We start from the raw sequence: 443,431 nt of genomic DNA, 5'->3' as shown, positions 1-443,431 counted from the left end.
CAAAATTAACATTTATCACCGTACAGGGGATGGATGAGAAGCTTCGATTGAAGGTTCGAGCCGAGCGAAGCGAGACAGCGTTGCAACGCAACGACCCGAAGGGCGAGGCCAGCGGCCGAGTAATCCTTCCCCCACCACCATTTCGCTATACTTCTCGTCATTATCCCAAATTCAAAATTAACATTTATCACCGTACAGGGGATGGATGAGAAGCTTCGATTGAAGGTTCGAGCCGAGCGAAGCGAGACAACGTTGCAACGCAACGACCCGAAGGGCGAGGCCAGCGGCCGAGTAATCCTTCCCCCACCACCATTATCGTCCTCAGAAACTCCTTTCTGTTTTAAAAATCATTCAGTAAATGCCTTAGTTAATATTGTGCCTATTTCGGTTTTTCAATCTTTGTGCTCAATGCGGACACCTAGCCGAAACCGACAAAAGGAACGATGGCGCGTTCCTTTTGAATCCTGCGCCTTTTTACACTTTATTATCCAGCCCAGTGGAGGCTATGTTTCAGTTGCCACAGAGATAGGCGCAAATTTCATGGCTCCGCCATTCCCGTCTCGGGTTCGAGCCTGCTCGCTAAAACGCTCGCGTCTCTCCACCACTTCGACGGTGAAATTTTGAGTGCGCCTGGTGACTTTTAAGGGGAATGGTTTAGCTCACCGTTATTAGTTTTTGGTCTTAAGGAATGAGAATAAAGATGTTTCGGTTAGATTAGTCCGAATATGAAAAATACAAAAATCAATAAAAACAAACAATTACTATTACTCGATTGTTTTTAGTCCTTGCTGACGGTTTTCATCACGTTCTTGGTGATCTAGGGTTTAGGCATATTAGGATTAACGAGTTGGCCGCATCACTCACCAACACACTAATAATCCTAATATAAATCCTAACGCGTTTATTAAACTATGTTTCGAACCACTAATATGAGGATGACCCAATGAAACAGTTAACAGAGCAAGATATCGCAATGGTAAGTGGTGCAGGTTGGTCTGAGGATGTCAATAAAGTGGCTGACCGATTACAGAACTTCGCGAATACCGCCGTCGGTGATACATCGAATGCGTTAAATAAAGCTTTTGGACAGGTAAACAATGCTCTTGAGCATGCGAGCCAATATCTGAATAGTTAACGACTATCTCAAGGGGCGGCAAAGTATTTGCCGCCCCCGCTTACGCTGCTAAACCTGTGGTGAGACACCGGCAACTAACACAGGATTTTGCTGATAGTCGGCCGGTAGTAAATGTTGTAAATACTGAATTTTTGGTAAGTCATTAATACGGATATAAGGATGATCTGGATTGTGTACTAAAAAGTCCTGATGATAATCCTCAGCACGATAAAAACCTTTAAAAGGCTCCAGCTTGGTAACAATCGGGACTGAGAAGGCATGAGCTTTGTTTAACTGCTCAATATATGCCGCCGCCACCTGACGTTGCTGGTCGTTTAGCGGGAAGATTGCCGAACGATACTGGCTACCATGGTCAGGACCTTGATAATTCAACTCGGTAGGATTATGAGCAACCGAGAAAAAGACCTGCAGTAGCTGACCATAGCTCACCTTAGTCGGATCATAGGTGATTTGTACCGATTCGGCATGACCGGTTTCTCCTGTGCTCACCGTTTCGTAATCAGCGGTGCTAGCCGCACCGCCACTGTAGCCTGACACCACTTGAGTCACGCCACGCACATGTTCAAACACGCCCTGTACTCCCCAGAAACAACCGCCAGAAAATACCGCTTGTGCGCTGTGGCTACTGCCCGCCGGGATATCCATTTTAGGCGCAGCAATACTCACAGCTTCTTCGGCTGAGTACGCCATACGCTGCCAGGCAAATACCGATGTGAGGATCAATGCGCCGATCGCCAGCTTACCAAGCGGTGCAGATTTAGGTTTATTAGTGTTCATTATCTATCCTTATCAAGCTATTAGCCGAACTGTCATCAATCAAAAAAAGTGTTTTAACCAAAGGTAAAGGCATAGGCTTGCGCACCAGCATCAAGGAATTCAATGGTAAAGGTGTGATCCACGATTTTGTCCTGCTGGCGCACCAACTGGTACAAACGTTGTTCGGTGATGACACCGGTGCCATCAGCAGCAATATCGCTACCATGCTCAGCAGCAGGTATTTTTCCATCAATGGTGACGCGAAAACGCACCGGTTGGCCGGCTTGGGCAGGTCCCAATACCAAATGCAAATCACGAGCATGGAAACGGAAGCTGATGCTGCCATTTGGGGCATTCAGAGTGGCGTTCTCACCAGCAATCGTCCAATGACCTTGTAGCGCCCACTGATTAAGATCTAAGTGCGTCGGCGTGCTATAGACTTGCGTTTTGTCAGCGTTCACATCTTCTGGTGAGGCAAAGTTTTCAGCCCGGTTGTAGCCGACATAAGTCTCCGGTGAGTCCATATCTGCAGCATCTTGTGCCTGCTGACTACCGACGGCATTAATCGGAGTAACGCTGTTGTCAGCTGGCAGCGTTTTACCTGCTTCTTTCAACAGTTGTTGGATAACTTGTTCGGAATGAGCGTAGTCTCCCTCACCGAAATGGTGATAACGGATACGCCCTTGGGCATCGATAAAGTAGTGAGCAGGCCAGTATTGGTTACCAAAACTACGCCACAGGGCAAAATTGTTATCAATCGCTACCGGGTAAGTGATACCCAGATCTTTGACCGCTTTCTGCACGTTATCGATATTGTGTTCAAAGGCAAATTCTGGGGAATGCACGCCAATAACCACCAAACCAGCATCATGATATTTTGCCGCCCAGGCTTTAACATAAGGTAACGAACGCAAGCAGTTGATACATGAGTAAGTCCAGAAGTCGACTAACACGACCTTACCTTTCAACTGATCAGCAGTCAGTGGCGCCGTGTTAAGCCACTGCACTGCGCCATCTAACGGCGGTAATGCTCCCTCAACGGGTAACACGCTAGAGGCTGCGCTGATGGCCTGCAACGACGCATTGTTGCCAGAATTATTATTTTCAGACGCATTATTATCAGACGCACTGCTACCAGATGTCTGACGAGCGGTAGTCAGGCGATCTACCAGTTGTTGTTCGATTTTGTTGCCTGTGCCGGAACCAGAAAGCTGTGCTAACAAGGTGGTGTCCCAGCCTAAGGCAATAGCAACAACACCGAGTAACATCAGTGCTCCTAACCCTTTGCGGATCCACTCACCGACGCCGAGTGAACGCTTCATGACGTTAAATACCTTGCCGCCAATCAATAACGCTAAGGCCAAGGACGTCGCCGCACCCAGCGCATAGGCCAGGAGTAAGAAGCTGGTCCCAATATTGGCACCATTTAACGCCGCACCGGTCAACAGCAGACCAAGAATCGGCCCGGCACAAGGCGCCCACAGCATACCGGTAGCTACACCCAGTAGCAGTGAAGAACCTATGCTGCTTTTCTTATCCGCAGTCTGAGAAAGACGGCTACCTGCATTAACAATAGGATTAGTCAAACGCGTGGAGAGATGAGGAAACAGCAGCGTTAACCCAAATAGAGTGAACAATGCCATCGCCAGCCAACGGCCATATTGGTTAGCTTGGATCACCCAGCCACCGCCAACCGCAGCCAGCGTGGCAACGACGGCAAAAGCCAGCACCATCCCAACTAATAGCGGTAGCCCGCTGCGTACAAAAGGCTGATCGGTGCGTGCGAAGACAAAAGGTAATACCGGCAAAATGCAGGGACTCAGGATCGTTAACACGCCGCCTAAATAAGACAAAATAAGTAACAGCATAAAAATTCCTTCTTATTTAAAGCCAGGAGCAGATTTGAACGCTGCTTGCAGCGGCCCCTTTGGGGTGAGGCTCATTGATAAGCCAAGTCACTGCAGCCAACACCCCTGCAGCTTCAAGTATCACGGGTATAAATTTAAACGGCTAAACACCCGATGGAGTAAATGTCATCGCCAGACCATTCATGCAATAACGTAAACCCGTTGGCCTTGGCCCATCATCAAACACATGTCCTAAGTGTCCACCGCAGCGATGGCAGTGAACTTCATCTCGCACCATGCCAAAAGAGTGATCGCTACTCGTAGCAACCGCACCATCGAGTGGCTGCCAGAAGCTAGGCCAGCCGGTATGACTATTAAATTTGGTGCTGGAAGAGAACAGCGACAGTTGGCAACCGGCACAGCTGAAGGTTCCCTGGCGGTGTTCATCATTGAGCTGGCTGCTGTAAGGTCTTTCGGTTCCCGCTGCACGCAAAATATAATATTGCTGCTCAGTGAGTAGTTGGTGCCATTCGGCATCGGTATGCGTAACGGCAAAGCTCTCTTTACCACTGGCCATTGCTGGTGGAATAGCGCCGAAATTACGCCATTGAGTTAAACCTGCTGCGGTGGCGACTGCCGTACCGCCGCACAACAACAAAAATCCTCTACGTGATGGCATCATCGCCTCCTGGCGGATGGTCTGGGTAATAGAGGTATCATCCGCGTTCGCTGGTCGCCAAATCCTCACGTAAAGTTAAACTTTTTGTGATTATTCGCCTTTGGGCTAGGTGTTACGTAGCAAGAGAAACGTTATGAAGAGACATGCTGAAGGGGAATTTTGCGATGCATTTATGACGCGATAAATAAATTATTAAATTTATTGTCGGAAAGAATAAAAACACTACTGTCGTTTTTTTCTCCACTGTTGTAAGTCAAAATGAAGAATGCGGGCTCCAAAATTAAAGCCAAAAAACGGCAAAATACTGATATGTATAAAAATTAAACAACAACGTACTTTAGACAATCAACCACAACATTGAGTCTTACTCCTGTTAGATAAACCACTACCCTGCCCTTACCTTAGTCGGACTCCTGACGCTCTTTCGATTCTTATTGGCATCATTAATTTATGCTCAGTGCTTAGTTTAATAATATTTTCCCCCTCCAAGCTCTGCCCATATCTTTATGAATCAGACGCTAAATAACGGCTTAGCGGAACCACCGTTTTAAGGATGCAGAGATGACGTCAGACAAAATCGAAATTGATACGCTAGTGATAGGAGCGGGTCAGGCTGGTGTAGCAATGAGTGAGCACCTGACTAAACTGGATATCCCTCATATAGTCCTGGAGAAAGGAGCGGTTGCCCAAGCTTGGCGAAATGGCCGCTGGGACTCTTTGCGGGCTAATGGCCCGGCTTGGCATGACCGTTTCCCGGGGATGGAGTTTATTGATATATCCCCTGATGCCTTTGTACCGAAAGAACAAGTCGCTGATTACTTTGCCACCTACGCGGAAAAATTTAACGCCCCTATTCGAACAGGGGTAGAAGTGACTCGGGTACAGCGTAATAGTGGACGCCCTGGTTTTCATATTGAAACGTCAGCAGGTATTATTGAAGCCAACCACGTTATTGCTGCGACAGGGCCTTTCCAACGCCCGGTGATCCCCGCTATTGCACCGCAAGATACGCATCTTACTCAACTTCATTCCGCCCATTATCGCAACCCGCAACAGCTCCCCGCAGGCGCAGTATTGATCGTGGGTGCGGGATCTTCTGGGGTACAAATTGCCGATGAGTTGCAACGTTCAGGAAGACAAGTTTATCTCTCTGTCGGGGCGCACGACCGACCGCCAAGACGTTATCGTAGCCGGGATTTCTGTTGGTGGCTCGGCGTCCTTGGTTTATGGGATGCCGCAAATCAACCGGGCAAGGAACATGTGACCATTGCCGTTAGCGGAGCTCACGGTGGCCATACCGTCGATTTTCGCGAGTTAGCACAACAAGGTGTGAAACTGGTGGGAGTGACAGATTATTTTCACAATGGCAGCGTCACGTTTGCGGATAATCTCAAAGAAAATATTGCTCGCGGTGACGAAAATTACCTACAACTCTTGGATGCCGCTGATGCTTATGTTGCCCGAAACGGACTGGTTCTTCCTGAAGAGCCGGGAGCACGACATTTTTTACCTGACCCAGAATGTCTCACTCAGCCGATTCTGAATCTCGATTTAGCCGCTGCCGGAATTACCTCCATTATCTGGGCAACGGGCTACGCGGTTGACTATAGCTGGCTTGACGTCGATGTCCTCGATAATCAAGGGAAACCGCAACATCAGCGCGGGGTATCAAACGAACCAGGCGTCTATTTCTTGGGTTTACCTTGGCTATCGCGTCGTGGCTCATCCTTTATTTGGGGCGTCTGGCATGATGCAAAATATATTGCTGACCATATTGCAACACGACGCAGCTACTTCCGCTATCAAGATGTCTAGTCGCGTCAGCCACACTTAAGCCACCGACTTTGTAAGCAAGAGTTGGCGCTAGTAAGTAGCGCCAACTCTTATTCAGGAAGGGATATCAGAGGGGGTTTTCTTGCCCTTTTGCAGGCTAGCTTTCAGCTTAGAAACTAATTCTCCACGGAAATCACCTAATTTGGGTTTATCCCCTGCCAACCACGGCAGCGGTCGACATAGTTCCATGGTTTTAATGCCTAAGCGTGCAGTCAGCAAGCCGGCGCCGATTCCTTGCGCCGCTCTGGCTGATAATCTGGCGGCTAAATCTTGCGACATCCAGTCCATACCCACTTCACGAACCAGTTCTGACGCCCCGGCAAACGCGATATTCAGCAACACCAACTTAAATAAACGCAGGCGGCTAAAATAGCCTAATTCGATGCCATAAAGTACGGCAATACGGTTCACCAAACGTAAATTACGCCAGGCGATAAACGCCATATCCACCAATGCAAGCGGGCTGACGGCAATCATTAGTGCAGATTCGGCAGCCGAATCGCTTATTTCACGCCGCGCCTGCGCATCTAATACCGGCTGCACCAAGCGCGCATAGAGTTCGACCACTTCGCGATCGCTTTGCGTATCATGCAAAGCAGAGTGCCAACGCTGTAAAGCAGGATGCCCATTAGTTATCCCTGCCTGTGCCGCCAGTTTTTCACAGAATGCCCGCCCTTGGCCTAATCCATGGCTGCGCAACAAATCTCGCGCGCTATAGCGTTCATCGGCACGCTGGCGCAAGCGATACAGCCGCCGCCACTCGCTGAGTAACGATCCGACGCCGGCCAGAATAACCAAGCCTCCTGCGACACAGCCACCAAGAGCTATCCAATCCTGCTGTAGCCAGGCTTGGTGAACCCATTGCACACCTTGCGCTACAACACTTGCCGCAAAAACAACCACACCAAGAGAAGCAATTTTGCGCCACAGGCTGCGCCGGGGTTTTAGCACTTTACCGAGTAAGGCTTCGGTTTGTCCTTCTTGTTCCTGCGCCTCAACCTCAGTAGCGACAGGAATAAAATTGTCACTCTGTTTGTCATCAAAGGTTTGTGCACTGCGTAAGATAGGCTCTTGTGGTGGCTCAATCGGTTGGTCAAAAACGATACGCGCTTTGAGAGGTTCACTCATCGCATTTTATCTCCCAATAAAAACTCGAGCACGGCATCCAAACGGATATGAGGCAACGGTTGGTCAATATTCATTTGTCGTGGCCGGAATTGCTCAAAGTTGAATCCTTGTTGTTGCCAGAACAAGTTGTCCGGCAAACGCGCTGGAACATCTCCCGGATAGAGCGTCAACGGCATGCCATCACTTAAGCGCTGGCCTTTAACTGCAGGGATAGATTGCCCTTGGTAATCCACTAAACCGCTCTGCGTTGCCTGAACCGATGCCAGACCAACGCAATCCATACTGATACCTTCGAAAGCAGCGTTTTGCCATGCTTCCTGCACCAGTTGCTGGAGTAATGTCACCAAATTAGCATGCTGGTCGCTGGTAATATGGTCAGCTTTGGTAGCCGCAAACATCAGTTTATCGATGCAAGGCGCGAATAAGCGCCGCAATAAGGTGCGCTTACCGTAGTTAAAGCTTTGCATTAGCTGGGTCAGCGCTAAACGCATATCGTTAAAAGCTTGCGGGCCACTATTTAATGGCTGCAAGCAATCGACCAAAACGATTTGTCGATCGAAACGCGCAAAATGCTCTTTATAAAAACCTTTCACAATATGATTGCAGTAGTAATCAAAACGCGTGCGCAGCATGCCAATATTGCTGTGCTTGTCCGCTTGTGCGAGTTCACTATCGCTAAACTTATCGGTCTGCGGCCACGGGAAAAACTGCAACGCAGGCGCACCAGACAGATCGCCGGGCAAAACAAAGCGCCCCGGCTGAATAAAATGCAGGCCTTGATCTTTGCATCGAATCAGATACTGGGTGTAAGCCTGAGCAATCGCCGCCAGCTGATTTTCATCTGCCGGGGCTAACGGGTCACATTGCTGGCATAACTCAATCCAGGGGCGGGCCCACTCGGCTCGCTCCCCTTGTAATAGCCCGTGCATTTGCCGCGACCAATCGAGATATTGCTGATCGAGCATCGGTAAGTCGAGTAACCACTCGCCGGGATAATCGACAATCTCTACATATAACGTCGAGGTATCCTTGAAGTGACGCAGCAGCGCCTCGTTAGAGCGATAACGCAGCGCCAGACGAATCTCACTGACGCCACGCGTCGGAGTTGGCCAATCGGGAGGTGTCCCATATAGCGAGGCGATACCTTGGTCATAAGTAAAACGCGAAACGCCTAAATCCCGCTGAGGTACTCGTTTGATCCCTAAAATTCGCTCATCGCGGGCAGCAGAAAACAGCGGCAACCGAGCACCGCTGTGGATATGGAGTAGTTGATTAACCAACGCCGTAATAAAAGCGGTTTTTCCGCTGCGGCTCAGCCCGGTGACTGCAATACGTAAATGGCTATCCATGCCACGATGAATTAAAGAACTAATTTCACTTTGTAGTCGTTTCATTGCTCTCCCGGGCATAACGCCCAAATAGGGCGGTAAAAATACGTTTTAATAACGGCTCAAGTACCAAAGCCAAAACGAATCTTAACGGGCCTTTTCCCAGACTGCCAAGCACTCTGGCTGCCAGACTACCGGGCACGAAAGTCAGCGCCAGCATCACAGCAAAACGAGCAGCCTTTTTCAAAAAACTGCCTTTATGATCAACCGCTAGAGTAGAGGCCATATAAAAGTTGTCCTTTGGTTAATGACATTAAGAGAGAAAGCGCCCGAGAGCGCCTGAATAAAACATGCCGCGCCAATCAACCATAAATTATAGCTGGCGGAAGCGACTGCGTACGCCAAACGTTTCAGAGGTGACATAACGTTCAATTTGCCGCAAGCGTTGCTCACTTGCTTTTAATTCAGCATCTGCCTGCGCAAGTAAATGTTTCGGCGATGGCTGTTGGTCTTCATTATAAGTGTACTCATCAGGCACGGGATCGAGTGAGAAACTCAAAATAATGTAGGCCACTAATGTAAACATGAATAAACCGAAGAAGATCGACAACACGGCCATTATTCGAATCAACGCGACCGGTACGCCAAGATAATGGGCCAGACCGGCACATACTCCTTTGATCATCCCTTCTTTCGGTGCCAGATACAGTTTTCTCTGCGCTAAATTGCTCATAGCGTTTGTCTCCAGCTTGGATGTTCAGCATCGAGAATTTCTTCCAACGCTTGAATTCGCTCACGCATCCGACGGGCTTCACTGGTCAGTTGCGTAATATTTTGCAACTCTGCCGGCGATAACTGGCTGGCACTTTGTTGTCTATTGCTGTAATGCAGCCAGAGCCATATCGGCGCCACAAATAACATAAAAATGGTCAATGGAATGGCTAAAAACAGAAAACTCATGGCGACTCCTTTAATACCCGTTATCCTTCGAGTTGCAGGGAACACTCTCGATTGCCGCCTGCCTATACCTTAAAGTCTATTGGGTATATGTCTTTATTATCATGTATTAGCCCACTCACAGCGGGCTAATTATTATCATCACGCGTCCTGATTACCTTGCATCTTCGCTTTCATCGCGGCAATTTGTGCACTGATTTCATCATCAGCTTTCAGCTCTGCAAACTGCTGATCCAACGTTTTCTTTTTACCCAAACCCACACTTTCAGCTTCAGCCTCAATATGGTCGATACGGCGTTCAAACTGTTCAAACCGTGCCATCGCTTGATCCAGCTTACCGCTATCGAGCTGGCGGCGAACATCACGAGATGACGCGGCGGCTTGATGGCGCAACGTTAATGCCTGCTGGCGAGCACGCGTTTCAGTCAGCTTACTTTCTAGTTCGCCAATTTCTGTTTTCATGCGTGACAAGGTTTCTTCTACAGTCATCACTTCATTTTTGAGCAGAGAAACTAATTCTTGCAGTTTTTGTTTCTCAATTAAGGCCGCACGCGCTAAATCCTCTTTATCTTTACGGACGGCCAACTCGGCTTTCTCTTGCCATTCAGCCTGTTGCGCTTCGCCTTGCTCAATACGTCGAATCAGCTGTTTCTTCTCAGCTAGCGCACGTGCTGATGTAGAACGCACTTCCACCAGCGTGTCTTCCATTTCCTGAATCATCAAACGAACCAGTTTTTGTGGATCTTCTGCCTTATCAAGCAGTGATGTGATGTTCGCATTCACGATATCGGCAAAACGAGAAAAAATACCCATAATAAAACTCCTCTTTGACATGGCATAACGGCCTACTGACCGATGTAATATCAATACTCCACCTTGGAATATCGACTAAAAATCTTGGCCATTGCGTGCTGTATATTGTTGGCCTGCTGTAAGTAATATCAAGAGTCATGCCAACTTTTTAATATTTTTATCTTATTGAATAAAAACATTTTTATTTTTTAGTCTCTGCTAGACTATTATTCAATGTGATTAATTTAACTAAAGGTTGGTAATTTTCACCATGAGTGAACGCAACGATAACCTGCTTGGCGAAGCCAATACTTTTATTGAAGTACTTGAACAAGTTTCTCATCTGGCCAAGCTGAACAAGCCGGTTCTGGTGATTGGCGAACGAGGTACGGGTAAGGAACTTATCGCCCATCGTTTGCACTATCTTTCTAGTCGTTGGCAAGGGCCGTTTATCTCACTTAATTGTGCAGCATTAAGTGAAAACTTGCTTGATTCTGAGCTATTTGGTCATGAAGCGGGAGCCTTTACCGGAGCACAGAAACGTCACCTCGGACGCTTTGAGCGTGCCGATGGCGGCACCTTGTTTCTTGACGAATTAGCAACGGCACCCATGCTGGTACAAGAAAAATTATTACGGGTCATTGAATACGGTCATCTGGAACGGGTTGGCGGCAGCCAGCCTCTGCAAGTTGATGTTCGTCTGGTCTGCGCGACTAACGATGACCTCCCCGCTTTAGCGGCCGCCGGTAAATTCCGTGCCGACCTGCTCGATAGATTAGCCTTTGACGTTATTCAATTGCCTGCCTTACGCGAGCGCCAGCAAGATATCATGTTGCTAGCTAACCATTTTGCCATCCAAATGTGCCGCGAACTGGGCTTTCCACTGTTTCCAGGTTTCACGCCGCAGGCCACGCATACTCTGCTGACTTACGGCTGGCCGGGCAATGTACGCGAATTAAAAAATGTGGTGGAACGTTCAATGTACCGTCACGGCAACAGTGAATTCCCTCTCGATAATATCGTCATTAATCCATTCTCCCGCAGTCACGACGCTATGACACCAACTGCTGAATTCAATAATGACGGCACTTCTCTTCCCGTTCTGCCCATCGATTTAAAACAGTGGATGGCAAGCCAAGAACACCAACTCATCATGCAGGCATTACAGCAGGCAAAGTTCAATCAACGGCGAGCGGCTGAGCTACTGGGACTGACCTATCACCAGCTACGCGGCATGTTGAAAAAGTATGATATTCAAGTCAATGCAGAGGATGAGTGAATTTTAGACAAAAAAAAGCCAGCACCCGGCTGGCTAAAAAACTGGAAGCAATGTGAGCAATGTCGTATCGGGTAAGGAATACCAGAGGGCTTCGGTATCGCTGACTCGATGGAAATGATGATAATGGTTATCAGTATCATCTGTAAAGATCTTTATTGAGAATTTTTCTCATTTCCATGGGAAGACTAATGTCATTGGGCGGCTTTAGAAAGCCTGGCAACGTTCATCTTGGCTTTTCCAAAGCCAAGCAAAATGTAAGTTTCGATCTATTAACACCAGAGAAGTGACTGTTTCGGCTTCTCAAGCGCGGTTCTCAATGTAGCCTTGCGGCCTAAGCCGCCTAAAGAACGCAGGCCGCGCCCTATAGAATCCCGGGCTTTTTGATACTTAAACTCGGTATACAGCAGAGGCCATGTTTTAGAAACTTCCGTTATAGCGCAAATTTCATCCCATTCGGGATGCCCGGCTGCGGATACGAGCCAACGATAAAACTTTTGTCTCTTAATCACTTACCGGTGAAATTTTGAGTGCGCTTAGCGACTTTTAAATCAACGGCAAAAACAGAAAGGTAAAGGTAAAGGTAAAGGTAAAGGTAAAGGCAATTTTGGCCTTTGAATTTAAAAAGCTTGGTGGCGCACTCAAAATTTCACTGACAAGTGGTGGAGAGACAGCGAAGCAGGCTCGAACCCGACGGAAGGCATGGCGGAGCCATGAAATTTGCGCCTGTCACGGTGGTAGCTGAAACATGGCCTAATTAGAATTCGATATAAATCAATAAATAGGCGCCGGATTGTAAAGGGATGCGCCCTACATCCCTTTACTCGGTTTCGGCTACAGGGCTGCATTGAACACTGTGATTCAAAAAACCGAAACATTCACTTTGCTTAGCTTTGGGAAGGCCAAAACTTACTTTACCTGGCTTTGGAAAAGCCAGAAATCGCCCAAAGCACGGTCATGTTTCACATCCTGTTGGGCCAACTGCCAGTTTACGATACACTTATCCCATTGCTTACTCACAACTGAAGTTTTTATGCGTCGTTTATCCTTATGGATGCTTTTATTGGCCGGAGTTTCTGCGGCATCTGTTGCTATTGCCGCCCCACAGACTGAACAACAGAACTCGTCTGTTGCGCCGGTTATTTCTGCACAAAAAGATATTCGCCAAAGCGGATTTGTTTACTGTGTTAACGGCATGGTAAATACTTTTAATCCGCAGAAGGCCAGTAGTGGTCTCATTATTGATACGCTGGCAGCACAGTTGTATGACCGCTTATTGGATGTTGACCCCTATACTTATCGTTTGATTCCTGAATTAGCACAGAGCTGGGATGTGTTAGATAACGGCGCAACCTACCGCTTTCATTTACGCAAAGATGTTCCTTTCCAGACCACGCCTTGGTTCACGCCAACTCGTCTGATGAATGCTGATGATGTGGTGTTCAGCGCTGAGCGTGTACTCGATCCACAAGCGCACTATCACAATGTCAATGGTAGCGAATATCCCTACTTCGACAGCCTGCAGTTTGCAGATACAGTAAAAAGTGTCAGAAAAATCGACCAATACACCGTTGAATTCAAATTGAAAGAACCGGACGCGTCGTTCCTGTGGCATTTAGCAACGCATTACGCGCCAATCCTGTCGGCGGAATACGCCGACAACCTGGTCAAAACGGGGCATGAAGAAGAAATTGATCGTGAACCAGTAGGAACCGGGCCATTCCAGTTAGTCGATTATCGTGCAGGGCAATACATCAGATTGGCGCGCAATAGCCAATATTGGAAAGGTATCCCGCGGATGTCACAAGTGGTTATCGATATTGGTGTTGGTGGCACAGGCAGGCTATCAAAATTGCTCACAGGTGAGTGTGATGTTTTGGCATATCCGGCGGCCAGCCAGCTCTCTATTTTACGCAATGACCCTCGCCTGCGCCTTACGCTGCGTCCGGGAATGAATGTGGCTTATTTAGCCTTTAATACTAACAAACCGCCGTTAAATGACTTACGTATACGCCAAGCGGTGGCACTATCTATTAATAATCAGCGCCTGATGCAGTCTATTTATTACGGCACGGCAGAAACCGCCGCCTCTATTTTGCCACGCGCATCTTGGGCTTACGATATTAATGCTAAGGTAACGGAATATAACCCCGATAAAGCAAGAGAAATCCTCAAAAGCTTAGGCAAGGAAAAAATGACCTTGCATCTGTGGGTGCCGACGGCTTCTCAGTCTTATAATCCTAGCCCATTGAAAACCGCTGAACTTATTCAGGCCGATTTGGCGCAAGTGGGTATAAAAGTGATCATCGTGCCGGTTGAAGGACGTTTCAAGGAAGCACGGTTGATGGAAATGAACCACGATTTAACGCTAACCGGTTGGGCCAGCGACAGTAATGACCCGGACAGCTTCTTCCGTCCGGTGCTAAGTTGCGCTGCTATCCACTCACAAACCAATTATGCGCATTGGTGCGATCCCGCGTTCGATAATTTGCTTCATCAAGCGCTGCTCTCTCAACAATTATCGCAACGTATTGACAACTATCAGCAGGCACAAGAGATTCTAGAACAGCAATTACCGATCTTACCGCTGGCTTCTTCGCTGCGTCTACAAGCCTATCGTTATGATATTAAAGGGCTCGTGTTAAGTCCTTTCGGTAACGCTTCCTTTGCCGGCGTCTACCGAGATAATGCCAGTAATGAAGACACCTCTTCTCCGCATCCTGCCGTGGAGTTAGCCCAATGATCATCTTTATCTTAAGACGCTTGCTGCTGCTAGTTATCACCCTGTTTTTACTGAGTCTCGTGGCTTTCAGCCTGAGCTACTTCACCCCTTATGCCCCGTTGCAAGGCGCGTCATTATGGGATGCCTATCGCTTCTTCTTTAGTGGGATATGCCAGTTTGATTTTGGCGTATCGAGTATTAATGGCGAAAATATTAGTGAGCAGCTCAAAGCGGTATTCCCGGCCACGATGGAGCTTTGTATTCTGGCCTTCTCGTTCGCGCTGTTGATAGGGATCCCACTGGGTATTCTGGCTGGCGTGATGCGCGGTAAGTGGCCCGATATTGCGATCAGCACCCTTGCGCTGCTTGGATTTTCTATCCCCATTTTCTGGCTGGCGCTGCTGCTGATCCTGTTTTTCTCGCTACAACTGGGCTGGTTGCCAGTATCGGGGCGAATAGATTTACTCTATCCCCTACCACATGTTACCGGGCTTGTGTTGGTTGATGCCTGGCTATCACACTCGCCTTATCGTCATGAGATTATGCTCAGCGCACTTAGCCATATGATACTGCCTATCGCAGCATTGGCCGTTGCACCGACAACCGAAGTCATTCGTCTGATGCGTATTAGTACTGACGATGTTTTATCGAAGAATTATATTAAAGCCGCTGCAACACGTGGATTATCCCGTCTGACAATTATTCGCCGCCATGTTTTACACAACGCCTTGCCGCCTATCATTCCCAAGCTGGGTCTGCAATTCTCCACGATGTTGACGCTAGCGATGATCACTGAAGTCGTCTTTAACTGGCCTGGCATTGGCCGCTGGATGATTAACGCTATTCGCCAACAAGATTACGCGGCTATTTCGGCAGGGGTGATGGTGGTCGGTTCACTGGTTATCGTTGTTAACGTCGTATCGGATATCCTTGGTGCGCTGATGAATCCTCTGAAACATAAGGAATGGTACTCTCTTCGATAGTTTACTTTTATATTGTTAGGTATTTGCTGCTACAGCATAACGCTAGCGTTAAGTCATGGCATGAAGCCAACCCTGAGGAGTAAAAATGAAACAAGTAGCGATAGTACTTGGAATGACCGTTTTAGCCGCATGCTCAACAGAGCCAAAACCTCCAGTAGCAGGAATGGCTAACCCAGCATCCGTTCATTGCATTAATAGAGGTGGAAAATTGGATATCGTTAAAACATCTGATGGAGAGGCTGGTTATTGCACCTTGCCAAGCGGCGAGCGTATAGATGAATGGACTCTGTTCAGACGCGATAATCAGTAGTAATTTTGAATTTCTTGGTATTTGCTGATAAGCCTCCAACGTTATTCTCTGAACAAAGTTTGGATGATGAAAAATAAAAGACGAATTTTAAAAGGAGGTGTTAAAAAGCAATGCTTCCAAAAACTAGAGGGCTGATTCGATTTAGATTTCGATGCTTTCCACATCGATTAGCCTCAGACACCGAACACATCTCACCGCCCTATCATTTTTATAAAAATAACTACATTTAGGTAGAAACCCTTCAACCTCATGAATAAAATTCGACTCTACGCCGAATCTTTCATTATCATTTAAAGCATTCTCGTTAGACTCACTTAGATGAAATTTTAACCGCCAATACTGCTGTCACAACAACAGCAAATCCCACTAAAGCTAATATCATCCGTAATATATCTAGCATCCTACATCCCTAGCGCTACTTATCCCGCATTAACTTCGCAGGAAGGAGATTTCCGCATGTAATTAATTTAAAAATCATTAATAAACAGCAAGTTGATTAGGCATGGCATTTCATGAATTCCGTTTATCCTTTGCCATCGACCCAGTATATAATATCTTTCACGATACATCACACAAATAAATAGATAACACTGCATTTCAACAAAAATTAATTTCTCTAAAATATAACGAATAATACCGTAATATTCACATACTAATGAACACGTACTTTTAATTAACGGTCATCATACTCTTTACCCTTACTTAGGTATGCCTGCTATAAAAAACCGATTAGAGTCTCATAATACAAAATAAAATAAGTACAATTATCTATTTAAAATAAAACCACAAAATGAATTCACTCTCAGAGGTTTTATCTTCATTCAGCGTTATTTCTAAGGTTCTCAACGCCAAGATATCCACTCTAATTAATGCTTATTAAATAATATTAAAGAAACTTACATTACATAGGCATATCCATCTTTTACAAACTCATCCTCCAGCGCTCAGCGAGTTAAGTAGAAATAGATTGTAACTTAACCGAGTGTACCTCTGACTATCGCAGTACTATCGAGCATTTTTACGGGGCAAATATCGTCGGTCTACCTGCGGCCAGAACTGTCAGATTGACATCGATTTTAGACCGAGAGCGGAACAAGAGAGTTTTATCCCTACATCATGAGTGAAATTGTTGCCTCTGTTCCCTTGCTTGCAACAGTAATATAGAAGGATAATCACCGATGCTCAGTTATATGGGCCTATCATTCACAGAATAGTGCAAAAAAATCAGGCATCCGGTAACTGATAGCCTGACATTCGGCCCAAGTGAGTCAGAAATTACCTCTACTTTGCCTAGGTGCTCTCAACTGCTTTCTCAGTTTAGTGGCGACAAGCAATGTATAGACTCCTTTTGATACGCATAGGCTGCGCACAAAAGGCGTAAATTTAAACGATACAAACCATAGTGAAGTACAGCGTGAGCAAGTATCGAGTTTATATAAGGTAATGATATGATTATTGAAAATAAATCAAAGCAAGCGACAAACAAAAGAATCCAAGCGAATACCTATGCCCTTCGATAATGTATACCGTGAAAAGCGGTTTCCTAGTCCGTTGAGATATACCTGGAGTATTTTCTATCGCGATACGTTGGCGATGATCGGTTTTTATGGGGTTATTGCACTGATTTTCCTGTGTGTTTTTGGTAATCTTCTTGCCCCTTATGCCTTAGATCAACAATTTTTAGGCTATCAACTGTTACCGCCATCATGGTCACGCTATGGCAATATTTCGTTCTTTCTAGGAACAGACGATTTAGGGCGTGATTTGCTGAGCCGCCTGTTGACCGGCGCCGCGCCAACCGTTGGTGCAGCGATGCTGATTACAACTGCCGCAGCATTTTTTGGCATGATCATCGGTGCATTGGCTGGGATTACTCATGGACTGCGTTCCGCAGTACTTAATCATATCCTTGATACATTGCTCTCTATCCCGTCGCTACTGTTAGCTATTATTGTCGTGGCCTTTATTGGACCGAAGCTTGAGCATGCGATGCTTGCCGTATGGTTAGCATTATTGCCACGCATGGTGCGTACCATGTATGTCGCCGTTCACGATGAGCTTGAAAAAGAGTATGTCACGGCGGTTCGTCTTGATGGCGCATCTACTTTTCAAATTTTGCGTTATGCGGTGTTGCCAAACATTCTTGCGGTATTGGTAACCGAGTTCACTCGTGCGCTGTCTCTGGCTATTTTGGATATCGCGGCGCTGGGATTCCTAGACCTTGGTGCACAGTTACCCTCACCCGAATGGGGGGCAATGCTCGGTGACTCATTAGAGTTAGTTTATGTTGCGCCCTGGACTGTGATGTTGCCGGGGGCGGCTATTCTTATCAGCGTGTTACTTATCAATTTGCTCGGTGACGGAATGCGTCGAGCCATTAACGCAGGAGTCGAATAATGCCATTACTGGATATTCGCAATCTCACGATTGAATTTATGACCGCAGAAGGCCCGGTTAAAGCTGTCGATAGGGTCAGTATTAGTCTCACCGCGGGTGAAATCCGTGGCTTAGTGGGGGAATCAGGTTCAGGCAAAAGCCTCATCGCTAAAGCAATTTGCGGGGTCACTAAAGATAACTGGCGAGTCAGTGCCGATCGGATGCGTTTTGACGATATCGACTTATTACAGCTCTCGCCACGTCAGCGTCGCCGATTGATCGGCCATAATATTTCGATGATTTTCCAGGAGCCACAATCCTGTTTAGACCCTTCAGAAAGTATTGGCCGTCAACTGATACAGGCGATCCCAGCCTGGACATATAAAGGAAAGTGGTATCAACGCTTTATGTGGCGGAAACGTCGTGCAATAGAGTTGTTGCACCGCGTTGGTATTAAAGATCACAAAGACATCATGGCCAGTTATCCTTATGAGCTGACCGAAGGCGAATGCCAAAAAGTGATGATCGCTATCGCCTTGGCTAATCAACCGCGTCTGCTGATTGCCGATGAACCGACCAATGCGATGGAGCCTACGACACAAGCGCAGATTTTCCGCTTGTTGGCGCGCCTCAATCAAAATAACGGCACCACTATTTTACTTATTAGCCATGATCTACAAATCATGAATAAATGGGCCGATCGGGTTAATGTGTTGTACTGCGGACAAACGGTAGAAAGTGCAGTATGTGAGGAGTTAATTGAAACACCTTACCATCCCTACACTCAGGCATTGATCCGCGCCATGCCAGATTTTGGCCGATCGCTGCCACATAAAAGTCGCCTAAATACTTTACCCGGCGTGATCCCTTCGCTTGAACATTTACCTATCGGTTGTCGCCTGGGGCCACGCTGCCCATATGCGCAGAAGAAATGTATCGAAACGCCCCGACTTCGCTTGGCAAAAACACATGCTTACGCCTGTCATTTCCCGCTGAATTTGGAAGAGCAATAATGGATGAGACACTGCTGGAAGTCAGAAATCTGAGCAAAACTTTCCGTTACCGCACGGGGCTATTTCGCAAAATGAATCTTCAGGCAGTTAAGCCTGTAAGCTTTACACTACGCGAGCGGCAAACGCTGGCAATCATTGGCGAGAATGGCTCAGGTAAATCAACGTTAGCTAAAATGCTAGCAGGGATGATTGAGCCGACCGAAGGGGAAATTCTGATTGATGAGCGTAATCTCGCATTTGGCGATTTCCGTAGTCGTAGCCAGCAGATCCGTATGATTTTCCAGGACCCATCAACCTCGCTAAATCCTCGGCAACGCGTTGGTCAAATATTGGAGACGCCGCTCAGATTACTCGATGATATGGATGCGCCACAGCGCGAAATTCGCATTAACGAAACGCTTCGCCAGGTTGGATTGTTGCCCGATCACGCCTATTACTATCCGCATATGCTAGCACCGGGCCAAAAGCAACGTATTGGTCTTGCCAGAGCGTTAATCTTACAGCCAAAAGTGATTGTTGCCGATGAAGCACTTGCCTCACTTGATATGTCAATGCGCTCGCAGATTGTTAATATGATGCTGGAACTACAAGAATCCCAAGGGATCTCTTACATTTATGTCACGCAGCATCTTGGTATGATGAAACATATCAGCGATCAGGTATTAGTCATGCACGATGGAGAAGTCGTAGAACGCGGAAATACTGCTGAAGTTTTGGCTGCCCCGTTGCATGATTTGACAAAACGTTTAATTTCCAGCCATTTTGGCGAAGCATTAACGGCAGATGCCTGGCGACGCGATGGTAAAACCGGCTAATTTACGGCCGTAAGACGATGGTTTTACTCTCTTCGTTGATGCATTAACTCTATATTTATTCTGGCATCGCCTAATAGATGCCAGATATCGAATCCCCATCCCCTGCTTACCTAGCCTTTTCTTTTTTAACTATTCCTTTTAGCTATAGGCTATCGCTTAACATTATTTTATCTGGCACACAGTATCGGCAAGGATAGAACCTGAAAATTGTCTCAGGTAAAGGATGCAATCATGGAACAGCAACGCCGAACTGCGCACAACGGCTGGTATCACGAAACCCAAAGCAGCCAGCAAGAGCCTCGGTCTTTTGAACTCGGTGCTCAGCTCGTACAAGACCGCTTCCTTTTAGGACTAGATCAGGATATTGCGCCTTCACTGCGCCAAAACTTACAACAATATAGTGGTTTATTTGCAGCCTCACGTGCAGCCTATAACACGTTGTTCGCGGATGACATATTACTCTCCCGCAGCTGTACATTGTCTTTATATGACCGCCTGAGCAGTGCGTTAACGGTTGCTCAAGTGACTGGCATACAAGTCCTGTGTAGCCACTACGCTGCACGACTTGCACCTTTAGACAGTCCTGATGCCTCACGTGAAAGTAACATCCGCCAGACTCATATCACTCAATTTTCCCGACTCTTGGCAACTCAGCCAACATCAATCACTGCGGATATGTTGCACCAATTAGAAAATGTCGGCTTAAGTACAAAAGATATTGTTACATTTATTCAGCTAATTGGCTTTGTCAGTTACCAAGCTCGCGTATTAGCCGTTATTAATGCTGCGCGGGGTAAGCCTGCTGCCGTATTGCCTGGTTTTCCAGAGCCAGAAAATACCGAGCAACGAGGATTTTCACTACAGATGTTGCAATGGACATCGCGCTTGACGGAAATCAATTTACAACAGGCGACACATCAACAGCTCGATGCGTTAGATCTTAGCGCACCCAACGCTCGCTCCTCTTCGTTCTATCGTCTTCTGATACAAGACGAACGCCTGCTTGAAGAGTATTCAGCTATTTTTTCGCACATCATGCGAGGGGAAAACGGAGAAACTGGGCTTGTGCAAGAATTAGCAGCCACAACCACCTCGCGACTCAATGGTTGTTTATACTGCACTGGTATTCATGCGCGCGCTTATCTGGAGTTAGGGGGAGATAAACAGCAAATCACACGATTGTTTGATGAAAAAAACGGGGAACGTTACGCAACAATCGGCTCTAATGTACTACTCAATAATGTGGCGATACTGACAAGAACGCCACAGCGTTTCGATGCTAAAAGCCTAAATACCCTAATAGCTTCTGGTTATGATGATACCCAAAGCTTTAAAATCCTACTCACCAGTGCGCTTTTTAGCTGGGCTAATCGCTTAATCCAAACCTTAGGCAATGTTCACCCCGTAGCAAAGTGAATAAATAGCACGCAGCTGTGTGAAACATTTTATCCTCATGCTATCGCGCTAGAAACCACTATGTATGCCCAAGAAACTTCGAGTCCCAAATAAGCGGTAACAGAGAGACACATCGGTCAGAAACTGGTTGAAACAGCGCTCGCAGCGCCCCATTGGGGCGAAGCTCATGGATGAGCTGAGTCACCGCAACCAACACTTCGCAATGCAAAGTATGACGACTATAAAGCATGCTAATTTGCCGTTAGGCAGCTTAATCTGAGCAAATTATCAGAGTTACCAGCCTATATTATCTGCATAAGTACTACATTCCTCGTTTTATACATGAAATTTAGTGCTAAGTGGTCAGATAATAAACATCTTAATATTCTCTCATCCCTTACTTAATCCACTCGTAAAACCTTATTATTACAACACCCCATAAACAGTGACTTACGCAGACCAAAACAAGACAATAAAACAATAATACAGTCATATAAACTGCATTAATAAAATACAACAGCATATATAGCCATAAAAATTATGAGCATTATTTAATCAAAATAAAACAGTGCATATTTTCACATACCTAATTTTTAATTCTGCATAACAAATCGAATACAGTTTCATCAGCTTTGAAATGTTAAATGTAACAGAATATGTTAAAGTCCTTGCCTCAGTTACGAAGATAGGGAACATTACTTCCCCTCAATTCATCTTATAACAATGCAAAGCGTGCTCATCTCGCGCGACTTATGCCACACCAGTCTTTCAGACAGGAAAGAAAACAGAGGTCTACGTGTCAACAACCAACAAAATACCTAATGATCCGAATGCCAACGTTAGCGCATTCAAACAACCTAAGGCCTTCTACCTAATTTTCTCGATAGAGTTATGGGAACGTTTTGGCTACTACGGCCTACAAGGGATCATCGCCGTTTATCTGGTCAAAATGCTTGGCATGAGTGAAGCCGAGTCTATTACCCTGTTCTCATCATTTTTCGCCTTAGTTTATGGCTTCGTGGCGATTGGTGGTTGGCTCGGTGATAAGGTGTTAGGAACTAAACGCGTTATTGTGCTCGGCGCAATAATTTTAGCTCTCGGCTACACCTTCATTGCCTATTCTGGGCATAGCATATTCTGGGTTTACTTGGGTATGGCAACTATCGCCGTAGGTAGTGGTCTGTTTAAAGCCAACCCATCCTCTTTGCTTTCAACCTGTTACGCCAAGGACGATCCACGTCTTGATGGGGCGTTCACGTTGTATTACATGTCTATTAATATCGGCTCATTCTTCTCAATGCTGGCAACACCTTGGTTAGCAGCCAAATATGGTTGGAGCGTGGCATTTTCACTGAGCGTGGTTGGCATGTTAATTACGCTGGTTAACTTCATGTTCTGCCGCAAATGGGTAGCAAACCACGGTTCCAAGCCAGACTTCGCACCGCTGCAGTTCAATAAATTGCTGCTGGTATTAGCCGGGGTTGTTGTTCTGGTCTCCTTCTCTGTATGGTTGTTGCACAATCAAGAAATTGCCCGTTGGGCGCTGGCGATCATTACTCTCGTCATCTTCCTGATTTTTGCCAAAGAAGCTTTTGCGATGGAAGGTATTGCCCGCCGCAAAATGATTGTAGCTTTCATATTGATGTTAGAAGCTATCGTGTTCTTTGTGCTTTATAGCCAAATGCCAACGTCGCTCAATTTCTTTGCCATCCATAACGTTAACCACTCTGCGTTGGGTATTACTTTCGAGCCAGAACAGTTCCAGGCATTGAATCCATTCTGGATTATGGTTGCCAGCCCTATTCTGGCAATGATTTATGCCAAGCTAGGCGATCGTATGCCAATGCCGCATAAGTTTGCGATTGGGATGGTCTTATGTTCTTGTGCCTTCCTGGTTTTACCTTTAGGTGCCAGTTTTGCCAATCAGCAGGGGATTGTATCGATTCACTGGCTGGTCTTTAGCTATGCGCTACAAAGCGTTGGCGAGTTGATGATTTCTGGCCTCGGTCTGTCTATGGTTGCCCAATTAGTTCCACAACGCTTGATGGGCTTTATCATGGGTGCATGGTTCCTGACCAGCGCGGGTGCTGCCATTATTGCCGGTAAAGTCGCAGCGCTGACTGCTGTTCCTTCAGATATTACCGATGCGCATGCTTCGCTGGCGATTTATAGCCATGTGTTTATGCAGATTGGTATTGCTACCGCGGTTATTGCCGTTCTGATGCTGTTGACTGCGCCACGCCTGAATCGCATGACTCTCGACAATGTAGGCGGAAAGTAACAGAGTAAAGACGCAAGCCTTCTCTTACTGAAACGCTCCTAAGCAGGGGCGTTTTTTTATCAACACATCATTTCATCTGCCCCCCACACAAATTATTCCAGGAAAAAAAACTCATGTGTTTTAGTAAGACACAAAATGATGCTTAAAAACTCGGGTAAATATCGTCTTATCTTGCCAACATCGTCTATTGCATGAACGATGCTGTTTGTTATTTGCCCCACCAGATTTTTACTCAATATTTTTATTGTGTTAATCATCGTATTAGCCAAAAATGCTAAACCGACTCGAAAAAAACATAAAGAAATAACCCTCCCCTATCAATCAATTCCAGGATGATCGCATGCAGAAAAGAAAAGTCTTGGATGAAGGGCGACAGCTCAAAAGACTGAACGCAGAGACTCGCAAACAAGCCCATGTCCATAAATGGTTTGCCATTATTGCCGCTCTGGATTTTATCTTGGTATTTTTCTACGACCGTGATATTCGCAATCTATTGTTCTCGGGTGCGGTCTGTTTAGTCTGTACTTTCTTGTGGTTGCGAGGTCGCCATCGTTCCAGACGTTATCGTCGCGAATACCTTGAAAAATATCAGCACAAGCAAGATACGACGTGAATAATCGGGGCATTTCCTAGCATTTAACATCCTAGCTTGTTCTGCTATTTTATCTTATAGATGCAAATACATTGGCTTAGAAAGTCAGGCTTCATACTGGCTGAACTCGCCTTTTAACACCACACTCGGTGCGCTGTTGGTTATTTAGTCGAATAAAACACTAAATCCTGCACATAAGTACTGACAACTTATTGTTTTTAAAAAAACTCAAACAACTACAATATTCTTCATCATCGATAGGTAATAATCGTCCGAAGGCTTTAGTTGTTCAAGTTGGTTACGCGTAGGTTACTGAACCTACGCATTTTTCTCTGCTCGGGGTAGTAGCACATGTGGAATGACATTAATGTATGCCAGGCAGTCTTAGATGCGCTTAGCGAAGCTACCGTTTTAAAAGATGATAAGCGCAAATTGGTGTTCATTAATCAAAAAGCCTGTGAACTCTACGGCCTATCGCGTGAGGAGTTAATCGGTAATGAGCAGTCCTTTTTTACCGATGAAATCCAGAGAGCTCGCCAGAGAGACCGCGATATAGAGGTACTCAACACCGGTGTTAAAAGCGTTGCCGAAGAAACATTGATCGATGCTAACGGTAAGCGACGAACCGTTTTAGTACGTAAGAATCGGTTAGTGCTGCAAGAGAAAAAATACATTTTAACCTCCATCATGGATATTTCGTTACAGCGAAACTCTGAAGCTCAAATCCGTTATTTAGCCCGTAATGATGTGCTGACTGGCCTGCCTAATCGCACTTCGCTCAATGATGAATTGGCTCAAATCGCCGCACGCCAACTACACCACCCCAAGCCTTATACGTTGATGTTGCTTAATATTAATGACTTTAATTACATCAACATTAATTATGGCTATCAGGCAGGTGATGCCATTTTATGTGAATTTGCCCACCGGCTACGCTCGCTGATTGGTTTTACTGGCAACGTCTCACGTATTGGTGGCGATGAGTTTTCGATAGTGCTGCACAATGCTCCCACTCAGGATGCCGTGAATTGCCTTGCTAAAGATATTTTAAAGCTCATGCGCCATCCGTTTAACCTGACACGAGCCAATCCATTGCTGACGATCTCCTTTGGTATTGTCATGTTTGGCGTAGAGAACATTACCGCTGGAGAAATCATGCGCCGCGGGAATACTGCGTTGCTTGAGGCGAAAAAACGCGGCAAGAATGCGTTTTCTTTTTATTCAGAGTTGATGGATAGCAGTAGCGTAACGAAAAGGATCATGGTGAAAGCGTTGGCCGAATCGCTGTCTAAACAAGGGGATTTAACCTGCGCTTACCAACCTATTTTGCGCAGCCGTGATGAACGAGTCGTAGGTGTTGAAGCATTAGCACGCTGGACTCATGATGAATTGGGCATCGTCTCCCCGGTTGAGTTCATCACGCTTGCTGAAGAAACTGGCATGGTCACCCATCTTGGGGAAATCATTTTGCGTCAGGCTTGTCGCGATTTAAAAGCATTCCCGCATCTGACCCTCGCTATTAATGTTTCTCCGGTACAATTAGGTGAAATCGATTTTGCCGATAGAATTCTCTCATTGCTTAATGAAGAACAATTTCCGTCCAAACGGCTGGAGTTGGAGTTAACAGAAACTGCGGTGATGAACGCCAACTCTGTCAGCCTGACTCATTTGATACATTTGCGCAAAGCGGGGGTGAAAATCTCGCTGGATGATTTTGGCACAGGATATTCAAGTTTAAGTTTACTGAAGGATATCTCGGTAGATTCAGTAAAAATCGACCGCTCATTTGTACAATATGTAACCGAAGTGAATGATACAGCGGCTATTGTCTCCGCCGTATCGCAGCTTGGCAATAAAATGAACCTTAATGTCATCGCCGAAGGCGTTGAGAATCACCGACAAAAATCCTTCCTGATATCTGTCGGATGCTCGCATCTGCAAGGTTTTTTATTCTCACGCCCGGTGCCAATCGGCAGTTTACAAACATTGCTTGATGAACATTCAAAACTCCTTGCTAGCAATGATGATTAGCAAAAGCTGTTCTGTTGCCCCCCATATTCTGAGCACATAAGCATTATCAATATCACCGCGAGTGTTATTAAATCATTCCATTGGCGACAGCCTCTGATTTACCGCAGACTAGTCGCATGCTGTTAATCAGCCATTCACCGACGAGTTTCATATTATGCCCCACACTGCGTTTTATTTGCTGCCAAGTTTGCCTCCGGCCTTGTATCCCGTTCGGGATATGACTGCGGAATGCCAAGCATTGCGCCAAAGAATAGACGTAGGTCCTAAAGTTGGGAAACAGAAGAAACTCTCACTCATTTGATCAGGCCATGTCCTGTCAAATGAGATAACAGGACGCCGGTGGACTATATCAATTTTAAACACCTTATCCTGACAGTCTCTTTGACAGTTCTTGGTCACTAAGGAGACGTTATGTCGACATTTTCAGGTATATGGGTTCCATTGGTTACACCTTTTCAGCAAGGTGAGATTGATTACCCTGCGCTGACGCTTTTGTGCCAACAGATGATGCAACAAGGGGTTGATGGCGTCGTGGTTTGCGGCACCACTGGCGAAGCACCGATGCTAAGTAAAGAAGAGCAATTGCAGGTGCTAGATGCCGTGCTGGACGTGGTACCTGGTAAGCAAGTGATTATGGGATTATCCGGCACGCATATGCCCACGGTTCTGGCAATGCAACAGGCTATCGAGCAACGCTCTATTGCTGGTGTGCTGATTCCCGCGCCCTATTATATCCGACCTTCCCAAGCGGCATTAGCAGCCTGGTTTACCCAATTGGCGGATAATTCAAGTGTGCCTGTGGTGCTTTATAATGTGCCTTATCGTACCGGCATTCATTTAGAGCTTGAGACTATTTTGCAGCTCGCTGGTCACCCGAGAATCGCTGCTATCAAGGATTGCGGTGGCAGTATCGACATGACTCTTTCTTTGATTGCCGACGGACGCCTTGATGTATTATGTGGTGAAGATACTCAAATACTCTCAACATTATGTTTAGGCGGAACCGGCGCAATTGCTGCTTCTTCTCATCTCTATCCTGAGCGTTTCGTTCGTCTGATCCAGCAAGTAAAATCTGCCGATCTTGCCGCGGCACGACAGACATTTTATAGCATGTTGCCACTGATCCGTCTGATGTTCTCAGCGCCGAACCCCGCTGCAATCAAATATGCGCTGTCATTACAAGGGATAATGCAAAACGAACTGCGCGCGCCAATGTTGGCAGCACCAGCCGAAATTGAAGCGACAATACGTGATTATCTCAATAACCAGCAATAATGATGGCGTTTTGCGAGACATTGCTAACCAATGGAAAAAAACATAATTTTTTTACCAATATGTATGATTTAGCACTGACTTTTTTGCTCAGGGTCACTAGGATAAGCGTAGAATTTACTGCTGCTGTCGCTCTATGTAAAAGCTGTCTATTTAAACAGACAGCCCATTCTACTAGAGAGCCAGCAGATAAACATGGATTAGCATCTTACCCAATAAGCACTGAGATACCGGTAGCATGCAATCGCACAGCTTCCCTGTATCTTTGAGTATGACGGGTATCACCCCTTGGAGATTGTATGAAACTGTATTACAAAGCCGGTGCCTGTTCTCTTTCGCCACACATTATTCTTCGCGAAACAGGTTTGGATTTCAGTATTATTCGTGTTGACCTGGCGACAAAGAAAACCGAACAAGGTGATGACTTCCTGCAGGTTAACCCTAAAGGACAGATTCCTACGTTGCTGCTTGATGATGGCACTATTCTGACCGAAGGTGTGGCTATCGTGCAGTACCTGGCCGATCAAAAACCAGACCGCAAATTGATGCCAGAAGTCGGTTCTATTGCTCGTTATCACGCCCTGGAATGGCTGAATTATATTGCGACTGAATTGCACAAAGGCTTCAGCCCGCTGTTCAATCCAAAAACACCTGATGAGTTTAAAGTTGTCACTCGTGAGGCGTTGGATAAGAAGTTTGCTTATGTTGACTCACAGTTGGCGGGAAAAACTTTCTTGCTGGGTAATCATTTCAGCGTTGCTGATGCTTACCTGTTTACCGTGATGGGCTGGGCGAAGGGGCTGAAATTTGACCTGAGCGCACTGAATAACCTCAACAACTATCTGGATCGCGTTGCCGCACGTCCAGCTGTTGATGCAGCCCTGTCTGCCGAAGGCTTGAAATAAAGACCCCAGGCTAATAAATACTAAAAATAAAACGCCCCGAGGATAATACGGGGCGTTTTACTGTTGGCAGATCTGGCTGTAAAGAAAAACAAACCGGGCCTACAGTTTTACCGCTGGGAAATGGTGTTGAGGATTAACCATTTGATCCTGTGCGGCAACCACCTGAAGCTCGTACTCACCCATTTCATGGGTTTTCAGCATCACTTCATAAACTGCTGCCGTAACATGCTCAAGCGCTTTATCCAAAGCTTCGCCTTTGAGTAGATTCACTAGCAATAAACCACTGGTTAAATCACCGACACCAACGGGCTGACGTTCGCCAAAGTCTACCAAAGGGCGTTCTATATGCCACGCCTGCTCAGCGCTGACCAACAGCATCTCAAAGCGATCGCGATGATAACCGGCACGGCTAAGGTGCTTAACCAAAATGATTTTTGGTCCCTTAGCAATAAGCTCACGAGCACAATTTACTGCTTGCTCAACACTCTCTATGGTATGTCCGCTGAGCATTTCTAACTCCAGCAGATTAGGTGCCATCACATCGCAGTTAATTAATGATTGCTGACAGTGAAAATCCGTTACACCGGGTGCGACGATGCAGCCTTTTTCCGGATGTCCCATTACAGGATCGCAAAAGTACCACGCATCAGGATTAGCGGCTTTCACCTGTTTGACGATTTGTAAAATATGCTCTCCCTGTTCGGAAGATCCAATATACCCACTTAGAACCGCATCACAGGTCTGCAACCGACCAATGTCCGCAATTCCCTGCACAATTTCTGATAAGTGACTTGCGGGCATCACGCAGCCGGTCCAATGTCCATATTGCGTATGATTAGAAAACTGTACTGTGTTCAATGGCCAAACATTAACGCCCATACGGCGCATAGGAAATTCAGCAGCGCTGTTTCCCGCGTGGCCATAAACGGTATGAGATTGAATAGAGAGAATATTTTTCATGAAAAGTCCGATGCCGACGTCATCAGAGTGATGGCGTAAAAAGCCGAAGCGAATAAAAATTTAGCCACAGTGGATCCCTTCCTCTGTGGCTGACACTGTTACTTCCAGTTGATTAAGCAGTAGTTCTTTTTGCCGCGACGCAACAGCGTATAGCGACCAAACAAGCGGTCTGCATCACTGAATTTGTACTCTGGAGAGTCCTGCTTTTCACCATTTAAAGTAATAGCTTTTGAACTAATCATGGTACGAGCCTGACCACGCGAAGGCACTAACTCTGCTGCAACCAGCGCTTGTTGCAGATCCGCATCCGCCTCAAGTTCAATACTTGGCATACCGTCTTGTGCAAGTTGTGCAAAATCGGCTTCGGTCATATCACTCAACGCGCCGGAGAACAGACTGTCAGTAATACGGCGAGCTGCGGCCAACCCTTCTGCACCATGAACCATGCCAGTAACTTGCTCTGCCAGCACATATTGCGCCCGCGGCGCTTTGCCACTGTTTTTATCTTCTTCTTCCAGTGCGTTGATATCTTCAATGCTCATAAAGGTGAAGAATTTCAGGAAGCGATACACATCCGCATCTGCGGTGTTGATCCAGAACTGGTAAAACTTATATGGGCTGGTTTTCTTCGGATCTAACCATACTGCGCCACCCTCGGTTTTACCGAATTTAGTGCCGTCAGATTTAGTGATCAAAGGAACGGTCAAACCAAAGACCTGCTTCTGGTGCAAGCGGCGGGTTAAATCGATACCAGAGGTAATATTACCCCACTGGTCAGAGCCACCGATCTGCAATTCAACTTTATGCAAATCGTATAAAGATGAGAAATCGTAACCTTGCAGCAAGTTATAAGAGAATTCGGTAAAGGAAATACCGCTATCATCGCGGTTCAGGCGCTGTTTTACCGCTTCTTTGTTGATCATCTGATTAACAGAGAAGTGCTTGCCGATATCGCGCAGGAAGGTCAGCACATTCATGCCACCAAACCAGTCGTAGTTGTTCGCCGTAATTGCGCTATTGTCGCCGCAGTTGAAATCCAGGAATGGAGAAACCTGCTGGCGAATTTTTTCGACCCACTCACCAACAGTTTCATTGGTGTTGAGCTTACGTTCGGTTGCTTTAAAGCTTGGGTCGCCAATAAGGCCCGTCGCTCCGCCAACCAACGCTACCGGTTTATGACCGTCAAGCTGGAAACGTTTTAGGCATAATAAAGGCACCAGATGCCCCAAATGCAAGCTGTCTGCGGTAGGGTCGAAACCGCAATACAGTGCAATTGGCCCTTGCGCCAGTCGCTCTGCTAACGCGTTTTCATCCGTTACCTGGGCAATGAGGCCCCGCTCTTGCAATTGTTTAATCAGGTTGGTGCTTGCCATCCAAGACTCCGCTTTTAAAAAATTAAAGGTGATAAAAATTATGCCAATGTGCAATGGGCATAAGCGAGCTGGTTTGCTCTACGCATATTTTATGATGCATATGCCCCATAATGCTCAGACCCACAATGTATCAGTTTTATGCTGCATTAGTTTTGCGGCCAATAGAATAAAGCGCCTGCGATGCAAGCGCTAGGATTTCGCGCAAATTTCGTTGTTTTAAGGGGCAAGTCGGTCTATTTGCCACTGTGGGTTCTCATCTTTAGCGTCATCATTCGCCAGTCGCTGGTAAATAAAGCGGTCATGCAGGCGATTTTCGCCACCTTGCCAAAACTCCATAGAGTTTACTTTGACACGGAATCCCCCCCAAAACGTTGGCAATGGCACTTCGCCCTTGCTGAATTTTTGTTTGAGTTCAAGGAACTTGCCTTCTAATACACCGCGCGCAGAGATACGGCTTGATTGCTGTGAAACCCACGCGGCTATCTGGCTGTCTTTTGGCCGACTGGTAAAGTATTTCATTACTTCAAGGGTAGAGAGCCGTTCAGCTTCCCCTAAAACGATCACTTGCCTGTCCAGCATGTGCCAAGGGAATAGCAAACTAATTTTAGGGTTATGGCCCAGTTGCTGCGCTTTACGACTGCCTAGGTTAGTATAGAAAACCAATCCCCGTTCATCATAATGTTTAAGCAGCACAATACGTTGGTATGGTTGACCATGTTCATCAACTGTACTGACGCACATCGCTGTCGGGTCAGCAATTTTCGCTTCGCAAGCCTGTTTGAGCCAGCGTTCAAATAGCGGCAGTGGCTGCTCCGTCAGGTCATTTCTACGGAGTCCGCCACGCGTGTATTCGCGTCGCGATTGAGCGACATCAAATTGATTACTTTCAGACATCTAGACTCTCTTCTTATTAAATCAGTAGCGGGGACTATGTTTGTCGTTATCGCTATACTGCACCTGGCAAATCAGGATCACAATGCCGATGATTTACCAGAGAGAAAAATCGTTAAAATAGCTAATGGTGCCGCGTGCAATGGCGCTTCAATACCATTGCGATGCAATACCATCATCTATAATTCACTCATCTACAATTCAATACAATCATCGACGATCACCGCACCATCACGCTCAACAAAAGCTGTACGCCCTTTCGACCAGAAGGTATAGCGGCTATCGCTATACTTCGCGCCAGAAGCCGCTACGACCTGGTTCAATTGCAATTGTTGGCCATCGAACAAGAAAGAAACCTGCTGTTTGGTACTATTAGATGTCACTGTCAGTGGCAACGTACCGCATTGGTAATGCACGACTGTACTACTTTGCGGAGGATGAGAGCCTTGATTTGCACATCCCACCAGCGCAAAGGCGCATAACGCTAATATGGTCTTTTTCATCTTTTCACTCCTATTTTTAGGGGAAGCTGATTCAAACAACCGGATAAATTGCCCCTAATACGGTTTCTTGGCTAGCACCAGTTACCGAAGGAAGGTTCCCTGATTGCCCAGACATTGTTCTAAATGCCAGCCAAGCAAAAGCTAACGCTTCCATGTCATCACCGCTAATACCAAAAGCATCGGTTGTACACACTTCAGTTCCTGGCAATAACGCAGAAAGGCGAGCCATCAATAGCGGATTACGTGCGCCGCCGCCACATACCATTAAACGATCGCATCCTCCAACCAATTGGACTTGCTCTGAAATGCTAGTTGCAGTCAATTCTGCCAATGTCGCCTGCACATCCTCTGCAAGTAGCGCAGGGTAATTTCCCAACTGTCGGGTTAACCAAGCCTGATTAAAGTATTCGCGCCCTGTGCTCTTCGGTGCAGGTGCAGAGAAATAAGGATCGGCGAGCATTTGTTGCAATAACGGCCGACAAACCTGCCCCTGGCTAGCCCATTGCGCATCTTTATCATAGGGCAGCGACCGATTACGCCATATCCAGGCATCCATCAGCATATTACCCGGGCCGGTGTCATAACCACGAACAGCTTGCCCCGGCAATAACATGGACAAATTGGCTATACCACCAATATTGAGGATGATTCGACGTTCAGCAGCATCGGCCAAAAGTGCTTGGTGAAAAGCTGGAACAAGCGGTGCGCCCTGACCTCCCCATGCCATATCGCGGCGACGGAAATCACCGACGGTAGTGATCCCGGTGAGCGCTGCCACTCGATTATTATCACCAAGTTGCATTGAAAAAGTAACGTCGCCTTTGGGTTGATGCCAAACCGTCTGACCATGACAGCCAACGGCCGTGATTTCTTCGGGAGAAATACCACACTGATCCAGCAGTCCTTGAACGGCTTGTGCAAACAAAATACCCAGTTGAGTATCGAGTTCGCCTACTTGCGCTAATGTCACTTGCTGTCCCTGACACATACCCAGAATGGCCGTCTTAAGTGCAATAGGAATAGGATGCGAGTAGGTCGCCTGTTGGGCAACTAACCTTTCATCGATAGCGGCCAGTACGACATCTATACCATCAAGACTGGTTCCTGACATTACGCCTATGTAGCGACCTGATTTCATCGATCATCTCCTCACACCTTGGTCTGTATTCAGCCAAACAGTGCTATTGGTTACGTGCAGTTATGTTGATTAGAATTAAACAAGATTATGTCAGTAAAACGCTGTTTTATCTGATTTTTTATCAAAAACGTGATGAGTTCGCTTATTTTTCATTCATTATTACAACGATTAAAATAAATGTTACATTAGGAGATAATTCTCACGAATTCCTGTCGAAAACTTAAACCACCGTTTATCATTAGTTGAAGAGTGAAAAGATAGGATTAACTCCAGAAAGAGTTATTGCGTGATACGCACCCTCAACAGTGAAGTTGAACCGTGTAATTAATCTAAACGCAATCATGGTGTTATGCTTATATTGCGGGTACAAATTAGGAGCTATTTATGATGAAGCGTTTTTTGGTTGTTGCACTCGCGGGACTGACATTGGCGGGTTGTGCGAATGATAACACCCTGTCTGGTGACGTCTATTCGTCTTCTCAAGCGAAACAAGTGCAAAGTGTCAGTTATGGTACTTTAGTGGCTGTTCGCCCAGTGCAAATTCAAGACGACAATAACCAGAACATTATTGGGACATTAGGTGGCGCCGTTCTTGGTGGCTTCCTGGGTAATACTGTCGGTGCAGGTACTGGGCGCAGCCTGGCAACCGCAGCGGGCGCCATTGCTGGCGGCGTAGCAGGACAAAGCATCGAAAGTGGGCTGAGCCGCTCTAATGCCGTCGAGCTGCATATTCGTAAAGATGATGGCAACACCATCATTGTGGTACAGAAAACCGGTAAGTCACAATACTCGGTTGGTCAGCGTGTCACATTGGCAACCAGCGGCAGCAGCGTAACCGTTGCACCGAGCGTCTAATTTTGATGCTGGCGTAATCTACTCGCCGAATGATACAGCCGATACAAAAAAGAAAAACCGAAGGCCAAAGCCTTCGGTTTTTTTATGATTGTGGTACCGCGTTGCTATTCATCATGTCCATGTCGCTGGTACTTTTCTTTTGTTAGTTCTTTTGTTGCAATGCCACAATATTTTTTTCTAACGCCGCTAACATACCTGACAGCCACTCGATATCTTTGGACGATATGCCAAAAACGATTTCTCGGCGAGTCTCCTCTATCACAGTTTCCATCTGGTTGATAATCGGCGCAGCCTCTTCCGTGAGCTTGATACGTTTAGCACGGCGATCGTTGGCGCAAGTATGGCGGGTAATCATGCCTTTCTCTTCCAACTGATCCAGCGTCCTTACTAATGATGGCTGCTCAATCCCGATAGCTTTAGCTAACTGGATTTGCGACTGCTCTGGCGGTAACTTATTGATATTATGCAAAGTTACCCAGTGTGTTTGCGTCAATTCGAGTGGCTTTAGCCGCTCATCAATCAACGCGCGCCAAGCACGAACCAATCGTGCTAGATCTGAACCCAAATTTAATTCCAATTACCCCTCCTCATAATTAGCATGCTAAGATAGCCTACTAAATTTTAGCCTAGTTTACCGAACTTTATGTGTGGATTTGCAAATGTTTTGATTAAAAACTGAATGTAATTAATTAGCGAATGCTACTTAAATACAATCAAACAGATCCACTAGACTTGATATATGTATAACACAATCACCAGTAGAGATTAATCGTGTGATTACGCAAATCCTTCATTCAGGCTTCCCGCTTTCCGATTTGGTATTCGGAGCGTCACTCTATTTCCCACCTATTTTTAAAGCATTTTTAGTTGGTCTGATATTTTGGTTAATCATTCATCGTCTTTCCCGTGACTGGATTTATTCCGGTAATGTTTGGCATCCGACACTAATGGACTTGTCTATATTCGTCATATCAATTGGCATAGCCGTATTACTATTGGTACATGAGTGAGAAATGAAATACAAAACCCTGCAGTACTTCTCAACATTATTGGTTTTCACAGTGGCATTATGCGTCGGTTGGTGGATCTGGAATTATTATATGCAATCCCCTTGGACCCGCGACGGTAAGGTTCGTGCCGAATTGGTGGACATCACACCTGAAATTTCAGGGCGAATTATCGATATTGCCGTACATGATAATCAATACGTCAAAGCTGGGTCGTTACTGTTTACCCTCGATCCTGTTCCCTTTCAAATCGCATTAGATAACGCGCAAGCCGAAGTAGCAAAAGCTTCCGCAGAACTTGATAAAGCAAATCATGAAGCCCAGCGTCGTCGAGGATTAGCTAATAACGTTATTTCTGCTGAATCTTTAGATACAGCTAATTTGACAGCTAAGTCAATGCAGGCAGCCTACCAATCTTCTCAAGCCAATCTCGAGCAATCTAAATGGAACTTAAGTAAAACAAAAATTTATGCGCCCACAGATGGGTATATAACTAATTTACAAACTCGCAAAGGAAACTACGCTATTGCAGGCACGCCTTTAGTTGCCTTAGTTGATATTCATTCTTTCTATGTATTGGGATATTTCGAAGAAACTAAACTCAAGCATATTAAAGTCGGCGATAAAGCCAATATTACTCTATATAACGGTAATTACCCTATTGATGGGCAAGTAGAAAGTATAGGTAGAGCCATCTATGACCAAAGTGTGGAAAGCTCAGCAGGACTATTAGTTGATGTGAAACCAAATGTGCCTTGGGTCAGATTAGCGCAACGCGTTCCCATCCGAATCAAATTGCTTCATGTTCCGGCTGATGCCCTGCTCGTTGCTGGCACCAGCTGTAATATATCGATTCACAACTAAAGGTCATTTTAGTGAATCTCTCTTGGTTACAATGGAACAAGACACTTTGGGGAAGAGCTACAGCCAGTCAATGGCGCTATGCCCTACGCAACTCCATCGCTATGTGTCTGGCATTATGGCTGGCCTTTGTCCTTGAATTAGATGAACCATACTGGGCCTTTACATCAGCGGCAGTGGTCAGCTTTCCAACCGTTGGCGGTGTAATTAGTAAAAGCATTGGTCGAATCATTGGCAGCGTAATAGGGGCTTGTGCGGCCGTATTGATCGCTGGACATTGCTTAAATGATCCTTGGCTATTTAGCTTAGCGATAGCAAGTTGGCTGGGGTTTTGTACTTATATTGCCAACCAAAATCAAAATAATGTGGCTTATGCCTTTGCTCTTTCTGGGTATACCGCGGCAATTATTGCGTTTTCTACCGTCAACGTAACGGATACCGGACAAATTTTCGATATTGCACAGGCGCGTGTATGTGAAGTCATTATTGGTATTCTCTGTGGTGGATTTATGATGATGCTACTGCCGAGCACCTCGGATGGTGATGCATTATTAACTTCACTTCGGCGTATGCATAATCAGTTGTTAGAGCACGCTAAACTGCTCTGGCTTGAAGATAACAACAGTCAGATTCGGTATTCTCATCAAAATCTAATTAGCCAAATATTGACCATGAATCTGTTGCGTATCCAGGCTTTCTGGAGCCACTACCGCTTACGTAAACAAAACAATCTGCTCAATTATCTTCTGCATCAACAGCTCGGCATGACCAGTGTTATCTCAAGTATCAGGCGAATGATGCTCAATTGGCCTGACTCACCCAAGAATCTCAACGAGGTATTACAACAACTGCTTCATGAATTGAGTTCTCCTGACACCAATAAGTATCGCCTGGCTAAAATTCTCGTACAGATAAAACCTCATAACAGTGCCGATTTTCGTCATCAAGCTTTCTGGACTCGCTTGCATGATTTTTGCTGGCTATATCTGCGCACGGAACATTGGTTACAACGGGTTGAGAATGCCAATGTGGCGGAAGTTTTATTACTCGTTGCGCCAAAAGCCAGCAAATTAACCCGTCATACCGATAGTTATGAAGCCGCGTGGAGTGGCTTACGTACCTTTGTTTGTATTCTGATTGCCTGCGCTTACTGGATAAACACCCAATGGAATTCAGGGGGAGCCGGTGTGACCTTAGCAGCCATCGGCTGTGTGCTGTATTCTTCAACCGCATCACCAATAAATAGCATTACCTTGTTGATCAAATCCTTACTGGTGCTATTTATTGCCTGCTATATGATTCGTTTTGGGTTAATGGTGCAATTCGACGATTTATGGGCATTTTACATCCTGCTATTTCCCATTCTCATTACGATGCAAATGATGAAACTCCAGGACAAAACACGAGCCGCATTATGGGGACAATTAATTGTCTTTAGCGGCTCTTTTCTTGAAATGACCAATCCCCCGGTTTACGACTATTCAGCTTTCATTAATGATGGATTAGCAAAAATAGCTGGCGTTATGTTGGCGGGCGTCGCGTTTCAATTATTACGCCCCAGCTCTGACAAACGTAAAAGCCGTCGAATTATTCAAGCGCTGCGTCGAGACTTTATCGATCAACTCAGCCGCCGGCCGCAGTTATCCCACTTACAGTTTGAATCATTGATTTATCACCGTATTAGTCAGCTCAACCAGAGCAACGATCAAATTTCTCGTGACTGGTTATTACGTTGGGGGGTTGTACTACTCAATTGCAGCCATGTCGTGTGGCAATTACGCAAATGGGAAACTCGCTCCGACCCGCTGTCAGCAGTTAAGAATACCTGTATACACTGTCTGAAAGGCATTATGACCGAACGCGGCGTCAGTCATCCGGTATTGGATGCCAGTTTGCGCGAATTACAGCGTATTAGTGAGGCGCTTGCACAACATCATAATGAGTCAGCAAAAGAGTTAGCTGGACTGATATGGCGACTTTACTGCTCACTTTCGCAGTTACAGTTATCGATTTCGACAGAAGAGAAACTCGCTGAGCAAAAAACGGACTTATCCGATCCTTCTGGTAAGCCCGCATAATGATGATTTTATTAAAGACAATAACAAATATCAGCCGTTCATTACGGTACGTCGTAACCTAGCGCCGCCTTGCGAATGCGGAACCATTGCTGGCGATTCATATCCAAATCCAAGGCTTTAAGCGCCGACTTCACTCGTTCAATTCTTCCCGAACCGATGATAGGCAAAGGCTGAGAAGGTAAGCGCATGATCCAGACATAAACCACCTGCTCAATATTTTCAGCGCCAATTTCTTGCGCTACGGCGGTCAGTTCATCTCGTAATGCCTGGAATTGCGGGTCCTTGAACAAGCTGCCGCCACCAAGGCATGACCAAGCCATAGGTTTAATGCGCAGTTGCTGGCATTGATCCAATGTGCCATCCAAAATAGCAGGCTGGTGCGTAGGCGAAATTTCAACCTGATTAGTTACCAAAGCGAACGGCAGACGCGATTGTAATAACGTAAACTGTGTCGGGGTAAAGTTTGACACGCCAAAGTGCTTTACCTTGCCGCTTTGGTGTAATGAGGTGAAGGCTTCAGCAACGTCATCGGCATCCATTAGTGGGTCAGGACGATGGATTAGCAATAGATCAAGATTATCAGTATGTAAGTTTGTCAGCGACTTTTCAGCCTGCGCGATAATATACTCACGGTCGGTGATATAGTGACCAATGTGATTTTTAGGGTCAGCTTTTGTGGCAATGCCACATTTACTGACCAACTGCATTTGCTGGCGCAGCGCTGGCTTTAAACGCAGCGCTTGGCCAAAAGCAGCCTCACATTGATAGCCACCATAAATATCAGCATGATCGGCTGTGGTGATACCAAGTTCAACATGCTGCTCAATAAAAGTGAGCAACTGTTGTGGAGTCATATCCCATTCCATCAGCCGCCAATAGCCACAAATCATCCGCGAAAATTCTGGGCCAATCGCAGCCAGCTTAGTACGATGTTCCATCCTACATTACCTCTCATTATTAGATTTTTAATAGCGTACAGCATCCTAGTCTAATGCTTATTTAAATAGCGAGGTGGGATTTAAAATAATGAGGGTTGTTCTGGTGATACATCGTCATCCGCTGCTTTGTTTACCCGTTTAAGACGTAAGAAACGCTGGTGGCATAAACGCAGTACGTGACGCTTTTCAACGTCGTTCATACTCATCCATTGAAAACGCTCTTCCCTGCTGCGAAAACAGCCTCGGCAAAAGCCATTCGGTCCGGCCTGGCAAATACCACGACAAGGGCTAGGGATGTCGAAAAACTCGAGCTGTTGTGCCACAATTCCTCCGTCTTGCGAGAACATACCCAATAGGCGTTCATACAGTAGAATGACAAATCGCTCCTACGCTATGAAATGTGTCGGATATAGACTTTTATTGAAGACGTTTTACTCTAAACGTGCAAGCCACATCTTGCTTACATTTTTATTTACACTGATTATTGACCTAGACCGCTCGGTCTATTACTCTACAACACATGAACAAAATAGAATCTTCGCATACTGATACCCGAGAACATCTGCTAGCAACAGGTGAAGCACTGAGCTTGCACCTCGGTTTCACCGGCATGGGCCTGACGGAGTTATTAAAAACAGCCGTGGTGCCTAAAGGATCGTTTTATCACTACTTCAAATCCAAAGAGGCTTTTGGAGAAGCGATGATCAAACGCTACTTTGATAAGTATGATGCACATCTCGAAGCCTTATTTAGCAACCCGAAAGGTAATCAGCGACAGCATTTGCTGAGTTACTACGCTATGACCATCAGCAACTTTTGTAGTAGTGAATGTCATACAGCTTGCCTTGCTGTCAAAGTTTCAGCAGAAGTGAGTGACTTATCAGAGCCAATGCGGCATGTCTTAGAACAAGGCACCAGCAAAGTAATAAAACGCCTGCAACATGCTCTTGAGAAAGGAATTGAGGAAGGATCATTACGTATTCCTTTTTCGCCCCCCGTTGCTGCAGAAGCACTCTATTCCCTGTGGCTTGGCGCATCACTGCGCGCAAAGGTTAAGCATTCTGTTACGCCCTTATCTGCCGCAATGGAATGTGTAGAACAATTTTTACAACCACCAGGTACTGAATTTTAACGCTGAATTAGCGTGACAACGTCACTAGTAAGTTAACCATCTTTACTATATGGTTTTATAAAACACCACCTAGACGACCAGTCTATTTATTCCAGGAGTTATCATGACCAAGCTTTTTACGCCTCTTGTTGTTGGCAAAAAAACCTTACCAAATCGTGTATTTATGGCGCCATTGACCCGTCTGCGTAGCATCGAGCCCGGCGATATCCCTACTCCACTGATGGGCGAATATTACGCGCAACGTCATAGCGCAGGGTTGATTATCAGTGAAGCAACTCAAATTTCGGCCCAAGCTAAAGGCTATGCCGGTGCACCTGGATTGCATTCACCAGAGCAGACTGCTGCCTGGAAGAAAATTGTAGCTGGTGTCCACGCTAAACAAGGCCATATGGCCGTGCAATTGTGGCACACAGGCCGTATTTCTCACGCCAGCTTACAGCCGGGCAATCAGGCTCCTGTAGCCCCTTCTGCTATTAATGCCGAAACACGTACCAGCTTACGTGATGAAAATGGCCAAACATACCGCGAAGATTGCTCTACTCCACGCGCACTAGAAACCAGTGAAATCCCTGGTATCGTGAACGATTTCCGCAGCGCCATTGCCAATGCCCGTGAAGCTAACTTCGACTATATCGAATTGCACGGCGCACACGGTTATTTGCTGCATCAATTCCTGTCTCCTGCCTCTAACCAACGTACCGATCAATACGGTGGAAGCATTGAGAACCGCACTCGCCTGACATTAGAGGTTGTTGATGCAGCCATCGCAGAAATTGGCGCAGACCGCGTAGGTATTCGTATTTCGCCAATGGGCCCATTCAACGGCTTGGATAACGGTGAAGATCAGGAAGAAGCAGCACTCTATCTGTTGGATGAGTTGAACAAACGTCATCTGGCTTACCTGCATATTTCAGAACCAGACTGGGCCGGTGGTAAAGCCTATACCGAAGCATTCCGTAAACAAATCCGCGCGCATTATAGCGGCGTGATTGTTGGTGCCGGTGCTTATACCGCAGAGAAAGCGGAAGAGTTGATTGAGAAAGGCTATATCGATGCGGTGGCATTTGGCCGTAGCTATATCGCCAACCCAGATCTGCTAGAACGTCTTAAAGCTCATGCGCCACTTAACGAACCTAAACCAGAAACTTTCTACGGCGGCGGTGAAGAAGGATATACCGATTACCCAACCTTGTAATCGCACTGTAGCACTGGAACAATGCTAATGAGTTTTGCGGCAGCCGTTTGTTACCCTCAACGGCTGCCGCTTTTTTACTTCTGACTATTACTACTCACGTTGATAATTAGGGAGCCTCAATGCGTTTACTTCATACCATGCTTCGCGTCGGTGACTTGCAACGCTCTATTGATTTCTATACCCAAGTTTTGGGCATGCGTTTAGTGAGAACACGCGAAAATGCCGAATATAAATACACCGTTGCCTTTGTCGGTTATACCGAAGAAAGTGAAGGTGCAGTTATTGAGTTGACTTACAACTGGGGCGTCGATAGCTACGATCTTGGCAGTGCCTTTGGTCATCTGGCATTAGGTGTCGATAACGTGGCACAAACCTGCGATGAGATTCGCCAAGCAGGAGGTAAGGTCGTTCGCGAAGCCGGCCCGGTAAAAGGCGGGGCGAGTATTATTGCCTTTGTCGAAGACCCTGATGGTTACAAAATCGAATTGGTCGAATCCAAACAGGCAAAGTAAAACATCAATAAAGACGCACCCAATAAACTCTGACAGCCAAGATTTGATTAGACTATCCCGCCGAAAGGTCTTGGCTACTGGTTTTCTCCCTTCTCTACCTGCATCTGGCGTAAAAGTTTGCCATAATGCGCGCTGAATTCGTTAAAGATAAGAAGCTGATGGCTGATAAAAGTGACTCTAACGCCTTGCGAGGCCGTTTTCGTGGGTTCTATCCCGTAGTAATTGATGTAGAAACCGCCGGTTTCAATGCCCAGACAGATGCATTATTAGAAATTGCCGCTGTAACATTACGCATGGATGATGGCGGCTGGATTGAAAATGACGAGACGCTGCATTTTCACGTAGAACCTTTTGAGGGTTCAATTTTGCATCCTGAAGCCTTAGCATTCAACGGCATTGATCCTACCAATCCACTACGTGGTGCGGTCAGCGAATATGACGCGTTGCATGCCATCTTCAAGGCCATTCGCAAAGGGATGAAAGAGCAGAACTGCAATCGGGCGATTATCGTTGCGCATAACGCTAATTTTGATCATAGCTTCCTGATGGCTGCTGCTGAGCGGGCGGGTTTAAAACGCAATCCATTCCACCCTTTTGCAACTTTTGATACCGCAGCGTTAAGCGGCTTAGTATTAGGCCAAACGGTATTAGCAAAAGCCTGTATTAGCGCAGGGATTGCTTTTGATAGTTCTCAGGCGCACTCAGCACTATACGATACTGAGCAGACTGCTCATCTTTTCTGCGAATTAGTCAATCGCTGGAAACGTCTCGGTGGTTGGCCTTTGCCGATAGCACCAGAAGATATCCGTGATGATGAAAATACGCCCTCACAGGATATCGATTAAGAGCGATAATCCAGCCCCGCAGCAAAAGTGACGTACACGACAAAAAAATGAGCGGCTCATGGCCGCTCATTTTTTCAAACCCAAACAGCTTATTCTGGCTGCTCTTCTTTTGATTTGTATTTTTCAGCAGTTTCTTTGATCAGTTGCTGCAGTTCACCGCGTTGATACATTTCAATTACGATATCGCAGCCGCCAACCAGTTCACCGTCGACCCACAGCTGTGGGAACGTTGGCCAGTTAGCAAATTTTGGCATCTCAGCACGGATGTCTGGATTTTGCAGAATATCAACATAAGCGAAACGTTCACCACAGGCAGAAAGCGCCTGAACCGCCTGAGCTGAGAAACCACAGCTTGGCAATTTAGGTGAACCTTTCATATAAAGCAGGATTGGATTTTCAGAAACCTGCTGCTGAATTTTTTCAATAGTCGTGGTCATTTTTTGCTTCCTCAAGCCATCAATAGGCTGTCACGGTCATTACTCAAACTTGTGCAGAGACTACAACACGTTTATACCCTGCAACTTGAAGTATGATGGGTATAGGTCTGCATAGGTAAACGATATCTACTTACATTTTAATTTATGCTAATGACTACTGCTAATCGACATAAATTTAGTCAGATAAAAGCATCGTTTTTTCTTATCACTATTGTAACGATGACCGAGGCAAGATATAACGCCATTTTTTGTGTGGTTTTTATTGACCCTCGTCTTTAGGCTGGTAAAGTCATGCATCGAGAGCCAAAAAACAGGCATTATATTGTTATCTACTATCTATATAGCAAAGTTCGACAGATCCGAAGTTCGCTGTGTTTATGTGCTAACACTCTGAAATTTGAGTTAACTTCGAACGATTCATGCTGCATTTATCAGCAAAAAAAAAGATATTAACTTTTTCTCACAATATGATCTAGAATCGAAGCAATTCATGCTGTTTTACGCCCCGCTTTTGGGGAATACTGTAACATCTGTGATGTTTAACCTTGGACACTATCGGTAGCGACGCCATGCGGTTATTGTTTACGCTCTTTGTGCTGCTCTTTACCCAGCTGTTTCTTAATGTGGCAAATGCTTCGCCACATAAACGTATTTCCGCAGAACAACGGAAAAGCCACGTCGATCAGACAAAACCTGAAGAACGACGAAAGCGAAAAGTTGTTGCTCGCAGTACTAAGAAAACAAAATCAGCGGCAGTAAATGAGCACCATAAATCGACAACACACAGTAAGAAAGCTGGCAGCCCCAAGCTGGTTAAGCATGCGTCTACAAAGGCGGCCATAGCCAAGCATGAAAAAAACGGACACAAAAAAGAGATTAAGAGTATCACTCACTCGTTAGCGAATGAGGCGGTAACCTGCCCTACTGTGGGTAAAAAAGCGTACGGTCGTCATCACAAGCATAAAGCGGCAAGTGAAAAATGCATGCCGATTGCGATGAGCGCCGCGCATAAAAAACGCTATCAGACAGCTAAATTGACTGCGATGAACAAATTGATGCACCAAGTCGGAAAACCTTACCGCTGGGGTGGGACATCGCCGAATACTGGTTTCGATTGTAGTGGCTTAGTTTACTACGCATATAAGGATTTGATGCGTATTAAGATGCCTCGCACGGCCGATGAAATGTATCACCTGCGTGATGCAGCGCCAATCAAACGTGGTGAGTTAGAATCTGGCGACTTGGTATTCTTTAAGATTTCCAAGCGCGGTGCCGCAGACCATGTTGGTGTTTATCTTGGTAATGGTAAATTTATTCAGTCTCCTCGCACAGGTGAAGACATAAAAATCAGTTACCTTGCGGATAACTACTGGCAAGATCATTACGTAGGCGCTCGTCGGGTCATGACCCCTAAAACGATTCGTTAAATAGTCAGTTAGCTCATCTTTGATGAAGAGCATTTAACGAAGTGTTTCCGTGATAACTGAGAACACACAGTTATCGACAAGAGAATGATAATAAAATAAGGGAAATCCCATTTAGGGATTTCCCTTATTTTTTATCGCTACCCTGCTTTGGCGAAGTCAGTGCTACATTGGCAAAGTAACTAAGGCATCGGTACAGTAGTCAGCCAACAACAACGCCTAGCGACGCCCAACTCAGTGCATCACCGCAGTAAAGCTGAAGATCAAGATCATCGCCAATGCGCAAACCGTGGTGATTAAAGACATTTTTAGATTACTATCCATACATCCTCCTTTCATGATGAACGCCGAGAATACTTATAATCATAACGAGCCAAACAGACATTGGCCATACAACCAGTAGCCACATAAAGAATAGCCATACAATTATTATGCCATTGATATATTCTCATAGCCGCTACCATTTTCCTATGATCTCTAACAAAGAGCGCCATCTTCGTAGTCAGCTTAAATTTTTCTTCCACTTTTCCGCAATATAAGAGAAAATTCGCGGTTACCGCCCTGCGATGTAACGGCTGCTTATCTCAGCCCCCTTTCAGGTTCTCTGCTGAAATCAATACAAACGATTTTGCTGCGTAAAGAAATTATCGCAGTTAAATAAACGCAGGCAAACGATTAACATAATGCTAACGTGCTAGTGCACGCGGGTTCAGGAGTTATTTTTTCCATGGCAACGATTAAAGATGTCGCTAAGCGTGCTGGCGTCTCAACCACGACGGTATCGCACGTCATCAATAAAACACGTTTCGTCGCCGAAGAAACCAAGGAAGCTGTGCGGGCTGCTATTAAAGATTTGCATTATTCTCCTAGTGCCGTCGCCCGTAGTCTTAAGGTCAACAACACCAAATCAATAGGGTTATTAGCCACATCAAGCGAAGCGCCCTACTTTGCTGAAGTTATTGAAGCCGTGGAAAACAGCTGTTTTGCCAAAGGCTATACGCTAATTTTATGCAATTCGCATAACAACCTAGAGAAACAGCGTGCTTACCTCGCCATGTTGGCGCAAAAGCGTGTTGATGGCTTACTGGTAATGTGTGCTGAATATCCAGCAGAATTGCTTGGCATGTTGGAAGAATACCGCGCTATCCCGATGGTGGTCATGGATTGGGGCGAATCGCGCAATGATTTCACCGACTCCATCATTGATAACGCCTTTGACGGTGGGTATTTGGCAGGACGTTATCTTATCGAGCGTGGCCATCGCGATATCGGCGCAATACCAGGCCAACTCAATCGTAATACCGGTGGTGGGCGCTTTAATGGCTTTGTTAAAGCGCTGACAGAGGCCAATATTCCCGTACGCGACGAATGGATTGTTCAAGGCGACTTTGAGCCAGAATCTGGATATCAGGCGATGCGACAGATCCTTTCACAGAAAAACCGTCCTACCGCAGTATTCTGCGGCGGTGATGTCATGGCAATGGGCGCTATCTGTGCCGCTGATGAAATGGGATTACGGGTTCCACAGGATATTTCAGTGATTGGCTATGATAATGTGCGCAATGCCCGTTATTATTCACCGCCACTCACAACGATTCATCAGCCGAAAGAACGCTTAGGTGAGATGGCGTTTACGATGCTATTGGACCGTATTATTAATAAACGTGAAGAACAACAAACCATAGAAGTTAAGCCTAAGCTGGTTGAACGACGCTCGGTTGCTGACGGACCTTACCGAGATTATCGCCGCTAAGCTTGCCATTAATACCCCACTAAGGATGCCAGACTGGCATCCTTTTTAGTTATCACGCAGCCATTCCTGGTTCAGCGTAATACTATCGCCTAAATAGTTAAGTAGCCACGCAAGAGCGGGCGACTGATTGTTCTGATCCCAAGTTAGACAGCATGGACTTTCCGGAAAGGTATTACTTAAGGTCAATGCGGTTAGTTTGTTCTGAGCAATCCAGGGTGAGACCATATGCACTGGCATCATGCCAACACACAACCCATCGAACAAACAATCAAGCGCACAAGTCCAATCAGGTACAACCAATCGACGCTGATTATCCAATGTCCAGGTATCACGTTTGGGAAGATTCCTCGATGTGTCCTCCAGACATAATGCAGGATAATGGCGCAGACTGTCGTCGTGAAGTGTCCCAGGCATTGCCGCCAATGGGTGTGTTGGGCTGACGACACAATGCCAATCCATAAATCCCATATCGCGAAAGTTAAAACGACCGCCTGCAGGTACCGCCCGTGTCGCACCAATAGCGACATCTGCACGACCATCTACCAGAGCATCCCACACACCGTTAAAGACTTCATTATGTATAATCAGCTCGGTATCTGAAAATTCGCGATAAAAGTCTACGACTAATCGCCGGAGCCTGGCTGGCTTTACAATACGATCGACAGCTACGTTGAGTTCTCCTCGCCAACCGTTGGCAACTTGTTGGCATTGGCGACGTGTGGCATTCATTTTTTTGATAAGTGATCTTGCTTCATCAACGAAGAGCCGTCCGGCCGCGGTCAATTCAACATCACGATGTCGCCGTTCAAACAAACTAACAGCCAACCACTCTTCAAGCTGGCGGACCGTATAGCTGATGGCAGAGGGCACGCGATGAAGTTCTTGTGCTGCAGCGCTAAAACTACCGGTTCTGGCAACAGTATCAACGACATCTAATGAATATTCTGACCACATATTTACCTTCAAAATTTTTCACAACAAGCCGCAAATATTAGCATTTCACAAGTTTTTCGCCATCTATTAGACTCCCGCACTCTTCTATAATGATTCGCAGTCTCGCGTTTATCCTTTCAAAACTAATAAAGTTGGTGTCATGAAACCCTCATTTGGATTTTTATTTTATCTGGCAGGCCTGAGTATGCTGGGCTTTTTAGCCACGGATATGTACCTTCCTGCCTTCAGTGCCATGCAAAGTGAACTCAATACAACTGCCGGTGCAATTAGTACTAGTTTGAGCATTTTTTTAGCGGGATTTGCTGCCGGCCAATTGGTTTGGGGACCGTTGTCCGATCGCTGGGGCCGCAAGCCAATTTTGATTATTGGATTAGTATTATTTAGCGCGGGTTGTTTAGGCATGCTGTGGGTTGACGATATTGCATTGCTATTAGCACTAAGGTTTATCCAAGCGGTGGGCGTTTGTGCCGCAACAGTCAGCTGGCAAGCGCTGGTCGTCGATCGCTATAGCCCAAATGTTACACAGCGCACCTTTGCTACTATTATGCCGTTAGTTGCTCTCTCACCAGCCCTTGCTCCCCTGCTCGGTGCATGGACACTTAACCATTTAGATTGGCGAGCTATTTTTGCCATATTGCTGACGATAGGTGTCTTACTATTACTGACGACCCTGACGCTGAAAGAAAGTAAATCTAGTGCAAAAAATGATCAACACTCTCCAAGCCGTGGTTTTATCTCCATGCTAGGCAATCCGGCATATATCGGCAATGTGCTGATCTATTCTTCTTGCTCAGCAGGCTTCTTTGCCTGGCTAACAGGCTCACCCTTTATTCTTCACGATATGGGCTATAGTCCGTCAGTCATTGGGCTCAGCTATGTGCCACAGACTATTGCCTTCTTGGTTGGTGGTTTTGGTTGCAAGATGCTGCTCGCAAGAATCGGTGGGAAAAAACTGCTGCCTTGGCTGCTTACCGGCTACTGTATAAGCATTGTGGCGTTATATATTGTTGCACGTTTTACCGAAGCAACCTTACTAGCACTGATTATTCCATTTTGCCTGATGGCGTTGGTCAACGGAGCCTGCTATCCAATAGTGGTCGCTAATGCATTAACACTCTTCCCTGCCAACTCGGGAAAAGCCGCAGCATTGCAAAATACGCTGCAGCTAGGCTTATGCTTTATTGCCAGCATGCTAGTCTCAGCATTGATCTCACATCCGCTAATAAATACCGTAAACGTTATGCTGAGTACTATCGTTTTGGTCGGAATTGGCTATTTATTGACGATGAGAAAGGGCCTAGAAATGGCACGTAATGCTACGCAAAAAAGTGGCGAAAATGCGATCAAGGCAAAATAATTTATATACGTTATAATCACTTAAATAAGATTTAGACATGCCAAGATTTGCTATTGAGAATGCTCGGTAGCAAGCTTATACTTATTAAGATATTTACAATTACATTTTACAAGATTTTACTTGCAGTCTTTTTGGACACATTTTGTGTGCCATATTGAACGTCATGGATGACTTAACCTTAGTGAAACTAAACTAAGGTATTCTTCTTATATTTCCTTTGTTCATAGTCAAATATCAGACAAGACGGATTAACCGCCTGTTCTCATTAAAGCCTGTAAATAGCCTTCGCTTTGTTAAGCAGGTTAATAAGTCAGAAGAGAAAGTGATGGAGAAGCTATGAGTTCATCGTGTATAGAAGACCAGAGTGTGCAAGATAGTCAGTGGTACCGTATTGCACATGAAATGTTATCAATGGCTGGTATTGAAATAAATGGAACGCGCCCTTTCGATATTAAAGTAAAAAATCCTGATTTCTTTAAACGCGTTTTGCAGGAAGGCTCTTTAGGGTTGGGCGAGAGTTATATGGATGGATGGTGGGAATGTGAACGTCTCGACATTTTCTTTCATAAAGTCGTTCAAGCTGGTCTAGAAAAAAAACTCCCACATCACTTAAAAGACACGCTTCGCATCGCCGTCGCGCGACTGAGTAATTTGCAGTCTCGAAAACGTGCCTGGATAGTGGGTAAAGAGCACTATGACCTTGGCAATGATCTTTTCCGCCTGATGCTAGATCCTTATATGCAATATTCCTGTGCATATTGGAAAGAGGCAACCACGCTTGAGCAGGCTCAAGAAGCCAAACTCAAGATGATTTGCGATAAACTGCAGCTGCAACCGGGCCAACGTTTGTTGGATATTGGTTGTGGATGGGGTGGTTTAGCAGAGTACGCAGCACGACATTATGGTGTTAGCGTGTTCGGTGTAACCATTTCAGCAGAACAGCAGAAATTGGCTCAAGAACGCTGCAAAGGGTTAGATGTCACCATCCTTCTGCAAGATTATCGCGACCTTAACGATCAGTTTGACCGTGTTGTTTCTGTCGGAATGTTTGAACACGTCGGTCCTAAAAACTATCAAACCTACTTTGATGTGGTAAAGCGCAACATTAAACCGGATGGCCTTTTCCTGCTACATACTATTGGCGGTAATAAAACCGATTTAAATGTTGACCCGTGGATCAATAAATATATCTTCCCTAATGGCTGTTTGCCTTCCGTTAAACATATTGCCGACAATACTGAAGGTTTGTTTGTGATGGAAGACTGGCACAACATTGGCGCTGATTATGACCGGACGCTGATGGCGTGGTATGAACGTTTCATTGAAGCCTGGCCTCAACTCGAAGATAACTATTCCGATCGTTTCAAACGTATGTTTACTTACTATTTGAATGCTTGTGCCGGTGCTTTCCGGGCACGAGACATTCAGTTATGGCAGGTTCTACTAAGTCCGACCGGTGTTGAAGGCGGTATTCGCGTTCCACGTTAAGTCATCGATAGCATAAAATAAAAATCGGCCAACTATGGCCGATTTTTTATATCTGAAGATAAAATCCCTTCACGATAATCTCTAACGCATCGCTAATAGCTAACGTATAGCTTATGGCTGTTCTGCCAGCGCTTGCGCTGCGGCCATTGCCGCCTCACGACTGGCTAACACGCGTTCCACGGTATCAACAATCGCCTGAGTTTGCGGGTCGATTTCGATATTAATTTTATCGCCTAAACGCTTACTGCCAAGTGTCGTGCGCTCCAGAGTTTCAGGTATTAAATGTACGCAAAAACGACTGGTGGTGACTTCACCGACGGTCAAACTAATGCCATCTATTCCGATATATCCTTTGTGTAGGATATATTTCATATACTCGGCATGCGGCATACGGAACCAGACCTGGCGATTATTTTCTGATGTTTGAATCTTGGCTATTTCTGCAGTACAGATAATATGACCTGACATCAGATGCCCACCAATTTCATCATTAAAACTGGCTGCACGCTCAAGGTTAACCACGTCTCCGACGTTAAGATCACCCAGGTTGGTAAGACGTAAGGTTTCTTTGATCAAATCAAAGCTAACAAGATCCCCATTCACTTCCGTCACGGTCAGGCAACAACCGTTATGAGCAACGGATGCCCCCAGCGCCAGATTTGGCAATAACTCAGGCGGCATTTTTACTACGTGGGTACGAAAATTAGGTTTTTCATCGACAGACACCAACACACCAGTGCCCTGCACAATCCCAGTAAACATATCTGTGCCCCTTATAAAATACAGATTGCAATCATCTGAGCAGTTTGCCGCAGTTCGTAAAAAAAACCAAATGCAGATAGGTACAAAAGCACCGCCATTGGCTAAAGCTGGAGGATAAAGAGCACTATTTTATTACTCAAGCGAACGAGGTAGTATATCGACGCATCAAAAATCCCCTTTTTAACACGACTTCATCGGCCGTGTTTTCATCCAAGATCATCAACAAAATAAGGTGTGTACGTGCAGAAGTACCTTACAGAAGCGCGTAGCTTACTGGCGCTTGCGATTCCAGTCATTCTTGCCCAAGTCGCCCAAACAGCAATGGGTGTAGTCGATACTATTATGGCAGGATCCGTTAGTGCGACAGATATGGCTGCCGTCGCGGTAGGAACATCCATCTGGCTACCTGCAATACTTTTTGGCCAAGGCCTGCTGCTAGCACTAACCCCGACGATTGCTCAATTAAATGGCGCAGGGCGTCGTGAAAAAATAGGTGACCAAGTGCAGCAAGGCTTCTGGTTAGCCGCTGGCGTTTCCTTACTGGTGATGGTGGTTATTTATAATAGCGATCACATGATCGGGTTAATGCATAACATCGATCCGACACTTGAAGCCAAAGCCATTGGTTATCTGCGGGCAATTATGTGGGGCGCACCGGGCTACCTATTCTTCCAAGTATTACGTAATCAGTGCGAAGGATTATCGAAGACCAAACCAGGAATGGTGTTTGGTTTTATCGGGCTGCTGGTCAATATTCCGGTTAACTATATTTTCATTTATGGCAAATTTGGCGCCCCTGCGCTTGGCGGCGTGGGTTGTGGCGTGGCAACAGGTACCGTGTACTGGGTCATGTTTATCATGATGCGTATCTATACCAAGCGCACTTTCTCTATGAAAGATATCGTGGCTCACTCCCGTTTTGCTAAGCCGCACCTACCGACACTAAAACGCCTGACTCAGCTCGGTCTTCCCATAGCTTTGGCGCTATTTTTTGAAGTGACGTTATTCGCTATTGTTGCCTTGCTCGTTTCACCACTCGGCATCGTCGCCGTTGCCAGCCATCAGATTGCCCTTAATGTTGGCTCGTTGATGTTCGTCATCCCATTATCACTCGGTGTCGCAGCAACTATTCGTGTAGGTTCTCGCTTGGGACAAGGATTACCTGACGCAGCCAAAGTCTCCGCTTATACCAGTATATTTACCGGTATTGTGATGGCCTCGATTACCGCCCTTGTTTCGGTTATCTTCCGCGAAAATATCGTCCGGCTATACAACGAGGATCCACCCGTAGTGATCCTGGCTTCGCATCTGATGGTATTCGCCGCCTTATATCAAATCTCCGATGCGATACAGGTTATCAGTACCGGGGTGCTTCGTGGATATAAGGACACCCGCTCCATCTTCTATATCACGTTTGTCGCTTATTGGGTGCTTGGCTTACCCGTCGGGTATTTGTTGGCATTGACCAATTATTTGGTTCCAGCCATGGGCCCAAGCGGGTTCTGGTGTGGATTTATTCTCGGTCTGACATTTGCCGCGATTATGATGACACTTCGTATGCGTTGGATCCAAAAACAGCCGGCATCAATGATATTACATCGAGTTGAAAGATAACCTTTGCCGCCCCACCTGTGCTGGTGATATATCAGCCCGCACAGGGTTATATACCCCAAATAATTGGAGTTGCCTCAAGGCGGCAAGGGAATGACAAATCAGTCTGGAACTGATTTGAACAGCGCTTTGCGCTGGCCCGCAGGGTGAGCCCCAAGGACGGGGCTCATAATCCCGGTGAGCTTACGTGGGTAAGTGATTCGGGTAAGCAACCGCAGCCAACGCAGCGGCAACTTCAAGTATGATGTGTATAAATGTTTAAAAAAACAACGTAATGACTACTCGCGCAGCAATCAAACGCGATATGTCATGAAAATGCATTTTTTCCCTTGCCAGCAATCGGGTAGGTCGTTAATATTCGTCCCCGCTGCTGCCACTGGCAGAAAGAAATACGATGCGTCCGTAGCTCAGTTGGTTAGAGCACCACCTTGACATGGTGGGGGTCGGTGGTTCGAGTCCACTCGGACGCACCAATGCAATACACTCTCTCTTTTATCCTAAAAGTTACTTGTTAAATTCCCGCTTAGTTCTAGCTTCAGATATCTCCTAGTCAAAATATCAAACTTAATCTTAATCACGCTTTCCTTTTATCGCTCTAGATAGTTATGACCTGCCGCCAGAGCGCGTGAGCCGTGCTGTCAGCATTTCGGCTTAAAAATTAGTCACCTTCTCATCCATTTGCGCAACAACTAAGAATTAGTTACCTAAAGCTTGCGCAGCTATACACTTTTTGTTTTGTTTCACGGCCATTAACCCTCTATACTATGCAACATAAATCCGGCATAGCCCTTTCTATCGAATGGATTCAGCCTCTTGATTTGTCGATATTGTCATTATAAAAGTTCTTCTACACTCGCAACGATTAATCATCGTCAAAGCTGCTATGCCTTTGTCGAACGCAACATCACAGTTGCTTCCAACTCATCTTTTTTTAGTAATGTTTTGCTTCACTCAACCAGGTTTCCACCCAATTCTGCGCCAGCGGCTTCGCTGCCTAGCGCCCTCTTTCCAATCCATCACAACTTGTAGATAAAACGTCATGAAAAAGACTAAGATCGTTTGTACTATCGGTCCAAAAACCGAATCTGAAGAAATGTTGACCCGTCTGCTTGATGCAGGCATGAATGTTATGCGTTTGAACTTCTCTCACGGTGATTACGAAGAACACGGCCGCCGTATCAAAAATATCCGTAATGTTATGGCAGCAACCGGCCACAAAGCCGCTATTCTGCTGGACACCAAAGGCCCAGAAATCCGCACCATCAAACTCGAAGGCGGTAAAGATGCACCGCTGGTTGCAGGACAGACATTCGTATTCACTACCGATCAGAGCGTTGTAGGTAACAGCGAGCGCGTTGCTGTGACTTATGCCGGTTTTGCTAACGATCTGAAAGTGGGTAATACCGTGCTGGTTGATGATGGCCTGATCGGTATGGAAGTGATTGAAGTTACCGAAAAAGAAGTCGTTTGTAAGGTACTGAACAACGGTGACCTGGGCGAGAACAAAGGCGTTAACTTGCCTGGTGTTTCTATCGCTCTGCCAGCTCTGGCAGAAAAAGATAAGCAAGACCTGATCTTCGGTTGTGAGCAAGGCGTTGATTTCGTTGCTGCGTCCTTTATCCGTAAACGTTCTGACGTGGTAGAGATCCGTGAACATCTGAAAGCTCATGGCGGCGAACATATCCAGATCATCTCTAAAATCGAAAACCAAGAAGGCATGAACAACTTCGACGAAATCCTCGAAGCTTCTGACGGCATCATGGTTGCACGCGGCGATTTGGGTGTTGAGATCCCAGTAGAAGAAGTGATCTTCGCACAGAAAATGATGATCGAGAAATGTAACCGCGCACGCAAAGTGGTTATCACTGCGACTCAAATGCTCGATTCGATGATCAAAAACCCGCGCCCTACTCGTGCAGAAGCGGGCGACGTTGCTAACGCCATCATCGATGGCACCGATGCTGTTATGCTTTCTGGTGAAAGCGCTAAAGGTAAATATCCTTTGGAAGCCGTGACCATCATGGCGACCATCTGTGAGCGTACTGACCGCGTGATGAACAGCCGCATCGACAGCTTGAACGATAATCGTAAAATGCGCATCACTGAAGCAGTTTGCCGCGGTGCAGTAGAAACTGCCGAGAAACTGGATGCTCCATTGATCGTCGTTGCTACTAGCGGCGGTAAATCTGCAAAATCCGTTCGCAAATACTTCCCGCACGCTACCATCCTGGCTTTGACTACCAATGAAGTTACCGCCCGTCAGCTAATCCTGACCAAAGGTGTTAATACCCAACTGGTTAAAGAAATTGCCTCAACAGACGATTTCTATCGCATTGGTAAAGAAGCTGCGCTGGCTAGCGGTTTCGCACAAAAAGGCGACGTAGTGGTCATGGTTTCTGGCGCATTAGTACAAAGCGGCACGACTAACACTGCTTCTGTACATGTTGTCTAACTGATTCCCAGCGATTCAGCTTTTAAAACGCCGCTTATGCGGCGTTTTTTTTATCTTATCCTTCCTTAAAGCAAATCTTTTAAAATTTTAGGATATTCTGTAAATGGGACTACTCCCATGGAATAAGCCTGTTTTAGCTACTTTTTTTTAAGATTTGTGTAAAAAAAGATGCTTCTTTGAGCGAACGAACAAATTTAAGCATTTACCGATAAAAAATTATTCTCATTAGAAAATGGTTTGTGTAATACTTGTAAGGCTACATGGAGATTAACTTAATCTAGAGGGTTTTATAATGAATCGCACTAAATTGGTATTGGGCGCAGTAGTTTTGGCTTCTACTCTGCTGGCTGGTTGTTCAAGCAACGCTAAAATCGACCAACTGTCTTCAGACGTTTCAACTTTGAACTCTAAAGTTGACCAACTGAGCAACGACGTGAACGCAATCCGTTCTGACGTTCAAGCAGCTAAAGACGACGCAGCACGTGCTAACCAACGTCTTGACAACCAAGCTCACGCTTACAAGAAGTAATATTTACTTCTCATAATAAAATGGCGCACATTGTGCGCCATTTTTTTTATCTAAAGACTCTTTCACAATATTGTACTTTTCCCTGATGCCGCCCTACAAAACGTCCTGTAACGGCTGTAGGCTGCATACAGAGATAAAGTCACCTTGCCATAACTCTATCCTATTAAAACAGCCTACACTGCGTTCTAGACGTTTTAGTCCGCATTCGCGCTTACGGGTACCGCGAATGAAATTTTTTGCGATGCCGCAGCAACATCCACTTCTGCGGTCCCCACGTTGACTAACACCGGCATCCCAGAGCGTCGGGTAATCGCTTGAGTCATAACCTCTTTATCGGTTTCTTTATTGCCCTCAAACGCTTTGATGGCACGAGTTAACACGATAAGCATTGTTTGAGGATCATCTTTTTCCGTGCGAGAGAGCGGCTGGTGCACTTCAACATAGCGTTTACCATCAGGCTCAATAGCAAATTTAATCGGCTGGTTGATCACCTGCACCCGCGTCCCTTTCGGCACACTTTTAAATAGCGCTTCGATATCATCAGGGCGTAAACGGATACAACCGGAGCTGACGCGCATGCCAATGCCGAAATTAGCATTGGTACCATGGATCAAGTAATGTCCTTGCCCCTGCGCTAAACGCATGGCGAATAGCCCCATCGGATTATCAGGCCCCGCAGGAACAACGCCAGGTAAAGTAATACCGTCTTTGAGGTAGGCTTTGCGAATATTAACTGTAGGAGTCCAGGTTGGATTAGGGATTTTTTGACTCACGGAGGTGATCATTTCCGGCGTATTGCGCCCTAATTGACCGATACCGATAGGATAAACAATAACCGTGCCACTATCTTTGGGGTAGTAGTATAGACGCAGTTCCGCAAGGTTGATGACAATACCTTCACGTTTTGTATCCGGCAAGAGCATCTGACTTGGGATGGTCAGTACAGTTCCGGCTTTCGGTAACAGCGGGTCAACACCGGGGTTCGCCTCCAACATCGCGATGAGGCCGATTTTATACTTCGCGGCTACCGCCTCTAGCGGTTTGCCATCATCAGGCACGGTGTAAGTGGTGTTTTCGCCAATCAATCGACTATCTTTCTCAGGCAGAGGATATTCTGTCGCCTGAGTCGCCATCGAGACTACTACAAGCAACAATGCCGTCATCATTGCCATTAATTTTGCTGAAAATTTCATACTACGCCCCATTCATCTGGTTTATCAGAATCTCTGAATTCAGAGGTCATCAGCAAAGCTGATGAGGTCCATACCGATATCCTGCAAGACAAAGACTAGTCAGGCAATAAAAATCAAGACGTTACAAATCACCTCATTAATAACGCATATTCAGAATAAGTTGCAGTTAACACATTGAAAAAATAGAAGTAAAAGGCTTACAAAGGGAGTGGGTTAACTTCTGTTGTTACCCATTCGCGGAAAAATCCTAACGGGTAACAACAAAAGATCGCCATTAAAGCTTAGACGAGTTGAGCAGCTTTATTACGAATAGCGCGGATCATCGCTTCCAATCCCTGTGAACGGGATGGCGTCAGATGCTGGCTTAATTCTAGTTCGGTAAAGAAAGGACGGACATCAAGGTCTATCACTTGTTGCGCAGATAACCCGTGATACACACTGAATACAATAGCTAATAATCCTTTAACGATAGCCGCGTCGCTATCACCTAAGAAGTTTAGTGTCCCGTCTTGTGTTTTGTTCATCACAATCCACACCTGACTCTGGCATCCTGAGATCAGGTTCTGATCCTTGCGATGCTCATCACTCAGTGGGTCAAGCTGTGCACCAAGTTCAATCACATACAGATATTTTTCTTCCCAGTTTGGGCAACGGGAAAAATTACGTACAAGTTTTTGCTTATCTGGCAACGTTGCCATAAAACCATCCAAAATAACGTCTTATCTAACCAATAAACACCAAGATACCCGCGTAACTTAACCTAATAGTTGGCTAATACGCTTCAAGCCAGCCACTAAACGGTCGACTTCATCACGGGTGTTATACATTGCTAATGATGCACGGCACATTGACGGCACGCCAAAAAATGACATCAATGGCATCGCACAATGATGTCCGGTGCGAATAGCAATACCATATTGGTCGAGGAAGCTACCAACATCATAAGCATGGTGTTTACCCAAATTGAAGGCGATCACACCCGCACGATTAGCTGGACCATAAATCTGAATACCAGGCACCTGCGCAAGTTCAGCCAAAGCGTATTGCATCAGTTCCTGCTCATACTCATGGATGGCATCAAGTCCCAACGCATTCACATAGTCGATTGCCGCGCCAAGCCCCATCATGCCACCGGTATTCGGTGAACCGGCCTCAAAACGCCAAGGTGCTTTAGCGAAAGTTGTCCCTTCGGTTAGGCTGACGTGTTTGATCATCGAACCGCCGCCTTCCCAAGGTGGCATCTGATCCAGCAATGCGGCCTTACCGTATAACACGCCGATGCCGGTAGGACCATAAAGCTTATGGCCAGAGAATACGTAGAAATCGCAATCCAGCGCCTGTACATCCACTTTATGATGCATTACCGCCTGAGCACCATCAATCAACACCGTTAATCCTGCTGCTTTAGCCTTAGGAATAATGGTTTCAATTGGATTAACCGTACCAAGAACGTTGGAAACATGCGCTAATGCTAGTAATTTCGTCTGCGGGGTAATTAACGAGTCAAACAGGGAAAGGTCTAACTCCCCTTCTGGCGTCAATTTCCAAACATCGATATGCAACCCACGCTCTTTGGCAATCATCTGCCAAGGAACGATATTCGCGTGGTGTTCCATCTCAGAGATAATGATGCGATCGCCCGGAGAAAGCAGCGTGCGGCCAAACGTATTGGCGACGAGATTAATCGCTTCAGTCGTGCCTTTGACGAAAACAATTTCTTCCGCAGAAGCTGCGTGAATGAAATCCGCCACCTGGACACGCACATTTTCCATCTGTTCGGTCGCTTCAGCACTCAACGTGTGAATGCCGCGGTGAACCGCGGCATAACCGTGCTGGTAGAATTCAACTTCACGCTCAATGACCTGACGTGGCTTCTGCGCGCTGGCTGCGCTATCAAGATAAGCCAACGGCTTACCTTGCACTTCACGGCTCAGGACAGGGAAATCAGCACGAACTCTTTCCAGTGGAAAACTCATTTATTTACCTCGATTTAATCGAGCGGCAATGCGCGCAATAACGATTTCACGCAAGGATTCATTAGCAACCGATTCAGTCAATTCAGCCGCAAAAGCAAAGATGATCATGTGTTGTGCATCTTCACCGCTGATACCGCGCGCGCGCAGATAGAACAGTTGCTCGTCGTCAATGCGACCTACGGTAGCACCGTGGCTACATTTGACGTCATCAGCATAGATCTCTAACTGTGGTTTGGTATCAACTTCAGCCTGTTTGCTCAATAACAAATTGTTATTGGTCATTTGACCGTCGGTCTTCAGCGCATGCTTAGCGACTTTGATCATACCGTTGAACACCGCTTTAGCACGATCGTTAACGATCACTTTGTGCAACTGGCGGCTCTCGCAATAACCTTTGTTGTGCTCAAGGTAAGTACGGGTATCACAAATATCACCATCGATTGGCAATACCAGGCTATTCATCTGCAGCTGAGTATTTTCACCGTTCAACTGCGCGCTGGTATTGTGTCGAGTCAGGCCTGCACCGAGCAAGAAACTGTGGCTAGAGACACGAGCATCGCGGCCAATGATCAAATCATTATGCGCAAAATGGAAGCTCGACTGGCTTTCAAACGCCAGCTTGTAATGCGTGAAATCAGCATTATCACCAATGTTCGCGGTCAAACGTGCGCCGGTAAAATGACCATGATCATTTTGACTAACATAGTGCTCAATGACTTGCGCATTAGCACCGCTCTCAATAGAAAGATGATAGCGATGATGAGCAGTATTCACTTCACGTACTTTTTCGCGACCGCTGCTAATGTGTAACAAATACAGCGGTTTTTCGGCCTGTTTGCCCGCCGCTAAACGAATCACTAAGCCATCTTGTGCCAGGCTTTCGGTCAGATGTAGAAACACTTCTGATTCGATTGCTTCTGGCAGCGTTTGTCGGGTCGCTGGACGTAAGGTTTCTACTTCAAACTCACCAGTTTGTGTATCGCTCAGCGCGGCATCAAAACGCCCGTCAACAAACACTAAGCGGTAAACGTCCAACGGCAAAGCAAACGCCTGCAGCTGTTCAGCGGTAATAGCCTGTTTCTCTGGGGCGAAGAACTGGTTGCCCAGCAATGAAGAAACCGGCGTATATTTCCAGTTTTCCAACTTAGCGTGTGGAAAACCTAAGCGTAAAACCTGTTGCCAGTGATTGTGGCTGTGCAAAGATTGCTCGCCACCCGCGCTTTCAAACAGACGGTAGAACTGCTGCATCGCATGAGAGCTACCGGCTGCTGGTGCATTACTCTTGCTCGGTAAGCCAGCCATAACCCTGCTCCTCTAACTGTTTAACCAAGCTAAAATCACCGGATTTGACAATACGGCCCTGCCACAACACATGCACGTAGTCAGGCTTGATATAGTCGAGGATACGTTGGTAGTGGGTAACAATGATGAAAGAGCGCTTACCATCACGCAGCGCATTCACGCCATTAGAAACGATTTTCAGCGCATCGATGTCCAGACCGGAGTCGGTTTCATCAAGAATACACAGGCTTGGCTCTAATGCGGCCATCTGCAGGATGTCGTTACGTTTTTTCTCACCACCAGAGAAACCGACGTTAACAGAACGCGTCAGCAAATCTTCTGGCATTTTCAGCAAGGAGATTTTTTCTTCGATGAAATCTGAAAAATCGAAACGGTCCATTGGCGGCTGTTCACGGTATTTACGCACAGCGTTGACAGCGGTTTGCAAGAAGAAATGGTTGCTGACGCCAGGGATCTCAACTGGATACTGGAAAGCCATAAACACGCCTTCGCCAGCACGATCTTCTGGGTCAAGCTCGAGTAAGTCTTTGCCATTGAAGACCACTTCACCGTCGGTGACTTCATAATCTTCACGGCCAGCTAACGTTGCAGAGAGCGTACTTTTTCCTGAGCCATTCGGGCCCATGATTGCGTGTACTTCACCCGGTTTGATCTCGAGATTCAGCCCTTTCAGGATTTCCTTCTCTTCAACACGGACCTTTAAATTCTTGATGCTTAACATGTGTATCCTTCGTTTGTGCCTGTGCGCACTTAATTCTGTTGTACTTAAACTTGTGCTGTGTGCTTAAGCGGGCTTATCAGCCGATTGGGCATTACCCAACACTGTGCTCAAGACTAATGGCCAGAAGTTTTTGTGCCTCAACGGCGAACTCTAGCGGCAGCTCAGAAAAGACGTCTTTACAGAAACCATTTACGATCATTGAAATAGCATCGTCTTCGCTAATTCCGCGTTGTAAACAGTAGAACAGTTGATCATCACCAATCTTGGAAGTGGTCGCTTCATGTTCGAGCTGCGCGCTGCTGTTACGCACTTCCACATAAGGGAAGGTATGGGCGGCGCTATCTGGCCCGATCAACATGGAGTCACACTGGGTAAAGTTACGAGCATTCTCGGCAGAAGGCAGGATTTTAACCAATCCACGATAGCTGTTCTGGCTATGGCCGGCAGAAATCCCTTTAGAGATGATGGTCGATTTAGTGTTTTTACCGATGTGGATCATTTTGGTGCCGGTATCAGCCTGTTGCTTACCGCTGGTCAATGCCACCGAGAAGAACTCACCAATTGAGTTATCACCTTTGAGGATCACGCTTGGATATTTCCAGGTAATCGCCGAGCCGGTTTCAGATTGAGTCCAAGACATTTTAGAGCCTGCACCTTCACACAACGCACGTTTGGTGACGAAGTTAAGGATACCGCCGCTGCTGTCTTTGCTCCCAGAGAACCAGTTTTGTACCGTTGAATATTTCACTTCCGCATCTTTATGCAGAATCACTTCAACTACCGCAGCGTGCAATTGATAGCTATCACGCACGGGCGCAGAACAGCCTTCAATGTAGCTGACATAGCTGCCTTCATCGGCAATCAGTATTGTACGTTCAAACTGGCCGGTTTTTGCTGCATTGATACGGAAATAAGTCGACAGTTCCATTGGGCAACGAACGCCCTTAGGGACATAAACAAAGGTACCATCGGAGGCAACTGCCGCGTTTAGCGCCGCAAAGAAGTTATCTTCTGCCGGAACGACCGTACCGAGGTATTTACGCACCAAATCAGGGTATTCATGAATGGCTTCGCCGAATGAGCAGAAAATGACGCCTGACTCAGACAGCTTTTCACGATAGGTAGTGGATACCGATACGGAGTCGAAAATGGCATCAACTGCCACTTCTTTACCTTCACGAACCGGAACGCCAAGCTGTTCAAAGGCTTTTTCTACTTCGCTGGTCAGGTAGTTGTTTTCAGCTGGCGGTTGTTGAGTCGCACCAGGCTGTGAGCCACAGCTATCATCACAGCTTCCACAAGATGGTGCGGAATAATAGCTGTAATCTTGATAGTCCAACGGGGTGTAGTTGGCTTTAAGCCAGTGTGGCTCTTCCATTTTCAGCCATGCATGGTAAGCCTGCAGACGGAACTCCAGCATCCACTCAGGCTCATTGCGTTTTGCAGAAATGGCTCGCACGACATCTTCATTGATGCCGGACGCAAGTTCATCGGTTGCCAATTGAGTAAAGAAACCTTCTTTATACTTGGTCTCTTCGCCGACCCAAGACTGCACGCTGTCTGGAATTTCTACGTTGCTTCGTGACATGTTGGTTACATCGCTTCGTTACATTGCACTTACAGGCCAAAGCTTTCACCACACCCACAGGCATGTTGAGCTTTAGGATTATTAAATTTGAAAATCTGGTTCAGCCCTTCACGGACGTAATCAACTTCGGTTCCGTCAATGAAAGGCATGGCCTTCAGCGGAACAAAAAGTTGGGCACCATTGTGCTCGAAAACCAGATCGTCGGCCGCTGGGTTCTTTGTTAAGTCAAGAACATAAGCAAAGCCAGCACAACCAGATTCTTTTACCGATAACTGTAGCCCTTTTACTTGTGGGTCTTGAGTCATCAACGTCTTCACTTGCTTGGCAGCGGGATCAGTGAGAGTGACGCCTTGCCATACATTATCTTCTAGTGAGAACGTGCCAATAGTTTCGGTTTGCATCTGTCTTACCTCACATCTTCTAGTTAATAGACAAGACCTATTGCCCTATTCTAGTGATTACACTACTCACTTCAACCTCTTGTTTTAAGAGGGTATAGCGATAGATGGTCCTGAATGTATTTCTTTGTATCAATAACAACCTCTGGAGTATTGCCAGCGATTGTTCGATACCTTCATCAACTGATTGAATAGTTTGTCAATTTTTTGTTAAAAATTGACAAACCAGTGACAAACTTGCTTGCACTGCCACTGCTCATTTTGTCCAATTAAAACATTCATCGGAAATACCTATTTATGAATTTAGAGCCATCTATATTCATAAAGCTCTTTTTGTTGTATAACCATACAAAAGAAATGGTTAAAAAAGACCAATGAAAGCGTTGATTCGATGCTCTATTACCCATATGATGCTTTTCAATGTGATAATAATTCTCATTCAATTGGAATGATGCAATGGTTCAATCGATCAACGCGTGGCTGCAACATAAAATTGACGAATATAAATTCACTATTCGCGATGCAACCGTAGATTTCTATTTGGCGCAAGCGGCACTGCAACGTGAAGAAGCTGATATCGGTCAACTCAAACGTTACAACAATATCAGTCTCGACATGGCCAATTTGTGTCTACAAAATGGTGACGATCACAGTTATTTGCATGCGCTAAGCAAACTTCATAACCGATTGATTCTCGAAATAAATAGCCCTCATAGGAAAGATTTATTTCGTGTGCAAAGCTATCACTTTGCGCGACACACGCTAAAACTCATCTGCCAATATTATGCCATGATGGGTATTTGGGAGAAAGCCACCGCCTTCCAAACTGACTTTGTTAAGCGTGTCCCCTTCCAGCTCTAAGACTAATTCTAATTCACTCTCGATAAAAAAAATATAAAAAGGGCGGAACAACACGCGTTCTCCGCCCCTTATTACATCTTTCGTATGATAAACAATCAGATCACAGTTCAATGACCGCTGTCGTTAAACGTGAAATACAGCATAGATGCTGCTCCTGATCGAAAATCTCGATCTGCCACACTTGGTTACGGCGTCCAACGTGTAATGCCCGGCACACGCCACGCACGTTGCCACTGCGCGCTGAGCGAATGTGGTTAGCATTGATCTCAATCCCTACCACATGCTGTTCACCTTGCGTACACAAATATCCCGCCATCGAGCCTAACGTCTCGGCCAGCACAACAGAAGCCCCGCCGTGCAGTAAGCCAAACGGCTGCGTAGTACGAGAATCAACGGGCATCGTGGCTTCAATATGATCTTCCGCTAACAACGTAAACTCAATGCCAACGTGCGCGACCATACATTGCTGACTGCGCTGATTAAGTTGTTCCAACGTCGTTTCGCGTTTCCAGAGTGACATATTATCTCCTAGCGCCGTAACGCATTATGTTGCTGCACCAATGTCCACGTGCAGACCGACTTACATTGAGACTACGAGATCATTTGCAATAACGCCTGCAAAGGATGGCGCAATCCATTTCCCTCGATGCGTTTTACCTGGCTACGACAAGAATAACCGGTTGCTAAACAACGCTGCCTCGGCAAGCGTTGTAACGGCTGGTGCCATGAAAGCTCATAAATACCCAACGAATTCTCGATATTTTTCGTTTCATGCCCGTAAGTTCCGGCCATACCACAGCATCCTACACTGACGTTTTCTAACTTAGCGCCAAAGCGAGCAAAGATATCGCCCCACTGTTTACCACTGGTTGGCAATGCCGTGCTTTCCGTACAGTGCCCAAACAGATACCAAGACTCACCGCTTTGCTGCTGTTCTGGACGTTCTGCCAGTAATTTATTGAGCCATTCATGGACCAGTTCAACATTAAACGCGCCGCGCGCATCACCAAGGATCTCTTTGTATTCGTCGCGATAACACAACACTAAAGCAGGATCGACCCCCACCAGCGGCATCCCCAATTTTGCCATACGATTAAGGAACAACGAGGTTTTCGTTGCCGTTTTAGCAAAGCGCTGTAAGAAGCCCTTAATATGTTGTGCTTTTCCATTCGGTGAGAACGGTAACAGTACCGGCTTTTTACCCAATTTTTCGACCAAGCGCACAAAATCAGCCACCACCTGCGCATCGTAGTAGCTGGTGAACGGGTCTTGAACGATCAACACATAATGATCTCGCTCGCTTACAGGGATGCTTTCTAACTGTTCAAGCGTCATCGTTATCGCGCTATGACCTAACAATTGCTGGCGTAACGTTGGCGAAGATAATAACGGCAAGTCGACCATTCCAACACTGGCGCGGCTCAGCTGCTGTACCCAAGGTTGTTTAAAGAAGAAGTTAAACACCTTCGGCGCACGAGCCATCAACGGCGTATAACTTTCAACACCGGCGACAACATAGTCTCGGGCAGGGCGCAGATAGCGGGTGTGATAAAGCTGCAAGAAGCGAGAACGGAATCCTGGCACATCGATTTTAATCGGACACTGGGTGGAACAAGCTTTACAGGCTAAACAGCCTGACATGGCGTCTTTCACCTCGTGTGAGAAATCATACTCGCCTTTACGGGCATACCATGAGTTACGCGTCTTTTCGATCATGCCACGTAAACTAATGCCCTGCTGCGGCAGCGCTTTTTCCAAAGCAAGCGGGTCAACACCTTGTTCCGCTAATAAACGCAGCCATTCGCGTACCAATCCCGCTCGCCCTTTAGGGGAGTGAATCCGGCTGCCCGTGATTTTCATCGACGGACACATTGGACTTTTTACGTCGAAATTGAAGCACAAGCCGTTACCGTTACACTCCATTGCGCCACGATAAGCAGTACGCACCTCAACAGGAATACGTCTGTCGAGCGTACCGCGCTTAGCAGCATCGACTTTCATCATTGGCGCATTGTTATCCAAAGGCGCACAGATCTTCCCAGGGTTCAGGCGGTTATCCGGGTCGAATGCCGTTTTAATACGCCGTAATTCGTTATAGAGCGTTTCGCCAAAGAAGGCCGGACTATATTCCGCTCTAAATCCTTTGCCGTGCTCGCCCCAAAGCAAGCCGCCATATTTTGCCGTCAGCGCCACCACATCGTCAGAAATTTGCTTAAGCAATATCTCCTGCTGCGGGTCACACATATCCAACGCAGGACGAACGTGCAGCACCCCTGCATCAACATGGCCAAACATGCCGTAGCTTAAGTTATGGCTATCAAGTAAGGCGCGAAACTCAACAATATAATCAGCCAGATGTTGCGGAGGCACGCAGGTGTCTTCAGCGAAAGGTAACGGCTTAGCGGCCCCTTTGGCATTGCCCAACAGACCAACGGCTTTCTTACGCATATTATAAATACGCTCAATGCCTGCCAAGTCACCACAAACCTGGTAGCCAATCACCCCGCCTTCTTGAGCGCTGATGAGGGAATCGAGCCGTTCACACAGCGATGTCACCTGCCCTTCAATTAACTGCGCATCGTCGCCGGCAAATTCAACAATATTTAGGCCCTGCATATCCTTGCCCGGCACGTCAGTAATGTAATCACGCACGCTGTGCCAAACGATATCCTCACGCGCCAGATTCAACACTTTGGAATCCACGGTTTCAACTGACAGTGCCTTGGCCTCCACCATAAAAGGCGCATTGCGTAGAGCGGAATTGAACGAATCGTACTTGATATTAACCAATCGCCGCACTTTAGGGAGTGGCGTGATATTCAGTCGCGCTTCAGTGATGAACGATAAAGAGCCTTCAGAACCGGTAAGAATGCGGGTGAGATCGAAAGTTTGCAGGTCGTCACTCAATACATGACGCAAATCATAACCGGTAAGGAAACGGTTAAGTTTAGGGAATTTATCGATAACCAGTTGGCGATTGTCACGACAACTCTGCAGAACGGTGCGGTAGATACGTCCAACCACAGACTCTTCTTCTGCAAGCTTTTCTGCCAGTGCGGTCGGCATAGCCTGAGTATCAAGCAAATCGCCGCCGATCACCACCGCACGAAGCCCCAACACATGATCGGATGTTTTGCCATAAACCAGCGAGCCTTGGCCGGACGCATCGGTATTAATCATGCCGCCAAGCGTGGCGCGGTTACTGGTTGAAAGCTCGGGTGAAAAGAAGTATCCCAGCGGGCGCAAGTAATCATTGAGTTGATCCTTGATAACCCCCGCCTCAACCTTCACCCAACCTTGCTCTACATTAATATCGAGGATGCGCTTCATATAGCGCGACATATCAACCACGATCCCGCGGTTTAGCGACTGGCCGTTAGTTCCCGTACCGCCACCTCGTGGCGTAAAGACCAGACTCTTAAAGCGCTCCTGCCCCGCAAGCCGTGCCAACAAGGTGACATCAGACGTAGCCGAAGGAAAAACAACGGCATCAGGCAATAGCTGATAAACACTGTTATCGGTCGCCATCGTCAGGCGATCGGCATAACTGGTTGCGACATCGCCGGTAAACCCGTCTTTCTTTAATGCATCCAAAAAGTCGAGCACCAGTTGAATCACGCCCGGCGCTTGAGAAATCTGTGGGATCATTGATTATGACTCTTTCTTTGTTGTTATCTGTATGGATGTTGTCTGCATGAATAAGATTGGCTTTCGCAGCATATTCCTATTCCTTAAACAGCATAAAAACTAACATACTTCGTTTTCTCGCGCTGCGTCTGTATAGACATAAAGATGTAAACAACAACAAAATGCATAATGCCCTGTAAAAAAATCTATAATGTTGCATCCTTAGCAATACGAAAAACGTGTCCTTATCATTACACCGGCAGATAATTGCCATTTGCTCTATTTTTCATACGAGAATGACCGATGAATCTCCCGAGTAGCAATAAACGTTACGACTTACTACAGATCATTTTTGGTGTGCTGTTTATCTCTTTGATGACCATCGCCAGCATATGGATTATTCAACCTTTTATCCTTGGCTTCGCCTGGGCAGGCATGGTGGTTATCGCCACCTGGCCGCTGATGATAAGACTGCAGAGAATACTGTGGGGACGTCGTATTCTGGCGGTTATCGTCATGACGCTACTGTTGATTTTGTTATTTGTTTTACCCATTGCGCTACTTATCAACAGTGCGATTGAGAACGGCGTGCCGTTAGTCAAAATGGCCAGCGACCCCTCTAAATTACACTTCCCGGACCTCGCGTGGTTAGAATCTATTCCACTGGTTGGCGACAAAGCCTATAGCGGCTGGCACGCGCTGATTAATAGCGGGGGCAGCGCATTGATGGCTAAAGTACAGCCTTACGTAGGACAAACCGCCGGTTGGTTTGTTTCACAGGCCGCACATCTTGGGCGTTTTGTGCTGCACTGTTCTTTAATGCTGTTATTCAGCGCGCTGCTCTATAGCCGCGGTGAACAAGTCGGTATGGGATTCCGTCATTTTGCGATGCGTCTGGCTGGTGAGCGTGGTGATGCGGCTGTCGTGCTCGCCGGGCAAGCCATCCGTGCAGTAGCACTGGGCGTCGTTGTTACTGCTATCGTCCAATCAGTATTAGGCGGCCTTGGCTTGGCGCTGGCAGGTATTCCTTACGCGACAATATTGACCGTGGTGATGTTTATCTGTTGTGTGGCACAAATTGGCCCACTGTTGGTACTGATCCCGGCCATTATCTGGTTGTATTGGTCCGGCGATAATACTTGGGGCACTGTACTGCTAATTTGGAGCTGTGTTGTTGGCTCATTAGATAGCGTGCTGCGCCCGGTGTTGATCCGCATGGGTGCAGATTTACCGATGTTGCTCATTCTTTCGGGGGTTATCGGTGGCCTGTTCGCTTTCGGGATGATTGGTTTGTTTATTGGTCCCGTGGTGCTGGCTGTGTCTTATCGACTGATCTCTTTGTGGGTACACGAAGCGCCTGAGCCACAAACAGAAATAGAAGATATTACTAAATTGATTGACGAGTAACCTCACCTATCCTGGCACTAATCAGCAGTATTTTGGTTAGTGCCACGTTTAACCTTTAGTGCTGTTTCTTCATTTCGCTACCTTCCCGTCGTTTTATTTTCATCAACCCTTTGTTATTGAGACAATTCTGACAGACGCCGCGATAACTACACCTTATCCTTATTAACAATTCGGATTTCAACCCCATTATGTATATGCAGGCTTCCCCCCATTGCCTGCATACCCGAAATTGCTGTGTGTAGTCTTTGCCTATCTTCTACGATAGGCTTTTTTTTTGCCTTTTTTATGCCCCCATATCTATAGGTTGCGTCAGCAGCCTGCCAATAAAAAAGCCGCAACCTAAGATGCGGCTTTAACGGCTCACCAGAGAAATCTGGAGCTTACTATTACTTTACGTCGGCCAACGCTAACCAAGTCTGTACCACAGTATCTGGGTTAAGCGACAAGCTATCGATGCCCTGCTCCATCAACCAAATCGCGAAATCTTGATGATCAGAAGGCCCTTGCCCACAAATACCAACGTATTTGCCCTGTTTCTTCGCGCCTTGAATTGCTAGTGAAAGTAGCGCTTTTACTGCTTCATTGCGCTCATCAAACAACTCAGAAACCACGCCAGAATCGCGATCTAATCCGAGGGTAAGTTGTGTCATATCATTTGAGCCGATAGAGAAGCCATCGAAGTGCTCAAGGAATTGATCGGCCAATAAGGCATTCGATGGGATCTCACACATCATAATGACTTTCAAACCGTTCTCACCACGCTTAAGCCCTTGGTTCGCCAATTCCGCAACCACCGCTTCTGCCTGAGCAACCGTACGGACGAACGGGATCATTACCTCAACGTTGGTCAATCCCATATCATTACGTACCCGTTTCATCGCTTCACATTCTAAAGCGAAGCAATCGCGGAAGTTGTCAGAGACATAACGACCAGCGCCACGGAAACCAAGCATTGGGTTCTCTTCGTGCGGCTCATAACGCTCACCGCCAACCAGGTTGGCGTACTCATTAGATTTGAAGTCAGACAAGCGGACGATCACGCGTTTAGGCCAGAATGCCGCCCCTAATGTCGCAATGCCTTCGGTCAGGCGCGCAACATAGTACTCTCTCGGGCTGTCATAACCTTGGATTAACTTAGTAATCTCTTCCTGCAGCGCCGGCTCCTGTTTATCAAATTCTAACAGGGCTTTAGGGTGAACGCCGATCATACGGTTGATGATGAATTCCAAACGTGCAAGGCCCACGCCTTCGTTTGGCAAACAAGCAAAGTCAAAAGCACGATCCGGGTTACCGATGTTCATCATAATTTTCAACGGTAACTCTGGAAGTTCACTGACCTCAGAGCTTTGTATTTTGAAGTCAATCAGGTCTTGATAGATATAGCCCGTATCGCCTTCTGAGCAAGAAACCGTGACATTCTGGTTCTCTTGCAGACGTTCGGTTGCATCACCACAACCCACCACGGCTGGGATCCCCAACTCACGCGCGATAATAGCCGCATGGCAGGTACGCCCCCCACGATTAGTGACAATCGCGGCAGCCTTTTTCATGATAGGTTCCCAGTCTGGGTCAGTCATATCGGTGACCAACACATCGCCCGGCTGAACAAGATGCATTTCACTGATGTTGTGAATGATTTTCACCGGGCCAGCGCCGATGCGGTGACCGATCGCGCGCCCTTCCACCAGCACATTGCCGCGCGAACTCAGCTGATAACGCTCCATCACCTGACCATTTGAGCGCACGGTCTCTGGGCGCGCCTGCACAATGTAGAGCTTGCCATTGTGACCATCTTTCGCCCATTCGATATCCATCGGACGGCCATAATGTTTTTCAATCAATAGCGCCTGTTTGGCTAAAGACTGGATCTCATCATCGGTCAAAGAGAAACGCTGGCTCAGCGCTTCTGGCACATCTTCGATTTGTACCTGTTTGCCGTGCTCCTGGCTCGGTGCGTACACCATGCGGATTTTTTTCGATCCCATCGTGCGGCGAACAATTGCAGGTTTGTTTTTAGCCAGCGTAGGTTTATGGACGTAGAATTCGTCAGGGTTAACGGCACCTTGAACCACCATCTCTCCAAGTCCATAAGCTGAGGTGATAAATACCACCTGATCAAAGCCTGATTCAGTATCAATAGTGAACATTACACCAGCAGCTGCAAGGTCAGAACGCACCATGCGCTGTATGCCAGCAGAAAGTGCAACACCACGGTGATCATAACCTTGGTGCACACGATAAGAGATTGCCCGGTCGTTAAACAACGAAGCATACACATGCTTCACCGCCACTAAGATGGCATCAAAGCCCTGCACGTTAAGGAAGGTTTCTTGCTGACCTGCAAAAGACGCATCCGGCATATCTTCAGCGGTTGCAGAAGATCTCACAGCAAAAGAAGCATCCGGCTCACCTTCAGCAAGTTGCTGATAAGCTTCACGGATATCATTTTCCAGACTCGCCTGGAAAGGCGTCTCAACAATCCATTGTCTAATTTGTGCGCCAGCCTTGGCTAATTGCCCAATATCGTCGATGTCGATTTGATCCAACAACGCATAGATACGATTATTCACGCCACTTTGATCGAGAAAATCATTAAACGCTTGGGAAGATGTAGCAAAGCCGTTAGGAACGGAAACACCTAAATCCGACAGGTTGGTGATCATCTCGCCGAGGGATGCATTTTTGCCCCCGACTTTATCAACATCGTGCATACCTAGTTGGTTGTACCAAATAACATTGCGCAAATCGGGTTCAAGAGTAGCCATGAAACAGTCCTTTAAAAATTCTAACTGCGATTGATTAAGACAAAATATCAATATGGTAGTTAACTGACCAAAACAGTCATTTGAGACTACCATAATGTTTTCCATCTTTGAGACTAGTGAATCGATCCAGCAATTCAATATTTTTTTAGCCGGGGCAATTCAACCAACGGCGTTATCAATCAATCACAGATAAAACCATATTCCCCTTACAAATCAGACAATAATAGAGGTGGTTTTTAATAAAAAAACGATATTACGCTATATGCTGACGCGTTGCTGAAAGCTAAGTAATATCTTAAAGACGTTGTGATGAAATTAAAATATCATTCCATTATTTACGTGGGAATTGTGGGCTATTTCACGTAAATTTATCTGGGCTCAATAATGCATTTCGCGTGTCTGTGCTGACATGAATCATCAATATCAATCACAGTACTAAAAACCAAATAAAATTATGGAGAATCAATTGGATAGGTGCGTATTTTATATTTCTGACGGCACAGCAATTACTGCTGAAGTACTTGGCCATGCGGTGTTGTCACAATTCCCGATCAATGCCACCAGCTTTTCTCTGCCGTTTGTAGAAAACGAAGGGCGTGCCAAAGCCGTTTGCCAACAGATAAATGACATCTATGCCAAAACAGGCATCCGCCCATTAGTGTTTTATTCGATTATTTCGCCAGAAGTGCGCTCAATTATTGCCGGCAGCGAGGGATTTTGTCAGGACATCGTACAATCGCTGGTCGCCCCCCTGCAAAATGAGCTAGGGCTCGAGCCGACCCCAGGCGCTAACCGTACTCACGGGCTGACTGCCAGCAACCTCAGTAAATACGACGCTCGTATCGCGGCCATTGATTACACGCTGGCACATGATGACGGCATTTCTTTGCGCAATCTTGAAGAAGCACAAGTTATCTTACTTGGCGTATCTCGCTGCGGTAAAACACCGACCAGCCTTTATCTCGCACTGCAATTTGGCATTCGTGCGGCCAACTATCCTTTTACTGCTGATGATATGGATAATCTGCAATTACCCGCAGCGCTTAAACCTTTTCAAAACAAATTATTTGGACTGACGATCAATCCAGAGCGTTTAACCGCTATTCGCCAGGAGCGTGTAGAAAACAGTCGCTATGCCTCTTTGCGTCAATGTCGTCTTGAAGTGTCTGAAGTCGAAGCTCTGTTTAGGAAAAATCAGATCCGCTATCTCAATAGCACCAACTACTCGGTTGAAGAGATCGCCGCAAAAATCGTCGACAGTTTTGGAATGAATCGCAGAATGTTCTGATGTTTTCACTCGATTACACTAGCGGCAAGATAAATAGACAGTATCAGCAGATTTATTATGTTGATACTGGTCTATTTTGCTGACAGAAACGGCTATCAATAGTTGAATTGCTCCTGTTTTGAGTTATTGTGATCGTCATCACTTCCCGGTACTTCGGCCGTAGAAGAAATTTTTTAGAGACCCCTCATGTCACAAACAGATGAACTGCGTACGACGCGCATCGATAGCCTGATCACGCCTCAGGCACTGGCAGATAAATACCCACTTTCTACCAACATCGTCGAAAATGTTACCTCTGCACGCCAACGCATTGAAAAAATAATCAGCGGTGAAGATAACCGTTTGTTGGTGGTCATTGGCCCTTGCTCAATTCATGATATTGATGCCGCCGTTGACTACGCTGAGCGTTTAAATGTTTTACGCCAGCGTTATCAAGGCAACCTTGAAATCGTGATGCGCACCTATTTTGAAAAACCGCGTACCGTTGTGGGCTGGAAAGGTCTGATCTCCGATCCTGACTTAGATGGCAGCTATCGCATTAATCACGGTATTCAGCTCGCACGTCAGGTTCTGCTGGCCATTAATGAAATGGGCTTACCGACCGCCACTGAATTTTTGGATATGGTCATCGGCCAATATCTTGCTGATTTGATCAGTTGGGGAGCTATCGGTGCGCGTACGACTGAAAGCCAAATTCACAGGGAAATGGCTTCTGCCCTTTCCTGCCCGGTAGGTTTTAAAAATGGTACCGATGGCAATACGCGCATTGCTATTGATGCTATCCGCGCATCGCGCGTTAGCCATATGTTCCTCTCACCAGATAAAAATGGCCAAATGACCGTTTACCGCACCACAGGTAACCCGGCTGGCCATGTTATTTTGCGTGGAGGCAAAACGCCTAACTACCATGCTGAGCACATTGCTGCCGCCTGTGACAACCTTGCCCAATTTGATTTACCACAGCGTTTGGTGGTCGATTTCAGCCATGGCAATTGCCAGAAACAGCATCGCCGTCAATTAGATGTCGCAGCTGACATCTGTCAACAAATTCGCAATGGTTCGCAAGCCATTGCGGGTGTCATGGCGGAAAGTTTCTTGCAAGAAGGCACACAAGCCATCACCGCAGGACAACCATTAACTTATGGCAAATCTATCACCGACCCTTGCTTAAGTTGGGATGACACCGAAACACTGCTTGCTATGTTAGACGAGGCAGTAGCTACACAACGTTAATCGTTACAAGCCCTAGTATCGATACCCGGGGAATCCCTAATTTCCGGGTATCGTACCAATAAATACCGAGCAATATCATTATTCAAAACATGGACAATTATCGTTCTGTTGATTATTCCCTCGCCGAATCGCGCTATTTCCCTCTTCCCTGCTCAAATTTTTCTTGATGTGCCCCAGCAATGAATTGATAATCATTATCACAATGATATTGATTTACATTACCCTTATAAAAATGAATGATAAGACTCCACTCACATCATTGGAAGAGACTGTTTGTGATACTTCGTCTTCCCTCCTACACCATGCAAACAATGAAAACTGTATCAATAGCGCAGAGCTATTAGGCGCGAGTGGGATGACAATCATCATTCACCAGGGCCAGCGCTATATGCTACGCCAGACTAAAGCAGGGAAACTTATACTAACTAAATGATCGAGGTGACTAACGTCACGCATACTATTGCTAGTCATCGATATGCTGGCAATCCATAAGCTAGTGACGTTATGCCAGCCACCCAGGTCCGATGATCAAGGCAGCCAGCAGCTCTTTATATACCCAATCAACTTCAAGATGAAGGTAGGAGACAATCCGGAATCTTGATGGATGACGGGATAGATTAATTTCTACTACCCATTGTCTCCCGAACGTAGAAACACACACAGAAAATACCAAGAGTCCGGCTGATGCTGGCTGATTAACGAGGAACCGATATTATGACTGTCACCTACAACGATTATGTACAAGCCAAAGAAAACAACCCTGGGAAATATGCCCGTGATTTGGCCGCAATACTGGCTATCAGCGAAGCCCAACTGACATTCTTGCGTGTTGGAAATGGTGCAAAACGCCTAAACGTTGAGGTAAGAACTCTGCTGGCTGCATTAGAAAATGTAGGTAAGACTAAATCGATTACCCGTAATGAATATGCCGTGCATGAGCAAGTTGGTCGCTATCAAAATCAACAACTAGGTGGTCACGCTGGGCTGATCCTCAATCCACGTGCGCTGGATTTACGTTTGTTCTTACATAACTGGAAATACGTGTTTGCGCTTAGCGAAGAGAGCCCACGTGGCGTTCGCCATAGCCTACAATTCTTCGATAACAGCGGTGATGCCCTGCATAAGGTCTATACCACTGATGAAACCGACCTAGCCGTTTGGCACGCATTAGTAGAACAATACACCGACCATGAAAATCTGCCGCTAGCATTGTCTGCACCAAGCAAACCGGTGCAGACTGAAGCTGGCAATCTCGCGACGCTGGACGAAGAATGGCGCGCAATGACCGATGTGCACCAATTCTTCCAACTGCTCAAGCGTCATAATGTGAGCCGCCAGCAGGCGTTCCGCGCTGTCGGTGAAGACTTGGCTTATCAGGTCGACAACGGTTCGTTAACAGCGGTGCTGAATGCCGCTCGTGACGCGCAAAATGAGATCATGATTTTCGTCAGCAATCCAGGTTGTGTGCAAATCTTTACCGGCAAAATTGAAAAAGTGATGCCGCACGGCGAATGGACGAATGTCTTCAATACCGATTTCACTTTACACGTGGTGGAAAGCGCGATCGCAGAAAGTTGGGTCACCCGTAAACCGACAAAAGATGGTTTTGTCACTAGCCTGGAAATTTTTGCCGCAGACGGTAGCCAAATTGCCCAACTATTTGGTCAGCGCACTGAAGGCACTCATGAACAAACTCAATGGCGTGAGCAAATCACCGCATTGAGCCGTGAAGGAGTGGCGGCATGAAATTGAACGCGCGGTTTATTTTAGGCGCACTTGCATTGGTTATTTTACCCCAATACGCCCAAGCAGAAAGAGTGGTAAGTATTGGCGGAGATGTGACCGAAATTGTCTATGCACTCGGCGCAGGTAATGAAGTGGTTGCCCGCGACAGTACCAGCGAACAGCCGCCTGAAGTCAAAAAATTGCCTAATGTTGGCTATATGCGCCAGCTCAATACTGAAGGCATTTTGGCGATGAAACCTTCATTGCTATTAAGCAGCAATTTAGCTGAGCCTTCATTGGTATTGCAGCAGATTGAAGAGCAAAAAGGGGTCAAGGTGGTTCGCGTTCCCGGTACCGCATCGCTGGATGCCGTGCCGGAAAAAATCACGGTGATTGCAGATGCCCTTAACCGCAAGGCACAGGGTGAGAAGCTGATTGCGGATTATCGTCAGCAATTACAAGCCGTAGCAAAGACGCCTTTACCGGTTAAAGTGATGTTTGTAATGAGCTACAGCGGCATGACATCAATGGCAGCCGGGCAGGATACCGCTGCCGATGCGATCATTACTGCCGCCGGCGGCAAAAACGCTATGCAAGGCTTCTCACATTATCGTCCACTCTCCCAAGAAGGCACCTTGGCTAGCGCACCTGACTTGCTGTTATTGACTACCGATGGCGTAAAAGCGCTAGGCGGTATCGATCAAGTTTGGAAGCTCCCTGGCCTGGCATTAACACCTGCGGGGAAACACAAACGCGCATTGGTGGTTGACGATATGGCGTTGCTTGGCTTCGGCCTGCAAACGCCAGCCGTACTGGCTAAACTCCGTCAGGCGATGGAACAGGTAAAATGAGTGATATCAATACGCGAGAACCGATTCGCATCGCACCGCAATATTGGTCGATAGCGTTGTTGGTATTACTGTTGCTCGCACTAATGCTAGCAGCAGTCAATACTGGGGCACTGTCGCTCTCCTTTGTCACGCTGTGGAAACACCCGCTGGATCAGGATCTATGGCAAGTGTGGCTCACTATTCGCTTGCCACGCGTATTGTTAGCCGTTGTTGTCGGTTGGGCGCTCGCCAGTTCGGGCGCCGTGATGCAAGGCGTTTTTCGTAACCCGCTGGCCGATCCCGGACTGCTTGGGATCAGCAGCGGTGCCGCGCTATTCGTTGCTTTATTAATTGTTATGCCCTTCTCCCTGCCGCCAATGTTGGCACTTTATGGACATATGTTCGGAGCATTTGTCGGCAGTCTGGTAGTCGCTGGTATCGTCTTTTTGCTAAGTCGAAGTGGCAAAAACAGCCTGTCGCGTCTGTTATTAGCGGGTATTGCTATCAATGCATTATGCGGTGCGGCAATCGGTGTGCTCACCTACGTCAGCGATGATAGCCAGTTACGCCAGTTTTCACTATGGAGCATGGGCAGCCTCGGTCAGGCACAATGGCCAAGTTTAGCGCTTGCCGTGACGTTGATTCTGCCTGCCAGCATTTGGGCATTAACACTGGCACGCCAACTTAACTTGCTGCAATTGGGCGAAGAAGATGCCCATTATCTCGGATTAAATGTGCGCCGAACACAAATCAAATTGTTACTGATCAGCGCCTTGTTGGTCGGAACATCGGTGGCAATCAGTGGGATTATTGGCTTTATCGGCTTAGTCGTTCCCCATCTTTTACGTATGCGCGTTGGTCCCGATCATCGTTGGCTGCTGCCAGGCGCAGCACTTGGCGGGGCTTGCCTGCTATTACTGGCCGACACCCTTGCCCGCACGTTGGTTGCCCCCGCCGAGATGCCAGTTGGATTAATTACCAGTCTGCTCGGCGGCCCTTATTTCTTGTGGCTGATACTCCGCCCGACCAGGAGCCAAAATGAGTGATGAATCTCAGACGTTGCGCGGCAATAACTTGAGCTATCACGCAGGTGAGCGGCAACTCATTGATCAGATTTCCGTACATATTAACAGTGGCGAAATGGTCGCGCTGATTGGCCCAAATGGCGCAGGTAAATCAACGCTGATGAAATTGCTGACCGGTTATCTCACGCCGTCGACTGGGCAATGTTCGCTATCTGGCAAACCCATGAGCAGTTGGACAGCCTTTGAACTTGCCAGAACTCGGGCCGTGATGCGCCAAAGCAATCATATGGCTTTTGGATTTAGTGTACGTGAGGTGATAACGTTAGGACGATCTCCTCACGGCAATCGCCATCTCCAGCAGGCACTGCGGCAAGTGATGACTGAAACAGACTGCGTGGCTTTCGCCGATCGTGATTATCGGCAGCTTTCAGGCGGGGAACAGCAGCGGGTGCAATTGGCAAGGGTGTTAATTCAGTTATGGCATCCAGAACCTGAACCACGTTGGTTATTCCTTGATGAACCCACGTCGGCATTGGATCTTTATCATCAGCAGCACAGCCTGCGCCTGTTACACCGTTTGACCCGTGAGCGACAATTGGGCGTCTGCTGCGTATTGCATGATCTCAATCTAGCTTCACTCTACGCCGATCGCGTGCTGTTAATGCACCAAGGACGGTTAGTGGCAACCGGAACGCCGGCCGAAGTAATGCAAACCGATATTTTACAGCGCTGGTATCAAGCGGATCTTCATGTTGGGCATCATCCTGATAGCTTGGTCCCTCAGGTTTTTTTGCGTCAATAACATAAAAAAGCAGAGCGTTGTAACGTGTCATCCCACGTTTCACGCCCTGCTTCTCCACCCTATCTGGCTCAACGACTAGCTAGAACAAGATATTTCTAAATGCTTACCCCAATCTGGCGGCAATGCCGCCATCGCATCATACTCAGCTGCATCGCTAAAAGGATTACACAGCGCCTGGTGTAGTTGGGCCAGTGCACTGACATCGTCCTGCTCGGCTTTTTCAATGGCTTGTTGTGCCAGATAGTTACGCAATATGATCCGCGGATTGGCTTTTTTCATCGCCTGTTGGCGAGTTGCATCATCCACATTTTCTTGCTGTAAGCGCTGGCGATAATCCTGGTACCAGCGGTCAAACGCATCACGGTCGATAAAATCATCGCGTAAAGCAGTGTTTTGCTGCTGTTGCTCAACATCACTGAGCAGGCGGAAAGTCCGGGTGTAATCTCTCCCCTCATTCTCCATCATGCTCAACAGGCCGGTAAGGATGTCGTTATCCTGTTTGCTTTGAGTGAAAAAGCCCAGCTTGTTACGCATTGTCTGACCATAAGTTGCCATCAATGCCGGTTCATAAGCATTGAGCGCTGATTCTAGTTGCTCTGTACTCATTAGCCCAGATAGTGCTTGGGCCAGCCGATGCAAATTCCAATAGGCTGCCGCGGGCTGATTATCAAAGCTATAACGCCCTTGATGATCGGAATGGTTACAGATATGGCCGGGCTGGTAATCATCGAGAAAACCGTAAGGACCAAAATCGATAGTTAGGCCAAGAATCGACATATTATCGGTGTTCATTACGCCGTGAGCGAATCCAACACATTGCCATTGTGCTATCAGACGCGCGGTACGTTCAACCACATCTTTAAACCACAGCGTATAACGCTCGGCCGGTGTAGCTGTCAGATTGACGAGCTCAGGCCAATGATGAGCAATAACATAGTCGGCCAGTTGTTGTACTTGTTCTGGCTGTTTGCGGTAATAAAAATGTTCAAAATGCCCAAATCTAACGTGACTTTCTGCTACACGAATCAACATTGCACCGCGTTCTGGTTGTTCGCGGAACACCGGCTCATCGCTGGTAGAGATTGTGAGCGCACGCGTGGTTGGAATAGAGAGGTGATGTAAAGCTTCTGAGGCTAAAAATTCTCGTATCACTGAACGCAATACCGCCCGTCCATCTCCCATACGAGAGTATGGCGTCAGCCCAGCGCCTTTTAGATGCCAGTCAACATAACGGCCATCTGAGAGTTTTTGCTCTCCCAGAAGAATACCTCGGCCGTCTCCTAGCTGCCCCGCCCACACGCCAAACTGATGGCCACTGTACACTTGGGCCAATGGCTTCATGCCAGGGAAAAATCGCTCACCGCACCAATATTCGCGATGATCTTCAGCAAAAAGTGCAGCATCCAAGCCCAACTCTTGAGCCAATGGCTGACTGTGATAAAACAATCGGCTACCTTTAAGTGGCGTAGGATTGAGCTCGGTATAAAAACCGGGTAACTGATCAAAATAATGGTGTTCAAATTGCGGCATAAGCCCCCCTTGCAGCCAGTGTAGAACGCGACGTGCAGGATTAACACCGACGAATAACAGGGATATCACCTTTATGCCTATCATGTGGCCAAGGCGCTTGCTAATAACTCGACTTATCAAGTAGCAAACCGGCAGAAAGACTGCCGGCGTTAGCTTATGGCTTAATGGAACTCAGGCGGGCGGGCTAAAAGGCTATCTAATAGTGCTGGCTCAACGCCTGGCCATAGTAAACCTTTTACTCCCTGAATATCCGTGTCATAGACGGCGGATAAATACTCAGCAGTATCTAAACCATCGATGACGACATTTCGGCAAAAACGATGAACATTTCTCAGTAGCGAAGGCAATATAACTGCGAAGTTTTCTCCAGCATAAAGCCGCCAAAAAAAGTTCTTATCCAATTTAACCCAGCTAAACATCCCATCGAAGATCGGGGCCATGTTGCCATTACCGGAACCGAAACCTTCTAACCAGAGAGAAAAACTTTGGTTTATCTCCGTTAACCTTTTGTTCTTCCTCCCCAACGAAAACTCAGGAAACGACTCGCTCACATTAACATTCACAAAAGGCAGCGCTTTTAGCGCCTCTTTCAACTCCGGGTATTCAATCACTAAATTCGCTAATTTATCTTCAATCGTGATATTGAGACTCACTTTATTGCTCTCAAACCATGCAGCTTGCTGCGTGGCCCAAGCAATTTGCTCTTGTAAAAAGGTATAGCGTTGCTGCGAACTTAAAAGATTTAAAACTAATTCTGTTGGCATAACCAGCTTGCTATCTGTGTTAACAAAACGACAAATTAGTTCCACTGCTAATAATTCACCGCCTCTCGAATAGATAGGCTGACAAAGGTAGCTGCTGTTAAAGGCCGCATCGAATTGTATTCTCATTTATTTTCCAATACGTAAACGGCACAACATTGTTGAAAAGCCTCTCGATTGACTCTTGCTACATAGATAGTGTTTTTCCTACGGAATCGCTACCTAGGTCAAAACAGATATAAAAGAACCAATCCAGTTTGGTGTACAATGCCAGTATGCTCAAAAAGTAGCACCAAGCTTTTGAATGAACACCTACAGTTCAACAATCATTGGTAGAGTATAAAAACACACATAACATCATTCACATCCACTTCAGCCACAAACGCAGCGTTCATCAAACATGCTTCTAAATGCATTAAAATCATACCTTAATAACATATATTCATAAAAATACGCCTTCACATTACCGCTTCTTTGCCTCACGAACGGCCCTCGGAGATCGTCCAATCAGGTGGGGCAATAAATAGTAGTCATAAATCAGCAACGTTGGGGCATTTTGTAAAAAAATTCATCCACAGCGCTATTGGGCAATGTCTTAAATTTTGACTTCCTTACATCACACCTAACCAACTGATAGTTAAAATATAACCAGCGGATGAAAATCACTCGCATTGCGAAACTTTAAACTTTCTGAACACTCCCTAAGATTAGTCCAATGGCGTGTTAGGGTAAAGCCAGTGAAAAATGTTTATTTACAAAATAAATGTCGCAATATTTGAGAAACAGAGAATCGAAAAACACGTAATCTATTTACGGCTAGGTCTATTGAATGCGCTCGATTCACCATCTCGATAGCCCTCTCAACTCTTTTTGCTGTTGAGCAAAAAGACCGTCTTACTACATACGACCGAGATTGCACGCTTTACATAGACTCTGTCCCAGCCCAATGACCAAGGTTTGCGTCACAAAAAGAGAATGCGCTGCCTAGCCCATTAGTCGAAAAATACAATCTTCAACCGCCAAATTGAGCCAGGGGTCGGTCGAGTTAGAGAACAAAAGTCGTAAGCCAGACTTGATATTTTTGATCGCATATAAATTTTCAACATGCTATCAAGCATTCTATGAGGCAAATACACCCCCACATCAAGGTTAAAGTGAATTAACCTTAATATTTTTGATGGATATACAAGCCATACCTATTAACTTTTCATTAGCACTCTTTCACTATAGTCGCTTTTAAAAATGTCATACGAATTTCTTCACTATTTTGTGTTTTTTATTTCACGATTAATTGAGCAATTAAAAAACCAACAACAAACGAACAAAAACAAAGCAATTGTTTGATTTCAAAGCAATTAAACAAAGTGAATATAACAAAAATTTAAGCATGCTATTGAAACAAACTATTTATCAAATGAAACCATCTTGAACCCGTAAAAATTAGTTATTTAAGTAGTTATCGACATCAATCCCAATAAATTTATCTAATTAAATATAAAGGTATGATTTCTTATCTGCTCTTAGCATGCCATCTATTATAAGCAGCGATTGCCATTTAGATCGAATTACGAACAGCTTGGTAAGATTTTTGTTATAAAAATAATTAATAGATGAATAATAAAAAGTAATACATCATTCATTATTAAAACTATTGCGAACCATTTCCGTAATAGTCTTCTCTTTGACGAACAATAAAAATCTTATATTGCACGACACATCACTTGTTATGGTATCTAGGTTTTCGCTACAGAAATTAGGCCGGCGGCAGGTGATAAGGTGAGAGAGGCAACGCTTGTACTCACTTCCCGGTCAAATTACAAAATGATCGAGTCGCCCTCACATCGAAGGGCGATAGAGATAGAGGAGTACCGAAAATTTAAACCTAACGAATTGACATTATATTCTGCGGGCCTGCCAATAAGTTTTACGCCAATAGACATTATCTAACGAGGAGCGGATCACCCCACGGCTGGTTGAAGCATGAATGAATTTTCCATTGTTATCATAGATGCCTACATGCAACCCATATTCTCCTTCACCCGTTTTGAAGAAGACTAAATCACCGGGTAATAACTCTTTACGCGAGACTTTGGTTCCCAGTTTAGTTTGAGCGATCGTTGTCCTGGGCAACACAATACCAAAGCGATCGCGGTAAGTACGGAACACAAAACCAGAGCAATCTACACCGCTACGCTCTAACCCACCATAACGATAAGGCGCGCCACGCCATTGGCTCAATTGGGCATTGAGTTGTTTAACCACATGTCCAGAGTTAGCCATGTTCCCGCTAGGGAGCGGAGCATGACTACTACAACCACTGAGAACCAGGGCGAATAGCACTAAAAAAGAGTAGAACAGACCTGTACGCTTGTGCATCGACTTTACTTCCTTTTCCTTTTTCTTTGCGAAACGCTGCCAGTAGCTCTAGCTAAGAAGGTAACTTACCGTTATCTATAGATTAAAAGAATCTAACGTTATTTTATCCGCCATCCAATAAAAATCGCCGACGAAAATGTAAATATACATAATATCTATAAAAAACACAGGACATAATAACGAGAGAAAGTCGGCGATTCGCCGACTTGAACAAAATTGCAGAATATTAGAAAGGCATTAATTCGCAGGTGTGGCAGCAGGTTTGCTATGAATCAACCAGACACCCAGCATGATAGAAATCGCGCCGAGCGTCTTCAGCCAGTAGGTTGGTTCATTAAACCAAGGTAAGCAAACTGCCCCCAGATAGACCAACGCGTAGCTTAAGCTCAACAGCGCATAGGCCCGGTTCAGCGGTAAAATACGCAATGCAAAGAACCAGCACAGCATAGAAATCCCGTAACCAGCAATCCCTGCCCCCACGACCAGTATCGCGGTGATGTTGTTAACAACAAAAGCGAGATTCAGATCGGCGAGAGAAAAGAGAGGAAGATGTATCATTCCCCACTTCATCAACAGTTGCGCAGCACTGACCAGTAGTAAACTACAACCACTCCACAAGTAACCTTTCATTGATTGCTACTCATCATGCTTTGATGCTCATTAACAGTATCCCTAGCATAATCAACGCCACGCCATACCAATGCCGCCTGTCGATGACTTCACCAAAAAACCAACGAGCGCTGAGCGTAATAAAAATAAAATTCACACTCAACATCGGGTAAGCCAGACTCAGAGGCAAAAGCTGCAATACCCGCAGCCAAACGAGCAACGCACATCCCATCAGTGCCATCGCCAGTAATAACCAACGAAGGGTCAACATCAAAGAGCTATCGCGGCCGTTTTGCCCTACCTGCGCGGCCTGCTTTTGGCAAAGCTGGCCAGCACAGGTGAGGATGCTAGCAACCAGAACTAGCAAATATCCTATCATGGCAGTTTTTTGTAGAAGAAGAGTTCTGTCCGGCCTGATTGAATCACACTGTCGGCAGGAGGAAGCCCGGTTGTATTACCTTCCAGATCGTCAGTTTTCACCACCAATGACACATTGCCTTCAAGTCGCGCTTTTTCCAGCCATGCAGGGAAGCCAGGTGCACTGATAAAACGCCCTACGGCATCAGGGTATTTCAAGCCATATTCCAATTCACCTTTGCCATCATACATAATGATGTCACTGCGTTTGAGCACCCAGGCCAGAGAGGTGGCAATACCGACGTTTCCAGTTAATACATAACGGCTGTCTCGCAATAACTTAATATTGTTTGTGACAAATTGCTGCTGCAACTTCGAGTCAACGATCCTTTGTGGCAGAGCCTGCCCGACTAACAAACTTAATACCAACGGACATGCTGCAGCCCAGTACCAACGCTTAGCTTGCGTCAGACTAAGTAAGCCTGCCAACGCCCAGACTGCAAAGCAAAGTACACCAATTAGCATACGGTTAATTTCGGACGGACCGTACAGCTCTCTGATGTGACCAAACGGCAGACGCCCAGACATCACCACCAGCGCAATAACAGCCAACGAGCCAAAGATAATATTGATGATGGCATTAGCTTTCAGCGTGCGGCGCGCACCAGCCTGACGAAGCTGGTCAAGGTAATCGGCCATCAGTAACGCTAAAGGCGCAAAGCAAGGCAGAATATAGGTTGGCAGCTTACCTTTGGCGATACTAAAGAATATAAGTGGCAATAGAACCCAGCTGAGTAAGAAGAACAGCTCTGGGCGCATAACTCGCTTTTTCCATCCGTTAGCCAGTGAACCAGGTAATAGCCCCAACCAAGGCAGTGAACCCAGACACAAGACCGGGATAAAATACCAGAACGGGGCTTTATGCTGTGCATCTTGCTCAGCAAAGCGCTGAATATTTTCTACCCAGAAGAAGTAGTTCCAGTAATCGGGCTCCCGATGCGCAATCGCCAACACCCAAGGCAAACTAAGTAGCACGGCAACAATAACGGCCAGCGGCCCCCAGCCAAATAACGTTTTAAAACGCTTTTCACGCCAGACCACCGGGATAACAGCAATAACCGGTAACGCCAGTGCCAGAAAACCTTTGGTCATGAAGCCCATACCACAGGCCAATCCCAAAGCAATCCAACTCAGCGCCTTCTGTTTATTTCCACTCGCACGTAAACAGAAATAGCTGAATACCATCGCGGCGTTAATCCACAGCGTCAGCATCGGGTCCAGTACGCTGTAAGTCCCTATACTGAAGACCAACGTGAAGGAGAGATAAATCAACGTTGCGGTGTAAGCCGTTTTACGGTTGTGCCAAAGTACATTTGCCAACCAAAACACTAATAGTGCGCTAACAAAGGTGCTGAACACCGAACCAAAACGTACAGCAAAGTTGCTGTCGCCGAAAATCATTTGGCTAATGTTATTAAACCAGTATCCCGCGATAGGTTTTTCAAAATAACGCAGTCCAAGGAGATGAGGAACCACCCAATCTCCACGTTGCAGCATCTCGCGGCTAATTTCAGCGTAACGAGTTTCATCAGGCTGCCATAACAAGCGGGCATTAATCGGAATCAAATAGATGAGGGCGAAAAAAACCAGGAGGAGTAAACCCCAGACACGCTTATATGCTTTCAACATCAGGCTTGACCTTCTTGCTGACAACCCAGCCACCCTTCCCGTCCGGGAAATGCGGAACGAACAACTTGCCCAACAGGCAACGTTGTAATATCAGACGGCAAAAGCTCGCCTAAGGGACAAAATTCAATACCGGCGGCTTTAGCACGCGTCAGTAAATCATCGAACATCGCCGATAACGACATGCCCTCCACTTCGGTATGGATGGTATAAACCGGGACGCCTTGATCCTTGAGCATCGCATCAAGAATAAAGTCGTTGAAGCTATCCGCTGTAACCTGACTGCCAATAACTTCATCGTAGGTCGGTAATGTAACCGGAATTTGCACGGTGCCTAACGTACCATCGTCAAGTCGTGGACGGAAAGGTACCGTACCTCGACAATCACTGTTATAACGGAAGTTAAATTTTTGCTTCACTTTCAACACGCGACCATCAGCACGCCACCCAGCTACCGCAGAGCAATCAATCGGGCGACCAATGCTTTTTTCTAGCGCGTTAACCCCTTTGCGAACTTCTAGCTCAAGGCGCTGTTCTGACCATTTGCCGACTTTAGCTTGCCAACCTTGGTGATCCCAGGCGTGGAGGCCGATTTCATGACCTTTATCCGCACTCAGTTTCATCAACGGCGCACAGTCTCGGGAGATCACCTTCCCAGGCCAAGCGGTACCGGCAACTAAAATATCAAGCCCGTAAAGTGAAGCAGCGTTGGAGCGCAGCATCTTCCACAGAAAGCGGGGACGCAAAAGGCGCCATAAATGGCGCCCCATGTTGTCTGGCCCGACGCTGAAAAAGAAACTGGCTTTAATTTGATGTTTGTCGAGTAATCTGAGTAATTCAGGGACACCCTTGCGGGTGCCACTCAACGTATCTACATCAATTCGTAGACCTATTTTTTTCATGCCAGTCAAACTGTTAACCCTTATCGGCAGGGAAATCGACAGAACGCAGGAAGAAGTCGAGCGTATCGTCAACCGTTTTTTCCATTGCGACTTCAGGCTTCCAATTCAGCAGGCGTTTAGCATTTTTGATGCTCGGAGTGCGGTGTTCCACATCCTGATAACCTTTGCCATAGTAGCTGCTGCTTTCAACCATTTTGAAACCAGCGAACGGAGGGAACTGATCGCGCAGTGGGTGTTTCTCAAAGCTGCGCAGTAACATTTCCGCCAATTCACGGATGCTAGCTTCATTGGTTGGGTTACCAATGTTAACGATTTGACCTTCGCACAGGCCATCACGGTTTTCGATAATGCGGAACAGTGCTTCAATTCCGTCGTTGATGTCGGTAAAGCAACGTTTCTGCTCACCACCGTCGATAAGCTTGATAGGAGAACCTTCAACCAAGTTGAGGATCAACTGGGTAATAGCGCGTGAACTACCGATACGTGCAGCATTCAAGTTATCCAGACGCGGGCCCATCCAGTTGAACGGACGGAACAGCGTGAATCGCAGGCCTTCTTTCACACCGTAAGCCCAGATCACACGGTCCAATAGCTGCTTGGAAACCGAGTAAATCCAACGCTGTTTGTTGATCGGGCCAACAATCAGACGTGATGAATCTTCGTCGAATTCTTTGTCATCACACATGCCATAAACTTCAGATGTGGACGGGAAGATAATGCGTTTTTTGTACTTAACGCAATCACGAACGATTTTCAGGTTTTCTTCGAAGTCCAGTTCGAATACACGCAGTGGGTTACGGGTATATTCGATCGGCGTTGCGATAGCCACCAGCGGCAATACAACGTCACATTTCTTGATGTGATACTCGATCCACTCGGAGTGAATGCTGATATCGCCTTCAACAAAGTGGAAGTTCGGGTTATCCATGAAACGGGTCACAGCATCGGAGCTGATATCCAGACCAAAGATTTCGTAGTTACCATCACGCAGCAAACGTTCGCTCAGGTGGTTACCGATGAAACCGTTCACACCGAGGATCAATACGCGAGTACGGCGCTTAAGTACTGCTGTTGGACGTTGGCTCAGGCGAACATTAGGCATAATACCCATTTCTTGTGCCAAACGAGTGCCCTGAACATACAGACCAGAATCATTCTGACCGGCGAGGATCTGCAACGCACCTTCACCACAAGCAACAACCAAAGGATCGTTAGACAACACGGTACCCGGCTGTTTGTCATGCGCAGTGTCGAGCACGCTTGCACGCCAAATAGTCATTTTACGCTCACCAAGGAAGCTAAATGCACCAGGGTAAGGTTCAGTTACCGCACGGATCAAGTTGTTGATCTCTGTAGCTGATTTGTGCCAATAGATTTCACCATCCGCGGCAGTACGACGACCAAAGTAAGTAGCTTTGGATTCATCTTGTGCCGTCAGGGTGAAGCTGCCGTTAAGCATGGTCGGCAATACGTCTTTCAGCAATTGTTGTGCCGCTTCGCGCACTTTTGCGTGCAGGCTTAGCGCAGTATCTTGCGCATCAATAGCAACCGCACGTTGGCTAACAATATCACCAGCATCTGGACGTTTAACCATCTTATGCAGGGTCACGCCAGTTTCTGCTTCACCATTGAGCAATGCCCAGTTAATTGGTGCGCGGCCACGGTATGCTGGCAACAGAGAACCATGCAGGTTAAAGCCACCTTGAGGTGCTAACGCCAGCACTTCTTCGCTCAGCATATTGCGGTAGTAGAAAGAGAAGATCACATCTGGCTGCAACTCACGGATACGATTTACCCACAGAGGATGGTTAACATCTTCTGGTGCAAAGACCGGCAGGTTTAGATCTGCACCGGTGCGAGCAACTGAAGAGAAGAAATTGTTCTCTTCTGGGGAATCTGTGTGGGTAAATACCGCTTGAACATCATAACCGGCTTCAACCAGAGCTTTTAAGCCCACGCAACCAATATCATGGTAAGCAAATACAATCGCTTTCATTACTCTTCTTCCTGGCTTTTGTCAGCAGAGCGTGCTCCGACAACTTTCTGAATAAAATAACGGGGACGTGCACGAACATCGTTATAGATACGGCCGATATACTCACCGAGTAATCCCATACCTACAAACTGCGCACCAATAAACATAAACAGCAAAGCAAATAGCGTAAAGACGCCTTCCGCAGCCCATGCCGGGCCGAGAACCAAACGCATCAGGATCAGTGCTAATGCCAGCACAAATCCGAACAAAGCAATCACACTGCCAACCACGCTTAGCATACGCAATGGTGTGGTAGTCAGACAGGTGATCAAGTCGTACATCAGATTGATGAGTTTCATCAGGCTGTATTTGGAATCACCAAATTCACGCTCAGCGTGCTGTACAGGAATCTCGACGGTCTTTTTAGCAAAAGTATTCGCCAGAATAGGGATAAAAGTGCTGCGCTCATGGCAATGCAACATGGCTTCGATGATGTGGCGACGATAGGCGCGCAACATACAGCCATAATCACCCATTGATTTGCCAGTAGCACGTTGGATCATCATGTTGATGACTTTAGACGCGCTTTTGCGGAACCAAGAGTCACGACGATTAGCACGAACCGTACCAACAACGTCATAGCCCTCTTCCGCTTTAGCAACCAAACGTGGGATCTCTTCCGGCGGGTTTTGCAAATCCGCATCGAGTGTGATCACTAAGTCGCCGCTAACATGGCTGAAACCCGCCATAATGGCAGAGTGCTGACCATAGTTACGGTTGAGCAGCACAGCAATGATGCAGTTTTCTGGAATTTCAGCCGCTTCGGTCAGCATTTCAACTGAACGATCGCTGCTACCATCATCAACCAGAATAATTTCAAATGGCTGAGCCAGTTGGCGGCAGGCCGCTACAGTGCGCGACAGCAAAGCAGGTAAGCTGGCTTCCTCGTTATAGACGGGTATGACTACCGATACTTTACTAATTGAATCAAATTGAGCCACTACTTCGTCTCCACAATGGAAAAAAGGGCTGCGACGACTCGGTCAACATCGCTGTCCTGCATATCAGGGAACATTGGCAAGCTACAAAGTCTGGCTGAATTCCAGGTACTGTTAGGCAAGTCAACATCCGGGTAACGCTCACGATAGTATTTCTGGGTATGTGCGGCGCGGAAATGCAAGCCGGTACCAATACCCAACGCTTTCAAGCGTTCCATCAACGCATCACGGCTGATACCACAACGCTCTTCATCGACGCGGATCATAAACAAATGCCAAGTATGCAAATGCGGATAATCAGGAACACTCATTGGCAAGAACGGAGAGCCCGCCAATTTTTCCAAATAAAGCTGAGCCAATTCGGCACGGCGTGCATTCATCTGAGCCAGGCGTTTAAGCTGAACAACAGCAATGGCAGAATGAATATCGGAAATATTATATTTAAAACCAGGCTCAACGACTTCAGCCTGTGGACGACGGCCTTGCACCTCACGATCAAAGGCGTCAACGGCCAGACCATGGAATTTCAGTGCGCGAACTTTCGCAGCCAATTCATCGTCATCGGTGACCACCATGCCACCTTCAGCACAGGTCATGTTTTTGATGGCGTGGAAAGAGAAAATAGCGGTACCTTGCGAACCAACCCAACGGCCACGATATTGACAACCCGCAGCATGGGCGGCATCTTCGATCAGTGGAATATTGTGCTGTTTAGCCAACGCGATAATTGGATCAAGGTCTAACGGCGCACCTGCATAGTGAACCGGGATGATCGCTTTGGTCTTTGGCGTAATAGCGGCTGCAATATCTTCAGCGCTTACCATCAAGGTATTAGGATCGACGTCAATCATTACCGGCTCTGCGCCCAGTAATACGATCATGTTGAGCGTGGAAACCCAGGTTTGTGAAGGTGTAATCACTTCATCTCCCGGGCCAATACCTAATGCCAGCAGCGTGACATGCATACCACCCGTCGCTGAACTTACCGCAATGGCATGTTTGCAGCCATAAGCTTGGGCAAAGTCTTGTTCAAGTTGATGAGTCTGAGGACCGGTAGTGATCCAGCCGGAGCGCAATACGCCTTCGACCGCTTTAATCTCATCTTCTCCCATCGATGGGCGAGAAAAGGGTAAGAACTGTTCCATGACACTTATCCTGCGTTATTGACCGCTGACAAATAAATAGCACACTCTAAAACGAAGACATTTAACCGTGGCTAAACGTCTATCTAATAGAGTCACTAAATCATTGCCGTTTAAGCTTAATTTAACCTTAAGAATATTCAATATATATGCCGCGCCAAATAGTAATGCGGAGCAACACTACGCGCTGTAAAAAATGCATACTCATTGATAAACATCAAATCGGCTATCATCAGGACAAAAAAACGCCATGGCGCATTTTTGCCAGCTTATTTATCGCACATGGTACATAAGTAGGGCATGTTGCCTGCACAGATAAATCTTCGGCGGCTATTTTACACATAATTTTGCGATATCATCATAAATAGTTACGATGTTATTGGCAGTTATGACATCATTAACCATGCTTTGCCCGCCACGGCATTGAGAACAAACTCAACATCAAATATTTTTGATAGTCTTTCAGGCTGCATGACTTCATCAACCTTGCCGGCTGCTTCGATTTGCCCCTGCGACATCAGCCAAACATCATCGGCGAGCTGTAAGCTATGATTGAGGTCGTGATCGCTAATAATTGCCGTGCGCCCTGTCGCGCAAAATTGCTCGATTAACCCATCCAGCGCTCGCTGTTGAGCGATATCAAGGCTATTCATCGGTTCATCAAGTAACAACAATTTACTCAAAGGATTAATATCAGGCCACACTTGCAACAAAGCGGCCACCAGCCTTACCCGTTGCCATTCTCCTCCAGATAAATTGTTGATAGGTTCAGCTAATTTATCAAGCAGGCGCAATATGCTGCACAGATGATTAATCGTTTGTTCAAGCTGGGCTACCTGCACAGTCGCTGGTTGATGCAGAGAAAGATATTGAAAAACCGGCATCACGGATACCGGCAATTGCTGTTGCGACAGATAGGCTCGTCGCTGTGCCAGCTGCCATCCGGTCAGTTTATCAAGTGCAATGCCATCAATAAGAACCTGACCTTCACCTGATAACATCCCGGCTAAACGAGCAAGCAGACTGCTTTTCCCCGCACCATTTGGCCCAATAATATGTATCCGACGGCCAGCTGGTACCTGCGTAGTAAATGCCGAAAATCGTCCGGGTACTGATATCTGTGATAGCTGTAACATTAGATACCTTTATTATTTTCGGCCATAAACTACTTATCTGTGACAATTTAGCTTATTTACTCAAATATGCCAGCAGAATGAGGACATTAGTTGGCGAGTGCTTGTTTGATTGCCGCCACCAAAATTGGATCCTCAGGCGTCATATCCGGTGCAAAGCGGCCAATTACCTGACCATCGCGCCCAATCAAGAATTTCTCAAAATTCCATAAAATATTGCCAGGTTGTTTAGGTTCACGCCCTTTACTGGCTAAGCGCTGATAAAACTCACTTCCTTCAGGCTTGGTCGCTTCCGGCTGAGCCGCAATCAGTGATTGATATAATGGATGGCGATGTTCGCCATTAACCTCAATTTTGCTAAACATAGGGAATGTTACGCCAAAATTAGTGGTACAGAAGGATTGGATCTCTTCTTCTGTACCTGGCTCCTGGGCGCCAAACTCATTACATGGGAAACCAAGCACTTCAAATCCCTCGCCATGAACGGACTGATACAAACTTTCCAATCCTTCATATTGCTTGGTCAGTCCACATTGTGATGCCACGTTCACTACTAGCAATACCGATCCTTTATAAGCACCCAGCGTGGTGTTTTTACCATTGATGGTAGTAAGTTCAGTATTAAAAATTGCGTTGCTCATAACGTTAACTCCTTGGTTAATAAATATGAAAAACAAATATCGTTGATGAGTGGCAAGCTCAACTCCCCTGCTTTCAAGACTTTTCCACCTTGAGCAGTAGCCAAATAAATAGCGGAGCCCCCAGCGTTGCTGTTACCACGCCAATAGGCAGTTCCGCGGCATAGAGCGCCACCCGAGCAATCACATCAGCAAGTAATAGTACGCCGGCCCCCGCTAAAGCACAGCCCGGCAGTAAACGTCGCTGGTCTGTCATACCTCGCAGGCGGAGAATATGCGGGATCACTAATCCAATAAATCCGATAACCCCCGCCAAAGCGACACTCAATCCAACAATCCAGCCGACAGAAAGTACTAAAAGATTACGCCATAGATTAAGCGGCAAACCGAGTTGTTGCGCCTGCTGTGAACCTAATGCCAGAAAATTCAGCGCATGCCCTTGCCAACAAAGCCAGACTAATGCTGGCAACAGTAGCAATCCTAGCCAACTCTGGCGCCAATCAACACCGCCAAACCCACCCATCATCCAATACATCAGTTGGCGTAAGTCCAGATTACTACTGAAGTACACGGCCCACGTCATCACTGCGCTGCAAATAATTCCCACCGCCACACCGACTAATAACAGCCGGGCATTACTCAACCGTCTTTTTGCGGCAAAGTACAATAATACAAAGGTCATTAACATTGCGCCCAGTACCGCAGCAAGGCTCAAGACCCAGATGGGAAGTAATCCATTGCTCAATACCACACACAACACCAGAGCGACACCCGCGCCATTTGCCACGCCGAGTAAACCGGGTTCTGCCAGCGGATTTTCAAATAATGACTGCATCACTGCTCCCGCAACCGCCAGGCCAGCTCCAACCAACATCACCGCCAAGGCACGAGGTAAACGCAGTTGCCAGACAAAAAGACGTGAATCGCTATCCCACCAATGATTAGGCCACAGCCAGCGCTCGCCCGCGCACAAACTGAGTATCAGAACAAATAGTGCAAGTAACGCCAGTTGCCATAAACGATGAAAATCCCGGCGTTTATGCTGTTGCTGTAAAAGGTCAAAAGTTGTCTGTGCAGACAATGTTGAAGATGTTGACGGCCTGGATGTTGAAGACGTGGTGTTTTTTTCAGGTTGAGGCGTTTGAAGAGGCCCGAATTTTTTTAGAGGCATAAATGGGCTGCGTCCTGTCACTACTCTGTCAGCAAAGACAGTAAGCCAACACGAGTTATCGGTAATGACGCTATCCTACTCACATTACCTATCGAGCTCTAGTAGATATGTAAATATCCCCGTCATACTTCACGTTGCTTCTGCGTTGGCGACACACACTGACCCGAATCACTTACCAGTTTAAGCTCAACGGGATGCGTTCCCTTGCTGCCTTTAAGCAATGCCAATTATTTTGGGTATAGATTGATAAAACGAAGGCCGCGTCATCAGCGGCCTTGATTGGGAGGGGAAATGAACTCTCAGTGTTAATAAGGATGCCCATTAGGTGGGATCGGTTGGCCGTTGTCATGCCAGTCTCCATGCCCTCTTCCTTGAGGATGCTGCACAGGGTAGCGACTTGCATTGTAATGTGCTGGCGGCGCTGCACGCTCCCAGTGGTTACCGTACCAATACATCCCGTGGTTATTACGTTCTCCAATGTAGTGACCTTGGTGTGCTCTCCACCACTGCGGCGGACGCCAGTCGTAACCATCCCAATAGTAACCACGCGTGTCACGCTCACCAATATGCACAGAGACCCCAGGGACATTGACATCAAGCGTTACACCGGCGTGTGAAACCGCAGGGAGTGCCAGTATGGTGCAAAGCAGTAAAAGAGACTTGTTCATATTATTTACCTCATTTATTTCTACGAGGTTTTTATATCAAGACGAATAAACCTAATGCAGCAGATTAATTCCTATTTTCATTTTAATTTCGCCGTCCTTACAGGAACAGGACAATTATTACGGTACTGCAACACCCGTAAAAAAATAAAATAAACGTCAGCATTATTAATAACAGTCACATGTCTTAACAGTAGTCTAACAATAGCTATTTATTATTTTATTTATACTCGAGATGTTTACTCATAAATAGGATATTACTATGCGTCGCATTTTAGCTGTATGTGCTGTTGTCATGGTCGCCTTTAGCTTGAGCGGCTGTATCTTACCGCCACACTGGGGCCACGGCGGTGGCGGCTACCATGGAGGTTATTACCAAGGGCGTTAATATATTTCCACCATCCTCAAGCAAGGGCTAAGCAAGTACCCTACCAGAGTTTATTTTTGACACTCTGGAAACTGTATTTCCCTTGACTACGCAATCATATTAAAAGGAGCTTAGGCTCCTTTTTTTTAATTTTAGATCATATGATTATTTTATATAGGGAAGGACATTTCAATTTAAATACCACCCCACAATCAATGCAATTAAAACAATCTATCAAATTATTCTTGTATGATATATTGGTTTAACGTTTTCTTTGCACACGACCTAGTCATTCATCAAAATAATGATGGCTATATAAGTTAAGAAGCGAACAAATAATCAACAAGCCACTCAAAAAAGTCGCTGCTTAAGCTGGAAAAAAGACAAAAAAAAGGCCGCATTCGCGGCCTTTTTATCAGACGGGCTTACTCTTTTGGAGTAGCGTTCTCAACCCGGCTTTTTAACTTCTGTCCTGGACGGAAGGTCACCACACGGCGCGCCGTAATTGGAATGTCCTCACCAGTTTTCGGGTTACGCCCCGGACGTTGGTTTTTGTCACGCAGATCAAAATTGCCAAAGCCAGACAATTTAACTTGTTCACCATTCTCTAAAGCACGACGTACTTCTTCAAAGAACAGTTCAACCAGGTCTTTGGCATCCCGTTTGCTAAGCCCAAGCTTTTCAAACAGGTGTTCTGACATTTCAGCTTTAGTAAGCGCCATAGGTTCAATCCCTCAAGGATGCTTGGAATCGCTGTTTTAGAGCCTCTACACATTTTGCAACAGTAGCGGCGATCTCCTCTTCTTCCAGTGTACGGGCGGTATCCTGCAATACCAAGCTGATAGCAAGGCTTTTGTAGCCCTCTTCCACGCCCTTTCCTCGGTACACGTCAAATAAGTTTACGCCAACTATCTGATTTGCGCCAACTTTCTTACACTCGGCCAAAATATCGTCTGCGGGAACGTTTTCAGCAACCACAACCGCGATATCACGACGGTTTGATGGGAAACGAGAAATCTCGCCCGCATCAGGCAGCACGCGGTCTGCAAGCTTGTTCCACAACATTTCAAACACAATTGTGCGACCATTAAGATCCAGCTTACGTTCCAGCTCTGGATGGACTACTCCAATGAAACCAATGCGTTCGCCACGTAAATAAATTGCTGCACTTTGACCTGGATGTAATGCAGGATTACTTTCCGCCTTGAACTGTACCTCATCTAATTTTCCGGTAAGTTCAAGAATCGCTTCAAGATCACCCTTCAAATCGTAATAGTCAACAGCTTGGCGAGCTAAATCCCAATGTTCTTCATTACGGTTGCCCGCAATCACACCAGACAGCATGACATCCTGACGGATACCCAAGTCTGCTTGTGTATCAGGCACAAAGCGCAGGCCGCTCTCGAATAAACGAACGCGACCTTGTTGACGATTCTGGTTATAGACCACAGAGCCAAGCAATCCTGTCCACAGCGACAGACGCATTGCCGACATCTCAACAGAGATCGGGCTTGGCAGAATCAGGGCTTCTTCACCTGGATGCAGCAACGCCTGAACTTTAGGATCAACAAAGCTGTAGGTGATCGCTTCTTGGAAGCCGCGATCGACCAGCAGATTTTTCACGCGTTTAAGTGAAAGATCGGCTTCGCGGTGACGAGTCATTTCCAAATTAGCTTTTACCGGCACATTAGGAATGTTGTCGTAACCGTAAACACGAGCGACTTCTTCAACCAAGTCTTCTTCGATTTGCATATCGAAGCGCCAGCTTGGTGCTTTAGCCGTCCAGGTATCGCCCTGCTTTTCAACCTGGCAACCAAGACGTTGCAGAATATCGGTCACTTGCGCGTCTTCAACATGATGGCCGATCAGGCGATCGAGTTTCTCGCGACGTAGTGTAATCTGAGCTGGTTTTGGCAAATGGGCATCAGAGGTAACATCAATCACCGGACCTGCCTGGCCACCACAAATCTCTAACAGCAGCGCAGTGGCGCGCTCCATTGCTTTATATTGCAATTGCGGGTCAACGCCGCGCTCGTAACGGTGTGAAGCATCAGTGTGCAATCCCTGACGACGAGCACGACCTGTGATCGACAGCGGGCTAAAGAACGCCGCTTCGAGCAACACATCGCGGGTTTGTTCATTAACACCTGAATGTTCGCCACCGAAGATGCCGCCCATTGCCAGCGCTTGCTGATGGTCAGCAATAACCAGCGTATCGTCATTGAGCTTAGCATTGGTGCCGTCGAGCAACGTTAACGGCTCGTCTTTATGCGCCAAACGTACAATAATTCCGCCCTGAATACGGTTCAGGTCGAAGGCATGCATCGGTTGGCCCAGTTCCAGTAAGACGTAGTTAGTAATATCGACAACGGCATCGATAGAACGGATGCCACAACGACGCAATTTTTCAACCATCCACAATGGTGTTGCCGCCGTGATATCAATGCCTTTAACCACACGGCCTAGATAACGTGGGCAAGCTTCAACTGCCTGAACCTCAATTGGCAAAGTATCGGTAATCGTCGCCACAACCGGTGCCATGACAGGCTCGCTAAGAGGTAACTTGTTCAGCACAGCTACATCGCGGGCGATACCGATAATGCCAAGGCAATCAGCACGGTTAGGCGTTACACTGATTTCAATAGTATTGTCATCAAGCTGCAGGAACTCGCGAATATCGGTACCAACAGTGGCATCCTGTGCTAATTCGATAATCCCATGCTGGTCGCTAGTAATTCCCAGCTCAGAGAATGAGCACAGCATCCCTTCAGAAGGTTCACCGCGCAGTTTTGCTGCTTTAATTTTGAAATCACCAGGTAGCACCGCGCCTACGGTGGCAACAGCCACTTTCAAACCTTGGCGGCAGTTTGGTGCACCGCAGACGATATCAAGCAGGCGATCGCCGCCAACGTTAATTTTGGTCACACGCAGCTTATCGGCATTTGGGTGTTGGCCGCACTCAACCACTTCCCCCACAACAACACCGTTAAAAGCACCGGCAACAGGATCAACACCATCAACTTCCAGGCCTGCCATGGTAATTTGATCGGATAATGCTTCGCTGCTAATGGCTGGGTTTACCCACTCACGCAACCAGAGTTCACTGAATTTCATGTGATATTCCCGCCTTACTTAAACTGTTTGAGGAAACGCAGATCGTTTTCGAAGAATGCACGTAAATCGGTGACGCCATAACGCAACATGGTTAAACGTTCCATTCCCATGCCAAAGGCGAAGCCCGAGTAGACTTCAGGGTCGATACCGACATTACGTAATACATTCGGGTGTACCATGCCGCAGCCCAGTACTTCTAACCATTTACCGTTTTTACCCATCACATCCACTTCCGCAGAAGGTTCAGTGAATGGGAAATAGGATGGACGGAAACGAACCTGCAAATCAGCTTCAAAGAAGTTATTCAGGAAATCGTGCAATGTGCCTTTCAGGTTGCTAAAGCTGATGTCTTTATCAACGATTAAGCCTTCCATCTGATGGAACATCGGCGTATGTGTCTGATCGTAGTCATTACGGTAAACGCGACCAGGCGCAATGATGCGGATTGGCGGCTGTTGGCCTTTCATGGTACGAATTTGCACGCCAGAAGTCTGGGTGCGCAACAAACGGGTAGCGTCAAACCAGAAGGTATCGTGGTCGGCACGCGCAGGGTGATGACCAGGAATATTCAGCGCGTCGAAGTTATGGTAATCATCTTCAATTTCTGGGCCTGTGGCGACAGAAAAGCCCAGCTCACCAAAAAAGGTCTCGATACGATCAATAGTACGAGTAACCGGATGCAGGCCACCATTTTCAATTCTGCGTCCTGGCAGGGAAACGTCGATAGTTTCTGCTGCCAGACGAGCATTCATCGCAGAGGATTCCAGTTCATTTTTGCGCGCATTTAACGCATCTTGAACTTCTTGTTTAGCCTCATTGATGACTGCACCTGCGGCTGGACGATCTTCCGCTGGCAATTCACGCAGCGTAACCATCTGCAAGGTTAAATGGCCTTTTTTGCCTAAGTATTCGACACGCACCAGATCTAATGCGGCAACATCTTGGGCACTCTCTACGGCTACCTTGGCACTGGCAACCAGCTCGGCGAGATGTGACATTGCTTTCCTCTTCTTTCAGTCTTTATAGACTGATGTGAAATAAACCGTTGATGTAAGATTTGTAATCAATAAACCGCTCGAAGGCGCCTATCTGTACTCTACAACGTGATTGTTGCCAGCCGGCTATTTTCATCTTAATAGGGCTGAAAACAAAAAAGCCTCCGCTAGGGAGGCTTAGGCGCTACTTTTCGTTTCTTCTCTTACGCGCGAAAGCCTTCCTGATTCAGGCGCTAAAGTAAAAAAAGAAACGGAAAATAGCAGTATTCATGCTTGTGTGACCTTTTCGGTGACTAGATGTCGAATGGCATTAATAACATCAAGCTATCAAACGACAGGTTTTATTGATGCAAATATAAAAGAGGGAGCAAGCTCCCTCTTTCACCTGACTTACGCCAGAGCTGCTTTCGCTTTTGCGACCAGTGCAGAGAATGCCACTTTGTCGAATACTGCGATATCAGCCAAGATCTTACGGTCAATTTCAATAGAAGCTTTTTTCAAGCCGTTAATGAATTGGCTGTAAGACATGTCGTTCTGACGAGCTGCTGCGTTGATACGCGCGATCCACAGCTGACGGAATTGACGTTTCTTTTGACGACGGTCACGGTAAGCGTATTGACCAGCTTTGATAACAGCCTGGAACGCAACACGATATACGCGCGAACGGGCACCGTAGTAACCTTTCGCCTGTTTTAAGATTTTTTTGTGACGTGCACGTGCAATCACACCACGTTTTACGCGAGCCATATGCTCTCCTGAGTATTATTCTTGATTAAAAAGTTAGTGTTATGCGTACGGCAAACATGCGACGACAAGGCCCAAATCGTTCTTGGATACCATGCCTTTAGGACGCAAATGACGTTTACGCTTAGTAGCTTTTTTGGTCAGAATATGACGCAGGTTAGCGTGCTTACGCTTGAAACCGCCATTGGCAGTCTTTTTAAAGCGTTTAGCGGCGCCACGTACTGTTTTGATCTTTGGCATTTTACATTCCACTTCGCATTGTTATTAACATGAATCAATAGGGCGAATCAAACCCACACAACGCAAGCGCTGCGCGGGTCCAATTACTTGTAAGCCTTACTGTTTCTTCTTAGGTGCGAGCACCATGATCATCTGACGGCCTTCGATCTTCGTAGGGAAGGATTCGACAACGGCCAAATCAGAATCTTCACACAGGTCTTTACGGACGCGGTTAAGCACTTCCATACCGATCTGTTGGTGCGCCATTTCACGCCCACGGAACCGCAGGGTGATTTTGGCTTTATCGCCATCTTCCAGAAAGCGAACCAGGTTGCGTAGTTTGACCTGATAGTCGCCATCATCGGTACCAGGTCGGAATTTAATTTCCTTAACCTGAACAACTTTTTGCTTTTTCTTCTGTTCTTTCGTCGATTTGCTCTTCTCGTAGAGGAACTTGCCGTAATCCATAATACGGCAAACCGGCGGCTCGGCATTCGGACTGATTTCGACTAAATCAACACCAGCTTCCTCAGCTTTTTCAAGAGCTTCATTCAGACTGACTATACCAATCTGCTCGCCATCGACGCCAGTTAGGCGAACTTCTTGCGCGCGAATCTCTCTGTTAATGCGATTAGGACGCGCTGGTTGAACTCGTTTTCCGCCTTTAATACTTTATTCCTCCAATTGATGAAGACTTCTGCTGCGGATTTCCACTAGCAGTTTGTCAACGACTTCGCTAACGTCCATGACTCCCAAGTCTTTGCCGCGGCGGGTACGAACAGCAACTTTACCTGCTTCGACCTCTTTATCGCCACAAACCAACATGTAGGGAACACGACGTAGCGTGTGCTCGCGGATTTTAAAGCCAATCTTCTCATTTCTCAAGTCGGCTTTAACGCGAATGCCTGCATCTTGCAGTTTTTTGGTTAATTCTTCGACATATGGCGCTTGTGAATCAGTAATATTCATCACAACTACCTGTACCGGAGCAATCCAGGTTGGGAAGAAGCCCGCAAATTCTTCGGTAAGAATACCGATGAAGCGCTCCATCGAACCTAAAATCGCACGGTGAATCATTACCGGCACTTTACGGTCGTTGTTTTCGCCGATGTAAGTTGCATCTAAACGCGACGGTAATGAAAAGTCGAGCTGCACGGTACCACACTGCCACGCGCGATCCAAACAATCATACAAGGTAAATTCAATTTTTGGTCCGTAGAAGGCACCTTCACCTGGTTGATAGTCAAATGGAATGTCGTTTTCTTTCAGCGCAGCGGCCAAATCTTCTTCAGCACGAGTCCACATTTCGTCGGTACCGATGCGTTTTGCCGGACGGGTCGATAGCTTGACCACAATCTTTTCAAACCCAAAGGTGCTGTACATATCGTAGACCATCTTGATACAGCTGTTAACTTCGTCACGAACCTGGTCTTCGGTACAGAACACATGCGCATCGTCCTGAGTAAAGCCACGTACGCGCATCAGACCATGCAATGCACCGGACGGCTCATTACGGTGACAGCTGCCGAACTCAGCCATACGCAGCGGCAGATCGCGGTAAGATTTCAGCCCTTGGTTAAAGATCTGCACGTGGCCTGGACAGTTCATCGGCTTGATGCAATATTCACGGTTCTCAGAAGAAGTTGTGAACATCGCTTCTTTGTAGTTTTCCCAGTGCCCAGTTTTTTCCCACAGCACGCGGTCCATCATGAATGGGCCTTTAACTTCCTGATACTGGTACTCTTTGAGCTTCATACGAACGAAAGCTTCGAGCTCACGGAAAATGGTCCAGCCGTCGTTGTGCCAGAACACCATGCCCGGTGCTTCTTCTTGCATGTGGTACAAATCGAGCTGTTTACCGATTTTACGGTGGTCACGCTTGCCGGCTTCTTCCAAGCGTTGCAGATAAGCATTGAGCTGCTTTTTGTCTGCCCATGCTGTGCCGTAAATACGTTGCAGCATTTTGTTGTCGCTATCACCACGCCAGTAAGCACCAGAGGTTTTCTGCAGCTTAAAGTGATGACAGAAGCGCATATTCGGCACGTGTGGACCACGGCACATATCGACGTATTCTTCATGATGGTACAAGCCAGGACGATCGTCATGGCTGATGTTTTCATCAAGAATAGCAATTTTATACTGCTCACCGCGGCTCGCGAAGGTATCGCGCGCTTCTTGCCAGCTGACTTTCTTTTTAATAACGTCGTAATTCTTTTCAGCTAACTCGTGCATGCGCTTTTCGAGCAGTTCCAAGTCTTCCTGGGTCAAGGTGCGATCTAAATCAACGTCATAATAAAAACCGTTGTCAATCACTGGACCAATAGCCATTTTTGTATCTGGCCACAACTGCTTGATGGCATGACCTAATAGGTGAGCACAAGAGTGGCGCAGGATTTCCAGACCAGCTTCATCTTTAGCAGTAATTATCGCGAGCTGTGCATCAGTTTCGATAAGATCACTGGCGTCAACCAATTCGCCATTAACACGACCAGCAATACAGGCTTTCGCCAAGCCTGGGCCGATATCTAGCGCAACATCCATTGGGGATACGGGACGATCGAACTGACGTTGACTGCCGTCAGGAAGGGTAATAACAGGCATGTTCATTCCTCATCTACAGTGGTGCCCCACACGACAGAGCACATATAGAAATATGGTTATTTAGGGTTTGGAAAGGTTATTGCCGCTATTGAACTTTACTTTGCTCAATATATACACCCATGAGTACGTATATCATTAGACAGCACGTATACCGGATGTGACGCCAAAACCAGCATTTAGTGTAACACCCGTAAAGTGCCCTTTTCCACCTCAGGGTGTTGCCAAGCGCACTTATTTTGCGTGTAATCCGTTCATACATTCGGTTGAAATAATTAAGGATAATATTAAGTGTCTGAAATTTTAGATCTATTTTCCGCCGTCGGGCTGGGGCTAATGATATTGCTACCATTAGCAAATCCGCTCACCACTATCGCGTTGTTGTTAGGGCTTGCCGGTGATATGACCGATGAGGAACGCAATAACCAATCCCTGATGGCCTCGATTTACGTATTCATTATCATGGCTGTCTCTTTTTATGCTGGGCAGCTGGTCATGAACACCTTTGGCATATCTATTCCAGGATTAAGAATTGCCGGCGGACTTATCGTGGCTTTCATTGGTTTTAGAATGTTATTCCCTAAACAGCAGGTGGAAGAGCAAACCATGCTGGACCACAAAAATGAGGAGATGAAAAAACATAGTTCGGCCAATATTGCCTTTGTGCCACTCGCCATGCCTAGCACCGCAGGACCGGGTACTATCGCAATGATTATCAGCACCGCATCAACGATCAAAACTAGCCACTACCCAACGTGGGTATTACACGTTGCGCCAGTGCTGACCTTTCTTTCCGTTTCGGTAATACTTTGGCTGTGCCTGCGCAGTTCTGGAACGATTATGCATTGGGTTGGAAAAAGCGGTATCGAAGCGATTTCAAGGCTGATGGGCTTTTTACTGGTTTGTATGGGTGTTCAGTTCGTTATTAATGGTGTCTTAGAGATTGCTGCAACCACTCACCCAGCCTAAAACGGGCTGAGTGAGTGAAGTAGATAATGCTTATCTCATCGCCAGATAGGCATTATTCACTTTCCATAAATAACGTGGGGCCTGAGGCGCTGGATGTTTTTTCTCTACGTGACGATAAAACTGGTCTGGCGTCATTTGATTAATTTTCGACACGGCATAAGCTCTGTCGTTAGAGAAAGTGCGTAACAACGCCCCTGCCCCATTAACATAAGCTACCGTAGTAGCGTATCGCCGCGTTTGTGGATTGCTGATCCCGGCTAATTGCTGCTGAATCATACTCAGATACGCAGTACCCAAATCAATATTCACTTCTGGATCTTTCAAATCACGTGTCGATGGTTGACCATGACGGCCTTTCAAACGATACGCATCACGCCCTGCTGTCGAGGCTTTCAGTTGCATTAATCCAACCGCATTGGACTTACTCACTGCGCTTGGATTAAACCCTGATTCAACTTGTATAATCGCTCTTACTAAGGTCTCATCAACGCCATACGTTTGTGCTGCCTGGCGAATCACTGTGCCATAAGGGCCTTGGTGCATTAACGACGAAGGCTCAGAAGGCGTTGGAACTATTAGTGCGCTGACCTTTGGTACGGGAGGTTCTTTCGCACACCCCACCAGCAACAGCGCTGTCATCAAATAGGCTATGTTTAATTTCACATTCAGTCTCTCGAAACCAGAACGAAATGCAGCATATACATATTTTGTGAGGAGCTGTATATATTTTTTAGTCTAAGCTGAATAAAGTATTGATCTAGAACATAACAAATGATCGTCGATAAGATAATTCTGGGAATAACGCAGTGTTTTTATGATAATTTAATTTATTACAGACGAAAATTTACAATTGTAATAAGTTAGCCTGATTCTGTTTATAACCCAAATAATTGAAGTGGCCTCAACGCGGTAAGGAAACGCATCCCAATGATAGTTACTCACGTATGTGATTCGTGGCCAACACAGAAGCAACTTCAAGTATGACGGATATATATGCCTTGCTATTAACCGTGCGCTCATTCGATATTTTAACCTGTAAAAACTACCAGATTGCCGGGACAGATTGATTGCTAAAATGGATTGAGAGTAAGACAAATTGAGCGTAAGAAAAGACTGATAGTAAGAAGCACGACTATGTTAAGAGTTCATTAACTGTAAAAATCGATAATTAGTCAGATTTCTAACCAGTCAGAAAGGGGTCAACTATGTGGCAAGCCATTCATCGACTGTTAAACGAGCATTTAGGTAGTGCAGAAATAACTAAGCGCACCGAGTTACCTGGCGGGGATATACATCCTGCCTGGCTGATTAGCCATGGTGAGCATGAAATTTTTGTAAAATGCAATACACGCAATATGTTACCTATTTTCAGTGCCGAAGCCGATCAACTTGCCCTCCTCGCCCGTAGCAATACTGTGAGAGTGCCCGACGTTTACGGTGTTGGCAGTGACCGCGACGATAGTTTCTTACTGCTTGAATATATTCCGCTTAAACCCTTAGATGCTCACAATGCTTATTTACTTGGCCAACAATTGGCAGCACTTCATCAATGGAGTGAACAATTGCAGTTTGGCCTTGATGTCGATAATGAATTAGCAACCATTATTCAACCCAATGCATGGCAGCGTCGATGGCCAACCTTTTTTGCCGAACAACGAATTGGCTGGCAGCTTCAACTTGCAACTGAAAAAGGCATAATTTTTGGTAATGCCGACGATATTACCGAGCAAGTTTATTTGCATTTGCAACATCACCATCCCCAGCCTTCACTGTTACATGGCGATCTCTGGCCACATAATTGCGCTCAGGCGGAGCAAGGTCCTGTTATTTTCGACCCTGCATGCTATTGGGGCGATAGAGAGTGTGATTTAGCAATGTTGCCATTATATCCTAATGTACCGGCTCAAATTTATGACGGCTACCAGAGCAAGTGCCCATTGCCAGACGATTTTGTCCTGCGCCAACCGCTATATCAACTGTATTACTTACTCAATCGCAGTAATCTTTATGGAGGACAACATAACGTGGTCGCTCAGCGAGCGATAGATAGGTTATTGCAGTAAAGAATGCGATCTAATGCAGCAGGAAACTAGAGAGAGTGAGCCCGCATCTTATTGAAAATTCAGGCTCACTTATTTATATCCTTCATGATTGAAGTTGCGTCTACGCTCGTTTATTACCTTGACACAATTTCAATCATTTGGAGTTGAGGTCACATAATTAGGCCTGTTAACTTCAAAGCAAAATAAGCAACGACAGCAATAATGATCGGTAAAATAAATAGCGGGAAATATTGTTTATAAATAGGGGAATTAGGAACATCAATACGTGATTCTATTGCTTCACGCGTGCGTTTTTCACCTTCTTTAGTTTGCTCCATAATCAATTGATCTTGAACGTTTTCACGAATACGTTTTACTTGTTGCGACATTTTCAAGCCCGATGCTTGTAGCGCAATGCCCACAAATATCAGCCAATAAATAATGACAAACATAATATTCGCTAATGTCATACCTACGCCTAATGCTGGTAACGGCGCGTTGTACCAAAATACATTTAAGAATGGAGTATTAAAGCGGACCATATCGACCATCACATGAATAAAGTCGAGAATTACTGCATTAATCCCAGTCGTAGATTTACTTTGCTCATAGATAAAATTGAGTACAGAAATCAGTGTTGAAAGCAACGCAACGATAAAAATCACCCACCCCAGTATCCGCTTTAATACGGCGATGCGCCCGCCCTGTTGATGCGTCATGAATACCCCTTGTAAAAACACCTAAGAACATCTTTCTCGTCGAGCAAGTTTACTCATAGTTAGTGTAAGACGCCCACAGATTTAGTAACTTGCCGTTAAATGCCGCATTTTGTCTGGTCAGTAGTTAAGTGATACCACGCACTATGTTATCCTCCAAACAACCATTTTTAACCAATCAGCAAAGTAAATATACTCATTACACCTCAAGCACAGCTCCTGTCACTGGAGGTGGTAGCGGGTATAGAGCACATAAGGAGCTTGCAACTAATGGCCTATCTACGACCTGTCCACGCAGCAATATTTGATATGGACGGCCTGCTTATTGATTCTGAACCATTATGGCTCCAGGCCGAACTTGATATTTTCAGCCAGCTTGGTGTTGACCTGACTCAGCGACATCTGTTGCCAGACACTCTGGGGCTTCGCATCGACCAAGTCGTTAAAATGTGGTACCAGGCCTTGCCATGGCAGGGACCTAATGAGCAACAAGTTACCGATATGATTATTGCTCGCGCATTGCAACTCATCGAAGAAACTCGTCCTTTGCTCCCTGGCGTTCATCAAGCATTGCAACTATGCCAGGCACAGGGGTTGAAAATTGGCATGGCGTCAGCTTCGCCTTTGCATATGCTGGATAGAGTTATTGCTCTATTTGATCTGCAACCCTATTTTCAGGTTAGAGTCTCAGCGGAGAAACTGCCCTATAGCAAGCCTCATCCAGAAGTTTACCTACAAGCCGCGGCACAGCTTGGTGTAAACCCATTAAACTGCATCACGCTTGAAGACTCATTTAACGGTATGATTGCTACAAAAGCAGCACGTATGCGCTCAATTGTGATCCCAGCCGACGAGTTTAAAGACGACCCTCGCTGGGCCCTGTCTGACGTCAAACTCTCTTCCCTATTGCAATTAACGCCCGAACATATTCTGTAGTTTCTGACGCTTCCTCATCAGAATATATTGGCACTGCGATGGTCGCCTACTTTTTCGGTAACCGTCGCAGTGTTATGTCTCGCTGGGCAAACACACTAAGTTACTCAGCATTCCTCTTTCAGCTGAGTATCATCCTATCCAATGGTCACAAATCAGTCATAAAAATGATATTTAATCTTTAAATATCAATAAATTGACAATTAGTTACAGCGTAACGACTTCCGCCATGATCGCCTTTCCATTACACTGGATAAAATAACAGTTATTTATCTTGGATTTACTATGACTGGGGAAGGTCACCTCATTTTTTCAATCGCTTGTGCCGTTTTTGCGAAAAAGGCGGAGTTATCACCTGAATTAGCAAATGGTGACTGGTGGCACATCATTCCTGGGTCGTTGCTTACCTGTTTACTCCCGGATATTGACCATCCGAAATCGCTGCTTGGTCAGCGTTTGAAATGGATATCTCATCCTATTGCACGTTTATGCGGTCATCGGGGATTTACTCATAGCTTATTGGTCGTATTTGCGGGAATTTTTCTATTCCGTAGCCATTTTCCTCATGGTTGGGTTATTCCGGTTGATGCTCTGCAAGCGATGATTGTCGGCTACCTAAGCCATATTTTGGCCGATATGCTAACGCCCGCCGGTGTTCCTCTGCTTTGGCCTTGCCGCTGGCGCTTTCGCCTACCATTGATCAATAGTAAACAAGGCAATCAGTTAGAACGAACCTTCTGTCTTTGTTTAGTCGGTTTAGCGTTATTTTGGCCGAACTGGTCGCCGATTATTTATGCAGTAAAACCAGACTCTTTCGGTCACTGGATAAAACTATTGCCGGGCATTCTTTGATGCGTGTCTCTCAAACTGGCAACACAAAATAGCTTATTCCAAAAAGAAATAGCCAATTCCTTTTGGATATATAAACCGTTATTACAGAATGTTACTATATTTGCCATAACGCTACGCGTAACGACCCACGCACGTCGGCTGTTGCGCATAGGCAAATAAGCTCACTAAAAAGTGAGTCAACAACACCAACATTTTGGAGTTACGGGTATGAATATTCCGCTCGTTTTAAACGTAGTGGTCTTCGCAGTACTGCTGTTGCTATTGGCTAAATTTAGCAACAAGCAGTGGAGTCTGGCGAAGAAAGTATTAACTGGTCTGGTCCTTGGCGTGATTTTTGGCCTGGCGCTGCAACTGATTTATGGTTCAGGCAATGCTATCCTCGCCTCATCTATCAGTTGGTTTAATATTGTCGGCAATGGCTATGTGCAACTGTTGCAGATGATCGTGATGCCATTGGTCTTTGTTTCTATTCTGAGCGCCGTTGCTAAACTGCATAATGCCTCATCGCTTGGCAAAATCAGCTTCTTGACCATTGGTACATTATTATTCACTACGCTGATATCAGCGCTGGTTGGCGTGTTCGTTACTAAACTCTTTGGCTTGACCGCTGAAGGTTTGGTACAAGGACCACAAGAAACTGCGCGTCTGGCTGCGTTACAAACGACTTATGTAGGCAAAGTCGCCGATCTGACCTTCCCGCAGTTGGTTCTGTCATTTATTCCTAAAAACCCATTTGCTGATTTGACCGGTGCAAGCCCGACCTCAATCATCAGCGTAGTCATCTTCTCAGCCTTTGTTGGTGTTGCTGCCCTGCAACTGGTGAAAGATGATGCCGAGAAGGGTGAACGCGTTTTAGCTTTCATTGATACCTTACAAGCCTGGGTAATGAAATTAGTTCGTCTGGTGATGAAACTTACACCATATGGCGTCATGGCGCTGATGACCAAAGTTGTCGCGGGTTCCAACATTCATGACATTATTAAGCTTGGCAGCTTTGTGGTGGCATCTTATCTTGGCCTGGCCATTATGTTTGCAGTACATGGCTTACTGCTCTCCTTTACCGGTGTTAATCCGGCGAAATTTTTCCGTAAAGTATGGCCAGTATTGACCTTTGCTTTCACCAGCCGCTCAAGCGCTGCCTCAATTCCGCTAAATGTTGAAGCACAAACGCGTCGTTTAGGTATTCCAGAATCGATCGCCAGCTTCTCGGCATCTTTTGGGGCAACCATCGGTCAAAACGGCTGTGCAGGCCTGTATCCAACCATGCTGGCGGTAATGGTAGCACCGACCGTGGGTATCAACCCGTTTGACCCAATGTGGATTGCGACTCTGGTCGGTATTGTCACCTTAAGCTCTGCTGGCGTTGCCGGCGTGGGCGGTGGCGCAACCTTTGCTGCGCTGATCGTGCTTCCTGCGATGGGCTTGCCGGTTACGCTGGTTGCCCTGCTGATATCCATCGAACCGTTGATCGATATGGGCCGTACGGCACTCAACGTGAGTGGTTCCATGACTGCAGGTACTATCACGAGTCAAATACTCAAGCAGACCGATAAGAAAGTGATGGATGCAGAAGAGCATGCGGAATTAGCACATCGTTAAATCCTAACGTTCTAAAAACAAAAAACCGAAGCTCGTCACTTCGGTTTTTTTGTTTTTATAGCAATTTGTTTAGCCAGCATTTAATACATTCGCACAAAAGAATAAACGTAATTAATACGGTGAAATTACAATTTTAATCTATTTATCATTTATAATACCGCCTTACAGCTAATTTTTAGAGGATGGAACCTATGGTAGCCATAATCATTCTTACTATTTTTGTTATCAGCTTTATATATGCCCATTCTCGCGGCAAGGTTAAACAAAAATTTTCTCGTCAGTTGCTCGATCATTCGACGTTTATGGGCCCGGTGAATATGTTTATGACCGGCTTTTCTGCCCTTCCCTCCAAGCCTTATTTCCCTGCGGAGGATTTTCCAGAGTTGCAGAAGCTAACTGAAAACTGGGAGGTCATCCGTGATGAAGCCGTGCGTTTACAGGATCACATCAAAGCCGCGAAAACCAATAATGATGCAGGCTTTAATACGTTCTTCAAACGTGGGTGGAAGCGTTTTTATTTAAAATGGTACGGCGATAGCCACCCTTCGGCAGAAACACTTTGTCCGAAAACCGTTGAATTAGTTAATAGTATTCCGTCAATCAAAGCGGCGATGTTTGCTGAGTTGCCTTCTGGTAGCTATTTGGGTAAACACCGCGACCCTTACGCTGGCTCAGTACGTTATCACCTGGGTTTGATGACACCTAACGACGATCGCTGCTTCATTGAAGTCGATGGTATCAAGCACAGCTGGCGTGATGGCAAACCGGTCATCTTTGATGAAACCTTTGTTCACTGGGCTGAAAACAAAACTGACGAAACGCGTATTATTCTGTTCTGTGATGTTGAGCGAAAGATGAAATGGCGCTGGGCACAGCATGTCAATCATTGGGTTGGTAGTACATTAATGTCGGCCGCCAGCTCACCAAATGATGACCAAGATCGCACTGGCTTTATTAATCGTATATTCAAATACGTATATGCATTGCGTAATGGCGGACAGGCGCTTAAAGCACGCAGCCGTAAAACTTACTACTTGCTCAAATGGATTGTTATCGCCGCAATTCTTGCCGCTATCATCATTCCTAGCCTGAGATAAGTTCGTTTATACAACGACATTTACCCACGAGAATTATTCGTGGGTAAAAAAAATCCTACCCCGCGATTACTATAAAACTTCTTGAAAAAAACGGCCAAACTGTCCCCTCTTCTGCCATGCTTCTCTCGTTGTTTTCCCGACATAATGTCGACTATCCGCCTTTGTATATGTAACAACAGGCGTTAACTCTGGTTACAAATAATAAGCAAATCTGAATATTCAGCATTCGTAAAAATCGATAATTAGCATGATAATATTCTTACCAATTATCATTAACGAAACGCCGATTCACTCAATGACAACGATCACAAATGATGGTTTACCCATACCACAACGTTATGGTGCGATTTTCACCATAGCGCTCGGGGTAACCGTTGCCGTACTTGACGGTGCTATCGCTAACGTCGCACTCCCTACTATTGCTAAAGATCTCAATGCCAGTCCCGCTGCTTCTATCTGGATCGTCAACGCTTATCAATTAGCGATTACTATTTCGTTGTTGTCACTCGCTTCACTAGGTGAAATTTTTGGCTATCGACGCATTTATCAGATTGGATTATTAGTTTTCGGAGGTACATCGCTAGCTTGTGCCCTGTCTGACTCTCTTCTTACGCTGACCGTTGCTCGAATTCTACAGGGCTTTGGTGCTGCGGCCATTATGAGTGTAAATGTCGCTCTCGTTCGTATTATCTATCCGCAGAAATTTTTAGGCCGCGGGATGGGCGTTAACTCGTTGATCGTTGCCGTTTCAGCAGCGGCAGGCCCAACGGTCGCAGCCGGGGTACTTTCTCTTGCCTCATGGCCTTGGTTATTCGCTATCAATGTCCCTATCGCTATATTGGCCTTCTTTATGGGGATCAAGTATTTGCCAATGAACCCAAACAAGAATCAAGGCCAACGTTTTGATTTTGCCAGTAGCTTGATGAATGCGTTAACTTTCGGTTTGCTCATCAGCGTGATTAGCGGTTATGCACAAGGCGTAAACCATTCGCTAATACTGGCTGAAGTTGTTGGATTAGTAGTCATCGGCTGGTTCTTTATACGTCGCCAACTATCGCGTCCTTCACCGCTGTTGCCTGTCGATCTGCTACGTATCCCGATTTTTTCATTATCATTGTGTACCTCGATGTGCTCTTTTGCCGGGCAGATGCTCGCTCTTGTTTCTTTGCCCTTCTTCTTGCAAAACACATTGGGTCTGGATGAAGTGTCAACGGGGCTAGTGTTAACACCTTGGCCACTGGCAACCATGGTCATGGCACCTATATCTGGTCGACTGGTTGAGCGCTATCACGCGGGGATACTCGGTGGTATCGGCTTGGCTATCTTTGCCTTTGGTCTTTTCTCGCTGGCATTGCTACCAGACCATCCTTCTAATCTGAATATTATTTGGCGCATGATTATTTGTGGTGCGGGCTTCGGGCTGTTCCAGTCGCCAAACAATCACACGATTGTTTCATCTGCGCCGCGTCATCGCAGCGGTGGCGCCAGTGGTTTACTCGGCACAGCGCGTCTATTGGGACAAAGTACCGGTGCAGCATTAGTCGCACTCATGTTCAATTTGTTCCCAATGCACGGCACCCACGCTTCGCTGATCCTGGCTGGCATTGTCGCCATTGTCGGTGTCTGCTTTAGCTTATCGCGCATGGCTCAGAAACCAAGAGAGCAAAACAACATTGTCTCCTCTTAAGCCTATTTCGCGTAACAATATGCACAGTCAGTAGAAACAATCAGGCCCGGCAATTGCCGGGCCTGATTGTTTAGAGCAAAAGTAGTATCACTTATTTGATGTACTGGCCGCTGCGCAGCGCTTCGATACGCTTGTCTAACGGTGGGTGAGACATAAAGAGCTCACTCAGCGATTTGGATTTGCCGTTAATACACAGTGCCATCATGCTGCCTGCTTCCTGTGGCTCATGACTGGTTTTCAAACGCTGTAAGGCGGCAATCATTTTTTCACGCCCTACCAACTTGGCAGAACCCGCATCCGCATAGAACTCACGATGACGCGAGAACCACATGGTGATAATGCTGGCCAAAATGCCGAATACTAATTCCAGTACCGTCGCCACCACGAAATAAATCATCGGGTTGCCGTTGCTACTCTCACTGTCATCGTCACGGTTGCCGGAAAGGAATCCGGAGGCAACCTGTGCCAGCAAACGAGAAATAAATATCACGAAGGTATTCACCACCCCCTGAATCAAGGTCATCGTCACCATATCACCATTAGAGATATGGCTAATTTCGTGGGCAATAACGGCTTCCGCTTCGTCCTGGCTCATGCTTTGCAATAGCCCGGTACTTACAGCAACCAGAGAAGCATCACGACGTGCTCCCGTGGCAAAAGCGTTGATATCTTGTGCATGATAAATTGCCACCTGCGGCATCGCAATGCCCGCTTGTTGTGACTGGCGGCGAACCACGTTCATCAACCACTGCTCAGTTTCATTGCGAGGCTGTTCAATGACCTCCCCGCCAACAGATCGCAATGCCATCCATTTTGACATCAACAGGGAAACAAAAGAGCCGCCGAAACCAAACAAACCCGCCATGATAATCAAGCCAGGAATACTGCTTGAACGGATGCCTGTCAGGCTAAGAATCACCCCAAAGACCAACATCACAGCCAGGTTAGTCAGTAGGAACAATGCTATACGCATCATAAAATTTTATTTCCTCTTTGTTATTTCATTGCTATGGCAAATCAAATCGTTTTGCAGATAAAAACTTACGCTGCTAAACAGCGCAAGTCAGATGACGGCGCTTGCTAGATCCTATGGGCTTCCCTACAGGATTCAAGGGTAAACAGGTGAGAAACGACTAAATTAACAATACTTTACAATTGATGTCATTTTATGTCAGCCAATGACTGCACCACCAGATGTTTTAGAGAGAATCAGTATCGAACGTTGGGTAGCAGAGCACCAGGAATGCCGATAAAAAAAGCGCACCGAAGTGCGCTTTTTTTGTTCACTAACCACTTTATCTAAAAACGATAAGCGGTCTGGCTTTATTTCGCCGTACTAGCACCTGACGTACCTTGGGCCTTTTCAAGGTTCTGCAGATCAACAGCAATCTTGTCTGCTTCATCCAAATAAGGATCTGGCCCTACGTAGTCTTTTGGTAAATCATCAAGAGACTTCAGCGGTTTTTTACCTTCACGCGCAAAGCGCTCATTCAGACGAGTCAGACGACGTGCATCGTCTTCCTTATCTTCTTTATCACGCACAGCAAAGTTAAGAGAAACCGTGTTTTTCTTATCTTTCAATGCATTATAACGAGCAATATCTTGTTGAATGTACTGGAACTCAGGGTCATTGGCGATACGTGCATTATGCTCTTTGAGCAGCTCAGGAATGAATGGCTTCAAATCACCGACTTTGGTGTAAGCCGCCGCGCTGATGCTATCCCAAGGCAATGCGTTATCTTCAAACTTCTCACCCGTTTCTGGCGCTTCAATACCGGTTGGCATAATCAAATCAGGCGTAACACCTTTGATCTGCGTGCTGCCACCGTTGATACGGTAGAATTTCTGGATGGTGTATTGCAGTGAGCCTAATGCTGGCCATTCAGGACGCAACATCTGATCGTAAATACGATTTAGCGAACGATATTGCTGAACGGTCCCTTTACCGAAGGTTGGTTCACCCACGATCAACGCACGACCATAGTCTTGCATCGCTGCGGCAAAGATCTCAGAAGCCGAGGCGCTGAAACGGTCAACTAATACCACTAACGGGCCTTTGTAATACACCACGCCATCGGTATCGCTATCCTGACGGATATGACCGTTATTATCACGTACCTGCACCACCGGGCCACTTGGGATAAATAGTCCAGACAGTGAGACAGCTTCAGTCAATGCACCGCCGCCGTTGGTACGCAGGTCGATAACCAGACTGTTAACGTTCTGCTTAGCCATCTTCTGCAACTGCACTTTGACATCGTCCGTCAGACCAACGTAGAAGCCAGGAATATCCATCACTGCAACTTTGGTATTACCCACTTGCTTGATGGTCATTTTCACCGCGCGGTCTTCCAAGCGGATTTTTTCGCGAGTCAGAGTAATAGTACGAGTCTTCGTGCCTTTACCCGCAGGCAAAATCTCCAGACGAACTTTGCTGCCTTTTGGACCTTTGATCAAAGCGACAACATCATCAAGACGCCAGCCAATCACATCAACTATCGGTTTGCCTGTCTGGCCAACACCAACGATGCGGTCACCAACGGCAATAGCTTTACTCTTCGCAGCAGGGCCACCGGCGACGACAGAGTTGATAACAGTGTAATCGTCATCCATTTGCAGCACGGCGCCAATACCTTCCAGAGACAGGCTCATTTCAGTATTAAATTGCTCAGTACTACGTGGCGACAGGTAATTAGTATGCGGGTCAATTTCATGCGCAAACGCATTCATGATCAACTGGAAAACATCTTCGCTGTTGCTCTGAGTCAATCGCTTCATCGCAAAACGATAGCGTTTGGTCAGCACTTCACGAATTTCTTGATCGTTTTTGCCGGTTAATTTGAGGTTCAGCTCATCATATTTGACTTTAGCATCCCACAGATTATCCAATTCACTCTGATCTTTCGGCCAAGGCGCTTTGCTGCGGTCCAGATCAATAGTGTCATTGCCGGTAAAATTCATCGGGCGTTCAAGTACGCTTAACGCATATTGATAACGCTCAAAACGACGTTTCTGCGCAAGATTAAACAGCGCATAAGGCGTCACTAATTTACCCGACTTTAATTCTTCTCCCAACTCGCCACGTTTGCTGGCAAATTGAGCAATATCAGAAGCCATGAATACATTATGGCTGTAGTCGAGCATATTTAAATAACGGTCGAAAATCTTGCCCGCAAAATCGGCATTAAGGTCAAATTGACGGTAGTGCGAACGGGTAAAGCGTGCGGTAACACGCTCACTAACCGTTGCATCTTGCGGATCTTGAGTCAATTGAGGAAGCTGACTGAGTGTAACGGGGGCATTATCATTCGCAAAGCTGGTATTAACCAACAGCGCTCCCGATAAAAACAGGCCCGCGATCATGCTTAATTTAACGAATTTGTTCATGCCTGAGTTGGCCTCCGTATCAGAACTGCAAGTGTTCTGCGCGTACGATCATCGCGAGACCCGAAGAAAGTTGTACGCGAACGCCGTCTTTTGCAATTTCCAAAACGGTGGCATCCATCGCACTCTGCCCAGCACGGACTTTTATTTCCTGGCCAATCTGCAGTGCTGAAATATCTGTAACTGGCACCTGACGCGGTTGGCGAGCCTCACGTGGCGGACGAGGTGGCCGCGGTTTACGATTTTCTTGACCAGCAACGGCGGCAGGGGCATTTTCACGTCGCGGAGCAGGTTTTCTTGCTGCCGGGCGTGGACGGCGCGGCTCGGCATTTTCACCGTTAGCTTCGCGACGTTTTGCCTGTTGTTCAGCACGTTGTGCTTGAACGCGGGCTTTTGCTTCTTCCAATTGTTTGCGAGCATGTTCGACATGCTGTTCTTCCAGCTCGCCACACGCATTACCGTCTAAATCAACGCGCTGAGCGCCAACTTTGACGCCGTACAAATAACGCCAACTTGAGGTATAGAGGCGCAAAGCAGAACGCAATTGTGTTTTGCTTAAATTTTCTTCACTTTGCACGCGCTCTACCAGATCCTGAAAAATACCGATCTTTAATGGGCGTGCTTCACCCTCAGCACTAAAGCACAGCGGAAAACGCTCTGCTAAAAAGGCGATAACTTCTTTGCTACTGTTCAACTTAGGTTGATTTTCCATGAAATTTCCTGATTACAACGGGTTTGCCAACCGGCGCAGGCATGAACAGGCGACATTATAATGACACCATCAGTAAATGCTACGTGATCCGACGATCAACTTGCGATCAAATTGACATATTTTGCTGCATCACTGTGTTCCAGGTGCTGACAAAGCCCTGCTACCAGTGCAGTTAACCCTTTTTCGTCTTCTTCATCAAAGCGTTGATAAAGGGTGCTATCAATATCTAAAACGCCAATAATTTGTCCACCAATGGTAATTGGCAGCACGATTTCTGCGTTACTTGCGGCATCACAGGCAATATGACCAGGGAAAGCGTGAACATCATCGACACGCTGTACGGCGTTTTCAGCAACAGCTGTACCGCACACACCTTTACCTACCGGAATACGCACGCAGGCAATTTTCCCCTGAAACGGCCCCAGAACCAGCTCTTGGCCATCCATCAGATAAAAGCCAGCCCAGTTTACGCCCTCAAGACGCTCATACAGTAAAGCGCTAGTGTTTGATAATGTCGCAATGAAATTATTTTCACCAGCGATCAACGCATTAAGGTCACGTTTTAATTCCGTGTAGAACTCGTCTTTATTCATGTAATAACCATTAAAAAGCTAAGGGTAAATAGCCATCTATGCGGGCTTAGAGCCTATAAAATAAGCATTAAATGCGTATATGAACAAGGTTAATCCGATGTCTATTCTAAAAGACTATCTTACAATGTATGTTCTGCGCTGAGCATGATACGTTATTTTGCCAAAAAAACCTGATTTCTGCTGATTGCCTGTTGTTCAGGCGTGGCCTTCGATAAAATAACAGGCTCCATTTTGATTCACGCCATATGAAAATACGAGCAATATCAAGTCCTTTACCACAAACTCGCTACCAACGTTGTAGTGAGTGTGACTATTTGTTCGCTATGCCAGCCCTGCATCGAACCCAAACGGCACACTGCCCACGTTGTAACGCAAAAGTCGAAAAAGGCAAAGTATGTTCTCTTCCGCGTTTAATCATTATCGCCCTCAGTATTTTATTACTGATGCCTTTTGCCTATAGCGAGCCATTAATTCGTATTCGCTTACTAGGAAGTTCGATTAACGCAAGTCTGCTAGAGGGCATCTGGCAGATGTCAAGTCAGGGAGATCCCCTAACCGCCAGCATGGTGGCCTTTTGTACTATCGGCGCCCCACTCACATTAGCCTGCTCTATTTTATATCTCTATTTTGGTCATCGCTTAGGGATGAATCTGAAACCGGTGCTGCTGATGCTCGATCGCTTGAAAGATTGGGTGATGCTGGATATTTACCTGGTAGGTATGGGTGTAGCCTGCATTAAAATTCAGGAATATGCCGATATCAACACCGGCCCGGCGTTAGTCGCCTACCTGTTGCTGACTGTACTGGTCACATTAACGCTAATTAATCTAAATATTGAGCAACTGTGGGATGAGTTTTACCCGCAACCTCGCCCCAAAGGCGTGCCATCGTCATTACGCCTGTGCCTGGCCTGTAAGTTTACCGGTCATCCAGATAGTCGTGGACGCTGCCCTCGCTGCCACGTGCCTATGCGTGAACGTTACAAACATAGCTTGCAGAAAACCTGGGCAGCACTTATTTCCGCCATTGTGCTACTGATCCCAGCAAATCTGCTGCCTATTTCAATTATTTATGCCAATGGTCAGCGGCTTGACGACACGATTTTTTCTGGCGTGGTGTCGCTCGCAACTTCAGGTAATGTCCCCATTGCAGCCATTGTGTTTATTGCCAGCGTACTGGTACCTTTTACCAAAGTTATCGTAATGTTGACGCTACTGTTGAGCATTCATTTTAAAGCGCATCAAGGACTGAAAACTCGTATCAGGTTGCTCAGACTGGTGCACTGGATTGGGCGTTGGTCAATGCTCGATTTATTTGTCATCTCGTTGATGATGTCGCTGGTTAATCGCGACCAACTACTTTCTTTCACCATGGGTCCGGCCGGGTTCTACTTTGGCGCGGCGGTTATACTTACTATTCTTGCCGTAGAATGGCTGGACAGTCGTTTGATTTGGGATGCACATGCCACAAGAGAAGCCGAATACACCGATTGAAGCTCGGGTTACCAATAGACGCCGGATCTCCCCTTTCTGGTTGTTGCCTTTTATTGCACTACTGATAGCCGGTTGGTTGTTGTATGGCAATTATCAGGATCGCGGCACCACCGTGACTATCGATTTCCAATCCGCAGCAGGCATTGTCGCTGGTCGAACGCCTATCCGTTACCAAGGCGTTGACGTCGGTACCGTGGAATCAATTAGTCTGAGTAAAGATCTGCGCACGATTTCGGTCAAGGTCAGTATTAAAAGCGACCTCGCCGATTCTCTGCGCGAAGGAACACAATTTTGGCTGGTCACGCCCAAAGCCTCTCTGGCAGGCGTATCAGGACTTGATGCGCTCGTCGGTGGTAACTATATCGGTATGATGCCAGGCACTGGTAATGAAAAGGATCATTTCACCGCATTAGATACTCAGCCCAAATATCGTTTGAATACCGGCGAGTTGATGGTGCATTTGCATGCCCGTGACTTAGGCTCATTGAACACCGGCTCACTAGTTTATTATCGTAAAATCCCAATCGGCAAAGTCTATGACTACGATATTGATAGCAGCAACAATGGCGTCACTATCGATGTTCTGATCGAACGCCGTTTTTCGCATTTAGTTAAAAATAACAGCCGTTTTTGGAATGTTTCCGGGTTTAAAGGGGATTTCAGCCTCAGCGGTGCCAGCGTAAAAATGGAAAGCTTGGCCGCCTTGGTCAACGGCGCGATTTCATTAGATTCCCCTGATGATGGGCAACCGGCCAAAAACGACCAATCGTACGAGCTTTATCCAGACTTGGCGCAAAGTCAGCGCGGTGTCGAAATCAGCCTTGATTTACCTAATGCTGATGGTTTAAACGAAGGCCGAACTCCGCTGCTATACCAAGGTTTACAGGTCGGTACATTAACTAAAATCTCCCTACAAGACGGCAATAAAGTAACCGGTAAACTTACCGTCGATCCTTCCGTTTTAGACTTGATGCGCAGCGGTACACGCATTGAGATGAACAGTCCAAAAATCAGTCTTAATGATGCCAAGCTCAGCCAACTGTTAACCGGTAATACATTCGAGCTATTGCCGGGGGATGGCCAACCTCAAAAACATTTTGTCGTGCTCGATAGCAGCCAAAAGATGCTGCAAGACCCCGGAGTACTGACATTGACGCTCGTTGCCCCGCAAAGCTATGGCATTGATGCTGGTCAGCCGGTGTTATTACACGGCATTGTTATTGGTCAGATACTAGATAGAAAATTGACCGACCGCGGCATTGTTTTTAACCTCGCGATAAAATCACAATTTAAACAATTGTTGCATAAAGACAGTAAATTTGTGGTTAACAGCCGAGTCGATGTCAAGTTGGGTATTGATGGCATGGAAGTGCTTGGCGCCAGCGCCCAAGAGTGGATTGATGGCGGCGTCAGGATCATTCCAGGCAGCAAGGGCGATCCAACGCGAGAATACCCACTTTATAGCAATGCTGAAAAAGCCGCCGAAGGAATGATTGGCGAGCACCCTGCAACAACGGTGGTGCTGACAGCAAAAAGCTTGCCGAATGTCCAGGCCGGTTCCGTAGTGCTGTATCGTAAGTTTCAGGTAGGCCAGATAATTGACGTCCAACCTAAAGCCAATGAGTTTGAAGTCGATGTCTATATACGCCCCGAATATCGCAACTTACTCACAGCAAAAAGTATTTTTTGGGCTGAAGGTGGCGCTAAAGTACAGCTCAATGGCAATGGACTAACGGTGCAAGTTGCCCCGCTGGATAGAACATTGAAAGGAGCCATTAGCTTCGATAACTTTGATGGCGTTCAAGTTGCCAAAGGCGCTAAACGCGTGCTGTACGACTCTGAAACCTCAGCACGAGCCGTCGGTAGCCAGATTACGCTGCAAACCTTTGACGCCAGCAAACTCTCAGCGGGCATGCCAATTCGCTACTTAGGCATTACCGTTGGCCAGGTTGAATCTCTGCAACTCGATGCACAATTACATCAGGTTGAAGCGAAAGCCGTTCTCTATCCTGAGTATGTTGACACTTTTGCACGAGTTGGCAGCCGGTTCTCGATTGTTTCGCCACAAATCTCTGCGGCTGGTGTGAATAATCTCGATACCCTGCTACAGCCTTACATCAATGTGGAAGCAGGACATGGCTCGGCAACACGCCGGTTTGATTTGCAAACAGCCAGTATCACTGACTCACGTTATACCGATGGATTAGCGATTGTTGTCGATGCTGCTGAAGTGGGATCACTACAAATTGGTACTCCCGTGTTATTCCGCGGTATTGAAGTAGGTACAGTCACCGGTTTCTATTTAGGTGATATGGCAGACAGAGTTAATGTGACCTTACGCGTGAGTAAAAAATACGCTTATCTGGTGCGTGATAATTCAGTGTTCTGGCAGGCTTCTGGTTACAACTTGCAGTTTGGACTCACTGGTGGCTCATTTAAAAGCGGCACCTTCCAGCAGTTCATCCGCGGCGGTATAGCCTTCGCTACCCCGCCATCAACACCTGTGGCACCTAAAGCCGCGAGCGGCCATCACTTCCTGCTCAACCCTGAAGAGCCTAAAAACTGGCAAGGCTGGGGCACCGCTATCCCTAAAAACTGATCTCTACTTCCTAAAACCGCCCCCGGGCGGTTTTAGGAAATTTATATCGTCTGAAAGCTTCCTTCCGTAATCATCACTTTGTTTTATTAAAAGTTAATTATTCTCGCGACTTATCCCACCACATTGCAATTTTAGATAGGAATAATCTTATCCAACAAGTTATTATTGTCTTAGAAATGCCCAGTTAGCGAGAGTCTTCTCCGAAATAAGGCATAACATACCCAATAGGTTTAATGCGCAGGCTCTGCAATTTGCAGTCTGACAGACGCAAATAAAACCTTGCCAGTAGGAGAAGCACTAATGTCGGATGAAATAAAAACCCAATCAGTCGAGCGCAATCTCCTGCGTGAAATGGCAAGTCTGCGCGATATTATCGACAACAATTCCGATTGGATCTGGGAAGTTGACACCCAGGGACGCTACGTTTTTTCATCCAATAAAAGCATAGAGTTTCTCGGTATCTCGCCTGAACAAATTTTGGGTAAAAAACCTTCCGATTTTATGCCCGCCGAAGAGGCTAAATATGTCAGCGCACAATTTGCCGCTATCGCTGAGCGCAGAATTCCTTTTAGCGGCCTGCTGAACCGTAATGTTCGTGCTGATGGCAGTGAGATTATGCTCGAAAGCAGCGGCGTCCCACTCTTTGACGATCGCGGCGTTTTCCGTGGCTATCGTGGCATTGATCGCAATCTAACCGCTCTAAATTCTGCACCTGGGCAGCGCCTTTTTCAGCTAGAAAGCATTTATTCCAACGCGCCAGTTGGCTTGTGTTTTATCGATTTGGAAATGCGCTTTGTCACGGTAAATGATGCCATGGCTACAATCATTGGCCTGCCACACTACCAAGTGATTGGCAGCCTAGTGGGAACTTTTATTCCTGAGCTAGCCAGGCAGTTGGCAGATGAGCTGGTACTCGCAGGACAACATAACGTCGCCCCCGATAAAGAATTTAAGATTGAGAATAGTGAGCGGATTTTCTTTGTTCGCATCAAGCCAGCCTACGATAAGTACAGCAAACTCAGTGGGATATCAGTAGCGATGATTGATATCACCAGCATGAAGCAAATGGAACAAGCATTGCGCGATAGCCAAGAGCACTACCGCAACATGGTGGAGCTTAGCCCGCAAATTTCGTGGACAGCCAATCCTAAAGGGTTATTGAGCGACGTAAGTTCGCGCTTCCAGCGCATCACGGGGATTACCCGACAAGATATTCTGGATGATAAATGGATTCAAAGCATCCACATTGAAGATCGGCGCAGAGCAATTGAAGCTTGGGAACACTGTCTTAAAACCGGCGGGCCTCTGGATATTGAAATTCGGTTTTGCCATGTCGATCGCGGGTGGAATTGGATGCGTATTCGTGCGGCGGCAAGTTACGATTCAGACGGCAGCATCCAGCGTTGGTACGGCACAGCAGAAGATGTCCATGAGCGCAAATTACTGGAATTAAAACTGCTAAAAGCCAATCGTCGTTTAGAGATTCAGGCGAGAACCGACGCACTGACAAAATTACCCAATCGCCGTGAATTCAAAAAAGTACTAAGCCACGAATATATGCGAGCCAGACGCAGCGGCACCCCGTTGACGGTGGTCATGATGGACATCGATTATTTCAAAAACTTTAACGATTTGTACGGACATCTTTCCGGGGATGCCTGTTTGCGTTTGGTCGCCAGGACACTGCGTAAATCACTTAAACGTAATACCGATATTGTCACACGTTTTGGTGGTGAAGAATTCGCTGCTATCCTGCCGGATACCGATCAATCAGGTGCTTTGGTCGTTACGACACAAATTATGGACGCGATTAAAACTCTCGGTATCAAACATAGTTTTAGCGAGTTCAATCGCGTGACATTAAGCGTCGGTATCGCAACATTTTATCCAGAAGTTGATAATAAGATTCATGATCAATCTGATATCGTCAGTGCTGCCGATAAGGCGCTGTATTTATCCAAGAAAAATGGCCGTAACCAAATTAATACCCTGCCCGTGACCTCTTAGCGTTTTAAATACTCCTGCTCCTCACACTTCGGCGATTTGCTGATGCGATGATCGACACCACTCGAAAAATTTGGGGTGGTGTTTTTTCAACCTATCTATTATTCTCAATAAGTGACCCTTACTGGTCATACCTCTACATGAGTAGTTTATGATGCTGAGCATATAAAGGGAGTCATCAATGGGAAAATCGAGCATAAAGATCGGCAGTTATGAAATAGATGACGCTCATCTGTCTTCTGATGAAGCTAAAAGCGGTGATACCGTGCACATTCCCTGCCAATCAGATCCAGATTTATGTATGCAATTAGATGCATGGGATGATCACACCAGTGTCCCTGCGGTACTAAATGGTCAACATTCGATACTTTACAAAGACAAATACGACAAACACAAAGATGAGTGGATTTTACGGTTCGAGTAATCTCATTAAGGTCTGTGATGTTTAGGCTAATCTGAAAAACCTGCGTTAGTTTTATTTATAAAACGCAGGTTTTTTTATGTAATTTTGCCAAGGTGACAGGGAAACTAACGGCCTGTGTTTTTTATTAAAGCAATGCCTCTTCCTGCGAAGAAACGGCTAAAAGTATCTAACGGTAGCCTCACATTAGATTGTGAAGCAGGCACATCCCCCGAAGGATTATGGAATGTAATGACTCCCTGCTCCACTTGGCTGACTAACACTAAATGGCCGCCACGCTTTGGTGGGGACGATGCTGGTTGGCGAATCGATGGGTGAACTGAGGCGATAAAAAAGTGTTTATTCTCTAACTCACGGGCAATATCCCGCACATCGATATCAACACAAACCTGAGCCTCGATATCCCACTCCTCTCGTACAAAATCAACAAAAGGGGAATAAATCAAACCGCGAATGTTATCCCCTTCGCGCACATAGGTACCATAAGGCAGACTGCGGCGAGTTAATTCCAGAGTAGGGATAATTTCATCACGGGTTGCTGCTAAGGCCATTTTTAGACAGCACATACCGCATACATGGCTGGCCCACTCTATAAATTCATGTTGAGATTTAGCGCCAGATGCGCGCCACTGTGCCACATCTTTTAGCGACAGTCGTTTTGCAACAATCTCAGCGGCCAGCTCCGGCGCTTCCCATTGATTAAAGTAAGGCACGTTAAGCGAAGGGGATAAAGAAGACATGGAATTCTCTTGATGACTCGGCATGATCGACAAAACTGTTAGGCCGCCGAGATATCATCTCCAGCGGCCTATAAGGTATTAGAAGGTTTCAACCAATTTAAATTTCATCAACAATAGCGGCATATCAGGGGCAAACATGTCGTAGGCTTCAAAAAAGCGTTGATGCTCACGACGCCATGACGCCAATGTGCGGTCACCTTCCCCTTCTTCCCAGGCATGCTGTTCAGAAACCAAGTCAAAAGCGACTTGCTTCACCTCGGTCAACTGTACAGCGCAAACGGGGTTGTTACGCCCATCCACGACCACAAAAATCTCTCCAGGCTCTGGTTCACCTTCATCATCAAGATTGGCACAGGTTGCGGTTTTAACCCCCGCAATCACTCGTTGAGCCAATTCATCGGCCTGCGCCTCGTTGTCACCAAAAGACCAACGCTCCGCGGCCTTATACTTTTGTGGGATCTGAGGGATCATAATTTATCCTTTTAATTGATAGTACTCACAGGTGGTTATCAATAAACATTAACACGGATAAACAAGTTTTGTGTGCGAGATTAAGCAAGTCTGAATATCAACATTCCATGATTATACTTTCACGCCGTTAGGCACAACATAAGATGACTCAACCGGCGAATCATTTTGTATAATTTTTTTCTCTGGCTGCAAAAATGCCATACATAACATGCTGCAAAACGACACTAACGCCGTCGCAGAGAACATGGCGCCGTAACCATGATATTGTGCTAACCAACCGCTAAGTATTGGCGCACTGATCGAAGCGACATTCGCAATCGCCAGCGTCATACCGCTGAATGTCCCCACTGAGGATTTCGGCGTCACATCAATAACTACTGACCAATAGATATTATTGACCAAGGCATTTAGCGCATTGCCCAGCGTCATCAACAGAATGATTTCAGTGGGTGACCGCATATAAGGGATCAGCATAAAACAGGTCGCGGTGAGCAGTAGCGTCACCGCAGCAAACAAGTTGCGAGCCAGCCGCAGATTATTAAAACGTTTAAGCAGAGCATCGGTAATGCGTCCGCCAAGCAACACAGTGAAACAAGCACCGCTCCACGGGATCATGGCGATATACCACAGCGATTGCAGATTATAGTTAAAAGTATCCTGTAAATATTTTGGTCCCCAGCTCACCAACACAAAAGTCACGTACAGAAACGAGAAATAACCCAGCGCATTAAGCACCAAAGTTCGGTTCGTGAAAAACACGCGCCACGACAGCGGCTTCTGTGGCATTTCTGGCTGCTGATCTGCACGTATAATCGCCAACTCGCTCGCATTGACCCGCGGATGCTGTTCCGGCGTATCGGTAAAGAAACAGCCGAACGCTACGATGGCAATCAATGAACACAAACCCAGCACGATAAACATACTGCGCCAATCGTGGGTCAGCAGCAGCAAACCTACAGCGATAGGTGCAGTTAACATTGCCCCGACTTGAGTACTCAGCAATCCAATTCCCAGAGAGAACCCACGCTCTTTGCGCGGTGCCCAAACGGAATTGGTCTTATTCATTAGCGCATAAGTTGGCCCTTCAACAAAACCAAACAAGATACGTAGCGCTGCGAATCCTAAAATTGCCGAACCGCCAAATAGCGCCATTCCCACTTGCCCGGCCCAAGCCGTTGCCATCTCCAGCAGTGACCAAAGGATCCCCGCCATCAACCATACTTTTTTGCTACCGATACGATCAGAAAGAAAGCCACCGCATAGCGATCCAAACAGATAGCCGAAACCAAAATAGCCCAGAACCTGGCCTAGCTGTGCTTTGTTAAAACTGAATTCTCGGGAAATATCATTCGCAGCAAATGACAACGCACCACGATCGATATAGTTAATCAGCGCAATGAAAAACATCATGGCAAAAATGCGGTAACGATAGCGGCTATCGGGAAGTGAAGTGTGCATAAACGAATCTCCTGAACATCATGATAGCGATTATCAAGCAATAACAATGCCAGATAGCCACCAGCGGGTAGTTTCAGAAGAGAAGTGATGAGCAAAACTATAACTTAATGAAAATATAGAATTTATTAAGGAGGGATGAATAAAGCAGCAAATTTTGTTGTCACCACAGGCCAAGACTGTGATGAGAAATGGGCAACAACGAGATACTAACGCCCCGCTTTGGACAGGATACCAGCCTAAATTTATCCGTGACTTTACGTGAGTATCAATCGCTTGCCATTAAAAAAGCCGCTCATGATGAACTGAGCGGCTTTTCTATCTTGAACCAATAAGACTAATTACTCATGGCATTGCACCGGCATTTTCTCCGGCCACAAACGCTGGCTTCCTGCGTTATATAATACTCTAACGCCACACTCGTTATCCACGCGAGCCAGCAGTTTACCGCTACTATCAATAAGCATTGATGTATTACTGGTAGATACCGTCGCCATACCGTGATCAAAGGCAGAAACAGCCCTAAATACCGGTGGAATAACAAAGTTACCATTAGCATCGAGATAGCCGTAATGATTACCCACTTCGGCAAAAGCTAAACCTTCAGAAGCTACCCCCAAATCAGCATAATTGACGTTAGTCATAGGGTGGCCCTGCGTGTCAATCCAGGTTTTGCTGCCATCTGCACGAGTAAGCACCGCTTTTCCTGCCAGCATACGGCTGCCCTCACCTTGTACAGTCAAGGTCGGCTTACCGCTGCTATCAACATAACGAGTCGTCATGCCACTCGGCTGATTATCGTAAGCAATAGCCATATCGCTAGCTAACGGCCAATACCATTGACCCGCAGGTAATGTCGCCAGCTGTGTACCTTTGTCATCAATCAGCTCGGTACCTGTACTCGTTGTACGCAACGCGCGTCCATTAACAAAGGCGGAACCTTGACTACTCGTTAATGGAATTTGCCAGTTACCCTGCGCATTAAGGTAGCCTTCCTGCGGCTGGCGAGACAACTTCACCCAATTGCCGACGGCAGTGATCTTGGTCTGCTGCTCGTGCAATTCGACATTGCCCTGTGAATTGAGCAACCAGGATTGGCCTTCTCCTAACGTAGCCAGTAGACGGCCATCATTAAACTGCGTAACCATCAGCCCGTTAGTTAAGCCAATACGGACCTTACCATCGTTGCCAAGAAGCTCAGATTGCAGCTGCGAAGCGGGAACCGTAGATTGATTTTCGGACGAGGCGACCGGTAAGGTACCTTTCCACAGTGTTGAATTAATACGTCTGATACCCGCATATTTTGCATCAGTGAGCAGCTTCCCCTGCTGATCGAGCATGCCCCATAGCCCATCAGGCAATTGAACATCCGCTAATCCGTTGGCATAACTCCCGACCGATTGATAAGTTGGCGCAACGATGGTTTTTTGTGTCAGGACATCATAAATCCCCCACAACGCCCCATCAGCTGCCGTTTCACGATAGCGGAACCAACCGTCACCAATAGATTCCAGCTCGAAGAAATCTGGCAGAGCAAAATGCTTACCACTGACATCAATGACACTCAACTTGCCATCAAGGTAATCAAAAGCATAGCCATGTACGAAAGGCGCGATATTATCTTGCGTCAGAGGCATTAGCGTTTTGCCTTGGGCATCAACGATACCGGTGCCTTGTACGCTTTTTACGATAAAGTGTTGCGCTAACCCGCCGGCAACATTTTCACTGTTATCCGCCGGTTGGATATCTTGCCATTTGTCTTCCAGTTGCACACTGCCGTCGGCTCGTACAAAACCGGCTCCGGTTTTCTCGCTTCCTTCACTCGGGCGAATCAATGCTAATGGAGCACTAGCGCTATTATCGTGAACGGAAATTAACGGCTGGATATGATATCCGACCAAGGTATTCAGGGTTTTCTGACTCAATAATGCTTTACCTTTCGCATCAACAATATTGAGTAGCTTGCCCTCTTTATCACGCAGCCACAAACGCCCATCAATCGTTTCTGCCTGACTAATTTGCGCCAACCAACCTACGGCCTGCGCGCCGCCAATCATCGCTGCAGACTGAGTAATAATGGCATTCACTTTATTCTCGTCGTCGTGCTGAGTAAGTAAATAACCATCAATCACTTGATAGAGTTTGCTACCTGCTGGCAGCGTTAGCGGTTGTTTTCGCCCTGCGACATAGATGCTAAGCGTCTCTTTGCCACTCGAGTCCAACAGAAAATCGCCCTGTGCGCTTAGCCCTGCAGCCTGGCTTTCGTTGAGTGAGCTAATCGGCGCAGCATTATTGTCGAGCAACATGGTTTTATCTGCCGTTTTTGCTAGCCAGAACTGGCCGTTTAATGGCGTAACCGATTGATATTTTTGATCAACAACCGAGCCGTCGGCTCTGATTAATGTCATACCGTCGCTGCTTTTGGCGAGCACCAGACTTGGGTTTACATTGCTCAATGTCATCGCGCTAAATTGTGGCTGAACATGCCAAGCGAGCTCATCATCAGCAATGCCATAACCTTTATCGGCATCGCGGGCGATAAATAAACCTTGGTTAGTAAAGGGCTGGATGATTTCCATTTTATCGCTCGCCACATGGCGGCGGCCATCAGGTGAAAGCAGCACCGTTTTATAGCTCAAGCGCAAACGCACCGGATTGCCATCACTAACCTGTGCATCATCAACCAGTTCGTCTAGCGGCTGGCCGATGGCCTCGCCTTTGCGGTTAATCACCTCGATTTTATTATCGCGAGTGGCTACCGTCAGCTCGGCTTGGGTAAAAGGTTGAACCTCATCAAAAACGGGCTGAATAACCCAATTTCCGGTGGTATCAATGAATCCCCATTTGCCATTTTGCATCGCCGCGGCCAGCGCATAATGGAAATCACCCACTTGCTCAAACGTTGGTTTAATCACTAACTGACCACGATTGTCTAAAAAGCCCCAGCGATGGGCGCTTAACCCCTTTGTCAAGGCTACATCATCAATCGCAAGATTAGCGTCCGGTAATAACACAGCAGCACGGCCTTCATGCACATCACGAATGCAAAGACTCTGCGTCATCGGCAGCGCCATCCGTATTTGCTGCTCAGCCACGTCATTAGGTTGTTTGATAAAGCACGGAGCCGTTTCCGCCCAAGCAGAATGACTCAATGCTAAAGCACTAAAAATGCCGCCAGCCTGCAGAGCAAAGCGAATCGCTAAATTTAATGGGCGTGTAACTCGACTCATTGGTTCCCTCCAGCCGGAGTTGCTGCACAAGTAGGTACTTTCGCTGGCCAAAGGGGATGATTATCCGCCCCGATCACAATGCGTTGATTGCAACGCACGACCACTTTAGCTTGTATCGTACCCTCTTGATTGATCAACTGCACCTGACCTTTAGCGCTGACCCAAGCGCGTTTTTCGCTAAAATCACTTCCCCAGTCATAGCCAGGAGCAATCGCATAACGGCCAGTCGCGTCGATATACCCGACCAGGCTGCCGTAATTATCTTGTTTCACTGCCTGAGCGCGCCCTTCTTTCATCGCGCTAACATAATTGAAATAAGGCCCAATGACTTTTTTCCCTTTGGCATCAATAAAACCGTATAAGCCATTATCACCACGCAGCGGCACGCGATCTTCGCTGGCCCGGCTGGCAATAATGCTGCTCAACCCTGGGTAGCGTTGAATTTCCTGGGCATCGGAATCATAAAGCACCGTTTCACCGGTAGTGTCATCATTCATCGTGATTAGCGGCATTGAGGCTAAAGGCTGTGCATCGTCCATATCTGGCAATGGCTGTGCGCCGCGATCGTCAATCAGTGCAATACGTTTATCGCTCACAACACTTGCCCAGTTGAGTGGAGCAACAAAATCGAGTTCACTGGAGTAAAGAGGGTGAATTTGCCATTGGCCTTGACTATCGATGGCACCATATTGCGCACCAAATTTGAGCAATACACGATTGCCTTTAATCTGCGTCGTTGCGGGAACAATTTGTTTGCTCAGCACTGCACGCCCATCGCTATCCAACAATGCGGTGCCGCCCGCCGTCAGACTAACTAACCAGTGGTCTTGACCGACATTTTGTGGCTTATCTAATAAATCTGGAGAAATTATTTGGCCGCTTGCCGCATCAAATAAGTGATAGCGGGCACTGGCCCTGTCACTAACATTTTGTGGCTCGTTATCGGCAATCACAAATATACCGGCACCGACGGGTTCAGGCTTTCCTGTCCGCGCGGTGTCTGGGGCAATAGCCCAATTACCATCCTGTTGCAGCACGCCCCAACCGGCAGGGCTTTTCGCTAGCGCATAGCCTTGCTGGAAAGGCTCTATTTCCGTCAACACTGGCACGGGTTTAGCGCGCTTGCTGTTAATGTCCCACAGCCCCCAGCGACGCGCATTATTTTCACCTTCGGCGGTCAGCAGAATATCACCGGATATCGCCTGGCTTGTTTGTAGAACGCGGGTCGGTACATCAACGACATTGCCACTACGGTCAATCAGGCGGCGAATAGGTATATTATTTTCAACTTGTGTCGCCCAAGTGTAATTGCCATCAAATGGCGCGATCGTTTTGAATTGGGGCTGAATAATCCACTGTCCATTGGCATCGACTGCCCCCGTCATGCCATTTTCAGTCTGGACAAGTAACGGAGCCTGATGCACTTGTGCATCAATCGCCGACCATTGCGGATCAGAGAATATCGCCCCTTGAGCGTTGAGTATTGCCGGTGTTTTTTTAGTATCAGTCGGCGTTAATATTGCCCAAGGTAATTGCACCGCCGTTTCCGGTGATGCTTGATTGAATGCAGGCTGGTTATTGTCTGTTGCAGATAACGCATTAGCTAGCGGCTGAATATTATATTCATGCAGCGCCTTTAACGTGGTATCGGTCAGCAAACCAACGCCATGGTTATCATAGATTTGTACTAGCTCAGGGGATTTATCGTTAGCGCCTTGCAGCACCCACAGGTGGCCATTTTGCTGTAGTAAGGTCGGCTTGTTGACTTTGAGGGTAATTATTTGATTGTCCGCACCAACCAAAACAACACCTTTGGCGCTGTGCCCAATCAGCCAGTCGCCCCACTCTTGCCAACTCTCCGTCAGTTCAGCAGGAATATCCTGAATTTTCGATAACTTACTGTCTAGTAGTTGCTGATTATTGTTGCTATCTGTGACTATCCAACTGCCGGAGCGCAATGGGCGTACTGACTTGTATTGTTCTTTATTCAAGCTCACACCAAGCTTGTCGAAAAAGGCCCAATCATTCTTGTTCTTAACCGCAACAACATCGCCATTTAGAATAGGTAAATCACGAGTTTTTAATTTGATAGGGTCAATAGCCCATTCGCCATTGTCATCCAAATACCCCCAATAGCCGCTATCGGCACTGTCGCGTTTTTGTGCTGGGATCAAACCAGACTGGGGTTGTTCGATATTCATCACGTCATCAGGAAGCGCCAGCGAGCGGCCAGTTTTTGCATCCCATAACGCTGGTGAAACTTGAACCTGTACGCTGGCGAGCGCTTGGCCATTAACAAAACCGGCGCTATCGAGCGAAGCAGCAAATGGCAAGGTCTTAATAATCGCACCTTTACGGTCGATCAGCGCTAAGCGGCTGTCCGTTACAACCAGTGCGGTACCCTGTGCGTTGAAATCCGTAGCTCGACTAAAACGCGGTTCAATTGCCCAATTGCCTTGAGTGTCGATATATCCGTAGAGATCATTTTTCTTTGCTGCGGCCAGCCCATTAACGAAGCTACTTACTTGCGAAAATGCTGGGCTGATGGCGATTTTGCCACTAGGCTCAATAAAGCCCCATAATCCTTTAGCATCGTGCGTACTTCCTAGTAACACGGCAGCCAACCCCTGCTGGAAAGGCAACTGGCAATTGGCTGCGGTTTTCGCACTGCCACAATCTTGTTGCCAAGCCTGGTCAGCACGGGCTGATAAACTAAAGGTTGCACTCAGAGCTAGGGCTAACGCGCTATAACTCATTGCATTTTTTAATGTGTCGGAAAACATCATCCGATTCCCTTTTGATAGGTGATGTGAGTGTGCGGTGTGCAAATCTGGTAAAATTCTCTGCTTACGGCCAGCATCAACACGACTAACCAGCAAAGTTAAAGGTATATTCAATTCACTACTATTGTCTTATAGGGTGTCAGCTTGTGGAAGAAAAAGCAGCTACTTTATGAGGCCGTAACAGATAGATACATTTAATTGTCGTTAAAATATCCCAATCCTCATCAACTTCACTGTCCAAATATCCAGCCTTTCTCCATTACCACTGAGTAGAACCTCTTTTAACGTTAGCATCTGAGTGTTTTTTAGCCACCATTAATCCATTCAGACAGATGCCACGCCACAGACTGCGCTCAACTCTCTATTGAAAAAAATTCTCACCTTACTTTAGCCCGATATTTAGCAAGATAATCCAAGCTGTTCAGCCAAGCGGCCAAGATATTGCCATTGTGCTTTATGCGCTGCATTCTGTTTTGCAGCTTCCATTACTCATCCAGCGAACTTATATAGCTAAGTTCACTTAGACGCTCAAACATTTTACGTAAACAACAAAGTAGATTACCCGACATGAACAACAGCCAACATTGTACCCTCGCTGACGTAGCCGATCTGGAACCGGGGCTGCGTGAAATCCGCCAACATCTGCACCAACATCCAGAACTTTCCAACCTCGAGGCCGAAACAGCCAAGTTTGTTGCCAGCAAGTTGTTGAGCCTCGGTTATGAAGTGACAACGGGTATAGGAGGCTTCGGCGTCGTCGGGACACTCAAGCAAGGTACCGGCGGACGCACAATCGGCATTCGTGCCGATATGGATGCGTTGCCTATTACTGAGCAATCCGGTGTGAGTTATGCCAGCAAAACTGAAGGCGTCATGCACGCTTGTGGGCATGATGGGCATACAGCAATGCTATTGGGTGCAGCAGAACAGTTGTCCCGCACGCGTCATTTTTCCGGTACGGTACATTTGATTTTTCAACCAGCAGAAGAGATTGGCTTTAATAGCGGTGCACAGCGGATGCTGGCCGATAATTTGTTTGAGCGTTTCCCTTGCGATGCTATCTATGGGTTGCATAACCATCCCGGTTACCCGGTTGGTAAAATTATGTTCCGCCACGGCGCATTTTTGGCGGCCTGCGATACGGCCAAGATTACGGTGCAAGGAAAAGGGGGGCATGCGGCACGTCCACAGCTCGCCGTTGACCCGATTTTAGTCGCCAGTAGTTTAGTGATGGCGCTGCAATCTGTTGTCTCACGTAATATCGACCCGAATCAAACCGCAGTGGTCACAGTCGGTACGCTACACGCAGGACATGCCTCAAACGTGATCCCTGATACCGCCTATATGGAGATCACCATTCGCTCATTTGATGCTGGGGTGAGAAAACTGCTCGAAGAGCGTATTTGCTCATTAGTCACCAGCCATGCACAAGGTTATGGCGCAACAGCCGAGATTGATTACGAACGTGGTTATCCGGTGTTGGTCAATCATAAAGAAGAGACAGACTTCGCTATACAGGTGGCACAAGAATTAATCGGCGAAGAGAACGTCATCACCGATTTAGCGCCAATTTCTGGTAGTGAGGATTTTGCCTATTATCTGCAAGAAAAGCCGGGATGTTTCCTGCGTATGGGGAACGGCAATACCGCGTCTTTGCACCACCCAGCCTATGATTTTAACGACCAGAGTTTGCCGTTTGGTGTCGCTTACTGGACGCGATTGGTAGAACGCTATTTGGCTGAGTAACGTCAGCGATTCATACAAAAACAGGTACGTATGCTGCGTACCTGTGAGTGTGGTGGCAAAGTTGTCTTCGATATCGAGATAGCCGGGCTTAGTAAAGCTAGGGGCGCTCCGGCGAGCAAGCTCGCTACGACCCCAACGCCTTACTTTCCCTAATAACCGACTTTGTCAGCAGTCTGACAGGTACGCATCCTGCGTACCTGTTAAACATCATTTGGTGCGAGTCAGCAAATATTGCCCTGTCGCACTGAGCGAAGTTTCATAATCCTGATAATTACCATCAGCGACCAGTGTCAGCGATTTTGACATCGGGGTAATGGCACATGAGAATTTGACCTTTAAATCATGTTTGCCTTGCGAGACATAGAGATCTGCATATTGATTTTTCTGTAACGCAGCGGCTTCTTTCTGATCGACATACACAATCAACGGGCAGCTTTCGTCCAGAATAGAGCCCTTTATTTGCGGCTGGCGATGAACACGGATTTTAGTCGAACCTGGGTTATCAACTGTATAGGCTTGTAATATCTGCTGCGTTGGTTCGTAGGGACCGCTAGAACAACCGGCTAAAACCAATGCAGCACATATCAAAACTAATTTACGCACGAAACTCTCCAAAAAATAACCAGCTAATACATGAAAGTAAGTAAGAAGACCGTAAAAAAAGAGTGACACAAATGAATAGACAGGCCAATAAGCCATATCTGAAATCATTTGCTAATACTGCTACTAAGAAAAAACCTAAACTATTTTAAATCATCTTAGGCAATAAAGAGTGGACATAAGATGCGGTAACATAGGCTTTAGTAGCCCTAGGTGCTAGCGGGTTTACTTAACTAAACCTTCAATTGACGAAAGCTTTACCTAAAAATGAAAATTGATTCAGGTAAAGCTTATCTGGTATGACTTTTCTCAGCCAAGCGCGGGATTTTCGATATTCAAATCTTCAATTTTAAAAAATTGAACGTGTTTTCAAGTGTTGAACCTTTATAACGGCTCAATGATTTATTTTTAGAAAAGTGCCAATGATGAACTTAACGATTAGCCGATAGTGCGTTGGCAGCAAACAAAGCAATCGCTAAATCTTGCTCAATGGTGGCACCAGAAATCCCTACTGCACCAACAAAACAGTGTTCGGCGTCATAAAGCGCTACGCCACCACCAATACCGACTAAACCACCATTACTGTTTTCTAACGAGTAAGCCGGCGCACCCGGTAGGAAATTAGCGCCTACTTTGTCACTATTGGCTTTAAATAGCGCCGCCGTTTTGGCTTTTTGATAAGCGATATCTATAGTCGCCAGGAATGTGCCATCCATACGTGCAAAAGCCAGCGGGTAAGCCGCCTCGTCAAGAATGCTAATACAAACCGGCGGATATCCCTGTTCAGCAACATAATGTTTGGCTGCCGCAATCACAGCTTCGGCAGCAGCTAAAGTCAGTTTCATGGTTAACTACCCTGATTATTTTCATTGAAGTACGACAGGAGAGCACAAACGACTCACCTGTCGCAGAGAACTAGTGAGATTTATGACGCATATCCGCCATCGCCCACGCGTGAATAGCCAGACCAGCAATAGCCAGTAAAGCACCTACCCAACCGGTAGACTGCCAGCCTAATCCAGCAGAAATGGTCACCCCACCCAGCCAGGCTCCCAATGCATTGGCAATATTGAAAGCAGAATGGTTCATGGCGGCCGCCAGCGTTTGTGCATCACCGGCAACATCCATCAGACGTGTTTGTAATACCGCCGACAGCGCGACCACGGTGCCAACAAGCATCACATTCACAGGTCCCAACCACGGGTTGTGCGCGGTGACAACAAACAGAGCCATAATAATGGCCGCCCAGATAAGCACACGGCGAATGGTCTGTTCCATGGCTTTATCGCCAAGTTTCGCACCAACCAAGTTGCCAGTAATCATGCCAACACCAAACATTGCCAGCACAATGGGGATCATGGTTTCAGGTAAATGAGCTAACTCCAACATCGTTGGCTTAACGTAGCTAAACACCGAGAATAAACCGCCCGAGCCAATCGCCCCGATCCCCAGTGTGAGCAGGACTTGTTTACGTTTGAACGCCGATAATTCACGCAGCGGGCTGGCCGACTTATCACCAGGCTGATAAGGCACCCACAGATAAACCAGCAACATGGTGAGTACGCCTAACCCACCAACAATAGCGAAAGCAGAACGCCAACCGAACCACTGCCCAATACCTGCCACAATAGGTACACCAAGCAAGGTGGCAATGGTCAGTCCGAGTAGCACCATCGATACGGCCTGAGTTCGACGATGTCGCTCTACCAGACTGGCGGCAACCAATGCCGCCACACCGAAGAATGCGCCGTGCGGGAAACCGGCCATAAACCGCGCCATCGCCATGGTGTAAAACGTTGGCGCATAGCTACTGACCAAATTGCCTAGCGAAAAGAGTGCCATCAGCAACATTAAAAAATTACGCCGAGGCAAACGTGCACCTAATACCGCCAATAGCGGTGCGCCAATGACCACCCCTAATGCATAGACGCTTATTAGATGACCAGCATTGGGAATGCTGATCCCTAATCCCTTCGCTGCATCAGGGAGTAATCCCATTATCACAAACTCGCCAGTACCGATGGCAAAACCACCCATACCTAGCGCGAACAGCGCCTTACGATAACCAGGCTGCGTTGTATCCGCAGGCTCGATTACCGCGTCGCTGGCAGACAGTGTTTCATTATTAGTCAATGTTATTTCTCTACTTACAGGTGAAATGAGGCTTAATTACGATGAATAAAGTCAAACCGGGGAGTTTATCAATAACACCCCCAAAAGACGTCAAGATACAGGCCGCGGCCCCAACGGGGCGAGGGCCGCAGCCCCCGGGAACTTAAAGTATGACGGCTATAAACCCTTAAATCACTTACGGCAACGCGATTTTAATTAACCTTGGCGATGCGGCGGTGCCATAAATTCTGGACCAATTGGTTGCGGTATGTGCTTAGCAAGAATGGCATCAATATCAGCAATATCTGCCGCTGATAATTTCCAGCCATACGCCTCATCCACGCCACGTAACTGCTCTGGACGACGAGCGCCCCACAACGCAATGGTCGGCCCATTATCCAACACCCAACGGACAGCAAGGGCCAACATACTTTTGCCAAAGCGCTCCTGAGCTAATTGCGTCAGTTCTTCGACAGCCGCAAGGTATTGTGCAAAGCGCGGAGACTGGAATTTAGGATCAAAGCTACGCAAATCATCTTCTGCAAAAGTAGTCGTTCCCTGCATCCGGCCAGATAGCAGGCCACGGCACAATGCGCCATAAGCTAAGACGACTAAATTATTTTTTTGCGCATAAGGGAACAAATCATACTCAGCCCCACGCTCAAACACATTATACGGTGGTTGCAACGTCGATAGCTTTGCGACGCTAGCAAACTGTTCCATTTGTTCTACCGAGAAATTACTCACGCCAATTGCCAGGATTTTTCCCTGTTGGCGCAGCTTTTCTAGCTCTGCTGCAGTTTCTTCAATCGATACCAACGAGTCTGGCCAATGCACCTGATACAAGTCGATGTAATCAGTACGCAAACGGCGTAATGAATCCTCAACTTCTGCGCGAATACGTGCCGGCGTTGAGTTACGCACGATCTTGCCTTCACTATCCCAGTCTAACGCCACTTTTGTCGCAATAACCGCTTGCTGGCGCAATCCTACCAGTGCATCACCCACCACCGATTCCGAATGGCCAAAGCCATAAACCGGTGCAGTATCAATCAGGTTAATGCCCTGCTCTATTGCCTGACGCAATGCAGCAATCGACTGGCTATCATCTGTACCGCCCCAAAAAGCGCCGCCCATTGCCCACGTACCTAAACCAATACGTGATACAGCGGAAGGAATACCTTCGATTTTAATGGTTTCAATGCTCATAGGTTATGTCCCCAGTAGTTTAGAAATAGAGAGCCGTTTAGAAATAACGAGCAATTTGGAAATGGAGTATAACTCATGTATTGTTGAGTAAAATTCAATGATACCTTGAAGAAAATCATTACTTCCGCATTACCTCTGGCAAAAGCCCGGCAAAGGATGTCATGCAGAAAATATTCTTATGCCGCCTGTTTAGGAAAAGAACATCATGCCTTTACTCACCCGAGGAGAGCTTGCCGATTTAAATGTGTTTGTTGCCGTCTGTCAGCGGCAAAGCTTCAGATTAGCGGCAGCGGCGCTTGGCGTTTCAACATCTGCAGTCAGCCATACAATCCGTGCCCTTGAAGAGCGCCTTGGCGTTAAGTTACTCAATCGTACCAGCCGTTCAGTGGTGCCCACTGAGGCAGGCGCGGCATTAGTCGAGCATCTGGAGAAAGGGTTTGAGTACATTAGTAACGCATTATCTGGATTAGAGCTTTATCGCGAGACACCGATTGGCCGCCTGCGGATTAATATCCCGCGCGATGCATCGCGCTTGCTTTTTAGTCCGATACTGGCGCAATACACCAGCGCCTACCCGAAAATCCAACTGGAAATTACTGTTGATAACCGACTGGTTGACATTGTCAGCAGTGGGTTTGATGCCGGCGTTCGCTATGGTGAAACTGTGCCACGCGATATGATCGCCATGCCGCTAACAAAAAAAATAAGATGGGTTGTGGTTGCCAGCCCACAGTATTTACAGCGCCACGGCGTACCTAAAATGCCAGAAGATTTGTTGCATCACGCCTGTATCCGTATGCGTATCGGCGACGATGCGATTTATAAGTGGGAGTTAGGCAATGGCCCTTGCGCATGTAAAATAGATGCTCCTGGGACACTGACATTTAATGAAACCGATACGATTATCGATGCAGCTTTACAAGGGCTTGGATTAGCATACTGTCTGGAACTGTACGCCCAGCCTTACCTCGACAGCGGCCAGCTTGAAATTGTGATGCCTGATTGGGCCGTTCGAGGAGAACCTATCGTGATGTATTATCCCAGCCGTCGCCAATTACATCCTGGTTTGAAACAGTTAATTGATATGATCCGCGCAAATAATTTATAGCGAGATGAAAGGCGACAAATTTTTATGGATTAACTATTTATAAATAGTTAATCCATAATTTCAGACAACAACGTTTATATTCTTAAAGCTGACTCGTTGAGCACACTATTCAACCTTAGAAGGCATTTTCAAAAATCTCTGCTGAGGTTTTATATGGGTAGCTACATCTTTGGCAACCTGCACGGCGATATTATCCCAAGCCGCTTCCAATACGCTGGTTGTTGTACTACCACCAATCGTTGGATCCTTAACTTTAGAGATATAAATATTACTCCACGTTTTTCCTTCAAAAGTAAAGGTTGCATTAAGCCTCATAGAACCAACATCCATGCTTGGTACCACATTCGTTGTCCCTGCTGAATACTCAAAACCAGAGCTGGCATAATTTATTTTAATAACTAACGGCTCCCCCGTTGGGCTTAAGGTAGTAAACGTTGAAATAGCCTCTTCCACTCTGGAAGTCAGCCCTGGCCCAGTTGGCACTCGAGTCCGTGATAATGAACCAATAAAGGCATCAGCACCTTGGATATCAACTTTGGTTGGGAATGTCGTCGGCTGCCATTGAATGGCTATTTTTTTGTTCATTTTATCGACTGTCATCATATCTTTGATAGCAGTGAAAGAGAGCCGATTATTGAATGGCATGCTTACCGCACATCCTGCTAAAACTATCGTAAATAATCCCATCAATAATTTCTTATACACAACATCATCTCCGTTGATCATCTCCATTCATAAATCATGGCAACTATATTGACAGGCAAAAACTCTGCGCTATTTCTTATCGAAAAATAGCCAATATCGCCCCCGATAAATATGTTGCCAGAAATATTTATCACGTTAATGCGTCTTGTGCATTTTTATTTATTCACAGGCGCACTGATTGCAACACAGGCTTGCAGTAAAAATAAAAAATCCATTTCAGAATTGGAATATTTTAAGACTTTATTTTAGCGGTAATAAAATATCCGTTTGCAAAGCATGTTCTGGCAGTTCCTCATTGAGTTGCAGATATTGGAAGTAAACTGGAAATTCCCTCAATTCTTCGCCACTTTGCGGCAACCATGTATTGTATAAGTAATAAACACTATCGCTAATGTTTTCATAAGAACCTACATGACGAACCACGGCACAGCGCCCGGCAGGTAAAGTTTTGGTTATCACACCTTGTACATTCACAGGAACATGGCCGTTGGCCTCTGCACTTAACTCGCCACAGATATCGAAACGGAAATCCTCTCCTGGTGTGGTCAACGGATCATTATCAGTTGAAAAGACGCTCTTTTTAACTGCATCAATGTGATGTAGCGGCTAACACTCACACCGCAATACAAACTGAACTGGCGATGAAAGTGAAAGCGCGAAAAACTGGCAATATCACTGAGTGCTTCAACCGTCAAAGGTGCATCCAAATGCTGCTCTATATAGGCAAACACTTGTTCAAATCGTCGGGCATAACGTATTGATTTAGCATTACTCATTTCACCTCTCTTCTAGACCGCCACTTTACCTGCGGCTGTGGACGTTATCCTGACTGAAATTGCTTTTTTTCATGGAGATAAGAAACCAGAATCATGCGCTAAGACCATCATGAGGATGAACCGGATACTCAACCAGCAAACAAGATTTTTAATTTAATAAAATTGAATAAGTCAGTAACTCAGGCTAAATATATCGTTATAATTAAATTATTATTCTGGAATATATGTATCACTGAAAGGATGAAACATGAAAAAAATCACCTTAGTACTCTCTGGCGTAATGATGGCGATGTCTGCCACTAGCTTTGCCGCGACATCGGATGAATCTACAGAGATGAGCAAACAGCCGCTGGAAAAAGTCGCGCCCTATCCTAAGGCAGATAAAGATATGATTCGCCAGGTTATCTATTTGCCCCAGCTTGAAAATGAAGATAATTTCAAAATCGAGCTGTTGGTCGGTAAAACATTAGAAGTAGATTGTAATCATCATATGATGGGGGGTTCCTTGGTCAGCAAGACACTTGAAGGCTGGGGATACAATTATTTAGTACTGGAAAAACTCTCCCCAGTCGCCTCAACGATGATGGGCTGCCCTGATAATCAAAAAACCAAAAAATTCATTGCTGCCAACCTAAACGATCACGCTATCGAGCGCTATAACAGCAAGCTACCTATCGTCATCTACACGCCAAAAGATGTTGAAGTGAAATATCGCGTATGGACAACCGACAACGCGGTGAAAAGTGCGCAAGTGAAGTAAGGCGGGAATGTTAGCGAAATAGCATCACCTAATATTATTTCACGCCCCGGCGTTGGCAAAAAATTAAGCGATATTCCCTCTAAATCGATACGACATAAAGCTCGTGGCTGACGAAGGCTTATCAGTTATCGTGAAATAAAAAAAGACCGACCACAACTCCTGTGTTCGGTCTAGGGAAATGGCTCTTGGGAGAGAGCCTTGCGCTAAAAGTTGGCATTTACTGTAGGCGGTGTTAAACCTTACAACTTAAAGGATAGTGCAGAGTTGGTCACTTTCCAGTCAAAAATTGAGAATATCGGGATACCTGCGGGGAATATTACGTATTTTGTGACTACTTTCGCAAAAAATGCGGTTTATTATGTGATGAAACAGAGTATCGACAGGGAATCACATATAGAGCCGATTGCAATAACCCGCAATCAGCTCTGATATCATTTTTTAGCAGAGCTTGCTGGCACGTTCGATAAACGGCGCGAGACTCATTTTCTGGCCTGGGTGTTGTGGGTCGTCCAATTGTATGGTGCTTATTGGCTTCGCGGTTACCCTACCCGATTTCACTTGAGCTTCAGCAACATCATTAAGCGGGTATTGTACCAGTGTGCTGTCATTAATCGCATAAAGCGCATGACCCGGACGGCATTGCAGCATCACCTCTTCGCGGCTAAATGCCCACGCTTTGCCGTATTCCAGACGGCTAACGGTGATAATTTCTGGTGCAGCAAAACTGCTGGCTGACAGCGTTAACAGCAGGCAACCAAGCAATGACTTCCTCATGTTCTCTTCCTCTTTGTACTTTTTCACTTAGAGCCTATCCCAGCAAGCGTTTGACATAGGCTCTTATTCGTTCGCATCCACAACTTTTGTGACCCTATTGCCCCGGGGACAACGTGGCCAGCAGGCTAATTAGAGCTAATACCAACAATGACAAACTAAACATGAGCCAGGTAGCACGGACCATGCGCCCTTCGGCCACTTGACGGTTATTAGCCATCATCGGCACCAGCTTGTAGCGGTTGAAAATCGCCACGCCAACCATGATTGCGACGACCACAATTTTGCAGGCTAACAGCAATTGGTATTCAACATGCAGGCTAATAGGCACATTGCGCAAAATAATCAGGCTATTGACGATACCCGTCACGATAACAACCACAACAGCCAAATGCCCGTAGGTAGAGAACCTTAGCAGTGTTGCAATTGCATCCTGCCGTAAAGCAGGTTTTTTGGTGTACAGCAGACATGTCAACAATGGCAGCAAGCTACCAAACCAATAACTCGCGCTGAGCAAGTGTAATGCATGATTACTACGCTGTACCCAGCCTAACATGCCTTCGTTCATCGCTGCGTGCCCGATCAGCGCTTGGCTAATTAATGACAGAGTCACCAGCAGCAGCACACCTATCTCACGCCCGGGCAACCATTGATTTAGCAACAGCAGCACAGTGAATACTGCTAACAGCATGTGCCAGCGCCAAACCTCACCAAAGGTGGTAGTGAGTACCAATAGCCAGACGTTAAGATTGATACTGTCTTGCCAGCCATTCCCCATCATCCCGGCCTGAATCGCTAACATAGCAATTGCCGTGATTGCCATTGCCCAGACGGATATAGCCACCAACCGCTGGTTTTTAGCCACCAGCAGTTGGGAGAAAGTCTTAGGCGGCAACAACCGGATAAAAACCAAAGAGCCAAATAGCTGCATTAACGAGGCAAAATGGATAAACCGGCAAAGAACAAACAGTGTCGCCAGGCTCATAGTTATTTGACAGTGAAAATGTATTGTCCCTGAGTTTTGTGTCCATCAACGGAAACAACGTGCCATGAAACCTGATATTTACCGCTAGTCAGCGGCGTCGGCAGTGGGATCAGAACTTGAGTGTTGTCTTTTTCTGCGAGGGTGAAAGCACCGGTTTTAACAGGCTTGTTATCTGGGCCGTTCACTTCAACTTTGCTGAAGCTTGGCTCAACGCCTTCGCTGAAGCCTAGGGTTAGCTCAGTTGGAGAGCTGGTCACCACGGCATTAGCCGCCGGGGTTTCAGTTTTCAGGTGTGCATGCGCCATTGCCTGTTGTGAAGCCAGACCAAACAATACAACGCCCGCAGTAGCCAAAATACGCAGTGTAGAAGTAGATTTGTGCGACATGATTTCTCCCTAATTTTGAATTAAAAATGTAACGGCCCGGCAACTTTAACGCAAAGCGCCAGAGCGGTCTGTCAAAATTGTTTTTCGGAGATTTCTAAGGGGAGGAAATACGATGAATTGGCACGAAAAGCTAAAAAAATACCGCGTCTGAAGATCAAACGCGGTAATACAGATACCCACAATAATCGTGTTGTATCCGAGAAGCAAAACGTCGCCTACACGGACACAACGTCAAATGCGGCAGGTCATTAGGACTGTTGACTCTGTCCTACCATACCCTTCAAATCTTTATCAACGAAGAACAGACCATTGCCGGTGTTGCTCACCAAGCTCAGTTTATCCAGCACAGATTTGAACAATGTCTCTTCTTCATGCTGCTCTGCAACATACCATTGCAGGAAGTTGAAGGTTGAATAATCTTTTGAGGTCATCGCCGCATCAACCAATTCGTTGATACGTACAGTGATCAGTTGCTCGTGTTCATAAGTCTGTTGGAACACATCAGCCAGAGAAGCGAAATCAGTTGGCGGTGCGGCAATAGCGCCCAAAACAGGCAACGCTCCGGTATCGCTCAGGTATTTGAACAGACGTTGCATGTGGCCCATCTCTTCTTGAGAATGTTCTCTTAAGAAAGCAGCTGCGCCTTCAAAACCTTTTTCGCTACACCAAGCGCTCATCTGTAAATATAAATTAGCAGAGTAAAACTCAAGGTTAAGCTGGTCATTGAGTTTGGTAATCATTTCTTTCTTAAGCATAACGGCTCCATGAAATTAACTTTCAAGTAATATTCGGCAGGTGACTTACGTCATTTCAGTTATTATGCCAAGTTGAGGATAAAATAAAAACAAATATTTAAAAGCAAAAGCAATAATTTAACCATAAAATTACAACATGTTGATTTTAAAACACTTAATAAACCAACCAAGTTGTTATTGATAATTATTCAATAAAATCACTTTACATTAAAGAGAATCATTCTTATTCCTAATATAATATTTTATATATCCCCTCTTCATTTAAATTATGCCAATAAGAATAAATATAAATGATTGTGAATATCAATTAGATTAATTAAATTCTAAATAATAGCGTTCATTGAATCAATACTAAGACCGTTCACCTGTTGTCATGTGTCTTGTACAATGACGCCAACAATGCCTGTAACGGGCTTTATTCCATACATCACCCAATCAGCAGGAACCGTGAATGAACCGCAACTTAGCTGAAATCAGCAAAGAAGAGATGGATAAGATCAATGTTGATCTGGCCGCGTCCGGCGTAGCATTTAAAGAGCGCTATAACATGCCGGTGGTGGCAGAAATTGCCGAACGTGCGCAACCAGAACACTTACGCGAGTATTTCCGCGAGCGTGTTGCCCACTATCGGGCTGAATCACACAAGTTTTCGCGCCTGCCTTATGAGCCCAAAATGAACTAATACGTTGCAGCCAGAGCGGAAGGAATCACGCCTCCGCTCTGGCCCAAGGAACTACGCGTCAGGTTGCTGCGTTGAGAGGTTAGTTTTGGCATATTGTGACGATTTAAAATTGCTATAAAGCAATGCGATAACAAAAAGAATCGCCTGTAGAATTACAATACAGGGTCCAGTAGCCCCATCAATATGGAAGCTTATCAGAGTACCCACCACACAAGAGAACACGGAAGCGATTGTCGCTACCAGCAACATACGGTCAAAACTGCGGCACAGCATAAAAGCAATGATGCCCGGTGCAATCAGCATCGCAATCACCAGAATCACTCCAACGGCTTGCAACGACGCAACAATGGTCAACGCCAGCAGGCATAATAATCCGTAATGCAATACTCTCACCGGCAAGCCGACCACCCGCGCGTGGTTAGGGTCAAAACAATACAGCATAAAGTCTTTACGTTTTAACAACACCACAGCCAAGGCAAAACCAGCAATCCACAGCGTTTGCTGTAACTCACCATCGGTAATGCCCAAAATATTACCGAATAAAATATGGCTTAAATGTTGATCCGTATCGACTCGGGCAAACAACACTAACCCAAATGCAAACATGCCAGAAAAGACAATACCCATCACCGTATCCTCTTTGACCCGACTATTTTCCTTTAGATAGCCGGTGGCAATCGAGCAGAATATGCCGGAGAGAAAAGCGCCAATGACCAATGGGATGCCCATCACGAAGGCCAAAACAATACCCGGTAAAACCGCGTGTGAGATGGCATCACCCATCAGCGACCAACCCTTCAGCACCAAATAACAGGACAATACGGCGCACACGACGCCTGTCACTATCGCCGCAAGAATCGCTCGTTGCATAAAAGGATAAACAAAAGGCTCAATGAACCATTGCAGCACGCTGTCCATTAATTGCCCTCCAAATGTTTCTGGCGCGATATACGCCGTTTGTTAGCCACTAAACCATGTTTAGGAGCAAACAAAAATGCCATCAGGAATATCAAGGTTTGTAAGGTAACGATCACCCCGCCGGTGGCACCGTCGAGGAAGAAACTCAGGTAGGCGCCGATGCCACTCGTTAACGAGCCGATTATAATGGCGATGATCACCAGTCGCTTAAAACGATCGGTCAGCAAATAGGCCGTTGCCCCTGGCGTTATCACCATCGCAATCACCAAAATAGCGCCAACGGTTTGCAACGCGGCAACGGTACAAGCACTGAGCAACGTAAAGAAGATGATTTTCAGCCGCAGCGGCGATAGGCCAATCGTCACCGCGTGGCTTTCATCGAAAAATACCGCCAGCAGATCTTTCCACAGCAAACACAAAATCAGTAACGATACGCCGATAATGATCTCGACTTGCAGCACGTCCTCATCGGCAATTCCCAAAATATTACCGAAAATAATAGTCTGCACGTTTACCGATGTCGGATTAAGCGAGACTATCAGTAAACCAACGGCAAAGAAGGTCGAGAAGATAAAGCCAATAATGGCGTCTTCACGTAGCCGGGTAATATGACGTACCAGTGTCATTGCCAACGCCGCCAGCATTCCGGTAAAAAATGCGCCAACGGCGTATGGCAAGCCTAAGGCATAAGCGCCCGCAACGCCCGGCACGACAGAATGTGAAAGCGCATCCCCCATTAACGACCAGCCTTTGAGCATTAAATAAGCCGAGAGGAAAGCACAGACGGCGCCGACGATGGCGCTGACCCAAATAGCTTTGATCATATAGTTGTAATTAAACGGCTGGAGCAAAAGTTCAAGCATTAGCGAGGTTTCTCCTGCTGCTGACTTTGGGCAGGTGGAGAGCTTTTGGTCTGGCCGTAGAATACGGCGGGCCGTTCATCATCGGTTAATACCGTGACGGTTCGCGGGTCGTTATCGTCGTGTAACGCGCTACCGGAGAGATTAATGTGGCGCAGTACGCCGCCAAAGGCCAGTTCAAGATTATGTTGAGTAAAGGTCGTTTCTGTCGGGCCAGCGGCCAATACGGTACGATTAATCAAGATCACCCGATCGCAAAACTCTGGCACACTCCCCAGATTATGGGTTGAAACCAAAATAAGATGGCCTTCATCACGTAGCGCACGCAATAAATCGATAATCGCATTTTCCGTTTTTACATCAACACCGGTAAAAGGCTCATCAAGTAGCAATACCCTGCCCTGTTGCGCCAGCGCGCGTGCCAGAAACACGCGTTTTTTCTGTCCACCGGACAGTTCACCAATCTGGCGACCACGTAACTCACTTAGCCCAACGCGCTCTAATGCGTTATCAACCCTTAAGCGGTCTTCTTTTGACGGGATACGCAAAAAATTCATTTTGCCATATCGTCCCATCATCACCACATCTTCTACCAAAACCGGAAAATTCCAGTCAACGTCTTCAGACTGTGGGACGTAAGCAATAACATTATTTTTTAATGCATTGGCTACGGTTTTTTCATTAAGCATCACGCTGCCGGTCGTTGGTCGCACCAGGCCCATAATACTTTTAAACAAAGTAGATTTACCGCTACCGTTTACGCCCACCAGCGCGCAGATCGTGCCACCTTGTAAAGAGAAACTGGCGTGTTGAATCGCGGTATGACCATTGTTGTAAGTCACACTGACATCATCAACAACTAATTGTGACAGTCCCAAGTTGTCATCACTCATTGACCGAATCCCGTGGCGATAGTGTTAACCGTGACGTTGAGCAAATCGATATAGGTTGGCACCGGGCCATCGCGTGTTGATAGTGAATCGACATATAAAACACCGCCGTATTTTGCTCCGGTTTCTTTAGCCACCTGTTTAGCGGGTTTATCAGAAATAGTGCTTTCGCTAAATACCACCGGGATCTGCTGCTCACGCACGGTATCGATCACCCTACGTACTTGTTGTGGTGTCCCCTCTTCATCAGCATTGATTGGCCACAGATAAACCTCTTTCATCTGATAGTCTGTTGCCAGATAGCTGAACGCGCCTTCACTGGTTACCAGCCAACGCTGTTGTGGTGGAATACGTGAAAGACGCTCTCGCAGCGGTGCATCCAGTGCCGAAATCTTAGCCGCATAATTTTTGGCATTACGGTTATACACCTCGGCATTAGCCGGATCGTATTGCACCAATGCTTTTCTAATATTTTCAACATATATCAATGCATTGCTTGCTGACATCCAGGCATGAGGATTCGGATTACCGTTGTAAGGCCCTTCGCGGATAGGCAGCGGCGTAATCCCCTCAGTGACTACTGTGGCAGGTACATGCTTAATGTTTTCAAAGAAACGCTCGAACCAACGTTCCAGATTCATACCATTCCATAAAATTAGGTCCGCGTGCTGCGCTTTAACAATATCGCGTGGCGTGGGCTGGTAATCATGAATTTCCGCACCGGGCTTGGTAATAGATTCGACGGTCGCCGCATCGCCGGCCACATTTTGAGCAATATCTTGAATAATCGTGAAGGTTGTCACCACCCGGAGCTTTTTCTCAGCCTGTGCGACATTGCCAATGAGCATCATCAACAGCAATACGCTAAGTAATAACAGGGGAAAGTGAGCAATAAAGCGGGGTTGGTGCGAAGGGTTCAAAGAGGGTTTGATTATCATGATGTCATTCCTTAACTTCAAATGAAAATGATTATCAATATCATTTGAAGTTAAGTCAACCGCAACGGGCTAATTATGACAAAACATTACAAACAGTAAGTTTCCAGATTAATAATAACTGAACGCGCCCGATAAAGCGCGTCCACATTAATTCTAGCCCCAACTTCAACTTAAGCTTTGGCAAAGCGCTGATTGGCACGGATCAGTTGATCGAGGATACCAGGCTCATCAAATGAGTGCCCTGCTCCTTCAATGATATGCAGCTCAGCTTCTGGCCAGGCTTTTGCCAGATCCCACGCATTTTGTACCTGACAGGCCATGTCATAGCGGCCATGGACAATTACCGCGGGAATATGACGGATGCGTTCAACATTGCGCAACAACTGATCATCAGAATCCATAAATCCAAGATGAGTAAAATAATGATTTTCAATGCGGGCAAACGCTAAAGCGAAATCATCTTCGCCAAATGCTGAGGATTCAGCCGTTGGCAACAAGGTGACGGTTTCCCCTTCCCACAAGCTCCAGATTTTTGCCGCTTCAAGCTGCACCGCACGATCCGGCGATGTAAGACGTTTACGATAAGCGGCCATCACATCTTTGCGTTCATCTTCAGAGAGAATTGACAGCATATTTTGCCATTTTTCTGGGAAGAAGCGCGATGCCCCCTCTTGGTAATACCAATCCAACTCTTGTTTTCTGAGAGTAAAAATACCGCGAAGGACCATCTCGCTGACATGTTCAGGGTGTGTTTGAGCATAGGCTAAAGCCAGTGTAGAACCCCATGAACCACCGAACACTAGCCATTTATCAACGCCAACTAACTTGCGCAGGCGTTCAATGTCATCAACTAAATGCCAAGTCGTATTATTATCTAGACTGGCATGGGGCAACGAGCGCCCGCATCCGCGCTGATCAAAAAGCAATACATCGTAATCATTCGGGTCAAACAGCTGCCGGTGTATCGCCGAACATCCACCTCCAGGTCCGCCGTGGATAAACACCGCCGGTTTTCCTTGCGGGTTGCCACTACGCTCCCAATAAATTTGGTGCCCATCGCCGGTATCTAATAAACCGCTGGCATACGCTTCACGTGCGGGATAGAGCCCTTTTAATTTTGTCATGACATTTCCCGTTATTTTCCAGAGTTTTTTCTTTGTGGAGCCAAGGGTGTTTAAGCGTGCCTTATCTATCTGCTTTCTTGATTCGTCCTGCTTAATTCATAACAGCTTATCGTGACCACAGGGTCAATCCAAAACGGCCCGTTAATAGCAAAAAAGTCTATTATTTTCGAACGATAGCGCATTTTTCCTGCAAATCAGTATGAAAAAACCGCGTTGAAACCGTGCCTGAAGAATAAAAAATAATCACCACACAAACAGCAGATTATCTGAAACTGCAGATTCTCCACTTGCAAGTTGGCATAAATGGGCAGTTAATGACGGAGCAACCCCATCCACTAGCTTAAGAGAGGCAATGATGAGTAAAGGTATGGATAGCAAAAAGAATGCGAAGAAAAAGCCATTGAAAACACCTGCAGAGAAAAAAGCAGAAAAACGCGCTAAGAAAGCAGCCGCCGCATAATCAAGCCACGCATTTAAAATAAACCCGCATCAAGCGGGTTTTTTGTTAGCTCTTTGGAGGCATCCAAAGATGTGCAAGTAAACAGATAGTAAGCATCACAAAAACCACCCGCTATCTGCTATTTATTGTTATGCGTTATCGCTTAACGCCAGCACAAATGCATATTCCAAGGCAATATCTTCATAAGCCTTAAACCGACCCGATTTACCGCCGTGTCCTGAATCCATATCGGTATGCAGCAGCAACTGATTGTTATCAGTTTTCAGCTCACGCAGCTTAGCGACCCACTTGGCGGGCTCCCAGTATTGAACCTGAGAATCGTGTAGCCCGGTGGTGACCAGCATATGTGGATAATCCTGTGCGACGACTCGATCATAAGGGCTGTATTGCAGCATATAATCGTAATACGCTTTCTCGTTCGGGTTGCCCCACTCGTCATATTCGCCGGTCGTTAGCGGAATAGACTCATCTAACATAGTCGTCACGACATCAACGAAAGGCACCTGGGCTACAATGCCGCGATACAATTGTGGAGCCTGATTGACTACCGCTCCCATCAGCAGACCGCCGGCGCTGCCGCCCATGGCATAAACCTGCCCGGAGTGAGCAAATCCATCGGTAACCAACTGCTCGGTAACATCGATAAAATCGTGGAAGGTATTAAGCTTATTAAACAGCTTACCGTCGTCGTACCACTGCTGGCCTAAATCAGCACCGCCGCGAATATGTGCCAAGGCAAACACGAAGCCGCGATCCAGTAAACTCAGGCGACTGCCGCTAAAAGCCGGGTCCATGCTACTGCCGTAAGAACCATAGGCATAAATCAGCACTGGATTTTGCCCAGCCTTGAATAAATCCTTACGGTAAACCACAGAAACCGGCACCTGAACGCCATCACGTGCTGTTACCCAAACTCGCTCACTACGATAATTGCTCGGGTCAAAATCCTTCACCTCTTGCTGTTTGAGCAAGGTACGTTGACCGCTGTCGAGATCCAGCTCATACAAAGAACTTGGCGTAGTCATTGAGGAGTAGCCGTAACGCAGCAACGTTGTATCGGGCGTTGGATTGTAAGACAACCAGGTCACATAGGTTGGATCGTCAAAGGCCAACGATTTTTCTTCTCCACTTTGCCAATGAATCTGGCGCAGATGTGTCAATCCTTGCTGGCGCTCTTCAATAACCAGCCAGTCGCGGAACAGGCTAAAGCCTTCCAACATCACATCATCACGCGCGGCAATTAACGTTTGCCAGTCGCTTTCATTCGGGCTGGTGCTTTTGTACAAGCCGAAGTTTTTACCGTCTTTGTTAGAGCGAATGTAGAAATGGTCTTGGTAATGATCCAAACCATATTCGTGGTCTTTACGACGGGATAAGAAGAGTTGCGGCGTTGCCTGCGGATCGTTGGCATCCAGCAGCAAAATTTCTGAGGTTGTGGTGCTATCAAGATGAATCAAGATATAGCGGTCAGAAGTGGTTTTATCCAGGCCGACATAAAACGTGTCGTCTTTTTCTTCATAGATCAGTACGTCATCTTGCGGATCGCTGCCAACTCGATGGCGGTAAACCTGATAGGGCAATAGCGTCTTTTTATGCTTACGTACGTAATACAGCGTTTGTGAATCATTAGCCCATTCGGCGTTACCGGAAGTATTACTCAACACTTCCGATGAAAAACTGTCATCGGCCAAATGTTTGATGCGGATATCATATTGGCGACGCGAGAGAAAATCTTCTGCGATCAATAAATGCTGGTTATCCGGGCTAACGTCCAATCCGCCCAAACTATAAAAATCACGCTCGTCGGCGCGCTGATTGCAATCAAGTAGAGTTTGCCACTGCTGGGTTTCAGCTTCCGGCTGACGTAAATAAATGGCGTATTCATTGCCCGGTTCATAACGCGTTTGATAGCGATAACCGTTTTTAACGTAAGGCACAGAGTGGTCTTGCTGTGGAATGCGATCAACCATCTCTTGGTATAGCGTTTCACGCAACGTTTGATGCGGTAACAGCGCCGCATCGGTCCAGGCATTTTCAGCATTAAGGTAGGAGAGCACATCGGGATCGGCGCGTTCATCATCGCGCAACCAATAATAGTCATCAACGCGGGTGTCGCCGTGAATCGTTAACGGATGTGGGCGTTTATCCGCCTTTGGAGGGGTCATCATATCGGGCTCTCTTAGTCCTCTTAATCGTGAACTAAGAGTGACAGGTTTCATGAGGGAAACCAAGAGTGTAACCATAGATGATAAGACCTCTCCCCGAGGAATTGACGGGGAGAGGAGCAAGCACACAACGGTTTTAGCGCAGCATAAATGCCTTGCAGCTCTTACCTTTGATTTTGCCTTCCTGCAAACGCTGTAACGCTTTTTTGGCGCTACTTTTACGAATGGCGACATAGGCATGTATCGGGAACATGTCGATTTTACCGACTTCAGCCGCCGTTAAACCGGCATCACCGGTCAAGGCACCGAGGATATCGCCCGGGCGAATTTTCGCTTTACGGCCACCGTCGATACACAGCGTCGCCATTTCAGGTTCCAGTGTAACAGGCGTTGCCGCCAAGCTTTGGCTGGCCTTCTGCCAGACAATTTTCTGCCGGGTATAATCTTCTAATGCGTTAACACGCCCAATTTCTTGTGGTGTGACTAAGCTAACCGCAACGCCGCGCGTACCAGCACGCCCGGTACGGCCGACACGGTGCACGTGAACTTCAGGATCAAAAGAGAGCTCGTAGTTAATCACCAGCCCCAGCTGTTTGATATCCAATCCGCGTGCGGCAACATCGGTCGCGACTAAAACACGGCAGCTGCCATTAGAGAAACGCACCAAGACACGGTCGCGATCGCGTTGCTCAAGATCGCCGTTCAATGCTAACGCATCAATCCCTTTAGAGACTAAAGTATCAGCCACTTCCTGACAGTCACGTTTAGTATTGCAGAACACCACGCAAGACGCTGGCTGGTGCTGATACAGCACAGCGACTAATAGCTGTAGGCGATTGTGACGGTCAGCTTCGATAAAGACCTGCTCGATATCAGCAACATCATCCCCACCTTCGATTTCCACATTCAACGGCTGACGCTGGAATTTGTTGCTGATACGCTCAATACCATCGGGATAGGTTGCCGAGAACAACAACGTCTGGCGATTAACCGGGGTATAGCTGACCACGTCTTCGATATCATCGCTAAAGCCCATATCCAACATACGGTCCGCTTCATCAAGTACGAGTACTTTAAGATGATCGAGCTTTAATGTGCCTTTACGCAGGTGTTCCTGAATACGTCCCGGCGTTCCCACCACAATATGCGCAGGACGTACCAAAGACTCTAGCTGTGGCCCGATTGGTTGACCGCCACATAGCGTCAGAATTTTAATATTTTGGGTAAATCTTGCCAGACGACGCAGTTCTTTACTGACCTGATCGGCCAACTCGCGCGTTGGACATAACACCATCGCCTGAGTCACAAAATCATTAACGGTGATTTTATCGAGCAAACCAATGCCGAATGCAGCTGTTTTACCGCTACCGGTTTTGGCTTTTGCTCTGACATCCAGCCCTAATAAAATAGCGGGTAATGATGCAGCCTGAATGGGCGTCATTTGGGAATAGCCCAACTCTTCGAGGTTGGAAAGCTGCTCAGCGGGCAAAGTCAGGGTAGAAAAAGAATGCGTGCTCAAGGCGATAACTCTTTATTAGGACAAAAACGGGGCAGCGGCAGAAATAATGGCGCCATGTATTGCGCAAGATGATAACAGACAGAGGCACTTAACGACAAAAAAGCAGCATCAAAAAAACCCGCGGCTAAGGCGGGTTTTAAATAACGTTTCATCTTGCAATACTAGCAACACCTAAAAGGTGTCGCTTAATAGTTATTACAGAGCAACAACGTTGGCAGCAGACGGACCACGTGGGCTGTCTTGGATGGTGAACTCAACGTTCTGACCTTCAGCCAGAGTTTTGAAACCATCGCTAACGATAGCGGAAAAATGCACGAAAACGTCTTTAGAACCATCAGCAGGGGTGATGAAACCAAAACCTTTGCTCTCGTTAAACCATTTTACCTGACCATTTAACTTACTCATTTTACTATCCTTTACACTGTACTTTTCTATATAAAAACAGCCGCCTCAATGGCGACCGTGCGCATATTAACGCATATTCCCCGCTTACACGCAAATTTGCCACCCTCTTACGCAATCGTTTTCGTCATGGATTATTCTCGTATATAATGCGCCGATTCTGCGGTTCCCGAGAAATAATGGGGCGCAGCCGACAATATCCTGTGATCAACGAAAAGTTAGGTACCACGCTATGTTAACCCTTGGAACTGCACTGCGCGCTGGCGCAACCCGCGTTATGTTATTAGGCTCTGGCGAACTGGGCAAAGAGGTGGCGCTTGAGTGCCAACGCTTAGGTCTGGAAGTGATTGCCGTTGACCGCTACGCCGATGCACCTGCCATGCAAGTTGCCCACCGCAGCCACGTGATTAATATGCTTGATGGCGACGCGTTAAAGCAGGTTATTGAGAGTGAACGCCCTGATTTCATCGTGCCAGAAATTGAAGCTATCGCCACCAGCATGCTGGTGGAATTAGAAAAACAAGGGCACAACGTTGTGCCTTGTGCTGAAGCCACGCGTCTGACCATGAACCGTGAAGGCATCCGTCGTCTGGCCGCCGAAACTCTGAAGTTACCAACATCAACCTATCGTTTTGCTGACGATGAAACCATCTTCCGTCAGGCGGTGAGCGAAATTGGCTACCCGTGCATCATTAAGCCGGTTATGAGCTCCTCTGGTAAAGGCCAAAGCCTGATCCGTAGCGAAGAAACGCTGCAACAAGCTTGGGATTATGCTCAGCTAGGCGGTCGCGCCGGTGGCGGGCGTGTGATTGTGGAAGGTTTAGTGAAGTTTGATTTTGAAATCACCTTGCTGACCATTAGCGCTATCGATGGCATTCATTTCTGTGCCCCTATCGGCCACCGCCAGGAAGACGGCGACTATCGCGAATCATGGCAGCCACAACAGATGAGTGAGCTGGCGTTAGAACGCGCAAAAACAATTGCCAAAAGCGTAGTCGAAGCGCTGGGTGGTAAAGGTCTGTTCGGCGTTGAGCTGTTTATCTGCGGTGATGATGTCGTCTTCAGCGAAGTCTCCCCTCGCCCACACGATACTGGCATGGTCACCCTGATTTCTCAGGACTTGTCCGAGTTTGCGCTACATGTTCGCGCTTTCCTCGGCCTACCAATCGGCACTATTCGTCAATTTGGCCCTTCTGCTTCGGCCGTTATTCTGCCTGAATTGACCAGCGATAATGTCAGCTTCAGCGGGTTGGAAAAAGCCTTAGTCGGCTCGAACCAAGTACGTCTGTTCGGTAAGCCAGAAATCAGCGGAAAACGCCGTCTGGGCGTGGCGCTGTCAATCGGTGACACTATTGAACAAGCGGTAGAAACGGCGATCAATGCCGCCGCTGCGGTGGTTGTAAAAGGTTAATCTGCATCGGCGCCGATTTAAGCGCGGATAAAAACAAAAACGGACGCACAAATAGGCGTCCGTTTTTTCATCTCATTTAGGCGTTACTCGTCATCTTCATCATCAAAAATAACCGTCACGCGATCGCCTTGATGTTGTTCACGGATCTCTTGTGCCACGATAGCGATGGCCTCACCACTGCTCATGCCCCCTTCCATTAATTCGCGAATGCGTTCAGCGGCTTGTTGTTGTTCGTTATGTGAGAGTGAAGGCATACCCGTCAGCATGAGAAATTCCTGTTATTAGAGGTGGAGGACGCACAGTATACCCTGATATTGATTGGATGACCTCCTCGTCAGAATCTATGTTAGGATCGCCATCCTACTGCCATATAATAGTTCAGATAACATGCCTGCAAACCACTCCATTGTTTATCACCCATTGCCTTATCATCCTGATGTTTTGTTGGAGCGATTTGCACCTCTGTCCGCCACACCTTGGGCGATGTTGTTACATTCTGGAGCCGCGCAACATGCGCATAGCCGCTTTGATATTTTGGTCGCCGATCCCATTCGCACACTGACCACGCATGGCGAAGAAACCGAGATCTGGGCGCAAAATCAAACGCTCATCAGTGCTGATGACCCCTTTACGCTCGTTGAGCAACAATTAGCGCAAGCTGGGTTACAGGCAACACCCCACGCTGATTACCCCTTCCAGGGCGGCGTAATGGGTTTATTTGGTTACGACCTTGGCCGCAGAATAGAGCAACTGCCAATACTGGCAGAGCGTGATATTAACTTGCCAGATATGGCCGTGGGCATTTATGACTGGGCGCTGATTGCCGATCATCAACGTCAGTGTTTAACACTGGTTTGCCAAGGCGATGCACAGGCTCGTCTCGCCTGGCTGTCACAACAACAAAGCACGCCGCAGCGCGATTTTATGCTCGACTCCGCCTGGCAAAGTAATATGAGTCGCCAGCAATATGGCGAGAAATTCCGCCAGGTGCAGGAATACTTACAAAGTGGCGATTGCTACCAAATAAATCTGACCCAGCGTTTTAGTAGTACTTATCACGGCGATGAGTGGCAGGCGTTTTTACGACTTAATCAGGCCAACAGTGCCCCTTTTTCCGCTTTTTTACGCTTGCCCGAAAATACCGTGCTCAGCTTATCGCCTGAGCGTTTTTTGTGGATGGCAGACCATCAGGTACAAACCCGACCGATTAAAGGCACCCTGCCGCGACTCGCCGATGCTAAAGCAGATAGCCAACAAGCAGAAAAACTGGCGGCATCAGCCAAAGATCGCTCAGAAAACTTGATGATTGTCGATTTACTGCGTAATGATATTGGCCGCGTCGCCACGCCGGGCAGCGTCAGGGTGCCAGAATTGTTCGTGGTTGAACAATTCCCAGCGGTCCATCATTTGGTGAGTACTATTACGGCGACATTACCCACGGCATGCCAGCCAACCGCGCTGCTACGAGCTTGCTTCCCAGGCGGCTCGATTACAGGCGCACCAAAAATCCGCGCCATGCAGATTATTGAGCAACTCGAGCCACAACGGCGCAACGGTTATTGTGGCAGCATTGCCTACATCAGTTGCTGCGGTACGATGGATAGCAATATCACCATCCGCACGTTATTGACCGAGCAAGGCCGCATCTACTGCTGGGCCGGTGGCGGTGTAGTCGCTGATAGTGAGGAACAAGCTGAATATCAAGAAACCTTTGATAAGGTTGGGCGTATTTTGCCGTTACTGGGTATTAACCGTGAATAAAGGATCAAGAATGGTGAATTCATTACCGCATGTTCAATTGCCGAGCGCCCCATCAGCATTAGCTGAATTTATCTGTCGCTTTCAGTTACAGATGCCACCTGCGGTAAAAAAAGCGCAAGGCGTGCGGCAGGCTGCGGTGTTAATTCCAATAATTTGCCATGAGCAACCGACGCTGTTACTGACTAGACGTTCTGATAAATTACGCAAACACGCCGGTCAGGTCGCCTTCCCCGGTGGCGCAGCAGACACTAGCGACACATCGCTTATCTTTACCGCACTGCGCGAAGCTAACGAAGAGGTTGGCATCCCTCCAGAGCAGGTACAGGTGATTGGCACACTCAATACTATCGACAGTAGTACTGGCTACCAAGTGACGCCGGTTGTCGGTTTAGTGTCGCCTCAAGTGCCGTTATTCCCTTGCGAGGATGAAGTCGCCGACGTGTTTGAATTACCTTTATATGAAGCCTTCAACCTCTCACGCTATCATGCTCTGGATATTCATCGAGCAGGCTTGCAGCATCGCGTTTACCTTTCTTGGTACCAACAGCAGTTTGTTTGGGGCATGACCGCGGCCATCATTCGTCAAATGGCGGAACAGGTCAGTATTTAATAATTGTTTTATCCAGCGGCCTTCATTAATACAGATAACCAGCCACTGTAATTTGCAGAGTAGAAACCGTTTGCTTAGTGCCTGCATCACACTTTCCCAACGAATTATTTTATTTCATGCGAAAAAGGCTGTGTAACTGCGCCAGCCATTTTACACTATGCAATTATGATAAGATTCGCTGCAATTTAGAAATAATAAACTTTGTATTAAGCAACGAACAAAACTTACTAATAAAAAATAAACAAAACGTAGGCTAACATCAGGATGTCTAAAACGACCTTGATGGATTGTTCGCTTCTGGGGTTCGCCTAATAAGAGGAGTAGTAGTGTGATTAGCGTTTTCGACATGTTTAAAGTCGGAATTGGTCCATCCAGTTCCCATACGCTTGGTCCAATGAAAGCCGGGAAGCAATTTGTAGATGATCTGCAAGAGAAAGGAATTCTCCCTAACGTCACTCGCGTCGCGGTGGATGTTTATGGTTCTTTGTCTTTGACGGGCAAAGGCCACCATACCGATATCGCCATCATTTTAGGTCTGGCGGGTAATAAGCCAGACACCGTTGATATCGATGGTATCCCACACTTTATCCGCGATGTAGAACAGCATGAGCGTCTGCCACTTGGACAAAGTGGCCATGAAGTTGATTTCCCTCGCGATACCGGCATGGTTTTTCGCAATGAAAATCTCTCACGTCACGAAAATGGCATGCAGATTCATGCGTTTTCCGGCGAAGAGATGGTTTATAGCAAAACTTATTATTCGATTGGCGGCGGTTTTATCGTTGATGATGAGCATTTTGGGCAGCCGGTTGTTGATGAGGTTACCGTTCCTTATCCATTCAACTCAGCGACTGAACTGCTTGAGAAATGCAAAGAAAGCGGCCTGTCGTTATCTGGCTTGATCATGAAAAATGAGCTGGCTCAGCATAGTAAAGCCGATATTGATCGCTACTTTGAAAGCATCTGGCACACCATGCAAGCCTGTATCGATCGTGGCTTAAATACTGAGGGTGTTTTGCCTGGCCCACTGCGCGTACCGCGCCGTGCCCCAGCACTGCGCCGGATGCTAGTATCAAGCGATAAACTCTCAAGCGATCCGATGAATGTGATCGATTGGGTAAATATGTTCGCGCTGGCAGTGAATGAAGAGAATGCGGCCGGTGGACGTGTGGTTACTGCACCAACTAACGGAGCTTGTGGCATTGTTCCTGCGGTTTTGGCCTACTACAACCAGTTTATCGAATCGGTAAGTCCTGATATTTACCTGCGCTACTTCTTGACCTCTGGGGCAATCGGCATTTTGTACAAAATGAACGCCTCAATTTCCGGTGCAGAAGTCGGTTGTCAGGGGGAAGTCGGTGTCGCCTGCTCAATGGCCGCTGCCGGACTGACGGAGCTGCTTGGCGGAAGCCCAGAGCAAGTCTGCGTTGCCGCAGAAATCGGTATGGAACACAATCTTGGGTTGACGTGCGACCCAGTTGGCGGGCAAGTTCAGGTGCCTTGTATCGAGCGTAATGCCATCGCATCGGTCAAAGCGATTAACTCGGCTCGTATGGCCTTGCGTCGTACGAGCGAACCGCGAGTGTCGTTGGATAAAGTCATCGAGACCATGTACGAAACTGGTAAGGATATGAACGCGAAATATCGTGAGACATCCCGCGGTGGCCTGGCAATAAAAGTACAATGCGATTAATTTTAGTTTAAATAACGCTTATTGGCACTCAGGACGCTAAAATCTGAGTGCCAGCCTGTTTTACATCAACTGCCGCAATTAAAGCTGTGGAATAAAGCAACGTACCTCTAAGAAACTGCTTTATTTTCAGGAAATAATCCTTTCTGCGCTTGCCAACAACTACCCCACTACGGCATTCTAAAACATTGTAATACTCACTGTTGCCATGTGGTGGCTCAGTAGCTTGGTAAAAACGTTGTTTTCTGTCCGTAATCATCGGGTCATCAGATTCATATTGCTAATGTTTTAATATACTTACTAGCGACAAAAACGATAAATCCTGCACCTGCATTTTAAACACAAAAAGGATTAGCACGATGCCATTACGCCATATGGATCATGCCAGAAACCGCTACTACCGGCTTTCTATTGCGGCTGTGATAGGCGTCTTAGCACTCTTGCTAACTCTTGGTATTACTTTTTATCTACAAAAAGAGCATATAAGCGACGACCAGCAGGCCATTGCCCATCGAGCAGTTGATAAGTTAGATAAGATTTTTTCTTTGGCAAACAGTAGCCAATTAAATGATAAAATCGTGATTGAACAACCCTGCTCAGACCTCCAACCCGCTATGCGCTACGACATTGCCCATTTGCAAACGTTGCGCACGATAGGCATCGTACGTAACGGGCATATTAGTTGCTCGAGCCTGTTGGGAGAGCGCAATCTTGACGCAGCACAACCTATTTTCAATGGTGACTTTACTCAGTCAACATTGACACTAAGCACGTCATTTATCTCTTCTTCTCCTGCCCCAATTTTGTTGTTATGGAAACCAGTCACAGAAGATCGCCGTAGTGGCCTGTTATATATCTATAATATTCAGTTATTGTCCGATTTTATCCTCTCACCACAGCGCCCATTAGTGAAAAAAATTGTGCTCATTGTTGGGGATAAAAGCCTTGAGCACGGCCAAACTGAGCCAATGCCTACAGCTAAGCTGATTGGAGCACCGCTGTTTACGACACAATCAGCCCATTATAATTTCTCCGTCTCGGTTTATGGTGATAGCGCCGATGCGTTATCGTATCCAGAGTTGTACAGACATCTCCCTCTGTCTGTATTGATAAGTCTACTGTTCGCTTGTGCTGTCTATTTCTTAGCTGGTACGCGTATGAGTCTGACCTATCCTATTAGCAACGCCATCTCCAACCGAGAATTCAAAGTCTATTGCCAACCGATTATTAGCAGCGTAGACGGCAGCTGCATCGGGGTAGAAACGCTATTACGCTGGAAGAATCGCCGCCAGGAGTGGATCTCTCCAGAAGTGTTTATCCCGCTGGCGGAAGAACATAATTTAATCATTCCTCTAACACGCTATTTGATAAAACATGTCCGCGACAATCTGGCGCTGTTCCCCTCTACCCCGCAGTTCTATATCAGCATCAACGTTGCGGCACAGCATTTTGAAAAGATGCAGATTGTTGAGGACATCAATAAGTTGTGGTTTAACGCTAACCCTCAAGTCTCACTCATGCTGGAGTTAACCGAACGCACCAGTTTGCAAGACATTGAAGCAGAGCAAATCAACCAGCTAAAACAAAGCGGTGTTCAATTAGCGATAGATGATTTTGGCACCGGTCACAGTTCCCTAAGTTATCTGAAAACGTTAACGCCCGATGTGTTGAAAATTGACAGGGCGTTCACTGGGGCTATCGGAACGGACGCCATCAATGCGACAGTCACTGAGACTATCATCACGCTGGCACAGCGCCTGAAATTAAAATTAATTGCAGAAGGCGTCGAAACTCGTGAGCAAGCCGAGTTTTTACGTGACAAGCATGTTCAAGCACTGCAGGGATATTACTTTGCACGTCCGATGGCGATTGAAGTATTCCCAATTTGGCTTGAACGTTATCAGAAAGAAGCGATGCTGACGCCAAAAGAACAGCCATCAGTCTAATGCTACGGCGAGAGATAATCTCAACAAGTAGGATGAGAGAAACAATTGAATGTCGCTTTTATGCGATGAGACTCACGGTGATTTGATAAGCGTGGCGACTACTTGAAAAATAGCAGCAGCCGGAGAGAGGGCTGCTGCCAGGTTACTAATGCGACGTTAGGGTTTAGATTTCCCAGTTATCACTCTTCATGATTTTGACGATGCGCACCTGCTCAATGCGATACTCTGACACTTGGGTAATTTCAAAGCGCAAATCATTAATCTCGATCACCTCACCGACCACAGGCATCTGGCCAGATTGCGCCAGTAAAAGACCGGCAAGCGAAGCATAGTCATCTTTCGCGCTTACCAATTCAGATGTGTTCAAACGTTGTTGCAGGGAGTGTAAATCAGTCCCCCCTTTCACTAACCATCCGTCACCATCAGCGACAATTTCAGGGGTTTCATCTTCGTCTGGGAATTCTCCGGCAATAGCTTCCAACACATCTAATGCGGTTACCACGCCTTGAATTACGCCAAACTCGTTATTAACCACTAACAGACGACCTTTCGCACGACGCAGAACGGCCAGCAGTTTGATGACATCCATGGTTTCTGGCACCACGATAGGCGGTGTCTGCTCGGCAAAGGCAACGATATCTTCGCCATTATCGAGCGCCAGCAACAGTTCTTTAGCGCGTACGACGCCTATAACTTCATCCAACGAACCGCGACAAACTGGGAATAAACTATGCGGTGTATCAAGCAGTTGACGACGGATATCGCTTGCAGAACGTGAGCAATCAACCCAAGAGATTTCAGTACGCGGCGTCATGATGCTGCGCAAAGTACGCGAGGCTAACGTCAGTACACCGCTAATCATAAAGCGTTCTTCTTCCGCGAAGGTCTCTACCTGCGGGCGACGTTCGTCATATTCGTCTTCATCTTTGTGTTCATAACGCTTACCACCCATCAAACGCTGAATCGCCTCGGCGGTACGTTCACGCAACGGACGATGTGACTGGTGCTTGATGAAATTACGGCGAGCAATCTGGTTAAACAGTTCAATCAAGACTGAGAAGCCTATCGCGGCATACAGATAACCTTTAGGAATATGGAAACCAAATCCTTCGGCAATCAAACTCAGACCAATCATCAACAAGAAGCTTAGACACAGCACCACGACCGTTGGATGTGAGTTCACAAAGCGCGTCAATGACTTCGAAGCAAAGAGCATCACTCCCATGGCGATAATCACCGCCGTCATCATGACAGCAAGGTTATTCACCATACCTACGGCAGTAATAACAGCATCGAGCGAGAAGACCGCATCAAGGACAACAATTTGTGCAACAACAGCCCAGAAGCTGGCATAGCCGCGGCTATTGCCCTGCGCTTCGTGCCCTTCTAAGCGTTCATGTAGCTCACTGGTGGCTTTAAATAGCAGGAATAGCCCCCCCAGAAGCAAGATGAGATCGCGTCCAGAGAAGCTAAATTGCGCAATGCTAAACAGTGGCGTGGTGAGTTTCACCATCCAGGAAATCAGTGATAGCAGGCCCAAACGCATCACTAGCGCCAACGCCAACCCGATAACACGTGCCTTATCACGCTGCTTAGGCGGCAACTTGTCCGCCAAAATGGCGATAAACACCACGTTGTCGATGCCCAGTACTATCTCAAGAACGATTAACGTTAGTAAACCGACCCAAATTGACGGGTCCATTAGAAATTCCATATCTGGCTCCGTATTAAGCAGTTAGAGAAAAAGTACGTAGTTCACCCGCATCGCGAGGTCGTAAACAAGACCGGCAGATGTGACTGAGGCAGCGGATTTGCTGGGCGCACGCGTTCGCCAAGACAGACAGTTTGTCTGAACTAACAACGGTACTAAGGTGGAAAAGCTGGATGATTAAAACAGATGGATAAGGTCGTCGATGACAGTCCATACAGAGGGCTGAGGCCCGGCACTCCTTTACAATTATTGGAAATATACTGTAACAGAGTTGCCTATAAGCGAAAAGTCCAATTTTTTAGCAGTTCTACCACGCCTTATGCTGAAGTGGATAAAAATCACTCAAAGACGAAAACTCCATCTTTTACTGACTAAATAACCGACTGACGTCACACAATTTATTTTTTCACAGACTAAAATAAATCTCATCGTGATGTTTTAACGATAAATCACTTTAAATGTTTCATCTGTTTTTTTGGAAAGTATTTGCAGAGGCGTTCTCATAAACACAGCGTGATGGCGCTCTGCTTAGCCTCAGAAATCATAAAGGCACTTACATGAGCTTTATGGTAACGCTCATGTATCGGGTTAACAGAGGAGGTAGCGAGTGAGTATTGCTATTATCATTGGCACGCATGGATCGGCAGCAGAACAACTGCTGAAAACAACAGAAATGTTGATTGGCGATCAAGAAAATGTCGCATTTATCGATTTTATTCCCGGTGAAAATGCTGACACTTTAATTGAGAAATACAATGCCAAGCTTGCCGAGTTAGACACCAGCAAAGGCGTAATATTTTTGGTCGATACTTGGGGCGGTAGTCCTTTCAATGCCGCCAGCCGTATCGTCGTCGATAAACCAGATTATGAAGTTATCACCGGAGTAAATATTCCGATGATGGTGGAAACTTTCATGGGGCGCGATGACAATCCATCACTACAAGAGCTCGTCGCAATAGCATTAGAAACGGGGCGTGGCGGTGTGCGCGCACTGAAAGCAGTTGAAAGTGAAGCAGAAAAACCTAAGCCCGCTAAAGTGACTCCGGCTGCCGCACCTGCCGGCCCGCACGATCATATGAAAATCGGTTTGGCACGTATTGATGACCGCCTCATTCATGGACAAGTCGCGACTCGCTGGACCAAAGAAACCAACGTGACCCGCATTATTGTCGTCAGTGATGAAGTGGCGGCAGATACGGTGCGCAAAACACTGCTGACTCAGGTGGCTCCTCCCGGCGTTACCGCGCACGTGGTTGACGTCGCTAAAGCAATTCGCGTTTACGATAACCCTAAATATGCTGGCGATAAGGTCATGCTGCTATTCACCAATCCAACCGATGTGTTGCGACTGGTCGAAGGGGGCGTAGCCATTACCTCGGTTAATATTGGCGGTATGGCTTTCCGTCAAGGCAAAACCCAGGTTAACAACGCGGTTTCCGTCGACAGCAAAGACATTGATGCCTTCAAAAAACTCAATGAGCGAGGTATTGAGCTGGAAGTACGCAAAGTCTCTTCTGATAGTCGTCTAAAAATGATGGATTTGATTAGCAAAATTCCCCAATAGACTCAGCACAATAAACGGTCGCCAATGTTGATGGCTGCTGTTTATGCAGAGGATATTTTACACAGCAGTCCTTTGGTTATAGGAGAAGATCAATGGAGATCACCACACTACAAATTGTGCTGATATTTATTGTGGCATGTATTGCCGGGATGGGTTCCATTCTGGATGAATTTCAATTTCACCGCCCATTAGTTGCTTGTACATTAATCGGTTTTGTCCTCGGGGATATAAAGACCGGGATCATCATCGGGGGAACCCTGGAGATGATCGCACTTGGCTGGATGAACATCGGTGCCGCTGTTGCACCTGATGCCGCCCTCGCCTCTATTATCTCCACGATTCTGGTCATCGCGGGCGGACAATCCGTCGGTGCAGGTATCGCACTGGCAATCCCACTCGCGGCGGCAGGTCAGGTATTAACAATTATCGTTCGTACCATTACTGTAGCCTTCCAGCACGCCGCCGATAAGGCCGCGGAGAAAGGCAACCTCAGTGCTATTTCCTGGCTTCACGTCTCGGCACTGTTGCTACAAGCTATGCGTATAGCAATCCCAGCCGTGATTGTTGCCGTGTCTGTAGGGACTGAAATCGTACAAGAGATGCTGTCTTCCATCCCGGAAGTGGTCACCAACGGTCTCAATATCGCCGGTGGGATGATCGTCGTCGTAGGTTACGCGATGGTTATCAACATGATGCGTGCAGGCTATCTGATGCCGTTCTTCTATCTTGGTTTCGTCACCGCCGCCTTCACCAACTTTAACCTGGTTGCTTTGGGTGTAATTGGTGTGGTGATGGCCGTGCTGTATATCCAACTGTCGCCAAAATACAACAAATCTGCTCAGGCAGCAGGACCGGCACAGGGCACTAACGACCTCGACAACGAATTAGATTAAGGATGTGAGAAATGACTGACCAATCTCAAGTTAAAAAACTCACATCCAGCGATGTTCGCGGTGTGTTTTTACGCTCAAACCTTTTCCAAGGTTCATGGAACTTCGAGCGTATGCAAGCGCTGGGATTCTGTTACTGCATGGTGCCGGCAATTCGTCGCCTGTACCCAGAAAACAACGATGACCGGAAACAGGCAATTAAACGCCACTTAGAGTTCTTTAACACCCACCCTTACGTCGCGGCACCGGTGCTTGGCGTAACCCTGGCGATGGAAGAACAGCGGGCCAACGGCGCACCTATCGATGATGCGGCAATCAACGGCCTCAAAGTCGGCTTAATGGGACCACTTGCTGGTGTAGGCGACCCTATTTTCTGGGGCACCGTGCGTCCAGTATTTGCCGCACTCGGCGCGGGTATCGCGATGACCGGCAGCCTGCTCGGCCCCCTGCTGTTCTTCGTGTTATTTAACCTGGTGCGCTTGCTGACTCGCTACTACGGCGTCGCTTACGGCTATAAAAAAGGCGTTAACGTTGTTAACGATATGGGCGGTGGCCTGCTGCAAAAACTGACCGAGGGGGCGTCAATTCTCGGCCTGTTTGTCATGGGGGCTCTGGTTAATAAATGGACGCACGTCAATATTCCACTTGTGGTATCGAAAATCACCGATCAGACTGGACATACTACGGTAACCACCGTACAAACTATTCTCGATCAGTTGATGCCTGGCTTGGTACCACTGCTACTGACGTTCGGCTGTATGTGGTTACTACGTCGTAAGGTTAACGCCTTATGGATTATCGTTGGCTTCTTTGCCATCGGTATCTTCGGATATTGGATTGGCCTGCTTGGCGTCTAATATACCAAACTGGCGGCGGTAAACGTCGTCTGACAACAGAGCCGGGGAATGTTTACCCCGGCTTTTTTATCGCGGCATTTTGCAAATTTGTTGGTAATCGATAAATGTCAGTTAGCGAGAAACGACCGGAATACCCGGTACAACCTGGAGAGTTGATATGTCAGTGACGGACATTGCGCTGGTAATATTCACCCTACTACTATTACTGTATGCCATCTACGATGAATTCATCATGTCAGCGTTGCAGGGAAAAACACAGCTAAAAGTTAATCTCAAACGCCGTAGCCAACTCGACTGCATCATTTTTATCGTACTGCTTGCCATTCTGCTTTATAACAATATTACGGCGCACGGCAGCATCATCACCAATTATTTATTAATTGGCCTGGCCCTTATTGCTTTTTATATCTCGTTTATTCGTTGGCCAAAGCTTCTGTTTAAAGAAACAGGCTTTTTCTATACCAATGTTTTTATTCGCTATGATCGCGTGCAAAGTATGAACTTATCAGAGGATGGAATACTGGTTATTCAGCTAGAACAGAGAAGATTGCTAGTTCGTGTCAGCCAACTGGATGATTTAGAAAGAATTTATAAATTCATTGCGAGTAATCAATAAGTTAGAATTAACCACATTGATAATACCGCTATAAAAATGATTGAATATTATGCAATAAACGTGAGAGTAATAATGAATACTATTCTTGATACGTTTATTGCTGCTAAAAACATTAGAATATTTATTGTTGTTTGAAAAAAGAATAATTGATATGGTTGCGCCGTCATTGGGGAGTAGCCGGTTTCAAATTGAGCGTCACGATGTAAAGTGTTTTTAGACATGGCCGTCGTGAACTAATATGAAACGCCCGTATCAACATACTCGCACTATTTTTACTTAGGGCGTGGTACGGGCAGCCATCATTGTGCTTGGCAAGACCATAGATACGCTATGCCATCGTTAGGTTGGGAGATGGTTTGCGTGCCTATGGAATCACCCGGCCGAGACAATTATTATGAATTTTTCCGCTACAATTATTCTTGCTTTTGGCATGTCAATGGACGCATTTGCCGCGTCGATTGGGAAAGGTGCCGCCCTCGATAAACCACACTTTCGCGAAGCTTTCCGTACTGGCCTGATATTTGGTCTTATAGAAGCGATTACTCCTCTGATCGGTTGGGCAATCGGCTTAGCCGCCAGCCAATATATTATGGACTGGGATCACTGGGTGGCGTTTACCTTATTGTTTGTCCTCGGTATGCGCATGATCCTTGAAGGCTGTAAAAATAAGCCTGAAGAACAATCAATATCTCAGCAACGGCATGGTTTTTGGTTACTGGTCGCAACGGCAGTAGGCACTAGCCTCGACGCTATGGCGATGGGCGTAGGACTGGCCTTCCTTGAAGTCAATATCTTGCACACGGCGTTAATGATTGGTCTGGCAACCATGACGATGGCCACAGTGGGTATTTTGCTAGGTCGATTTATTGGCCCATTGCTGGGTAAATGGGCCGAGATTCTTGGTGGTATTGTACTGATTGGAATCGGGACTAACATTTTGCTAGAGCATCTTGGCTACATTAGTTAGCGCAATAACGCGTGCCAATGCTATACCCTGTTATCGGGTAGACGTTTGTGTAGCCCGATAACAAAATCCGTTTCACAAATAAATTCGCCTTGTTCGAGTAGTTGCTGTTTTAACGCTTCAGTCGCTCGCCAGGCAAATGGCGTCATTTGTAATAAATCAAATGCCTGTTGCCCGGTCAGCGTCATCTTATAAGCCAACTGCTCACGTTTAATCCGTTCGAAACCTGCAATACACTCTTCTTCTTCGCTGTGTAACTGCACCTCAGAATAAATGCACGCTTTGAGCTGATACAGATGCCGTGGCCCAGGGATCACCGTCAGCACATAACCAGAGTCCTTTAATGCACGATGCAGCTCTTCAGCTTTGCACGGCGCATAAATGCGTACAATGGCATCCAACGCACCATCAGCAAAAGGCAGGCGATGGCTCGAGGCAACGCAAAATTTCACCTGGCGATAGCGTTTAGAGGCGTTACGCACGGCTACTTTCGCTACATCGAGCCCATAAACAGTCAATGGACGCGTTGACGTCAATTGCTCAGCCATAGCCGCAGTGTAGTAGCCTTCCCCACAGCCAATATCTAATAACATTCTCGCATCAGCCGCCAGAACTTCATCCAACAGCCTGACAACACGGTCACGCAATGGTTGATAGTGCCCAGCATCCAGAAACGCACGGCGTGACGCCATCATTTCAGTACTGTCTCCTGGCTGTTTAGAACGTTTATGCTGAACGGGCAGCAGATTGACATAGCCTTCTTTGGCATTATCAAACTGGTGATTATTTTCACAGCGCCATTGTTGGTGATTTTCAGCAAGCGGTTGATGGCAGAGTGGACATTGATAGGTCATGCGGTTTTCCAGAAGGGACAACAAATAGGCTTTCAGCCGAATTGGCGCTAAGTCTAAAGAAGCAAACAGAACGATGCAACAAACGCCGCCCCTTCGAATCACTCTGGTCAATTCGCCATGAACATGGATAAACTGAATCACTTTCCGTTTTTGTTAATCAAAGCGATACATCATGACAGATATCTCAGACCTGCTCAGCCAAATTCCGGGGATTGAACATGGTTTTGGCACCCGACGGGCATTGTTACCAACGTCTTTGGCGAGTTACCAAACCACTCTCCCGGTAAAAAAACAAGTACACGGCACAAACATTGTCGAGGTAACCGAATGCCAGCAACAATGTGGTGAGGCTGATGGTTTTTATACCGAACAACCTGGCATTTTATTGACGGTATTTACCGCAGATTGTCTGCCACTGGTTTTTAGTCGGCGAGATGGACGCGCGATCGCGGTGCTTCATGCCGGTTGGCGAGGATTAATTGACGGCATTATTGAACAGCTTGCGAAGAGGATTAATCTCACAGATGCTACCGAGAATTGGGTGGCTTCTATTGGGCCTGCAGCGGGTGATTGCTGTTATCAAGTCAGCCAAGAGTTGGTTGATGAGTTTTGCCAACGACTCGATTTACCTACCAGTTTAATTTCGCCAAGCCATCGCCACTTAGATTTAGCGTCTATCGCCGAAGCTAAGATTAAACAGGCCGGATTTTACGCCGTAGATCGCGCAGGAAGTTGCACTATCTGCACTAAACACGCCAGTGAGCCCGCTAAGAATAAGTACACGAGTTATCGTCGTAACAGCCTGCATAGAGTCGTTGACCCGACACATCCGGGGATTAGCGGTAGAAATCAGCAGTCAGGGATTATTATCGTACCCAGCTAATAACAAGACCGGATCATATCAATACAGCTTTCAGAAACAAAAAAACCCGCGCTCGGCGGGTTTTTGACAGCTAACGCTGCTTAGATTGCAGTTACGTTAACTGCAGAAGGACCTTTCTGGCCGTCCTGGATTTCGAACTCAACGTTCTGGCCTTCAGCCAGAGTTTTGAAGCCGTTACCTTGGATTGCAGAGAAGTGTACGAACACGTCTTTGCTGCCATCAGCTGGAGTGATGAAACCGAAGCCTTTAGACTCGTTGAACCACTTAACTTGACCTTTGATCTTTGCCATCTTGAGTATTTCCTTTGGATTGTTTAACCGCCATCAGGCGTTACTTATAGACAAACTAGAGTCGTTACTGCTTGAGGCACTAAGATAAAAATCGGCAGAGAAGCGGTATTCAACGATAACGTCTTTACTCGAAACTTCTTTACTGAAAATGCCACACATATACAGAACTGTACCTCGTTTTACCCAGATGCGTTATCACATACTATTAATTCGAAGGCAAGCCATTTTTAATCAGTGATGGACTTGTCGCACATATTTGAGCCGGTTAAAGGCACGAACTGTCTAGTTAAGCTGAAATATGTTGATAGACACACTTTTTTCTGCTTTAGCGCTAAACAAACAAAGAATAACGCGGCAATCAAAATTATTGAACATTTAATGCCAGATACCCGGTGTAAGACCAACATTATTTGAATTATTATTACACTCGATATAACCCAGATAAACATAACTGCACAGGATACTTGCCACCTCGTGCCAATCAATTTTTGTAAGTTTTTTTCACCCCAAGCCCTACCACGCGCACTTCTCGGTAAAACTCGACCGGCTAACATGCGTAGATCGTTCGCACATTTTTTATTCTCAACTTTATACAAATAGAGTCTGAATCCAAGCGTATTAAGAGACTGGTTATGCATTAACCAACATAGACATCATGGGGCTACTCTGGTGCATGTCTTTTATATTTTTGCAATACATGCACCGTTTTTGTGCGAAAAAATGTTAGCTAAATAATACTTTTTCTTATCGCGAAAATTCATTTTTTACAGATAAACTGATTATTAGTCGTTCAAAATATGTACAAAAAAGAGGGGTGCACGACAATATTTTTATCAAAAGATGAATATTTAATTAAATTATCCAAAAATGTTCTTTTAGCTGCTGATATTAATAAAATATGATTTATTTGTTTTTCATATATTATAATATTTAAACTCTCACTAACGATAGTCCCCTTATTTTTATTATCAGCCTCATATCTTAACTAACCAGCTCTGGAGAGCCGCTCGCCTAGCGCCTATCTAAGTGTCATTAAACAGGCATCTTCCCGCCATTCTCAGGCCCAAACACGCCACATTTGATAGCGCACGCAAACTCGCCTGACAAGGAAACCACCTGCTCAGTGCATCGTATATAGAAAATCAAAAGGCAGCAGAGAGAATACCTTGCAAAATAGAGGCTAAACCAGCTTGCAATTGATAATTTATCTCATATAGAAATATCAAGATAACCGATTCTCATATCGTCAAATTATGCCAGAACACTCGGCAGGCAGAGCCACCCAGCCATAAATCTTGCGGTTTATAGCTGTGACAATAATGTTGATGCCACAGCTATTATTTAGAATAGATGTGATAATTAAATTGGAATATGTTGCCCTATCTTTAACGCTAAAAAGTCCTGAGCGTTAAGCCCACCGGCTTCTGATGCTAATTGTAATTCTTCAAGCGGTTGATCAAGTGATTCATCTGCTAACTCAAAAACGCCCCAATGAATTGGAATCGCACGCTGCGAACGAGTCTCTTTAAATACCTCTACCGCTTGCTGTGGGTCCATATGATGAGAAGCCATGAACCATCTTGGTGCATAAGCGCCGATAGGTAAGGCCGATATACTAAAAGGCCCCAGACGTTGCCCTATTTCCGTAAACTGCTGGCTATAACCGCTATCACCGGAAAAATAAAAATTAAGCGCAGCTTGTTGAACGACCCAGCCACACCACAAAGACTTATTACGATCCCAAGGTGTACGCATACTCCAGTGTCGTGCGGGGACAGCATGAAAATCGATACCAGATAGCGTGATGTGTTGCCACCAATCCAACTCGTGTACCTGATTAGCGCCGCGAGCTTGCATCCATTTTTTTAACCCCAAAGGCACAATAAACGTCGTATTAGGACAGCGTCTTAATAGCTTTCGCACCGTGGATTTATCCAAATGGTCGTAATGACTGTGAGAGATCAGCACAAAATCAATGACAGGTAAGTCTTCTATGCTAGCAGCGACCGGTGTTTTCCGTTTAGGGCCGTAAAAACTCAAAGGCGAAGCACGTTCAGACAATGCCGGGTCTGTCAGAATGTATCGCCCATTCACGCGTAGTAACAGGCAGGCGTGACCGAGAAACCACAATCTGTCTTCTGTGCCGCTAAAATCCGGCTTTTGCCACCAATTAGCAATAAAGTGTTCATATCCTTGCTTAGGCGGTTTCGGCAACCCTTGTTCTTTGCGTTCTTTGCGCCAACGCTGAAGATCATCAGGAGCGCGTGTCTCAGTCTCAGGATTATCAAAACCAGTGGCAGTATGATGAGTTTTGGACGGGTCGTAATAAGGATTTTTGCTGCGCATGGTACTCCTTTGACACTTCACTCTTGTCAGTGAAAGCTAGCCAAAATGGTGATAGAAACGACTACCTTTTGAGTAACATACCTTCCAAGAACTTTCACCAATAAAATGAACACACTGGCTAGCAATTGTTTGGCTTTGACGATGATTAGCATTAAATGCCAATGATAAAAAACCGCGCCAGCATATGCATGGCGCGGTTGGGGGAGATTTGTGATTTTATAAAATAATATCTAGAACAGTATCTGCAACATTATTTGCCACAAGCAGGCATCGTTCCTCGAACGACCATGTTGATCAAACGGTTATCGTTCATTAAGCGGCCATGCCACAAAGTTTGGTGAGATTTCTTGCTCCAATCATTAAAGTCGCAACATAAGATTGTCTGCGCGTCACAACTTCTACCGCAACACGCATATCTTTATATTTAATCATGTAAGTTGAGGGCCAGCCTTGGCGTCGTTTGCCATAAGCTTTTTCATGACTGTCGATAGCCGCATGAGCAACGACAAGATGGGAGAGAGTTTTATCGCCTTTAATGATGCGCTTCATAATGGACTCCGTTTTAGACACTGCGGTCAAATGAGGAAACATTAATCACTTGATATCCACCGCTTTATACCCACTAGATGCAGGTATACGCGGTGCTTATTCGAATCACTACTAACCAACTTTTTGTAACAGGTTGAGTATCTATGGCCTTTTTCTTATACGCAAGTTTTACTTAATAAAAAACAGACCATTGCTGCGCGTAAAGGGCGCGTACTATTTGCATGCCACTGCCCTTCAGGCCCATCAATTTGTGCAGACCATTGTTGGATTTCTTGCTGATCATTGTACTGAAGACTTATCTTATTAGCGCAAATAATAGGCCAGGCATCGGAGGGATTATTACAATAATCTTTGCCTTTTATTCCACCGTAGGGATACCACTTATCAGGCTCTTCCCCAGTAAGTAAGGCAATATTGTGGTTCACTTCGCTATCGTGTTCTTCGGACCATTTAATCATCTGGCATCACATTCCTAGTAATTAATGGATGCCAGACTACAGAGGAATTAAGACAAATTTATGAATGAGCCTGATGAATAAATCGTTTGAATGGATCGTAATAATGTTAAAACCCGCCATCAGAAGCGGGTTTTGAAGGGATGTAGCAATAGCTTAAGACAATCGCTTTGACGCATTATCTTTCAGGAATGAATCCCTTAAGACTGAGCGCGGAATCTTCTTCGATAGCATCTTGCGGATCGCTAACTTTACCCTGTGCGACCAGCTTAGCCAGCAATTCAGTCTGGCGACGTTGATACTCGGCGATTTCTTCAAGCAAATGAACTTGCTGATTAGCCCGGACACTAGCGCGGTTAACAACAAACCACACCAGTAAAAATAAGAGAACCAACAGTACACACAGCGCGGCTGAGATCATACTGCTTGGGCCCATTGTTAAATCGAACATTTACAGACCTACAACGAAAGTAACCAAAGCCCTATATTATCACTCCCCTCAAGAACGGAACAGACTGTGATGCATAACAGATGTTTCTATCAGCCAGCCGTTAAGCGTTACCAAGGGATAATAGAAGTGATAGAACAGACGCCAAGATCAAAACTGCCCCCTTGATCGCAATAGCTATTGAGCGCAAGTAAATACAGCACCACGCATGCCACGACGAAAACAACGAATACGATAATTCGCTTCACGTTGAAAACAGGTTTTTTCAATTTGATTATAGGCCTCTTCATTGGTGAGAGACGTTTATTAAAAGCCAAGGTCTGCATCCAACAAACAATGAGTTATCCTGTGATCCTACCTTGTTAAACTTAAACAACGCTATAACAAGCCGATCTAACCAAGATGTTCCCCTTTTCTTTACTCTTTCTTTGCACTTCGGATTGTCGATCGCCGAGCACCCAAGGCTTTTACCAATTATTGCGACTATACTTCAACCAAGAGATATCACACAGGGAGAAACGATTGAAATGAATATCATTAAGACACTAGTCGTATTGGTGATTTTGTACGCTATTTTCCTTTTTTCAGGTTATGGCGTAACGGTGGGAAGCAGTAAAAATGCGGCTGGATTAGGCCTAAAATGTCAGTATCTCACCGCTCGCGGCATAGTGAATGCACAGTACCTACACAGCGATAATGGAGTTATTGGCGTGGCTAACTGTCCACTACTTAAAAAAGTTGCTGACATTGTCGACCAGTAATTGACATATCTTCGACCATAATCGCGTCCTGATAGCACGAATTCACCCATGAATATATATTTGCCCACCAACAAAATTGGGCAAATATATGGGTAAGCTGCAAACAATATTAGCTATCGTGGCGAGTGAATTTCAGCTCAATAAGAGAGATTGCTTTCTGAATAGCTCGCTTGGTCACTGGGTCTGCGCCAGCAGGATGTTGGCTGAAATCAATACTTTTCAATTGGTGCGACATTTTGTCACGCACTTCTGCAGGCGCAATAATTTCAATCACATCCAAGATCTGTTTAATGACCAATTGGCAGGCCACCAAATCAGACTCAATTTCCTGGTCTTTGGTTAAAACGTCAGACATGCTCTTCTCCTGTTGTTGTCGTAATCGCATGCGGCAGTAATCGTATGTAGTACCGACCGTTTATCGCTCTGATCGCATATAAGACTGAGCGCATCTAGTACTCATCGCAAAAAATTCGGCGCTAAGAGTAGCATGTCTTGACTGAGCTGTTGGTAGATCATTTGCGTTAAAAATTTTGGATTTAAGGTCCATTAGATATTGCCAAATAGTAGCATCAACGGTATGAATATATTGTTACCCATTGAAATATAAATACTAATACAACAGGATGACAACACAATGAAAGCACATTCCCATCACAATTTTTTGAAAAAACTCCCCTTGGCTCTTTTTCTTTCCTCAGTACTATTGCCGCTCACAACACAGGCTGCCCATGTTCCTGCTGGCGTACAGTTATCTGACAAGCAAGAAATTGTGCGTAATAACGGCAGCGAACCCGCTACGTTAGATCCGCAAAAAGCAGAAAGTGATGTTGAATCTAATATCATCAATGACCTGTTTATTGGCTTAATCAGTGTTGATGATAAAGGGCAAATACAGCCTCAATTGGCTACAAGTTGGGAAAATAAAGATAACAAAGTGTGGACGTTCCATCTGCGCCCTGACGCAGTTTGGTCGGATGGCACGCCAATTACTGCTAAAGACGTAGTCTTTACTTGGCGCCGTTTAATCGATCCGAAAACAGCCTCTCCTTATGGCAGTTACCTCAGCAGTATGCACGTACTCAATGCTGACAAAATCATCGATGGAAAACTGCCCGCAGAACAGTTGGGCATTAAAGCGATTGATCCGCACACCGTAGAGATTACGCTCGATAAGCCAATTTCCTATTTCCTTGGCATGGCCGCCCACAGCTCATTGATGCCAGTAAGTGAAGTCAATGTTGAGAAGTTCGGCGATAAATGGACCCAACCAGGCAATATGGTTTCCAGCGGGCCGTTCAAACTCTCTAACTGGGTCGTTAACGAACGCGTTGTCGCAGAGCGTAATGATAAGTATTGGGATAATGCTCATACCGTGATCAATAAAGTCACTTATCTGGCCGTTACGTCAGGTACTTCAGACGTCAACCGCTTTAAAGCGGGTGAAATTGATATTACCTATACGATCCCGCCTATTCTATTCGACTCTTTGAAAAAAGAACTGGGCGATCAAGTCCACGTTACGCCATCATTGGCAGTTTATTACTATGCCTTTAATACCAAAAAGCCGCCATTTAACGACCCACGCGTTCGTCAGGCGCTGGCTCTTGGACTAGATAAAAAAATCATCGCCGATAAAGTCGTTGGTCAGGGGCAAACCCCGGCGTATACAATGACGCCACCAAATACCGGGGGATATCATTTCACACTGCCGGCATCGGCAACCTGGAGCCAGCAACAGCGTATCGCAGAAGCGAAAAAGCTGCTGAGCGAAGCGGGCTTTGGCCCCGATCACCCCCTAACTTTCGACCTGCTCTACAATACTTCGGAAGCACACCAGCGCATTGCGATTGCCGCCGCCTCGATGTGGAAGAAAAATCTCGGCGTTACTGCCACCCTGCAAAACCAAGAATGGAAGACCATGCTTGATACTATGCGCCAAGGGAATTTCGGTGTCGTTCGCAGCGCTTGGATTGCTGATTACAACGAACCCTCCACCTTCCTGAACCTAATGTTGACCGGCAATACTGGCAATACTTCGCAATTTAGTAATGCCGAATATGACAAAGCTCTTGATGATGCATTGACTGCAACAAGCAAGGATCAGGTGCAAAAAGATTATCAACAGGCTGAAGACATTATCGCGAAAGAAGTCCCGCTTATCCCTATCTATCACTACGTGAATGCCAAATTAGTTAAGCCCTTTATTGGCGGTTACGACAACACCCCATTGGGTGTAATCAATACCAAGGATCTGTACGTCATCAAGCACTGATTTAATGCTTTATGGCACGCATAAACACCCCGCCGCGTTCTACTCGGCGGGGTGTTTTATTTTTATCCGCCATTAAGCGTTGCACAACGCTTGTCATCAGCCGATAAAATTGCCATGGTAGTTTGATGAGATTTCGTACAAATCGGAGGGCCTATGAAATTCTCTGAGCACGAGATTCAACCACTTTGGGACGAAGTTGCGCGAATACTCGGTGAAGCCGTAATTCAACTGCGTCATCGCAGTAAACCACTAACCACAGAAACATTGAGGGAGTATTTAGAGAGCCAATTAAGCCGCAGCAATACTACACAGAGAGTGTTGATAAATGCAGCAATCAATATGTTAAAACCAGAACAACGCCTGTGATATTAGCCAATAAATTAACGCTATCTGGTTTAACACCCTGCTTATTTCGACTCAGCCGCTCGCCCTTGTGCAAAGAGGAAAATGCGCTGAGTGATATCATCCGCACCCAAAATATTCCCCTTCTGCTCCAGATTTGCTTTGGCATAGGCAATATTATGGGCCTGCTCAACCATCGAGATCACTTTATCCCGCGTATTTTTATCGAGATTGCCTAACAAGGTGGTCAAAATAGCCTGATAAGCATTGGAGGCATAAATGAGATGCTTTTCACGCTGTTCCAGTGCATCAACGCGAGCGACTAATGCTTGTAATTGATCGTGGTAAGACATGGCGACATCCTTCTGTTCTGGTAACAAACCTAAGAATTGGCGAAAGGATATTATCCAAACGCACGCGGTCACTTTTAGAAGTTTAGCACAGCGGTAAATTTCCAATTTAAAACAAAATCTCAAGTAAACCAATCAACAACTAAAAGAAAACTTCCTCACCGTCGATATCTAATTGTAAACAGGCAGACGTCCTCACTAAGCCTTGTACGATAAGGGTTAGTTAGTAACGGTATGTTATTACAGGCCGCGAAGCGTAACACTCGCATAAATTAGTTACAGAGCCGGTTATGGCAGTTTAGCGTCAAATATGACAAGGTCTGCGATGACGTTATTTTAATACTTTGGGAATTAATTGATGGGTAAAATATCCTGTTCTGCCTTGGTGTTCGCCGTACTCATGTCAGCGACAAGCTTTGCACATGCCGAAGGTTGCCTTAAAGGCGCAGCGGTCGGTGGAGCTGTTGGCCATCTGAAACATCATGCAGTAATCGGGGCTATTGCAGGTTGTGCCGTGGGGCACCATATGGCCGCCGCCGCCAAAAAAGAAAAAGAAGCCAAAGCTGCGCAAGGCTAAGCCTTAGCTCTGAATACCCCAAGATCTAAATAGCGGTATGGTGCTAATACCGCTATTAATTTCGAGCTGATTGACTGATAACAACGCGATTACGCCCAGCCTGCTTAGCCTGATACAATGCTTCATCTGCTTGTTTCAGCACCGCTTCTAACGATCCCTTATTCGGCTGCCAGAAAGCCACACCAATGGATATGGTTACCGGACTGATTCCAGAGATTCTCATTCTCTCAATGCTCAAACGTAATCTCTCAGAGACTTGCTCAGCAACATCTGGTGCACCATCAAGTAATAGCACCAGGAACTCCTCTCCTCCGCTACGACAAAGTATGTCACTTTCGCGAGAACAAGCACGAATCTGTTCAGCTACCTGACGAATAACATCATCACCCGCATCATGCCCAAAGGTGTCGTTGATGCGCTTGAAGTGATCAATATCTAAGGCGAGGATTGCGATAGTTTGCTTTAAACGGTGCAATGGTTCCGACATGCTGGCTAGCCCGCGTCGGTTAAATAGCCCCGTCATCGGATCGGTTTGTACTTCAAATTTAAGCTTACCAATCTTTTTATTAAGCAGGCTTATCCCTACTAGCAATGCGCGTTTTAATTGCGTCACTTCAAAATAATGCGCATCAATTTTTCTGATATTGGCTGAAATTTCTGATTTATCCATTTCAGTGGCACTCCGCGCGAGCAACCAAAGCGGCTGAGCTATCCAGCGTGCTAAGAACCAAACGATCGCTAAGGTAATAATGGTCAGAGGTGCCTGATGCATGATAACACTCAGCATTAACCCATCCAAAGGTTTGAGCGTTGAGTCAAGTGGGCTGAGTGTAATCACTTTCCAACTAAGCTCGGGCATAGTGGCGTAGCCTACAAGCATGGTTTTACCTGCAGAATTCACCATCTCCAGACTGCCATCAGGAGATGACTTAGCCGCATCAAAAATCGCCTGCGTATTCGCGATTTTACCAATACGGTCCATACGTTGGTGATAAAGAATCCGCTGATCGTCGTCGACCACCATAATGTAAGAACCGTCTCGATAATAATTAGCCGCCAACAATTGATTAAGGAAACTCGTTTTAGTCAGAAAAATATTACCTACAATATAACCAAGATATTGATTATCTTTGGTAAATACTGGTGTCGATAAATAGACATTCAGCGTGTTATCAGGAGCAAGATAAGGCGGTGTGAGTAGCGGACGTTTTAATTCCAGCGCTTTCTTTGCTCCTGGAGAGTCCAGCGTCGTCCCAACGAGATGGCGGATACTTGGCGATGCGGACAGGACTTTACCATGCGAGTCAGCAATCAATGCCGAGTCAAAACTACTAGACTGATTTACCAGCCTGTCGACTTCATGGTCCAATGCCTCGATATTGTTAAAAGTATCTAAACGAGTGGCGCTGTAGCTTAATTGCATGTTCGCGCTTTCCAGCAATAGATTTGTGCTACCTGCCAATTTCATGGCGTAAACCCGGTTTCCCTCCAGCGTATCATTCATCAATAGACGTCGCTGTACGCTATAACTCGCATACAAACTATTGGCTAAAGTGACCAGCACGCTAATCACCGCCAACATCAATATTAGACGGCGTAAATCGAGGCGAAAAAAGGAATAAGTCGGCATAAAATCCCGGACAGTAGGCTTTACAGCATCACAAAGGAAACATTCTCACACCGATGACTTAGCGGCACAATAGCGACAGATCAATAAAATCAACACTAATAACTATTTACTGCCGTTATCATCTGTCACTCACCCTATTCCTGATTTAACGGCTGGTAATACTTTTTTTAGTATTTTGCTAAAGTTGATCTTTAATTATCTCTGGTCTCAAAGCTAGGCTTAGTTAGCATAATGCTGATCTTGCCTGGAACATAAACTGGGCGAGTTATCCAAGAGGAAAAGTATGCGCAATATTGCTATCGTCGGCGGTGGCCAAGCCGGATTATTACTCGCTCTAGGTCTACAAAACCACGGTTATCCAGTTACGTTGGTGAACAACCGTCACAGTGATGAAATTAGAAACGGGAAAGTTCTCTCGAGCCAATGCCTGTTTCATTCATCTCTCGAAATTGAACAGAAACTGGGCATTAAGCAATGGGATGATAGCTGTCCGCCTATTGAGGGCATCGGTTTAAAAGTTATCGATCCACACAACCATGAGAACTCGCTGATTAGCTGGCGTGCTCGTTTAGATAATCACGCAAAAGCCGTCGATCAGCGCATGAAATTCCCCGCGCTTATGGAGCACTTCTCATTACGTGGTGGCAAGTTAGTCATTCAAGAAGCTGATATTGATCTGCTTGAAATCTTAGCTGATGAGCATGACTTGGTTATTCTCGCCGGCGGAAAAGGTGAGATTACTCAACAATTTACGACCAATGAGCTGCTATCTACATTTACACAACCTCAACGTATTCTATCCCTAGCCTACGTCCACGGCATGCAGCCAACACAAGATCATTCGCAAATCTCCTTTAACTTATTACCCGGAGCCGGCGAATACTTTGTTATTCCCGCTCTGACATTCAGCGGCCCTTGCGACATCATGTTTTTTGAAGCTATTCCAGGTGGTCCTCTCGACTGCTGGAGTGATGTCACAACGCCCGAGCAACATTTAGCACGCGCAAAATCACTGTTATCGACCTATTTCCCTGATGAATATCAACGGGCGAAAGAGTGTGAACTCACCGATCTTAACGCTACGCTGCATGGCCGCTTCACGCCAACAGTGCGCCACCCGGTAATGACGCTTCCCTCCGGCAAACTGGTTTTAGGGCTCGGAGATACGGTGGTACTCAATGATCCATTGACCGGACAAGGAGCCAATAGCGCCACCAAAGCCAGCAATATTTATCTGGATGCTATCTTAGCTCAACGTGACAAACCGTTCACACAAGAGTGGATGAATGAAACCTTCGAACAGTATTGGCAATATGCACAATACGTAAGCGAGTGGACTAATAGTCTGTTAGCACCACCGGCTCCTCATATCTTGTCGATTATTGGCGAAGCGCAGCACTCACCATCATTATCTCACCGAATTACCAATGCCTTTGATAACCCGCCCGACCTATTCCCATGGTGGCGCGATGGCAAGTGGTCAGAAGTTATTTAGCAGATATAAAAATGGGAGCGATTAAGCTCCCGTTTTTTTAGCGGCTAACAATAACTATTTTATTTATAAGTGGCATTCAAAGCGCTGTAGGCAACAACGGCTTCAGAACCTCTGCTGGCATCCTGATTATAGTTACCCGCTTTGAAATAGAGTTTGATGCCATCCCAGCTAGATTCAGGATAGGTAAAGGTTTCTTTTTTCGAATCCCCTCCAGCCTTCACTTCAATAGTGACTTTAATCTGGTTGTGCTCGCCTTTCGCTTCTAGCTTATAGTCAATCTTCTCATTCAGATTTAACCCAGAGAGCAGCATGGTTCTTTTCTCAGGATCGCCATAATGCTCTTTTACACCTGCGACAATCGAACCCCCTTCCCAACGTAATTTGAACATTTCTGACCCGCCGGGTTTATCACCGTGGATCTGCGCAAAAATGATCGACTTAGTAGACGGGTTTTTAACGATATAGACTGACCCAGTCTGAACATTATTGAATGTATCACCGTTGACGAAGTTATGTTTTGCTCTCAACTCGACCCGAGGGAAATGGCTATGAGCAGTCGCCCCAAACCCAGACGGTACTTTAAAGACTGTCGCCCCAGTCGGGATATGAGAATCGCAATGCGTCGAGTCATAGCAGTTACTATAGAAATAAGTACTTTTAAGATTACTGGTGATCGGCTCTTCACTCGCCTTATCACTATGATCAAACGACTGTAAAAGATAAGAGTCTTCTAAAATCGGGAAGTTTTTCCCCGGTGTATCGTTGGAACCTTCGGCGAATGCACTAGCAGCACCGAAGGCAAGACTGAGAACCGTCATTAATTTCACAGTATGCTGGATAGCGAATTTTATTTTTTCTGACATAACCAATCCTCTTTTCTCTAATCATTACAACTGAATATATTTTTCGATATCACGTTGGGAAACTCAACTTCACGTCTTAATTTTTAACTTAAGATGCTATTAATGCATTTAAGCACTAAATAACAAAACCAACACATAACTAACATGTTAGCCAACACCAGTTAACAGTAACAACTATTGTCGAAAGATTTTCTCATTCATAAGACGGTACTGACGTGGGTTACGCTGCCAAATAGCCGACAAAATTAGAAAATAAAAAGGGAATTGGTAGGGACTTCAAGAATGGAGTATTCGTTGTAAAGGATGGCACAGCAAGGAGTGATGAGGGATAAACAGCGGTGGAAGCCTTAGGCCTCCACCACTTTTAAAACATTACATGTTTTTAACGATAGCGTCGCCAAACTCTGAACATTTCAGCAGTTTAGCGCCATCCATCAGACGCTCGAAGTCATAAGTCACGGTTTTGTGCGCGATTGCACCTTCCATGCCTTTAACAATCAGGTCAGCCGCTTCGAACCAGCCCATGTGACGCAGCATCATTTCTGCAGACAGAATGATTGAACCTGGGTTCACTTTATCCTGGCCAGCGTACTTAGGTGCAGTACCGTGGGTTGCTTCGAACAGTGCGCAATCAGAACCGATGTTAGCGCCTGGTGCGATACCGATACCACCAACTTGTGCAGCCAGGGCGTCAGAGATGTAGTCGCCGTTCAGGTTCATACAAGCGATAACGTCGTATTCAGCTGGACGCAGCAAGATTTGTTGCAAGAACGCATCGGCGATCACGTCTTTGATAACGATCTCTTTGCCATTGTTTGGGTTCTTGATTTTAACCCAAGGTCCGCCATCGATCAGCTCGCCGCCAAACTCGTCACGAGCCAGCTGGTAACCCCAATCTTTAAAGGCACCTTCGGTGAACTTCATGATGTTGCCTTTGTGAACCAGAGTCAGAGAATCACGGTCATTGGCAATAGTATATTCCAACGCAGCGCGAACCAGACGTTTAGTTCCTTCTTCAGAACAAGGCTTGATACCGATACCACAATCTTGTGGGAAACGGATTTTCTTCACGCCCATTTCATCTTGCAGGAACTTGATCACTTTATCTGCTTCAGCAGAACCAGCTTTCCATTCGATACCTGCATAGATATCTTCTGAGTTCTCACGGAAGATAACCATATCGGTATCTTCTGGACGTTTAACTGGGCTTGGGGTACCAGTGTAATAACGCACTGGACGCAGGCAGATGTAGAGGTCAAGCTGTTGACGCAGAGCAACGTTCAGAGAACGAATACCGCCGCCTACTGGCGTGGTCAATGGGCCTTTGATGGCAACGCGATAATCACGGATCAGATCTAACGTTTCTTGTGGCAACCAGACATCTTGTCCATAAAGTTCGACAGATTTCTCACCGGTGTAAATTTCCATCCAAGAAATTTTACGCTCGTCCTTGTAAGCTTTCTTAACGGCAGCATCCACAACTTTGATCATCGCCGGGGTAACGTCAACACCGATACCGTCACCCTCGATGAAAGGAATTATTGGATTGTTAGGAATGACCAGTTTGCCTTGAGCATCAACCGTAATCTTCTTACCTTCTGCCGGAACAACTACTTTGCTTTCCATTCACCTCTCCTTCAGCGCATTATTTGTTAATGATTTGTAAGATGCGGGCTAATACTACGCGAATATTTCGTTCCCGCCAATCTGAAACCGATTTCCAGTATAATGCGCTTATTCTCCTCGACTTCAATGCCTATGAAAAACTTCTTTGTTAAAAATCACAACGTTAAACGTTTCAGCAAAGCGCCGGCCAAGGCGGGTGATACGCCTAAGGGGCCACGTAAGGTACTGCTTTTCAACAAGCCTTATGATGTATTGCCGCAATTTACGGATGAGGCCGGACGAGCAACCCTCAAGGATTACATATCGTTAACAGATGTGTACGCCGCCGGTCGTCTCGACAGAGACAGCGAAGGTCTATTGGTGTTGACCAACGATGGTAAATTGCAGGCCAAACTCACTCAGCCGGGAAAACGCACGGCAAAAATCTATTATGTCCAGATTGAAGGCGTGCCAGATGAAACGGCATTATCAGCGTTACGCAATGGTATTACGTTAAAAGATGGCCCAACGTTGCCAGCAGGTGCCGAGTTGGTTGCCGAGCCCGAATGGCTATGGCCACGCCATCCTCCAATTCGGGAACGTAAGTCGATTCCTACGAGTTGGTTAAAAATAACGCTTTATGAAGGACGCAATCGACAAGTCCGCCGCATGACTGCGCATATAGGCTATCCTACACTGCGACTGATCCGCTTTAGCATGGGCGGGCTGACCCTCAATGATTTGGCCCCTGGCGAATGGAAGGAGATAACAGATGTTTAAGCCTCACGTGACCGTTGCCTGTATTGTGCAGGCCGAAGGTAAGTTTTTAGTCGTTGAAGAAACTATCAAAGGAAAAATTACCTGGAATCAGCCCGCAGGACATCTTGAGGCTAACGAAACTCTGATTGCAGCGGCCAAACGCGAATTATGGGAAGAAACTGGCATTCACGCGGAACCACAAGCATTTTTAGGCCTGCATCAGTGGCAAGCGCCTGATAATACGCCTTTTCTGCGTTTCGCCTTTGTGATTGATTTACCGGCTATCGTTGCAACATCACCACAGGATAGTGATATTGACGGTTGCCGCTGGGTTAGCGCCGAAGAAATATTCACCTCATCACAATTACGCTCCCCGCTGGTCGCTGAAAGTATTCGCAGTTACCAACAGCCTGACCGCTATCCATTAAGCATGTTGGTAAATTTTAACTTACCAGACTAATGTTTCCTCTTGCTTACCGTGACAACTACGACTCAGCGATGTGCTAATACTCCAGCACATCGCCTCGCCAGATAGCCCATTCATAGATTGATTTTTCATATCGCTAAAGATGATTTATCTACTTCTAAGTTATTTTATTAGTAATAACCACTATTCACAGGCAATGTAATAGTTAATATACCTCTAAAGCTCTTATCCCCCCTTCAATCCCCCAAAACTAAAAATCATTCAAAAAAGTTATTCGTAAAAAATAGAAAAATAAGTAAATTCTTAATTAAGAAGATCGCTAACTTATACCCGGCAGGCATGAATATTTATTTATCTCATTCTATTTAAAACTTTCTTCTCATAAAAAACCAAGACACGCCCCTCAACCTCATGATTTAAAAAGGTCAGCCGCTTATAATTATTTACATCCCATTACAAGGTTAATTTTATTAATTTACTTAAAAATACATAACAATAAAATAAAACGACATTTTGATTTCTTTTAATACGATTTATCTAAAAAAATATATTACCAATAGAAACATCTTGAATTACATGCATGCTTTAAGAGATATTCATTTAAGAAATGCAATCCCCTTTTATCACGGCAACGATCCTTTTATTAGTACGTAGAAATATGTGCGGGATCTCTTTGGCTGTGAACATAACCTGGAATTCAGGTACCTATAAACAATCAATAGAGGAAACTATGCCATGAATCTGAGAATACATCGGCAGGATATCCCTGCCGGCCTCGTTGTGTTTCTGGTGGCTTTACCCTTGTGTCTGGGTATTGCCCAAGCCAGTGGTTTACCTCCTTTCGCCGGGCTACTTACCGGAGTTATAGGCGGCGTGCTCGTCACTACCCTTAGCCCATCTCGTTTTGCCGTCAGCGGCCCTGCTGCCGGATTAGTCACTATTGTGGTGGCCGCTATCGAAACGCTGGGTTCCTTCTCTGCTTTCTTATTGGCATTAATCCTCGCTGGTGTATTGCAATTTATTCTCGGTGTAGTGCGCGCAGGCCGTTTTATTACGCTAGTACCCAGCAGTGTTATTAAGGGCATGTTGGCAGCGATTGGCATTTTGCTAATTATGCAGCAGATCCCCGTCGCCTTGGGTGCTACTGGTGATGGAGGACTAAGTGGCCTGTTTAATAGTGAGACGCACTTTTCCACCTCCGCAATCGTTATCGCAGCCGGTGGATTAGGTATTCTCTGGCTGTGGAGCACACCGATGATTAAGCGTGTAAAAGCGCTTAGTTGGCTGCCAGGTCCCTTAGTCGCCGTGTTATTTGGCAGTCTTGGGGCGGTATTTGGCGAGCGGATGCAGCCTGAGTTCTTCAGTAATTTACCGCGTATTTCGCTGCCAAAATTTGACAGTCTAAGTGCACTAACCGCTGGACTTGAACGTCCAGATTGGCAGGCGTGGCGTAATCCTTCGGTCTATGTCGTGGCGATTACCTTAGCGCTAGTCGCCAGCCTGGAAACCCTGCTCAGCCAGGAAGCATTGAAAAAACTGCGCCCGCAATACCCTGCCCCCTCACCGGATAAAGAGATACGCGCGCAAGGTATCGGCAATCTGGTCGCCGGTTTCTGCGGCGGGATGCCTATTACAGCTGTGATAGTACGGAGTTCAGTCAACGTCAGCGCGGGGGCGCAAACTAAAGCCTCCATTCTGCTTCACGGCGTATTGTTACTGATTTGCGGGCTATGGTTTAGCGATTTGCTTAATGCCATCCCGCTCGCTAGCCTGGCGGCGGTACTGCTCTATACCGGCTATAAGTTGGCAACAGTGCGATTATTTATTGAACAGGGCCGCATGGGGGCACATCAGTTTGTTCCCTTTATTACCACCATCGTCGGCATTGTTGCCTTTGGTATGCTGGCCGGTATTGGCCTGGGTATCGCAACCCAGATTATTTACAGCATCTATAAAAGCCATCGTAATGCGTTGCAGCTCACTCGTCATGACGATCACTATGTCTTGCGCATTAAGCAAAACCTGACGTTTATGCACAATCCGAAGCTGCAAAAACTGCTCGCTGCTATTCCGGAAAATAGCGTCGTTGTGGTTGATAATAATAATGGTGAGTATTTTGACCCTGACGTTAAAGCCGTCTTTGAAGATTTCGGTGAAGATGCCAGTAAACGCGGCATCAGCCTGCAACAGTGGCCGGTAGCGGCAAAATAAAAGCCCGATCGAACCTTATTAACACAGGTGCCAACTGCTGGAATATCGGCAGTTGGCACCTATCGTTCCCCCACTCCAGCAGTTTTCGTTTTAAGTCATAGGGTGTTTTAAGTAAGATAGTCGCCCATGAAATCACTATTTCATGCTTTACGCTCCCGCTTCCCTGATTTTGCACGCGGCCTTCATCCTCGTGTGAGTCTTGCGTTAACCGGGTTATGACCTCAAGTTTTGGAACTGCTATGTCAGACAACAGTCAGAAAAAAGTGATCGTCGGCATGTCCGGCGGCGTCGACTCCTCCGTCTCTGCTTACCTGCTGCAACAACAGGGGTATCAGGTCGAGGGACTCTTTATGAAGAATTGGGAAGAGGACGACGATGAAGAATATTGCTCTGCCGCCACCGACCTTGCCGATGCGCAAGCGGTCTGCGATAAGCTAGGCATTGAATTACATACAGTCAATTTTGCGGCAGAGTATTGGGATAACGTCTTTGAACACTTCTTGCAAGAGTACAAAGCGGGCCGTACGCCTAACCCTGATATTCTGTGCAACAAAGAGATTAAATTTAAAGCCTTCCTGGAATTTGCTGCAGAAGACTTAGGTGCTGACTATATCGCTACCGGTCACTACGTGCGCCGACAGGATATCGATGGCGTCAGTCATTTACTGCGCGGCGTTGATGGCAATAAAGATCAGAGCTATTTCCTTTACACATTAGGCCACCAGCAGATTGCACAAAGTCTGTTCCCGGTCGGTGAACTGGAAAAACCAGAAGTACGCCGTATTGCTGAACAGCTTGAACTGGTAACCGCAAAGAAGAAAGATTCAACCGGTATCTGCTTTATCGGTGAACGTAAATTCCGCGATTTCCTCGGCCGTTATCTGCCAGCACAACCGGGCCCAATTAAGAGCGTTGATGGCCAATTAATGGGCCAGCATCAAGGCTTGATGTATCACACGTTGGGTCAACGTAAAGGATTGGGTATTGGCGGGCAGAAAGACGGCGGCGAAGAGCCTTGGTACACAGTAGATAAAGATGTCGAGAATAACGTGCTGTATGTCGCCCAAGGCCACGAACATCCACGCTTGATGTCGGTAGGATTGATTGCACAGCAGCTCGATTGGGTTGATCGCAAGACCTTGAGCGAACCCCTGCGTTGCGTGGTGAAAACTCGCTACCGTCAGGAAGATATTCCGTGTCTTATCACCCCGCTTGATGACCAGCGTATCGACGTGCGTTTTGACGCCCCCGTCGCAGCCGTCACTCCCGGCCAATCTGCGGTGTTTTACCTCGGTGAAATCTGCCTGGGCGGCGGTGTAATCGAACAGCGTATTCCTTTGGCGCTATAAGCCAGAGCTGTTGCCATCGCTATAGGGAGCCTTGTGCTCCCTATTTTTTTGTCTGCATCGGCGCTAAGTGAACATTCCACCGTGCGCAACGCTGGGTTTACGCATCATTTTATGGCATGATCCGTCGCCTTGAATTTTGCTTATTCGTAGCCGGACATTGTGCCAGCTAAATAACGCTTACAGGAGTAACCTTGGCCAAAAACTATTACGACATCACGTTGGCGCTGGCAGCAATTTGCCAGTCTGCGAGGTTAGTTCAGCAACTGGCCCATGAAGGGACTTGTGCTAAAGAAGAGATGAGCGTTTGCCTTAACAGTTTGTTAGCGTCAAACCCAGTATCAACTTTGGCAGTATATGGCAATAACGAAGGCAACCTGAAAATGGGGTTGGAAACCTTGCTTGGTGTGCTCAATGCCAATCGCCAGGGGCCCGGTGCTGAGTTAACGCGTTATGCCTTAAGCCTGATGGTGTTAGAACGTAAGTTACATGCCAAAAAATCTTCTATGCAGCAGCTTGGAGAGCGAATCGATCATCTCGACCGTCAATTGGCACATTACGAATTAGAATCAGATACAATTATCAACGCATTGGCGGGTATTTACGTTGATGTCGTCAGCCCCGCGGGGCCAAGAATTCAAGTTGTAGGTTCGCCTGCCATTTTACAAAATGCGCAAGTTCAAGCGAAAGTTCGTGCGCTGTTGTTGACCGGTATCCGCGCTGCGGTGCTGTGGCAGCAAGTTGGCGGTGGCCGCCTGCAACTGATGTTTTCTCGCAATCGCTTGTTTGAACAGGCGAAAAGTATACTCGCTCACTGTTAATAAGATCCCTGGAGTTGCTACCGATGGAATTATCCTCACTGACCGCCGTTTCCCCCGTTGATGGACGCTACGGTGATAAAGTCAGCGCGCTGCGCACTATTTTCAGCGAATTTGGCCTGCTGAAATTCCGTGTTCAGGTTGAAGTACGTTGGCTGCAAAAACTGGCCGCCTGTTCAGCAATCAAAGAAGTTCCGGCTTTTGATGCTGACGCAAACGCTTTCCTTGACCAGTTAGTGGCTAATTTCGATGAAAAAGATGCTCAACGCATTAAAGATATCGAAAAAACCACCAACCACGATGTGAAAGCCGTTGAATACTTCCTGAAAGAAAAAGTGGCGGATATCCCTGCCCTGCACGCCGTTTCAGAATTTATTCACTTTGCCTGCACCTCAGAAGATATCAATAACCTGTCACACGCATTGATGTTGGAAACCGCGCGTCAGGATGTGGTATTGCCATACTGGTTAAAAATCATTGATGCCATTAAAGCCTTGGCGCATCAATATCGTGATATTCCACTGCTGTCTCGTACCCACGGCCAACCTGCTACGCCATCGACTATTGGTAAAGAGTTCGCCAACGTCGCCTACCGTATGGACCGCCAGTACAAGCAACTGCAACAGGTTGAGATCCTCGGTAAAATCAACGGTGCCGTGGGTAACTACAACGCTCACATCGTGGCTTACCCGGAAGTAGACTGGCACCAGTTCAGCGAAGAGTTTGTTACCTCGCTGGGTATTACCTGGAACCCGTACACCACGCAAATCGAGCCGCATGATTACATCGCCGAACTGTTTGACTGTGTCGCACGTTTCAACACCATTTTGATCGACTTCGACCGCGATATTTGGGGTTACATTGCGCTGAATCACTTCAAGCAAAAAACCATTGCTGGCGAAATCGGCTCTTCAACCATGCCGCATAAAGTGAACCCAATCGACTTCGAAAACTCCGAAGGCAATCTGGGCCTGTCTAATGCCGTGCTGCAACACCTGGCAAGCAAACTGCCGGTTTCACGTTGGCAGCGTGACCTGACCGACTCCACAGTATTGCGTAACCTCGGCGTAGGTTTGGGCTATGCGTTAATCGCTTACCAGTCCACCATGAAAGGGGTGAGCAAGCTGGAAGTTAACGAAGCGAACCTGGTTGACGAATTGGACCGTAACTGGGAAGTGCTGGCAGAGCCAATTCAGACCGTAATGCGTCGTTACGGCATCGAAAAACCTTACGAGAAGCTCAAAGAGCTGACCCGCGGTAAGCGTGTTGATGCCCAAGGCATGCAAGTGTTCATCGATGGCTTAGATCTGCCAGAAGAAGAAAAAGTGCGCCTGAAAGCCATGACCCCAGCCAACTATATTGGCCGCGCGGGTAAAATGGTGGATGAGCTTTAAGCCGTTTCAGCCATGATGTAACGAATATTATTAAGGCGGCCTTCGGGTCGCCTTTTACTTTTTGGGCTTTGTGACACAAATTCTCAGTGATTTAAGCTGCAATTCATACTCGGTCTTTCTAAAATGTAGCCAAAGTACTTTCACTTGATGCAACCATTTCAGATATAGCCATTAATGCAGGCAACAGGATAACCAGCCGTTTATGAGTGTGGACACCGACCAACGTGTGTTAGAAAAATTGAAGCAGGATCTGGCCGAATCAGGCACAACCCCGCTTTACCTGTGTTTTAGCGACTCCATTCGTCAGGCAATGGACGCAGGGATATTATCCGATGGGGATTTCCTGCCCAGCGAACGCCAGTTCACTGAAATATTGGGGATTTCAAGAATTACCGTGCGCAAAGCTTTGGCTCGGCTAGAAGAGGAAGCGTGCATTGGCCGTTCGCGTGGCTATGGCACCTTTATCAAAAAAGCCGATGATACCAAGCTTTCTTATTCACTCGCCGATATGAAAGGTTTCTCGCGTGAAGTGATGTTGCAAGGCCGCAAACCCGATACGTTATGGATAAGCCGCGACACCGTGCTCGCCGATACTGCCCTTGCCAATAAACTCGCATTAGCCAAAGGCACTCAGCTGTATAAATTAAAGCGTGTTCACTATATCGATCAGCGCCCTATGTCGGTGGCCGTTTCCTACGTAGTGCAAGATGCTATTGGCGATGTGCAAGATATTGGCGTATCGCTCTACGACTATTTTCGCCATAACAATATCCAGCTAGGCGCACTCAAAAGCCGCGTTAGCGCCGCCATGAGCGATGAAGACACTATGAAATCATTGCAACTGAGCACTGCGATGCCAATTTTGATCATCAAACAAACCTTGTTTGACGGGCAAAACCGCCCAATAGAATACAGTGAGAGCTTCTGTCGCAGCGACATGTATGAATTTATTAGCGAAGATTAAATGCATACTTGATGCATTCTAATCCTCGCTGAATAGATTGAGAGATTAATTGGTAACTGTGCACGTTCGGTCGCTTATTACTCAACAGGAATATATCAGCCTTGCCGAACGCGCCCGGCAAGGGCCTTGAGGCGAAGGCCCATGCACCCCACGCCTGCGCTTAGCTTGTCGGGTCGCTGCGCGACTGCCCGTGCTTACTGCTTCGGCCGGACGGGTCGGTTGAGACGGGCATCCCTGACCGGCTCAACCTAAAGCAGACGTCCTTGTCTGCTTTCCCCTAGCCTCATTCGTTCACTTGGCCGACAAAATGCGCTATTAAAGGTCAACAGACAGAAAACATTAGGCTTCCGATAAACTACGCAAGTCCTCAAAGAAAATCCTTTTCAAAAAGTTGTGCGATTGTTGGGGCGCAATCACCACCCGCCTGCGACACCACATACCCCGCCACACTATTCGCCAGCATCATACTTTGCCAGTGGCTGAGTCCGAGCGATAATCCGGCCAGTAAACCGGCACAATGGCTGTCACCCGCGCCAATGCTGTCAACCATTTGTACTTTTTTAGCCGCAATCCACGAGTGATCCTGCTCACCACCATAATAATAACTGCCCTTCTCACCACAGCGGATCACCACCAGCTCTTGGGTTTTTTCATGCAGTTGCTGACTAAAGGCTTCAACATCATCATGCATACCCAACAAGTTGGCTTCACGCTGATTCAAGGTCAGAATCACACCGGGGCGGATCAAGGCATTAATCAGTTCAGGTGACATGGTATCGAGTCGCGGGCCAAAATCGACAACCACGCGCACCGCAGCAGGCAACTGCTGCAGCCATTCAACCAATACCCCGCCTTTTTTAGCGCCAAGTTGATAGCCGGAGACATAAACCAACCCGGTTTGCGGCGTCGATTGCACCAGCCACTCGGGTTGCCACTCATTTTCGATACCATCGATAGAGATAAAGGTACGCTCACCGTCTGGTTCGACTAGCGCCAGGCACCAGCCGTTATCACCACCGCTGACGGATAAATCGGACTCAATACCGCGTTTAGCCATTTCTTCGCGCAGACGGTTGGACCACATGCCTTCGCCAATCGGTAGCAAGTTACTGCTTTTGATGCCTAACTGTTTGAGACCTAACGCGATATTCAGTGCGCAGCCACCAAGATGAAAGCCTTTCACACTGGCTGCCACGTCGCCGCCTCGCTCCGGCAAAGCATCGGCGTGAGCCACCATATCCATGATGGCTGCCCCAACTAACGTCACCGGACATTGCTGATGCCAGTTCTCTTGCATCAGCGTTTTTAACATATCGCGATGCTGGTTATTCACACCACCTCCTGCCACTGCTGACGGAAACGAATAAAGGCGTCGGCGTATCCGGCCATGTCGGTCGGGTTCACGCGTTTTAACTCATCGAGATAATCGGCCTTGAATGCTTCAATCCCCTGCAATGCACCACAAATTGCCGTCGCCATCGCACCAATCGTATCGGTATCACCGCCAAGGTTGGCGCAGAGAATAGCGCACTGGTTAGGGCAGGTACCAGCAAGCTCAACCATCGCCAATGCAGCCGGTACCGATTCAATCGTACTGACACCCGCCCCCACCAGCTGATAAACCCGCTCAGAGGCTTCTTCAGTCCCCGTGGATTTGTGAATAACATCAAATGCCAGTTCGATACGCGCCGCCAGCGATGCGCTAAAGGTGGTGCTACGGCGAGTTTGTGCATAGCGAGCAACGTCCGGTAATGCCAAACGGATTTCCGACCAGCTTGCCCCTTCGATAGCTTTAGATACTGCCCAAGCGATAACGACCGCACCGGCCACCGCGATATCCGATTTATGTGTCGGGCTGGACGCTAACCACACCTGTTGACAGAACTGCTCTAAAGGCGCAGAAGGCAGTACGCAGCCTAACGGCGAAACGCGCATTGCTGCGCCGTTGGTTACACCATTATTTTCTAGCGTGTCGATAGCCACGCCTTTTTTCTGTTCAGCGAGCGCCAGTTTGGAACTCGGTCCTAAAATATTTTTGTTGAAAGCATCAAAGCTATCGACCCAGCGGATAACATTCCGGGCAATCAGTTCTGGTACCACTGCCCCATTGGCCTCCACCAGCGCATCAGCCAAGGCCAACGCCATTGAGGTATCGTCAGTAAACTGTGCCGCGGTAAAATAACAGGCCGCATTGTTTTCAGCCGGGCCATCGAGGAAACGGTCAATCCAGCCAAAATGTTTTTTCACTCTTTCGCGTGGCCACAATTCCGACGGCATACCTAGCGCGTCACCCAACATTTGCCCATACAAGGCGCCTAACATACGGTTTTTTTGTGTTTGCGATTGCATCTTTAAACTCCAATAGAAATCTAGAGGTGGGCTTCATGCCCACCAAACCCAGCATAATTATGTTCAGTGAGAATATTCGGCGGCAGCGATAGCCTTGTTCTTTTCGCGGAAAAACAGCAAGAACAGCAGCATAACGACGACAACCATCGCCGTCCCCACGCCCCATACGGCAAACCAATCAAATGTCATGCCGTTCTGTGGTTTGGATAACGCGAAGGTCGTCAGCGCGCGGCCACCGAGCCAGTTACCGATAAAGCTGCCTAGTCCCTGACAAACAAGCGTGATCAGCCCCTGTGCCGCAGTACGCATATGCGGTGGTGCTTTTTTATCCACGTAGATATAGCCAGTAACAAAGTAAAAGTCATAGCTCACACCGTGTAGCAAAATCCCGAGGAACAGCAGGCTGTAGCCCCAAACATCTTCCGTTCCGCCGTAGATAAAGAACACGTAACGCAGCGCGGCGGTAATGAAGCCCAGCATCAAGACTTTTTTGATGCCAAAACGTTTTAATAGAAACGGTAAGGACAATAAGGCAAAGATCTCGGAAACCTGCCCCAAGGTCATCCAACCAGTAGCGTTAGGCAAACCGACCTGAGTGAGGAAGCCGTTAGCAAATTGGTAATAGAACGCTAATGGCATGCAGAACAAGAAAGAACACAAGGCGAAGATGGCAAATGAGCGGTCTTTTAACATGCTCAAGGCATTCAAACCAAACAACGCTTTGATATTGATAGGACCCGTGCCTTTCGGCGGTGTGTTCGGCAGCCAAAAGCTATAAAGCCCAAGCGCTATGGAGGCAATACCGGTGATCCACAGCGGCAGATTGGTATCAGAGATATTATTCATCCCTAACAGCGGCGGTAATGCAAAGCCAATGACTAATCCAGAGACGATCCAACCGATGGTGCCTAATACACGAATACGCGGGAAGTCCTTCTCAGTATCCGCAATATTGGCAAACGCAATACTGTTAGTTAGCGCCACGGTTGGCATATAGGTAATGGCGTAGACAACCAGCAGTGGGAAGAAATGTGAGAACTGTGTTTGTAGTGCGATAAATCCCATCAAGACACCACCAGCTAACAGCAGCCAGGCGAGAACTTTCTGGGCGGAGAAATAACGGTCTGCGATGACCCCTACCACGACAGGAGATAAAATAGCAGCAATAGCCGTGCTGCTATAAGACCAGGCAACTTGCGATGGACTAAACCCGAGTTTATTGAGGTATTGCCAGAGTGGCACAAACCATGCCCCCCAGATAAACCATTCAATAAACATCATGATGGACAGCTTCAGATTGGTACGTTTCATTATTATATATCCTTGCTGAATGGATAATTGACTCCCCCGGTGTCAAGGTGGCGTCTCTTGCAGGTCGAATGTTGCTCAATACCTTTGTAATACCTTAATGATACCTTTACAAGAGTACTGCGATCAGTTTCACAAATAATGTTATTTCCACTGATGTCATTGCCAGTAATGGGTGTTTATACTTGGTTTAACTTGTATTTATCTTCTCGTTTGAGGTGTTTATCCACCGTTGAAGATTATGATTCGGAATCAGTTACAGTTATTGGCTTAGTTTTTTACAAAGATTTCTACTTGCATCTATACCTACTAAGGAGTTGTTATGCGAATTTTGGTTGTTGAGGATAACGCATTGCTGCGTCACCATCTTTCGGTACAAATGCGTGAAATGGGTCATCAGGTTGATGTAGCTGAAGATGCAAAAGAAGCCGATTATTTTCTGCAAGAACATGCGCCAGATATCGCCATTGTCGATTTGGGATTACCGGGCGAAGATGGCCTGAGTTTGATCCAGCGCTGGCGTAATCATCAGGTCAAATTGCCTATTTTGGTATTAACCGCCCGGGAAAGCTGGCAAGACAAGGTCGCCGTACTGGAAGCCGGGGCGGATGACTATGTAACCAAGCCCTTCCACCTGGAAGAAGTCGTGGCACGTATGCAAGCTTTAATGCGCCGCAATAGCGGACTGGCTTCGCAAATTATCGCTCTTAAACCTTTCCAGATTGATTTATCTCGCCGTGAACTGACCGTTAACGATCAGCCGGTTAAACTAACTGCCTTCGAATACACTATTATCGAAACATTGATTCGCAATACCGGAAAAGTAGTGAGCAAAGATTCGCTAATGCTGCAGCTTTATCCAGATGCCGAGCTGCGCGAAAGCCATACCGTCGATGTATTGATGGGCCGGTTACGTAAAAAATTATTAGCTGAGCATCCTACCGATGTGATTACTACCGTTCGCGGCCAAGGTTACCGTTTCGATATTCGGGCATAAGTGATGAAATTCCGCAATAATGCGCCTTTCTCGCTGCGTTCTCGCTATATGATGGCGACCGCAGCGGTAGTGCTGGCACTGTCCATTGCCTATGGATTGGTGGCTGTCGTCGGTTATATGGTGAGCTTCGATAAAACGGCTTACCGCATATTGCGTGGAGAAAGTAATCTGTTCTTCAGCCTCGCCCAGTGGCATGACGATAAGTTGACGATCAACGTCCCAGACGATGTTGATCTTAATTTCCCAACCTTAGTTTTTATCTACGACAATCACGGCAAGCTGCTGTGGTCACAACGTCGAGTTCCAGATTTAGAAGCGCGGATCACCAAATCCTGGCTAAATAAATCTGGTTTTTATGAGTTAGATACCAACACGCAAACCTCCAGTGAAGTCGTCGGTAATAATCCGGTGGCACAGAGTAAATTGAAAGGTTATGACGATACCGACTCCAGTGCCCTCACCCACTCGGTGGCCGTCAATACCTATCCAGCAACGTCACGACTCCCGGCGCTGAACATCGTAGTCGTTGATACTATTCCGCAGGAATTACAACATTACGATTTAGTTTGGGAATGGTTCAGTTATGTCTTTTTGGCTAATCTGCTGTTAGTCGTGCCGCTGTTATGGCTGGCCGCCTATTGGAGTCTCAGGCCGATTAAACACTTAATTCGCCAAGTTGCAGAGCTGGAAACGAAAGAACGCGAGCTGTTAGATGAAAACCCGCCGCGTGAATTGCGCGGGCTGGTACGTAATCTTAATGTGCTGGTCGATGGTGAACGCAGTCGATACGATCGTTATCGCACCACGCTATCGGATCTTACTCACAGCCTAAAGACGCCATTGGCCGTTTTACAGTCTACGTTGCGTTCACTGCGCAGTGGCAAGCAAATGACTATCGAAGAAGCTGAGCCGGTGATGTTGGAACAAATTAGCCGTATTTCTCAACAGATTGGCTATTATCTGCATCGCGCAACCTTGCGCTCTGAGCACCTGATTACCGTACGAGAACTCCATTCAGTACCTGCATTACTCGACAGCCTATGCTCGGCGTTGGATAAAGTTTACCAGCGTAAAGGGGTGGTAATAACGCTCGATATCTCGCCTGAAGTGACCTTTATCGGCGAGAAAAATGACTTTATGGAAGTGATGGGCAATGTCATCGATAACGCCTGTAAATATTGTCTGGAGTTCGTCGAAGTCAAAGCGCTGCACAACGAAAATCAACTGGTTATTCTGGTGGAGGATGATGGCCCCGGTATTCCAGAAAATAAACGCGAAGTGATTTTTAAACGTGGACAACGCGCAGATACCTTACGGCCAGGCCAGGGTTTAGGTTTATCGGTTGCCAGCGAAATTATTGAACAATATGACGGCAAAATAACCGTCTTCGACAGCCCTCTTGGTGGTGCATGTATGCGCGTTGCCTTTGGCCAGCAAGACGATATAGAGCAAAGCTAATATTAACAGCGGCGTTAGCGCTCAAGCTCGCCGCTGACTTGCTTCTTATGGCTGAAAAATCTGATAGCAACGAAAATTTGCAGCCAATTACACATCCTTGTCTCGCTCGCTTCCGCTATAATCCCCGCAAGCTTCTTAATCATCCGTGGAATAAAACTTATGGATTACCAACTCGAGTTAGATTGGAACGATTTCCTTGCCAATTACTGGCAAAAACGACCGCTGCTGATCAAACGTGGCTTTAAAAACTTTATAGACCCTATCTCCCCGGATGAATTGGCTGGGCTAGCGATGGAAAATGAAGTGGATAGCCGTTTGGTTAGCCACCACGAAGGACGCTGGGATGTGAAACACGGCCCTTTCCAGAGCTATGATCATTTAGGTGAAAATAACTGGTCTATTCTGGTTCAAGCCGTCGATCATTGGCACGAGCCTTCTGCCCATCTGATGCGTCCTTTCCGCAGTATTCCTGACTGGCGCATGGATGATTTGATGATCTCATTCTCGGTTCCCGGCGGTGGCGTTGGCCCGCATTTGGACCAGTATGATGTGTTTATTATTCAAGGTACCGGCCGTCGCCGTTGGCGTGTAGGCGAGAAAATCGCCATGAAACAACATTGCCCGCACCCGGATCTGCTGCAAGTCGAACCTTTCGATGCCATTATCGATGACGAGATGGAGCCAGGTGATATTCTCTATATTCCACCGGGTTTCCCGCATGAAGGCTATTCTCTTGAAAGCTCTCTAAACTATTCCGTTGGCTTCCGTGCGCCAAGCTCTCGTGAGATGGTCAGCGGCTTTGCCGATTATGTCTTGTCTCGTGAATTGGGAGGTCGTCGCTATAGCGATCCAGACCTTAAGCTGCGCGAACATCCGGCTAAGATTGAGCAGCATGAGCTAGATGGCTTGCGCAATATGATGTTGGACTTGGTAGGTAACCCAGAACATTTCAATAACTGGCTAGGTGAGTTCATTTCCCAATCGCGTCATGAGCTGGATTTAGCGCCACCAGAGCCGCCTTATCAGGCCGGCGAAGTTCATGAGTTGCTCGAGGCTGGAGAAACACTGCAACGCCTTGGCGGCTTGAAAGTATTGCGTATTGGCGATCGCTGCTACGTTAATGGCGAAGCGATGATCACCGATCAATTAGCCGCAGTCGATGCCCTCACTCGTCATACTATCGTGACGCAAGAGTTGCTGGGTGAAGCGTTAGACGATCCTTCCTTTCTCGCGCTGTTAGCCGCGTTGGTCAACAGCGGTTATTGGTATTTTAACGACTGATTGAGATGTAAGGCAAAGTGCGCCTGATTGGCACACTTTGCCTATACGTTTAGCTATTGCGGCTTAGCCTGCTCAGCAGCCAGGGTCGCGATATTAACAATTACTTTCACCGCGCTTTCCATCCCTTCTTGCGTGGTAAATTCATGCTTGCCGTGGAAGTTATAGCCGCCGGTAAACAAGTTCGGACAAGGTAATCCTCTAAAGGAAAGCTGCGCGCCATCGGTACCGCCGCGAATCGGTTTGCGTACTGGCTCGATGCCACTGACCTTCATTGCCCGTTCAGCCAATTCGATAATATGCGGATGTTTAGCGATTTCATCACGCATATTGTAATACTGGTCATCAATGGTCACATCGATATAGCAAGCGGAATGCAGTCCTTTCCCCACTTTCTGCGCAATTTGCACCAACTTTTGTTTGCGAGCGGTAAAACCTTCGCTATCAAAATCCCGCACAATGTAGTGCAGCTCAGCTTTTTCAACCGTGCCTTTCATTGACGTCAGGTGATAAAAGCCCTGATAACCTTCGGTAGTTTCCGGTGTTTCATCAGCAGGTATCTCCTGATGGAAGCGAGTTGCCAGCGACATTGCATTCACCATCACACCTTTGGCATGAGAAGGATGAACGTTGTTGCCCACAATTTTTATCTTAGCCGAGGCGGCGTTGAAATTTTCGCACTCCAGCTCACCGATACCGCCACCGTCAATGGTATAAGCCCAGTCGGCATTAAACGCGGCAACATCAAAATATTGCGCGCCCTTGCCAATTTCTTCATCCGGGGTAAACGCGATACGTAGCGGCCCATGCGGCAGAGCAGTACTTTTCAATGTCGCCATGGCAGTGATAATTTCAGCAATACCCGATTTATCATCAGCGCCCAGCAAGGTTTTACCATCAGTGGTAATAATGGTTTGGCCGATCAGTCGATGTAACACCGGAAACATAACTGGTGAAAGGAACTCTTCGCCATTCCCAAGCGCAATATCACCCCCACGATAATTTTCCACAATCTGCGGTTTAACATGTTTTGCGGTAAAGTCTGGCGAGGTGTCCAGGTGAGAAATAAAGCCAATAACCGGCACAGGCCAGTCCACATTACTCGGTAATGTCGCCATGACACAGCCTTTATCGCTCAGGCTAACCTGTTCCAATCCTAGAGCAAGCAATTCATCACGTAACAACCGGGCAAATTCCATTTGTCCAAGCGTACTAGGCGTCTGTTTGGCGTTCGGCTTTGATTGTGTATCAAAAGAGATATAGTGAAAAAAACGATCGAGTAACTTATTCATAATAAATGCGTATCATCAGAAAGAAGGAATTTATTATGCGCAGTCCGAATTCTGTAAATATTGCGTCAGGTCAGTATTAATGAGTTTAACAAGCAGGGGCTTGTTAATCACACAGGGGATTGATGACCGAGTCATCACTGTTTTACATTCGAATGGGTTGTTTATGTGGATCTCGTGCAGGTTCGGTCGCCCACCACTCAAGTGGTATATATCAGCGCAGCCGACCGCGACCGGCAAGGGCCTTGAGGCGAAGGCCCCTGCACCCGACGCCTGCGCTTAGCTTATCGGGGCGCTTCACCGAGAAGCTCCCCAACGGCTTACTTTGTTTAACGACTGGCTTTATTCACGATGCCAGGAATCGCTTTTTTTGGTCAGGAAAGCGTGGACAAATTCGGGTACGACCTGGCTGGCGAGGCCGTAGACTTTTTTGTCGAACTGGTTTTCAACCTGGCTCGGCTCAAGGTTGAGTTCCATGGTGTATGCGCCGCTTAACCGGGCTTCGTGTACAAAACCTGCCGCTGGGTAAACATGGCCTGAGGTACCGATAGCCACGAAGAAATCGGCTTTTGCTAACGCCAGGTAGATTTCATCCATGTGCAATGGCATTTCACCAAACCACACGATATGCGGGCGCAACGGCGCAGGGAATTGGCAACAGTGGCAACGATCGTTAACGGTAAGGTCGTTGGGCCAGTCAAAAATTTGACCTGACTCAGTACAGCGCACTTTGAGTAGCTCACCATGCATATGCAACACACGCTGGTTGCCAGCACGCTCATGCAAGTTATCAATATTTTGCGTGACTAGCAGAAAGTTATCCCCTAACGCATCCTCAAGCACCGCTAAAGCTTGATGTGCGGCGTTAGGTTGAATGTCGTCCTGCTGCAACTGGTGGCGGCGAGCATTGTAGAATGCCTGCACCAGTTGAGGATCTCGACGATAACCCTCTGGTGTCGCCACATCTTCAACTTTGTGCTCTTCCCACAGTCCGTCAGCCGCCCGGAATGTACGAATTCCAGACTCAGCCGAGATCCCCGCACCGGTCAGTACCACGATAAAAGGCTTCTTCAGCTCACTGGCCGCCATACTATCGCGGTGAAAAATACTTGAGCGGAAACGTTGGTGACGTATGCGCTTATTTTTTCTGAATCGGCATATACGATGGCGTGTGCGCATAAATACTGCTCCTTAGAAAATTACTGGCCGCCGCTTAAAACACGAGCGGGGTCAATTCGACTTGCGCGACGAGCTGGATACCAGCTTGCCAATAGGCTGAGCACTAATGCAGTAACCAATACGCTGATAACATCTAACCAGTGGAGCTCTGAAGGTAAGAAATCAATAAAGTAGATATCTCCCGAGAGGAATTTGTGTCCCACCAGCGTTTGCAGCAGATTGATAATGTTGGTCAGTTGCAGGGAGGCAATCACGCCGAATACCACACCACATACGCTTCCTACAAAGCCTGATAACAGTCCGTACCAGATAAATACTGCGCGAATTAAGCCATCTTTGGCGCCTAAGGTGCGCAACACGGCAATATCACTGCTTTTATCTTTAACCGCCATCACCAGCGTGGAAACGATATTAAAACAGGCCACGCCGATCACCAGCACCATCGCCAGATACATAATGGCGCGGATCATCTGGATATCACGGTACATATAACCGTATTTTCCAACCCAGCTGCTGAAATAGACGTAGTCTTTTGCCGCTTCAGCCGCATCGTGCACAATTTTTTGTGCGGCAAAAACATCCTGAACCTTGATGTGGATGCCGGTGACGCTATCGCCCATTTCTTGATATTGCTGAGCATCGCTAAGTGGAACCATCGCAAAACTGTGATCCAACTGGCCGCTGAGTTGCAATATTCCGGCAACCTGTAAGCGAATACGCTTAGGCTGTAACAGCTTCATGCTGGCATCGCTGTTAGGGATCATCACAGTAACCCAATCGCCCTGCTTGACGCCAAGCGCCTTAGCCAGACCTTGCCCAATAATCACCTGCTGGTTGCCCGCTTTAAAACTCTGCCAGGCATTATTTTGCACGAACTGCGGTACCGCACTGATGCGCCCTTCCTGATCGGGGTCAACGCCTTGTACCTGTACCGCACGTAGCTTGGCACCGTTTTCGATCAAACCGTTGAATTCGATATAAGGTGCAGCGGCAACAATACCCGGCACTTTTTCAATTCGTCCCAGTACATCCTGCCAATTTTCAAACGGCTGATTGACCGGTTTGATTTCGCCGTGCGGCACCACCGCTAGCACGCGTTCTTTTAGCTCACGTTCAAAACCGTTCATCGCACTTAACCCAACGATTAATACCGCGACACCTAACGCAATACCTAAGGTTGAGATGACCGAAATCAGCGAGACCATTCCGCCACGGCGACGCCCGCGACTAAAGCGCAGGCCGATTAACAAGGAAAATGGCAGAGCCGACATTACTTCGCTCCCAACAGGCTGGAATCTTGCTGCAACTGGCCGTCGCGCATCTCCAACTGACGATTGAGGCGTTTGGCTAATTGCAAATCATGCGTTACCACCAAGAATGCGGTGCCTTGACGCACATTTAATTCACCCAGCAGATCAAAGATGCTATCAGCATTACGTTGGTCCAGATTACCAGTCGGCTCATCGGCCAGTACCAGCGATGGGTTATTAACCAGCGCGCGGGCAATAGCGACACGTTGACGTTCGCCGCCAGACAATTCAGAAGGACGATGCTTATGACGATGCCCAAGGCCCACTGCCGTCAGCATTGCCATGGATTTCTCTTGCACATCGGCCATTTTTTCTTTGCCAATGAGCAGCGGCATAGAGACGTTTTCCAGCGCAGTAAAGTCCGGCAACAGATGGTGAAATTGGTAGATAAAACCGAGTTGACGATTGCGCAGTTCAGCCTTAGCGGAAGAGGACATGCTATTGAGCGATTGTCCTTTAAAAATAACTTCGCCAGAGGTCGGAGAATCCAACCCGCCGAGCAGATGCAGTAACGTACTCTTACCAGAACCGGAGCTGCCAACGATGGCCATCATTTCACCCGGTTTTATCTCGAAAGAAACATTACGCAATACGTCAGTGTTAAGTTTACCGTCTTGATAGCTCTTACAGAGGTTTTGGCACTGCAATAATAAAGCGTTATTCATAACGTAAAGCCTCTGCGGGTTGAGCGGCGGCGGCCCGCCATGAAGGATAAAGCGTAGAAAGTAAGGCAATAGCCATCGCGGCTAAAGCAATAATCGTCACCTGCACGGGTTCGATATCTATTGGCAACGATGCACCATCAAGCATGGCACCGACGGCGGGCATAATGGTATTAAGTTGCGTTGCAAGGACAACGCCTAACACCGCGCCAAGGAAAGCGCCAATCACCCCAGCGCTGGCGCCCTGCACCATAAATACCGCCATAATCTGGCGACGTGTCAGCCCCTGAGTCTGCAAAATAGCAACTTCACCTTGCTTCTCCATCACCATCAAACCGAGCGAGGTAATAATATTAAAGGCGGCGACGGCGACAATCAGACTGAGCAGCAGTCCCATCATGTTCTTTTCCATACGTACCGCTTGGAATAGTTCACCTTGACGTTCACGCCAGTCTTTCCACACCGTACCATTTGGCAGCTTTTGTTCGCTTAAGCTATCAACACTCAGCGGTTTATCTAAAAACAAACGCCAGCCGGTGATATTACCTTGCGGGTAAAGCATCATGCGCGAGGCATCTTGCTGATTAACCAGCATTTGATAAGTATCGACTTCACTGTTCGCCGAGAAGGTGCCCGCCACAGTAAACAAACGTTGGCTTGGGATACGACCCATCGGCGTGAATTGGCTGGCGCTGGTCACAATGACGCGAATCTGATCGCCACGTTTCACCTTCAACTGATTAGCCAGCTGTTCACCGAGGATCACCCGATACTGGCCAGGTTGTAATACTTGCATGCTGACGCCAACCAGATATTGTGACAACGGTTCCTGCTGATCGGGATTAATCCCCAGCATCACCCCTACCGAAACGCTGCCGGGGCTTTGCAGCACCACATCGCCTGTCGTTAAAGGCACGACATTGCTGACACCTTGCAGTTTAGCGGCGTCTGCCTGAGTGATTTGCTGTGGATTAAGCGACCCTTGCGGCGTGGTGATTAACGCCTGCGGCATTAGCCCCAAGATGTTACCTTCCAGATTCTTTTCAAATCCGTTCATCACCGACAGCACGGTAACCATTGCCATCACACCTAGAGTAATACCTATGGTGGACAGCCAAGAGACAAACCGCCCAAAGCGGTCTGATGCACGCCCGCGCATGTAGCGCAGGCCTATAAATAAAGCGACAGGTTGATACATGAAATCCGTTATGTTCAGTGAATCAAGGCAAAGTGATCAGGATAATAAAGGCTCAACCCACTTTATGGAACCACTAACCACTTAACTCATCATCTTTGTGCGGTTTTTTATCGGATTTTTATGAGGTTTTTTGCCAGAATAGTAACGAAACCCGGTTGACCTTAGACAGAACTGCGTCGCAAGATACGCCCTGAAATTCTGGCTCTCCTTTGCCACTAAATGAGATCGTGAAACTGCTTATGCCTCAAAACACACGTTATTCGCTGCCCGAGCGCCCGGGCGATACTCGTCAGTTAGGCCAACTTACTGGCTCCGCCTGTGCATTAGAATGCGCCGAGATTAGTGAACGTCACTCCGGCCCCATCATGCTTATCACGCCCGATATGCAAAATGCGCTGCGCTTACGTGATGAGATCCAGCAGTTTACCGAGCATAAAGTGATCAGCCTTTCCGATTGGGAAACGCTGCCTTACGACAGTTTCTCGCCACATCAAGAAATTGTGTCTGCCCGCCTCTCCAGTTTGTATCAATTACCGACCATGGAACGCGGCATTATTATTCTGCCGGTCAATACGCTGATGCAGCGCGTCTGTCCGCATCAGTTCTTGCATGGTCACGCTTTAGTGATGAAAAAGGGCCAACAGCTCTCACGCGATAAATTACGTTCTCAGTTAGAACAGGCTGGCTATCGCAGCGTCGATCAAGTGATGGAGCACGGTGAGTTTGCCACCCGTGGTGCGCTGTTGGATCTTTACCCGATGGGCAGCGATGAACCTTATCGTATTGATTTCTTTGATGATGAGATAGATAGCCTGCGTATCTTCGACGTGGATACTCAACGCACACTCAGCGAAGTCGATTCTATTAATTTGCTGCCAGCGCATGAGTTCCCCACCGATAAAAATGCTATCGAGTTATTCCGCAGCCAATGGCGCGAAAAATTCGAGGTGCGCCGCGATGCCGAGCACGTTTATCAACAGGTGACTAAAGGCACCTTCCCCGCCGGGATCGAATATTGGCAGCCGCTGTTCTTTAGCGATCCGCTGACGTCACTGTTCAGCTATCTGCCGAAAAATACCTTATTGGTGAATACCGGTGAGTTAGAAGCCGCTGCCGATCGTTTCTGGCTTGACGTTAATCAGCGTTATGAAAATCGCCGTATTGATCCTATGCGCCCGCTGCTCGAGCCTGAAGAGCTATGGTTACGCGTCGATAGTTTGTTTAGCGAGTTAAAAAAATGGCCGCGTATTCAGTTAAAAACTGAAGAGTTAGCGCAGAAAGCCGCGAATACCAATCTGGGTTATCAAACGCTGCCTGATTTGTCAGTACAACCGCAAAACAAGGCACCAATGGATAACCTGCGCCGCTTTAGCGAAAGCTTTACCGGTAGCATCCTGTTCTCCGTCGAGAGCGAAGGACGCAGAGAGACGCTGCAAGACTTGCTGGCGAGAATCAAACTCAAACCAACACTCATTACGCGCATTGAGCAAGCGGTAACCCCTGGTCGATATATCATGATTGGCGCGTGTGAACGCGGCTTCCTCGGACATCCTTTCGCTGATAACCAGATAGAGCTGGCATTAGTCTGTGAAAGCGACATGCTGGGCGAGCGTGTGACGCGCCGCCGACAGGATAGCCGCCGCACTATCAACACCGATACGTTAATTCGTAATCTTGCAGAACTGAGTCCCGGCCAACCGGTTGTTCATATGGAACACGGGGTCGGTCGTTATCAAGGATTAATGACGTTAGAAACCGGCGGAGTGACCGCAGAATATCTGATTCTGACTTACGCCGGTGAAGATAAGCTCTACGTTCCAGTTTCTTCACTGCATTTGATTAGCCGCTACGCAGGCGGTGCCGATGAAAGCGCACCGCTGCATAAATTAGGTGGCGAAGCTTGGTCAAAGGCGCGACAAAAAGCGGCCGAGAAGGTGCGGGATGTAGCGGCTGAGCTGCTGGATGTCTATGCTCAGCGCGAGGCTAAAAAAGGCTTCGCCTTCAAACACGACCGTGAACAATACCAGCTGTTCTGTCAGACCTTCCCCTTCGAGACTACTGCCGATCAGGCGCAGGCGATTAACGCTGTATTAACTGATATGACCCAGCCGCTGGCGATGGATCGTCTGGTGTGTGGCGACGTAGGCTTTGGTAAAACAGAAGTGGCAATGCGAGCCGCTTTCCTGGCGGTATCGAATAATAAACAAGTGGCAGTGTTAGTTCCCACTACCCTGCTGGCACAGCAGCACTTTGATAATTTCCGCGATCGTTTTGCCAACTGGCCAATCCGCATCGAAATGATGTCCCGTTTCCGCAGCGCTAAAGAGCAGCAAGCCGTGCTGGAAGAAGCTATCGAAGGGAAAGTCGATATTATTATCGGCACGCATAAGCTGCTACAAAGCGATCTGCGCTGGAAGGATTTGGGTCTGCTGATTGTTGATGAAGAGCACCGTTTCGGCGTACGCCATAAAGAACGTATTAAGGCAATGCGTACCGATGTTGATATCCTGACGCTTACCGCCACGCCTATTCCACGGACCTTGAATATGGCAATGAGCGGCATGCGTGATTTGTCGATTATTGCTACACCACCGGCGCGACGTTTAGCAGTCAAAACCTTCGTACGCGAATACGATGATTTAGTGATTCGTGAAGCCATTCTGCGTGAGGTGCTGCGCGGCGGCCAGGTCTATTACCTCTACAATGATGTTGCCAATATCGAGAAAGCCGCACAGCGGCTGGCAGAGCTGGTGCCAGAGGCCCGCATCGCCATTGGGCACGGCCAGATGCGTGAGCGCGACCTGGAACGAGTGATGAATGATTTCCATCATCAGCGTTTTAACGTGCTGATTTGCACCACTATCATCGAAACAGGTATCGATATTCCCAGTGCCAATACCATTATCATTGAGCGGGCCGATCACTTCGGTTTAGCACAGTTGCATCAGCTGCGTGGACGTGTAGGTCGTTCGCACCATCAAGCCTATGCTTACTTGTTAACACCAAATCCGAAAGCCATGTCGACCGACGCGCATAAACGACTGGAAGCCATTGCCTCGCTGGAAGATTTAGGCGCAGGTTTTGCGTTGGCAACGCACGATTTGGAAATCCGTGGTGCGGGCGAGTTACTGGGCGAAGACCAAAGTGGACAGATGACAACAATCGGCTTCTCTTTATATATGGAACTGCTGGAAAACGCGGTAGAAGCATTGAAAGAGGGGCGCGAACCTTCGCTTGAGGATTTGACCAATAGCCAAACAGAAGTAGAAATGCGCATGCCGGCGCTGCTGACTGAAGATTACATTCCTGACGTGAATACCCGCTTGTCTTTGTATAAGCGTATTGCCAGCGCCCGCAATGAGTCAGAAGTTGATGAGCTACGCGTTGAGCTGATTGACCGCTTCGGTAGCCTGCCAGACGGCGCAAGAAACCTGCTGCATATCGCTGTTTTGCGCTTGCAGGCTCGCGAACTGGGCATTAAACGTATTGAAGGTAACGAACGCGGTGGCTTTATTGAATTTAGCGACAAAAACCTGGTTGATCCCGGTTATTTGATTGGTTTATTGCAAAAACAGCCGCAGGTTTATCGCCTCGACGGGCCGAGTAAGCTTAAATTCACACTTGAACTTACCGACCGGCCAAAACGACTGAAATTCATCAGCGACCTACTGGTGGCTTTTGCCGAACATCAAGTGTCGGCCGTCAGCTAAAAAGCGATACGTTTCTCGATATATCAGACAATATCGCGATGAAACAAAAAAGCCTGAGACAGAAAAACTGTTCTCAGGCTTTTTTATCGGCTCACCTAATGCGTGATTAGCTTTGGGTTAACTCCAGTTGGCCGCTTTTGTTCAGAGGGATCTGTGTACCTGGATCATGGTCCATTCGTACTTTACCCTGCTGATCGCCTATTTTATAGGTCACATCATAGCCAAGCATTTTTTCTGATTTGTCATAAACCGTACTGCAACGCTCTGATTGCGTGGTGTATGTATCATTATTCTGCATACCGCTCTGCACGCGGTTACCGGCGTAACCACCGCCCAATGCCCCGGCGATAGTGGCAACATCACGTCCATGCCCACCACCAAACTGGTGTCCTAATACTCCACCAGCAACAGCACCTAATAAGGAACCGGCGATCTGATGTTCGTCTTGCACTGGGCGGCGATGGGTGACAGTGACATTCCGACATTCCTGACGCGGTGTTTTTACTGTTTCTTTAATTGGCGTCGCACTCAGAACCTGCGCGTAATGTGGGCCTGATGAAAACACATTCATGCTCGCCACTGCCGCAATACCTAAAGCAGCAGCGACACCAATACCCACACCCGCTAACATTGATTTGTTCACAGGGAAAACCTCCTGAAATTGTTACCACGCATTTTGCTTCATTCGTCCTCCGCCCACATTCTGGGGCGCAATACGACGGGTAGAACCGAATAATAAATGGCGTGCGTGAATCGCCCGAACAACTGACTACGCTTTGTTTTTATCTACTCTGTGTATTGCCACTCTCTGTACTATCAGCGTGCTATTTGTCGCGCTTTTCGGACATAGAAAGGCTTTTATGAACACGGAAAGTTTGCACAATCTGTTATGTCTGAACAATAAGACGTATAGCCAAAATGGCGGCTTACAGCTGGAATTTGCGGTATTTGGGAACAATCTTAGCGGGGTAAAGGAAGAGGTAAAAAGAGCTTTATAAACGATGGGCGGCAAAAGATCAGCGGATAAGAATCGATTCAGCCTTCAGCTAATAAACTGAAGGCTGAATCGTAGATATTAGTGCAGTTTCAGATGTGGGCGAATCACGCGGTTGATTCTACCGACAAGCATCATCAAGCCGGTCTTGATATAACCGTGCAGCGCCACTTGGTGCATACGGTATAGAGAGATATACACAAAACGTGCAATACGACCTTCAACCATCATAGAGCCACGCATCAAGTTACCCATCAGGCTACCTACGGTACTAAAGCGTGATAATGAAACCAATGAACCGTGATCGCTATAAACGTAAGGCTTCAAACTTTGGCCTTTACGTTGCGCCATAATATTAGCAAAGCAACGGGATGCCATCTGGTGAGCAGACTGCGCTCGCGGTGGCACAAAACCGCCGTTTGGCAATGGACAAGATGCACAGTCACCAATCGCATAGATATTTTCATCACGCGTCGTTTGTAGCGTTGGCTCAACGACTAACTGGTTAATACGGTTAGTTTCAAGACCTGCAATATCTTTCATAAAATCAGGCGCTTTAATACCAGCAGCCCACACCATTAAATCGGCTTGAATAAACTCGCCGTCTTTGGTGTGCAACCCGCCCTTCTCAGCGCTGGTCACCATGGTTTTGGTCAATACGCGCACGCCAATTTTAATCAGCTCTTGGTGTGCTGCCGCAGAAATACGCTCTGGCAACGCTGGCAAGATGCGTTCACCGGCTTCGACCAAGGTGACGTTTAATGCCTGATTGTCTAACCCTTTATAACCATAGCTGTGCAGTTCTTTGACTGCATTGTGCAATTCAGCGGAGAGTTCCACACCGGTCGCACCACCGCCAACGATAGCGATGTTAACCTTATCTTTCTGCTCACCGCTGGTGGAGAATTTCAGGAATAGATTAAGCATTTCGTTATGGAAACGATGCGCCTGCTGCGGGTTATCAAGGAAGATGCAGTTCTCTTTAACGCCCGGCGTACCGAAATCGTTAGAAGTACTGCCCAACGCCATCACCAATTGGTCATAGGCGATATCACGCTCTGGCACCAATACATCGCCATTTACGTCACGGATAGCGGCCAGTTGAATCGTCTTACCTTCACGATTGATGTTGGTCAGTGAACCGATTTGGAAAGTGAAACCATGATTGCGAGCATGGGCCAGGTAGCTCAATGCATCAACACCATCATCCATGCTGCCGGTCGCCACTTCGTGCAACAGCGGTTTCCATAAATGGCTATGGTTACGATCGACTAAGATAATCTCGGCTTTTTTGCTGCGTCCTAATTTATGCCCCAGACTGGTGGCAAGTTCTAATCCGCCGGCACCCCCGCCAATAATTACGATCTTCTGCATAACATCTTTCAAAATACATACCTCAGAATGTGAACCAATTGTTATCTAAGAGTGAAATTATTATCCTTAGATTACATAGGGTTGGCTTAAGTTAAATCGTCATCTGAGGTGAGAATACCATGAGGTTATCAACTTTTTATACCTAATTTGATGTGCATCAAATCATTTAAAGGAATTTTATGAGTCGAGATATTTTTGCTTGTTTTTATTCAGCGAGTTAGCTGTTTTTACGATAAAAAAAACGGTCAACAATAAGGTAAAAAGGGAGGGGAAATATAAAAGGAGGCGAATAAAAAATGGCACACACGCCAAGACATGTTATGCCATTGTTATATTTGCTTTAACAGATGGTACGGGCCGTATTGCTTAGCGAGCCAGTAACTTATGCTCCTGCCAGCGATCGTTCAATGCGGTAAGTTCGCAATTGGCTCGCTGCCAACGCTCAGAAGATAACAGCGCCTGACGGCTCGATTTACCGTAAAACTCACCTTTGTGATACAGACTCGCGACCTGCTCGGCGTTAACCGGAGATAAATTATCTAATACGCTTACCGCCCCTTGGCGGTTATTGCATACCAGAATCATATCGCAGCCCGCATCTAATGATGCCTGACCTCGCTCGGCGTAGCTGCCCATAATGGCTGCACCTTCCATCGACAGGTCGTCAGAGAAGATAATCCCGCCAAAGCCCAGTTCTTTTCGTAATACTTGCTTAAGCCAGTGCGGGGACCCACTAGCCGGACGAGCATCAACCTCGGTGTAAATCACATGGGCAGGCATAACCGCGTCCAACAATTGGCGCTCAATCAGCGTGCGGAAAATTTGCATATCATGTTCGCGGATCACCGATTCAGGACGGTTATCACGCGGTGTTTCTTTATGCGAGTCTGCACTCACCGCACCGTGCCCAGGGAAATGTTTGCCGGTCACTTTCATCCCTGCTGAGTGCATCCCTAAGATAAATTGCTCGGCCATCGCCAGCGCTTGAGCAGGCTCAGCGTGGAATGAACGTTCGCCAATCGCCGCACTAACGTGGCCAATATCCAGCACTGGGGCAAAGCTGATATCAATATCCATGGCAATCATTTCCGCTGCCATTAGCCAGCCGGCCTCTTGTGCCAAACGTCCCGCTTCCGGCGCCTGATTTAATGCAGCAAAGGATTGTGCTGCAGGCAACAAGGTAAAACCATCGCGAAAACGCTGGACCCGGCCCCCTTCTTGATCGACGGCCAGTACCAGACGATGACGAGATGCTGCACGAATTTGGCGGATAAGCTCATGCAATTGCTCAACATCATGGTAGTTACGGGTGAAGAGAATCAAACCGCCCACCAGCGGGTGTTGCAAAATTTCACGCTCTTCTGCATCCAGCTCATAGCTGGCAACATCTAACATTACTGGACCCACAACGCCTACTCCCATGATTAATACTGATAAAAATTTTCTTATGGTACTTCACGCAATAATTTTTGGCGCAACGGTTGCCCCCAGTCGATATAGCGGCTTTCCTGCGTTTGCTGCCAACGGACTTCACACCACATCAACATCAGATAATTTACCCAGGGTATCCAATGGGTAATCTGTTGTTCAAGACGTGAACGGTCCTGATATCCACCACAGCGAATATAATCGTCGATCAGTTGCTGACGCTGCTGCACAGATAGGTTATTCCCTTGAAATAATGCGGCCAGCTCTAAAGCAATATCGCTATCTGCCGCATATTCCCAATCAATTAAACGCAATCCTTGCGTGGTATTCACTAGGTTTTCAGGATGAATATCCATATGCACCAGCGCTAATTTCAGTGGCGTTGGCAAGGCACGCCGCATAAATTGCTGGTGTAATCGCAGCCAGCGCGGAGTTAAACGTCGCCGGTCAATATGCTGCCAATAGCGGGACAGCTGTTGACGCAAATTCAGCGGATAACCGCTTGGTGGCAATTGGTGCAAGCGTGTGAGCATTTGTGCTAGCGCCACCTGCCCTTGCGCTGACTGCCAGAGCTCTTCGCTAACGGTATTGCCCTCCAGCCACTCAACGAATAACCAACCAGCCGTTTGTAACACGACGCAGGGGCCAAGTGTTTCAGCATCTAGCTGCCGCAAAATTGCCGCTTCACGGTGGCGCTCAACGCCTAAATCAGATTTCTCCTGCGATTGAGCCCGCGCCAGTAAATCATGCTGTGGTGTGCTAATACGCCAGCTTTCCCCGGTTAACCCACTCACAGTGCTTAAACGACAACCGGCGGGTTCAACCGCCGGAAGGTGTTTTTGCAACAAGGCCGATAACGTGGCTTTAATTTGAGCTGGCAACAGCGGCTCCGCTACCAGACCAAACAATCTCACCGCTTGGCACGGTCATAAGCTGCATATCTAACGTTGGCGTTTTGACATTGCCGCTGACATCACTATAAAGCACATATTGGGCGCTGACCTGACGAGCAAGCGCAATGGCTTTAGTACGTGATACCAGATTGTCATCCGGCGAGAGTCCCATCATTTGCTTGGCAGAATTCAATTGGTCAGTCGGCACTACGTTAAAGGTTTTATTCGAACCAAAGGCATCATGCATCGCGGCGCTGATTTTGCTGGTTTGCAATGAACCATTGGTGCTGTTTTTGACATTATCTAACAGCAGTACGCTACCTGCTTGTACACCATCAGCCTGTAACATTTTAGCGACAATTGGCTGAACCACTGCGCTCCAGTCAATTGTCAGAATTTTCGGTGGCTGAGGCACTTCAACCGGCGGCGGCGGTGTAACAGTTTCAGTTGGTGTTGGGACCGTGGTGACCGGCGGTTGTTGCGTTTGTGGCTGTTGTGTTTGATTTTCATCTGGATGAGTCACACACCCAGCTAACACTAATGTGGCTAATGCCACAGCGGCAAAATACTTTTTCATCAACCCTCTCCGTTCGGGAAGTTACAGGTAGAGATAAACACGCACTCGATACGCGTCAAGATTGCCATTCAGAGAATCAATATCTACGTCTGAATTAGCGGGAACTGTGGTAGTCCGTACCTCTGCATAGGGCAGCAAATCTAATCCCTGTTTGTCATACCAATAAAAACGATAGTGCAGAGTAATGGGCTTGGGCTGATTATTACTCAGTCTGATGGTTGCTTTTTTACGTCCCCCTTGTTCGGAAATCGAAGGGGTACCAGGGATAATTCCCGCCGTCAGCACTGGCGATTCCATGATGACACTTTGTTGGTTATTCAACGCAATACCGGGAGTATTACTGCAACCGGCTAACAATAAGAAGGCGGAGAGCACCATCAAAAATCGCATAACAAGAACCTCGGTAAGCAGATCTCTTAAACGGATCAAGAGTAATGGAGTATCAATGATATGTCACTGACACCTCATTATACCCAATAAACTTCAAGACGCAGGTAGACGGCTATCGAGCGAAGCCAACAGACTGATAAAGATAAGTCTGTTGGCTTATGACGACAATATTACGAGCGAACCAGCATTGGGCCTAAGCTATGGCCACCAACCAAGTGCATGTGGATATGATAAACCTCTTGCCCGCCGTGGCGGTTGCAGTTGACTATCAAACGATAGCCATCTTCGGCAATACCTTCTTGCTGCGCAATTTTGGAGGCAACCACAATCATACGTCCCAGCGCTGCTTCATCTTCAGTGGTGACATCGTTAATGGTGGGGATCAACTTATTCGGGATAATCAAAATATGGGTAGGTGCCTGAGGTGAAATATCACGAAAAGCGGTAACCAACTCATCCTGATAAACCACATCGGATGGGATCTCACGACGGATAATTTTACTGAAAATCGTTTCTTCGGCCATGTTCACTATCCTTTATACGTTTTTGTGTGCGCAGTATGAGCGACTGATTCTACCCCTTTCAACCTCGATTTCGTAGATTGCTGTTTAAGTGCTGCAGAAATCGGCATCATTAACACCAAAGAGTGAATCATTAAAACCTTGGTATATATCTAAAATATAAAAAAAGGAGGCCTAAGCCTCCTTCTTACCAAACCATCGCTTATCTCAAATAAGCCATGCTGATTAATGGTTACGAATATAATCGTCCATATCAGTTTTCAGGTTATCTGACTTAGTACCGAATATTGCTTGAACACCAGAACCAGCAACCACTACACCGGCAGCACCAAGCTTTTTCAAGCCAGGTTGGTCGACTTTAGCAACATCGGCCACGCTAACACGCAGACGGGTGATACAAGCATCAAGGTTAGTAATGTTTTCTTTACCACCGAACGCTTGCACCAATGATGCGGCCATTTCGCTGCCACCCTGCGCAACCTGCTCGCTAGAGGTATCTTCGCGGCCAGGCGTTTTCAGGTTCAGTTTAACGATCAGGATACGGAACACGGTGTAGTAAATTACCGCGTAGATCATACCAACAATCGGGAACAGCCAGATACGGCTGCTGTTGCCACTCAGTACCACGAAGTCGATCAAGCCGTGTGAGAAGCTGGTGCCATCACGCATGCCGAGCAGAATACAGATTGGGAACGCCAGGCCAGCCAAGATCATGTGGATGAAGTACAGGATTGGCGCAACGAACATGAACGCAAATTCAATTGGCTCGGTGATACCCGTCAGGAACGCAGTCAACGCAGCAGAAATCATGATGCCGCCGACTTTGGCACGGTTTTCAGGCTTAGCTGAATGCCAGATAGCAATGGCAGCCGCTGGCAGACCGTACATTTTGAACAGGAAGCCGCCAGACAGTTTACCCGCAGTTGGGTCGCCCGCCATATAACGAGGGATATCGCCGTGGAATACCTGCCCAGCAGAGTTAACGTACTCACCAATTTGCATTTGGAACGGTACGTTCCAGATATGGTGCAGACCGAATGGTACTAACGCACGTTCAACAATACCGTAGATACCGAATGCCAATACAGGATCTTGATAAGCCGCCCATTGGGAGAAGGTCTGGATAGCACGACCGACCGGTGGCCAGATAAAGGACAGTACCACACCTAAGAAAATCGCCGCCAGACCAGAAATGATCGGTACAAAGCGTTTACCTGCGAAGAAGCCTAAATATTCAGGCAGCTTGATGCGATAGAAGCGATTAAACATATATGCAGCTATAGCACCGGAAATAATACCGCCGAGTACGCCGGTATCTGCCAAGTGTTTAGCATCAATCTCTGCCGCTGGCAGATGTAATACCATCGGCGCAACAACTGCCATGGTTTTCACCATGATGCCATAGGCAACCACGGCGGCAAGAGCCGATACACCATCGTTATTAGTGAAGCCAAGTGCGACACCGATAGCGAAGATCAACGGCATATTAGCAAAAACGGAACCGCCCGCTTCAGCCATAACATGGGAAACAACGGCAGGTAACCAACTGAAGTCAGCCGATCCGACACCTAGCAGAATACCTGCGATAGGTAATACGGAAACAGGTAACATTAGCGATTTACCGACCTTCTGGAGGTTTGCAAACGCGTTCTTAAACATATGGGGAGTACTCCTGAGTAATAGTGCTTTTGATGCTTCTCACCGCGTTTTGTTGAACAAACCTCGGCGTTGCAATTGGCTAAAAAAACCGTTGCGTTTAGGGTGTTTAAGCACCCCTTTTAATTTTTACGAAGGGTAAAATAAATAGCCAAATTAATGTTTGATGGCAGTCACGTTTTTTTGAATTAACTCAGACTCATCTCAATTTAGTTCAGTGAATTGGCGCTAAACTGCTCGTAAAATTAGCAAAATAGCTCAAATGGGCGTGCACATTACCCATTCAAGCCATTAATTACGAGGTGAAAAATAATTCAATAAAGCGCTTAGGAAGACTGGGACATATCGAGGTGGAACAATTTTCCAAAGTTAGCTGTCGTTGTTTGCGCCAAGGTTTCCAGGCTCACACCTTTGAGCACAGCAAGATATTCGGCAACATCACGCACATAAGCAGGCTGGTTTTCTTTGCCACGATGCGGGACCGGCGCTAAATAAGGTGAGTCAGTTTCAATTAACAAACGATCTAACGGCACATAACGGGCGGCTTCGCGCAGTTGTTCGGCGTTACGGAAAGTGACAATGCCAGAAAAGGAGATATAGAAACCTAAATCGAGCAGTTCTTCCGCCGTCGCTCTATCTTCAGTGAAGCAATGTAAAACACCGCCGCACTCGCCCGCTTTCTCTTCACGCAAGATAGCCAACGTATCTTCACGCGCATCGCGTGTGTGCACTATCACGGGTTTATTTAGCTCACGTCCTACGCGAATGTGCTCGCGGAAGGAGTCCTGTTGTAGTTGCAACTGAGCCGGTTCTTTTTGATAGAAGTAATCCAGACCAGTCTCACCCATTGCGACAACTTTTTTATCCGCAGCTAATGCCCGCAATTGGGCGAAATCATAGCCGTCTTCAATGTTTAGAGGATGAACACCGCAGGAAAATGCCACCTGTGGGCGATCGCCAATCAACGATGTCATCGCCTGATAACCTGGCAGCGTCGTTGCCACCGCTAGCATGAACTTGACGTCACGCTCACGAGCTTTTTCTAAAACATTATCAACGCCGCTGTGTAACGTCTCATAATCCAGGCTATCGAGATGACAGTGTGAATCAACTAAATACATAATATTTAACTCATTATTCAATAAAACAATATCTGACGGAGCACGTATGCTTCGCCAGGCAATGTATGTTTAGCCAGACAATCTATGCAAGATATGCTGGCTATCTCACCAACCCGCTCTACGCTATTCACGCCGCGCCGCTAAACCGTTGTTCCGATTCCAGCAAACGCTCAGTCAGCAAGAGCTCACGGTTTACACCTACCACGGTGACCAGTTGCTGACGGCAATTTACCCACTGTTGCATTTCTTCTTGCAACAGAGTATTCGGCACCGTATTTGCCAATTGCGCTATCAACGCATGCTGGTCATGGTTAATGACATATTGCCCTGCGCCCTGCTGCCATTTCATGGCATCAAGCAGCAAAGAACACAACCATTGCAAGCGTTCAGCAACATCCTCGTGATTAAGAGACGCTAACAAGGAGAGTAAATCGCCCTGTTGCCATCCTTGTGCTAAATGCGCAAACAACGATTGCCGTTGCTGCCAAGACTCGGGTTGCAATAAGTTAAGCGCGGCCAAAGGCGCACCTGCACTCAAACGCAACGCCGTAGTAATCGCCGCAGGTTCAGCGGGAAGCTGCCGAGAAATCCATTGTGCAGTTGGCGCTTCGTCTGGCGCGGGGAGATGCCAATAAAAACAGCGGCTACGTAATGTCGCAAGCAGTTGTGAAGGCTCCCGACAACCGATGATAAAATAGGTTTTAGCCGGCGGCTCTTCGAGCGTTTTTAATAACGCATTGGCGGCAGCTTCGGTCAACTGCTCAGCATGTGCTAACCAAATCACCTTCGCCCCGCCCTGTTGGGAATAATTATAGAGGGTTTCAATCAACTGGCGGATAGGTTCTACCCCCAGCGTATTTTTGCCTTTTTCAGGCGCTAATACATGCCAATCTGGATGGTTGCCAGCAATCATCAAATGGCAGCTGTGGCATTTGCCGCAACTTTTATCACCATCACGATGTTGGCACAACAGCCACCGGCTCAACCCATAGACCAGCGCGTCCTCCCCCATACCATATGCTGCATGAAGTAATAATGCATGGTGATCGCGGCCATGTTGATATTGTCCAATCAACTGGCGATAAGGGCCATTTAGCCACGGATACCAATTCATTGCGCACGACCCTGCTGTATGGCGAACCATTCATGTAGCGCCTGCACAATTGCTGTGGAAACTTGTTCTAATGGCGCAGAAGCATCGATGGTTTTTATCCGGCTATCTTGTGCAGCCAGTTCAAGATAACGGCTGCGAGTACGGTGGAAGAAATCCAACGACTCTTGTTCAATACGATCCAGTTCACCACGCGCCCTGGCACGTTGCAGGCCAATAGCCGGGTCCAGATCGAGATATAAGGTCAAATCAGGATAAAAATCCCCCAGCACCGTATCTCGCAAAGAGGTCATCAGATTGATATCAATCCCTCTGCCGCCGCCCTGATAAGCCTGAGAAGATAGATCATGGCGATCGCCAACCACCCAAGCACCACGTGCTAAAGCAGGTTTAATCACATTTTCCACCAGTTGTACCCGAGCCGCGTACAACATCAGTACTTCGGCCTGATCGGTGAGTTTTTCCCCCTCAACGCCAAGCTTTATTAAATCACGCAGTTTTTCTGCCAGCGGCGTCCCCCCCGGCTCGCGGGTAAAGACAATCTCTTCAACACCAAGTTCACGCAAGGTTTTGACCACTAAATCACGTGCCGTAGTCTTTCCAGCTCCTTCGAGCCCTTCGATAACGATGAAATTACTTTTCATTCTTACTTTTCATCAGATCGCGATAAACACGAACTGCCTTGTTATGACTGTCAAGATTGGTTGTAAACGTATGCCCGCCCTGTCCATTAGCAACAAAGTAGAGATAAGCAGTTTTTGCCGGGTGCGCAGCAGCTTCGATGGAGGACTCACTTGGCATCGCAATCGGTGATGGCGGCAATCCGCTAATCACATAAGTATTGTAAGGCGTTGGCGTCTCAAGATCTTTCTTGCTAATACTGCCATGATAATTTTCGCCCATGCCATAAATTACCGTTGGATCGGTTTGTAGACGCATACCGATACGCAGACGATTAATAAAGACTGAGGCGACTTCGCTGCGCTCGTCTTTAATCGCTGTTTCTTTTTCAATAATTGAGGCCATCGTCAACATATCAGTCGGCGTTTTATAAGGCAGGGAATCTGCGCGACCTTGCCAAATTTTATCCACGGTCTTTTCCATCCGCTGATGTGCACGCTGCAACAGCGATAAATCTGTGGTGCCCGCAGTATAAAGGTAAGTATCCGGGTAGAGCCAACCTTCTGCGTTTTTAGTCTCTTTCATTTGCAAGGCTTCAGCTATCTGCTCGCCATTTTTGTCCGCCAGCTGATGCTTGATATAAGGCGCGTTCTGTAACACGGCCATCCATTCACGCAGGGTAAAACCTTCGACAAAACGAATGCTGAATTGCGCTTCTTTACCACTTTCTAACAGCTCAAGCATTTGACGTACTGTCATACCCGCCGTAAAACGGTAGGTACCCGCTTTAAAATGGCTTAAATCCGGCTCAACCCGCAGCAGCCAGCTAAAGAAGTGGTTCTCCTGAATCAACTTACTTTCGACCAACAAGCTTTCTAAACCAACCCGCCCCGTTCCTGCAGGCAAGGTGAAGATGGTTTCATTTTTAACATTAAGTGGACGATCGGCGTAACGCTCTACTTTGTAATAGGCAAGTGTTATCAGGCCAATGATAATGACCAAGATAGCAATGATGAGTTTAGTTTTTTTGGTTTTCATAGATCATTCACTTATTCAGTGCCTGCTGGCAAAAATCGTACAGTTCCGATGCGTTATAACGCCAATTGCCCGCCTGCTTGACCGGAAGGATAGGCATCAACGCATTACAAATAATGACCTCGTCAGCACTCGCAAGACGAGTGACCGGCTCACTAACGATTTCCAGGTTAAAGTTATCGCTAGCGTTAAGTAAGTTAATTAAACGCTGGCGCATGATGCCAGCCACACCGGAATAAGACAGATCCGGAGTAAAAACGCGATGCCCTTCACGCCAAAAAATATTTGCAGCACAACACTCAACCAGCATTCCAGCGGTATCAGCTACCAACGCTTCATCAGCATCCGTTTGTTCTAAAGCCTGGCGGATCATTACCTGCTCCAGGCGATTAAGATGCTTAAGGCCTGCCAATAATGGATTACGGCTGAGTTGCACCGGGCTGAGCGTTAACCGCACACCCTGCTGTTGCCATTGCAAGTAATGTTGTGGATAAGCAGAAAGCGACATGATCCGCGTCGGGCCACTACAACCTAGCGCGCTATATCCCCGCCCGCCCTGACCACGGGTAAGCATCACTTTCAACACGCCTAGCTCACAGCCTTCGGCAGCAGCTTGCATCTCGGATTCGAGTTGTTTCCAGTCGCACTCTGGTAGAAATAATTGCTGGCTATTTTGTTGCAACCGAGTCAAATGATCGGCCAGATAATCGACGCGACCATTGAGTACTTTGGCCGTAGTAAAACAGCCGTCGCCAAATTGTACCGCACGGTCGGATATCGGCAATAATGTCTCATGGACGCCATTAACCCAGCTCATCGATTTTCACCCTCGAAATGGTTGATAGACTGATGTTTTAGCCACCAGGATGCCAGCAGAGCAATCTTACTTTTAATACAGTTTATCAGCGGTCCAGTATGTTGTTGAATGAATATTCAGACAGCAAAAAGGCCCGGAACTCGGGCCTTTACACTACCGACAAACTCGCTTATTAGATCTTACGGAAAACCAATGAACCATTGGTTCCACCAAAGCCAAACGAGTTACACAACGTGTACTGCATGTCTTTAACCTGACGTCCATTGTGGGCGACGAAGTCCAAATCACAACCGCTGTCCGGGTTATCCAAGTTGATGGTCGGCGGAACCGCTTGGTCTCGCAGCGCCAGCACGGTAAAGATAGACTCAACAGCGCCTGCCGCTCCCAACAGATGGCCGGTCATCGATTTGGTCGAGCTTACCAGCACTTTATGCGCATCAGCACCGAATACAGATTTCACCGCCTGTGCTTCGGCTTTATCGCCCGCAGGTGTTGATGTGCCATGCGCATTGATATAGCCAATTTGCGCGGCATCAATACCGGCATCACGTAGCGCGTTAGTCATCGCCAAAGCCGCACCCGCACCGTCTTCAGGTGGTGATGTCATATGGAAAGCATCGCTGCTCATTCCAAAGCCTACAAGCTCGGCATAAATTTTGGCGCCACGTTTTTTCGCGTGTTCGTACTCTTCCAGCACCATAATGCCGGCACCATCACCCAGCACAAAGCCATCGCGGTCTTTATCCCACGGACGACTTGCTGCTTGCGGGTTGTCATTACGAGTCGATAAAGCGCGAGCTGCGCCAAATCCCCCAATACCGAGCGGCGTACTGGCTTTTTCGCCACCACCAGCCAGCATCACATCGGCGTCGTTGAACGCGATGATACGTGCGGCGTGACCAATATTGTGCACACCAGAAGTACAAGCTGTAGAAATAGAGATACTTGGTCCACGTAACCCGAACATGATGCTCAAATGGCCTGCGATCATGTTAACAATGGTTGAAGGAACGAAGAATGGACTGATTTTTCGCGGACCACTTTGAACCAATGATGAATGGTTTTCTTCGATAAGGCCAAGCCCGCCGATACCGGAACCAATCGCGGCACCAATACGAGGTGCATTTTGTTCATTGATTTCCAAGCCACTGTCTTGCATGGCCTGAATGCCGGCGGCAATTCCGTATTGAATAAAGGCATCCATCTTGCGGGCATCTTTGCGCGAGATGTACTCTTCACAATTAAAATCTTTAATTACGCCAGCAAATTTAGTTGCATAGGCACTTGTATCAAAATGGTCAATCAGGCTGATGCCACTCTTACCGGCAAGGAGAGCGCTCCATGTGGACTCTACTGTATTGCCGACAGGAGAGAGCATTCCTAGTCCAGTCACAACAACTCGACGCTTAGACACGAATGTCCTCCAGGGAGGGAAAAATTAAATACCTTTGCACAAAAAAAACTTAGGCGGTCAAATGACCGCCTAACTATCTTAACCTACAGCATTTAAACACAGCCAGCCGTGTTTAAGCTAATGCAGGGTTCGCTTACTGTTGGCTAGCGTTGATGAAATCAATAGCTGCTTGAACAGTAGTGATTTTTTCAGCTTCTTCGTCAGGGATCTCGGTGTCGAACTCTTCTTCCAGAGCCATAACCAGCTCAACGGTGTCGAGAGAATCAGCGCCAAGGTCGTCTACGAAAGATGCAGAATTTACTACTTCTTCCTGTTTAACACCCAGCTGTTCAACGATGATTTTCTTAACGCGTTCTTCGATAGTGCTCATACTCTTAAATTTCCTATCAAAACTCGCTTTCGCGATGGTTTTCGTAGTGTATAAAATGTTGAAAAAGATGCAACTAAATCCCGGCTATTCAAACCACGAATTTGCCCTATTTTGCGGTTTTTACCGCAAATAATGCAAATAGTTTCGTAATTTTTAAATCATGTACATGCCGCCATTGACATGTAATGTTTCGCCGGTGATATAGCCAGCCTCATCTGAGGCTAGAAAAGCAACAGCGCTGGCGATCTCTTTAGCATCACCCAACCGGTTGGCTGGGACTGATGCCAAAATGCCCGCGCGTTGGTCATCTGTCAACGCCCTTGTCATATCCGTCTCAATAAAGCCGGGAGCAACGACGTTAACAGTAATGCCGCGTGAAGCAACTTCACGCGCCAAAGACTTACTAAAACCAATCAAGCCAGCTTTAGCCGCCGCGTAATTTGCCTGCCCTGCGTTCCCCATGGTTCCAACAACAGAACCGATGGTAATGATCCGGCCAAACCGCTTCTTCATCATAGCCCGCATAACCGCTTTTGACAGGCGGAATACAGAAGTCAGATTCGTATCCAGGATATCCTGCCACTCATCATCCTTCATACGCATGAGAAGGTTATCACGGGTAATGCCCGCATTATTAACTAAAATATCGATTTCGCCGAATTCTGCTCGAATAGCCAGCAAAACTTGCTCAATCGATGCAGAATCAACCACATCCAGCGCGAAACCTTTACCGTTTTCGCCTAAATAATCGCTAATTGCTTGCGCGCCACTTTCACTGGTAGCAGTACCAATAACTTTCGCACCGCCAGCTACCAATTTTTCCGCGATAGCACGACCAATACCACGGCTTGCGCCAGTGACCAGTGCGATTTTACCTTCGAAACTCATTATCTGCCTCTTATTCTTGTTCTAATGCCGCTGTCAGAGTCGCAGTATCATTTACTGCCGCTGCGGTCAGGGTATCAACAATACGTTTGGTCAATCCGGTTAATACTTTGCCCGGCCCAACCTCTAATAAGTGTTCAACGCCCTGCGCTGCCATGTATTCTACAGATTCTGTCCAACGAACTGGACTGTACAGTTGGCGCACTAACGCGCTGCGAATCGCTTCAGGTGAAGTTTCAACCCGTACATCCACATTATTGACAACCGGATATTGCGGCGCGCTGAAGGTTACATCTTCAAGCGCAATAGCCATTTTATCAGCAGCAGGTTTCATTAACGCACAATGCGATGGCACGCTGACTGGTAAAGGTAATGCACGTTTTGCGCCCGCAGCTTTACAAGCAGCTCCAGCACGCTCAACGGCTTCTTTATTGCCTGCAATAACCACTTGCCCCGGTGAATTGAAGTTTACCGGAGAGACAACCTGTCCCTGGGCAGATTCTTCACAAGCTTTGACGATAGCGTCATTGTCCAGGCCGATGATAGCGTACATCGCACCAGTACCTTCTGGCACAGCTTCTTGCATCAGTTTGCCACGCAGTTCAACCAAGCTGATTGCCTGCTGGAAATCCAACACACCGGCACAAACCAGTGCGGAATATTCACCCAGACTGTGGCCAGCCATCAATGCCGGTGTGGCACCATTTTGCTGCTGCCATACACGCCAAATTGCAACAGATGCAGCCAACAGTGCCGGTTGCGTCTGCCAGGTTTTATTGAGTTCTTCTGCCGGCCCTTGTTGAACCAGTTGCCACAAATCATATCCCAGCACTGAAGACGCTTGTGAAAAGGTCTCTTCAACAACGGGATAAGTGGCTGCCAAATCGGCAAGCATACCTAAAGATTGAGAACCCTGACCAGGAAAAACAACCGCAATTTTTGTCATTTTAATCGTCCTGTTAAATCAAAAACGAACCAGCGCCGAACCCCAGGTAAAGCCGCCGCCAAACGCCTCAAGCAGCACTAAGTGCCCACGTTGAATGCGACCATCGCGTACGGCTTCATCAAGTGCAGAAGGAACGGAAGCTGCGGAAGTGTTGCCATGACGATCCAATGTCACGACCACTTTGTCCATGTCCATTCCCAGCTTTTTCGCTGTAGCGCTGATAATGCGCAGGTTCGCTTGGTGTGGAACCAGCCAGTCAAGCTGTGAGCGGTCCATATTGTTAGCTTCCAGCGTTTCTTCAACAACGTGGGCCAACTCAGTAACAGCAACTTTAAATACTTCATTACCAGCCATGGTGACATAAGCTGATTCATCGGAATTTTGTTGGTCTGGGTAAGCCAACGTTAGCAGATTACCGTAATGACCATCAGCATGCATATGGGTAGAAATAATCCCCTGCTCTTCTGATGCTCCCAGCAATACCGCACCAGCACCGTCACCAAAGAGGATAACAGTGCCGCGATCTTCAGGATCGAGTTTACGAGAAAGCACGTCGGCACCGATCACTAGTGCATAGCGCACAGCGCCATTTTTGACGTACTGATCGGCAACACTCAGGGCGTAAGTGAACCCAGCGCAAGCTGCCGCGAGGTCAAAGGCCGCACAATCTTTGATTCCCAATAAGTTCTGCACTTGGCAGGCAGAGCTTGGAAATGCATGTGAAGATGAGGTTGTGGCAACAATGATCAGTCCAACATCGTGTTTATCGACATCGGCCATTTCCAATGCTTTTTCCGCTGCGAGTAGGCCCATTGTGGCCACAGTCTCATCCGGTGCAGCAATACGACGTTCACGAATCCCTGTGCGGGTGACAATCCACTCGTCAGAAGTTTCGACCATTTTTTCTAAGTCGGCGTTTGACCGAACTTGAACGGGTAAATAGCTCCCCGTACCGAGAATCTTTGTATGCATGTACGATCAATCACTCTTAGGTAAAACAGCCTCAAGGCGCACGGCAATTTTTTGAGCTACTTGCCGCTGCACCGCCTGTACAGCCTGTTCGATAGCAACAGCGAACGCTCGCTGATTTGCTCCACCATGACTTTTTATGACAATGCCGCGTAAGCCCAACAAGCAAGCACCATTATATTGGTCTGGGTTCAAATGGCCGAAACGTTTGGCAAGTTTCTTTTGCAAGATTTTCCCCAACCATTTCAGCCACCAGGCTTTTTTGCCACTCTCATCAGAGGATTTGAGCAGTGACAGAAACATCCTAATCACACCTTCCATTGTTTTAAGTGTGACATTGCCTACAAAGCCGTCGCACACCATCACATCTGTTTTACCAGTAAGAAGGTCATTGCCTTCAAGATACCCGATATAATTGATTGTGGGTGTTTTTTTTAAAATCGACGCCGCCTCTCGGATGTTATCTAGCCCTTTTGATTCTTCCTCGCCGATATTAAGCAAGGCAACGCGCGGATTTTCCACTCCGACCACTTGTTCTGCCATGACGGAACCCATCACAGCAAATTGCACCAGCATCCTGCTGTCGCATTCTACATTCGCACCTAAATCCAACACCACGGTTTTTCCACGCTGCTGGTTAGGTAAAACTGTCATCAATGCCGGACGCTCAATGCCATCCAGAGGCTTTAAAACCAGTTTAGCTAATCCCATCAGTGCGCCGGTATTACCCGCGCTGACGCAAGCCTGCGCCTCACCGTTTTTGATCAACTCCAACGCCACCCGCATTGAACTACCGCGACTTGCGCGGATAGCCTGCGAAACTCTTGCATCGCTGGCAATGACTGACTCAGCACCAATAATGCTAATTCGCGATTGTTGCGAAGCATCGGCTTGGGCGAGTAAGGGCGTGATTATGTCGGGGTCTCCGACCAAAAGAAGATGAAGTTCGGGATTAGAGGTCAGTGCCTGCAATGAAGCAGGCACTGTGACGGAAGGACCGAAATCCCCGCCCATAACATCTAACGCTAAAGTTAGACGTTTCAAGGTATCGCCTTGCACATATTTATCGAGTAAATAGTTATCGAGTAAATAGTTAGCAAGTAATTCTTAGCCGATAACCTTGCGACCGCGGTAGAAACCGTCGGCAGTGATGTGGTGACGCAGGTGAGTCTCGCCAGAAGTTTTGTCCACAGACAAAGTGGCGGTGGTCAGCGCATCGTGTGAACGACGCATGCCACGTTTAGAACGGGTTGGTTTATTCTGTTGTACGGCCATGGACCTTACTCCTCAATTACTTTTCTTTAAACTCGCTAATACGGAAAATGGATTTGGTTTCTCCGCCTCTGCAGGCAGTTTGCCAAACACCATGTCCGCGTCGGACACTTCACAGTGTTCAGATTCATGTACCGGAACGACAGGCAGTGAAAGAATAATTTCGTCTTCAATCATTGCCAGCAAATCGACTTCGCCATAATCATCGACGTCAATCGGCTCGTACGCTTCCGGTAATGCCTCAGCCTGTTCATCATTTTGAACAGGACTAAAACAATATGTTGTGTGAACCTGATGCTCAAATGTCTTGCCACATCTCTGACATTCCAGAGTCACGACAACCTCTGAATGGCCTTTAATAACAGCCAAACGCTGATTGTCTATGTCAAACGACAAAGATGTTTGAACATCTGAATCCACGCTGACTACTGATTCAGCAACTCGTGTTACCTGCTCAGCTTCGTAGACACCAATATAATCTAAACGCTTCTGAGCGGTACGAACCGCATCAACAGCCAGGGGTAATTTTACCTTTTGCATAGGGCGCGCATATTAACTTTGTAACGACATAGAGTCAAAGAAAAAGGCCTACAAACCACACCTTTCTCCAATATTCGCTTCCTCAGAGCCTATTATAAATCGTTACTTCCCGTCGAAATTACGGCGTAATCGCACATAAATTACGCGATCTTTCGACGTGAAATCTGCCCGGTATTTCGCGTCACGGAACACCGTTTCAATCGAATGTTCAACTGATGTCGATTTAGAATAGGCTCTTAGCGGCGTACAGTTTAAAATGTGTCACACAATAACGCTACGCTTTGTGAAAAAAATAATGATCATTTCGACAAAAAAGATCCTTTTAGCCTCAACCTCAGTTTACCGACGCGCTGTGTTGGAAAAAACGACCTTACCTTTTAGTGTTTCCGCCCCCATCGCAGATGAAACGCCACTAAGCGGGGAATCAGCTAGCGAATTAGTCACTCGCCTCGCACAAAAAAAAGCAGCGTCACTGGTAGAAAAATATCCTGGCCACGTGATTATTGGATCAGATCAAGTTTGTGTGATCGACCAAAGGATCCTCGGTAAACCTCATGGTTTTGACAAAGCCTTTGAACAGTTACGTCTGGCAAGTGGCCGAGCGGTGACCTTTTATACTGGCCTATGTCTGCTAGACAGTGATACAGGTCAAACTCAGGTGATTTGTGAGCCTTTTGTAGTGAACTTTCGCGAGTTGAGCGACCAAGAGATAGAAGGTTATCTCCTCTTGGAACAACCTTATGATTGCGCTGGCAGTTTTAAATGTGAGGGATTAGGGATTAGTCTGTTTGAATCGCTTAATGGACGTGACCCTAATTCACTTATCGGTCTGCCGCTGATCGCCTTGCTGGCAATGCTTCGCGAATGGGGAATTAACCCTCTGGCGCGATCTCAAGACTAGCCTACCGAACATTGGCGTGACATGCTGCTGATAATCTTTTTAAGCCATAGGGCGAATTCATGTTGTTTAGTCAGGACTTTTTGAATAATCAATCCATTGTGCCCTATGCCAAAGATTATCAACATGGCGATTTTGAGCCGAGTCACAGCCATAATTGCGCGCAACTAATCCATAGTCTCAGCGGTGTTGTACAGGTCAATACTCGCCAGGGAAGCTGGGTAGTCCCACCGGGGCGTGGCGTATGGCTGCCTGCGCGAACCGAACATAGTCTGCGTTTCACGGGAAAAGTCGCTGCTCGTACATTGTTTGTTGATCCCTTAGCACGAGCAGATCTGCCAGCACGTTGCCAAGTGGTACAAATATCACCGCTGTTACGTGAACTTATCCTTTGTGCATTTGATATCCCGGCAAATTATCAAAGCGGAGGCCGTGAGGAACGCGTGATGGAGCTGATTTTGGATGAGTTACGCGTTTTACCGACGCTGCCACTGCAACTGCCAGAACCGCGCAATGACAGATTGCTGATGTTGTGCCAACAAATTCAGCAATCTCTTTCACAGCCTTGGGAAATAGAACAGGCTGCCAAATTTCTTAATGTCAGCAGCCGCACTCTCTCTCGCCATTTTCAGCGCGAAACTGGATTACGTTTCGGCGACTGGGTACGGCGCGCACGCCTGCTGGCAGCGCTAAACGCCTTGGCTATTGGACGCTCAATACTCGAGGTATCACTCGACCTTGGTTACGACAGCCCCAGTGCGTTCAGCGCCATGTTTCGCCGTCAATTAGGCGTGGCACCGAGTGCTTATTTTACACAGACACCACCGGTTATTTCACCAGATAGCGACTTGCCACGCTAAACAGTGCACGCAAAGAAGCACTGGCCGAATCGGCATCAATCCCTACGCCATAAACGGCAGTCTCACCTTTTATCGGTGTACAACGAATATAGGCAACGGCACGACTATCGCTTTGATGGCCTAGCGTATGTTGGTGATAATCATCGATGGTCAACACCAAGCCGAAGGCTTGACGCAAGGCATCGACAGCACTAGAAAGCAACCCATTCCCTTCGCCATGTAATTGTTGCTGCTCACCATTAATAGATACGCTGGCGGTGAAGCTATAAGCATCTTCTCCGTGGCTTTGCGTTTGATAATTCAACAACTGCAATGGCAACTGCTCAACCAAACCATAGCTATGGCGGAACAGTCGCCAAATATCAGCAATCGTCATCTCTTTTCCGCTACGGTCTGTCTCTTGTTGAACGACTTTGCTGAAATCAATCTGCAGGGCACGTGGTAACGATAATCCGTGGTTCTGCTCTAGCAACCACGCTGCCCCGCTTTTACCCGATTGGCTGTTTACACGAATAATGGCTTCATACGTACAGCCGATATCTGCGGGATCGATAATAAGGTAAGGCACCTGCCACAAACTATCGGCTTGCTGTACTGCGAAACCTTTTTTAATCGCATCTTGATGTGAACCGGAGAAGGCGGTAAAGACCAGCTCTCCCGCATAAGGATGGCGTGGATGGACAGGCAGCTGGTTACACTGCTCCACCATTTCCACAATGTGCTTCAACTGGCTAAAATCTAGCCCAGGTGCTACGCCTTGCGTATAGAGATTAAGTGCCAAGGTAACCAAATCGACATTACCAGTACGTTCACCATTACCGAACAAACAGCCCTCTACTCTATCGGCACCCGCCAACATTGCCAGCTCAGCACAGGCAATACCTGTACCGCGGTCGTTATGGGGATGCACGCTGATCGCGACTTGCTGGCGGCGCGTAAAATGTCGACAAAACCATTCTATCTGGTCAGCATAAACATTCGGTGTACTGGCTTCGACGGTAGCAGGCAAGTTGATAATCATCGGCCGCTGCGGTCCCGGTTGCCACACATCGGCGACGGCTTCACAAATTTCCAGCGCGAAGTCTAATTCGGTCAGACAAAAGACTTCTGGCGAGTACTCAAATGTCCATTCGGTTTCAGGGCGTTGATCGCACTGTTGGCGGACACGGCGAGCACCATTCACCGCCAATGCGATAGTCGCGGCTTTATCTTGTTTGAAGACGATCTCACGGAAAGTAGGCGCAGTCGCATTATAAAGGTGAACGATAGCGCGCGGTACGCCATCCAGGGATTCAAAGGTACGATCGATTAAATCTTCTCGTGACTGCGTCAATACCTGGATAGTGACATCGTGGGGGATCTGCTTTTCTTCAATCAATGAACGAACAAAATCAAAATCAGTTTGTGATGCCGAAGGAAACGCCACTTCAATTTCTTTAAAACCACATTGCAACAACATCTGATAGAACTGGCTTTTACGCGCATTATCCATCGGCTCAGCTAACGCCTGATTACCATCGCGAAGATCGCTGGAACACCAGCGAGGTGCGTGTAATTGCTGCTTTGAAGGCCACTGACGATCGGGCAGATTAATCGGCGGGAAGGGTTGATATTTGGTCGCCGGGTTGCTCAACATGATGATTCTCCTGAATAGCTGAAAGCACATTTCAGCCATTATTCCCCCAATTGCCACCATCCTGCGCCCCGTTAGCCGACAACCATCGTCGCATAACGGACAAAAACAGCAAGAAGGCATCACTTGCGTGATAGTCATTGAGGGATTTTAGGCAAGGAGGGAATGTCAGCTGGTGCGACACAAAACGGGAGATTGATAATATTCCCCATCGGCAATCGCTGCCGATGGGGGCAAACCTTTACTTGCTTGCAGCACGCAGTTTATTGAGTGCATTACGCAATTTCGGTTCTAACGGTGCCTCAATACGTATTGTTTCGCCGGTATTCGGATGTTCAAAGCGCAAGGCCGCCGCGTGTAGGAATAGACGATTAATCCCGCTACCTGCTAGCTGCGCATCAAACTCACGGTCACCGTAGCGATCGTCATAGGCAATAGGATGCCCAGCATGTTGTGTATGCACACGAATCTGGTGAGTCCTCCCCGTTACCGGGCTAGCTTTAACCAAGGTCGCAAAGGCGTATTTCTCTTCGATTTTGAAACGCGTCTCTGACGGCTTACCTTCACTACTGACTCGCACAATGCGTTCGCCACTTTGCAGGATGTTTTTCAGTAAAGGAGCCTGAACCACTTTGCAATGTGATTGCCACTCGCCGCGAACCAATGCAAGGTAATCTTTCTGCATGGTTTTCATGCGCAGTTGCTCATGCAAAGAACGCAGCGCTGACCGCTTCTTAGCCACCAGCAACACACCTGAAGTATCACGGTCTAAACGATGTACCAGTTCGAGAAAACGTGCATCAGGGCGCAACGCACGCAAACCTTCAATAACACCGAAGCTTAATCCACTGCCACCATGAACCGCCGTGCCTGAAGGCTTGTTGAGAATCAATAGATGCTCATCTTCATATAAGATGCAGTGCTCAAGTGCAGCAACTTTATCGAGTTTCGCCGAGACCTGTGTTTCGTCACGCTCGGCAACTCTCACCGGTGGTACTCGTACTTCATCGCCTGCTAATAGCTTATATTCTGGTTTGATACGTTTTTTATTTACTCGCACCTCGCCTTTACGGACGATGCGATAAATCATGCTTTTAGGTACACCTTTGAGTAGCGTGCGCAGAAAATTATCAATGCGTTGGCCAGCTTCTTCTTCGGTAATGGGTATTATTTGTACGCTTGGGTTATCAGTTGTCATGAGCCATGTTTCTAAATGATTCTAAATATCGGAAAGCAGTTCGCATCACCGATTTTTATGTGCTTAACTCTAAGTTTACCAGTAACTATCGAGGAATACTCAACCCAAGGGATTAATTAATGATTAATAGCAAGACTCGCGCGCGGCGATGTGCATGATTATCTTTACCGCTGCCGAAAAGTCACCTTGCTATCACAGTGCATGCAATGGAATAATGAGGTTACTTTCCGCGTTGTTTCTCTTCAAGTTAGAGAAAACGCAGGAATTATAAATTTGCCTGATTGCACAAAAACGCAGCAATGGCGTAAGACGTAATGTGAAATCAAGCAATTAGCGGGCTGCGGGTTGCAGCTTGGCCGGCAAGTGGAATGAGATCTATCTGCATAAGTTCAGAAGCTATTCCCATAATAAAAGTGCTGTTTTCATTAAGCTGGTGTAGTTAATACGGCAGAAGCAGACTTACCGAAATAATGCGCCCCTATGCAAGCGACAACCGGGAGGTTGACGACTTTGCGAGAAGACTCGGGGCCAACGGTTTATCCGGTCATGAGGTTATTTTGCCCGCAGTTCTGTCAATAATGCAAAAATAACGAGTAAGTTAAGATGAAAAGAATGTTGATAAACGCGACTCAGCAAGAAGAGTTGCGCGTTGCTCTTGTCGATGGACAAAGGTTGTATGACCTGGATATTGAAAGCCCAGGGCATGAGCAAAAAAAAGCCAATATTTATAAAGGTAAAATCACTCGTATAGAGCCTAGCCTTGAAGCCGCCTTTGTTGATTACGGCGCTGAAAGACACGGTTTCCTCCCTCTGAAAGAAATCGCTCGCGAATATTTCCCAAGCAATTACTCCTCTCATGGCCGCCCAAACATCAAAGATGTATTGCGTGAAGGTCAGGAAGTGATTGTTCAAGTCGATAAAGAAGAACGTGGTAACAAAGGCGCAGCACTGACGACGTTTATCAGTCTGGCCGGTAGCTATTTAGTGTTAATGCCTAACAATCCACGCGCCGGGGGTATCTCTCGCCGGATTGAAGGTGATGACCGTACCGAATTGAAAGAAGCACTGTCGTCTCTGCAATTGCCAGACGGCATGGGCTTAATTGTACGCACCGCCGGTGTTGGTAAATCGGCCGATGCTCTGCAATGGGATTTGTCTTTCCGCCTCAAGCACTGGGATGCTATCAAGAAAGCCGCAGAAGGACGTCCAGCACCTTTCCTGATTCACCAAGAAAGTAATGTTATCGTCCGTGCCTTCCGTGATTATCTACGCCCAGATATCGGCGAGATCTTGATCGATAACCCGAAAGTTCTCGAATTGGCTAAAGAGCATATTGCCGCGCTCGGCCGCCCAGATTTCAGCAGCAAGATTAAACCTTATGTTGGTGAAATCCCGCTGTTTAGCCACTACCAAATCGAATCGCAGATCGAATCAGCCTTCCAGCGTGAAGTTCGTCTGCCTTCTGGTGGCTCAATCGTTATTGATACTACCGAAGCGCTGACGGCGATTGATATCAACTCCGCTCGTGCAACCCGCGGTGGCGATATCGAAGAAACGGCCTTCAATACCAATTTGGAAGCGACTGACGAAATCGCTCGCCAGCTGCGCTTGCGTGACCTCGGTGGTTTGATTGTTATCGACTACATCGACATGACGCCAGTTCGTCACCAGCGTGAAGTTGAAAACCGTTTACGCGATGCAGTGCGTCAAGACCGTGCGCGTATTCAGATTGGCCGTATTTCCCGCTTCGGTCTGTTGGAAATGTCTCGCCAGCGTTTGAGCCCTTCCTTGGGCGAATCGACTCATCACGTGTGCCCACGTTGTAGCGGTACCGGTACGATTCGTGATAACGAATCGCTGTCGCTGTCTATTCTGCGTTTGATCGAAGAAGAAGCGCTGAAAGAGAACACCAAAGAAGTACATGCCATTGTCCCTGTGCCAATCGCCTCCTACCTACTCAATGAAAAACGCGAGTCGGTTAATGCGATTGAAAAACGTCAGGGCGGTGTGCGTGCGGTGATCGTGCCTAATGACCAAATGCAGACACCTCACTATCACGTATTGCGTGTACGCAAAGGTGAAGAGAGTTCTACACTGAGCTACCTGCTGCCACAGATTCATGAAGCAGAAATGCTGCAACCGTCTGAGGAAGTGCCAAGCGAACGTAAGCGTCCTGAACAACCAGCTTTAGCAACCTTTGCCCTGCCTGTTGAAGCACCGCAAGTTGCCTTTGCACAACCAGAAACGCCAGCGCAACCAGCACAACCGAAACCAGCGGCTAAGACGCCAGAAGCTAAAGGTGGTTTTGTTTCTCGCCTGTTGAGTGGTCTGAAAGGCCTGTTTGTTTCATCACCTCAACCAGCACCTGCCGCACCGGTTGAAGAAGCCAAAGCGACGCCTGAAACCACTGAAAATGATAATCGTCGTAATGGCGATCGTCGTAATCAACGTCGTCAAGGTGGCCGTCGCGATCGTAACGGTGAACGCAACGAGCGTACCAACGATCGTGGTGAGCGTAGCGAACGCAGCAATGAACGTAACGAACGCAACAACGATCGCGGTGAGCGTCAGAACCGTGATAACCGTGGTGAAGGTCGTGATAATCGTGAGCAGCGTGAGGATCAACGCCGCAACCGCCGTAATCAAGAGCCAGTTGCCGCCGTTGAGTCTCAGGATGAAGAGCGCGACAACGTCGCTCGTGAAGAGCAACAACCACGGCGCGAGCGTGGCGATCGTTCTCGCCGCCGCCAAGATGACAAGCGTAAAACGTTGCCAGAAGAAAAAGTTGCTGACAACAAGGTTGTTGAAGAGGTTGCAGTACAAGATGTTGAATCAGAAAATACCGATCATCATCAGATGCCAACTCAACGTCGCCAACGTCGTCAGTTGACGCAGAAAGTCCGCTTTGAATCAGAAGTTGATCAAGAAGCTGAAGCAGCTGCACAACAGTTGATTACTGGTGTTAAACCAGTAGAGAACAAACCTGCCGCTGTCGATGTAGCACCGGTTCAGGCCGCACCTGCTGTTGAAGCTAATGCAGAAACTGAAACCGAAGATGCACAACGTGAAAACGGCATGCCACGTCGTTCACGCCGTTCTCCACGCCATCTGCGTGTAAGCGGTCAACGTCGTCGTCGTTATCGTGATGAGCGCTATCCATCACAGTCACCAATGCCGTTAGCGGGTGCTTTTGTATCACCTGAAATGGCATCGGGCAAAGTATGGATCAGCTATCCTGTCGCACAGCCTGTTGAAACCCAGGTTGCTCAGACTGAAGACGTTGTTGCATCAACCGAACAGGTTACTGCTACACAACCGGCTAATACAGTAGAGGCACCAGTGAATAGCGTTGCCGCTGAAACATTCAGCGCTGTAGAGACGGTGGCAGCAAATCAAACTCCTGACATCGTCGAGAACCAGGTTGCAGAAAATAACATCGTTGAAAACAGTGTTATCGAAAGCGAGACGGTAAAAGATGCTGTTTCCGAGCAGACAACGGATGCTGCTGTAGTTCAGGCTGTAGTTCAGGCTCCAATTGAGGAAACTCAGCCACAACAGACTCAGGTAAATCCTGTTGAGGTTATTGAACCGGTTGCTGCTCAAACCACGGTACAGGCTATTGCAGAACCTGTTGCCATTGAACCAGTAGTTGCTGAACCAGTTACTGCTGAGCCGGTTGTTGTAGAAGCGGCTGTTGTAGAACCAGTAGCTGTAGAGCCAGCCGTTGTCGTTCAGGCACCGGCTGCAGTTCCTAAATCAGAACATACGGCTACAGCAACGGCTACCGTTGAACAAGCGCCTGTCGTTGAATCTGCTGTACAAGTAGAGCAATCAGCGCCTGTTGTGGCTAAAGCTGAATCTTTAGCACCTGCTACAGAGGCACGCTTTAAGCACCACGCCACTGCGCCAATGACTAAAGCACCAGCGCCTGCTTATACTGAATCGTCAGTCGTACAAAGTGATTGGGTTCGCCCAGCGTTTGACTTTGACGGCAAAGGTGCAGCAGGTGGCCATTCAGCCGCTAGCACAGCAACAGCGCCAGCGACCAGGCCGGTGATGCCTGAATAACAGCATGCAATATCCCCCAAGCGCCTAGACTTGGGGAACAAAAAACCCGCTGAACATGGCGGGTTTTTTTATGGTTACAAGAAAAGATCGGCGGACAAAGTTGATGATTAAACAATCAGCTTCAATTTTTTAATCTCTATATGCTCGATTTTACCCTCAAGCGCCGCGATAAACTGTTGAAAATGAGCGCTCTTCTCATGTAAATCGATATCCTCTTGTGAACGCCAACGTTCAAAGAAAACAAAAGAGTTGCTGCTGCCAATTTCAAGCTGCAAATCATACTGTAAACATCCAGGCTCTTTTCGACTCGCCGAAATGACATCGTTCAGTGGTTGTTTCAATGCCTCGACATACTCCGGTTTTACCGTAAATGGGGCAAGGATCCTGATTTCCATATATAACTCCTAAATGATGAATGTATCGTCAGAGCAAGCCAAACCAGAACAGGCGGCATTGTCATAGCGCAACTCGTTATAGCTACTGCCCTATTACGCCATTGATTTCACGCTTAACGCAACAAACGGATGCATCCGACGCATTTTACGCTTATTCTTACCCCCCGCCGATAATGCTCCCATTACTGCACCTGATTTGTACGCCTTGTCTCTCGATGCCGGAGTTTTTCTCATGACCGCAGTACCACAAGTTTTAAAAATTCGCCGCCCTGATGATTGGCATATCCATTTTCGTGATGATGATATGCTCAAAACCGTGTTGCCCTTCACCAGCGAAGTCTTTGCACGCGCGATTGTGATGCCAAATTTAACGCCACCAATAACCACCGTCGATGCTGCTATTGCCTATCGTCAGCGTATTATTGATGCCATCCCGGCCGGTCACCGTTTTACCCCGCTACTAACTTGCTATTTAACCGATACACTCGATCCCGATGAGTTGGCTCGTGGCTTTGAGCAAGGCGTGTTTACTGCAGCCAAGTTATACCCGGCCAATGCAACGACCAATTCTAGCCACGGTGTGAGCAACGTACCTGCGATCTACCCCGTTTTGGAGAGAATGCAGAAAATTGGTATGCCACTGCTGATCCACGGCGAAGTCACCCATGCTGATGTTGATATTTTCGACCGCGAAGCTCGTTTTATAGACGAAGTGATGGAACCAATTCGCCGCCATTTCCCAGAGCTAAAAATTGTTTTCGAGCACATCACAACGAAAGAAGCAGCCCAGTACGTGCTGGCAGGCAATCGTTTTCTTGGCGCGACTATCACGCCTCAGCATTTGATGTTTAACCGCAATCACATGTTAGTCGGTGGTGTTCGTCCGCATCTGTTCTGTTTGCCAATTCTTAAACGTAATGTGCACCAGCAAGCGTTGAGAGATGTGATTGCCAGCGGTGCCGATCGTTTCTTCCTCGGTACAGACTCGGCCCCTCATACCAAAGACCGCAAAGAGTCGAGTTGTGGTTGTGCCGGTTGCTTTAATGCACCGCTGGCGATCCCGGCTTATGCGACAGTATTTGAAGAAATGGACGCCTTACAACACCTAGAGGCTTTCTGTTCTCTGAATGGCCCACGCTTCTACGGCCTGCCAATCAATGAGGACTTTATTGAACTGACTCGCACGCAGGTCACTCAACCTGAGTCTATTCCTTATGGCAGCGAGACAGTGATTCCATTCCTAGCGGGACAAACCCTCAACTGGAAAGTGACAGCCTGTTGATTCAAGGGAGAAAGGTGATTAGCCTTTCTCCTGATTCTTACGCATTATCTTGCTAAGGCTCAGAAACCTGTATATATTCACAGTATATTATTGACGGGAGCGGCTATGCGTATTGAAGTCACTATCGATAAAACAAAACCTTTACCAAACGGCGCCCTTGAGGCACTTTCTGGTGAATTATTGAAACGAATCGATCGAGAATTTACTGATAACAGTCATTCGGTCCATGTCCGATATGCCAGCACTAATAACCTTTCGGTGATGGGTGGTGCAAAAACAGATAAAGACCGAATTGAAGAAATTTTACAAGAAACCTGGGAAAGTGCCGACGACTGGTTCAGTGCTGACTAGATTTTATGCGTATTAATAATAATCAGGCCTAATCAGCCAGCTGTTTTTCCTTTCGCCGGGCGTCGCTGTCCGGCTTTTTTAGTTACTGCACTTCTCTTTTCTCTCCTAATTTTTGTTATCAATATATACCCAAAATAATTGGCGTTACCTTAAGGCCGCAAAGGAACGTGTCCCGATGAGCTTGCTGCAGTGAGTGATTCGGATAAGTAACTGCAAGGCAACTTCAAATATGGCGGGAATAGCAGTGACCAAGTATTGTGCTGAGATACATAGTTACAACTAAATTTCGTATTTATATCCACATAATCGAGTAAATGATTATACTGAAAATGTTCACCAAATTGTGAGCCGCAATGATCCTCGTTAGTTACTCTAGAAAGTTACTACAAAATAAGGGGTCTAGTATGGACAGAAATGATGAAGTTATTCAGACACACCCACTTGTTGGTTGGGATATCAGTACCGTCGACGCTTATGATGCAATGATGATACGTCTTCATTACCTGTCTTCTAAAGATCAGCCGCCGGAAGATGCACAGGTAGACAGAACCTTATGGTTAACTACCGACGTAGCAAGACAACTTATAAATATTCTTGAAGCTGGCATTGAAAAAATAGAATCCACTGAGTTGCAATATATTGACCATAGAAAACATTAACCCTCCCAAAGTAGCCTAAAGCACCTGTTGAACAACAGGTGCTTTTTTTATGCCCTCCCCTGCGCCAACTTGCCTTATGGCACATAAACTCTCTATGATGGCGAGTGTCTTATATTGCTCAATTTATTCAGGGGAACCAGTAAGTATGGATTATGATTTAATCGTAGTTGGCAGTGGTTCTGTCGGTTCTGCAGCAGGATATTACGCCACTAAGGCAGGACTTAATGTGCTGATGATTGACAGCGCAATGCCGCCTCACCAATCTGGTAGCCATCATGGTGAAACCCGATTGATTCGCCACGCGTATGGTGAAGGTGTTCGCTATGTTCCTATGGTGCTACGTGCCCAGCAACTATGGGATGAGTTAGCCGAACTATCCGGTGAAAAAATTTTCCATAAATGCGGCGTGATTAATATTGCGCCTGAAGGCTCAGCATTTATCGAGAATGTTAAAGCGAGCGCCACCAAATTTAATTTACGTACTGAAAACTTAAGTGCTGAACAGATTAAACAAAAATGGCCACAAATAAATATTTCTGAAAAATATTGTGGCGTTTTTGAACCAAATTCAGGTTATCTACAGTGTGAGAAAGCCGTAAGCGCCTATATACGATTAGCGCGCGAAGCAGGTTGCGCTCAGCTGTTTAATTGTCCTGTAGAATCAATTCACTATGAAGGTGATATTGCTGTCGTTACCACTCATGAAGGACAATACCGGGCACCTAAACTTGCTCTGACAGCAGGAACATGGGTTAAAAAATTCATACCATCATTACCTATGACGCCAATGCGTAAAGTGTTTTCCTGGCATCATGCCGACGGCCGTTTTAGTGAAGAAAATTCTTTCCCAGGCTTTACAATGCAAACTTTAACGGGCGATCAGTTTTACGGTTTCCCTGCCGTCAAAGATGCATTGAAATTGGGCAAACATAACGGTGGCCAAAATATCGATTCACCGGAACAGAGAACCGCCTTTGGCACAATCAAAGAAGATGGCACAGAAGTATTCGGTTTTCTGCGCGAATTTTTACCTGGCGTTGGTGTCTGTTTAGAAGGTAAAGCCTGTACCTACGATATGACGGCCGATGAAGATTTCATTATTGACCAATTACCACAACATACTAATACATTAGTAATAAGTGGCTTAAGTGGACATGGTTTTAAATTTGCCAGCGTATTAGGTGAGATTGTGACGTTATTTTCACAAAATAAATCAATAGATTTTGATCTCACTCCCTTTGCTTTGCAGCGTTTTAATTAAACAGTGCTGATATAAAATTATGAATGTTCGCCATTATTTTTCGGCGAACATATAACACCCACCCATTTTAGGTAGAGTTATATTTTATCAATAAAAGTAAAATGGCCGTTTTATCTATTGACACCATTACTCATAAATAATTATCTTTAGAATTAGAAAGCACAGGAGTGGTTTCTAAAATGTACTTATAGTGATGATAGCCTGTAACGTTAAACGCTTATAGTAGCAAACATTTATGACTATAAGTATTTATAAATACAAGCATTTATAACAACAAGGAAGTATAGTATGAAGCTATTAATTATTGAACCCTGTACCTTTACGCGGTTAGGAATATATGCTTTTTTAACCGCGGATCAAAACATTGAGATACATGATTTTGACAGCATCGAAAATGCACTCTCCTCTGTTGAAGAATTTAAACCCGATATCGCCTTTGTTAATGTCAGCCAATACTGCCACATCGCAGATGTTGACCCTTCCCTAAGAGAGCTTCTTGAACTTAGGCATAGTTGTACGATTTTTTGCTATATGGACTCTTCATATCCTGAAAGTACAGCACCAATTTTGGTATCTGATAATTTTTTCATTCTCAACAAGCATGCCGTTACCCCTGTTCTAAAAGATATCATTCGTTCCCCAGCTAGTGTTTTTCTCGAACATCAGTCCACAATGCCAAGTTCAGCCCTGACAGATCAAGAAACTTTAGTGATGAATTACTGGATGGCAGAAATGCCGAATTATCGTATTGCTAAAAAGCTGAATATTAGTAGTCGAACAGTTTACGTTCATAAACGTCATATAACCCAAAAGATGAAAGTACATAATCGTTTAGAGTTCTGTTTCGTATATAACTTAATAAAATACTTATATTGGCCAATTAACAGAAAAGCAACATTACCGCTAAGCAGGCAAACAAAATCTGACATTCTTAGCTTAAGTATAAATTAGCCGACTGCAGATTGAATCTGTCTACCCAAACCATCTATCTAACCATCAGCCCAAGTCTTGCTGATGGTTTATCTTCTTTATTTATCTTTAATCCATTCATACCGAAAAATTAATTTATGCATTATTAATGATGAATATTATCATTTAATATATGTTATATCTTTTTTGAGAGGTGATGACATTCTTTGGCATAAATTTACAAAAATATAATAAATAGAAGCGGCAATCCTCTCAATTAAACGCAACTCACTCAATCCAAAGAAAACAAAATAATCCATATAAATCATACCATTAAAGAAAATAAAAACAAAACATCCCGTAATTAACTAATCACCATGCGTTAAATGTTGCCAGAATATTTCAAAGTGTATATATTTGAAAAAATGCGACTCATTGAAATATGGAATAAGTCATGCGTTGGAAAAATACAACAAAGAGCTTTGGTCGAATATCTATATCTATTCACTGGTTAGTGGCGCTCGCCGTATACGGTTTATTTGGGCTAGGGTTATGGATGGTCGGTTTAGGCTATTACGATACTTGGTATCACCAGGCCCCAGAATTGCATAAAAGTATTGGCATACTAGTCTTTGCATTGATGATTGTCCGCCTTATATGGCGCTTTATATCTCCTCCACCAAAGCCTCTGGATAACAATAGTCAATTAACGCGACTTGGTGCCTGGTTTGCACATGTGCTGTTATTTATTGGTTTGTTTACGATTCTCATCAGTGGCTATCTAATTTCTACTGCTGAAGGACAGGCTATCAGTGTCTTTGGTTGGTTTAGTATTCCAGCAACATTAAGTGGTATAGAACAACAAGCAGACATTGCAGGAACCATTCACCTTTGGTTCGCTTGGGGCTTGGTGATTCTTTCAGTTTTGCATGCTCTCGCTGCACTGAAACATCATTTTATTGACCGTGATGATACGTTAAAACGGATGTTAGGACGATCGACTAAAACCCATATTATAAATGGAGAATAAGCATGTTAAAAAAAACCACTCTGGGCCTGGCATTATCAACTTTGCTATTTGCCGCAGGTTCCGCCACTGCCGCAGAATACAAAATTGATAAAGAAGGACAGCACGCCTTTATTGAATTCCGTATCAAACACCTTGGCTATAGCTGGTTATACGGCAGCTTCCGTGATTTTGATGGCAACTTTGCTTTCGATGAAAAAGATCCTGCTGCTGATAAAGTAAGCGTTACGATCAATACCACCAGCGTAGATACTAATCATGCTGAACGTGATAAGCATCTTCGCGGTGCCGATTATCTTAATGTGACGAAACATCCTCAGGCAACCTTCACCTCTACTTCAGTGAAACAAGAAGCCGATCATTTGGAAGTAACGGGTGATTTCACGTTAAATGGCGTCACTAAGCCACTTACGTTACAAGCAAAACTGACTGGACAGGGTAAAGATCCATGGGGTGGCTATCGTGCAGGCTTTGAAGCAACGGGTCATTTCAAGCTGAAAGATTACGACATCAAAGCCGATCTTGGCCCTGCGTCACAAGAAGTTGAGCTGATTCTGGCCGTGGAAGGCGTACAACAGAAGTAGTTAGAGACGAATACTCTATAAACATCGCTCTGCATAAACATATCCCGCCTGTATTTTTACAGGCGGGATAATTGTATTACGTAGGATCAGTGTTATCAGTTGGTGCTGGAATATGCATTGTTGTCTGTAACAGTCCTTTCGACTTGTTGAAGACTTTAATACCGTTTTCTCTTCCCGCCCGACGAGCTCGCTGCTCTTCACGAGGAAGCTTTAACTCGGCCTGACAAATCTCACTACAGCAATTATCAAATTTAGCCGCACACGTTGGACACTGGATGAACAACAGATGGCAGCCATCGTTATGACAGTTGGTATGATTGTCACAAGGTGCGCCACACTGGTGGCAGGTGGCTATCACATCATCAGAGATGCGTTCTCCCATACGCTCATCAAATACAAAGTTTTTCCCTTTGAATTTAACAGGAAGCCCTTGCTCCTTAGCGCGACGAGCATATTCAATGATCCCGCCTTCAACGTGATAAATATTTTTAAAACCGTTGTGTAGCATGTAGGCGCTAGCTTTTTCGCAGCGAATGCCCCCTGTGCAATACATCACGATTTTTTTATCTTTATCTTCTTTGAGCATCTCAACGGCCATTGGCAGTTGATCGCGGAAGGTATCCGATGGAACCTCGATCGCGCGATCGAAATGCCCAACTTCGTATTCGTAGTGATTGCGCATATCAACGAATAACGTATCAGGGTCATCGATCATCGCATTGACTTGTTCAGCCTTCAGATACTCACCAATTTGAGAGGGATCAAAGGTCTTATCATCAATTCCATCGGCTACAATACGGTCACGCACTTTTAGACGCAGCACCCAGAAAGACTTACCGTCATCTTCTAAGGCAATATTCAGCCGTATTTGATCAAGCGCTGGATGACTTGAAAAGAGCTGTTGTTTAAAGGCTTCGAACTGACTCTGTGGAACGCTAATTTGTGCGTTAATACCTTCATGAGCCACATAGATACGCCCGAAAACATTCAGTTTGACCAGATTGACATAGAGTTGGTCACGAAAAACTTTAGGGTCTTCAATAGTAAAGTATTTATAAAAAGAAACGGTGGTACGCGGCTCAGTCTCGGCCAGCATGCGTGCCTTCAGTTCCTCATTAGAAATTCGGTTATGTAACACTGGCATGGTGTACTTTCCTATATTTCATTAGGGTGATATCAATCTATCCGCGTCGGTGGCCCAACGCGACGTAAAGCTGCAATAAAATTGCGGCGCTATCATACTTAAAGTTATCAAATGATAAAAGTCGAAACGGGTGCTGTCAGTGCAAAGGCGAGGGCTTATACAGCGGAAAACGTCAAGCAGTATGTATTTGGTTAAAAGCGCGATAATTTTCATAATCACTGCTATATACTTTCTATAGCATTTGACAAAATTCGGTTCTCTATCAATATTCATTGGCTTAGCCGCTCGCACGCCCCTTAACATTTTGAGGAAATTTCGTGCAATCCGTACTAAGTTTAGACATGAGCCAGTAATAATTTAGGTTTTAATGCTGTGCGTTTTCACCTGCAACAAAAAAAGTGCAACAATAAATGGCTTTACTGTTATGTCGCATCCAACCCACAGGCTTATCGTATTATTAAGACAAGCTTGAGGGGAAAAGCTTCTGCACAAGACAGTGCTTATTTTTTGACTTCTAAACTGTGACGCAGAGATTTTATGACTCAGGTACCGACCTTTAACCGTTCATTATTACATCCCCGTTATTGGCCTACTTGGATTGGTCTGGGCATTCTTTATCTATTAGTTCTGCTCCCTTATCCAATTATTTATCGTATGGGCTGTGCGTTGGGCCGTTTTTCTAAGCGCTTTCTTAAACGACGTTCTGCCATCGCGCACAGAAATATAGAACTTTGTTTTCCTGATATGACGCCGGCGCAACGTGAACAACTGGTGTTAGAGAATTTTGAATCAGTTGGTATGGGTTTATTTGAAACCGGCATGGCCTGGTTCTGGCCAGATTGGCGTATTGAACGTTGGTTTAAAGTCAGTGGGCTCGAGCATATCGCGCACGCACGCGACAACCAACAAGGTGTTTTGCTGATCGGCGTGCATTTTCTTACGCTGGAATTAGGCGCTCGTATCTTTGGTATCCACAATCCAGGGGTAGGTGTTTACCGCCCACATGATAACAAGTTGATGGATTGGATTCAGACCAAAGGTCGTATGCGTTCTAATAAGGCAATGATTGATCGCCGAGACCTCAAGGGGATGATTCGTAACCTTAAGCAAGGTGAAATTATCTGGTATGCGCCCGATCATGATTACGGCCCGCGTAGTAGCGTGTTTGTCCCCTTCTTTGCTGTTGATAAAGCGGCAACGACGACAGGCACCTATTTATTAGCCCGAATGGGCAAACCAGCGATTATACCTTTCACTCCGCGCCGCTTACCGGCTGGCAAGGGGTATGAGTTGCTGTTACATCCAGCGGTAGAGGATTTCCCGATAAACGATGAAGTTGTTGCTGCTGCCTATATGAACAAAGTGGTTGAAAGCGAAATACGCCTGGCACCAGAACAATATATGTGGCTGCATCGCCGTTTCAAAACACGGCCTGAGGGCGAGCCATCTCTCTATTGAGTACATTTCGTGCTCATTGATTACCCATTTGCGCTCCGTTCTTTCTCTCTTACTATTCTTACCAGATAAACCGGGTAGCAAGTCCCCTACCCGGTTCACTTCCCGCAGTGTTTCCTCACCTAACTAAAATAAACCGCAATATAATTAATTTCTAAAATAGATGAATAAGATCATTGAATTGCATGATAAACAGGCGCATATTAATTTTTTGTTAAATTCACAAATCTGTCGGTTTCGGCATCATCCAGCGGTAATTTATGACTTCGCCATCTGAATCGGTCACTTCACCAGCTCCTATCAATTGGAAACGTAATCTTTTTGTTGTGTGGATTGGATGTTTCCTGACAGGTTCCGCATTCAGCCTGATCATGCCCTTTCTCCCGCTATATGTAGAATCATTGGGTGTCACTGGTCATCAATCGTTGAATATGTGGTCAGGTTTAGTCTTCAGCATTACTTTTTTATTTTCAGCTGTCGCTTCTCCATTTTGGGGAGGATTAGCCGACCGTAAAGGTCGTAAGATAATGCTATTGCGTTCCGCACTGGGTATGGCTGTGGCGATGGCATTAATGGGCGTGGCGCAGAATATTTGGCAATTACTAATTTTACGCGCGTTACTGGGTACGTTGGGAGGGTTTATCCCTAATGCCAACGCCTTGATCGCTACCCAAATCCCTCGCAATAAAAGCGGATGGGCATTGGGCACACTATCAACCGGGGGCGTGAGCGGTGCGCTTATTGGTCCCTTGATTGGTGGGATACTCGCGGATAATTACGGACTACGAAGCGTATTTTTCATTACCGCAGGCGTGTTGTTTATATGCTTTTTAATGACGCTTTATTTTGTCAGGGAGCAATTTGTACCGGTACAGAAAAAAGATCTGCTGCATAGAAAAGAGGTCTTCGCTTCACTCAAAAATCCTAAATTAGTCCTCTGCTTATTTGTCTCGTCAATGATTATCCAGGTTGCTACCGGTTCAATCTCGCCAATTCTCACCTTATATGTGCGCGAATTAGCAGGTCATACCCAGAGCCTGGCATTTATTAGCGGAATGATCGCTTCAGCACCTGGCATGGCTGCGTTGATAAGTGCGCCTAGACTTGGAAAATTAGGCGATAGGATTGGCCCTGAACGAATTTTAGTCGCAATGATGGCAGTATCCGCGCTGTTGTTAATTCCGATGGCATTTGTGCAAAACCCGCTGCAATTAGGTATTTTAAGATTTTTATTGGGTGCCGCGGACGGCGCGCTGCTTCCTGCGGTACAGACTCTGCTGTTCTATAATTGCAGTAATCAGGTAGCGGGCCGTGTATTCAGCTATAACCAGTCATTTCGTGATATAGGCAACGTATCTGGGCCATTACTTGGAGCTTTCGTCTCAGCCAGCTATGGATTTAGAGCGGTATTTTGCGTGACTGCAGCAGTGGTGCTTTTTAATGCACTCTATTCATATTGGTGTTTCCAGCGACCAAGACGCCGACAAGCCACTGCAAAATGACATAGAGACCTGTCTCAGACTTGCCAGGCACGCTGTTGCAACACCACACGATATCCGTCCGCATCTTCAAACGTCTTTCCTACTGCATCCCAATATGGATTGTAGGAACAGACGAGTTTAAAACCGGCTTCTAGCATCTGCTGACACTGGTGTTGCCAGATCTCTAATTCAGGGATATAGAACACCAGCAGGTTGTCTTGCGTTGGCGCTTGCCCAACTTGTGTGCCTATATGATGTGTAAATTCGAGATGATAAGAGTGACGAGGATGGCCGATAATTTGGCCCGAAAAACCCTGATGATCGCTAAACTCACCAAGTAACTCAAACCCTAATCCCAGGCAGTACATCCGCCCAATTTCTTGCAGGTTATCTGTTGGTCTAGCTATCCGTATTATGGTATCGCGAGCTATCACGATTGCTCTCCATACGTTATGAGTAAAAAAACAAGATAATTAGGAATTTCGGTATGGGCACAAAACACGCCGCAGCATCACTCAATCATAAGGGCCATGTTTAGCATCAATGGGCAGCATAAAAGTATCAACAATCATCGACAGTGGCAGATCAATTACCGTAATAAAACGCCAGGGACCATCACGTAAATCCCACTGCACTCCCGGGTAATATTGATTGCCGTGGCCTTGACCTGGTACTGCACGGCTAATAATACTGCCGCAACCGCATAGCAACATCAGCCAGCCTAGTAATAATGCATATCTTAAGACTACAGATACCTTCATATCTCGCCAACCTATGATTTTAGCCATCTATCCACGTGCCAAATACTTACATAACAAAAAGGGCAGTCTGCATTATGCACACTGCCCTTGCTCTAAATATTAACGCAGGTATTCATCACATCTCAATTAGGCGCGATGAGTTTCCAACGTTTGTGTTTCTGGGAACGCTTCCGCATTACGCGGCAAGGTCTTGTAATAAGACTCCCACTCTTGCTGTGCTGGTTGGGTCCACACCGCTGAATGCAAGCGAGCCATCACGACTGGGTCTCCCAGTAATACCAAACGTTCTGCTTTGCTAAGCTTATTAGGGCCAGCTTGCAACGCTTTCTCTAACAGTTGCTGACGGCCACGTTCAATACTGTCACGTAACAAGTGACGAGAGGTTGCCATCGCAGAAGCTAACGCATTGAACGATGGATCAAACACGGCGTGCATAAAGCCATTTTTCAACGCACGTTCACGGTTTAACTGAAGATATTCCTCAGTCGCCACCAACTCACGCGGCGGATCGTACTCTTCTGGGATCAAGAACAGCTTCGCTCTTTTACTTTTCAGTCCCAGCGTTGCACGGCTCGACAGCACAGAAACGATCGGAGACAAGATCAACGAGAACACAATCGGTGATAGCCACCACAAGAAACGTAAATCCAGGAAGCCCATACCACCAGCCCACACTAGACCTAACAACAATTGTGAACCGTGACGTCTAAATGCCTCGCCCCAAGGGGTATCATCATCATCACGCTGCGGTGAATTCCACACAGCTTCCCATCCAAGGAATGCGCTGACCACAAATACCGTGTGGAACAACATACGAACTGGTGCCAACAATACAGAGAACAGCATCTCAAGCAACATGGAGAAGAATAGACGAATATTACCGCCATATTGCTTAGCTCCCTGAGCCATGATGAGCACGATACTCAGTAGTTTCGGCAGGAACAACAGCACCAGAGTTGTGGAGAATAACGCAATCGCTAGTTCTGGTCGCCATTGCGGCCAAACTGGGAACAACTGTCTAGGCTGCAAGAAGTATTGCGGCTCCATAAGCGTATGAACAACTTGTAACGCCGTTGAAAGGGCCAAGAACATAAACCACAGCGGCGCAGACAAATAAGACATAACGCCCGTCAGGAATACAGCACGGTGAACCGGGTGCATACCTTTTACCAGGAACAGACGGAAGTTCATCAAGTTACCGTGGCACCAGCGTCGGTCACGTTTGAGCTCATCAAGCAAGTTTGGCGGCAGCTCTTCATAACTTCCAGGCAGATCATAAGCAATCCACACTCCCCATCCCGCACGACGCATCAAAGCAGCTTCAACGAAGTCATGGGATAGAATAGAGCCAGCAAACGAGCCTTCACCCGGCAATGGCGCCAGCGCACAGTGTTCAATAAACGGCTTCACGCGGATAATCGCGTTATGACCCCAATAGTGCGACTCACCCAACTGCCAAAAATGTAAACCAGCAGTAAAGAGCGGACCATAAACGCGGGTAGCAAACTGCTGGCATCGCGCATACAGCGTATCCATACCTGAAGCTTTTGGTGCAGACTGAATGATACCAGCATTCGGGTTAGCATCCATAAGACGCGCCAAGCCAGTCAAACATTCACCGCTCATTACGCTGTCGGCATCGAGAATAACCATATAGGCATATTCCCCACCCCAACGGCGGCACCAGTCATCAATGTTTCCGCTTTTACGCTTGACCCGGCGACGGCGACGGCGATAGAAAATACGGCCATGACCATCAACATCGCGGCACACTTCCATCCAGGCTTTTTGTTCTGCGACACAGATATCAGGATCGTAGCTGTCACTCAGGACATAAATATCGAACTGATCTAACTGCCCGGTAGCTTTTACCGATTCATAAGTCGCACGTAAGCCCGCGAATACGCGTTCTACATCCTCATTACAGATTGGCATGATAAGCGCGGTGCGGTTATTCGGATTGAGTGGCTCATTACCCGTTGTTGACGCGGTAATACTGTACTTATCGCGACCAATCAACAATTGTAAAAAACCCATCAGCGCTGTCCAAAAACCGGCTGAGACCCAACAGAATAAAATAGCAAATAATATCAATATGCCTGTCTGCAACACATATGGCAGTAGCTGCAATACCGATTGCATCAGATTCTGCTGCCACAAATCGGCAGGATCAATCAACGCCCAACCTTGATAAGGCAGGATCGTTTTCATATACCACGTCGCGATCCCGGTTTGTACCAGCATCAAAATGAGCAAGATATAACGACGAATGGAGCCCGCAGCACGCCATCTTTTTTCAGATTCAGGCATTTGCGAAGAGCTATAGCGACGAGAAATTGCACTTCGCCCCATTAGCGAGTCCCAAAAACGGCCTACTGGGTTAGTACGCCAAATTTCAGGGAACATACTTGAACGCTTGACTGGCGGCATTGCTTTAACAATTGCACGTCCTTCATCATCTTGCGCATCAAGATTGCCGTGCTCCATCGCATCGGGCCAGGCAGAAGCAACACGCGCTTTGACAGAAGCAAGTGGCGCATCAGCATCAATCTGAGTGTTTTCCGACGACAATGCAGCACCGCTGAGTCGGCGGTGCACTGTGGTAAAGGCTTCATCAACAGCATCTGGCAACTGTTGAGATACTACCCCTTTCTGAATCTCAGTCAGGGGCAATGCCTTCACATAATCTTGAGTAGAATGTGTTGGTTTATTCATTTGCAGGCAGCTGGTTGCTCCAGGTTTCACTCAGTGTTTTATCACCATTGACCAAAGAAGCGCGCATCTCAACCGGCTTCTTAGGATCTTTTACTTTTACGCGCAGCGTTAAACGCCACCCTTTAGTGACTGGATTATAGCGCACATTATTTGCAACCAACTCTCCGTTATCACCAATGCTTACTTGAGAAGCTACAGGCGTGTCAGCTTTCAGTGATTTCAGCGCTGGACCGACAAAGTCAATAACATAAGCAATGCTGCCATCTTGTTCACGAACCAGATTCGACTGTGTGACATCGCCAGTAGAACGCAGAGTTTGTGCAACCCAAGCGCTATCAGCACCATGCAATTTGTCTTCATCACGTGTGAAACGAATACGATAGCTCAAATCAATAGGTTGGCCAGCTGCTGGCAGTTGATCCGGGGTCCAGAATGCAACGATATTATCGTTAGTTTCATCAGCCGTCGGGATTTCAACCAGCTCAACTTTACCTTTACCCCAATCACCTTTCGGCTCTACCCATGCGCTTGGGCGAAGGTCATAGCGGTTATCTAAGTCTTCATAACGTGAGAATTGACGCCCACGCTGCAGCAAACCGAAGCCTTTAGGATTTTCAGTTGTGAAAGTGCTGATAGACAGATGTTTAGGATTATTCAGCGGACGCCAGATCCATTCACCGTTACCGGCATGAATTGATAGACCATCTGAATCATGCAATTCAGGGCGATAGTTCACAACAGACGAAGGCTGATTTTGACCAAACAAATACATGCTGGTTAAAGGAGCCAAGCCTAATTTGCCGACTTTATCGCGCAGGTATACTTTTGCCTGGATATCAATGCTAGCTTCACGACCAGGATAAACATCCATACGGTAAGCGCCGGTAGCACGAGGCGAATCAAGCAATGCATAAATGACTAAGTGTTTTTCATCAGGATTAGGACGCTCAATCCAAAACTCCCGGAAACGTGGGAACTCTTCACCGGATGACAATGCGGTATCAATAGCCAGCCCACGCGCAGACAGACCATAAACCTGGCCTTTGCCAATCAGACGAAAATAACTCGCGCCCAGCACGCTCATAATTTCATCACTTTTGTCTGCTTTATTGATTGGATAAAGCACCTTGAAACCGGCAAAGCCTAAGTTTTTAACCGTTTCGGCATCGTGTTTAACATTACCGAAATTGAAATAGTCAGGGCTGTATTTGATTTCGCTCACAGAGGTAGAGGTCACTTCATTGATTTTGACCGGCGTGTCGAAATACATCCCTTGGTGATAAAACTCAAGCTTGAAAGGCGTGTTCAGATTTTTCCAATACGCTTTGTCATGGTTGAATTGTATTTGTTGATAGTCCGCGAATTTCATATCACGAAACTGTGACGGCAGGTTGCTCTTTGGCGCTTCGTAACCTTTATCGGCTAACGCTTTGGCTTGTTTAGCAACATCATCAATAGAGAACGCCCAAGCAGATGAGGAGAACATGGTCATCAACACTACGGCACTCAGCAAACGGACTTTAGTCATATCTGGCCCTATGGAAAAATTTTTATCCAGCACATCCTCTCCTTTACATGTGCTCAACTCATTTCATTCCTTTTTAAGGAAGAGTCGAATGTCCGACAACGTGAGAGAGGCGAGGTTCACCTTCATGATGAACCGCTTAAGCACACAAGAACTTAAGGATATCAATTCGGGGGTACTCCCGCTATGGAAAGTTATCTTAGTCTATAGTAGGTTGCACCCCGACATTTATGGAGTATACGCAATAACGAGCGCATTGCTGTCCAATTCAGGGCAGTGCAATCAGAAAAAAATTGCTCAAAGGGATCGCTATGAAACCACAAACTAAACAACGTGAGTTTTTTTTAGACTCAATCCGCGCATATTTAATGCTACTTGGCATTCCTTTTCATATTTCTCTGATATATTCCAGCCATGAGTGGGCGGTAAATAGCGCAGTCCCTTCAGATGGTTTAACCATTTTCAATGATGTGATTCATGCGTTTCGCATGCAGGTATTTTTTGTCATATCAGGTTATTTTTCTTATATGCTTTATGAACGCTATGAGCCCGTAGCTTGGCTGAAGGTTCGACTTGAGCGCGTTGCGATCCCGCTAGTGGCAGCATTTCCATTGATCACTGTCCCCCAATACTATCTGTTGAGAAATTATACAAATAAATTTTCCAACTGGTCTTCAATGGATCTCTATCAAAAAATAAATATTACCGTATGGGAATTAGTCTCCCACTTATGGTTTTTATTAACGCTCGTCATCCTTACCAGCATCTGTTTTTACTTATTTAAATCTTTTAAGAAAAACAAGAGTAATCGTCTGTTAAATTACATTAAAGAAGCACACTCTTTAGGACAAATCTCAGTATTGTTTTTACTCTTCGGATTTATTTACGCTGCATTTAATCGCCTTCTTTTTATTTTCGCTCCGCAATTGTTATCAAATGGCGCCTTCAATTTTGTCGTCATGCAAACACTATTTTATCTACCATTTTTCTTGATTGGCGCCTGCGCGTTCAAATTCGCTAGTTTAAAAGAGATGTTCCTGCGGCCCTCGGCCACAGCCGGTGTCGTCAGCATCTTCTTATTTGTCGCTTATATGATTAATCAGCACATCAATACGCCTGAACTTTACTCTATGGAGTTGGATGCCATCATTACCGCATTACTCGGTATTCTGATGGTTAATGTCGTGTTTTCGTTCAGTCATTATGTGCTCAACTTTCAATCGCCATTTATCACTTACTTGGTGAATTCGTCGCTGTTTGTGTACCTGATACATCATCCACTGACGCTAATTTATGGTGCATTTATTACGCCACGTATTCACAGCGACTGGCTTGGTTTTTGGGTAGGATTGATTTTCGTCTTTGGTATCGCCTTCTTGTTGTATGAAGTCCATAAACGCATTCCTCTATTACGTTTCTTGTTCTCAGGTAAGCTGGAGAATCTGCGTCAGAAAACAAAAGGCAGTGGCCCTACCCCGCCGACTCAAAAACAAAATTTCTAAATCTATAGGCCTATTTGATCGCTCGAATAGGCCTATGTTTCATCACGAAAGACATCGAGCTTTGGTAAGATAAAATCGAAGGAAAAGGAAGGAAAAAAGGAGACCAATACGGGAGCAATAAGAAGTACAGAATTGACGTTGGGGATACTAGTGCATAGCCACCGCCAACCCTGTACTAAAATACGTTTAAACTTAAATCTTCTTTCTACTGACGCTTGGCGCTACCAACGACCTGGAGGTGGCCCTTCGTGCCAACGAGGTGGTCCTCGCCAATAACCTGGGGGAGGTCCCTCACGCCAATATCCGGGATGCCAATACATAGGCTGGGGCGCAGGTTCGTAGTAAACCCAATGTCCTCTAGCCCGATAATGGTGTTGCCACCAACCCGGCGGGCGCCAGTACCCCCCATCCCAGTAATAGCCGCGCGTATCGCGATCGCCGATATGCAACGACACTCCCGGAACATTAACACCTATCTCGACGTCAGCCTGTGAAACGGCTGGCATTACCAGCATAACAGCGAGAATCAAAAATCGTTTTTTCATTACAGCACTCCGCGACCTGTCGATCAGGTGATGCCAAATTATCTCGACCTATCCTCTTGTTCTATAGGAATTTATCCCATTTACGCAGGTTAACGATATCCTCACATTCACTACAAAAATGTCATACTTGTAGCCACCAGCTAATGCTATGGGAGATAAGGAGAAAACATGAATAGAGGTGAGTTATCAGGAGGAGAAAAAATGAGTTGGGGTGAGTAAACGATGGAGAATTGAAAAGAAAAAACCGCCGAAGCGGTTCATTTTATCAAAGCATTATCAGGCTCAATGACCGGCTCAGATTTTGCAGCTTTCGCAATCACTTTCGTCACTGATTGCTTCAGGAACGGCAGATGCCTTCTCAGCAGCCTTTTCTTCTGCTTTTTCCAATGCTGCATCTATATCAAAATCAAAAATATCGTCGCTCATTCTCGTCACCTTAGTTTTGAACACGCTACATTGCTCATGCTAGCGTTTAGTGAACAAGTATAAACGAGTGTATCAAAAAGGCGTCATTTTAAAGTGCGCATGGCTTTTTCTGCACGAAAATACAAATCGCATCAAAAACCAACGCAGGATTTGCATCCGCTGATTCTGGGAACCATAGTTAGAAATGGATGAAAACAAAGGAGAGGATATGAGCGATTCAAACATTAAAGCTTGGGCTGAGATACGGGAAACATCACAAGAAATTGCTGAGGCGATTTTCGAGCTCGCAAAAAACGATGAAGTGCTGGCTCAAAAAATTTGGGAGGAAGGCAGCGACGAAGTCTTGCCTATTGCGTTCGCAAAAACCAAGGAAGATTATCTTTTCTGGGGCGAAGAGAAAATTGATCGTCAGAACGTGTGACGTAATTTATGTGCCCTGGGCCAAGGCTCAGGGTAATAACCTAGCTATCGAAACCAAATCCCATCTGATGTGCCCATTCAAAAACCTGCTCTTTATAAACAAAACGTGGCTCACAGACGCCAGGTTGCCCAGGAGTTTGAATCATCACGGCGATGCAGGGATAGGCGATAGGACGGGCATCAAATATGAAATCTTCAATTTCCTGATCGGCAAATATTGAAGCTTCACTTTCCCCTACCGCACTGGCCTGAAAGATATCTTCCATAATCCAGTTACGATACTCCATCTCATTGTGCAAAAACTTCATCTTTTACTCCTGGTATCGCTTAGTACTACTTTAGTCAGTACTATTTTGCTTAATACAGTTTTGCATTCTGCAACACTATGCTGGCTAGATTCAGATGAATTCATTTGGCAAGCATGCTTATGATACTGCAAAGCCAGTTTTGATCTCGTCAATCGCTGTCTACACCATAGCAATTGATATCAGTCTACCAGAGCAGAAGAGGAAAAATCATGAAGGGAAATTTTTTTTGACTATTTAACTCATCTTTCGTGTATTGATACTTAGAGCCTATCCCAGTTGATGCGGACATGTCGGCACAGAAACCGCAGCGTACACACCGCACGTGAGGATTCATAACACTTCCCAAATTTGACATGGCAAATTAAAGGATAGGCTCTTATTGCTATGCTGCTGAAGAATGAGTATTCAAAGGCTGATATTGTCGCGCAAGATCATAAACATCATAAAAATCGATCATGCCTTTGTTGCGCACGATAGTCTCAACCCTTGTTTTGACCTCTTCATTAACCTGACTTTCATTAAGAATGCGCTTAACTGCTTCATCGGATAATTCTCGGTTAAAGAACCATTCGCCGTTATAACAAACACGAAGATCCAGCACGCCGATATCTTCGTAACGATAAGTCGGCTTAATTTCAAGCAACAGCATCGCCGACATAAAAATCAAAAAGATTGTAAAGCCAGCAAACCATCCTAGTCCCATATAAGGCGACACATACATCACCACACCAACGGCAATATAGCCCACTAACATTGCCAGACACAGCCAAGGATGATTAACGAAAAATTCGTTATTAATCCTAGCTTTGCCATCACGGTTTTCCAGACGATTAATCCGCTCAATGTCACTGTTTAAGATACTCTCAATAACATCCATTTATGACCTCCAAGAAAGTCGAGACGTTGCTTTAACTCAATAACTGAATTTTATCATGAACACTGTTATATAACGTAGAGCAGTTAGCGATAAAAACCAACCAAACTGTTATAGCTGATTGGTCAAATTAACGAGAAAATGTCGTCACAATCACAGAGTATTAGCGAGAAGATGGATTTGTTCTGTTTGACAAAAATCTTGGTATTTTTGTGGCGGCAATTTGTCTGTGACGATGGTCGTAAATCTCGCCAAAGGAGCGATGGCAGCCGGGCGAATGCAATCAAATTTACTGCTATCAGCAACTAAAATAAGTTGCTGCGACCGTGCTATTGCTTGATGTTTCATTGCCAGTTCATCAAAGTTAAAACAGGTAACACCAAACTCCAGGCTGATGCCAGCAGCGGAGATAAAAGCCTTATTAGGACGGATGTTATCAAGCTCTTTAGCGACGCTTAGTGAAGTAAAAATGTTATTGCTAGATTTGAAAACTCCACCACAAAGAATCACCTCACAGTGTGCTTTGTCTTGCAGTGCTAAAAAACTATTTAAAGAATAACACACTGCGGTAAATACCCGCTCGTCAGGGATATTCTCAATGATATAAGGTACTGTCGTACCACAATCGAAAAAAACAGTGTCATTATCTTCGATAAGCTCAGCGGCAACGCGAGCAAGAGAGTGTTTCTCTGCTACCTGACGCATTTTCTGCTCACTCAAGAAATAGTGAGTTGCAGGGCTATTCTTAGGGTCAAGAACAATATAGCCACCAAGCAAAATGATTGGCGCGGGCGCAACGTTAAGATCTCGCCGAATTGTCATCTCAGAAACCTCGAGCAGCTGTGCCGCATCTCTAAGATGTATCTTGTCATTTTTCTTCAAAGCCAACAGCAGTCTTTGAATTCGATCTTCGCGCTTGTTTTCCATTGCCTTCTCAAAAGGTCCTTGATGTGACGCACAGTGACTAACTTGTAGTGTAACTAATTTATCAACAACTCGCCTAGTGCTAAGCAGTTCCCGTTTAACCTGTTGAGATCACTATCTAAAAAATAAGCACTAAACGATCGGTGTCTTTTTGCGCTATACTAGCGGACGCTCAAGATAAAACCGGAGGTTTTATGAGTTCTAACGAGGTAAACACTCCTGATGAGTGTCCATTGTGTCAAAGCACCAACAAGACATCGGTCAACCTGGCTGCGAAAATTGTAAATGTCACCTGTATTTCCTGTGGCCGTTACAGTATCTTCCGTAAAACGATGGAAGAAATCTCAATTGACCGAAAAAAAAGGGTGGCTTTAAAAGCATTCTTTACCAGCCAACCCAATTATCATTTGCCTCTATCAATCAAGGCATTAAGTGATTCTGAAGCCGCCAGTGAATACTAGCGCTAAATATGCCCCTCGGGGCTATTTATTCTTTTTATCGCCCCTTCAACTATTTAGTTGTATCCATTGCCCAGAGAGATCAACTACTCCGGAGCATTAGGCCAATCAATATCAGGCGCTGTATTCACGTCGATCCGATTTAACAACACTCGATATTTCTTCCACGCAGCAAGTTTTTTCACTTCATCATCAGTGGCTATATCCAGATCAAATGCATCTTGCAGTGGGGAAATGATTTTCCTCGCTGAATCGAGTATTGCATTCTTGTTACGTACCGCTTGGGTAATTTGTTCTTCTTTAGTATAAACACGCGGAACTATCTCCCCATCAATGTATTGCCAAGAGAGATCGTTTGTCGGTACGTCAAACCCAGGAGGAATTGAGTTTTTATCAACTACTGCGATATAAGAATCAACAGGCCACAGTGCAGATGCATCGTAGTTTGCAAACTGAATCACACCATCATCAGTGAAAACTATTTTCAGAGCTTTTTTATCTAAAGTCTTAAGTAATTCATACCAGTCATTACCTGCATTATCCTGAATAAACAATGCATTAATATCACGCGCAACCTTCCCTTTTTCCGATTCAGGAGCTGGTATATATAACTTGAAAATTCCATATTTATTTATCATGCGTAAGCCACCGTGTACCAATTATTGTTTACATTTTTCTGTAAGTAGCGGAAATACATATACCCTACTTGGTTCCCTTCGTTGCCATTGCCACCGGTAACAACAGCTCCAAATGGTGCTTCATTCATTTGCCCATCAGTAACAATCGTTCCTCTACCTGATAAGCGTAAATCTTTTATAAATGTGCCATTGACATAATCTGATGAGGCTCTACTATTTACTTGTTCAATAATAGCATCCCATAACCATTTATTACCCCAGCGGCTTCCCCAAATATTCCCGTCAATTTCGATACGCACACCGCCGTTCATGTCAATTCCATTTGGAATTGCAATGCGACCATTTTTTTGAAATACGAACTCGCCGCCGCCATCATCACCATTATTTAAATGTATACCATCCCCCCCTTTATCTTTATAAAACCACATTCGAACTGTGCCATCGCCATTAATTATTCTAAGGTGTTTACGATCATCTCCAGAAAGTTGTATAACCCCCCCTCTAGCATCAATATTTCTAGCTGAATAAATATCACGACCAGACCAGATATCCTGTCCACTAACAAGATCATTTCCTGATTTCACATATCCATTAGCATCAACATTACCACTTACTAACCCACCATTTTTTGAATAGAAATGCTCATCAGCTTCTTTTTGACTATATGCTCCGACATCTGCCGCACTAGGTTTATTCCCTTCATGATAAAGTCTGCTACTCCAAACTGACTTACCATTTTTCATAAATCGAATTAACGCTTCTCGCTGGTCGGATGGAAGATATAACTGTGAACAATACTCACCGCTTTCACCATAGAAGTTTGATATTACACTTCCCCAATCTTTCAGACTTGGATCTGTATTTCCACCATAACCAAAAAAACCGCTATATTTAACGTTACTTGGATTACTTAATTTCGGTGCTTGCCCACCTACGCCGAATGCCCCAACGGGCATAACTTGCCCAGCATCCGTACCCACATCACGCAATGCCGCTGTTTTCAGACCTAAATTAGTACGCGCGGTAGATACATCTTTTACATCGGATAGGTTCCTATCCATTCGCAAGAATAATCCATCACCGGTGGCGACTTGCAAGGTGATATTTGCAGTATCTGAAACCGCCAAACGAAATTGCATAGAAATATTAATGCCACCAACCGGTTTTTCTATCGCTGCACAGTTGGCCAGCGCATAGAGTTCACCTTTATCAGTCAGCAATCCGATCTCGCGCACGGTAAATCCACCAACCTCCGATGGAATAACCAGTTGCGCCATCAGTTGATTTGCCTGTTCGGGAGAAACCGATAACATGGCAATTTTCTGCCGATATTTTTCATTTACCAGTTTGGTACTGGTTGCATCAGGGACTAATTCTTTGCCACTGCCATCACCGACTACAAAATGTGAGAGCGTGATCGTTGTTCCATTGGCAAGGGCTGCTGCTTCTAAAGCCTTCCCAGTATTGGTGATAATGCTATAGTATTTATCGGCCATTATGCGCCTCCTGCTAGAATATCGATGTCAATATGTGCAGTGACTGCACCACTGATATAAAGCGCCCCGCTGCTGCCAATGTCGGTAATGACGTCAATTGAACGTAGCGCGCTGCGTAAATTTTTAGATTTTTCCGTTTGCCGACGGATTTGCTCATAGACCGCCTCATTAACTCCGCTGGTGCTATAAACCTGAATGCGAAAGGTGTAAGGCGCAGAGCGCGGTGTGTCTTCCCACCATTCAATAACCGTAGTAGGAAAACCAATTGCGCTTAGTGCACGACGCACGGCGCCAGCAGTACCTCGATGCTGATGCACATAAGCGGCGTCTTTAATGACTTGGCGTTTTTGCTGTTCGCTCCAATCAGGATCCCAAAAATCGACCGCATATTCCCATGCCAGCCAAGGCAACAAGTGAGCCGGGCAACGATCTGGGTCCTTAACATCACGTAATGGCACAGGAATCGAAAGAATCTGCTCAACGCTGGCCTGCTCTAACATTTTCTCAGCCGAAATGGCATTTGGCGGCAGCAAAGATTTAAACATCAATGCCCCCTATCGCTATTCGCCCAACGTTGATAGCCGTGCAATTTGGCACGGCACCAACAATGCCTTCGATATCGGATGTCGGGTGATTCAGGTGTACACGGCTAACGCCTGATTGATGCAAAGCGTGATAAATCCCTGAAACCGGAACGATACCGCCAACACGACGCATCTGTTGTAAATAGCTTTTTAACTCAGTATTAGCGCGGTCTAATACCGTCTGCGCATCAGGACCGTCTGGTATTTCCAGCGTGGCATCGACGGTGAAATTAGTCAGAGCGGCACTTTGTACCCAAACATAATCAGTTAAAGGCCGAGTTTCATCTTCACTCAGCGCAGCATAAACTTTTGCCAATAATGCCTCTGATGCTTGGCCACTTCCGGAACGAGCAAGTACATAAATATCAACCTCCCCAGCACGGTTATGGATCTCGGGGCCGTAAGCACCGACATCGAGCACATCAGGATCGGCAGACTGGGCATGGAAACGATATGCATTGCGCGCACCGGCAGTGTTTAGCTGTGACCAAGAAAGCTGAATACGTTCACGATAGGCATCATCGGACTCCATAACAGCATCAACCGGCGGCACCGCATCAGGCTGCGCTGGTGCAATAACCAATCGAGGCACATTGAAGCCAGCGCCTATCTGATTGAGATCGTTTCCTGTGGCACTCGATAGCAGCACGGCACGTACTGCGTCATTAACCCGTTGCATCAGTAATGTCGTTTGGTAAGCGTTAACTTCTCCCTGCTTAAATACCGGGTCAGACTCCACCAAAGCATCATAGATCGTGTCGAGCTCACGCAGACGTGTTAGCCAGGTTTGAAAGAGCGCCGTTGGTTCAGGGATATCGATAATGTCAGGAACCGGAAGAGAAGAAAGATTGATGGTGCTAAGACTTGTTGCCATATATTTTAATTCCATCAAGAGTAAGTGGCGTGGACGTTTCCGTGTTGATCCCTTCGATGGTGATTACATAATCACCCTCTGCCGAACGACTCACCCCAATACGGTTTAGCTTAAGACGTGGTTCCCACTTGGCTAATGCAGACGAAGTAGCGGCAATAATCCGCACACGGCTGCTTTGATCTTGTGGACTATCCACCAGCTCTGGAAGGTCACTGCCATAATCGCGCAGTAGCACTCTCGTATTTTTAGGCGTCGTCAAAATATCAATAACGGACTGTTTAAGGTGATCATCACCCGACAGTCTTTTACCTGTTTTAATATTTACGCCATGCATAAAAACCTCATAAAAAAACCCGCAATAGCGGGTTCAGTTTGTGAATTAATATCAATGAAAGGATCTTAATAATTAAGACGCCTCTGGCTTAGGCTTGTGGGTAATATCAACAACAAGTTTTAGCGCGATACTCAACCCACTTTTATTTAATGTATAAGCCAAAGATTCAATTTGCCAGGCGCTATCTTCTCTTTCACCAAAGCCAACCGTGTTTACCCGAGATTCAGCAGTCAAAGGAATATGTTTTGGTCGGCAGGGCATCGTCAGATTCATATCACACTCAATGCGTGCAGCGGAGGTAGATTTAGATTTCACCTGATGTTCAGCCTGCGTTTTGGTTGGCACAATATAAGGACTGGTGATATTGGGCCCATCGTGATCTATTTCGCAGGTTTTAACACTGCCATCAAAGCCATTAAAATAATTAACCTTAATCTTACCTTTAGCTTTTTGACCGTTGGTTGCAGGTTTGCCTACAGAGGCTCCCCGCTGCCCTTCGTTGTATCTCCAGGTAGACACCTCAGAAAGCGCCACCTGAACTTTGGGTAAGGCTTTGCCACTGGCCGTCGTGGAGGCACCTTTTTCAAGAAAGAGCCAATAGCCACCACAAGGTTTACTTACTGCGTTATACGCACGCGCCAAACGGCTCATCAAATTGCCATCAGATTCTGCCACCTGGTCAAGATGCGTAATCACGATATCCACGAATTGCGGTGCCACCTTGGGTTTCAGACCATTATCTTCTGCTACTGTTTTAACCAGATCGCCGAGTTTAATGTTGTCCCAACTGCGCGTTTTCTGGCTTTGCACATTGCCTTTCTGCTTTTGAGCGTTCATCGGTGCTGCAGTGGCGTTGATAACAATCTTGCGAGGCGGCCCGCTGCTTGAAACATTGTTAACAACAAATACGCCTTTATCCAAGATATTACCGTTAAAACCTAAGCCGATATTTAAACGGGCACCTTTACTCGGTAATTTGAGAGATTCAGATAACAGCGTAATTTGTAATTCATCCGCCTTGGCGGTTTCGCCACCATGGTCAGTAAGAACTAATTCAATTAAATTTTGCTGCAGCGCTTCGGTTATATCTTTCCCTTCAGCACAAACTCTAAACTCTGGCCGGTATTCGGCCAACGCATGTTGTTGTTCCATGGCCTAGTCCCATAATTGCAGTGGGGAATTAACAGTAGGCGGCGTGAACTCTGGCAAAATAATGCTTAGTCCAGAATCATAGACAGCACCCCTATCTGCTAATCCCCGGTTTGCTTCTAGTACAGCAACTACAGCTGCAGCCGTATTTTCGACGCCGTATTGCGCTGCACAAATAGCGTCTAAGACATCGCCATCACGGGTGAGATATGTCATCTGCATAATGTTTTATCGTCATTGTGTAGGATCGTTTACGTGCGCCGCCACCGGGAAGAAATGATGAAGTGGTATCAGAAAAATCAGTGATAACCCACCAGCCCAGTACATCACCGGCTCCGCTCACCAATTGTTGTGGCTCTGCTTTGTCAGCAAGATCATAAAGTGCATCAATTGAAGCCACACCGTTTCTAAAAAAGGCATGAGTATCGCCACTAAATTTGACGGTACGAGCCGCTTTGCCGGTATATTGCAGTAAGTTCTGCTTGCCAATACGTTCCTGATCGCTCCAGCGCCAAGAAGCATCACGAGTCAATGAGTTATAGGTGGCACTATCTACTGAAAACTCAAAGTCACCTAACATCATCATGACCCTTAATGGCTCGCTTTCACGCTCTAACTCCGCCTCGGCGGCGGCTTTATCTTCAGTCCATGCATATAAAGAATTAAGTATGCCCATAATTAGGCCACCGCTACGTCATACATGGCATTATTGCCACTAGTGCCATTAAAAATATCGAGGTCATTTACCCTGGCGACGATGTTATTAGCAATATCCATCTCACTCTGCCCTGCTGCCGCATAGATATGAATATCAACGGATTTGTTACTTTGATCGTTGATAATTGGTCTTAGATTTTCAGGAGAAGCTTGGGATAATGTTGTGGAAAATGGCACATAATCTTTAGGTTGATTATTGGTTTTCGGTGTTATGGATTGTTGTTCACTAGACTCTTCTTTTTCTGGTTTAAGAGAAAAATTATTAGGCTCACCATCGATAGCATCTACAAGCTTGTCCTTGAGCTCAGGAGATAAGGACCAGCCACCAGATTTCTTATCTACTTTCATAGCGTCTAGGCGCATATCCCATAGTTTTTTGAATGTTCCCGGTTGGTCAACGTCTTTGTCGTACCAATTGCCAAGCCCGTGCCTATGCGCATATTCTTTGGCCTCTTCCTTGTTAGCAGGTCCAGCACTATACATTTGCAATATGAGACCTTTCTCTCTTCTTTCTTCTTCCTCCGTTAACAGTTGTTTAGGTTTTTTAGGCGAAATGCCTTCAATCACTGGAGCAATAAAACCCCCTGTACGCCCCATTGCCTCAGTTGTGAAAGAATTCCCAAAAGTTAATAGATGATCTATTGCTGTATTAAACCGATATGCGCCATCGGCCCCTTGAGGCGATAAAACACTATAACGTTGCTCTTCAGCAATATTTTCAGTGAAATTATTCCCCGTAGATCGCAGATAATTTACTAGTTTAACCGCATCACCACCTAATAATTCACTGGTAATCTGAGATGCTGCGGCATCGTCTTTTAATGATACTATTTTATCAATTAAAATTTTGAACTTATCTAGGTCACTCGAGCCTGTTAAATCATCTAATTTAATTCCCAGTGTATCTAATGCATTTTGCTTTTCTGGGTAATATTCAAGATTATCAAACTGCCAAGCATATTTCTTAAACCCCAAAAAGATATCGCCGATATATTCAGCACCAAAACCAAAACTTTTCCCAAGGGAATCCCAAGCATTCCAAGTCTCTATACCCAAACCATAGCCACGTGCCAACCCAACAGAAGCAGCTGTCGAACTATTTATCTCATACATTTTTTCCAAAGCATCTTTGCCGAGTTTAATTACCTCTGCAGCGATGCCTAGAGAAGATAATGATTTAGAGAAGATCTTCCCCATTCCTTCCTGAGGTAACAATTTATTTAACAAAGAATTTTTTGATAAGTGAGATTTTTTATCACTGTCATTATTTAAGGTTTCAGCCTTCACAGCAGCAGGGCGTAGTAAACCAATACTTTTACTAAAAATATCGGTCATCCTCACCAACTGTGCAATCTGCGATTGCATGAATTTCTGGTTATTAATAATAGTTAATGTTGAATAGAATAAACGCTCTGACAAGCCATCATTAAAAGCATCCATCGACTTAAAAGCATTACTTATTTCGCTCACGGTTAATGATCTCCACTTCCTTTATCAAAAACGAATGAAACGTACTAAATGGCAGATTCAGGTAATCCGCCATAGAAAAAGAGAGCCGTCGACCCAGCAACATTAAACCTTGCTGGATTTCGTCTTCGGACGCTTCTTGGGCGGCAGCATAAAAACTTGGAAAGCCTCCGTCAGTTGTAAATAATCGGCGGTGGTGATCATGGTCATATCTGACTCATTGATATTGCATAAATCAGCCAACATTTTGGCCTCTTTCTCTTCATCGGTACCGCGCGCTTTAGAAAATGCAATACGGTCTCTTACCAGCGGTTCCCGCATGGTGACTTCTTCCAGCAAACTGCCATCAGCCAATTGCAGTGGGGAATAAAGTGCAATAGTGGTCGTGCTTCCAGGATAAGACATTATAAAACTCCATAAAAAAACGGCCCGCAGGCCGTTGATTAATTAACTAAAATTAAAGGCGAATTTTTGCAGACAGGCCGCCGAGTTGATCAAGGCCGTTAATGCGACGAATGCAACGCTCGGTGTCAATCTCAAACAAGTCTTTACCTTCAACGCTACGCTTGTAGTAACGAACGGCAATTTCGACTGTCACCGCGCTCTCTGAGAGATTTTTATTTCCGCGAGCATCGGCGGTAATTTTCGACACGAAACCTTCAATTTCATCAATCGCCCCCAGCGCAGTGCCGTTACTTAAATAGCCTTCATAGGCCATAAAACGAGGACTGGTACCCTGCACAAAACCGAAGTTGCTCAACACATCGAGATCAATACCGTAGAATTTAATCTTGCAGGTTAGCGCTTCCATCCCATCATCAACCGGCGTGGGTGCGTCTTGTGCACCGGTGCGCAAATCGACTTTAGTAATAGATAATTCTGGCGGCGTATATTCATGCGCACCTTGAACACGAAAACCGTTGGCGAAGAATGTCCAGGCCCGTAATTTGCTTAATCCACTCATGATGCACTCATCTCCTCAGCTGCGTAGTTATTATTGACACGAACACGCAAAGTGATGCGCTCCGTTGGTGATTTCGGCCCAAAATCGTAGTTGATATACAACACGCCGGAGGCCATGGATTCAGCGGTATTGAGTTCTTCGTCCAACCAAGCATTACCACCAAAAATAGCGCCCAACCCTACTAATTGGCGGATATAAGCATTGATGGTGCCGATAACATCATCAGCATTTTGCTTATCCAGAGGGCGATCAACATACTGCAGTACCGTTTCTTGAATGCTGTCCTCAATCACGTCTGCGGTACGGCGTACCGACTCAAAACGCCATTGCGGGTCAGAACTGCACAGTCGGTTCCCCCAGTGCTTAAAGCCATCACGACGTACAATAGTGCTAATATTTTCCATATTCAGCAGGTTAGCCTGGCAAGTTGCATCGCCAAGGATGAACTCATCAACCTGTTCCACGCCGAGAATGTTTTCGATGTTTTGATTGGATTTACTCCACCACCAGCCCTTTTCCACATCAATACGCGCACGTAAACCAGCCGCGCGACCAGAATAAGGACGGTATTCAATCTCCCCCTGACTATTGGCAACCGAAACACGCGGTCGTAACAGTTCAGTACGCGCACCATATGCCGCCCGACGTTGTACAACATCTTGCGGCGTTGCCATTGAGGCACAATCGACATATGCCACGGCACGTAGTTTATTGGCTAAGGTTTCCAAGGCGTGTCCTACCGCGTCATCCTCACTAAAACCTGGCGCAATAAGAATACGCGGCTGATACCCAGTGACTGATTTACTCTCGGACCAGCACTCGATACCCGCCAAAATGTTGCTACGTTGTTTAGTCGCCGACTCATCAGCATCGACTCGAACAACAACCATCAACGCATTAGTCTGATCGGTAATATCGGCAATCGTGGCGGCCAGAGTCCCAGCCAAACCCAATTTTTTAATTTGTGAACTTCCTACCACGGCAACAGGCGTATTAAGCGGGAATGGCTCTTCTTCGCCACCTGTTAACGAGACGTTAAATGGCAATACAACACCCGTTGCATCCGTTGCTGTGATAACAATTTGCGACTCAGTCAAGGCGTTAACGATGCCGGCAACCTCAGCCGCAGTAGCCTTCACCACACCTTGTGCATCGCAACCGAGCGTAATAGTCAGTACACCGGCAGAAAATGTCGCGCTGGTCGCAACTTTGGCGGGGTTCAACGCATCAGGAATCGCAGCAACAGCGGAAATACGGTACTGATTACCGAGTATCCCAGGTTTTTTAGCGCTAAAGATCAGTTGGTTTCCAAGCAATGGCGTACCCGCAGTCACGCTAGCAACCTTTCCTTTAGACGCATTGGGCGCCGTGCCAACTACCCCAATAATTGCAGTCCCAATGGTCGTTACCGCCACGGTTCCAGATGTAATTTCTATTGTTTCTACACCATGTAATTCAGTCATACATTCTCCGTACTCCGTACATAAAAAAACCCGCCGAAGCGGGTTACATAGGTTGGTTGGGTTTCCCCGTTATCCCTCCGCTGTCGCCAGCGTGGTTATGACTATTGAAAATTTCCCTCACTCGATCGATGGTACTTTTACCATCAGAAATTTCGCCTGTTACCGATAAGTTGCCTCGGATTGCTGTTTGAGAATTGAGCGTTGTCTCTCCCTGAACAGTTAACGTATCGGTAATTTCTACAGGTCCGCGTAGCGTTCCCTGACCAATAATTTCATAGGTGCCGTTATTGGCAATTTTGATCCTTAACGCATGAGAGTTTCGGTTATATCGAACCTCAGTGCCGTCACCGTAAGTGGTAATATGTTCACCATCGTCACCAAGAGGAACGGGTAGTTTTCCTGTATTCCAACCGGGCAAAACCCGGCCATTATTCAAATCCCCCGCCTCAGATAACACGGTCACCGCATCACCAACCATGTAAGGATTGGAATCTGCGCGATTCTGGCCAGCATAAGTCTGATACAAGGGAAGCCACCCAGTAACAATCTCGCCAAGCGCAACTCTGCAAACAGGTTGTGGGCCGTTGTTGATAGAGTGAATAACGCCGCGGCGCACCATATTTGCCAATCTACGCTGTAAGTCACCTAATACTTCCTCACTCATCAGCGGCCTCTTTACGTTGATAGATTGATTGGTAATCACCACGGTGTAATAGACCAATATCCGGCGCTTTTCCCAGCAAAATATCTTTTATTGGTGCGGCTGTTGATTCGTCGGGATCAGTACCTAAGGCACCAACTTGGCTAAATGATATATTCCATACAACATAATCATCCTGCGCTGGCGTAAACTCATAAGTTCCAGCCTGCGTAAAGACGGCACAATCCAGAGCTTCTAATCCAAATTGCTGACCCTCGACCCAGTGGCTAAGCTCAGCCGCTGCTGTACGTATAGCAATTTGACTATCTGCTGTATTCTGATGGCTCATTACAATGAACAAATTAGCATCAAATTTGACCTGTAACTGATTATCCGCATTAGCAAAATAGCGCCAATTTTCCACTGAGAAATAAACCGTAGAAGGTTGCAGGGTCGTCGTATTACCTGGATAGATCTCTGCTGACTTCACCCAAGAAATTTCACGCAACGCGGACAACACCGCATTGTGGTAGTCAGCCATTAATACTGGTTTTGTCATAGCGTCCTCATTGATTAAACGATGTGTTCACACCGAGTTATTTCTTGCACTGTTTCACTACATCGCTCACATAGTGCTGTAAGTAATCTACTTTGGCTTGATCACTGATGATTCCGGCCCGGATATCGAGAATGTTTCGTCCAGTTTCTGCAGTGAGTTCGACTTCGGTTGCATCGCCCAAGCCGCGGGTTGAGGAATGGTCATTTCCACTGGGGTGACAATTTGCGAGCTTGGTGACGGCGATACGCATGCGCTGAGCACCAGTGGCAACATCAGATTTAAGGCTTTCATTTTTTGCCAAAGCATCTGCTAACTCCTTGGTATACTGGGTATCTAGCGCGGCTGCGGCCTGTTGCGAAGCGTTAACTCTGGCATTAGCCGCATTAATCTCAGCTATTTTTTCTTGGTTAATCTGAGCTATCTCCGCGCTATGCTGTAGTTGAAGGTGTGCTACATCAGCGTCCCAACGCATTCCTTCAATCCACCACATCAGACCACCAACCAAAATAGTGATGACAAAAAACTGTATTTTGATATTTATTCTCCTCCCATCAGACACACCTCTCGTTCCACCTCTCGCCGATTTATCAGCCCCTTCCACTTAACACCGCCGGCATAAACCCATTGCCTTAAACCATCACAAGCTTGTTGATAGTTACCAGCATTAAGATTTCGTAATAAAGATGAGTGCTCGAAAGCGCTAATACCGACGTTATAACTGAAAGTAATCAACGCCGCTTTTTGATACTCGCTAGCGGGTACTTTTACGGAGCGTTGTACTGAGAGGCTAAAAGGTTTGAGATCTTGATTGAGCATTATTTGACATTCAGATTCCGTATATTGTTTACCGGGAACAATATCGCTTCCAGTATGTCCGTAACATACGGTCAAAATACCCGCGACATCTCGATAGGGTTCATAACGAACGCCTTCGAGAGTCGGTATCATTACTGTGGCAATAGCCAGTGCCCCTCCTCCAGCAACACTTATAATTTTTTTTCGTAAAGCCGCAGACATCGTCATGTTTAATCGCCTCGGATAATGGTTTTTCCTAACGATGCAGCAGCTTCAATGGCTTTGGTTTGTCGGCGTTGAAAATAGAGGTTGGTAAAATAAGTGGCGACACCGATTAAAATACCGATAATCAGCGCTACTTTGTCCCAGTCTAAATTCGAAAACCAATTGCCGAGTGCGATGAGAATTCCCGACATTGAATAAGCCCCCGCTGTGCTTACCTTTTCTGGCATATTTTTCATTCCGATCACCGCCAACTAAGTTGGGTGTGCTATAGATATAAAGAATACCGCCGCGATGTTATTACATTGCAGATAGATAATATATTCATAGTGCTCAATACGTTCGCAGGCGGAAAATTAAATCAATGAGATATAAATCTGTTAGTTAATCTAATATACCAAGAATAATTGAAGTTACGCCAAAGAGTAAACGAGTTCTCTCGATGAGCTGGGATTACATATGTGATTTTGGCAAACACGTGCAGTCAACAAAGAGGTTACGTCAAGTATAATGGATATATACCCGCCCTACTTCAAGTTACAAGGTTATTGGCTATTCTAAATTATTGCCCGCCTGCATCTCGAAGCCTATTGGGTGTAGATTAATCAATAGATTCGCTTTTTTATAAAAACCAATCAATTATTACAGTGATAAAGAAATAAAACTCTATTATTAGCCATATAAAAAAACCTCAACCGTAAAAGATTGAGGTTCGATTAAATAGGCTTGAATTTCGTAACTTCGCCACTATGGGATAAATCTAATCCTGTTTTATTCAAAATGCAAATGCTTTTTTTAATTTTTTCACTCCCCCTATAAACATACTCTCTGAGATAAATCAGAATAATGAGTACAACAGACGATAAAAAATCCATGAACCTATAATACAAAAAAAGCCTTAAGGCTAAAAACCTCAAGGCTTTATATAGCAACAATTGAGATTATTACTATTCCACTGTGGAATTAAAATAAACCAGGTTTATGCATATTGCAAATGTATTTATAATTTTAATGCGTTAATTTTAACCGGTCACTTTATCAAATATATCATTAGCATAGTTCTCCTCTTGATCGCATTTACTGACAAGCATCTCAAAAAGAGGTTTCCAGTTTCTTGACCACGAGGACTGAGTTAGTTCAGGAAGCAATGCTTTAATTGCTGAATAACCGACTGAAGATGGCATTCGTTTGTACCCACGCCCTGCACAGCGCTCACATATTTTTAATACTGCCGTTCCGGTTTCCTTGGTTTTTTCTCGATCAAGTACTTTCCCTGCCCCCCCACAGCGACAACGATTTGAAATAACACCTTTCCCTTTGCAAGATTTACACTTTTCACGTACTTGCTGTTGTTCAATAACTGGCGGGATCTTCTCTTCGCCACTAATGCCAAAGTAGCCAGGATATTTCACCACATCTTTAGTCGTGATGACCGACCCTTTTCCGGCGCAGCAAGAACAAGATGTTGTAGCAGCAGCTGAGTTGCTATATTCCTCGTATGCAAGCTTAGCTAATATCGCCATACAGGATGCTAAACGGCGGCCAGCGACTTTTCCAACATGTTTGTATTTTGGCGATTGCTGCATCGCAAAATGAGTCAATCGATCAACAGTTTTATGGGCATCTTCTTTGCTTATGCCGGTCTTGCCGAGAAATGCGCCAATTCCGAATGCTGCTTTTGATTCTGTGTAGCCAAGCCCGGCCATCATATCCGCGCTAGATAATCCATCCGAAGATGTTGCACGTGGTGAATCACTGTAAATCTGGCTCTTTGGGCTAAAGTTTTTTAGCGCTTTTTCTAATTTCATTATTTCCCCCGCTAGCCTGATTATTATTTGTGTAGTTAATTTGTGCTCCACTCTGGATGACATTAAGAAAAATGGCCTAAACTAACTTGTTTAGAATCAAGCAATTAGTGGCTTTACTCGGTCTTCTCGCTGTTTAGCACTCCATTCACCTATACACATCAACCTTATATAGAGTTGTTATTCATTGCTGTAAATATGTATGTGACGCATATTATGCCTTAAGCGCAATTTAATCAACACGAGTTGTACTAAAAACATTAAAAATGTATCATTCGCAAATTATCTATACAGGGGGAACCTATGATGAGCGTAGGACACAAGATAAGAGAACTTCGCAAAGCCAAAAAAATGACCATTTCTGAGTTAGCTCAGGCCATCGGTGGAGATGTAGGCAATTTGTCTAGATTAGAACGGGGGCAGCAGGGTTACAGCGATAATTCATTAAAAAAAATCGCAGAAGCCTTGAATGTTCCAGTGGCTGAGTTATTCTCTAGCGACAAGGAAGAAAACACTGTTCATAAATACAGTGTTGATTCGCTTTCTAACCATGGAGACAAAAATGTGTATAGGGTTGATATCCTAGATGTGTCCGCCAGTGCTGGCAACGGTGCTACCTCACATGAAGTTGTCGAACTTATCAGTTCAATTGAATACACAAACGAACATGCGAAAGTTATTTTTGGTGGGAAACCTGCTAGTGTCGTCAAATTAATCAACGTTCGCGGTGACAGTATGGAAGGAACGATCGAGCCGGGGGATCTGATTTATGTTGATATTTCAGTAGGGAATTTTGATGGTGATGGAATTTATGTTTTTGATTTTAATGGAGATACTTACGTAAAAAGATTGCAAAAAATCAAAAATGAGCTTCACGTTATTTCTGATAATAAAAATTATAAAGATTGGACGATCAATCTCGAAGAGCTCAGCATGCTCCATGTCTCGGGAAGAGTAATGCTAAGTCAATCTCAGCATTTAAGACGTCATGGATGATACCCGTAATCTTGTTTCCTTCAATCTCTTTTACATAGAGGTGGCATTTGAGCCATTGCTGTATGTTAAAAACAGCAATGGTTTCAAAAGTTATTAAGCTCTACATAAAATTATGTATTTTAAAAATGAGTATAAAGATAAAACACGTCTAAATAACCCTATTAAGCAATGGTACTTTAGATACCATTTGAGAGATTATAAATGATATGGAGAAACAAAATAATGAGAGCAATGGTATAACATAAATAACATCCCACCCCCACAAATCGAATCCTATATACCTCGCCATACTTTCTAAAACAATCAAATGTACTAAGTAGACGCAAAAACACTTTGAGCTTATACTGGATATTAAAAAGTTAATTCTTTTTGGGAAATTGAAATCAATACTCACCATGCAAAGGAATAAACATATTGATGCAATAACAACCAATGGTGAAATGTAAACAAAGAACACTTCTGTCGGATGGCCAATATAATTCGATGTCGCCCATGTGAGTAGTATAGTAAGCAGTGTTGAAAATAGAAATAAATTTAATAAAACCCTTCTTTTAAAAATCAAGCTAGACGTTTTCTTTATCACCCCCCCGATAAAATAATATCCTGACAAATAAATATATGTATCTAGATGCCCATCGCCTAACATCTGTCCGTGCTTGAAGATAACGGAATTAACTTGCAGTATGCATGAGTACACGCACACTACGAAAAACCATGAAATCAACATGTACTTAAATATATTACTATCGCCATTGCTAATAATAAGTCTAAGTGCTGGCGTCATTAAATACATTATGATTATTGCATACAAAAACCAAAGGTGATAATAAGCTGGTGTTGTTATAACATTCAACACATTAAAATCAAAGCTACTTTTCGTATAATAAGCCACATATAATTTATATAAAACAGTCCAAAATAAAAATGGAATAAATATCTTAGATGCTCTTTTAATGAAGAAAACGCTCACACTTTCTTTTTTATCCAATAGCAAATAACCAGACAAAATAAAAAAAAGAGGAACAGACACTCTAGAGATGGAATCATATATTAATGCGACATCCCATGCGGTATGAAACCTCATGAATGAAACGGCTGAAACATGTAAAAGCACAACTAACAACATAGAGAAAACCCTGATTAAATCCAGATTTATTCTTTTATCATTATGATACATATCGTTTTCACTTTTATATTTTATTTAAAATTAAGGGGTTTATTCAATTAAAAAACCAACTTAATTATTAAATGTTTTTATTATTTTACTGTATGTAATCTACGCTCAAAAAAAATCAAGCAATTAAACTATTTTGTATTAAAAAAGCCGTAATAATAAGCCTATTGATAACTCCATCTAAAAAATGAATATCCAGTCGATAAGACGCCCTTACTTGGCGTATCATACTAGGATAATTGCATACCAATTAAGCGAATTGAAACCTATTTTATACGTTAAAGCAGTCATTGCCCTTTAAGAGCAAAAACAAGTTAGTCAAAGATATTACGAGCCTGATGAGTAATCTGATTATTTTTATTTCCAAGCCATGCCTAATACACATAACCCGCAGATGAAAACCTTCCCCATCCAGATAAGCTTCCATAGACAGGATTTAAGAAGAACTGACTTCGCTCTACAGAGTCGAATTAGCAGGGTCAATTCTGCATTATCACTATAGTCAGTGGGCGGGTTATGGGTGTAGTCTCTGGTTGTATCATCTATGGATACGGCGACCAGAATGATTCTTCCCTTGGCCCTCATTATTTATTATCGGGCTCAAGAACAAAGCAACATAGAATTTTGGTTGATTAGTACAAAAACAAAAAAACCACCCGAAGGTGGCATAACGACATTACTACATTATTGCTTTTGATTATTCAGACAATTTTCCATGGTACCCGGGACGAGACTTGAACTCGTACAGCGCGAACGCCGAGGGATTTTAAATCCCTTGTGTCTACCGATTCCACCACCCGGGCTCCGGGAAAATTGGAGGCGCGTTCCGGAGTCGAACCGGACTAGGCGGATTTGCAATCCGCTACATAACCGCTTTGTTAACGCGCCTTAAATCTTTACTAATCTTACTATTAGACGATATTACTATCTTCTAACTAAATTTGGAGCGGGAAACGAGACTCGAACTCGCGACCCCGACCTTGGCAAGGTCGTGCTCTACCAACTGAGCTATTCCCGCACTAATCAGAACTTGCTGATTTTTTTACTTATCTTAAGGCGTAAACCTCAGTGCCTCTCGATGCGTTGCATTCTACTTACCTGAGACAATGAGTCAATAAAATTATTGTCGCAAATAGATCGTTTGCCGTTTTTTAACTCACTTTGATCAAGGTTCCAGCAAATCATCGCGTGCAGCGCTTAAATATTGGAACATTGACCAGAACGTCAACACCGCTGCAACGTACAATGCAATGACACCAACGACTACTGCAATATCATTAGGACGCCACAACAGGGCAAAAAGAGACAACATTTGTGCTGTTGTTTTGACTTTGCCAATCCAGGATACAGCCACACTGCTACGTTTACCGATTTCTGCCATCCATTCACGCAACGCTGAGATAATAATTTCTCGCGCAATCATGGTGGCAGCCGGTAACGTAATCCACCAAGCATGAAAATGTTCTGCTACTAGCACTAAGGCAATAGCAACAAGCACTTTATCTGCTACGGGATCAAGAAACGCGCCAAAACGCGTCGTTTGCTTAAGGCGGCGCGCGAGATAACCATCGAACCAATCGGTAATCGCCGCAAATACAAAGATAAGCGCGCATGCCATGGGTGCCCATTCGTACGGCAAGTAAAATGCCAACACAAAAAATGGGATCATTGCGACACGAAACAAGGTAAGGCACGTCGGTATATTAAATTGCATTAGCGTCGTTAACTGTCTGTCAGGTGTATAATTTATGAGTATGTTGCTACAACGACCTCAGTGTTTCAACGCATTATGGATCTTTTCTGCTAATGCGTGCGAAATACCAGGAACATTTGCAATCTCCTCAACACTGGCATTCAACAAAGGTTGAATGCCCCCCATGTATTTAAGTAGCACTTGTCGCCGCTTTGGCCCAACACCTTCTATTTCCTCTAGTGCGCTAGTATTGCGTACTTTTGCTCGTCGCTGCCGGTGTCCTGTAATCGCATGATTATGAGAATCATCACGAATGTGCTGGATCACATGCAGCGCAGGTGAATCAGATGGCAAAGCAATCCCCTCACCTTCAGGAACAAAAAATAGCGTCTCAAGTCCGGCTTTACGATCGGCTCCTTTGGCAATACCTATCAACAGTGGTTTAGATTTATCCCAGGTAACGTCTAATCCTTTAAACACATCGATAGCCATACCGAGTTGCCCTTTACCGCCGTCGATAAAGATCACATCAGGAATCTTTTGCTCTTCTAGAGCTTTACCGTAGCGCCTAGAGAGTACTTGGGCCATAGCCGCATAATCATCCCCTGGCGTGATGCCAGTAATATTATAACGACGATACTCTGAGCGAACCGGCCCATTTGCGTCAAACACTACGCAAGATGCCACGGTTTGCTCGCCCATCGTATGACTGATATCAAAACATTCCATTCGGTTGATATCTGAAAGCTTCAATGTCTTGGACAATTCAGCCATACGCTGATGAATAGTAGATTGCTGAGATAATTTTGTCGTTAACGCAGTTGATGCGTTGGTACGAGCCAATTTAAGATAACGAGCGCGATCGCCACGAGGTTTGCTTTGAATCTGCACTTTTCGGCCAGCCATCTCACTAAGAGATTCTGCTAATAGTTCTTTCTCTGGCAAATTGAAGTCCAGCAGAATTTCGCCTGGTAAGGTTCGAGCTTGACTGCCCTGAAGATAAAACTGGCCCACAAAAGTCTGTACAACCTCACCCAACTCTGTGCCACCAGGAATTTTGGGGTAATAGCTGCGGCTACCTAGTACTTTACCTTGGCGAATAAATAAAACATGTAAACACGCCATGCCTGATTCAAAAGCGACGCCAATAACATCCAAATCTTCGCTGTCACCGGTGACAAACTGGCGTTCAGTGACCCGACGTACAGCCTGAATTTGATCGCGAAAACGTCCAGCGTCCTCAAAACGCAACTCACCGCTAGCCTTTTCCATTCTTTCAACCAGTTGAGAAACAACTTGCTGATCTTTGCCAGCAAGAAATAGGCGAACATACTCAACCTGCTGTTTATACTCGTCTTCGCTCACTAAACCAGCAACACAAGGCCCTAAGCAACGGCCTATCTGATATTGCAAGCAAGGACGTGAACGGTTGCGATAAACGCTGTTTTCACACTGACGAATTGGGAAAAGTTTTTGTAGCAGGGTTAATGTTTCCCTGACGGCATATGAATTAGGAAAGGGGCCAAAATATTCACCTTTGGCGTGTTTAGCACCACGATGGATTGCCAAACGAGGATGATCATCAGCACTCAGAAAGATGAGCGGATAAGACTTATCGTCACGCAACAACACGTTATAACGCGGCTGATAAAGCTTAATGTAATTATGCTCTAATAACAGCGCTTCGGTTTCCGTATGTGTAACGGTCACATCAATTTGTGCGATATTTTTGACCAGCGTTTCTGTCTTGCGACTGGAAACCTGAACACGAAAATAGCTTGATAACCGCTTTTTAAGATCCTTGGCTTTGCCAACGTAGATGACCGTTTCAGATGCGTCATACATCCTGTAAACACCAGGCTGACTGGTCACTGTTTTTAAAAAGATTTTCGGGTCAAAACGCTCATCATTCACTGCCAGATAAGGTCTCCGCATTGTAAAGGCCGTGGCGGATTGCTAAATGCGTCAATTCTACGTCACCGCTGATGTTTAATTTAGTGAACATTCTATAACGATAACTGTTAACTGTCTTTGGACTCAAGTTCAGTTGCTCAGAAATTTCATTCACTTTCTGGCCTTTGGTTATCATCAGCATGATTTGTAGTTCGCGCTCTGATAAAGAATCGAAAGGCGTTTCTGATTGAGGCTCGATCTGGCTGAGTGCCATTTGCTGTGCGATATCAGAGGCAATGTAACGCTGGCCAGAATCTACGAGTCGAATCGCGTTAACGACTTCTTGTGGTGCAGCGCCTTTACTAAGATAACCAGATGCCCCAGCCTGCATAACTTTGGCTGGTAAGGGGTTTTCAGTATAAATAGTCAACATGATTATTTTCACATCTGGCTTGAAGCGAACAATTTTCTTTGTTGCTTCTAATCCACCAATACCCGGCATATTCATGTCCATCAAGACAATATCGGCGTCATTGCTGCGACACCACTTGACAGCATCTTCGCCGCATTGGGCTTCACCAACAACTTTAATGCCTTTGATATCCTCTAAAATGCGTCGAATCCCTGCGCGCACCAGTTCGTGGTCATCAACAAGAAGAACGCTAATCAAAGAGAAATCTCCAAAGTTCAGTGCGTCATATGCCCGTATTGTTATCAAGTGCCACGTAAAAGTTTACATATTTTACATCAACCTAACACACTTGAAATCTTGCTTGCGGGCAATGTTTGCATAATTAGTAGATGGCAAAAACAGGCCGTTCTGCCAATGCAGAAAACATGACGGTGGATAAATAACAACGTTATACACCCATAACATTCGTCGCTACATCTTGGTTGGCGCTGTTCACTAAGCCCGATCGCTTACCTGAGTAAGCCTCTCCACTTGCCATCTAGATGCTGCTTCAATTATTTAGGGTATGCAGAAATTCTTTTATTTTAACCATGCTATTTTACTTCATCGTAGTGATTTTAACCAAGCGCTGAGGTTACAAACCCTAGAGACAAAAATGTAAAATATAAATTCCAACCCATTCAGATTATGGGTAAAAATTCTTGGTTTGCAACTAAAAAGCGAATTATACCATAGCACTAAAGGTGCAACAGTAATGATACAGTCTCTTAAGTAAACATCCATTTTTACTGGTAAAAAATGGAATTGCCGTCTGAAAACGACAAAACATCCACAACATGCTAAAAATACCAAGAATATTCCCAAGGGATTAAATAATGAACTTTCCCTTGCCTCTGTTTGTACATTTTCAAAGCGAGTACATTGAGAAATTGACGTATTAGCTTACCGTCCAGATTTCGCCACGGTAGTTTTGACTGTGATACTATAGCGGCTACTTTAACCTGTAGTATCTGCAGGGCGCAGCATCCGCATAAAATTTTTTGCCACCATGATTTACGACTGTTAACGGCAGTCAAGATAGGAGTTAAAAATGAGTTTACGTGAGTTCACCACACAGCCTGACGTTGAAACCCTGGCAACAGAAGTCGCCTGTCTTAAGGCAACACTGACCTTAATATTAAGAGCAATCGGTCAGGTTGATGCCGGCAAAGTTGTCCTTAATATGGAAAAATTATCCTCTGAGATTGAAGATGAACAACAAACTGCCATTTTCAAAGAGACGTTGCGCCAAATAAAATCAGGCTACCTAAAATAAATTTTTTGTTAAGCCTGTTGTCGGCAGGCTTTCCTTCACCTCTCAATCATCAATTCAACAACGAAACCTTAATTGCACCATAAATTAATATCATTCCTGCTATTATTGATATTCGTATCCCATGATAGGAGTGCAATACAATGAGTAATCAAGACAACACAACGCGAGCGGATAAGGTTCATATAAATGATGGCCTAAGTGAATTACGTAAAGTCGCAGATCAGTTAACCGAAGCAGAACTTGAGAAAATAGCCGCTCAGGCGAAGCAAGAAGCGGAAGATGCAAAAAACGCCAAACATAGATAAATCATAAAGATAACTATAAATGAACGCCAACAATGAGCCACCGTTCTTTATTGCGGTGGCAATTTACCAAAAAACACAACCATGAAGTTAATAATTGCGAGTTAATGTTTGCAATATGTTAATGCAATGAAAACGATAATTTTATTAACTAATTATAATAATACCGACATTAAATTAATTCATTTTTATATGTTTTAATTACTCTTACCAAAATGTGCTTAAAAGTATTTTATTAAAGATTACCTAATGGATAATTCTTATTATTAGGCCTATGGTAGTTAGCAAGCATTCATAAAAAAAACTGGGTAAGCATTATTTAAAATAAGAGGATAACTATGTCTATTAATGGAAAAGTGGCTCTGGTCACAGGTGCAGGGCAAGGTATAGGCAAAGCGATAGCTTTACGTCTCGCTCAAGATGGCTTCTCGGTTGCTGTTGTAGATTTCAATAGAGAAACGGCCAAACAGGTTGCGGAAGAAATTAATCATAACGGCGGGCGAGCGATAGCATTGGTCGCTGACGTATCTGACCGTGATCAAGTATTTGCTGCAGTAGAAGAAACAAAAAACCAGTTCGGTGGCTTCGATGTTATCGTCAATAATGCGGGTATTGCACCAACAACATTGATAGAAGATATCACCCCAGAAATTGTCGACAAAGTTTATAACATCAACGTGAAAGGTGTTATCTGGGGTATTCAAGCAGCAGTAAAAGCCTTTAAATCTCTTGGCCATGGCGGGAAGATCATTAACGCTTCTTCGCAAGCCGGACATGTAGGTAATCCCGAACTTGCTGTATACAGTTCAAGTAAGTTTGCCGTTCGCGGTCTTACGCAAACAGCTGCTCGCGATCTTGCCAGCCTAGGGATCACCGTTAATGCATACTGCCCGGGTATAGTAAAAACACCAATGTGGGAAGAGATCGATCGCCAAGTTTCCGCTGCAGCTGGCCAACCCGTTGGTTATGGAACAAAAGAGTTTGCCAAAAATATTACGCTGGGAAGATTGTCGGAACCTGAAGATGTCTCAGCTTGTGTCTCCTTCCTGGCTGGCCCTGATTCAAATTATATGACCGGTCAAGCGTTGCTAATCGATGGTGGGATGGTCTTCAAATAACCAAGGTACATACCCCAAATCATTAGAGTTGCCTCGAGGCGACAAATGAGCAAAGCCAGCGCAGAAGCAACTCCAAGTATGACAGATATAAATACCCTGCCCCGTATCCTACTGCGGGGCATCTTCTCAAGCTCCACGCCATAAAACCCAACCCATTGTTTATAATACAAAAAAAATAACCTCATTCGCCTCCGACTTACTTAACTAAAGAAAATCCCACTTAAATTGATTTTTTCATTTACAGACAACGCTACGTATCGTATCGTTATGCATATCTAATACGTTGGTGTTGCTTAGGCTACTTTTGGCCGCCTTATCTCTCTAGCTGACTAGTCTCTCTAGTGAGATAAGGCATCTTTTCTTTACACTATCGTTGGATAGCTTTTTATTCACAGTCTTCTATTTGTTCGCCAATGAAATACAAAACCCATCAAATTTACATTTAATAACAATTATAATTATATTGTTATTATCGATATTATTATAGCTGGATTGCTAAGTGCAAAATATGATGCTATTAAAAGCTTAATGAGTGAATCGTTATTAATCGACTCGTTGCTGAATTGAGCAATGTTCGAACGCCAACCAATGATTAAAATCCTGTGACTTAACCAATGGATCTAATGACCCGGTTAATAAATTATTCGCCGATTCATTAATGACCTCTACCCGTTTGGAAAATATTTCTCTCCAATTCATTCTTGTGATACTAGTCACAACTTAAAATGATATTATCCCTCCGACCTTATCAATATTTGATTAATTAATGTTCAACCTGTCTATTATGTAAAAATTATTATACATTCGCTGTGATTTAATTCTTTTTACTGATTGCAATCAAACCGGTTTTTAACATTATGATTACATCAATTCGCTGTACTCCCGTTCAGATACCGCGATAAATGAAATGGGCCAGCTATAGAGCCCACAAATGAAAACAGACAGGAAACGATAAAATATGCAAGAAGAGCCAAAAACCTCACCAGACAGTAGTGAGGGCACCGACAGTCTGCGACGTCACCTCACTAACCGGCATATCCAGCTTATCGCCATCGGAGGCGCAATAGGTACCGGCCTATTTATGGGCTCTGGTAAAACGATCAGCCTCGCAGGACCGTCGATCATTTTCGTTTATATGATCATCGGTTTTATGCTGTTCTTCGTGATGAGAGCGATGGGTGAACTATTGCTGTCGAACCTGGAATACAAATCCTTTAGTGACTTTGCTGCCGATTTACTTGGCCCTTGGGCTGGTTACTTTACAGGCTGGACCTACTGGTTTTGCTGGGTGGTTACCGGTATTGCGGATGTCGTCGCCATTAGTGCCTATGCGCAATTTTGGTTCCCTGACCTTTCGGTTTGGGTTGCGTCACTTGCTTGTGTATTAGTATTACTTAGTCTTAATCTCGCTACAGTGAAAATGTTTGGGGAAATGGAATTTTGGTTTGCGATGATTAAAATCGTTGCCATTATTGCCCTGATCATTGCGGGCTTAGTCATGGTGCTTTACCACTTCAAGACGCCTGGCGGCAGCGTAGCTTCTTTCAGTAATCTATGGAATGATGGCGGCTTCTTCCCGAAAGGAATTAGCGGATTTTTCGCCGGTTTCCAGATAGCCATCTTCGCATTTGTCGGTATTGAACTCGTCGGTACTACGGCGGCTGAGACCAGCGATCCTAACAAATCCTTACCGCGTGCAATCAATGCCATCCCACTGCGTATTATCATGTTCTACGTGTTTTCACTGATCATGATTATGTCCGTTACGCCTTGGGGTTCAGTCGTTGCCGACAAGAGCCCATTTGTTGAATTGTTTGTTTTGGCCGGTTTACCTGCCGCGGCAAGTATCATCAACTTTGTTGTCTTAACCTCAGCGGCATCTTCAGCGAACAGTGGCGTATTCTCTACCAGCCGCATGCTGTTTGGTCTGGCACAAGAAGGTAATGCACCTAAATCATTCGGTAAACTATCATCACGCGCCGTTCCCTCTAATGGCCTGATGTTCTCGTGTATCTGTTTACTCGGTGGCGTAGTCCTGATCTATCTGATCCCTAATGTGATTACCGTCTTTACGATGGTAACCACGGTGTCAGCGATCCTGTTCATGTTTGTCTGGAGCATTATCCTCAGCTCTTATTTGGTTTACCGTCGTAAACGTCCACAGCTACACGCCGCATCTATTTATAAAATGCCGCTGGGGATTGTGATGTGTTGGGTATGTTTGGCCTTCTTTGCTGGCGTTTTAGTTCTGCTTACCTTACGCCCTGATACGCGCCAAGCGCTGATGGTCACGCCATTGTGGTTTGTGATTTTAGGTATCGGTTACTGGCTTCGCTGCAGAAACCGTCGAGCTTAGTGTTGTTTGACAAACCCCACTGACAAACGAGGGAGGTTTATGTGACCATTTATACACATAACCTCCCTCGATGTTTGCAACGCTATCTTTGCTGATACGCTCAATCGCGCAGCGTTAAGCCTTCGATAATAATGTGCTGAATGGTGGTCACTGTCTGCTCAAAAAAGTCGTCATTATCGAGAGTACAGCCAGTAATAGCCTCTATTTGCACACTGAAATCAGCATAGTGTTGTGTGGTTGCCCATAGCATAAAAATTAAATGCAATGGTTCAACCGGCGCAATCAATCCCGCCTTAATCCACCCACGGATAATAGCTGATTTATCCTCCACCAGCTGTTTAAGATCGCCTCCTAGCTCTTGTTTCAACAGGGCCGCGCCTTGCAGCATTTCCATGCAAAATAAACGCGAGGCTTGTGGGTGATCGCGGGAAACGCCCAATTTCAACCGAATATATTCACGGATAGCATCAAGGGGCTGTTGGTCAGCGTGGAAGGCTCTTAAAGGCGCCAGCCAAACATCAAGAATATCTTTTAAAACGGCGATATAAAGCGCTTCTTTAGAGGGAAAGTAGTAAAGAAGATTAGTTTTAGATACATCCGCTCGCTCGGCAACCTGGTCTAAACGCGTGCCATGAATACCATATAAAGAGAAGTATTCTAATGCAGCAGCCATAATAACCTGACGTTTTGCCGCCACCGCTCGAGAACGACGTGTCGCCGATTTTTTATGACTCGACTCTATCTCTTTACTATGTAAATCGACTGTTCCCCGCCTTGCCTGACTCGTCAAATGCCTCTCCCCCATTAATCATCATCTGAATAAAATCATAACAAATGCGTGGATCGCCCACCACGCCAATCATCTCCCCGCTACATTCCCACTGACCTTGGCAGTGCATTTGCGATTGCGCACCATTTACGTTCAACACCGCCTAGTTTTTGTGCATTTGTTTTTACCATTTGGTCCGAAATAGACCATTCACTCTATTTAAAAAAGAAAAAAATAAATAATAATTTGATAAATAAAGATATTTTAAAATTGGCACTCCATTTGCAAACATATATTTAGCGCAACGCAATTTGGACCCCGCAGGATGCACTCAAGTTGCGCAATCTTTCCGTTAGCTTCTGTCGCCCGCAGATCATTCTACAGGTCGATAGCATCGCAATACTGAATGAGGTGTGAAATGAAAATCGGTGTATTCATCCCAATTGGCAATAATGGCTGGTTGATTTCCTCTACCGCGCCACAGTACCAACCAACGTTTGAACTGAATAAAACCATCGTACAGAGAGCCGAGCACTATCAGTTTGATTTCGCTTTATCGATGATCAAACTTCGCGGCTTCGGTGGCAAAACCGAATTTTGGGAACACAATATGGAGTCATTTACGCTGATGGCAGGTCTGGCAGCGGTAACCTCTAAAATCAAACTCTATGCAACTGCAGCAACGCTGGTAATGCCGCCGGCTATCGTCGCGCGTATGGCCGCCACTATCGACTCCATTTCTCATGGACGTTTTGGCGTTAATGTTGTCACCGGCTGGCAAAAACCAGAATACGAACAGATGGGAATGTGGCCAGGAGATGAATATTTTAGTCGCCGCTACGACTATCTGACGGAATACGTCAACGTCTTACGCGATTTATGGGGAACCGGCCACTGCAATCGGCAGGGGGAATTCTTCCAGATGGATGATTGCCGTGTCAGCCCGCGCCCGCAGGCAGAAATGAAAGTGATCTGCGCCGGGCAAAGCGACGCAGGCATGGCATTCTCCGCCAAACACGCTGATTACAATTTCTGCTTTGGCAAAGGCGTGAATACACCTACGGCATTTGCAACAACAGCCGCCCGAATGAAAAGTGCCGCCGATGCTGAAGGCCGGCATGTCGCCTCCTACGTCCTGTTTATGGTGATTGCTGACGAAAGTGATGACGCCGCTCGCGAAAAATGGGAACGCTATAAACAAGGAGCTGATACCGAAGCGCTGGCCTGGTTAACCGATCAAAGTAGCAAAGACAAAACGTCGGGTGCTGACACTAACGTGCGCCAAATGGCAGACCCAACCTCCGCCGTTAATATCAATATGGGTACGCTGGTGGGTTCCTACGCCAATGTTGCCAACATGCTGGACCAAATTGCTACCGTCCCCGGTACTGAGGGCGTATTGCTGACGTTTGATGATTTCGTCATGGGTATAGAGAATTTCGGCAAATACATTCAGCCGCTCATGACAACTCGCCAACATCTATTAACCGACATGCCGATTGAAAAAGAGGTCGCCTGATGAAAAATGTACAAACTCAATCCATTGTTCGCCGAAATGCCGGATATCAAGATGAAGAAGTTATTTTAGCATCACGGCCAGAAGCCTTAGCCTTTTCACCTCAACAGACGGCACTGATCGTTATTGATATGCAAAATGCTTATGCTTCCCCAGGCGGCTATTTGGATTTAGCTGGCTTTGATGTGTCTGCGACAGGCCCGGTAATTCACAATATCAAACGCGCTATTACCGCCGCCCGCGCGGCGGGGATTAAAGTGATTTTTTTCCAAAATGGCTGGGATAACCAATATGTTGAAGCTGGGGGGGAAGGCTCACCAAACTTCCATAAATCCAATGCACTAAAAACGATGCGCAAACGTCCAGAACTCATGGGCAAGCTGCTGGCTAAAGGTGATTGGGATTACGATTTAGTTGATGAACTACAGCCACAACCTGGCGATATTGTGCTGTCAAAGCCACGCTACAGCGGGTTCTTTAATACTCAACTTGATAGCCTGCTGCGCAGCTATGGCATCCATCATTTAATCTTTACGGGTATCGCCACCAATGTTTGCGTGGAATCAACCTTACGCGACGGCTTTTTCCTCGAATATTTCGGCGTAGTACTTGAAGACGCCACTCATCAAGCTGGACCAGATTTTGCACAAAAAGCGGCCATTTATAATATCGAAACCTTCTTTGGCTGGGTCTCTAACGTCAATAGTTTCTGTGAAGCACTAGCAACGAATACGCAACCACTCTCCCAAACCGCTTAAGGATCAAAATTATGCCTAAAAAAGCCATCATCCCAGCCGGTAGCGGTGTGCCGATTGCCCCCTTTTCACCCGGCACTTTAGCCGACGGCATAGTATATGTATCGGGCACGTTACCTTTTGATAAGCATAACCAAGTGGTATTTCCAGGTGATGCCGCGGCGCAAACTCGCCATGTACTTGAAACCATAAAAAACGTTATCGAGACAGCAGGAGGCACAATGGATGATGTCACCTTCAACTCGATTTTCATCACTGATTGGAATAACTATGCCGCCATTAATCAAGTCTATGCCGAATACTTCCCCGGAGAAAAGCCCGCACGCTACTGTATCCAGTGCGGGTTAGTAAAACCCGAAGCCTTAGTTGAAATTGCCTCTGTGGCCCACATCGGTAAATAAAACACGTTATCTCTTTGTCACAGGAGCAGTCATGAGCAATAGTAACTTATATTACAAAGTGTTAGGCAAACAAACACCCGATGCACAAACTATCGTATTGTCATCGGGATTAGGCGGCGTTAATGGTTTCTGGCTGCCACAATTGCCCATGTTAACAGAACATTTTCGTGTGGTGATCTATGACCAATTTGGCACTGGGGCAAGTCAAGGCGTTATTCCAAAAAGTTATAGTATGGAAAATATGGCAGATGAACTTGCCAACTTGCTTAAAAAATTGCAAATTGACCGCTGCCATTTAGTTGGTCATGCGTTAGGTGGAATTATCGGCCTGCATTTAGCTCGCCGTTATCCTTCATTACTGGAAAGCTTGATCGTGCTCAACGGCTGGATCAAGCTTGATAGTCAAACTCGCCGCTGCTTCGAAGTACGCCAATCTCTGCTGCTCAATAGCGGGGTCGATGCTTATGTACAAGCTCAGCCACTTTTTTTGTACCCGGCTGATTGGCTATCTGCGCATGAAACACTATTAGAAGAAGAGCGTCAGCATCAGGTCGCTCATTTCCAGGGGCAGGATAATTTGCTACATCGTTTACAGGCGTTGATGCTCTCAGATTTAAGCGAAGAACTCAGCGAGATAACAACACCTACGTTAGCATTCAGTTGCAAAGACGATTTGCTGGTCCCTTGGCACTGTTCTGTGCAATTAGCACAGGCGTTACCCTTTGGCGAATACCAGCAAATGGATTACGGCGGGCATGCAATGAGCGTGACCGATAGCGAAACGTTCAACCCACTGTTACTAGCATGGTTACTACGATTTGTGCCAAAAACAAACCAGGCAGTCAGTCAATCAACGGAGCAATTATCATGACCCATCCACTCAATGACAGCGCACTGGCGAGCATCTTTATCGACGCTCACACTCATAATGCTTGGCAAGAGCGTGCTGTCAGCGATGAATTGCTGAAACAGGCTTATGATCTTGCCAAACTTGGGCCGACATCAGCTAACTGTAGCCCAATGCGACTGGTCTTTGTCCGCAGCCCAGAAGGCAAACAAAAACTCGCTCCCACGCTTTCTGCTGGAAACCTGGATAAAACCTTAGCGGCACCCGTGACGGCAATTGTTGCCTACGATCCAGAATTTTATGAAGCCCTGCCTGAGCTATTCCCTCATGCCGACGCTCGCTCTTGGTTTACTTCCAGCGCGGACTTGGCATATGAGACTGCATTCCGTAATGTCAATTTACAGGCGGCTTATTTGATCATTGCGCTACGTTCTCTCGGTTTAGATACTGGCCCAATGTCCGGCTTTGATCGAGAAAAAGTAGACGCTGCATTTTTCGCAGACAGCGGTTGGAAATCTAACCTGCTGATAAATATTGGCTATGGCGATAGCAGCAAAGTCCATGACAGGCTGCCACGCCTGCCGTTTGACCGCGCCTGCCAACTAGGCTAAGCGCACAAAACAGAATTAGAAACAATAAAGGAACAAACATGAGTGATAATATTGCGGCTACGTTATTAGCCCAAGCAGTGCAACAACCCGTCTCCCAATCCGTAGAAAAGCAGGTGTTTCGTGATGCAATGGCTCACTTGGGCGCTGCCGTTAATATTGTCACCACTCAAGGCCCTGCAGGCCAAGCTGGCTTTACCGCATCAGCAGTATGCAGTGTGACAGACTCACCGCCAACCTTACTGGTTTGCCTGAACCGTTCAGCCTCTGTCCATCCGGTATTCGCAGCCAACCAAGTGCTGTGTGTAAATACTCTCTCTGACGGCCACCAATCTCTTTCCAATCTGTTTGGCGGTAAAACGCCGATGGAAGAGCGCTTTGCTGCTGCCGATTGGTCAACGCTTGCTACCTCTTCGCCAGTGCTTACCGATGCGCTAATCTCTTTCGATTGCCGCATTGCACAAACCACCAGCGTAGGTACTCATGACATCTTGATTTGTGAAGTGGTTGCTGTAGTCGCGAATACTCAAAGCCACGGATTAATCTACTTTGACCGTGGATATCACCCGCTGCAACGTCAAAAAACAGCGTAAAGCCAACGATTACAGATGAGGAATACCTTTGGCAGAAACTTTATTGCCAATGATATTCCTCACTTCCCTCCTCTCCTAGGCCAAGTGCTGCCTTCATTCTGGGCTCTTTGCCCTAAATTAGTGCAACAGACCTTTCTATTCTTACTTTAGCTTTGGCTACTTTCCCACTTATGGAGAGCAGTGCCTATGCGTTCGAGGCTATTTTACTGAGTACATCCCATTAAAATCGAAGAATGCTAATAGTTGGCATGTATTCTGCATTTAATAAATAACTGACGACCTCAGTTTCTCCTTAGCTCATCAAAGTTTGATGATCACCAGCGGCTATTCAGTCCACCCGTCCGAATTAGCCGCTGGTTCTTTTCTTGAGTATCTCCGAGAAGATGTATTCTCTGGTTCAAAGACAACTCATCGTCAATAACCTGTCAAAAAATTTAATGCGAGTAACCCTTTATATTTTCAGTCATTACGCAGGGATAGATATCTCAATTTATTCAGCATTTTATCGCCATAAATTTGAGTAAAATCCTAATATTGTCACGGCAGCGCTAACATTTTCCTGTTAAATTAAGCCTCTAATCATTGACATCATGATTAGCCTTCCCAGCATCGATCATTCAGGAGATAGAATTAGTGGACGCAAGTACTATCAACACACTTTTCTTCATAGGCGCCCTGTTGGTAGCAGCGAGTATTCTGCTCAGTTCGTTCTCGTCTCGTCTGGGTATCCCGATTTTAGTTATCTTTCTCGCCATCGGCATGCTGGCAGGGGTAGATGGCATTGGTGGTATTGCCTTTGATAATTACCCCGCAGCCTATTTAGTCAGTAACCTCGCGTTGGCGGTTATTTTACTCGATGGTGGTATGCGCACTCGAGCTTCATCCTTTCGTGTCGCCTTATGGCCCGCCCTTTCGCTTGCAACCGTTGGTGTATTGATCACCGCCGGGCTCACCGGATTAGCCGCTGCCTGGTTATTTCACATCGACCTGATTCAGGGGCTGTTGATCGGTGCCATTATTGGCTCTACTGATGCTGCCGCGGTGTTCTCATTGATCGGGGGTAAAGGGGTGAATGAGCGTGTTAGCGCCACACTGGAAATCGAATCCGGCAGTAATGACCCTATGGCTGTATTTCTAACCGTTACCTTGATTGAAATGATTGGCAAAGGCCAGCATGGCATTAGTTGGATGTTTCTGGTTGAGGTTATCCGCCAATTTGGTTTAGGCATCGCCTTTGGCTTAGGGGGAGGATGGATATTACTGCAGTTGATTAATCGTATTTCACTGGCCAGCGGCCTTTATCCTTTACTGGCTTTCAGCGGCGGATTACTCATTTTTGCCTTAACAGTGGCTCTTGATGGCAGCGGTATTCTGGCGGTCTATTTGTGTGGCCTGGTGTTAGGCAATCTGCCAATACGTAACCGTCACGGGATCATGCATACCTTCGATGGATTAGCCTGGTTAAGCCAGATAGGCATGTTCTTGGTACTAGGCTTACTGTTAACCCCTAGCGAACTCATGCCGATAGCGCTTTCTGCCTTGGTACTAGCACTGTGGATGATCTTGTTTGCTCGACCACTATCAGTATTTATCGGTTTGTTGCCTTTCCCTAACTTCACTTTACGAGAACGTTTCTTTATCTCCTGGGTGGGACTGCGCGGCGCGGTGCCGGTCATTCTAGCCGTATTCCCAATGATGGCAGGTATTCCGCAGGCAAAACTTTATTTCAATGTTGCTTTCTTTATTGTGCTCGTATCTCTGTTATTACAAGGTACATCATTAGGCTACGCCGCGAAAAAAGCTAAAGTGATCGTCCCCCCCGCCCCTTCACCGGTGTCCCGCGTTGGGTTGGATATCGATACCTTCGGCAAGTGGGAAACCTTTATCTATCAATTAGGCTCAGAAAAATGGTGTGTCGGTGCGGCGTTACGCGATTTACATATGCCACATGAAACTCGCATAGCAGCGTTATTCCGCGGCACGGTAATGCTACACCCAACCGGTAGTACGCGATTAAAAGAAGGGGATATTCTGTGTGTGATCGGGCAAGAAAAAGATCTCCCGGAACTCGGAAAACTCTTTAGTGACAGCAACGCCGTACAATTCGATGAACGCTTTTTTGGGGACTTTATTCTTGAAGCAGACGCCTCACTGGATGCTATCTCACAGATTTATGGTCTCAATTTAGATGAGACTATTGATAAAACGCTTAGCCTTGGGCATTTCGTCATTCAAGTATTAGGCGGCGAGCCGGTGATCGGCGACCATGTAGAGTGGGATGGCTTGACGTGGACAGTTGCGGAGATGGATGACAACAAGGTGAGTAAAATTGGCGTTCGTATCATGACAGAAGCCGCCTGAGTATTAGATGAGAACCTGCAAAAAAACCTGCCGATAATAAATATTAGGCAGGTTTTTTATACCGACCAATTAGCAGTTAATTCGCTGCCTGCGGGTCTTTATCGTAATCAGAACAGGTCTGATAACCTTTGTTCATCACGTGGCCAGTATCATTGAAGCTGACGAAGTAAGTTTGTACTTTGCCATCACGCGGGGCTACAGCAAAGGTCTGACAAGTCCCTTTCGCATGGATCAGTGTTGCTTCAGTTGACGGTGGGCCAGCAATAGCACGCACCTGTGCACGCGTCATACCCACTTTAACATCACTAACTACCGGCTCTTTCACGTAGCTTGCCGCACGATCGTAAGTTTGACACCCAGCTAAGACAGAAACCGCACCTGCAACTAAAACCAACATTTTCTTATTCATTACTTCTCCTCCAGAAGTACGTTATGTTCTTCTAAGACTAGAAGAGAAAAGCAGATTTTCAACAAAACATCAGTTTTAGTTATTAATTCAGCGGGTAATTCAGCTTTATCCGATCAATTTACCTCTATCCCTCGCTCGCTTTTTCATACACATACCATTAGGTTATTTTTTAACAAAATCAACCATCGAGTGATATTTCACTCATTTTGTTCTATATATGAAAAAGTGAGGAATATAGTGTTTGCCTCGCTAATATGCGTTTTATAACAAGGAGCCGTAACCATGCATCTGGATCGTCGCAAATTTTGTACCCTTTTGGGTTTAATGCTATTGCTGCCTCGTTTTAGTCTGGCCGAACCAAGGGAAATCGCGATGGAAATCCTTCATACCGGAAAACCGCAAGGTGGCGTTCCTAATAATCGATTACCCGTGATTATCTACCATCATGTTATTCCGCCAGGCGCGGCCGATAGTGCAAGCTATCTCGAGCATATTTTCCAGTCAAACGGCTGGCCACCGCAGTGGCGCTACACCGTTTATCCTTATACTCACTTTCACTCAAACACGCATGAAGCTCTTGGCGTATCCGCCGGTTCTGCCAAGCTACAACTCGGTGGCGAGAATGGCAAAATTATCAATGTACAAGTCGGTGACGTCCTGGTGATCCCTGCGGGTGTCGGCCATAAACAAATTTCAGCTGATGATGATTTTATGATGGTTGGCGCTTATCCCGACAAGACTAAAGCCGATCTTTGCCATGATGAACCGGCCAAACTCGCCTTAAGGTTGAGTGCTGTCAGCAAAGTCCCCCTTCCTATTAGTGATCCGGTTACTGGTCACTCTGAAGGATTGATGAGGGAATGGCGTAAAACCGGTAAATAAGTTGTAGACCAGCAGATGTTAGCGCTAATACGAAAACATTAGAGAAGATCAAGAAGAGACTTATTTGAACAGTATAGAAATTTAACTAAAAAGAAAGAAACCGATTGGAAAAGCTGAGGGGATAATAAAAGCTGATTCGGTAGAAGTGGCGGAGGAGTAGAGATTCGAACTCTAGAACGGTTTCCCGTCGCCGGTTTTCAAGACCGGTGCCTTCAGCCACTCGGCCACTCCTCCGCATAACAACTCTACTACATCACACCTCCTGTATGATTTACTGCTTCGTTGTTCTAATCCTTACCACTGAAGTTTCCTCCTGTGTGACAACGAGGCGCAGTATACAAGACGCTTATAATAATGCAAACAGTATTTTCATACTAATTCGTTGATTTTATAGCATTGTTTAATTTTAAAGCGACTTTGAGAGTCGAGTGATGACATTTCAAACAAAGATGCTATTAATTAATCAGCAGTGTGTTATCCACTCCCCATTCATATGGATAAATAACCTTCATCCTCTATATCTGCGCGCCGTGCATTAAGGAATAACATGCAACCTACATCTGTTCATATTGCCGCATTTTTTGTCTCCGGCCACAGCGTAACTACCAACAATCATGATGAGTCTGACCCTGCTACCGCTAAAATAGCCGGTTTATGGTCGCAATTTTTTGCAACCGCACCTTCGCTACCGTTTTATGGTGTGTATTCCAATTACGAGTCGGATGTGACGGGCCAATTTGATGTCACGGCGGGGATTGGTGCAAAAAGCGGGATTGAAATTAAAGAAGGCCGCTATTTAGTGTTCAAAGCTAGGGAACTGATGCCAGCCGCAATCATTGATACCTGGTCATTTATCTGGCGTTATTTTGAAGAGCACTCGATTAAAAGATGCTTTCTGACTGACTTTGAGGCCTATGGACCTGAAGGCGTTGACATCCATATTGGCATTCTTGATGAATAAAAAAGGAGCCAGATATCAGCCAGCTCCCTTTAATAAAGTCGTTTGAAGATAACGAATTAATGACCTAGTTTAGCGAGGCTACGATCCAACGCCCCCACCAGCCAGTCAATATCACCAACCTGGAATGCCATCGGTGGGCGTAGCTTAAGTACGTTACCATATGGGCCCGCGACAGAAGTCAGCACACATTCATTACGCAATGCTTCGATCAAATCAAGCGCCAGTGTTTTATCCGGAGATTTGCTCTGTTTGTCTTTCACTAGCTCAAAACCGATAAATAACCCGGCGCCACGTACGTCACCCACGCATTCATACTTATCTTTCAGCTTGGTCAATTCAGCCAGCAACTGTGCACCAACAACACGGCTATGTTCCTGCAACTGTTCTTCTTTTATGACTTTCAACACTGATTGTGCGGCCGCCATAGCGACTGGATTTCCACCAAATGTATTGAAATATGGGATTTGGTCACTAAACGCAGCCAGTACATCACTTTTAGCCAACAAACCTGACACTGGAATACCATTGCCCATCGGCTTGCCGGTCGTTACTACGTCAGGGATAACACCATGACGAGCAAATCCCCAGAAGGTATCTCCTGTGCGGGCGAAGCCTGGTTGAACTTCATCGGCAATGAAAATCCCGCCATTTTTATGTACTACATCAACCGCTTTTTGCAAGAAACCGCGCGGGCCTGGCAACACACCGTCAGAAGAAAAAATGGAGTCGGCAAGAAAACCAGCAAACTTAATGCCCTTCGCAGCCATATCATCGATCTGTTTTTGGATTTCATTGGCAAACCATTCGCCTAAATCCTCGGCCGCGACACGATACGCATCAGGAGGTAAAACTAAACGCGTGGTTGCCGCTAGCGGCTGACCGCTGCCCAGCGCCGGAGACACGCCAGATGTTAATTCACTGGTACCATGATATGCCTCTTGGCTCACGATAATTCCGGTACCGCCGCTCCAGGCTCGCGCCACGCGAATAGCCAAATCGTTCGCCTCAGAACCGGTACACATATACATGGCACGGTCGATTTCAGCGGGCATGGTTTCCAGCAGTGACTCGGTATAGTCGAGGATGCCTTCATGTAGATAGCGGGTATGGGTATTCAGCAATTTCATTTGCTGATTCACGGCCTCAATCACCGCAGGATGACAGTGACCAATACTGGCGACATTGTTGTACACATCCAGATATTTTTTACCTTCAGCATCCCATAGATACTGGCCTTCGCCACGAACCAAATGCACAGGATTACGGTAAAAAAGTCGATAGGATTCCCCGAGGACTTTGCTACGTTTATCGGTCAGTTTGCGGATCTCAGGACTGAGCGCATCTGCATGTTCGCTGCGAAAACTATTGGTATCCATAATAGTAGAACGTGTTGCCATAAGAATGCCCCTTCCCCAACTTGTGGTTTAACGTTAGAAACGAAATCTTGACCCTATGCATCAAGCTATCACGAACCCGTCAAACAAAAAACACTAAAAAACCCAAATACAATAAAATGCACATAAAATTCACAATGAAATCGGGTAAAGTAAGCGTCATAACCGCAGTCCCGAAAGACTGTGAAGCCATTACAGGGAGAACTCATGCTGCGCGAAACCCGTTTACATCGCATCCAGTCACTGGTCAGTACGCTGCAACAAGTCAGCACTGAGCGTCTTATCAAAGAACTTGGTATCTCCCGCGAGACGGCTCGTCGTGACATTATCGAACTCGAAGCTATGGGCTTGATTCGCCGAGTTCACGGGGGATTAGTTGCTCTAGATGCCCAGCCTGAGCCGCCACTAACAGTTCGAGCCGCTTTGCTAGCGAAAGAAAAACGGGCTATTGCCGCTGCCGCAGTCAGAGAATTGAAATCTGGCCAAACGGTATTTATCGATGGCGGCAGCACCACGACGCTATTGGCCGATGAGTTGCGGTCGATGTCAGGTCTGACAATACTCACCAACAGCCTTCAGGCCGCTCTGCGATTGAGTGCAGCGGAAGAGCAAGAAACGATGGCGCATCAGGTGATTTTGATTGGCGGCAATATGCAACCGGCTCGCGAACAAACGGGTGGCGAGGTGGCGGTGGGCGAGATTTATCGTTACCGGGCGGATGTTGCGATTATTTCTCCGGTAGGTATTGATGCTAAAAATGGCGCCAGCAGTTTTTTACCACAAGAAGCGGCCATCGCCCGTGCCATGGTTTCACAAGCAGAAAGGCTATTTATCTTGGCAGATCACAGCAAATTGGGTATCACCAGCCGCGTGACTTGGGCGCTGCCTGCGGATATCTCGTTGCTGATTACTGATGTTATTGCAGATGAGAGCCCGGCGCTTAAAGCGCTTCAAGCGGTACTGCCAGAGGTTATTCTCGCCTAAGCGCTAAGAGAGGAATAAAGCGTTTCATTGATAAAGGCGGCAATCATGCCGCCTTTGCTTTATCTAATGATGCCTTGAAAAGGACCAAAAACAAAAACCCCGAGCTCATAACAAGCTCGGGGTTAGAATTTGGCGGAGGAGTAGAGATTCGAACTCTAGAACGGTTTCCCGTCGCCGGTTTTCAAGACCGGTGCCTTCAGCCACTCGGCCACTCCTCCGTAACGAAGCGAACTATAGTCATACCCGATTCGCTTGTAAAGTCAGATTTAATAAAAATGTCTTTTTACGGTTTAAGTGATGATTAAATCGACATTGTGGTGTTTTTTAACCCATGAAATTGGCCATGCTTGTACTGATACAACCTAACCTCCCCTTCATTGATAGGGTAAAGAAGGGTAAAACGTCTTTAATCACCCAAAGCAACTATCTACTATCTGATTTATTCTTTTTCTCCGTCGCTCGTATATTGATAAGTGAGATAGCTATGGATCGTTTCGTCACCTCTTCTACTACATCGCGTGCGCAATCGCTGTTAAGTACGCACCGCGTGCTGCGTAATACTTATTTCCTATTGGCGCTAACGTTGGGTGTCTCCGCCATTACCGCAACGGCTAGCACCGTATTGAACCTGCCTTCTCCAGGGATGTTAATTACCTTGGTCGGCTTTTATGGGCTGATGTTCCTGACTTATCGCACTGCTGACCGCCCAGTCGGTATTCTTGCTGCATTCGCGCTGACAGGTTTTATGGGATATACCTTGGGCCCGTTGCTCAGTTCTCTATTGTCAGTCGGAGCCGGTGACATCATTATGTTAGCGTTAGGCGGTACGGCACTGGTGTTCTTCTGCTGTTCGGCTTATGTACTGACTACCCGTAAAGACATGTCTTTCCTTTCTGGAATGATGATGGCTGGTTTTGTCGTGTTGCTGGTGGCGGTTATTGCTAACCTGTTCCTGCATATTCCAGCGCTGTCACTAGCGATCAGCGCGCTGTTTATCCTGTTCTCTGCCGGTGCTATTTTGTGGGAGACCAGTAATATTATCCACGGCGGTGAAACTAACTATATCCGTGCGACAGTTAGCCTGTATGTCTCGCTGTACAACGTGTTTGTCAGCCTGCTGAGTATTCTAGGATTTGCACGTAGCAACTAGAACAACAGCAGATAAGGCTACATATCAATTCTGACGGCACCTGTGTGGTGCCGTTTTTTTTGCTAAGATACCCGCTTTATTAAGCGTAATTTGAGGTTGTATGTTGGAGTTTGCGGGTCAGATTATTGATACTGATGCACAAGGTTATCTGAAAAACAGTGCTGACTGGCAGGAAGGCTTAGCCCCTATTCTGGCTGAACAAGAAGGAATTAGCCTTTCTGAAGCGCATTGGGAAGTCGTGCATTTCGTCAGAGATTTTTATCTGGAATTTAATACCTCACCGGCTATTCGTATGTTAGTGAAGGCGATGGCAAAAAAATATGGTGAGGAGAAAGGCAACAGCCGCTACCTTTACCGTCTGTTTCCTAAAGGCCCGGCCAAACAAGCAACAAAAATTGCTGGTCTGCCAAAACCAGTAAAATGCATTTAAATCAGCAATCCTGAGAGGCTAGCTTACTCACTTGTCTAATAGCGGATGCTGAAGCCCTCAAAATCTTTTACTGCACGAGGTTCGGTTAATACCCGTTCAACCTTAGCGTATTGTGGGCCGCCTTGCTTCAACCACGTCAGTAATTTATCGATTTGCGCCTGCTCACCGCAGGCAACCACTTCGACACTACCATCCTCTAAGTTTTTGGCATATCCCGCTAATGCCAATGCATTAGCCTGATGTTGAGTCGCAAAACGGAAACCCACCCCCTGCACTCTGCCGTAGACATAAGCGGCTATACTAACTTTCGACATAATTATCTCCCATTCGCGGTATGCTTCGTTGCAATTTGCCCTACTTGCCCGGACAATATCGCTCTTTTTAGCTCCAGGCTGACAGAATTTAATCTTATGACAGTACGTTTGTATTTGGCCAAAGGCCGTGAAAAATCCCTGCTACGCCGTCACCCATGGGTGTTTTCTGGCGCGGTGTTACGCGTAGAAGGCAAAGCCAACTCCGGCGAGACTATTGATATTGTAGACAATCAGGGAAAATGGTTGGCACGCGGTGCCTACTCCCCGCAATCTCAAATCCGTGCCCGCGTCTGGACATTTAATCAAGATGAAGAGATCAATATCGATTTCTTCATCCGTCGTTTACAGCAAGCGCAGAGCTGGCGTAACTGGTTAGCCAAGCGCGATGGTCTGGATGGCTACCGCCTTATCGCCGGTGAATCTGACGGCATGCCTGGGATCACCATTGACCGTTTCCAAAATTACTTGGTGCTGCAATTGCTATCAGCGGGTGCTGAATATCAACGTGCCGCTCTGCTTAGCGCCTTGCAACATTGCTACCCGGAATGCGCCATCTACGATCGCTCCGATGTTGCCGTGCGTAAAAAAGAAGGGCTGGAACTGACTCAAGGTCATGTATTCGGTGCTGAACCACCGGCGTTATTACCTATCACCGAACACGGTATGAGCTTGCTCGTTGACATCAAACAGGGCCACAAAACCGGGTTCTATCTTGATCAACGTGATAGTCGTTTAGCCGCGCGCAATTACGCTGCTGGCCGCGACGTACTGAACTGCTTCTCTTACACCGGTGCATTTGCCGTATCAGCCTTAATGGGTGGCTGTAAGAAAGTGACGAACGTTGATACCTCACAGGATGCGTTGGATATTGCACGTCAGAATGTCGAGCTTAATAAGCTTGATTTAGCCAAGGCTGAATTTGTGCGGGAAGATGTCTTCCAATTATTACGCAAATACCGTGCTGATGGCGTGAAGTTCGATATGATCGTGATGGACCCACCGAAATTCGTAGAGAATAAGAACCAGTTGGCCAGCGCTTGCAGAGGATATAAAGATATCAATATGCTGGCATTGCAACTGCTGCGCCCAGGCGGAATTTTGTTAAGTTTCTCGTGTTCTGGGTTGCTGCCAACCGACTTGTTCCAGAAAATTTTGGCTGATGCTGCATTGGATGCTCATCGCGAAATTCAATTCGTTGAACAGTTCCGTCAAGCTGCCGATCACCCAGTGATTGGTTCTTACCCAGAAGGCTTATATCTAAAAGGATTCGCCTGCTTAGTGACAGCCTGACACATCAATCACTTGAAAATAGCGTGTATTGACTCCATATCGTTCTAAAGCGCTATTTTCAGGAGGTCATGATGATTACCAGCAAATATGGTATTGGGCAGCAGGTACGGCACAGACTGCTAGGCTACCTAGGAGTAGTCATTGATGTTGATGCAGAATATTCTCTGGAAAAACCCGATTTAGATGAAATCGCGGCCGATGAATCACTGCGAGCTGCTCCTTGGTATCATGTGGTGATGGAAGATGACAAAGGTCAGCCGATCCACACCTATCTAGCCGAGATGCAGATCGATCATGAAGCACGTATTCCGCACCCAGAGCAAAGCTCATTAGATGACCTGGCCGAATCAATTCGTGACCAGTTGCTCGCACCACGTTTACGTAACTAAATAGCGGGCTATCATCGTACCTTATATAAAGAGCCGGTCATTAATGACCGGCTCTTTATTTCATTCTGGCTTTACTTTTATCGAGCCAATCCCAGTCGAGGGATTTCTATCTTCGGACATTTGTCCATAACCACCTGCAAACCGGCTTGTTTTGCTATTGCCGCCGCCTGCTCGTTAATCACGCCAAGTTGCAGCCATAGTACTTTCGCACCGATAGCTATCGCCTCTTGTGCAACACCATAGGCAGCCTCGGCATTACGAAATACATCAACCATATCTACCGGCGTCGTAATATCTGCCAGTTGAGCGACGACAGGCTGTCCCAGCAGATCTTGCCCAGCTAACTTGGGGCTTACAGGAATAACGTTGTATCCCTGTTCCAATAGATAAGCCATTACACTATAACTGGCTCTATTCGGTTTATCACTCGCCCCCACTAATGCAATGGTTTTGACCTGCACAAGCAGGTCGCTGAGTTCCTTATCTTGCACAATATTGTCCTCTTAACGTTATTTCATCAGCTTCTATTTTAGCTAACTTATTTAACATCGTTTGAGCTACCAGCAGCATCTTTGATCTAGTGATATGTTGCAAAGCACCTATTTAAATACATTTTGCAAAATTTTGACACATTATGAGCAATGCTTAATAATACAGGGTGAGTCATGGGAAAAGAGGTAATAAATGAAAACTGGCCTAATCGCTGCCAGCCTGTTTGTAGTAAATCTGTTCACTCCCGCCTACGCGACAAGCCTTAAGCTTTCAACAGAAATCGATGTTCTTGTGGTTGATGGTAAAGAGATGTCGGGCCCAATACTAAAAGGTGCCGATAGCCTTGAGCTGGATGGGGGAATTCATCAGGTTTTATTTCAAGTGAATAAATATGTTCCCACGGGTACAAACCAGGGGCAACGCCTATCGTCACAACCCATGATCGTCTCTTTTGACGCTAAAAACCTTAAAACGGTAACAGTTAGCTTGCCAGAGCTAAACAATGAGTATGACAACATGCAATTCAACACAAAGATGAATTTTCGCCTGCTTGATGAAAATGGCCATGTTGTTAACGCACAGCGCGACACCCTAAAAACGCCAATCGACAACCGTGATATTGAACAGATTATGCGCGACTATAACCTTTCAGCACAGAGTGCATCGATCGCAGCTTTTGCGGCCCCAGAAAGTGAAAATGCAGAAGAAGATATCGTTTACTATCAAAACGCCGAGGGTGTTATCAATAACTGATTGCTGTCGCTAGCTGGTTATTTATGAGTGCCCTATCTACACAAACAGACTGCCCAACATCATTTCCTCCACGCCAGTAGCCTTTCCTCGCACCTTTTTGCAGCCGACTTCACGTAATAGTCTGCATGATATGATTTTTTACGTTAAATGCTTCTCTGTGCCGGGTAGTTTCAGTACTCTTGGATTTATCGGCTTAAGACTAAGGCTACTCTGATGGAATACACTTCTCGAACCATTGCTCCTAAAAAACATATCGCATTAGTCGCTCACGACCATTGTAAAAATAACCTATTAAACTGGGCGGATAGCAACAAAGCGCAACTCGCAGAGCACATTTTGTATGCAACAGGCACTACTGGGAATTTAGTCGAACAGAAGACCGGCTTACCCGTTAAAAGCATGTTAAGTGGGCCAATGGGCGGCGATCAGCAAGTAGGTGCTCTCATTTCTGAGGGGAAAATCGATATGCTGATTTTCTTTTGGGATCCATTAAATGCGGTTCCGCATGACCCCGATGTCAAAGCATTACTGAGATTAGCCACGGTGTGGAATATTCCGGTTGCTAATAATCGTGCAACGGCAGATTTTTTGATTCACTCCCCTTTGTTCAAAACAGCAGTAGATATCACCATTCCCGATTATCAGCGCTATCTGCAAGACCGCCTCAAATAATTCCAAGGCTAACGCATAAGTTCTCTGTTCGGCGGATTGACCGAACAGAGAATGGGGATCAAGGTTTACGCTGAGTTGGTACGCCAAGCTGCTCTAACTGCTCAACGAAAACTGATGGCCGTTCTTTGTCCTGCATTAACCATACTTGGTGCTTAGCGCGAGTTATCGCGACATAGAGCAAACGCCGCTCTTCTGCGTCAGCAAAATTCTCTGGCTCAGGCAACAATACCTGTTCAAGAATCGATTCACGGGTTGGCGCTGGAAAACCATCGTTCCCTTCATGTAAACCAACAATTATGACGTATTCCGCTTGTTGACCTTTACTGGCGTGAATGGTCATAAATTCAATATTAAGCTTCGGCCACTTAGTGGCAGCTTTAGCCAAAATATCAGGGCAGAGATGATGATAACGCGCCAGAATCAGGATCTTTTCCTCTTCTTTAGCGTAGCCACTTAGTTTATCTAACAGAGCTGAAATTTGCTCTTCAGGTAAAATAACCACACTTTTCTTATTACCTTTACTTAGGCTATTTAGCGGTTTTTTTAACTGATAGGGGTTCTGCTGGATAAATCGGTTAGCGATTTCACCAATACGGTCATTAAAACGATAAGTCGTATCGAGTGCACACTGTGCGCCTTCACCAAAGTTTTTATTAAACGCTGTTGTAAGCGCCAACTCAGCGCCGCTAAAACGATAGATCGCCTGCCAGTCATCTCCCACCGTGAACAAATGCGTTTGGCTATTTTGTTGGCGTAAAGCTGACAAAAGATGCGCGCGTTGTGGTGAAATATCCTGAAACTCATCCACTAAAATATGTTTCCATGGGCTGATAAAACGACCTTTTTCCAGAATATTCACCGCCTGATGAATCAACCCAGAAAAATCAACCGCATCTTCCTCTTTTAAAGCCGTTTTCCAAGCTTTTAGCAATGGCGCCATCAGGCGAATACGTTTACCGAAAAGATCACGCAACTCATCAGATGCCTGCTCAATCATTTGTGCCTGACTACCACCGTGCATGCGCATTAAACTCAACCAGCGTTCTAGCCTTGCTCCCAAACGTTCAGCCAGGGCTTTATTCTTCCAGTACTCACCTTCAGGAATCTCCCATTCAAGCTCGTCATTTAGCCACTGCCGCCAGCCGCTGGCCTGCGCCTTCTTTTCACTACATTGCTGTTGCCACGTTTTCACTAGTAGATTGCGACGAGCTTTGCTGTCGGTTTCCAGCTTACTAATTTTCGGTGTTTTTTTACTGCCTTCCTGAATAATGTGCAGCGCAAGCGCATGGAAGGTTTTGGCTTTGATACCATCGATCCCCAAACGCGCCTGAATGCGGCTATTCATCTCATCAGCAGCTTGTCGGCCAAAGGCTAAGAGTAAAATTTGATCTGGTGTCGCTTCTTGTCGGTGTAATAACCAGCCGGCGCGTGCGACTAATACTGAGGTTTTCCCACTCCCTGCTCCAGCGAGTACCAGAACAGCATTCTCACCATTAACAACGGCACGACATTGACTATCATTTAGCGGTGTTGTCTCAACACTATTGAAGAACTCTCGCTGGGCCTCTATTGTCCTATCAGTCCAGTTTTGGTTTCGCAATTTGACGCTCTGCAACCCCTGAGTTAACCATTTGAGACAGGTTTGATAATCATCACGGCAATGTTCGAAATCGGTCAAGCGCTCAACAGGCATCGGCAGCGCGTCAAAAGCATCCCTGATCCCCTGCTGCAAGCTTGCAAGCTCACTGCCTTTAAACCATTTGTCTTGCTGCTCGATACGAACAATTTTTTGCACCTGGTCTTGCAACACTCCGGCGCTGACATCGCTCATCTCTTGGCTCCAGCCCTGCCAAATTTTGAGCAGGTGCTGATAAAATAGCTGTGTTTCCTGCCATTCCGTGCCATGCAGGCGTACAACCTTTTCTTCGGGAAGTTCAAACTCCAACTCCCCCCAAACAATGCCACGCTTGCATTTAATGTTAATTAACTGGTTAAAAGGGATTAGATATTGGTGTTTATCCCCACTTACTTCTACACCAGCGTTGAGCAGACGAACCCGATTATAAGGATGCTGCGCCAGATGCTTACCAAACGAAGTCGCTTTCAGTTCCATATTATCCGGCCATTTTAATTTTATTCATTGATTACTGGCAGTTTACCTGCGATAAGCAGTGGCGCTCCAGCGCTAAAAACAGAGTAGAATAAAACAGGCTAAAATTAAAAGCGTGTTAACAAGTTAAGTCTCTCAAGAGTGAGTAATTTATGCGTACTGTATTAAATATCCTTAATTTTGTTCTTGGTGGATTTTTTACTACTCTGGCGTGGTTGCTTGCCACGCTAGTCAGTATCATCTTAATATTTACCCTGCCGCTTACCCGCTCATGTTGGGAAATCACTCGCCTGTCTTTTATACCTTTTGGTAATGAAGCGGTGCATGTCGACGAGCTTTATCCTGAGAAAAAAAATGCGCTTTTATCCGGCGGCGGCACACTGCTCAATATCCTCTGGTTCGTTTTCTTTGGCTGGTGGTTATGTCTGTCGCATATCGCAGCAGGCATCGTACAGTGCTGCACAATTATTGGTATCCCGGTTGGTATTGCGAATTTTAAACTGGCCGCCATTGCGCTTTGGCCGGTAGGCCGTCGCGTGGTATCAGTTGAATTGGCAAAACAAGTTCGTGAGGCGAATGCCGCACGTAATATAAAAAATGGACAGTTCCGCTAACTCTACATAGCAGGGGTGGTTAACACCCCATTTTATTTAAACTTCTTTATTACTCTGGAGTTTTTTCAGTGTTATCTATTGCACCTGGCTTAAGGCGTTACGCTTATAATAGTAACCTGCTGTATAATATAAGAATATTCCTTGCCTTTACTGGAGCCGTTGCCGCACCTTGGCTCATTGCACAACCCAAATTAACTATTCCACTCGCACTTGGCGTTGTGGCTGCCGCCTTAACCGACTTAGACGATCGACTCACTGGCCGTCTGCTCAACCTTCTCATTACGCTGATTTGCTTTGTTATTGCCTCTGTTTCGGTCGTTGTACTCTTTCCCTATCCTTGGCTATTTGCTATTGGGTTAGTCCTGTCAACCTGGGGTTTTATTTTGCTTGGCGCGCTCGGCCAGCGCTACGCTACTATTGCCTTCGGTGCACTGTTAATCGCCATCTATACCATGCTCGGCACCAATAACATGTTTGTGTTTTGGTATGAACAACCGATGCTGCTGATTGCAGGGGCATTGTGGTACAACCTATTAACGCTGGCTGGCCATATCATCTTCCCAATTAGACCGCTGCAAGATCATTTGGCGCAGTGCTATCAGCGGCTTGCCTCCTATCTTGAGGCGAAAGCGAATTTGTTCGACCCCGATATGGAAGGCGATAACAATCAGCAGTTGATTAATACTGCAATGGCTAATAGCCAGCTAGTTGCCACGCTTAATCAAACAAAAACCAGTCTGCAAAGCCGCTTGAAAGGTGACCGTGGGCAAAAAGGAACGCGTCGAACATTGCAATATTATTTCGTCGCGCAAGATATTCATGAACGGGCTAGTTCAACCCATGTTCAATATAAAAAGCTGCATGAACAGTTCCATCATACCGATATTCTTTTTCGCTTTCAGCGGCTGATGAGCATGCAGTCCAGCGCGTGTAATCAGTTATCCCAATGCATTATTTACCGGCAAAAATATCAGCATAACAGCCGATTTGAGCAGGCATTTAATCGCCTTGAAAATGCTTTGGACCGGTTAGCAATGATTGGGCAAGACCGTGGCATGATGAAAGCACTGCGCAATTTGCTTAAAAATCTACGAGCAATTGATGCGCAACTCTCAAGCATCGAATCAGAACAATCGCTGGCGGATGATTCTAATGGGCAGAAAACTTTCGCTGAAGAAGGTATTACAGGATTCCAAGATATCCGCTTGCGAATTTCACGCCATTTGACACCAAAATCTGCGCTTTTTCGTCATGCTGTACGCATGTCGATTGTATTTTTCGTCGGCTATATGGTGATTAAAGTCAGCGGATTAAGTCACGGCTATTGGATATTGATGACCAGCCTGTTTGTTTGCCAGCCAAACTACAGTGCAACCAAGCGGCGCTTGGCATTGCGTATTGTCGGTACGCTAGCAGGAATAGTCGTTAGTATCCCTATTCTTTATTTTGTCCCCTCAGCCGAAGGGCAGATGATACTTATTGTTATTAGTGGCATGTTGTTCTTCGCCTTCCGCAACCATCAGTATGCCCAGGCGACAATGTTCATCACCTTACTGGTATTGCTGTGCTTTAACCTGTTAGGAGAAGGTTTTGAAGTCGCCATCCCTCGTGCGCTAGATACCATATTGGGATGTATCATTGCATGGGCTGCGGTTAGTTTTATCTGGCCGGATTGGCACTTCCGTCAATTACCTACCGTTGTAAGTAAAACGCTTTATGCAAATTGCCGCTATCTAGACGCCATTTTAGTCCAATATCATCAAGGTAAAGATAATGGGCTTGATTATCGATTAGCCAGGCGTGATGCACACAACTGCGATGCTGAATTAGCCTCAGTTGTCTCTAACATGACCTCAGAGAAAGACAACGATAGCGAAACAATGGATGCGGCTTTCCGCTTGCTTTGTTTGAACCATACAATGCTAAGTTATATTTCCGCTTTAGGTGCGCATCGGGAAAAGCTCGAAGATACAGAGACATTGGGTATTCTCAATGATGCGGTTTGTTATGTTGATGACGCCTTGCATCATGGGCCAGAACACGCTGAAAGAATTACACTATTACTCAAGCAACTTTCTGAACGTATCCAGGCTAAGACCACAGAATCTGATACCAGCGATCAACTGGTGTTACAACAGATAGGCCTGTTGATTGAACATCTGCCTGAGTTGACTAGCCTGAATAATAAAATTGTTCCGAGTAGTACACCTGAAACACCTGGCACGGTTTAGTTCGCAGCTTTAGACAATTAGCCTGTAGTTTTAGACAATTAGTTTGTAGTTTTAGAAAATAACTGGTGATCGGCGGGAAACAAGGATGAGCTCCCCGCCGATCTCTGGCCTAGTTCATCGAACGACTTTCATTTTTATAAGCGCGATACCATCTAATCAAAGCATTGCGAGATGCAAGAGGTATTACCGCCTGATGGGTGCCAAGAATAGCCCCTTCGAGTGCAAGAAGCACATTGAGCCCAATATTCTTATTTACCGCACAAAGTTTTACATAGGTCGAAATTGCGCCCTGTAGACGTAATTCACGGTAACTATGAATACCTATGCGCCAGAGCAGTCGTTCTATCGATAAATTAATATTAGGCAAATCCTTTAATCGTTTGTTTAAACGCTTCTTTGCCTCATGCTCTAGCAACGTTCCCTGTAGTGATTGTGCAGCCAATAGCAGTAATCTTTGTGGTTCCTGCCATAAGGCCTCGCTGACTTCAAAATAGCGTAACGACACTTCTAAACCCCGCTTGCGGTAAATCATTGGGTTACATTGCATCGCATGTAGCATCTGTTCGTTTTCACAGGTTTCTCTCAGATAAAGCTCGCCGTCTGAGACCAACGCAAAAATAGTCGACTCAACGGAGAGACTATAGCCACCAAACTGTGACCTCGAACGGATATTACCTAATGAGGAAAGCAAAGATTTAGCCTGCGATACCCTGTTTTTTGTTTTTTGAATCATGGCGATATCCTTTTTCATATAAAATCCTTTTTTAACAAGAACAAGTTACACGAACCCCTTAAGCGCAAAATACGCAATGTCAGAGCAGCAGCCAAATTGAAAATGCAATTACAGTAGATTGCTATCAAAATATGCGAGACGTCTTGGAAAATTTGGATTGATCTTTAGCCAAAACAGAATTACTGTATGTTTATACAGTAACTACTGACGGACGACATTATGCGAACCTATATACCTCATTCCAATCAATTCAATCGGCTGGATTTGTCTGGTAATCAGTCGATACAGCGCCTGCCATCACTAGGTAATAACGGTGTGATCAGTGAATTTGTCTACGACGAAGAGCACACAACCTTGTCATTGTTGTTACTTCCGTTACTGCAGTATTTAGGCATGCAGTCGCGATGGTTACTCTGGCTATCCCCTCAGCAGAAGCTCAGCCGCAATTGGCTGATACAATCCGGGTTACCGATGGATAAAATGATTCAGATTAATCAACTGCAAGGACTCTCTTCGATTGACGCGATGGCTAAAGCGCTCCAGACAGGGAACTACAGTGTCGTGTTAGGATGGTTACCGGAGTTAAATGATGCAGATCGAGAAAAACTGCAAATGGCGGCGAAACGAGGTGGGGCTTATGGGTTTGTAATGAGACCTCAAAATTCTCTAATTTCAGCTGAAAGACAGCTTCCAACAGTAAAAATTCACTCTGCTTTATACCATTAATTGAAATTAGGAGTTTTCTGACGAATAAATACATAAAACCAGTTTTTTATGCTAAAAAACCCATTTTTAACGGTAAATAACAACAATACAGCCATAATAAAATGCATAGTTTCGTCAACAATATGCCTAACCTGTTAAGAAATGTGTACGTTTTTGCCTTTTTTTCTTTAGCATTAACACATCAGGCTTGTAAGTTTCTCGCCACGTTGTAGACTTTACATCGCCAAGGTTGCTCTATAATGCCAACTTAAAGTGGCAAGTTTTGAATTGAAGCACATAACCTGGGCGAAGGAATTTAACCAAGGGCTTAAAACAGCTTAAAGCTCAATTGGCTATTTGGATGATAACGAGGCGCAAAAAATGAAAAAGACAGCTATCGCATTAGCAGTGGCACTGGCAGGTTTCGCTACCGTAGCACAAGCCGCTCCTAAAGATAACACTTGGTACACCGGTGGCAAATTGGGCTGGTCCCAGTACCACGACAAAGGTTTCGCTAATGCCTATCAAGACATTGGCAATGGCCCAACTCACGACAGCCAACTGGCTGCTGGTGCCTTCGGTGGTTACCAAGCAAACCAATACCTGGGCTTCGAACTGGGTTATGACTGGCTTGGCCGTATGCCTTACAAAGGCAGCGTAAACAATGGCGCATTCAAAGCACAAGGCGTTCAGCTGACTGCTAAACTGAGCTACCCACTGACTGACGATCTGGACATCTACACCCGTCTGGGTGGTATGGTTTGGCGTGCAGACTCTAAAGGTAACTTCGGTGTAACTGATCAGAAACACATCAGCGACAACGACACTGGCGTTTCTCCACTGGCAGCAGTTGGTTTCGAATACGCTGTAACCAAAAACTGGGCTACCCGTCTGGATTACCAATGGGTTAACAACATCGGTGATGCTGCTACCGTTGGTGCACGTCCTGATAACGCAACTCTGTCTGTTGGCGTTTCTTACCGTTTCGGTCAAGATGATGTTGTTGCTGCGCCAGCTCCGGCTCCAGCACCAGCTCCAGCTCCAGTTGTTGAAACTCACAAGTTCACTTTGAAGTCTGACGTTCTGTTCAACTTCGACAAGTCAACTCTGAAGCCAGAAGGTCAGCAAGCGCTGAACCAACTGTACACTCAGTTGAGCTCACTGGATCCGAAAGACGGTTCAGTAGTTGTTCTTGGTTTCACCGACCGCCTGGGTTCTGCACAGTACAACCAGAAGCTGTCTGAAAAACGCGCTCAAAGCGTAGTAGATTACCTGGTATCTAAAGGTATCCCTGCTAACAAGATCTCTGCACGTGGTCAAGGTTCTGCTGACCCAGTTACCGGTTCTACCTGTGACAACGTGAAAGGCAAACGCGCTGCTCTGATCAGCTGCTTGGGCCCAGATCGTCGCGTAGAAATCGAAGTTAAAGGTATCAAAGACGTTGTTACTCAGCCACAGGCTTAAGTAATACTGCGTTATTGGTATTAAAACTTCAAAACCCCGCCTAGGCGGGGTTTTTTTATTAACGGCTATACAGTCTTGATGCTTAAAGTTACGGGGATATTTGCTGCAGTTACCCGGCTCATCCTTGAGCCTCGCGCTATTAGGACCGCTGCAAGCAGCATTAAAATCTACTGCAGGCAGATTTGTCTCTCAGTCGCTACCTACCTACATCTCGGCGTTTCTTGGGTATAGATCGAAAAGAAAAACCGCTGGCTCATTCAACTAAACGCTATCTATCTTTCTCATCTAGGATCTGTTTGAGATCCTGTTTCAACAGAGACATTTGAGAGGCATATTTCTCTTTGCGCTCAGCATCTTCCAATAATTGAATAATCGTGTCAGATAACGTCACTCCACGACGCTGTGCCAGCCCTGCCAATCGTTGCCAAACCAAAAATTCCAGATCAATTGATTTCTTGCGCGTATGCTGATGCTCAGAGTTGAAATGACGCTTACGTCGGGCACGGATTGTCTGCTTTAGACGATTATCCAATCCCCCGTTCATATGATTGGCGATCCACTCCATCACTTTCACGGGTTCATTTTCAAGCTTGAGTAATTCGTCTACCGCGGCCTCAGCTGCGCTATTTTCCAGATGGCGGGTGATGCGTTCACCTTCCCGGTGTTTTTTCACCAGGTACTTCCATTTCCATCCACTCTCAAGATTTTCTAGCTGCTGATATTTCATCATGAGCTCTTCTGTGACGATGTAACTTTGATAAGCATAACAGCTTTATTTCACTTTTCACCGCTATTAGAAATAATATTGTCTACTTTTTGCGCACACAACGCAGAATCTCCGCTCTGGTTAGCCTATCCGTGACTCTCGTGGTATGCAGTTGCCCTTATTCTTGTATAATCGCTTTTTTCCTTTAAAGACTACAGCTAACACATTGACCAATAACCGACTTGATTGGCAGCTCTTACTGCCGGATTTCACGCCGTATCAGGAAATTTTTGCGGCCGCGGCTCAACTGGCTCCTGTAGATTTTGCCAGCACTCAGCCACGGCTGGAAAATGGATTGAGCGTATTTTGCCATCCCAACTCCCGTGCACGCTTTATGACGGTCAAAGCACAGGAAAGCCGTGAGTATTTGGCTCGTCTGGCAGATGTCGTCACTGAGCTATTGCCTGAGCCGGAATTCCTGATTGGCAGCCACTATCTCATTGAAGGTAATAGCATTACGCTTGAGCCTGCAAAAAGTCCTGAAGGTCCGTTTAGCGCTCAATCGCCATGTTTATATCAAGAATGGGTTGAGCCAGAACAACTGTTTGGCTGTGTCCGAATATTTAAAGATCAAATTAGTCTACAACCAGGCCTGGTTCATCAGGTTAACGGTGGCGTATTAATCTTATCAATACGCACGCTGCTAGCTCAGCCATTAATGTGGCTACGGCTGAAGCAGATGCTGACTCAAGGCAGCTATCAGTGGATTTCTCCTGATGAAAACCGTCCGCTTCCAGTTAGCGTTCCACCAATGCCACTGGATATCAAACTGATTCTGGTTGGCGATCGTCTTTCGCTCGGCGAAATCAACGATATGGAGCCGGAGCTGCTCGAATCAGCCATCTACGGCGAATTCGAAAACGATCTGCCGTTAACCGAACCGACAGATATGGAAAACTGGTGTGCTTACGTCAATACGCTGGCTGACGAACTAGAGCTACCACGTTTAGCTGCCGAAGCTTGGCCGAAGCTGTTCACTGCGGCAATTCGCTTTAGTACCGATCAGGGCAGTCTGCCGCTTTGCCCATCATGGTTATCGGCACAATTGACCGATGCCGCACTGTATAACGAAAGTGACTCGCTGTCCGCCGAGTCTTTTGATGCAGCGCAAAGCACCAAAGCTTGGCGAGAAAGCTATCTGCAAGAGCGGATGCAGGATGAAATTGAGCTGGGGCAAATCCGTATTGAGACCGATGGTGAAATCATCGGGCAGATCAATGCATTATCCGTACTAGAATACCCAGGGCATCCTCGTGCTATTGGTGAACCTTCGCGCATAAGCTGTGTCGTACATACCGGCGATGGCGAGGTGATGGATGTAGAACGCAAAGCAGAGCTCGGGGGTAATCTGCATGCTAAAGGCATGATGATTATGCAGGCTTACCTTATCGCTGAGCTTGAACTTGACCAACCACTGCCCTTCTCTGCCTCGATTGTTTTTGAACAGTCTTACGGTGAAGTTGATGGCGACAGCGCATCATTAGCCGAATTAAGTGCCTTAATCAGTGCATTGGCGATGCAGCCAATCAATCAGCAAATTGCCGTTACCGGATCGGTCGATCAGTTTGGTAACGTGCAGCCTATTGGCGGTGCCAATGAAAAAATCGAAGGCTTTTTCGAAGTCTGCCAACGTCGTGGTTTGACCGGAAAACAAGGGGTCGTATTGCCGACCGCCAACGTAAGAAATCTGTGCCTGCACCAGCAAGTTATCGACGCGGTGCGAGAAGGCCAGTTCCACTTGTGGGCCGTTGATAATGCAGCGGAAGCGCTGCCTATTTTGACCGGTTTACTCTTTGCAAATACAGAAGAAGACCAGGAAAGTCCGAGTTTACTCGGTATTATTCAAGAGAGAATTGCACAGGTGACAGCACCAGAACGCCGTCGATTCCCTTGGCTTCCGCGTTGGCTAAACTGGTTTAACCACAGCTGATCGGACTTGTTCAGCGTACAGCTGTTAGCTAACCTGCGTTCTTCAATAAAATAAGGCTTACATCGAACATGGTACAAAAACGCGATTCCTATACCAAAGCAGACCTCGAAGCTTCAGGCCGTAGCGAACTCTTCGGCGCTGGCGGCCCACCGCTGCCATCGGGAAATATGTTGATGATGGATCGCATCGTCAAAATGTCTGAAGACGGCGGCACTCATAACAAAGGTTATGTAGAAGCAGAATTGGATATTAATCCAGACCTGTGGTTCTTTGGTTGTCACTTCATTGGCGATCCAGTGATGCCAGGCTGTCTGGGTCTGGACGCAATGTGGCAGCTGGTTGGCTTCTATCTGGGTTGGTTAGGTGGCGAAGGTAAAGGTCGTGCCCTTGGCGTTGGCGAAGTGAAATTCACTGGACAAGTCCTGCCTACAGCTAAACTGGTCACTTACCGTCTGAACTTTAAACGCGTTATCAACCGTAAACTGATCATGGGTGTTGCTGATGGTGAAGTACTGGTTGATGGTGTGGTTATCTACACCGCGAGCGATTTAAAAGTAGGTTTATTCAAGGATGCAACTGCATTCTAATTGCTCGTACAGACAGCTATAGATTCTGTCATCTTCAAAGACCTCCGCAACATGGCGGAGGTCATTCCATTTACTGACAAGAGCCGCTATGCGGTAACTGCTCTGTCCTCCATGGCTTGTCGCCAACCTCCAAGCCAATGCGAGCGTGCATCTAATGATTGGTAGGGGCAAATCTCTTTCGAACGCCCACCAATACCAGCTTGATAACCACGTGATAGTGCCCGTTCCAGGCGATCGCGTTTTTGTCTCTTCATGCCTCGTGTCCCTCATTTATTCAGGTCAAGTGGAAAGAAAAACAGTGGCTCGCATAGCGCAGCTCACGTTTAACAAATAGCGCTAATATGCTCACAGGTCAATGTGCAAATTTCATACAAATGTCATGTAAGCAGGTTATCTTAACTGATTGCGCACAAGCTAATCGCGCCGCCAGAAAAGTCATCCACCTGAAAGCCAATAAAAAATCCCGCTCTCTGCTTTAGCAAAAAACGGGATTTATGGACATTCTGTTTAGAAAAAATTATCTGATTTGAGAAATGATACTGCTCGCTTCCTGCTGCCATCCCGCCGCGAGAGTACGAACCAGCGCATCGTATCCATCGGCCTGTTGTTTCAGAACAAATGAGAAATTACGCTGCGTCGTCTGGCCATCATGGCTTAGAGTCCAATACCCGCTGATCACTGCATTACCATCATAACGCCCGTGGAAACCAGTGACTTCAACGTTTAAGCGGTCCTGAGCGCCGGCTTCAGGCTGCTGGCCGGTGACAATCCAACCAGGCAGACCACGGCGTAAATAGCTGGTCAACGTTTGCTGTAATTGCTGATCTAAAGGACTAGCCCACAGGTTATTCGCCGCAATAACGTATTGCACATCATTGGTTTGGTAAACCACGCCAGAGCCTGCCAGGTAATCAGCCACACCAACATGCTCAATCCATAAACTTCTTGGCGCAGTACTTGACGCCAACAAACTCCCGCTTTGAGCAGCAGTTTGTTGAGTCGTATTCCCACTGTCTAATGTTGGCAGTTGGTAATACGCTTTCTCGCTCGAGCTGCTGCTACAAGCTGTCAATAATAATGCTAAGACGACAGGTATCCATTTCATCATTGTTTGGCCTTCTTCGGCTGAGGATCGTTTTGCCCAGGGGCTGCGAAAATCAGTGCGTTGCTTTTTCCATTGAGTGTTTTCAGAACCGGCTGAAGTTCACGTAAAGTCTGATCCAAGCGCTGCATATCTCCTACCAGATTATTATAGGCTGGTGAACCTGGTTGGATGCCCTTCATGCTACGGTTAATTTGCTGAAGAGTATTTTGCATATCTTTTGGCAGCTTTTTCATGTCATCACTAGACATTAATTGGTTTAGTGAATCGATGGTTTGCTGAGTAGATTTCAGCGTTTTTTGGCTTTCGGCCAATGTCTTAGTTGCTTGGTCGATCATTGGATTCAACGGTAATGCGTTGATTTTATCCAAGGTCGCCATCAGTTTTTGCTGAATTTGCGCCAAGCCACCGCTAACAGTCGGCAATACCGGTACGCCATCAACTTTCGCCGGCCCGTTCCATTTTTTCTCATTTGGATAGAAGTCCAAATCAACGTAAAGCGATCCCGTAATCAAGTTAGCCGATTTCAAAGAAGCACGCAGGCCATTGATGACACCATCTTTAATATGAGATGACACATCAAAATTATTACCCAATTGCTTTTCAAAACGGTCTGGCTCAATTCGGATTAACACTGGAATGCGATAGCCATCTTCAAGCTGCTGCTTAATCTGAGGCACGAAATAAGGCACCTGAGCAACCGTCCCTAAACGTATTCCACGGAATTCAACCGGCGCACCAGGTTGCAACCCGCGAACCGAGTCAGAGAAGAACAGCAAGTAATCCATATGGTTGGTATATAGAGAGTCTTGCGTACTACGCTGATCGTCAAAGAGTTGGTAAGCGCTGCTGTTCTTGGCTTGATCCCCCCGCTCGAATCCTTCCGGCACGTCAAAGCTTACTCCACCGCTAAATAATGTGGTGAGTGACCCCATTTCTACCCGCATTCCTTGAGCTGACATATCCACGGCAATACCGCTGTCTTTCCAGAATCTTACGTTAGTCGTGACCAAGCTATCGTAAGGTGCACGAATAAACAGTTGGTATTCAATTTGACGTTTTTTCGGGTCGAAATAGCTGGTTTCAACTGAACCGACCTGATAACCACGGAACAATACCGGATCGCCTGGATTCAATTGACCTGCGCGCTGGCTATCGAGTAATACACGGATACCTTTCGCATCGGGTGAGGCCAAAGGTGGCGCATCTAATAATTTATATTCGTCGGGTTCATTCCCTTTGCGCCCAGGCTGCAATTCGATATAGGCACCTGAAAGTAAAGTCCCCAAACCAGAAATACCTTCACGGCCTATCTGTGGCTTCACTACCCAAAATACTGAATCACCCTTGAGCATTTTATCCATACCGGAGTTAAGACGCGCTTTGATGATGACCTGTTGCAGGTTATCACTCAGCGTTACTGTCTCGACTTTGCCGATATCGACGCTGCGACTCTTGATAGAGGTTTTCCCCCCTTCAATACCTTCAGCAGAATTAGTAATCAACGTCACTTCTGGCCCCTGGTGGCTAAAGTGATAGAACAGCACCCATAGCCCAATCAAGGCAGTGACAATAGGAACAATCCAGACTGGCGACCAGCGCTTAATCTTATCGATATCAGCAATGCCTTTATTCTCTTCCGACATCAATATGCTCCTTAGTTGTTTTATTTTCCGAACGATCCCAGATTAGACGCGGATCAAATGTCATCGCAGCAAACATCGTTAAAATCACCACCGAGGCGAAAAGCAGCGCGCCCATGTCGGGGTAAATACTCATCAACTGCCCCATTCTTACCAATGCGGACAATACGGCGATAACAAATACGTCAATCATTGACCAGCGGCCGACGAATTCGACCACTTCATATACCAAATGTAATCTTTCTCTATCAATCTCTTTGTTGCTATTGGCATCCCAGCATAACCAGGCAATCGCTAACATTTTCAACGATGGCACCATGATACTGGCAATAAAAATCACCAACGCAATAGGATAAGAACCTTCTCCCCATAACAACGCCACACCAGACATAATCGTTGAGGGTAATTTAGCCCCGAGCACTTGGGTGATCATAATCGGCAAAAGGTTGGCTGGGATATATAGCATTATCGATGTCACGAGTAGAGCGATTGTCCACTGCAAACTATTTTTACGTCGCGCGTGGCCTTTAGACTCGCAGCGAGGGCAAACAGATTGTTGTGCAGGCAAAATTGCCATGCAGCACTGGCAGGAACGCAACCCCTGAGATAATCCGCTTTCCCCGACACGTATCGCACGTTTAATTTTTGGCGCAGGCGCAACCTGCTGCCACAGCCAATAACGGTCAGTACACTGGAAAGCACGAAGTTGTAATAGGCAAAAGAGCACATAGGGGATAAAACTGGCACCGATCCCCACATCTCCGTAGGCAATCAGTTTGACGAAGCTCACTAACACACCGGCCAGGAAAATTTCTACCATGCACCAGGTTTTGAGCTGAAAAAGCATTCTGGCAATATGATTACTCCACTTACCGGGCAGTTTAACCGGTATACAAAGCAGAATGATCGTTAACATACAGAGTGCAGGGATCATCTGCACGACAATCATAAACAGCGAACCCAAGCTGGCATAATTTTCGTCGAACATCACCCGAGGGATTTGAATCAGCGTTACTTCACTGCCTAACCCGGCAACGCGCATATTCACAAAAGGGAACATATTCGCCAACAGCAACATAAACAACGCGCTAATGGCATAGCCAACGGGTCGTTTACGCGGTTCTTCCCACCGGCTGGTTAACGATGTTTTACAGCGGGGACAATTGGCTTTTTGGCCAGTTTTTAATTCTGGCAGTGCCACCAATAGATCGCATTGGGGACATAAAACGTGAGGATCATGAGAATGAGAACACACTTTCAACTCCTCAATAAGCGGGTAAAGGAACATGGACAGAGTTCGCCTTTTCTCGCGCCTCTGCCCATGTACAGCAGGTTTAACCGTTTTGTTGCGCTTCCAACGCTTCCCAACGTTCAAATGCCTGTTCTAACTCTTGCTCTGCGCTCGCCAATCCATTTAAGACGACTTGGGTTTCATCATGCGGACGAGTGAAGAAATCAGCATCGCTCATTTGTGTATTAAACGCGGCGATTTTCTCCTCCAATTCGCTGATTAGCTTTGGCAGTTGCTCAAGTTCACGCTGCTGATTGTAGCTCAATTTATTCGCAGTACGTTTAGCAGGTTCTGCTTTAACTGGCGCAGCGGTTTTGGTTTCGACCGGTGCAGTCTGACGAATTGAACGCTGAGTACGACGTTGATGATGTGCATCATGATAGCCACCAACGTAGCTGTTGATCACACCATTGCCTTCGAAGATCCAACATTCAGTTACCGAGTTATCAACGAATTCACGGTCATGGCTGACCAATAATACGGTCCCCTGATAAGCATCGATCATCTCTTCAAGCAGTTCTAATGTTTCAACATCCAGGTCATTGGTCGGTTCATCGAGAATCAACAAGTTACTTGGACGCAGGAACAAACGCGCCAGCAGCAGGCGGTTACGCTCTCCACCAGATAGAGCCTTAACCGGCGTCATTGCACGCTTAGGGTGGAACAAGAAGTCTTGCAAATAGCCTAGCACGTGACGCGAACGCCCGTTGACCATAACTTCCTGCTTACCTTCCGCCAGGTTATCCATTACGGTACGTTCTGGGTCAAGCTCCGCACGATGTTGGTCGAAATACGCGACTTCCAACTTGGTCCCGCAATGCACGCGGCCACTATCCGCTTTCAACTGGCTAAGCATCAATTTAAGTAACGTGGTTTTCCCGCAGCCGTTTGGCCCCACCAGCGCAATTTTATCTCCACGCTGAACTTGCGCACTGAATCGATTGACCAGCTGTTTACCCGCCACGCTGTAGCTAACGTCTTCCATTTCAAAGACGATTTTGCCTGAACGGCTGGCTTCTTCGACCTGCATTTTAGCAGTGCCCATCACTTCACGACGTTCAGAACGTTCGCGACGCAAAGCTTTCAAGGCACGAACACGGCCTTCGTTACGGGTACGACGTGCTTTAATGCCTTGGCGGATCCACACTTCTTCTTGCGCCAACTTCTTATCAAACTCGGCATTTTGCAGTTCTTCAACGCGCAGCGCTTCTTCTTTGGTCGTCAAATACAGCTCGTAGTTGCCTGGGTAGGAAACCAACTTACCGCGATCCAAATCGACAATACGTGTTGCCATATTGCGGATAAACGAACGGTCATGCGAAATGAAAATAATGCTGCCTTGGAACTCTTTGAGGAACTCTTCCAGCCAGTTAATACTTTCGATATCCAAGTGGTTGGTCGGCTCATCAAGCAATAGAACTTGAGGGGAACTCACCAACGCGCGACCCAGCGCGGCTTTACGCAACCAACCACCGGAGAGCGCAGATAATTCGGTATCGCCATTCAATCCCAATTGCAGCAACACTTCGCTGATGCGGCTATCAAGCTGCCACAAACCTTGGTGGTCGAGAATCTCCATGACCTGAGCCAACTTATTCATATTCTTCTCACTTGGGTCTGTTTCCACCAAATGAGAAATAGCGTGATAAGCCTTCAAATGTTCGGCCTGTTCGAACACGCCTTCTGATACGAAATCGAATACCGTGCCGCCGACGTTACGCGGAGGATCTTGCTGCAAACGAGCAACGATCAAATCCTGTTCGTAAACGATGCGGCCATCATCTAACGGCACTTCGCGGTTGAGGATTTTCATCAACGTCGATTTACCGGCACCATTACGGCCTACCAGACAGACGCGTTCATTAGGCTCGATATGTAATTCAGTATTATCCAACAATGGCGCGTCACTGAACGACAGCCAGGCACCTGACATGCTAATTAACGACATAAACTTTATTTTTCCTCGCCGGCATGAACAATCAGCCAGCAGTTATGAATTTGACGATTACGGGCGAAATCCTGAGACAGGGTTTGGCTGGTGATCTCTTTCGCACTCAAACCGAGCTTGCTCAAACCTTCGCTATCCATTTGGAAGCCACGTTTGTTGTTGGAGAACATGATGGTACCGTTGCGACGCAAAATGCGCTTTAAATCTTTCATCAAAGACAAGTGGTCACGCTGTACATCAAAACTTTCTGCCATACGTTTTGAGTTAGAGAACGTTGGTGGATCGATAAAAATCACATCGAATTGTTCATCGGCCATCCCTAACCAAGACAAACAATCAGCTTGAATCAGACGATGCTGACGTCCAGTTAAGCCATTAGCGCGCAGGTTTCGTTCTGCCCACTCAAGGTAAGTTCTTGACATATCTACCGTTGTAGTACTACGTGCACCGCCCAGCCCAGCATGTACGCTGGCGGTTCCGGTATAAGCAAACAGGTTAAGGAAATCTTTTCCGTTGCTCATTTCCCCCAGCATGCGACGTGCAATACGGTGATCGAGGAACAAACCGGTATCCAGATAGTCGGTTAAGTTGACCCACAATTTGGCATTAAATTCATCAACCATGAGGAATTCGCCTTTTTGTGCCAGCTTCTCATACTGGCTGGTCCCTTTCTGGCGCTCACGGGTTTTCAAAACTAACTGATTAGAAGAGATATCTAGCACTGACAAGGTGGCATTGATCACATCAAACAAACGCTGACGCGCTTTCTGTGCATCGACCGTTTTTGGCGGCGCATATTCTTGCACCACAACTTTGCTGCCGTAACGATCAACCGCTACGTTATATTCTGGTAGATCAGCATCATAGAGTCGATAGCATTCGATCCCCTGCTGTTTAGCCCACTTTTCCAACTTCTTGACGTTTTTACGCAGGCGGTTAGCAAAGTCTTCAGCAATTTGCACTCCAGCCGCACCGGTAGGATTTTCAGCTAACTGGTAATTTTTCTGCACGCACTCCAGCGGGCCATTTTTCGCTTTAAACTGGCGATCGGCACGCAGCTGCAAGCAACTGAGCAGTTCTGGTGAAGCGCTGAACAACGACAGCTGCCAACCACCAAACTGGGTTTTGGCAATGCGGCCAAGTAAATTGTGCAAGGCAATCAGTGCAGGTTCGCTTTCCAAACGCTCACCGTAAGGCGGGTTACTCAATATGGTTCCCACCGGCCCTTGCGGTAATGGGTTAGTCAGCTTGCCGACTTCGCTGGCATTGAAGGTGATCAACTCAGCGACACCTGCGCGACGGGCGTTAGAACGTGCCATATCAATAACGCGGCGATCGATATCTGAGCCAAAGAAGCGAGAAGTGGTATCTTGCACCGCGCGACGGGTACGAACCTGCGCTTCAGTCGTTAATTCGCGCCATAGCTCAGCATTAAAGCCTTCCCAGGCGGTAAAGCCCCAATGCAACCGTTGCAGACCCGGCGCACGATCGGCGGCGATCATTGCTGCTTCAATCAGCAAGGTACCCGAACCACACATCGGATCAACCATCGGTGTCCCCGCCTGCCAGCCAGAACGCATGACAATTGCCGCTGCCAGGTTCTCTTTCAACGGAGCTTGTCCAGCCAGGTCTCGATAACCACGTTGATGCAGACCTTCGCCGCTTAAATCCAAAGCGATACTTGCGGTATCACGCTGCAGAAAAACGTTCACGCGAATATCCGGCTGTTGCTTAGCAACATTAGGACGCTCATCCATTTTGCGAGTAAAGCTGTCAACGATGCCGTCTTTGACTCTCAATGCGCCGTACTGACTGTTACGGATCTCATCATTAAGGCCGCTAAAATGTACAGCAAAGGTTTTGTCGACGCTAAAAATAGACGGCCAGTCAATCGCCATCACGCCGAGGTACAAGTCAAGATCGCTGTGAACCTTAAATTCATTCAACGGCAGCAGAATACGTGATGCCAAACGGCTCCACAGCAAACTGGTATACAGCAGGCGATCGTCTCCCTGAAAATGCACCCCTCCCTGCACAACTTTGCAAGCCTGTGCACCCAGCGTTTCCAGTTCGCTTTTTAATAGTTCTTCCAATCCACGCGCCGTGCTGGCAAACAGAGAGTTCATATCGAGATATCACCAAAAAGAAAATAGTTGCGCATTATAGCTAATCCCACTCACTTGTCATAAAGTCTCTGGGAATTCGTCGAATTAAGATTAAAAAAAACAAGGAACGTAAACCTTGATCACCCTATCTAAATTATTCGTTCACCCCGTTAAATCAATGCGCGGCCTGCAAATTTCTCATGCACAAGTGATGCCAAGCGGTCTGGCCTTCGATAGATTGTTTATGCTCACCGATCCGCAGGGAACCTTTATTACTGCTCGCCAATACCCGCAGCTAGTCAAATTTACGCCCGCATTGTTACCGGATGGTATTTTGATCACCAGCCCTGAAGGGGATTACGCTCAGATTCGCTTTAGCGATTTTTCTCAAGAGGGACAGCCGACTGAAGTATGGGGTAATCATTTTACCGCGCTGGTGGCACCCGATCACATCAATCGCTGGCTGAGCGAACATCTACAGCGTGAAGTCCAATTACGCTGGGTCGGAGATAGACCGACGCGACGAGTCAAGAAACAGACAGATGTGCCGCTGTCCTTTGCCGATGGCTATCCCTATTTATTAATTAATGAAGCATCGCTGTTTGATTTAAAACAGCGATGCCCAGGCAGTGTCAAACTGCAACAATTCCGACCAAATCTGGTGGTAACCGGTGCTCAGGCTTATGCCGAAGATACGTGGAAAAGAATACGCGTCGGCGATGTGGAGTTCGAACTTGTCAAACCTTGCAGCCGCTGTGTGTTAACTACCGTCAGTGTAGAAAAAGGCCGGAAACATCCGGATGGTGAACCACTAAAAACGCTGCAAGGCTACCGAACGACAGATGCTGGCGCCATCGATTTCGGCCAAAATTTACTCGCTCTCAACAGCGGTGTTATTCGCGTTGGCGATAATGTTGAGGTGCTAGAAACCCAACCGGCCCAGCAATATGGGGCAGGTGAACAAGTTGCGAGTCTTGATGTCCCACAACATAGCCTACAATCAGTTGAGATCGATTATAGAGGCACGGTGTTTAGCGGCAATAATCAGCAAATTTTGTTGGAACAGCTAGAGCAGCAAGGGCTGCGTATTCCTTACTCATGCCGGGCAGGCATTTGTGGTAGCTGTAAAATGGTATTAGAACAGGGACAAGTTTCAGCGTTAAAAGCCACGTCGATAGGCGGTGACGGTAAAATCCTCTCTTGCAGCTGCATTCCTATGACGGATCTAGTGTTAAGTTAGATGTGCAGGCAGAGAGAATACTTAGTTGAGGCGGCGAAATAGCGCCGCCCCAGTATAGGCAAACTTATGGATAAATCCCTTTAAAGCTCGTTTTCTTACGTCCTTCACTCATTAGCGTTTCCAAGGCCTCAACGCAGGCCAAATAATGTGGCGTTTTTTTATGTGCCGCCACCGCGGCTTCATCCTCATAAGCTTCATAAATAAAGAATTTTGTCGGAATATTGCTATCTTGCAGCACGTCAAAGCGCAAATTACCCGGTTCTTTAATTGCTCCTAAATGATTAGCATGAAACACCGTAAGGAATTCATCAACTTTGTCAGCTTTAACGTTAATCTCGACCAGAGTCACTTCCATTTCCCTCTCCTTATTGAGCTTTTTGTTAAATAGAACCTACCTTATAAACCATATGAAATATGACGCCATTCGCCGCTGAAAACAGGAAAAATTGCAACGCTAATCACAGTTTTTTCAATTCAAGCACCGGCTAAGCACGCTGTTTTTTTATTTACCCAGTAATCCTTCTCGATTTGCCATGCACATCACAGTCCACAACCTGTTGTTAACAACAAATTGTTCTACATTTTCATCATGGATTGACCATTGTTCACAAATCAGAGAGAGCGACAATTTATGAGCGAACAACACACACGCCATGGCTCTTATCTGATGGCACTCGATGCGGGTACTGGAAGTATTCGCGCCGTTATCTTCAATTTGGAAGGCGAGCAAGTCGCTGTCGGCCAGAGTGAATGGTTGCATTTGGCCGTACCCGATGTACCCGGCTCAATGGAATTTGATCTGGCTACGAATTGGCAACTGGCCTGTCAATGTATCCGCCAGGCGCTGCAAAATGCACGACTCCCAGCATCCGCAATTCGTGCTGTTGCGGCCAGTTCAATGCGTGAAGGCATCGTGCTATATAACAAAGCGGGTAAGCCTATCTGGGCCTGCGCCAATGTTGATGCTCGTGCCAGTCGAGAAGTCGCAGAACTCAAAGAAATCCACAATGAACGATTCGAACGTGAAGTGTATGAGTGTTCCGGCCAAACGCTCGCTCTGAGCGCAATGCCCCGCTTGTTATGGTTGGCACATCACCGACCAGAAATCTATCGGCAAGCGGCAACCGTCACCATGATCAGCGACTGGCTTGGCTATATGTTAAGCGGTGAATTAGCAGTAGACCCTTCTAATGCCGGTACCACGGGCATGCTCAGCCTCTCCACTCGCGGCTGGCGACCGGAACTTCTCGATATGGCCGGCCTACGGGCTGATATTCTCTCTCCGGTAGCAGAAACCGGCACCCGGCTCGGTTATGTCTGCACAGCCGCAGCACAGGCCTGCGGTTTACAGGCGGGCACGCCGGTAGGCATGGGCGGGGGCGATGTTCAACTTGGTACGCTCGGCCTCGGTGTGGTACGCACAGGACAAACGGCGGTGCTCGGTGGTACTTTCTGGCAACAAGTCGTCAACCTGCCACGGCCTGTGACTGACCCGGAAATGAATATACGCATTAATCCGCATGTGATCCCTGGGATGGCTCAAGCAGAATCGATCAGTTTTTTTACTGGCCTGACCATGCGCTGGTTCCGTGACGCATTTTGTAGCGAAGAGAAGCTGCTATCACAGCGTCTGGGAGTCGATACTTATTCGCTGCTTGAAGATATGGCTGCTCGTGTTCCTGTCGGCTCATGGGGCGTGATACCAATATTCTCCGACGCAATGCATTTTAAAACCTGGTATCACGCGGCACCGTCATTCATCAATTTGTCTATCGACCCTGAACGCTGCAATAAACAAACCCTGTTCCGGGCGTTGGAAGAAAATGCAGCCATTGTTTCAGCCTGCAATCTGGACTTGATCGCAGCCTTCTCTGGCGTTCGCGCACAATCACTGGTATTCGCCGGTGGCGGCTCAAAAGGTAAGTTATGGTGTCAGATACTCAGCGATGTGACAGGCGTTCCGGTAAAAGTTCCTGTTGTTAAGGAAGCCACTGCGCTTGGGTGTGCTATCGCTGCAGGCGTAGCTGCTGGCATCTACCCGACTCTGGCTGAAACAGGGGAAGCGCTGGTACGCTGGGAGAGAGAATATCAGCCTGACGAAACCAATCACCTTCTCTATTTGCAGCAGAAAAGCAAATGGCAGGCCATTTACGCTGACCAATTAGGCCTGGTAGATAAACAACTAACAACATCAATGTGGAAAGCGCCGGGTCTCTAGACGTATTACTTGAACATATTGCTCTAAGGCCGTGGTTCCGGCTAATCAGCCAGGTAAATTACACCGCTCGATCATAGAAATCATTTTCAGCTATAGCTGGTGCAGGCATTAATCGGTCATGCATAATCTTGATGGCATCACCTAACACCATCGCTCTCCCTGCTAGCGTTAAACGTTCCTGTGCTAGCAGACACAAGCTGGCATGATCGCCTGATTCAACCACCAGCACTAACGCGGGTTGCCCGTTTTCCATCAGATTAACCAGCGCGACTTCACCATTATCTGGCTGAAAAGGGTTTGGCTGCTGCATAAAGTGCCAGCTTTTTGGCATCAGAGGTTTTAAGAAGCGGAAGGCTACCAAAGCATTGAGTACTAACTCAGCACGTTGCTCACCTGAGAGTTTTATTTTTTTGCATTTCTCTTCAAAATCAAAGTAAAGGGCTGCATCATCAACACAGAAACAACATTCAGAAAATGCGTCTGGCGTCAGCATTTTTGCGGCAAAGCGAGAACGAAAAATCATACCATTGGCCAAATCCAACATGAGCCGGTCGTGTTCAGTATCAAAATACCAACGCCAATTATCATCTGGTTTGATTTTCATTAATGCTTTCCTATTTGCCACTAAAACGATTTTTAATGAATGCACCCTTTCGAAAAATACTAAGACTATTTACCACCGAGTTAAATCAGACAACTCTATGTACGAAAATAATGTTGAAACTTTGCTCAGTGGATGAAATATAGACGAGCCAGAAGTATAAATAAACCCCTGGCAAGTCTTTAGGCTAAAAATATTAGATATGAGTAACAATATCTTTAATCAAACGTGGCCCCTGATAGATAAAGCCGGAATAAATTTGAATTAATGTCGCACCTGCTGCCATCTTTTCACGGGCGGCAGTCAAAGAATCAATCCCGCCTACGCCAATAATAGGCAATTGGCCTTTAAGCTCTTCTGACAGCATACGAATAATTTCAGTACTCTTCATCTGTACTGGACGGCCGCTTAACCCGCCCGCTTGCTCACAATAGTCCAGTCCTTGAATTAAACTGCGATCCAAGGTGGTATTAGTGGCAATAACGCCATCCATATTATGGCGAACTAAACTGTCCGCTATTTGGATCAATTCTTCGCGAGAAAGATCCGGCGCGATCTTTACCGCTACCGGTACATATTTATGGTGACGTTGTTGTAATTCGAGTTGCTTACTTTTGATCGCTGAAAGCAAATCATCCAGCGCTTCACCATACTGTAATGTCCGCAGTCCAGGAGTATTTGGTGAGGAAATATTAATCGCGATATAACCTGCATAAGGATAAACCTTTTCCATACAGATTAAATAATCGTCTTTTCCATTCTCAACCGGCGTGTCTTTATTCTTGCCAATATTAATCCCAAGGATCCCGCCAAAATGTGATTTCTTAACATTATTGACTAAATTATCAACGCCGTGGTTATTAAACCCCATCCGGTTAATGATCCCTTCGGCAGGAACAACGCGGAATAGTCGCGGTTTGTCATTGCCATCCTGAGCACGTGGCGTGACCGTTCCAACCTCAACGAAACCAAATCCCATCGCACCAAAGGCATCGATACATTCACCATTTTTATCCAGACCTGCGGCCAGCCCCAATGGGTTCTTAAATGACAGGCCCATACAACTGACAGGTTTAGTCGGTAACGACTGGCGGATTAAAAACTCGAAAGGCGTACCAGAAATGCGGCCAAGTTGGCGGAAAGTTAATTCATGCGCCCGCTCGGCATCGAGTTGGAAGAGTGCTTTTTTAACGAAAGGATAAAACATGGATGCTCCTACGGGTCCCGGGGTTAGTCGGGGCGGTATTATCGGCTAACCTTGCGTGAATTGGAAACGATTCACCATAAATATCAGATTTTCACGCAATCGATACCGTCTTTTAACCTGACTGCTACGAAAGCTCAGCATCTCGCAGCAATCCCGCATCAATACTGCTTATCAGTTTTTACACTTTTCAAATTCACAATTGAGATTTCCCGTCCTTAGGCGATGCCTGTTAGTTTTATCTTACTTGTCTAATATGAATTTTTTTTATAATTGTAATAAGGGGTGATTATGCGCGTTATATCTCTGGCTGGCAGCCCACGCCAACCTTCCCGTTCTACTGCACTATTAGAGGTAGGTGAACGCTGGTTAACCGCACGCGGCGTTGAAGTGATCTCCTACCGTCTACAAGATTTTGCGGCTGAAGATTTACTCTTTGCCAATTTCGCCAGCCCCCAACTCAAACAGTTGATTGCCCAGTTAGAAAGCGCAGATGGCCTGATTATTTCAACGCCTGTCTATAAAGCCTCTTTTTCTGGCGCATTAAAAACCCTATTGGACTTGCTGCCTGAGCGTTCACTGGAACATAAAGTCGTATTGCCGCTGGCAACCGCCGGCTCTATCGGCCACATGCTAGCTATCGACTATGCGCTTAAGCCAGTACTGACCTCATTAAAAGCGCAAGAAGTTTTACAGGGTGTATTTGCTGACGACACCTTGGTTAGTGACTACCAAACTTTCCCGCCAAACCTGCAACCGACATTAGAAGAACGATTGCTCGAATCTTTGGACAACTTTTATGTGGCATTAAGCCGCAAACCGCTTATTGCAGCCCGTCAGAGACAAACCGCCAGCGTATAAGATTGATTAACAGGAGTGATCAGCATGATCTCATTGAAGTCATTAACCCAGATTGGCACTAAATCTTTACCGCTTCTGGCACTAATTGGTGGTTTATTCACCGCAAATATTGGCTATTCACAAGAAAAGGATCCGGCGCAATTACGTATTGCTTATCAAAAAGGATCGCTTGGATTGGTCATCGCCAAATCTAACCAATTGCTGGAAAAACGTTTTCCAGATACCAAAATCAGTTGGGTTGAATTTCCTGCTGGTCCACAAATTCTTGAAGCGCTAAATGTTGGCAGTATTGATCTTGGTGCAACCGGTGATACTCCCCCGCTGTTTGCCCAAGCGGCAGGTGCTAATTTGCTGTATATCGGCGATGAACCGCCGAAACCAAAAGCCGAAGTTATTCTGGTACATGCAGATAGCCCAATTAAAACAGTCGCTGACCTTAAAGGCCATAAAGTCGCTCTGCAAAAAGGGTCTAGTTCGCATAACCTGTTGCTGCGTGCCTTGCAGCAAGCGGGGCTGAAATTTAGCGATATTAAACCGGTCTATCTCACGCCAGCCGATGCCCGTGCGGCTTTTCAGCAACATGATGTTGATGCCTGGACCATTTGGGATCCTTACTACTCGGCAGCACAACTACAAGGTGGCGTTAGAGTGTTAAAAGATGGCACCACGCTCAGCGAGGTAGGTTCCTTCTATTTGGCACCCAAACCTTATACCGAAGCCCACCCACAATTTATTACTCAAGTTTTGGCGGTATTAAGCCAAGCCAACGCGCTGATTAAAACCGACAGAGCTCACAGCATTAGCGTGCTCGCCCAATCGATGGGCATCCCTGAGAAAGTCGTGGCGGAGTATATCGATCACCAGCCTGACGATTTACAAATTCGCCCCGTTGACGAGCGTACGCAAAAAGCACAACAGCATACCGCCGACCTGTTCTATGAGAATCACCTACTGCCTAAGCGCGTAGATATCTCAGATCGTATCTGGCACGCACCAACACAAACCAACTGATTGAATGGCGTTATTCGCTATGCGAATAACGCCATCGAGGAATAACGTCATGAGTCTCAATGTATTTTGGTTTTTACCTACTCACGGTGATGGTCGTTATTTGGGGACCGATGAAGGTGCTCGCGTCGTCGATCACGGCTATCTACAACAAATCGCTCAAGCAGTTGATAGACTTGGGTTTGGTGGTGTACTGATCCCGACTGGGCGCTCATGTGAGGATTCCTGGCTGGTAGCTGCGTCGCTTATCCCCGTCACACAACGGCTTAAATTCCTGGTAGCGCTGCGTCCGGGGATTATTTCTCCGACCTTGGCAGCACGTCAGGCCGCTACCTTAGATCGTCTATCAAACGGGCGTGCGCTATTTAATCTGGTAGCAGGTGGCGATCCGGCTGAGCTTGAAGCAGAAGGATTATTCCTCAGTCATGAAGAGCGTTATGAAGCGGCGGCTGAGTTCTCCCATATATGGCGGCGCGTGCTGGAAGGAGAAACGGTAGATTATGTCGGCAAACATATGCAGGTGAAAGGTGCGAAATTAATGCACCCAGCCATACAAACGCCGCGCCCTCCCCTCTATTTTGGCGGTTCATCTGAACCCGCACAGGAATTAGCGGCAGAACAAGTTGAGCTTTATCTCACTTGGGGCGAACCGCTGGAACAGGTGAAGCAAAAAATTGCCGAGGTACGAGCAAAAGCTGCAGCGCACGGCCGCACAGTACGTTTTGGTATTCGCCTACACGTGATTGTTCGTGAAACCAATGAAGAAGCCTGGCAAGCGGCAGAACGTCTGATTGCGAATCTAGACGATGACACCATTGCCAAAGCCCAGGCTGCGTTTGCACGTACAGATTCGGTAGGACAACATCGTATGGCGGCGTTACACGGGGGCAAGCGCGATAAATTGGAAATCGCCCCAAATCTTTGGGCAGGCGTTGGCCTGGTTCGAGGCGGTGCGGGTACCGCGCTGGTTGGCGATGGCCCAACCGTTGCCGCCAGAATGCAAGAATATGCCGATTTAGGCATTGATACCTTTATCTTCTCTGGCTATCCACATCTGGAAGAGGCCTATCGCGTTGGTGAATTGCTGTTCCCACATTTGGATCTGGCTACTAACAATAATGACACGTCAACGCATCGAACTATCAAGCCGCATGGCGAGTTAGTTGCTCATAACTTTGCGCCGCAAAATGGGGCAAAAAACCATGAGCGACAAAGCAATACCTTAGAAAGTCATGTTTTACAAAACAATGTGTCACAAAGCTGAGCACCTCACTATGAATAAATCTCTCGAACGTTCTCTACATCGTCTTGCGCCCTGGGTGGTTCCCGTGGTGCTGATCGGCGGTTGGCAATTGGCGGTCATGGCGGGCTGGCTTTCTAACCGTATTTTGCCTGCTCCCAGCGCTGTCGTTGAAGCTTTTTGGTCGCTAGCAAAAAGCGGTGACCTGTGGCAAAACCTGAAAATTAGTACTTTCAGGGCGCTGACCGGGTTTGCTATCGGCGGCAGCATCGGCTTAGTGCTCGGTTTTATTACTGGCTTGTCAAAATGGGGCGAACGTCTGCTCGACAGTTCGCTACAAATGCTACGTAACATTCCACATCTGGCGTTAATTCCACTGGTGATTCTGTGGTTTGGTATTGATGAATCAGCCAAGATTTTCTTAGTCGCATTAGGCACCTTATTCCCTATCTATCTCAATACTTATCACGGCATTCGTAATATCGATCGCGGATTGTTAGAAATGTCTCGCAGCTACGGTTTGTCTGGATTCCCACTGTTTATTCAGGTGGTTTTGCCGGGAGCACTGCCGTCGATTATGGTTGGCGTGCGTTTTGCTCTCGGTTTTATGTGGCTGACGCTGATTGTTGCCGAAACAATATCGGCTAACTCCGGCATCGGTTATCTGGCAATGAACGCCCGTGAATTCCTACAAACAGATGTGGTGGTAGTGGCGATTGTGCTCTACGCCATTCTGGGCAAAGTGGCCGACTTGTTTGCCCGCTGGCTGGAAAGTATTTGGCTACGCTGGCATCCCACCTATCAGACCAAACAGGGAGAAACCGCATGAGTACGCCAACCCGAATTCCACAAGGCACGCCGGTCACGCTGGAAAATATCAGTAAAAAATACGCCGGTCGTACCGTGTTAAATGATATCAATTTGCGCATCGTTCCCGGCCAATTTGTGGCGGTGGTCGGTCGCAGCGGTTGCGGTAAAAGTACGCTGTTACGTTTACTTGCCGGATTAGAAAAAAGCAGCGCAGGTGAACTACTTAGCGGCAGTGCGCCCCTCAGTCAGGTCAGTGAAGACACCCGATTAATGTTTCAGGACGCACGTTTATTACCGTGGAAGAAAGTGATCGATAACGTTGGGCTCGGCTTGAAAGGCCAATGGCGAGAAGCTGCGCAAGCGGCGTTAGAAGAAGTTGGCTTAGCCGATCGCGCTAATGAGTGGCCATCGGCACTTTCCGGTGGACAAAAACAGCGCGTTGCACTGGCCCGTGCATTGATTCACCGCCCGCGTCTGCTGCTACTCGATGAGCCTCTTGGTGCGTTAGATGCATTAACCCGTATTGAGATGCAAAGACTGATCGAGCGTTTATGGCAGCAACACGGCTTTACCGTGCTGTTGGTCACCCATGATGTCAGCGAAGCGGTTAGCGTTGCCGATCGGGTTATATTAATTGAAGACGGACAGGTAGGAATGGATCTGCTGGTTGACCTGCCGCGCCCACGCCGCAAAGGTTCGGTAAAATTGGCAGAGTTGGAAGCTGAAGTTTTAGAGCGTGTCATGACGCCACAAAGCGCTACGGCCGAGCCATTGCAACGCGCTGTACTGAATTAATCTTATTTTCTTGCCATAAAAAAGGGCGATGTTTCCATCGCCCTCAAACTGCTGACAAAGTCCGTTATTAGGGAAAGTAAACCGTTGGGGTCGTAGCGAGCTTGCTCGCCGGAGCGCCCCTAGGATTACTAAGCCCGTGTATCTCGGTATACCAGACAACTTTGTCATCAAACTCAGGGCAATGCTTCCATCGCCCTTCACTTTTCCTAAAGACTTTACTTAAGCATCCAGCGCCTTGGTGATCTTCTCGAACAAATCGCCTGACAAGTTTGGCAACGCTTTCAATTGTTCCAATGCACTGCGCATCAACGCCTGACGGTTTTTGTCATAACGTTTCAGACGAATCAATGGCTCAATCATACGCGCAGCAACCTGCGGGTTACGGGTGTTCAAATCGGTCAGCATTTCCACCAAGAACTGATAACCACTGCCGTCTTCAGCGTGGAATGCTGATGGGTTCGCCTGTGCAAATGCACCAACCAGGGAACGAACGCGGTTAGGGTTACCCATGCTAAATGAGCGGTGGGTCAGCAATGAACGTACTTTTTTGACCACATCGGCAGCCGGGCTGGTGGACTGTAGGATGAACCATTTATCCATCACCAACCCATCCTGATACCAGCGCTCATCATAAGCGGCCATCAAGGCTTCACGGCATGGCAATTCTGCTGCGACCGCCGCAGACATCGCCGCCAGTGAATCGGTCATGTTATCAGCTTGCTCAAACTGCGCCTGAACAATCTTATCGGCAAGTTCTGCATCACCAAATGCCAAATAGGACAAACAGATGTTACGCAGCGAACGCTTACCAATATCACCATGCTCAACGCGATAAGCCGGCAGACGATTAGCGTTGTATACCGCCAGGAATTCGTCGGCCATTTCCTTCGCCAAACAACGAGTAATAGCTTCATGCACTGCGCTTATCGCCTGCGGGTCGATGATATCGAACAGTTCAGCGATTTCATTTTCTGAAGGCAGCGTCAAGATCTGTGCAGCCAGCGCGGGTTCGATCGTTTCATCCAGTAATACTGCGCGGAACGCATCGGCGACATGCAGCGGCAGAGACAACGGCTGTTTCTGCTGGTGGCGCGCAACGTTTAGCTTGATATAAATAGCCAGCAGGCTTTGTGCAGCATCCCAACGAGAGAAATCATTGCGAGCATGTTTCATCAGGAACGTTAGCTGATGATCGCCGTATTTGTAGTCTAATTTTACTGGCGCAGAGAACTCACGTAATAAAGAAGGGATCGGTTGATAAGCCACATCTTCGAAAACGAAGACCTGCTCCGCTTGCGTCACATTCAGTATGTTATTAACAATTTGACCATTTTGTTTCAGTGCAATCACATTGCCTTGCGGATCATAAAGCTCAATATCCAAAGGAATATGTAATGGCAGTTTTTCTGGTTGGTCTGGCGTCGCTGGAGTTTTCTGGCTTACCGTCAACGTATATTGCTGCTTCTCGACATCGTAATCATCACGCACGGTCAGAATCGGTGTACCAGACTGGCTATACCAGCGGCGGAACAGCGACAAATCAACGTTAGAGGCATCTTCCATTGCTTGTACGAAATCGTCGCAGGTTGCGGCACTTCCGTCATGGCGTTCGAAATAGAGTTGGATACCTGCCTGGAACTGCGTTTCACCCAGTAAGGTGTGCAGCATACGGATAACTTCAGACCCCTTCTCATACACGGTTAGCGTGTAGAAGTTGTTCATCTCGATCACTTTATCCGGACGAATCGGGTGTGCCATCGGGCTGGCATCTTCGGAGAACTGTGCACCACGCATTACGCGCACGTTGTCGATACGATTATAGGAACGCGAACCCAAATCAGAGCTAAATTCCTGATCGCGGAAAACAGTCAGCCCTTCTTTCAAACTCAGTTGGAACCAATCGCGGCAGGTAACGCGGTTACCCGTCCAGTTATGGAAATATTCGTGGCCGATCACCGCTTCAATACCGAGGTAATCTTTGTCGGTAGCCGTTTCCGCTTTGGCTAATACATATTTGGAGTTAAAGACGTTAAGGCCTTTATTCTCCATCGCGCCCATATTAAAGAAATCAACCGCAACGATCATGAAGATATCCAGATCGTACTCGAGATTAAAGCGAGTTTCATCCCACTTCATCGACTGTTTCAAGGACTCCATTGCCCAGTCAGCACGGTCCAGATTACCACGGTCAACAAAGAGTTCTAAGGCAACATCACGGCCAGAACGAGTAGTAAATTTGTCGCGCAGCACATCGAAATCACCGGCAACCAGTGCAAACAAGTAACAAGGTTTCGGGAATGGATCTTGCCACTTAATCCAGTGGCGTCCGCCTTCGAGCTCGCCTTGTTCAATACGGTTACCGTTAGAGAGCAGATAAGGATAACGGGCTTTATCAGCCACAATGCGAGTAGAGAAACGCGCCAGCACATCTGGGCGATCCAGATAATAAGTAATATGGCGGAAACCTTCGGCTTCACACTGGGTGCATAATGCTTCACCTGACAAATACAGGCCTTCCAATGCGGTATTTTTAGCAGGGTGAATTTCATTAACGATGGTCAGTTCAAACGCATCAGGCAAATTGTTGATAACCAGGCTACCGTCGTTGAGCTGATAATCGGTCCAGGATTGGCCATTTACGCTAACGCTTTTCAAGGTAATGTCGTTACCACCATCAAGCACCAAAGCGGTATTTTCTGCGGCCAAACGTTTAATTGTGCTGGTAGCCGTGACCAACGTAGTGTCTGCATCTAGTTCAAAATCGAGGCTGATATCGGTGATGGTATAGTCCGGGGCACGATAATCGTGACGGTACTTTACTTGCGGCAGCTGAGTCATAAAAAGCCTTTTGGTTTTTTCATTGGATTATGCACAAGACGTCTCTTCCAGGATGGCGGCGACTACCCTCTTCAACCTTCCAAGAAAAGCCTGAAATCAGGCGCGTTGCTTTGTTAAATTTTAACACAGGCATCAAAAATTCCCAGAAAGTTACCGGATTCCCCAAGCGTTAGCCGACCTTTTGTGCATAACGGGCATCAAGGGTAAGTTTTGAAGCGTCGTTGCCTGAATGTTGGCGCAACGTTAGACCTTTTTGCTCGGTGTTAACGGGCCATTACGCTGCTAAAAATAACTTTTTTTTAACTTTTAAATGCCCTTTAACCTAACAAAAATATCGATATCTATAAGCAAACTCAGTGAGAAAACATTGTTAAACGATGAAGCATCTCATACTAAGTAAAGTCTCATAATACATTGTATTTTATTACATTAATGTCAAAGCCAAACAGTTAATCTGCTCTCGCTTTGTTATTAAATGATGGCGAAACAGAGCAATCTTAACCGTTTTACCAAGAGTCAATATGTGCGCCAAGGCACATTTAATCCTCGACCATTTAACGCGAATTATGGTGAGATTACTGTTCATTCGCTGGAGAATGCGGTTTATACTTCACAAACTTTGCCGTTTTATCCAGAACATGATGTTAACCATAACTCAATGTTTCTGACGAGGATGCTGTAAACGCGCTATGACTTCATACGCTTCCCCGATTTTGACTTCGCTGTTAGATACCGACGCCTATAAGTTGCATATGCAACAAGCGGTCTATCATCGATACCACAACATCAGTGTCGTGGCCGAATTCCGTTGCCGCGGCGATGAGCTGCTTGGCGAGTATGTCGATGAAATCCGCCAACAGATCGAGATGATGAGTGCCTTAGCTCTGACTGACGAGGAATTCAGCTACCTGTCCGGTTTGCCTTTCTTTAGCCAAGACTATCTGCAATGGCTCAAAAACTACCGGTATAATCCAGAAACTGTTGAAGTAAGCAACCGTCACGGTCATCTGCATGTCCGCATTTCCGGCCCTTGGCGAGAAGTGATCATGTGGGAGGTGCCTTTACTGGCGGTGATCAGTGAAGTGGTGCATCGCCATCGCTCCCCTGACATCAGCCCACAAATGGCGGTTGATCAGCTGCGTAAAAATCTGGCGCAGTTCAAGCTTCACGCCGCCGATGTCGACCTCTCGCGTTTTCGCCTGATGGATTTCGGTACGCGTCGTCGCTTCTCCGCACAAGTTCAAGAAGCGATTGTCAGCACATTAAAAGCTGAATTCCCTTACTTAGTCGGTACCAGCAATTACGATTTGGCGCATAAACTGCAACTAACACCAGTTGGAACCCAGGCTCACGAATGGTTCCAAGCGCATCAGCAAATCAGCCCAGTATTAGCCAATAGCCAACGAGCAGCATTGCGAGCCTGGTTAGATGAATACCCGGATCAACTGGGCATTGCCCTAACAGATTGCATCACGATGGATGCTTTCTTACGTGATTTTGGCCCTAATTTTGCCCATGCCTATCAAGGGTTGCGCCACGACTCAGGTGACCCGTTTGAATGGGGCGAAAAAGCTATTGCGCATTATCAGAAACTGGGTATTGATCCGCTGAGTAAAACATTGGTGTTCTCTGATAATCTGGATTTAGATAAAGCCCTTGAGCTATATCGCCATTTCTCTGAACGAGTGAATCTAGGTTTCGGTATCGGCACCAGGCTCACCTGTAATATCCCACAGGTTAAACCGCTTAATATCGTCATTAAGCTGGTGCAATGTAACGGTAAACCGGTAGCGAAACTTTCTGATAGCCCAGGAAAAACTATCTGTCAGGATAAAGCCTTCGTTAAAGCGTTACGCAAAGCTTTCGATTTACCTTTGGTGAAAAAAGCCTCCTGATAACCAGACGCCGGTTATAATAAAGACAACCGGCGTCGGTTTCCCTCTAGCGCCAGTCCCACTACTCTCTTCCTCTATTTATCTTCTTTATTACTTGTCGCTGTTTATCCTCTATCCATATGTTCTTTTTAATCGATTTTGGGCCGACAAATGTTACTTCCTGAGGCGATTTCTGCTTGTGTCCTGTAAAAGCCTAAGTAACATAGCAAAACCCTTTTAAATAGGGTGTACACATTTTTTCGACATCTAATTGCAATCAATATCTGATGAACAGATATTTAAGAGAGAGATCTATGAGCGTTGTGCCTGTAGTCGACGTACTGCAAGGCCGTGCTGCGGTTGACAGTGAAGTCACCGTGCGCGGTTGGGTACGTACCCGGAGAGATTCTAAAGCTGGTATCTCCTTCCTCGCCGTTTATGACGGCTCCTGCTTTAATCCGTTACAGGCCGTCGTAAATAATTCTCTGCCAAATTATGAAAACGACGTATTACGCCTGACGACCGGTTGTTCTTTAGAAGTTACCGGTACAGTTGTCGCCTCGCCTGGTGAAGGCCAGAGTTTTGAGTTGCAGGCAACAGCGGTAAAAGTCGTGGGTTGGGTTGATGATCCTGATACTTACCCGATGGCGGCCAAACGCCATAGCATCGAATATCTGCGCGAAGTCGCCCACTTACGCCCACGTACTAACTTGATTGGCGCGGTAGCACGTGTGCGTAACACCCTGTCTCAGGCAATTCACCGTTTCTATCATGAAAACGGTTATTTCTGGGTATCAACTCCGCTTATCACGGCTTCAGATACCGAAGGTGCTGGCGAAATGTTCCGCGTCTCGACGTTGGATTTACACAACTTGCCGCGTACCGATAAAGGCGAAGTAGATTTCAGCGAAGATTTCTTCGGTAAAGAAGCATTTCTGACCGTATCTGGCCAGTTGAATGGTGAGACTTACGCCTCTGCGTTGTCAAAAGTGTACACCTTTGGCCCAACTTTCCGTGCAGAAAACTCTAACACCAGCCGCCACTTGGCTGAGTTCTGGATGGTGGAGCCTGAAGTCGCCTTTGCTGACCTCAATGACATCGCCTCTTTAGCGGAACGTATGCTGAAGTATGTTTTCCAAGCGGTTCTCGATGAGCGTGCCGACGACATGGCCTTCTTTGCTGAAAGAGTAGACAAAGATTCCATTTCAAGATTGCAACGATTTGTAACATCAGATTTCGCGCAAGTTGACTATACCGATGCTGTTGAGATCCTTATTGCTTCCGGCCAGAAATTTGAAAATGACGTTTCTTGGGGCATTGACCTGTCTTCCGAACATGAACGTTATCTGGCTGAGAAACACTTCAAAGCACCGGTAGTAGTTAAGAACTATCCGAAAGACATTAAAGCATTCTATATGCGTATGAATGATGATGGAAAAACCGTTGCTGCGATGGACGTTTTAGCACCAGGAATTGGTGAAATCATCGGTGGTTCTCAGCGTGAAGAACGTCTGGAGGTGCTTGATGCGCGCCTTGAGGAGATGGGACTCAATAAAGAAGACTATTGGTGGTACCGCGATTTGCGTCGTTATGGCACCGTCCCTCATTCAGGATTTGGTTTAGGATTTGAACGATTAGTTGCCTATGTAACTGGTGTGCAAAACGTCCGTGACGTGATCCCTTTCCCAAGAACACCACGTAATGCAACTTTCTAATTAGTTAACGAATTTTAATTTAATTCGCGACGTAAAAAAATGAGGTCAGCTGAGCTGGCCTCATTTTTTTTTAGGATTGATCTAGGTCACAAAGTTCCGTAATTGAAATATTTAGAAATACATTTTTTCTAATTGTAACAATTTTACGATATTTGTAGCATTTTCAATATGGATAAACAACTACCCCAATGGAACACTGCGTTCAGACACAGGAGACACCAAACTCTCAACAATAGTTCCCTGAATTATTGTCGGCAGTGGCAAAGGTGTCCGAATTACACTAACGAGGGTAATAATAAATGATGAAGCGCAACATTCTTGCAGTGGTAATCCCAGCACTGTTGGCTGCTGGTGCAGCAAACGCAGCTGAAATTTATAACAAAGACGGCAACCAACTGGACCTGTACGGTAAGGTTGACGCACGTCACCAGTTCTCAAGCAATGATGGCCAAGACGGTGACAAAACTTACGTTCGTTTCGGCTTCAAAGGCCAAACCAAAATCAACGACGACATCACCGGTTACGGCCAGTGGGAATACAACGTTCAGGCTAACAATGCTGAATCTCAAGGTGATAAAGGTAATGCAACTCGTCTGGGCTTCGCCGGTCTGAAATTCGGCGACTGGGGTTCATTCGACTACGGTCGTAACTACGGTGTCTTGTACGACGTAGAATCTTACACTGACCAATTGCCAGTATTCGGTGACGATACTTTCTACGGCAACGACAACTACCTGGCTGGCCGTAGCAACGGTGTGGCAACTTATCGTAACAGCAACTTCTTCGGTTTGGTTAACGGCCTGAGCTTCGCGTTGCAATACGAAGGTAAAAACGACGGTAACAACGGCGAAGCTAAAGGCCGTGGTGTTGACTCACAAAACGGCGATACCTTCGGCGTATCTACCGCTTACGACTTGGGCATGGGCGTCAGCCTGACCGGTGCTTATGTAACAGGTAACCGTACTGCTCAGCAGAAAGTTGATGGCATTGGCGACAAAGTTCAAGCTTACAGCGTTGGTGCAAAATACGATGCCAACAACGTATACCTGGCAGCCATTTACGGTGATACCCGTAATATGACTACCTATGTCGATACTTCTAGCCTCACTCAATTTGCTAACAAAACTCAGAACATCGAATTGGTAGCACAATACCAGTTCGACTTCGGTCTGCGCCCATCCATTGCTTACCTGCAATCTAAAGGTAAGGACCTGAACTCTGTTGGCACATTTGCTGGCGGCGACGCTGACTTGGTTAAATACATCGAAGTGGGTACTTATTACTACTTCAACAAAAACATGTCTACCTATGTTGACTATAAAATCAACTTGCTGAAAAACAACGATTACACTACTTCTGCTAGTGTAAATACCGACAACGTTGTTGGCGTAGGCTTGCAATACCAGTTCTAATTTAACTTGCCAAGCCTGCGGGCGACTGACAAGTGATATCAACAGGCAGAGCAAAAGCTCTGCCTGTTTTTTTTAGCATTGATTCCGCCATTTCTTTAGCCATAGATCATCATATTTTTTAATGCTGAAGCCCTCTTCACAACTCTGCTTTCTTTTTACCGCAAACGGTTGGCAAAGCCCGCTTCTAGCGCTACCCTGATGACTTCTTTCTGCTAATCATTAGGTCATGGAAGCATTGCTATGTTTGAGAAAATCACTGCTGCACCTGCGGATCCAATCCTGGGTCTTGCCGATCTTTTTCGCGCTGACGATCGTCAGAACAAAATCAATCTGGGTATCGGCGTTTATAAAGATGAAACCGGTAAAACGCCGGTATTAACCAGCGTTAAAAAAGCCGAACAGTTTTTACTGGAAAACGAAACTACCAAGACTTATCTGAGCATTGATGGATTGGCAGACTTTGCTCGCTGCACACAAGAATTATTGTTTGGTGCAGATAATGCCCTGATTGCGGATAAACGTGCTCGCACCGCACAAACGCCTGGCGGCACCGGTGGCCTGCGCATTGCAGCTGATTTTATTGCCACACAAACTAGCGCCAAACGCGTGTGGGTCAGCAACCCAAGCTGGCCAAACCATAAAGGCGTGTTCGCCTCTGCTGGCTTGGAAGTGGTTGAATATAACTACTACGATGCCAACAACCACGCGCTGGATTTTGACGGCCTGTTGAAAAGCCTTAGTGAAGCAAAAGCGGGCGATGTGGTGTTATTCCACGGCTGCTGCCATAACCCAACCGGCATCGACCCAACCATTGAGCAATGGACACAATTGGCCGATCTTTCTGTGGCGAATGGCTGGTTACCGCTGTTTGACTTCGCTTACCAAGGATTTGCGAAAGGACTTGAGGAAGATGCTCAAGGTCTGCGCGTTTTCGCAGCTAAACATAAAGAATTACTGGTCGCCAGCTCTTATTCGAAGAACTTTGGCCTGTATAACGAACGCGTGGGTGCGTTTACTCTGGTTGCTGGCGATGCTGAAACCGCTGAGCGTGCATTCAGCCAGGTGAAGTCTGTTATTCGTACTAACTATTCCAACCCACCGGCACATGGTGCTGCTGTTGTGGCAACCATTCTTGGTAATGAAGCGCTGCGCGCTATCTGGGAACAAGAATTAAGCGATATGCGCCAACGCATTCATCGTATGCGCCAGCTGTTTGTGACGACTTTGCAAGAAAAAGGCGCGAAACAAGATTTCAGCTTCATCATCCAACAAAACGGCATGTTCTCTTTTAGCGGCTTGACCAAAGAACAAGTGTTACGTCTGCGTGATGAGTTTGCCGTTTATGCCGTAAATTCTGGCCGCATTAACGTAGCGGGAATTACTTTGGATAACATGGCACCACTTTGCGAGGCTATAGTCGCAGTGTTGTAGCGAGACCGCGCTAGATTCGGTTTTTAGTAAATAAAACGGCCACTTTAAAAGTGGCCGTTTTATTTGATTTAAGAAAGGGCATTTCTAAATCAACAAACTGTAGTTACTCTGGCAAGCTGAGGCTTAGTCTTGCAGGAAAGGGTTGGTTTTGCGCTCGTAACCGATGGTCGACATCGGGCCGTGACCGGGCAGGAAAGCAATATCATCACCTAATGGCAGCAGTTTGTTTTTAATCGAGTCGATCAGGGTTTGGTGATCGCCGCGGGGGAAATCGCTGCGCCCGACGCTGCCTTTAAAAATAACGTCACCAGAGACAGCCAGACGTGCTTTTTGGTTGATGAATACAATATGGCCTGGCGTATGCCCTGGGCAGTGCAATACGTCTAATAGCTCTTCACCCACGCTGACGGTATCGCCCTCTTTCAACCAAGTATCAGGGGTAAAAGCAGCGCAATGCGCTAACCCAAATCGTTGGCTTTGTAACGGCAGTGAGTCAAACAGGAATTGATCTTCACTGTCTGGACCAATGATAGGAATTTGATAATGCGCGGCAAGTTCAGCAGCGGCGCCCACGTGATCCAGATGTCCATGAGTTAACAGAATTTGGGTCAACTCAACACCTTGTGCCGCCACTTCCTGTTTGATGATGTCGGCATCACCGCCTGGATCGACCAAGGCTGCCTGATTGGTTTTACTACACCAGATAAGTGAACAGTTCTGACTGAAAGCTGTGACGGGAATAATGTGATATTTCATAAGGCTCCACGTTGGCTGATAATATCGGGTTTACCAGCCATAATTTCGCACATGACACCAGGGTCGTCCCCCTTAAGCTACCAGGTTCTGGCAGGGCCTGTATCAATGTGCACAAAGTTACTTCGCGGATAATATCCTACACCACCCATCTTCATTTTTAACGCGGCTTTGCGGATATTTGCCAATTGAACGCCTTCAATATGGAAATCCATTGCCTGACCTAAGGTGTGATAGCTATGTTTTGCGACACCATGTCCCGGCCCACGCATACTATTATTAGTCGCCAGAGTACGATAACCAGAAATAAGCTGGATAGGCTTATGTGTTCCTAGCATGACTTGCAAACGATAAAGGTGATCGAATAAATTCGGATCTATACGGGTGACTTTATCTGCGCGGTAATCTCTGAATAAATGATTTAACCTAGCCAATTCATCTTTATTATAGCCTTTACCATTAAAGAACTCGGCTTTCATGGTTTCACCCGTATTCAGATTATTAATAACCAAAACACGTGGGCGTGGTGTCGATAGTGCAGCAAATGCACTATTTGGCAACAAGGCAATTCCCATTGCAGCACCACCAAGCGTTAATAATCTGCGTCGATGTTGGTCAATTTTATTCATAAAATGTTTACTACCCGATAAATTATGGCAAAAGGAGGCACAAAAACCGTACCGGTTGAACCTTAACCGCCTTATCAAAGCGAGTCAACCCGCCGTTATAAAGCAAAACGGGTGTGGCTTGGAGCCTACACCCGTTTAATGGCCCGATATTCAGACCGCTATCAGATTAAAATTACTGCATTTATTGTAGTAAAGTTTCTGCCTGTGACAATATTTGTGCACCTGATCTCACTTGAGAATCATAATTGTAAATATCGGTACGGAATTGCGGCTTACCATCATCAGCAACCCAAGCGGTTAAATAAAACAATTTAACCGGTATACGTTGTCGAATTGGAACGAAAGTCGTATTCCCCTCCTTCAACGTGGTGGCAATACGTGAACTATTCCAACCGGAGTTCTGTAATAGCATATTGGCTAATTCAGATGCCTTATTAACTCGTACACAACCAGAACTCAGTGCCCTGACATTTCGTTGGAACAAATTATGGTTAGGCGTGTCATGTAAATAAATGGCATCAGAACTCGGCATATTAAACTTATAACGCCCCAAAGAATTCATGGCACCAGGATTTTGGCGCAGCCGATAAGGGAAACTGGCCGGTGAAACCATACTCCAGTTCACAGAAGAAGGCTCAACGACTTCTGCATCATTCCCCCAACCGGAATACATCGTAAAACCATGCTTTTGCAAATAACTGGCATCACGCATCGCTTTTGGCACGATGTCCTGACGAACCAATGAGGTCGGTACGTTCCAAGGCGGGTTGACGACAACAGTATTCAACGCACTACTCATTAGAGGGGTTTTGCGGCTTGGGCGGCCAACAATCACACGTGACGAGAGCACTTCCGCTCCATTCGAATAATACTTCAACGAATAGTTAGGAATATTGACCATAATGCCGGTGCTGACGTTGCCGGGAAGAATACGTAACCGCTGGATATTCAGTGCTAATAATGTTGCCCGTACGCGTGGAGAAGCATTCAGCCAGTCGCGAGTACGAGCACCAATAACGCCATCATCCTCAAGTCCCTGCCACTTCTGGAAACGTTTTACCGCGTCAACCAACTGTGGTGTGTATTGATTATGACTTCCTACAACGGCCGTTCCCGTTGATACTGCCAGCGAAACAACTTCTGGCGCAGGAAGCACGTCTTTCACCGATGTTGCCGCAGAATTGCCAACAGGCTGCGCGTGATTCTTATCGGACGTCTCATCAACAGCAAAATCATCCGCCTGGCTACTGCTATTCTTTTCAACGGCTTCATTGGCCGTCGCACTGTCAGGCGTGACATCAATCATGTTACCGGTACGCGCAAGGATTTCTCGCAGCGCTGGCACATCGTCACTAGACTGACCAGGCTTGATGCTCGACGTGCTCAACATCTTCGGCCAAACGCTACGATCGGCCAGCAGCGTTTTTAATGCCGCATTCATTTTGGCATATTGCGGATGCTGTGGTGCAAGCGTTGAAATATAGTGTTCGGTCGTGCCTTTACGAAGCGCAGACTGCCATTGATTGATAGCCGAAGAGGGTGGTGGCAACATTTTGTAAGGAGTAGCGCTATAAAGCCAAGTACTACCATTGGCTTCTACGCCGCTGACATATTGCAAATAGCCTAACATCGCATCTGACAACACAATATCACGCGACATACCGGTCACAGAAGGATCGGTCAGCCATTTAACCCATTGGATAAACTGGGGCTGTATGCCAGAAAGCGCCAACTCAGCCAGCTGTTGCTGGAATCCTTGCAGCGCTTTTTGGTCTTCCCACATTGGCTGCATATGATGCGCGCCATATAAAGATGCCAGCGTAGACAGATATAACGGTTTGAATCCCTTAGGCAACTCCGCCTGCAATCGGCTCAAGCTCTGTGCACCGGATAGCGGAGCATTATGAGCCGAAGCGCTTGGTACCGCGGCAATAGCGGCGGTAAAAGGAACAAAACTGCCGACCAACAACAAACTCATTATCAAGTAACTTAGAGACTGTCGACTCTTAAGTATCATTCCCTGCCTCTCTTAAATGCCCAAATTAACAAGCGGAAAATTTAAGCAAACTACGACTTAGCTAAAGTATATAGACAGAACTTTCATTTTGCTCAATGTCTGAGGAGAATTATAAGTGTCTCCAATCGACGACTGTATGTTACCGGGCTAAGGAATTAAAGGACTCTAGGAAGGATTTCACGCTTACATCGCTTAATTGAACATAAAAGAAACAAAAAAGCCGCCTCGAGGGGCGGCTTTGATTTTCTGAGTAATTTTCAAACAAAAATGAGAATTATTCGCTAAGATGCAGCGGAAGCTTCATTTTCTGAAGATAACGCCTGTTCTTGGGCAAAACCACGTAAACCAACAACGTGAACATGCTCATTATTCTGGAACACTTTTCGCACCAATTTGTAGGTGGTACCTTTTTCCGGGCTAATATTCTCAGGTGCTGCAATGATAAGCTGCATTTGTAGACGGTCGCACAGCTCAAATAGCGTAGCAATGGACTTAGCATCGAGTCGCGCAGCTTCATCAAGGAACAGTAAGCGACACGGCGATATATCTTTACCGCGCAAGCGGCTAGATTCGTCTTCCCAGCTTTGTACAACCATCACCAGAATCGACATCCCGGTACCGATCGCTTCACCTGTCGATAGCGCTCCACTCTCCGCACGTAACCAACCATCTGAACCACGATTCACTTCCACTTCCATCTCAAGATAGTTGCGGTAATCAAGCAGCTCTTCTCCGATGGTTTGTGGCGTACGTTGCCCCATATCAATCTGCGGATTGAGGCGCTGATATAGCTTGGCCAACGCTTCAGAGAAGGTCAGACGATTGCTGGTAAACAAATCCTGATGCTGCTCTTGCTGCTCCGATAATACTTCAAGCAATCCAGCATGCGCCTCACGTACATTGACATTAAGACGTACACTTTTCACCTGACCGAAAGCGACAGCCTGCAAACCTTGGTTCAACATGCGAATACGGTTCTGTTCGCGCTGAATGGTTTTGCGAATAATGTTGGCCACGCTCTTGGAGCTTATCGCCAACTGTTGCTCACGCGCGGTAAGTTCTTCGGTCAAACGCCCCAGTTCAATTTCCATTTGCTCAATGGCTTCAACCGGATCATCAGTACGAATAATGTCCTGACGGATACGTTCACGCAGATGCTGATACACCGCGATGTAAAACTGAATTTTCCGCTCCGGGCGTTTTGGGTCTTCCGACAGACGCAGTACATCGCGCAGATGTTCGTTATCAGCCACCGCTAAACGCAACGCCCCTAATGCCTTATCCGACATTGAACGCAGCTCATCACCGCCCATATAGGCCAGTTCGCGACGATGTAAACGACGCTCAACACCATTGTCTTTAACCAGACGCATCACGGCGCACCAACCGGCTTTAGCGGTAACCACTTGCTCACGGTTTTGGTGATAATCGCGCTCGAGTTTGCGCAGTTTTTTCTGCAGGTTGTCCATTTCTGCTTCACAGAAAGTAATCTGCTTTTCCAACTGATTACAGCGAGCGCGATTAGTGCTTAAGGCTTGATGCAACTCATCACGACGAGCACGAGCGCGAGCTTCGGCGTTGGCATCGGCCTGAACACCGATATCCTGCAACTCTTGGCTTAGCTCTTTGAGCATATCGCGCTTGGCTTCAAACGAACTTTTTAGTGAAGCCAGAACCTGGCTATATTGCGTGAGTTGCGTCTGATGTTGACGGAGTTGTTCACGAGCACGAGACCGTTCAGCTTCGGCATGATCCAAGCGCTGACGCAGTTTGTCGTTAAGGTCGGAGTTTTCCGTCAACATGCCAGCTGAATCGGTATAACTAAAGTGAGCACGACGCTGTACCACTTCGGTCAGGGAAAATGCCTGCTGCTTAGCCAGACGCTGCGCGTGTTGAGCCTGGGCATAATCTTCTTTCAGCTGTTCATGCTGTTCTGGGTCGCTTTGTAACACTGACACCAGCGGTTCGAGTTTGCCAAGCGATATCCCATGCTGTTGAATAAAGCGGGCAGCATCTTGCGCCTCGTCGCATTCGTCGCGAATTTCTTCAACACGATCAATCAGCGTTTCATCGCATAACAGAGCAACACGAGGCTGCAACTTATTAAGCAATGCAATAGCATCTTTAGCCTGTTCATATTGCTGGCGCTGTTGCTGGTTCTGCCCTTCATGAGCGCTCAGTCCACGTTCTAATTCGCCACGGCGGCCGTTTAAAGAACGAATATCCGCTTCAGGATCGGCATCAAAAGCTACAGCAAGATGGCTACCGATAAAACGGCTAAACGCCTGGTGAGCACGTTGAATTTTTTGCACATCAAAGGACAGCGTGGCATAGCGTTCGGAAAGGTTTTCACGCTCTTTGTGTAAAATCTCCAGGCGGTTTTCACGTGCCGCACGGCCAAATAATGGCACTTCAGGGAAATGCGAATAGCGCCATTGGCGATCTCCGGTTTTCACCAGTACCGCTTTTTGCATCTCTTCAACGGCAAATACACTGTCATCAAAGGATTGCGGATCCCCTTCGATCAGATAGAGATCTTCAGGACAATCATCCAAACCATCAAGCTGATCGCGAATAAGCGACAAATCTGGCACGACGATGGCATGACGCGATGGACCATATAATGCGGAGAAGTATGGTGCATCATCGATGGTAACATCATCGTAGATTTCAGATAGCAGCACGCCGCCAAAGCGCTCGGCCAAGGCAATCATGCGAGAATCTTCAGCGCCGCTTGGCTGACTTAAGCGGGTAATTTGCCCTTCAACTTCGCGTTTGCGTGCCGAAATTTCGTCACGTTCCACGGTCGTTTCACGCTCGCTTTCGAGCAGTTGCTGCATGTATTCTGTAACTTGCTGGCTGGTTTCCAGCGGCTCTTTACTCTGTTCGCTCAACTGGCTTAATGCTTCTTGAGCGGCAAGCCAAACCGGTGCACGTGCGGTTAACTCACGAATACGGCTTTGGATCTGTTCCAGCTCTTGACGCATTTCCATCCGGCGTTCGCTGGCCTGAGAAACGCTTGCCGAAAGCTCTTCAATTTGTACGTCAAGCTCGCGCTGTAATTCGTCCAACTCTTCTGGTTGTACATCCTGCCCCGTGCGCTTACAGAACTCTTGCAATTGACGCTCGGCATCTTGCTGTTCACGCAGGCGGCTCTCTAATTCGGCCAGGCGCATGCGCAATGGTTCAACTCGAGCAGCCTGGTGCTGCTGCGATGACCAGTCACGCAGCAATTCGCGCGCGGTCTGCCATGCTTCGCTACGGCTAACTTCGCCGGCGATTTTTACCACCAGCTGATACGCATTTTCGAATTGACTATGGGCCGCATTAGCGACACTCATTTTCTGCTCAAGTTGCAACAGGATCTCCGTTGCTTCCTGTTCACGTGCCTGGAAAGTCTCGAGCCAGGTTTCGGCGTTCCCAATGCTCAGTTCTGGTAACTGGCACAGCTCACGTGCACGTTCGATAGCATGTAAGGCTTGGCTGTACTGGATGGCGCGAGTTTGTTGTACGTCTAACGCTTGCTGATAATCGGCAAGCTGGCTTTTTAACTCATCAACTTCCAATTCCGCCGCTTCGGCGCGCGCCTCATGTTCAGCATGCAGCTCACCTGTTTCGGCAACGACTTCATTTTGCTCTTCCAAACGATAGGTCAGCTCTTCGAGGTCGGATTGATAACGTTCAATCTTTTCCTGCTGACGCAGCGCGGTCTGCACTAAATTCATGTGGTCACTGGCGGCCTGGTAATCAGTTTCCAGATCGCTTTGCGAACCGCTTTGTTCTGCCAGTTCGCGAGCCATTTCAACATGGCGGTACTGCTCACCCGCTAGCTGTTTACGGCTGGTAAACAACTCATTACGCAACACCAGCGCACCATCAAGATGAATACGACGCTCATTGGCATGACGCATGTAGTCGGCGGCAACGTAGCTGGTCGCTTCTGAAATCAGATGCTTGAATAAGTCACGGTCAGACTGAGTTACGCGGATAGCTTCCAACGTCATGCGGTTTTCACGCAGCGCCGCTTCCATATCTTGGAACGCTTTGCGTACCCCACTGTTTTCTGGCAGCAAATAGTCGCGCAGAGAACGGGTGATGGCACTCGAAATCCCACCGTAAAGCGAGGCCTCAATCAGACGATAGAACTTGCTGCGATCGGAAGCCGTGCGCAGACGACGCGGCAACACGCCCAAATCAAACATCAGCGAGTGATAATCAGTGATGGAGTTGAACTGCTTAAACTGCACGCCTTCCATCTCTTCCACTCGCTCTTTCACTTCCTGTAATGAAAGAACGCGAGCCTGACGCTCACCCACGGTTTGAGTTAAAATTTCCGTCGGCTGAATGGCAACAGGTAATCCCTGAATGGTAAAGGGTTTGATATCTACTTTACGGTCACGGCCTGCCACCTGCTGCAAACGCACGCCAAAGATGACTCGCTGATGCCGCGAGTTAACGACATCCAGGGCGGAATAACACACGCCAGCGCGCAATTTGCCGTGTAAGCCTTTATCACGAGAACCCGATGTTGCCCCTGCTTCGGTAGTATTACGGAAATGCAGCAAGGTTAAATCGGGGATCAATGCTGTCACGAAGGCAGCCATCGTCGTCGATTTACCCGCGCCGTTACCACCAGAAAGGGTCGTAACCAATGAGTCGAGATCAAAAGTACGAGCAAAGAAGCCGTTCCAGTTAACCAGCGTCAGCGAGCGATACTTACCGCGTTCAATCATTCCTGTTCATCCTCTCCAACGTCGGTGCTGTTTCCTGCCGGCTGTTCACCATCATCGCTCTCATCGCTGAGTGACAGTGAATTCTCGATAGGCATGGCTTCGCCATCACGGATCATACGTAACTGCGCTTCACGAGCGTCATCACCACTGCGCACATCTGCCCCAAAACGGAACACCGCTTCAGTAATGCGGAACTTGCTATTATCAGTGCTCATGAAGAAGACCATCCCCAGACGGCGTAGACGGTTTACCGATGTTCTCACCTTTTCTTGCAACTTTTGGCGGTCCAAATCCGAACCGGTAGAACGCTGGTTAACGAATTTCAACAGTTTGCTTTCATCAGCCAAGCTCAGCAGTTCGTCATAGACTTCTTGCTGGGTAAAGATGCCTTCATGCGCCAGGCGTTCTGGGCTGAGGTACAGATAGCAGAGAATTTTCCCAACCATCATATCCAGTTCAGAAAGTACCGAACGGGGGATAAGCGTGGTCGAACGTGGGCGCAAATAAAAGAAACCTTCCGGCGCACGCAGCAGTTCAACATGATAGCGGTTATAAAATAGCTCTAATTCTTCCTGATAATCCATCAGGAAGGCGTGGTTATCTAATTCATCGATACCGATATGGCGACCAGAACGTAACTGGCTATCAAGAGCCGGGAACAAGGAATTAGCCAACGCCTGTGCCAGCTTAGCTGGCATAATGTGTTCAATATTTGTCGATGACATGGGCCTGCACCTTGGCTCCGTAATCATTGATTGCCTGCCACTGTGCTGGCAACCCTGAAAAATCTGCTTCGGCCACACCCAGACGAACAGCCTGGTCGACCATAATTCGCGCAACATCAAAGTGGCGGGCGCGTGGATACTGTTCAAGGTAATCGCGCATAACCAAACCTAAATTGAGTGGCACCTTCTGTTGCTGATACATCTGCAAAGCCTGTTCGATCAATGCGATCAGCTGTTCTCTTATTTCACTGAATTCTTCGAATTCAAGATCCGGCGGTAACTCACCGGTCACCTCTTCGCTGCGCAGAGCCAGCTCTTCATCGCGCATATCCAACAGACGTTCAGCATTGGCGAAGGTCAGTGTCCATGGGCTATCAAAATAGTTTTGTACCGACTGACGTAGACGCTGTGCAAATACGCGGTTTTTATCCATATCAATGGCGGTACGAATAAACTTGTGCACATGGCGGTCATAGCCAATCCACAGGTCAATTGCCTGCTGGCCCCAACTCACAATACGGTCGAGTTTATTTTGTAGGTCATAAACCAGCTTATCGACAAAACCGAGCGCCGAGCTCGTGCCGTCGATAATCGCATCCTGAATACGCAATAAATTTGCCTGTAGCAAATCACCGGCTGCATTGAGCGTATCCTGTAATTCTCGTAGCGTGCCGGAGGTTTCAGACAACAATATTTCACAGCTGGAAATCGCCGCGCGCCAGTCTTTATTCAACAACGCGGCGATATCATCTTTCACGCCCTGCTGCTGTTCATCCATGATGCGCTGGGTCATATCAATACTGTCGAAAATCTCAGCCACTGAATATTTTAACGGCGCAAACACATTACGATGCCAATGTAGGTCATCGCCGCCCTCTTCAGCCGCGTCAGCCGCACGTTTTAATTCTTGTGCCACAATCGAGAGTTGCATAGACAAGCGCAGCGTTGAGAATTCCCGCTGACGAATATAATAGTCAGTAATCCCAATACCTAACGGCGTCAGGCGATAGATTGCATTACCATCCGCCAGTTCACTGACAAACCGGTTAAGCAATCTTTGTCGAACCATATCGTTGATGGCATTGTTGGCACGTACAGTGACGGTTTCATTGGTTTGCTCGAAACCTTTGCTGACGTGACGAAATGCATCAATCAGCTCCCCCTCACTCATTTCCCCATCTAATCGCTCGCCATTTAGCGTAGCAATCGCCAGAAGAAAAGCCAGCCGCTCCGTGGGCAATGAAATTGAGAAGTCATTTTTACGTGCCCAGGCGACCAGTTCGGGGACAGTCTGGGAAAATTCACTCATAAATCGTCCTTTCGATTGGGCTTGTGCGCCATCACGTGGATATAACGACCCAAACTAACAAAAGGCTCCTGTCGGCAATAACGCTGTTCCAGCGCCAGAAGCTCGTCAAAATCCTGCTTATGCTGTTGCCTGTTACGCAGATAATCGTGAAACACTCTAACACCGGTTTTTCCGACAATCTGCATTTTAAGTTGTTCAATCCACAGATAAACCTGATTAGGGTCTAGTGGATGATCGGGAAGCAACGAACTTTTTTTAATTTTAGGCAGCCCTGCGTTTACATGCCCAAAATTACCCAACACCATATGGCGCATGAGTAAGCCATTAGCATTGTAAAACATTAATGACAACGCACCGCCTGGAGCCAGGCAGTCATGCAACGCAGCCAGCGCCTGTTGCGGTTCAGCCAGCCATTCGATCACCGCATGGAACAATATCAGATCAACCGGCTGTTCCAAATGGCTAGATATATCTTGAGCCGCGCAATGGATAAACTGCATGTTTGCGCTGACGCCTTTCTCTTCTGCAGCGGCTTTCGCGCGGCGGATCATCTCACCGGAAAGATCACACAACAATACCTGATGTCCTAAAGCGGCTAATTCACAGGCCATTTGGCCTTCTCCGCCGCCGGCGTCAAGGATACGCAACGGACGCTGAGGGAGCGTAGACAGCAATTCTCGCAGATCCTGGCCAAGCACAGCCTGACGAATACGCCCTTTCGTCGTACCGTAGATATTGCGCGAGAACTTCTCGGCCATATCATCGAAGTTGCGATCCTGCATGAACACCTGCTTTAAGATTGAAAGTTGTCATACTCGTCACAATCGAGGCAACACCGATGATTTTGAGTATGTATTTGCCAACGGATAAAATTACCGCCAAGCCTGCTATTTTGGCACAGCCTGACTTAGAATAAAGCATTCCGGCGCAGAATCTCTGTCGGATGTCGTTTTTTTCACCCAAAAGGACGCAAAATCTGATGTTATTTGCTCTGAAAAAATTTATCGGCAGCCTATTGATGCCCTTGCCTCTGATATTAATTGTGATGGCAATTGCGTTGTTATTGCTATGGTTCACGCATCATCAGAAAGCAGGGAAAATCATTTTCTCTCTGAGTTGGCTATTTTTAGGCCTTTTAAGTCTGCAGCCTGTTGCAGATTGGCTATTGCGCCCCTTAGAAAACACCTATCCAACTTATCAATCGCACAGCAAAGTAGATTATATTGTGGTTTTGGGCGGTGGATATACGTTTAATCCACAGTGGGCACCAAGCTCAAATTTGATTAATAATAGCTTACCTCGCTTGGCTGAAGGTCTCAGAATCTACCGACAAAATCCAGGCGCGAAGATAATTTTCACCGGAGGAAAGAGCGCCGAAAATTCCCTAAGTAGCGCGGAGACATCAGCATTAGTCGCTGAAAGTCTGGGTGTTCCGGCAGACGATATTATTACTCTGGATAAACCGAAAGATACGCGTCAGGAAGCGCAGCAAGTGGCATTACGCATCGGCAAACAACCCTTTGTCTTAGTCACTTCGGCCAGCCATTTACCAAGAGCGATGATATTTTTCGAACAACAGGGATTACATCCCTTGCCCGCACCAGCCAACCAACTCGCTATCGATTCGCCGCTAAATTCATGGGAAAAAATAACGCCGCAATCTCTTTATTTATCGCATAGCGAACGGGCTTGGTATGAAACACTCGGCCGGCTTTGGCAATGGATGCTTCCCGCCCCCAAGCCTGAAGAATAGACTACTCTAGCCAAGGTAAAAGTTGGTGACGTGCATGATCAAATTGCTCGCGCTCCAATTTACCGGTGTGGATGAGATGAGAGATCGCCTCCCACATCAGATATAGCCAGCGCCGGGCCATAAACGACTCACTAACCGGCGCTTTTTGCAAATAGCTAAACAGTAATTGTTCGCTCATACCACTTTCCCAAAGGCGGAAAAGCTCAAATTCTCGCGGCGCCCAAAGTACGGTGCCAGGATTGATCATCGCCAGTAATTGGTCGCTGCGCGAATCTTTAAGTAAACACCGCAGTGAGAGATTGCCATGAACCAAAACGGCACTATCGTTAAAATCGGTAAACAATGCTCCCAGAGCAGCACGAGAACGGTAAAGTACTGTTTTATCTTCTGATGACAGCAGGTGATGGTTAAGATTAATCACCGTCGACCATAGCACCTCAATACGTTGGCTATACCAGTTCGCCCAGCCGTTTTCCTGCATGCTATCAACTGTACCAACCACACCATGGCTATCGATTCGATGCCAGGCCAATAAAGACTCGACGATTTGATCCATAAGCAATGCCCAGCGTTCAGGCGTTCGAGCAGGAGCTTCCGCACTCACTCCCCTCATGCGCTCAATAAGAAGAATTTCTTTATAGGGTGCCTGATGCGAAGTGACCACGCCATAAACTGTCGGCAGACGAACATAACCATCGCGAGCCAACATCGAAAGCTTATAGGCTTCTTGGGCGGCAATACCCGTGCACGTAAAGCTTTTAGCAAGTAGCGGCATCGCATAACCTTGCTCATCATACAGGGCAAATAAATGGGCATAAGGTTGTTCACTCACGCGCTCTAGCCGAGAAAGCCTTTCGCCCAGCACAATGCTCAACTCTGTTTTTAGCTGTTCCATAAAGAAAACTCCCTGACCCCAAATTAGGTCTATCATGGAACCATCGAGTCGCAATTTCTCCGTTTTAGATCAAAGAAAAATAGATAAAGAGTTGCAGATTTGCCGTATAGAGTTTGGAAGCAGAAAAGAAAAACGGAATGCTTAAAAGGCATTCCGTTAATAATATCGACCGAAATTGATAATGGTTAGTTGTCTGTATTATTTGCAAAGATAGCGCGAACACGTGCCAGATCTTCTGGCGTATCGACGCCAACAGATGGGATGGCCTTAGCAACCGCCACGTGGATTTTCTCGCCGTACCATAGTACGCGCAGCTGCTCCAGAAGCTCAATTTGCTCAAGCACACTCGGCTCCCAGGTGACATAACGGCGCACAAACCCAGCGCGATAAGCATAAATGCCGATATGGCGCAGGAAGCAATCGCCAACCTGATCTTTTGATTTGGCAAAACGCTCACGTTCCCACGGGATAGTCGCACGTGAGAAATAAAGCGCATAACCTTGAGCATCCATTACGACTTTGACGGCATTAGGGTTAAATGCTTCTTCAGCGCTCTCTATCGGCACTGCTAATGTTGCCATGCCGGCATCACAAGATGCCAGATTCTCAGCCACTTGACGAACGATAACTGCCGGGATAAGTGGCTCATCGCCTTGAACATTGACGATAATATCGTCATCAGCAAAACCATAGCGCTCGATAACTTCCGCCAAACGCTCTGTACCCGACTGATGATCGGCACGAGTTAAGCAGACTTCTCCACCAGCAGCCTCAACGGCGGCAACAACATCGGCATGATCGGTCGCGACAATAACGCGGTCCGCACCCGATTCAAGGGCGCGTTCCATGACATGAATGATCATAGGTTTGCCGTTGATATCCGCCAGAGGTTTGCCTGGCAGCCGGCTGGAAGCAAAACGTGCAGGAATGATGGCAATGAAACTCATGGATGTATCTCGTCAGCCGACAGAGAACGAGCTTCAACTTCTAACAAAACCGGAATGCCATCACGGACCGGATAAGCCAGACCGTCAACCTTGCATACCAGCTCTTGAGATTCTTTATTAAAATAAAGTTTTCCGGTGCAAACCGGACAAGCGACGATTTCTAGTAAACGATGATCCATTTTTCCTCCCGAAGGACACTAATCTGCAAAGTAGCCATTTTTGCCAGCCGCCCATTTACGGTCAGCTGCACTATGGTGGCAGAGAATAGCACAACACAAACATCGCCGTTAGCTATCCCCTTATCAATCAGCTAATAACCAACCAGCTCCCCAGTGCACCGCTAGCGCAGCGGGCACATTGCCGATGGTAATCTGTTTAGCATTATGCCAGCGGGCAAAACGAGTGATAGCACCCGTTATATCTTTAATTTGCCTTGAGCTGGGCATAACATTTGGTTGGAGGTAAAGGCTTTTTATTTCCAGCACGCCCTGCTTGCGGTGCATTTTTACATCGGTTCTGCCTATTAACTCACCCCGAAGTAAAATAGGTAAGGTAAAGTAACCGTACTGACGCTTGGCTTCTGGCGTATAACATTCTAAACGGTAATCGAAATCAAACAGTGATAAGGCACGACGTCTATCCCATACTACGGGATCAAACGGAGAAAGCAGCGTTGTAACATTGCTGGTCAATTTGCCTTGCTGAGCATTATCTAGCATAGAATAGAGGCTATTATGCAAATACATCGGCCCTTCAATACCTTCCACATTCACGGCCATGACTTCACCAGCGTCTAGCCATCGGGTCAGAATAGCCTGAGGTTTCACACCTTTCAGACGATAATAATCCGCAAGCCACTCGGCTTTAAAAATCCCTAATGCACGAGCTGAACGTTGTAGCATGATTGTTTGCGCATCTTGCTGATTCAGACTATCCCTCTCATCGTTCCAGTACGGAAGTATCCGTTGTCGGAGATCGTAGACCCGTTGGAAGTTTTTCCGTTCGCGAACCATCAGCTCACCAGCCGTAAACAACATTTCCAAATGCTTCTTATGCGGTTTCCAATTCCACCACCCATTTCCTTGGCGTGCCGGTGCTTTAAAATCAGCCGATCTTACCGGGCCATTTTTTTCAATAAAGGCAACGAGTTCGTTGAGATCCTGCTGATAGTCATCTACCCATGACTGAGAATATTTCCATCCCATATTAGTGGGATCCAGCATACGATGACGAAACAAAGAATATTGTTCGATTGGAATAAAACAAGCTTCATGCGCCCAATACTCAAAGAGCTGTCCATTTGCCAAAGCGCCATCAAGCCATGTCAAAGGGTACTGTCCTAACCGGCTAAACAGAACTAAATAGGGGCTACGTGCGACAACGCTGATGGTGTCGATTTGTAGCAAACCCATGGCCTGAATGCAGGTGAGTACATCGTCAGGTTTTGCAGTTTTTTTGGCAGTCTGTTGAAGTTGCTGAGCAGCAAGATGTAGCACTCGTGCAGAGGTCAGGGATAGAAGCGGGAGAGACATATCGATACCCGTAAATAATAAAGTTGATGACATAGAAGAGTACAATTAAAGCATCATCAAACTTAAATCTATGGATATCGACAAGTTATTTTAACCTGCTAGCAATGTTGCTTTTTGCAGGTTGGGGAACAACATCAAACCTTAGAACGCAATCACATCTGCAGCTGCAGGGCCGTGTACCGCGCTATTGTATACGGTAAACTCTACGCTTTGACCGGCATTAAGAGATTTATTACGTGTATTCGCAATAGAATTACGATTAACGTAAATCTCACTAGAGCCATCAAGAGGAGAAATAAATCCATAACCCTTAGCTTGATTGAACCATTTTACTAAACCCATTTTTAACATCATATTTAAAATCCTTTACTTTGGGCATCCATGAACGCTTTTTATTATTGTTCGGATGCGAGAGCCCATACTAAAGTTGTCTTTATCAAAAACCTCTTATGAGCAGATTAACCTAGCCACATAATGTGACTATCTATTTTTTAGTGATAAACAAAGATAATTCTTATCTTTAAGCCACATAACAACAGCTTTCATTTTCGCTCTTGCCAGATGACTGCCACATTCTGAACAAAGCACGCTCAGATTATCGTAAAAAATCTAAATTAACATTGGCTGTTCTACCAATACTTTTAACTTATGTATTACGATGACAAAATGCACGACTCTACTTTTACCACTTATATCCGTTATATTTGATGTTGCCTCTGCGTTGGCTGCAGTGACTTACCCGAATCGCTGACCACAGTAAGCTCATCGAGATGCACTCCTTTGCCGTCCTGATGCAACTCCAATTATTTTGGATATATTGCTAAGTTAGATTAAAACTGTCGTTTTAATTAAATTTAAAAACCGATCCATATTCTTAATAATATCTGCAGATATTATTAACCTTGTCATAAGACAACGTAGATATTAGATTGTTCAAAAATATTACTTATGAGCGGTGCTTTGGAAGGTTCTTCTTTGAAGCGGAATCAGATGACTATCTAGATAACGTTTGGGAGAACAACTTAACTCGTACATAAATAGCGTTGTATCACAACGCTGACTGCATTTACTCATGTTATGTAGTAAATAGCAAGAAATAAAATGCATTTTTTTAAACGATTTTTGATGGTGGTATTTTTTATATAAAAATCAATAAAATGAGATATCAAAAAATTCAAATACATCACGTAAGAAACACAACGCTAGCCAAGAATAATGTTAATTTTTAGCACATAACGCCACAATGCTTTCAATCAGTTGATTTGATAGCGGTTCCATCAACCTGGCATCAACAGGCAGATACCACCAGTTATTCTGCGCAAAGGCGCGACACTTTACGGCGTCCTTTTCCGTCATTAATAGTGTCTGTTCATCCTTGGTAAGCGCTTGGAGTTGAGTGAGCTGATAAGGCTGGTGATCGGCAAATGCCACATTATTTACGGTGATAACACCTTGCTGTTTTAATGTGGTAAAGAAACGAGGAGGATGACCAATACCAGCCATAGCAACAACATCTGTCAGTTGAGACGCCATACGGTGCTCACCGGAAACTAAATTAACTGCTAATCCTGGCTGTAAGGACATCGCAATTTCACCCGATTGAGCATGACCACCATTAGTGATGACAGCGTCAACACTATGCAAGCGTGATTCTCGCTCACGCATTGGCCCCGCAGGTAGCCAATGGCCATTCCCAAAGCGCCTTACACCATCAATGACGACAATTTCAAAATCACGCTGTAGAGCATAATGTTGTAATCCATCATCGGTGATGATCAAATCCAACGAACCTTCGGCGAGTAAAGCTTTAACGGCATCAGAGCGAGCAGGAGAAACCGCAACAGGCGCCCCGGTACGTTGATAAATCAATACTGGTTCATCACCTGCCCGATCGGTCGTGGTAGTTTGATCAAGCACTAATGGGTAGCGCTCCGCTTTACCACCGTAACCGCGAGACACCACGCCAACCCGGATGCCACGACGCTGTAAATGTTCAACTAGCCAAATAACAACCGGCGTTTTGCCGTTACCGCCTGCGGTGAGATTTCCCACAATCACAATAGGTAGCGGCGCACGCCAGCTTTTTTTCAATCCAAGTCGATAGCAACCGCGTAATATCCAGGTGGCCAAACCATACAACCATGCCAGCGGCAATAGCAGCAGGTAAAGTAAGGATCGGCCAGACCAGATACGCTCAATCATTGCCCAAACTGCATCCGATGCAATTGCGCGTAAGCGCCGCGTTGCTCCAGCAAATCAGAATGGGTACCACGCTCGACAACACGGCCATCTTCCACAACCAAAATTTCATCAGCGCTTTCAATGGTCGAAAGACGGTGAGCAATGACCAGGGAAGTACGGTTTTTCTGCAGCTCGTCTAGCGCAGACTGAATAGCACGTTCGGATTCTGTATCCAGCGCAGAGGTCGCTTCATCAAGGATCAGTACCGGTGAATCACGTAACAAGGCACGAGCAATCGCAATACGTTGGCGCTGTCCACCGGACAACAACACACCATTCTCACCAATAACCGTGTCTAACCCGTGATCCATTTTACTAATAAAGTCCATCGCATAAGCCATAGTCGCGGCTTTCTCGACTTCTTCACGGGTATAAGTTTCATTACGCGCATAGGCAATATTGTTGGCAATGGTGTCATTAAACAAATGCACGTTTTGTGACACTAATGCCACCTGATCGCGCAATGACGATAAAGTGTATTCACGTAAATCGTAGCCATCCAATAGAATTTCGCCTTTCTGGATGTCATAAAAACGCGTTAAAAGGTTAGCAATTGTCGATTTACCAGAACCAGAGCGCCCAACCAAGGCAACAGTTTTACCCGCAGGAATACTGAAAGAGACATCTTTCAATGCAGGTACATCTCTGTTGTTATAGGAGAACGTGACATCACGAAACTCGATATCACCTTTCGCACGAGCAATAGTTCGAGTTCCTTCATCCTTCTCCTGTTCCAGATCCAAGATGGTGAACAGAGTTTGGCAGGCCGCCATGCCGCGCTGGAATTGGGCATTAACGTTAGTTAGTGACTTCAATGGACGCATCAATGCAATCATTGATGAGAAAACAACAGTGATGCTGCCGGCAGTCAGAGTATCCATAACAGATGGGAAGCTCGCCGCATAAAGTACAAATGCCAATGCTAATGAGGCAATCAACTGGATGATAGGGTCAGAAATAGAAGAGGCAGACACCATTCTCATTCCCTGCTGACGCATGTGATTGCTCACTTGGTCAAAACGCTCGGTCTCGACTTTCTGCCCACCAAAGATCAACACTTCTTTATGACCTTTCAGCATCTGCTCGGCGCTGGTTGTCACATGCCCCATGGTGTTCTGCATCGTTTTGCTGATATTACGAAAACGCTTGGAAACCAAACGCATAACGATAGATACAATCGGGGCAATGACGATCAAAATAACTGACAGCTGCCAGCTATAGTAAAACATCATGACAAATAAACCGATAATCGATGCGCCTTCGCGCACAACGGTAACCAGTGCACTAGAAGACGATGAAGCAACCTGCTCTGAATCGTAGGTAATACGTGATAGCAGTGTTCCCGTCGATTGTTGGTCAAAGAAGGAAACAGGCATTCTCATCATGTGACCAAACAGACGACGACGCATCTGCATAACCACTTTACCGGATACCCAAGAGATGCAGTAACTAGAGATATAACTACTTACCCCGCGCACCAGCATCAAGCCAATTACTGCCAGCGGCATCCAAAGCAATATTGAGCGGTCTGCTTTACCAAAACCGTCATCAAGCAAAGGCTTCAATAGCGATAGCATGAGGGTATCACCAGCAGCATTAACCACTAGTGCAATAGCCGCAGCAATAAGCCCGGCTTTAAAAGGCGTGATCATCGGCCAGAGGCGACGGAATGTCTGCCAGGTGGAGAGATCTTTATCATTCATCATGCAATTAACCAGCAGTGAAATAAACAGCGGCCTATTCTACTCATTATCATCTCCAACACCAAACCACTGGTGATACCAACGAGGCATTAATTCACGCCTCAGACCTTTAATTAACCAATTGTCGTCGAAAAAATACACAGAGAGCTGTCCTGAGTGCGATGTATCGTACCAAGGGATGCGATTTTTCTTATAAAATTGTTTCACTTTTTCTGCTGGCAGGTGCCAGACATTGAATCGTGAAGCAGACGCAATAGCAACATTGGGGCGAACTGTCCGTAAAAAAGGCCCGGTTGATGATGTATTACTGCCGTGATGCGGCACCTGTAATATCGTCGAGCGCAGTCGTTGTCCATATTGCATTACTAGCTGACTTTCTGTCTTTTTCTCAATATCGCCGGTAAGTAACACACTAAATTGACCATCCGTGACGCGTACAACACAGCTATCATCATTGCCTGCACGAAGCGGCTGACGAGGGGGCCAAAGCACATCAAACTTAAGGTTCTGCCAATGCCAGACTACCCCTTGTTTACAGGGTAAATTACCAAGGAAAGAAGTGTGGAGTTTTGCCTGCGGATAAGCCGCGTGAATAATTTCCGTTCCGCCGTTATGGTCACGATCGCTATGGCTAATGACGATATGTTCCAGACTGATGTTTTTCCACCGTAGATAAGGCAAAATTTGATTTTCAGCCTGTGAACCAGTCTCCCAGCGGTCTCCTGTATCGTAAAGCACTCCTCGCCCATTTTTGGCTATCAATATCGCCAGACCGTGGCCGACATCCAGCACATCGACTCGCCAGTTCTCTTTTTCCGCGCTGGTTCCATAAACTCCAGCAAGCGCCAACGTTGTCATCACCGCAATAGGATGAGAACCGAGCCATCCCATTCGCCATACAATGACCAAAGCCCAACCTAAAATACTGACTCCCAGCGTTGTTGATGCCACATTCAGCCAATATCCCTTAAAGACAAAAACACCGCTAAAAGCCAGGGCTAATGTGCGATCGGAAAGCCACCAGCAAAGATTGATCAATGATGAAAATACAATATCTGGCAGAGTATTTAGCAATAAAGCAAATAATATCAATGGTATTGTCAGTAGCGAGACGATAGGAACCGCCCACAAATTAGCAAAAAAAGAGAGCGCGTTGATTCCATGAAATATCCATATCTGCATCGGCAATAATAGGATGGTTGTCGCTATCTCCAAATGTATCCAACGTACCCATCCCCAATACCAGCTTCTGCTGAAAAATCGCGGTAAGGGAGCCCACTGAAACCAAAAAATTAACCCGGCAACGGCAAAACAAGATAACCAAAAACTATCAGAGATCACCGCCAGCGGGTCACCTAATAATAGTAATGCCACCACCCACAGCCACACCTGCCATGAATGGCAACGTAACTTAAGTAGCCGCAACATGATCCATACCGAGATCGCCAGAGCAGCACGCACTGCCGGTGGATTCATGCCAGATAACCACGTGTAATAAAGCGCCGCCATCCAACTGATCACAATCGGAAAGCGGTAATCAATCCACTTTGATGGCAATAGCCGTTGTATGCCGCGCGCCAGCACCCAGCCGATAAACGCAGCAATACCTATATGTAACCCGGCAATCGCCATCAGATGCGCCGTTGCGGTCTGACGTAATGCTTGATTAAGCGATGTATTAACTAATGACATATCGCCAAATGCCAAGGCAATGATCACCGATGCATAAGGTCGTTCTGCCAGTTGTTGCTGTATTTTAGTCACGACCCTCTGACGCCCAGAACACCGACCGTCAATGAGCTCAGCGGAACGAATACGGCCGCTGAGCGTAAAGCGATTGGCAACCGCCCATCTTTGCCCATCAAATCCACCGCTATTTAATTGGCTGTGCATCGGGCGAAGGTCGATTTTCATATGCCAACGCTGACCAGCACAAAATGGCTGATTCAACTTCTCACTAGAAGCCATCACGCCAATGGGTGGGAAAATACGCTTACCATTGAGTTGATATAAAACTAAACGCAAATGCTGTCTGTCTGGCGTTGGTAATACAGGAGCTTGTAATTCTGTGCTTTGTAAATCCGTGGTTTGAGCGTTAGGTGTTTGCAACGTTAGTGGATGTAGGTTTAACGTTTTAATCGTAACAATCGCATCTTGATTGCTTCCTGATAACACCCTGGTTTGTTGCAGTAAAAAATGACCGTTAGCCGTTGCCCATAAAAAACCGAGCGAGGCAAATAACAGTAGGCGCGAATATGGATGAGGATACAGAGCAACAATCACAGCGATGGTGAGTATCAATAGGCAAAACATTAACCCTGGAAGCGTCGGCATTATCATCAGGGGCAAGATTCCAACGCAAATAGCTGCCGCGCATTGGCTGAGTGATAATTTGATAGGCATAGTCCTTTAAAATAGAGACAAATGGCGTCCTGCCACGTTCAATGTTTTAAAGTGTTGATTAAATAGGGTTGGTTAACAATGAGACAAATGAAAGGTGTCGAGGCTTCTCGCAAAGATTTATAAAATGCCAAAAAAAACGGTGCCGATTAAGGCACCGTTTTATGTCGCTATAGGCAGACATTTATGTCAGGCAACAGCCTTAACCATAAATGTTCGCGCGATCGCGTAACTCTTTACCTGGCTTGAAGTGAGGAACGTATTTACCTTCCAATTCAACTTTGTCACCAGTTTTTGGGTTACGCCCAACACGCGGAGCACGGTAGTGAAGAGAAAAACTGCCGAACCCGCGGATCTCGATACGCTCACCATCGGCTAGAGTTCCAGCCATATGTTCAAGCATCTCTTTCACGGCATCCTCAATGGCTTTCGCCGGTACATGAGAGTGCTGTCCTGCAAGTCTTTCAATAAGTTCAGACTTGGTCATATAACCTCCAAGCTTTGCAGCTAAACTACCGTATAGGAGCAGCAACGCTGCTCCCCGTTATTACTCGCCTTTTGCCGCTTTGAATGCTTCAGCCATAGCGTTAGAGAAGTTGTTGCCTTCTTCTGTTGGTTTGTTGTTAACCACAGCGATTGCATCTTTCTCATCTGCTTCGTCCTTAGCACGGACGGACAGGCTTACAACACGGTTCTTACGGTCAACACCAGTGAATTTAGCTTCAACTTCATCACCAACGTTCAGAACCAGAGTTGCGTCTTCAATACGGTCGCGAGAAGCTTCAGAAGCACGCAGGTAACCTTCTACGCCGCCTGCCAATTCAACTGTAGCACCTTTAGCGTCAACTGCGGTGACTTTACCAGTAACAATAGTACCTTTCTTGTTCACAGACAGGTAGTTGTTGAATGGATCTTCAGCCAGTTGTTTCACGCCCAGGGAGATGCGCTCACGTTCTGCGTCAACTTGCAGGACCACAGCTGCGATTTCGTCGCCTTTTTTGTAGTCACGAACTGCTTCTTCGCCTGCAACGTTCCAGGAGATGTCAGACAGGTGAACCAGGCCGTCGATGCCGCCGTCCAGACCAATGAAGATACCGAAGTCAGTGATAGACTTGATTTTACCTTCAACACGGTCGTTCTTGTTGTGGGTTTCTGCAAACAGCTGCCATGGGTTAGATTTGCACTGTTTCAGGCCCAGGGAGATACGACGACGTTCTTCGTCGATGTCCAGAACCATAACTTCAACAACATCACCAACGTTAACAACTTTAGATGGGTGAATGTTCTTGTTAGTCCAATCCATTTCAGACACGTGAACCAGACCTTCAACGCCTTCTTCGATTTCTACGAAGCAGCCGTAATCAGTCAGGTTAGTTACGCGGCCAGTCAGCTTGGTGCTTTCTGGGTAACGCTTAGCGATAGCGACCCAAGGATCTTCGCCCAGCTGTTTCAGACCCAGAGACACACGGGTACGCTCACGGTCAAATTTCAGAACTTTAACAGTGATTTCATCGCCTACATTGACGATCTCGCTTGGGTGCTTAACGCGTTTCCAAGCCATATCGGTAATGTGCAACAGGCCGTCAACGCCGCCCAGATCAACGAATGCACCGTAGTCAGTGAGGTTCTTAACGATACCTTTAACTTCCATGCCTTCCTGCAGGTTTTCCAGCAGTTGATCGCGCTCTGCGCTGTTCTCAGACTCAATTACTGCACGACGAGAAACAACAACGTTGTTGCGTTTCTGGTCCAGCTTGATGACTTTGAACTCAAGATCTTTGCCTTCGAGATGCAGCGTGTCGCGAACCGGACGCACGTCAACCAGTGAACCTGGCAGGAACGCACGAATACCGTTCAGCTCAACAGTGAAACCACCTTTAACTTTACCGTTGATAACACCGGTAACAGTTGCAGCTTCTTCGTAAGCTTTTTCCAGCATCAGCCATGCTTCATGACGTTTAGCTTTCTCACGAGACAGCAGAGTTTCACCGAAGCCGTCTTCAACAGCGTCCAGCGCAACATCAACTTCGTCACCGACCTGAATTTCCAGCTCGCCCTGTGCGTTTTTGAATTGTTCTGCCGGGATTGCAGACTCAGATTTCAGACCGGCGTCAACCAGTACTACGTCTTTGTCGATAGACACAACAACACCACGAACGATGGAACCTGGACGGGTTTCGATTGTTTTTAAGGATTCTTCAAAGAGTTGAGCAAAAGATTCAGTCATATTGATAATCTTTAGTTTCTTAAGTTTAACGTCCATCTGGCATCCTGCTCGATGGGGTTGTTTCAAATGCCCCGCTACAATCCTTGCGGCGAGGTTAAAAAAACTATAGCTAAAACAGGCGCTGAATCATTATTCAGTGCCTGTTTCGCAGCAGATCAACGCGGAAGTTTCGGCGGTAATCCTAAAATCTCAGTGGCATGTTCCAACGCACGTTCAATGACAACGTTGATAGACATACTGGTTGAATCCAGCAGCAACGCATCAGGTGCGGCAACCAAAGGGGCGATAGCTCGATTTCGATCCCGGTCATCCCGTTCTTTGATCTCGGCTAAAAGCCGGTCAAAGTTAACACTAAAGCCCTTCTCCTGCAACTGTAGCATGCGTCTCTTTGCGCGTTCTTCTGCGCTGGCATCGAGAAAAATTTTAACCGGGGCATCAGGGAAGACCACTGTTCCCATATCGCGACCGTCTGCAATCAAGCCCGGCATGTCACGAAAAGCCCTTTGACGACGCAACAGCGCCTCACGAACACGAGGGAATGCGGCTGCTTGTGAAGCCGTATTGCCCACGGTTTCAGTGCGGATCTCATTGCTGACATCCTCACCTTCTAAAATCACTTTTAACTGCCCATCTTGAGCGACAAAACGAACATCGAGATGTGCGGCTAGCGGTACCAATGACTCTTCAGAAGCAATGTCGACTTGATGGTGCAATGCGGCCAATGCCAACACGCGATAAATAGCACCAGAATCCAGCAAATGCCATCCAAAGACCTCAGCTAGTGCTTTACATAGCGTACCTTTTCCCGCGCCGCTAGGCCCATCAACGGTTATCACCGGAGCTACAGGCATTATTTTCTCTCCTTTCGGTGGGGAAACCCCTCATCATTAACCCAATGGGATGGATTCAGCGGCAGTATTATACGCCACTGTTAGGATAACTGTTACCCCAGAGCGCTTTGGATGCAGAAAATATCCTCCGACACAGCGGAAATAGCACCTTAAGTACGGCGAGTTGAAAAATTGCCCAGCGTTCATTGCCATATATCACTCTAAATCGTAAAACTTAGCATTAACAATAAATTACTTAGTCATATACCCTTATCATCCGATATGAAAAAGGCCGCTGTCGCGGCCTTATATTTCAATCGAGCATTACCGGTTCAACTCAAGCCAGCGTGCTGATTGACGCTAAACGCTCAAAGTAGTCAGGCACAGTTTTTGCGGTGCACTTAGGATCTAAAATCGTCACTGGCGTATCTGACAGCGCCACCAGCGAGAAACACATCGCCATACGGTGATCGTTGTAAGTACCAATTTCTGCAAAGGTCAACGTGCGCGGTGGTTCAACACGAATATAATCTTCGCCCTCTTCCACTGTGGCCCCTACTTTGCGCAGTTCAGTCGCCATCGCCGCTAAACGATCGGTCTCTTTCACCCGCCAGTTATAAATATTGCGCAGCGTCGTTGGCCCTTTGGCAAACAGCGCGGCAACAGCGATGGTCATTGCAGCATCAGGGATATGGTTCATATCCATATCAATACCGTTTAATTCACCACGGGAACATTCAATATAATCGTCAGACCAGGTGATTTTTGCACCCATTTTCTCCAACACATCAGCAAACTGAATATCGCCCTGCATGCTGTTTTTACCAATACCGGTGACGCGAACTGTGCCGCCTTTGATAGCAGCAGCGGCCAGGAAATACGACGCCGAAGACGCATCGCCTTCAACCAGATAATTACCCGGAGATTGGTAGCGTTGCTGACCACGCACATTGAATTGCTGGTAATTTTCGTTGATGACTTCCACACCGAAGGTTTTCATCAGATTCAGCGTGATATCGATATACGGCTTGGAAACCAAATCACCTTTGATGCGGATAAACGTATCTGAGGTTGCTAATGGCGCAGTCATCAGTAACGCAGTCAGGAACTGGCTCGATACGCTACCATCAATGCTGATTTCACCGCCGACATAGCCACCGTGCAAATGTACCGGCGGGTAATCTTCCTGCTCAAGATAATCAACCTTGGCACCACCTAAACGCAATGCATCGACCAGATGACCAATTGGGCGCTCTTTCATGCGCGGCTCACCGGTAAGGATCACATCCTGCTGGCCTAAACAAAGCGCCGCAGCCAAAGGACGCATCGCCGTACCCGCGTTACCTAAAAATAATTCGAGTGCATTAGCCTGCGGAAAAATACCGCCCAGCCCATCAATTTCACATTCGGTACGCGTCGCCGACAAACGGTAGGTTACCCCTAATGCTTTCAAAGCATTAAGCATATGACGAACGTCATCACTGTCCAACAAGTTGGTCAGACGCGTCGTTCCGTGAGCAAAAGCGGCTAACAATAGCGCTCGGTTTGATACGCTTTTAGAACCGGGTAAATTGATGCTCCCGTTAACTACGGCAACGGGTTGTAAGGTCAGGGCTTCCACAGCGTCTCCATCTTTTCAATTAGCGTTACTAACAAAACAATACTTTCCATACCCAATAAACTTCAAGATGCAGGTAGGCGGCAAAGCAACCCTACAGCTTGAAATATGGCGGGTATAATAAAATAACCCCGGTCAGTTGCCGGGGTTGAATCGATAATTCTCATTATATGAAAATCATCGTCTTATACCATTCAATACTTAACCGTGGCGTTTTTCGAAATCAACCATAAAGTCGGTCAGTGCTTTTACACCTTCGAACGGCATCGCGTTATAAATCGATGCGCGCATACCGCCAACAACACGGTGACCTTTTAGCGCATGTAAACCGACGTTCAAAGATTCTTTCAGGAAGAGTGCATCCAGCTCAGAATCAGCCAATTGGAATGGAACGTTCATCCAAGAGCGGTTAGAGGCGGCGACTTGGTTGCGATAGAAATCGCTACTATCGATAGTGCTATACAGCAGCTCGGCTTTCGCCTGGTTACGTTTTTCAATTTCACGCAGACCACCCTGCTCTTTCAACCACTTGAACACCATGCCAGACAAATACCAGGCAAAGGTCGGTGGCGTATTGAACATGGAATCGTTTTCCGCCAATACACTGTAATCCAGAATTGAAGGCAGCGCGCTATTGGCTTTGCCCAGCAAATCTTCACGTACGATAACCAGCGTCAGGCCTGCTGGGCCGATGTTTTTCTGCGCCCCCGCGTAAATCACACCAAAACGGCTAACATCGATAGGACGGGACAAGATGGTCGATGAGAAGTCAGCAACGACGACTTTATCGCTAAAATCAGGCGTTTCATCAATGGCAATACCATCGATGGTTTCGTTCGGGCAGTAATGCACATAAGCCGCATCTTTGCTCAGTTTCCACTCGCTCATTGGCAACAAGCCGCGCTTGCCATCAATGGTGGTCGTGACGTCAATCACGTTCGGCTTACAATATTTTTGTGCTTCTTTAACCGCGCTGTGCGCCCAGTAACCGCCGTCGATATAATCAGCCGTCGCTTTGTCACCCAGCAAATTCATTGGTACTGCAGCAAATTGCGCACGTGCGCCGCCATGGCAAAACAGTACTTTGTAATTGGAGGGGATATTCATCAGTTCGCGAATGTCTCTTTCAGACTCTTCTGCAACCTGCATAAATTCCTTACTGCGGTGACTGATTTCCATCACCGAGGTGCCAAGACCGTGCCAATTACACAACTCTTGCTCGGCACGACGTAATACTTCGGCAGGTAACATTGCCGGACCAGAACTAAAATTATAAACCTGAGTCATTTCCCCTCACCACTTTGCTGAATAGCCATTTGCTTGAAAGCTGATTTGTTTTTGCATCTTTATTCTATCGGTTTTATCACTCGACACCTCGCGCTGCAACGGTTATTCGTTATCAGTTTTGCAACCAAGTTATAACCTGCCAGAATGCAGGGTTTTATGACGATAAGATTACTGACATGAATACGTGGAGATAGTGCATAAAACCCCGTATCATTGCGCGTTTTTAGAACGCACAAAAGTGAACTCAATGACGCAAACGTTTATCCCTGGTAAAGACGCGGCACTGGAAGTCTCCATTTCCCGTTTCCAGCAAAAACTCACCGACCTCGGCTTTAATATTGAAGAAGCCTCATGGCTCAATCCAGTTCCTCATGTCTGGTCTGTTCATATCCGTGACAAGGATTGCCCGTTATGCTTTACCAATGGTAAAGGGGCCAGTAAAAAAGCGGCATTGGCTTCAGCATTGGGCGAATATTTTGAACGTCTGTCTACCAACTATTTCTTCGCCGATTTCTATTTGGGCCAGGAAATTGCCAATGGCGATTTCGTTCATTACCCGAATGAGAAATGGTTCCCGATCCCAGCCGACGACAGTCTGCCAGAAGGTATCCTCGATGAGCGCCTGCATGCGTTCTACGATCAAGATCAAGAACTGACCGGCAGCGACCTGGTTGATTTGCAGTCTGGCAATGCCGATCGCGGCATTTGTGCCCTGCCATTCACCCGTCAATCAGATTTGCAGACCGTTTATATTCCAATGAACATCATTGGTAATCTGTATGTTTCTAACGGCATGTCAGCAGGTAACACCGCTAACGAAGCACGAGTTCAAGGTCTGTCAGAAGTCTTTGAGCGTTATGTTAAGAACCGCATCATTGCCGAATCTATCAGCCTGCCAGAAATTCCTGCTGATGTTTTGGCTCGCTACCCGAGCGTGGTTGAAGCGATTGCCAAACTCGAAGAAGAAGGTTTCCCAATCCTTTCTTATGATGCGTCTCTTGGCGGTGAATACCCGGTTATCTGCGTCGTGCTGTTCAACCCAGCCAACGGTACCTGCTTCGCTTCATTCGGTGCGCACCCTGATTTCGGCGTAGCGCTTGAGCGTACTGTTACCGAGCTATTGCAAGGCCGCAGCCTGAAAGATTTGGATGTCTTCACTGCACCGACCTTTGATGATGAAGAAGTGGCCGAACACGCCAATCTAGAAACTCACTTTATCGACTCAAGCGGCCTGATTTGCTGGGATCTGTTCAAGCAAGATGCTGATTATCCGTTTGTAGACTGGAGCTTCAGTGGCACCACTGAACAAGAGTTTGCTACGTTGATGGCTATCTTTGATAAAGAAGATGCTGAAGTCTATATCGCCGATTATGAACACTTGGATGTATATGCATGCCGCATTATTGTACCTGGCATGTCTGACATCTACCCTGCTGAAGACTTGCTGTTAGCGAACAACAGCATGGGCGCACATTTGCGCGAACAAATTCTGGCGCTCCCGAACAGTGATTTCACCCCAGAACAATATCTCGAGATGATTACTCAACTTGATGATGAAGGTCTGGATGATTTTACCCGTGTACGCGAATTGCTGGGCATTGCCAGCGGTAAAGACAACGGCTGGTACACGCTGCGCGTAGGTGAACTTAAATCCATGTTGGCGTTGGCTGGTGGCGATCTCGATCAGGCATTGACCTGGGCCGAGTGGGCGCATGAGTTCAACGCATCGGTATACAGTGATGAGCGCAATAACTATTACCGTTGCCTGCAAACACTATTGCAGCTGGCATTGGAGAGCGAGCGCGAGCCTGCACAATACTATTCTGCTTTCGTGAAAATGTATGGTCAGGAAGCGGTTGAACGCGCTTCTGCCGCTATCAGCGGTGAAGAACGTTTCCATGGCCTCTTCGCTGTTGACCCAGAGCTGAAAGCATTGCCAGCCCATCAGGCTCTGCTAGGCGCTTATGAGAAGCTGCAGGCGGCAAAACGTCGCCATTGGGCTAAAGCGTAATTACCACTGTATAATTAATACCCACCGGCGCGCATTGCGCCGGTTTTTTCAACATTATTTTCTAGCTAGCTTCCCGCATCATTCTTTAGCATAAAATAACCGCAAAAATTGCCGTTTTACCCTTTCTTATTGTTCTTTTAATCAGCATTTCCATTTAAAACATTAAACTTTACATGCAAAGATTAAAAAATATTTATCAATTTAAAATCAATTGGATATAATCATTTTTACTCAATTTGAGTTAGGGTTTTTACTATAATTATCTAGCGAAATGATCCAAATCAATTTCTCTACTATAGTGCTTTGTTAGTATCAGTCGTGCAGTGCATAACCCTTAAGAGAGAGTTAATGTGAAAGCTGACAACCCCTTCAATTTGTTATTACCGGCAGCAACAGCGAAAGTCGCTGAGGATGCAGGCGTTTATAAAGCAACAAAACAACCATTAAAAACGTTTTATCTGGCGATCACCGCAGGCGTCTTTATTTCTATCGCTTTTGTTTTCTACATTACAGCGACAACCGGAACCGCCGCAGTGCCATTCGGTTTGGCAAAATTGGTAGGTGGCATCTGTTTTTCTCTCGGCTTAATGCTGGTGGTAGTCTGCGGTGCGGATCTGTTCACCTCTACCGTATTAATTGTCATTGCTAAAGCCAGCGGCAGAATAAGCTGGGGGCAATTAGCCCGTAACTGGCTCAATGTTTATTTCGGTAACCTGGTTGGCGCTCTGTTTTTTGTTGGTCTGATTTGGTTTTCCGGCATGTTGATGACCGCTAACGGCCAATGGGGACTCAATGTTCTGCAGACTGCCGATCACAAAATGCACCACACCTTTATTGAAGCCGTGTGTCTGGGCATTTTAGCGAATTTAATGGTCTGCCTGGCGGTGTGGATGAGTTACTCAGGACGCACGCTAATGGATAAGATGTTTGCGATGATCCTCCCGGTGGCCATGTTTGTCGCCAGCGGTTTTGAACACAGCATCGCGAATATGTTTTTAATCCCATTAGGCATTACCATCAAAAGTTTTGCCGCCCCAGAATTTTGGCAGGCCGTTGGTGCTACGCCTGCACAGTTTGCACAGCTTAATATCAGCAACTTTATTTTCGACAACCTCATTCCCGTCACGCTAGGGAACATTATTGGAGGCGGTCTGCTAGTAGGTCTTACCTACTGGATTATCTATTTACGCGATGAGCAACCGCAGCATTAATCATGCTCTCGCCCACTATTCAAAACGATTTAAAATTAGCCACAATAAGGTAGGTAAAATATGTCTAAGCTAAATGAAAAACTGACTAACGCATGGCAAGGTTTCAGCGCTGGCGACTGGCAGAATGAAGTTAACGTTCGTGACTTCATTCAGAAAAACTACACCCCTTATGAAGGTGACGAAGCATTTCTGGCAGGTGCAACTCAGGCGACCTCTACACTTTGGGATAAAGTGATGGAAGGTATCAAACTGGAAAACAGCACCCACGCCCCGGTTGATTTTGATACCGATGTTGCCTCTACCATTACTTCTCACGATGCAGGCTACATCAACAAATCTTTAGAACGTATCGTGGGTCTGCAAACTGACGCGCCTCTAAAACGCGCGCTGATCCCGTTTGGCGGCATCAAAATGGTCGAAGGTTCATGTAAAGTTTATGGCCGTGAACTCGACCCACAATTGAAAAAAACCTTCACCGAATATCGTAAAACCCATAACCAGGGTGTATTCGATGTTTACACCAAAGATATTCTAAACTGCCGTAAATCAGGTGTGTTAACCGGTTTGCCGGATGCTTACGGGCGTGGCCGTATCATCGGTGACTATCGCCGCGTCGCCTTGTACGGTATTGATTACCTGATGGCTGACAAATACGCGCAATTCCAGTCTCTACAAGAGAAACTGGAAAACGGCGAAGACCTGGAAATGACTATCCAACTGCGCGAAGAGATTTCAGAGCAATACCGTGCATTGGGCCAGATGAAAGAGATGGCAGCAAAATACGGTTACGATATCTCTCTGCCAGCTAACGACGCACATGAAGCGGTACAATGGACTTACTTCGCTTATCTGGCAGCAGTGAAATCACAAAACGGCGCGGCTATGTCATTCGGACGCGTGTCAACCTTCCTTGATGTGTTCATCGAGCGCGACATTAAAGCCGGCAAACTGACCGAAGAACAGGCTCAAGAACTGATTGACCACTTGGTCATGAAACTTCGTATGGTGCGTTTCCTGCGTACCCCAGAATATGATGAACTGTTCTCAGGTGACCCAATCTGGGCGACCGAATCTCTGGCTGGGATGGGCGTTGATGGCCGTACTCTGGTCACCAAAAACAGCTTCCGCTTCCTGAACACCCTTTACACTATGGGTCCATCACCAGAGCCAAACATGACCATCCTGTGGTCTGAAAAGCTGCCGTTAAACTTCAAAAAATACGCGGCTAAAGTCTCCATTGATACCTCATCTGTACAGTATGAAAACGATGACCTGATGCGCCCTGACTTTGACAACGATGACTACGCTATCGCTTGTTGCGTCAGCCCGATGATCGTCGGTAAACAAATGCAGTTCTTCGGTGCTCGCGCCAACCTGGCAAAAACCATGCTATACGCGATTAACGGCGGCGTGGATGAGAAGTTGAAAATCCAGGTTGGACCAAAAGAAGCGCCAATGATGGATGAGGTGCTGGACTACGATAAAGTGATGGCGCGTATGGACCACTTTATGGACTGGCTGGCAACGCAGTATGTGACTGCACTGAACTGCATTCACTTCATGCACGATAAATATAGCTACGAAGCGGCCTTGATGGCGCTGCACGACCGTGACGTTTATCGCACCATGGCCTGTGGTATCGCAGGTCTGTCTGTCGCTGCCGACTCACTGTCTGCCATTAAATACGCTAAAGTCAGCACCATTCGTGACGAAGACGGCCTGGCCGTTGACTTCAAAATCGAAGGCGAGTATCCGCAGTTTGGTAACAACGATTCCCGCGTTGATGATATCGCCTGCGACTTGGTAGAACGTTTCATGAAGAAAATTCAGAAACTGCGCACCTACCGTAACGCGGTCGCGACTCAGTCTGTACTGACCATTACTTCTAACGTGGTTTACGGTAAAAAAACCGGTAACACTCCAGATGGTCGTCGTGCTGGCGCACCATTCGGACCAGGTGCTAACCCAATGCACGGTCGTGACCAGAAAGGCGCGGTTGCCTCTCTGACATCTGTCGCTAAACTGCCGTTTGCCTACGCGAAAGATGGTATCTCTTATACCTTCTCTATCGTGCCAAACGCGCTGGGCAAAGATGACGAAGTGCGTAAAGCTAACCTGGCGGGTTTGATGGACGGTTATTTCCACCACGAATCTTCAATCGAAGGCGGCCAACACCTGAACGTTAACGTGATGAATCGCGAGATGCTGGTCGATGCGATGGAAAACCCTGAGAAATATCCTCAGTTAACTATCCGCGTATCAGGTTACGCCGTGCGCTTTAACTCGCTGACCAAAGAACAGCAAAAAGACGTGATTACCCGTACCTTCACCAAATCTATGTAATCACCGAGTAATATTGACCAGATTGTGGTCTGGTCAATATTATCATGCTAAGGCCTCACGTCGGTGGGGCCTTAATTTTTTGGCGGCGGAGTTAGGTTGAACCAGGCATAGGACAAATTGGGGCACTTTAGCGGCTAATATCGCTACGTCTCCAACGCAGTATTCTCCCTAATAACGAGCTTTATTAGTCCGCTTTCTTGGTACTTAATTATTTTGGGGCTATTAAGGAGCAAATTGGCTAGGCATCTTTAAAATCAAAATCTCCTTCGACCTTTATCACCCCAGCTTCTGTTTATTATTAACGTTCTATTACCACTGAATCAGCTCATTGCTCTGGGCTATATTCTGAAAATGCGCAGAAAGAGAGAGGTATCATTTTAGCTGTTATGCCCCGTTGTTATACTCCCCACCCAATAGGCACATACTTGATAAGGAATACTGCATGCTCGTGCAGGAAACAAAGGATGGCAGTTTACGTTTAATGACGCCGGGGGAAATTTCTATGGCGCAGGAGATATACAAAGGCGCCATTGAATACTACAAAGTGTGGGTCCACAAAGGCAGCTACCTCCCCTTTGGTTTACAAAACAAAAAACAAGCGATGACACCCAGCGGTGAAATTTACTTTCGTGATGATTATACTCCCGATTTTTCTAGCGCAGCCATTAGACTTAAACACATATTCATTCATGAATTAGCGCATGTTTGGCAACGCCAGCAAGGAATGAATGTTAAGACTATAGGTTTGTTCAGTTGGGCTGCTGACTATGACTATAAGTTAGAGAATCGCTCTCTCAGCAGTTATGGAATGGAACAGCAGGCTCAAATAATTGCGGATTATTTTTTGCTAACTCAGCCCAATGGGCGCGCTAGCTGGGATGATCTTAGCTTTTGTAAAAATGGTGCAAATTTTTCAGACGCGGAACTTTTAAAAAAATACAAAAAGATGCTGGCAGTATTATGAAATTTTATAAATTATTTACTACCTTGCTATTTTCATCACTGTTAGGCGGATGCCATCTCCTGGGCGACTATATCCCTCCGGACGAGACAACCACCGTCACTAAAACGGACAATGGCCTATGTTTTGCGGTTCCCAACGCCGGAGATTATCGCCCTGCGACCATAAGAATTAGGCCGAGAAATTCGCCTGAAGGAACGGGGTTCTCGCGGCTAATGCCAGCCTTGAGCATTAACAAAGGAGCGCTTTGTATTGCTGATTCTTATTACTCATTCCCTCCAAACGGTGATTTCATCGTAAATTATTCACTACGTTCACCAACTAAACAAAGAGAACGCCGATTTGTTGTTGTCGTGTTCAACATGGTCAATGGAGAACCACACTTGCTTAAACCGCGTCACGATGAAGCACCTTTATTACATGGGAATTAAGGAATCAGCGCGTAATGCACTGTTGCAGAAATAAGAATACATAGTAATCACATAATGAAAAAATATAAAAATTTGATGACAGCTATCATCTTATCGCTACCAGACTTAGCAACCACGCCCCATTAACCAGCCAGTCCCTCCTCCAATAAAGTTGACAAAAAATAACCAAAACTCAGCAAATGTTAATCGATATCAAGTCATTGTGAGTAGGATGTTTAGTATAATTATTGATATCAGGGAATAGCATAACCATTGCCCAACAATGGGTCTTGCCAGCGAAGTGCTGAAGGCGTTGATCTCCGTAAACCGGGAGGTGCAACGTAACAGTCAACAGCCCAGCCTCGCCGCATAGATTCACCACATATTTTATGTTGATTCAGGGTAATATGATTCCACTGCAACTATTATTAGGACATTCCAGCGCGCACAAGCGTTGGCTTTTGCTCATTGACGGCGGATTTTTATAGAGCGCCGTTGCGTTCTATCCGCTGAGTGGAGTGTCCATATTATGTCCAGATTCCAACACTTTTAGGACGAGTAACACATTATGAGCGATATAAACGATCTCATTATCCAGGAATTGCCCGTTGATGCAGGAGGCAATATACCCGTTAAAGGCCGCATCCACTCTTATGAATCCTGCGGCACCGTCGATGGGCCGGGGATACGCTATATTGTGTTCTTTCAAGGCTGTCTGATGCGCTGCATGTATTGCCACAACCGCGATACTTGGGATACCCACGGCGGCACCGAAGTCTCAGTCGATGATTTAATGAAAGAACTGGTCACCTATCGCCACTTTATGAATGCCTCTGGCGGTGGCGTCACCGCTTCTGGTGGCGAGGCTATCCTGCAAGCCGAATTTGTTCGCGACTGGTTCCGCGCCTGTAAAAAAGAAGGCATTAATACCTGTCTGGATACCAACGGCTTTGTGCGTCGTTATGAGCCAGTGATTGATGAGCTACTCGACGTAACCGACTTGGTGATGCTGGATATCAAAGAGATGAATGACGATATTCATCAGAAACTGGTAGGCGTGTCTAACCATCGTACTTTGGATTTTGCCCGTTATTTGGCGAAACGTAATAAACGTACCTGGCTTCGTTATGTTGTGGTTCCGGGTTGGTCAGATGACGATCAATCAGTGCATATGCTGGGTGAGTTCACCAAAGACATGGCGAACATCGAAAAAATCGAGCTGCTGCCTTATCACGAATTGGGTAAACATAAGTGGATTGCGATGGGAGAAGAGTACGGCCTGGAAGGGGTAAATCCGCCGAGCAAGGAAATTATGGACCGCGTAAAAGGCATCCTTGAAGGCTACGGCCACAAAGTTATGTATTAATTTGAATGCTAAAAACCCGGGCTACACCTATATCAGACAACTGATAAAGCCAGTTATTAGGGAGGCACACCGTTGGGGTCGTAGCAGCATTAGCCGCCGGAGCGCCCCTAGGTGTGCTATGTCCGGGTATTTCGATATTGCAAACGACTTAATCCCACTAACGGAGCCAACTGCCCCGTTAATGATAGATTTTTAAGCTGTCGCTACAGGCGTATGCTGCTGATCCGCCTTTCTCAGCAACATCACCAGATAGACCAGACATACCACTGCAATCATCACGAACAATGATTGGTCTGAATAGTTCTGCATCAACATCGCGGTCATCATCGGCCCAAGCAGACTGCCAATGGTATAACTCATTAATAGCGCCTGGTTCATACCCACTAACTCTTCGGCACTCACCTTCTCACAGGCCCATGACATTGCCACCGGGTAAAGGGTGAATCCTGCGCATCCGAGGATAAACAGCGTCGGCGCCATGGCATAACCGCCCAACATGGCGATACTGCACATAATGATCACAAAGACCTGAACACGCAACACCGCTAATCTACCGTAGCGGTCGGCCAATTTACCTACCGGCCATTGCCCGATAATGCCTGAACTGACCAACAACCCCATCCAATAGCCAACCGATGAATCACTCATTCCTCGATGGGTTAAAAACAGCGGCATCAGACCATAAAGCGAACCCAAAGCAATACCAGAAATAATGCAGCCATTGATGCCTAAACGCGCGCTGCGCAATTTAAGCATTGGCCAGACTGGCGTACGCGGCTGTGAACTGTCCTGATTAGCAATATGGGTCAGCATCAAAGGCAGCATAGCGATGATGATAAGCGCCGTTACCCAAGGTATGACGCTATAAAGCGTCGTGGGCACCACGCCCAGCATCATCTGGCCGACGACCGTACCGATATAATAGACAATCATATAAGCCGCCAGCAGCTGCCCACGATTTTTAACCGTACCGCTGCGCAATAAGGCACTTTCCACAATCACCCAAATCATCGCACAGCCAATACCAGCAATAAAACGCCACGTAATCCAACTGAAAAACGCCGAAGAGAAAGCCAACCCTGCGGTACCCACGGCAAAAAATAAACAGGCAATATAATAACTACGATTAAAACCAATGCGTTTTATCACGGCACCGGCTATCAGCGTGCCCACTAAATTGCCCGAGAAATAGGATGAGCTGACTAACCCGACTTTCCAGGTTGGTAATGCATCATGGCTTAACCATAACGGCACCAACGTGCTGAGGACAGCAATAGAGACGGTAAGCAGCAAAAGCCCACAGAGCAGGAAAAGCACTGGGCGAGAGTAAGCAGACATAGTGAAAGCGGCCAGAAAAGCATTGAAATTGCGCGCATAATGCCACTGGCGGATTAAAAGTCAATGAGGCGAAAACAGGCCTCGGCACAGGCTGCACCACGAAGATTTAAATAACTAATCAATATGCAGAATGTTAATGGGGAATATTTTCTACGCTTATTTTCATTGCCATGAAAAATATAGAAATAATAAATCCAGTCGCCTAGAAACGGCAAAAAATTTCACTTTATATTGGCACTACGATTAAAAAATATCGCTGATTGAGTCAATGCAGCCAACATCGTAGAATAAAAATACTTAAGCTAAAAAATAGAAAACAAAAAAGCGCCCGAAGGCGCTTTTGGCATGTTAAGACAAATTAAACTAATGCTTAACCAATCACTTCCAGTCCGCGCATATAAGGACGCAGAACCTCCGGCACTTCGATACGGCCATCGGCTAACTGGTAGTTTTCCAGTACTGCAACCAACGTGCGGCCAACAGCCAAACCAGAGCCGTTCAAGGTATGAACCAGGCGCGGTTTTTTCTCGGTTTTGCTACGACAACGTGCTTGCATACGACGTGACTGGAAATCCCAACAGTTTGAGCATGAAGAGATTTCGCGATAGGTGTTCTGTGCTGGCAACCACACTTCTAAATCGTAAGTTTTGCGGGCACCAAAGCCCATATCACCAGTACAAAGCAACATTTTGCGGTAAGGAAGTTTCAGCAACTGCAGCACTTTTTCCGCATGGCCGGTCAACTCTTCCAGCGCCTGCATTGAATCTTCAGGGCGCACAATCTGCACCATCTCGACTTTTTCGAATTGGTGCATACGGATCAAACCACGCGTATCGCGGCCATAAGATCCTGCCTCAGAACGGAAACAAGGCGTATGCGCGGTGAATTTCAACGGCAACAACTCTTCTTCGACGATCTCATCGCGCAGCAGGTTGGTCACAGGGACTTCTGCGGTCGGGATCAACGCGTAATTGCTGCTGCCCGCTTCTTCACTCAGCGGACGGGTGTGGAACAAGTCCTCACCAAATTTTGGCAACTGGCCGGTACCATATAAAGAATCATGGTTAACCAGGAAAGGCACGTTGGTTTCCAGATAGCCGTGTTCCTCAGTATGCAAATCCAGCATGAACTGAGAAAGCGCGCGGTGCATACGAGCAATCTGCCCTTTCATCACCACAAAGCGAGAACCTGTCAGCTTAGCACCGGCGGCAAAATCTAGCCCCTTAGCGCCCTCGCCTAATGCAACGTGGTCAAGCACTGGGAAATCGAACTGACGAGGCTCGCCCCAACGACTGACTTCCTGGTTTTCAGTGTCATCTTTGCCCAAAGGTACAGAATCATCTGGCAAGTTAGGTACGGCTAACGTGACATCGCGGATCTCATTTTGCAACGTCTCTAACTCAGCCTTAGCGGCATCGAGCTTCTCACCCAGTTCATTGACTTCCTGACGCAAGGCATCGATGTCTTCACCACGCGCTTTAGCAGCACCGATCGATTTCGATCGGCTGTTACGTTCAGCTTGAAGTGTTTCCGTTTCTACTTGCAAAATTTTGCGGCGTTCTTCCTGAGCGCGCAGCGTGTCTACATCGAGTTTAAAACCTCTGCGAGCAAGTTTTTCTGCAACTGCGTCTAGCTCATTACGCAGCAGATTGGGATCGAGCATGCTAATCCTGTACTTGTTGTAATTGAATAATGTTTTGATGATACATGCCGCCGTAACTGGCAACATGTCAAAGAGTTATCAGCAGTAACCTTACCGCAACAACAAAGTTAGCGGTAGCGTTTTGTCGGGCTATTTTGATCTTGTTCAGTTAACCATGCCAGCTTTTCGCCGATCTTGGCTTCCATCCCGCGATTGGTCGGGTAATAGTATTGCGTTTGCGCCATTTCTGGTGGGAAATACACCTCCCCGGCGGCATAAGCATTGGTTTCATTGTGCGCGTAGCGATACTCCGCTCCCAACCCCATCTCTTTCATCAGCTTGGTTGGCGCATTACGCAAATGTTCCGGCACGTCATAATCAACCCGCTCACGCGCATCATGCATCGCCGCTTTGAAAGCCGTATAGACCGCGTTGCTTTTTGGTGCACAGGCCAGATACACAATGGCCTGGGCAATCGCACGCTCGCCTTCAGCAGGCCCTACGCGAGTAAAGCAATCCCAGGCAGCAATCGCAATTTGCATCGCTCGCGGATCGGCGTTACCGACATCTTCAGAGGCGATAGCCAGCAACCGGCGTGCAACATACAGTGGATCGCCACCGGCAGTAATAATGCGCGCATACCAATAGAGTGCGGCATCGGGTGCCGATCCACGGACCGATTTATGTAACGCTGAGATCAAATCGTAATAGCGATCGCCTTTATTATCAAAACGCGCGCTGCGTTCACCCGAAATTTCATTTAATAGCTCTGGCGTTAAGGTACGTACACCTTTGGCATCGATTTCGGCCATATCAGCCATCATTTCAATACTGTTTAGCGCACGGCGAGCGTCACCATTGACCAACTCCGCCAACAAGCGCCGCGTCTCTGCTGGCACGTTGATTTTTTCTCTACCATAGCCACGATCAGAATTGGTCAGCGCCTGTTCAATCACCTTCTCGATATCTTCTGGCGTTAACCCTTTTAACAGGTAAACGCGCGCACGAGATAACAATGCCGAATTAAGCTCAAAAGAGGGATTTTCTGTCGTCGCGCCGATGAAGGTAATGGTGCCATCTTCGATATGTGGCAGGAACGCATCTTGCTGACTTTTGTTAAAACGATGCACCTCGTCAACAAATAGAATGGTGCGTCGACCCGCGTTGCGGTTTTGTCTTGCTCGCTCGATAGCTTCGCGGATCTCTTTGATACCGGAGGTGACGGCGGAAATGCGCTCGACATCGGCGTTAGCATAGCGACCAATCAGCTCGGCTAACGTCGTTTTACCCGTTCCCGGAGGCCCCCACAGGATCATTGAATGCAAATGACCCTCCTCGATAGCGCGAGGCAAGGGTTTACCCGGAGCCAGCAAGTGCTGTTGGCCAATATATTCCGCTAACGTGACTGGCCGCATTCTTGCGGCCAGTGGCTGGAATTCATTTTGGGAAAAATCGAGCGACAGATTGCTCACATGGCCCTCTCTTTTGCTCCCCGCGCCCTTACTGACGCTGGTCGTCGACCGTTACGCCTTTAGGCGGGGTGAATTGGAATTTTGAATCGTCAACCGAGGCATTTTGTTCGCCTTTCAGTTGGTAAGCGCTGCGCTGACCGTCTTGTTCAACAGCCGTAAAGCTCTTGATAGTACCGGTTGGCGTTACAGTGATCGCGAACTGCTTCAAATTACCCGCCGCCGTTTTTGGCGTCAGTTCAAAATCATCGCCTTTTTGTTTGACGTTGTATTTAGCCCAGTCGCTGCTGTCATTGCGGGTGATTAACATAAACGGCGTGTTGCCCGTAGCATTTTTCAGCCAAGTCGCGGTGACTTGCTCAACAAACGGGTTATAGAACCACAGTGTTTTACCATCAGAAACCAGTACGCTTTCATCCGGTGATGTCATGTGCCAGTTAAACAAGTTCGGGCGTTTAACCCACAGCTGGCCTTCGCCTTGCTGCACATTGGAGCCATCATCAGCGGTAACCGTCTGAGTAAAACTGGCGTGGAAAGTATTTAATTTGCTTAAACGGCTTTTCAAATCGCTGCTGGCATCGGCAAAGACTGCGCTAGAGACAAACGCGGTCAACAAACAGCCCACTGCTAATACTTTTTTCATTGTGCTACTTACCTTTAGAATCCATTGCAATCTGACAATATTCTTGGCTATCTCCGCCACGCATTGCAGTGCGCGGATACACCAAGAATTCTTGCGTGAACTGTATCCGAGACAAGATAAGCTGGATAGCTTATTTATCTGATAATTAATGATTTTACGCTTCTTTTCAAAAGGGCCGCATCAGCGGCCCTCGAATGGGTTATAAAGCCGTCCGTTCGCGCTGATTATTCATGCGATGGCGGTGCTAATACTTCGCGGTTGCCATTATGTCCAGGCGCACTGACAATCGACTGCGCTTCCATCTGCTCAACGATACGCGCAGCTCGGTTATAGCCGATACGGAACTGCCGCTGTACACCAGAGATTGAAGCACGACGTTTATCAACCACAAAAGCCACGGCCTGATCGAACAATGGATCAAGCTCTTCGCCGTCTTCAAGACCTTGGCTGCTGCCTTCACCATCATCACCACCGCTGGTAATGCTGTCGATATATTGCGGTCGGCCACGAGCCTTCCAATCTTGAACCACAGCATGGACTTCCTGATCACGAACGAACGCTCCGTGAACACGTACCGGAATCGAGGAGTTAGGAGCCATATAAAGCATATCCCCCATCCCCAGCAGAGATTCTGCGCCGCCTTGGTCAAGAATAGTACGTGAGTCAATCTTGCTTGATACAGTAAAAGCAATACGGGTTGGGATATTAGCTTTGATCAGGCCGGTAATTACATCAACCGATGGACGCTGAGTCGCTAATACTAAGTGGATCCCGGCAGCACGCGCCTTTTGCGCCAAGCGTGCAATCAGTTCTTCCACTTTTTTGCCAACCGTCATCATCAGGTCAGCAAACTCATCCACCATCACCACAATGTAAGGTTCTTTTTCCAACATCGGCGGTTCTGCGGCCATGCCATCGCCCGGTTTCCAGAATGGATCGGGGATTGGACGCCCCATCTCTTCCGCTTCTTTAACCCGATCGTTATAACCTGCCAGATTTCGCACGCCCAATGCCGACATCAGTTTATAACGGCGCTCCATCTCACCAACACACCAACGTAATGCGTTAGCAGCATCTTTCATATCGGTAACCACTTCGGTTAACAGATGCGGGATACCTTCATAAACTGACAACTCGAGCATTTTCGGGTCAATCATGATGAAACGCACGTCTTTCGGCGTAGCTTTATACAACATGCTGAGGATCATGGCGTTAACGCCGACCGATTTACCAGAACCCGTCGTACCTGCCACCAACAGATGTGGCATTTTTGCTAAATCGGCAACCACAGGCTCACCAGCGATATCTTTGCCCAGTACGATGGTCAGCGGTGATGGGCTGTCTTTAAACGCAGGACAATCGAGCACTTCACGTAAATAAACGGTCTGACGATGTTTATTCGGCAGCTCTAAACCAACATAAGGTTTACCCGGAATCACTTCCACAATACGCACAGCGACGGTAGAAAGAGAACGCGCCAAATCTCGTGACAAGTTGGATATACGCGCCGCTTTTACACCCGGTGCCAAATCCAGCTCGAAACGGGTAATGACCGGCCCGGGAAGTTTATCTACCACATCAGCTTTAATACGGTAATCATTCAGACGCGCTTCGATAAGTTGTGCTGTCTGCTCCAAAGCAAACATATCAACCGGTTCGTTTTCAGCCGGTGCTGAAGTCAGCAAATCTAAGCTCGGCAGCGGCGTCGTTGGCTTGCTTAACGGCTGGTCATTACGCATCAAGAACGGGTGAATCAAACTATCCATTGCCGGTTTAGCAGGTTCAACTGGTTGCTGATACGCCGATGTATTGCTGCCACTGTTTTGAACATAAGCCGTGTCCGCCGCAGGTTGATGTGTTTTATCTTCCGCAGCAGACGATAGCGTAAACAGCGGCTCAACCGGTGAATCATCAATCAAATCAGCCATCGGCGAGAAATTGAATGCTTCGTGATCGATGACTTTCTGCAACTCACTAGTATCAAAACGTTCCGGCGCATCACTCTGTGACGGCTGTTGCCACGTCGCCGCCGCAGGTTCTTGACGCATGTTATGCGCCGAATAAGAATCTTGCGAATAGGAAGCGGCATGACTCACGCCAGACTGAGTGTTATCAACGTGCAGGTTATCAGACTGATAACGAGCCTGTTCACGCGCAGCAAAGGCTTCACGCAGTTGCGCCAGTTCAGCCGCTTCTTCCGCTGAAATCGGTTCATCGTCAGCGGATTCTTGGTTGCCGTGTTCATAACTACTTTGTTCATAACCATTTTGTTGATGAACATTAGCGTCGCTATCTGTCTGTGTATAACGTTGCTGCTGCTGCGCGGCAAAAGCTTGTGCTAATGCTGCTTGCTCTTGCTCAGCCGCTTCGTCCTCATCAACTTGCGATGTCAGTTGCTCATTTTCTTGAGCCTTCAACGCTTGCGCTGCTTGCGCTGCTTGCGCTTTTTCCTGCTGCTCAGCTAAACGCTGAGAAGGCAGTTTAATACCATAAGAGGCCAATTCACGCCGCGTCGGCAGCCGCACTGGATTAGGTCGTGGCAACTGTGGCCCATCACCTTTTTTAACCTGCGGATTACCATCGCTGAACGCGTTAAATGCCGGCATAAATAGATTGCTAGACTCGGACGATTGCCCAGCCTTAGCTAAACCTGTTGCCAACGCTGCGGTAGCGGCCAAGCTATTGACGGCACCACTATCAATCTGCGGGCTATTGAAACCAGACGACGAGCGCTCATGTGTCGACTCAATGGCTTGAGACCAATTGCCCATACGTGGACCATCATCGTCGACGGTCGTATCAACAACAGGCGCCACCGTATTGACTGATGGTCGCTCCGTATTTTGTGGCAGACTCGAATTTGGTGACTGAACTGTATTTAATGGTTGAGCTGTATTGAATGGCTGAACCGTATTGATCGATGGCTGCGTTTGTTCAGTACGCAGTACTGGCGTTTCTTCAGGGATTTCGAAACGATATAGCGGCGGCCGAATAGGTTCGGCGATGCTCAGAGTTTCAGGCTCTACAGGCTGTTGCTGTACCGTTGCTTGATGAAGCGGCTGCAATGATGGCATCTGCTGTGGTTCTAACGGCGGCATCTGCTGTACAGGCTGCTGATGAAGCAGCTCGGCCGGCTGTTCGCTTTCTACTGATGGCGCAACAGGCGCAAAATCCGTAGATTCATGTGCCGGTTGTGCTGCCGTCGTCAATGAAGGCGCAGAAAATAGCACGTCATCAAGTTCATCAGCCGCAGGTTTGGCACTGGCCGCCAGCGAAGCCGCAGCAGCGCCTAAAGGCAGAGCCTTAGATTTTTCTGGTACAGATGCACGTACTGGTGGTTCATCGTCATAGCCGTCATCATCATGCTCATCATATTCATAATGGTCATCACGACGAGAACGATTGGTCACAAAGGCCGTTGTGCCCAAGACGACGGCACCAATTTTTTCGGCAATGACCAACCACGACCAGCCAGTAAATAACGTTAACCCCGCGGCCCAGATACACAGCAGCGCAAGTGTCGCGCCTACGCTATTGAACCAGGTTTTCATCGCCGTGCTCAACAAACTGCCTATCACGCCACCCGAGGTGAAGTTATAAAGGTCATCAAAATTGAGCGCAGCTAATCCACACGAGGTGAGAATAAGGGCTAAGGTACCGATCAGGCGCAATGCCAGTGCAAAGTAATCAACATACTCGCGTTGTTCACGATTGCGGTAGGCGGCCCAGCAAAGGCTAAGGATGATGATAGGGATCGCGTACGCCAGAACACCAAAAATAAAGAATAATGTATCGGCAATCCATGCACCAACGCCCCCACCCAAATTATGGATAGGGCCATGCCACGAAGTCTGAGACCAGCTCGGATCGGACTGATTAAAACTAAGCAACGCTGCCATCAAGAAGACGGCAAATACCGCAATAACAACCAGCACGGCCTCTAAGATACGGCGACCGCTGCTGAGTCTATTTAAGGTAACGTTTTTATCTTCTGTATATTCCTGGCTCAAGAAAGGCTCTCCAGGTTCCTGTGGACTGAAATAGCTCGGACGTCGAGAGCACGTCTCAACGCCGAGGCTGTATAGATAAACAGGAGTGTAGCTAAAATAAGAAGGTTTTGCACCTGCACCTTTTACTTATCGTGTCTTAATGACCAAACGATTCGTCTGTTTCACTTCTTCCATAACGACATAAGTACGGGTGTCATTAACGCCCGGCAAACGAAGTAAGGTCTCACCGAGTAATTTACGATAAGCAGACATATCAGGTACACGAGTTTTCAACAGGTAGTCGAAATCCCCGGAAACCAAATGACACTCTTGGATATCTTCAAGTTTTTGTACCGCTGCGTTGAATTGTTCAAACACATCTGGCGCACCACGGTTCAACGTGATCTCAACAAACACCAACAATGACGCATCTAAATAATGTGGGTTGAGTAACGCAGTATAACCGTGAATAAAGTTCTGGCGTTCTAAACGACGAACACGCTCAAGACAAGGCGTTGGCGATAGCCCTACACGTTTTGAAAGCTCAACGTTTGAAATACGCCCATCTTTTTGCAATTCGTTCAGAATGTTACGATCGATACGGTCGAGATCTTTTCCCGGACGTTTTTTATTATCTACCATTATTATTGTCTCTCTGCTGTTCATCCATGCTATTGCTTTATCTCAATTGACTTCAATGTATTGAGGTTTTTATCTAGCGAAGACCTGTTTGTTTTAGGTTTTGGCGCCCTGTTTACATACGTCAACCCTGTCTAAGGAAACGTATTTCATTGCCTTTAAGCTGAAAGAAGAAATATCACCAAGAAATTAACAGATTATCTCTATTGCACATCATTTGAACGCTCAAAAAACATGCAAGCCAAGACTATTTTGGTCGATATAGCACCACATCGTATTATTTCAAGTCACCGAGAGGCGATAAATTTCTTCTCCCCTGATGTTTTCGCAAATGCACAGCGGATTGTCAAAGCAAAAGAAGCAAAATCAGAAGAACATGCCAGATTGAAATGTTACAACGTCTTTTTGGCCTATGTTTCATCATTGTTCAGTAACAAAAATTTATTTCTCTTTTGCTATATTCTTGACCACATACCGGGCCAGAAAGCACAATTTTAGCGAAACCTCACAATCTATCTATCAGATAAACGACTAATCATTAATAGACAATTTCCCAATGGCTATCAGACCAATCGCTAATAACAATTAGATTAATCGTCAAGAACAGCCGAGTTTACTTTTTTTACGCTGCGGTTTTACCTACAATCCCTCTTAATTAAGTCCTCAGCCAACCTGGAGAAGAAGTAGACATGGGCACGGTTAAACATAGTAAGCTATTGATTTTAGGTTCAGGTCCAGCAGGTTATACCGCTGCTGTATATGCCGCTCGTGCAAACCTTAATCCGGTTCTGATCACAGGGATTGAAAAAGGCGGTCAATTAACCACCACAACCGAAGTTGAAAACTGGCCAGGTGACCCAGAAGGCTTGACAGGCCCAGGTCTGATGGAGCGCATGCATGAACATGCAGCGAAGTTTAATACCGAAATCATCTTCGACCATATTAATCGCGTAGAGCTGCAAAATCGCCCGTTCCGTTTGTTTGGCGATAGCGAAGAGTACACCTGTGACGCGTTGATTATCGCGACAGGCGCTTCAGCGCGTTATATCGGCTTACCTTCTGAGGAAGCTTTCAAAGGCAAAGGGGTTTCTGCCTGTGCGACTTGCGATGGTTTCTTCTATCGCAATCAGAAGGTCGCGGTTGTTGGCGGCGGAAATACCGCGGTTGAAGAAGCACTTTATTTGGCCAACATCGCCTCTGAAGTTCACTTGATTCACCGCCGTGAAAACTTCCGTGCAGAGAAAATCCTTATTGACCGTCTGAATGAAAAAGTGAGTAACGGCAATATTGTGCTGCATACCAACAAAACGCTGGAAGAAGTGTTGGGTGATGACATGGGTGTGACTGGCGCTAATTTACGTGATGTTCACAACGGTGAACTAAGCAAAATTGATGTCGCAGGTATGTTCATTGCTATCGGCCATAGCCCAAATACCGCTATCTTTGGCGAGCAACTGGCGCTGGAAAATGGCTACATCAAAGTCCAGTCTGGTATTCAGGGCAATGCAACCCAAACCAGCATCCCGGGCGTTTTCGCAGCAGGCGATGTAATGGACCACATCTATCGCCAGGCTATTACCTCTGCGGGTACCGGTTGCATGGCAGCGCTAGATGCTGAGCGCTATCTCGATGGCGTAGCAAACGCCGTTGTAAAATAATCGCAACCGCTGTTTTAGCGTTAGATTTTAAGAAGGCACCGGCTAAGGTGCCTTCTTCTTTTGAAAGCTTTTATTTCCCTGAGCGATGCAACCGTTTTCAGCTAGCTGTTTTAAGTAACCTCTTAGCCCTGTACTATACGCAGGCTTTTCCGCATGGAAAGTAAGGGATGATAGTGTCGCCTTTGCGATATTTTTTAACCATACGAGCGTGAATCAGGGTTGTTGGATGCATTGATCCCCTGCTTTATTCGTATGTCACTTTTGACCGACGTAAGCGCCATACACCGGTCATGACTGCGCAGACTGGATGCCTGATGAATAAAACTCGACAACAAGAACTTATCCGCTGGCTAAAACAACAAAGTTCCAGAGCGAGAAACTGGATCCGCCTGTCTATGATGTTGGGCCTGCTTTCTGGTTTACTGATTCTGACGCAAGCTTGGTTATTAGCGGGCTTACTCCACAGTTTGATCATTAGCCACACTCCACGTGAATCCCTTATTCAAGGTTTCCTCTTTTTAGCGTTAACTTTTTTACTACGTGCAGTGATTACCTGGTTGCGAGAACGCGTCGGTTTCATTTGTGGCAGGGTGATCCGCGAAGAAATGCGCAAAATGGTGCTGGATCGCTTACATCTGCTCGGTCCTGCGTGGATCCAAGGTAAACCCGCCGGCAGCTGGGCTACATTAATCCTTGAGCAAATTGATGATATGCAGGATTACTACGCCCGTTACCTGCCACAAATCTCATTGGCAGGGATCATTCCATTATTAATTCTGATCAGCATATTCCCGATTAACTGGGCCGCAGGGCTGATTTTACTGTTCACCGCCCCGCTTATCCCATTGTTTATGGCCTTGGTAGGCATGGGAGCCGCCGATGCGAATAGACGCAATTTCGCCGCTTTGGCACGTTTAAGCGGCAGCTTCCTCGACAGCTTACGCGGGCTGGACACCTTGCGATTGTTCCATCGCGCTGACGCCGAAACCCAGCAGATTACAGCGTCGACAGAGAGTTTTCGTGCCCGCACGATGGACGTATTACGCCTCGCCTTTCTCTCTTCGGCAGTGCTAGAGTTTTTTGCGTCGCTATCAATTGCCATCGTCGCGGTTTATTTTGGCTTCTCCTATTTGGGCGAACTGAATTTTGGTAGCTATGGTACCCCCGTCACATTGTTTGCCGGTTTTTTAGTCTTGATTCTGGCGCCGGAATTTTTCCAGCCTTTGCGCGATCTCGGTACGTTTTATCATGCTAAAGCGCAGGCCGTCGGCGCAGCAGAAAGCCTGTTAACCTTCCTGAGTGCACAAACCGAACAACGCGGCACTGGAACGCAAGCGCTATCGCCATCTTCATCGGTCAAGCTGCATGCTGATAATCTGGTTATCCTATCGCCTTCAGGTAAAACGCTCGCTGGACCACTGAACTTTACCTTAAGCGCTGGCCAACGCGTTGCCGTTGTTGGCGTAAGTGGCGCAGGCAAAAGCTCGCTTATCAATGCGCTACTCGGCTTTCTCCCCTATCAAGGATCTCTGAGCGTTAATGGGCAAGAGCTGCGCGATATTCTGCCTGCCGATTGGCGAAAAAACCTCAGTTGGGTTGGGCAAAACCCGCATCTTCCAGAACAAACTCTACGAGCCAACATTCTGCTCAGTCAGCCTGATGCCTCAGAACAACAACTGCAATCAGCGATCGAACGCGCTTATGTCAGTGAGTTTTTAGCCTTGCTGCCACAAGGGCTGGAAACGGAACTCGGCGATAGCGCAGCGCGACTTTCCGTTGGCCAGGCGCAACGCATTGCGGTAGCTCGCGCCTTGCTGAGCCCTTGCCAATTATTATTACTCGATGAGCCCACTGCCAGTCTGGATGCTCAAAGTGAGCAGCGAGTGATGTCTGCACTTAATCAAGCCTCTTACCAGCAAACGACATTGATGGTCACTCATCAATTGGAATCGACTGTCGATTACGACGAGATCTGGGTGATGCAGCAAGGGAAAGTCATCGAACAAGGCAGTTACGCGCAGTTAGCAGCACAATCAGGTCCCTTTGCTCATTTGCTCAATCAACGCGGAAAGGAGCTGTAATCATGAAAGTATTACTGCCCTATTTGGCACTCTATCGCCACCATGCCGGGCGTATGACACTCGGCGTGATTCTGGCTATCGTCACCTTGCTCGCCAGCATTGGATTACTCAGCCTTTCGGGTTGGTTCCTGGCCGCATCTTCGCTCGCAGGATTAGCTGGGCTTTACAGCTTTAACTATATGTTACCCGCCGCAGGAGTGCGTGGCGCGGCTATTGCGCGAACTGCCGGCCGCTACGCCGAACGATTGGTCAGCCATGATGCCACCTTCCGCGTATTAGCCCATTTACGCGTTTATACTTTTAAGAAAATCCTGCCATTATCTCCCGGTGGATTAGCCCGATTCCGTCAGGCTGAGCTGCTCAACCGTTTGGTCGCGGACGTTGATACGCTCGATCACCTTTATTTACGCGTATTGTCACCGTTAATTACCGCACTGATAGTGATCATCGTTGTTACCGTTGGCTTAAGCCTGCTGGATATCCAACTGGCTATTACGCTGGCAGTTATTATGCTGGCGCTGCTGGTATTGCTGCCGGTGGTTTTTTATCGTCAGGGCAAACCGATTGGAACAGAGCTTACTCAGTTGCGTGCCGAGTACCGCACCCAGCTAAATAGCTGGTTGCAAGGTCAGGCCGAACTCGTGGTATTCGATGCTCAACCTCGCTTCAGACAACAGCTGGACGAGACAGAACAACGCTGGCTGCACCGTCAACAGCAGCAAGCCAAATTGGGGGGAGTATCACAAGCACTGATGATTGCCGCCTCTGGTTTGACCGTGACACTGCTGTTGTGGATGGCAAGCGGCGGCCTTGCTACCACCTCGCAACCAGGGGCGCTAATTGCGCTGTTTGTCTTTACCCCGCTTGCCGCTTTTGAAGCATTAGGCCCGGTTGCTACCGCTTTCCAACACCTTGGTCAGGTCGTGGCATCCGCCAGCCGGGTAAGTCAGATCATCAATACGCAACCTGCTGTCAGCTTCCCTGAACAAGGCCCAAATGCAGCAGCCCAAGCCCATTTACAAATTAAAGGGGTAACCTTCACTTACCCAGAGCAGCCTTTGCCAGTATTGCGAGATATTAACCTTGATATCTCCGCAGGCCAGCATATTGCTCTATTGGGCCAAACCGGTTGTGGTAAATCGACGCTTGCCCAGTTAATTACCCGAGCCTGGGATGTACAACAAGGCGAAATCAGCCTCAACGGCGTGCCGCTCGCGCAATATGACGAAGCAACGTTGCGATCGATGATGACGGTGGTGAGCCAACGTGTTCACATCTTTAACACAACCCTGCGCGACAACTTGCTAATGGCAGCGCCTGATAGTAGTGACCTTCGTTTAACCGAGGTACTACAACAGGTTGAGTTACCGCAGTTGCTGGAAGACGAAGGATTGAACGCATGGTTGGGTGAAGGGGGACGTCAGCTATCAGGAGGAGAGCAACGCCGCCTGGGACTGGCTCGTGCTTTGCTGCATGACGCACCGCTCTGGATACTCGATGAGCCGACGGAAGGATTGGATGCAGAAACCGAACGTCATATTTTATTATTGATCGAACGCTGTTGTGCCGATAAAACGCTAATATTGATCACTCACCGGCTACATGGCCTGGATAAAATGAGTCAAATTTGCGTCATGGAAGAAGGACATATTGTTGAACAGGGTTCGCATGCCGAACTGGTGAGCATCACCGGCCGCTATGCTCGCTATTTACAGCGACATAAACCGATTGACGGCAGCATGACGCCGTAATCACGACAATGTGGCCCAATGACGCACAGTTTCATTAATTAAAATATGGCTAGGCGGGCAATGATGCCCGTGTACAAGGAAATCTATGCGTCTGATACAGCTTCCAGCGAACTCAGTCAACTTCCCTAACCCGGAGCTGGCTTTACGTCAACCAAACGGCCTGCTGGCGTTAGGCGGCGATTTAGAGCCTGCTCGTTTGCTTTCAGCTTATCAACGCGGAATATTTCCCTGGTTTGAACCTGGTGCGCAGATTCTGTGGTGGTCTCCCGATCCTCGAGCAGTACTTTTTCCTAATGAGCGCCACATTAGCCGTAGTTTTCGTCGTTTCCTGCGCCAAACCACTTATCGATATAGCCTTAATCAGGCATTTAATCAGGTTATTAGCGCCTGTGCAGAGCATCGGAGCGAAGGTACCTGGATCGGACCGCAGGTGATAAAAGGTTATCAACAGCTGCATGAGATGGGAGAAGCACATTCTATTGAGGTATGGGACGGTGATGAGCTAATTGGCGGTTTATATGGTGTTGCTGTCGGCCAGCTTTTTTGCGCGGAATCAATGTTTAGCCGTAAAATAAATGCCTCAAAATGCGCATTGATGGTTTTTTGCCAACATTTTACCCGCAATGGAGGAGAACTGATTGACTGTCAGGTGCTCAACCCTCACACTGCGTCGCTGGGTGTACGCGAGATACCACGTCGCCAATTTTTGCAGCAATTATCAGGGTTTTCGCAACGCCAGTTGCGGCCAGAATGCTGGTTGCCACAAGACTTACCCCCACATGACGTTGAATTGCCGTTCCCATGAAGGAATAGGGAATGGATGCGGTTTATACCAACACTCTTTACATAATGTGGGTTTTTCGGCATTATCTTGCCGGTTAAAAACTATGGTAGTAAAACCTAGAGGACTCGATGGCCAAAGAAGACAATATTGAAATGCAGGGCACCGTACTTGATACGCTGCCAAACACCATGTTCCGCGTTGAATTGGAAAACGGGCACGTGGTCACCGCTCACATCTCCGGTAAAATGCGTAAGAACTATATCCGCATCCTGACGGGCGACAAAGTCACTGTAGAGCTGACCCCGTACGACCTGAGCAAAGGCCGCATTGTCTTCCGTAGCCGTTAATCGGCTGACTCATCGCTGATTATCTGGCGATACATGAGGTTACTCCTCTTCGCCCTTCCTATTACAGGTAAGGGCGTTTTGTGATTTCCGCAATTTAGTAGCAGACTTTGTAGTACTTTATCAAACCTACAGACACAAAAAAGGCGATGTTTCCATCGCCTTTTTCATTTCTATCAGCACCCGAGCTTATTAATGCACGGCGCCTTCAGCTTTCAATTTTTCTGCACTCATGAAGTGATAAGTCAGTTTATCAGCGGCTTTATCCAAAGCTACGGACACTGAACCACCATCAACCAATGAGCCAAACAGCAGTTCGTTAGCCAGTGGTTTCTTCAAGTTTTCCTGCACGGTGCGCGTCATTGGACGTGCGCCCATTGCACGGTCGTAGCCTTTGACCGCCAACCAGTTGCGCGCTTCTTCGCTAACTTCCAGCGACACGCCTTTCGCATCCAGCTGTGCTTGCAGTTCGACAATAAATTTGTCGACAACCTGATGAATCACCTCGGTTGACAAGTGGTTGAACCAAATCACATTATCCAAGCGGTTACGGAACTCTGGCGAGAAGACTTTCTTAATCTCATCCATCGCATCCGGGCTGTTATCCTGATGGATAAGGCCAATAGATTTACGTTCAGTTTCACGTACGCCAGCGTTGGTTGTCATCACCAAGATCACGTTACGGAAATCAGCTTTACGGCCATTATTATCCGTCAACGTACCGTTATCCATTACTTGCAACAGCAGGTTAAAGACATCTGGGTGCGCTTTTTCAATTTCATCAAGCAATACCACCGCATGAGGATGTTTGATCACCGCATCCGTCAGCAACCCGCCCTGATCAAAGCCGACATATCCTGGAGGCGCACCAATTAAACGACTCACGGTGTGGCGTTCCATATACTCCGACATATCAAAGCGCAGCAGTTCGATATCCAATGCTTTCGCCAGCTGGACGGTCACTTCTGTCTTACCAACGCCGGTTGGGCCAGCAAACAGGAATGAACCCACAGGCTTATGATCCTGACCTAAACCAGCACGGCTCATTTTGATCGCTTCAGTCAGCACCTCGATCGCGGGATCCTGTCCGAAGACCAGCATTTTTAGACGATCGCCCAGGTTTTTCAGCACATCTCTATCCGTTGCCGATACGGTTTTTTCCGGAATACGAGCGATACGCGCCACGACGCTTTCGATATCGCTAACATTGACGGTTTTCTTGCGTTTGCTAACCGGCATCAGGCGGCTACGCGCCCCCGCTTCGTCAATGACATCAATCGCTTTATCCGGCAAGTGACGATCGTTGATGTATTTTACCGACAGCTCAACCGCAGCGCGGATCGCTTTGGCGGTGTAACGCACATCATGATGCGCTTCATATTTCGTTTTCAGACCGTTAATGATCTGGATAGTCTCTTCTGGCGACGGCTCAGTAATATCGATTTTCTGGAAGCGACGTGCCAGCGCACGGTCTTTCTCAAAGATATTGCTAAATTCCTGATAAGTCGTTGAACCTATCACGCGAATTTTACCGCTCGACAGCAAAGGTTTAATCAAATTAGCTGCATCAACCTGGCCGCCAGAAGCCGCACCGGCACCGATGATAGTATGGATTTCATCAATAAACAGGATGCTGTTTTTATCTTGCTCAAGCTGTTTCAACAACGCTTTAAAGCGTTTTTCGAAATCGCCGCGATATTTGGTTCCAGCCAGCAGTGAACCGATATCCAGAGAATACAAAGTACAATCGGCCATCACTTCTGGCACGTCACCTTGTTCGATTCTCCAGGCCAGGCCTTCGGCAATAGCCGTTTTACCGACACCTGACTCACCCACCAGCAGCGGGTTATTTTTACGGCGACGGCACAGCACTTGAATAGCGCGTTCCAGTTCTTTATCACGACCAATCAGCGGATCAATACCGCCAACACGCGCCAACTGGTTGAGGTTTGTGGTGAAGTTCTCCATACGATCTTCCCCTGCCGACTGCTCTTCATTAACCGGGTTCTCCGCATTATTCGGAGCCTGGCCACCCGTTTCATCTTTTCGCGTACCGTGGGAAATGAAATTCACCACATCAAGGCGACTAACATCATGCTTACGCAGCAAATAGGCGGCTTGGGATTCTTGCTCACTGAAGATAGCCACTAATACGTTAGCGCCTGAAACTTCGCTTCTGCCCGATGACTGAACGTGGAATACCGCACGTTGCAGCACGCGCTGGAAGCTCAGCGTCGGCTGAGTATCTCGCTCTTCTTCACTCGCAGGTAAAGTGGGTGTCGTTTGTTCAATGAAGGCTTCCAATTCCTGGCGTAGGGCCACTAAATCGACCGTACAGGCTTCAAGCGCTTCACGAGCAGCCGGGTTGCTAAGCAACGCCAACAGCAGGTGCTCCACTGTCATAAACTCGTGCCGGTGCTCGCGGGCTCTCGCGAACGCCATGTTGAGACTGAGTTCAAGTTCTTGATTGAGCATAGGCACCTCCCCAAATTAGATTGCCTTAATCAGGCTTTTTCCAGCGTACACAGCAACGGATGCTCATTCTCCTTAGCGTACTTATTCACATGTGCGACTTTGGTTTCGGCTACTTCGGCGGTATAGACGCCACAAACAGCTTTCCCTTTATAGTGCACAGTAAGCATCAGTTGCGTTGCACGTTCAATATCATAAGAAAAGAACTTTTGCAGTACGTCAATCACAAATTCCATTGGCGTGTAATCGTCGTTGTTAATAATAACTTTATACATAGATGGCGGCTTTAGCGCATCCTTTTGTTTATCCGCCGCCAAGTGTTCAAAATTCATCCAACCTTGATTGTCACCCATCGCCTGCTCATCACCTTGTGCATTGCTTTTGATTGCGGGATCCGCCAAGTGACGAAATAGAATTCAGTTCGTACTAAGCCGGAGATCGTCGCTGTTATTAACATATTTTATCATTTTTCCACCGCCCTTACCGTAGTTGACATCATATGTTTTCACTCAAAACTTCGGATTAAATGCTATTGAGCGAAGCCAATAGCGTTAGCTACTTCAAACTTTAGCTAACTGCTCCCCCAAGACAAATCCCCTTCTCTTGACGTCCAGACCTAATTCACTAGAGTGTAAATTCATGCGTTGGGTGAGTTTTAACCACTATCCTCTGCTGGTTTACAACTCACCTCAACCTGACTTTATCTCTTTTTAATCACCAGAATCGTCAGTAAGAGGGATGTACAAGCATGGATACAGGTACGGTTAAATGGTTCAATAACGCTAAAGGTTTCGGCTTCATTTGTCCTTTGAATGGTGGAGAAGATATTTTCGCCCACTACTCAACTATCCAAATGGAAGGTTACCGCACACTCAAAGCTGGCCAACAGGTTAACTTTGATGTTCATGAAGGCCCTAAAGGAAATCATGCCAGCCTTATTATTCCGGTGGAAACTGCAGCGGTGGTTTGACCAACATCCGCATACCGCCGACAATCAATACCTCTATCAAACGTCAGTCATTTATTGGCTGACGTTTTAATTTATGGGGTAGGAACCCATACTCTTCAAGTCCCGAAGAAAAAAAACTTCACGCTAATAATGCAACCTTCTGTTTTATTTGCTTCATTTTAATTCTTAACCGTTACGTTTGATTTTCGTAAACCATTCATCAACAAGTGTAACTCTTTGTGTGTAAAGAAAGTTGCCGTTGTCTTTTGGTTTATTTTCCTTTTGCTTAAATAACATTAATAGAATTTTTACTATTAATTATTTGAGCCCCTAAAGAATGTCATCAATATCTTATTCTTCTCTTTCACCAAAGCCGGCATCTGGCCTGAATCTCATGTCTGCACTGGTCAGCGGGCAACTCACGCCGAATAAAAACTGGAGAAAATTGAGCTATCGACTGAAATTTTTAGGCCGCTCGCTCGTTTATCCACGTTCGACGTTGGTGCTGCTCAATAACCTTGCTCAATTCCCGCAAAGTAATGAAATTTTGAGCGCGCAGCCAACCCTGCCGGTCAAACTACATCGGCCTTATATGTCCGCTAATTTTAGCCGTAGCATGGCCTTACAAAGCATTTGTGCGCACTACAACTATATTAATCAACGTCTACCGCTGCAGCTGCAACGTGGGCATTTGAGCAAACAAGTACTACCTATCGCTAACCTTGAAGGCAAAGGCGAGCAGATTTATCGCATCACCTTCAATGCCATTAGTCATCTGGATAAAGAAGGTGAAGCCACGATGATGTTTGTCAATGCCGCGGACCAGGCGCTGGCAAAAGTAACGTTTTCTTTTATCGATTATCAGGGACAGCCCACGCTGTTTATTGGCGCGCTTCAGGGTTCTGATGGCAATATTGAGCATCAGGCCATTCAAGATGCCACTAAAGCCTGCCACGGTCTGTTCCCAAAACGTATTTTGATGGAAGCCTTATTGCTAATGGCAGAAAAAATGGAGATGAAGCAGGTCTTCGCGGTAGGCAATGCGACACATATCTATACGAGCTGGCGTTATAAAAAGCGTAAAAACATGATGTTTGCCGACTATGATTCGTTTTGGGAAACCTTAGGGGGCGAACAGACGGAACAAGGCTATTTCCGTCTGCCATTGCGCATAACCCATAAACCTTTGGAAAGTATCGCCAGTAAAAAACGTGCCGAATATCGTCGTCGTTATCAATTGCTCGATAATATGGAAACAGAAATCCGTAACAAATTTACCAGTGGCGCGACGCTCTAAGCATTATTAACAACGTCTTGATACTAGCTATTTATCGATATTAACGATTCATCAATATGATTTAATCCGCGCGGCCTCTGGCCAGCCAAGCCACGCGGGAAAACATTTTCCTTAGTAGCGGAGGAATAGATTCAACGCCACGCTGCCCTGCTTCCATCGCAACATCGATCGCTAAATCAGGCTTTGAGCTACGGTGAATGGCTTTTTCAATCACCCGCCGTGGTGCCATTGGCGCATTGTAAGGCAATGCTGCTACGCGCCGATAGACATCTTCAAAGCCGCCACGATAAAGAAAATGCTCAATATCCGTTGCAGGAAGCGCGGTTAGGCGATAACGCAAAATATCATCGTGTTGCGAAACCATACTCGCCACCGTCGCCGCGTATTTCTTGCCAGCCTCGTCACCATCGACCAATGTGTGCCATTCAATCCCCATTTGCCTGGCAAAACGTAACAGAGGCCGTAAGCCACTTTGTGCGAACTCAATCACTTTGATGCCTTCCGACTCAAAATGATAACCACACTGCCGGGCTAACTGATTAAGCAGCCAGACTTCTGTCTCTCCCTCAACCAATAACCAACAACGGGCAAAGAGCGACGACGGTCGGTTAAAACGGATATGAAATGCAATACGCCGACCATCTTCTGCACTCATCCCCTGCGGACCAATAGCATAAGCGGCCACCTTGCCTGATTCGCGAACTAAACGGCAAATCTGCTCGACCGGAACCAACGATATCAGCTCACCAGAATTGGTGGTGGTAATGCGCTGTAGCGGCAACTGATCGAGCAAGCCCCACGCCACCGAAAGCATGATCGGGTGTAAGCGTGTTTCGGGATCTTCAATTAACAATAGCGGGCGTGCGTTAGGATGTAGAACAACCGAGCCTTTAGCTTGCAATAGCGTCGAAAACATTCCTAGCAGCATCACTCTCATACTGCGACTGGTCGGTTCGGCGATCATGCGATTGATATTACCGAGAGATCGCCAAGCCTGACGACTCTCCGCCCGCCCCGAACGTTTTTGTTGCCAAGGCGCGTGTGCTGCGCCGCCCTGCTCCGAGAAATAATGTTCGAGTAGCTGCTGCATCGCCGCCAGCCCACTGCGCAATTCTGCATTGGTCAATGATTGTGGATTATGAATTAATTCACGGGTCAGGGAGTCAAGCTGTTTTGCCAGCTGCTCCGTATTATCCGCCAGATGGGGTGCCAGAGTTTCACTGCGTAAGCGGCGAATAAAGCGGGCATCTCGCAAACGCAACACCGGGTTGAGTTTAATCAGCGCCAGCGCTAAGGGATCAATACTTTTCAACGCCAGTGGTTCACCATTGGCCGCTAAAAAGCTCCGCAGCGTCAGCACACTGCCATCGTCATCCAACTCTCCTTCCAGACGATAATAAATACGGGTTAACCGATCGTCACATTTAACCCACACCGGAGATAACGGATTAAAGCGCGGAGCTGCATGCTGCCCCGGATGATGTTCGCAGAAAGTAAAAACCACATGTAGATAACGTTGTTTTGACGCTTTCTCGCCGGCAGGGAAATAAAAATCCTGCTCTTTAAAACAATATAACTGCGGCTCTGGCGATAATAATAACGTTAAGGCGTCCAGCAAACTGGATTTGCCCCATGCATTCTCACCGATTAAGACAGTATTAGTATTTACTGTCATTAAATCACTACGATCGCCGGAAAATGGCGGGGTATTCAGGCCAGCGCCGCGCTGCACTGGTTGGGTCAGCCGCAGAGATAAACGATTAATCCCACGAAAACCGACAATGTCTACATTTTCAAGATACATCGGGCAACTCCTATGCGCGTATTTCTACTCCTGAGCATGGCTAATAAAGGGGGGAGTGGTCAAGAAGAGCGAGATCGCCCGGTCTGGTTTTTCTGGTCTTCAAATGATAGCTTGTTTCTTGCGGTGAAATGACTTGCCGCCAAGTAGCACGCCTCTTGACACGGATGCCGCTCTCCCGACTGCCGACGCTATCCGTTTTCTATTATAAAATTTATTTTCATACCAGGATCATTGCGTTATGTACTCAGGGTTATTGATTATTTTATTGCCGCTTATCATTGGCTATTTCATTCCGTTGAAAAGTCCAGTGTTACTGCAAGGCATCAATAAACTGCTCAGTTGGATGGTTTATGTCATCTTGTTTATCATGGGCGTTAGCTTGGCATTTCTCGATAATCTCAGCAGTAATCTGCTGATGATTTTTAAAAATGCGGCGGTATTTTTCTTGTGTATTTTTGTGCTTAATTTACTGGCGTTATGGTTATTGGAGCGCAATAAGCCGTGGAAGACCAAATACCATCAAGAAACATTGCCTTCTCGTCTGCGCATGGCCTTTGACTCTCTTAAACTTTGTTTCGTCGTCGTTGCCGGTTTCTTGCTTGGTTTAACGCAAATGCACTGGCTTACTTATGCATCACAGGCGAGTGAAGTGGCGCTTATTTTTCTGCTGGCATTGGTCGGAATACAGCTAGGTAACAGCAGCATGACACTGCGCCAGATTATCCTTAATCGTCGAGGCATGCTGGTAGCTGCTGTGGTAGGAATATCGTCATTGGGTGGTGGTATCGTTGCCGCATTATTACTAAACCTGCCGGTAAAAACAGGCTTAGCCATCGCTTCTGGTTACGGCTGGTATTCATTATCAGGGATCGTGCTGACCGACTCGTTTGGACCCGTTATCGGCAGCTCAGCCTTTTTTAACGATCTGGCCCGCGAGCTCTGTGCCATTATGCTGATCCCAACTTTGGTCAGAAGCAATCGCTCTGCCGCGTTGGGATTGTGTGGCGCAACATCAATGGACTTTACCTTGCCAGTATTACAGCGCAGCGGCGGATTAGATATGGTACCGCCTGCCGTGGTTCATGGCTTCCTATTGAGTCTATTGGCTCCTATTCTGATGGCATTCTTTTCAGCCTGATCGCGTTAATATTTTATGTCCTGTCACAGCTGCTTACAGTAACGCAGGACATAGCTCACTCCCCTCTCCGACCTATTTCCATTATTTATCAAATCGTTAATCAACTCCCGCCAAACTAGAGATAAGACAACTCAGCATAACTGCAATCTATAATGGACTATGCTTATGGCTGTCGTCCGAGTTTCGCGAAACAGAATGGGCGTTAAGCCCCTGCTCATTCAGTCATCGACTCAATCACAGGAGAAAATATGAAACAGTCAGTGGCATCGTTATTTGCTAAAACGCTGGAGCAAGCCGGAGTAAAACGTATTTGGGGAGTAACAGGTGACTCCTTAAATGGGTTAACCGATAGCCTTAATCGCATGGATTCAATTGAATGGATTGGAACTCGCCACGAAGAGGTGGCCGCATTTGCAGCGGGTGCCGAAGCACAAATTACCGGAGAGTTAGCCGTATGTGCCGGTTCCTGCGGACCGGGTAACCTTCACCTGATTAATGGGTTATTCGACTGCCACCGTAATCACGTTCCGGTGCTAGCCATCGCCGCACATATCCCGTCGAGTGAAATTGGCAGCGGATATTTTCAAGAGACCCATCCGCAGGAATTGTTCCGCGAATGCAGTCACTATTGCGAATTAGTGAGCAACCCGGAACAGTTACCACAAGTTTTAGGCATTGCCATGCGCAAAGCCATTCTCAATAAAGGTGTCTCCGTGGTGGTATTACCTGGAGATATCGCCCTGCAAGCCGCGCCAGAAGATGCCAAAGCCGCATGGTATCCGCCACAACTTCCTGTTGTGCAGCCGACCTCAAATGAACTAACAAAACTGGCTGAGGCGTTAAACGGCGCAAAAAACATTACCCTCATGTGCGGCAGCGGCTGCGCTAATGCTCATGACGAAGTCGTCAAGCTGGCTGCGACACTGAAAGCGCCGGTGGTACATGCATTACGCGGCAAAGAGTATATCGAATGGGATAACCCTTATAGCGTGGGGATGACTGGCCTAATCGGCTTTTCATCGGGCTATCACGCGATGCTTAATGCCGATACATTAGTGCTGCTAGGCACCCAATTCCCGTACCGAGCTTTCTATCCAACTGATGCCAAAATCATTCAGATTGATATCAATCCAGGCAGCATTGGGGCCCATTGTCATATCGACATGGCGCTGGTTGGCGATATCAAAACCACGCTTAACGCGCTGCTTCCCCAGTTGCAGGAGAAAAACGACAGCGCGTTTCTCGATAAGGCGATAAAACATTATCACGAGGCGCGTAAAGACCTAGACGGCCTGGCAACGCCAAATGATAAACAACCTATTCACCCACAATATCTGGCGCAGCAAATCAGTAAATTTGCCGCTGAAGATACCATTTTTACCTGTGACGTCGGCACGCCGACCGTTTGGGCCTGCCGCTACTTGCAGATGAACGGTAAACGCCGACTGCTCGGCTCCTTTAACCACGGCTCTATGGCTAATGCCATGCCGCAGGCGATTGGTGCACAGGCCATTGATCGCAACAGGCAAGTCGTCGCGATGTGTGGTGACGGCGGTTTTGCCATGCTGATGGGCGATTTGCTCTCCATTGCTCAACACAAGCTCCCGGTAAAACTGGTTATTTTTAATAACAGCGTACTCGGGTTTGTTGCCATGGAGATGAAATCAGGCGGTTATCTGACCGACGGCACGGAGCTGCAAAACCCTGACTTTGCCGCAATCGCTGAAGCGACTGGAATCAAAGGTATTCGCGTGGAGAAAGCCTCCGACGTTGATGCTGCCCTGCAAGAAGCCTTTGCCCACGACGGCCCGGTGCTATTAGACGTTATTACTGCCAAAGAAGAATTGGCGATGCCGCCGCAAATTAAGTTTGAGCAAGCCAAAGGCTTTAGCTTGTATATGCTGCGCGCCATTATTAATGGCCGCGGCGATGAAATTGTCGATCTGGCGAAAACCAACTGGCTACGGTGATGACCGTCGAGCTATAGTGACATCGCATGATTTAGGGGCCGAAAGGCCCCTTTCTCAGTAATCTGTCCTGATATTTTCGCCATATGAAGGAAGCCAAGTTGATCGATTTACGCAGTGATACCGTAACGCGCCCGAGCGATGCCATGCGTCAGGTGATGGCGAATGCCGAAGTGGGCGATGATGTTTATGGTGATGACCCAACGGTTAATGCCTTGCAAGAGTTGGCCTGTAAGCTGACGGGTAAAGAAGATGCGCTGTTCTTACCTTCCGGGACACAAGCCAATCTGGTGGCGTTATTAGCGCATTGCCAGCGTGGTGACGAGTATATTGTCGGCCCAAAAGCCCATAACTATATGTACGAAGCCGGTGGTGCTGCTGTGCTTGGCAGTATTCAACCTCAGCCATTAGAGGCAAATCCAGACGGAACATTGCCGCTGGATAAAGTTGTGGCAGCCATCAAGCCTGACGATATTCATTTTGCGCGCACCCGTCTACTGAGTCTGGAAAACACGCATTTTGGTAAGGTTCTGCCGCTAGATTATTTGCGCCAGGCGTGGGAGTTAACGCGGGAAAAAGGGCTAGCGCTGCATATTGACGGCGCAAGAATTTATAATGCCGCAGTGGCATTAAAGGTTGAACTTAGCGAAATCACTCGCTATTGCGATACCTTAACTATTTGTCTGTCAAAAGGCTTAGGTGCACCGATAGGCTCGCTATTATGCGGTAGCAAAGAGTATATCAAACAGGCCAATCGCTGGCGCAAAATGACCGGCGGCGGCATGCGTCAATCCGGTATTCTCGCCGCAGCAGCCTTGTACGCGTTAGAAAATAACGTGCAACGTTTGCAAGACGATCACGACAACGCAAAATGGTTAGAGCAGCAGCTACGAAGCATTGGCGTTGACATAGCCCCTCAGGGTGCACAAACCAATATTTTGTATATCAATCAAGATGCGCAACTTGCTGAAAAGATGAAACCATGGATGTTGGAACGCGGTGTCATCATGAGCACTGGCGCAACAACCCGACTGGTTACCCATATCGATATCAGCCGTGATGATTTGCAGAAAGTGGTGGCATTGTGGAAAGAATTTCTACGGCTTCATGCCTGATTCATTGAGACTATAGCCGAGATCCCCGCTCTAAGTCTGATCTAACACAACACCGTGAATAACCTCATTCCTTTATCCAGGTTATTCGCGGAAAATCTCGCCTTTTAATCCCCATAGCCCGTTTTATTCCTTCGCGCCTGGCTGCAATAAGGATTTATCTCGTTGTGCTGTGGAAATTTGCAACGATCGCCTGATTTAGCCCAAGACTTCGCGGTATTCTCATTGCATAGCGCCGGATTTCAAGAAAGAATGACGCCCAATTGGCTATGGAGTTCCCCGCAAACGCCAACGTGCTCTATGCTTAGCACTTAATATCAGTTTGGCAATTACCTATCAGTTTGGAAAACGGAGAGTTATGAAGGTTCTGGTTACCGGTGCTACGAGTGGTTTAGGTCGTAACGCCGTCGAATATCTGCGCCAAAAAGGCATCAGCGTACGAGCAACAGGCCGCAACGCAGCAATGGGTCCTTTACTTGAAAAACTGGGTGCAGAATTTGTTCATGCTGACCTCACCAATCTGGTTTCCGCTCAGGCAAAAGTGCTACTGGCTGATATTGATACGCTTTGGCATTGCTCAGGGTTGAGTTCGCCTTGGGGAAGTGAAGAAGATTTTGAACTAGCTAATGTCCGTGCCACGAGACGCTTGGGAGAATGGGCTGCGGCTTACGGCGTGGAAAATTTCATCCATCTCTCATCACCCGCAATCTATTTCGACTTTCATCATCGCCGAAATATAAAAGAAGACTTCCGCCCACACCGTTTCGCTAACCAATTCGCCCGTAGTAAGGATGCCGCAGAACAGGTTATTACCACCCTGGCGCTGTCTAATCCGCAAACGCATTTCACTATTTTGCGACCACAAGGCATTTTTGGCCCGCACGACAATGTGTTAATGCCGCGTCTGTTACAGATGATTAAATTCGGCGATACCTTAATGCTGCCTCGCGCGGGCGAAGCGCTGGTGGATATGACCTACGTCGAAAACGCCGTACATGCAATGTGGCTGGCAACACAAATACAGTCAACGGCATCAGGCCGGGCCTATAATATTACTAATCTGCAACCTCGCCCGCTGCGCACTCTGATTCAGCATTTAATGGAAGGCTTGGAAATGAAGTACCGTATTCGTTCTGTGCCTTATCCCCTGCTGGATATGATGGCACGAGGAATGGAAAGGATTGGTGCTAAGTCCATGCGAGAACCCAGGTTGACCCACTACAGCGTGGCAAAACTAAACTTTGACCTCACCCTGGATACGCAACGGGCGCAGGACGAATTGGGTTACCAACCTATTGTCTCGATTGATGAAGGTATTAAGCGAACCGCATTGTGGCTGAAAGATCATGGTAAATTACGCAGCCGACATGAGCTGATCAACCGTCCCAACTGATAATCGATAGAGAATTAACAATAGAGAGGACGGCCCATTGCCAAAATGGGCCTGTACAAAAGAGCGGGATTAACTGGGGTACTGCTCAAGCAATGCTTTAACAATAGCCTCTGTTTCTGCATCCGGCAGGCCACGATAATCCGCTGAACGGAAATGCATTTGGAAGGCGCGAACAACCCGCTGCTGCTGTGCTGGGGTCATATCATCACTCACCGCATAACCGTAACGAGCAAGCAGCGCTAATAATTCCGCCATCGGTACCGGTTGCTGCTTATCTTTCCCCGCTAATAACGCTTTTACTCTCTCAGCCTGCGGCCATGCGCCAATACCCTGCTCAGCTAACTGTTGCCAAGGGAATAACGGCCCCGGATCGTCTTTGCGTTGAGGTGCAATATCACTATGTGCGACGACATTACGCGGCTCAATTTGATAACGTGTCACAATTTGGCGGCTCAGCGCGGTCAGCAAGCTAATTTGCTCACGAGGAAACGGATAAAAACGCAATCCAAGCAGCGTTGAGCTATAGCCGGGATTCTCTAGTTCAATGCCAATCGAAGTATCGTTTAAATTAGTACGATCGCGCCAACGACTGGCTCCGGCGTGCCAAGCACGCATTGATTCGGGCACTAGTTGCCAGGCGACTGGCTTGCCCCCCTCTTGCGGAGGATATGCGGGGATCAAATAATGCGCGCTAACGTGTTCATCGGTTAAGGTATTCAGCGATGAGTGAAAATCCTCGGCCGTGTAATGGATCACCAAAAATCGGATACGCTGGTCAGCCCCCTGCGCCTGCCGGGATTTTTCCAACACAAACTCTGGATTATCAGCAGAAACCCTAGATTGACTCTGACAACCGGCAACCCAGCTCAGCAACAACGCCAGACATAACCTGAGCCCTATCTGTGGTATTTTGATACTACGCATGAGCCATCCTTGTAATGACTTATCCAATTGAACGGCGATTATCACGGATCAGTAAACGCCATAAAATCATTTTATATTCTATGATTAAAAATACTGCTAAGACCCAATAGACTTTGTCATGCAGGGACGGCAATCCAAGCGTCAATAGTGACTTACTAAGACAAGCGATCGCAGATGCCCAAGCCCACAACAAGATAAAGTATGGCGGGTATATCAAAAATGTTCAGGATTACTGTAAGGATTACAATGAAAAAGAACCTTCTTGGAACGGCAATTACCCTCGCACTGCTCTTAAGCGGCTGTACCACCGTCACGCCTGCCTACAAGGATATTGGCAGTCGCAGTGCCCCCTGTATCGAAGGCGGACCGGATGCGGTTGCGCAGAAGTTTTACGATTTACGTATCCAGAATAAGCAGACTGGCCTGCCCAATAGCAATCAGTTAGCGCAATATCGCCCTTATCTTTCAACCGCGTTATATCAAGCATTGCTCAATGCACAGCACGAACCGAAGATAGACCTTGCTGCTACACCAAATGAAAAACACGATGCGGTCGGCGGCGATGTTTTCTCAAGCCTGTTCCAGGGGCCGACCTCCGTCAGCGTTCACAGCGCCTCAACCATACCTAATACTGATGCCCGCAATATACCGCTGCGAGTCAATATGACTAATGATGGCACGCAAAGTAAGCAACCTAAATGGCAGGATGAAGTATTGATGGTGCGCGAAGGCCATTGCTGGGCTATCGATGATGTGCGCTATATGGCCGATCTCGATTTTGTATCCGGCGGCACGCTGCGACAAGTGTTGGAAAATCGTTAATAAGTACGGACAAATAACGTGCTGTTGCTCTAATAATAGAAACCAACTTGCTGTCATTTGATACAAGTTGGTTTATTCTCCTAAGAAAATTACCGCGATAAAATAATTAGACTAAGGATATCTTCATAGCGATATTTTATTCTATCTGGCGAGATAAAAACCACACGCCGATAAATTTTACGCACTTTCGTTGCATAACTATGCTGTAAGGGTTAACCTCTGCGGCATTAACGGCTATCAGTATTTAAGCATGAGTATTCAACTAAACGGCATCAATTGCTTCTACGGCGCCCATCAGGCGCTTTTTGACATTAACCTTAGCTGCGCAGCCGGAGAAACCTTAGTGTTACTCGGCCCAAGCGGTGCTGGGAAAAGCTCCCTGCTCCGCGTGCTCAACCTTCTGGAAATGCCTCGTTCAGGCAGCTTGCAGATTGCGGGTAATACCTACAATTTCCAAAAAAAGCCTGATGAAAAATCAATTCGCGAGCTGCGCCAAAACGTCGGTATGGTATTCCAGCAGTATAATCTGTGGCCACATCGCACCGTTTTGGACAATTTGCTAGAAGCCCCTTGTCGGGTGTTGGGCCTGAGCAAAGATGTCGCACTCAAACGTGCCGACACCTTGCTAACCCGCCTGCGCTTGAAGGATTTTGCTGACCGCTATCCTTTGCACCTTTCAGGCGGTCAACAACAGCGAGTGGCAATAGCCCGTGCATTAATGATGGAACCACAAGTGCTGCTCTTTGATGAACCAACTGCCGCGCTAGATCCTGAAATTACCGCCCAAATTGTTAGCATTATTCGTGAGCTTGCCAGCACTGGCATTACCCAGGTTATCGTGACTCACGAAGTTGAGGTCGCGCGCAAGACAGCAAGCCACGTGGTCTACATGGAAAATGGCCGCATTGTTGAACAAGGCGATGCCACCTGTTTCACTCAGCCGCAAACCGCCGAGTTTGCCAGCTATTTATCACATTGATTTATTTGGAGTTTGCGATGAAAAAAATATTAATTGCAGCAATTATGGCAACAGCGAGCTTATCCGCAAGCGCAGCAGACACCATTCGCTTTGCGATGGAAGCGTCTTACGCTCCTTTTGAATATGTCGATGCTAACAACCAAATCCAAGGGTTTGATGTTGATTTGGCTAATCTGCTGTGTAAAGACATTCAGGCTACCTGTACCTTTAGCAATCAGGCTTTCGATAGTCTGATCCCAAGCCTGAAATTCCGCCGTATTGATGCCGTGATTTCTGGTATGGACATCACTCCAGATCGTCAAAAACAAGTCTCGTTCACCGCACCTTATTATGATAACTCAGCTATTTTTATCGCGGTAAAAGGCAAGTTTGCTGATCTGGCTGCACTGAAAGGCAAGCGTGTCGGTATGCAAAACGGCAGTACTCACCAGAAATACCTACTGGAAAAACATCCTGAAATTACTGCTGTTCCTTACGACAGCTATCAAAATGCGGTTCTTGACCTGAAAAATGGTCGCCTGGATGCCGTATTCGGTGATACCGCAGTCGTTAACGAATGGCTGAAAAAAGACGCAAATCTGTCTACCATCGGCGAAAAAATTACCGATAAAGATTACTTTGGTGAAGGTTTAGGTATTGCTGTGCGTCAAAATAACGACGAGCTGCTTAATAAACTCAACGGCGCACTAGCCAAAGCGAAGCAGGATGGTACTTACCAGGCTCTGTATACCAAATGGTTTCCGAAGTAATCCGAACAAATGATTGAATTTCAACCTCTTGTAAGTGCCGCCGGGATGACCGTCGGCCTTGCCATTTGTGCCCTCATCGTCGGCCTTGTGCTGGCGATGTTGTTTGCTGCCTGGGAATCCTCTCCGTGGAAGCCTTTTAGCTGGATTGGTACGGCGTGGGTAACGTTACTACGTGGATTGCCAGAAATCCTGGTGGTGTTGTTTATCTATTTCGGTTCATCTCAGTTGCTATTAACGCTGTCTGATGGCTTTACGTTGAACTTTGGTCTGTTCCAACTGCCGGTAAAACTGCCCTTCGACAATGTCGAAATTAGTCCGTTTACCTGCGGTGTCATCGCCCTGTCGCTGCTGTATTCCGCTTATGCTTCGCAAACGTTGCGCGGTGCATTGAAAGCCGTGCCTTACGGCCAATGGGAATCTGGCTCTGCGCTAGGCATGCGCAAATCGGCGATCTTCTTTCGTTTGATCATGCCGCAAATGTGGCGTCATGCCCTGCCAGGTCTGGGCAACCAATGGTTGGTACTATTAAAAGATACCGCTCTGGTTTCACTCATTAGTGTCAATGATCTCATGCTGCAAACTAAAAGTATTGCCACCCGTACTCAGGAGCCGTTTACCTGGTATATCACTGCTGCGGCAATCTATCTGGTGATTACTTTAATTAGCCAACAGATCATCAAACGTATTGAGCTGCGTACCACTCGCTTTGAACGGAGTGCATCTTAATGTGGGGCTATTTACCTGAAGTCATTAAAGGTCTGCATACCAGTCTGACCTTAACGATAGCAGCACTGATTGTTGCGCTGGCGTTGGCATTAATTTTCACCGTAATACTGACGTTGAAAATCCCGGTGCTAAAACACATCGTGCGCGGCTATATCACGCTATTTACCGGTACCCCTTTGCTGGTGCAAATCTTCCTGCTCTATTACGGTCCGGGGCAATTTCCCTCTATCCATAATGTTCCGTGGTTATGGAACCTGCTATCACAGCCCTGGCTGTGTGCCATGTTAGCCTTGGCCCTCAATAGCGCAGCCTATACTACCCAGCTGTTCTTTGGGGCAATTAAAGCTATTCCGGCTGGGCAATGGCAATCTTGTGAAGCACTAGGGATGTCGAAAAAACAGTCGTTGCGTATTCTTCTGCCCTTTGCTTTCAAGCGCTCGCTGTCATCCTACTCAAATGAAGTGGTGCTGGTCTTTAAGAGCACTTCTCTGGCCTACACCATCACCTTGATGGATGTCATGGGACACAGCCAGATGGTTTATGGCAATACCTATGATGTGATGGTGTTTGGTGCCGCAGGCGTCGTTTATTTGTGCGTTAATGGCTTACTCACGCTATTAATGCGACTGATTGAACGCAAAGCGCTGGTATTTGAACGACGAGGTTAATCCTCCGCCTAAAACCGAAGTCGATATGGCTTCGGTTTTTTTTCACCTCATAAGCCTCGTCACCTGACCATTTCTTGCGTGACGTCTCACAAAAATGAAATTCATTACATCAATTTCATAAAAATAGTGACCAATATCACACAAAACGACATAAAAGCTGCCTATAGTAACTGGCCGTAACCTTATCAAGGATGTACAGATGCATACTCGATTTACTGAGGCATTTTCTAGCCTATCTTCCGAACTGCAATCTGCTCTTGAGCCGATACTCTGTCATGACAGCTTCCCTGCCATGTTCACTACCCAACAGGTTGCCACCATAAAGCTGGCAACAGGACTCGATGACAATGCGCTGGCTTTTGCTTTACTGCCACTCGCCGCCGCCTGTGCTTTAACCCCTGTTTCTCACTTTAATGTTGGCGCTATTGCCCGTGGTATTAGCGGCAATCTCTACTTTGGTGCCAATATGGAATTTAGCGGCGCCGCTATTCAGCAAACGATTCATGCCGAACAGTGCTCGGTTACTCATGCCTGGCAGCGTGGCGAGCAGCAGTTGGAATCGGTTACGGTTAATTACACCCCATGCGGTCATTGCCGGCAGTTTATGAATGAGCTTAATAGCGGGACAGGGCTAAAAATCCATCTGCCAAATCGCAACGTTGCGACACTAGCAGACTACCTGCCGGACTCTTTTGGTCCAAAAGATTTAAATATCAGCACATTGCTAATGGATAAGGTTGATCACGGCTATAAGATTCAGGCAAGTGATTTGCTCAGCCAACAGGCGTTGTCAGCTTGTAACCAAAGCCATGCACCTTATAGTCAGTCGCACAGTGGCATCGCGCTGGAAAGCGACAGTGGTGAGATTTATAGCGGACGTTATGCGGAAAATGCCGCATTCAACCCAAGTTTACCGCCGCTGCAGGCCGCCTTGGTGTTACTAAATCTTTCAGGTGACAACTGCTTAAAAATACGTCGGGCAGTATTAGTGGAACATCATGCGCCACAAATTAGCCAGCTTGCCGCAACCCGCGCGACGCTGGAAGCTTTAGGCTGCAAAGATCTGACTTTACAGACTATCGTAGCGACAGAATCCGGCGAAATATCGCCGCTCTGATAGTCATAGGTACCAGGAGCCAAACTCAATATCAACGAGAGCTGGCTCCCTATATTTGGTTAGCCCAAGAGTTATCCAGAGAATATTTTTGCACCAATGGCGTTCATTTATCTCAATCACGCATTTTTATTAGTTTATTTTGCTATTTTCCAGCCAAAAAATTGAGTCTTCACTTTCAACTCTGATAAAGTTTCATGCGCTAAATATATACCCACAACGCTGCAGCCCGAAGGATGACGGGTATATACCCTATAGACTTCGAGATGCAGCTAGGCGGCAATCGAGATAATCCCTAGGAGCTTAGATAACTAAGTGACTGGGGTTAGCGAGAGCAGCCAACAACGCTGCATTTCGAAGGATGACGGGTATTGATAGATTTAGAAACATACTACTAATAAATACCGAACCTGTTTCGTCTATCTTGGCATTGTACTTTTTAGAATAGTCTTACAAAAAAACCACCCTACATTTACGAGACCTTGAAGAGTAAAATCAATGGAACTTGAATACGAAAGTAAACGTCCGCTATATATCCCACATGCTGGTCCTATCTTGCTTGAATTTCCACTGCTCAATAAAGGCAGTGCCTTTACTCAAGATGAACGCGCGAGTTTCAACCTGCACGGTCTGTTGCCAGAAGCGGTAGAAACTATCGAAGAGCAGGCTGCACGTGCCTATCGCCAGTTCCAGGATTTCAAAACCGATATTGATAAGCACATCTACCTGCGCAATATCCAAGATACTAACGAAACCTTATTCTATCGCTTGATTGATGAGCATCTCAGCGAAATGATGCCGGTTATTTATACGCCTACCGTTGGAGAAGCGTGCGAACACTTCTCGGATATCTATCGTCGCGCACGCGGGTTATTTATCTCTTACCCGAACCGTGAGCATATGGACGATATGCTGCAAAACGCCACCAAACAACACGTAAAAGTGGTGGTAGTCACCGACGGCGAACGTATTCTTGGTCTTGGCGACCAGGGCATCGGCGGAATGGGTATCCCTATTGGTAAACTCTCTCTGTATACCGCCTGTGGTGGTATCAGCCCAGCCTATACACTGCCAGTGGTGTTAGATGCCGGTACCAACAATCCGCAACTGCTCAATGACCCGCTGTATATGGGCTGGCGTCATCCACGCATTACTGGCGATGAATATAACGACTTCGTGGATCAATTCATCCAAGCGGTCAAAATCCGTTGGCCAAATGTGTTGCTGCAATTTGAAGATTTTGCGCAAAAAAATGCCACGCCTCTGCTTAACCGCTATCGTGATGAACTGTGCTGCTTCAATGATGATATTCAAGGCACCGCTGCCGTCACCTTGGGTAGCCTGATTGCCGCCAGCCGCGCTGCTGGATGCCGTCTGCGTGACCAAACGGTGACCTTCCTCGGTGCAGGTTCAGCAGGTTGTGGTATCGCTGAACAGATCATTGCGCAAATGAAATCCGAAGGCTTGAGCGAAGATGAAGCTCGTGCCCGCGTCTTAATGGTCGATCGTTTTGGTCTGTTAACGGATAAACTGCCTAACTTGTTAGATTTCCAAAGCAAGCTGGTACAAAAAAGCAGTGATATCGAAAGCTGGGGCTTAGATTCTGACAGCATTTCTCTGATGGATGTCGTGCGTAATGCTAAGCCAACCATCCTGATCGGCGTTTCTGGTCAACCGGGGCTGTTTACTGAAGAGCTCATTCGCGAAATGCATAAACATTGCGAGCGCCCAATCGTCATGCCGCTGAGCAACCCGACGTCTCGCGTTGAAGCACATCCGGCGGATATTATCAGTTGGACCGATGGCGCAGCGCTGGTTGCTACCGGCAGTCCTTTTGCCCCGGTACATTACAAAGATAAGGTTTATCCAATTGCCCAGTGCAATAACTCCTATATCTTCCCGGGGATTGGTCTGGCAGTTGTGGCATCAGGCGCGACCCGCGTAACTGACGGCATGCTAATGGCTGCTAGCCGCGCACTGGCTGATTGCTCACCGCTGGCAACCGATGGTGTAGGCTCACTACTGCCAGAAGTGAATGATATTCAAGGCGTATCAAAATGCATTGCGATGGAAGTCGGTAAAGCCGCTCAATTGCAAGGCGTGGCAATGGTCACCTCAGAAGATGCGTTATCTAAAGCTATCGAGCACAACTTCTGGTCACCGCAGTACCGCTCTTATAAGCGCACATCATTCTGATATTGATGACCCGAGTTGCACAAGACTAGCAACCTATAAAGAAAAGCCCCGCATGGGGCTTTTTAACATTTAACACTTTCATGATTATTTTGGCTGGTAAAAAACTAATCTGAACGTCAATTGCCTCGTTGTCTCACCTCACAGGCAACACAACTCTCACTCTGCAACTATCTTTTATCTACCCCCGCTACCTTAAACTAATTATCCAGACAGCCAATTGCTGAAAAATGCAGCAAAGCCCCTGATTGAAGCCGCGAAATTATTGCTTCACCGCTGCGGGTAAAGTAGCCTTGAACACCATGTACACTTCCATCGATTTAAGGTCCCTCCATGATTAAGCGACTAGCAGTAAGCTTTATCGGCATCGTCATCTTGATGCTGATTATTGCTGTTGGGCTTGATCAGTGGATTAGCTGGAAAACCAAACCCTATATTTATGATGAAGTGCAAGAATTGCCGCATCGCCAGGTCGGCGTCGTACTCGGCACGTCCAAATATTATCGAACTGGGGTTATTAACCAGTATTATTTGTATCGTATTCAAGGCGCGATTAACGCCTACAACAGCGGTAAGGTGAAGTATCTGCTGCTCAGCGGTGATAACGCGTTACAAAGCTACAATGAACCGCGCACTATGCGCCGGGATCTGATCGCCGCGGGTATTCCGGCTAACGATATCGTGCTCGATTACGCCGGGTTCCGTACGCTGGACTCGATTGTTCGCACCCGTAAGGTATTTGATACCAACGATTTTTTGGTTATCACCCAGCGCTTCCACTGTGAACGTGCGCTGTTTATCGCCTTGCATATGGGCATTCAGGCACAGTGTTTTGCGGTGCCCTCTCCCAAAGATATGCTGACTGTACGCGTGCGCGAAGTGTTCGCCCGACTCGGTGCCTTAGGTGATTTATACCTCCTTAAACGCCAACCGCGTTTCCTCGGCCCATTGATCCCCATTCCTGCTGTACACAATATTCCCGATGATGCACAAGGCTATCCAGCGGTCACTGCCGATCAAGTTTTAGCGCTACAACAACATCTGGAAGCTGAGAAAAAGGCCGCAGAGGAAAAAGCCGCGGCCGACAAAGCCGCAGCGGCGGATAAAGCTTTACAAGAAAAGTTGGCAGCAGAAAAGGCGGCGAAACGCAAAGCCCACCAGCAGGTTGAGCAGGAGGTTTATGAGGATGAAGATGGTCCGCAACCCGCGCTTGCTACCCCACCTGAAAACGCCAGAAACCCGTTCTCACAATCTCGGGATTACAATCAATAATTGCCAAAGCACCAAAAAAAGAGCCGCGTAACAACGCGGCTCTTTTTTACTTTTGTACGCCATACTTGCTCGCACGCGACAACGATTATTTCTTCTTGGCGTATTTCAATGAATCCAAAGCAACGGCGAAGATAATAATGCCGCCCTTGATAATATACTGCCAATAAGGGTTAACGCCGATATAGGTCAAACCATAGTTGATGACAGTAAAGATCAGCACTCCGGTAACCACACCAGCAACCGAACCCACGCCGCCGGCGAAGGATACGCCGCCAACCACACAGGCGGCAATAGCATCGAGCTCATACATAAAGCCCAAATTATTGGTGGCACTACCGATTCGCCCCGCTTCGAGCATCCCACCAAACGCGTAAAATACGCCGGATAATGCATAAATCATAATCAGATTAAGCGGGACATTCACGCCAGAGACTTTAGCCGCTTCAGGGTTACCGCCGATAGCGAAGATATTCTTACCAAAGCGGGTTTTATTCCACAGTATCCATACGAACACGATAGCGATCAGCGCATAGAAGGTAATGTAAGATAACTTCAATCCGCCCAGATGGATAAAGCCTTGAGCAAACTGCGAGAAGTGCGAATCAAAACCGGCAATCGGCGATGCGCCAACATAGTCGTAATACAGCGAGTTAATGCCGTAAACGATAATCATCGTACCCAATGTGGTGATGAATGGCGTCACATTCAGATAGGCAATAATAATGCCGTTAAGCAAACCAATCAGCGCACCAACCAGACACACGGTCAAGATAACTAACGGAATTGGCACCACTTCTAAGTGTGGAAACACCTTATTGACGTTATCCATGCCCTGCAACATCGTGGCGGCAACCACCGCAGCTAAACCAACCTGACGTCCGGCAGAGAGGTCAGTACCTTGAGTCACGATAAGCCCAGCGACACCCAGGGCAATAATCACCCGAACAGAAGACTGGGTTAAAATATTACCTAAGTTAATCAGACTCAGGAAAGTCGGATCCTGGAAGATAATAATCGCCAATAAAACAAACAGTACAATGTAAATCCCGCCCTCTTTAAAATAAGTGAGCATACTTTTCTTATTTAATGCTTTCATAATAAGAACCCTTAAAAATTAGAGGTGCAAGGATGCAAGGCGAAGAATTTCATTCTGCGAGGTATTTTTTGTTTCAACAATACCGGCAACCTGTCCATTGCTCATAACTAATATGCGATCGGTGATCCCCAGAAGTTCTGGCATTTCAGAAGAAATAATAATGATCCCTTTCTCCTTTTTAGCCAGTTCTGTCATTAATTGATAAATTTCAAACTTTGCCCCAACGTCGATACCGCGCGTTGGTTCATCGAGCATTAATATTTCAGGCTGGGTTAATAGCCATCTGCCAATAATGACCTTTTGTTGATTCCCTCCAGAAAGTGAACCGATGTGTGTTCTTTGACCCGGCGTTTTTACCCGCATTGAATCAATCACCCACTGAGTGTCACTTTTCATCCGGTTGTTATCTAACAGGCCAATTTTATTTTTATAACTGCGGATATTGGAGATAAGCGAGTTAAAGCCAATATCTAAATACGCATAAATCCCGGTTGAGCGCCGCTCCTCTGTGACTAATGCAAAGCCATGGTTAATCGCTTCGTTAGCGCTATGGTTATTAATTTTTTTGCCATGCAGTTTAATGGTACCTGAAACTTTCTCGCGGATACCAAATAACGTCTCGACGATATCGGTACGTTTAGCGCCGACTAATCCGGCAATACCGAGGATTTCGCCTTTATGTAAATCAAAAGAGATATCGCGGATTGATGGCTGGCGCAGCGAGGTTAAATTACGCACCTCAAGAATCACTTCACCCGGCGTATTTAAACGATCGGGAAAACGCTGACTCAAAGAACGCCCTACCATCATGGCGATGATTTTATCCATATCCAGCCCGTCTAAAGACTGGGTGGCGATCCACTGTCCATCTCGCAGAATCGTTATCTCATCGCAGAGTTGGAAAATCTCCTCCATCTTATGCGAGATATAAACAATGCCGCAGCCGCGCGCTTTCAGCTTGCGAATAATGGTAAACAGGTGATTAACTTCTTTCTCGGTCAATGATGAGGTTGGCTCGTCCATGATGACGATTTTGGCGTTGTAGGAGAATGCCTTAGCAATCTCGATCATCTGCATTTGCGACACCGATAACTTGCCCACTTTCTCACGCGGGTCAATATCGATATCCAGTTCATCAAAAATCGCTTTGGTATCTTGGTACATTTTGTCCTGATCGACAAAAAGCCCTTTGGTGGGGTAACGTCCCAACCACATGTTATCCATTACCGTGCGCTGCAGTACCAGGTTTAGCTCCTGATGAACCATAGAAACGCCCTGCTCTAGCGCCTCTTTTGCACTTTTAAAATTAACCTCTTTCCCTTGAAAAAGAATGGTGCCCGAATCTTTGCTGTAGATCCCGAATAAACATTTTAACAATGTGGATTTACCCGCACCATTCTCACCCATTAATGCGTGGATTGAGTAAGGGCGCACATTTAAATTCACGTTATCTAATGCTTTAACACCCGGAAATGATTTATTCACGCCAAGCATTTCCAGCAAATAATCGCCGGATTGCGGCGTATTAATATCAGCCATACTTTTACCTAATTATAAAATAGGATGTTGCTAGCAATCCCGACGACATAGGATGTCGCTGATGTTTTATTAAAGTAGGGATAGCATTGTCGGCCAGAGAACTGACCGACAATGCACGCTATAAATATAAACTTTTATATCAATACCACTACATTCATCTTGCTATGCCACGGCCACGATATTATTTAATGAATTGAGACAGATTATCTTTATCTACACCCACATATGGGATACGTACAATCTTATCGACCAGTTTCCACTGGGTGCCATCGGTTGGCGCTTTACCGTCAGCCAGGTTTTTAGCCAAATCGAAAGTGGCTTGCGCTTGGTTATTACCGTCATTCAGTACAGTACCGGCCATCGCGCCAGACTTCACTAACGCCAAGGCTTCTGGCAAGGCATCGACGCCAAATACTGGAATGCTAGATTTGTTATGCGCTTTGAGCGCTTCAACGGCCCCCATTGCCATCGCATCATTGTTGGCGATCACCACTTCAATTTTGTTGGCGTTTGGACCAGATAGCCACGCGTCCATTTTGTCTTTCGCCTGAGCGGTGTCCCACATTGCGGTATCTAGCTGCAATTGCTGCGTTTTCAGACCTTCTTTGTCATTCAAGGTTTTGATGACATAGGTAGTACGCGCTTCTGCATCTGGATGTCCCGGCTCGCCTTTAAGCAGAACATACTGAATAACGCCATCTTTGTTCAGATCCCAAGACGGATTCGCTTTCCAGTGTTTAGCAATCAGCTCACCTTGAATCACGCCAGACTCTTTCGAGTCGGCACCGACATAATAGGCTTTGTCATAACTGTCCAGCGCTTTACGTGAGGGTTCTTTGTTGAAGAACACCACCGGGACACCTGCGCTGCGAGCTTTCTCAATCACCACAGGCGCTGCCGCGGGGTCAACTAAGTTAATCGCTAAGGCTTTTACCCCTTTCGCCAATAAAACGTCGATCTGGTCATTCTGTTTTGATTGGTCGTTTTGTGAGTCATTCATCAAAAGTTGAATGTCAGGCGATGTTTTCGCATCTTTTTCAATGGATTTGCGTACTTCAGACATGAAGTTGTCGTCGTACTTATAAATCGTTACGCCGATACGGGTATCTGCAGCCTGTGCGTGTGCGCCAAACATCATCAAGGCAGACAATGCCGCCAGGGTAAAAGCCTTCTTCTTCATTTGTATCTCCGGTTTATGTAGGGGTACTGAGTATGGCGGCGGGTAACGTTCGCGTTTTTATTATCAGGATCGACTCCTGCTGCTGGCGCGTTAACGTTTCCACGACTTGCCTGCCGTCCCTGACATCGATCTCCCTGAACTTATTGCTATTATTTTTTTAATAAAACACGGTGATTGCTATCAGTAGATCTGTATTGTCCGTCTATCGGAAATAAACGGAATTATTTAGAAAGCGTCTGAATCATAGAGGCAGGAATGTTAATAAACTGTGAAATTTCTCACAATTTGAAAACGGTTACATTCGGGTTAATGCTTAAGGAGTGACCGGTGCCACATTTTGCCAGAGCGCGACCGAATGGCGACGCACTAACGTGGGCATGAAACAGTGATTGATAGCCGTCTCGTGCTGGTTAGCCGCACCTTGCAAGGCAAGTTCCGTCGCCAATATCGCCATTGATGTGATCGGATAACGCACGGTGGTTAATTTGGGGCTGGTATAACGCGCGATCGGAATATCATCAAAACCGACCAGTGAAAAATCTTGCGGAATATGGATGCCATTTTCTTTGAGTACCGCCAACGCCCCCGCGGCCATCGAGTCGTTATAAGTAAACACCGCGCTTAAATTCAGGTTCCTTCCCAGCAGTTCAACCATAGCGGCTTCTCCTCCTTGTAAATCCGGGGAACCTTCAGCCCGCCAGCTGTCAGGAGGTGCTTCACCATTAGGATGCGCCTGAGTCATGGCCTGCAAATAACCACTGTGACGCTCTAGCTCATCAGCAATGCCGCTATTTGAACCAATATAGGCGATACGCTTGTGACCTTGAGAAAGCAGTAAACGCGTCGCCATTTCGCCGCCAACAATATTATTGAGCGAGACACAGCGGTGCTCATACCCAGGGATACTGCGATTGATCAGCACCATACCCGGGACCTGATCCATAAAGCGCATCAACTCGGCATCTTCCAAAGCTTTGGCGTGAACAATCAATGCCTTGCAACGCTGACGAATCAAGATTTCAATCGCGTGACGCTCTTTCTCGGCAACGTGATAACTGTTGGCTATCAACAAATATTTATGATGCTGCTGTGCCACAGTATCGACGGCTTTGACCAACGCACCAAAAAAAGGATCGGAGACATCCATCACCACCACACCAACAGTATCGCTAGTTTGGGTCGCCAGCGCTTGGGCGTTGGCATTCGGCCGATAGCCGAGCACGTCAACGGCTTTTCGCACCTGCTCGCGGGCTTCCGGGCTGGCAATCGCTGGGTTATTCAATACTCGAGATACTGTCGCGACGGATACACCAGCCATCTTTGCCACATCACGAATCGTAACCATTAGATGACTCCGCCATTGAGAAACAAGACCGCTATCCTAAACACTTTTGGCTTATCGCTGCGTGAAATGCATCACAACTAAGAAAACGTTTACATACAAAATTTTAACAACCGAGTTGTTAGGACACCTAGCGAAGCTAAATTTAAAAGGATTTATGTTTGCACTGTGCAGGTTCGGTCGCTTTTTACTGAACGGGAATATGTCTGCGCTGCCGAACGCGACCGGCAAGGGCTTTTCGGCGAAAGCCCCTGCACCCAACGCCTGCGCTTAGCTTATCGGGTCGCTGCACGACTCCCCGCGCTTACTGCTTCGGCCGGTCGGGTCGGCTGAGACGGGCGTCCTGCCCGGCTCAACCTAAATCGTCCCTCCCTGGCCGATTTCCCCTGGCCTCATTCGTTCGCTTGGCCGATAAGATGCGCTATTGAAGGTCAAGGGCGAAGGTCAAGGGCAAAGGTCAAAGTCTGGTCAAGGACTGATTCAGGGCTGGGTTAGTGGCTGCGGGTACCTGAGGCGAGCGTGGTGAGTTGACGCCATAGCCATTCTAACGGGCCCTGGCGGAAGTGGCGTAGCCAGAGGAGCGTGATGGCGAGGTTGATTAACCAGACGGCAGGAACCAGCGCGACGAGTTGCAGGCGGTCGAAATGTTGGTAGAAGCCGAAGACGTTAAAGAAAGTGGTACAAATTAGGCTTTGCAGCAGGTAGTTGCTGAGTGCCATGCGGCCAATTTGTGACATCCAGTGGCCAATGCGTAAACGCGATATTAGCGGCCAGAAGCCGTAACAGAGTGCCAGATAAGCAATGGCTTGCAGTAAGCCGCCGAGTTCGCGCGGGACTTGTAAGAAGAATCCGCTCCAGCGATAGTCCCAGGCAAGATGCCACTGCATCGCGACCGCTGGGATTTGAATCAACAGTGAAAGCGGTAACAAAAAGGCGGCCAGACGACGATAGTGGCGTAAAGAATAACGCCCTTGTAACCAACCGCTGCGCATTAACCCAGCGCCGAGTAACATTGCCCCGCCTAGTTCCCAACCGTATTGTACGGCTAAAGAGAGCAGGCTCGAAGAGAGCATATCTGCGCGATTCTGAATGGCTTCTATTCCCCCTTTTAAGCGCCAGAATTTCTCGTATTGTAACTCGGCGATGCCCGGCAGCCAGTAGCCATCGGGCTTCGGTGAGGTGATAACTCCAAGTAATACCATCAGCAGCACGCCGGCAAGATACAACATGATGCCCGTATTAAGTAACGACTGGGTGCTTTTAGCATCACGAATCAGCCGCCAAAAAACTAACCCGAGTAATCCATAGGAAAGCAAAATATCGCCATCCCATAGAAAAACGGCATGCAGCAAACCACAAAGCAGTAATAACGATAGCCGCGACTGGATCCACATTTTGCCGCGTGGTAAGAGCAGTTGCAGACCGCCGCCAAACAACATGGCAAACATCATCAAGAATTTACCCTGCGCCAAAACATCCAATACCGCCCATGTCCAGGCATCACTGGTTGACGGAAAACCTTGATAGGCCGGATTTAGATAAGCGGCTTTCGGCAAACCAAAACTGCTGATATTGAGTAACAGGATGCCGAAAATAGCGATACCGCGCGCGAAATCGAGCGTAGCAATACGTGAACGGGGGGCTGGGTTTATTTGAGTCAATTGCAAAAAGCCGGTGAGAATAGATGAGTGGCAGATAGATTAACGGCACCCATGAGGTGCCGCAACTACAAGTGCTTACACGATGTTAAACACCACAAAAAACTGTCAAAAATCAGTTATGGTGACGCACCGCGCGCAGAAACTCCTGACGAGTATTCTGGCTGGATTTAAATAAACCACCCAATGACGTCGTGGTGGTTGCGCTGGTGGCATCACGAATGCCGCGCGCTTTCACACAGTAGTGCACCGCATCAATAGAAACCGCAACGTTTTTAGTCCCCAGCAAGGTTTGCAGCGCCAGCAATACTTGCTGTGTTAAACGCTCTTGCACCTGTGGACGCTGCGAGAAGAACTGCACAATGCGGTTCAGCTTCGATAAACCGATAACATAATCTTTCGGGATATAAGAAACCGTTGCCTTGCCGTCAATAGTAACAAAGTGATGTTCGCAGGTGCTGGTCAACGTAATATCGCGTACCGTCACCATCTCATCGACTTTCATCTTGTTTTCGATAAGGGTGATTTTCGGGAAATTGGCATAATCCAGGCCAGAGAAAATTTCATCAACGTACATTTTGGCAATTCGATGCGGCGTTTCTGCCAGGCTGTCATCGCTCAAATCCAGGTTGAGCAACTGCATAATGCCCGTCATATGCTCTTTGATGCGCTGTTTACGCGTATCGTCATCTAAAGGCAGAGCCTCACGCAATGGCGTTTCTAGCCCGTGCGCCAATAGCGCCTCATGTACCAATACCGCTTCTTTACTTAATGATGTCATTCTTATTCTCCAGCAGGTGATACCACTTTGATATCGATCACATCAAAATGAGGTGGGTTACTGTAGATGACTGCGGGGCCATAATCCAGTGATTGTCTTTCATGATAGCTGAAATAGCTGCAACTTATTGCCCGCGCAGCCAGCGCTATCTCCCGCGGCGCACCACTAATACCCCAGCAATCAAGAAGCTGGCAAAGGCAACATAAAGTGCGGGTTCTAACCTACCGGTGAATTTAGTCGACAGTGATGACAAAATCGGCCCGACTAATTGGCCAATGGCATAACCTGTCGTTAATAGACCCGCCATATAACGGCTATGGCTGGGTGCTAATTCGCGGCTGTAATGAATCGCCAGTTGTACCCCCAGCATCAACCCTCCGCCGACTAACAATGCACTGACCACTAAGCCATTAACACCGGGAATAATTTCAGCGCAGAGTATCCCCAACGCCTGTACCCAAAAGACAATCGCCAGGCGCTTTTGGGTAGTCAACAAATGCTGAGTCATTATCCCGATAACAATCCCTAATACTCCCGCGCCGCCGAATACTGGCCAAACAAATTGGGCAAACAGGCTATCAGGGAAACGGGCATTGGCGATTTGCGATAAAAATGTCGCCGGGAGGATATAACCAAACCCACCGAGACTATAGGCAATCAGCAAACGCTTTAGCGCAGGTGTCATGGTAAAGGGGGCGCTGACAACCTGTGTACGATGCATCTCACCTTTGCGTGGAAGATTAATAGTGATAGCAGCGGCTAATATCAGCGTTAATACGCCATAAACTCCCCACGCCTCTGAAGAGTTTAATGACAGACTGTGAATACCGACCGCCACTATCCCGCTAAAAAAAATCCCAACACAAGGCCCGGCAAACACCGCAACACTTAGCTTAGGTCGTCCGTGATGCGCTAATTGTTCGTTACACCACGACGAGACCATCACCATCGTCCAGCCACTGGCCCAGCCAGATAAAAAGCGAATAATACCGTGAGCAATACTCCCGCTGGCAAAAGCAGAGATCAGCGTCAGGGCCACCGTGCCCCACACCCCCAACCACAAACGACGTTCCAAATGCCGACTTGCTTTCATCGCATCATACGCACCGAACAAATAGCCCAGGTAGTTAAGTGCCGCCACCAGACTGGCGGCCGTCAGCGAAAATTGATGTTCAGCTATCATCAAAGGCACTTGCGGAGTAAATGAAAAACGTCCAATTCCCATTGCTACAACCAGCGCGAAAAAACCACTTATCGCGATACGAAACGCCATGATGTTCACCTTATTCTTATTAATGTGGGTATGCCGTTCTTGTCTGCCCAAGAAATACCGAGAATCAGGCATCTCAGGGCACCGAACTAAAGAAAAGCTGTTAATCATCATGCCTTATGTTTAGAATCACAAAAAATGAATAATGATAATCAAGTTACTCACGATAAGAGAACAATATGGATCTCACTCAACTGCGGATGTTTTGCTGTGTGGCCGAAACCGGTTCATTGGTTCGCGCTGCAGAACAACTCCATCGTGTCCCATCCAACCTCACGACTCGGTTGCGTCAATTAGAACTCGAGTTAGGTAGCGATCTCTTTATCCGTGAGAAACAGCGGTTACGTCTTTCCGCTATGGGCCACAATTTTCTTGGCTATGCGCAACGTATTTTGGCCTTAAGTGATGAGGCGATGAATATCACCCATTCGGGGGTTCCTGCTGGGAATTTTGCGCTAGGTTCAATGGAAAGCGCCGCCGCTACACGCTTGCCAAGCCTATTGGCATCATTTCATCAACGCTATCCGCAGGTCGCCTTGTCGTTGACCACTGTCACTTCTGGCGAAGCGATAGAACGAGTCCGCGCAGGGAAACTGGCCGCGGCATTAGTCGATGGCGGTGTCGACTCAGATGACCTCAACGGTTGTATCGCTTTTCGAGAAAAGCTGGTGGTGATCTCTCCTTTAGGCAAGCCGCCGCTGAGCTGTGCTGAGCCTAATTCAGGGCTGACCGCGTTCACCTTTCGTTCGAGCTGTTCCTATCGCCAGCGCCTGCAAGAGTGGGTGAGCCATCACGGACAGCGCACACAAACCGTACTGGAAATTCAGTCTTATCACGCCATGCTCGCTTGCGTTGCCAGCGGAGCCGGTATTGCGATGATGCCAGAAGCTGTATTGCAGCAGTTGCCCGGTAAAGAAGACGTACAAGTGAATGAGGTGGAAGACTCCTTCTGTGACACTGCCACGTGGTTGATATGGCGACGTGATGCTTTTAGTCCCAACGTCCGGGCTTTAAAAGAGTTAATTATTAAGCAAAATGATGGCCAGCCGCTGGTCCTCAAACACCCTATTATTGGCGAGTAGACGTTATCTGCTGCGCCAAACGATTTATTGACCATACTTTTAGTATTGATAGATCCACATAAACAACATGTCATGCCACCGGCATCACCATGAGCGAATGCAGACCAAAGGAGCCATTATGCAGATGATCAAAACCCGTGCCGCCGTTGCCTGGGGCCCAAACCAACCTTTATCGATTGAAGAAGTTGACCTGATGCCACCGCAGAAGGGCGAAGTGCTGGTACGCATTGTTGCCACTGGCGTTTGCCATACCGATGCATACACGCTGTCAGGTAAAGATCCTGAAGGCGTGTTCCCGGCGATCCTCGGTCACGAAGGCGGTGGCGTAGTGGAAGCCGTGGGCGAAGGTGTCACCAGCGTGCAAGTTGGCGATCACGTGATCCCGCTTTACACCCCGGAATGTGGCGAGTGTAAGTTCTGTAAATCGGGTAAAACCAACCTGTGCCAGGCGATTCGTGCGACCCAAGGTAAAGGCTTGATGCCAGATGGCACCACGCGTTTCTTTAAAGACGGTAAGCCGATTTTCCACTATATGGGCACCTCGACTTTCTCTGAGTACACCGTAGTGCCTGAAATTTCTCTGGCGAAAATTAATAAAGAAGCGCCGCTGGAAGAAGTCTGCCTGCTGGGCTGTGGCGTGACCACCGGTATGGGTGCCGTCATCAACACCGCTAAGGTGAAGCAAGGCGATACCGTGGCTATTTTTGGTCTGGGTGGCATTGGTTTATCCGCGATTATCGGTGCACAAATGGCCGGTGCCGGACGCATTATTGGTATCGATTTGAACACCAGCAAGTTTGACCTGGCCCGTAAACTCGGTGCTACCGACTTGATCAACCCGAAAGATTATGACAAGCCAATTCAAGATGTGATCGTCGAGATGACCGACGGTGGCGTAGATTTCTCCTTTGAATGTATTGGCAACGTAAACGTGATGCGCTCTGCATTAGAGTGCTGTCACAAAGGCTGGGGCGAGTCGGTTATTATCGGCGTAGCCGGTGCGGGTGAAGAGATTGCAACTCGTCCATTCCAACTGGTGACCGGTCGCGTATGGCGCGGTTCTGCTTTTGGCGGTGTTAAAGGCCGCAGCCAATTGCCAGGTATCGTGCAACGTTATCTCGACGGTGAGTTTGCACTCAATGACTTTATTACCCACACCATGCCGCTGGAACAAATCAATGAGGCCTTTGATTTAATGCATGAAGGGAAATCTATTCGTTCGGTCGTGCATTTCAGCCCTGCCAATAAATAATCAGAGGCCAACACATGAGCATGTCGATAGAACTTATTGAAGAACACCGCATGTTCGGCGGCTGGCAGCAGCGTTATCGCCACCAGTCCAGCAGTTTGAATTGTGCGATGACATTCAGTATTTATCTGCCCCCGCCGCGCGATGATAATCCGCCTCCGGTGCTCTACTGGTTGTCCGGTTTGACCTGTAATGACGAGAACTTTACCTTAAAAGCTGGCGCGCAACGCGTGGCTGCTGAATTGGGGCTGGTGTTAGTGATGGCCGATACCAGCCCGCGCGGTGAGCAGGTCGCCAACGATGAGGGTTATGATCTGGGCCAAGGGGCCGGATTTTACCTGAATGCTACACAAGCGCCGTGGGCGGCACATTTTAGAATGTATGACTACATCATTGATGAGTTGCCGCAACTGATTGGGCAACATTTTAGCGTCAGCGATCGTCAGTCGATCTGTGGTCATTCGATGGGCGGACACGGCGCGTTGATGTTGGCATTGCGCAATCCACAGCGCTTTTGTTCTGTTTCGGCCTTTGCGCCGATCGTCAATCCTTGTCAGGTGCCTTGGGGCCGCCGTGTCTTTGCGGCCTATCTGGGCGAGGATGAAAGCCAGTGGCTGCAATATGATAGCTGCTACTTGCTTAGCACCCTGCCCGATGGCCAAGCGCCGCTGCCGATTTTGGTCGATCAAGGGGATAGCGATCAGTTCCTGGCCGATCAGCTACAGCCGGCTAAATTAGCCGAGCTGGCGCGTCAGCGCGGCTGGCCGCTGCAACTGCGTGTTCAGCCGGGTTATGACCACAGCTATTTCACTATCGCCAGCTTTATTGAAGATCATCTGCGTTTTCATGCCGACTATCTGCATCGGCAGTGAGTTGCAGCAAATAGCGTCAAATAAAACGACACATCGCGCCTTTGCCTTTTGGCTCAGGCGCGATGCTTCATCCCTTCACACACTATCCTTTCACACATGACCTTCTCAATATCAGCCTTTTAACTTCGGATCCAGCGCATCACGCAGGCCATCGCCGAGCAAGTTAAACGCCAACACGGTGATAAAAATCGCCAGACTCGGGAAAATAGCCTCGTGCGGCGCGGTGACCATGTCAGCACGCGCATCGTTTAGCATCGCGCCCCACTCTGGCGTTGGCGGCTGTGCGCCTAAACCGAGGAAAGAAAGGCTGGCGGCGGTAATAATCGAGGTGCCGATACGCATGGTGAAATAGACCACAATCGAGGACAAGGTGCCGGGCAAGATATGGCGGAAAATAATCACCGCATCCGACGCACCAATACTTCGTGCTGATTCGATATAGGTCAGGTGTTTGAGCACCAAGGTGTTCCCCCGCACTAAACGGGCAAATGCCGGTACGCTGAATATGGCGACGGCGATAATAACGTTAGTCATGCCGGTGCCCATAATGGCCACCACCGCAATCGCCAGCAAAATACCGGGGAAGGCAAACAACACATCGCAAATGCGCATGGTTACACGATCCCACCAGCCTTCGTAGTAACCGGCAAATAGCCCCAATACGGTGCCAATCGCCCCACCCAATACCACTGATAGTAATCCGGCGGTCAGCGAGATACGTGAACCGATTAAAATGCGGCTGAAAATATCACGCCCCAACGAATCCACACCAAGCCAGTGCATCAACGAAGGCCCTTGGTTCAGACGATCATAATCAAAGTAATTTTCGGCATCAAAGGGCGCTAGCCAAGGGGCGAAAATCGCCACCAGAATAAGCAGAATAATAAAAATTCCCGCTGCCAGCGCAATATGTTGCTTACGAAAACGCTGCCAAAATGCCATCAGCGGCGTGCGCACGCGGTTGGCAGATTGCGCATCATTGTCTTTGAGTGACTCTGGATTAATCAGCGGCATGGTAGCCAGCACCGATTTACGTCGCCAGTTTTTCATGCGCATGCTCACTTATATCGAATCGCAGGGTTGATGACCGCATACAGCATGTCAACCAACAGGTTAATCAGAATAAATTCCAGCGAGAACAGCAGAACTTCCGCCTGAATCACCGGGTAATCGCGCATCTCAACGGAATCGACCAACAGACGTCCCAGCCCCGGCCAGTTAAAGACTTTCTCGACCACTATCGAGCCGCCGAGCAGGAAACCAAATTGCAGCCCCATCATAGTGACGACCGGGATCATCGCGTTTCGCAAACCATGTTTAACCACGACGAACCACTCATGTACCCCTTTGGCACGCGCGGTACGCATATAGTCTTCCTGCATCACCTCGACAAAAGAGGCGCGGGTGAAGCGCGCCATGATGGCAGCAACCGCAGCCCCTAACGTAATCGAGGGTAAAACATAGTTTTTCCAGCCATCAGCACCGATAGTTGGCAACCAGCCAAGATTGACAGAAAAAATTTGCATCAGCAGCATGCCCAGCGCAAAAGCCGGGAAAGAGATACCAGACACCGCCAGCGCCATGCCCAAACGGTCAGGCCAACGATTGCGCCACACCGCAGAGACAACACCAATGATCAGTCCAAAAATCACTGACCACAGCATACTGGTGAGCGTAAGGAAAAGTGTCGGCAGAAAACGCGCGCCAATCTCATCAATGACCGGGCGTTTGGATACCATCGAGTGGCCAAAATCACCCTGTAGCGCATGCGTAAAGAAGGTAATGAATTGCTGCCATAACGGTTTATCCAGCCCTAAATCCTGGCGTACCAGATTAACCACATTTTGGTCAGCATCTTGCCCGGCCAGTAATCGTGCCGGATCGCCAGGTAACAGATGGACGAAGAGAAAGACTAATACCGCAACAATCAGTAACGTTGGAATCAAACCAAACAGGCGTTTCAGAAAATAATTCAACATAACGTTTTTAGTATAATCATTGGTGGGACTGGCTCCTAGCTTATCTGGAAAACGGGCTTTATATATAATGCATACCCAAGAAACTTCAAGATGCAGGTAGGCGGCAATCGAGAGACAAATCGGTCAGGAACCGATTTGAACAGCGCTTGCGCTGGGCTGTTAGGCTGAGCCTCAGGGAAGAGGCTCATCAATCCCCAGGAACTTAGATAACTAAGTTCCTGGGGCGCACGAGGGCAGCCAACAACCCTACAACTTGAAGTATGACGGGTATATACAAAGCCCGTACAGATTACTTCAGATCTGCATTATCAAAGTTAAATGACGTATCCGGCATCACATAGAAACCTGTCAGACGTTTGTTTTGTGCTGACAGCAAACGTTCAGTCGCCAGGAACGCCCAAGGCGCATCGGCCCAGATTTGCTTTTGCGCATCCAGATACAACGCGGCTTTCGCGGTTGAATCCGTGGTATTTAGCGCATCCGCTAAATCTTTATCCACTTTAGGATTGCTATAGAAACCAGTATTGAATTGGTTTGGCGTTGCCGCTTTGGTCGCAAACAGCGGTGATAATGCCCAGTCGGCTTCACCGGTAGAGGCTGACCAGCCGGTGTAGAACATCTTCAGTGCCGACTCTTTTTGACCAACGTTCTCAACCTGTGCTGCGCGTTGTGCAGCATCAAAGGCGGTAATGGTCACTTTAATGCCCACTTGTGCCAGTTGTTGCTGCGCAAACTGAATGGCTTTTTGCGCGGTGCTGGTGTTATGCGATGACCACAACGTAGTAGTGAAACCATTCGGATATCCGGCTTCTTTCAACAACTCTTTCGCTTTAGCTGGGTCATATGGCCACGGTTTGAATTTCGCCGCATACTGGATGCTTTCTGGCAATGGACCTTCGGCTGGTACGGCATAACCTGAGAAGGCCACTTTGATCAGCGCATCTTTGTTGATGGCATAGTTGATTGCTTCACGGACCCTGACGTCATCAAATGGCTTCTGCGTCACATTAAAGCTGATGTAACGTTGCAGAATAGATTTAGATGCCACGACGTCTAGCTTGTTGTTTTTCTCCAACAGGCTAGCTTGCTCATAGGGTACCGGATAGGCTAAATCTGCTTCGCCAGTTTGCAACATGGCCGCGCGGGTGTTGTTGTCCACCACCGGACGCCAGGTAATGGTATCGAGTTTTGGCTCACCCTTTTTCCAGTAACCAGCAAACTTCTTCACTTTTACAAAGTCAGTCTGATTCCACTGCTCCAGCGTATAAGGACCTGTCCCCACCGGGTGGAAACCGATATCTTTACCGTATTTCGCCAGCGCTGCTGGAGAGATCATCACCGCTGACGGATGCGCCAGGTTATTGATGAAGGCAGAGAATGGCGCTTTCAAGACGATTTTCACCGTATTAGCATCAACGACATCGGTGTGGGCGATAGTTTTAAACAGGTTATAGCGCTTGAGATGATTGTCTGGATTGCTGGCGCGATCGAGGTTAACTTTCACCGCTTCGGCGTTGAAATCCGTGCCATCCTGGAACTTAATGCCTGGATGCAATTTGATGGTGTAGGTTAAACCATCTGGGCTGACGGTATAGCTATCAGCCAGCACGTTAACCAGTTTCATATCCTTATCAAAACCAAACAGGCCTTGATAGAAAGATTTGGCCACGGCTTGCGATAACGTATCGTTGGCGTCATAAGGGTCAAGGGAGGTGAAGTTAGACCCAACTGCAATGGTCACATCCTTCTCCGCCCACGCGGAAGCCGAGGCAAACGCCCCAAAAACGGCAGCCGCTAGCACGGCTTTACGGATCAAATTATGCTGTGTCATCTTTATTCCTTTTCCTTTACTACCCTGTCAATAAACGTTGGCTATTGCATGACGAGCAACGTAGTGCCCCTCTGCGACCTGAACCAACGGTGCAATAATAGGTTCATCGCCCAACGAACGGATTGGGCTTGGGATTTCATCCACCAATAGCGCATGCTCTTGGCGGCGACGCGATGGGTCAGCGACGGGCACGGCGGCCATCAGTTTTTTGGTATACGGATGCTGTGGATTCTCAAACACCGCACGGCGCGGACCGATCTCTACAATTTGCCCAAGATACATCACCGCGACGCGATGACTTACGCGTTCGACTACCGCCATATCATGAGAAATAAACAAGAAGGCAATGCCGAACTCACGCTGTAAATCCATCAACAAATTGACGATTTGCGCCTGAATAGAGACATCCAACGCCGAGACAGACTCATCAGCGATGACCACTTTAGGATTAAGCGCCAAAGCACGGGCGATACAAATACGCTGACGTTGCCCTCCAGAGAATTCATGCGGGTAGCGCTGTGCATGCTCTGGTAATAAGCCGACTTTTTCCAACAGCCAGGCTACGCGCTTTTCGGCCTCTTTACCGCTGGCCACTTTGTGTACCAACAGCGGCTCCATAATCGAATAACCGACGGTCACACGCGGATCGAGCGATGCGTAAGGGTCTTGAAAAATAAACTGAATATCACGGCGTAAATGCTGTAATTCAGAACCTTTTAGGTCGGTAATCGTCTGTCCATTGAAAATAATCGTGCCACTCTGGCTTTCCACTAAACGCAGCAAAGAACGCCCGGTGGTCGATTTGCCGCAACCTGACTCTCCCACCAGCGCTAAGGTTTCACCAGGATAGAGGTCAAAACTCACCTTTTCGACGGCATGGACTTGTCGTGTGACGCGATTAAACAAGCCGCTGCGCACGCCAAAACGTGTCACCAAATCTTTTACCTGCAAGATAGGTGGCGCCCCGGGAACCAGCGTGTCTTGTACTAATGAAACGGCCGCGCCCTGTTCTGCTACTTTTACCGCGGCAGATTCTGCGCTTAATAACGGGAAACGCGCCGGTAACGATTGCCCGGTCATTGCACCAAGCTTGGGCACAGCCGCTAATAGCGCACGAGTATAGGGATGCTCTGGGGCGCTAAACACTTTATCCACACTGCCCATTTCAACTTTTTCGCCGCGATACATCACCAGCACGCGATCGGCAATTTCTGCAACCACGCCCATATCGTGGGTAATAAAAATCACCGCCATCTGCATCTCTTTTTGCAGCACACGGATTAATTGCAGGATTTGCGCCTGGATGGTGACATCAAGTGCCGTCGTAGGCTCATCGGCTATCAATAGTGCCGGACGGCAAGAGAGTGCCATAGCAATCATCACCCGCTGGCGCATACCGCCGGAGAGCTGATGTGGGAAACTGTCGAGGATTTTTTTAGCTTCAGGAATACGCACCAAATCAAGCATACGTAATGCTTCGGCTCGCGCCGTGCGGTGATCCTTACCCTGATGTAAACGGATAGATTCGGCAATCTGTTCGCCAACCGGGAATACCGGATTAAGCGAGGTCATCGGCTCTTGGAAAATCATCGCAATATCCGCGCCGCGCAGCTCGCGCATTGCAGCCTGCGACGCGGCAGTTAAATCCACGACCTGTGCATTACGTCGGCGAAATAAGACATCGCCTTGACTGATTTGCCCACCGCCCTGCTCAATCAGGCGCATTAGTGCCAAGGAGGTAACGGACTTTCCTGAACCCGATTCGCCAACAATCGCCAGCGTTTCACCACGGTTAACGTGGAAGTTGAGATTGCGTACCGCTTCGATTGTCCGACCTTCATGCGAAAATCGCACATTGAGATCGCGCGCAGACAATACCTGATTGTCTGCCAGCGACCATTTATCAGCAGACGAGGTGCCTGTAAAAGATCTTTCAACCTGGATGATGGATTCGCTCACGCAATCTCCTAAGTAATTCAAGTAATCCTTAAGGCTGTTAAGTTGGCGATTTTATACAAAGGGCACAACCAGCGGTTCATGAATACTCAATGCCGCTAACAACCTTAGGCGCTTCACCTACCTCGTTATTCGCGATATCGCGTTTAATTATAGTGCTGAATCTCTTTTATCATTGGCACACAACTCGCACGAGATTAACGCATCAGCATTCGTCTTAAATCCCGTATCTATTAACACTCGGAATTGACTTAGCTGAAGACATTTTTACCCAATAGGCTTCGAGATGCAGGTAGGAGGCAACTGAGATCATCCCTATGAGCTTAGATAACTAAGTGACTGGGGTGAACGACAAACCTGCAACTTGAAGTATGACGGGTATAGCGCTACAGACTATGTAAAGACTTGAGATTAATCTATAAAAAACAAGCTAATTGCTTATAATTTTTACAAAAAATATTGAGCGTTAAAGAATATGAAGAGGAGAGTGATTACTTAAAAATGGTTAGGAATATTGATTTTTTATAGCAGAAATCTGGGGAACGAATAAGTCCAAAACCGCCCTTATCGCATTGGATCACCACGCAGAGCAGAGAATTGAACTTATTAGATACGCTTTAAACCGTTTATCCAGCCAGTTATCGGCTGGTTGTCCACCCGACGAGCACGACCATGCCGGCGATGGATAAGTCCTTTATCCTGCATTTCATTCAGATCGCGGCGTATTGTCTCCAGACTTACCCCTAACCATTGGGCGAAATCACTAACCTGAACAACATGATGTTGATCAAGGAGTTGGAGTATTTCTTGTTGACGGTTTTTTTTCATCGCAATGTAACCATGCAAGAATAAGACATTTAAATGTGATGTTAATCACAAAATTTATCGTTATGGTACCGGTATCAGCCAAATAATTCTGCGATTTTTATCACTATTGAAAAACTTTCTTTCACTTTATCTTCAATAAATACATTCATATTACTTAAGCAACCATCGCAGCGCTCTTCTGTCATAATAGTCGAACTGTTTTGGCTATGGAGGAGTTACCATCTGTAGCTAAGTCCTATTTTTTACTCAAGGTCTACTCATGGAAAACGGCATGACATCTGGTTTAATTTCGCTTGATGAAGCACTTAAGAAAATGCGCATTCAGGCGCAATCCACCGTCTTTGCATCTAGCGAGTTCGTTCCTCTGACCGAGGCTGTCGGCAGAATCACCGCTAGCGCTGTCACCTCCCCCGTGTTCGTACCACCGTTTGATAATTCAGCCATGGATGGTTATGCGATACGTAGCGCCGACCTTCAGCAGATTGCTCACTTTCCTGTCGCAGGAAAATCCTTCGCCGGGGCACCTTTCAGCGGAGAATGGCCGCAAGGGACCTGTATTCGGATTATGACCGGCGCGGCCATCCCATCGGGTGCTGATGCGGTGATCATGCAAGAACAGGCCCAAGTTAGCGAAATAGGCGTAAGTTTTACCGCTCCGGTACAAATTGGGCAGAATATTCGCTTGATTGGTGATGACATCAAACAAGGGGAGGAAGTCTTAGCCTCCGGCGTACGCCTTGGTCCTGCAGAATTACCCTTGCTTGCCTCGTTGGGCATTGAACACGTTGAGGTCCGTGCTCGTCTGAAGGTGGCCGTGTTCTCTACCGGTGATGAACTGCAACCCGTTGGCACCCCACTGCAAGCCGGGCAGATCTACGACACTAACCGTTTCGCGGTGCGTTTGATGCTGGAAAAAATGGGCTGTGAAGTCTTGGATTTAGGCATTATTCGCGACGACCCACAGGCATTACGCCAGGCATTTCAGCAGGCCGATGACGCCGCTGATTTAGTGATCAGTAGCGGCGGCGTGTCCGTCGGTGAAGCCGATTTCACTAAAGATATGCTCGATGAACTGGGCGAAATCGGTTTTTGGAAACTGGCGATTAAACCGGGTAAGCCATTTGCGTTTGGTAAGCTCAAAAAAGCTTGGTTCTGTGGCCTGCCGGGTAATCCAGTTTCCGCTGCATTGACCTTCTATCAACTGGTTCAACCCTTAATTGCACAGTTATCTGGCCATACTGCCTGGCGCATGCCGGTACGGTTACGTGCTAAGACACTCACCTCTTTGAAAAAAGCGCCGGGTAGACTCGATTTCCAACGCGGCATATATAGCCTTTCTGCCGAAGGTGATATCCAGGTTGCCAGCACCGGTCATCAAGGCTCGCATGTTTTCAGCTCATTTAGTCAGGCAAACTGTTTTATCGTCCTGGAAAGAGAACGTGGCGATGTAGCCAGTGGAGAATGGGTTGAGATAGAGCCGTTCAACGCATTGTTTGTTTGCTAAAGGGGATATAAATGAGCCTGCCAGAATTAAGCGACAGCGAAACCCTGCGCTATAACCGTCAAATCGTATTGCGTAATTTTGATTTCGACGGGCAGGAAAAACTCAAAGCCAGCCATGCGTTGGTCGTCGGCCTTGGTGGGCTAGGCTGCGCGGCGGCACAGTATCTGGCAGCAGCGGGTACCGGTACGCTCAGTTTGCTTGATTTTGATACTGTCTCGCTGTCGAATCTACAACGACAAACCCTGCACACCGATGCACGTATCGGGATGAGCAAAGTCGCCTCCGCGGCCATCGCACTGGCCGCGATTAACCCTCACATTGCCATTAATCAAGTCGATCAACAGCTAGATGATGACCCATTGCAGCAGTTGATTGCCCAATGTGATGTGGTGCTCGATTGCACCGATAATGTCGCTACGCGTAATCAGCTTAATCGCCTGTGCTTTGCGCTAAAAACACCGCTAATTTCCGGGGCAGCCATTCGCATGGAAGGCCAGCTAAGCGTATTTACCTATCAACCCGATGAACCTTGTTATCGCTGCTTAAGCCGACTATTTGGTGATAATGCGCTGAGTTGCGTGGAAGCGGGCGTGATGTCCCCCCTGGTTGGTACTATCGGCAGCCTGCAGGCAATGGAGGCGATTAAACAGATGACCCGTTTTGGCAGCGCGTCGCGCGGGCGTTTGCTGATGTACGATGCCATGACGGCAGAATTTCGCACGATGAAATTGGCGAAAAACCCGCAATGCGAAGTATGCGGAACTCTTCAGGTAAAATAGACGTTCTTAGCAAAGAAAAGGCCGCGAATTTCGCGGCCTTTTGCATACACAACGCAGGGGAAACTTAACCGTTAATCCCTTGGCTGCGCAGGTAGTCTTCATAGTTGCCGCTAAAGTCGATGACTTTGTTTGGCTGAATTTCAATGATACGTGTTGCCAACGAGCTAACGAATTCACGGTCATGGGAAACGAACAGCAAGGTGCCTTCGTACATTTCCAGCGCCATGTTCAACGACTCGATAGATTCCATATCCAAGTGGTTGGTTGGTTCATCCATCACCAGGATATTAGGGCGTTGCATCATCAGTTTGCCAAACAGCATTCGACCCTTTTCACCACCGGACAGCACTTTAACTTTCTTCTTGATATCGTCCTGGCCGAACAGCAAACGGCCCAACACGCCGCGCACGGCCTGCTCGTCGTCTTTTTCTGCTTTCCACTGACTCATCCAGTCGAATACGTTCAGGGTTTCATCGAATTCATATTCATGATCCTGCGCGTAGTAGCCAATTTTAGCGTTTTCAGACCATTTCACGGTACCGCTTTCTGGCGTGACATCGCCGACCAAAGTGCGCAGCAAGGTGGTTTTACCGATACCGTTGGCACCGAGTATCGCGACTTTCTCGCCGACTTCGACCATCAGACCAAGCGACTTAAACAGCGGGCCGTTATCGAAACCTTTGGTTAATTTCTCAACTTCTAATGCATTACGGAACAGTTTCTTATCCTGCTCGAAACGCATATAAGGGTTCTGGCGACTAGAGGCTTTAATTTCGTCGAGCTGAATTTTATCAATTTGACGTGCGCGCGACGTTGCTTGTTTAGACTTAGAGGCGTTGGCGCTAAAGCGGCTAACGAAGGATTGCAGTTCAGCAATCTGCGCTTTTTTCTTGGCGTTATCGGCGGTCAGACGTTCACGAGCCTGAGTGGCCGCGGTCATGTACTCGTCGTAGTTGCCCGGGTAAACGCGCAGTTCGCCGTAGTCTAAGTCGGCCATGTGCGTACAAACCATGTTCAGGAAGTGACGGTCGTGCGAAATGATAATCATGGTGCTGTTACGCTCGTTCAGCACCTGCTCCAGCCAACGAATAGTATCGATGTCCAGGTTGTTGGTTGGTTCGTCGAGCAGCAGAATTTCTGGGTCAGAGAACAGTGCCTGCGCCAACAACACACGCAGTTTAAAGCCTGGAGCGATTTCGCTCATCGGGCCGTAATGTTGTTCAACTGGGATGCCCACGCCAAGCAACAACTCACCCGCGCGAGATTCCGCGCTATAACCGTCCATCTCGCCGTAAGCAACTTCTAAGTCAGCCACTTTATAGCCGTCTTCTTCGCTCATTTCAGCCATCGCATAGATAGCATCGCGCTGCTCTTTTACCGCCCACAGTTCGTTGTGGCCCATGATAACGGTATCCAGCACGCTGAACTTTTCAAATGCGAACTGATCCTGGCGCAATTTACCCAAACGTTCGTTTGGATCAAGCACCACGTTACCGCCCGATGGCACCAGATCGCCACCGAGGATTTTCATAAAGGTTGATTTGCCGCAGCCATTAGCGCCGATCAAACCATAGCGGTTGCCGCCGCCGAATTTTACGGAGATGTTTTCAAATAACGGCTTGCTGCCGAATTGCATGGTGATGTTGTAAGTACTTAGCACAACGCTCGCTCTTAAATTAGGAATGTGATTTGGCGCGCATTATGCCATAACGGAGCAAGGAGATCGCGGGAAGTTTTGGTGACAATTTAAGCGGATGACAATATTTATAGATGGCGGGATAGTCGGGACAATATCCCCATAGCAAAAGGCCGATGCTGATTAAGCATCGGCCTTTCTTATATAGACGAATGACTTGCAGAAAGTCGTGGTTAACTTTTAGAAGTTATAACCAATCACTGCGTAGTAACCCCAACCGGTAGAGTGAACGTTGAAATTACCGCTGCCGAAGTTCATTTCAGCGCCTTCAGCCCACTGTCCGCCGTTGTGGAAGTAACGACCGACCAACGAGTAATGCCAGTGGGTATAGTTCAACGACAAAATGTGGCTAGATGCGATGGAGTTATTAGAACGTGATTTGTTGCCGTTAACATCACGTGCACTATCATCACCCAGATCTGAGCCCCAGTCGAAGTTGGTGAAACCGATATAGCTTAGGTTACCGCCCCACAGTTGGGTCAACGGCACGAAGTATTTCACTTTAAAGCGATATCCGTCCCAGCTGTTCTCGTTAGCTGCACCGTAGTTTTCCCACTGGTATTTCGCATACACGTTCAGGGACAGGCTCATCGGCAAATGGGTGTCGATGTCGGTACCCAAACCCATGTACCAGGTGTTCTGGCGATTGGTGTTGTTTGAACCCATATCGTAGATGTAGTTGTTAGCGAAGTACCACTCTTTCACTGGGCCAATGCTCAGATCGGTGCCAGTCAGTTTATCGATAGAGAAACGAGGTTCAATTTCCATAAACATTGGAGAACCGTGCTTTTCCCAAATACCGGTGTCGTTACCGTTACCCGCGCCGAAGAATTTAGGCACGTCCAGGTAGCCGTAAAAATCAAACCAGTCTTTGTGAGCGAATGCTTCATATTCCAGGTAAACGTCGTTGTTCAGTTTTGGTCCGAAGCGAGTGTGATAGCTACCTACAACGTTAACACTCTGGTGCCACCAATCAGATACGTATTCACCCTGAGTATCGTTAGCAAGCGATTGCGTGCTGTATGACAAAGCGAGAAGAGCACCAGCAGCCAAGATTTTATTTTTCATTTTATTACCAGGAACAATGGGAAGGTGGCTCCTTGCCACAGGAGGTCATGTGCTCGGTTACCACGCGAAAACACAAGACTTGCGCTAACTCTCGGCATTTAAAACGTCGGTAAAAGTAACATTTCCGAACAACCTGCCAAAGAATGAGGCCATACTTTACGTTTAGGTCAAGTTTTGTCAATTTCAGTTTCATACGGATACATAGCTTATGTGATTTACGTCACATATTTAGCACTAATTGTTATAAGTATATGAAAAAGATCTGACCAGAAAAGAGGTAAAAAACGACTGGCTGTCATAAAAATCAGCTATAGGGCAACATGGTGCTGCCCCGATTGGTGCGGTGATACAAAACTAAGCTTAGGCTTTTACTTCACGACACATTTTGATGTGGGGAATACCGTCCTCGTCATAGATCTCCGAGCAGGCAACAAAACCAAAGCTGCCGTAAAACTTTTGTAAGTGTGCCTGCGCGGAGAGCACGATAGGCATTTGTGGCCAGTGTTGCGCACAGGACATCAACGCCTGTTCCATCAGTTGGTAGCCCAATTTAAGCCCACGTGCTGCGGGCGCAACAATCACCCGACCAATGGCTACCCCCTCTTCCACCCGCAAAATACGCGCATAGGCCGCCGGCTTGTCTTGTTGCCAGGCGACGATATGACGATGCTCGCCTACTAAGTCCAGCCCATCAATATCCTGATAAATACAATTCTGCTCGACCACAAATACCTCACTACGCAATGCCAAAATCGCGTAAAGCTGCGCGGCGCTAAGGGATGAGTGATGGAGATCTTGCCAGACAATTGGCGTATTTTCTGTGGTCATAGGGTGTTCCTGATAAGAAATAAAAAAGAGATAACCCGAAGATTATCTCTTTTATCATGCTCAACGGCTAACGCCGGTCACAAATTTATCGCGTTATTTTCTGGCAGGTTCTGTTCTCACCGGCGCGTCGCCCGCGACATAATAATCAGCAGTGCTTCTTGGCAATGGTGCGCGGCCACGAATTTTATCGGCGATTTTCTCGGCGATCATAATGGTGGTCGCGTTAAGGTTGCCGGTAATGATAAGCGGCATAATCGAGGCATCGACCACGCGCAGCCCTTGCATACCATGTACGCGTCCCTGACCATCAACTACCGCCATTTCGTCGCTGCCCATCTTACAAGAACATGACGGGTGGAACGCCGTTTCGGCGTTCTCACGGATGAACTGATCGAGCTGTTCATCCGTTTGCACATCAACACCTGGACTGATTTCACGCCCGCGATAAGGGTCCAGCGCTGGCTGCGCCATAATTTCGCGGGTGATACGGATCGCATCACGGAATTCATGCCAATCCTGCTCGCTCGACATGTAGTTGAACAAAATGCTCGGATGCTGACGCGGATCTTTCGATTTCACCTGTACGCGGCCGCGGCTTGGTGAACGCATCGAACCGACGTGCGCCTGGAAGCTGTGCTCCTGAATCCCTTTACTGCCGTTATAGTTAATCGCCACCGGCAGGAAGTGATACTGGATATTCGGCCATGCAAACTCTTCACGGCTGCGAATAAAGCCACCGGCCTCAAACTGATTGCTTGCACCGATGCCCGTTCCGTTGAATAGCCATTCGGCGCCAATCATCGGCTGATTGACCATTTTCAACGCCGGGTAAAGCGAAACCGGCTGCGTACAGCTAAATTGCAGGTACATTTCCAAGTGGTCTTGCAGATTCTCACCAACGCCCGGTAAATCATGTACCAATGGGATATCGAGTTTTTTGAGTAACTCTGCCGGGCCCACACCGGAACGCTGTAATACTTGCGGAGATGCAATAGCACCACTGCACAGCAGCACTTCTTTCTTCGCTCGCGCGGTAGTGGCGTTATGCGCATCCCCTTTGAAGTAACTTACGCCAACCGCACGCTTCCCTTCAAACAGGATTTTGTCGGTCAGTGCGTGGGTCACAATCGTCAGGTTGCTACGCGGTTTCGCCTGATCCAGATAACCACGAGCGGTACTTGCACGACGACCTTTTGGCGTCACGGTGCGATCCATCGGACCGAAGCCTTCTTGCTGATAACCGTTAAGATCATCAGTTCGCGGATAACCAGCTTGAACACCGGCATCGACCATCGCTTTAAACAGCGGATTGTTATTGGCTTTTGGCGTTGTCACGCTAACCGGGCCATTGTCACCATGGAAATCGTTGCCGCCAATATCGCGGGTTTCCGCTTTACGGAAATAAGGCAGACAGTCGAGATAGCTCCAGTCTTCGAGTCCCGGCGCTTTCGCCCAGTTATCGAAGTCCATTGCGTTGCCACGGATATAACACATGCCGTTAATCAGCGATGAACCGCCCAGCCCTTTGCCACGGCCACATTCCATGCGGCGATTATTCATATGTGGTTCAGGATCGGTTTCATAAGCCCAGTTATAACGGCGACCCTGCAGCGGGAATGCCAGCGCTGCTGGCATTTGCGTACGGAAGTCCAGACGATAGTCTGGCCCACCGGCTTCAAGCAGCAGGACACTGACGTTACTGTCTTCGGTTAGACGCGTAGCTAATACGTTGCCGGCAGAACCGGCGCCAATAATGATGTAATCGTAATCCATAAGAATCTCCTCTGGCAGATGGTTGGATTAGAAGACTGAGCTAAATTTGCCCAGCTCAACCTGCACGGATTTGATTTGTGTGTAATGTTCTAAGGTAGTAATGCCGTTTTCGCGGCCAACGCCAGAGTGCTTATAACCTCCGACCGGCATCTCTGCGGCAGATTCGCCCCAGGTATTGATCCAGCAAATACCGGCTTCAAGCTGATGAATCACACGATGCGCGCGATTTAGATCGGCGGTGACTAAACCAGCGGCCAGACCAAAATCGGTATCATTAGCGCGGCGAATCACTTCTTCCTCGCTGTCGTAGCTCAGGATACTCATCACCGGCCCGAAAATTTCTTCACGCACGATAGTCATATCGTCGCGGCAATCGGTGAACACCGTTGGCGCAACATAAGCACCGTTGGCATAAGCCCCTTCGGTGACGCGATGACCGCCACACAGAAGTTTAGCGCCTTCGCGTTTGCCACTTTCGATAAAGCGCAGCACGTTTTCCATATGGCTGAAACTCACCAATGGACCGAAGTTGGTTTGCTCGTCGGTTGGCGCACCCAAACGGATACGCTGTACGCGTTCAACAATTTTGGCTTCGAATTGCGCTTGTAGATTTTTCGGAATAAATACGCGCGTCCCGTTGGTACAGACCTGACCAGAGCTATAGAAGTTGGCCATCATGGCAATATCCGCCGCCAAATCGAGGTCAGCGTCAGGGAAGATGATCAACGGTGATTTACCACCCAGCTCCATCGTGACTTCTTTCAGTGTAGAAGCTGAAGCGCTGGCCATCACTTTCTTGCCGGTGACGACACCGCCGGTGAAAGAGATTTTGGCAATATCTGGGTGATCGGTTAGCAGTTGCCCCACGCTGGCACCTTTGCCTGTCACCACGCTAAATACGCCGTCTGGCAGGCCGGCTTCGGTATAGATTTCAGCCAGTTTGAGTGCGGTCAGCGAGGTCACTTCACTCGGTTTGAAAATCATCGCATTACCCGCGGCAAGCGCCGGAGCGGATTTCCACAGAGCGATTTGAATCGGGTAGTTCCAGGCACCGATACCGGCTACCACACCCAGCGGTTCACGGCGGGTGTAAACAAAAGAGGACTCACGCAGTGGGATCTGTTGGCCTTCAATAGACGGCGCCAGACCGGCGTAATATTCCAATACATCCGCCCCGGTGACGATATCAACCGCGGTGGTTTCTGACAGAGGTTTACCGGTATCGAGCGTTTCCAGATGCGCTAATTCATCATTACGCTCACGCAAAATGTCCACCGCACGGCGCAAAATACGCGAACGTTGCATCGCGGTCATTGCCGCCCAGATTTTTTGCCCTTTTTGTGCAGCTTTTACTGCCAAATCAACATCAGCAGCGCTAGCGCTTTGCACCTCGGCAATTACTTCACCGTTAGCCGGGTTGATAGCTTGAAACGTTTCCCCGCCGGTGCTGTCCTGATAGCGTCCATCGATATAAAGTTTTTGTATGCCGTAATGAGACATAGGATATCTCCTTGATCGTTGCGGTTTTTTAGGTTGTAAGCCTGGAGAATTCCACACTTACCTATTTAGGTTGGCGAACAGGCAATGAGGCTATTGCTGTTCGCCGTAAAAATGATGCTAGCGACGTGTTTGAATCAGTGAGGCGATATAGCCTTGAGTAATGACTAATGCTTCGGCGTGGTCGAAATACTCTCCGCTCAATGCACTGCGTAGCCATAAACCATCAATCAACCCAGCGGTGCCTTTAGCAGCCATTCGGGCCTCGTCGCGCGGTAGAAAATGTCTAAACTCAACACATAAATTCGAATACAAACGACGGCTGTTTACCTGCTGTAATCGGTAGAGTTCTGGGTGATGCATACTGCTGGCCCAGAATGCCAACCAGGTTTTCATCGCCGCGCTATTGGTCTGAGATTCATCAAAGTTAGCTTCAGCAATAGCGTATAACCGTGCCTCAGGCGCGTTATCCTTTACGCTCGCCAACCTCTCTTTCACACCTCGCCATAAATTAAGCAGCAGATAGCGCATGGTGGCTTCAAGCAGGCCATTCTTGTCACGAAAGTAGTGACTGATGATGCCGTTTGATACGCCGGCTCGACGAGCAATTTGTGAAATGGAGGCTTCGTGCATGCCCACATCATTAACGGCATCGAGAGTGGCCTCGATCAACTGCAACCGACGAATAGGTTGCATACCTACTTTGGGCATGACTTCAACTCCTGAAAATATGCTTTCCACACAGTTACAATGCGCCTGGATAAGCTATTGTTAATATCCATTGCGATACAATTTAACTTTTTTTTGATTGAACGTTCAATCAAAAATGAATATATTTTATTACCAATTGGTTACGGATATGTAGGATAATAAGGATGTTAACTAGATTAACTCACTGATAAATAGAAATTTATTATTCTTTAAACATAGTAAAAATTTAGGCTGTAAATATTTTCCGATGTCAGTGTACTCAGCGGATCTCCTGTAAGGCAGCGTTGTCATTTGTAGTTTGTAACGGTTTTGTAGCCACTTACATTCTGATTAAACCAGCCCGCCCCGGTCCTCTTGATATGCGCTAAGCGCGCTTCACCGGATAACATTTCAGCCTTATTTGCATTGATGAAAATAGGGGAACTATGCCTGCTATCGACTCGACTGATAAAGTTAACCCGGCTGAAAAACCTCGGGACTCGCTGAACAAAGTGGTGTTTTTCACCTCAGCGGGCTTAATCCTGGCCTTCACGCTAGCGACCATTTTCTTTACCGATCTCTCCGGTAAATGGATCGGCCAAGCCTTAAACTGGGTGTCGGCAACCTTCGGCTGGTATTACATGCTGGCCGCAACGCTATATATCGTCTTCGTGGTGTTTATTGCCGCCTCACGCTTTGGTGCCATCAAACTCGGCCCCGAACAATCCAAACCCGAATTCAGTATGATGAGCTGGGCTTCGATGCTATTTGCTGCCGGTATCGGGATTGACCTAATGTTCTTCTCAGTTGCCGAACCCGTGACGCAATATATGTTGCCACCCGAAGGCGATGGGCAAACGCTGGAAGCGGCGCGACAAGCTATGGTCTGGACCCTCTTCCACTATGGATTAACCGGCTGGGCAATGTATGCATTGATGGGGATAGCACTGGGCTACTTTAGCTATCGCTATAACCTGCCGCTGACAATTCGCTCGGCGCTGTACCCGATTTTTGGCAAACGGATTAATGGACCTATCGGCCATAGCGTGGATATTGCTGCGGTGATCGGGACTATTTTTGGTATCGCCACCACGCTAGGTATTGGCGTAGTACAGCTTAACTACGGCCTGAAAGTGTTATTCCATGTGCCAGAAAATCTCACGGTACAAGGCTCATTGATTTTACTGTCGGTGATTATGGCTACCGTGTCCGTCACCTCCGGTGTCAATAAGGGTATTCGTATTCTCTCCGAGTTGAACGTATTGCTGGCCTTAGGTTTGATTCTATTCCTGCTGTTCTTTGGCAATACTGAGTTTCTGCTCAACGCGCTGGTGCTCAATATCGGTGATTATATCAATCGCTTTATGGGGATGACGCTCAATACCTTTGCCTTCGACCGTCCAACACAGTGGATGAATAGCTGGACTCTGTTCTTCTGGGCCTGGTGGGTTGCCTGGTCGCCATTTGTTGGCCTGTTCCTGGCGCGTATTTCTCGCGGTCGTACTATTCGCCAGTTCGTGCTCGGCACGCTGATTATTCCGTTTGTCTTTACGCTGTTGTGGCTGTCTATTTTCGGTAACAGCGCGCTGTATCAGATCCTGCACGGTAATCTCGACTTCGCTAATGAAGTCATCGCTCACCCGGAGCGCGGAGTTTACAGCCTGTTAGCCCAGTACCCTGGTTTTACTCTGAGCGCCTCGGTTGCCACCATTACCGGTTTATTGTTCTACGTGACCTCAGCGGATTCCGGTTCACTGGTTTTAGGTAACTTCACCTCGAAACTGGCAGATATCAATAATGATGCGCCTAATTGGCTGCGTATTTTCTGGTCGGTCACTATCGGTGTATTGACATTAGGCATGTTGATGACCGATGGCGTATCGGCGTTGCAAAACACCACGGTGATTATGGGACTGCCGTTCAGCTTCGTGATTTTCTTTATTATGGCAGGACTCTATAAATCGCTGCGTCTGGAGGATTATCGCAAGGCCAGTACCCTACAAACGCTGGCTCCAATGCAAGCAGCGGGCGATGCGTCATTGAACTGGAAACAGCGTTTATCTCGCGTAATGCACTACCCTGGCACCAAACATACGCAAAAGATGCTGGATACCGTTTGCCGCCCGGCGATGCAGGAAGTGGCGCAGGAGTTGCAACTACGCGGTGCCAATGTAGAGTTTAGTGAGCATGAGCCGGTTGAGGACGAAAAGCTCAATCACCTGGAATTGCTGGTTAGCATGGGTGAAGAGCAAAACTTTATCTATCAAATCTGGCCGCAAAGCTACGCAGTACCGGCTTACACCTACCGCGCCCGCTCCGGGAAATCGCATTACTACCGACTGGAAACTTTCTTACTCGAAGGTACGCAGGGGAATGACTTGATGGACTTTACTAAGCATCAAATCATTAATGATATTCTCGACCAGTACGAGCGCCATCTGCACTTCTTGCATATCAATCGTGAAGCACCGGGGAATACATTAACGTTTCCGGAGTAAATAGCCGTTACTCAGGGCGGCTTTTTATGGGGGCTGCGGCCCCCATAGTCCCCCGGGTCTGGATATTGGATATTTAGCACTGGTGTAGATTCGGCCGCTTATCAATACGCAGTAATATGCATAGTCCGCCGAACGCGACCGGCAAGGGCCTTGAGGCGAAGGCCCCTGCACCCGACGCCTGCGCTTAGCTTATCGGGTCGCTACGCGACTGCCCGCGCTTACTACTTCGGCCGGTCGGGTCGGCAGAGACGGGCGTCCTGCCCGGCTCTGCCTAAAGCAGACGTATATGGACGCTCCCAATATTGCACGTGGTTTTCTTGAAAATAGCGCTCAGGTATTGCAGCCATATATCCGGTTT

395 protein-coding genes, 6 tRNA genes, 2 other RNA genes, 1 pseudogene, 1 riboswitch and 1 other annotated feature are annotated in these 443,431 nt (G+C 46.9%); of the genes and pseudogenes, 170 read left to right on the top strand and 234 right to left on the bottom strand.

The genetic code is table 11. The features are described from left to right. The first annotated feature begins 12 nt into the window (after positions 1–12). The 3 genes from ACL9RG_RS07475 (at position 13) to ACL9RG_RS07465 (ending at position 1,135) form a co-directional block, all read left to right on the top strand. Positions 13–140: non-coding RNA, RtT sRNA (locus ACL9RG_RS07475), on the top strand. Between the two features lie 44 nt (positions 141–184). Then, positions 185–312: non-coding RNA, RtT sRNA (locus ACL9RG_RS07470), on the top strand. A gap of 631 nt (positions 313–943) precedes the next feature. Then, positions 944–1,135 carry a chemotaxis protein gene (locus ACL9RG_RS07465; RefSeq protein ID WP_422791960.1) on the top strand — a complete coding sequence of 64 codons (192 nt, stop codon included), beginning with the start codon at positions 944–946 and terminating at the stop codon, positions 1,133–1,135. A gap of 48 nt (positions 1,136–1,183) precedes the next feature. Here the strand turns inward: ACL9RG_RS07465 and msrA are convergent, their stop codons facing one another. The 3 genes from msrA to msrB form a co-directional block, all read right to left on the bottom strand. Then, positions 1,184–1,912, bottom strand: a complete 729-nt coding sequence (msrA, locus tag ACL9RG_RS07460) for a peptide-methionine (S)-S-oxide reductase MsrA (protein WP_422791959.1) — start codon at positions 1,910–1,912, stop codon at positions 1,184–1,186. Between the two features lie 53 nt (positions 1,913–1,965). After that, positions 1,966–3,759 carry a cytochrome c biogenesis protein DipZ gene (locus ACL9RG_RS07455; RefSeq protein WP_422791958.1) on the bottom strand — a complete coding sequence of 598 codons (1,794 nt, stop codon included), beginning with the start codon at positions 3,757–3,759 and terminating at the stop codon, positions 1,966–1,968. A 142-nt stretch (positions 3,760–3,901) separates the two neighbouring features. Continuing rightward, positions 3,902–4,420, bottom strand: coding sequence for a peptide-methionine (R)-S-oxide reductase MsrB (gene msrB / locus ACL9RG_RS07450; RefSeq protein ID WP_422791957.1), 519 nt, complete (start codon positions 4,418–4,420; stop codon positions 3,902–3,904). Positions 4,421–4,978: 558 nt separating this feature from the next. Between msrB and ACL9RG_RS07445 the strand changes: the two genes are divergently transcribed. Then, positions 4,979–6,232, top strand: a complete 1,254-nt coding sequence (locus ACL9RG_RS07445; protein ID WP_422791956.1) for a flavin-containing monooxygenase — start codon at positions 4,979–4,981, stop codon at positions 6,230–6,232. Positions 6,233–6,304: 72 nt separating this feature from the next. Here ACL9RG_RS07445 and ACL9RG_RS07440 read toward each other — a convergent pair whose 3' ends face one another. From ACL9RG_RS07440 to pspA, 6 genes are all read right to left on the bottom strand, one after another. Beyond that, positions 6,305–7,378: a YcjF family protein gene (locus ACL9RG_RS07440; protein WP_422791955.1), complete on the bottom strand. Its 1,074-nt coding sequence runs from the start codon at positions 7,376–7,378 to the stop codon at positions 6,305–6,307. Continuing rightward, positions 7,375–8,772 (bottom strand): YcjX family protein, encoded by a 1,398-nt coding sequence (locus ACL9RG_RS07435; protein WP_422791954.1) that lies wholly within the window; start codon positions 8,770–8,772, stop codon positions 7,375–7,377. The genes ACL9RG_RS07440 and ACL9RG_RS07435 overlap by 4 nt, the downstream gene beginning before the upstream one ends. Continuing rightward, positions 8,753–8,992 carry a phage shock protein D gene (locus ACL9RG_RS07430; protein ID WP_422791953.1) on the bottom strand — a complete coding sequence of 80 codons (240 nt, stop codon included), beginning with the start codon at positions 8,990–8,992 and terminating at the stop codon, positions 8,753–8,755. Before ACL9RG_RS07430 ends, ACL9RG_RS07435 begins: the two co-directional genes overlap by 20 nt. Positions 8,993–9,079: 87 nt before the next feature. Beyond that, positions 9,080–9,439: an envelope stress response membrane protein PspC gene (pspC, locus tag ACL9RG_RS07425; protein WP_422791952.1), complete on the bottom strand. Its 360-nt coding sequence runs from the start codon at positions 9,437–9,439 to the stop codon at positions 9,080–9,082. Further along, positions 9,436–9,666 carry an envelope stress response membrane protein PspB gene (gene pspB / locus ACL9RG_RS07420; RefSeq protein WP_422791951.1) on the bottom strand — a complete coding sequence of 77 codons (231 nt, stop codon included), beginning with the start codon at positions 9,664–9,666 and terminating at the stop codon, positions 9,436–9,438. The genes pspC and pspB overlap by 4 nt, the downstream gene beginning before the upstream one ends. A gap of 138 nt (positions 9,667–9,804) precedes the next feature. Continuing rightward, the gene (gene pspA / locus ACL9RG_RS07415) at positions 9,805–10,476 is read right to left on the bottom strand and encodes a phage shock protein PspA (RefSeq protein WP_422791950.1); all 672 of its coding nucleotides are present in this window, start codon (positions 10,474–10,476) and stop codon (positions 9,805–9,807) included. Between the two features lie 250 nt (positions 10,477–10,726). On the opposite strand from pspA, the gene pspF reads away from it, so the two are divergent. The 13 genes from pspF to gstA all read left to right on the top strand — a co-directional run bounded on the left by pspF (position 10,727) and on the right by gstA (position 28,426). Beyond that, complete coding sequence (gene pspF, locus ACL9RG_RS07410) at positions 10,727–11,734, top strand: phage shock protein operon transcriptional activator (RefSeq protein ID WP_422791949.1); 1,008 nt, start codon at positions 10,727–10,729, stop codon at positions 11,732–11,734. A 1,030-nt stretch (positions 11,735–12,764) separates the two neighbouring features. Continuing rightward, positions 12,765–14,474, top strand: coding sequence for an ABC transporter substrate-binding protein SapA (sapA, locus tag ACL9RG_RS07405; RefSeq protein ID WP_422791948.1), 1,710 nt, complete (start codon positions 12,765–12,767; stop codon positions 14,472–14,474). Then, entirely contained in the window at positions 14,471–15,436 is a 966-nt protein-coding gene (gene sapB / locus ACL9RG_RS07400; RefSeq protein ID WP_422791947.1) for a putrescine export ABC transporter permease SapB, read from the top strand. The genes sapA and sapB overlap by 4 nt, the downstream gene beginning before the upstream one ends. 112 nt (positions 15,437–15,548) lie before the next feature. Continuing rightward, the gene (locus ACL9RG_RS07395; RefSeq protein ID WP_422791979.1) at positions 15,549–15,746 is read left to right on the top strand and encodes a DUF333 domain-containing protein; all 198 of its coding nucleotides are present in this window, start codon (positions 15,549–15,551) and stop codon (positions 15,744–15,746) included. 1,506 nt (positions 15,747–17,252) lie between these two features. Continuing rightward, positions 17,253–18,143: a putrescine export ABC transporter permease SapC gene (sapC, locus tag ACL9RG_RS07390; RefSeq protein ID WP_422791946.1), complete on the top strand. Its 891-nt coding sequence runs from the start codon at positions 17,253–17,255 to the stop codon at positions 18,141–18,143. After that, complete coding sequence (gene sapD, locus ACL9RG_RS07385) at positions 18,143–19,135, top strand: putrescine export ABC transporter ATP-binding protein SapD (protein WP_422791945.1); 993 nt, start codon at positions 18,143–18,145, stop codon at positions 19,133–19,135. Before sapC ends, sapD begins: the two co-directional genes overlap by 1 nt. After that, positions 19,135–19,950 carry a putrescine export ABC transporter ATP-binding protein SapF gene (gene sapF, locus ACL9RG_RS07380; protein WP_422791944.1) on the top strand — a complete coding sequence of 272 codons (816 nt, stop codon included), beginning with the start codon at positions 19,135–19,137 and terminating at the stop codon, positions 19,948–19,950. Before sapD ends, sapF begins: the two co-directional genes overlap by 1 nt. A gap of 231 nt (positions 19,951–20,181) precedes the next feature. Further along, positions 20,182–21,366 (top strand): CMD domain-containing protein, encoded by a 1,185-nt coding sequence (locus ACL9RG_RS07375; protein WP_422791943.1) that lies wholly within the window; start codon positions 20,182–20,184, stop codon positions 21,364–21,366. Between the two features lie 775 nt (positions 21,367–22,141). After that, positions 22,142–23,626, top strand: coding sequence for a dipeptide/tripeptide permease DtpA (gene dtpA / locus ACL9RG_RS07370; RefSeq protein WP_422791942.1), 1,485 nt, complete (start codon positions 22,142–22,144; stop codon positions 23,624–23,626). A gap of 340 nt (positions 23,627–23,966) precedes the next feature. Then, complete coding sequence (locus tag ACL9RG_RS07365) at positions 23,967–24,239, top strand: hypothetical protein (RefSeq protein ID WP_422791941.1); 273 nt, start codon at positions 23,967–23,969, stop codon at positions 24,237–24,239. Between the two features lie 330 nt (positions 24,240–24,569). Further along, positions 24,570–26,249, top strand: a complete 1,680-nt coding sequence (locus ACL9RG_RS07360; protein WP_422791940.1) for an EAL domain-containing protein — start codon at positions 24,570–24,572, stop codon at positions 26,247–26,249. Positions 26,250–26,660: 411 nt separating this feature from the next. After that, on the top strand, positions 26,661–27,524 hold the full coding sequence (gene dapA, locus ACL9RG_RS07355; protein ID WP_422791939.1) for a 4-hydroxy-tetrahydrodipicolinate synthase: 864 nt from the start codon (positions 26,661–26,663) through the stop codon (positions 27,522–27,524). Between the two features lie 296 nt (positions 27,525–27,820). After that, positions 27,821–28,426, top strand: coding sequence for a glutathione transferase GstA (gene gstA, locus ACL9RG_RS07350; protein WP_422791938.1), 606 nt, complete (start codon positions 27,821–27,823; stop codon positions 28,424–28,426). A gap of 99 nt (positions 28,427–28,525) precedes the next feature. On the opposite strand, the gene pdxY is transcribed toward gstA, so the two are convergent. The 5 genes from pdxY to anmK all read right to left on the bottom strand — a co-directional run bounded on the left by pdxY (position 28,526) and on the right by anmK (position 33,291). Then, positions 28,526–29,386 carry a pyridoxal kinase PdxY gene (pdxY, locus tag ACL9RG_RS07345; protein WP_422791937.1) on the bottom strand — a complete coding sequence of 287 codons (861 nt, stop codon included), beginning with the start codon at positions 29,384–29,386 and terminating at the stop codon, positions 28,526–28,528. Between the two features lie 98 nt (positions 29,387–29,484). Further along, a complete protein-coding gene (gene tyrS, locus ACL9RG_RS07340) occupies positions 29,485–30,759 on the bottom strand; it encodes a tyrosine--tRNA ligase (RefSeq protein ID WP_422791936.1) in 1,275 nt (424 codons plus the stop codon). 216 nt (positions 30,760–30,975) lie between these two features. Continuing rightward, positions 30,976–31,653, bottom strand: a complete 678-nt coding sequence (gene pdxH, locus ACL9RG_RS07335; RefSeq protein ID WP_422791935.1) for a pyridoxamine 5'-phosphate oxidase — start codon at positions 31,651–31,653, stop codon at positions 30,976–30,978. A gap of 191 nt (positions 31,654–31,844) precedes the next feature. Further along, positions 31,845–32,153: an MliC family protein gene (locus tag ACL9RG_RS07330; RefSeq protein WP_422791934.1), complete on the bottom strand. Its 309-nt coding sequence runs from the start codon at positions 32,151–32,153 to the stop codon at positions 31,845–31,847. A 31-nt stretch (positions 32,154–32,184) separates the two neighbouring features. Beyond that, a complete protein-coding gene (gene anmK, locus ACL9RG_RS07325) occupies positions 32,185–33,291 on the bottom strand; it encodes an anhydro-N-acetylmuramic acid kinase (RefSeq protein WP_422791933.1) in 1,107 nt (368 codons plus the stop codon). A 384-nt stretch (positions 33,292–33,675) separates the two neighbouring features. On the opposite strand from anmK, the gene ACL9RG_RS07320 reads away from it, so the two are divergent. Then, positions 33,676–34,146 (top strand): glycine zipper 2TM domain-containing protein, encoded by a 471-nt coding sequence (locus ACL9RG_RS07320; protein ID WP_422791932.1) that lies wholly within the window; start codon positions 33,676–33,678, stop codon positions 34,144–34,146. Between the two features lie 142 nt (positions 34,147–34,288). Here ACL9RG_RS07320 and slyA read toward each other — a convergent pair whose 3' ends face one another. Further along, positions 34,289–34,723 carry a transcriptional regulator SlyA gene (gene slyA / locus ACL9RG_RS07315; protein ID WP_422791931.1) on the bottom strand — a complete coding sequence of 145 codons (435 nt, stop codon included), beginning with the start codon at positions 34,721–34,723 and terminating at the stop codon, positions 34,289–34,291. Positions 34,724–34,919: 196 nt separating this feature from the next. Here slyA and ACL9RG_RS07310 point away from each other — a divergent pair, with 196 nt between their 5' ends. The 3 genes from ACL9RG_RS07310 to ACL9RG_RS07300 are packed head-to-tail and all read left to right on the top strand — an operon-like array spanning position 34,920 to position 38,092. Next, positions 34,920–35,156, top strand: coding sequence for a DUF1656 domain-containing protein (locus ACL9RG_RS07310; RefSeq protein ID WP_422791930.1), 237 nt, complete (start codon positions 34,920–34,922; stop codon positions 35,154–35,156). A 3-nt stretch (positions 35,157–35,159) separates the two neighbouring features. After that, positions 35,160–36,017: an efflux RND transporter periplasmic adaptor subunit gene (locus ACL9RG_RS07305; RefSeq protein ID WP_422791929.1), complete on the top strand. Its 858-nt coding sequence runs from the start codon at positions 35,160–35,162 to the stop codon at positions 36,015–36,017. 11 nt (positions 36,018–36,028) lie between these two features. Continuing rightward, positions 36,029–38,092, top strand: a complete 2,064-nt coding sequence (locus ACL9RG_RS07300; RefSeq protein WP_422791928.1) for an FUSC family protein — start codon at positions 36,029–36,031, stop codon at positions 38,090–38,092. A gap of 41 nt (positions 38,093–38,133) precedes the next feature. Here ACL9RG_RS07300 and ACL9RG_RS07295 read toward each other — a convergent pair whose 3' ends face one another. Next, entirely contained in the window at positions 38,134–39,030 is an 897-nt protein-coding gene (locus ACL9RG_RS07295; RefSeq protein WP_422791927.1) for an aldo/keto reductase, read from the bottom strand. A gap of 80 nt (positions 39,031–39,110) precedes the next feature. Further along, complete coding sequence (locus ACL9RG_RS07290) at positions 39,111–39,353, bottom strand: DUF1289 domain-containing protein (protein WP_422791926.1); 243 nt, start codon at positions 39,351–39,353, stop codon at positions 39,111–39,113. A 197-nt stretch (positions 39,354–39,550) separates the two neighbouring features. Between ACL9RG_RS07290 and ACL9RG_RS07285 the strand changes: the two genes are divergently transcribed. The 4 genes from ACL9RG_RS07285 to rnt all read left to right on the top strand — a co-directional run bounded on the left by ACL9RG_RS07285 (position 39,551) and on the right by rnt (position 42,714). Beyond that, complete coding sequence (locus ACL9RG_RS07285; protein ID WP_422791925.1) at positions 39,551–40,162, top strand: TetR/AcrR family transcriptional regulator; 612 nt, start codon at positions 39,551–39,553, stop codon at positions 40,160–40,162. Positions 40,163–40,265: 103 nt separating this feature from the next. After that, positions 40,266–41,357: an alkene reductase gene (locus ACL9RG_RS07280; protein WP_422791924.1), complete on the top strand. Its 1,092-nt coding sequence runs from the start codon at positions 40,266–40,268 to the stop codon at positions 41,355–41,357. Between the two features lie 119 nt (positions 41,358–41,476). Next, positions 41,477–41,869, top strand: coding sequence for a lactoylglutathione lyase (gloA, locus tag ACL9RG_RS07275; RefSeq protein ID WP_422791923.1), 393 nt, complete (start codon positions 41,477–41,479; stop codon positions 41,867–41,869). Between the two features lie 125 nt (positions 41,870–41,994). After that, positions 41,995–42,714 carry a ribonuclease T gene (rnt, locus tag ACL9RG_RS07270; protein ID WP_422791922.1) on the top strand — a complete coding sequence of 240 codons (720 nt, stop codon included), beginning with the start codon at positions 41,995–41,997 and terminating at the stop codon, positions 42,712–42,714. 89 nt (positions 42,715–42,803) lie between these two features. Here rnt and ACL9RG_RS07265 read toward each other — a convergent pair whose 3' ends face one another. After that, entirely contained in the window at positions 42,804–43,151 is a 348-nt protein-coding gene (locus ACL9RG_RS07265; RefSeq protein WP_422791921.1) for a Grx4 family monothiol glutaredoxin, read from the bottom strand. 569 nt (positions 43,152–43,720) lie between these two features. On the opposite strand from ACL9RG_RS07265, the gene ACL9RG_RS07260 reads away from it, so the two are divergent. Then, positions 43,721–44,578 (top strand): C40 family peptidase, encoded by an 858-nt coding sequence (locus ACL9RG_RS07260; protein WP_422791978.1) that lies wholly within the window; start codon positions 43,721–43,723, stop codon positions 44,576–44,578. 231 nt (positions 44,579–44,809) lie between these two features. On the opposite strand, the gene ACL9RG_RS07255 is transcribed toward ACL9RG_RS07260, so the two are convergent. Further along, positions 44,810–44,899: a YnhF family membrane protein gene (locus ACL9RG_RS07255; protein WP_422791920.1), complete on the bottom strand. Its 90-nt coding sequence runs from the start codon at positions 44,897–44,899 to the stop codon at positions 44,810–44,812. A 403-nt stretch (positions 44,900–45,302) separates the two neighbouring features. Here ACL9RG_RS07255 and purR point away from each other — a divergent pair, with 403 nt between their 5' ends. Then, positions 45,303–46,328 carry an HTH-type transcriptional repressor PurR gene (gene purR / locus ACL9RG_RS07250; protein ID WP_422791919.1) on the top strand — a complete coding sequence of 342 codons (1,026 nt, stop codon included), beginning with the start codon at positions 45,303–45,305 and terminating at the stop codon, positions 46,326–46,328. 45 nt (positions 46,329–46,373) lie between these two features. Here the strand turns inward: purR and punR are convergent, their stop codons facing one another. Next, positions 46,374–47,282 (bottom strand): DNA-binding transcriptional activator PunR, encoded by a 909-nt coding sequence (punR, locus tag ACL9RG_RS07245; RefSeq protein WP_422791918.1) that lies wholly within the window; start codon positions 47,280–47,282, stop codon positions 46,374–46,376. A 139-nt stretch (positions 47,283–47,421) separates the two neighbouring features. Here punR and punC point away from each other — a divergent pair, with 139 nt between their 5' ends. Next, positions 47,422–48,639 (top strand): purine nucleoside transporter PunC, encoded by a 1,218-nt coding sequence (gene punC / locus ACL9RG_RS07240; RefSeq protein ID WP_422791917.1) that lies wholly within the window; start codon positions 47,422–47,424, stop codon positions 48,637–48,639. A gap of 336 nt (positions 48,640–48,975) precedes the next feature. Next, positions 48,976–50,127: a cyclopropane fatty acyl phospholipid synthase gene (gene cfa / locus ACL9RG_RS07235; protein ID WP_422791916.1), complete on the top strand. Its 1,152-nt coding sequence runs from the start codon at positions 48,976–48,978 to the stop codon at positions 50,125–50,127. A 111-nt stretch (positions 50,128–50,238) separates the two neighbouring features. Here the strand turns inward: cfa and ACL9RG_RS07230 are convergent, their stop codons facing one another. Continuing rightward, a complete protein-coding gene (locus ACL9RG_RS07230; protein WP_422791915.1) occupies positions 50,239–50,889 on the bottom strand; it encodes a riboflavin synthase subunit alpha in 651 nt (216 codons plus the stop codon). A gap of 240 nt (positions 50,890–51,129) precedes the next feature. On the opposite strand from ACL9RG_RS07230, the gene ACL9RG_RS07225 reads away from it, so the two are divergent. The 4 genes from ACL9RG_RS07225 (at position 51,130) to ACL9RG_RS07210 (ending at position 55,481) form a co-directional block, all read left to right on the top strand. Then, complete coding sequence (locus ACL9RG_RS07225) at positions 51,130–52,503, top strand: MATE family efflux transporter (RefSeq protein WP_422791914.1); 1,374 nt, start codon at positions 51,130–51,132, stop codon at positions 52,501–52,503. Positions 52,504–52,896: 393 nt separating this feature from the next. Then, positions 52,897–52,973 (top strand) — tRNA-Val (locus ACL9RG_RS07220). A gap of 566 nt (positions 52,974–53,539) precedes the next feature. Beyond that, a complete protein-coding gene (gene pykF, locus ACL9RG_RS07215) occupies positions 53,540–54,952 on the top strand; it encodes a pyruvate kinase PykF (protein ID WP_422791913.1) in 1,413 nt (470 codons plus the stop codon). 292 nt (positions 54,953–55,244) lie between these two features. Next, positions 55,245–55,481: a major outer membrane lipoprotein gene (locus tag ACL9RG_RS07210; protein ID WP_422791912.1), complete on the top strand. Its 237-nt coding sequence runs from the start codon at positions 55,245–55,247 to the stop codon at positions 55,479–55,481. Between the two features lie 194 nt (positions 55,482–55,675). On the opposite strand, the gene ACL9RG_RS07205 is transcribed toward ACL9RG_RS07210, so the two are convergent. From ACL9RG_RS07205 to sufA, 7 genes are all read right to left on the bottom strand, one after another. After that, positions 55,676–56,674 carry a L,D-transpeptidase family protein gene (locus ACL9RG_RS07205; RefSeq protein WP_422791911.1) on the bottom strand — a complete coding sequence of 333 codons (999 nt, stop codon included), beginning with the start codon at positions 56,672–56,674 and terminating at the stop codon, positions 55,676–55,678. Between the two features lie 281 nt (positions 56,675–56,955). Continuing rightward, positions 56,956–57,372, bottom strand: coding sequence for a cysteine desulfuration protein SufE (gene sufE, locus ACL9RG_RS07200; protein WP_422791910.1), 417 nt, complete (start codon positions 57,370–57,372; stop codon positions 56,956–56,958). Positions 57,373–57,429: 57 nt separating this feature from the next. Continuing rightward, positions 57,430–58,650, bottom strand: coding sequence for a cysteine desulfurase SufS (sufS, locus tag ACL9RG_RS07195; protein ID WP_422791909.1), 1,221 nt, complete (start codon positions 58,648–58,650; stop codon positions 57,430–57,432). After that, the gene (gene sufD / locus ACL9RG_RS07190) at positions 58,651–59,952 is read right to left on the bottom strand and encodes a Fe-S cluster assembly protein SufD (protein WP_422791908.1); all 1,302 of its coding nucleotides are present in this window, start codon (positions 59,950–59,952) and stop codon (positions 58,651–58,653) included. It abuts the gene before it with no gap. Further along, positions 59,927–60,673, bottom strand: coding sequence for a Fe-S cluster assembly ATPase SufC (gene sufC, locus ACL9RG_RS07185; protein WP_422791907.1), 747 nt, complete (start codon positions 60,671–60,673; stop codon positions 59,927–59,929). The genes sufD and sufC overlap by 26 nt, the downstream gene beginning before the upstream one ends. Positions 60,674–60,764: 91 nt before the next feature. Further along, on the bottom strand, positions 60,765–62,261 hold the full coding sequence (sufB, locus tag ACL9RG_RS07180; RefSeq protein WP_422791906.1) for a Fe-S cluster assembly protein SufB: 1,497 nt from the start codon (positions 62,259–62,261) through the stop codon (positions 60,765–60,767). A gap of 29 nt (positions 62,262–62,290) precedes the next feature. Then, a complete protein-coding gene (gene sufA / locus ACL9RG_RS07175; protein WP_422791905.1) occupies positions 62,291–62,662 on the bottom strand; it encodes a Fe-S cluster assembly scaffold SufA in 372 nt (123 codons plus the stop codon). Positions 62,663–63,115: 453 nt separating this feature from the next. On the opposite strand from sufA, the gene ACL9RG_RS07170 reads away from it, so the two are divergent. After that, on the top strand, positions 63,116–63,520 hold the full coding sequence (locus ACL9RG_RS07170) for a hypothetical protein (RefSeq protein ID WP_422791904.1): 405 nt from the start codon (positions 63,116–63,118) through the stop codon (positions 63,518–63,520). A 100-nt stretch (positions 63,521–63,620) separates the two neighbouring features. Here ACL9RG_RS07170 and ACL9RG_RS07165 read toward each other — a convergent pair whose 3' ends face one another. Then, positions 63,621–64,040: a hotdog fold thioesterase gene (locus tag ACL9RG_RS07165; protein WP_422791903.1), complete on the bottom strand. Its 420-nt coding sequence runs from the start codon at positions 64,038–64,040 to the stop codon at positions 63,621–63,623. Between the two features lie 71 nt (positions 64,041–64,111). Next, positions 64,112–67,168: a D-2-hydroxyglutarate dehydrogenase YdiJ gene (gene ydiJ / locus ACL9RG_RS07160; protein ID WP_422791902.1), complete on the bottom strand. Its 3,057-nt coding sequence runs from the start codon at positions 67,166–67,168 to the stop codon at positions 64,112–64,114. 282 nt (positions 67,169–67,450) lie between these two features. Here ydiJ and ydiK point away from each other — a divergent pair, with 282 nt between their 5' ends. Next, positions 67,451–68,554: an AI-2E family transporter YdiK gene (gene ydiK / locus ACL9RG_RS07155; RefSeq protein WP_422791901.1), complete on the top strand. Its 1,104-nt coding sequence runs from the start codon at positions 67,451–67,453 to the stop codon at positions 68,552–68,554. A 386-nt stretch (positions 68,555–68,940) separates the two neighbouring features. On the opposite strand, the gene ppsA is transcribed toward ydiK, so the two are convergent. After that, on the bottom strand, positions 68,941–71,319 hold the full coding sequence (ppsA, locus tag ACL9RG_RS07150) for a phosphoenolpyruvate synthase (protein ID WP_422791900.1): 2,379 nt from the start codon (positions 71,317–71,319) through the stop codon (positions 68,941–68,943). A 466-nt stretch (positions 71,320–71,785) separates the two neighbouring features. Between ppsA and ppsR the strand changes: the two genes are divergently transcribed. The 7 genes from ppsR (at position 71,786) to ACL9RG_RS07115 (ending at position 78,222) form a co-directional block, all read left to right on the top strand. Beyond that, the gene (gene ppsR, locus ACL9RG_RS07145) at positions 71,786–72,607 is read left to right on the top strand and encodes a posphoenolpyruvate synthetase regulatory kinase/phosphorylase PpsR (protein ID WP_422791899.1); all 822 of its coding nucleotides are present in this window, start codon (positions 71,786–71,788) and stop codon (positions 72,605–72,607) included. A gap of 186 nt (positions 72,608–72,793) precedes the next feature. Next, the gene (locus ACL9RG_RS07140; protein ID WP_422791898.1) at positions 72,794–73,840 is read left to right on the top strand and encodes a 3-deoxy-7-phosphoheptulonate synthase; all 1,047 of its coding nucleotides are present in this window, start codon (positions 72,794–72,796) and stop codon (positions 73,838–73,840) included. Positions 73,841–74,099: 259 nt separating this feature from the next. Then, positions 74,100–74,273: a hemin uptake protein HemP gene (hemP, locus tag ACL9RG_RS07135; RefSeq protein WP_422791977.1), complete on the top strand. Its 174-nt coding sequence runs from the start codon at positions 74,100–74,102 to the stop codon at positions 74,271–74,273. A gap of 281 nt (positions 74,274–74,554) precedes the next feature. After that, on the top strand, positions 74,555–75,586 hold the full coding sequence (locus tag ACL9RG_RS07130; protein WP_422791897.1) for a hemin-degrading factor: 1,032 nt from the start codon (positions 74,555–74,557) through the stop codon (positions 75,584–75,586). Further along, complete coding sequence (locus ACL9RG_RS07125) at positions 75,583–76,416, top strand: heme/hemin ABC transporter substrate-binding protein (protein ID WP_422791896.1); 834 nt, start codon at positions 75,583–75,585, stop codon at positions 76,414–76,416. The genes ACL9RG_RS07130 and ACL9RG_RS07125 overlap by 4 nt, the downstream gene beginning before the upstream one ends. Continuing rightward, the gene (locus tag ACL9RG_RS07120; protein WP_422791895.1) at positions 76,413–77,441 is read left to right on the top strand and encodes a FecCD family ABC transporter permease; all 1,029 of its coding nucleotides are present in this window, start codon (positions 76,413–76,415) and stop codon (positions 77,439–77,441) included. Before ACL9RG_RS07125 ends, ACL9RG_RS07120 begins: the two co-directional genes overlap by 4 nt. Next, the gene (locus tag ACL9RG_RS07115) at positions 77,434–78,222 is read left to right on the top strand and encodes a heme ABC transporter ATP-binding protein (protein ID WP_422791894.1); all 789 of its coding nucleotides are present in this window, start codon (positions 77,434–77,436) and stop codon (positions 78,220–78,222) included. Before ACL9RG_RS07120 ends, ACL9RG_RS07115 begins: the two co-directional genes overlap by 8 nt. 75 nt (positions 78,223–78,297) lie before the next feature. Here ACL9RG_RS07115 and ACL9RG_RS07110 read toward each other — a convergent pair whose 3' ends face one another. From ACL9RG_RS07110 to ACL9RG_RS07045, 14 genes are all read right to left on the bottom strand, one after another. Beyond that, complete coding sequence (locus ACL9RG_RS07110) at positions 78,298–79,752, bottom strand: protein adenylyltransferase SelO (RefSeq protein WP_422791893.1); 1,455 nt, start codon at positions 79,750–79,752, stop codon at positions 78,298–78,300. Between the two features lie 161 nt (positions 79,753–79,913). Next, positions 79,914–80,642 carry an EAL domain-containing protein gene (locus ACL9RG_RS07105; RefSeq protein WP_422791892.1) on the bottom strand — a complete coding sequence of 243 codons (729 nt, stop codon included), beginning with the start codon at positions 80,640–80,642 and terminating at the stop codon, positions 79,914–79,916. Between the two features lie 1,767 nt (positions 80,643–82,409). After that, a complete protein-coding gene (locus tag ACL9RG_RS07100) occupies positions 82,410–82,889 on the bottom strand; it encodes a C40 family peptidase (protein WP_422791891.1) in 480 nt (159 codons plus the stop codon). A gap of 237 nt (positions 82,890–83,126) precedes the next feature. Beyond that, positions 83,127–83,519 carry a 4-amino-4-deoxy-L-arabinose-phosphoundecaprenol flippase subunit ArnF gene (arnF, locus tag ACL9RG_RS07095; RefSeq protein WP_422791890.1) on the bottom strand — a complete coding sequence of 131 codons (393 nt, stop codon included), beginning with the start codon at positions 83,517–83,519 and terminating at the stop codon, positions 83,127–83,129. Positions 83,520–83,532: 13 nt separating this feature from the next. Beyond that, positions 83,533–83,877 carry a 4-amino-4-deoxy-L-arabinose-phosphoundecaprenol flippase subunit ArnE gene (gene arnE / locus ACL9RG_RS07090; RefSeq protein WP_422791889.1) on the bottom strand — a complete coding sequence of 115 codons (345 nt, stop codon included), beginning with the start codon at positions 83,875–83,877 and terminating at the stop codon, positions 83,533–83,535. Continuing rightward, positions 83,874–85,541, bottom strand: coding sequence for a lipid IV(A) 4-amino-4-deoxy-L-arabinosyltransferase (arnT, locus tag ACL9RG_RS07085; protein ID WP_422791976.1), 1,668 nt, complete (start codon positions 85,539–85,541; stop codon positions 83,874–83,876). Before arnT ends, arnE begins: the two co-directional genes overlap by 4 nt. Positions 85,542–85,543: 2 nt before the next feature. Beyond that, positions 85,544–86,443: a 4-deoxy-4-formamido-L-arabinose-phosphoundecaprenol deformylase gene (gene arnD, locus ACL9RG_RS07080; RefSeq protein WP_422791888.1), complete on the bottom strand. Its 900-nt coding sequence runs from the start codon at positions 86,441–86,443 to the stop codon at positions 85,544–85,546. Positions 86,444–86,456: 13 nt separating this feature from the next. Further along, on the bottom strand, positions 86,457–88,439 hold the full coding sequence (gene arnA, locus ACL9RG_RS07075; protein WP_422791887.1) for a bifunctional UDP-4-amino-4-deoxy-L-arabinose formyltransferase/UDP-glucuronic acid oxidase ArnA: 1,983 nt from the start codon (positions 88,437–88,439) through the stop codon (positions 86,457–86,459). Further along, positions 88,439–89,419, bottom strand: coding sequence for an undecaprenyl-phosphate 4-deoxy-4-formamido-L-arabinose transferase (gene arnC / locus ACL9RG_RS07070; protein ID WP_422791886.1), 981 nt, complete (start codon positions 89,417–89,419; stop codon positions 88,439–88,441). The genes arnA and arnC overlap by 1 nt, the downstream gene beginning before the upstream one ends. Beyond that, entirely contained in the window at positions 89,419–90,561 is a 1,143-nt protein-coding gene (gene arnB / locus ACL9RG_RS07065) for a UDP-4-amino-4-deoxy-L-arabinose aminotransferase (RefSeq protein ID WP_422791885.1), read from the bottom strand. The genes arnC and arnB overlap by 1 nt, the downstream gene beginning before the upstream one ends. A 383-nt stretch (positions 90,562–90,944) precedes the next feature. Continuing rightward, complete coding sequence (gene btuD, locus ACL9RG_RS07060) at positions 90,945–91,694, bottom strand: vitamin B12 ABC transporter ATP-binding protein BtuD (protein WP_422791884.1); 750 nt, start codon at positions 91,692–91,694, stop codon at positions 90,945–90,947. A gap of 86 nt (positions 91,695–91,780) precedes the next feature. Continuing rightward, the gene (locus ACL9RG_RS07055; protein ID WP_422791883.1) at positions 91,781–92,332 is read right to left on the bottom strand and encodes a glutathione peroxidase; all 552 of its coding nucleotides are present in this window, start codon (positions 92,330–92,332) and stop codon (positions 91,781–91,783) included. A gap of 73 nt (positions 92,333–92,405) precedes the next feature. Continuing rightward, positions 92,406–93,410: a vitamin B12 ABC transporter permease BtuC gene (btuC, locus tag ACL9RG_RS07050; protein WP_422791975.1), complete on the bottom strand. Its 1,005-nt coding sequence runs from the start codon at positions 93,408–93,410 to the stop codon at positions 92,406–92,408. 395 nt (positions 93,411–93,805) lie between these two features. Beyond that, positions 93,806–94,168: a DUF2502 domain-containing protein gene (locus tag ACL9RG_RS07045; RefSeq protein ID WP_422791882.1), complete on the bottom strand. Its 363-nt coding sequence runs from the start codon at positions 94,166–94,168 to the stop codon at positions 93,806–93,808. 259 nt (positions 94,169–94,427) lie between these two features. Here ACL9RG_RS07045 and ACL9RG_RS07040 point away from each other — a divergent pair, with 259 nt between their 5' ends. Continuing rightward, a complete protein-coding gene (locus ACL9RG_RS07040; protein WP_422791881.1) occupies positions 94,428–94,553 on the top strand; it encodes a hypothetical protein in 126 nt (41 codons plus the stop codon). 404 nt (positions 94,554–94,957) lie between these two features. Here ACL9RG_RS07040 and ihfA read toward each other — a convergent pair whose 3' ends face one another. From ihfA to thrS, 8 genes are all read right to left on the bottom strand, one after another. Beyond that, on the bottom strand, positions 94,958–95,254 hold the full coding sequence (ihfA, locus tag ACL9RG_RS07035) for an integration host factor subunit alpha (RefSeq protein WP_004717732.1): 297 nt from the start codon (positions 95,252–95,254) through the stop codon (positions 94,958–94,960). Between the two features lie 4 nt (positions 95,255–95,258). Beyond that, positions 95,259–97,646: a phenylalanine--tRNA ligase subunit beta gene (gene pheT, locus ACL9RG_RS07030; RefSeq protein ID WP_422791880.1), complete on the bottom strand. Its 2,388-nt coding sequence runs from the start codon at positions 97,644–97,646 to the stop codon at positions 95,259–95,261. A 14-nt stretch (positions 97,647–97,660) separates the two neighbouring features. Then, a complete protein-coding gene (gene pheS, locus ACL9RG_RS07025) occupies positions 97,661–98,644 on the bottom strand; it encodes a phenylalanine--tRNA ligase subunit alpha (RefSeq protein ID WP_422791879.1) in 984 nt (327 codons plus the stop codon). A 148-nt stretch (positions 98,645–98,792) separates the two neighbouring features. Then, positions 98,793–98,917: a sequence feature (Phe leader region), on the bottom strand. Beyond that, positions 98,868–98,912 carry a pheST operon leader peptide PheM gene (gene pheM, locus ACL9RG_RS07020; RefSeq protein ID WP_133845469.1) on the bottom strand — a complete coding sequence of 15 codons (45 nt, stop codon included), beginning with the start codon at positions 98,910–98,912 and terminating at the stop codon, positions 98,868–98,870. (Overlaps the previous feature by 45 nt.) A gap of 114 nt (positions 98,918–99,031) precedes the next feature. Beyond that, positions 99,032–99,388: a 50S ribosomal protein L20 gene (gene rplT, locus ACL9RG_RS07015; protein WP_422791878.1), complete on the bottom strand. Its 357-nt coding sequence runs from the start codon at positions 99,386–99,388 to the stop codon at positions 99,032–99,034. 39 nt (positions 99,389–99,427) lie between these two features. Then, positions 99,428–99,625, bottom strand: a complete 198-nt coding sequence (gene rpmI / locus ACL9RG_RS07010) for a 50S ribosomal protein L35 (RefSeq protein WP_072930961.1) — start codon at positions 99,623–99,625, stop codon at positions 99,428–99,430. 96 nt (positions 99,626–99,721) lie between these two features. Continuing rightward, positions 99,722–100,273 carry a translation initiation factor IF-3 gene (gene infC / locus ACL9RG_RS07005; protein ID WP_422791974.1) on the bottom strand — a complete coding sequence of 184 codons (552 nt, stop codon included), beginning with the start codon at positions 100,271–100,273 and terminating at the stop codon, positions 99,722–99,724. A 3-nt stretch (positions 100,274–100,276) separates the two neighbouring features. After that, a complete protein-coding gene (thrS, locus tag ACL9RG_RS07000) occupies positions 100,277–102,205 on the bottom strand; it encodes a threonine--tRNA ligase (RefSeq protein ID WP_422791877.1) in 1,929 nt (642 codons plus the stop codon). Positions 102,206–102,493: 288 nt separating this feature from the next. On the opposite strand from thrS, the gene ACL9RG_RS06995 reads away from it, so the two are divergent. After that, entirely contained in the window at positions 102,494–103,171 is a 678-nt protein-coding gene (locus ACL9RG_RS06995; protein WP_422791876.1) for a MarC family NAAT transporter, read from the top strand. Positions 103,172–103,201: 30 nt separating this feature from the next. On the opposite strand, the gene ACL9RG_RS06990 is transcribed toward ACL9RG_RS06995, so the two are convergent. Further along, entirely contained in the window at positions 103,202–103,834 is a 633-nt protein-coding gene (locus ACL9RG_RS06990; protein ID WP_422791875.1) for a transglycosylase SLT domain-containing protein, read from the bottom strand. Between the two features lie 542 nt (positions 103,835–104,376). Between ACL9RG_RS06990 and ACL9RG_RS06985 the strand changes: the two genes are divergently transcribed. Next, positions 104,377–105,234, top strand: coding sequence for a fructosamine kinase family protein (locus tag ACL9RG_RS06985; RefSeq protein ID WP_422791874.1), 858 nt, complete (start codon positions 104,377–104,379; stop codon positions 105,232–105,234). A 149-nt stretch (positions 105,235–105,383) separates the two neighbouring features. Here the strand turns inward: ACL9RG_RS06985 and ACL9RG_RS06980 are convergent, their stop codons facing one another. Then, on the bottom strand, positions 105,384–105,932 hold the full coding sequence (locus ACL9RG_RS06980; RefSeq protein ID WP_422791873.1) for a YniB family protein: 549 nt from the start codon (positions 105,930–105,932) through the stop codon (positions 105,384–105,386). A 267-nt stretch (positions 105,933–106,199) separates the two neighbouring features. Here ACL9RG_RS06980 and hxpB point away from each other — a divergent pair, with 267 nt between their 5' ends. The 5 genes from hxpB (at position 106,200) to ACL9RG_RS06955 (ending at position 112,097) form a co-directional block, all read left to right on the top strand. Then, positions 106,200–106,865 carry a hexitol phosphatase HxpB gene (gene hxpB, locus ACL9RG_RS06975; protein WP_422791872.1) on the top strand — a complete coding sequence of 222 codons (666 nt, stop codon included), beginning with the start codon at positions 106,200–106,202 and terminating at the stop codon, positions 106,863–106,865. A 282-nt stretch (positions 106,866–107,147) separates the two neighbouring features. Continuing rightward, positions 107,148–107,714 (top strand): metal-dependent hydrolase, encoded by a 567-nt coding sequence (locus ACL9RG_RS06970; protein ID WP_422791871.1) that lies wholly within the window; start codon positions 107,148–107,150, stop codon positions 107,712–107,714. A gap of 207 nt (positions 107,715–107,921) precedes the next feature. Continuing rightward, on the top strand, positions 107,922–109,313 hold the full coding sequence (locus ACL9RG_RS06965) for an L-cystine transporter (protein ID WP_422791870.1): 1,392 nt from the start codon (positions 107,922–107,924) through the stop codon (positions 109,311–109,313). Between the two features lie 191 nt (positions 109,314–109,504). After that, positions 109,505–110,410, top strand: coding sequence for a lipid A hydroxylase LpxO (gene lpxO, locus ACL9RG_RS06960; RefSeq protein WP_422791869.1), 906 nt, complete (start codon positions 109,505–109,507; stop codon positions 110,408–110,410). Between the two features lie 295 nt (positions 110,411–110,705). Then, complete coding sequence (locus ACL9RG_RS06955; RefSeq protein ID WP_422791868.1) at positions 110,706–112,097, top strand: MFS transporter; 1,392 nt, start codon at positions 110,706–110,708, stop codon at positions 112,095–112,097. A 91-nt stretch (positions 112,098–112,188) separates the two neighbouring features. Here the strand turns inward: ACL9RG_RS06955 and htpX are convergent, their stop codons facing one another. The 4 genes from htpX to ACL9RG_RS06935 all read right to left on the bottom strand — a co-directional run bounded on the left by htpX (position 112,189) and on the right by ACL9RG_RS06935 (position 116,786). Further along, positions 112,189–113,073, bottom strand: coding sequence for a protease HtpX (htpX, locus tag ACL9RG_RS06950; RefSeq protein ID WP_422791867.1), 885 nt, complete (start codon positions 113,071–113,073; stop codon positions 112,189–112,191). Positions 113,074–113,420: 347 nt separating this feature from the next. Beyond that, positions 113,421–115,484 (bottom strand): carboxy terminal-processing peptidase, encoded by a 2,064-nt coding sequence (prc, locus tag ACL9RG_RS06945; RefSeq protein ID WP_422791866.1) that lies wholly within the window; start codon positions 115,482–115,484, stop codon positions 113,421–113,423. Positions 115,485–115,503: 19 nt separating this feature from the next. Continuing rightward, positions 115,504–116,193, bottom strand: a complete 690-nt coding sequence (gene proQ, locus ACL9RG_RS06940; RefSeq protein ID WP_422791865.1) for an RNA chaperone ProQ — start codon at positions 116,191–116,193, stop codon at positions 115,504–115,506. A gap of 95 nt (positions 116,194–116,288) precedes the next feature. Continuing rightward, positions 116,289–116,786 (bottom strand): GAF domain-containing protein, encoded by a 498-nt coding sequence (locus tag ACL9RG_RS06935; RefSeq protein WP_422791864.1) that lies wholly within the window; start codon positions 116,784–116,786, stop codon positions 116,289–116,291. Positions 116,787–117,031: 245 nt separating this feature from the next. Here ACL9RG_RS06935 and yebS point away from each other — a divergent pair, with 245 nt between their 5' ends. The 4 genes from yebS (at position 117,032) to ACL9RG_RS06915 (ending at position 123,306) form a co-directional block, all read left to right on the top strand. Then, on the top strand, positions 117,032–118,279 hold the full coding sequence (gene yebS / locus ACL9RG_RS06930; RefSeq protein ID WP_422791863.1) for a membrane integrity lipid transport subunit YebS: 1,248 nt from the start codon (positions 117,032–117,034) through the stop codon (positions 118,277–118,279). Further along, positions 118,248–120,878 (top strand): MlaD family protein, encoded by a 2,631-nt coding sequence (locus ACL9RG_RS06925; protein WP_422791862.1) that lies wholly within the window; start codon positions 118,248–118,250, stop codon positions 120,876–120,878. The genes yebS and ACL9RG_RS06925 overlap by 32 nt, the downstream gene beginning before the upstream one ends. 300 nt (positions 120,879–121,178) lie before the next feature. Continuing rightward, entirely contained in the window at positions 121,179–122,885 is a 1,707-nt protein-coding gene (locus tag ACL9RG_RS06920) for a diguanylate cyclase (protein ID WP_422791861.1), read from the top strand. Between the two features lie 178 nt (positions 122,886–123,063). Then, the gene (locus ACL9RG_RS06915) at positions 123,064–123,306 is read left to right on the top strand and encodes a DUF1480 family protein (protein ID WP_422791860.1); all 243 of its coding nucleotides are present in this window, start codon (positions 123,064–123,066) and stop codon (positions 123,304–123,306) included. A 104-nt stretch (positions 123,307–123,410) separates the two neighbouring features. On the opposite strand, the gene ACL9RG_RS06910 is transcribed toward ACL9RG_RS06915, so the two are convergent. The 5 genes from ACL9RG_RS06910 to ACL9RG_RS06890 all read right to left on the bottom strand — a co-directional run bounded on the left by ACL9RG_RS06910 (position 123,411) and on the right by ACL9RG_RS06890 (position 131,985). Continuing rightward, positions 123,411–124,043, bottom strand: a complete 633-nt coding sequence (locus ACL9RG_RS06910) for a hypothetical protein (protein WP_422791859.1) — start codon at positions 124,041–124,043, stop codon at positions 123,411–123,413. A 78-nt stretch (positions 124,044–124,121) separates the two neighbouring features. Then, positions 124,122–124,511 carry an ASCH domain-containing protein gene (locus ACL9RG_RS06905; protein ID WP_422791973.1) on the bottom strand — a complete coding sequence of 130 codons (390 nt, stop codon included), beginning with the start codon at positions 124,509–124,511 and terminating at the stop codon, positions 124,122–124,124. 114 nt (positions 124,512–124,625) lie between these two features. Then, positions 124,626–125,972: an MFS transporter gene (locus ACL9RG_RS06900; protein ID WP_422791858.1), complete on the bottom strand. Its 1,347-nt coding sequence runs from the start codon at positions 125,970–125,972 to the stop codon at positions 124,626–124,628. 338 nt (positions 125,973–126,310) lie between these two features. Continuing rightward, entirely contained in the window at positions 126,311–129,199 is a 2,889-nt protein-coding gene (locus tag ACL9RG_RS06895) for a WG repeat-containing protein (RefSeq protein WP_422791857.1), read from the bottom strand. Continuing rightward, positions 129,196–131,985, bottom strand: a complete 2,790-nt coding sequence (locus ACL9RG_RS06890; RefSeq protein WP_422791856.1) for a WG repeat-containing protein — start codon at positions 131,983–131,985, stop codon at positions 129,196–129,198. The genes ACL9RG_RS06895 and ACL9RG_RS06890 overlap by 4 nt, the downstream gene beginning before the upstream one ends. 564 nt (positions 131,986–132,549) lie before the next feature. On the opposite strand from ACL9RG_RS06890, the gene ACL9RG_RS06885 reads away from it, so the two are divergent. Continuing rightward, positions 132,550–133,728: a M20 aminoacylase family protein gene (locus tag ACL9RG_RS06885; protein ID WP_422791855.1), complete on the top strand. Its 1,179-nt coding sequence runs from the start codon at positions 132,550–132,552 to the stop codon at positions 133,726–133,728. A 207-nt stretch (positions 133,729–133,935) separates the two neighbouring features. Here ACL9RG_RS06885 and ACL9RG_RS06880 read toward each other — a convergent pair whose 3' ends face one another. The 4 genes from ACL9RG_RS06880 to ACL9RG_RS06865 form a co-directional block, all read right to left on the bottom strand. Beyond that, positions 133,936–134,331 (bottom strand): hypothetical protein, encoded by a 396-nt coding sequence (locus ACL9RG_RS06880; RefSeq protein ID WP_422791854.1) that lies wholly within the window; start codon positions 134,329–134,331, stop codon positions 133,936–133,938. Positions 134,332–134,759: 428 nt separating this feature from the next. Then, a complete protein-coding gene (locus ACL9RG_RS06875) occupies positions 134,760–135,173 on the bottom strand; it encodes a GlcG/HbpS family heme-binding protein (RefSeq protein WP_422791853.1) in 414 nt (137 codons plus the stop codon). 70 nt (positions 135,174–135,243) lie between these two features. Further along, positions 135,244–136,488, bottom strand: coding sequence for an MFS transporter (locus tag ACL9RG_RS06870; RefSeq protein WP_422791972.1), 1,245 nt, complete (start codon positions 136,486–136,488; stop codon positions 135,244–135,246). Positions 136,489–136,656: 168 nt separating this feature from the next. After that, positions 136,657–137,649, bottom strand: coding sequence for an aldo/keto reductase (locus ACL9RG_RS06865; protein WP_422791852.1), 993 nt, complete (start codon positions 137,647–137,649; stop codon positions 136,657–136,659). A gap of 205 nt (positions 137,650–137,854) precedes the next feature. On the opposite strand from ACL9RG_RS06865, the gene ACL9RG_RS06860 reads away from it, so the two are divergent. Then, positions 137,855–138,757: a LysR family transcriptional regulator gene (locus ACL9RG_RS06860; protein ID WP_422791851.1), complete on the top strand. Its 903-nt coding sequence runs from the start codon at positions 137,855–137,857 to the stop codon at positions 138,755–138,757. 105 nt (positions 138,758–138,862) lie between these two features. Here the strand turns inward: ACL9RG_RS06860 and ACL9RG_RS06855 are convergent, their stop codons facing one another. The 3 genes from ACL9RG_RS06855 to ACL9RG_RS06845 form a co-directional block, all read right to left on the bottom strand. Then, positions 138,863–139,489, bottom strand: a complete 627-nt coding sequence (locus ACL9RG_RS06855) for a hypothetical protein (protein ID WP_422791850.1) — start codon at positions 139,487–139,489, stop codon at positions 138,863–138,865. A gap of 213 nt (positions 139,490–139,702) precedes the next feature. Beyond that, positions 139,703–140,011: an AraC family transcriptional regulator gene (locus ACL9RG_RS06850; RefSeq protein ID WP_422791849.1), complete on the bottom strand. Its 309-nt coding sequence runs from the start codon at positions 140,009–140,011 to the stop codon at positions 139,703–139,705. Next, positions 140,008–140,238 carry an AraC family transcriptional regulator gene (locus ACL9RG_RS06845; RefSeq protein ID WP_422791848.1) on the bottom strand — a complete coding sequence of 77 codons (231 nt, stop codon included), beginning with the start codon at positions 140,236–140,238 and terminating at the stop codon, positions 140,008–140,010. Before ACL9RG_RS06845 ends, ACL9RG_RS06850 begins: the two co-directional genes overlap by 4 nt. 247 nt (positions 140,239–140,485) lie before the next feature. Between ACL9RG_RS06845 and eco the strand changes: the two genes are divergently transcribed. Beyond that, complete coding sequence (eco, locus tag ACL9RG_RS06840; protein WP_422791847.1) at positions 140,486–140,998, top strand: serine protease inhibitor ecotin; 513 nt, start codon at positions 140,486–140,488, stop codon at positions 140,996–140,998. A 438-nt stretch (positions 140,999–141,436) separates the two neighbouring features. Here eco and ACL9RG_RS06835 read toward each other — a convergent pair whose 3' ends face one another. From ACL9RG_RS06835 to ftnA, 4 genes are all read right to left on the bottom strand, one after another. Continuing rightward, a complete protein-coding gene (locus ACL9RG_RS06835) occupies positions 141,437–141,772 on the bottom strand; it encodes a YebY family protein (protein ID WP_422791846.1) in 336 nt (111 codons plus the stop codon). A 94-nt stretch (positions 141,773–141,866) separates the two neighbouring features. Next, positions 141,867–142,754, bottom strand: a complete 888-nt coding sequence (gene copD, locus ACL9RG_RS06830) for a copper homeostasis membrane protein CopD (protein WP_422791845.1) — start codon at positions 142,752–142,754, stop codon at positions 141,867–141,869. A gap of 2 nt (positions 142,755–142,756) precedes the next feature. Further along, entirely contained in the window at positions 142,757–143,143 is a 387-nt protein-coding gene (copC, locus tag ACL9RG_RS06825; protein ID WP_422791971.1) for a copper homeostasis periplasmic binding protein CopC, read from the bottom strand. Positions 143,144–143,388: 245 nt separating this feature from the next. Beyond that, positions 143,389–143,895, bottom strand: a complete 507-nt coding sequence (ftnA, locus tag ACL9RG_RS06820) for a non-heme ferritin (RefSeq protein ID WP_422791844.1) — start codon at positions 143,893–143,895, stop codon at positions 143,389–143,391. A 451-nt stretch (positions 143,896–144,346) separates the two neighbouring features. Between ftnA and ACL9RG_RS06815 the strand changes: the two genes are divergently transcribed. Next, positions 144,347–144,577, top strand: coding sequence for a DNA polymerase III subunit theta (locus ACL9RG_RS06815; protein ID WP_422791843.1), 231 nt, complete (start codon positions 144,347–144,349; stop codon positions 144,575–144,577). A 51-nt stretch (positions 144,578–144,628) separates the two neighbouring features. On the opposite strand, the gene ACL9RG_RS06810 is transcribed toward ACL9RG_RS06815, so the two are convergent. The 8 genes from ACL9RG_RS06810 to cspE (ACL9RG_RS06775) all read right to left on the bottom strand — a co-directional run bounded on the left by ACL9RG_RS06810 (position 144,629) and on the right by cspE (ACL9RG_RS06775) (position 153,856). Further along, entirely contained in the window at positions 144,629–145,495 is an 867-nt protein-coding gene (locus tag ACL9RG_RS06810; RefSeq protein WP_422791842.1) for a metal ABC transporter permease, read from the bottom strand. Then, on the bottom strand, positions 145,495–146,358 hold the full coding sequence (locus ACL9RG_RS06805; protein ID WP_422791841.1) for a metal ABC transporter permease: 864 nt from the start codon (positions 146,356–146,358) through the stop codon (positions 145,495–145,497). Before ACL9RG_RS06805 ends, ACL9RG_RS06810 begins: the two co-directional genes overlap by 1 nt. Then, on the bottom strand, positions 146,358–147,248 hold the full coding sequence (locus ACL9RG_RS06800) for a manganese/iron ABC transporter ATP-binding protein (protein ID WP_422791840.1): 891 nt from the start codon (positions 147,246–147,248) through the stop codon (positions 146,358–146,360). Before ACL9RG_RS06800 ends, ACL9RG_RS06805 begins: the two co-directional genes overlap by 1 nt. Beyond that, on the bottom strand, positions 147,245–148,183 hold the full coding sequence (locus tag ACL9RG_RS06795; RefSeq protein ID WP_422791839.1) for a metal ABC transporter substrate-binding protein: 939 nt from the start codon (positions 148,181–148,183) through the stop codon (positions 147,245–147,247). Before ACL9RG_RS06795 ends, ACL9RG_RS06800 begins: the two co-directional genes overlap by 4 nt. A 170-nt stretch (positions 148,184–148,353) precedes the next feature. After that, positions 148,354–149,307, bottom strand: a complete 954-nt coding sequence (gene pip / locus ACL9RG_RS06790; protein WP_422791838.1) for a prolyl aminopeptidase — start codon at positions 149,305–149,307, stop codon at positions 148,354–148,356. Between the two features lie 588 nt (positions 149,308–149,895). Next, positions 149,896–151,935, bottom strand: coding sequence for a S9 family peptidase (locus tag ACL9RG_RS06785; protein WP_422791837.1), 2,040 nt, complete (start codon positions 151,933–151,935; stop codon positions 149,896–149,898). Between the two features lie 133 nt (positions 151,936–152,068). After that, positions 152,069–153,451, bottom strand: a complete 1,383-nt coding sequence (dbpA, locus tag ACL9RG_RS06780) for an ATP-dependent RNA helicase DbpA (protein WP_422791836.1) — start codon at positions 153,449–153,451, stop codon at positions 152,069–152,071. A 195-nt stretch (positions 153,452–153,646) separates the two neighbouring features. Continuing rightward, positions 153,647–153,856: a transcription antiterminator/RNA stability regulator CspE gene (gene cspE / locus ACL9RG_RS06775; protein WP_422791835.1), complete on the bottom strand. Its 210-nt coding sequence runs from the start codon at positions 153,854–153,856 to the stop codon at positions 153,647–153,649. A gap of 229 nt (positions 153,857–154,085) precedes the next feature. Between cspE (ACL9RG_RS06775) and purT the strand changes: the two genes are divergently transcribed. Then, a complete protein-coding gene (gene purT / locus ACL9RG_RS06770; RefSeq protein ID WP_422791834.1) occupies positions 154,086–155,264 on the top strand; it encodes a formate-dependent phosphoribosylglycinamide formyltransferase in 1,179 nt (392 codons plus the stop codon). Between the two features lie 83 nt (positions 155,265–155,347). Here purT and ACL9RG_RS06765 read toward each other — a convergent pair whose 3' ends face one another. Then, positions 155,348–155,530, bottom strand: coding sequence for a YoaH family protein (locus ACL9RG_RS06765; protein ID WP_422791833.1), 183 nt, complete (start codon positions 155,528–155,530; stop codon positions 155,348–155,350). Positions 155,531–155,651: 121 nt separating this feature from the next. Between ACL9RG_RS06765 and pabB the strand changes: the two genes are divergently transcribed. From pabB to sdaA, 3 genes are all read left to right on the top strand, one after another. Continuing rightward, positions 155,652–157,025: an aminodeoxychorismate synthase component 1 gene (gene pabB / locus ACL9RG_RS06760; RefSeq protein WP_422791832.1), complete on the top strand. Its 1,374-nt coding sequence runs from the start codon at positions 155,652–155,654 to the stop codon at positions 157,023–157,025. Between the two features lie 10 nt (positions 157,026–157,035). Then, a complete protein-coding gene (locus tag ACL9RG_RS06755; RefSeq protein ID WP_422791831.1) occupies positions 157,036–157,635 on the top strand; it encodes a CoA pyrophosphatase in 600 nt (199 codons plus the stop codon). Between the two features lie 328 nt (positions 157,636–157,963). Next, a complete protein-coding gene (sdaA, locus tag ACL9RG_RS06750; RefSeq protein ID WP_422791830.1) occupies positions 157,964–159,328 on the top strand; it encodes an L-serine ammonia-lyase in 1,365 nt (454 codons plus the stop codon). Positions 159,329–159,356: 28 nt separating this feature from the next. Here the strand turns inward: sdaA and ACL9RG_RS06745 are convergent, their stop codons facing one another. After that, positions 159,357–159,584: a hypothetical protein gene (locus ACL9RG_RS06745; protein ID WP_422791829.1), complete on the bottom strand. Its 228-nt coding sequence runs from the start codon at positions 159,582–159,584 to the stop codon at positions 159,357–159,359. A gap of 100 nt (positions 159,585–159,684) precedes the next feature. Here ACL9RG_RS06745 and ACL9RG_RS06740 point away from each other — a divergent pair, with 100 nt between their 5' ends. Then, on the top strand, positions 159,685–161,271 hold the full coding sequence (locus ACL9RG_RS06740) for an EAL domain-containing protein (protein ID WP_422791828.1): 1,587 nt from the start codon (positions 159,685–159,687) through the stop codon (positions 161,269–161,271). Between the two features lie 163 nt (positions 161,272–161,434). Here the strand turns inward: ACL9RG_RS06740 and ACL9RG_RS06735 are convergent, their stop codons facing one another. Next, complete coding sequence (locus ACL9RG_RS06735; RefSeq protein ID WP_422791827.1) at positions 161,435–162,985, bottom strand: TerC family protein; 1,551 nt, start codon at positions 162,983–162,985, stop codon at positions 161,435–161,437. Positions 162,986–163,589: 604 nt separating this feature from the next. Between ACL9RG_RS06735 and manX the strand changes: the two genes are divergently transcribed. From manX to mntP, 5 genes are all read left to right on the top strand, one after another. Further along, a complete protein-coding gene (manX, locus tag ACL9RG_RS06730; protein WP_422791826.1) occupies positions 163,590–164,546 on the top strand; it encodes a PTS mannose transporter subunit IIAB in 957 nt (318 codons plus the stop codon). Positions 164,547–164,638: 92 nt separating this feature from the next. Then, entirely contained in the window at positions 164,639–165,439 is an 801-nt protein-coding gene (locus tag ACL9RG_RS06725; RefSeq protein ID WP_422791825.1) for a PTS mannose/fructose/sorbose transporter subunit IIC, read from the top strand. Between the two features lie 11 nt (positions 165,440–165,450). Next, positions 165,451–166,293 (top strand): PTS mannose transporter subunit IID, encoded by an 843-nt coding sequence (locus tag ACL9RG_RS06720; RefSeq protein ID WP_422791824.1) that lies wholly within the window; start codon positions 165,451–165,453, stop codon positions 166,291–166,293. Between the two features lie 157 nt (positions 166,294–166,450). Further along, positions 166,451–166,909 carry a DUF986 family protein gene (locus ACL9RG_RS06715; protein ID WP_422791823.1) on the top strand — a complete coding sequence of 153 codons (459 nt, stop codon included), beginning with the start codon at positions 166,451–166,453 and terminating at the stop codon, positions 166,907–166,909. Positions 166,910–167,065: 156 nt separating this feature from the next. Beyond that, positions 167,066–167,267: riboswitch (yybP-ykoY riboswitch) on the top strand. Positions 167,268–167,303: 36 nt separating this feature from the next. Continuing rightward, positions 167,304–167,876, top strand: a complete 573-nt coding sequence (gene mntP / locus ACL9RG_RS06710) for a manganese efflux pump MntP (protein ID WP_422791822.1) — start codon at positions 167,304–167,306, stop codon at positions 167,874–167,876. A 20-nt stretch (positions 167,877–167,896) separates the two neighbouring features. Here mntP and rlmA read toward each other — a convergent pair whose 3' ends face one another. Then, the gene (gene rlmA, locus ACL9RG_RS06705; protein ID WP_422791821.1) at positions 167,897–168,727 is read right to left on the bottom strand and encodes a 23S rRNA (guanine(745)-N(1))-methyltransferase; all 831 of its coding nucleotides are present in this window, start codon (positions 168,725–168,727) and stop codon (positions 167,897–167,899) included. 172 nt (positions 168,728–168,899) lie between these two features. Here rlmA and ACL9RG_RS06700 point away from each other — a divergent pair, with 172 nt between their 5' ends. After that, positions 168,900–169,610, top strand: a complete 711-nt coding sequence (locus ACL9RG_RS06700; protein WP_422791820.1) for a polyphenol oxidase family protein — start codon at positions 168,900–168,902, stop codon at positions 169,608–169,610. A gap of 80 nt (positions 169,611–169,690) precedes the next feature. On the opposite strand, the gene cspE (ACL9RG_RS06695) is transcribed toward ACL9RG_RS06700, so the two are convergent. From cspE (ACL9RG_RS06695) to ACL9RG_RS06665, 7 genes are all read right to left on the bottom strand, one after another. Further along, entirely contained in the window at positions 169,691–169,900 is a 210-nt protein-coding gene (gene cspE / locus ACL9RG_RS06695; protein ID WP_002221949.1) for a transcription antiterminator/RNA stability regulator CspE, read from the bottom strand. A gap of 33 nt (positions 169,901–169,933) precedes the next feature. Beyond that, a complete protein-coding gene (locus ACL9RG_RS06690; RefSeq protein ID WP_422791819.1) occupies positions 169,934–170,059 on the bottom strand; it encodes a DUF2627 domain-containing protein in 126 nt (41 codons plus the stop codon). 1,200 nt (positions 170,060–171,259) lie between these two features. Continuing rightward, on the bottom strand, positions 171,260–172,246 hold the full coding sequence (locus ACL9RG_RS06685) for an MBL fold metallo-hydrolase (RefSeq protein ID WP_422791818.1): 987 nt from the start codon (positions 172,244–172,246) through the stop codon (positions 171,260–171,262). Positions 172,247–172,558: 312 nt separating this feature from the next. Further along, a complete protein-coding gene (locus ACL9RG_RS06680; RefSeq protein ID WP_422791817.1) occupies positions 172,559–172,795 on the bottom strand; it encodes a DUF4060 family protein in 237 nt (78 codons plus the stop codon). Positions 172,796–172,950: 155 nt separating this feature from the next. Beyond that, positions 172,951–173,253 (bottom strand): phage protein NinX family protein, encoded by a 303-nt coding sequence (locus ACL9RG_RS06675; protein ID WP_422791816.1) that lies wholly within the window; start codon positions 173,251–173,253, stop codon positions 172,951–172,953. A gap of 175 nt (positions 173,254–173,428) precedes the next feature. Next, entirely contained in the window at positions 173,429–173,701 is a 273-nt protein-coding gene (locus tag ACL9RG_RS06670) for a YebO family protein (RefSeq protein ID WP_422791815.1), read from the bottom strand. Between the two features lie 107 nt (positions 173,702–173,808). Next, the gene (locus ACL9RG_RS06665) at positions 173,809–173,967 is read right to left on the bottom strand and encodes a PhoP/PhoQ regulator MgrB (protein WP_422791814.1); all 159 of its coding nucleotides are present in this window, start codon (positions 173,965–173,967) and stop codon (positions 173,809–173,811) included. A gap of 258 nt (positions 173,968–174,225) precedes the next feature. On the opposite strand from ACL9RG_RS06665, the gene ACL9RG_RS06660 reads away from it, so the two are divergent. Continuing rightward, the gene (locus tag ACL9RG_RS06660; protein ID WP_422791813.1) at positions 174,226–174,459 is read left to right on the top strand and encodes a YobH family protein; all 234 of its coding nucleotides are present in this window, start codon (positions 174,226–174,228) and stop codon (positions 174,457–174,459) included. Positions 174,460–174,568: 109 nt separating this feature from the next. Here the strand turns inward: ACL9RG_RS06660 and ACL9RG_RS06655 are convergent, their stop codons facing one another. Next, positions 174,569–174,814: a DUF2766 family protein gene (locus ACL9RG_RS06655; protein ID WP_422791812.1), complete on the bottom strand. Its 246-nt coding sequence runs from the start codon at positions 174,812–174,814 to the stop codon at positions 174,569–174,571. Positions 174,815–175,093: 279 nt separating this feature from the next. On the opposite strand from ACL9RG_RS06655, the gene ACL9RG_RS06650 reads away from it, so the two are divergent. Together ACL9RG_RS06650 and ACL9RG_RS06645 are read left to right on the top strand one after the other, a co-directional pair. Beyond that, complete coding sequence (locus tag ACL9RG_RS06650) at positions 175,094–176,731, top strand: ABC transporter substrate-binding protein (RefSeq protein WP_422791811.1); 1,638 nt, start codon at positions 175,094–175,096, stop codon at positions 176,729–176,731. Between the two features lie 153 nt (positions 176,732–176,884). Beyond that, a complete protein-coding gene (locus ACL9RG_RS06645) occupies positions 176,885–177,097 on the top strand; it encodes a hypothetical protein (protein WP_422791810.1) in 213 nt (70 codons plus the stop codon). A gap of 41 nt (positions 177,098–177,138) precedes the next feature. On the opposite strand, the gene ACL9RG_RS06640 is transcribed toward ACL9RG_RS06645, so the two are convergent. Next, positions 177,139–177,426, bottom strand: coding sequence for a hypothetical protein (locus ACL9RG_RS06640; protein WP_422791809.1), 288 nt, complete (start codon positions 177,424–177,426; stop codon positions 177,139–177,141). A 355-nt stretch (positions 177,427–177,781) separates the two neighbouring features. Between ACL9RG_RS06640 and ACL9RG_RS06635 the strand changes: the two genes are divergently transcribed. Beyond that, the gene (locus ACL9RG_RS06635) at positions 177,782–178,000 is read left to right on the top strand and encodes a hypothetical protein (protein ID WP_422791808.1); all 219 of its coding nucleotides are present in this window, start codon (positions 177,782–177,784) and stop codon (positions 177,998–178,000) included. 55 nt (positions 178,001–178,055) lie between these two features. Here ACL9RG_RS06635 and ACL9RG_RS06630 read toward each other — a convergent pair whose 3' ends face one another. Next, positions 178,056–179,630: a diguanylate cyclase gene (locus tag ACL9RG_RS06630; protein ID WP_422791807.1), complete on the bottom strand. Its 1,575-nt coding sequence runs from the start codon at positions 179,628–179,630 to the stop codon at positions 178,056–178,058. 283 nt (positions 179,631–179,913) lie between these two features. Here ACL9RG_RS06630 and ACL9RG_RS06625 point away from each other — a divergent pair, with 283 nt between their 5' ends. Then, positions 179,914–181,125, top strand: a complete 1,212-nt coding sequence (locus tag ACL9RG_RS06625) for a styrene monooxygenase/indole monooxygenase family protein (RefSeq protein ID WP_422791806.1) — start codon at positions 179,914–179,916, stop codon at positions 181,123–181,125. A 59-nt stretch (positions 181,126–181,184) separates the two neighbouring features. Here the strand turns inward: ACL9RG_RS06625 and ACL9RG_RS06620 are convergent, their stop codons facing one another. After that, complete coding sequence (locus ACL9RG_RS06620) at positions 181,185–181,988, bottom strand: polysaccharide lyase family 7 protein (RefSeq protein WP_422791805.1); 804 nt, start codon at positions 181,986–181,988, stop codon at positions 181,185–181,187. 372 nt (positions 181,989–182,360) lie between these two features. Next, positions 182,361–183,614 (bottom strand): NADP-dependent isocitrate dehydrogenase, encoded by a 1,254-nt coding sequence (icd, locus tag ACL9RG_RS06615; RefSeq protein WP_422791804.1) that lies wholly within the window; start codon positions 183,612–183,614, stop codon positions 182,361–182,363. Between the two features lie 132 nt (positions 183,615–183,746). On the opposite strand from icd, the gene rluE reads away from it, so the two are divergent. The 7 genes from rluE (at position 183,747) to ACL9RG_RS06580 (ending at position 191,512) form a co-directional block, all read left to right on the top strand. Beyond that, entirely contained in the window at positions 183,747–184,373 is a 627-nt protein-coding gene (gene rluE / locus ACL9RG_RS06610) for a 23S rRNA pseudouridine(2457) synthase RluE (RefSeq protein WP_422791803.1), read from the top strand. Further along, positions 184,366–184,812 (top strand): NUDIX hydrolase, encoded by a 447-nt coding sequence (locus ACL9RG_RS06605; protein ID WP_422791802.1) that lies wholly within the window; start codon positions 184,366–184,368, stop codon positions 184,810–184,812. Before rluE ends, ACL9RG_RS06605 begins: the two co-directional genes overlap by 8 nt. Before the next feature lie 702 nt (positions 184,813–185,514). After that, the gene (locus ACL9RG_RS06600) at positions 185,515–186,990 is read left to right on the top strand and encodes a SulP family inorganic anion transporter (RefSeq protein WP_422791801.1); all 1,476 of its coding nucleotides are present in this window, start codon (positions 185,515–185,517) and stop codon (positions 186,988–186,990) included. A gap of 239 nt (positions 186,991–187,229) precedes the next feature. Then, positions 187,230–188,339 (top strand): tRNA 2-thiouridine(34) synthase MnmA, encoded by a 1,110-nt coding sequence (gene mnmA, locus ACL9RG_RS06595; protein WP_422791800.1) that lies wholly within the window; start codon positions 187,230–187,232, stop codon positions 188,337–188,339. 191 nt (positions 188,340–188,530) lie between these two features. Next, positions 188,531–189,157, top strand: a complete 627-nt coding sequence (hflD, locus tag ACL9RG_RS06590) for a high frequency lysogenization protein HflD (RefSeq protein WP_422791799.1) — start codon at positions 188,531–188,533, stop codon at positions 189,155–189,157. Between the two features lie 23 nt (positions 189,158–189,180). After that, positions 189,181–190,548, top strand: a complete 1,368-nt coding sequence (purB, locus tag ACL9RG_RS06585) for an adenylosuccinate lyase (RefSeq protein WP_422791798.1) — start codon at positions 189,181–189,183, stop codon at positions 190,546–190,548. Positions 190,549–190,750: 202 nt separating this feature from the next. Further along, entirely contained in the window at positions 190,751–191,512 is a 762-nt protein-coding gene (locus ACL9RG_RS06580) for a GntR family transcriptional regulator (RefSeq protein WP_422791797.1), read from the top strand. A gap of 367 nt (positions 191,513–191,879) precedes the next feature. Here the strand turns inward: ACL9RG_RS06580 and ACL9RG_RS06575 are convergent, their stop codons facing one another. The 3 genes from ACL9RG_RS06575 to ACL9RG_RS06565 all read right to left on the bottom strand — a co-directional run bounded on the left by ACL9RG_RS06575 (position 191,880) and on the right by ACL9RG_RS06565 (position 195,172). Further along, complete coding sequence (locus ACL9RG_RS06575; protein ID WP_422791796.1) at positions 191,880–192,845, bottom strand: PfkB family carbohydrate kinase; 966 nt, start codon at positions 192,843–192,845, stop codon at positions 191,880–191,882. Further along, a complete protein-coding gene (locus ACL9RG_RS06570; protein WP_422791795.1) occupies positions 192,842–193,861 on the bottom strand; it encodes an ADP-ribosylglycohydrolase family protein in 1,020 nt (339 codons plus the stop codon). Before ACL9RG_RS06570 ends, ACL9RG_RS06575 begins: the two co-directional genes overlap by 4 nt. A 63-nt stretch (positions 193,862–193,924) precedes the next feature. Further along, positions 193,925–195,172 (bottom strand): nucleoside permease, encoded by a 1,248-nt coding sequence (locus ACL9RG_RS06565; RefSeq protein WP_422791794.1) that lies wholly within the window; start codon positions 195,170–195,172, stop codon positions 193,925–193,927. 319 nt (positions 195,173–195,491) lie between these two features. Here ACL9RG_RS06565 and phoP point away from each other — a divergent pair, with 319 nt between their 5' ends. The 3 genes from phoP to ACL9RG_RS06550 all read left to right on the top strand — a co-directional run bounded on the left by phoP (position 195,492) and on the right by ACL9RG_RS06550 (position 198,905). Then, positions 195,492–196,166: a two-component system response regulator PhoP gene (phoP, locus tag ACL9RG_RS06560; RefSeq protein WP_422791793.1), complete on the top strand. Its 675-nt coding sequence runs from the start codon at positions 195,492–195,494 to the stop codon at positions 196,164–196,166. A 3-nt stretch (positions 196,167–196,169) separates the two neighbouring features. Beyond that, the gene (gene phoQ, locus ACL9RG_RS06555) at positions 196,170–197,624 is read left to right on the top strand and encodes a two-component system sensor histidine kinase PhoQ (RefSeq protein WP_422791792.1); all 1,455 of its coding nucleotides are present in this window, start codon (positions 196,170–196,172) and stop codon (positions 197,622–197,624) included. A 159-nt stretch (positions 197,625–197,783) separates the two neighbouring features. Next, on the top strand, positions 197,784–198,905 hold the full coding sequence (locus ACL9RG_RS06550; RefSeq protein WP_422791791.1) for a JmjC domain-containing protein: 1,122 nt from the start codon (positions 197,784–197,786) through the stop codon (positions 198,903–198,905). Between the two features lie 53 nt (positions 198,906–198,958). Here ACL9RG_RS06550 and pepT read toward each other — a convergent pair whose 3' ends face one another. The 5 genes from pepT to lolC all read right to left on the bottom strand — a co-directional run bounded on the left by pepT (position 198,959) and on the right by lolC (position 204,540). Beyond that, a complete protein-coding gene (pepT, locus tag ACL9RG_RS06545) occupies positions 198,959–200,194 on the bottom strand; it encodes a peptidase T (protein ID WP_422791790.1) in 1,236 nt (411 codons plus the stop codon). A 339-nt stretch (positions 200,195–200,533) separates the two neighbouring features. Beyond that, on the bottom strand, positions 200,534–201,370 hold the full coding sequence (gene cobB / locus ACL9RG_RS06540; RefSeq protein ID WP_422791789.1) for a Sir2 family NAD+-dependent deacetylase: 837 nt from the start codon (positions 201,368–201,370) through the stop codon (positions 200,534–200,536). A gap of 20 nt (positions 201,371–201,390) precedes the next feature. Further along, positions 201,391–202,641, bottom strand: coding sequence for a lipoprotein-releasing ABC transporter permease subunit LolE (gene lolE / locus ACL9RG_RS06535; protein WP_422791788.1), 1,251 nt, complete (start codon positions 202,639–202,641; stop codon positions 201,391–201,393). After that, positions 202,641–203,345, bottom strand: coding sequence for a lipoprotein-releasing ABC transporter ATP-binding protein LolD (gene lolD, locus ACL9RG_RS06530; RefSeq protein WP_422791787.1), 705 nt, complete (start codon positions 203,343–203,345; stop codon positions 202,641–202,643). Before lolD ends, lolE begins: the two co-directional genes overlap by 1 nt. Then, a complete protein-coding gene (lolC, locus tag ACL9RG_RS06525) occupies positions 203,338–204,540 on the bottom strand; it encodes a lipoprotein-releasing ABC transporter permease subunit LolC (RefSeq protein WP_422791786.1) in 1,203 nt (400 codons plus the stop codon). The genes lolD and lolC overlap by 8 nt, the downstream gene beginning before the upstream one ends. A 239-nt stretch (positions 204,541–204,779) precedes the next feature. On the opposite strand from lolC, the gene mfd reads away from it, so the two are divergent. After that, a complete protein-coding gene (mfd, locus tag ACL9RG_RS06520; protein ID WP_422791785.1) occupies positions 204,780–208,250 on the top strand; it encodes a transcription-repair coupling factor in 3,471 nt (1,156 codons plus the stop codon). Positions 208,251–208,356: 106 nt separating this feature from the next. Here mfd and ACL9RG_RS06515 read toward each other — a convergent pair whose 3' ends face one another. The 21 genes from ACL9RG_RS06515 to yceD all read right to left on the bottom strand — a co-directional run bounded on the left by ACL9RG_RS06515 (position 208,357) and on the right by yceD (position 227,184). Further along, the gene (locus ACL9RG_RS06515) at positions 208,357–208,893 is read right to left on the bottom strand and encodes a glycine zipper 2TM domain-containing protein (protein WP_422791784.1); all 537 of its coding nucleotides are present in this window, start codon (positions 208,891–208,893) and stop codon (positions 208,357–208,359) included. A gap of 432 nt (positions 208,894–209,325) precedes the next feature. Next, positions 209,326–210,618, bottom strand: a complete 1,293-nt coding sequence (locus tag ACL9RG_RS06510) for an NAD(P)/FAD-dependent oxidoreductase (RefSeq protein ID WP_422791783.1) — start codon at positions 210,616–210,618, stop codon at positions 209,326–209,328. 366 nt (positions 210,619–210,984) lie between these two features. Further along, positions 210,985–212,025 (bottom strand): beta-N-acetylhexosaminidase, encoded by a 1,041-nt coding sequence (gene nagZ / locus ACL9RG_RS06505; RefSeq protein WP_422791782.1) that lies wholly within the window; start codon positions 212,023–212,025, stop codon positions 210,985–210,987. 38 nt (positions 212,026–212,063) lie between these two features. Continuing rightward, positions 212,064–212,930 (bottom strand): phosphotransferase, encoded by an 867-nt coding sequence (locus ACL9RG_RS06500; protein WP_422791970.1) that lies wholly within the window; start codon positions 212,928–212,930, stop codon positions 212,064–212,066. Continuing rightward, a complete protein-coding gene (gene lpoB, locus ACL9RG_RS06495; protein ID WP_422791781.1) occupies positions 212,911–213,516 on the bottom strand; it encodes a penicillin-binding protein activator LpoB in 606 nt (201 codons plus the stop codon). The genes ACL9RG_RS06500 and lpoB overlap by 20 nt, the downstream gene beginning before the upstream one ends. 21 nt (positions 213,517–213,537) lie before the next feature. After that, the gene (locus ACL9RG_RS06490; protein WP_422791780.1) at positions 213,538–213,906 is read right to left on the bottom strand and encodes a YcfL family protein; all 369 of its coding nucleotides are present in this window, start codon (positions 213,904–213,906) and stop codon (positions 213,538–213,540) included. A gap of 170 nt (positions 213,907–214,076) precedes the next feature. After that, entirely contained in the window at positions 214,077–214,430 is a 354-nt protein-coding gene (gene hinT / locus ACL9RG_RS06485; protein WP_422791779.1) for a purine nucleoside phosphoramidase, read from the bottom strand. 222 nt (positions 214,431–214,652) lie between these two features. Next, positions 214,653–216,086 carry a PTS glucose transporter subunit IIBC gene (gene ptsG, locus ACL9RG_RS06480; RefSeq protein ID WP_422791778.1) on the bottom strand — a complete coding sequence of 478 codons (1,434 nt, stop codon included), beginning with the start codon at positions 216,084–216,086 and terminating at the stop codon, positions 214,653–214,655. A 323-nt stretch (positions 216,087–216,409) separates the two neighbouring features. Beyond that, positions 216,410–217,204, bottom strand: a complete 795-nt coding sequence (locus ACL9RG_RS06475) for a metal-dependent hydrolase (RefSeq protein WP_422791777.1) — start codon at positions 217,202–217,204, stop codon at positions 216,410–216,412. Positions 217,205–217,331: 127 nt separating this feature from the next. Continuing rightward, positions 217,332–218,318 (bottom strand): DNA polymerase III subunit delta', encoded by a 987-nt coding sequence (gene holB / locus ACL9RG_RS06470; protein WP_422791776.1) that lies wholly within the window; start codon positions 218,316–218,318, stop codon positions 217,332–217,334. Continuing rightward, positions 218,315–218,959 (bottom strand): dTMP kinase, encoded by a 645-nt coding sequence (tmk, locus tag ACL9RG_RS06465; protein WP_422791775.1) that lies wholly within the window; start codon positions 218,957–218,959, stop codon positions 218,315–218,317. The genes holB and tmk overlap by 4 nt, the downstream gene beginning before the upstream one ends. Beyond that, positions 218,949–219,974 carry an endolytic transglycosylase MltG gene (gene mltG, locus ACL9RG_RS06460; RefSeq protein ID WP_422791774.1) on the bottom strand — a complete coding sequence of 342 codons (1,026 nt, stop codon included), beginning with the start codon at positions 219,972–219,974 and terminating at the stop codon, positions 218,949–218,951. The genes tmk and mltG overlap by 11 nt, the downstream gene beginning before the upstream one ends. Before the next feature lie 7 nt (positions 219,975–219,981). Continuing rightward, positions 219,982–220,788: an aminodeoxychorismate lyase gene (pabC, locus tag ACL9RG_RS06455; protein ID WP_422791773.1), complete on the bottom strand. Its 807-nt coding sequence runs from the start codon at positions 220,786–220,788 to the stop codon at positions 219,982–219,984. Positions 220,789–220,960: 172 nt separating this feature from the next. Then, entirely contained in the window at positions 220,961–222,202 is a 1,242-nt protein-coding gene (fabF, locus tag ACL9RG_RS06450) for a beta-ketoacyl-ACP synthase II (protein WP_422791772.1), read from the bottom strand. 133 nt (positions 222,203–222,335) lie between these two features. Then, a complete protein-coding gene (gene acpP, locus ACL9RG_RS06445) occupies positions 222,336–222,572 on the bottom strand; it encodes an acyl carrier protein (RefSeq protein WP_422791771.1) in 237 nt (78 codons plus the stop codon). Between the two features lie 153 nt (positions 222,573–222,725). Beyond that, a complete protein-coding gene (fabG, locus tag ACL9RG_RS06440) occupies positions 222,726–223,460 on the bottom strand; it encodes a 3-oxoacyl-ACP reductase FabG (RefSeq protein WP_422791770.1) in 735 nt (244 codons plus the stop codon). A gap of 10 nt (positions 223,461–223,470) precedes the next feature. Next, complete coding sequence (gene fabD, locus ACL9RG_RS06435; protein WP_422791769.1) at positions 223,471–224,403, bottom strand: ACP S-malonyltransferase; 933 nt, start codon at positions 224,401–224,403, stop codon at positions 223,471–223,473. Between the two features lie 18 nt (positions 224,404–224,421). After that, complete coding sequence (locus ACL9RG_RS06430) at positions 224,422–225,375, bottom strand: beta-ketoacyl-ACP synthase III (protein ID WP_422791768.1); 954 nt, start codon at positions 225,373–225,375, stop codon at positions 224,422–224,424. Positions 225,376–225,381: 6 nt separating this feature from the next. Further along, positions 225,382–226,416, bottom strand: a complete 1,035-nt coding sequence (gene plsX, locus ACL9RG_RS06425) for a phosphate acyltransferase PlsX (protein ID WP_422791767.1) — start codon at positions 226,414–226,416, stop codon at positions 225,382–225,384. A 63-nt stretch (positions 226,417–226,479) separates the two neighbouring features. Then, positions 226,480–226,647, bottom strand: a complete 168-nt coding sequence (gene rpmF / locus ACL9RG_RS06420) for a 50S ribosomal protein L32 (protein WP_002210931.1) — start codon at positions 226,645–226,647, stop codon at positions 226,480–226,482. Positions 226,648–226,659: 12 nt separating this feature from the next. Continuing rightward, the gene (gene yceD / locus ACL9RG_RS06415; protein WP_422791766.1) at positions 226,660–227,184 is read right to left on the bottom strand and encodes a 23S rRNA accumulation protein YceD; all 525 of its coding nucleotides are present in this window, start codon (positions 227,182–227,184) and stop codon (positions 226,660–226,662) included. A gap of 295 nt (positions 227,185–227,479) precedes the next feature. Between yceD and ACL9RG_RS06410 the strand changes: the two genes are divergently transcribed. Both ACL9RG_RS06410 and ACL9RG_RS06405 read left to right on the top strand, forming a co-directional pair. Beyond that, positions 227,480–228,085, top strand: coding sequence for a Maf family protein (locus tag ACL9RG_RS06410; RefSeq protein WP_422791765.1), 606 nt, complete (start codon positions 227,480–227,482; stop codon positions 228,083–228,085). A gap of 59 nt (positions 228,086–228,144) precedes the next feature. Continuing rightward, complete coding sequence (locus tag ACL9RG_RS06405) at positions 228,145–228,942, top strand: helix-turn-helix domain-containing protein (protein ID WP_422791764.1); 798 nt, start codon at positions 228,145–228,147, stop codon at positions 228,940–228,942. On the opposite strand, the gene leuA is transcribed toward ACL9RG_RS06405, so the two are convergent. Together leuA and rluC are read right to left on the bottom strand one after the other, a co-directional pair. Then, positions 228,911–230,578, bottom strand: coding sequence for a 2-isopropylmalate synthase (leuA, locus tag ACL9RG_RS06400; protein ID WP_422791763.1), 1,668 nt, complete (start codon positions 230,576–230,578; stop codon positions 228,911–228,913). The genes ACL9RG_RS06405 and leuA overlap by 32 nt on opposite strands. Before the next feature lie 238 nt (positions 230,579–230,816). Beyond that, positions 230,817–231,773: a 23S rRNA pseudouridine(955/2504/2580) synthase RluC gene (gene rluC / locus ACL9RG_RS06395; protein WP_422791762.1), complete on the bottom strand. Its 957-nt coding sequence runs from the start codon at positions 231,771–231,773 to the stop codon at positions 230,817–230,819. Between the two features lie 603 nt (positions 231,774–232,376). Between rluC and rne the strand changes: the two genes are divergently transcribed. Then, positions 232,377–235,841: a ribonuclease E gene (gene rne, locus ACL9RG_RS06390; protein ID WP_422791761.1), complete on the top strand. Its 3,465-nt coding sequence runs from the start codon at positions 232,377–232,379 to the stop codon at positions 235,839–235,841. 107 nt (positions 235,842–235,948) lie between these two features. Here rne and ACL9RG_RS06385 read toward each other — a convergent pair whose 3' ends face one another. After that, entirely contained in the window at positions 235,949–236,236 is a 288-nt protein-coding gene (locus ACL9RG_RS06385; protein WP_422791760.1) for a putative quinol monooxygenase, read from the bottom strand. A gap of 232 nt (positions 236,237–236,468) precedes the next feature. Between ACL9RG_RS06385 and pyrC the strand changes: the two genes are divergently transcribed. From pyrC to ACL9RG_RS06350, 7 genes are all read left to right on the top strand, one after another. Then, on the top strand, positions 236,469–237,518 hold the full coding sequence (pyrC, locus tag ACL9RG_RS06380; protein WP_422791759.1) for a dihydroorotase: 1,050 nt from the start codon (positions 236,469–236,471) through the stop codon (positions 237,516–237,518). A 105-nt stretch (positions 237,519–237,623) separates the two neighbouring features. Further along, the gene (gene dinI, locus ACL9RG_RS06375; protein WP_422791758.1) at positions 237,624–237,869 is read left to right on the top strand and encodes a DNA damage-inducible protein I; all 246 of its coding nucleotides are present in this window, start codon (positions 237,624–237,626) and stop codon (positions 237,867–237,869) included. 404 nt (positions 237,870–238,273) lie between these two features. Beyond that, entirely contained in the window at positions 238,274–238,528 is a 255-nt protein-coding gene (bssS, locus tag ACL9RG_RS06370; protein ID WP_422791757.1) for a biofilm formation regulator BssS, read from the top strand. 145 nt (positions 238,529–238,673) lie between these two features. Then, positions 238,674–239,789: an N-methyl-L-tryptophan oxidase gene (solA, locus tag ACL9RG_RS06365; RefSeq protein WP_422791756.1), complete on the top strand. Its 1,116-nt coding sequence runs from the start codon at positions 238,674–238,676 to the stop codon at positions 239,787–239,789. A gap of 288 nt (positions 239,790–240,077) precedes the next feature. Then, positions 240,078–240,740, top strand: a complete 663-nt coding sequence (locus tag ACL9RG_RS06360) for a LuxR C-terminal-related transcriptional regulator (protein WP_422791755.1) — start codon at positions 240,078–240,080, stop codon at positions 240,738–240,740. A gap of 412 nt (positions 240,741–241,152) precedes the next feature. Then, positions 241,153–241,728 (top strand): cytochrome b, encoded by a 576-nt coding sequence (locus ACL9RG_RS06355; protein ID WP_422791754.1) that lies wholly within the window; start codon positions 241,153–241,155, stop codon positions 241,726–241,728. Positions 241,729–241,730: 2 nt separating this feature from the next. After that, positions 241,731–242,309 (top strand): YceI family protein, encoded by a 579-nt coding sequence (locus ACL9RG_RS06350; RefSeq protein ID WP_422791753.1) that lies wholly within the window; start codon positions 241,731–241,733, stop codon positions 242,307–242,309. A gap of 76 nt (positions 242,310–242,385) precedes the next feature. Here ACL9RG_RS06350 and ACL9RG_RS06345 read toward each other — a convergent pair whose 3' ends face one another. Continuing rightward, on the bottom strand, positions 242,386–243,453 hold the full coding sequence (locus tag ACL9RG_RS06345; protein WP_422791752.1) for a rhodanese-related sulfurtransferase: 1,068 nt from the start codon (positions 243,451–243,453) through the stop codon (positions 242,386–242,388). A 537-nt stretch (positions 243,454–243,990) separates the two neighbouring features. On the opposite strand from ACL9RG_RS06345, the gene ACL9RG_RS06340 reads away from it, so the two are divergent. Further along, entirely contained in the window at positions 243,991–244,911 is a 921-nt protein-coding gene (locus ACL9RG_RS06340) for a Kdo(2)-lipid IV(A) acyltransferase (RefSeq protein WP_422791751.1), read from the top strand. A 257-nt stretch (positions 244,912–245,168) separates the two neighbouring features. Beyond that, positions 245,169–246,410 carry a multidrug efflux MFS transporter MdtG gene (gene mdtG / locus ACL9RG_RS06335; RefSeq protein WP_422791750.1) on the top strand — a complete coding sequence of 414 codons (1,242 nt, stop codon included), beginning with the start codon at positions 245,169–245,171 and terminating at the stop codon, positions 246,408–246,410. 14 nt (positions 246,411–246,424) lie between these two features. On the opposite strand, the gene ACL9RG_RS06330 is transcribed toward mdtG, so the two are convergent. The 4 genes from ACL9RG_RS06330 to ACL9RG_RS06315 form a co-directional block, all read right to left on the bottom strand. Beyond that, on the bottom strand, positions 246,425–246,823 hold the full coding sequence (locus tag ACL9RG_RS06330) for a VOC family protein (RefSeq protein ID WP_422791749.1): 399 nt from the start codon (positions 246,821–246,823) through the stop codon (positions 246,425–246,427). An 81-nt stretch (positions 246,824–246,904) separates the two neighbouring features. Beyond that, a complete protein-coding gene (locus ACL9RG_RS06325) occupies positions 246,905–247,150 on the bottom strand; it encodes a YceK/YidQ family lipoprotein (protein WP_422791748.1) in 246 nt (81 codons plus the stop codon). Between the two features lie 126 nt (positions 247,151–247,276). Next, complete coding sequence (mdoH, locus tag ACL9RG_RS06320; protein ID WP_422791747.1) at positions 247,277–249,865, bottom strand: glucans biosynthesis glucosyltransferase MdoH; 2,589 nt, start codon at positions 249,863–249,865, stop codon at positions 247,277–247,279. Beyond that, a complete protein-coding gene (locus ACL9RG_RS06315) occupies positions 249,858–251,393 on the bottom strand; it encodes a glucan biosynthesis protein G (protein WP_422791969.1) in 1,536 nt (511 codons plus the stop codon). The genes mdoH and ACL9RG_RS06315 overlap by 8 nt, the downstream gene beginning before the upstream one ends. Before the next feature lie 308 nt (positions 251,394–251,701). Here ACL9RG_RS06315 and mdoC point away from each other — a divergent pair, with 308 nt between their 5' ends. Then, positions 251,702–252,892 (top strand): glucans biosynthesis protein MdoC, encoded by a 1,191-nt coding sequence (mdoC, locus tag ACL9RG_RS06310; protein ID WP_422791746.1) that lies wholly within the window; start codon positions 251,702–251,704, stop codon positions 252,890–252,892. 221 nt (positions 252,893–253,113) lie between these two features. Here the strand turns inward: mdoC and ACL9RG_RS06305 are convergent, their stop codons facing one another. After that, positions 253,114–253,437 (bottom strand): DUF2502 domain-containing protein, encoded by a 324-nt coding sequence (locus tag ACL9RG_RS06305; RefSeq protein WP_422791745.1) that lies wholly within the window; start codon positions 253,435–253,437, stop codon positions 253,114–253,116. Positions 253,438–253,731: 294 nt separating this feature from the next. Continuing rightward, positions 253,732–253,863 carry a hypothetical protein gene (locus ACL9RG_RS06300; protein WP_422791744.1) on the bottom strand — a complete coding sequence of 44 codons (132 nt, stop codon included), beginning with the start codon at positions 253,861–253,863 and terminating at the stop codon, positions 253,732–253,734. A 208-nt stretch (positions 253,864–254,071) separates the two neighbouring features. On the opposite strand from ACL9RG_RS06300, the gene ACL9RG_RS06295 reads away from it, so the two are divergent. Next, entirely contained in the window at positions 254,072–254,284 is a 213-nt protein-coding gene (locus ACL9RG_RS06295; protein WP_422791743.1) for a YccJ family protein, read from the top strand. 40 nt (positions 254,285–254,324) lie between these two features. Here ACL9RG_RS06295 and ACL9RG_RS06290 read toward each other — a convergent pair whose 3' ends face one another. From ACL9RG_RS06290 to deoR, 3 genes are all read right to left on the bottom strand, one after another. Further along, positions 254,325–254,591, bottom strand: a complete 267-nt coding sequence (locus ACL9RG_RS06290) for a hypothetical protein (protein WP_422791742.1) — start codon at positions 254,589–254,591, stop codon at positions 254,325–254,327. 382 nt (positions 254,592–254,973) lie between these two features. Further along, on the bottom strand, positions 254,974–255,468 hold the full coding sequence (locus tag ACL9RG_RS06285) for a YlaC family protein (protein ID WP_422791741.1): 495 nt from the start codon (positions 255,466–255,468) through the stop codon (positions 254,974–254,976). A 150-nt stretch (positions 255,469–255,618) separates the two neighbouring features. After that, the gene (gene deoR / locus ACL9RG_RS06280; RefSeq protein WP_422791740.1) at positions 255,619–256,392 is read right to left on the bottom strand and encodes a DNA-binding transcriptional repressor DeoR; all 774 of its coding nucleotides are present in this window, start codon (positions 256,390–256,392) and stop codon (positions 255,619–255,621) included. 191 nt (positions 256,393–256,583) lie between these two features. On the opposite strand from deoR, the gene ACL9RG_RS06275 reads away from it, so the two are divergent. Further along, entirely contained in the window at positions 256,584–256,850 is a 267-nt protein-coding gene (locus ACL9RG_RS06275; protein WP_422791739.1) for a hypothetical protein, read from the top strand. A gap of 83 nt (positions 256,851–256,933) precedes the next feature. Here ACL9RG_RS06275 and ACL9RG_RS06270 read toward each other — a convergent pair whose 3' ends face one another. The 18 genes from ACL9RG_RS06270 to ACL9RG_RS06185 all read right to left on the bottom strand — a co-directional run bounded on the left by ACL9RG_RS06270 (position 256,934) and on the right by ACL9RG_RS06185 (position 270,557). Further along, the gene (locus ACL9RG_RS06270) at positions 256,934–257,485 is read right to left on the bottom strand and encodes a tail fiber assembly protein (RefSeq protein ID WP_422791738.1); all 552 of its coding nucleotides are present in this window, start codon (positions 257,483–257,485) and stop codon (positions 256,934–256,936) included. Further along, positions 257,482–258,981: a phage tail protein gene (locus ACL9RG_RS06265; RefSeq protein WP_422791737.1), complete on the bottom strand. Its 1,500-nt coding sequence runs from the start codon at positions 258,979–258,981 to the stop codon at positions 257,482–257,484. The genes ACL9RG_RS06270 and ACL9RG_RS06265 overlap by 4 nt, the downstream gene beginning before the upstream one ends. Continuing rightward, positions 258,981–259,526 carry a phage tail protein I gene (locus ACL9RG_RS06260; protein ID WP_422791736.1) on the bottom strand — a complete coding sequence of 182 codons (546 nt, stop codon included), beginning with the start codon at positions 259,524–259,526 and terminating at the stop codon, positions 258,981–258,983. The genes ACL9RG_RS06265 and ACL9RG_RS06260 overlap by 1 nt, the downstream gene beginning before the upstream one ends. Further along, positions 259,519–260,439 carry a baseplate assembly protein gene (locus ACL9RG_RS06255; protein ID WP_422791735.1) on the bottom strand — a complete coding sequence of 307 codons (921 nt, stop codon included), beginning with the start codon at positions 260,437–260,439 and terminating at the stop codon, positions 259,519–259,521. Before ACL9RG_RS06255 ends, ACL9RG_RS06260 begins: the two co-directional genes overlap by 8 nt. Then, positions 260,423–260,773, bottom strand: coding sequence for a GPW/gp25 family protein (locus ACL9RG_RS06250; RefSeq protein ID WP_422791734.1), 351 nt, complete (start codon positions 260,771–260,773; stop codon positions 260,423–260,425). Before ACL9RG_RS06250 ends, ACL9RG_RS06255 begins: the two co-directional genes overlap by 17 nt. Positions 260,774–260,845: 72 nt before the next feature. After that, positions 260,846–261,925: a late control protein D gene (locus tag ACL9RG_RS06245; RefSeq protein WP_422791733.1), complete on the bottom strand. Its 1,080-nt coding sequence runs from the start codon at positions 261,923–261,925 to the stop codon at positions 260,846–260,848. Between the two features lie 3 nt (positions 261,926–261,928). After that, the gene (locus ACL9RG_RS06240; protein WP_422791968.1) at positions 261,929–262,138 is read right to left on the bottom strand and encodes a tail protein X; all 210 of its coding nucleotides are present in this window, start codon (positions 262,136–262,138) and stop codon (positions 261,929–261,931) included. Continuing rightward, positions 262,119–262,598, bottom strand: a complete 480-nt coding sequence (locus tag ACL9RG_RS06235) for a phage tail protein (protein WP_422791732.1) — start codon at positions 262,596–262,598, stop codon at positions 262,119–262,121. The genes ACL9RG_RS06240 and ACL9RG_RS06235 overlap by 20 nt, the downstream gene beginning before the upstream one ends. A gap of 2 nt (positions 262,599–262,600) precedes the next feature. Then, complete coding sequence (locus ACL9RG_RS06230; protein ID WP_422791731.1) at positions 262,601–264,109, bottom strand: hypothetical protein; 1,509 nt, start codon at positions 264,107–264,109, stop codon at positions 262,601–262,603. 102 nt (positions 264,110–264,211) lie between these two features. Continuing rightward, a complete protein-coding gene (locus ACL9RG_RS06225) occupies positions 264,212–264,511 on the bottom strand; it encodes a phage tail assembly protein (protein ID WP_422791730.1) in 300 nt (99 codons plus the stop codon). 52 nt (positions 264,512–264,563) lie between these two features. Continuing rightward, a complete protein-coding gene (locus ACL9RG_RS06220) occupies positions 264,564–265,070 on the bottom strand; it encodes a phage major tail tube protein (RefSeq protein ID WP_422791729.1) in 507 nt (168 codons plus the stop codon). Further along, positions 265,067–266,533 carry a phage tail sheath family protein gene (locus tag ACL9RG_RS06215; RefSeq protein ID WP_422791728.1) on the bottom strand — a complete coding sequence of 489 codons (1,467 nt, stop codon included), beginning with the start codon at positions 266,531–266,533 and terminating at the stop codon, positions 265,067–265,069. The genes ACL9RG_RS06220 and ACL9RG_RS06215 overlap by 4 nt, the downstream gene beginning before the upstream one ends. 43 nt (positions 266,534–266,576) lie before the next feature. Beyond that, a complete protein-coding gene (locus tag ACL9RG_RS06210) occupies positions 266,577–267,197 on the bottom strand; it encodes a phage baseplate assembly protein V (protein ID WP_422791727.1) in 621 nt (206 codons plus the stop codon). Continuing rightward, on the bottom strand, positions 267,190–267,732 hold the full coding sequence (locus ACL9RG_RS06205) for a hypothetical protein (RefSeq protein WP_422791726.1): 543 nt from the start codon (positions 267,730–267,732) through the stop codon (positions 267,190–267,192). Before ACL9RG_RS06205 ends, ACL9RG_RS06210 begins: the two co-directional genes overlap by 8 nt. Positions 267,733–267,769: 37 nt before the next feature. After that, complete coding sequence (locus ACL9RG_RS06200) at positions 267,770–268,222, bottom strand: lysis system i-spanin subunit Rz (protein WP_422791725.1); 453 nt, start codon at positions 268,220–268,222, stop codon at positions 267,770–267,772. A gap of 47 nt (positions 268,223–268,269) precedes the next feature. Further along, entirely contained in the window at positions 268,270–268,755 is a 486-nt protein-coding gene (locus ACL9RG_RS06195; RefSeq protein WP_422791724.1) for a lysozyme, read from the bottom strand. Between the two features lie 2 nt (positions 268,756–268,757). After that, positions 268,758–268,988: a phage holin gene (locus ACL9RG_RS06190; protein WP_422791723.1), complete on the bottom strand. Its 231-nt coding sequence runs from the start codon at positions 268,986–268,988 to the stop codon at positions 268,758–268,760. Between the two features lie 783 nt (positions 268,989–269,771). Further along, entirely contained in the window at positions 269,772–270,557 is a 786-nt protein-coding gene (locus ACL9RG_RS06185; RefSeq protein WP_422791722.1) for an antitermination protein, read from the bottom strand. 303 nt (positions 270,558–270,860) lie between these two features. Between ACL9RG_RS06185 and ACL9RG_RS06180 the strand changes: the two genes are divergently transcribed. Continuing rightward, the gene (locus ACL9RG_RS06180) at positions 270,861–271,550 is read left to right on the top strand and encodes an XRE family transcriptional regulator (RefSeq protein WP_422791967.1); all 690 of its coding nucleotides are present in this window, start codon (positions 270,861–270,863) and stop codon (positions 271,548–271,550) included. A 148-nt stretch (positions 271,551–271,698) separates the two neighbouring features. Here ACL9RG_RS06180 and ACL9RG_RS06175 read toward each other — a convergent pair whose 3' ends face one another. The 7 genes from ACL9RG_RS06175 to uvrY all read right to left on the bottom strand — a co-directional run bounded on the left by ACL9RG_RS06175 (position 271,699) and on the right by uvrY (position 276,980). Beyond that, the gene (locus ACL9RG_RS06175) at positions 271,699–272,727 is read right to left on the bottom strand and encodes an acyltransferase (protein WP_422791721.1); all 1,029 of its coding nucleotides are present in this window, start codon (positions 272,725–272,727) and stop codon (positions 271,699–271,701) included. A gap of 713 nt (positions 272,728–273,440) precedes the next feature. Further along, positions 273,441–273,527, bottom strand: a tRNA-Leu gene (locus tag ACL9RG_RS06170). Between the two features lie 11 nt (positions 273,528–273,538). Then, positions 273,539–273,612, bottom strand: a tRNA-Cys gene (locus ACL9RG_RS06165). A 54-nt stretch (positions 273,613–273,666) separates the two neighbouring features. Further along, positions 273,667–273,742 (bottom strand) — tRNA-Gly (locus ACL9RG_RS06160). A gap of 147 nt (positions 273,743–273,889) precedes the next feature. Beyond that, entirely contained in the window at positions 273,890–274,438 is a 549-nt protein-coding gene (gene pgsA, locus ACL9RG_RS06155) for a CDP-diacylglycerol--glycerol-3-phosphate 3-phosphatidyltransferase (RefSeq protein WP_422791720.1), read from the bottom strand. A 57-nt stretch (positions 274,439–274,495) separates the two neighbouring features. After that, the gene (gene uvrC / locus ACL9RG_RS06150) at positions 274,496–276,352 is read right to left on the bottom strand and encodes an excinuclease ABC subunit UvrC (protein WP_422791719.1); all 1,857 of its coding nucleotides are present in this window, start codon (positions 276,350–276,352) and stop codon (positions 274,496–274,498) included. After that, positions 276,324–276,980 carry a UvrY/SirA/GacA family response regulator transcription factor gene (gene uvrY, locus ACL9RG_RS06145; RefSeq protein ID WP_422791718.1) on the bottom strand — a complete coding sequence of 219 codons (657 nt, stop codon included), beginning with the start codon at positions 276,978–276,980 and terminating at the stop codon, positions 276,324–276,326. The genes uvrC and uvrY overlap by 29 nt, the downstream gene beginning before the upstream one ends. Before the next feature lie 832 nt (positions 276,981–277,812). Between uvrY and ACL9RG_RS06140 the strand changes: the two genes are divergently transcribed. The 4 genes from ACL9RG_RS06140 to cycA all read left to right on the top strand — a co-directional run bounded on the left by ACL9RG_RS06140 (position 277,813) and on the right by cycA (position 281,813). Further along, on the top strand, positions 277,813–278,037 hold the full coding sequence (locus tag ACL9RG_RS06140) for a DUF2594 family protein (RefSeq protein WP_422791717.1): 225 nt from the start codon (positions 277,813–277,815) through the stop codon (positions 278,035–278,037). Between the two features lie 140 nt (positions 278,038–278,177). Next, positions 278,178–278,342, top strand: a complete 165-nt coding sequence (locus tag ACL9RG_RS06135; protein ID WP_422791716.1) for a hypothetical protein — start codon at positions 278,178–278,180, stop codon at positions 278,340–278,342. A gap of 335 nt (positions 278,343–278,677) precedes the next feature. Then, the gene (locus ACL9RG_RS06130) at positions 278,678–279,457 is read left to right on the top strand and encodes a (S)-acetoin forming diacetyl reductase (RefSeq protein WP_422791715.1); all 780 of its coding nucleotides are present in this window, start codon (positions 278,678–278,680) and stop codon (positions 279,455–279,457) included. A gap of 958 nt (positions 279,458–280,415) precedes the next feature. Then, positions 280,416–281,813, top strand: a complete 1,398-nt coding sequence (gene cycA / locus ACL9RG_RS06125) for a D-serine/D-alanine/glycine transporter (protein WP_422791714.1) — start codon at positions 280,416–280,418, stop codon at positions 281,811–281,813. 100 nt (positions 281,814–281,913) lie between these two features. On the opposite strand, the gene rutR is transcribed toward cycA, so the two are convergent. After that, positions 281,914–282,555, bottom strand: a complete 642-nt coding sequence (gene rutR, locus ACL9RG_RS06120; protein WP_422791966.1) for an HTH-type transcriptional regulator RutR — start codon at positions 282,553–282,555, stop codon at positions 281,914–281,916. A gap of 445 nt (positions 282,556–283,000) precedes the next feature. Between rutR and rutA the strand changes: the two genes are divergently transcribed. From rutA to ACL9RG_RS06085, 7 genes are all read left to right on the top strand, one after another. Continuing rightward, a complete protein-coding gene (gene rutA, locus ACL9RG_RS06115) occupies positions 283,001–284,101 on the top strand; it encodes a pyrimidine utilization protein A (protein ID WP_422791713.1) in 1,101 nt (366 codons plus the stop codon). Beyond that, positions 284,101–284,856: a pyrimidine utilization protein B gene (gene rutB / locus ACL9RG_RS06110; RefSeq protein ID WP_422791712.1), complete on the top strand. Its 756-nt coding sequence runs from the start codon at positions 284,101–284,103 to the stop codon at positions 284,854–284,856. The genes rutA and rutB overlap by 1 nt, the downstream gene beginning before the upstream one ends. A gap of 11 nt (positions 284,857–284,867) precedes the next feature. Further along, positions 284,868–285,254, top strand: a complete 387-nt coding sequence (gene rutC, locus ACL9RG_RS06105; RefSeq protein WP_422791711.1) for a pyrimidine utilization protein C — start codon at positions 284,868–284,870, stop codon at positions 285,252–285,254. Between the two features lie 31 nt (positions 285,255–285,285). Beyond that, positions 285,286–286,125 carry a pyrimidine utilization protein D gene (gene rutD, locus ACL9RG_RS06100; protein WP_422791710.1) on the top strand — a complete coding sequence of 280 codons (840 nt, stop codon included), beginning with the start codon at positions 285,286–285,288 and terminating at the stop codon, positions 286,123–286,125. Beyond that, positions 286,122–286,712: a malonic semialdehyde reductase gene (locus ACL9RG_RS06095; RefSeq protein ID WP_422791709.1), complete on the top strand. Its 591-nt coding sequence runs from the start codon at positions 286,122–286,124 to the stop codon at positions 286,710–286,712. The genes rutD and ACL9RG_RS06095 overlap by 4 nt, the downstream gene beginning before the upstream one ends. Before the next feature lie 38 nt (positions 286,713–286,750). Further along, positions 286,751–287,302, top strand: a complete 552-nt coding sequence (gene rutF / locus ACL9RG_RS06090) for an NADH-dependent FMN reductase RutF (protein WP_422791708.1) — start codon at positions 286,751–286,753, stop codon at positions 287,300–287,302. Positions 287,303–287,935: 633 nt separating this feature from the next. Further along, positions 287,936–289,663, top strand: a complete 1,728-nt coding sequence (locus ACL9RG_RS06085; protein ID WP_422791707.1) for a potassium/proton antiporter — start codon at positions 287,936–287,938, stop codon at positions 289,661–289,663. 76 nt (positions 289,664–289,739) lie between these two features. Here ACL9RG_RS06085 and osmE read toward each other — a convergent pair whose 3' ends face one another. After that, the gene (osmE, locus tag ACL9RG_RS06080; protein ID WP_422791706.1) at positions 289,740–290,072 is read right to left on the bottom strand and encodes an osmotically-inducible lipoprotein OsmE; all 333 of its coding nucleotides are present in this window, start codon (positions 290,070–290,072) and stop codon (positions 289,740–289,742) included. A 282-nt stretch (positions 290,073–290,354) separates the two neighbouring features. On the opposite strand from osmE, the gene ACL9RG_RS06075 reads away from it, so the two are divergent. Further along, positions 290,355–290,954 carry a cupin domain-containing protein gene (locus ACL9RG_RS06075; RefSeq protein ID WP_422791705.1) on the top strand — a complete coding sequence of 200 codons (600 nt, stop codon included), beginning with the start codon at positions 290,355–290,357 and terminating at the stop codon, positions 290,952–290,954. Between the two features lie 146 nt (positions 290,955–291,100). Here the strand turns inward: ACL9RG_RS06075 and ACL9RG_RS06070 are convergent. Continuing rightward, a tRNA-Ser gene (locus ACL9RG_RS06070) sits at positions 291,101–291,188 on the bottom strand. Between the two features lie 313 nt (positions 291,189–291,501). On the opposite strand from ACL9RG_RS06070, the gene ACL9RG_RS06065 reads away from it, so the two are divergent. Further along, positions 291,502–291,915 (top strand): GyrI-like domain-containing protein, encoded by a 414-nt coding sequence (locus ACL9RG_RS06065; protein ID WP_422791704.1) that lies wholly within the window; start codon positions 291,502–291,504, stop codon positions 291,913–291,915. A 56-nt stretch (positions 291,916–291,971) separates the two neighbouring features. Here ACL9RG_RS06065 and ACL9RG_RS06060 read toward each other — a convergent pair whose 3' ends face one another. Then, complete coding sequence (locus tag ACL9RG_RS06060; protein ID WP_422791703.1) at positions 291,972–293,312, bottom strand: aspartate aminotransferase family protein; 1,341 nt, start codon at positions 293,310–293,312, stop codon at positions 291,972–291,974. A 204-nt stretch (positions 293,313–293,516) separates the two neighbouring features. On the opposite strand from ACL9RG_RS06060, the gene ACL9RG_RS06055 reads away from it, so the two are divergent. After that, positions 293,517–294,293: a DeoR/GlpR family DNA-binding transcription regulator gene (locus tag ACL9RG_RS06055; protein ID WP_422791702.1), complete on the top strand. Its 777-nt coding sequence runs from the start codon at positions 293,517–293,519 to the stop codon at positions 294,291–294,293. A 130-nt stretch (positions 294,294–294,423) separates the two neighbouring features. Here the strand turns inward: ACL9RG_RS06055 and ACL9RG_RS06050 are convergent. Further along, positions 294,424–294,511 (bottom strand) — tRNA-Ser (locus tag ACL9RG_RS06050). Between the two features lie 266 nt (positions 294,512–294,777). On the opposite strand from ACL9RG_RS06050, the gene yccA reads away from it, so the two are divergent. Both yccA and tusE read left to right on the top strand, forming a co-directional pair. After that, positions 294,778–295,443 carry an FtsH protease modulator YccA gene (gene yccA / locus ACL9RG_RS06045; protein WP_422791701.1) on the top strand — a complete coding sequence of 222 codons (666 nt, stop codon included), beginning with the start codon at positions 294,778–294,780 and terminating at the stop codon, positions 295,441–295,443. 100 nt (positions 295,444–295,543) lie between these two features. Then, positions 295,544–295,873 (top strand): sulfurtransferase TusE, encoded by a 330-nt coding sequence (gene tusE, locus ACL9RG_RS06040; RefSeq protein ID WP_422791700.1) that lies wholly within the window; start codon positions 295,544–295,546, stop codon positions 295,871–295,873. A gap of 35 nt (positions 295,874–295,908) precedes the next feature. Here tusE and yccX read toward each other — a convergent pair whose 3' ends face one another. Then, positions 295,909–296,187, bottom strand: a complete 279-nt coding sequence (gene yccX / locus ACL9RG_RS06035) for an acylphosphatase (protein ID WP_422791699.1) — start codon at positions 296,185–296,187, stop codon at positions 295,909–295,911. A gap of 96 nt (positions 296,188–296,283) precedes the next feature. On the opposite strand from yccX, the gene rlmI reads away from it, so the two are divergent. Next, positions 296,284–297,477, top strand: coding sequence for a 23S rRNA (cytosine(1962)-C(5))-methyltransferase RlmI (gene rlmI, locus ACL9RG_RS06030; RefSeq protein ID WP_422791698.1), 1,194 nt, complete (start codon positions 296,284–296,286; stop codon positions 297,475–297,477). A 71-nt stretch (positions 297,478–297,548) separates the two neighbouring features. Beyond that, on the top strand, positions 297,549–297,866 hold the full coding sequence (gene hspQ / locus ACL9RG_RS06025; RefSeq protein ID WP_422791965.1) for a heat shock protein HspQ: 318 nt from the start codon (positions 297,549–297,551) through the stop codon (positions 297,864–297,866). A gap of 77 nt (positions 297,867–297,943) precedes the next feature. On the opposite strand, the gene ACL9RG_RS06020 is transcribed toward hspQ, so the two are convergent. Continuing rightward, on the bottom strand, positions 297,944–298,357 hold the full coding sequence (locus tag ACL9RG_RS06020) for a CoA-binding protein (RefSeq protein WP_422791697.1): 414 nt from the start codon (positions 298,355–298,357) through the stop codon (positions 297,944–297,946). A 193-nt stretch (positions 298,358–298,550) separates the two neighbouring features. Here ACL9RG_RS06020 and ACL9RG_RS06015 point away from each other — a divergent pair, with 193 nt between their 5' ends. Together ACL9RG_RS06015 and ACL9RG_RS06010 are read left to right on the top strand one after the other, a co-directional pair. Next, positions 298,551–299,111, top strand: coding sequence for a DUF2057 family protein (locus ACL9RG_RS06015; protein WP_422791696.1), 561 nt, complete (start codon positions 298,551–298,553; stop codon positions 299,109–299,111). A 213-nt stretch (positions 299,112–299,324) separates the two neighbouring features. Further along, the gene (locus ACL9RG_RS06010) at positions 299,325–299,783 is read left to right on the top strand and encodes a methylglyoxal synthase (RefSeq protein WP_422791695.1); all 459 of its coding nucleotides are present in this window, start codon (positions 299,325–299,327) and stop codon (positions 299,781–299,783) included. Positions 299,784–299,841: 58 nt separating this feature from the next. Here the strand turns inward: ACL9RG_RS06010 and helD are convergent, their stop codons facing one another. Next, positions 299,842–301,896: a DNA helicase IV gene (helD, locus tag ACL9RG_RS06005; RefSeq protein WP_422791694.1), complete on the bottom strand. Its 2,055-nt coding sequence runs from the start codon at positions 301,894–301,896 to the stop codon at positions 299,842–299,844. 149 nt (positions 301,897–302,045) lie between these two features. Here helD and ACL9RG_RS06000 point away from each other — a divergent pair, with 149 nt between their 5' ends. Continuing rightward, a complete protein-coding gene (locus ACL9RG_RS06000) occupies positions 302,046–302,507 on the top strand; it encodes a YccF domain-containing protein (RefSeq protein WP_422791693.1) in 462 nt (153 codons plus the stop codon). Between the two features lie 68 nt (positions 302,508–302,575). Further along, on the top strand, positions 302,576–304,738 hold the full coding sequence (yccS, locus tag ACL9RG_RS05995) for a YccS family putative transporter (protein ID WP_422791692.1): 2,163 nt from the start codon (positions 302,576–302,578) through the stop codon (positions 304,736–304,738). 109 nt (positions 304,739–304,847) lie between these two features. Here yccS and ACL9RG_RS05990 read toward each other — a convergent pair whose 3' ends face one another. Beyond that, positions 304,848–305,489 carry a TfoX/Sxy family DNA transformation protein gene (locus ACL9RG_RS05990; protein ID WP_422791691.1) on the bottom strand — a complete coding sequence of 214 codons (642 nt, stop codon included), beginning with the start codon at positions 305,487–305,489 and terminating at the stop codon, positions 304,848–304,850. Positions 305,490–305,690: 201 nt separating this feature from the next. Here ACL9RG_RS05990 and sulA point away from each other — a divergent pair, with 201 nt between their 5' ends. Then, positions 305,691–306,197, top strand: a complete 507-nt coding sequence (gene sulA / locus ACL9RG_RS05985; RefSeq protein WP_422791690.1) for an SOS-induced cell division inhibitor SulA — start codon at positions 305,691–305,693, stop codon at positions 306,195–306,197. Positions 306,198–306,557: 360 nt separating this feature from the next. Beyond that, complete coding sequence (gene ompA / locus ACL9RG_RS05980) at positions 306,558–307,640, top strand: porin OmpA (RefSeq protein WP_422791689.1); 1,083 nt, start codon at positions 306,558–306,560, stop codon at positions 307,638–307,640. A 268-nt stretch (positions 307,641–307,908) separates the two neighbouring features. Here the strand turns inward: ompA and matP are convergent, their stop codons facing one another. Then, positions 307,909–308,367: a macrodomain Ter protein MatP gene (gene matP / locus ACL9RG_RS05975; protein WP_422791964.1), complete on the bottom strand. Its 459-nt coding sequence runs from the start codon at positions 308,365–308,367 to the stop codon at positions 307,909–307,911. Positions 308,368–308,572: 205 nt separating this feature from the next. On the opposite strand from matP, the gene ACL9RG_RS05970 reads away from it, so the two are divergent. Together ACL9RG_RS05970 and fabA are read left to right on the top strand one after the other, a co-directional pair. Beyond that, the gene (locus ACL9RG_RS05970) at positions 308,573–310,336 is read left to right on the top strand and encodes an AAA family ATPase (protein ID WP_422791688.1); all 1,764 of its coding nucleotides are present in this window, start codon (positions 308,573–308,575) and stop codon (positions 310,334–310,336) included. 68 nt (positions 310,337–310,404) lie between these two features. Beyond that, a complete protein-coding gene (gene fabA, locus ACL9RG_RS05965; protein ID WP_422791687.1) occupies positions 310,405–310,923 on the top strand; it encodes a bifunctional 3-hydroxydecanoyl-ACP dehydratase/trans-2-decenoyl-ACP isomerase in 519 nt (172 codons plus the stop codon). Positions 310,924–311,009: 86 nt separating this feature from the next. On the opposite strand, the gene rmf is transcribed toward fabA, so the two are convergent. From rmf to rlmKL, 6 genes are all read right to left on the bottom strand, one after another. After that, complete coding sequence (gene rmf / locus ACL9RG_RS05960; RefSeq protein ID WP_104921488.1) at positions 311,010–311,177, bottom strand: ribosome modulation factor; 168 nt, start codon at positions 311,175–311,177, stop codon at positions 311,010–311,012. A gap of 263 nt (positions 311,178–311,440) precedes the next feature. Beyond that, positions 311,441–312,031 (bottom strand): membrane integrity-associated transporter subunit PqiC, encoded by a 591-nt coding sequence (gene pqiC, locus ACL9RG_RS05955; protein ID WP_422791686.1) that lies wholly within the window; start codon positions 312,029–312,031, stop codon positions 311,441–311,443. Further along, positions 312,028–313,671: an intermembrane transport protein PqiB gene (gene pqiB, locus ACL9RG_RS05950; protein WP_422791685.1), complete on the bottom strand. Its 1,644-nt coding sequence runs from the start codon at positions 313,669–313,671 to the stop codon at positions 312,028–312,030. Before pqiB ends, pqiC begins: the two co-directional genes overlap by 4 nt. After that, positions 313,655–314,923 carry a membrane integrity-associated transporter subunit PqiA gene (gene pqiA, locus ACL9RG_RS05945; protein ID WP_422791684.1) on the bottom strand — a complete coding sequence of 423 codons (1,269 nt, stop codon included), beginning with the start codon at positions 314,921–314,923 and terminating at the stop codon, positions 313,655–313,657. The genes pqiB and pqiA overlap by 17 nt, the downstream gene beginning before the upstream one ends. Before the next feature lie 79 nt (positions 314,924–315,002). Continuing rightward, the gene (locus tag ACL9RG_RS05940; RefSeq protein WP_422791683.1) at positions 315,003–316,907 is read right to left on the bottom strand and encodes an ABC transporter ATP-binding protein; all 1,905 of its coding nucleotides are present in this window, start codon (positions 316,905–316,907) and stop codon (positions 315,003–315,005) included. A 5-nt stretch (positions 316,908–316,912) separates the two neighbouring features. Continuing rightward, entirely contained in the window at positions 316,913–319,033 is a 2,121-nt protein-coding gene (gene rlmKL, locus ACL9RG_RS05935) for a bifunctional 23S rRNA (guanine(2069)-N(7))-methyltransferase RlmK/23S rRNA (guanine(2445)-N(2))-methyltransferase RlmL (protein ID WP_422791682.1), read from the bottom strand. A 115-nt stretch (positions 319,034–319,148) separates the two neighbouring features. Here rlmKL and ACL9RG_RS05930 point away from each other — a divergent pair, with 115 nt between their 5' ends. Continuing rightward, on the top strand, positions 319,149–320,252 hold the full coding sequence (locus ACL9RG_RS05930) for a YcbX family protein (protein WP_422791681.1): 1,104 nt from the start codon (positions 319,149–319,151) through the stop codon (positions 320,250–320,252). A gap of 64 nt (positions 320,253–320,316) precedes the next feature. On the opposite strand, the gene lsrG is transcribed toward ACL9RG_RS05930, so the two are convergent. Further along, positions 320,317–320,607 carry a (4S)-4-hydroxy-5-phosphonooxypentane-2,3-dione isomerase gene (gene lsrG / locus ACL9RG_RS05925; protein ID WP_422791680.1) on the bottom strand — a complete coding sequence of 97 codons (291 nt, stop codon included), beginning with the start codon at positions 320,605–320,607 and terminating at the stop codon, positions 320,317–320,319. A gap of 276 nt (positions 320,608–320,883) precedes the next feature. On the opposite strand from lsrG, the gene lsrK reads away from it, so the two are divergent. Then, positions 320,884–322,470 carry an autoinducer-2 kinase gene (lsrK, locus tag ACL9RG_RS05920; RefSeq protein WP_422791679.1) on the top strand — a complete coding sequence of 529 codons (1,587 nt, stop codon included), beginning with the start codon at positions 320,884–320,886 and terminating at the stop codon, positions 322,468–322,470. Between the two features lie 58 nt (positions 322,471–322,528). On the opposite strand, the gene ACL9RG_RS05915 is transcribed toward lsrK, so the two are convergent. Both ACL9RG_RS05915 and pyrD read right to left on the bottom strand, forming a co-directional pair. Then, positions 322,529–323,074 (bottom strand): cell division protein ZapC, encoded by a 546-nt coding sequence (locus tag ACL9RG_RS05915; RefSeq protein WP_422791678.1) that lies wholly within the window; start codon positions 323,072–323,074, stop codon positions 322,529–322,531. Between the two features lie 193 nt (positions 323,075–323,267). Beyond that, on the bottom strand, positions 323,268–324,278 hold the full coding sequence (pyrD, locus tag ACL9RG_RS05910; RefSeq protein ID WP_422791677.1) for a quinone-dependent dihydroorotate dehydrogenase: 1,011 nt from the start codon (positions 324,276–324,278) through the stop codon (positions 323,268–323,270). Between the two features lie 288 nt (positions 324,279–324,566). On the opposite strand from pyrD, the gene ssuE reads away from it, so the two are divergent. From ssuE to ssuB, 5 genes and pseudogenes are all read left to right on the top strand, one after another. After that, on the top strand, positions 324,567–325,136 hold the full coding sequence (gene ssuE, locus ACL9RG_RS05905) for an NADPH-dependent FMN reductase (RefSeq protein ID WP_422791676.1): 570 nt from the start codon (positions 324,567–324,569) through the stop codon (positions 325,134–325,136). Between the two features lie 24 nt (positions 325,137–325,160). Further along, a complete protein-coding gene (locus ACL9RG_RS05900; protein WP_422791675.1) occupies positions 325,161–326,147 on the top strand; it encodes a sulfonate ABC transporter substrate-binding protein in 987 nt (328 codons plus the stop codon). A gap of 49 nt (positions 326,148–326,196) precedes the next feature. Then, positions 326,197–327,330 (top strand): annotated as a pseudogene (ssuD, locus tag ACL9RG_RS05895) (FMNH2-dependent alkanesulfonate monooxygenase); the annotation flags it as partial. 88 nt (positions 327,331–327,418) lie between these two features. Further along, on the top strand, positions 327,419–328,213 hold the full coding sequence (ssuC, locus tag ACL9RG_RS05890) for an aliphatic sulfonate ABC transporter permease SsuC (protein WP_422791674.1): 795 nt from the start codon (positions 327,419–327,421) through the stop codon (positions 328,211–328,213). Continuing rightward, positions 328,210–328,989: an aliphatic sulfonates ABC transporter ATP-binding protein gene (gene ssuB, locus ACL9RG_RS05885; RefSeq protein WP_422791673.1), complete on the top strand. Its 780-nt coding sequence runs from the start codon at positions 328,210–328,212 to the stop codon at positions 328,987–328,989. Before ssuC ends, ssuB begins: the two co-directional genes overlap by 4 nt. 219 nt (positions 328,990–329,208) lie before the next feature. Here ssuB and pepN read toward each other — a convergent pair whose 3' ends face one another. Then, positions 329,209–331,827 carry an aminopeptidase N gene (gene pepN, locus ACL9RG_RS05880; protein WP_422791672.1) on the bottom strand — a complete coding sequence of 873 codons (2,619 nt, stop codon included), beginning with the start codon at positions 331,825–331,827 and terminating at the stop codon, positions 329,209–329,211. A gap of 689 nt (positions 331,828–332,516) precedes the next feature. On the opposite strand from pepN, the gene pncB reads away from it, so the two are divergent. From pncB to ACL9RG_RS05860, 4 genes are all read left to right on the top strand, one after another. Continuing rightward, the gene (pncB, locus tag ACL9RG_RS05875; protein ID WP_422791671.1) at positions 332,517–333,722 is read left to right on the top strand and encodes a nicotinate phosphoribosyltransferase; all 1,206 of its coding nucleotides are present in this window, start codon (positions 332,517–332,519) and stop codon (positions 333,720–333,722) included. Between the two features lie 293 nt (positions 333,723–334,015). Next, positions 334,016–335,416, top strand: coding sequence for an asparagine--tRNA ligase (gene asnS, locus ACL9RG_RS05870; RefSeq protein WP_422791670.1), 1,401 nt, complete (start codon positions 334,016–334,018; stop codon positions 335,414–335,416). A 299-nt stretch (positions 335,417–335,715) separates the two neighbouring features. Further along, a complete protein-coding gene (ompC, locus tag ACL9RG_RS05865) occupies positions 335,716–336,828 on the top strand; it encodes a porin OmpC (RefSeq protein WP_422791669.1) in 1,113 nt (370 codons plus the stop codon). 240 nt (positions 336,829–337,068) lie between these two features. Then, complete coding sequence (locus ACL9RG_RS05860; protein ID WP_422791668.1) at positions 337,069–338,259, top strand: amino acid aminotransferase; 1,191 nt, start codon at positions 337,069–337,071, stop codon at positions 338,257–338,259. A gap of 123 nt (positions 338,260–338,382) precedes the next feature. Here the strand turns inward: ACL9RG_RS05860 and ACL9RG_RS05855 are convergent, their stop codons facing one another. From ACL9RG_RS05855 to cmoM, 7 genes are all read right to left on the bottom strand, one after another. Continuing rightward, positions 338,383–339,015, bottom strand: coding sequence for an MBL fold metallo-hydrolase (locus ACL9RG_RS05855; protein WP_422791667.1), 633 nt, complete (start codon positions 339,013–339,015; stop codon positions 338,383–338,385). A gap of 77 nt (positions 339,016–339,092) precedes the next feature. Beyond that, positions 339,093–339,641 (bottom strand): DUF882 domain-containing protein, encoded by a 549-nt coding sequence (locus ACL9RG_RS05850; RefSeq protein ID WP_422791666.1) that lies wholly within the window; start codon positions 339,639–339,641, stop codon positions 339,093–339,095. 181 nt (positions 339,642–339,822) lie between these two features. After that, complete coding sequence (ldtD, locus tag ACL9RG_RS05845; protein WP_422791665.1) at positions 339,823–341,658, bottom strand: L,D-transpeptidase; 1,836 nt, start codon at positions 341,656–341,658, stop codon at positions 339,823–339,825. 281 nt (positions 341,659–341,939) lie between these two features. Then, positions 341,940–346,391 (bottom strand): chromosome partition protein MukB, encoded by a 4,452-nt coding sequence (gene mukB / locus ACL9RG_RS05840; protein WP_422791664.1) that lies wholly within the window; start codon positions 346,389–346,391, stop codon positions 341,940–341,942. Continuing rightward, positions 346,388–347,116, bottom strand: a complete 729-nt coding sequence (gene mukE, locus ACL9RG_RS05835) for a chromosome partition protein MukE (protein ID WP_422791663.1) — start codon at positions 347,114–347,116, stop codon at positions 346,388–346,390. The genes mukB and mukE overlap by 4 nt, the downstream gene beginning before the upstream one ends. Next, complete coding sequence (gene mukF / locus ACL9RG_RS05830) at positions 347,097–348,425, bottom strand: chromosome partition protein MukF (protein WP_422791662.1); 1,329 nt, start codon at positions 348,423–348,425, stop codon at positions 347,097–347,099. Before mukF ends, mukE begins: the two co-directional genes overlap by 20 nt. Beyond that, complete coding sequence (gene cmoM, locus ACL9RG_RS05825) at positions 348,422–349,207, bottom strand: tRNA uridine 5-oxyacetic acid(34) methyltransferase CmoM (protein ID WP_422791661.1); 786 nt, start codon at positions 349,205–349,207, stop codon at positions 348,422–348,424. Before cmoM ends, mukF begins: the two co-directional genes overlap by 4 nt. A gap of 197 nt (positions 349,208–349,404) precedes the next feature. Between cmoM and elyC the strand changes: the two genes are divergently transcribed. Continuing rightward, complete coding sequence (elyC, locus tag ACL9RG_RS05820; protein ID WP_422791660.1) at positions 349,405–350,178, top strand: envelope biogenesis factor ElyC; 774 nt, start codon at positions 349,405–349,407, stop codon at positions 350,176–350,178. 1 nt (position 350,179) lies between these two features. Here elyC and ACL9RG_RS05815 read toward each other — a convergent pair whose 3' ends face one another. The 13 genes from ACL9RG_RS05815 to serC form a co-directional block, all read right to left on the bottom strand. Continuing rightward, on the bottom strand, positions 350,180–351,073 hold the full coding sequence (locus ACL9RG_RS05815; protein ID WP_422791659.1) for a YcbJ family phosphotransferase: 894 nt from the start codon (positions 351,071–351,073) through the stop codon (positions 350,180–350,182). A 185-nt stretch (positions 351,074–351,258) separates the two neighbouring features. Beyond that, positions 351,259–352,020 (bottom strand): 3-deoxy-manno-octulosonate cytidylyltransferase, encoded by a 762-nt coding sequence (gene kdsB / locus ACL9RG_RS05810; RefSeq protein WP_422791658.1) that lies wholly within the window; start codon positions 352,018–352,020, stop codon positions 351,259–351,261. Continuing rightward, positions 352,017–352,199 carry a Trm112 family protein gene (locus tag ACL9RG_RS05805; RefSeq protein WP_422791657.1) on the bottom strand — a complete coding sequence of 61 codons (183 nt, stop codon included), beginning with the start codon at positions 352,197–352,199 and terminating at the stop codon, positions 352,017–352,019. The genes kdsB and ACL9RG_RS05805 overlap by 4 nt, the downstream gene beginning before the upstream one ends. A 123-nt stretch (positions 352,200–352,322) precedes the next feature. Further along, positions 352,323–353,552 carry a winged helix-turn-helix domain-containing protein gene (locus tag ACL9RG_RS05800; protein WP_422791656.1) on the bottom strand — a complete coding sequence of 410 codons (1,230 nt, stop codon included), beginning with the start codon at positions 353,550–353,552 and terminating at the stop codon, positions 352,323–352,325. A 141-nt stretch (positions 353,553–353,693) separates the two neighbouring features. After that, entirely contained in the window at positions 353,694–353,906 is a 213-nt protein-coding gene (locus ACL9RG_RS05795) for a cold-shock protein (protein ID WP_422791655.1), read from the bottom strand. 864 nt (positions 353,907–354,770) lie between these two features. Next, positions 354,771–355,754, bottom strand: a complete 984-nt coding sequence (gene lpxK, locus ACL9RG_RS05790; RefSeq protein ID WP_422791654.1) for a tetraacyldisaccharide 4'-kinase — start codon at positions 355,752–355,754, stop codon at positions 354,771–354,773. Beyond that, entirely contained in the window at positions 355,751–357,499 is a 1,749-nt protein-coding gene (msbA, locus tag ACL9RG_RS05785; protein WP_422791653.1) for a lipid A ABC transporter ATP-binding protein/permease MsbA, read from the bottom strand. Before msbA ends, lpxK begins: the two co-directional genes overlap by 4 nt. Before the next feature lie 36 nt (positions 357,500–357,535). Further along, positions 357,536–359,836, bottom strand: coding sequence for a DNA internalization-related competence protein ComEC/Rec2 (locus ACL9RG_RS05780; protein ID WP_422791652.1), 2,301 nt, complete (start codon positions 359,834–359,836; stop codon positions 357,536–357,538). Between the two features lie 262 nt (positions 359,837–360,098). Further along, complete coding sequence (gene ihfB, locus ACL9RG_RS05775) at positions 360,099–360,383, bottom strand: integration host factor subunit beta (RefSeq protein WP_422791651.1); 285 nt, start codon at positions 360,381–360,383, stop codon at positions 360,099–360,101. Between the two features lie 60 nt (positions 360,384–360,443). Then, positions 360,444–362,123: a 30S ribosomal protein S1 gene (gene rpsA, locus ACL9RG_RS05770; RefSeq protein ID WP_422791963.1), complete on the bottom strand. Its 1,680-nt coding sequence runs from the start codon at positions 362,121–362,123 to the stop codon at positions 360,444–360,446. A 155-nt stretch (positions 362,124–362,278) separates the two neighbouring features. Further along, a complete protein-coding gene (gene cmk / locus ACL9RG_RS05765) occupies positions 362,279–362,974 on the bottom strand; it encodes a (d)CMP kinase (RefSeq protein ID WP_422791650.1) in 696 nt (231 codons plus the stop codon). 316 nt (positions 362,975–363,290) lie between these two features. Next, the gene (gene aroA, locus ACL9RG_RS05760) at positions 363,291–364,574 is read right to left on the bottom strand and encodes a 3-phosphoshikimate 1-carboxyvinyltransferase (RefSeq protein WP_422791649.1); all 1,284 of its coding nucleotides are present in this window, start codon (positions 364,572–364,574) and stop codon (positions 363,291–363,293) included. Positions 364,575–364,772: 198 nt separating this feature from the next. Then, a complete protein-coding gene (gene serC, locus ACL9RG_RS05755; protein WP_422791648.1) occupies positions 364,773–365,858 on the bottom strand; it encodes a 3-phosphoserine/phosphohydroxythreonine transaminase in 1,086 nt (361 codons plus the stop codon). A gap of 247 nt (positions 365,859–366,105) precedes the next feature. On the opposite strand from serC, the gene ycaO reads away from it, so the two are divergent. The 6 genes from ycaO to pflA all read left to right on the top strand — a co-directional run bounded on the left by ycaO (position 366,106) and on the right by pflA (position 374,160). Then, the gene (gene ycaO, locus ACL9RG_RS05750) at positions 366,106–367,869 is read left to right on the top strand and encodes a 30S ribosomal protein S12 methylthiotransferase accessory factor YcaO (protein WP_422791647.1); all 1,764 of its coding nucleotides are present in this window, start codon (positions 366,106–366,108) and stop codon (positions 367,867–367,869) included. A 350-nt stretch (positions 367,870–368,219) separates the two neighbouring features. After that, positions 368,220–369,080 (top strand): formate transporter FocA, encoded by an 861-nt coding sequence (focA, locus tag ACL9RG_RS05745; RefSeq protein ID WP_422791646.1) that lies wholly within the window; start codon positions 368,220–368,222, stop codon positions 369,078–369,080. A gap of 60 nt (positions 369,081–369,140) precedes the next feature. Then, positions 369,141–371,423, top strand: a complete 2,283-nt coding sequence (gene pflB / locus ACL9RG_RS05740) for a formate C-acetyltransferase (protein WP_422791645.1) — start codon at positions 369,141–369,143, stop codon at positions 371,421–371,423. A gap of 442 nt (positions 371,424–371,865) precedes the next feature. Next, entirely contained in the window at positions 371,866–372,387 is a 522-nt protein-coding gene (locus tag ACL9RG_RS05735) for a type IV secretion protein Rhs (RefSeq protein ID WP_422791644.1), read from the top strand. Then, a complete protein-coding gene (locus tag ACL9RG_RS05730; RefSeq protein WP_422791643.1) occupies positions 372,384–372,815 on the top strand; it encodes a putative T6SS immunity periplasmic lipoprotein in 432 nt (143 codons plus the stop codon). The genes ACL9RG_RS05735 and ACL9RG_RS05730 overlap by 4 nt, the downstream gene beginning before the upstream one ends. 604 nt (positions 372,816–373,419) lie before the next feature. Continuing rightward, positions 373,420–374,160, top strand: coding sequence for a pyruvate formate lyase 1-activating protein (gene pflA / locus ACL9RG_RS05725; protein WP_422791962.1), 741 nt, complete (start codon positions 373,420–373,422; stop codon positions 374,158–374,160). 192 nt (positions 374,161–374,352) lie between these two features. Here the strand turns inward: pflA and ACL9RG_RS05720 are convergent, their stop codons facing one another. From ACL9RG_RS05720 to lrp, 6 genes are all read right to left on the bottom strand, one after another. Continuing rightward, positions 374,353–375,498: an MFS transporter gene (locus ACL9RG_RS05720; RefSeq protein ID WP_422791642.1), complete on the bottom strand. Its 1,146-nt coding sequence runs from the start codon at positions 375,496–375,498 to the stop codon at positions 374,353–374,355. A 370-nt stretch (positions 375,499–375,868) separates the two neighbouring features. Beyond that, positions 375,869–377,161, bottom strand: a complete 1,293-nt coding sequence (gene serS / locus ACL9RG_RS05715; RefSeq protein ID WP_422791641.1) for a serine--tRNA ligase — start codon at positions 377,159–377,161, stop codon at positions 375,869–375,871. Positions 377,162–377,268: 107 nt separating this feature from the next. Beyond that, entirely contained in the window at positions 377,269–378,612 is a 1,344-nt protein-coding gene (locus tag ACL9RG_RS05710; protein WP_422791640.1) for a replication-associated recombination protein A, read from the bottom strand. A 28-nt stretch (positions 378,613–378,640) separates the two neighbouring features. Then, positions 378,641–379,252: an outer membrane lipoprotein chaperone LolA gene (gene lolA, locus ACL9RG_RS05705; RefSeq protein WP_422791639.1), complete on the bottom strand. Its 612-nt coding sequence runs from the start codon at positions 379,250–379,252 to the stop codon at positions 378,641–378,643. Positions 379,253–379,476: 224 nt separating this feature from the next. After that, complete coding sequence (locus ACL9RG_RS05700) at positions 379,477–383,262, bottom strand: DNA translocase FtsK 4TM domain-containing protein (RefSeq protein WP_422791638.1); 3,786 nt, start codon at positions 383,260–383,262, stop codon at positions 379,477–379,479. A gap of 126 nt (positions 383,263–383,388) precedes the next feature. Further along, positions 383,389–383,883, bottom strand: a complete 495-nt coding sequence (gene lrp, locus ACL9RG_RS05695; RefSeq protein ID WP_009636652.1) for a leucine-responsive transcriptional regulator Lrp — start codon at positions 383,881–383,883, stop codon at positions 383,389–383,391. Between the two features lie 686 nt (positions 383,884–384,569). On the opposite strand from lrp, the gene trxB reads away from it, so the two are divergent. From trxB to infA, 5 genes are all read left to right on the top strand, one after another. Next, positions 384,570–385,538: a thioredoxin-disulfide reductase gene (gene trxB / locus ACL9RG_RS05690; RefSeq protein WP_422791637.1), complete on the top strand. Its 969-nt coding sequence runs from the start codon at positions 384,570–384,572 to the stop codon at positions 385,536–385,538. A 314-nt stretch (positions 385,539–385,852) separates the two neighbouring features. Continuing rightward, positions 385,853–387,619 (top strand): heme ABC transporter permease/ATP-binding protein CydD, encoded by a 1,767-nt coding sequence (gene cydD / locus ACL9RG_RS05685; RefSeq protein WP_422791636.1) that lies wholly within the window; start codon positions 385,853–385,855, stop codon positions 387,617–387,619. A gap of 2 nt (positions 387,620–387,621) precedes the next feature. After that, complete coding sequence (cydC, locus tag ACL9RG_RS05680) at positions 387,622–389,370, top strand: heme ABC transporter ATP-binding protein/permease CydC (protein WP_422791635.1); 1,749 nt, start codon at positions 387,622–387,624, stop codon at positions 389,368–389,370. 85 nt (positions 389,371–389,455) lie between these two features. Beyond that, positions 389,456–390,175 (top strand): leucyl/phenylalanyl-tRNA--protein transferase, encoded by a 720-nt coding sequence (gene aat, locus ACL9RG_RS05675; RefSeq protein WP_422791634.1) that lies wholly within the window; start codon positions 389,456–389,458, stop codon positions 390,173–390,175. Between the two features lie 107 nt (positions 390,176–390,282). Then, on the top strand, positions 390,283–390,501 hold the full coding sequence (gene infA, locus ACL9RG_RS05670) for a translation initiation factor IF-1 (RefSeq protein WP_002211347.1): 219 nt from the start codon (positions 390,283–390,285) through the stop codon (positions 390,499–390,501). Positions 390,502–390,690: 189 nt separating this feature from the next. Here infA and clpA read toward each other — a convergent pair whose 3' ends face one another. Together clpA and clpS are read right to left on the bottom strand one after the other, a co-directional pair. Further along, complete coding sequence (clpA, locus tag ACL9RG_RS05665; protein ID WP_422791633.1) at positions 390,691–392,973, bottom strand: ATP-dependent Clp protease ATP-binding subunit ClpA; 2,283 nt, start codon at positions 392,971–392,973, stop codon at positions 390,691–390,693. Positions 392,974–393,002: 29 nt separating this feature from the next. Beyond that, positions 393,003–393,323: an ATP-dependent Clp protease adapter ClpS gene (gene clpS / locus ACL9RG_RS05660; protein ID WP_422791632.1), complete on the bottom strand. Its 321-nt coding sequence runs from the start codon at positions 393,321–393,323 to the stop codon at positions 393,003–393,005. Between the two features lie 395 nt (positions 393,324–393,718). Between clpS and cspD the strand changes: the two genes are divergently transcribed. Both cspD and ACL9RG_RS05650 read left to right on the top strand, forming a co-directional pair. After that, on the top strand, positions 393,719–393,940 hold the full coding sequence (gene cspD / locus ACL9RG_RS05655) for a cold shock-like protein CspD (protein WP_422791631.1): 222 nt from the start codon (positions 393,719–393,721) through the stop codon (positions 393,938–393,940). A 373-nt stretch (positions 393,941–394,313) separates the two neighbouring features. Continuing rightward, entirely contained in the window at positions 394,314–395,216 is a 903-nt protein-coding gene (locus tag ACL9RG_RS05650; RefSeq protein WP_422791630.1) for a VirK/YbjX family protein, read from the top strand. 61 nt (positions 395,217–395,277) lie between these two features. Here ACL9RG_RS05650 and ACL9RG_RS05645 read toward each other — a convergent pair whose 3' ends face one another. After that, the gene (locus tag ACL9RG_RS05645; RefSeq protein ID WP_422791629.1) at positions 395,278–397,020 is read right to left on the bottom strand and encodes a DUF2813 domain-containing protein; all 1,743 of its coding nucleotides are present in this window, start codon (positions 397,018–397,020) and stop codon (positions 395,278–395,280) included. A gap of 238 nt (positions 397,021–397,258) precedes the next feature. Between ACL9RG_RS05645 and ACL9RG_RS05640 the strand changes: the two genes are divergently transcribed. From ACL9RG_RS05640 to ACL9RG_RS05625, 4 genes are all read left to right on the top strand, one after another. Then, a complete protein-coding gene (locus tag ACL9RG_RS05640) occupies positions 397,259–398,158 on the top strand; it encodes a lysine exporter LysO family protein (protein WP_422791628.1) in 900 nt (299 codons plus the stop codon). Between the two features lie 248 nt (positions 398,159–398,406). Then, positions 398,407–400,128, top strand: a complete 1,722-nt coding sequence (gene poxB / locus ACL9RG_RS05635) for a ubiquinone-dependent pyruvate dehydrogenase (RefSeq protein ID WP_422791627.1) — start codon at positions 398,407–398,409, stop codon at positions 400,126–400,128. An 83-nt stretch (positions 400,129–400,211) separates the two neighbouring features. Next, entirely contained in the window at positions 400,212–401,240 is a 1,029-nt protein-coding gene (gene ltaE / locus ACL9RG_RS05630; RefSeq protein ID WP_422791626.1) for a low-specificity L-threonine aldolase, read from the top strand. 355 nt (positions 401,241–401,595) lie between these two features. Beyond that, a complete protein-coding gene (locus ACL9RG_RS05625; RefSeq protein ID WP_422791625.1) occupies positions 401,596–402,630 on the top strand; it encodes an NAD-dependent epimerase/dehydratase family protein in 1,035 nt (344 codons plus the stop codon). Between the two features lie 69 nt (positions 402,631–402,699). On the opposite strand, the gene ACL9RG_RS05620 is transcribed toward ACL9RG_RS05625, so the two are convergent. Next, positions 402,700–403,554: an N-acetylmuramoyl-L-alanine amidase gene (locus ACL9RG_RS05620; protein ID WP_422791624.1), complete on the bottom strand. Its 855-nt coding sequence runs from the start codon at positions 403,552–403,554 to the stop codon at positions 402,700–402,702. A gap of 246 nt (positions 403,555–403,800) precedes the next feature. Here ACL9RG_RS05620 and ACL9RG_RS05615 point away from each other — a divergent pair, with 246 nt between their 5' ends. The 8 genes from ACL9RG_RS05615 (at position 403,801) to sanA (ending at position 412,077) form a co-directional block, all read left to right on the top strand. Beyond that, a complete protein-coding gene (locus ACL9RG_RS05615) occupies positions 403,801–404,376 on the top strand; it encodes a lipoprotein (protein WP_422791623.1) in 576 nt (191 codons plus the stop codon). 250 nt (positions 404,377–404,626) lie between these two features. Continuing rightward, positions 404,627–405,355, top strand: a complete 729-nt coding sequence (artP, locus tag ACL9RG_RS05610) for an arginine ABC transporter ATP-binding protein ArtP (RefSeq protein WP_422791622.1) — start codon at positions 404,627–404,629, stop codon at positions 405,353–405,355. Positions 405,356–405,372: 17 nt separating this feature from the next. Continuing rightward, the gene (gene artJ / locus ACL9RG_RS05605) at positions 405,373–406,104 is read left to right on the top strand and encodes an arginine ABC transporter substrate-binding protein (protein WP_422791621.1); all 732 of its coding nucleotides are present in this window, start codon (positions 405,373–405,375) and stop codon (positions 406,102–406,104) included. Positions 406,105–406,113: 9 nt separating this feature from the next. After that, positions 406,114–406,830, top strand: coding sequence for an arginine ABC transporter permease ArtQ (artQ, locus tag ACL9RG_RS05600; RefSeq protein ID WP_422791620.1), 717 nt, complete (start codon positions 406,114–406,116; stop codon positions 406,828–406,830). After that, on the top strand, positions 406,830–407,498 hold the full coding sequence (gene artM / locus ACL9RG_RS05595; protein WP_422791619.1) for an arginine ABC transporter permease ArtM: 669 nt from the start codon (positions 406,830–406,832) through the stop codon (positions 407,496–407,498). Before artQ ends, artM begins: the two co-directional genes overlap by 1 nt. 199 nt (positions 407,499–407,697) lie before the next feature. After that, the gene (cdd, locus tag ACL9RG_RS05590; protein ID WP_422791618.1) at positions 407,698–408,615 is read left to right on the top strand and encodes a cytidine deaminase; all 918 of its coding nucleotides are present in this window, start codon (positions 407,698–407,700) and stop codon (positions 408,613–408,615) included. Between the two features lie 495 nt (positions 408,616–409,110). Next, positions 409,111–410,808, top strand: coding sequence for an NAD-dependent malic enzyme (locus tag ACL9RG_RS05585; RefSeq protein ID WP_422791617.1), 1,698 nt, complete (start codon positions 409,111–409,113; stop codon positions 410,806–410,808). Between the two features lie 330 nt (positions 410,809–411,138). Next, positions 411,139–412,077 carry an outer membrane permeability protein SanA gene (gene sanA / locus ACL9RG_RS05580; protein WP_422791616.1) on the top strand — a complete coding sequence of 313 codons (939 nt, stop codon included), beginning with the start codon at positions 411,139–411,141 and terminating at the stop codon, positions 412,075–412,077. An 85-nt stretch (positions 412,078–412,162) separates the two neighbouring features. Here the strand turns inward: sanA and mglC are convergent, their stop codons facing one another. The 7 genes from mglC to ACL9RG_RS05545 all read right to left on the bottom strand — a co-directional run bounded on the left by mglC (position 412,163) and on the right by ACL9RG_RS05545 (position 420,946). Further along, positions 412,163–413,173: a galactose/methyl galactoside ABC transporter permease MglC gene (gene mglC / locus ACL9RG_RS05575; protein ID WP_422791615.1), complete on the bottom strand. Its 1,011-nt coding sequence runs from the start codon at positions 413,171–413,173 to the stop codon at positions 412,163–412,165. 18 nt (positions 413,174–413,191) lie between these two features. Next, positions 413,192–414,712: a galactose/methyl galactoside ABC transporter ATP-binding protein MglA gene (gene mglA, locus ACL9RG_RS05570; protein ID WP_422791614.1), complete on the bottom strand. Its 1,521-nt coding sequence runs from the start codon at positions 414,710–414,712 to the stop codon at positions 413,192–413,194. A gap of 181 nt (positions 414,713–414,893) precedes the next feature. Then, positions 414,894–415,892: a galactose/glucose ABC transporter substrate-binding protein MglB gene (mglB, locus tag ACL9RG_RS05565; protein ID WP_422791613.1), complete on the bottom strand. Its 999-nt coding sequence runs from the start codon at positions 415,890–415,892 to the stop codon at positions 414,894–414,896. A 313-nt stretch (positions 415,893–416,205) separates the two neighbouring features. After that, positions 416,206–417,237, bottom strand: coding sequence for an HTH-type transcriptional regulator GalS (gene galS / locus ACL9RG_RS05560; RefSeq protein ID WP_422791612.1), 1,032 nt, complete (start codon positions 417,235–417,237; stop codon positions 416,206–416,208). Positions 417,238–417,725: 488 nt separating this feature from the next. After that, positions 417,726–418,895 (bottom strand): DUF418 domain-containing protein YeiB, encoded by a 1,170-nt coding sequence (gene yeiB, locus ACL9RG_RS05555; protein ID WP_422791611.1) that lies wholly within the window; start codon positions 418,893–418,895, stop codon positions 417,726–417,728. A gap of 112 nt (positions 418,896–419,007) precedes the next feature. Beyond that, on the bottom strand, positions 419,008–419,673 hold the full coding sequence (folE, locus tag ACL9RG_RS05550; RefSeq protein ID WP_422791610.1) for a GTP cyclohydrolase I FolE: 666 nt from the start codon (positions 419,671–419,673) through the stop codon (positions 419,008–419,010). 145 nt (positions 419,674–419,818) lie between these two features. Continuing rightward, positions 419,819–420,946: a YbfB/YjiJ family MFS transporter gene (locus ACL9RG_RS05545; RefSeq protein ID WP_422791609.1), complete on the bottom strand. Its 1,128-nt coding sequence runs from the start codon at positions 420,944–420,946 to the stop codon at positions 419,819–419,821. A 176-nt stretch (positions 420,947–421,122) separates the two neighbouring features. On the opposite strand from ACL9RG_RS05545, the gene ptrR reads away from it, so the two are divergent. The 3 genes from ptrR to fghA all read left to right on the top strand — a co-directional run bounded on the left by ptrR (position 421,123) and on the right by fghA (position 424,146). Then, complete coding sequence (ptrR, locus tag ACL9RG_RS05540; protein WP_422791608.1) at positions 421,123–422,025, top strand: putrescine utilization regulator PtrR; 903 nt, start codon at positions 421,123–421,125, stop codon at positions 422,023–422,025. Positions 422,026–422,143: 118 nt separating this feature from the next. Continuing rightward, the gene (locus ACL9RG_RS05535) at positions 422,144–423,277 is read left to right on the top strand and encodes an S-(hydroxymethyl)glutathione dehydrogenase/class III alcohol dehydrogenase (protein ID WP_422791607.1); all 1,134 of its coding nucleotides are present in this window, start codon (positions 422,144–422,146) and stop codon (positions 423,275–423,277) included. Positions 423,278–423,291: 14 nt separating this feature from the next. Further along, entirely contained in the window at positions 423,292–424,146 is an 855-nt protein-coding gene (gene fghA / locus ACL9RG_RS05530) for an S-formylglutathione hydrolase (protein WP_422791606.1), read from the top strand. Positions 424,147–424,257: 111 nt separating this feature from the next. Here the strand turns inward: fghA and gsiD are convergent, their stop codons facing one another. From gsiD to ACL9RG_RS05505, 5 genes are all read right to left on the bottom strand, one after another. Continuing rightward, on the bottom strand, positions 424,258–425,196 hold the full coding sequence (gsiD, locus tag ACL9RG_RS05525) for a glutathione ABC transporter permease GsiD (protein WP_422791605.1): 939 nt from the start codon (positions 425,194–425,196) through the stop codon (positions 424,258–424,260). Between the two features lie 8 nt (positions 425,197–425,204). Continuing rightward, the gene (gene gsiC / locus ACL9RG_RS05520) at positions 425,205–426,125 is read right to left on the bottom strand and encodes a glutathione ABC transporter permease GsiC (RefSeq protein WP_422791604.1); all 921 of its coding nucleotides are present in this window, start codon (positions 426,123–426,125) and stop codon (positions 425,205–425,207) included. Positions 426,126–426,414: 289 nt separating this feature from the next. Next, complete coding sequence (gsiB, locus tag ACL9RG_RS05515) at positions 426,415–427,956, bottom strand: glutathione ABC transporter substrate-binding protein GsiB (protein ID WP_422791603.1); 1,542 nt, start codon at positions 427,954–427,956, stop codon at positions 426,415–426,417. Between the two features lie 27 nt (positions 427,957–427,983). Next, positions 427,984–429,849 (bottom strand): glutathione ABC transporter ATP-binding protein GsiA, encoded by a 1,866-nt coding sequence (gene gsiA / locus ACL9RG_RS05510; RefSeq protein ID WP_422791961.1) that lies wholly within the window; start codon positions 429,847–429,849, stop codon positions 427,984–427,986. A 669-nt stretch (positions 429,850–430,518) separates the two neighbouring features. Beyond that, positions 430,519–430,740, bottom strand: coding sequence for a DeoR family transcriptional regulator (locus ACL9RG_RS05505; RefSeq protein ID WP_422791602.1), 222 nt, complete (start codon positions 430,738–430,740; stop codon positions 430,519–430,521). Positions 430,741–430,999: 259 nt separating this feature from the next. On the opposite strand from ACL9RG_RS05505, the gene moeA reads away from it, so the two are divergent. Further along, positions 431,000–432,244, top strand: coding sequence for a molybdopterin molybdotransferase MoeA (moeA, locus tag ACL9RG_RS05500; RefSeq protein WP_422791601.1), 1,245 nt, complete (start codon positions 431,000–431,002; stop codon positions 432,242–432,244). Positions 432,245–432,255: 11 nt separating this feature from the next. Next, complete coding sequence (moeB, locus tag ACL9RG_RS05495; protein WP_422791600.1) at positions 432,256–433,023, top strand: molybdopterin-synthase adenylyltransferase MoeB; 768 nt, start codon at positions 432,256–432,258, stop codon at positions 433,021–433,023. 64 nt (positions 433,024–433,087) lie between these two features. Here moeB and ACL9RG_RS05490 read toward each other — a convergent pair whose 3' ends face one another. The 6 genes from ACL9RG_RS05490 to betI form a co-directional block, all read right to left on the bottom strand. Further along, the gene (locus ACL9RG_RS05490; protein ID WP_422791599.1) at positions 433,088–434,683 is read right to left on the bottom strand and encodes an ABC-F family ATPase; all 1,596 of its coding nucleotides are present in this window, start codon (positions 434,681–434,683) and stop codon (positions 433,088–433,090) included. A gap of 216 nt (positions 434,684–434,899) precedes the next feature. Next, on the bottom strand, positions 434,900–435,787 hold the full coding sequence (locus tag ACL9RG_RS05485) for a nucleoside-specific channel-forming protein Tsx (RefSeq protein WP_422791598.1): 888 nt from the start codon (positions 435,785–435,787) through the stop codon (positions 434,900–434,902). A 360-nt stretch (positions 435,788–436,147) separates the two neighbouring features. Then, positions 436,148–436,615, bottom strand: a complete 468-nt coding sequence (locus tag ACL9RG_RS05480; RefSeq protein ID WP_422791597.1) for a GNAT family N-acetyltransferase — start codon at positions 436,613–436,615, stop codon at positions 436,148–436,150. A 93-nt stretch (positions 436,616–436,708) separates the two neighbouring features. After that, positions 436,709–438,388, bottom strand: coding sequence for a choline dehydrogenase (betA, locus tag ACL9RG_RS05475; RefSeq protein WP_422791596.1), 1,680 nt, complete (start codon positions 438,386–438,388; stop codon positions 436,709–436,711). Positions 438,389–438,415: 27 nt separating this feature from the next. Continuing rightward, positions 438,416–439,888, bottom strand: coding sequence for a betaine-aldehyde dehydrogenase (gene betB, locus ACL9RG_RS05470; RefSeq protein ID WP_422791595.1), 1,473 nt, complete (start codon positions 439,886–439,888; stop codon positions 438,416–438,418). A 117-nt stretch (positions 439,889–440,005) separates the two neighbouring features. Beyond that, positions 440,006–440,596, bottom strand: coding sequence for a transcriptional regulator BetI (betI, locus tag ACL9RG_RS05465; protein WP_422791594.1), 591 nt, complete (start codon positions 440,594–440,596; stop codon positions 440,006–440,008). Between the two features lie 425 nt (positions 440,597–441,021). Between betI and ACL9RG_RS05460 the strand changes: the two genes are divergently transcribed. Next, positions 441,022–443,073 (top strand): choline transporter, encoded by a 2,052-nt coding sequence (locus ACL9RG_RS05460; protein ID WP_422791593.1) that lies wholly within the window; start codon positions 441,022–441,024, stop codon positions 443,071–443,073. The last annotated feature ends 358 nt before the right edge of the window (positions 443,074–443,431 follow it).

It is taken from the genome of Rouxiella sp. Mn2063 (genome assembly GCF_049319665.1).
Classification (GTDB): domain Bacteria; phylum Pseudomonadota; class Gammaproteobacteria; order Enterobacterales; family Enterobacteriaceae; genus JBMOUD01.
Note: the sequence above shows the minus strand (reverse complement) of the source record. Positions and strands in the feature narration are given on the sequence as shown.

What these genes read in the sequence shown, in the direction of transcription:
- ACL9RG_RS07465 (WP_422791960.1), top strand. Translation starts at nt 944, where the DNA reads ATGAAACAGTTAACAGAGCAAGATATCGCAATGGTAAGTGGTGCAGGT.
- msrA (WP_422791959.1), bottom strand. Translation starts at nt 1,912, where the DNA reads ATGAACACTAATAAACCTAAATCTGCACCGCTTGGTAAGCTGGCGATC.
- ACL9RG_RS07455 (WP_422791958.1), bottom strand. Translation starts at nt 3,759, where the DNA reads ATGCTGTTACTTATTTTGTCTTATTTAGGCGGCGTGTTAACGATCCTG.
- msrB (WP_422791957.1), bottom strand. Translation starts at nt 4,420, where the DNA reads ATGATGCCATCACGTAGAGGATTTTTGTTGTTGTGCGGCGGTACGGCA.
- ACL9RG_RS07445 (WP_422791956.1), top strand. Translation starts at nt 4,979, where the DNA reads ATGACGTCAGACAAAATCGAAATTGATACGCTAGTGATAGGAGCGGGT.
- ACL9RG_RS07440 (WP_422791955.1), bottom strand. Translation starts at nt 7,378, where the DNA reads ATGAGTGAACCTCTCAAAGCGCGTATCGTTTTTGACCAACCGATTGAG.
- ACL9RG_RS07435 (WP_422791954.1), bottom strand. Translation starts at nt 8,772, where the DNA reads ATGAAACGACTACAAAGTGAAATTAGTTCTTTAATTCATCGTGGCATG.
- ACL9RG_RS07430 (WP_422791953.1), bottom strand. Translation starts at nt 8,992, where the DNA reads ATGGCCTCTACTCTAGCGGTTGATCATAAAGGCAGTTTTTTGAAAAAG.
- pspC (WP_422791952.1), bottom strand. Translation starts at nt 9,439, where the DNA reads ATGAGCAATTTAGCGCAGAGAAAACTGTATCTGGCACCGAAAGAAGGG.
- pspB (WP_422791951.1), bottom strand. Translation starts at nt 9,666, where the DNA reads ATGAGTTTTCTGTTTTTAGCCATTCCATTGACCATTTTTATGTTATTT.
- pspA (WP_422791950.1), bottom strand. Translation starts at nt 10,476, where the DNA reads ATGGGTATTTTTTCTCGTTTTGCCGATATCGTGAATGCGAACATCACA.
- pspF (WP_422791949.1), top strand. Translation starts at nt 10,727, where the DNA reads ATGAGTGAACGCAACGATAACCTGCTTGGCGAAGCCAATACTTTTATT.
- sapA (WP_422791948.1), top strand. Translation starts at nt 12,765, where the DNA reads ATGCGTCGTTTATCCTTATGGATGCTTTTATTGGCCGGAGTTTCTGCG.
- sapB (WP_422791947.1), top strand. Translation starts at nt 14,471, where the DNA reads ATGATCATCTTTATCTTAAGACGCTTGCTGCTGCTAGTTATCACCCTG.
- ACL9RG_RS07395 (WP_422791979.1), top strand. Translation starts at nt 15,549, where the DNA reads ATGACCGTTTTAGCCGCATGCTCAACAGAGCCAAAACCTCCAGTAGCA.
- sapC (WP_422791946.1), top strand. Translation starts at nt 17,253, where the DNA reads ATGCCCTTCGATAATGTATACCGTGAAAAGCGGTTTCCTAGTCCGTTG.
- sapD (WP_422791945.1), top strand. Translation starts at nt 18,143, where the DNA reads ATGCCATTACTGGATATTCGCAATCTCACGATTGAATTTATGACCGCA.
- sapF (WP_422791944.1), top strand. Translation starts at nt 19,135, where the DNA reads ATGGATGAGACACTGCTGGAAGTCAGAAATCTGAGCAAAACTTTCCGT.
- ACL9RG_RS07375 (WP_422791943.1), top strand. Translation starts at nt 20,182, where the DNA reads ATGGAACAGCAACGCCGAACTGCGCACAACGGCTGGTATCACGAAACC.
- ACL9RG_RS07365 (WP_422791941.1), top strand. Translation starts at nt 23,967, where the DNA reads ATGCAGAAAAGAAAAGTCTTGGATGAAGGGCGACAGCTCAAAAGACTG.
- ACL9RG_RS07360 (WP_422791940.1), top strand. Translation starts at nt 24,570, where the DNA reads ATGTGGAATGACATTAATGTATGCCAGGCAGTCTTAGATGCGCTTAGC.
- dapA (WP_422791939.1), top strand. Translation starts at nt 26,661, where the DNA reads ATGTCGACATTTTCAGGTATATGGGTTCCATTGGTTACACCTTTTCAG.
- gstA (WP_422791938.1), top strand. Translation starts at nt 27,821, where the DNA reads ATGAAACTGTATTACAAAGCCGGTGCCTGTTCTCTTTCGCCACACATT.
- pdxY (WP_422791937.1), bottom strand. Translation starts at nt 29,386, where the DNA reads ATGAAAAATATTCTCTCTATTCAATCTCATACCGTTTATGGCCACGCG.
- tyrS (WP_422791936.1), bottom strand. Translation starts at nt 30,759, where the DNA reads ATGGCAAGCACCAACCTGATTAAACAATTGCAAGAGCGGGGCCTCATT.
- pdxH (WP_422791935.1), bottom strand. Translation starts at nt 31,653, where the DNA reads ATGTCTGAAAGTAATCAATTTGATGTCGCTCAATCGCGACGCGAATAC.
- ACL9RG_RS07330 (WP_422791934.1), bottom strand. Translation starts at nt 32,153, where the DNA reads ATGAAAAAGACCATATTAGCGTTATGCGCCTTTGCGCTGGTGGGATGT.
- anmK (WP_422791933.1), bottom strand. Translation starts at nt 33,291, where the DNA reads ATGAAATCAGGTCGCTACATAGGCGTAATGTCAGGAACCAGTCTTGAT.
- ACL9RG_RS07320 (WP_422791932.1), top strand. Translation starts at nt 33,676, where the DNA reads ATGATGAAGCGTTTTTTGGTTGTTGCACTCGCGGGACTGACATTGGCG.
- ACL9RG_RS07305 (WP_422791929.1), top strand. Translation starts at nt 35,160, where the DNA reads ATGAAATACAAAACCCTGCAGTACTTCTCAACATTATTGGTTTTCACA.
- ACL9RG_RS07295 (WP_422791927.1), bottom strand. Translation starts at nt 39,030, where the DNA reads ATGGAACATCGTACTAAGCTGGCTGCGATTGGCCCAGAATTTTCGCGG.
- ACL9RG_RS07285 (WP_422791925.1), top strand. Translation starts at nt 39,551, where the DNA reads ATGAACAAAATAGAATCTTCGCATACTGATACCCGAGAACATCTGCTA.
- ACL9RG_RS07280 (WP_422791924.1), top strand. Translation starts at nt 40,266, where the DNA reads ATGACCAAGCTTTTTACGCCTCTTGTTGTTGGCAAAAAAACCTTACCA.
- gloA (WP_422791923.1), top strand. Translation starts at nt 41,477, where the DNA reads ATGCGTTTACTTCATACCATGCTTCGCGTCGGTGACTTGCAACGCTCT.
- rnt (WP_422791922.1), top strand. Translation starts at nt 41,995, where the DNA reads ATGCGCGCTGAATTCGTTAAAGATAAGAAGCTGATGGCTGATAAAAGT.
- ACL9RG_RS07265 (WP_422791921.1), bottom strand. Translation starts at nt 43,151, where the DNA reads ATGACCACGACTATTGAAAAAATTCAGCAGCAGGTTTCTGAAAATCCA.
- ACL9RG_RS07260 (WP_422791978.1), top strand. Translation starts at nt 43,721, where the DNA reads ATGCGGTTATTGTTTACGCTCTTTGTGCTGCTCTTTACCCAGCTGTTT.
- ACL9RG_RS07255 (WP_422791920.1), bottom strand. Translation starts at nt 44,899, where the DNA reads ATGGATAGTAATCTAAAAATGTCTTTAATCACCACGGTTTGCGCATTG.
- purR (WP_422791919.1), top strand. Translation starts at nt 45,303, where the DNA reads ATGGCAACGATTAAAGATGTCGCTAAGCGTGCTGGCGTCTCAACCACG.
- punR (WP_422791918.1), bottom strand. Translation starts at nt 47,282, where the DNA reads ATGTGGTCAGAATATTCATTAGATGTCGTTGATACTGTTGCCAGAACC.
- punC (WP_422791917.1), top strand. Translation starts at nt 47,422, where the DNA reads ATGAAACCCTCATTTGGATTTTTATTTTATCTGGCAGGCCTGAGTATG.
- cfa (WP_422791916.1), top strand. Translation starts at nt 48,976, where the DNA reads ATGAGTTCATCGTGTATAGAAGACCAGAGTGTGCAAGATAGTCAGTGG.
- ACL9RG_RS07230 (WP_422791915.1), bottom strand. Translation starts at nt 50,889, where the DNA reads ATGTTTACTGGGATTGTGCAGGGCACTGGTGTGTTGGTGTCTGTCGAT.
- pykF (WP_422791913.1), top strand. Translation starts at nt 53,540, where the DNA reads ATGAAAAAGACTAAGATCGTTTGTACTATCGGTCCAAAAACCGAATCT.
- ACL9RG_RS07210 (WP_422791912.1), top strand. Translation starts at nt 55,245, where the DNA reads ATGAATCGCACTAAATTGGTATTGGGCGCAGTAGTTTTGGCTTCTACT.
- ACL9RG_RS07205 (WP_422791911.1), bottom strand. Translation starts at nt 56,674, where the DNA reads ATGAAATTTTCAGCAAAATTAATGGCAATGATGACGGCATTGTTGCTT.
- sufE (WP_422791910.1), bottom strand. Translation starts at nt 57,372, where the DNA reads ATGGCAACGTTGCCAGATAAGCAAAAACTTGTACGTAATTTTTCCCGT.
- sufS (WP_422791909.1), bottom strand. Translation starts at nt 58,650, where the DNA reads ATGAGTTTTCCACTGGAAAGAGTTCGTGCTGATTTCCCTGTCCTGAGC.
- sufD (WP_422791908.1), bottom strand. Translation starts at nt 59,952, where the DNA reads ATGGCTGGCTTACCGAGCAAGAGTAATGCACCAGCAGCCGGTAGCTCT.
- sufC (WP_422791907.1), bottom strand. Translation starts at nt 60,673, where the DNA reads ATGTTAAGCATCAAGAATTTAAAGGTCCGTGTTGAAGAGAAGGAAATC.
- sufB (WP_422791906.1), bottom strand. Translation starts at nt 62,261, where the DNA reads ATGTCACGAAGCAACGTAGAAATTCCAGACAGCGTGCAGTCTTGGGTC.
- sufA (WP_422791905.1), bottom strand. Translation starts at nt 62,662, where the DNA reads ATGCAAACCGAAACTATTGGCACGTTCTCACTAGAAGATAATGTATGG.
- ACL9RG_RS07170 (WP_422791904.1), top strand. Translation starts at nt 63,116, where the DNA reads ATGGTTCAATCGATCAACGCGTGGCTGCAACATAAAATTGACGAATAT.
- ACL9RG_RS07165 (WP_422791903.1), bottom strand. Translation starts at nt 64,040, where the DNA reads ATGTCACTCTGGAAACGCGAAACGACGTTGGAACAACTTAATCAGCGC.
- ydiJ (WP_422791902.1), bottom strand. Translation starts at nt 67,168, where the DNA reads ATGATCCCACAGATTTCTCAAGCGCCGGGCGTGATTCAACTGGTGCTC.
- ydiK (WP_422791901.1), top strand. Translation starts at nt 67,451, where the DNA reads ATGAATCTCCCGAGTAGCAATAAACGTTACGACTTACTACAGATCATT.
- ppsA (WP_422791900.1), bottom strand. Translation starts at nt 71,319, where the DNA reads ATGGCTACTCTTGAACCCGATTTGCGCAATGTTATTTGGTACAACCAA.
- ACL9RG_RS07140 (WP_422791898.1), top strand. Translation starts at nt 72,794, where the DNA reads ATGTCACAAACAGATGAACTGCGTACGACGCGCATCGATAGCCTGATC.
- ACL9RG_RS07130 (WP_422791897.1), top strand. Translation starts at nt 74,555, where the DNA reads ATGACTGTCACCTACAACGATTATGTACAAGCCAAAGAAAACAACCCT.
- ACL9RG_RS07125 (WP_422791896.1), top strand. Translation starts at nt 75,583, where the DNA reads ATGAAATTGAACGCGCGGTTTATTTTAGGCGCACTTGCATTGGTTATT.
- ACL9RG_RS07120 (WP_422791895.1), top strand. Translation starts at nt 76,413, where the DNA reads ATGAGTGATATCAATACGCGAGAACCGATTCGCATCGCACCGCAATAT.
- ACL9RG_RS07115 (WP_422791894.1), top strand. Translation starts at nt 77,434, where the DNA reads ATGAGTGATGAATCTCAGACGTTGCGCGGCAATAACTTGAGCTATCAC.
- ACL9RG_RS07110 (WP_422791893.1), bottom strand. Translation starts at nt 79,752, where the DNA reads ATGCCGCAATTTGAACACCATTATTTTGATCAGTTACCCGGTTTTTAT.
- ACL9RG_RS07105 (WP_422791892.1), bottom strand. Translation starts at nt 80,642, where the DNA reads ATGAGAATACAATTCGATGCGGCCTTTAACAGCAGCTACCTTTGTCAG.
- ACL9RG_RS07100 (WP_422791891.1), bottom strand. Translation starts at nt 82,889, where the DNA reads ATGCACAAGCGTACAGGTCTGTTCTACTCTTTTTTAGTGCTATTCGCC.
- arnF (WP_422791890.1), bottom strand. Translation starts at nt 83,519, where the DNA reads ATGAAAGGTTACTTGTGGAGTGGTTGTAGTTTACTACTGGTCAGTGCT.
- arnE (WP_422791889.1), bottom strand. Translation starts at nt 83,877, where the DNA reads ATGATAGGATATTTGCTAGTTCTGGTTGCTAGCATCCTCACCTGTGCT.
- arnD (WP_422791888.1), bottom strand. Translation starts at nt 86,443, where the DNA reads ATGAAAAAAATAGGTCTACGAATTGATGTAGATACGTTGAGTGGCACC.
- arnA (WP_422791887.1), bottom strand. Translation starts at nt 88,439, where the DNA reads ATGAAAGCGATTGTATTTGCTTACCATGATATTGGTTGCGTGGGCTTA.
- arnB (WP_422791885.1), bottom strand. Translation starts at nt 90,561, where the DNA reads ATGGAACAGTTCTTACCCTTTTCTCGCCCATCGATGGGAGAAGATGAG.
- btuD (WP_422791884.1), bottom strand. Translation starts at nt 91,694, where the DNA reads ATGTTACAGCTATCACAGATATCAGTACCCGGACGATTTTCGGCATTT.
- ACL9RG_RS07055 (WP_422791883.1), bottom strand. Translation starts at nt 92,332, where the DNA reads ATGAGCAACGCAATTTTTAATACTGAACTTACTACCATCAATGGTAAA.
- ACL9RG_RS07045 (WP_422791882.1), bottom strand. Translation starts at nt 94,168, where the DNA reads ATGAACAAGTCTCTTTTACTGCTTTGCACCATACTGGCACTCCCTGCG.
- ACL9RG_RS07040 (WP_422791881.1), top strand. Translation starts at nt 94,428, where the DNA reads ATGCGTCGCATTTTAGCTGTATGTGCTGTTGTCATGGTCGCCTTTAGC.
- ihfA (WP_004717732.1), bottom strand. Translation starts at nt 95,254, where the DNA reads ATGGCGCTTACTAAAGCTGAAATGTCAGAACACCTGTTTGAAAAGCTT.
- pheT (WP_422791880.1), bottom strand. Translation starts at nt 97,646, where the DNA reads ATGAAATTCAGTGAACTCTGGTTGCGTGAGTGGGTAAACCCAGCCATT.
- pheS (WP_422791879.1), bottom strand. Translation starts at nt 98,644, where the DNA reads ATGTCACATCTCGCCGAGCTGGTTGCCAGTGCCAAGGTAGCCGTAGAG.
- rplT (WP_422791878.1), bottom strand. Translation starts at nt 99,388, where the DNA reads ATGGCTCGCGTAAAACGTGGTGTGATTGCACGTGCACGTCACAAAAAA.
- rpmI (WP_072930961.1), bottom strand. Translation starts at nt 99,625, where the DNA reads ATGCCAAAGATCAAAACAGTACGTGGCGCCGCTAAACGCTTTAAAAAG.
- thrS (WP_422791877.1), bottom strand. Translation starts at nt 102,205, where the DNA reads ATGCCTGTTATTACCCTTCCTGACGGCAGTCAACGTCAGTTCGATCGT.
- ACL9RG_RS06985 (WP_422791874.1), top strand. Translation starts at nt 104,377, where the DNA reads ATGTGGCAAGCCATTCATCGACTGTTAAACGAGCATTTAGGTAGTGCA.
- ACL9RG_RS06980 (WP_422791873.1), bottom strand. Translation starts at nt 105,932, where the DNA reads ATGACGCATCAACAGGGCGGGCGCATCGCCGTATTAAAGCGGATACTG.
- hxpB (WP_422791872.1), top strand. Translation starts at nt 106,200, where the DNA reads ATGGCCTATCTACGACCTGTCCACGCAGCAATATTTGATATGGACGGC.
- ACL9RG_RS06970 (WP_422791871.1), top strand. Translation starts at nt 107,148, where the DNA reads ATGACTGGGGAAGGTCACCTCATTTTTTCAATCGCTTGTGCCGTTTTT.
- ACL9RG_RS06965 (WP_422791870.1), top strand. Translation starts at nt 107,922, where the DNA reads ATGAATATTCCGCTCGTTTTAAACGTAGTGGTCTTCGCAGTACTGCTG.
- lpxO (WP_422791869.1), top strand. Translation starts at nt 109,505, where the DNA reads ATGGTAGCCATAATCATTCTTACTATTTTTGTTATCAGCTTTATATAT.
- ACL9RG_RS06955 (WP_422791868.1), top strand. Translation starts at nt 110,706, where the DNA reads ATGACAACGATCACAAATGATGGTTTACCCATACCACAACGTTATGGT.
- htpX (WP_422791867.1), bottom strand. Translation starts at nt 113,073, where the DNA reads ATGATGCGTATAGCATTGTTCCTACTGACTAACCTGGCTGTGATGTTG.
- prc (WP_422791866.1), bottom strand. Translation starts at nt 115,484, where the DNA reads ATGAACAAATTCGTTAAATTAAGCATGATCGCGGGCCTGTTTTTATCG.
- proQ (WP_422791865.1), bottom strand. Translation starts at nt 116,193, where the DNA reads ATGGAAAATCAACCTAAGTTGAACAGTAGCAAAGAAGTTATCGCCTTT.
- ACL9RG_RS06935 (WP_422791864.1), bottom strand. Translation starts at nt 116,786, where the DNA reads ATGAATAAAGACGAGTTCTACACGGAATTAAAACGTGACCTTAATGCG.
- yebS (WP_422791863.1), top strand. Translation starts at nt 117,032, where the DNA reads ATGAAAATACGAGCAATATCAAGTCCTTTACCACAAACTCGCTACCAA.
- ACL9RG_RS06925 (WP_422791862.1), top strand. Translation starts at nt 118,248, where the DNA reads ATGCCACAAGAGAAGCCGAATACACCGATTGAAGCTCGGGTTACCAAT.
- ACL9RG_RS06920 (WP_422791861.1), top strand. Translation starts at nt 121,179, where the DNA reads ATGTCGGATGAAATAAAAACCCAATCAGTCGAGCGCAATCTCCTGCGT.
- ACL9RG_RS06915 (WP_422791860.1), top strand. Translation starts at nt 123,064, where the DNA reads ATGGGAAAATCGAGCATAAAGATCGGCAGTTATGAAATAGATGACGCT.
- ACL9RG_RS06910 (WP_422791859.1), bottom strand. Translation starts at nt 124,043, where the DNA reads ATGTCTTCTTTATCCCCTTCGCTTAACGTGCCTTACTTTAATCAATGG.
- ACL9RG_RS06900 (WP_422791858.1), bottom strand. Translation starts at nt 125,972, where the DNA reads ATGCACACTTCACTTCCCGATAGCCGCTATCGTTACCGCATTTTTGCC.
- ACL9RG_RS06895 (WP_422791857.1), bottom strand. Translation starts at nt 129,199, where the DNA reads ATGAGTCGAGTTACACGCCCATTAAATTTAGCGATTCGCTTTGCTCTG.
- ACL9RG_RS06890 (WP_422791856.1), bottom strand. Translation starts at nt 131,985, where the DNA reads ATGATGTTTTCCGACACATTAAAAAATGCAATGAGTTATAGCGCGTTA.
- ACL9RG_RS06885 (WP_422791855.1), top strand. Translation starts at nt 132,550, where the DNA reads ATGAACAACAGCCAACATTGTACCCTCGCTGACGTAGCCGATCTGGAA.
- ACL9RG_RS06875 (WP_422791853.1), bottom strand. Translation starts at nt 135,173, where the DNA reads ATGAAACTGACTTTAGCTGCTGCCGAAGCTGTGATTGCGGCAGCCAAA.
- ACL9RG_RS06865 (WP_422791852.1), bottom strand. Translation starts at nt 137,649, where the DNA reads ATGAGCATTGAAACCATTAAAATCGAAGGTATTCCTTCCGCTGTATCA.
- ACL9RG_RS06860 (WP_422791851.1), top strand. Translation starts at nt 137,855, where the DNA reads ATGCCTTTACTCACCCGAGGAGAGCTTGCCGATTTAAATGTGTTTGTT.
- ACL9RG_RS06855 (WP_422791850.1), bottom strand. Translation starts at nt 139,489, where the DNA reads ATGGAGATGATCAACGGAGATGATGTTGTGTATAAGAAATTATTGATG.
- ACL9RG_RS06845 (WP_422791848.1), bottom strand. Translation starts at nt 140,238, where the DNA reads ATGAGTAATGCTAAATCAATACGTTATGCCCGACGATTTGAACAAGTG.
- eco (WP_422791847.1), top strand. Translation starts at nt 140,486, where the DNA reads ATGAAAAAAATCACCTTAGTACTCTCTGGCGTAATGATGGCGATGTCT.
- ACL9RG_RS06835 (WP_422791846.1), bottom strand. Translation starts at nt 141,772, where the DNA reads ATGAGGAAGTCATTGCTTGGTTGCCTGCTGTTAACGCTGTCAGCCAGC.
- copD (WP_422791845.1), bottom strand. Translation starts at nt 142,754, where the DNA reads ATGAGCCTGGCGACACTGTTTGTTCTTTGCCGGTTTATCCATTTTGCC.
- ftnA (WP_422791844.1), bottom strand. Translation starts at nt 143,895, where the DNA reads ATGCTTAAGAAAGAAATGATTACCAAACTCAATGACCAGCTTAACCTT.
- ACL9RG_RS06815 (WP_422791843.1), top strand. Translation starts at nt 144,347, where the DNA reads ATGAACCGCAACTTAGCTGAAATCAGCAAAGAAGAGATGGATAAGATC.
- ACL9RG_RS06810 (WP_422791842.1), bottom strand. Translation starts at nt 145,495, where the DNA reads ATGGACAGCGTGCTGCAATGGTTCATTGAGCCTTTTGTTTATCCTTTT.
- ACL9RG_RS06805 (WP_422791841.1), bottom strand. Translation starts at nt 146,358, where the DNA reads ATGCTTGAACTTTTGCTCCAGCCGTTTAATTACAACTATATGATCAAA.
- ACL9RG_RS06800 (WP_422791840.1), bottom strand. Translation starts at nt 147,248, where the DNA reads ATGAGTGATGACAACTTGGGACTGTCACAATTAGTTGTTGATGATGTC.
- ACL9RG_RS06795 (WP_422791839.1), bottom strand. Translation starts at nt 148,183, where the DNA reads ATGATAATCAAACCCTCTTTGAACCCTTCGCACCAACCCCGCTTTATT.
- pip (WP_422791838.1), bottom strand. Translation starts at nt 149,307, where the DNA reads ATGACAAAATTAAAAGGGCTCTATCCCGCACGTGAAGCGTATGCCAGC.
- ACL9RG_RS06785 (WP_422791837.1), bottom strand. Translation starts at nt 151,935, where the DNA reads ATGATGACCCCTCCAAAGGCGGATAAACGCCCACATCCGTTAACGATT.
- cspE (WP_422791835.1), bottom strand. Translation starts at nt 153,856, where the DNA reads ATGAGTAAGTTAAATGGTCAGGTAAAATGGTTTAACGAGAGCAAAGGT.
- purT (WP_422791834.1), top strand. Translation starts at nt 154,086, where the DNA reads ATGTTAACCCTTGGAACTGCACTGCGCGCTGGCGCAACCCGCGTTATG.
- ACL9RG_RS06765 (WP_422791833.1), bottom strand. Translation starts at nt 155,530, where the DNA reads ATGCTGACGGGTATGCCTTCACTCTCACATAACGAACAACAACAAGCC.
- pabB (WP_422791832.1), top strand. Translation starts at nt 155,652, where the DNA reads ATGCCTGCAAACCACTCCATTGTTTATCACCCATTGCCTTATCATCCT.
- ACL9RG_RS06755 (WP_422791831.1), top strand. Translation starts at nt 157,036, where the DNA reads ATGGTGAATTCATTACCGCATGTTCAATTGCCGAGCGCCCCATCAGCA.
- ACL9RG_RS06745 (WP_422791829.1), bottom strand. Translation starts at nt 159,584, where the DNA reads ATGATTACGGACAGAAAACAACGTTTTTACCAAGCTACTGAGCCACCA.
- ACL9RG_RS06740 (WP_422791828.1), top strand. Translation starts at nt 159,685, where the DNA reads ATGCCATTACGCCATATGGATCATGCCAGAAACCGCTACTACCGGCTT.
- ACL9RG_RS06735 (WP_422791827.1), bottom strand. Translation starts at nt 162,985, where the DNA reads ATGGAATTTCTAATGGACCCGTCAATTTGGGTCGGTTTACTAACGTTA.
- ACL9RG_RS06725 (WP_422791825.1), top strand. Translation starts at nt 164,639, where the DNA reads ATGGAGATCACCACACTACAAATTGTGCTGATATTTATTGTGGCATGT.
- ACL9RG_RS06720 (WP_422791824.1), top strand. Translation starts at nt 165,451, where the DNA reads ATGACTGACCAATCTCAAGTTAAAAAACTCACATCCAGCGATGTTCGC.
- ACL9RG_RS06715 (WP_422791823.1), top strand. Translation starts at nt 166,451, where the DNA reads ATGTCAGTGACGGACATTGCGCTGGTAATATTCACCCTACTACTATTA.
- mntP (WP_422791822.1), top strand. Translation starts at nt 167,304, where the DNA reads ATGAATTTTTCCGCTACAATTATTCTTGCTTTTGGCATGTCAATGGAC.
- rlmA (WP_422791821.1), bottom strand. Translation starts at nt 168,727, where the DNA reads ATGACCTATCAATGTCCACTCTGCCATCAACCGCTTGCTGAAAATCAC.
- ACL9RG_RS06700 (WP_422791820.1), top strand. Translation starts at nt 168,900, where the DNA reads ATGACAGATATCTCAGACCTGCTCAGCCAAATTCCGGGGATTGAACAT.
- cspE (WP_002221949.1), bottom strand. Translation starts at nt 169,900, where the DNA reads ATGGCAAAGATCAAAGGTCAAGTTAAGTGGTTCAACGAGTCTAAAGGC.
- ACL9RG_RS06690 (WP_422791819.1), bottom strand. Translation starts at nt 170,059, where the DNA reads ATGTGTGGCATTTTCAGTAAAGAAGTTTCGAGTAAAGACGTTATCGTT.
- ACL9RG_RS06685 (WP_422791818.1), bottom strand. Translation starts at nt 172,246, where the DNA reads ATGCGCAGCAAAAATCCTTATTACGACCCGTCCAAAACTCATCATACT.
- ACL9RG_RS06680 (WP_422791817.1), bottom strand. Translation starts at nt 172,795, where the DNA reads ATGAAGCGCATCATTAAAGGCGATAAAACTCTCTCCCATCTTGTCGTT.
- ACL9RG_RS06675 (WP_422791816.1), bottom strand. Translation starts at nt 173,253, where the DNA reads ATGATTAAATGGTCCGAAGAACACGATAGCGAAGTGAACCACAATATT.
- ACL9RG_RS06670 (WP_422791815.1), bottom strand. Translation starts at nt 173,701, where the DNA reads ATGTTCGATTTAACAATGGGCCCAAGCAGTATGATCTCAGCCGCGCTG.
- ACL9RG_RS06660 (WP_422791813.1), top strand. Translation starts at nt 174,226, where the DNA reads ATGAATATCATTAAGACACTAGTCGTATTGGTGATTTTGTACGCTATT.
- ACL9RG_RS06655 (WP_422791812.1), bottom strand. Translation starts at nt 174,814, where the DNA reads ATGTCTGACGTTTTAACCAAAGACCAGGAAATTGAGTCTGATTTGGTG.
- ACL9RG_RS06650 (WP_422791811.1), top strand. Translation starts at nt 175,094, where the DNA reads ATGAAAGCACATTCCCATCACAATTTTTTGAAAAAACTCCCCTTGGCT.
- ACL9RG_RS06645 (WP_422791810.1), top strand. Translation starts at nt 176,885, where the DNA reads ATGAAATTCTCTGAGCACGAGATTCAACCACTTTGGGACGAAGTTGCG.
- ACL9RG_RS06640 (WP_422791809.1), bottom strand. Translation starts at nt 177,426, where the DNA reads ATGTCTTACCACGATCAATTACAAGCATTAGTCGCTCGCGTTGATGCA.
- ACL9RG_RS06635 (WP_422791808.1), top strand. Translation starts at nt 177,782, where the DNA reads ATGGGTAAAATATCCTGTTCTGCCTTGGTGTTCGCCGTACTCATGTCA.
- ACL9RG_RS06630 (WP_422791807.1), bottom strand. Translation starts at nt 179,630, where the DNA reads ATGCCGACTTATTCCTTTTTTCGCCTCGATTTACGCCGTCTAATATTG.
- ACL9RG_RS06625 (WP_422791806.1), top strand. Translation starts at nt 179,914, where the DNA reads ATGCGCAATATTGCTATCGTCGGCGGTGGCCAAGCCGGATTATTACTC.
- ACL9RG_RS06620 (WP_422791805.1), bottom strand. Translation starts at nt 181,988, where the DNA reads ATGTCAGAAAAAATAAAATTCGCTATCCAGCATACTGTGAAATTAATG.
- icd (WP_422791804.1), bottom strand. Translation starts at nt 183,614, where the DNA reads ATGGAAAGCAAAGTAGTTGTTCCGGCAGAAGGTAAGAAGATTACGGTT.
- rluE (WP_422791803.1), top strand. Translation starts at nt 183,747, where the DNA reads ATGAAAAACTTCTTTGTTAAAAATCACAACGTTAAACGTTTCAGCAAA.
- ACL9RG_RS06605 (WP_422791802.1), top strand. Translation starts at nt 184,366, where the DNA reads ATGTTTAAGCCTCACGTGACCGTTGCCTGTATTGTGCAGGCCGAAGGT.
- ACL9RG_RS06600 (WP_422791801.1), top strand. Translation starts at nt 185,515, where the DNA reads ATGAATCTGAGAATACATCGGCAGGATATCCCTGCCGGCCTCGTTGTG.
- mnmA (WP_422791800.1), top strand. Translation starts at nt 187,230, where the DNA reads ATGTCAGACAACAGTCAGAAAAAAGTGATCGTCGGCATGTCCGGCGGC.
- purB (WP_422791798.1), top strand. Translation starts at nt 189,181, where the DNA reads ATGGAATTATCCTCACTGACCGCCGTTTCCCCCGTTGATGGACGCTAC.
- ACL9RG_RS06580 (WP_422791797.1), top strand. Translation starts at nt 190,751, where the DNA reads ATGAGTGTGGACACCGACCAACGTGTGTTAGAAAAATTGAAGCAGGAT.
- ACL9RG_RS06570 (WP_422791795.1), bottom strand. Translation starts at nt 193,861, where the DNA reads ATGCAATCGCAAACACAAAAAAACCGTATGTTAGGCGCCTTGTATGGG.
- ACL9RG_RS06565 (WP_422791794.1), bottom strand. Translation starts at nt 195,172, where the DNA reads ATGAAACGTACCAATCTGAAGCTGTCCATCATGATGTTTATTGAATGG.
- phoP (WP_422791793.1), top strand. Translation starts at nt 195,492, where the DNA reads ATGCGAATTTTGGTTGTTGAGGATAACGCATTGCTGCGTCACCATCTT.
- phoQ (WP_422791792.1), top strand. Translation starts at nt 196,170, where the DNA reads ATGAAATTCCGCAATAATGCGCCTTTCTCGCTGCGTTCTCGCTATATG.
- ACL9RG_RS06550 (WP_422791791.1), top strand. Translation starts at nt 197,784, where the DNA reads ATGGATTACCAACTCGAGTTAGATTGGAACGATTTCCTTGCCAATTAC.
- pepT (WP_422791790.1), bottom strand. Translation starts at nt 200,194, where the DNA reads ATGAATAAGTTACTCGATCGTTTTTTTCACTATATCTCTTTTGATACA.
- cobB (WP_422791789.1), bottom strand. Translation starts at nt 201,370, where the DNA reads ATGCGCACACGCCATCGTATATGCCGATTCAGAAAAAATAAGCGCATA.
- lolE (WP_422791788.1), bottom strand. Translation starts at nt 202,641, where the DNA reads ATGTCGGCTCTGCCATTTTCCTTGTTAATCGGCCTGCGCTTTAGTCGC.
- lolD (WP_422791787.1), bottom strand. Translation starts at nt 203,345, where the DNA reads ATGAATAACGCTTTATTATTGCAGTGCCAAAACCTCTGTAAGAGCTAT.
- lolC (WP_422791786.1), bottom strand. Translation starts at nt 204,540, where the DNA reads ATGTATCAACCTGTCGCTTTATTTATAGGCCTGCGCTACATGCGCGGG.
- mfd (WP_422791785.1), top strand. Translation starts at nt 204,780, where the DNA reads ATGCCTCAAAACACACGTTATTCGCTGCCCGAGCGCCCGGGCGATACT.
- ACL9RG_RS06510 (WP_422791783.1), bottom strand. Translation starts at nt 210,618, where the DNA reads ATGCAGAAGATCGTAATTATTGGCGGGGGTGCCGGCGGATTAGAACTT.
- lpoB (WP_422791781.1), bottom strand. Translation starts at nt 213,516, where the DNA reads ATGAAAAAGTATTTTGCCGCTGTGGCATTAGCCACATTAGTGTTAGCT.
- ACL9RG_RS06490 (WP_422791780.1), bottom strand. Translation starts at nt 213,906, where the DNA reads ATGCGATTTTTGATGGTGCTCTCCGCCTTCTTATTGTTAGCCGGTTGC.
- hinT (WP_422791779.1), bottom strand. Translation starts at nt 214,430, where the DNA reads ATGGCCGAAGAAACGATTTTCAGTAAAATTATCCGTCGTGAGATCCCA.
- ptsG (WP_422791778.1), bottom strand. Translation starts at nt 216,086, where the DNA reads ATGTTTAAGAACGCGTTTGCAAACCTCCAGAAGGTCGGTAAATCGCTA.
- ACL9RG_RS06475 (WP_422791777.1), bottom strand. Translation starts at nt 217,204, where the DNA reads ATGTATTTAGTTGATTCACACTGTCATCTCGATAGCCTGGATTATGAG.
- holB (WP_422791776.1), bottom strand. Translation starts at nt 218,318, where the DNA reads ATGAATTGGTATCCGTGGCTAAATGGCCCTTATCGCCAGTTGATTGGA.
- tmk (WP_422791775.1), bottom strand. Translation starts at nt 218,959, where the DNA reads ATGAAAAGTAATTTCATCGTTATCGAAGGGCTCGAAGGAGCTGGAAAG.
- mltG (WP_422791774.1), bottom strand. Translation starts at nt 219,974, where the DNA reads ATGAAAACCAAAAAAACTAAACTCATCATTGCTATCTTGGTCATTATC.
- pabC (WP_422791773.1), bottom strand. Translation starts at nt 220,788, where the DNA reads ATGAGCTGGGTTAATGGCGTCCATGAGACATTATTGCCGATATCCGAC.
- acpP (WP_422791771.1), bottom strand. Translation starts at nt 222,572, where the DNA reads ATGAGCACTATCGAAGAACGCGTTAAGAAAATCATCGTTGAACAGCTG.
- fabG (WP_422791770.1), bottom strand. Translation starts at nt 223,460, where the DNA reads ATGAGTTTCGAAGGTAAAATCGCACTGGTCACTGGCGCAAGCCGTGGT.
- fabD (WP_422791769.1), bottom strand. Translation starts at nt 224,403, where the DNA reads ATGACAAAAATTGCGGTTGTTTTTCCTGGTCAGGGTTCTCAATCTTTA.
- ACL9RG_RS06430 (WP_422791768.1), bottom strand. Translation starts at nt 225,375, where the DNA reads ATGCATACAAAGATTCTCGGTACGGGGAGCTATTTACCCGTTCAAGTT.
- rpmF (WP_002210931.1), bottom strand. Translation starts at nt 226,647, where the DNA reads ATGGCCGTACAACAGAATAAACCAACCCGTTCTAAACGTGGCATGCGT.
- yceD (WP_422791766.1), bottom strand. Translation starts at nt 227,184, where the DNA reads ATGCAAAAGGTAAAATTACCCCTGGCTGTTGATGCGGTTCGTACCGCT.
- ACL9RG_RS06410 (WP_422791765.1), top strand. Translation starts at nt 227,480, where the DNA reads ATGATCATTTCGACAAAAAAGATCCTTTTAGCCTCAACCTCAGTTTAC.
- ACL9RG_RS06405 (WP_422791764.1), top strand. Translation starts at nt 228,145, where the DNA reads ATGTTGTTTAGTCAGGACTTTTTGAATAATCAATCCATTGTGCCCTAT.
- leuA (WP_422791763.1), bottom strand. Translation starts at nt 230,578, where the DNA reads ATGTTGAGCAACCCGGCGACCAAATATCAACCCTTCCCGCCGATTAAT.
- rluC (WP_422791762.1), bottom strand. Translation starts at nt 231,773, where the DNA reads ATGACAACTGATAACCCAAGCGTACAAATAATACCCATTACCGAAGAA.
- rne (WP_422791761.1), top strand. Translation starts at nt 232,377, where the DNA reads ATGAAAAGAATGTTGATAAACGCGACTCAGCAAGAAGAGTTGCGCGTT.
- ACL9RG_RS06385 (WP_422791760.1), bottom strand. Translation starts at nt 236,236, where the DNA reads ATGGAAATCAGGATCCTTGCCCCATTTACGGTAAAACCGGAGTATGTC.
- pyrC (WP_422791759.1), top strand. Translation starts at nt 236,469, where the DNA reads ATGACCGCAGTACCACAAGTTTTAAAAATTCGCCGCCCTGATGATTGG.
- dinI (WP_422791758.1), top strand. Translation starts at nt 237,624, where the DNA reads ATGCGTATTGAAGTCACTATCGATAAAACAAAACCTTTACCAAACGGC.
- bssS (WP_422791757.1), top strand. Translation starts at nt 238,274, where the DNA reads ATGGACAGAAATGATGAAGTTATTCAGACACACCCACTTGTTGGTTGG.
- solA (WP_422791756.1), top strand. Translation starts at nt 238,674, where the DNA reads ATGGATTATGATTTAATCGTAGTTGGCAGTGGTTCTGTCGGTTCTGCA.
- ACL9RG_RS06360 (WP_422791755.1), top strand. Translation starts at nt 240,078, where the DNA reads ATGAAGCTATTAATTATTGAACCCTGTACCTTTACGCGGTTAGGAATA.
- ACL9RG_RS06355 (WP_422791754.1), top strand. Translation starts at nt 241,153, where the DNA reads ATGCGTTGGAAAAATACAACAAAGAGCTTTGGTCGAATATCTATATCT.
- ACL9RG_RS06350 (WP_422791753.1), top strand. Translation starts at nt 241,731, where the DNA reads ATGTTAAAAAAAACCACTCTGGGCCTGGCATTATCAACTTTGCTATTT.
- ACL9RG_RS06345 (WP_422791752.1), bottom strand. Translation starts at nt 243,453, where the DNA reads ATGCCAGTGTTACATAACCGAATTTCTAATGAGGAACTGAAGGCACGC.
- ACL9RG_RS06340 (WP_422791751.1), top strand. Translation starts at nt 243,991, where the DNA reads ATGACTCAGGTACCGACCTTTAACCGTTCATTATTACATCCCCGTTAT.
- mdtG (WP_422791750.1), top strand. Translation starts at nt 245,169, where the DNA reads ATGACTTCGCCATCTGAATCGGTCACTTCACCAGCTCCTATCAATTGG.
- ACL9RG_RS06325 (WP_422791748.1), bottom strand. Translation starts at nt 247,150, where the DNA reads ATGAAGGTATCTGTAGTCTTAAGATATGCATTATTACTAGGCTGGCTG.
- mdoH (WP_422791747.1), bottom strand. Translation starts at nt 249,865, where the DNA reads ATGAATAAACCAACACATTCTACTCAAGATTATGTGAAGGCATTGCCC.
- ACL9RG_RS06315 (WP_422791969.1), bottom strand. Translation starts at nt 251,393, where the DNA reads ATGACTAAAGTCCGTTTGCTGAGTGCCGTAGTGTTGATGACCATGTTC.
- mdoC (WP_422791746.1), top strand. Translation starts at nt 251,702, where the DNA reads ATGAAACCACAAACTAAACAACGTGAGTTTTTTTTAGACTCAATCCGC.
- ACL9RG_RS06305 (WP_422791745.1), bottom strand. Translation starts at nt 253,437, where the DNA reads ATGAAAAAACGATTTTTGATTCTCGCTGTTATGCTGGTAATGCCAGCC.
- ACL9RG_RS06300 (WP_422791744.1), bottom strand. Translation starts at nt 253,863, where the DNA reads ATGAGCGACGATATTTTTGATTTTGATATAGATGCAGCATTGGAAAAA.
- ACL9RG_RS06295 (WP_422791743.1), top strand. Translation starts at nt 254,072, where the DNA reads ATGAGCGATTCAAACATTAAAGCTTGGGCTGAGATACGGGAAACATCA.
- ACL9RG_RS06290 (WP_422791742.1), bottom strand. Translation starts at nt 254,591, where the DNA reads ATGAAGTTTTTGCACAATGAGATGGAGTATCGTAACTGGATTATGGAA.
- ACL9RG_RS06285 (WP_422791741.1), bottom strand. Translation starts at nt 255,468, where the DNA reads ATGGATGTTATTGAGAGTATCTTAAACAGTGACATTGAGCGGATTAAT.
- deoR (WP_422791740.1), bottom strand. Translation starts at nt 256,392, where the DNA reads ATGGAAAACAAGCGCGAAGATCGAATTCAAAGACTGCTGTTGGCTTTG.
- ACL9RG_RS06275 (WP_422791739.1), top strand. Translation starts at nt 256,584, where the DNA reads ATGAGTTCTAACGAGGTAAACACTCCTGATGAGTGTCCATTGTGTCAA.
- ACL9RG_RS06270 (WP_422791738.1), bottom strand. Translation starts at nt 257,485, where the DNA reads ATGATAAATAAATATGGAATTTTCAAGTTATATATACCAGCTCCTGAA.
- ACL9RG_RS06265 (WP_422791737.1), bottom strand. Translation starts at nt 258,981, where the DNA reads ATGGCCGATAAATACTATAGCATTATCACCAATACTGGGAAGGCTTTA.
- ACL9RG_RS06260 (WP_422791736.1), bottom strand. Translation starts at nt 259,526, where the DNA reads ATGTTTAAATCTTTGCTGCCGCCAAATGCCATTTCGGCTGAGAAAATG.
- ACL9RG_RS06255 (WP_422791735.1), bottom strand. Translation starts at nt 260,439, where the DNA reads ATGGCAACAAGTCTTAGCACCATCAATCTTTCTTCTCTTCCGGTTCCT.
- ACL9RG_RS06250 (WP_422791734.1), bottom strand. Translation starts at nt 260,773, where the DNA reads ATGCATGGCGTAAATATTAAAACAGGTAAAAGACTGTCGGGTGATGAT.
- ACL9RG_RS06245 (WP_422791733.1), bottom strand. Translation starts at nt 261,925, where the DNA reads ATGGAACAACAACATGCGTTGGCCGAATACCGGCCAGAGTTTAGAGTT.
- ACL9RG_RS06240 (WP_422791968.1), bottom strand. Translation starts at nt 262,138, where the DNA reads ATGACATATCTCACCCGTGATGGCGATGTCTTAGACGCTATTTGTGCA.
- ACL9RG_RS06235 (WP_422791732.1), bottom strand. Translation starts at nt 262,598, where the DNA reads ATGGGCATACTTAATTCTTTATATGCATGGACTGAAGATAAAGCCGCC.
- ACL9RG_RS06225 (WP_422791730.1), bottom strand. Translation starts at nt 264,511, where the DNA reads ATGTCTTATCCTGGAAGCACGACCACTATTGCACTTTATTCCCCACTG.
- ACL9RG_RS06220 (WP_422791729.1), bottom strand. Translation starts at nt 265,070, where the DNA reads ATGAGTGGATTAAGCAAATTACGGGCCTGGACATTCTTCGCCAACGGT.
- ACL9RG_RS06215 (WP_422791728.1), bottom strand. Translation starts at nt 266,533, where the DNA reads ATGACTGAATTACATGGTGTAGAAACAATAGAAATTACATCTGGAACC.
- ACL9RG_RS06210 (WP_422791727.1), bottom strand. Translation starts at nt 267,197, where the DNA reads ATGAGTGAGGAAGTATTAGGTGACTTACAGCGTAGATTGGCAAATATG.
- ACL9RG_RS06205 (WP_422791726.1), bottom strand. Translation starts at nt 267,732, where the DNA reads ATGACAAAACCAGTATTAATGGCTGACTACCACAATGCGGTGTTGTCC.
- ACL9RG_RS06200 (WP_422791725.1), bottom strand. Translation starts at nt 268,222, where the DNA reads ATGTGGTGGATTGAAGGAATGCGTTGGGACGCTGATGTAGCACACCTT.
- ACL9RG_RS06195 (WP_422791724.1), bottom strand. Translation starts at nt 268,755, where the DNA reads ATGACGATGTCTGCGGCTTTACGAAAAAAAATTATAAGTGTTGCTGGA.
- ACL9RG_RS06190 (WP_422791723.1), bottom strand. Translation starts at nt 268,988, where the DNA reads ATGAAAAATATGCCAGAAAAGGTAAGCACAGCGGGGGCTTATTCAATG.
- ACL9RG_RS06185 (WP_422791722.1), bottom strand. Translation starts at nt 270,557, where the DNA reads ATGAAATTAGAAAAAGCGCTAAAAAACTTTAGCCCAAAGAGCCAGATT.
- ACL9RG_RS06180 (WP_422791967.1), top strand. Translation starts at nt 270,861, where the DNA reads ATGAGCGTAGGACACAAGATAAGAGAACTTCGCAAAGCCAAAAAAATG.
- ACL9RG_RS06175 (WP_422791721.1), bottom strand. Translation starts at nt 272,727, where the DNA reads ATGTATCATAATGATAAAAGAATAAATCTGGATTTAATCAGGGTTTTC.
- pgsA (WP_422791720.1), bottom strand. Translation starts at nt 274,438, where the DNA reads ATGCAATTTAATATACCGACGTGCCTTACCTTGTTTCGTGTCGCAATG.
- uvrC (WP_422791719.1), bottom strand. Translation starts at nt 276,352, where the DNA reads ATGCGGAGACCTTATCTGGCAGTGAATGATGAGCGTTTTGACCCGAAA.
- ACL9RG_RS06140 (WP_422791717.1), top strand. Translation starts at nt 277,813, where the DNA reads ATGAGTTTACGTGAGTTCACCACACAGCCTGACGTTGAAACCCTGGCA.
- ACL9RG_RS06135 (WP_422791716.1), top strand. Translation starts at nt 278,178, where the DNA reads ATGAGTAATCAAGACAACACAACGCGAGCGGATAAGGTTCATATAAAT.
- ACL9RG_RS06130 (WP_422791715.1), top strand. Translation starts at nt 278,678, where the DNA reads ATGTCTATTAATGGAAAAGTGGCTCTGGTCACAGGTGCAGGGCAAGGT.
- cycA (WP_422791714.1), top strand. Translation starts at nt 280,416, where the DNA reads ATGCAAGAAGAGCCAAAAACCTCACCAGACAGTAGTGAGGGCACCGAC.
- rutA (WP_422791713.1), top strand. Translation starts at nt 283,001, where the DNA reads ATGAAAATCGGTGTATTCATCCCAATTGGCAATAATGGCTGGTTGATT.
- rutB (WP_422791712.1), top strand. Translation starts at nt 284,101, where the DNA reads ATGAAAAATGTACAAACTCAATCCATTGTTCGCCGAAATGCCGGATAT.
- rutC (WP_422791711.1), top strand. Translation starts at nt 284,868, where the DNA reads ATGCCTAAAAAAGCCATCATCCCAGCCGGTAGCGGTGTGCCGATTGCC.
- rutD (WP_422791710.1), top strand. Translation starts at nt 285,286, where the DNA reads ATGAGCAATAGTAACTTATATTACAAAGTGTTAGGCAAACAAACACCC.
- ACL9RG_RS06095 (WP_422791709.1), top strand. Translation starts at nt 286,122, where the DNA reads ATGACCCATCCACTCAATGACAGCGCACTGGCGAGCATCTTTATCGAC.
- rutF (WP_422791708.1), top strand. Translation starts at nt 286,751, where the DNA reads ATGAGTGATAATATTGCGGCTACGTTATTAGCCCAAGCAGTGCAACAA.
- osmE (WP_422791706.1), bottom strand. Translation starts at nt 290,072, where the DNA reads ATGAATAAGAAAATGTTGGTTTTAGTTGCAGGTGCGGTTTCTGTCTTA.
- ACL9RG_RS06075 (WP_422791705.1), top strand. Translation starts at nt 290,355, where the DNA reads ATGCATCTGGATCGTCGCAAATTTTGTACCCTTTTGGGTTTAATGCTA.
- ACL9RG_RS06065 (WP_422791704.1), top strand. Translation starts at nt 291,502, where the DNA reads ATGCAACCTACATCTGTTCATATTGCCGCATTTTTTGTCTCCGGCCAC.
- ACL9RG_RS06060 (WP_422791703.1), bottom strand. Translation starts at nt 293,312, where the DNA reads ATGGCAACACGTTCTACTATTATGGATACCAATAGTTTTCGCAGCGAA.
- ACL9RG_RS06055 (WP_422791702.1), top strand. Translation starts at nt 293,517, where the DNA reads ATGCTGCGCGAAACCCGTTTACATCGCATCCAGTCACTGGTCAGTACG.
- yccA (WP_422791701.1), top strand. Translation starts at nt 294,778, where the DNA reads ATGGATCGTTTCGTCACCTCTTCTACTACATCGCGTGCGCAATCGCTG.
- tusE (WP_422791700.1), top strand. Translation starts at nt 295,544, where the DNA reads ATGTTGGAGTTTGCGGGTCAGATTATTGATACTGATGCACAAGGTTAT.
- yccX (WP_422791699.1), bottom strand. Translation starts at nt 296,187, where the DNA reads ATGTCGAAAGTTAGTATAGCCGCTTATGTCTACGGCAGAGTGCAGGGG.
- rlmI (WP_422791698.1), top strand. Translation starts at nt 296,284, where the DNA reads ATGACAGTACGTTTGTATTTGGCCAAAGGCCGTGAAAAATCCCTGCTA.
- hspQ (WP_422791965.1), top strand. Translation starts at nt 297,549, where the DNA reads ATGATTACCAGCAAATATGGTATTGGGCAGCAGGTACGGCACAGACTG.
- ACL9RG_RS06015 (WP_422791696.1), top strand. Translation starts at nt 298,551, where the DNA reads ATGAAAACTGGCCTAATCGCTGCCAGCCTGTTTGTAGTAAATCTGTTC.
- ACL9RG_RS06010 (WP_422791695.1), top strand. Translation starts at nt 299,325, where the DNA reads ATGGAATACACTTCTCGAACCATTGCTCCTAAAAAACATATCGCATTA.
- helD (WP_422791694.1), bottom strand. Translation starts at nt 301,896, where the DNA reads ATGGAACTGAAAGCGACTTCGTTTGGTAAGCATCTGGCGCAGCATCCT.
- ACL9RG_RS06000 (WP_422791693.1), top strand. Translation starts at nt 302,046, where the DNA reads ATGCGTACTGTATTAAATATCCTTAATTTTGTTCTTGGTGGATTTTTT.
- ACL9RG_RS05990 (WP_422791691.1), bottom strand. Translation starts at nt 305,489, where the DNA reads ATGAAAAAGGATATCGCCATGATTCAAAAAACAAAAAACAGGGTATCG.
- sulA (WP_422791690.1), top strand. Translation starts at nt 305,691, where the DNA reads ATGCGAACCTATATACCTCATTCCAATCAATTCAATCGGCTGGATTTG.
- ompA (WP_422791689.1), top strand. Translation starts at nt 306,558, where the DNA reads ATGAAAAAGACAGCTATCGCATTAGCAGTGGCACTGGCAGGTTTCGCT.
- matP (WP_422791964.1), bottom strand. Translation starts at nt 308,367, where the DNA reads ATGAAATATCAGCAGCTAGAAAATCTTGAGAGTGGATGGAAATGGAAG.
- fabA (WP_422791687.1), top strand. Translation starts at nt 310,405, where the DNA reads ATGGTACAAAAACGCGATTCCTATACCAAAGCAGACCTCGAAGCTTCA.
- rmf (WP_104921488.1), bottom strand. Translation starts at nt 311,177, where the DNA reads ATGAAGAGACAAAAACGCGATCGCCTGGAACGGGCACTATCACGTGGT.
- pqiC (WP_422791686.1), bottom strand. Translation starts at nt 312,031, where the DNA reads ATGATGAAATGGATACCTGTCGTCTTAGCATTATTATTGACAGCTTGT.
- pqiB (WP_422791685.1), bottom strand. Translation starts at nt 313,671, where the DNA reads ATGTCGGAAGAGAATAAAGGCATTGCTGATATCGATAAGATTAAGCGC.
- ACL9RG_RS05940 (WP_422791683.1), bottom strand. Translation starts at nt 316,907, where the DNA reads ATGTCGTTAATTAGCATGTCAGGTGCCTGGCTGTCGTTCAGTGACGCG.
- rlmKL (WP_422791682.1), bottom strand. Translation starts at nt 319,033, where the DNA reads ATGAACTCTCTGTTTGCCAGCACGGCGCGTGGATTGGAAGAACTATTA.
- lsrG (WP_422791680.1), bottom strand. Translation starts at nt 320,607, where the DNA reads ATGGAAGTGACTCTGGTCGAGATTAACGTTAAAGCTGACAAAGTTGAT.
- lsrK (WP_422791679.1), top strand. Translation starts at nt 320,884, where the DNA reads ATGAGCGAACAACACACACGCCATGGCTCTTATCTGATGGCACTCGAT.
- ACL9RG_RS05915 (WP_422791678.1), bottom strand. Translation starts at nt 323,074, where the DNA reads ATGAAAATCAAACCAGATGATAATTGGCGTTGGTATTTTGATACTGAA.
- pyrD (WP_422791677.1), bottom strand. Translation starts at nt 324,278, where the DNA reads ATGTTTTATCCTTTCGTTAAAAAAGCACTCTTCCAACTCGATGCCGAG.
- ssuE (WP_422791676.1), top strand. Translation starts at nt 324,567, where the DNA reads ATGCGCGTTATATCTCTGGCTGGCAGCCCACGCCAACCTTCCCGTTCT.
- ACL9RG_RS05900 (WP_422791675.1), top strand. Translation starts at nt 325,161, where the DNA reads ATGATCTCATTGAAGTCATTAACCCAGATTGGCACTAAATCTTTACCG.
- ssuC (WP_422791674.1), top strand. Translation starts at nt 327,419, where the DNA reads ATGAATAAATCTCTCGAACGTTCTCTACATCGTCTTGCGCCCTGGGTG.
- ssuB (WP_422791673.1), top strand. Translation starts at nt 328,210, where the DNA reads ATGAGTACGCCAACCCGAATTCCACAAGGCACGCCGGTCACGCTGGAA.
- pepN (WP_422791672.1), bottom strand. Translation starts at nt 331,827, where the DNA reads ATGACTCAGCTGCCGCAAGTAAAGTACCGTCACGATTATCGTGCCCCG.
- pncB (WP_422791671.1), top strand. Translation starts at nt 332,517, where the DNA reads ATGACTTCATACGCTTCCCCGATTTTGACTTCGCTGTTAGATACCGAC.
- asnS (WP_422791670.1), top strand. Translation starts at nt 334,016, where the DNA reads ATGAGCGTTGTGCCTGTAGTCGACGTACTGCAAGGCCGTGCTGCGGTT.
- ompC (WP_422791669.1), top strand. Translation starts at nt 335,716, where the DNA reads ATGATGAAGCGCAACATTCTTGCAGTGGTAATCCCAGCACTGTTGGCT.
- ACL9RG_RS05860 (WP_422791668.1), top strand. Translation starts at nt 337,069, where the DNA reads ATGTTTGAGAAAATCACTGCTGCACCTGCGGATCCAATCCTGGGTCTT.
- ACL9RG_RS05855 (WP_422791667.1), bottom strand. Translation starts at nt 339,015, where the DNA reads ATGAAATATCACATTATTCCCGTCACAGCTTTCAGTCAGAACTGTTCA.
- ACL9RG_RS05850 (WP_422791666.1), bottom strand. Translation starts at nt 339,641, where the DNA reads ATGAATAAAATTGACCAACATCGACGCAGATTATTAACGCTTGGTGGT.
- ldtD (WP_422791665.1), bottom strand. Translation starts at nt 341,658, where the DNA reads ATGATACTTAAGAGTCGACAGTCTCTAAGTTACTTGATAATGAGTTTG.
- mukB (WP_422791664.1), bottom strand. Translation starts at nt 346,391, where the DNA reads ATGATTGAACGCGGTAAGTATCGCTCGCTGACGCTGGTTAACTGGAAC.
- mukE (WP_422791663.1), bottom strand. Translation starts at nt 347,116, where the DNA reads ATGTCATCGACAAATATTGAACACATTATGCCAGCTAAGCTGGCACAG.
- mukF (WP_422791662.1), bottom strand. Translation starts at nt 348,425, where the DNA reads ATGAGTGAATTTTCCCAGACTGTCCCCGAACTGGTCGCCTGGGCACGT.
- cmoM (WP_422791661.1), bottom strand. Translation starts at nt 349,207, where the DNA reads ATGCAGGATCGCAACTTCGATGATATGGCCGAGAAGTTCTCGCGCAAT.
- elyC (WP_422791660.1), top strand. Translation starts at nt 349,405, where the DNA reads ATGTTATTTGCTCTGAAAAAATTTATCGGCAGCCTATTGATGCCCTTG.
- ACL9RG_RS05815 (WP_422791659.1), bottom strand. Translation starts at nt 351,073, where the DNA reads ATGGAACAGCTAAAAACAGAGTTGAGCATTGTGCTGGGCGAAAGGCTT.
- kdsB (WP_422791658.1), bottom strand. Translation starts at nt 352,020, where the DNA reads ATGAGTTTCATTGCCATCATTCCTGCACGTTTTGCTTCCAGCCGGCTG.
- ACL9RG_RS05805 (WP_422791657.1), bottom strand. Translation starts at nt 352,199, where the DNA reads ATGGATCATCGTTTACTAGAAATCGTCGCTTGTCCGGTTTGCACCGGA.
- ACL9RG_RS05800 (WP_422791656.1), bottom strand. Translation starts at nt 353,552, where the DNA reads ATGTCTCTCCCGCTTCTATCCCTGACCTCTGCACGAGTGCTACATCTT.
- ACL9RG_RS05795 (WP_422791655.1), bottom strand. Translation starts at nt 353,906, where the DNA reads ATGATGTTAAAAATGGGTTTAGTAAAATGGTTCAATCAAGCTAAGGGT.
- lpxK (WP_422791654.1), bottom strand. Translation starts at nt 355,754, where the DNA reads ATGATTGAGCGTATCTGGTCTGGCCGATCCTTACTTTACCTGCTGCTA.
- msbA (WP_422791653.1), bottom strand. Translation starts at nt 357,499, where the DNA reads ATGATGAATGATAAAGATCTCTCCACCTGGCAGACATTCCGTCGCCTC.
- ACL9RG_RS05780 (WP_422791652.1), bottom strand. Translation starts at nt 359,836, where the DNA reads ATGATAATGCCGACGCTTCCAGGGTTAATGTTTTGCCTATTGATACTC.
- ihfB (WP_422791651.1), bottom strand. Translation starts at nt 360,383, where the DNA reads ATGACCAAGTCTGAACTTATTGAAAGACTTGCAGGACAGCACTCTCAT.
- rpsA (WP_422791963.1), bottom strand. Translation starts at nt 362,123, where the DNA reads ATGACTGAATCTTTTGCTCAACTCTTTGAAGAATCCTTAAAAACAATC.
- cmk (WP_422791650.1), bottom strand. Translation starts at nt 362,974, where the DNA reads ATGCCTGTAGCTCCGGTGATAACCGTTGATGGGCCTAGCGGCGCGGGA.
- serC (WP_422791648.1), bottom strand. Translation starts at nt 365,858, where the DNA reads ATGACTCAGGTTTATAATTTTAGTTCTGGTCCGGCAATGTTACCTGCC.
- ycaO (WP_422791647.1), top strand. Translation starts at nt 366,106, where the DNA reads ATGACGCAAACGTTTATCCCTGGTAAAGACGCGGCACTGGAAGTCTCC.
- pflB (WP_422791645.1), top strand. Translation starts at nt 369,141, where the DNA reads ATGTCTAAGCTAAATGAAAAACTGACTAACGCATGGCAAGGTTTCAGC.
- ACL9RG_RS05735 (WP_422791644.1), top strand. Translation starts at nt 371,866, where the DNA reads ATGCTCGTGCAGGAAACAAAGGATGGCAGTTTACGTTTAATGACGCCG.
- ACL9RG_RS05730 (WP_422791643.1), top strand. Translation starts at nt 372,384, where the DNA reads ATGAAATTTTATAAATTATTTACTACCTTGCTATTTTCATCACTGTTA.
- ACL9RG_RS05720 (WP_422791642.1), bottom strand. Translation starts at nt 375,498, where the DNA reads ATGTCTGCTTACTCTCGCCCAGTGCTTTTCCTGCTCTGTGGGCTTTTG.
- serS (WP_422791641.1), bottom strand. Translation starts at nt 377,161, where the DNA reads ATGCTCGATCCCAATCTGCTGCGTAATGAGCTAGACGCAGTTGCAGAA.
- lolA (WP_422791639.1), bottom strand. Translation starts at nt 379,252, where the DNA reads ATGAAAAAAGTATTAGCAGTGGGCTGTTTGTTGACCGCGTTTGTCTCT.
- lrp (WP_009636652.1), bottom strand. Translation starts at nt 383,883, where the DNA reads ATGGTAGATAATAAAAAACGTCCGGGAAAAGATCTCGACCGTATCGAT.
- trxB (WP_422791637.1), top strand. Translation starts at nt 384,570, where the DNA reads ATGGGCACGGTTAAACATAGTAAGCTATTGATTTTAGGTTCAGGTCCA.
- cydD (WP_422791636.1), top strand. Translation starts at nt 385,853, where the DNA reads ATGAATAAAACTCGACAACAAGAACTTATCCGCTGGCTAAAACAACAA.
- cydC (WP_422791635.1), top strand. Translation starts at nt 387,622, where the DNA reads ATGAAAGTATTACTGCCCTATTTGGCACTCTATCGCCACCATGCCGGG.
- aat (WP_422791634.1), top strand. Translation starts at nt 389,456, where the DNA reads ATGCGTCTGATACAGCTTCCAGCGAACTCAGTCAACTTCCCTAACCCG.
- infA (WP_002211347.1), top strand. Translation starts at nt 390,283, where the DNA reads ATGGCCAAAGAAGACAATATTGAAATGCAGGGCACCGTACTTGATACG.
- clpA (WP_422791633.1), bottom strand. Translation starts at nt 392,973, where the DNA reads ATGCTCAATCAAGAACTTGAACTCAGTCTCAACATGGCGTTCGCGAGA.
- clpS (WP_422791632.1), bottom strand. Translation starts at nt 393,323, where the DNA reads ATGGGTGACAATCAAGGTTGGATGAATTTTGAACACTTGGCGGCGGAT.
- cspD (WP_422791631.1), top strand. Translation starts at nt 393,719, where the DNA reads ATGGATACAGGTACGGTTAAATGGTTCAATAACGCTAAAGGTTTCGGC.
- ACL9RG_RS05650 (WP_422791630.1), top strand. Translation starts at nt 394,314, where the DNA reads ATGTCTGCACTGGTCAGCGGGCAACTCACGCCGAATAAAAACTGGAGA.
- ACL9RG_RS05645 (WP_422791629.1), bottom strand. Translation starts at nt 397,020, where the DNA reads ATGTATCTTGAAAATGTAGACATTGTCGGTTTTCGTGGGATTAATCGT.
- ACL9RG_RS05640 (WP_422791628.1), top strand. Translation starts at nt 397,259, where the DNA reads ATGTACTCAGGGTTATTGATTATTTTATTGCCGCTTATCATTGGCTAT.
- poxB (WP_422791627.1), top strand. Translation starts at nt 398,407, where the DNA reads ATGAAACAGTCAGTGGCATCGTTATTTGCTAAAACGCTGGAGCAAGCC.
- ltaE (WP_422791626.1), top strand. Translation starts at nt 400,212, where the DNA reads ATGAAGGAAGCCAAGTTGATCGATTTACGCAGTGATACCGTAACGCGC.
- ACL9RG_RS05625 (WP_422791625.1), top strand. Translation starts at nt 401,596, where the DNA reads ATGAAGGTTCTGGTTACCGGTGCTACGAGTGGTTTAGGTCGTAACGCC.
- ACL9RG_RS05620 (WP_422791624.1), bottom strand. Translation starts at nt 403,554, where the DNA reads ATGCGTAGTATCAAAATACCACAGATAGGGCTCAGGTTATGTCTGGCG.
- ACL9RG_RS05615 (WP_422791623.1), top strand. Translation starts at nt 403,801, where the DNA reads ATGAAAAAGAACCTTCTTGGAACGGCAATTACCCTCGCACTGCTCTTA.
- artP (WP_422791622.1), top strand. Translation starts at nt 404,627, where the DNA reads ATGAGTATTCAACTAAACGGCATCAATTGCTTCTACGGCGCCCATCAG.
- artJ (WP_422791621.1), top strand. Translation starts at nt 405,373, where the DNA reads ATGAAAAAAATATTAATTGCAGCAATTATGGCAACAGCGAGCTTATCC.
- artQ (WP_422791620.1), top strand. Translation starts at nt 406,114, where the DNA reads ATGATTGAATTTCAACCTCTTGTAAGTGCCGCCGGGATGACCGTCGGC.
- artM (WP_422791619.1), top strand. Translation starts at nt 406,830, where the DNA reads ATGTGGGGCTATTTACCTGAAGTCATTAAAGGTCTGCATACCAGTCTG.
- cdd (WP_422791618.1), top strand. Translation starts at nt 407,698, where the DNA reads ATGCATACTCGATTTACTGAGGCATTTTCTAGCCTATCTTCCGAACTG.
- ACL9RG_RS05585 (WP_422791617.1), top strand. Translation starts at nt 409,111, where the DNA reads ATGGAACTTGAATACGAAAGTAAACGTCCGCTATATATCCCACATGCT.
- sanA (WP_422791616.1), top strand. Translation starts at nt 411,139, where the DNA reads ATGATTAAGCGACTAGCAGTAAGCTTTATCGGCATCGTCATCTTGATG.
- mglC (WP_422791615.1), bottom strand. Translation starts at nt 413,173, where the DNA reads ATGAAAGCATTAAATAAGAAAAGTATGCTCACTTATTTTAAAGAGGGC.
- mglA (WP_422791614.1), bottom strand. Translation starts at nt 414,712, where the DNA reads ATGGCTGATATTAATACGCCGCAATCCGGCGATTATTTGCTGGAAATG.
- mglB (WP_422791613.1), bottom strand. Translation starts at nt 415,892, where the DNA reads ATGAAGAAGAAGGCTTTTACCCTGGCGGCATTGTCTGCCTTGATGATG.
- galS (WP_422791612.1), bottom strand. Translation starts at nt 417,237, where the DNA reads ATGGTTACGATTCGTGATGTGGCAAAGATGGCTGGTGTATCCGTCGCG.
- folE (WP_422791610.1), bottom strand. Translation starts at nt 419,673, where the DNA reads ATGACATCATTAAGTAAAGAAGCGGTATTGGTACATGAGGCGCTATTG.
- ACL9RG_RS05545 (WP_422791609.1), bottom strand. Translation starts at nt 420,946, where the DNA reads ATGGCGTTTCGTATCGCGATAAGTGGTTTTTTCGCGCTGGTTGTAGCA.
- ptrR (WP_422791608.1), top strand. Translation starts at nt 421,123, where the DNA reads ATGGATCTCACTCAACTGCGGATGTTTTGCTGTGTGGCCGAAACCGGT.
- ACL9RG_RS05535 (WP_422791607.1), top strand. Translation starts at nt 422,144, where the DNA reads ATGCAGATGATCAAAACCCGTGCCGCCGTTGCCTGGGGCCCAAACCAA.
- fghA (WP_422791606.1), top strand. Translation starts at nt 423,292, where the DNA reads ATGAGCATGTCGATAGAACTTATTGAAGAACACCGCATGTTCGGCGGC.
- gsiD (WP_422791605.1), bottom strand. Translation starts at nt 425,196, where the DNA reads ATGAAAAACTGGCGACGTAAATCGGTGCTGGCTACCATGCCGCTGATT.
- gsiC (WP_422791604.1), bottom strand. Translation starts at nt 426,125, where the DNA reads ATGTTGAATTATTTTCTGAAACGCCTGTTTGGTTTGATTCCAACGTTA.
- gsiB (WP_422791603.1), bottom strand. Translation starts at nt 427,956, where the DNA reads ATGACACAGCATAATTTGATCCGTAAAGCCGTGCTAGCGGCTGCCGTT.
- ACL9RG_RS05505 (WP_422791602.1), bottom strand. Translation starts at nt 430,740, where the DNA reads ATGAAAAAAAACCGTCAACAAGAAATACTCCAACTCCTTGATCAACAT.
- moeA (WP_422791601.1), top strand. Translation starts at nt 431,000, where the DNA reads ATGGAAAACGGCATGACATCTGGTTTAATTTCGCTTGATGAAGCACTT.
- moeB (WP_422791600.1), top strand. Translation starts at nt 432,256, where the DNA reads ATGAGCCTGCCAGAATTAAGCGACAGCGAAACCCTGCGCTATAACCGT.
- ACL9RG_RS05485 (WP_422791598.1), bottom strand. Translation starts at nt 435,787, where the DNA reads ATGAAAAATAAAATCTTGGCTGCTGGTGCTCTTCTCGCTTTGTCATAC.
- ACL9RG_RS05480 (WP_422791597.1), bottom strand. Translation starts at nt 436,615, where the DNA reads ATGACCACAGAAAATACGCCAATTGTCTGGCAAGATCTCCATCACTCA.
- betA (WP_422791596.1), bottom strand. Translation starts at nt 438,388, where the DNA reads ATGGATTACGATTACATCATTATTGGCGCCGGTTCTGCCGGCAACGTA.
- betB (WP_422791595.1), bottom strand. Translation starts at nt 439,888, where the DNA reads ATGTCTCATTACGGCATACAAAAACTTTATATCGATGGACGCTATCAG.
- betI (WP_422791594.1), bottom strand. Translation starts at nt 440,596, where the DNA reads ATGCCCAAAGTAGGTATGCAACCTATTCGTCGGTTGCAGTTGATCGAG.
- ACL9RG_RS05460 (WP_422791593.1), top strand. Translation starts at nt 441,022, where the DNA reads ATGCCTGCTATCGACTCGACTGATAAAGTTAACCCGGCTGAAAAACCT.